This window comes from Streptomyces sp. NPDC058650 (genome assembly GCF_042717315.1).
Taxonomy (GTDB): Bacteria; Actinomycetota; Actinomycetes; order Streptomycetales; family Streptomycetaceae; genus Streptomyces.
Genome location: NZ_JBHXRL010000008.1, coordinates 57,672 through 398,646, shown reverse-complemented (window position 1 = coordinate 398,646; position 340,975 = coordinate 57,672). Strand labels below are relative to the sequence as shown.

The 340,975-nt window shown below is 71.8% G+C and carries 271 protein-coding genes, 8 tRNA genes and 6 pseudogenes (1 of these 285 running past the window's edge); 166 read left to right on the top strand and 119 right to left on the bottom strand.

Going from position 1 to position 340,975, the window contains the following annotated elements; translation table 11 throughout:
- Positions 1-826: 826 nt before the first annotated feature.
- Both ACFWWU_RS17805 and ACFWWU_RS17800 read right to left on the bottom strand, forming a co-directional pair.
- Positions 827-1,312, bottom strand: coding sequence for a TrmO family methyltransferase (locus ACFWWU_RS17805; RefSeq protein WP_384145875.1), 486 nt, complete (start codon positions 1,310-1,312; stop codon positions 827-829).
- A 58-nt stretch (positions 1,313-1,370) separates the two neighbouring features.
- Entirely contained in the window at positions 1,371-2,759 is a 1,389-nt protein-coding gene (locus ACFWWU_RS17800; RefSeq protein WP_384145872.1) for a tetratricopeptide repeat protein, read from the bottom strand.
- A gap of 65 nt (positions 2,760-2,824) precedes the next feature.
- Here ACFWWU_RS17800 and ACFWWU_RS17795 point away from each other — a divergent pair, with 65 nt between their 5' ends.
- The 3 genes from ACFWWU_RS17795 to ACFWWU_RS17785 all read left to right on the top strand — a co-directional run bounded on the left by ACFWWU_RS17795 (position 2,825) and on the right by ACFWWU_RS17785 (position 5,237).
- The gene (locus ACFWWU_RS17795; protein WP_384145869.1) at positions 2,825-3,400 is read left to right on the top strand and encodes an ATP-binding protein; all 576 of its coding nucleotides are present in this window, start codon (positions 2,825-2,827) and stop codon (positions 3,398-3,400) included.
- Positions 3,401-3,410: 10 nt separating this feature from the next.
- Positions 3,411-4,034, top strand: coding sequence for an ATP-binding protein (locus ACFWWU_RS17790; RefSeq protein ID WP_384145866.1), 624 nt, complete (start codon positions 3,411-3,413; stop codon positions 4,032-4,034).
- Positions 4,035-4,106: 72 nt separating this feature from the next.
- Entirely contained in the window at positions 4,107-5,237 is a 1,131-nt protein-coding gene (locus ACFWWU_RS17785) for an MrcB family domain-containing protein (RefSeq protein WP_384145863.1), read from the top strand.
- A 7-nt stretch (positions 5,238-5,244) separates the two neighbouring features.
- On the opposite strand, the gene ACFWWU_RS17780 is transcribed toward ACFWWU_RS17785, so the two are convergent.
- Positions 5,245-6,252, bottom strand: a complete 1,008-nt coding sequence (locus tag ACFWWU_RS17780; RefSeq protein ID WP_384145860.1) for an SEC-C metal-binding domain-containing protein — start codon at positions 6,250-6,252, stop codon at positions 5,245-5,247.
- A gap of 63 nt (positions 6,253-6,315) precedes the next feature.
- Here ACFWWU_RS17780 and ACFWWU_RS17775 point away from each other — a divergent pair, with 63 nt between their 5' ends.
- Positions 6,316-7,188, top strand: coding sequence for a class E sortase (locus tag ACFWWU_RS17775; RefSeq protein WP_384145857.1), 873 nt, complete (start codon positions 6,316-6,318; stop codon positions 7,186-7,188).
- Between the two features lie 36 nt (positions 7,189-7,224).
- Here ACFWWU_RS17775 and ACFWWU_RS17770 read toward each other — a convergent pair whose 3' ends face one another.
- Positions 7,225-8,607 (bottom strand): MFS transporter, encoded by a 1,383-nt coding sequence (locus tag ACFWWU_RS17770; RefSeq protein WP_384145854.1) that lies wholly within the window; start codon positions 8,605-8,607, stop codon positions 7,225-7,227.
- 107 nt (positions 8,608-8,714) lie between these two features.
- Here ACFWWU_RS17770 and ACFWWU_RS17765 point away from each other — a divergent pair, with 107 nt between their 5' ends.
- The 5 genes from ACFWWU_RS17765 (at position 8,715) to ACFWWU_RS17745 (ending at position 13,092) form a co-directional block, all read left to right on the top strand.
- Complete coding sequence (locus tag ACFWWU_RS17765; RefSeq protein ID WP_384145851.1) at positions 8,715-9,263, top strand: winged helix-turn-helix transcriptional regulator; 549 nt, start codon at positions 8,715-8,717, stop codon at positions 9,261-9,263.
- Positions 9,264-9,324: 61 nt separating this feature from the next.
- Entirely contained in the window at positions 9,325-9,618 is a 294-nt protein-coding gene (locus ACFWWU_RS17760) for a DUF6412 domain-containing protein (RefSeq protein WP_384145848.1), read from the top strand.
- A gap of 105 nt (positions 9,619-9,723) precedes the next feature.
- Complete coding sequence (locus tag ACFWWU_RS17755) at positions 9,724-10,464, top strand: YidC/Oxa1 family membrane protein insertase (RefSeq protein ID WP_384145845.1); 741 nt, start codon at positions 9,724-9,726, stop codon at positions 10,462-10,464.
- A gap of 137 nt (positions 10,465-10,601) precedes the next feature.
- Positions 10,602-11,459 (top strand): fumarylacetoacetate hydrolase family protein, encoded by an 858-nt coding sequence (locus tag ACFWWU_RS17750; protein WP_384145842.1) that lies wholly within the window; start codon positions 10,602-10,604, stop codon positions 11,457-11,459.
- A gap of 109 nt (positions 11,460-11,568) precedes the next feature.
- The gene (locus ACFWWU_RS17745; RefSeq protein WP_384145839.1) at positions 11,569-13,092 is read left to right on the top strand and encodes a choice-of-anchor A family protein; all 1,524 of its coding nucleotides are present in this window, start codon (positions 11,569-11,571) and stop codon (positions 13,090-13,092) included.
- On the opposite strand, the gene ACFWWU_RS17740 is transcribed toward ACFWWU_RS17745, so the two are convergent.
- Both ACFWWU_RS17740 and ACFWWU_RS17735 read right to left on the bottom strand, forming a co-directional pair.
- Positions 13,064-13,540 (bottom strand): heme-degrading domain-containing protein, encoded by a 477-nt coding sequence (locus ACFWWU_RS17740; RefSeq protein ID WP_384145836.1) that lies wholly within the window; start codon positions 13,538-13,540, stop codon positions 13,064-13,066. The two genes, ACFWWU_RS17745 and ACFWWU_RS17740, sit on opposite strands and share 29 nt — an antisense overlap.
- Positions 13,537-14,637, bottom strand: coding sequence for a Gfo/Idh/MocA family oxidoreductase (locus ACFWWU_RS17735; RefSeq protein WP_384145833.1), 1,101 nt, complete (start codon positions 14,635-14,637; stop codon positions 13,537-13,539). Before ACFWWU_RS17735 ends, ACFWWU_RS17740 begins: the two co-directional genes overlap by 4 nt.
- Before the next feature lie 95 nt (positions 14,638-14,732).
- Here ACFWWU_RS17735 and ACFWWU_RS17730 point away from each other — a divergent pair, with 95 nt between their 5' ends.
- The 15 genes from ACFWWU_RS17730 (at position 14,733) to ACFWWU_RS17660 (ending at position 29,154) form a co-directional block, all read left to right on the top strand.
- Positions 14,733-16,010, top strand: coding sequence for an ROK family protein (locus ACFWWU_RS17730; RefSeq protein ID WP_384145830.1), 1,278 nt, complete (start codon positions 14,733-14,735; stop codon positions 16,008-16,010).
- Between the two features lie 125 nt (positions 16,011-16,135).
- Complete coding sequence (locus ACFWWU_RS17725; protein ID WP_384145828.1) at positions 16,136-17,536, top strand: hypothetical protein; 1,401 nt, start codon at positions 16,136-16,138, stop codon at positions 17,534-17,536.
- 50 nt (positions 17,537-17,586) lie between these two features.
- On the top strand, positions 17,587-18,354 hold the full coding sequence (locus ACFWWU_RS17720; RefSeq protein WP_317595652.1) for a GntR family transcriptional regulator: 768 nt from the start codon (positions 17,587-17,589) through the stop codon (positions 18,352-18,354).
- Between the two features lie 218 nt (positions 18,355-18,572).
- Positions 18,573-19,694 (top strand): TIGR03364 family FAD-dependent oxidoreductase, encoded by a 1,122-nt coding sequence (locus ACFWWU_RS17715; protein WP_384145823.1) that lies wholly within the window; start codon positions 18,573-18,575, stop codon positions 19,692-19,694.
- A 5-nt stretch (positions 19,695-19,699) separates the two neighbouring features.
- The gene (locus ACFWWU_RS17710) at positions 19,700-20,386 is read left to right on the top strand and encodes a phosphonatase-like hydrolase (RefSeq protein ID WP_384145819.1); all 687 of its coding nucleotides are present in this window, start codon (positions 19,700-19,702) and stop codon (positions 20,384-20,386) included.
- On the top strand, positions 20,383-21,435 hold the full coding sequence (locus tag ACFWWU_RS17705; RefSeq protein ID WP_384145816.1) for an ABC transporter ATP-binding protein: 1,053 nt from the start codon (positions 20,383-20,385) through the stop codon (positions 21,433-21,435). The genes ACFWWU_RS17710 and ACFWWU_RS17705 overlap by 4 nt, the downstream gene beginning before the upstream one ends.
- A gap of 34 nt (positions 21,436-21,469) precedes the next feature.
- Complete coding sequence (locus ACFWWU_RS17700) at positions 21,470-22,312, top strand: 2-aminoethylphosphonate ABC transporter permease subunit (protein ID WP_384145813.1); 843 nt, start codon at positions 21,470-21,472, stop codon at positions 22,310-22,312.
- Positions 22,299-23,096 carry an ABC transporter permease gene (locus ACFWWU_RS17695; RefSeq protein ID WP_384145810.1) on the top strand — a complete coding sequence of 266 codons (798 nt, stop codon included), beginning with the start codon at positions 22,299-22,301 and terminating at the stop codon, positions 23,094-23,096. Before ACFWWU_RS17700 ends, ACFWWU_RS17695 begins: the two co-directional genes overlap by 14 nt.
- A gap of 94 nt (positions 23,097-23,190) precedes the next feature.
- Positions 23,191-24,249, top strand: coding sequence for a 2-aminoethylphosphonate ABC transporter substrate-binding protein (locus ACFWWU_RS17690; protein ID WP_384145807.1), 1,059 nt, complete (start codon positions 23,191-23,193; stop codon positions 24,247-24,249).
- Between the two features lie 163 nt (positions 24,250-24,412).
- The gene (locus ACFWWU_RS17685) at positions 24,413-25,957 is read left to right on the top strand and encodes an alkaline phosphatase family protein (protein ID WP_384145804.1); all 1,545 of its coding nucleotides are present in this window, start codon (positions 24,413-24,415) and stop codon (positions 25,955-25,957) included.
- A 111-nt stretch (positions 25,958-26,068) separates the two neighbouring features.
- Entirely contained in the window at positions 26,069-26,848 is a 780-nt protein-coding gene (locus ACFWWU_RS17680) for an HAD-IIA family hydrolase (RefSeq protein ID WP_384145802.1), read from the top strand.
- A 73-nt stretch (positions 26,849-26,921) separates the two neighbouring features.
- Positions 26,922-27,590 (top strand): hypothetical protein, encoded by a 669-nt coding sequence (locus ACFWWU_RS17675; protein WP_384145799.1) that lies wholly within the window; start codon positions 26,922-26,924, stop codon positions 27,588-27,590.
- Positions 27,591-27,593: 3 nt separating this feature from the next.
- Positions 27,594-28,262 (top strand): class F sortase, encoded by a 669-nt coding sequence (locus ACFWWU_RS17670; RefSeq protein WP_384145796.1) that lies wholly within the window; start codon positions 27,594-27,596, stop codon positions 28,260-28,262.
- A 215-nt stretch (positions 28,263-28,477) separates the two neighbouring features.
- Positions 28,478-29,032 (top strand): glycoside hydrolase family 6 protein, encoded by a 555-nt coding sequence (locus ACFWWU_RS17665; protein ID WP_384145793.1) that lies wholly within the window; start codon positions 28,478-28,480, stop codon positions 29,030-29,032.
- Positions 29,029-29,154, top strand: a complete 126-nt coding sequence (locus tag ACFWWU_RS17660; RefSeq protein WP_384145790.1) for a hypothetical protein — start codon at positions 29,029-29,031, stop codon at positions 29,152-29,154. The genes ACFWWU_RS17665 and ACFWWU_RS17660 overlap by 4 nt, the downstream gene beginning before the upstream one ends.
- Positions 29,155-29,271: 117 nt before the next feature.
- Here the strand turns inward: ACFWWU_RS17660 and ACFWWU_RS17655 are convergent.
- Positions 29,272-29,345: transfer RNA gene (locus tag ACFWWU_RS17655), tRNA-Lys, on the bottom strand.
- 183 nt (positions 29,346-29,528) lie between these two features.
- Here ACFWWU_RS17655 and ACFWWU_RS17650 point away from each other — a divergent pair.
- The 6 genes from ACFWWU_RS17650 (at position 29,529) to ACFWWU_RS17625 (ending at position 37,650) form a co-directional block, all read left to right on the top strand.
- Positions 29,529-31,046 carry a peptidoglycan-binding protein gene (locus tag ACFWWU_RS17650; protein ID WP_384145787.1) on the top strand — a complete coding sequence of 506 codons (1,518 nt, stop codon included), beginning with the start codon at positions 29,529-29,531 and terminating at the stop codon, positions 31,044-31,046.
- Between the two features lie 25 nt (positions 31,047-31,071).
- Positions 31,072-33,192, top strand: coding sequence for an SPFH domain-containing protein (locus ACFWWU_RS17645; RefSeq protein ID WP_384145784.1), 2,121 nt, complete (start codon positions 31,072-31,074; stop codon positions 33,190-33,192).
- 161 nt (positions 33,193-33,353) lie between these two features.
- Positions 33,354-33,947, top strand: a complete 594-nt coding sequence (locus ACFWWU_RS17640) for a lytic polysaccharide monooxygenase (RefSeq protein ID WP_384145781.1) — start codon at positions 33,354-33,356, stop codon at positions 33,945-33,947.
- A gap of 40 nt (positions 33,948-33,987) precedes the next feature.
- Positions 33,988-35,670: an AMP-binding protein gene (locus ACFWWU_RS17635; RefSeq protein WP_384145778.1), complete on the top strand. Its 1,683-nt coding sequence runs from the start codon at positions 33,988-33,990 to the stop codon at positions 35,668-35,670.
- Between the two features lie 73 nt (positions 35,671-35,743).
- Positions 35,744-37,057: a sensor histidine kinase gene (locus ACFWWU_RS17630; protein ID WP_384145775.1), complete on the top strand. Its 1,314-nt coding sequence runs from the start codon at positions 35,744-35,746 to the stop codon at positions 37,055-37,057.
- Positions 36,979-37,650: a response regulator gene (locus tag ACFWWU_RS17625; protein WP_384145772.1), complete on the top strand. Its 672-nt coding sequence runs from the start codon at positions 36,979-36,981 to the stop codon at positions 37,648-37,650. Before ACFWWU_RS17630 ends, ACFWWU_RS17625 begins: the two co-directional genes overlap by 79 nt.
- Positions 37,651-37,722: 72 nt before the next feature.
- On the opposite strand, the gene ACFWWU_RS17620 is transcribed toward ACFWWU_RS17625, so the two are convergent.
- A tRNA-Lys gene (locus ACFWWU_RS17620) sits at positions 37,723-37,796 on the bottom strand.
- Between the two features lie 93 nt (positions 37,797-37,889).
- Positions 37,890-38,648 carry an IclR family transcriptional regulator gene (locus ACFWWU_RS17615; protein ID WP_384145769.1) on the bottom strand — a complete coding sequence of 253 codons (759 nt, stop codon included), beginning with the start codon at positions 38,646-38,648 and terminating at the stop codon, positions 37,890-37,892.
- A gap of 359 nt (positions 38,649-39,007) precedes the next feature.
- Between ACFWWU_RS17615 and ACFWWU_RS17610 the strand changes: the two genes are divergently transcribed.
- Both ACFWWU_RS17610 and ACFWWU_RS17605 read left to right on the top strand, forming a co-directional pair.
- On the top strand, positions 39,008-40,126 hold the full coding sequence (locus tag ACFWWU_RS17610) for an LLM class flavin-dependent oxidoreductase (RefSeq protein WP_384145766.1): 1,119 nt from the start codon (positions 39,008-39,010) through the stop codon (positions 40,124-40,126).
- Between the two features lie 258 nt (positions 40,127-40,384).
- Entirely contained in the window at positions 40,385-42,082 is a 1,698-nt protein-coding gene (locus ACFWWU_RS17605; RefSeq protein WP_384145763.1) for a glycosyl hydrolase family 18 protein, read from the top strand.
- Between the two features lie 96 nt (positions 42,083-42,178).
- Here the strand turns inward: ACFWWU_RS17605 and ACFWWU_RS17600 are convergent, their stop codons facing one another.
- Positions 42,179-44,188 (bottom strand): putative bifunctional diguanylate cyclase/phosphodiesterase, encoded by a 2,010-nt coding sequence (locus tag ACFWWU_RS17600; protein WP_384145760.1) that lies wholly within the window; start codon positions 44,186-44,188, stop codon positions 42,179-42,181.
- A 355-nt stretch (positions 44,189-44,543) separates the two neighbouring features.
- Here ACFWWU_RS17600 and ACFWWU_RS17595 point away from each other — a divergent pair, with 355 nt between their 5' ends.
- A complete protein-coding gene (locus tag ACFWWU_RS17595) occupies positions 44,544-45,794 on the top strand; it encodes a M6 family metalloprotease domain-containing protein (RefSeq protein WP_384145757.1) in 1,251 nt (416 codons plus the stop codon).
- A gap of 60 nt (positions 45,795-45,854) precedes the next feature.
- On the opposite strand, the gene ACFWWU_RS17590 is transcribed toward ACFWWU_RS17595, so the two are convergent.
- The 6 genes from ACFWWU_RS17590 to ACFWWU_RS17565 all read right to left on the bottom strand — a co-directional run bounded on the left by ACFWWU_RS17590 (position 45,855) and on the right by ACFWWU_RS17565 (position 51,451).
- A tRNA-Lys gene (locus ACFWWU_RS17590) sits at positions 45,855-45,928 on the bottom strand.
- Positions 45,919-46,548 (bottom strand): hypothetical protein, encoded by a 630-nt coding sequence (locus tag ACFWWU_RS17585; protein WP_384145754.1) that lies wholly within the window; start codon positions 46,546-46,548, stop codon positions 45,919-45,921. Before ACFWWU_RS17585 ends, ACFWWU_RS17590 begins: the two co-directional genes overlap by 10 nt.
- Positions 46,549-46,829: 281 nt before the next feature.
- The gene (locus tag ACFWWU_RS17580; RefSeq protein WP_384145751.1) at positions 46,830-47,186 is read right to left on the bottom strand and encodes a hypothetical protein; all 357 of its coding nucleotides are present in this window, start codon (positions 47,184-47,186) and stop codon (positions 46,830-46,832) included.
- Positions 47,187-47,304: 118 nt separating this feature from the next.
- Positions 47,305-48,657 carry an AAA family ATPase gene (locus ACFWWU_RS17575; RefSeq protein ID WP_384145748.1) on the bottom strand — a complete coding sequence of 451 codons (1,353 nt, stop codon included), beginning with the start codon at positions 48,655-48,657 and terminating at the stop codon, positions 47,305-47,307.
- The gene (locus tag ACFWWU_RS17570; protein WP_384145745.1) at positions 48,654-50,246 is read right to left on the bottom strand and encodes a hypothetical protein; all 1,593 of its coding nucleotides are present in this window, start codon (positions 50,244-50,246) and stop codon (positions 48,654-48,656) included. Before ACFWWU_RS17570 ends, ACFWWU_RS17575 begins: the two co-directional genes overlap by 4 nt.
- Positions 50,237-51,451, bottom strand: coding sequence for a hypothetical protein (locus ACFWWU_RS17565; RefSeq protein WP_384145742.1), 1,215 nt, complete (start codon positions 51,449-51,451; stop codon positions 50,237-50,239). The genes ACFWWU_RS17570 and ACFWWU_RS17565 overlap by 10 nt, the downstream gene beginning before the upstream one ends.
- 124 nt (positions 51,452-51,575) lie before the next feature.
- Between ACFWWU_RS17565 and ACFWWU_RS17560 the strand changes: the two genes are divergently transcribed.
- Positions 51,576-52,169, top strand: a complete 594-nt coding sequence (locus tag ACFWWU_RS17560; RefSeq protein ID WP_384145739.1) for a histidine phosphatase family protein — start codon at positions 51,576-51,578, stop codon at positions 52,167-52,169.
- A gap of 13 nt (positions 52,170-52,182) precedes the next feature.
- On the opposite strand, the gene ACFWWU_RS17555 is transcribed toward ACFWWU_RS17560, so the two are convergent.
- The gene (locus tag ACFWWU_RS17555; protein WP_384145736.1) at positions 52,183-53,469 is read right to left on the bottom strand and encodes a tetratricopeptide repeat protein; all 1,287 of its coding nucleotides are present in this window, start codon (positions 53,467-53,469) and stop codon (positions 52,183-52,185) included.
- A 224-nt stretch (positions 53,470-53,693) separates the two neighbouring features.
- Between ACFWWU_RS17555 and ACFWWU_RS17550 the strand changes: the two genes are divergently transcribed.
- Both ACFWWU_RS17550 and ACFWWU_RS17545 read left to right on the top strand, forming a co-directional pair.
- Positions 53,694-54,140: a hypothetical protein gene (locus ACFWWU_RS17550; RefSeq protein ID WP_384145734.1), complete on the top strand. Its 447-nt coding sequence runs from the start codon at positions 53,694-53,696 to the stop codon at positions 54,138-54,140.
- Between the two features lie 49 nt (positions 54,141-54,189).
- Positions 54,190-55,065, top strand: a complete 876-nt coding sequence (locus tag ACFWWU_RS17545) for a spermidine synthase (protein ID WP_384145731.1) — start codon at positions 54,190-54,192, stop codon at positions 55,063-55,065.
- Between the two features lie 12 nt (positions 55,066-55,077).
- On the opposite strand, the gene ACFWWU_RS17540 is transcribed toward ACFWWU_RS17545, so the two are convergent.
- The gene (locus ACFWWU_RS17540; RefSeq protein ID WP_384145729.1) at positions 55,078-55,683 is read right to left on the bottom strand and encodes a hypothetical protein; all 606 of its coding nucleotides are present in this window, start codon (positions 55,681-55,683) and stop codon (positions 55,078-55,080) included.
- A gap of 87 nt (positions 55,684-55,770) precedes the next feature.
- On the opposite strand from ACFWWU_RS17540, the gene ACFWWU_RS17535 reads away from it, so the two are divergent.
- The 3 genes from ACFWWU_RS17535 (at position 55,771) to ACFWWU_RS17525 (ending at position 59,600) form a co-directional block, all read left to right on the top strand.
- On the top strand, positions 55,771-56,472 hold the full coding sequence (locus ACFWWU_RS17535) for a response regulator transcription factor (protein WP_055643319.1): 702 nt from the start codon (positions 55,771-55,773) through the stop codon (positions 56,470-56,472).
- On the top strand, positions 56,469-57,881 hold the full coding sequence (locus ACFWWU_RS17530) for an ATP-binding protein (RefSeq protein WP_384145726.1): 1,413 nt from the start codon (positions 56,469-56,471) through the stop codon (positions 57,879-57,881). Before ACFWWU_RS17535 ends, ACFWWU_RS17530 begins: the two co-directional genes overlap by 4 nt.
- A gap of 177 nt (positions 57,882-58,058) precedes the next feature.
- Positions 58,059-59,600 carry a cellulose binding domain-containing protein gene (locus ACFWWU_RS17525; protein WP_384145723.1) on the top strand — a complete coding sequence of 514 codons (1,542 nt, stop codon included), beginning with the start codon at positions 58,059-58,061 and terminating at the stop codon, positions 59,598-59,600.
- A 71-nt stretch (positions 59,601-59,671) separates the two neighbouring features.
- Here the strand turns inward: ACFWWU_RS17525 and ACFWWU_RS17520 are convergent, their stop codons facing one another.
- The 4 genes from ACFWWU_RS17520 to ACFWWU_RS17505 form a co-directional block, all read right to left on the bottom strand.
- Positions 59,672-60,166 (bottom strand): nuclear transport factor 2 family protein, encoded by a 495-nt coding sequence (locus tag ACFWWU_RS17520; RefSeq protein ID WP_384145720.1) that lies wholly within the window; start codon positions 60,164-60,166, stop codon positions 59,672-59,674.
- A 119-nt stretch (positions 60,167-60,285) separates the two neighbouring features.
- A complete protein-coding gene (locus ACFWWU_RS17515) occupies positions 60,286-61,110 on the bottom strand; it encodes a carbohydrate ABC transporter permease (protein WP_384145717.1) in 825 nt (274 codons plus the stop codon).
- On the bottom strand, positions 61,107-62,042 hold the full coding sequence (locus ACFWWU_RS17510; RefSeq protein WP_384145911.1) for a carbohydrate ABC transporter permease: 936 nt from the start codon (positions 62,040-62,042) through the stop codon (positions 61,107-61,109). The genes ACFWWU_RS17515 and ACFWWU_RS17510 overlap by 4 nt, the downstream gene beginning before the upstream one ends.
- A 214-nt stretch (positions 62,043-62,256) precedes the next feature.
- Entirely contained in the window at positions 62,257-63,597 is a 1,341-nt protein-coding gene (locus ACFWWU_RS17505; protein WP_384145714.1) for an ABC transporter substrate-binding protein, read from the bottom strand.
- A gap of 191 nt (positions 63,598-63,788) precedes the next feature.
- On the opposite strand from ACFWWU_RS17505, the gene ACFWWU_RS17500 reads away from it, so the two are divergent.
- Both ACFWWU_RS17500 and ACFWWU_RS17495 read left to right on the top strand, forming a co-directional pair.
- On the top strand, positions 63,789-66,455 hold the full coding sequence (locus ACFWWU_RS17500) for a cellulose binding domain-containing protein (protein ID WP_384145711.1): 2,667 nt from the start codon (positions 63,789-63,791) through the stop codon (positions 66,453-66,455).
- On the top strand, positions 66,440-67,780 hold the full coding sequence (locus ACFWWU_RS17495) for an endo-1,4-beta-xylanase (RefSeq protein ID WP_384145708.1): 1,341 nt from the start codon (positions 66,440-66,442) through the stop codon (positions 67,778-67,780). The genes ACFWWU_RS17500 and ACFWWU_RS17495 overlap by 16 nt, the downstream gene beginning before the upstream one ends.
- 69 nt (positions 67,781-67,849) lie before the next feature.
- Here ACFWWU_RS17495 and ACFWWU_RS17490 read toward each other — a convergent pair.
- The 4 genes from ACFWWU_RS17490 to ACFWWU_RS17475 all read right to left on the bottom strand — a co-directional run bounded on the left by ACFWWU_RS17490 (position 67,850) and on the right by ACFWWU_RS17475 (position 70,728).
- Positions 67,850-67,922 (bottom strand) — tRNA-His (locus ACFWWU_RS17490).
- A 116-nt stretch (positions 67,923-68,038) separates the two neighbouring features.
- The gene (gene orn, locus ACFWWU_RS17485) at positions 68,039-68,641 is read right to left on the bottom strand and encodes an oligoribonuclease (protein WP_384145705.1); all 603 of its coding nucleotides are present in this window, start codon (positions 68,639-68,641) and stop codon (positions 68,039-68,041) included.
- 115 nt (positions 68,642-68,756) lie between these two features.
- Positions 68,757-69,926: a helix-turn-helix domain-containing protein gene (locus tag ACFWWU_RS17480; RefSeq protein WP_384145703.1), complete on the bottom strand. Its 1,170-nt coding sequence runs from the start codon at positions 69,924-69,926 to the stop codon at positions 68,757-68,759.
- Between the two features lie 409 nt (positions 69,927-70,335).
- Positions 70,336-70,728, bottom strand: a complete 393-nt coding sequence (locus ACFWWU_RS17475) for a hypothetical protein (RefSeq protein WP_384145700.1) — start codon at positions 70,726-70,728, stop codon at positions 70,336-70,338.
- Positions 70,729-71,071: 343 nt separating this feature from the next.
- Here ACFWWU_RS17475 and ACFWWU_RS17470 point away from each other — a divergent pair, with 343 nt between their 5' ends.
- Both ACFWWU_RS17470 and ACFWWU_RS17465 read left to right on the top strand, forming a co-directional pair.
- Positions 71,072-71,593 (top strand): universal stress protein, encoded by a 522-nt coding sequence (locus ACFWWU_RS17470; RefSeq protein WP_024758120.1) that lies wholly within the window; start codon positions 71,072-71,074, stop codon positions 71,591-71,593.
- A gap of 284 nt (positions 71,594-71,877) precedes the next feature.
- Positions 71,878-72,444, top strand: coding sequence for a GPR1/FUN34/YaaH family transporter (locus tag ACFWWU_RS17465; protein WP_384145696.1), 567 nt, complete (start codon positions 71,878-71,880; stop codon positions 72,442-72,444).
- A gap of 205 nt (positions 72,445-72,649) precedes the next feature.
- Here the strand turns inward: ACFWWU_RS17465 and glmS are convergent, their stop codons facing one another.
- Entirely contained in the window at positions 72,650-74,467 is a 1,818-nt protein-coding gene (glmS, locus tag ACFWWU_RS17460) for a glutamine--fructose-6-phosphate transaminase (isomerizing) (RefSeq protein WP_384145693.1), read from the bottom strand.
- A gap of 61 nt (positions 74,468-74,528) precedes the next feature.
- Positions 74,529-74,804: a hypothetical protein gene (locus ACFWWU_RS17455; RefSeq protein WP_384145690.1), complete on the bottom strand. Its 276-nt coding sequence runs from the start codon at positions 74,802-74,804 to the stop codon at positions 74,529-74,531.
- Between the two features lie 227 nt (positions 74,805-75,031).
- Between ACFWWU_RS17455 and ACFWWU_RS17450 the strand changes: the two genes are divergently transcribed.
- The gene (locus ACFWWU_RS17450) at positions 75,032-76,660 is read left to right on the top strand and encodes a beta-N-acetylhexosaminidase (protein WP_384145686.1); all 1,629 of its coding nucleotides are present in this window, start codon (positions 75,032-75,034) and stop codon (positions 76,658-76,660) included.
- 65 nt (positions 76,661-76,725) lie between these two features.
- Positions 76,726-77,655, top strand: a complete 930-nt coding sequence (locus ACFWWU_RS17445) for a hypothetical protein (RefSeq protein ID WP_384145683.1) — start codon at positions 76,726-76,728, stop codon at positions 77,653-77,655.
- Here the strand turns inward: ACFWWU_RS17445 and ACFWWU_RS17440 are convergent.
- The gene (locus ACFWWU_RS17440) at positions 77,648-78,325 is read right to left on the bottom strand and encodes a hypothetical protein (RefSeq protein ID WP_384145680.1); all 678 of its coding nucleotides are present in this window, start codon (positions 78,323-78,325) and stop codon (positions 77,648-77,650) included. The genes ACFWWU_RS17445 and ACFWWU_RS17440 overlap by 8 nt on opposite strands.
- Before the next feature lie 230 nt (positions 78,326-78,555).
- Between ACFWWU_RS17440 and ACFWWU_RS17435 the strand changes: the two genes are divergently transcribed.
- Positions 78,556-79,059 (top strand): hypothetical protein, encoded by a 504-nt coding sequence (locus tag ACFWWU_RS17435; RefSeq protein WP_384145677.1) that lies wholly within the window; start codon positions 78,556-78,558, stop codon positions 79,057-79,059.
- A 158-nt stretch (positions 79,060-79,217) separates the two neighbouring features.
- Here ACFWWU_RS17435 and ACFWWU_RS17430 read toward each other — a convergent pair whose 3' ends face one another.
- The 8 genes from ACFWWU_RS17430 to ACFWWU_RS17395 all read right to left on the bottom strand — a co-directional run bounded on the left by ACFWWU_RS17430 (position 79,218) and on the right by ACFWWU_RS17395 (position 88,238).
- Positions 79,218-79,631, bottom strand: a complete 414-nt coding sequence (locus ACFWWU_RS17430) for a cupin domain-containing protein (protein ID WP_384145674.1) — start codon at positions 79,629-79,631, stop codon at positions 79,218-79,220.
- Positions 79,632-79,794: 163 nt separating this feature from the next.
- The gene (locus ACFWWU_RS17425) at positions 79,795-81,015 is read right to left on the bottom strand and encodes an FG-GAP-like repeat-containing protein (protein ID WP_384145671.1); all 1,221 of its coding nucleotides are present in this window, start codon (positions 81,013-81,015) and stop codon (positions 79,795-79,797) included.
- A gap of 128 nt (positions 81,016-81,143) precedes the next feature.
- On the bottom strand, positions 81,144-82,931 hold the full coding sequence (locus ACFWWU_RS17420; RefSeq protein ID WP_384145668.1) for an IucA/IucC family protein: 1,788 nt from the start codon (positions 82,929-82,931) through the stop codon (positions 81,144-81,146).
- A complete protein-coding gene (locus tag ACFWWU_RS17415; RefSeq protein WP_384145665.1) occupies positions 82,928-83,458 on the bottom strand; it encodes a GNAT family N-acetyltransferase in 531 nt (176 codons plus the stop codon). Before ACFWWU_RS17415 ends, ACFWWU_RS17420 begins: the two co-directional genes overlap by 4 nt.
- Complete coding sequence (locus ACFWWU_RS17410; RefSeq protein WP_384145662.1) at positions 83,455-84,738, bottom strand: lysine N(6)-hydroxylase/L-ornithine N(5)-oxygenase family protein; 1,284 nt, start codon at positions 84,736-84,738, stop codon at positions 83,455-83,457. The genes ACFWWU_RS17415 and ACFWWU_RS17410 overlap by 4 nt, the downstream gene beginning before the upstream one ends.
- Entirely contained in the window at positions 84,725-86,197 is a 1,473-nt protein-coding gene (locus tag ACFWWU_RS17405; RefSeq protein WP_384145659.1) for a pyridoxal phosphate-dependent decarboxylase family protein, read from the bottom strand. Before ACFWWU_RS17405 ends, ACFWWU_RS17410 begins: the two co-directional genes overlap by 14 nt.
- A gap of 133 nt (positions 86,198-86,330) precedes the next feature.
- Positions 86,331-87,179 carry a siderophore-interacting protein gene (locus ACFWWU_RS17400; protein ID WP_384145656.1) on the bottom strand — a complete coding sequence of 283 codons (849 nt, stop codon included), beginning with the start codon at positions 87,177-87,179 and terminating at the stop codon, positions 86,331-86,333.
- 3 nt (positions 87,180-87,182) lie between these two features.
- Positions 87,183-88,238, bottom strand: a complete 1,056-nt coding sequence (locus tag ACFWWU_RS17395) for an ABC transporter substrate-binding protein (RefSeq protein WP_384145652.1) — start codon at positions 88,236-88,238, stop codon at positions 87,183-87,185.
- 194 nt (positions 88,239-88,432) lie between these two features.
- On the opposite strand from ACFWWU_RS17395, the gene ACFWWU_RS17390 reads away from it, so the two are divergent.
- Positions 88,433-89,998, top strand: a complete 1,566-nt coding sequence (locus tag ACFWWU_RS17390; protein WP_384145649.1) for a hypothetical protein — start codon at positions 88,433-88,435, stop codon at positions 89,996-89,998.
- Between the two features lie 105 nt (positions 89,999-90,103).
- On the opposite strand, the gene ACFWWU_RS17385 is transcribed toward ACFWWU_RS17390, so the two are convergent.
- From ACFWWU_RS17385 to ACFWWU_RS17370, 4 genes are read right to left on the bottom strand one after another with little or no spacing between them, the layout of a single operon-like run.
- The gene (locus ACFWWU_RS17385) at positions 90,104-91,264 is read right to left on the bottom strand and encodes an acyl-CoA dehydrogenase family protein (RefSeq protein ID WP_384145645.1); all 1,161 of its coding nucleotides are present in this window, start codon (positions 91,262-91,264) and stop codon (positions 90,104-90,106) included.
- A gap of 8 nt (positions 91,265-91,272) precedes the next feature.
- Positions 91,273-92,190 (bottom strand): hydroxymethylglutaryl-CoA lyase, encoded by a 918-nt coding sequence (locus ACFWWU_RS17380; RefSeq protein ID WP_384145908.1) that lies wholly within the window; start codon positions 92,188-92,190, stop codon positions 91,273-91,275.
- Positions 92,191-92,207: 17 nt separating this feature from the next.
- Positions 92,208-94,136 (bottom strand): acetyl/propionyl/methylcrotonyl-CoA carboxylase subunit alpha, encoded by a 1,929-nt coding sequence (locus tag ACFWWU_RS17375; protein ID WP_384145642.1) that lies wholly within the window; start codon positions 94,134-94,136, stop codon positions 92,208-92,210.
- 14 nt (positions 94,137-94,150) lie between these two features.
- On the bottom strand, positions 94,151-95,758 hold the full coding sequence (locus tag ACFWWU_RS17370) for a carboxyl transferase domain-containing protein (RefSeq protein WP_384145639.1): 1,608 nt from the start codon (positions 95,756-95,758) through the stop codon (positions 94,151-94,153).
- An 87-nt stretch (positions 95,759-95,845) separates the two neighbouring features.
- Between ACFWWU_RS17370 and ACFWWU_RS17365 the strand changes: the two genes are divergently transcribed.
- Both ACFWWU_RS17365 and ACFWWU_RS17360 read left to right on the top strand, forming a co-directional pair.
- Positions 95,846-96,433, top strand: coding sequence for a TetR/AcrR family transcriptional regulator (locus ACFWWU_RS17365; protein WP_384145636.1), 588 nt, complete (start codon positions 95,846-95,848; stop codon positions 96,431-96,433).
- Between the two features lie 75 nt (positions 96,434-96,508).
- Positions 96,509-97,282 (top strand): phosphatase, encoded by a 774-nt coding sequence (locus ACFWWU_RS17360; RefSeq protein ID WP_384145633.1) that lies wholly within the window; start codon positions 96,509-96,511, stop codon positions 97,280-97,282.
- Here ACFWWU_RS17360 and ACFWWU_RS17355 read toward each other — a convergent pair.
- The 4 genes and pseudogenes from ACFWWU_RS17355 to ACFWWU_RS17340 form a co-directional block, all read right to left on the bottom strand.
- Positions 97,279-97,913: pseudogene (locus ACFWWU_RS17355) on the bottom strand (cation diffusion facilitator family transporter). The gene ACFWWU_RS17360 and the pseudogene ACFWWU_RS17355 sit on opposite strands and share 4 nt — an antisense overlap.
- A gap of 22 nt (positions 97,914-97,935) precedes the next feature.
- Positions 97,936-98,823, bottom strand: coding sequence for an acyl-CoA thioesterase II (gene tesB, locus ACFWWU_RS17350; protein ID WP_384145630.1), 888 nt, complete (start codon positions 98,821-98,823; stop codon positions 97,936-97,938).
- 5 nt (positions 98,824-98,828) lie between these two features.
- On the bottom strand, positions 98,829-99,986 hold the full coding sequence (locus ACFWWU_RS17345; RefSeq protein WP_329623319.1) for an acyl-CoA dehydrogenase family protein: 1,158 nt from the start codon (positions 99,984-99,986) through the stop codon (positions 98,829-98,831).
- 80 nt (positions 99,987-100,066) lie between these two features.
- On the bottom strand, positions 100,067-101,275 hold the full coding sequence (locus ACFWWU_RS17340) for a helix-turn-helix domain-containing protein (RefSeq protein ID WP_384145627.1): 1,209 nt from the start codon (positions 101,273-101,275) through the stop codon (positions 100,067-100,069).
- Positions 101,276-101,438: 163 nt separating this feature from the next.
- Between ACFWWU_RS17340 and ACFWWU_RS17335 the strand changes: the two genes are divergently transcribed.
- On the top strand, positions 101,439-102,044 hold the full coding sequence (locus ACFWWU_RS17335) for a hypothetical protein (protein ID WP_384145624.1): 606 nt from the start codon (positions 101,439-101,441) through the stop codon (positions 102,042-102,044).
- A 12-nt stretch (positions 102,045-102,056) separates the two neighbouring features.
- Here the strand turns inward: ACFWWU_RS17335 and ACFWWU_RS17330 are convergent, their stop codons facing one another.
- Positions 102,057-103,802, bottom strand: coding sequence for a PucR family transcriptional regulator ligand-binding domain-containing protein (locus tag ACFWWU_RS17330; RefSeq protein WP_384145621.1), 1,746 nt, complete (start codon positions 103,800-103,802; stop codon positions 102,057-102,059).
- A gap of 118 nt (positions 103,803-103,920) precedes the next feature.
- Between ACFWWU_RS17330 and speB the strand changes: the two genes are divergently transcribed.
- Together speB and ACFWWU_RS17320 are read left to right on the top strand one after the other, a co-directional pair.
- On the top strand, positions 103,921-104,898 hold the full coding sequence (gene speB, locus ACFWWU_RS17325) for an agmatinase (RefSeq protein ID WP_384145618.1): 978 nt from the start codon (positions 103,921-103,923) through the stop codon (positions 104,896-104,898).
- Between the two features lie 98 nt (positions 104,899-104,996).
- Positions 104,997-106,679, top strand: coding sequence for a thiamine pyrophosphate-binding protein (locus tag ACFWWU_RS17320; RefSeq protein WP_384145615.1), 1,683 nt, complete (start codon positions 104,997-104,999; stop codon positions 106,677-106,679).
- Between the two features lie 59 nt (positions 106,680-106,738).
- Here the strand turns inward: ACFWWU_RS17320 and ACFWWU_RS17315 are convergent, their stop codons facing one another.
- Entirely contained in the window at positions 106,739-107,110 is a 372-nt protein-coding gene (locus ACFWWU_RS17315) for a hypothetical protein (protein WP_384145612.1), read from the bottom strand.
- 234 nt (positions 107,111-107,344) lie between these two features.
- Here ACFWWU_RS17315 and ACFWWU_RS17310 point away from each other — a divergent pair, with 234 nt between their 5' ends.
- The 4 genes from ACFWWU_RS17310 to ACFWWU_RS17295 all read left to right on the top strand — a co-directional run bounded on the left by ACFWWU_RS17310 (position 107,345) and on the right by ACFWWU_RS17295 (position 113,833).
- Positions 107,345-111,097: an ABC transporter ATP-binding protein gene (locus tag ACFWWU_RS17310; protein WP_384145609.1), complete on the top strand. Its 3,753-nt coding sequence runs from the start codon at positions 107,345-107,347 to the stop codon at positions 111,095-111,097.
- Between the two features lie 244 nt (positions 111,098-111,341).
- The gene (locus tag ACFWWU_RS17305) at positions 111,342-111,695 is read left to right on the top strand and encodes a hypothetical protein (protein WP_384145606.1); all 354 of its coding nucleotides are present in this window, start codon (positions 111,342-111,344) and stop codon (positions 111,693-111,695) included.
- A gap of 150 nt (positions 111,696-111,845) precedes the next feature.
- On the top strand, positions 111,846-112,262 hold the full coding sequence (locus ACFWWU_RS17300) for a hypothetical protein (RefSeq protein WP_384145603.1): 417 nt from the start codon (positions 111,846-111,848) through the stop codon (positions 112,260-112,262).
- Positions 112,263-112,384: 122 nt separating this feature from the next.
- Positions 112,385-113,833 carry an aminopeptidase gene (locus tag ACFWWU_RS17295; protein ID WP_384145600.1) on the top strand — a complete coding sequence of 483 codons (1,449 nt, stop codon included), beginning with the start codon at positions 112,385-112,387 and terminating at the stop codon, positions 113,831-113,833.
- A gap of 89 nt (positions 113,834-113,922) precedes the next feature.
- Here the strand turns inward: ACFWWU_RS17295 and ACFWWU_RS17290 are convergent, their stop codons facing one another.
- Positions 113,923-115,698 carry a glycoside hydrolase family 3 protein gene (locus tag ACFWWU_RS17290; protein ID WP_384145597.1) on the bottom strand — a complete coding sequence of 592 codons (1,776 nt, stop codon included), beginning with the start codon at positions 115,696-115,698 and terminating at the stop codon, positions 113,923-113,925.
- A 226-nt stretch (positions 115,699-115,924) separates the two neighbouring features.
- Entirely contained in the window at positions 115,925-116,842 is a 918-nt protein-coding gene (locus ACFWWU_RS17285; protein WP_384145594.1) for a LysR family transcriptional regulator, read from the bottom strand.
- 104 nt (positions 116,843-116,946) lie between these two features.
- Here ACFWWU_RS17285 and ACFWWU_RS17280 point away from each other — a divergent pair.
- Both ACFWWU_RS17280 and ACFWWU_RS17275 read left to right on the top strand, forming a co-directional pair.
- Positions 116,947-117,933: pseudogene (locus ACFWWU_RS17280) on the top strand (EamA family transporter); the annotation flags it as partial.
- A gap of 359 nt (positions 117,934-118,292) precedes the next feature.
- Positions 118,293-118,856 carry an AAA family ATPase gene (locus tag ACFWWU_RS17275; protein WP_384145591.1) on the top strand — a complete coding sequence of 188 codons (564 nt, stop codon included), beginning with the start codon at positions 118,293-118,295 and terminating at the stop codon, positions 118,854-118,856.
- A 334-nt stretch (positions 118,857-119,190) separates the two neighbouring features.
- On the opposite strand, the gene ACFWWU_RS17270 is transcribed toward ACFWWU_RS17275, so the two are convergent.
- The gene (locus tag ACFWWU_RS17270) at positions 119,191-120,237 is read right to left on the bottom strand and encodes a LacI family DNA-binding transcriptional regulator (protein WP_384145588.1); all 1,047 of its coding nucleotides are present in this window, start codon (positions 120,235-120,237) and stop codon (positions 119,191-119,193) included.
- 110 nt (positions 120,238-120,347) lie between these two features.
- Between ACFWWU_RS17270 and ACFWWU_RS17265 the strand changes: the two genes are divergently transcribed.
- The 3 genes from ACFWWU_RS17265 to ACFWWU_RS17255 are packed head-to-tail and all read left to right on the top strand — an operon-like array spanning position 120,348 to position 123,447.
- Positions 120,348-121,499: a Gfo/Idh/MocA family protein gene (locus ACFWWU_RS17265; RefSeq protein ID WP_384145585.1), complete on the top strand. Its 1,152-nt coding sequence runs from the start codon at positions 120,348-120,350 to the stop codon at positions 121,497-121,499.
- Positions 121,496-122,647, top strand: a complete 1,152-nt coding sequence (locus ACFWWU_RS17260; protein WP_384145582.1) for a dihydrodipicolinate synthase family protein — start codon at positions 121,496-121,498, stop codon at positions 122,645-122,647. The genes ACFWWU_RS17265 and ACFWWU_RS17260 overlap by 4 nt, the downstream gene beginning before the upstream one ends.
- A 26-nt stretch (positions 122,648-122,673) precedes the next feature.
- The gene (locus tag ACFWWU_RS17255) at positions 122,674-123,447 is read left to right on the top strand and encodes a sugar phosphate isomerase/epimerase family protein (protein ID WP_384145905.1); all 774 of its coding nucleotides are present in this window, start codon (positions 122,674-122,676) and stop codon (positions 123,445-123,447) included.
- A 193-nt stretch (positions 123,448-123,640) separates the two neighbouring features.
- Here the strand turns inward: ACFWWU_RS17255 and ACFWWU_RS17250 are convergent, their stop codons facing one another.
- The gene (locus ACFWWU_RS17250; RefSeq protein WP_384145579.1) at positions 123,641-124,108 is read right to left on the bottom strand and encodes a DUF937 domain-containing protein; all 468 of its coding nucleotides are present in this window, start codon (positions 124,106-124,108) and stop codon (positions 123,641-123,643) included.
- Between the two features lie 88 nt (positions 124,109-124,196).
- On the opposite strand from ACFWWU_RS17250, the gene ACFWWU_RS17245 reads away from it, so the two are divergent.
- From ACFWWU_RS17245 to ACFWWU_RS17235, 3 genes are all read left to right on the top strand, one after another.
- Positions 124,197-124,598 (top strand): RidA family protein, encoded by a 402-nt coding sequence (locus ACFWWU_RS17245; protein WP_384145576.1) that lies wholly within the window; start codon positions 124,197-124,199, stop codon positions 124,596-124,598.
- 85 nt (positions 124,599-124,683) lie between these two features.
- Positions 124,684-126,906, top strand: coding sequence for an ATP-dependent RecD-like DNA helicase (locus tag ACFWWU_RS17240; protein WP_384145573.1), 2,223 nt, complete (start codon positions 124,684-124,686; stop codon positions 126,904-126,906).
- A 179-nt stretch (positions 126,907-127,085) separates the two neighbouring features.
- Positions 127,086-128,375 (top strand): citrate synthase, encoded by a 1,290-nt coding sequence (locus ACFWWU_RS17235; protein WP_024758361.1) that lies wholly within the window; start codon positions 127,086-127,088, stop codon positions 128,373-128,375.
- Positions 128,376-128,892: 517 nt separating this feature from the next.
- Here ACFWWU_RS17235 and ACFWWU_RS17230 read toward each other — a convergent pair.
- Positions 128,893-131,106, bottom strand: a complete 2,214-nt coding sequence (locus tag ACFWWU_RS17230) for a heavy metal translocating P-type ATPase (protein WP_384145570.1) — start codon at positions 131,104-131,106, stop codon at positions 128,893-128,895.
- A 75-nt stretch (positions 131,107-131,181) separates the two neighbouring features.
- Entirely contained in the window at positions 131,182-131,406 is a 225-nt protein-coding gene (locus ACFWWU_RS17225) for a heavy-metal-associated domain-containing protein (RefSeq protein ID WP_384145566.1), read from the bottom strand.
- Positions 131,407-131,685: 279 nt separating this feature from the next.
- Here ACFWWU_RS17225 and ACFWWU_RS17220 point away from each other — a divergent pair, with 279 nt between their 5' ends.
- Positions 131,686-132,900 (top strand): cation:proton antiporter, encoded by a 1,215-nt coding sequence (locus tag ACFWWU_RS17220; RefSeq protein ID WP_384145563.1) that lies wholly within the window; start codon positions 131,686-131,688, stop codon positions 132,898-132,900.
- Here the strand turns inward: ACFWWU_RS17220 and ACFWWU_RS17215 are convergent.
- Positions 132,878-133,555: a TetR/AcrR family transcriptional regulator gene (locus ACFWWU_RS17215; protein WP_384145560.1), complete on the bottom strand. Its 678-nt coding sequence runs from the start codon at positions 133,553-133,555 to the stop codon at positions 132,878-132,880. The genes ACFWWU_RS17220 and ACFWWU_RS17215 overlap by 23 nt on opposite strands.
- A gap of 163 nt (positions 133,556-133,718) precedes the next feature.
- Between ACFWWU_RS17215 and ACFWWU_RS17210 the strand changes: the two genes are divergently transcribed.
- Positions 133,719-136,031 carry an MMPL family transporter gene (locus ACFWWU_RS17210; RefSeq protein WP_384145557.1) on the top strand — a complete coding sequence of 771 codons (2,313 nt, stop codon included), beginning with the start codon at positions 133,719-133,721 and terminating at the stop codon, positions 136,029-136,031.
- 78 nt (positions 136,032-136,109) lie between these two features.
- Here the strand turns inward: ACFWWU_RS17210 and ACFWWU_RS17205 are convergent, their stop codons facing one another.
- Together ACFWWU_RS17205 and ACFWWU_RS17200 are read right to left on the bottom strand one after the other, a co-directional pair.
- A complete protein-coding gene (locus ACFWWU_RS17205; protein WP_384145554.1) occupies positions 136,110-136,307 on the bottom strand; it encodes a helix-turn-helix transcriptional regulator in 198 nt (65 codons plus the stop codon).
- Positions 136,308-136,580: 273 nt separating this feature from the next.
- The gene (locus ACFWWU_RS17200) at positions 136,581-137,507 is read right to left on the bottom strand and encodes a sugar phosphate isomerase/epimerase family protein (RefSeq protein ID WP_384145551.1); all 927 of its coding nucleotides are present in this window, start codon (positions 137,505-137,507) and stop codon (positions 136,581-136,583) included.
- Positions 137,508-137,692: 185 nt separating this feature from the next.
- Between ACFWWU_RS17200 and iolC the strand changes: the two genes are divergently transcribed.
- The 6 genes from iolC (at position 137,693) to ACFWWU_RS17170 (ending at position 146,649) form a co-directional block, all read left to right on the top strand.
- A complete protein-coding gene (iolC, locus tag ACFWWU_RS17195; protein ID WP_384145902.1) occupies positions 137,693-138,655 on the top strand; it encodes a 5-dehydro-2-deoxygluconokinase in 963 nt (320 codons plus the stop codon).
- Positions 138,652-139,482 (top strand): 5-deoxy-glucuronate isomerase, encoded by an 831-nt coding sequence (iolB, locus tag ACFWWU_RS17190; RefSeq protein WP_384145548.1) that lies wholly within the window; start codon positions 138,652-138,654, stop codon positions 139,480-139,482. The genes iolC and iolB overlap by 4 nt, the downstream gene beginning before the upstream one ends.
- The gene (gene iolD, locus ACFWWU_RS17185; RefSeq protein ID WP_384145545.1) at positions 139,479-141,350 is read left to right on the top strand and encodes a 3D-(3,5/4)-trihydroxycyclohexane-1,2-dione acylhydrolase (decyclizing); all 1,872 of its coding nucleotides are present in this window, start codon (positions 139,479-139,481) and stop codon (positions 141,348-141,350) included. Before iolB ends, iolD begins: the two co-directional genes overlap by 4 nt.
- 14 nt (positions 141,351-141,364) lie before the next feature.
- Complete coding sequence (mmsA, locus tag ACFWWU_RS17180; RefSeq protein WP_384145542.1) at positions 141,365-142,876, top strand: CoA-acylating methylmalonate-semialdehyde dehydrogenase; 1,512 nt, start codon at positions 141,365-141,367, stop codon at positions 142,874-142,876.
- Positions 142,877-143,089: 213 nt separating this feature from the next.
- The gene (locus tag ACFWWU_RS17175; protein ID WP_384145539.1) at positions 143,090-145,762 is read left to right on the top strand and encodes an alpha/beta fold hydrolase; all 2,673 of its coding nucleotides are present in this window, start codon (positions 143,090-143,092) and stop codon (positions 145,760-145,762) included.
- Complete coding sequence (locus ACFWWU_RS17170) at positions 145,759-146,649, top strand: ABC transporter permease (protein ID WP_384145536.1); 891 nt, start codon at positions 145,759-145,761, stop codon at positions 146,647-146,649. The genes ACFWWU_RS17175 and ACFWWU_RS17170 overlap by 4 nt, the downstream gene beginning before the upstream one ends.
- A gap of 6 nt (positions 146,650-146,655) precedes the next feature.
- Here ACFWWU_RS17170 and ACFWWU_RS17165 read toward each other — a convergent pair whose 3' ends face one another.
- Entirely contained in the window at positions 146,656-147,375 is a 720-nt protein-coding gene (locus ACFWWU_RS17165) for a DNA-binding response regulator (RefSeq protein WP_384145533.1), read from the bottom strand.
- A 215-nt stretch (positions 147,376-147,590) separates the two neighbouring features.
- Here ACFWWU_RS17165 and ACFWWU_RS17160 point away from each other — a divergent pair, with 215 nt between their 5' ends.
- From ACFWWU_RS17160 to ACFWWU_RS17145, 4 genes are all read left to right on the top strand, one after another.
- Positions 147,591-149,237, top strand: coding sequence for a von Willebrand factor type A domain-containing protein (locus ACFWWU_RS17160; protein ID WP_384145531.1), 1,647 nt, complete (start codon positions 147,591-147,593; stop codon positions 149,235-149,237).
- 79 nt (positions 149,238-149,316) lie between these two features.
- On the top strand, positions 149,317-149,796 hold the full coding sequence (locus ACFWWU_RS17155; protein ID WP_384145528.1) for a DUF1772 domain-containing protein: 480 nt from the start codon (positions 149,317-149,319) through the stop codon (positions 149,794-149,796).
- Between the two features lie 297 nt (positions 149,797-150,093).
- Positions 150,094-151,059: a BTAD domain-containing putative transcriptional regulator gene (locus tag ACFWWU_RS17150; protein WP_384145525.1), complete on the top strand. Its 966-nt coding sequence runs from the start codon at positions 150,094-150,096 to the stop codon at positions 151,057-151,059.
- 157 nt (positions 151,060-151,216) lie between these two features.
- Positions 151,217-153,238, top strand: a complete 2,022-nt coding sequence (locus ACFWWU_RS17145) for a helix-turn-helix domain-containing protein (protein WP_384145899.1) — start codon at positions 151,217-151,219, stop codon at positions 153,236-153,238.
- A 38-nt stretch (positions 153,239-153,276) separates the two neighbouring features.
- Here the strand turns inward: ACFWWU_RS17145 and ACFWWU_RS17140 are convergent, their stop codons facing one another.
- A complete protein-coding gene (locus ACFWWU_RS17140) occupies positions 153,277-154,542 on the bottom strand; it encodes an IS701 family transposase (RefSeq protein ID WP_384145522.1) in 1,266 nt (421 codons plus the stop codon).
- A gap of 385 nt (positions 154,543-154,927) precedes the next feature.
- Here ACFWWU_RS17140 and crcB (ACFWWU_RS17135) point away from each other — a divergent pair, with 385 nt between their 5' ends.
- Together crcB (ACFWWU_RS17135) and crcB (ACFWWU_RS17130) are read left to right on the top strand one after the other, a co-directional pair.
- Positions 154,928-155,344, top strand: coding sequence for a fluoride efflux transporter CrcB (crcB, locus tag ACFWWU_RS17135; RefSeq protein ID WP_384145519.1), 417 nt, complete (start codon positions 154,928-154,930; stop codon positions 155,342-155,344).
- Positions 155,341-155,694: a fluoride efflux transporter CrcB gene (gene crcB, locus ACFWWU_RS17130; protein WP_384145516.1), complete on the top strand. Its 354-nt coding sequence runs from the start codon at positions 155,341-155,343 to the stop codon at positions 155,692-155,694. The genes crcB (ACFWWU_RS17135) and crcB (ACFWWU_RS17130) overlap by 4 nt, the downstream gene beginning before the upstream one ends.
- A gap of 15 nt (positions 155,695-155,709) precedes the next feature.
- Here the strand turns inward: crcB (ACFWWU_RS17130) and ACFWWU_RS17125 are convergent, their stop codons facing one another.
- On the bottom strand, positions 155,710-155,838 hold the full coding sequence (locus ACFWWU_RS17125; protein ID WP_384145513.1) for a hypothetical protein: 129 nt from the start codon (positions 155,836-155,838) through the stop codon (positions 155,710-155,712).
- Between the two features lie 62 nt (positions 155,839-155,900).
- Positions 155,901-157,049 (bottom strand): winged helix DNA-binding domain-containing protein, encoded by a 1,149-nt coding sequence (locus ACFWWU_RS17120; RefSeq protein ID WP_384145510.1) that lies wholly within the window; start codon positions 157,047-157,049, stop codon positions 155,901-155,903.
- 131 nt (positions 157,050-157,180) lie between these two features.
- Here ACFWWU_RS17120 and ACFWWU_RS17115 point away from each other — a divergent pair, with 131 nt between their 5' ends.
- Both ACFWWU_RS17115 and ACFWWU_RS17110 read left to right on the top strand, forming a co-directional pair.
- Entirely contained in the window at positions 157,181-158,056 is an 876-nt protein-coding gene (locus tag ACFWWU_RS17115; RefSeq protein ID WP_384145507.1) for a hypothetical protein, read from the top strand.
- Between the two features lie 223 nt (positions 158,057-158,279).
- Complete coding sequence (locus ACFWWU_RS17110) at positions 158,280-159,617, top strand: esterase-like activity of phytase family protein (RefSeq protein WP_384145504.1); 1,338 nt, start codon at positions 158,280-158,282, stop codon at positions 159,615-159,617.
- Positions 159,618-159,901: 284 nt separating this feature from the next.
- Here the strand turns inward: ACFWWU_RS17110 and ACFWWU_RS17105 are convergent, their stop codons facing one another.
- Positions 159,902-160,354, bottom strand: coding sequence for a hypothetical protein (locus tag ACFWWU_RS17105; protein ID WP_384145501.1), 453 nt, complete (start codon positions 160,352-160,354; stop codon positions 159,902-159,904).
- Between the two features lie 103 nt (positions 160,355-160,457).
- A tRNA-Ser gene (locus ACFWWU_RS17100) sits at positions 160,458-160,550 on the bottom strand.
- A gap of 1,383 nt (positions 160,551-161,933) precedes the next feature.
- On the opposite strand from ACFWWU_RS17100, the gene ACFWWU_RS17095 reads away from it, so the two are divergent.
- Positions 161,934-162,866, top strand: a complete 933-nt coding sequence (locus ACFWWU_RS17095) for a hypothetical protein (RefSeq protein WP_384145498.1) — start codon at positions 161,934-161,936, stop codon at positions 162,864-162,866.
- 14 nt (positions 162,867-162,880) lie between these two features.
- Positions 162,881-163,435: a hypothetical protein gene (locus tag ACFWWU_RS17090; RefSeq protein ID WP_384145495.1), complete on the top strand. Its 555-nt coding sequence runs from the start codon at positions 162,881-162,883 to the stop codon at positions 163,433-163,435.
- On the opposite strand, the pseudogene ACFWWU_RS17085 reads toward ACFWWU_RS17090, so the two are convergent.
- Together ACFWWU_RS17085 and ACFWWU_RS17080 are read right to left on the bottom strand one after the other, a co-directional pair.
- Positions 163,419-163,997: pseudogene (locus ACFWWU_RS17085) on the bottom strand (IS5/IS1182 family transposase); the annotation flags it as partial. The gene ACFWWU_RS17090 and the pseudogene ACFWWU_RS17085 overlap by 17 nt on opposite strands.
- Positions 163,998-164,711: 714 nt before the next feature.
- A complete protein-coding gene (locus ACFWWU_RS17080; protein ID WP_384145492.1) occupies positions 164,712-165,686 on the bottom strand; it encodes a DNA-methyltransferase in 975 nt (324 codons plus the stop codon).
- Between the two features lie 131 nt (positions 165,687-165,817).
- On the opposite strand from ACFWWU_RS17080, the gene ACFWWU_RS17075 reads away from it, so the two are divergent.
- From ACFWWU_RS17075 to ACFWWU_RS17055, 5 genes and pseudogenes are all read left to right on the top strand, one after another.
- A complete protein-coding gene (locus tag ACFWWU_RS17075) occupies positions 165,818-166,498 on the top strand; it encodes a hypothetical protein (RefSeq protein ID WP_384145489.1) in 681 nt (226 codons plus the stop codon).
- A complete protein-coding gene (locus ACFWWU_RS17070) occupies positions 166,492-168,630 on the top strand; it encodes a DEAD/DEAH box helicase family protein (protein WP_384145486.1) in 2,139 nt (712 codons plus the stop codon). Before ACFWWU_RS17075 ends, ACFWWU_RS17070 begins: the two co-directional genes overlap by 7 nt.
- 177 nt (positions 168,631-168,807) lie before the next feature.
- Positions 168,808-170,790, top strand: coding sequence for an AAA family ATPase (locus tag ACFWWU_RS17065; protein ID WP_384145482.1), 1,983 nt, complete (start codon positions 168,808-168,810; stop codon positions 170,788-170,790).
- Positions 170,790-171,167 carry a hypothetical protein gene (locus tag ACFWWU_RS17060; protein ID WP_384145479.1) on the top strand — a complete coding sequence of 126 codons (378 nt, stop codon included), beginning with the start codon at positions 170,790-170,792 and terminating at the stop codon, positions 171,165-171,167. Before ACFWWU_RS17065 ends, ACFWWU_RS17060 begins: the two co-directional genes overlap by 1 nt.
- A 184-nt stretch (positions 171,168-171,351) precedes the next feature.
- Positions 171,352-172,101: pseudogene (locus ACFWWU_RS17055) on the top strand (transposase family protein).
- Positions 172,102-172,154: 53 nt separating this feature from the next.
- Here ACFWWU_RS17055 and ACFWWU_RS17050 read toward each other — a convergent pair.
- Positions 172,155-173,105 carry an NAD-dependent epimerase/dehydratase family protein gene (locus ACFWWU_RS17050; protein ID WP_384145476.1) on the bottom strand — a complete coding sequence of 317 codons (951 nt, stop codon included), beginning with the start codon at positions 173,103-173,105 and terminating at the stop codon, positions 172,155-172,157.
- Between the two features lie 11 nt (positions 173,106-173,116).
- Entirely contained in the window at positions 173,117-174,412 is a 1,296-nt protein-coding gene (locus ACFWWU_RS17045) for a nucleotide sugar dehydrogenase (RefSeq protein ID WP_384145473.1), read from the bottom strand.
- 355 nt (positions 174,413-174,767) lie between these two features.
- On the opposite strand from ACFWWU_RS17045, the gene metG reads away from it, so the two are divergent.
- Positions 174,768-176,492, top strand: coding sequence for a methionine--tRNA ligase (metG, locus tag ACFWWU_RS17040; protein WP_384145470.1), 1,725 nt, complete (start codon positions 174,768-174,770; stop codon positions 176,490-176,492).
- Between the two features lie 32 nt (positions 176,493-176,524).
- Here the strand turns inward: metG and ACFWWU_RS17035 are convergent, their stop codons facing one another.
- The 6 genes from ACFWWU_RS17035 to ACFWWU_RS17010 are packed head-to-tail and all read right to left on the bottom strand — an operon-like array spanning position 176,525 to position 182,456.
- A complete protein-coding gene (locus ACFWWU_RS17035) occupies positions 176,525-177,163 on the bottom strand; it encodes a histidine phosphatase family protein (protein ID WP_384145467.1) in 639 nt (212 codons plus the stop codon).
- A gap of 23 nt (positions 177,164-177,186) precedes the next feature.
- Positions 177,187-177,741 carry an FkbM family methyltransferase gene (locus tag ACFWWU_RS17030; RefSeq protein WP_384145464.1) on the bottom strand — a complete coding sequence of 185 codons (555 nt, stop codon included), beginning with the start codon at positions 177,739-177,741 and terminating at the stop codon, positions 177,187-177,189.
- The gene (locus tag ACFWWU_RS17025; RefSeq protein ID WP_384145461.1) at positions 177,693-179,291 is read right to left on the bottom strand and encodes a hypothetical protein; all 1,599 of its coding nucleotides are present in this window, start codon (positions 179,289-179,291) and stop codon (positions 177,693-177,695) included. Before ACFWWU_RS17025 ends, ACFWWU_RS17030 begins: the two co-directional genes overlap by 49 nt.
- A gap of 6 nt (positions 179,292-179,297) precedes the next feature.
- Positions 179,298-180,446 carry a glycosyltransferase family protein gene (locus ACFWWU_RS17020; RefSeq protein ID WP_384145458.1) on the bottom strand — a complete coding sequence of 383 codons (1,149 nt, stop codon included), beginning with the start codon at positions 180,444-180,446 and terminating at the stop codon, positions 179,298-179,300.
- Positions 180,447-180,465: 19 nt separating this feature from the next.
- Complete coding sequence (locus ACFWWU_RS17015) at positions 180,466-181,782, bottom strand: N,N-dimethylformamidase beta subunit family domain-containing protein (RefSeq protein WP_384145455.1); 1,317 nt, start codon at positions 181,780-181,782, stop codon at positions 180,466-180,468.
- The gene (locus ACFWWU_RS17010; RefSeq protein ID WP_384145452.1) at positions 181,779-182,456 is read right to left on the bottom strand and encodes a class I SAM-dependent methyltransferase; all 678 of its coding nucleotides are present in this window, start codon (positions 182,454-182,456) and stop codon (positions 181,779-181,781) included. The genes ACFWWU_RS17015 and ACFWWU_RS17010 overlap by 4 nt, the downstream gene beginning before the upstream one ends.
- 270 nt (positions 182,457-182,726) lie before the next feature.
- On the opposite strand from ACFWWU_RS17010, the gene ACFWWU_RS17005 reads away from it, so the two are divergent.
- The 5 genes and pseudogenes from ACFWWU_RS17005 to ACFWWU_RS16985 all read left to right on the top strand — a co-directional run bounded on the left by ACFWWU_RS17005 (position 182,727) and on the right by ACFWWU_RS16985 (position 189,418).
- Positions 182,727-186,257: an NB-ARC domain-containing protein gene (locus ACFWWU_RS17005; RefSeq protein ID WP_384145449.1), complete on the top strand. Its 3,531-nt coding sequence runs from the start codon at positions 182,727-182,729 to the stop codon at positions 186,255-186,257.
- A 25-nt stretch (positions 186,258-186,282) separates the two neighbouring features.
- Positions 186,283-187,482: a damage-control phosphatase ARMT1 family protein gene (locus ACFWWU_RS17000; protein WP_384145446.1), complete on the top strand. Its 1,200-nt coding sequence runs from the start codon at positions 186,283-186,285 to the stop codon at positions 187,480-187,482.
- 15 nt (positions 187,483-187,497) lie between these two features.
- A pseudogene (locus ACFWWU_RS16995) lies at positions 187,498-187,897 on the top strand (NUDIX domain-containing protein).
- 20 nt (positions 187,898-187,917) lie between these two features.
- Positions 187,918-188,885: pseudogene (locus ACFWWU_RS16990) on the top strand (FAD-dependent oxidoreductase).
- Complete coding sequence (locus ACFWWU_RS16985) at positions 188,882-189,418, top strand: flavoprotein (RefSeq protein ID WP_384145443.1); 537 nt, start codon at positions 188,882-188,884, stop codon at positions 189,416-189,418. The pseudogene ACFWWU_RS16990 and the gene ACFWWU_RS16985 overlap by 4 nt, the downstream one beginning before the upstream one ends.
- 647 nt (positions 189,419-190,065) lie before the next feature.
- Here the strand turns inward: ACFWWU_RS16985 and ACFWWU_RS16980 are convergent.
- From ACFWWU_RS16980 to ACFWWU_RS16960, 5 genes are all read right to left on the bottom strand, one after another.
- Positions 190,066-191,733 (bottom strand): relaxase/mobilization nuclease domain-containing protein, encoded by a 1,668-nt coding sequence (locus tag ACFWWU_RS16980; RefSeq protein WP_384145439.1) that lies wholly within the window; start codon positions 191,731-191,733, stop codon positions 190,066-190,068.
- A complete protein-coding gene (gene mobC, locus ACFWWU_RS16975) occupies positions 191,734-192,180 on the bottom strand; it encodes a plasmid mobilization relaxosome protein MobC (protein WP_384145436.1) in 447 nt (148 codons plus the stop codon).
- Between the two features lie 374 nt (positions 192,181-192,554).
- On the bottom strand, positions 192,555-193,367 hold the full coding sequence (locus ACFWWU_RS16970; protein ID WP_384145433.1) for a DUF2637 domain-containing protein: 813 nt from the start codon (positions 193,365-193,367) through the stop codon (positions 192,555-192,557).
- A gap of 89 nt (positions 193,368-193,456) precedes the next feature.
- The gene (locus ACFWWU_RS16965; RefSeq protein ID WP_384145896.1) at positions 193,457-194,155 is read right to left on the bottom strand and encodes an ATP-binding protein; all 699 of its coding nucleotides are present in this window, start codon (positions 194,153-194,155) and stop codon (positions 193,457-193,459) included.
- Positions 194,152-195,042 (bottom strand): hypothetical protein, encoded by an 891-nt coding sequence (locus ACFWWU_RS16960; protein WP_384145893.1) that lies wholly within the window; start codon positions 195,040-195,042, stop codon positions 194,152-194,154. Before ACFWWU_RS16960 ends, ACFWWU_RS16965 begins: the two co-directional genes overlap by 4 nt.
- Positions 195,043-195,320: 278 nt before the next feature.
- Between ACFWWU_RS16960 and ACFWWU_RS16955 the strand changes: the two genes are divergently transcribed.
- The 5 genes from ACFWWU_RS16955 to ACFWWU_RS16935 all read left to right on the top strand — a co-directional run bounded on the left by ACFWWU_RS16955 (position 195,321) and on the right by ACFWWU_RS16935 (position 199,345).
- Positions 195,321-195,605: a helix-turn-helix domain-containing protein gene (locus ACFWWU_RS16955; RefSeq protein ID WP_384145431.1), complete on the top strand. Its 285-nt coding sequence runs from the start codon at positions 195,321-195,323 to the stop codon at positions 195,603-195,605.
- A gap of 42 nt (positions 195,606-195,647) precedes the next feature.
- Positions 195,648-195,929, top strand: coding sequence for a helix-turn-helix transcriptional regulator (locus ACFWWU_RS16950; RefSeq protein WP_384145428.1), 282 nt, complete (start codon positions 195,648-195,650; stop codon positions 195,927-195,929).
- Positions 195,926-197,362: a tyrosine-type recombinase/integrase gene (locus ACFWWU_RS16945; protein ID WP_384145425.1), complete on the top strand. Its 1,437-nt coding sequence runs from the start codon at positions 195,926-195,928 to the stop codon at positions 197,360-197,362. Before ACFWWU_RS16950 ends, ACFWWU_RS16945 begins: the two co-directional genes overlap by 4 nt.
- 198 nt (positions 197,363-197,560) lie before the next feature.
- Complete coding sequence (locus ACFWWU_RS16940) at positions 197,561-198,460, top strand: hypothetical protein (protein WP_384145422.1); 900 nt, start codon at positions 197,561-197,563, stop codon at positions 198,458-198,460.
- A 123-nt stretch (positions 198,461-198,583) separates the two neighbouring features.
- Entirely contained in the window at positions 198,584-199,345 is a 762-nt protein-coding gene (locus tag ACFWWU_RS16935) for a DUF317 domain-containing protein (protein ID WP_384145890.1), read from the top strand.
- A 187-nt stretch (positions 199,346-199,532) separates the two neighbouring features.
- On the opposite strand, the gene ACFWWU_RS16930 is transcribed toward ACFWWU_RS16935, so the two are convergent.
- Positions 199,533-199,605 (bottom strand) — tRNA-Arg (locus tag ACFWWU_RS16930).
- A gap of 303 nt (positions 199,606-199,908) precedes the next feature.
- Between ACFWWU_RS16930 and ACFWWU_RS16925 the strand changes: the two genes are divergently transcribed.
- From ACFWWU_RS16925 to ACFWWU_RS16885, 9 genes are all read left to right on the top strand, one after another.
- Positions 199,909-201,534, top strand: coding sequence for a dynamin family protein (locus tag ACFWWU_RS16925; RefSeq protein WP_384145420.1), 1,626 nt, complete (start codon positions 199,909-199,911; stop codon positions 201,532-201,534).
- Position 201,535: 1 nt separating this feature from the next.
- On the top strand, positions 201,536-203,335 hold the full coding sequence (locus tag ACFWWU_RS16920) for a GTPase (protein WP_384145416.1): 1,800 nt from the start codon (positions 201,536-201,538) through the stop codon (positions 203,333-203,335).
- A 159-nt stretch (positions 203,336-203,494) separates the two neighbouring features.
- On the top strand, positions 203,495-203,971 hold the full coding sequence (locus ACFWWU_RS16915; RefSeq protein ID WP_384145413.1) for a single-stranded DNA-binding protein: 477 nt from the start codon (positions 203,495-203,497) through the stop codon (positions 203,969-203,971).
- 224 nt (positions 203,972-204,195) lie between these two features.
- The gene (locus ACFWWU_RS16910; RefSeq protein WP_384145410.1) at positions 204,196-205,677 is read left to right on the top strand and encodes an LAETG motif-containing sortase-dependent surface protein; all 1,482 of its coding nucleotides are present in this window, start codon (positions 204,196-204,198) and stop codon (positions 205,675-205,677) included.
- A gap of 329 nt (positions 205,678-206,006) precedes the next feature.
- Positions 206,007-207,671, top strand: coding sequence for an energy-dependent translational throttle protein EttA (ettA, locus tag ACFWWU_RS16905; protein WP_384145407.1), 1,665 nt, complete (start codon positions 206,007-206,009; stop codon positions 207,669-207,671).
- A gap of 5 nt (positions 207,672-207,676) precedes the next feature.
- Complete coding sequence (locus ACFWWU_RS16900; RefSeq protein WP_317595234.1) at positions 207,677-208,102, top strand: thioesterase family protein; 426 nt, start codon at positions 207,677-207,679, stop codon at positions 208,100-208,102.
- Positions 208,099-208,767 (top strand): hypothetical protein, encoded by a 669-nt coding sequence (locus ACFWWU_RS16895; protein WP_384145404.1) that lies wholly within the window; start codon positions 208,099-208,101, stop codon positions 208,765-208,767. Before ACFWWU_RS16900 ends, ACFWWU_RS16895 begins: the two co-directional genes overlap by 4 nt.
- 4 nt (positions 208,768-208,771) lie before the next feature.
- Positions 208,772-208,930 (top strand): hypothetical protein, encoded by a 159-nt coding sequence (locus tag ACFWWU_RS16890; protein WP_384145402.1) that lies wholly within the window; start codon positions 208,772-208,774, stop codon positions 208,928-208,930.
- A complete protein-coding gene (locus ACFWWU_RS16885) occupies positions 208,927-209,160 on the top strand; it encodes a GNAT family N-acetyltransferase (protein WP_384145399.1) in 234 nt (77 codons plus the stop codon). Before ACFWWU_RS16890 ends, ACFWWU_RS16885 begins: the two co-directional genes overlap by 4 nt.
- Here the strand turns inward: ACFWWU_RS16885 and ACFWWU_RS16880 are convergent.
- The 5 genes from ACFWWU_RS16880 to ACFWWU_RS16860 all read right to left on the bottom strand — a co-directional run bounded on the left by ACFWWU_RS16880 (position 209,157) and on the right by ACFWWU_RS16860 (position 217,837).
- A complete protein-coding gene (locus ACFWWU_RS16880; protein WP_384145396.1) occupies positions 209,157-209,822 on the bottom strand; it encodes a hypothetical protein in 666 nt (221 codons plus the stop codon). The two genes, ACFWWU_RS16885 and ACFWWU_RS16880, sit on opposite strands and share 4 nt — an antisense overlap.
- A 56-nt stretch (positions 209,823-209,878) precedes the next feature.
- Positions 209,879-210,850 carry an ABC transporter ATP-binding protein gene (locus ACFWWU_RS16875; protein ID WP_384145393.1) on the bottom strand — a complete coding sequence of 324 codons (972 nt, stop codon included), beginning with the start codon at positions 210,848-210,850 and terminating at the stop codon, positions 209,879-209,881.
- Positions 210,847-213,810: an FtsX-like permease family protein gene (locus ACFWWU_RS16870; protein ID WP_384145390.1), complete on the bottom strand. Its 2,964-nt coding sequence runs from the start codon at positions 213,808-213,810 to the stop codon at positions 210,847-210,849. Before ACFWWU_RS16870 ends, ACFWWU_RS16875 begins: the two co-directional genes overlap by 4 nt.
- On the bottom strand, positions 213,810-217,193 hold the full coding sequence (locus ACFWWU_RS16865) for an ABC transporter permease (RefSeq protein ID WP_384145387.1): 3,384 nt from the start codon (positions 217,191-217,193) through the stop codon (positions 213,810-213,812). The genes ACFWWU_RS16870 and ACFWWU_RS16865 overlap by 1 nt, the downstream gene beginning before the upstream one ends.
- A 239-nt stretch (positions 217,194-217,432) precedes the next feature.
- Positions 217,433-217,837 (bottom strand): globin, encoded by a 405-nt coding sequence (locus tag ACFWWU_RS16860; RefSeq protein WP_055643412.1) that lies wholly within the window; start codon positions 217,835-217,837, stop codon positions 217,433-217,435.
- A 108-nt stretch (positions 217,838-217,945) separates the two neighbouring features.
- Between ACFWWU_RS16860 and ACFWWU_RS16855 the strand changes: the two genes are divergently transcribed.
- Entirely contained in the window at positions 217,946-218,920 is a 975-nt protein-coding gene (locus ACFWWU_RS16855; RefSeq protein WP_384145382.1) for a methyltransferase domain-containing protein, read from the top strand.
- Here the strand turns inward: ACFWWU_RS16855 and ACFWWU_RS16850 are convergent.
- The 14 genes from ACFWWU_RS16850 to ACFWWU_RS16785 form a co-directional block, all read right to left on the bottom strand.
- Positions 218,917-220,218, bottom strand: coding sequence for an FHA domain-containing protein (locus ACFWWU_RS16850; protein ID WP_384145379.1), 1,302 nt, complete (start codon positions 220,216-220,218; stop codon positions 218,917-218,919). The genes ACFWWU_RS16855 and ACFWWU_RS16850 overlap by 4 nt on opposite strands.
- 48 nt (positions 220,219-220,266) lie before the next feature.
- Positions 220,267-221,592 (bottom strand): VWA domain-containing protein, encoded by a 1,326-nt coding sequence (locus ACFWWU_RS16845; protein WP_384145376.1) that lies wholly within the window; start codon positions 221,590-221,592, stop codon positions 220,267-220,269.
- A 75-nt stretch (positions 221,593-221,667) separates the two neighbouring features.
- On the bottom strand, positions 221,668-223,083 hold the full coding sequence (locus ACFWWU_RS16840; RefSeq protein ID WP_384145374.1) for a PP2C family protein-serine/threonine phosphatase: 1,416 nt from the start codon (positions 223,081-223,083) through the stop codon (positions 221,668-221,670).
- A gap of 2 nt (positions 223,084-223,085) precedes the next feature.
- Complete coding sequence (locus ACFWWU_RS16835) at positions 223,086-225,593, bottom strand: tetratricopeptide repeat protein (RefSeq protein ID WP_384145887.1); 2,508 nt, start codon at positions 225,591-225,593, stop codon at positions 223,086-223,088.
- A 59-nt stretch (positions 225,594-225,652) separates the two neighbouring features.
- Positions 225,653-226,930, bottom strand: coding sequence for a hypothetical protein (locus ACFWWU_RS16830; RefSeq protein ID WP_384145371.1), 1,278 nt, complete (start codon positions 226,928-226,930; stop codon positions 225,653-225,655).
- A 55-nt stretch (positions 226,931-226,985) separates the two neighbouring features.
- Complete coding sequence (locus tag ACFWWU_RS16825; protein WP_384145368.1) at positions 226,986-228,035, bottom strand: glutamate ABC transporter substrate-binding protein; 1,050 nt, start codon at positions 228,033-228,035, stop codon at positions 226,986-226,988.
- Between the two features lie 11 nt (positions 228,036-228,046).
- On the bottom strand, positions 228,047-229,477 hold the full coding sequence (locus tag ACFWWU_RS16820) for a hypothetical protein (protein WP_384145365.1): 1,431 nt from the start codon (positions 229,475-229,477) through the stop codon (positions 228,047-228,049).
- A 253-nt stretch (positions 229,478-229,730) separates the two neighbouring features.
- A complete protein-coding gene (locus ACFWWU_RS16815) occupies positions 229,731-230,915 on the bottom strand; it encodes an N-acetylglucosamine kinase (RefSeq protein ID WP_384145362.1) in 1,185 nt (394 codons plus the stop codon).
- Entirely contained in the window at positions 230,906-232,171 is a 1,266-nt protein-coding gene (locus ACFWWU_RS16810) for a 6-phospho-beta-glucosidase (protein ID WP_384145359.1), read from the bottom strand. Before ACFWWU_RS16810 ends, ACFWWU_RS16815 begins: the two co-directional genes overlap by 10 nt.
- Before the next feature lie 7 nt (positions 232,172-232,178).
- Positions 232,179-233,081: a carbohydrate ABC transporter permease gene (locus ACFWWU_RS16805; RefSeq protein WP_384145356.1), complete on the bottom strand. Its 903-nt coding sequence runs from the start codon at positions 233,079-233,081 to the stop codon at positions 232,179-232,181.
- Between the two features lie 3 nt (positions 233,082-233,084).
- A complete protein-coding gene (locus tag ACFWWU_RS16800; protein ID WP_384145353.1) occupies positions 233,085-234,083 on the bottom strand; it encodes a carbohydrate ABC transporter permease in 999 nt (332 codons plus the stop codon).
- A 19-nt stretch (positions 234,084-234,102) separates the two neighbouring features.
- Positions 234,103-235,449, bottom strand: a complete 1,347-nt coding sequence (locus ACFWWU_RS16795) for an ABC transporter substrate-binding protein (protein ID WP_384145350.1) — start codon at positions 235,447-235,449, stop codon at positions 234,103-234,105.
- A gap of 68 nt (positions 235,450-235,517) precedes the next feature.
- Entirely contained in the window at positions 235,518-236,732 is a 1,215-nt protein-coding gene (locus ACFWWU_RS16790) for an ROK family protein (RefSeq protein ID WP_384145347.1), read from the bottom strand.
- A gap of 231 nt (positions 236,733-236,963) precedes the next feature.
- Positions 236,964-238,043 (bottom strand): mechanosensitive ion channel family protein, encoded by a 1,080-nt coding sequence (locus ACFWWU_RS16785; protein ID WP_384145344.1) that lies wholly within the window; start codon positions 238,041-238,043, stop codon positions 236,964-236,966.
- A gap of 237 nt (positions 238,044-238,280) precedes the next feature.
- Between ACFWWU_RS16785 and ACFWWU_RS16780 the strand changes: the two genes are divergently transcribed.
- Complete coding sequence (locus tag ACFWWU_RS16780; protein ID WP_150270194.1) at positions 238,281-238,844, top strand: HNH endonuclease; 564 nt, start codon at positions 238,281-238,283, stop codon at positions 238,842-238,844.
- A 106-nt stretch (positions 238,845-238,950) separates the two neighbouring features.
- On the opposite strand, the gene ACFWWU_RS16775 is transcribed toward ACFWWU_RS16780, so the two are convergent.
- The gene (locus tag ACFWWU_RS16775; RefSeq protein WP_384145340.1) at positions 238,951-242,190 is read right to left on the bottom strand and encodes a beta-N-acetylglucosaminidase domain-containing protein; all 3,240 of its coding nucleotides are present in this window, start codon (positions 242,188-242,190) and stop codon (positions 238,951-238,953) included.
- A 248-nt stretch (positions 242,191-242,438) separates the two neighbouring features.
- Between ACFWWU_RS16775 and ACFWWU_RS16770 the strand changes: the two genes are divergently transcribed.
- From ACFWWU_RS16770 to ACFWWU_RS16760, 3 genes are read left to right on the top strand one after another with little or no spacing between them, the layout of a single operon-like run.
- A complete protein-coding gene (locus ACFWWU_RS16770; RefSeq protein WP_384145914.1) occupies positions 242,439-242,639 on the top strand; it encodes a hypothetical protein in 201 nt (66 codons plus the stop codon).
- A gap of 1 nt (position 242,640) precedes the next feature.
- A complete protein-coding gene (gene malQ / locus ACFWWU_RS16765; protein ID WP_384145338.1) occupies positions 242,641-244,740 on the top strand; it encodes a 4-alpha-glucanotransferase in 2,100 nt (699 codons plus the stop codon).
- A gap of 20 nt (positions 244,741-244,760) precedes the next feature.
- Positions 244,761-244,988 (top strand): hypothetical protein, encoded by a 228-nt coding sequence (locus tag ACFWWU_RS16760; protein ID WP_121831297.1) that lies wholly within the window; start codon positions 244,761-244,763, stop codon positions 244,986-244,988.
- Between the two features lie 124 nt (positions 244,989-245,112).
- Here the strand turns inward: ACFWWU_RS16760 and ACFWWU_RS16755 are convergent, their stop codons facing one another.
- Positions 245,113-245,619 (bottom strand): MarR family transcriptional regulator, encoded by a 507-nt coding sequence (locus ACFWWU_RS16755; protein ID WP_329623430.1) that lies wholly within the window; start codon positions 245,617-245,619, stop codon positions 245,113-245,115.
- 135 nt (positions 245,620-245,754) lie between these two features.
- Between ACFWWU_RS16755 and ACFWWU_RS16750 the strand changes: the two genes are divergently transcribed.
- The 5 genes from ACFWWU_RS16750 to ACFWWU_RS16730 all read left to right on the top strand — a co-directional run bounded on the left by ACFWWU_RS16750 (position 245,755) and on the right by ACFWWU_RS16730 (position 251,861).
- Positions 245,755-246,705 carry an EamA family transporter gene (locus ACFWWU_RS16750; protein WP_384145334.1) on the top strand — a complete coding sequence of 317 codons (951 nt, stop codon included), beginning with the start codon at positions 245,755-245,757 and terminating at the stop codon, positions 246,703-246,705.
- A 5-nt stretch (positions 246,706-246,710) separates the two neighbouring features.
- Complete coding sequence (locus ACFWWU_RS16745) at positions 246,711-247,694, top strand: DMT family transporter (protein WP_384145331.1); 984 nt, start codon at positions 246,711-246,713, stop codon at positions 247,692-247,694.
- Positions 247,695-247,727: 33 nt separating this feature from the next.
- Positions 247,728-248,654, top strand: coding sequence for a LysR family transcriptional regulator (locus tag ACFWWU_RS16740; RefSeq protein ID WP_384145328.1), 927 nt, complete (start codon positions 247,728-247,730; stop codon positions 248,652-248,654).
- A gap of 83 nt (positions 248,655-248,737) precedes the next feature.
- Positions 248,738-249,862 (top strand): allantoicase, encoded by a 1,125-nt coding sequence (gene alc, locus ACFWWU_RS16735; RefSeq protein WP_384145325.1) that lies wholly within the window; start codon positions 248,738-248,740, stop codon positions 249,860-249,862.
- A gap of 205 nt (positions 249,863-250,067) precedes the next feature.
- Positions 250,068-251,861, top strand: a complete 1,794-nt coding sequence (locus tag ACFWWU_RS16730) for an FG-GAP-like repeat-containing protein (protein ID WP_384145322.1) — start codon at positions 250,068-250,070, stop codon at positions 251,859-251,861.
- Positions 251,862-251,939: 78 nt separating this feature from the next.
- Here ACFWWU_RS16730 and pepN (ACFWWU_RS16725) read toward each other — a convergent pair whose 3' ends face one another.
- From pepN (ACFWWU_RS16725) to ACFWWU_RS16705, 5 genes are all read right to left on the bottom strand, one after another.
- Positions 251,940-254,516: an aminopeptidase N gene (pepN, locus tag ACFWWU_RS16725; protein WP_384145319.1), complete on the bottom strand. Its 2,577-nt coding sequence runs from the start codon at positions 254,514-254,516 to the stop codon at positions 251,940-251,942.
- A gap of 52 nt (positions 254,517-254,568) precedes the next feature.
- Positions 254,569-255,801 carry a TerD family protein gene (locus ACFWWU_RS16720; RefSeq protein ID WP_384145316.1) on the bottom strand — a complete coding sequence of 411 codons (1,233 nt, stop codon included), beginning with the start codon at positions 255,799-255,801 and terminating at the stop codon, positions 254,569-254,571.
- Between the two features lie 86 nt (positions 255,802-255,887).
- Positions 255,888-256,904 carry an aspartate-semialdehyde dehydrogenase gene (locus tag ACFWWU_RS16715; RefSeq protein ID WP_384145313.1) on the bottom strand — a complete coding sequence of 339 codons (1,017 nt, stop codon included), beginning with the start codon at positions 256,902-256,904 and terminating at the stop codon, positions 255,888-255,890.
- A 179-nt stretch (positions 256,905-257,083) separates the two neighbouring features.
- Positions 257,084-260,404 (bottom strand): S8 family serine peptidase, encoded by a 3,321-nt coding sequence (locus ACFWWU_RS16710; protein WP_384145310.1) that lies wholly within the window; start codon positions 260,402-260,404, stop codon positions 257,084-257,086.
- Between the two features lie 194 nt (positions 260,405-260,598).
- Positions 260,599-261,150 carry a CGNR zinc finger domain-containing protein gene (locus tag ACFWWU_RS16705; RefSeq protein ID WP_384145307.1) on the bottom strand — a complete coding sequence of 184 codons (552 nt, stop codon included), beginning with the start codon at positions 261,148-261,150 and terminating at the stop codon, positions 260,599-260,601.
- 121 nt (positions 261,151-261,271) lie between these two features.
- On the opposite strand from ACFWWU_RS16705, the gene ACFWWU_RS16700 reads away from it, so the two are divergent.
- From ACFWWU_RS16700 to ACFWWU_RS16680, 5 genes are all read left to right on the top strand, one after another.
- Positions 261,272-261,727, top strand: a complete 456-nt coding sequence (locus tag ACFWWU_RS16700) for a VOC family protein (RefSeq protein ID WP_384145304.1) — start codon at positions 261,272-261,274, stop codon at positions 261,725-261,727.
- Between the two features lie 44 nt (positions 261,728-261,771).
- Positions 261,772-262,656 carry a pyridoxamine 5'-phosphate oxidase family protein gene (locus tag ACFWWU_RS16695; protein ID WP_384145301.1) on the top strand — a complete coding sequence of 295 codons (885 nt, stop codon included), beginning with the start codon at positions 261,772-261,774 and terminating at the stop codon, positions 262,654-262,656.
- A gap of 46 nt (positions 262,657-262,702) precedes the next feature.
- Positions 262,703-263,257 carry an HPP family protein gene (locus ACFWWU_RS16690; protein WP_384145299.1) on the top strand — a complete coding sequence of 185 codons (555 nt, stop codon included), beginning with the start codon at positions 262,703-262,705 and terminating at the stop codon, positions 263,255-263,257.
- 9 nt (positions 263,258-263,266) lie between these two features.
- On the top strand, positions 263,267-263,734 hold the full coding sequence (locus ACFWWU_RS16685; protein WP_384145296.1) for an NUDIX hydrolase: 468 nt from the start codon (positions 263,267-263,269) through the stop codon (positions 263,732-263,734).
- 132 nt (positions 263,735-263,866) lie between these two features.
- Positions 263,867-265,024, top strand: a complete 1,158-nt coding sequence (locus ACFWWU_RS16680) for a serine hydrolase domain-containing protein (protein ID WP_384145294.1) — start codon at positions 263,867-263,869, stop codon at positions 265,022-265,024.
- 12 nt (positions 265,025-265,036) lie between these two features.
- Here ACFWWU_RS16680 and ACFWWU_RS16675 read toward each other — a convergent pair whose 3' ends face one another.
- Positions 265,037-266,044: a hypothetical protein gene (locus ACFWWU_RS16675; RefSeq protein ID WP_384145291.1), complete on the bottom strand. Its 1,008-nt coding sequence runs from the start codon at positions 266,042-266,044 to the stop codon at positions 265,037-265,039.
- Between the two features lie 190 nt (positions 266,045-266,234).
- Positions 266,235-268,784, bottom strand: a complete 2,550-nt coding sequence (pepN, locus tag ACFWWU_RS16670) for an aminopeptidase N (RefSeq protein WP_384145289.1) — start codon at positions 268,782-268,784, stop codon at positions 266,235-266,237.
- Between the two features lie 180 nt (positions 268,785-268,964).
- Between pepN (ACFWWU_RS16670) and ACFWWU_RS16665 the strand changes: the two genes are divergently transcribed.
- On the top strand, positions 268,965-269,600 hold the full coding sequence (locus ACFWWU_RS16665; RefSeq protein ID WP_384145286.1) for a DsbA family protein: 636 nt from the start codon (positions 268,965-268,967) through the stop codon (positions 269,598-269,600).
- 115 nt (positions 269,601-269,715) lie between these two features.
- Here ACFWWU_RS16665 and ACFWWU_RS16660 read toward each other — a convergent pair whose 3' ends face one another.
- From ACFWWU_RS16660 to ACFWWU_RS16650, 3 genes are all read right to left on the bottom strand, one after another.
- The gene (locus ACFWWU_RS16660; protein ID WP_384145283.1) at positions 269,716-270,360 is read right to left on the bottom strand and encodes a superoxide dismutase; all 645 of its coding nucleotides are present in this window, start codon (positions 270,358-270,360) and stop codon (positions 269,716-269,718) included.
- A gap of 184 nt (positions 270,361-270,544) precedes the next feature.
- Complete coding sequence (locus ACFWWU_RS16655; RefSeq protein ID WP_384145278.1) at positions 270,545-271,963, bottom strand: amino acid permease; 1,419 nt, start codon at positions 271,961-271,963, stop codon at positions 270,545-270,547.
- Positions 271,964-272,079: 116 nt separating this feature from the next.
- The gene (locus ACFWWU_RS16650) at positions 272,080-273,453 is read right to left on the bottom strand and encodes an amino acid permease (RefSeq protein ID WP_384145275.1); all 1,374 of its coding nucleotides are present in this window, start codon (positions 273,451-273,453) and stop codon (positions 272,080-272,082) included.
- A gap of 253 nt (positions 273,454-273,706) precedes the next feature.
- On the opposite strand from ACFWWU_RS16650, the gene ACFWWU_RS16645 reads away from it, so the two are divergent.
- On the top strand, positions 273,707-274,300 hold the full coding sequence (locus ACFWWU_RS16645) for a biotin transporter BioY (protein ID WP_384145272.1): 594 nt from the start codon (positions 273,707-273,709) through the stop codon (positions 274,298-274,300).
- Positions 274,301-274,368: 68 nt separating this feature from the next.
- Here the strand turns inward: ACFWWU_RS16645 and ACFWWU_RS16640 are convergent, their stop codons facing one another.
- Positions 274,369-275,808 carry an amino acid permease gene (locus tag ACFWWU_RS16640; protein WP_384145269.1) on the bottom strand — a complete coding sequence of 480 codons (1,440 nt, stop codon included), beginning with the start codon at positions 275,806-275,808 and terminating at the stop codon, positions 274,369-274,371.
- Between the two features lie 196 nt (positions 275,809-276,004).
- Between ACFWWU_RS16640 and ACFWWU_RS16635 the strand changes: the two genes are divergently transcribed.
- Together ACFWWU_RS16635 and ACFWWU_RS16630 are read left to right on the top strand one after the other, a co-directional pair.
- Complete coding sequence (locus ACFWWU_RS16635) at positions 276,005-276,499, top strand: ribose-5-phosphate isomerase (protein ID WP_384145266.1); 495 nt, start codon at positions 276,005-276,007, stop codon at positions 276,497-276,499.
- Positions 276,499-277,317: an Fpg/Nei family DNA glycosylase gene (locus ACFWWU_RS16630; RefSeq protein ID WP_384145263.1), complete on the top strand. Its 819-nt coding sequence runs from the start codon at positions 276,499-276,501 to the stop codon at positions 277,315-277,317. Before ACFWWU_RS16635 ends, ACFWWU_RS16630 begins: the two co-directional genes overlap by 1 nt.
- Positions 277,318-277,357: 40 nt before the next feature.
- On the opposite strand, the gene ACFWWU_RS16625 is transcribed toward ACFWWU_RS16630, so the two are convergent.
- Complete coding sequence (locus tag ACFWWU_RS16625; RefSeq protein ID WP_384145260.1) at positions 277,358-278,587, bottom strand: GNAT family N-acetyltransferase; 1,230 nt, start codon at positions 278,585-278,587, stop codon at positions 277,358-277,360.
- 106 nt (positions 278,588-278,693) lie between these two features.
- On the opposite strand from ACFWWU_RS16625, the gene ACFWWU_RS16620 reads away from it, so the two are divergent.
- Both ACFWWU_RS16620 and ACFWWU_RS16615 read left to right on the top strand, forming a co-directional pair.
- The gene (locus ACFWWU_RS16620; protein WP_384145256.1) at positions 278,694-279,839 is read left to right on the top strand and encodes a PP2C family protein-serine/threonine phosphatase; all 1,146 of its coding nucleotides are present in this window, start codon (positions 278,694-278,696) and stop codon (positions 279,837-279,839) included.
- Between the two features lie 154 nt (positions 279,840-279,993).
- Positions 279,994-280,188, top strand: coding sequence for a hypothetical protein (locus ACFWWU_RS16615; protein ID WP_024755527.1), 195 nt, complete (start codon positions 279,994-279,996; stop codon positions 280,186-280,188).
- Between the two features lie 23 nt (positions 280,189-280,211).
- On the opposite strand, the gene ACFWWU_RS16610 is transcribed toward ACFWWU_RS16615, so the two are convergent.
- Together ACFWWU_RS16610 and ACFWWU_RS16605 are read right to left on the bottom strand one after the other, a co-directional pair.
- The gene (locus tag ACFWWU_RS16610) at positions 280,212-280,661 is read right to left on the bottom strand and encodes an amphi-Trp domain-containing protein (protein WP_384145253.1); all 450 of its coding nucleotides are present in this window, start codon (positions 280,659-280,661) and stop codon (positions 280,212-280,214) included.
- Between the two features lie 133 nt (positions 280,662-280,794).
- Positions 280,795-280,868, bottom strand: a tRNA-Gly gene (locus tag ACFWWU_RS16605).
- Between the two features lie 133 nt (positions 280,869-281,001).
- Between ACFWWU_RS16605 and ACFWWU_RS16600 the strand changes: the two genes are divergently transcribed.
- From ACFWWU_RS16600 to clpX, 5 genes are all read left to right on the top strand, one after another.
- A tRNA-Pro gene (locus ACFWWU_RS16600) sits at positions 281,002-281,078 on the top strand.
- A gap of 174 nt (positions 281,079-281,252) precedes the next feature.
- Positions 281,253-282,638 (top strand): trigger factor, encoded by a 1,386-nt coding sequence (tig, locus tag ACFWWU_RS16595; protein ID WP_384145250.1) that lies wholly within the window; start codon positions 281,253-281,255, stop codon positions 282,636-282,638.
- Positions 282,639-282,881: 243 nt separating this feature from the next.
- Positions 282,882-283,499 (top strand): ATP-dependent Clp protease proteolytic subunit, encoded by a 618-nt coding sequence (locus ACFWWU_RS16590; RefSeq protein WP_329623462.1) that lies wholly within the window; start codon positions 282,882-282,884, stop codon positions 283,497-283,499.
- Between the two features lie 62 nt (positions 283,500-283,561).
- On the top strand, positions 283,562-284,224 hold the full coding sequence (locus ACFWWU_RS16585; RefSeq protein WP_384145246.1) for an ATP-dependent Clp protease proteolytic subunit: 663 nt from the start codon (positions 283,562-283,564) through the stop codon (positions 284,222-284,224).
- A 157-nt stretch (positions 284,225-284,381) separates the two neighbouring features.
- A complete protein-coding gene (clpX, locus tag ACFWWU_RS16580; protein ID WP_015033605.1) occupies positions 284,382-285,665 on the top strand; it encodes an ATP-dependent Clp protease ATP-binding subunit ClpX in 1,284 nt (427 codons plus the stop codon).
- Between the two features lie 80 nt (positions 285,666-285,745).
- Here clpX and ACFWWU_RS16575 read toward each other — a convergent pair whose 3' ends face one another.
- Positions 285,746-286,711 (bottom strand): hypothetical protein, encoded by a 966-nt coding sequence (locus tag ACFWWU_RS16575; protein ID WP_384145244.1) that lies wholly within the window; start codon positions 286,709-286,711, stop codon positions 285,746-285,748.
- 138 nt (positions 286,712-286,849) lie between these two features.
- Here ACFWWU_RS16575 and ACFWWU_RS16570 point away from each other — a divergent pair, with 138 nt between their 5' ends.
- Together ACFWWU_RS16570 and ACFWWU_RS16565 are read left to right on the top strand one after the other, a co-directional pair.
- Positions 286,850-289,471, top strand: coding sequence for a valine--tRNA ligase (locus tag ACFWWU_RS16570; RefSeq protein WP_384145241.1), 2,622 nt, complete (start codon positions 286,850-286,852; stop codon positions 289,469-289,471).
- Between the two features lie 353 nt (positions 289,472-289,824).
- Positions 289,825-290,964: a sensor histidine kinase gene (locus ACFWWU_RS16565; RefSeq protein WP_384145238.1), complete on the top strand. Its 1,140-nt coding sequence runs from the start codon at positions 289,825-289,827 to the stop codon at positions 290,962-290,964.
- Between the two features lie 84 nt (positions 290,965-291,048).
- Here ACFWWU_RS16565 and ACFWWU_RS16560 read toward each other — a convergent pair whose 3' ends face one another.
- Entirely contained in the window at positions 291,049-292,071 is a 1,023-nt protein-coding gene (locus ACFWWU_RS16560; RefSeq protein ID WP_384145235.1) for a rod shape-determining protein, read from the bottom strand.
- Positions 292,072-292,171: 100 nt separating this feature from the next.
- Here ACFWWU_RS16560 and ACFWWU_RS16555 point away from each other — a divergent pair, with 100 nt between their 5' ends.
- From ACFWWU_RS16555 to ACFWWU_RS16510, 10 genes are all read left to right on the top strand, one after another.
- Positions 292,172-293,671, top strand: coding sequence for a bifunctional folylpolyglutamate synthase/dihydrofolate synthase (locus tag ACFWWU_RS16555; RefSeq protein WP_384145232.1), 1,500 nt, complete (start codon positions 292,172-292,174; stop codon positions 293,669-293,671).
- 5 nt (positions 293,672-293,676) lie between these two features.
- Positions 293,677-294,051, top strand: coding sequence for a DUF4233 domain-containing protein (locus tag ACFWWU_RS16550; protein WP_384145229.1), 375 nt, complete (start codon positions 293,677-293,679; stop codon positions 294,049-294,051).
- Positions 294,052-294,116: 65 nt separating this feature from the next.
- Positions 294,117-294,530, top strand: coding sequence for a nucleoside-diphosphate kinase (gene ndk / locus ACFWWU_RS16545; protein ID WP_141301954.1), 414 nt, complete (start codon positions 294,117-294,119; stop codon positions 294,528-294,530).
- Between the two features lie 234 nt (positions 294,531-294,764).
- Positions 294,765-295,784, top strand: a complete 1,020-nt coding sequence (locus ACFWWU_RS16540) for a rod shape-determining protein (protein ID WP_125753625.1) — start codon at positions 294,765-294,767, stop codon at positions 295,782-295,784.
- Positions 295,785-295,865: 81 nt separating this feature from the next.
- Positions 295,866-296,861 carry a rod shape-determining protein MreC gene (mreC, locus tag ACFWWU_RS16535; protein ID WP_384145224.1) on the top strand — a complete coding sequence of 332 codons (996 nt, stop codon included), beginning with the start codon at positions 295,866-295,868 and terminating at the stop codon, positions 296,859-296,861.
- Positions 296,858-297,526, top strand: a complete 669-nt coding sequence (gene mreD, locus ACFWWU_RS16530; RefSeq protein ID WP_384145221.1) for a rod shape-determining protein MreD — start codon at positions 296,858-296,860, stop codon at positions 297,524-297,526. Before mreC ends, mreD begins: the two co-directional genes overlap by 4 nt.
- Positions 297,527-297,545: 19 nt before the next feature.
- Positions 297,546-299,732, top strand: coding sequence for a penicillin-binding protein 2 (gene mrdA / locus ACFWWU_RS16525; protein ID WP_384145218.1), 2,187 nt, complete (start codon positions 297,546-297,548; stop codon positions 299,730-299,732).
- 4 nt (positions 299,733-299,736) lie between these two features.
- A complete protein-coding gene (gene rodA / locus ACFWWU_RS16520) occupies positions 299,737-300,936 on the top strand; it encodes a rod shape-determining protein RodA (RefSeq protein WP_384145215.1) in 1,200 nt (399 codons plus the stop codon).
- 36 nt (positions 300,937-300,972) lie between these two features.
- Positions 300,973-302,589, top strand: coding sequence for a CHAD domain-containing protein (locus ACFWWU_RS16515; RefSeq protein WP_384145212.1), 1,617 nt, complete (start codon positions 300,973-300,975; stop codon positions 302,587-302,589).
- A gap of 52 nt (positions 302,590-302,641) precedes the next feature.
- Positions 302,642-304,570, top strand: coding sequence for a TIGR03960 family B12-binding radical SAM protein (locus ACFWWU_RS16510; RefSeq protein ID WP_384145209.1), 1,929 nt, complete (start codon positions 302,642-302,644; stop codon positions 304,568-304,570).
- Between the two features lie 185 nt (positions 304,571-304,755).
- On the opposite strand, the gene ACFWWU_RS16505 is transcribed toward ACFWWU_RS16510, so the two are convergent.
- On the bottom strand, positions 304,756-307,071 hold the full coding sequence (locus ACFWWU_RS16505; protein ID WP_384145206.1) for a CDP-glycerol glycerophosphotransferase family protein: 2,316 nt from the start codon (positions 307,069-307,071) through the stop codon (positions 304,756-304,758).
- Between the two features lie 586 nt (positions 307,072-307,657).
- Here ACFWWU_RS16505 and ACFWWU_RS16500 point away from each other — a divergent pair.
- Positions 307,658-311,269: a CDP-glycerol glycerophosphotransferase family protein gene (locus ACFWWU_RS16500; RefSeq protein WP_384145203.1), complete on the top strand. Its 3,612-nt coding sequence runs from the start codon at positions 307,658-307,660 to the stop codon at positions 311,267-311,269.
- Between the two features lie 96 nt (positions 311,270-311,365).
- Here the strand turns inward: ACFWWU_RS16500 and ACFWWU_RS16495 are convergent, their stop codons facing one another.
- Positions 311,366-313,342: a glycosyltransferase gene (locus tag ACFWWU_RS16495; RefSeq protein WP_384145200.1), complete on the bottom strand. Its 1,977-nt coding sequence runs from the start codon at positions 313,340-313,342 to the stop codon at positions 311,366-311,368.
- Positions 313,343-313,553: 211 nt separating this feature from the next.
- On the opposite strand from ACFWWU_RS16495, the gene ACFWWU_RS16490 reads away from it, so the two are divergent.
- The 10 genes from ACFWWU_RS16490 (at position 313,554) to galE (ending at position 329,091) form a co-directional block, all read left to right on the top strand.
- Positions 313,554-314,687 carry a hypothetical protein gene (locus ACFWWU_RS16490; protein WP_384145197.1) on the top strand — a complete coding sequence of 378 codons (1,134 nt, stop codon included), beginning with the start codon at positions 313,554-313,556 and terminating at the stop codon, positions 314,685-314,687.
- A 124-nt stretch (positions 314,688-314,811) separates the two neighbouring features.
- Positions 314,812-315,603 (top strand): TIGR03936 family radical SAM-associated protein, encoded by a 792-nt coding sequence (locus ACFWWU_RS16485; protein WP_384145194.1) that lies wholly within the window; start codon positions 314,812-314,814, stop codon positions 315,601-315,603.
- A gap of 232 nt (positions 315,604-315,835) precedes the next feature.
- Positions 315,836-319,681 (top strand): Rne/Rng family ribonuclease, encoded by a 3,846-nt coding sequence (locus ACFWWU_RS16480; RefSeq protein ID WP_384145191.1) that lies wholly within the window; start codon positions 315,836-315,838, stop codon positions 319,679-319,681.
- A 243-nt stretch (positions 319,682-319,924) separates the two neighbouring features.
- A complete protein-coding gene (gene rplU / locus ACFWWU_RS16475; protein WP_056558958.1) occupies positions 319,925-320,245 on the top strand; it encodes a 50S ribosomal protein L21 in 321 nt (106 codons plus the stop codon).
- Positions 320,246-320,258: 13 nt separating this feature from the next.
- Complete coding sequence (gene rpmA, locus ACFWWU_RS16470; protein ID WP_056640498.1) at positions 320,259-320,513, top strand: 50S ribosomal protein L27; 255 nt, start codon at positions 320,259-320,261, stop codon at positions 320,511-320,513.
- A 129-nt stretch (positions 320,514-320,642) separates the two neighbouring features.
- On the top strand, positions 320,643-322,082 hold the full coding sequence (gene obgE, locus ACFWWU_RS16465; protein WP_384145188.1) for a GTPase ObgE: 1,440 nt from the start codon (positions 320,643-320,645) through the stop codon (positions 322,080-322,082).
- 147 nt (positions 322,083-322,229) lie between these two features.
- Positions 322,230-323,867 carry a glycosyltransferase gene (locus ACFWWU_RS16460; RefSeq protein WP_384145185.1) on the top strand — a complete coding sequence of 546 codons (1,638 nt, stop codon included), beginning with the start codon at positions 322,230-322,232 and terminating at the stop codon, positions 323,865-323,867.
- Positions 323,868-324,001: 134 nt separating this feature from the next.
- Complete coding sequence (locus tag ACFWWU_RS16455; RefSeq protein ID WP_384145182.1) at positions 324,002-326,785, top strand: CDP-glycerol:glycerophosphate glycerophosphotransferase; 2,784 nt, start codon at positions 324,002-324,004, stop codon at positions 326,783-326,785.
- Entirely contained in the window at positions 326,778-328,022 is a 1,245-nt protein-coding gene (locus ACFWWU_RS16450; RefSeq protein WP_384145178.1) for a glycosyltransferase, read from the top strand. The genes ACFWWU_RS16455 and ACFWWU_RS16450 overlap by 8 nt, the downstream gene beginning before the upstream one ends.
- 79 nt (positions 328,023-328,101) lie before the next feature.
- Positions 328,102-329,091 carry a UDP-glucose 4-epimerase GalE gene (gene galE, locus ACFWWU_RS16445; protein ID WP_384145175.1) on the top strand — a complete coding sequence of 330 codons (990 nt, stop codon included), beginning with the start codon at positions 328,102-328,104 and terminating at the stop codon, positions 329,089-329,091.
- A gap of 122 nt (positions 329,092-329,213) precedes the next feature.
- Here galE and ACFWWU_RS16440 read toward each other — a convergent pair whose 3' ends face one another.
- Complete coding sequence (locus ACFWWU_RS16440) at positions 329,214-330,857, bottom strand: hypothetical protein (RefSeq protein WP_384145172.1); 1,644 nt, start codon at positions 330,855-330,857, stop codon at positions 329,214-329,216.
- A gap of 251 nt (positions 330,858-331,108) precedes the next feature.
- Between ACFWWU_RS16440 and ACFWWU_RS16435 the strand changes: the two genes are divergently transcribed.
- The 7 genes from ACFWWU_RS16435 to ACFWWU_RS16405 all read left to right on the top strand — a co-directional run bounded on the left by ACFWWU_RS16435 (position 331,109) and on the right by ACFWWU_RS16405 (position 337,568).
- Complete coding sequence (locus tag ACFWWU_RS16435) at positions 331,109-332,104, top strand: glycosyltransferase family 2 protein (RefSeq protein WP_384145169.1); 996 nt, start codon at positions 331,109-331,111, stop codon at positions 332,102-332,104.
- Positions 332,104-332,571 carry a GtrA family protein gene (locus tag ACFWWU_RS16430; protein ID WP_384145166.1) on the top strand — a complete coding sequence of 156 codons (468 nt, stop codon included), beginning with the start codon at positions 332,104-332,106 and terminating at the stop codon, positions 332,569-332,571. The genes ACFWWU_RS16435 and ACFWWU_RS16430 overlap by 1 nt, the downstream gene beginning before the upstream one ends.
- Before the next feature lie 108 nt (positions 332,572-332,679).
- Positions 332,680-333,783: a glutamate 5-kinase gene (gene proB, locus ACFWWU_RS16425; RefSeq protein WP_384145884.1), complete on the top strand. Its 1,104-nt coding sequence runs from the start codon at positions 332,680-332,682 to the stop codon at positions 333,781-333,783.
- A gap of 138 nt (positions 333,784-333,921) precedes the next feature.
- Positions 333,922-334,425 (top strand): hypothetical protein, encoded by a 504-nt coding sequence (locus ACFWWU_RS16420; protein WP_384145163.1) that lies wholly within the window; start codon positions 333,922-333,924, stop codon positions 334,423-334,425.
- Positions 334,426-334,486: 61 nt separating this feature from the next.
- A complete protein-coding gene (locus tag ACFWWU_RS16415; protein WP_384145160.1) occupies positions 334,487-335,770 on the top strand; it encodes a glutamate-5-semialdehyde dehydrogenase in 1,284 nt (427 codons plus the stop codon).
- 77 nt (positions 335,771-335,847) lie between these two features.
- A complete protein-coding gene (locus ACFWWU_RS16410; RefSeq protein WP_384145158.1) occupies positions 335,848-336,414 on the top strand; it encodes a hypothetical protein in 567 nt (188 codons plus the stop codon).
- 71 nt (positions 336,415-336,485) lie between these two features.
- Entirely contained in the window at positions 336,486-337,568 is a 1,083-nt protein-coding gene (locus ACFWWU_RS16405) for a hypothetical protein (RefSeq protein ID WP_384145155.1), read from the top strand.
- Here ACFWWU_RS16405 and ACFWWU_RS16400 read toward each other — a convergent pair.
- Entirely contained in the window at positions 337,553-338,692 is a 1,140-nt protein-coding gene (locus ACFWWU_RS16400; protein ID WP_384145152.1) for a M48 family metallopeptidase, read from the bottom strand. The two genes, ACFWWU_RS16405 and ACFWWU_RS16400, sit on opposite strands and share 16 nt — an antisense overlap.
- Positions 338,693-338,915: 223 nt before the next feature.
- Between ACFWWU_RS16400 and ACFWWU_RS16395 the strand changes: the two genes are divergently transcribed.
- The 3 genes in view from ACFWWU_RS16395 to ACFWWU_RS16385 are tightly spaced (at most 52 nt apart) and all read left to right on the top strand, a layout consistent with a single transcriptional unit that may run on beyond the window.
- Positions 338,916-339,080 carry a hypothetical protein gene (locus ACFWWU_RS16395; RefSeq protein ID WP_384145149.1) on the top strand — a complete coding sequence of 55 codons (165 nt, stop codon included), beginning with the start codon at positions 338,916-338,918 and terminating at the stop codon, positions 339,078-339,080.
- 52 nt (positions 339,081-339,132) lie between these two features.
- Complete coding sequence (gene nadD / locus ACFWWU_RS16390; protein ID WP_384145146.1) at positions 339,133-339,753, top strand: nicotinate-nucleotide adenylyltransferase; 621 nt, start codon at positions 339,133-339,135, stop codon at positions 339,751-339,753.
- 19 nt (positions 339,754-339,772) lie between these two features.
- Positions 339,773-340,975: the 5' portion of an LCP family protein gene (locus ACFWWU_RS16385; protein WP_384145143.1), read on the top strand. It continues 540 nt past the right edge of the window; the window shows 1,203 of its 1,743 coding nt (coding positions 1-1,203); it begins with the start codon at positions 339,773-339,775; its stop codon lies off the right edge, out of view.

The following is a 340,975-nucleotide window of genomic DNA, read 5'->3' as shown; positions in this document are numbered from 1 at the left end:
AAGACCTCTCGGAGGGCGGCCGGGGGCGTGGCCACGCGGGGGCCCGGGCATCGCTCAGGCCGCGTAAGCGGGTGGCAGGCCGGTGGGGTGGGGCTGGGTTAGCGGCGGGGGTGGGTGGGCACCTTCCGTCGGTTTGGGGTGCGCGGTCGTTGAATGGGGCGGTCCGGCTTGGCTTAGCGGGTCGCGGCCGGTGGGGAGTGGGGATTCAGGCCCCGCTGGTCTCTCTCGGTGGGGGTAGGCCGTGGGTGGCCGCGGTTGAGGGCTGGCGACGAGACATTCGTGCACTTCCCCCGCCCGGTAAGGGTGATATGCCCCCTTTGAGGGTTATTCCGGGGGCTGTTACTCGGAGTAGCTGCGGGTTAGTCACCTCCCCACCCATTGGGAGTGACCAGCCGGGCCTGAATCCCGGCCGACCACCGACCGTCCGCCGCTTAGCCAAGCCCGGCTGCCCCATTCAACGGCCGCGCACCCCGAACCCAACCCCAGCGGACCCACCGGCCCCGGCCACTAACCCAGCCCCCACCCACCGGCCTGCCACCCGCTTACGCGGCCTGAGCGATGCCCGGGCCCCTGGCGTGACCCCGGCCCCCGGACCGCCCTCCGAGAGTTTTTGCGCGGCTTCCGCCACCGGGTCAAGGGTGGCCGCAGGCCATCGCGCAGCGACGCCGAAGGCGCCCTTGACGCGGCGGCGGAAGGTGCGACTCTCGGAAAGAGGGCGGTCCCACCAGAAGCCCACGAAGCCGGCCCACTCCAAGCGGCTGATCATCCGGAGCCCGCACGGTGTTGCTCTCCACCTCGCCGCTCGGCATGAAGCCGCTTCCTCGCCTCAGCGCTCGGAGGCGTCTCTCCAGTAGTCCGCGAGCATCTCGCCCGGCCAGGTCGGCTGAGTGACGGGCCCACGGGGGAGCATTTCTTGGAACACCGCCACAAGGTCGACGACCTGAGTGCCGTCGTCGGCGTCGAGGTCCGCGACGTGCAGGTCGCGTCCCTCGATTCTGAGTAGCTTCGGAAAGGACGTGGCGAGCCGTGCCGGGCGCCGATGGTTGTGGTGGACGAAAGTGCCAGTCGCTGGCCATGCGGAGTTGTCGCGGGGGCTGCGTGCGTGAAGCGCGACATCGTCCGGGGAGCCGAGGTTGAAGAACCACGTGACCTGGAGGTGGGAGAATTCCTCGATGCCTTGAAGGGTCTCCACGGGGAACTCCGGCCGCAGGCGGATGATCGATTCCACCCCGCCCTTGAAGTCGTCGAGCCGTCCGGTGTGGCCTCCGACGATGTCGGCGATGACCGGCACCTCGATGAACTGCGCAGGCACAGCTTGCCCCTCTTCCTTCTCGGCAACGCCACTTGTGGGGTACGGGACTTCGGCGCCGTCAGGTTACTCGTAGGAGTGCCGCCCGGGCTCGTTCGTCGACGGCGGAGGCGGAGGGGATCCCGCGGTTGCGAAACGGGGACAGGATCGTCCGCATGGTGACGGCCGCTTCCCGAGCTCTGCCGGACTGAACCCCGTCCATGGCGTCCAGGGCCTGGGACCAGGTCCGGCAGGACGCGTCGATGTTGCCCTGCTTCGCCTGGACCGCGCCCATATATCCGAGCGTGACGGCGTGTGTTCGACTGAAGGAGTCCGCCCTACGGAGTCGGACACTGGTACGGAAATGGCGCAGCGCACCGTTGAGGTCGCCCAGCGCCCACAGCGTGCGCGCTGTCTCATGAGCGAGGGACGCCTCCTGGAAGAACCAGACCCGATGAGGCTCGTCGTCGCCCGCTGTTGCTCCAGCGAGGTCGGTCTCGGCTTGGTGGATCGCGGCGACGGCCTTGCCTCTCTGGCCATCCACGGCCAACGCTCGCGCACGTACGACACCGATCAAGGCTCGTTCACGAGGGGTGGCGTGGGTGTACCTCTTACGCTCGATGGAGGCGTTGGCGAGCTCCAAGGCCGCCCTAGTGTGGCCCAGGTCTATGGCTTGATGGGCCATCGCCCGCAGGATGTGCCCCGCGAGGGGAGCGTCGTCGGCTTCGGCGGCGAGCTTGAGCGCGAGGGTGAAGTAGCGTCGCGCGGCCTCGTGCTGGGATGCGTCGAAACTCATCCAGCCGGCCACGTACACGGTCTCGGCTGCCGCCGAGTACAGCGACCGACGGGATTTCTCGCTGTTGAAGACCCCGCTGACGTACCTGGCGACGTCGTCGACAATGTACTGGTAGAGGGCAGTCCGACCGTCGACACCTCCGTGCCGCTGATCGCGTCGGGCGAAGAACTCGGTCATCTCGCGAACGGCCCGCACCTCGGTCTCGCCGACTCTGCGGTTCGGACCGACGGTGCGGGAGCGCGCCCGCTGTGGGGCTTCGTCCCACCATGGATCCTTGGGCAGGACCAATCCGCCGACTGAGTAGGCGGCGGCGCCGGTGAAGAGCCGACGGCGGTCGCGGTCCATGCTGTTCCTCCCCAGGTCGACCAGAGTCGTCAGCGTGTCGGTGTCCCACTCGGACCGGGCGACCGTATCCGAGCCATGTCCCGCGAGGCCGATCTCCGCGAGCGTGAGGGGACGTCCTAGCCGCCGCGACAGAGTCTCACGCAGGATGTCGGCTGCCCGGCCCCGGGGACGGGTACCAGCGACCCACATGGCGATGTGTGAGCGCTTGACGGTGAGGAGTTCGTCGACGCCAGCCTCTGCTGCGACGCGTACAACGGCGGCAGCCACTACGGGCTGCGACCAGCCCGTCTCCGCGATCACCGCAGCCAGTTCATCGTTCCTGCGCGCCATGCTGCGCCCCTGTTCACAAGAGAACAATCTTTGACGGGTTTGACGGCTTCGGGGCCCGAGTGGGGATGCCTATCCACCGCGAATCACGGTTCGCTGAGAGAACACGAAACCACCAACCGACAACGACGGGAGGGCAACTAGTGACTTTCAGTCACGCGGGTGACGATGAGGACACGTGCGTACGCGAGCGACTCGCACCTCCCATCGGAGTTCTTGCGGCAGCGGCTGTCACGTCTCGCCCCACAGGTCACCCCGCCTACTCCCAGACCCTCCCGCGCGAAGCGCGGAGCGCGGCAGTCGCCCGCAGGTTGGTTCGTACGGCGCTGACCCTCTGGGGCCTGGATCCGTTGATCGAGAACGCCTCTCTTGTCATCACCGAGCTGGTCTCTAACGCCGTCGATCACAGTCGACTTCAGGCGATCAGAGTGATCGTCTCTCGGCCCTCCGCTCATGAGGTCCGCGTGGGCGTGGTCGATCGCTCCAGGACCGTGCCGATCCTGGAGGCGGACTCCGACGGTGACGAGATCCGGGGCAGGGGACTGCTTCTGGTCGACACGCTCGCGGAGCGATGGGGCACCGAGCCGTACCGGTGGGGCAAGCAGGTTTGGGCTGAGTTGAAGGACGAGGGACTCTGTGAATGAAGGCGGGTGCATGGCGCGTGGGCCGTGGGAGCTCTCGTTTCCAGCGGAGCCACGGGAAGTTGCCGGGCTTCGTCGTGTTGTGCGACTTCATCTGAAGTTCTGGGGGCTGCCGAGACAGAGCGAAATGGCTCAGCTGTGTGTCAGCGAACTGGTCACGAACGTGATCCGCCACGTTGGTCTAGGGACCCCGACGACGCTTCGGCTGACAATGAACGGCACGTACTTGCGCATCGAGGTGAGCGATCCGGAGTGCTACGCGCTGCCGACACGGGCCACCGCCGTAGCCGAGTCTGAGTCGGGTAGAGGCCTGGTGCTGGTAGAGGGGGTCGCGGATCGTTGGGGAGTCCTTCTAGGGACGGACCACAAGGTGACGTGGTGTGAGATCGCTACGGATCTCACAGCGCCCAATGGCCATGGTGGCGGCATGCGTGTCGAGCGGGCGGAATCCATGATTTCTCTCTATGGCTCCGTTGCGTCTACCCGAGCGGTCAACGCGAGTCGGCTGGCCACTGCTGTGGCCAAGGAGGCCGTGGTTGATGTGATCGTTGACCTGCTCCACTGGATGGAGGCCCATGGGTACGACGCCGACGATGTCCTGGACGCCGCCCAGGTGCGCTTCGATGCCGGGCTGTGACGATCATCGACAACGCGACGAAGCCGTACGGGACCGTATCTGCGATGAGATGTTCTGATCTAGATTCTTCGCATGGGGATTCGAGACTTGCTCAGCGAGGTCGCGAGCACGTATGACCGTACGGCTGGTTCGAGGCGTGAGGTAAAGGGTCAGCAGGTTTTGCGCGGAGTCGCGGGCCGCACTGACCTCACCCTTCCACCGGGTTTCAGGGCTGAGGGGCATGGAGGGCAGACCACCCCGGCGGCGACTCCGTGGATCGGAATTTTTGATGAGCAAGGCATGCGCGACCCCAAGAAGGGTCTGTATCTCGCCTACATCTTCAGCGCCGACCTGAAGAACGTGACGTTGACCTTGCAGCAGGGGATTACCTGGCTGGAGGATCGACTGGGGAGAGGGCGCGCGCGTGAGGAGCACCTTCGTCACCATGCGGCGAGACTCCGTCGGGCTGTGAGGCGGAAGGAGCGTCTCGATTGGGTGGATGAACCAGACCTTAGGGACACTGCCGCGCGACCGAAGGCTTACGAGGCGGCCAGCGTTATCGCCAAGGTGTACGACACCGCCGCCTTGCCCAGCGACGTCGCGCTGTTGGAAGATCTCCTGCTCGGCGTCCGATCCCTCCGGCGGGCTGAAGAGTTCGATCACGTCTGGTGGACGAGCAACGACGCCCACGCGGTCCAGCTTGCCTACGATCTCAGTAGCCATGCTCGGCAGGTCACTGAATCAGCTGCGGACTTCGACCCGCTTGCTGACTTCCAACCGAAGGACAGTGGCGAGTACAGAGTGCAGATCAGCGCCCGCCAGCAGGTTAAGCAGCGAAGCCATGAGGATCTCGTCAAGGATTTTGGTCTCTACGCCGCAGACCGTGGTTATGTCCCCATCACACGGCTGCAGCACCCCAAGGATCTAGTGCTGCGACAGGGGAAGGAGCCTGAGGGGCATGGGCCGGAGTGGCTAGTCGAAGCGAAGATCGTCCGCCATGGAAATGCGACGGTGGCGGTACGCGAGGCGCTCGGGCAGCTTTTCGAGTACCGACACTTCCTCTACCGAGAACGGCCCGAGCCCTTCCTTATAGGCCTCTTCTCCGAGGAGATCGGTGTCTACGCCCCATACCTGGAGGATCAGGGAATCGCGTCGGTCTGGCGGTCCGACGAAGGATGGGACGGCTCTTCCAAAGCACGGGACTGGGGAATGACGACGGAGTAGCGTCGAATCAGCCTCGCTTCGTGACCCCGTGGCACTCCCCGTAAGTCCGCTCCGAACCGCACCAGCACGCAGAGGACTGCGCCGGCGGCCAAGCCGTCGCCCTGGCTCGGGCCGCCAGCGTCGTGGCGTATTGGGGGAGGAGGTCCGCGTTTGATGGGGGTGTGGATTCCGAGGCTGCGAAGGCTTCGTAGGAGGGGACCGTCGCGCGGACGATGCCCAGGTTCGGGGTGCCCGCCTGGGACAGTTCGCGGAGGGACGCTTCGATGTCCGTCAGGTGCGCCCTGTACGTGGGGTATTCGGCTTCCAGTTCCGGGTACGCCGCCAGGAGTTCGTCGAGTTCCGCTTCCGGCCAGTGCAGGACCGCCACCGGGAAGGGGCGGGACAGGGCCGTGCGGTAGGTGCCCAGTTCCGAGCGGAGGCGGGTGATCTCGGCCTGGAGTTCCGCCGGGTCCGAGGAGCCCAGCGACCAGAGGCGCTTCGGGTCGTGGAGCTCGTCCAGGGGGACGGCCGCCGTGTGGAGGCGGTCCGCCAGGGTGTCCCAGTCGTCGTGCGGCAGCGCCAGCATCCTGCGGATTCTGTGCCGGGTGATGAGGAGGGACTGGGTGGGGTGGGGGAGGGGGGTCGGCCCCTTGGTCAGGAGTTCCGCCGCTTCCGAGAGCGTTGACTCCGCCGCCTCCAGTTCGTCGTGGGCCTCCAGCGTCTCCGCCGTGATCTCCCAGGGGGCCGCGTCCGCGGGCCGGGCGCGTCGGACGCCGTCGATGATCGCCCGCGCCTCGGCCTCGTGGCCGTACTCCCAGAGGTTCGCCGCCTTCAGCGCCCTGATGAGGTGGGGGTCCGTGGGGGAGGAGGAGAGGAGGGAGTCGTAGAGGGCCGTCGCCCCCGGGCGGTCGCCCGCCAGTTCCCGGTGGGCCGCGGCCTGGAGGTACAGCGGTTCCCGGTCTCCCGGGTACTGCGCTGCCGTGCGCAGCAGGCGCTCGGCTTCGGTGATGTGGGCGGCAGGAGTGTCGGGGCGCATGCCCTCCACCGTACTGCTGTACGGGCCTGGAGAGTTGGCACCTCAGCGCTTATCGTGCCCCGCGTGCAGGACAGGGTTCGGGGCAGAGTGCGGGAGCGAGTGCCGGTCGTCGTCCAGGCGCGCGGACGGCGCCGTACGGGTGCCCGCGCGCTGTGGGTGTGTGCCGAGACCATCGTCACCTGCGGGGTTCTCGTCCTGCTCCTCGTCGTGCACCAGCTCTGGTGGACCAACCAGCAGGCCCGCGCCGAGGCCCGCGAGCAGGTGAGCGTTCTGGAGCGGGAGTGGGAGATCTCTCCCCCGGGCGGCGACGCGGGTGGCGATGTGGGGGCCGATGTCACGGCGGAGCCCGGGGAGCCCCGGGAGCCCGGTGACGTGGTCGGGGAGGGCGGCGGGTCCGTCGTCTCCGGTGCGCCTGTGGATTCCGGGGATTCCGGGCCCTCGCCTCGGGATTCCGCCGCCTCCTCGCACCGGACCCCTCCTCCCGCCCTCGACTCCCGTGTCTTCGCCATCCTCCGGATCCCCCGGCTCGGCATCGCCGCCCCCGTCGCCCGCGGCATCTCCAAGCGTTCCGTCCTCGACAAGGGGTACGTCGGGCATTACCCCGGCACCGCCGGTCCCGGGCTTCCCGGGAACTTCGCCCTCGCCGGGCACCGGAACACCCACGGCGAGCCCTTCCGGTACATCAACCGGCTCCGCGAAGGGGACCGCATCACCGTGCGGACCCGTGAGCGTACGTACACCTACCGCGTCGACCAGGTCCTCCCGCAGACCGCGCCCCGTGACGTCGGGGTCGTCCGGGCCGTTCCCCGGTCGCTCGTCAAGCCGTCCTACGGGTACTCCACCGCCGGGTCCTACCTCACCCTCACCACCTGCACCCCGGAGTTCAGCAGCGCCTACCGGCTCGTCGTCTGGGCGAAGCTGGTCCCGGCCGGGTGACCGGACGGGTGCCGGCGGTGATTGCCTGCGGGAGGATCAGCCGGCCTCCGGCGGCCGTCGTCGTGCCAGTACGAGGGTGATCGCGGCGCCGGTCAGGGCCAGGCCCGCCGAGACCAGGAGCGCCGTGTCCGGGCCCGCCGTCGTCAGCGCAAGGGTCAGGGCCACGCCCGCCGCGGAACCGATGTAGCGGGCGGTGTTGTTGGCGCCCGAGCCCATCGCCGCCCGCTCCGGGGGTACGGAGTCGACGGCGAGGCGGGGCAGCGCCGCGTTCAGGAGGCCACTGCCCGCGCCCGCCACCAGGAGGCCGGGGAGGAGGCGCGGCCAGGGGCCTTCCAGGCCTCCGAGGAGGGCCAGGACTCCCGCCGCCGACAAGGCGAAACCCAGGGTCAGTTGGTACGTGGCCGACAGCCGGCCCGCCAGGCGGCGCGCCTGGAGGGCCGCCGCGAACGCGGTGCCCGACCAGAGCACGAACAGCCAGGCCGCCCCCAGCGGCGACATCCCCGCCCCTCTCTGGAGCAGCGCGGGCACCACGCTGAACAGGCCGATCACCGCCAGACCCGTGAACAGCGCCCCCAGCGTCGACGCCAGGAACGCAGGCCGGCGCAGGAGCGCCAGGTCGACCATGGGCGTACGGCTCCGGTGCTCGACCGCCACGAAGACCGCGGTCAGTACTGCTGCCGCCAGGAAGAGGAGGCCCACCGGGGCGCGCAGCCAGCCGTCCCGGCCGAGGGTGAGCGCGGTGAGCAGTGCCGCCAGGGCAAGTCCGAGTGCGACTGCGCCCGGGATGTCGGGGCGGGTCCGCGCCGACCGCTGGGTGGTCTCGCGCGGGAGCCCGAAGGTCCCCGCCGCCGCGATCACCAGGGCGCCGAGGCCGAGGACCGCGTACGCCAGCCGCCAGTCCACCAGGCTCAGCGCGCCCGCGAGCAGCGGGCCGAGCGCGATGCCGCCGCTCACCGACGCGCCCCAGATCCCGGTCGCCCTGATCCGGTCGCGGCCCGAGGGGTACGCGTCGGCCAGCAGGCCCAGGCTGCCCGCGAGGACCGCCGCGCTCGCCGCGCCCTGTGCGACGCGGGCGAGGGTGAAGGTGAGCGTGGAGCCGGTGAGGGCGCCGAGGCCGGTGGTGACGCCGAGGGCGAAGGTGCCGAGGAGGAAGACCCGGCGCCGTCCGTGCGCGTCGGCGAGGCTGCCGGCCACCAGGAGGAGGACGGCGAGGCCGAGCGGCGTGCCGTTGAGCAGCCAGGCGCGGGCCGATTCCGGGGTCCCGAAGGCGGCGGCCGTGTCGGGGAGCGTGACCATCGGGGCCGTGTAGTTCATCAGCGCGACGGCCGTGGCGGCGCCGGTGACGGCGAGCGTGGCGGACGGGCGGGGCGCTCGTTTGCTTCGCGCGGGTGCTCGGGGGGTGGTGACGAGCTCGGGCATGGCAGGGACCTCCACCCGTCAGTCGATGCGACACCGTTGGTTCGGTGAATGAACCCAAGCTAGCAGCTAGGTTCGTTCACTGAACCTTGAATGGGTACGATGGGGCCATGGCTCTCGGCAAGGACTACGCCCACCAGCAGTGCTCCATCGCCCGCGCCCTTGAGGTCGTCGGCGAGCGCTGGACCCTCCTCGTCGTCCGCGACGCCTTCTACGGCGTCCGCCGCTACAACGACTTCCTCGTCCACCTCGGCGTCCCCCGCGCCGTCCTCGCCGCCCGCCTCCAGGCCCTCGTCGAGGCCGGCGTCCTCGACAGGCGGCGCTACCAGGAGTCGCCCCCGCGTGACGAGTACGTGCTCACCGAGCGCGGCCTCGCCCTCTGGCCCGTCCTGCGCTCCCTCGGCGCCTGGGGGCGGGCCGAGGTCCCCGGAGCCGTACCGGTGCGCCACTTCCACCACGCCGCCTGCGGCACCGAGCTCGGCCCGTACGGTGAATGCCCCGCCTGCCGCGTCCCCGTGCCGCCCGCCGACGTCGAGATGCGGCCCGGCGTCGGGCTCGACCCGGATCCGGGCGACCCGGTCGGCCGCGCCCTGCTCCGGCCCCGCCGGCTGCTCCTGCCCGTTGCCCCTCTCGATTCCTCCGGGCGCGGGAACTCCTGATCGAGCCCGTGCGTCTTCTGGGTGGGAAAGACCGAGTGAAGTGCTGGGAGGGGGTGGTGAGATGACTGTCGGGAGCCTGCTCCTGCGCGTGCTCGCGCCGCTCTTCTTCCTCCTCGCCCTCGCCGGCCTCCTCCTCTCCGACGGCGCGGGCCTCGCCGCTGTCGTCCTCGCCGCGACGTCCGTCGTCTGCGCTCTGATCGGCGCCCCGACGGCTCCCGCCGTCCCGGCGACCCGCGTGCGTACGGCGATACGTGACCGCGAGCGGCGTACCGCCTTCCTGCCGCAGCGTGATCCCGACGCCGCCGGCCGCCGGAGACCCCGAGCTCCCGGCCGTCCCCTCCCGACGGCCGCGTAGGGAGCCCACGCCGGAGCCCGACGCACACCGGAAGGTCCTCACGCGGATCCGTCATGCCGAGACCCGAATCTCTCCCGGCACGACGAGACCCCACGGAGGGCTCCCTTGTCCGTCTTCGCTTCCCTGGTCGAGCGGCTCGCCGACCTGCTCCAGCCGCTCTTCGCCACCACCGCCACGGCCGCCGCGATCATCCTCTTCACGATGCTCGTACGCCTCGCGGTCCACCCGCTGTCCCGGGCGGCTGCCCGCGGCCAGAAGGCCCGCACCCGGATCGCCCCGCAGCTCGCCGCCCTCCGCAGGAAGCACGCCAAGAACCCCGAGCGCCTCAAGAAGGCGATGCTGGAGCTGCACGCCAAGGAGAAGGTCTCGCCCTTCGCCGGAATCCTGCCCAGCCTCCTCCAGGCGCCCGCGTTCCTGCTGATGTACCACCTGTTCTCCGGTGACCGGATGGCCGGGCACGCGCTCTTCGCCGCCCCGCTCGGCGACCACTGGGCCGACGCGCTCTCCCACGGCGGCGTGTCCGGCCCGGCGGGGCGGGTCTATCTCGTCCTCTTCGCGGTCGTCACCGCCGTGGCCGTCTTCAGCTACCGCCGCACGAAGCGGCAGCTCGCCGCCCAGCCCCTCGACCTGGGACAGCCCACGCCCGGCGCGGGCGCGATCGCCAAGGTGATGCCGCTGCTCTCCTTCGCCACCCTGATCACCGTCGCCGTCGTCCCCCTGGCCGCCGCCCTCTACGTCGTCACCAGCACCACCTGGAGCGCCGTCGAGCGGGCGTTCCTCTTCCGGGAAGAGAAGGAACCGACGGGCGGGAAGCGGTCCTCCAGCACCGTTGCTACTCGCGCGTAAGGGTCCAGTGCGTGAACGGGGTCTTGCAGAGCGACCCGATGTCTTGGAGGATCGACCAATCCTCCGATGGCCGCACTCCATCGGCCGGGGCACCCTCAGGGCCCTTCCGGGCCCACCTCGACCACCGGGAGAAGACCATGAAGCTGCTGCGTGTAGGCCCGCCGGGAGCCGAGCGTCCCGCCCTGCTCGACCAGGGCGGCACCCTCCGCGACCTGTCCGCACTGGTCGACGACATCGACGGAAATCTGCTCGCCGACGCCGGCACGCTCGACCGGATCCGGGGCGCGGCCGGGGCCGGTGTGCTGCCCGAGCTCGACGGGACCGGGCTGCGCGTCGGCCCGCCGGTCGGCCGGATCGGCAAGGTCGTGTGCATCGGGCTGAACTACCACGGCCACGCCGCCGAGACCGGCCAGGCCACCCCGGCCGAGCCCGTCGTCTTCCTCAAAGCCGCCGACACCGTCGTCGGCCCGGACGACACCGTGCTCGTGCCGCGCGGCTCGGTCAAGACCGACTGGGAGGTGGAGCTCGCGATCGTCATCGGCCGCACCGCCCGCTACCTGGAGACCGACGAGGAGGCCCTCGCGCACGTCGCCGGCTACGCGGTCGCCCACGACGTCTCCGAGCGCGAGTGGCAGATCGAGCGCGGCGGCACCTGGGACAAGGGCAAGAACGCCGAGACGTTCAACCCGCTCGGTCCCTGGCTCGTCACCGCCGACGAGGTGCCCGACCCGCAGGCCCTCTCCCTCCGCCTCTGGGTCAACGGCGAGCTCAAGCAGGACGGTCACACCGCCGACCAGATCTTCCCGGTCGCGGAGGTCGTCCGGTACGTCAGCCGGTTCATGACCCTCTACCCGGGCGACATCATCAACACCGGCACGCCCGCCGGCGTCGCCATGGGGCAGCCGGAGCCCAAGCCGTACCTGCGCCCCGGTGACGTCGTCGAGCTGGAGGTCGAGGGGCTCGGCCGGCAGCGGCAGGAGCTCAAGAGCGCCTGAGGACGGAGTGCGGGCCGCCTGACGGTGGCTTGAACACTCTGGCGTGAAAATGGCGGCGCCCCGCGTGGGGCGTCGCCATTTTCGTGTGCTTTTTTGCATATTGCCCCCTATGGAACGAGACACGCACGACCGGCGGCCCGCCCGGCGCCGCCTCGCCGTCATCGCCGCGGCCACGGTCGGGGCCACCGCCCTGGTCGGCGCGCTGGCCGTCAACGGCTTCGCCGATCCACTCCCCGGCGGCCTCGGCCCCTGCCTGCCGGGCAACTGCCCCCCCGACGGCTACCCCCCCATCAACAGCGGCGGCGTCGTCTACCGCGACAACAACATCAACATCTTCGTGGGGGGCGACTTCCTCGTCCGCGAGGCCGCGGCCGAGGCCGAGGGCAAGGTCGTCGTCCTCGGCGGCTTCGACCAGGACAAGCGCGCCGGCGTCTCGAGCGTCTACAACGTCGGCATTGTCGGAGCCGGCTCGCGCATCCCGCCCGACGACGGCACCGACTTCCTCACCGTCGGCAAGGACCTGACAGTGGCCTCCGGCGAGTCCCTCCTCGCCGAGGAGGGCGCCGTCAAGGGCCTCGTACGGTACGGGGGCGTCCTCTCCGGGACGGTGAACCCCACCCCGGTCCACGACGCCAAGGCCGCCGACCCGTACACCGCCCTCCGGGGGCAGCTCACCGACGCCAGCCAGTGCTACGCCTACGTGAACGGCGCCTCCCGCACCGCCACCGGCACCGCCTCCAACAACAACACCGAGACCCTCTTCACGGGTGACGGCACGTCGGCGCTCCAGGTCTTCAACGCCGACTTCGACCTGGAGTCGGCGAGCGGCGGGCAGCAGGGCATCCGCTTCGCGAACATCCCCGCCCACGCGACCGTCCTCGTCAACGTCCTCGGCGCCGACCGCACCGTCGACACGTACATCGACGGGCTGCCGGACGGGCTGCGCGACCGCGTCCTGTGGAACTTCCCGGACGCGACCACGGTCAAGTTCGAGGGCACGGCCCAGTTCGCGGGCAGCGTGCTCATCGGCAACCAGGCCAGCACGGCGACGGTCACGATGCCGGGCACGAACGGCCGGTTCTTCACCACCGGCAATCTGACGCACGCCTCGGAGACCGACGGCGGCGGCGGCCAGGAGATGCACGCCTACCCGTTCAACGGCGACCTCCCGTCCTGCGCGGATGCCACGCCCACCCCGACGCCGACGGACCCCACGCCGACGCCGACGGACCCGACGCCCACGCCGACGGATCCCACACCGACCCCGACGGATCCCACGCCGACCCCGACGGATCCCACGCCGACGCCGACGGACCCGACCCCCACCCCGACGGACCCGACGCCGACCCCGACCGACCCCACCCCGACACCCACCGACCCCACGACCGGCGGTTCGACCGGCGGAGACTCGGGCGGCGACTCGGGTGGTCACACGTCGGGCGGGCACACGGGCGGCGGTGACACCGGCGGTTACGGCGACTCGGGCGGCAACCACGGCCCGAACGGGGGCGGCGAACTGCCCGAGACCGGCGCAGGCACCGGGAAGATCGTCATGGGTGTCACCGCGGCCGGCCTCGCCCTCGGCGGCGGGATCCTCGTGACCGTCAGCCGTCGCCGGCGTCGTACGAACTGAGCAGTCGCTCCAGTGCCTCGACGACCAGCGCGTGGTCCTCGGCCTGCGGCAGGCCCGAGACCGTGACCGAACCGATCACCCCCGCGCCCTCGACCGCGACCGGGAACGAGCCGCCATGGGCGGCGTACCGGTCGGGGTCGAGGCGCGAGGACGCCTCGAAGGTCGTCCCCTTGGCGCGGAACCGGGCGCCGACCAGGAACGAACTCGCGCCGTACCGCTCGACGACCCGCCGCTTACGGCCGATCCAGGCGTCGTTGTCCGCGCTGGACCCCGGTAGCGCGCAGTGGAACAGCTGCTGCGCGCCCCGCCGGATGTCGATCGCGACGGGTGCCCGCCGTTCCCGGGCCAGGCCGACGAGGAGGGTGCCGAGCGTCCAGGCGTCCTCGTACGTGAAGCGGGGGAGGACCAGGCGGGCCTCCTGCGCCTCCAGTTCGGGGATCTCGCTCACAGGGCCACCGTGATTCCCTCGCGGGCCGACCGCTTCGCCGCCTCCAGGACGTCGAGCGCGGCGGCGGCCTCGTGCGCGGTGACCGGGTTCTCTCCGGTGCCGCGGAGGGCGGCGGCGACGGCCGCGTAGTACGCCGGGTAGGCGCCGGGCAGCGACGGGACCGGGGTGCCGCCGCCGGTCAGCGGTGACTCCCCGGAGCCGAGCCGGCCCCAGAGCTCCTCCGGTTCCCCACCCCAGACCGTGCCCGGCACGGGCCGCAGGCCCTCGCGCAGGGCGGCCTCCTGCGGGTCGAGCCCGTACTTCACGAACCCCGCGCGCTGCCCGAGCACCCGGAAACGGGGACCGAGCTGGGCGGTGGTGGCGCTCACGTACAGATGGGAGCGGACCCCGTTGGCGTGCGTGACCGCGAGGAACGTGTCGTCGTCGGCGGCGGCGCCCGGGCGGCGTACGTCCGACTCGGCGTACACCGAGACGGCCGGGCCGAAGAGCACGAGGGCCTGGTCGACGACGTGGCTGCCCAGGTCGTACAGCAGCCCGCCGATCTCCTCGGGCGCGCCCGACTCCCGCCAGCCGCCCTTGGGCTGCGGGCGCCAGCGCTCGAAGCGGGACTCGAAGCGCTGGACCTCGCCGAGCGCGTCCTCGTCGAGGAGGCGGCGGAGGGTCAGGAAGTCGTTGTCCCAGCGACGGTTCTGGAAGACCGAGAGCAGCAGGCCCCGCTCCTCGGCGAGGGCGGCGAGGCCGCGCGCCTCGGCGGCGGTCCCGGCGAGCGGCTTGTCGACGACGACCGGGATGCCGGCCTCCAGGGCGGCGGTCGCGACCGCGACGTGCGTCTTGTTGGGGGAGGCGACGACGACCAGGTCGAGCTCGTCCGCCGCCCCTCGCTCCCACAGCTCCTCGGGGGAGGCCACGACCCGTACGCCGGGGTGGGCGGCGCGGGCCTCGGCGGCCCGCTCCGGATTGCCCGTGGTGACGGCGGCGAGGACGAGGTCCTCGGAGGCGGCGATCAGCGGGGCGTGGAAGACGGAGCCCGCGAGGCCGTAGCCGACGAGTCCGACGCGGAGCGGGGTGCGAGGGGTACGGGGGTCGGTGCCAGTCATGCGCCTCACTTAAGCAACGCTGTTGCCAAAGTGCAAGCGACCGCGACAATGGGGGCGTGAAGAGGGAGCAGAGGTATCCGAGGGGCCTGAGCGGCGTGAACGTACCGGCGCTGCGCAGCCACAACGCGGCGCTCGTGCTCGACCTCCTGCGCACGGCGGGGGAGACGGGGATCAGCCGCCTGGAGCTGGCCGAGAGGACCGGTCTCACCCCGCAGGCCGTCAGCAAGATCACCGCCAGGCTCCGGGCGGAGGGCCTCGCGGCGGAGGCGGGCCACCGTGCCTCGACGGGCGGAAAGCCCCGCACGGTCCTGCGCCTGGTGCCCTCCGCCGGGTACGCGGTCGGCGTCCACCTCGACCGCGACGAGCTGACGACCCTCCTGACGGACCTCGCGGGCACGGTCGTGTCCCTGCGCCGCCGCCCGGTCGACCTGGGGGAGGGGGCGGGGCCGGTCCTGGACGCGGTGACGGGCGAGGTGCGGGCGCTGCTCACGGAGGGGGCGGGTGAGCCCCTCGGGGCTGGTGAGTCCACCGGGAGCGGTGGGTCGGCCAGGGCTGGTGAGTCCACCGGGGTCGGTGAGTCGGCCGGGGCCTGTGAGTCAGCCGGGGTCGGTGAGTCGGCCGGGGCTGGGGAGTCCGCCGGGGCTGGCGAGTCCGCCGGAGCCAGGGAGTCCGCCGGGGCCGCCGGGGCGGCTGAGTCCGTCGAGGTCGGGGAGTCGGTCGAGGTCGGGGAGTCCGCCGGTCCCGTCCTCGGAGTCGGCGTCGCCATGCCCGGGCCCCTGGACCATCGCGCCGGCGTGCCCGGCCGCGTGACCGGCTTCCCCTCCTGGGACGGGTATCCGGTACGGGACGAGCTGACCCGGCGTCTCGGGCTGCCCGTCGTCCTCGACAAGGACACGAACGCCGCCGCCCTCGGCCTCGCCCTGCGCCCCGCCGCCGCCGGCTCCTTCGCCTATGTCCACCTCGGTACGGGGCTGGGCGCCGGCCTCGTCCTCGGCGGCGCGCCGCTGCGCGGGGACAGGACCGGGGCGGGCGAACTCGGGCACCAGACCGTCCAGCTCGACGGGCCCCCGTGCGACTGCGGCGGGCGGGGCTGCCTGGAGGTCCTCTGCCTCGCGGCGGTCGCGCGCGGCGAACTCGCCGAGGCCGCGCGGATCCTCGGCGCGGGCGCGGCCAACCTCGTACGGCTCCTCGACATCGATCAGGTCCTGCTGGGCGGGCGGGTGGTGCTCGGCGCGCCGGAGGTGTTCGCCGACGGGGCCCGGGAGGTCCTCGCCGGGCTCGGGCTCCCGACGCCGGTCGCCGTGGCCGCGGCCCCCCAGGCGGTGGCGGTGGGCGCGGCGTGGCTCGTTCTCGCTCCGATCTTCGGACAATAGGCTGATCGGGCGGATTGCTCGGGCCGTCCGGGGGCGCGTGCGGTGTCGCTGCCCGGCCCGCCCGCCCGGGCGTGGCAGCGTCGCGGCCGACCCGTACGCCCGCGAGCAGCAAAGGCAGCCACCCCATGGCACCCGCCCCCCTGCGCCAGCGCACCGCCCTCGCCGTGACCGTGACCCTGGCCGCGTCGGCGAGAGCGACCGCGAAGACGGCGGCCGTCTCGGCGGCCACCGCAACCGCGGCCCTCGCCCTCACGGCCCCCGCCCTCGCGACCCCTGGCCCAGCGGCGGCCCCGGTCCCAGCGGCGGCCCCGGCCCCGAAGGCGCTCGCGAAAGCCCCGGCCCCAGGGGACGCCACTCCGGAGGCGATCGCCGCAGCGACCACGACCCTCAGCGCCCCAGCCTTCAGTGCCCGCGTCCTCGGCGAGCCCGCCCTCAGTGCCCCCGCCCTCAGTGCCCCCGCCCTCAGTGCCCGCGCCCTCAGTGCCCGCGTCCTCGGCGAGCCCGCCCTCAGTGCCCGCGTCCTCGGCGAGCCCGCCCTCAGTGCCCCCGCCCTCAGCGAGCCCGCCCTCAGTGCCCGCGCCCCCGGTGCCCGCGCCCTCAGCGAGCCCGCCCCCGGCGCCCCCGCCCCCGGCGCCCCGCCCCCCGGCGCAGCCGCCCCCGCCCCAAGCACCTCCGCGTCCCCCGCCCTCAACGCCCCCGCGCCCGACGCCCCGGCCCCCGTCGTGCCCGCCCCCGACCCGCCCGCCCCCTCCTGCGGTACGGCGGCCGACGGCGGGTTCCCGCTCGCGACCCGGATCCACGGCGGCCCGGACGACTACGCCGCCGGCGGCCCCCTCCAGGCCTGGAAGCTCGACCTCACGAACGCCACCGACGCGTCCTGCACCGGCGTCCACCCCGTCCTCGTCCTCGCCGACCGGGACCGCGCCCTCCGGCCCGCCCAGATCCGCTTCGAGTTCTACGACGCGGGGTCGGCCCGCTGGTGGCCCGTGGTGTTCGAGACGACCGAGGCGGCCGAGAACGTGGGCGTGTTCGCCGACTTCGGCGGCTTCGCGGTCCCCGCGGGCCGGACCCTCACCGTGCCCGTACGGCTGGCGTTCCGCGAGGACACCGCCCCCGACGAGGTCGTCGTGAGCGCGGCGGTCGTCCAACGCCGGGGCGCCGACGGCGACTGGGTCGGCGCGTCCGGCGACTACCGCCTGACGGTCGGCCCCGCCGCACCCGACGGATCCGGTACCCCCGAGCCGACCGCCGAAGCGGCCGAGCCTCCGGCCCGGACCCCCGCGGAGCCGAAACCGAAGGTCCCGAAGGACGCGGACGCCACCGCCCCGAGCCGTGAACTCGCCCACACCGGACGGGAGTCCGGCGAGGACGCCCTCGCCCTCGCCCCGTTCGCCGCCGCGCTCGCCCTGCTCGGCGCCGGCCTCGTCCGTACCGCCCGCCGTACGGTCCGGCGGACCGCCCGCAGCGCCGTCCGCGGTACCGCCGGCGGTACCGTCCGCGCCCCCCGGCGCCCCCGGCACCCCTGAGCCACGTTCCGTACACCTCCCCGTTCATCACCGTCTGCGACGATCCCTCCGTGAACTACCAGACCGCCCCCGCCGACCCCGGCGCCCCCGTCCGTTCCGGCGTTCCCGAGCACGGCAGGGTTCCCAAGTACTACGCCGTGAAGGCCAAACTCGCCCTGCTCGTCGACGAGTTGGGGGAGGGTGGGCTGCTGCCCACCGAGCGTGACCTCGCCGTCCGGTACGAGGTGTCCCGCGAGACCGTCCGGCAGGCGCTGCGCGAACTGCTCCTGGAAGGCAGGGTGCGCCGCCAGGGCCGGGGCACGGTCGTCGCGGGCCCCAAGCTCGAACAGCCCCTCTCGCTCGCCAGCTACACGGAGGGCGTCCGCCGGCAGGGCCGCCGCCCCGGCCGCAGCCTGATCTCCCTCGACCGCTTCCCCTGCCCGGAGGCGCTCGCGCCGGAGATCGGCGCCGAACGCGGCGAGCCCGTCTGGCACATGGAGCGCGTGCTGCTCGCCGACGACGAGCGGGTCGGCCTGGAGAGCACGTACGTCACCGAGGCCCGCGCCCCCCGCCTGGACGTCGACTTCGACCCGGACTCCTCCTTCTACGCCTACCTCCACGACCACCTCGGCGTGACCTTCGGCGACGCCGACGAGCGGATCGAGACCGTGCTCGCGACCCCGCGCGAGGCCCTGCTCATCGGCACCCCGCCCGCACTGCCGATGCTGCTGCTCCACCGCGTCTCCCGGGACACCTCGGGGCGCCCCCTGGAGCGGGTCCGCACCCTCTACCGCGGCGACCGGTTCAGCTTCACGGCGCACCTGGGCCGCCAGGACTGACCGCGACCACTGGCACACCTGGGCCGCCAGGGCTGACCGCGACCACTGGCGCACCTGCGCCGCCAGGACTGACCCTCACGGCCCCCCCGCCCGTAGGCCCCGCACCCCACCAAATATCACGGAACGATAACGGGTCTGGTCCAAGCTTGTCGGGCCGTTCACCGTCCCGTTGCCCACCGGATCCGCCCAAGCCACCCGCCGCCACGACCGTTTCGGCCATGAAGGTGATCGTCGTAGGAGCCGGCGTGGTGGGAACCATGCACGCCTGGCACGCAGTGGAACGCGGCCATGAGGTCGTACACATCGAGCGCGAGGCGGAGGCGCGCGGAGCATCCCTCCGCAACTTCGGCCAGATCTGGGTGAGCGGACGCGCGGGCGGGGAGGAGCTCGACACCGCCCTGCGCGCCCGCGAACTGTGGGAGGGCATCGGGGCCCGCGTCCCCGGGCTCGGCTTCCGGGCCATCGGCTCCCTCACCCCCGTACGCAACGACCTGGAACTGGCCGTCGCCGAGGCCGCCCTCGCGCGGCCCGACGCCGCCGCCCGCGGCTACAAGCTGCTGACGGCGGACGAGGCCCGCGCGGTCAACCCCGCCCTCCGAGGGGCGTTCGAGGCCGCCCTCTGGTGCGAGCGGGACGCGGCCGTCGAGCCGCGACTCGCCCAACTCGCCCTCCGCGAGGCGCTGCTGGCCACCGGGAAGTACACCTTCCTGCCGAACCGCGAGGTCCGGGACGTCGTCGGCAGGGGCGCCGTCCGCGACGACCGGGGCGAGACGCACACCGGCGACGCCGTCGTCCTGTGCACCGGCGCCTGGCTCTCCGGCCTCGTCCGCGAGGTCGCCGGCGAGATACCCGTCCGCCGGGTCCGGCTCCAGATGATGCAGACCGAGCCCCTCGGCGAGCCGCTCACCACCTCCGTTGCCGACGCCGACTCCTTCCGCTACTACCCGGCGTACGCCTCCGAGGCGCTCGACGCGCTCAACTCCGGTCAGCCGCAGGACCCGACCGCCGCCGCCCACAAGATGCAGCTCCTCATGGTGCAGCGGCTCGACGGCGGACTGACCATCGGCGACACCCACGAGTACGAGCACCCCTTCGCCTTCGACACCCTCGAAGACCCCTACGAGCACCTCACCCGCGTCGTCGAGTCCTTCCTCGGCCGACCGTTGCCGAAGGTCAAGCGCCGCTGGGCCGGGGTGTACGCGCAGTGCGTCGACACCAGCCGGGTCGTGCACCGCCAGCAGGTCGGCGACGGCGTGTGGCTGGTGACCGGGCCCGGCGGGCGCGGCATGACCTGCTCGCCCGCCATCGCCGAGACGACCGCGAACGAACTGGGCTGGTGACACCGATGACCGAGAACAACCCGATGAACCTCGTCGTCCTCGACATGGCCGGGACGACCGTCGCCGACGGCGGCCTCGTCGAGCGGGCCTTCGGAGCCGCCGCCGAGCGCCTCGGCGAGGACCCCGCCACGATGATCGACTACGTCCGCGCCACCATGGGCGAGTCCAAGATCTCCGTCTTCCGCCACCTCTTCGGCGGCGACGAGAACCGCGCCCAGCAGGCCAACCTCGCCTTCGAGGAGGCCTATGGGGAGCTCGTCTCCGGCGGCCTGATCGCGCCGATCCCCGGCGCCGCCGAGGCCGTCGCCACGCTCAAGGAGCAGGGCAGGACCGTCGTCCTCACCACCGGCTTCGCCAGGGTCACCCAGGACGCCATCCTCGACGCCCTCGGCTGGCGCGACCTCGTCGAGCTGACCCTCTGCCCGGCCGACGCCGGCGGCCGGGGCCGCCCCTACCCGGACATGGTCCTCGCGGCCCTCCTCCGTACGGGCGCGGTCGACGACGTCCGGCGGATCGCGGTCGCGGGCGACACCTCGTACGACATGCTCAGCGGCTCCCGCGCGGGCGCCGGGATCGTGGCGGGCGTCCTCACCGGCGCCCACGGAGAGCTCGCCCTCGAGGAGCACGGCGCCACCCACGTCATCGCCTCGATCGCCGAACTCCCCGCACTCCTCCGGGAGCTGGAGGCATGAACAGCGGCATCCGCTTCGAGGGCGTCTCCGTCGCGTACGGCGGCACCACCGTCCTGGACAGTCTCGACCTGACCGTCGAACCCGGCGAGGTCATGGCCCTCCTCGGGCCCTCGGGATCCGGCAAGACGACCGCGCTGCGGGCCGTCGCCGGGTTCGTGCGGCCGGCCTCCGGGCGGGTGTTCATCGGCGGCCAGGACGTCACCGCCCTCCCGCCGTACAAGCGCGGCATCGGCATGGTCGTCCAGCAGTACGCCCTCTTCCCGCACCTGCGCGTCGACGCCAACGTCGCCTTCGGCCTCAAGGCCCAGAAGGCGCCCAAGGCCGAGATCCCGGCCCGGGTCGCCGAGGCCCTGGAGATGACGGGCATGGCCGCGTACGCGCGCCGCTACCCCCGCGAACTCTCCGGCGGGCAGCAGCAGCGCGTCGCCATCGCCCGCGCCCTCGCGATCCGGCCGCGCGTCCTCCTCCTCGACGAACCGCTCTCCGCCCTCGACGCCCAGCTCCGCTCCGGCATGCTCGCCGAACTGGCCAGGCTGCACCGAGAGTTGCCCGACGTGTCGATCCTGTACGTCACCCACGACCAGGTCGAGGCGCTCACCCTCGCCGACCGGATCGCCGTCATGGACAAGGCTCGGCTCCAGGACTGCGGCACCCCGCAGGACCTGTACCGGCGCCCGCGTACGGAGTTCACGGCGTCGTTCGTCGGCAACGCCAACCTGCTGCCGGTGACGGTCGGCGCGGACGGGGTGGCCTTCGCGGGCACCGAGCTGAAGGTCCCCACGGACCGGGTCGCCTCCGGCGCGAGCGCCACCCTCTGCGTCCGCCCGCACCTGGTCGGCCTCGGCGAAGGACCGAACGCGCTCCGGGGCCGCGTCACCGAAGTCCAGTGGCGCGGCTCCACCCACCGGCTGTACGTCGAGGTCGGCGGCCACCGCGTGAAGGCGGACGTGCGGGAACTCCGCGAGACCCCGGCGCTCGGCACCGAGGTCACGCTCCACTTCGCCCCGCAGGACGCGGTGCTGCTCGGCGCGGGGGTGACCGATGGATAGGGGGCGTCTCGTCGACAGGACGCCCCCTGGCGCCATGAGGATCGTCGCCCCGGCGGCGACGGCCACGAGGACGCCCCGCTCCCTCCCCGCCTGGGTCTGGGCACTGCCCCCCGTCGCCGTCCTCGCGCTCGTCTTCCTCTACCCCCTCGCGCTGGTCGTCCAGGAGTCCCTGGCGCCCGGCGCCTACGCCGACGTCTTCGCCTCCGAGTCCTTCCGCGAGGCCCTCGTCACCACCGTGTGGCTCGCCGTCGCCTCCACGGTCGGCTGCCTCGTCCTCGGCTTCGCGCTCGCGCTCGTGATCGCCTTCGTGCCCTTCCCCGGCGGGAAGGCGGTGGCCAAGTTCATCGACGTCTTCCTCTCCTTCCCGTCGTTCCTGATCACGCTCGCCCTGCTGTTCCTCTACGGCACGGTCGGCATGGCCAACGGCGTCTGGACGGACGTCACCGGCGACCCGACCGGCCCCTTCCAGTTCCTGACCACGCCCTGGGGCGTCCTCCTCGCCGAGATCACGTACTTCACGCCGTTCGTGATGCGCCCGCTCCTCGCCGCGTTCTCGCAACTGGAGACCGCCCAGCTGGAGGTGGCGTCCTCCCTCGGCGCGAGGCCGATCCGCGTCATCCGGCAGGTGATCCTGCCCGAGGCGCTGCCGGCGCTCGCCGCCGGCGGCAGCCTCGTCCTCGTCATGTGCCTCAACGAGTTCGGGATCGTCCTCTTCACCGGCGCCAAGGGCGTCACGACCCTCCCGATGCTCGTCTACAGCAAGGCGATCCTCGAATCCGACTACGCCGCCGCCTGCGTCGTCGCCGTCGTCAACGTCGCGCTCTCCGTCGGCCTCTACGTCCTCTACCGGGGGGTGAGCCGCCGTGCTGGTGCATAGCCGGACCGGCAAGTGGACGGCGTGGGCGCTGTTCGCGGTCCTCTTCGTCCCCCTCTTCGCCCTGCCCCTGCTCGTCATCGTCGCCGCCTCGTTCTCCACCCACTGGTCCGGCGCCTTCCCCTCCGGCCCCACCACCGCCCACTACACGGCGGCCGTGCGCGGGGAATCCCTCCAGGCGCTCACCACCAGCCTGGTCACCGCCGTCACCGCGAGCGTGATCGCCCTGACCGTCGGCACCTGGGCGGCGCTCGCGTCCACCGCGATGGGCAAGCGGGGCCGCCGGATCCTCGACGCGCTGTTCATGCTGCCGGTCGCCGTGCCGTCCGTCGTCGTCGGACTCGCCGTCCTCGTGGCCTTCTCACAGCCGCCGGTACTCCTCAACGGCACGCGCTGGATCGTGATCCTCGCGCACACCGTGCTCGTCACGGCCTTCGCCCACCAGTCGGTCTCGGCGGCCATCCGCCGCCTCGACCCGATGTACGAGCAGGCGGCGGCCAGCCTCGGCGCCCGCCCCTCGTACGTCCTGCTCCGCGTGCGGCTCCCGCTGCTGCTGCCGTCCCTGAACGCGGCGGCCGGGCTCTGCTTCGCCCTGTCCATGGGCGAGCTGAGCGCCACGATGATGCTCTACCCGCCGGACTGGCTGCCGCTTCCGGTGCTCATCTTCACGGCCACCGACCGGGGTTCGCTCTTCACCGGTTCGGCACTCGCCGTGGTCCTCATGGCCGCGACCCTGCTGGCCCTGCTCGCGGTCTCCCGCATCCGCACCAGAGCTTCCTTCCGCTAGCCACACAGCCACACAGCCACACAGTCCCGCAGTCCCGCAGTCCCGCAGCGCCGTAGCCCCGCAGTCCCGCCCGTCACCAGGAGAGAACGACGTTATGCGTACGTACGCCAAGCCGATCGCCGCCGTCACCGGCGCCCTCGCCCTCGCCTCCACGCTCACCGCCTGCGGCGGCTCCTCCGCTGCCTCCGACGAGAAGATCGTCACCGTCTACAGCGCCGACGGCCTCAAGGGCGAGGCGGGCGACGGCTGGTACGACAAGGTCTTCAAGGACTTCGAGAAGAAGACCGGCATCAAGGTCAAGTACGTCGAGGGCGGCTCCGGCGAGATGGTGCAGCGCGCCCTCCGCGAGAAGAGCAACACCCAGGCCGACGTCATCGTGACCCTGCCGCCCTTCATCCAGCAGGCCGACTCCAAGGGCCTGCTCCAGGCGTACGAGCCCCAGGGCGCCGACCAGGTCGGCGGCGGCGACAAGTCCGGCGACGGCAAGTGGACCTCGGTCGTCAACAACTACTTCGGCTTCATCCACAACAAGAAGGAGCTGCCCGCCGCCCCCAAGAGCTGGGAGGAGCTGCTCGACGCGAAGTACAAGAACAAGCTCCAGTACTCGACCCCCGGCGTCGCGGGCGACGGCACCGCCGTCCTCATCAAGGCCATGCACGACTTCGGCGGCCAGGAGCCGGCCATGGAGTACCTGAAGAAGCTCCAGGCCAACAACGTCGGCCCGTCCTCCTCCACCTCCAAGCTCGCCCCGAAGGTCGACAAGGGCGAGCTGCTCGTCGCCAACGGCGACGTCCAGATGAACTTCGCCCAGGCCCGGTCCATGCCGAACCTCGGCATCTGGTTCCCGGCGAAGGGCGCCGGCAAGCCGACCACCTTCGCCCTGCCGTACGCGGCGGGCCTGGTCGACAAGGCCCCGCACGCCGACAACGGCAAGAAGCTCCTCGACTTCATGCTGAGCGAGCAGGCCCAGCGCGAGGTCAGCGCGATCGGCGGCGGCTTCCCGGCCCGCAAGGACGTCAAGCCCACCGACGCCAACGCGATCGAACTCGCCAAGCTCCTCGAAGGCGTCGAGATCTTCGAGCCGGACTGGGCCGACATCGACAAGAACCTCAAGACGTACGTCGACGGATGGAAGTCCGCGACCGGCAGCTGATCGGCAGCCGACCGGCAGCCGATCGGTAGCCAAGAGTTCACCGCACGCCCCTGGAAAGCCTCCGTACATCGCGGAAAGATAACGGGTACGAACCAACGCCCCTGAGAAATCAGGGGCGTTGGCGCGCGTCCGCCCCTATCGACCTCTGACGGAGGACTCCGACATGCCGATCAACGGCATCTCCCGCCGCACCGTGCTCGCCGCCGCGGGCGCCACCGCGGCCGTCGCCGCCACCGGCGCGCTCACCGCCCCCGCCGCCCACGCGGCCACCACCGCCGCCCCCACGCTCCCCAACGGCACCAGCAAGGACAAGGTGCTCGTCGTCGGCATGGACGGCCTGCGGTACGACAGGATCGACGCCGCCAAGGCCCCGCACCTCAAGTCCCTGATGACGAACGGCACGTTCGGCCGCTCCCTGCTCTACGCGAACCCGATGGCCGCGACCTCCTCCGGCCCCGGCTGGTCCACCATCTCCACCGGTGTCTGGCCCGACAAGCACGGCGTGAAGGACAACACCTTCACCGGCAAGAACTACGGCCAGTACCCCGGCTTCCTCGCCCGGCTGCACCAGGTCCGCCCCGAGCTCTCGCTCTTCGCCGCCGTCGACTGGCCCGAGCTGGACACCCACGGCACGGTCACCCCCGGCGCCGACGCCAAGCTCGTCTACAACAACAACTACGTGGTCAACGACCTGGTGATCACCGAAGCGACGGAGGACATCCTCCGCAACCAGAACCCCGACGTCCTCTTCGTCTACTTCGGCGAGACCGACGAGATCGGCCACAACTACGGCGCCGCGCACAGCAGGTACCTCGACGCCATCGACGTCCAGGACGCCTACCTCGGCCGCCTCCTCACCGCGATCAAGGCCCGCCCCGCGTACGCCACGGAACGCTGGACGGTCATCGTCACCACCGACCACGGCCACACCGACGGCGGCGGCCACGGCGGCTCCGCCATCGAGGAGCGCCGCACGTTCGTCCTCGCCCAGGGCCCCGGCATCGCCGCCGGCGCCCGCCCGATCGACACCCGGCTCGTCGACGTCGCCGCCACCGTCTTCCACCAGCTCGGCATCGTCCCCTCCCCGTCCTGGGGCCTCGACGGCAAGCCGATCCAGCAGCGCTCGACCGACGCCTTCGACAGCCTGTACGGCTCTCTCACCGGCCGTGTCGACGAGACCGGCATCCCCGCCGGGATCCTCGGCTTCACCCACACCGCGCCCAGCGGCTGGTCCGTCGTCAACAACGCCATGGGCACCGGCGGCATGACCGAGTGGCGCGGCTGGTCCTTCGCCACCGACGAGTTCTGGTCCCGCGCCCAGCGTGACCAGTCCCGCGAGCTCAACGTCCGTGCCCGGGGCGTCTTCGCCGTCGCCGACTCCGACGAGTGGGCCGACAAGTCCTTCTCGGGTCCGTACGACTCGACCCTGGTCACCCCGGCGTACAGCGTCGCGGGCGCGACCCGGGCCATGCTCGACTTCACGACCTTCTACCGCCAGGAGGGCAGCCAGACCGCGCAGGTCCTGGCGAGCTTCAACGGCGGCACCCCGACGGTCGTCAAGAGCTACACCTCCGACGTGATCTCCCAGCCGCAGTCGCTGACGGTGAACGTCCCCGCCGGGACGTCCAGCGTGAGCTTCCGCTTCCGCTACACCGGTGCCAACAACTGGTACTGGACGATCGACGGCGTCAAGGTCACGGCTTCCTGATCACCGACGGGGTCAGGACCAGCGCATCCTGACTACCCTGGGGGCGTCGCCACAGCGCTGTCGCGGCGCCCCCAGCACACCGCACGTCTGTACGGCAGGAGTCCCGCACCCATGGCAGAGCGCAAGCCGATCGAATCCTGGCTGACCGACATGGACGGCGTCCTCATCCACGAGGGCGTCCCGATCCCCGGCGCCGACGCGTTCATCAAGAAGCTGCGGGAGACCGGGAAGCCCTTCCTGGTGCTCACGAACAACTCGATGTACACCGCCCGCGACCTGCACGCACGCCTCTTCCGGATGGGCCTCGAAGTCCCCGTCGAGAACATCTGGACCTCGGCCCTCGCCACCGCCAAGTTCCTCGACGACCAGCGCCCCGGCGGCACCGCGTACGTCATCGGCGAGGCCGGCCTCACCACCGCGCTGCACGACATCGGCTACGTCCTCACCGACCACGCCCCGGACTACGTGGTCCTCGGCGAGACCCGGACGTACTCCTTCGAGGCCATGACCAAGGCCGTACGGCTCATCAACGGCGGCGCCCGCTTCATCTGCACCAACCCCGACGAGACCGGCCCCTCCCTGGAGGGCCCGCTCCCGGCCACCGGCTCCGTCGCCGCGCTCATCACGAAGGCCACCGGCAAGGAGCCGTACTTCGCGGGCAAGCCGAACCCGCTCATGATGCGCACCGGCCTCAACGCGATCGGCGCCCACTCCGAGTCCAGCGCGATGATCGGCGACCGGATGGACACCGACATCCTGGCCGGTCTTGAGGCGGGCATGCAGACCTTCCTGGTCCTGACCGGCCTGACCAGCAAGGCCGAGATCGACCGCTTCCCGTTCCGCCCGTCCAAGATCGTGAACTCGATCGCGGACATCGTCGACCGCGTCTGAGGCCCCTCCCGGCTCCCCCTGCGGATGCGAAGAGCGCCGATCCGGGTGACCCTGCCAGTACCAGGAGGTCACGATGCGTTCAGGTCCCATTGCTCTCCGTGCCGCGGGGGCGGCCGTCGTACTCGTACTGGCACCCACGGCCGGTAGCGCGTACGCCCACGACGGGGTGAAGGCCACCGTCACCCCGTCCACCGCCTCGCCCGGCGCCGACGTCGACGTCCGCGTCAAGGGCTGCAAGGGCACGACCGGTGCCGCGAAGTCCCAGGCGTTCGTCGCCGACGTGGAGCTCACCGGCAGGGACGGCGGGGGCTCCCCGCTGTTCGGGGACACCACGATCAAGTCCGGACTCGAGGACGGTACGTACAAGGTCACCGTGACCTGCGACGGCCACGACCACCGGGACGTCGGCACGGTGCAGGTCAAGCACCACAAGCCGACCGAGAAGCCGACTCACAGGCCGACCGAGAAGCCCACGCACAAGCCGACCGAGAAGCCGACGCACCACGCGAGCCCGGTCGCCCCGGTCCGTGCGGGCGGCGGCGGCACCGCCGCCTTCGCCGCCCCGGCCGCCCCCGGAGTCGCCCAGACCACGACCGAGAGCGGCCTCGGCACCCCGTACACCCTGCTCGGCCTCGGCATGGCTGCGATCGCGGCCGTGGCGGTCGCCTTCCGCAGCTCCCGCCGCCGCGCCGCCGGCTCCGGCTCCGGCACGGGCACGGGCTCGGGCTCGGGCTCGGACTGAGGGGTGCCGTCCGGAACCCGCCCGGCGGGCACCGGGCGGCTCGTCACCGGTGTCGCCTGGGCGCTGCTGCTCCTCGGGCTCTGGCTCTGGGGCCGCGAGGTCAGCGAGGGCCCCGGGGGCAGCTCCGCGCCCACCCACGGCGACATCGCCGCCGTCGGCAGGCCGCTCGGCGTGGCGCTGCCCCCGGCCCACGCGCCGCTCGCCCCCGCCGCACCCCGGCGGGTGGAGGTCCCGTCCCTCGGCATCGCCGCGCCCGTCGTGGCGCGCGGCCTGGACGGTACGGGCGCGATCGACCCGCCGCCCTTCGCGATGCCGCACACGGTGGGCTGGTTCGGCGCCGGCACCGCTCCGGGTGCGGCCGGGGCCGCCCTCCTCGTCGGCCACGTCGACACCGACACCCGCCCGGCGGTCTTCTACGGCCTGAGCGCGGCCCGCCCCGGTGCGAAGGTCCGGGTCACCCGGACGGACGGCACGGTCGCCGAGTTCACGGTCGACGACGTCCAGGTCTTCCCGCGCGAGCACTTCGACGCGACCAAGGTCTACGGCCGGCGCGAACCCGGCCGCGCCGAACTCCGCCTGATCACCTGCGGCGGCACCTTCGACCGCACGGCCGGTACGTACTCGGCGAACGTGGTCGTCTCGGCGTACCTCACGGGCACGGGGAGTACCTGAGGTCCCGGCGACCGGGCCCGGCCGGTGGCTCGCGTCCCGCGGCACCACCGGCCGGTCCAGTCCTCGACCACGGGGCTCACGGGCGGCGGGAGGAGCCCGGTGCCGGCCGCGGGAGGTCGGGGTTCCGGAAACTGTAGAGGCCCTGCCTCGCCCGGCCCAGAGGGCTGTCGTGTCACGATGACGGCGACCGCTCCGTACGTGCCGAGGCGTCCCGAATGTCCGTATCTCCCTGCGCGCGTCGTGCGGGACCCACCCTCCCGGCTCTCGCGCCCGCGTGCCTCCTCGCCGCCGGCTGTACGCCCCCGGCCGCCCCGCGCGCCACGATCGACCCCCGCGCCACGAGCGCCCCCCACGCCACGATCGATCCGCCCGCCGCGAGAGGCGATCCGCCCGCCGGGAGAAGCGACCCGCCCGCCGGGAGAAGCGCCCCCGCTCCCACCCGGCCCGCCGCCGGGGCGGCCCGCGCCCCGACCCCGTCCGCCCCCACCCCCCACTGGGTGACCCCCGACGGCAAGGCCGCCCGGCAGCTGGCCGCGCACCTCGCCGCGGGCCGTACCGCCGAGGCCGAACTCCTGCGGCGGATCGCCTCACGGCCGGTGGCCGAGTGGATCGGCTCCGACCGGCCCGAGGCCGAGACCCGCGCCGTCACCGAGGCCGCCACCCGCGCCGGCCGCGAGGCGCTCCTCGTCCCCTACGGCATCCCGCACCGCGACTGCGGCCGGCACTCGGCGCGCGGCGCGCGACCGTCGTCCTGGAACCGGACGCCGTGACGCGGCCCGCTCCAGGAGCGGGGATCGCCGAGTCCGACGGCTTCGCGGTCAACGTCTCGAACTTCCGGACGACCGCGGCGAGCACCACCTACGGCCGACAGCCGCGGCCCGAGGGCGGGTGAGTGGTGCGACGCGTACGCGCTGGAACTCGCCCGCAACACCGGGTAGTTCGGGCGGGGGAGAGACCCCGAGAACGACCAAGACCCCCTCACCGTAAGTGAGGGGGTCTTGACTCTGCGTGCGCCGCCAGGGACTCGAACCCCGGACCCGCTGATTAAGAGTCAGCTGCTCTAACCAACTGAGCTAGCGGCGCCTGCTGACAGAGAGAACTCTACCGGACCTGGAGGCGTGCTCCTGACCAATATCGATCGCGTCCGGCCTGTCGGATGGTCGTACTGGGCCTTCGATCCGTCAAAATGCGATTTGTCCAGACAGTTGAGACACTGACGCCCAAACCGAGGGTCAAAAGATCTTGACGAGTGTGGAGGGGAATCGCATGAGCGTGCCGGTCTTCGAGGAGTTCGAGCCCGCGGCCGACTGCGGCTGCCCGGGCTGTGCCCAGCAGCGCCGTGGCCTCGCGCTTGGCCTGCCCGTGCGGGCGGGCGGCCACCCGGCGGCGCACGGCGCGCGCCGCGCGCTGGTCCTGGTGACGGCGGCGGGAGTGGTCCTCGGCGGAGGAGGGGCGGGAGTGGCGACGGCCCTCTCCCGCCCGGCGGAGCCGGTCGGACCGATGGGCCCGTTCACCCCGGCGGACGTGGACGCGGGTCCGGGTGCGGGCGCGGACGTGGAGATGGACGCGGCGGTCCTGCGGGAGCGGTCGGCCGCGGACGCCGCCGACCACGTGAGTCCCTGGCCCGCGCCGGACACCCCGCAGGGCGGGCGGGAGCCGCTGCACGGAGCGCCGGGTCCCGGCTCCCAGCCCTCCCCGGCGCCGACCCCGCCCCCCGGCACGGGCACGGGCACGGCGACCCCGACGACCAGTCAGATCTCGACGGGCACGCTGCGGCAGACGACCCGGGCCGAGATCATCAACCGCGCCAAGCTGTGGGTGACCGCACAGGTCCCGTACTCCATGGAGAAGTACTGGTCGGACGGGTACCGCCAGGACTGCTCCGGCTACATCTCGATGGCCTGGAACCTGCGCAGCAACGAGTGGACCGGGAGCCTCGACCGCTTCGCCGAGCGGATCGACCGCACCGAGCTCCAGCCCGGCGACATCCTGCTGTTCCACAACCCGGCCAACCCGACGCGCGGCTCGCACGTCACGATCTTCGGCGGCTGGACCGACTACACCCACACCTCGTACATCGCGTACGAGCAGACCAAGCCGCGCACGCGGAAGCAGGCGACGCCGATGGCGTACTGGGAGAACTCCGACCGGTACGTCGCCTACCGCTACAAGGCCGTGGTGAGCGGCGGCAGCGGGGGCGGCACGACCGGCGGAGGTTCAAAGCCGACGACGCCGACCACGCCGACGACACCCGCGACCCTGTACCCGGGCGCGGGGAAGTTCGGCCCGGGCGCGAACAACCCCCACGTCACCCAGCTCGGCAAGCTCCTCGTCGAGCGCGGCGGCAAGAAGTACTACAGCGAGGGACCGGGGCCGAAGTGGGGCGAGGCGGACCGGCGCGCGACCCAGGCGTTCCAGTTGGCGCAGGGCTGGAAGGGCAAGGAAGCGGACGGCCTGCCCGGGCCGCAGACGTGGCGGCTCCTCGTCACCGGCAAGGGCAAGGACATCGGCGGATCGGGTGGTTCGGGCGGTTCGAGCGCGAATGCGACGGGGTTCCCCGGGCGTGGCTACTTCCGTCCGGGCCAATCCAACGCATATGTGGAGAAGCTGGGCAAACAACTGGTGAAGCGGGGATTCGGCAAGCACTACCTGTCGGGACCCGGTCCGCGCTGGACGGAGGCGGACCGCCGCAACGTCGAGGCGTTCCAGCGGGCTCAGGGCTGGCGCGGCGGAGCGGCCGACGGCTACCCGGGCCCGGAGACCTGGCGGCGCTTGTTCCGATGACCCCGAGAGCATGAGGTGGACCCGAATGACCGCATCGACCCCGACCCCCGCGGACTCCGGCGCGGCGGCCTCGCGTGACGCGGCCCGCACGGCCAGACGCCTGACGGACGGCACCCTTCCCCGCACGTCACCACAGCCGGGCGGGGGACCGGTACCGCCCGTCATCACCACAGAGCCGAACCGTCCCCCGACACCACTCGCGCCGGCGGCCTCCCTGGCCGCCGGCCCGCCGCCGACCGCGCTCGCCCCGGCGGACGACCCGGTGGCCGACAAGCCGACGGGTGACCCGGCAGCGCCGGTCCCGGCCCCCGTCGAGGACACGGGGCCGCCCGCCCGCACGGGGCCGCCCGCCCCGGCGAGCACCACGGGGGGTACGCCGACGGACGCGCCCACCCACGTGGGGCCGGTGTTCATCGCGCCGGCGCCCGCGCCCGCCTCTTCGGGTCCCGCGACGGTCCCGCCGACGAGCGCACCCGCCTCCTCGGATCCGGCCGCGGGCCCGAGGACGGGTCCGCTCGGCGCGGTCACCGCCTCGGTGATCAGCAAGGTCACCGGCTCGGTCATCGGTACGCCGACAGTCGCGCGTACGCCGGCGGGCTCGGCCGGTGAGACGCCGGCCGCCGACCGTACGCCGGCCGCCGACCGCCCGGCGGCCCCCCAGGGAGAGGCGCACCCCGAGGGAGAGGCGACAACCTCCGAGCGAGAGGCGCCCCCCGAGGGCGAGGCGACCCCCGTCGGGCCGCTCCCGGACTCCTCCCCGAAGGCACCCGCGGTGGTGCCCGTGCCCCCGGTCGCCGCCAAGGTCTCCGTGGTCAAGAAGCGCGTCGACGTGCCCGACTTCGCTCGGATCACGGATGCGCGGGTCGCCGCGCTCGCCGTGCCCGTCGCCGGTGTCGTACGGGTCGCGCGGCGGAAGAACGTGATCGGCGCCGAGACCACCGGCTCCATCCCCGTGCACCTGCTCTTCAGGGACGAGCCGGGTGGCGGCGCCACCGCCACGGCCCCCGGCGCGCTCGGGGACGACGGAGGTCCCGACACCGTCGCGATGCCCGCGACCGCCGCCCCGGCGAAGAACGGCAAGGCCGCCATCCCGGCGCCCGCGAAGACGCAGACGAAGAAGCAGACGAAGACATCGAACCGGTCGGGCCCCAAGGACCACCCCCACCCCCACTCCCATCCCCATGCCCAAGCCCAGAAGCAGAAGCAGCCCCGGGCCAAGGCCCGCCCCGCTCCCACCGCCGATCCCGATCTCGTCGAGCGGCCGGGCCCGGTGCTGCCGGGCTGGGTCGGCGCGGCGGGCGGCGCCCTCGCGCTCGCCGGCTGCGCGGCGGTCGTGTGGTGGACCGGGGCCGTGCCCGCGGAGGCGGCGCGGATGCTGCGGCTGCCGGCCCGCCCGTACCACGGCATCCACCTCGGCCAGTGGGCGCTGCTCGCGCTCGGCGTCGTCGCCACCCTCTTCGCCGTCGGCGGTCTCGGCCGCGGCCGGGTCGGTTACGCCTGGGTCCTGACCCTCTTCGGCGACTACCGCGGCACCGTCCGCCGTACGGGCCTGGTCTGGGTCAGCCCGCTCCTGCTCCGCCGTCGCGTCGACGTCCGGCTCCGGCACTGGCGCAGTGAGCCGCTGCCCGCGGTCGACGCCAAGGGCACGGCCCTGGACGTCGTCGTCCTCGTCGTCTGGCGGGTCCGGGACACCGTCCGTGCCGCGCTGGGCGTCGACGGCCACGAGGAGTACCTGCGGGAGCAGGTGGAGGCGGCGATGGCCCGGGTGCTGTCGCAGCTTCCGGCGGACGCCTTCCACGAGGACGCCCCGACGCTCCGGGACGCCGAGGCGGTCGGCGAGGCCCTGACGCGGATGCTGTCGGCGGAGTGCGCCCCGGTCGGGGTCGACGTCTTCTCGGCGCAGCCGACGCGGATCGAGTACGCCCCCGAGGTCGCGGCGGCGATGCAGCGGCGCCGGATCGCGGCGATCGACGCGAAGCACCGGGACAGTGTCCTGACGTCGGTGGTGGACGCGGTGGACGACGTGGTCCACCGGCTGACCAGTCGTGGTCTGGTGGAACTGGACGACTACGAGCGCAAGACGCTGGTCAAGGATCTGACGGTGGCGTTCTACACGGGCAGGACGGCGCCCGCCGAGGGCGCCTGAGGGGATGGACATGTTCAACTTCCGTCCATACCTTGGTACTTGGTCCAGACCAAAATGAGTCACCCGCACCACACCCAGTACGACCGCGAGACCGCAAGACCGCACGCGTGCGCACGGCCCAACGGAACTCCCCCACGTTCTCCTGGAGCGACAGCATGCACATGCGCAAGAAGTCAGTCGGGGCGGCGGTGGTGGCGCTCGGCGTCGCCGGCGCCTCCCTCCTCGCCACCGGCAGCGCGGGCAGCCACGGCTACACCGACTCGCCGATCAGCCGTCAGAAGCTCTGCGCCAACGGCACCGTGACCAACTGCGGCTCCATCCAGTGGGAGCCGCAGTCGGTCGAGGGCCTCAAGGGCTTCCCCGCCGCCGGACCCGCCGACGGCAAGATCTGCTCCGCCGGACTCACCCAGTTCGCCCAGCTCGACGACCCCCGGGGCGGCGCCTGGCCGACCACGAGCCTCACGGCGGGGCAGAGCCACAGCTTCCGCTGGCAGTTCACGGCCCGGCACCGCACCACCGACTTCAAGTACTACATCACCAAGAACGGCTGGAACCCGAGTCAGAAGCTGACCCGGGCCGCGCTCGACCCCCAGCCGTTCCTCACCGTCCCCTACAACAACCAGCAGCCGCCGGCGACCCTCTCGCACTCCGGGACCCTCCCGGCGGGCAAGACGGGCCGTCACCTGATCCTGGCGGTGTGGACGATCGCGGACACCGCGAACGCCTTCTACGCCTGCTCGGACGTCAAGTTCTGAGGCATTCAGTTCTGACGGTACGTCAGTTACAGTCCGGGCCATGAGTGGGAGTGGTGCGGACACCGTCGCGGAGCTCGTACGGCGCCAATGGGGCGACCACCGGATCGGCCTGAGGGACGAGCACCACACCCTCAGCCACCACGAGGTCGCCGCGGGCGCCGCCGCGCGGGCCGCACTGCTCGTGGACCTGATGCCACCCCTGCCGGGGCGCGAGCCGCACCTCGGCATCCTGCTCGACAACACGCCGGAGTACCCGCTCTGGCTCAGCGCGGCGGCCCTCGCGGGGGCCGCCGTCGCCGGGATCAACCCGACCCGGCGCGGCGCCGAACTCGCCCGGGACATCCGCCACACCGACTGCCGGATCCTGGTCACCCAGCGCGCCCACCTGCCGCTCCTCGACGGCCTCCCGCTGCCGGGGCTGCGCATCCTCGTCACCGACACCGACGCCTACCGGGAGCTCCTCGCGCCCTACGGGGACGCCCGACCGGGAGACGCCACCCTCGGTCCCGTACGCCCTGGCAGCCGCTTCCTGCTCTCCTTCACCTCCGGCTCGACGGGCGCGCCCAAGGCCGCGCTCTGCAGCCAGGGGCGCCTCGCGGCCGCCGGCGCCTCGCTCGTCGCCCACTTCGGCGTACGCCGCGAGGACGTCCACTACGTCTGCATGCCGATGTTCCACGGCAACGCGGTGATCGCGGACTGGGCGCCCGCGCTCTCCGCCGGCGCGGGAGTGGCGCTCCGGGCCCGCTTCTCCGCCTCCGGCTTCCTCCCCGACGTACGCCGCTTCGGCGCCACCTACTTCACGTACGTGGGCCGCGCCGTGCAGTACCTGCTCGCCACCCCGCCCGGCCCGGACGACCGCGCGCACCCGCTGCGCCTCGGCTTCGGCACGGAGGCCGGGGCGGTCGACGCCGCCCGCTTCCGGGAGCGGTTCGGGGTCCCGCTCGTCGAGGGGTACGGCTCCTCCGAGGGCGGCGCGGCGATCCAGCGGACCCCCGACACCCCGACCGGGGCGATCGGGCGGGCCGCGGCGGGCGACGACCTGGCCGTACTGGACGCGGAGACCGGCAAGGAGTGCGCACCGGCCCGCTTCTCGCCGACGGGGCGGCTCCTCAACGTGGACGAGGCGGTCGGCGAGCTCGTCAACCGGGGCCGCAACCCCTTCGAGGGCTACTGGCGCAACCCCGAGGCGGAGGCGGTCCGGCTGCGCGGCGGCTGGTACTGGACGGGCGACCTCTTCTACCGGGACGAGGCCGGCTTCCTCTACTTCGCGGGCCGTACGGACGACCGGCTGCGGGTCGACAGCGAGAACCTGGCGGCGGCGATGATCGAGAACATCCTCGCCCGCTGGGACCGGGTCGCCGGGGTGGCGGTGTACGCGGTACCGGACCCGGTGGCCGGCGACCAGGTCATGGCGGCGCTGGCCCTGCGCGAGGGGGCCGTCTTCGACCCGTCGGAATTCGCGGCCTTCCTCGCCGCGCAGCCGGACCTGGGCACGAAGATGCCGCCGCGCTTCGTCCGCGTGATGCGCGAGCTGCCCCTGACGGCCACCAACAAGATCCACCGCGTGGGCCTGCGCCGGGCGTCCTTCCTCTGCCCGGACCCGGTCTGGTGGCGCCCGACCCCCACCGCCCCGTACGAGCCCCTGACCCCCGAGGCGACCGCCGCTCTCCAGGGGGAGTACGCCCGCCACGACCGCACCCCGACCCAGGAGGCCCGGGGGTAGGGCCGGCCCCACCCCCGCCACACCCCCCTACCCCATGGCCCCGCCCACGGACCCGCGCCTACCGTGGACGCTCATGGAACCCCGCAATCCCTGGCAGGCGCTCACCCGGTCACGCTTCCCGCTCGGCTCCTGGCCATGGCGGGCCGCCGGGTACCTCGCCGGCGGGGGGATCGTCGGGGGGCTCGCCTGTCTCGTGCTCCTCGTGCTCGGGGTGTTCTCGCTGTTCCTCGTGGGGCTGCCGCTGCTCCTCCTCTCCGGGCTCGCCCTCGGCTCCGTCGAGCGGCTCCGGCTCCGGCTCGTCGACCTGGACCCGGCCCCCGACCCGCACCGCGTCCCCGCCGCACCCGGTCTGACCGCCTGGCTCCGGCTCCGGGTGGGGGAGCAGGCGACCTGGCGCGAGCTCGGGTACGGCCTGCTGCTCGCCACCGTCCTGTGGCCGCTCGACCTCATCGCGCTCGCCGTCGGCGTCGGCCTCCCCCTCGCCCTCCTCAGCACCCCGCTCCAGCTGGCGGTGGACGGCCACGAGGCGAAGGTCGTCAAGGCGTACCTGGTCACGTCCTACCCCGAGGCCTTCGGCGCCGCCCTCATCGGCGCCCTCCTCCTCGTCGCCCTCGCCTACCCCCTGGCCGCCGTCGCCGGGGCCCGCGCCGCCCTCGCCCGGGCCCTGCTCGCCCCGCGCGAGACCGACGCGGGGGACGGCAGGATCGGCGAGGTCATCGCCTCCCGCGCCCGGCTCGTCGACGCCTTCGAGGCCGAGCGCCGCCGTATCGAGCGCGACCTCCACGACGGGGCCCAGCAGCGGCTCGTCGCCCTCACCATGACCCTCGGCCTCGCCCGCCTCGACGCCCCGCCGGGACCGCTCGCCGAGCAGCTGGCCAAGGCCCACGCGGAGGCCGGGCAGGTCCTGACCGAGCTGCGGGAGCTGATCCACGGCATCCATCCGCAGGTCCTGGCCGACTACGGCCTCGGCGCGGCCCTCGCGGACGCCGCCGACCGCTCGGCCGTCCCCGTGGACACCGACATCGACCTGCCCCGGCTGCCCGGCTCCGTCGAGAGCGCCGGCTACTTCGCGGTCTGCGAGGCGCTCGCCAACATCGGCAAGCACAGCGGGGCCGCCCAGGTAAGGATCACCGCCCGGTACGCGGACGGCGTCCTGCGGCTCGACGTCGAGGACGACGGGCGGGGCGCCGCCGACCCGGCCCGGGGCACCGGGCTCACCGGACTCGCCGACAGGATCGCCGTCCTCGATGGCACACTGACGATCATGAGCCCGCCCGGCGGGCCGACCGTCCTCCGAGTGGAGATCCCGTGCCGATCGCTCCCCGCGCTCCGAGAAACCTCCGTGTCGTCCTCGCCGAGGACAGCGTCCTCCTCCGCGAGGGACTGATCGGGTTCCTGACGCGTTTCGGCCACGAGGTCGTCGCCGCCGTCGGTGACGCCGACGGTCTGCGCGAGGCGGTCGCCGCCCACGAGCCGGACATCGTCGTCACCGACGTCCGGATGCCGCCCGGCTTCCAGGACGAGGGGCTGCGCGCCGCCGTCGCGCTCCGCGCCGAGCGGCCCGCCCTGCCGGTCCTCGTCCTCAGCCAGTACGTGCAGCGCAGCTACGCCGCCGACCTCCTGGACTCGGGCGACGGCACCGGCGTCGGCTACCTCCTGAAGGACCGGGTGGGGCAGGTCGAGGAGTTCGTCGAGGCCCTCACCCAGGTCGCCGACGGGGGCACGGTCGTCGACCCCGAGGTCGTACGGCAGCTGCTGCGCCGCCACCGGGACCCGCTGGAGGCGCTGACCCCGCGCGAGCGCGAGGTCCTCGGCCTGGTCGCGGAGGGGCACTCCAACGCGGAGATCGCCCGCCGTCTGGTGGTGACCGAGGCCGCCGTCGGCAAGCACATCGGGAACATCCTGGCCAAGCTCGACCTGCCGCAGGCCGAGGACACCCACCGGCGCGTCCTCGCCGTTCTCACGTATCTCCGGGCCTGAGCGGGCCTGAGCGGGGGACGAGCGGGGACGACAAGAAAGCCCCCCGCCGAAGCGAGGGGCTTTCCCTGTCTGTGCGCCGCCAGGGACTCGAACCCCGGACCCGCTGATTAAGAGTCAGCTGCTCTAACCAACTGAGCTAGCGGCGCCTGCTGACAGAGAAAATACTACCTGGTGTTCCCGGGTGCTCGTGACAGCCCCGCCGGAGCACCTCCGGTGGGGCTGTCACGGCGCCGCCTTTTCTAGATCGCCAGGGAGAGCACCACCGGCGCGGCCCGCCGGTTGAGCGTGTCCGCCGCGGCGCGCAGCCGGTGGGCGTGCTCGATCGGCAGGGAGAGTGCCAGGCAGCCCACGGCCGAGCCCGCCGTCAGCGGGACGGCGGCGCAGACCGTGCCGACCGCGTACTCCTGGAGGTCGAGCACGGGGACGGTCGCCGGCTGGCTGTCGAGCTTCGAGAAGAGGATCCGCTCGTTGGTGATCGTCCGGGAGGTCAGCCGGGCGATCTTGTGGCGGGCGAGGTGGTCCCGGCGCCCGTTCTGGTCGAGCTGGGTGAGCAGGCACTTGCCGACGGTGCTGGCGTGCGCCGCCGAGCGGAAGTCCACCCACTCGTTGACCTTCGGGGTGCGCGGCCCGTCGGCGAACTGGGTGATCTTCACTTCGCCGTCGATGTACCGGCTGATGTACACGGCCGCGCCGACGGAGTCGCGCAGCTCGGTCAGGGTCTCCTGGAGCTTGGCCTCCAGGGCTTCGCGGCGGGTCAGGCCGGAACCCAGGAGGACGAGGGAGTCCCCGATGACGTACGCGCCGTCGGCGACCTGCTCGACGTACCCCTCGCGGCGGAGCATGAGGAGCAGTGACGAGAGATGGGCGACGGGCAGTCCCGTCTCGCGGGCGATCTGGACGTCCGTCACTCCGCCACCGTGCCGTGAGACCGTCTCGAGGACGCGCAAGGCGTATTGCACCGAGTGGAACGGTGCGGTGGGCTCGGGCTTCAGCGCCACGGTTTCCCCCTACCAGGTTGTGACCGCAAGCTTTCGTACCACGATAGCCGCCAAGGACCCTTTCAGGGGCGGCTGTTGGCGAGAATGATGCGGAGGATCCCCGTCGTACGCTGCGACGCGCCACTCTGGCATATGCCCCTGTCATGACTTCTTCAGAGAGCCTCAGGTCAGGGCCGTGCGAGGTCGGGTTCGCGCGCGCGTTCGGGTGGTGACGCCCGGGAGATTATTTACGGGGAAGCGGACCCGCTCAGGGCTCCGCCGGTGGCCGAGAACGTACGGAATAAGCGGAGACCCCCTCCTGTTGTGGATCGGATGCAGTGTTCGCACCATCCGCACGTGTGCCGAGGAGGGTCCCTACGGTGACCGACGCTATTCGAGGAGAGGCGCGGGGAGCCGCGCCCGTACCGCTGTCCGTACTGGACCTGGTGACCGTCGGCAGCGGGCGGACCGCGACGCAGGCGCTGGCCACCAGCGTCGAGCTGAGCCGGCTCGCCGAGCGGCGCGGCTTCCACCGGCACTGGGTGGCCGAGCACCACTCCATGCCCGGGGTCGCCTCCTCCTCCCCGGCGGTGATCCTCGCCCACCTCGCCGCCCACACCCGCCGCATCCGCCTCGGCTCCGGCGGCGTGATGCTGCCCAACCACGCCCCGCTCGTCATCGCCGAGCAGTTCGGCACCCTGGAGGCCTTCGCCCCGGGCCGGATCGACCTCGGCCTCGGCCGCGCGCCCGGCACCGACGGCGCCACGGCCGCCGCCCTGCGGCGCACGGACCGGCTGAACGAAGGGGCCGACGACTTTCCCGAGCAGCTTGCCGAGCTGACCCGCTTCCTGGACGACGACTTCCCCGACGGGCACCCGTACGCCCGGATCCACGCCGTGCCCGGCCCCGTGCAGGGCCCGAAGGGCAGGCCGCCGGTCTGGCTGCTCGGCTCCTCCGGCTTCAGCGCCCGCCTCGCCGGTCTGCTCGGACTGCCCTTCGCCTTCGCCCACCACTTCTCCGCCCGGAACACGATCCCGGCGCTCGACCTCTACCGGGACTCCTTCCGGCCCTCGGGGGTCCTTGACGCTCCGTACGCGATGATCGGTGTCGCGGCCCTCGCCGCCGACGAGGCGGAGCAGGCCCGCCGCCAGGTCCTCACCGGCGCCCTCGCGATGCTGCGGCTGCGCACGGGCCGGCCCGGCCTGGTGCCGACGCCGGAGGAGGCGGAGGCGTACGACTTCAGTGCCGCCGAGCGGGAGTTCGTCGACGGCTGGCTGGCGAACATCGTGTACGGCACCTCGGACGAGGTCCGCGCGGGCCTCGACGACCTCCGGAAGCGCACGGGCGCGGACGAGCTGATGATCACGGCCAACGCGCACGGCGGGGAGGCCCGGCTCCGGAGCTACGAGCTGATCGCCGACGCCTACGAGCTCCCGCACCTGCCGGAGCCGTCGGTCTTCGAGGCGGGGACGGATTCCGAGGAGGGGGCGGCCGGGTAAAAACCCGGGTTTCCCTGTCAGGTTGGTTCGTTCCCGAACCACCCCGGCGGCACCCCTAAGTGAACCTTAAACCGCTCGTCACCCATGGTGGCGGGCGGTTCCGTTTTGTGCTGCACCTCTCTGACAAGGGCTTTCCTCGTCTAATTGGTCTAGTCCTCAATCTGGTTCAGACCATTGACGCGCTGTTCATGTGCCGGTTATCACTTCCTCAGCTCCTGTACGGCACCACCCAGTTCTCCCCCCTCTCGGAGGCCGCACGTGCACCCCCGTAAGCCCTTGATCGCCGCGCTCCTCAGCTCGGCCCTCGCCGCCGGCGCGCTCGCCGCGACCGTCGGCCTCGGCTCCGCCCAGGCGGCCGACACGTCGACCACTGCCTCTGCGGGCAATGTGCGCATCGCGTACTACGACCAGTGGAGCGTCTACGGCAACGCGTTCTACCCCAAGCACCTCGACACCCGGGGCATCGCGAGCCAGTTGGACGTCATCAACTACTCGTTCGGCAACATCCACCCCACCAACCTCACCTGTTTCATGGCCAACAAGGCCGCGGGTGACGACAACAACCCCAATGCGGGTGACGGTGCGGGCGACTCGTACGCCGACTACCAGAAGACCTTCAGCGCGGCGGACAGCGTCGACGGCGTCGCCGACAAGTGGGACCAGCCGATCGTGGGCGTCTTCAACCAGTTCAAGGAACTGAAGGCGAAATACCCCCACCTGAAGATCAACATCTCGCTCGGCGGCTGGACCTACTCCAAGTACTTCAGCGACGCGGCGAAGACGGACGCGAGCCGCAAGAAGCTCGTCTCCTCCTGCATCGACCAGTACATCAAGGGCAACCTGCCCGTGGAGGGCGGCTTCGGCGGCGCGGGCACGGCGGCCGGCATCTTCGACGGCATCGACATCGACTGGGAGTACCCGGGCTCGGCCGACGGTCACCTGGGCAACCACCACGCCCCCGAGGACAAGCAGAACTTCACGCTGCTCCTCGCCGAGTTCCGCAAGCAGCTCGACGCGCACGGCGCGGCCAACGGCGGCAAGAAGTACCTGCTGACCTCGGCCCTCCCGGCCGGCCAGGACAAGATCAAGTACATCGAGACCGACAAGATCGGCCAGTACTTGGACTACGCCAACATCATGACGTACGACATGCACGGCGCCTGGGACGGCGACGGGCCGACGTACCACCAGTCCCCGCTGTACCCCTCGCCGAACGACCCGACCGACGCGATCGCGCCGGGCACCGAGAAGTACAGCATCGACTCCGCCATCGACTCCTGGATCGACGGCAACCCGGCCTACGGCATCGCGGGCGGCTTCCCCGCCAACAAGCTGACCCTGGGCTACGAGTTCTACTACCGCGGCTGGAAGGGCGTGCCGGCCGGCACCACCAACGGCCTCGCGCAGACCGCCACCGGCGGCTCGGGCGCCCGCCCGCTCAGCCAGCAGGCCGGCATCGCGCACTACAAGGAGCTCGGCGGCATCGTCGACAACGCGTCGACGACCTTCTGGGACGACCAGTCGAAGTCCTCGTACTTCTACAAGGACGGCGAGTTCTTCACCGGCCTCAACCAGAAGTCCATCCAGGCCCGGGTGGACTACGGCAAGCAGCGCGGCCTGGCCGGCGCGATGATGTACTCGCTCCTCGGTCTGGACAACAACGCCACCCTGCTGGGCCAGATCAACACCGCGCTCGGCGCCACCACCACCCCGCCGACCACGACGCCGCCGACGACCCCGCCGACGACGCCGCCCACCACCCCGCCCACCACGCCTCCGACGACGCCGCCCACGGGCTGCGGCACGGTCCCGGCGTACGTGGCCGGCACGGTCTACAACGCGGGCAACGAGGTCTCCCACAACGGCCGCAAGTACAAGGCCCAGTGGTGGACCCAGAACGAGACGCCGGGCACGACCGGCGAGTGGGGCGTCTGGAAGGACCAGGGCGCCTGCTGAGGCCCTGACCCGCTGACACCCCGCACCACCTCATGAACCGCTGCCCCCGCCCGGAATGTCCCTCCGGCCGGGGGCAGTTCCATGAGCCCCCGCGGGTCAGACCCGGAGGGGCTCCGTGCCGATCAGTTCGGCGATACGGTCCGGGGCCACCGCCCGCGAGTACAGCCAGCCCTGCCCCGTGTCGCAGCCGATCCGGCGCAGCCGGGCGGCCTGCCCCGAGGTCTCGACGCACTCGGCGGTGACCGTGAGCCCGAGCCGGTGCGCGAGTTGGACGAGCGCCTCGACGATCAGCTCGTCGGCCGGGTTGGCATGCTCCTCGTCCTGGAAGCCGCGGACGAAGGAGCCGTCCAGCTTGAGCACGGAGACCGGGAGCCGGCTCAGGTAGGCCAGGTTCGAGTAGCCGGTGCCGAAGTCGTCGATCGCGATCCGCACGCCCATGTCGCTCAGCGCCTGGAGCGCCTGGAGCGGCCGTCCGGCCGAGCCCATCACGGCGGACTCGGTCAGTTCGAGCTGGAGCAGGTGCGGGGCGAGCCCGGTCTCCGCGAGGATCCCGGCGACGTCCGCGACCAGGTCGGAGTCCCAGACCTGCCGGACCGCCACGTTGACGCTGACGAAGATCGGGCGCTCGCGCGGATGGTCCTTCTGCCACTGCCGGGCCTGGCGGCAGGCGGTCCGCAGCACCCATCGCCCGAGCTCGACGATGGAGCCGTCCTCCTCGGCGATGGCGATGAACCGATTCGGCGGGAGCGAGCCGAACTGCGGGTGGTTCCAGCGCACCAGCGCCTCCACCCCGCGCACCGCCCCGTCCGCCAGGTCCACGAGCGGCTGGTACTCGAGACCGAACTCCCCGCGCTCCACGGCGGGGCGGAGCGTGGAGGAGAGCGCCTGCCGGGTCATCCGGTGGGCGTTGCGCTCCGGGTCGAAGAAGGTCCAGCGGGCCTTGCCGTCCGCCTTCGCCCAGTACAGCGTGGTGTCGGCGGCCTGCATGAGGGCGGTCGCCGTCGTCCCGTGCGCGGTGCGCTCGATGACGCCGATCGAGGCGGAGACCGAGAGCCGCTGACCGCCCAGGTCGAAGGGGAGCTGGAGCGCGCGCAGCACCGAGCGGGCCAGGTCGGCCAGTTGTTCCGTACCGGTGGAGTCCTCGACGAGGATCGCGAACTCGTCGCCGCCGAGCCGCGCCACGAGGTGGCCACCGCTGCGGGTGTAGCCGTCGCTGTCCGCGCACTCCGTCAGGCGGGCGGCGACGGCGGCGAGGAGCCGGTCGCCGACCCGGTGGCCGAGGGTGTCGTTGACGGCCTTGAAGCCGTCGAGATCGAGGTAGCAGAGACCGATCCGCCCTGTTCTGCCATACCCGTACGACTCGTGTGACTGATGTGATTCGTGTGACTCGTGTGATTCATGCGGATGATGCGGATCATGCGACTCGTAGGACGAGTCGACCGGTGCGGTCTCCGCCACGGTGTCCTGGGCGGCGGCTTCCAGGGCGGACGACAGCCGCTCGAAGAACAGGGCACGGTTGGGCAGTCGGGTCACCGGGTCGTGCATCTGGAGGTGGCGCAGCCGCGCCTGGAGTTCGCGCCGGTCGCTGATGTCCGCGATCGACAGGAGGACGCGCCGGCTGTCCGGTACGGGGGAGACGGTGACCTCGGCCCAGAGCGAACGCCCGTCGGGGTGCTTGAGCCGGCGCGTGCAGCGGAAGCGGGAGCGGCGGCCGCGGAGCACCTCGCGGTACGCGTGCCAGGTGCGGCCGTCGGAGGCGAGGTCGACGAGGTCGGCGGCGGCCTGCTCGCGGAGCGCCCCGGCCTCGGTGCCGAGGAGGGCGCCGAAGGAGTCGTTGGCCGTGACGACGATGCCGTCCTGGTCGACGACGGCCATGGCGAGCTGCGCGGCCCGGAAGGCGGCGCTGTAGTCCCGGAGTTCGGCCGCCCGGCGGTCGGCGTCGCGGCGGTCGGCGTCCCGGAGCTCGGCCGCCCGGCGGTCGGCGTCGCGGGTGAGGTCGGTCTGACGCGTGGCGCAGGGGTCGACGTGACGCTCCGTGACTGCGAGGTCGGTCGGGGGTGTCTCCGGCGGCTCTGGGTGCACCGGTCCTTCGGGGGTTCCGCTCACCGCTCGCTCCCGTAGTGCAGTCGGGCCGTTCACATGTGGTCGGGATGGTCGGCCAAGGAAAGTGAGCCGATCATAGAGCCAGGTCGGGGGACCGTTCCAGCTCCGAGGCCGCTCCGGGGACCGCCGACCGCTGTGAGGCTCCCCACCGCCACCCCCCGCCCGATCGTTTCTGCACGGGTCTGACACGGGTCGGTGGTGACGTGACCGATTGTGACTTTCCGTGAGCTGTTGCCCGCTCGTGTCGCGTCGACCCGGCGGTGCTCCCTCACTCGACCGGGGCAGCGGAAACATGCGAAACGCCGCAAATCATCACAAGGTGGTGGTGGTGTCCCGTCCTACCGATCCGGAGGTCCACGTGAGGGGTCAGCAGCCACCCGGGGGAGTGGAGCGGCCGAGGCTGCGTTCCGGCGCGGCGGCCTTCACCGCGCTCGCCGCGCTCGCCGCCACCGGGCTCGTCGCCGGCCCCGCCGTCGGCGCGCCCGCCGGCAATCCCTGCGCCCTGCCCCGCACCGGTGCCCATCACTCGCTCGGCCTCGACACCTGGAACGGCTCGTATCCGCGCCCCACCCGCACCCTCGACGCGGTCATGATCTTCCTCTCGTTCCCGGACTCCACGCCGCTCACCACCCCCGCCGAGCTGGCCGCCGACCACTTCCCGGCCACCAGCGAGTACTTCGACCGCGCCTCCTACGGCCGCTTCGACCTGCGCCCGCATCCCCGGTCCGCGTGGACCCGGATGCCGCAGGCGTCCAGCGCGTACGACATACGGCGTGACTGGGACTCGGGGAAGCGCGCGGCCTACCTGCGCGACGCGGTCGCCGCCGCCGACGCGGACGTCGACTTCTCGCGGTACGACGTCGTCTACCTGGTCGCCGACCCGGACGCGCCCGGCGTGGACTCCGACGCGACGAAGGTCGTCAACCTCGAACGCCCGCTGGAGATCGACGGCGCCGAGATCAAGCGGGTCGTCACGGTCTTCGAGCGGCACCCGCCCGACCGGAACGTCCTCGCCCACGAGACCGGCCACGTCTTCGACCTGCCCGACCTGTACCACCGCCCGGTGGACGGCAAGGGCGACTGGGACACCCATGTGGGCGACTGGGACGTCATGGGCAGTCAGTTCGGGCTCGCGCCCGACCTCTTCGGCTGGCACAAGTGGAAGCTCGGCTGGCTCTCCCGCGCCCAGGTGACCTGCGTCCAGGGGGCCGGCCCCCAGGTGGTCAGCCTGGAGCCGACCGACGCCCCGCCCACGGAGAGCGGCGCCCTCGGCACCCGGCTCGCCGTCGTCAGGACCGGCCAGGACAGCGTCCTGGCGATCGAGGCCCGGAGCGCCACCGGCAACGACGCCGACACCTGCACCGAGGGCGTCCTCGTCTACCGGGTGCGCAGCGGCGCGGCCTCCGGCGACGGCCCGGTCCAGGTCGTCGACGCCCATCCGCGTACGGAGGCGTGCTGGGACCGCTCGGTCTACCCGCCCCTCGCGGACGCGCCGCTGGAGGAGGGCGAGACCTTCACGGTGCCCGGGACGGGCGTCCGCGTCGAGGTGGCGGACCGTACCGAGACGGGCGGCTGGACGGTGAAGGTCACCCCGCCCGGCGTGGGCTGACCCGGAGATCACGGGACAACGAAGAAGCCCCCCGCTTCCGCGAGGGGCTTCTTCCGTCTGTGCGCCGCCAGGGACTCGAACCCCGGACCCGCTGATTAAGAGTCAGCTGCTCTAACCAACTGAGCTAGCGGCGCCTGCTGACGTCGTAGACATTAGCATCCGGATCGGCGGGAGGAAAAATCGATACCCGCACGTCGGGGGTGGAGGCCGCCCGCACGGCCCGCACGCAGGCCCAGAGCACCACCTCCGGGCCGGGCAGCCACGGATTCCGCGTGTCGGGGGCCACCAGCCAGCGGGGCGCGGCGGAGTCGGCCGGGGTGAGCGGGGGCACGGTCACCGCGTCCCCGACGCCGTGGCAGAACGGCCGGGGGACGGCGTCGCCCCACTCCTCCCAGTCGAGCAGGGCCGGTAAACGCTGGGCCGTCCCGGGCGCGGCGAACAGCATCATCCGGCCCCGGTGCACGGCGACCGGCCCGGAACCGGGGCCCTCCTCCCACAGCCGGTCCAGCATCCGGCGCCCGAAGACCGGGTCCACGTTGACGACGTCGAAGACCGTCCCGCAGGGCAGTGCCGCGGGCGAGGCGGGGCTGGCCTCCCAGCGGGTGAGCGCGGCCCCGGGGTGTCCCCCGGCGGCCGAGGCGAGCCAGGCCGCCCCGTCGGCGGTCACGCGGGCGGTCTGGTGCCGCCCCTCGTCGCCCTCCCGCAGGAAACGGAAGATGTCGTACGGGGTCTCGTCGCGCAACCAGGTCGTCATACGACCAGATGTACCGGCCGTGACGGATCGGTTTCCGAGAGTTGCGGGAATCCCGGACAAGAGGGGTGGGCGAGGAGTATCGTGCGCCCCGCATATGCCACGGGACGCCCCCGCCCGGCCTACCCCGGCGCCCCCGCCCGGCCTACCCCGACGTCCGTTCCCGGCTTCTGGCCCCGGCGTCCGTTCCCGGCTCCTGCCCCCGGCGTCCGCTCTCCTGCCCGCGGCTTCTGGCCCCGGCTCCTGCCCCCCGGCGCCTGTCCCCGGAATCCGGCCCTCGCCGTCTACTCCTCCGGCGGGCGCCCGTTCGCCCGGATCAGACCGCGGCCGAACTCGATCATCTTCAGGGCGTAGTCCTCGGTCCACTCCGCCCGCTCGGCGACGTCCGCCGCCGTCAGCCGGTCGAACCGGCGCGGGTCCGCCAGCTGCGCCGCCGCGATCGCCTGGAACTCCGTCGCGCGGTCCGTCGCCGCGCGGAACGCGAGCGTCAGCTCCGTCGCCCGGGCCAGCAGCTCGCGCGGGTCCTCTATCGACTCCAGGTCGAAGAAGTGCTCCGGATCGGCGGTCGCCTCGGCAGGCTCGAAGACCAGCGGTGCCGGCCGAAGCCGTCGCTGTCCGCTCCGCTCCGCGGGTTCCGCCATCGTTCTTCTCCTCCTCGCACAGGCACGGCCCGGGATCCCGGGCCGCTTTCATTGTCCCGCGCCGCGCAAGAGCGCGAGGCCCCGGCCGCGCGCCCCGACTCCGCTCCAGGACCCTGGTTTAGGCGGTAGCGGGGTCCCACACCACCCGGTGTTCCGCCAGATGGGAGAGGACCGCGTGGTTCGCCTCCCAGCCGTCGGGGAACGACACCGCCGCGCCGAGCCGCACCGGCTCCGTCGACGGGTGCTCGTCGAGGAGCTCCGTGACGCCCGCGCGGCACACCACGACGCAGGCGTGCCGGTGCCGGGAGGCCAGCACGCACAGGCGGCCCGTCTCCAGGTGGAACGCGGTCGCGTCCGGGCGCCCGGACAGCGGATGGAGGACGACCGTGACGTCGTACTCGCGCCCCTGGAGCCGGTTCGCGGTGTCCACCGTCACGCCCGTCACACCGAGACCCGCGAGCGCCGCCCGGACCGCCGCCGCCTGGTCGCGGTGGGCGGTGCCGACCGCGACCCGGTCGGGCGTCAGGGGCACCGGACGATCGGACCGCTCCGAGACCGCGGCGCCGCCCCGGTCCAGGAGCCGCCGGACGACCAGGGCGACCGCGCCGACCGCCTCGGGGTCGGTACGCGGGGTGGTGCGGGCCGGCAGTTCGAGCAGCCCCCAGCCCGACTCCGCCGCCTCGTCGAGGACCCGGTCGGGACCCGAACCGTCCGACGCCACCCCGAAGGAGAGCTTCCGGTCCCCGGGCCCGGTGCCGCTGCGGAACGGCGTGTACGGGTAGAAGGCGTCCGACACCAGCGGCGCCGCCGAGGCGGGCAGCCGCCAGGAGACCGGCAGCCGGTGCTGCGGAAGCTCCGGATTGTGCGCGAGCAGCGTGGAGACGGCCGAGGCGGACGGGTCGTACGAGAGCCCCGCCCACTGCTCCGCGCCCACCACCGAGAACGGGTCGAGCTGTCCGGGGTCGCCCACGAACAGCGCCCGCTCGAAGAGCCCCGCCACGGCGAGCAGCGCGTCGGAGCGCATCTGGTACGCCTCGTCGACGATCGCGTGCGCCCACGGCTCGACGTTCTTCACGTGCGCCCACTTGGCGGAGGTCGAGAGGACGACCGGCAGCCCCGTCAGCTCTCCGGGCTTCGCCGACTTCCGTACGTTGGCCAGGTCGTCGAGCGCCTTGTCGTACGGGTCGCTGTCGTTCGAGTGCAGCCGGCCCACCTCCAGGCCGGGCTCCTTCTCGGCGAGCCGCAGCACCAGATCGTCCACCTGCGCGTTCGTCTGCGCGACGACCATCAAGGAGCGCCCGGCGGCGGCCAGTTCGAGCGCCGCCCGCACCACCAGGGTCGACTTCCCGGCGCCCGGAGGCGAGTCGACGACGACACCCCGGGAGGTGCCGTGCAGGGTGTCCGCGAGGATGCCGTCCGTCGCCCGCCCGGCCTCGGCGGAAGGATCGAAACGCGGCTCGACGGTCGTCACAGCACATCCTCGGGGGTCACGGCGTCGGGCAGTTCGGGGAGGTCGGCCTGGAGCGGCGGTCCGCCGTGCGTCCACGGCGTGTCCTCCGGGTCCGGCAGCTTCGGCCCGACCCGCTGCTCGTGCTCGAACAGCGTCCAGGCGATCCGCTCGCCCTTCTCCGGCACCGAGCCCTCCGCCGGCTCCTTCGACCGCCCCATCCTGTCCAGGAGCCGCAGCACCAGCGAGCCGTCCTCCTCGTGCCGCACGAACTCCGCCGCCTGCGGCTTCCCGTCGAGCGAGCGGAACACCTTCGCCTTCTCCGTGAGGTGCGGCCGGTCCTCCGTGCGGACCGTGAGGAGCGGCCGCGGCGCGGGCCGCTTCGACTCCGTCCAGGCCATCGTCACCTCGACCACCTCCGCCGCGAACGCCTCACCCGCGAGCCGCCGCCCCGCCAGGACCAGCGGGTCGTCGAGCGCCTCGTGCGCCTCCAACTGGCCCAGCGCCTGCTCGCGGGCCGCGAGCTTCGAGGCCGCCGTCACGGCGTCGTCCCGGCGCGGCTGCGGCGGCTCGCCGGCCGTGATCCGGTCCCGGTGACCGGTGAACGACCAACGGTCGCGCGTCCAGCGGTCCTCGACCCTGGCGCCCTCCGGCAGCTCCCGCAGCAGGCCCAGCGCCTGCCAGACCGCGTCCCAGGTCGGCTTCAGCTGCGAGGCCACGAGCCGCCGGATCTCCCGCTCGGCCCGGTGCAGCTCACCGAGCCCCGTGTCGGCCGCCTCGCCGTCCTCGGCCGCGCCGAGCGCCAGCCGGGCCCGGTCGTACCGCTCGATCGCGGGCGCCAGGAGCCGGTTGTCGAAGGCCGGGTCGGTCGCGGGCCCGGCGGGCGGGCACAGCAACTGCCCCCGCTCGTCCCGGCCGGCCTCGGCCCGCAGCGCCCCCTCGGCCCCCGGCTCCCCGTCCCGCGGGTCGATCCAGGCGAGCAGCGCACCCAGATGCTGGTCCTCAAGGGAGGACTGGCCGGTCGCCCAGTGCCGGTTGAGCAGGTCGGTCGCGGCAAGCAGTAGCGAGGAGCCGGGCACCCGCGCCCGCTCGCCGAAGTGCGTCAGCCAGCGCCCGAGCAGCGGCACGCGCGGCGGCGCGGGGAACGGCGTCTCCGGGTCCTGCTCGGCCGTCCGCCGGAACCGCGTCGACCGCCCGAGCAGCCGTACGTACTCGACGCCCGCCCGGTTCGGCACGATCAGCTGCGGCGCGTCCGCGCACAGCTCGACCTCGACCTTCACCTTCTTGCCGGTCTCGGGATCGACCTCGCTCCGCTCCGCCGCCTCGACGACGTCCGTGAACGAGTCGACGTACGGCAGGACCTCCTCTGCCAGGTCGGCGAGGAACGAGAACCGCAGGTCACGGTCCCGGGGCTGCGCCACCACGAGGAGCCGGGGCTCGTCGCGGTCGGTGCCGACGAGCGCGCCGAGCGGCGCCCCCGCCTCACCGGCGGTCGTCAGGGGGACGAGGACGAGCGGCCGCGCGGACACGTGCCGGTGGCGGACGGTGGCCAGCGGCTGGGCGCGGCCCGACTCGACGGCCTCCATCCGGGCGAGCGCGGAGATCAGCGACATGCGGGGGCCTCCTCGGACGGTGCGGACGTGGAGCTCGGGGCCGCCGCGTCCGGCGCCGACACCCGGCCCAGCGCCTCCTGGCGCAGCGCCCGCGCCCGGCGCAGGGCCGCCACCACCAGCTCGTCCGGGTCGCCCTCCCCCACGTTCCCGGCTGTGCTCGAACAGGGGGTGCCCCCGCCGCGCGCCGCCGCCAGGACCGCGCCGACCGTCGTGAGGCCGCCCAGCTCACCCCGTACCGCACGGCCCAGGGTCTCCACCGCGCCCGCCTCCCGGGCCCGCGCCCGGCAGTGGAAGGCCAGCTCGCAGGCGGCCAGGCACTCCGGCGCGTACGCGTGGGGCACGGACTCCACGGCCTCCGTCAGCTCCGCCGCCGAGCACCCCGCCACGTCGAAGGTGGTGCCCTCCGGCAGGGCGTCCGCGATCTCCTCGATCCGAGTCAGCCGGGCCAGCTGCCGCCGGGTCACCGACCGCTGCTTGCGGACGTCCACGACCGAGGCCGTCGGCACGTTCGAGAAGTCCTTCGGGCAGACGAGGAGCACCGAGTGCGCGACCCGCGCGCCCTCGGTCACCGCCGCCATCCGTTCGAGCGCGAGCACGTACACGGCGGACTGCCGGGCCGCCGCGCCCACCTTCGACGCGTCGGCCGCGCCGTCGATCATCGGGAAGGACTTGATCTCGACGACCGTCCACCGCCCGTCAGGAGCGACCACCACCGCGTCCGGCTCCAGATAGACCGGGGAGCCGGCCACCTCCAGGGCGAGCAGCGGATGGTCGAGCAGCGCCCACGCCCCGGCCCCGGTCGCCTCCCGCAGCGCGAGCGCCGTGCGGGCCGTCCGCCCCTGGGGTCCGGCCGCCGCCAGATCGGGCACGGAGACCGCGCCGGGCTCCTCGACGCCGAGCAGGCGCAGCAGCTCACGGCCGCCGTCCGCCTTGACCTTCGCCTCGAAGGAGTTGCCCCGCATGATCGCGAACTGCGACTGGCCGAACGGCGCGGGGGAGCCCAGCTTCGACGCGAGCGCCGCCTTGTCGACCCCGGCGCCGTCGAGCAGGGCCCGCCGTCGGCAGCCCGGATTGGCGGCGAGTGCCGCGAGCGCCCGAGCGTCGAGGGCGCGTGGCGCCGTGCCCGGTCCGCGCAGCTCGGCCAGAGCCTGTCGGAGTGTCGTCTGCGACGGTCGTGGCAGACCGGTGTCCAGGGATGCGCTCACCCGCGGAAGTCTCGCATCCACCACTGACAACCGTCCCGAGGTCGCCCGGACGTCACCCCGAATTCAGGTGGGCGATGATGGGAGCGGCACGTCCGCACACCGTGAACCCCTGGAGAGCCTTCCCATGGCACCGCGCATCCTGCTCGCCCGGCACGGCCAGACCGAGTGGTCGCTTCTCGGCCGGCACACCGGCAGGACCGACATCCCCCTCCTCGACGAGGGCCGGCGCGGCGCGAAGCTGCTCGGCGAGCGGCTGCGCCGCGGCCCCTGGCAGGGACTGCCCGACGTGGAGGTGCGCACCAGCCCGCTGGTCCGCGCGAGCGAGACCTGCGCCATCGCCGGCTTCGGCGACCGCGCCGAACCGTGGGACGCGCTGATGGAGTGGGACTACGGGGCGTACGAGGGGATGACCCCGGCCCAGATCCAGGCGATCCGCCCCGGCTGGCTGATCTGGCGCGACGGCGTTCCGGAGGGAGAGTCGCTCGCGCGGCTCTCGGCCCGCGCCGACGAGATCGTGCAGTGGGCCCGCTCCGCCGACCGTGACGTGCTGGTCTTCGCCCACGGCCACATCCTGCGCTCGATCGGCGCGCGCTGGCTCGGCGAGGACGTCTCGTTCGCCTCCCGCATCCGCCTCGACCCGACGAGTCTCTCGGTCCTGGGCTGGGCGTACGACGCACCGGCGATCGAGCGCTGGAACGACACCGGGCACCTGGAGTAGGGCGCTCCGGCGGTCAGTACGCGGCGAGGACCCGGCTCGTCTCGGCGAGCATCCCGCGGATCCGGGCCGAGGCGATGCCGTCGAGGGAGTCCATGACGCGCTTCGCCTCCGCCGCAGCCTCGTCCGGGCGCCCGGCGTGCGCCAGGTCCTTGGCCAGGTGAGCGCGGTAGAGCGCGAGGTTCCGGGCGAAGTACGGATTCTGCAGAACCGTGGCCCGGTGGGCGTGGCGGGCGGCACGCCCCCAGTCGCCGAGGGCCGCCCAGCACTGGGCCTCCAGGGCTTCCCGCTCCGGCTCGCCGAAGAACGACATCCACTCGGGGTCGCCGTCGGCGGGCCCCCGGTCGAAGTGCCCGTGGGCGCGGCCGAGGGCCTGCTCGCAGGCGGACCGGTCGCCGAGCCCCGCCCACGCGGCCGCCTCCCGCAGCGACAGCAGCGAGAGCAGCCGGGCCGAATCGAGGGGCTGCGCGGCCCGCAGCCCCGCCTGGGCCGCCCGGACCGCCTCGCGGTACCGGCCGGTGTCCCGGGCCAGGAACGACGTGTTGCAGAAGGCGTGCGCCTCCAGGGCCGCGTTCCCGGAGAACCGCGCGGTGGCGAGGGCCTCGGCGTAGTGCGAGCGCGCGTCCTCGTGGCGGCCCGAGTCGTGGGCGAGCCAGCCGACGGAGAGGGACAGCTCGCCGGCGCCCGCGTGCAGCCGGTCCTCGGTGGAGCGACGGGTCATGGTTCCCGTGTCGAGCAGCGCGTACGCGGTACGGAGCGGCTGCGCGGCCACCTTGTAGAGCCCGTCGGCGCCGTGCCGGTCGTCGAGCAGACGGATCTGCCGTACGGCCTCCTCGACGGCCCGGACCTCGGTCTCGCCGATCCGGTGGCTGCCGCGGGGGGCGGGGATCGCGACGGCGGGGCCGCCGAGTCCCAGCGAGGCGGCCGCCAGGGTGGCGGAGCCGCTCGTCATGAATGCGCGACGCAGCACGTCGCTCTCCTCATCGTTCCGGGTCGAGATGGCGGCGGGAGGCGAGGCCCCGGCCGGGGCGGCCTGCCGCCGGCCGCGCACCGTCTCCCGCGCGGAGAAGCCCAGGTCGGAGAGGCCGAGTCCGGGGAACATGTGCAGGAAGACCCGCTCGTACGCGTAGTTGGGGCAGCGGATCTCGCCCGCTTCCACGCGCCCGATGTAGCGGGCGTCGCACGCGACCTGTTCGCCGATCTCCCGCGCTGCCCGGCGGACAGCCGCGGCGAACTCCGCCGGCGAGTGCTGTCCGCGGAGCCGGCGGAAGGCGAGGTTGGGAACTGCCCGTGACATCGCCATGGCCGAGCCCTCTCCTGGTGCTGCCGGGTGGTCCGGCGGCAAGAACGTACCTGCTGTGACCGGATGCGTACGCTGAGTTTGGCTACAAATCGGATATCTCGCCTGCGATCTGCCATGAACTGCCATCCTTTGCAGCGGCATGGCGCCGTAGCCGTTGACGCGCACGGGCGTTGAACCGTAAGGGAGAGACGGAACGTGTCTCCTCTGGAGCGAGGAGGGGTCCCATGTCGGAGATCGTTTCGCAGTCGGCCACGTGGCACGCGCCCGCCCCGGACGCCGACGCCACCCCCCAGCCCCCCGCGGAGCCCTGGGACCTGGTGACCGTGCCGGTCCGGCAGGGCCTTGAGGCCGTCGACATCCTGCGCCGCGGCGGCACCCCCGCGGTCGGCCCGGTGGTGCACGACGGGGCCTGCGACACCCTCGGCTTCCTCGTCCCGCCGGGCACGGCCGCGGCCTGGGACATGCCGGGCAGCGCGTGTACGCGGACCTCGGGGCGCGGCCTCCGCCTCCCCGAGCTGCCGGAGCTCCCCGAACCGACGGGCGACACCCCCCGCCCCGCCGGCTGGCTGCTGCCGCCGAAGGACACCGGCCCCGTCACCGACCCGGTCGTCCTGCGCGAGGCGCTCGGCGAGGCGGCCCGGCTGATCGAAGCGGCCGACGGCTGCCACTGAGCGCCCGCGTCCGGCCCGCAGGGGCGGTTCCGTCCCGAGTGCCCCGATAATGGGGTCCGTGGCCAGGAACAAACAGCGCGACCGGGCGGCGTCCGCCGCCTCCGTCGTCGAGAACGTCGACGGCGGGCTCGCCGAACTCATACCCGACCGGGAACGCCCGCGCGCCTGGACGCTGCTCATCGACGGCGCCCCGCAGTCGCACGTCGACCTCGACGACCCGGCCCACCTCTCCTTCGAGTACCAGCGGCGCCTCGGTCACATCGCCGACCTCGCCGCCCCGCCGAACCGGCCGCTCCAGGTCGTGCACCTCGGCGGCGGCGCCTTCACCCTCGCCCGGTACGTCGCCGCGACCCGCCCTCGCTCCACCCAGCAGATAGTCGAACTCGACGGGCCCCTGGTCCAGTTTGTCCGCCGTGAACTACCCCTCGACGCCGGCGCCCGCATCCGCGTCCGCTCCACCGACGCCCGCGCCGGACTCGCCAAGGTGCAGGACGGCTGGGCGGACCTCGTCATCGCCGACGTGTTCAGCGGGGCCCGCACCCCGGCCCATCTCACCAGCACCGAGTTCCTCGGCGAGGTCCGGCGGGTCCTGCGGCCCGGCGGCTTCTACGCGGCGAACCTCGCCGACGGCCCGCCCCTGACCCATCTGCGCGGCCAGATCGCCACGGCCGCCGCCGTCTTCCCCGAACTGGCGCTGACCGCCGACCCCACGGTGCTCCGCGGCCGCCGCTTCGGGAACGCGGTGCTGCTCGCCTCCGACCGTGAGCTGCCGGTGGCCGAGCTGACCCGCCGGGTCGCCACCGATCCGCACCCGGGCCGGGTGGAGCACGGACGGGAGCTCGCCGACTTCGCCGGCGGGGCGGCCCCGGTCACCGACGCGAGCGCCAAGCCCTCGCCCGTACCGCCCGCGTCCGTCTTCCGCTGAGCCGGGAGACCCTCAGCTCTGCCGGTCCTCGATCTCCACGCGGGGCGCGCTGTCGTGCCACAGGCAGAAGACCGACAGCTCGCGGCCGTCCTTGGTGAAGGTGACCCGGATCCAGGTCGGCTGCTTCCACACCTGCATCTGCCAGCCCGACGCGGGCGTCGCCGCGACCAGCTCGCCCGACGTCTCGCCGAGGTCGAAGGTGACCCGGCCGCCGTCGACCGGGTAGCTCTTCACGGAGGACGCGGTGGTGGGCGCGGGGGTGGTGGCGGGCGCGGCCGCCGTGGTGGGGGGCGTCGCCGGCGCGGACTCCGGCCGGTCGGAGGGGGTCGAAGCGGGCGCCGAGGAGGGAGTGGCGGAAGCCGTGCGTTCCTCGCTCGGCGCGGACTCGCGGGACGGCGGCGAGGTCGCGGGGGGCTCGGGCCGGCGCGTCGACGAGGTCAGCGGATCGCTGCCGGACGTGCCCGGCGCGTCGTCGGTGGCGCCGACCGGGAGCGGCAGCGCGCGCGGAGGGTCGTAGACCGTGCCGGACAGCACCGTGTGCACTCCCCACCAGGACAGGGTGACCGCCGCGCCGGTGGCGAGCGACCAGGCCAGGGCGTGAACGAGTCCTCTTCGCACCGGCCCATAGTGCACCACCCTGTGAGGGGGAGTACGGGAGGGTGCGGATTGCTCACCCGTTCCCCCGAATGGCGTACGGTGCGGCCCATGGCAAGTGTGCTCGTGGTCGAGGACGACCAGTTCGTGCGCTCCGCCCTCATCCGCCAGCTCTCCGAGGCCTCCCACACGGTACGGAGCGTCGGGACGGCTCTGGAGGCATTGCGCGAGGTCGCCCATTTCCGTTTCGACGTGGTCATCCTCGACCTCGGACTGCCCGACCTGGACGGGTCCGAGGCACTCAAGATGCTGCGCGGGATCACCGACGTACCGGTGATCATCGCGACCGCCCGGGACGACGAGGCCGAGATCGTACGGCTCCTGCACGCCGGCGCGGACGACTACCTCGTGAAGCCCTTCTCGGTCGACCACCTCTCGGCCCGCATGGCCGCCGTCCTGCGCCGGGCGCGCTCCGCCGCGGGCGAGGCGCCGCCGCCCCGGGTCATCCGGGTCGGCGGCCTCACCGTCGATCCGCTGCGCCGTCAGGCGGAGCTGGACGGGGCGCCGCTGGACCTCACCCGGCGCGAGTTCGACCTGCTGGCGTTCCTCGCCGGGCGGCCCGGCGTGGTTGTCCCGCGCAAGGAGCTGCTCGCCGAGGTGTGGCAGCAGTCCTACGGGGACGACCAGACCATCGACGTGCATTTGTCATGGCTGCGGCGGAAATTGGGTGAAACGGCCGCGCGGCCCCGCTACTTGCACACCCTGCGCGGGGTGGGCGTGAAGCTGGAGCCGCCCCGGGAGCCGCAGCCGTGAGGTGGGCGCTCGTCAAGGTGTCGCTGGCCGTCACCGTCATGGTCGTCGTCGCGTTCGCCGTACCCCTCGGGCTCGTCGTCAAGGAGATGGCCCGCGACCGGGCCTTCTCCAACGCCGAACGGCGGGCCGCCGGGCTCGCCCCCGTCCTCGCGATCACCACCGACCGCGAGGAGCTGGACAAGGCCGTCGCCACCACCGAGGACGGGGCCGCCGGACGGCTCGCCGTCCACGTGCCCGCCGCGGAGCCGGACGGGACCGCGCTGGAGATCGGCACCCGCAGGGCCGACGCGGAGGAGCTCGCCGCCACCCGCCGGCTCGGCCGGGCCTCCATAGCCGAGGTGCCGGGCGGCTTCGCGCTGCTCCAGCCCACCGCGATCAGCAGCGGTCAGGTCGCCGTCGTCGAACTCTTCGTCCCCGAGGGCGAGGTCACCAACGGCGTCGCCACCGCCTGGCTCGTCCTCGCGGGGGTCGGCATCGCGCTGATCGTCGGCTCCGTCGCCGTCGCCGACCGGCTCGGCGTCCGCATGGTCCGGCCCGCCCAGCGGCTCGCGGGCGCCGCCCACGACCTCGGCGAGGGCAGGCTCGGCGCGCGGGTGCCCGAGGAAGGCCCCCCGGAGCTCAAGTCGGCGGCCGTCGCCTTCAACTCGATGGCCGACCAGGTCGTCCAGCTCCTCGCCAACGAACGCGAGCTCGCCGCCGACCTCTCCCACCGGCTCCGCACCCCGCTGACCGTGCTGCGGCTCAACACGGCCTCGCTCGGCTCGGGACCCGCCGCCGAGCAGACCCGATCCGCCGTCGAACAGCTGGAGCGCGAGGTCGACATCATCATCCGTACGGCCCGGGAGGCGAAGCCGCAGACCCAGGCGACCGGCCCCGGCGCCGGCTGCGACGCCGCCGAAGTGGTCCGCGCGCGGATGGACTTCTGGTCGGCGCTCGCGGAGGACGAGGGCCGGCGGGTACGGGTCGCGGGCATCGAGCGTCCGGTACGCATCCCGGTGGCCCGTCCCGAACTCGTCGCCGCCCTCGACGCCCTCCTCGGCAACGTCTTCCGGCACACCCCCGAGGGCACCGCCTTCTCCATCGACGTCCACAACGGCGACGACGCCGTCATCGTCCTGGTCTCCGACGCGGGCGCCGGCATCGCCGACCCGGCCGCCGCCCTGGCCCGCGGCAACAGCGGCGGCAGGCCCGGCTCGACGGGCCTCGGCCTGGACATCGTGCGGCGGATGGCGGAGGCCACCGGGGGAGACGTCGCCATCGGGCACTCCGTCCTCGGCGGCACCGAGGTCCGCGTCTGGATCGGGCTCGACGGGCGCCGCTCGGGCACCACGACGGGCCGCCGCGGCCACCGCCCGGCCCGCCGCCGCCGCGGTGGCGGCACGGGCACCCGGCGCGCCGCCGACGCCTGAATCCCCACCGACGCCTGAATCCGGTCGGCGCCGAACCTTTCGTGGTTCCGATGCCTCCCTTAAGCGGAGCCTAAGAATCCCAACCCCGGCCCGATCGCGGTCATTTGTCCGTTTCCCAGCCGCTAGCGTGCTGCCGCACCCCACCCCCACACCCCGGCACACAGAGGCAGGCACCCGATGGGCACCAGTTCGCACCGGCGCAGGGCGAGCACCAGGACCAAGGTCGTCGGAGCGGTCGTCGCGGCGGCGATCGCCGGCGGCGCCGCCTTCGCGCTCGGCGGGACGGCGCAGGCCGCCGCCGTCGGCGCCGCGTACACCCGGACCAGTGCCTGGAACGGCGGCTACACCGGCCAGTACGTCGTCACCAACGAGACGACCGCCGCCCAGTCCGACTGGACCCTGGAGTTCGACCTCCCGGCCGGGACGACCATCGGCTCCCTATGGAACGGCGAGCACACCGTCTCCGGCGGCCACGTCACCGTGAAGCCCGCGAGCTGGAACAAGCAGCTCGGCCCCGGCCAGTCCGTCACCGTCGGCTTCGTGACCTCCGCCGCGGGCGCGGCGGGCGACCCGACCGGCTGCCTCATCAACAAGGCCGCCTGCTCCGCCGGAGGCCCCGCCCCCACCCCCAGCGGCCGCCCCACCGACCAGCCGACCGCGACCGCCTCCCCGAAGCCGACGGCGACGGCCACCGTGAAGCCGACTCCGACGGCCACGGCCACCGCGACGGCCACCGTGAAGCCGACCCCGACGGCGACCGCCACCACGCCCCCCACCACGGCGCCCACCCCGACGCCGACCGCGACGGCGACCGGCGTCCCAGCCACCGCCGCCAAGTACGCCCCGTACGTCGACACCTCGCTCTACCCGACGTACGACCTGCTCGCGACCGCCGACGCCACCGGCGTGAAGGAGTTCAACCTCGCCTTCATCACCTCCGGCGGCTCCTGCGCCCCGCTCTGGGGCGGGGTCACCGACCTCGCGAACGACAAGGTCGCGGCCCAGATCGGCGCCCTGCGCGCCAAGGGCGGTGACGTCCGCGTCTCCTTCGGCGGCGCCGCCGGCCACGAACTGGCGCTGAACTGCTCGTCGTCCTCGGCGCTCGCCGCCGCGTACGGCAAGGTCATCGACCAGTACAAGCTGACCAAGGTCGACTTCGACGTCGAGGGCGCGGCCCTGCCGGACACGGCCGCCAACACCCGCCGGTCCCAGGCGATCGCCCAGCTCCAGCAGACCCACCCGGGCCTGAACGTCTCCTTCACCCTGCCGGTCATGCCCGAGGGCCTGACGCAGCCGGGCGTGGCCCTGCTCGCCGACGCGAAGAAGAACGGCGTCCGCGTCGACGCCGTCAACATCATGGCGATGGACTACGGCCCGGCGTACAGCGCGGACATGGGCACGTACGCGATCCAGGCCGCGACCGCGACCCAGGCCCAGGTCAAGGGCGTCCTCGGGCTCTCCGACGCGGCCGCCTGGAAGGCCGTCGCCGTCACCCCGATGATCGGCGTCAACGACGTCACCACCGAGATCTTCCGGGTCGACGACGCCACGCAGCTCGTCGACTTCGCGAAGTCGAAGGGGCTCGGCTGGCTCTCGATGTGGTCCTCGACCCGTGACAAGCAGTGCGCGGCCGGCGCCGTGAACTACGCCGACGCCACCTGCTCCTCGATCCTCCAGCAGCCGCTCGCCTTCACGAAGGCCTTCGCCGCCTACAAGTAGGCAGGCCCTCAGGCCCCCCACACCGCGCGTCCCGGCCGGAACCACCCCACCGCCGGCCGGGGCGCGCACCCCTACCCGGCCGTCGCCGGCCTCACCGTGCAGGCGTCGGCGATCTCGGCCGTGTCCCAGTAGAAGGGGCGGACCTCGGCGATCCGGCCGTCCCGCACGCTGATCGTCTGCAGGATCGGGAAGGTCAGCTCGCGGCCGGTGGCACGGGCGCGGGCACGGACGCGCGTGAGGACCACCGCGGTCCGGCCCGTGGCGAGGAACTCCTGCTCCGTCATGTCGAAGGACTCCCACACCCGGCTCATCGTGAGGAAGAAGCGCTCCACGCCCGCGTGCCCGCGCCAGGTCCCGCCGTACGGCAGGGCGGCTGCCTGGTGGAGGACGACGTCGGGGGCGAAGTAGGGGGCGAGCGGCGCGAAGGAGGCCCTGCCGGGGCCTCCGGCCGCCAGATAGGCGGCCTCCGCCGCGTACATACCGGTCAGGACGGCCGCCGAGTCCGCGGCCGAGTCGGCGGTGGCGTCGGTGGCGTCGGTGGCGTCGGTGGTGGAGGGAGTCGTCATGCCGCCAGCGTGATCGCCCGGGGCGGATCACGCTGGCGGCTGTCGGACGTCGACCTCGCGAGGGGCGCCCTACGTCCGCGAGGCCTGCGCCCCGTCCGGGTGAACTCCCGCGAGCGGAGCTATCCCTTCACAGCACCCCGCATCACCCCGCCCACGATGTGCCGCCCGAACAGCGCGAGCACGACGAGCAGCGGCAGCGTCCCGAGCAGCGCGCCCGCCATCACCACCGACTGGTCGGGCACCGTCCCCCGCCCCAGGCCCGTGAGCGCCACCTGCACCGTCGGGTTGCCGGTCTGCGTCAGCGCGAGGACCGGCCAGAAGAAGTCGTTCCAGGCCGCCACGAACGACAGCATCCCGAGGACCGCCATCGCCGGGCGCGCCGCCGGCAGCACCACGTGCCACACCGTCCGCAGGGTCCCCGCCCCGTCCATCCGGGCGGCTTCGAGCACCTCGGCCGGCAGGGCCCGCCGCAGGTGCTGGAGCATGAAGAAGACCCCGAAGGCGGAGACGAGCGACGGCAGGATCACCGCCTGGAGCTCGTCCGTCCAGCGCAGCCGCGCGATCAGCAGATAGAGCGGGACGACCCCCAGCTGAGGCGGGATCAGCATCGTCCCGGCCACGAGCAGGAGCAGCGTGCCCCGGAAGCGGAACCGCAGCTTGGCGAAGGCGAAGCCGGCGAGGGTCGAGAACAGCACCGTGGCCGCCGCGACCGTTCCCGCGACCAGCGCGGTGTTCGCCAGGGCCTCGCCCAGCCGGGCGTCGGTCCAGGCCACCTCCAGGTTCCCGGGCAGGTTCCGCCCGAACCGGAAGGGCGGCGGGGTGGCCGCGAGCCGCGTACTGGTCCGCGAGGCGGCGACCGCCGTCCACAGCAGCGGGAAGAGGGAGACGGCCGTGAAGAGCGCGAGCAGCGCGTACGTGCCCCAGCCTGCCCGCTCCGTCCTCATGCGGCCCGCCGCCCCCGTGCGAGGCCCCCGCGCAGGAGCCGTACGGCTCCGAACAGCACGACCAGGATGAGGAGCATCGCCCAGGCGATGGCCGCGGCCCGCCCCAGATGGAGGTTCACCCAGCCCTGCTCGTACAGATAGAGCCCGAGGGTCTGGAACTGGTGATCGGCGCCACCGGAGGCACCGGCCCCGCTCCCGAACAGCAGCGGCTCGCCGAAGAGCTGGGTCGCGCCGATCGTCGAGACCAGCACGGTGAAGGCGAGGGCGGGCCGCAGCCCCGGCAGCGTCACGTGCAGGAACTGGCGCCACCGTGACGCCCCGTCGAGCGCCGCCGCCTCGTACAGCTCGCGCGGGATCGTCTGCATCGCCGCCAGGTAGATCAGCGCGTTGTAGCCGGTCCAGCGCCAGACGACGATCGACGAGACCGCGAGCTTCGACGCCCACGGGCCGTTCTGCCAGTCCACCGGGGCCAGACCGACCACCCCCAGGGCCCAGTTGGCCATCCCGTGGTCCCGCCCGTAGAACAGCGCGAAGACCAGCGTCGCGGCGGCGACCGAGGTGGCGTACGGGGCGAGTGCCACGACCCGGTAGAACCCCCGGCCCCGCAGCCGCACGTCGAGCAGATGCGCCACGCCGAGCGCGAGCAGCAGCTGCGGGACGGTGGAAAGGACCCCGATGACGACGGTGTTCACGAGCGCGTTCCAGAAGAACGTGTCGTCGAGCAGCCGCGCGTAGTTGTGCAGCCCCACCCACTCCGGCTCGGCGGGCGCGGTCAGCTCGACCCGGTGCAGTGAGGTCCAGGCGGTGGCGAGCAGCGGGAACATCCCGAAGGCCCCGAAGAAGAGGAAGAACGGTGCGACGAGCAGGTACGGCGCCCAGCGCGAGCCGACGGGGGTACGACGGAGACGCCGACGCCGACCGCGCGCCCCCAGGCCCCGGGAGGGGGCCCCGGCGGCTCCGGCCCCGGCTCCGGCTCCGACTCCGCCTCCGGCTCGGTCCCCGGTCCCGGCCCCGGCCCGGTCCCGGGCCCCGGTCCCGGCCCCGGCCTTCGGATCGGTCGTCGGCGGGCGGGTCGGACGTCGGGGTGTCGGCGGGTCCGTCGGGTCCTGCGGGTCCGTGGGCGTCCGCGTCTCGGTCACGGCGCCCTCACCGGTCCAGCGCGTTGTCGATCGCCTTCATCGCGGCCTTCCAGGCCGACTCCGGCGGGCGGCCCGTCTGGTCGACCTGGAGCATGCCGACGTCGGCGAGGGTCTGGGCGACGAGGGCGTCCTTCGGGCCGACGGGGGCCCGCGGGACGCCCCGCGCCGCCGCGGCGAAGATCTCGCCGACCGGGGCGTCGCCGAAGTACGGGTGGCGGGCGTCCGCGACCGCCGGGAGCGCGTACGCGGCCGAGGCGCTGGGGAAGCTGCCGCGCCGCTCGAAGAGCACCGCCTGCTGGGCGGGCGCCGTCAGCCAGGCCGCGAGCCGGGCCGCCTCGGCGCGGTGCCGCCCGGCGGACGGCACGACGAGGAACGAGCCGCCCCAGCTGCCCGGCCGGGGCGCCGCCGCCACGTCCCACCGGCCGCGCCCGGCCGGGCCCGCCTTGTCCTGGATGTAGCCGAGCATCCAGGCGGGGCAGGCGACCGTGGCGAACGCGCCGTTCGCGAAGGCCTGGTCCCAGCCGGGGGTGAACTGCTGGAGCCGGGCCGTGAGCCCCTGCCGGGCGAACGCGGCGGCGAGGTCCCAGGCCTCCCGTACGGCAGGGTTGACCGCCACGATCAGATCGCCCCGCTCGTCGTAGTACCGGAGCGCCGCGCTGCCCGTGACCGCCGCCATCACCCCGGAGGCGGAGTCGGTGAAGGCGGTGCCCTCCGGGGCCCGCTCGCGGTAACGGACACCGGCCGCCAGGTACTTGCGCCAGTCCCCGGCCCACAGCCGCCCCACCGCGCCCCGCTCGGTGGGCAGCCCGGCGCGGGCGAAGAGGTCCTTGCGGTAGCAGACGGCCTGCGGCCCGATGTCGGTGCCGAGCGCGAGCGTGCGCCCGTCGGGGGCGGTGCCCTGCGCCCACTTCCACGGCAGGAAGGCCTCCCGGTCGACCCCCGGCGCCGAGCCGAGCCCGTCGAGCCGGCCCGCCTGCGTGGCGAGCACCTCGGCGATGTTGCCGACCTCGACGGCCTGGACGTCGGCGAGACCGGAGCCGGCGGTGAGGTGGGTGAGCAGCTGCGGGTAGTAGACGTCGTTGCGGGTGAGGGAGGTCTGCCGGACCGCGATGTCCGGGTGGAGCCGCATGTACGTGTCGTAGAGCCCGGCCTCCTGGAGGCCGAACGTGCCGAACACGCCGACGGTGAGCGTGATCCGCCGCCCGCTCCCGTCCACGGGCTCCCGCACCGGGACGCCCGCCCCGGGCGGCGGGGCGGGGTCGGTGGCGCAGCCGCCGGAGAGCGCCGAGCCCAGGAGGAGGGCGAGGGCGAGCGCGACGACGGGCCCGTTCCGCTTCCTGCTCCCCATGGGCCCCGACCGTAGTGCGGCTCCGCCCGGGCGGCGGGGGACAGCTCGCCGGGCCGCGCGGAAGTCACCCGCACGCACCACACCCCCGCCCCCGCGTCGTCGAACGTCTTCGACGACTCCCGGACCTTGACCGTGTTCTGACCCCCACTCAATAGTGGGAGCGCTCCCATTCACCCTTCGACGGGATACCCATGCGCAGAACACGCCACCTCCTCGCGGGGCTCGCCCTGACCGCGGGCCTCCTCGCGGGAGCGGTCCCCGCGACCGCCGCCCCGGAGACGCCCGTACCCACGGCCGCGGCAGCACCCTCGTACACCTGGAAGAACGTCCGGATCGACGGCGGCGGCTTCGTCCCCGGCATCGTCTTCAACCGGGCCGAGAAGGACCTCGTCTACGCCCGCACCGACATCGGCGGCGTCTACCGCTGGAACCAGGCCGCCTCCTCCTGGACCCCGCTCCTCGACTCCGTCGACTGGGACCACTGGGGCCACACCGGAGTCGTCGGCCTCGCCTCCGACACCGTCGACCCCGACCGGCTGTACGCGGCGGTCGGCACGTACACGAACGACTGGGACCCCGGCAACGGCGCCGTCCTGCGCTCCGCCGACCGGGGCGCCACCTGGCAGCGCACCGACCTCCCCTTCAAGCTCGGCGGCAACATGCCCGGCCGCGGCATGGGCGAACGCCTGGCCGTCGACCCGCACAAGAACAGCGTCCTCTACCTCGGCGCGCCCAGCGGCAACGGCCTGTGGCGCTCCACCGACTCCGGCGTCACCTGGTCGAAGGTCACCACCTTCACCAACCCCGGCAATTACCAGCAGGACCCGACCGACACCAGCGGCTACAACTCCGACGAGCAGGGCATCGTCTGGGTCACCTTCGACGAGTCCACGGGCACCCCCGGGACCGCGACCGGCACGATCTACGTCGGCGTGGGCGACAAGGAGAACGCCGTCTACCGCTCCACCGACGCCGGCGCCACCTGGACCCGCCTGCCCGGCCAGCCCACCGGCCACCTCGCCCACAAGGGCGTCCTCGACGCGGAGAACGGCTACCTCTACCTCGCGTACAGCGACACGGCAGGACCGTACGACGGCGGCAAGGGCCAGGTCTGGCGGTACGCCACCGCCACCGGCGAGTGGAAGAACATCAGCCCGGTCGCCGAGGCCGACACCGTCCACGGCTTCAGCGGCCTCACCGTCGACCGGCAGCGGCCCGGCACGGTCATGGTCTCCGCCTACAGCGCCTGGTGGCCGGACACCCAGATCTTCCGCACCACCGACTCCGGCTCCACGTGGACCAAGGCCTGGGACTACAGCTCGTACCCGACCCGCGCCGACCGCTACACGATGGACGTCTCCTCCGTCCCCTGGCTGACCTGGGGCGCCACCCCGGCCCCGCCCGAACAGACCCCGAAGCTCGGCTGGATGACCGAGGCCCTGGAGATCGACCCCTTCGACTCGAACCGCATGATGTACGGCACGGGCGCCACGATCTACGGCACCCACGAGCTCACCCGGTGGGACACCGGGACGAACTTCACCATCAGGCCCATGGTGAAGGGACTCGAGGAGACCGCCGTCCTCGACCTGGCCTCCCCGCCGTCCGGCGCCCCGCTGATCAGCGCCCTCGGCGACATCGGCGGCTTCCGCCACACGGACCTCACCACGGTCCCGTCGATGATGTTCACCTCCCCGAACTTCACCTCCACGACCAGCCTCGACTACGCCGAGACGAACCCGGACCTCCTTGTCCGCTCCGGCCACCTCGACGGCGGACCGCGCGTCGCGTTCTCCACCGACAACGGCGCCAACTGGTCCGCCGGACAGGAGCCTTCGGGCGTCACCGGCGGCGGCACGGTCGCCGCGTCCGCCGACGGCGGCCGTTACGTGTGGAGCCCGGACGGCACCGGAGTCCACACCGGCACCGGGGGCGCCTGGACCGCCTCCAGCGGCATCCCCGCCGGCGCGACCGTCGAGTCCGACCGGGTCGACCCGAAGACCTTCTACGGCTTCAAGGACGGCACCTTCTACGCCAGTACGGACGGCGGCGCGACCTTCACGGCCCGCGCCACCGGCCTCCCGGCCAAGGGCAACGCCCGCTTCAAGGCCGTCCCCGGCAAGAAGGGCGATATCTGGTTCGCCGGCGGCGCCCCCGACTCCACGTACGGCCTCTGGCACTCCACCGACGGCGGCGCGACCTTCGCCCGGGTCTCCGGCGTCGAGCAGGCCGACACGATCGGCTTCGGCAAGGCCGCACCCGGCGCCACGTACCCCGCGCTCTACACGAGCGCGAAGATCGGCGGCGTACGGGGCGTCTTCCGCTCCACCGACGCGGGCGCGAGCTGGGTCCGGATCAACGACGCCGCCCACCAGTGGGGCTGGACCGGCGGCGCGATCACCGGTGACCCCCGGGTCTACGGCCGCGTGTACGTCTCCACCAACGGCCGCGGCATCATCTACGGCGACACGACGGAGACCGGCGGCGGCACCGACCCCACCGACCCGCCGGACCCCACCGACCCGCCCGCGCCCACCGGCGCCTGCAAGGTCTCCTACAAGGTCACCAACCAGTGGCAGGGCGGCTTCCAGGCCGACGTCACCCTGACCAACACCTCCGCCACCGCCTGGACCGGCTGGAAGCTCGGCTGGGAGTACCCCGCCGGGCAGCGGATCGGCCAGATGTGGAACGCCACCCCGGCCCGGACGGGGACCGCGGTCACGGCGCAGAACGTCGGCTGGAACGGCCCCGTCGCCGCCGGAGCCTCCGCCTCCTTCGGCTTCACCGGCACCTGGACCGGCACCAACCCCGTACCGGCCGCCTTCACCCTCGGAGGTGCGACGTGCTCCGTCGCCTGATCGCCACGACGGCCCTCCTGGCCGCCGCCCTCACCCTCACCCCCGCCACTCCGGCGGCCGCCGCCGACGCCCCGCTCCGGGACCTCGCCGAGGCCCGGGGCATCTACCTCGGCACCGCCGTCACCGGCGGGAAGCTCACCGGCGGGTACGCGGACGTCGCCGCCGCCCAGTTCGACTCGGTCACCCCCGGCAACGAGATGAAGTGGGGCTCCGTCGAACGCACCCGGGGCACGTACGACTGGACCGGCGCCGACCGGGTCGTCGACTTCGCCGAGGCCCACGGCCAGCGCGTCCGCGGCCACACCCTCGTCTGGCACAGCCAGCTGCCCTCCTGGGTGACCGACGGCACCTGGACCGCCGACGGGCTCCGCACCCTGATGACCGACCACATCGCCGCCGAGGCCGGCCGCTACAAGGGCCGGATCGACCACTGGGACGTCGTCAACGAGCCCCTGAACGAGGACGGCACCCTGCGGCAGTCCGTCTTCGGGGCGACCCTCGGCGAGTCGTACATCGCCGACGCCTTCCGCGCCGCCCGGGCCGCCGACCCGGCCGCGAAGCTCTACCTCAACGACTACTCGACGGACGCGCTCGGCGCGAAGAGCGACGGCATGTACGCCCTGGTGAAGCGGCTCCTCGCGCAGGGCGTCCCGGTCGACGGCGTCGGCTTCCAGGCCCATCTCGTCCTCGGCCAGGTCCCCGCCTCCCTGGAGGCCAACCTGCGCCGCTTCGCCGACCTCGGCGTGGACGTGGCGATCACCGAGCTCGACATCCGCATGACCCTGCCCGCGACCGACGCGACGCTCGCGCGGCAGAAGGCCGACTACGCCTCCGTCCTGCGCGCCTGCCTGGCCGTCACCCGCTGCGCGGGCGTCACGGTCTGGGGCTTCACCGACTCCGACTCCTGGATCCCGGACTTCTTCCCCGGTCAGGGCGCGGCGACCCCGTACGACGAGGGCCTCGCCCCGAAGCCCGCCCGCGCCGGGATCGCCGAGGCGCTCGCCCCCGTCACCCCGCCCGCCCCGGGGGTGTGCTCCGTCACGTACGCGGTCACGAGCCAGTGGACGGGCGGCTTCACGGCCCAGGTCACCGTCCGCAACACGGGTACGGCCCCGCTGAACGGCTGGACCGTCCGCTGGTCCTATCCGGCCGGCCAGCGGCTCACCCAGGCCTGGAACACCACGGCGACGCAGGCCGGGACGGAGGTGACGGCGACGAACCTCGCGTACAACGCGACGGTCCCGGCGGGCGGCTCGGCGGCCTTCGGCTTCAATGGCGCCTGGTCGGGCACCAACCCGCCCCCGACGGCCTTCAGCTGCTCCTAGGGGCAACTCCGGCGACATACGAAAACGACCGAGGCCCCGGTTCTTCCGAACCGGGGCCTCGGCCTTCAGGGTGAGTAACGGGACTCGAACCCGCGACATCCTGGACCACAACCAGGTGCTCTACCATCTGAGCTATACCCACCATGACCGGAGTTTTTCTCGGGTTTCCCCGACCGGCCGAGAAGAAGTCTACAGGGTCCTGGGGGGTGCTCGCGCCCGCATTGATTCCGGACGCGAGCGACCCCGTTCGGACGGGGTCTACTCCGCGGGCGCGGCGTGGCGCGCGGCGATCCGCTTCGCGGTCTCCGAGTCCGGTCCGGGCTGCGGGACGAAGACCGCCTCGCGGTAGTAGCGGAGCTCCGTGATGGAGTCGCGGATGTCGGCGAGTGCCCGATGGTTGCCGTTCTTCTCCGGACTGTTGAAGTACGCCCTCGGGTACCAGCGGCGGGCCAGCTCCTTGACCGAGGAGACATCGACGATCCGGTAGTGCAGGTGGCTCTCCAGGGCAGGCATGTCCCGAGCGAGGAAGCCGCGGTCCGTGGAGACCGAGTTCCCGCACAGCGGCGCCTTGCCGGGTTCCTTGACGTGCTCGCGGATGTACGCGAGGACCTGGGCCTCCGCGTCGGCGAGCGTGGTGCCGCCGGCGAGCTCGTCGAGAAGCCCCGAGGCCGTGTGCATTTGGCGCACGATCTCGGGCATGGTCTCCAGGGCCGCGTCCGGCGGGCGGATCACGATGTCCACCCCGTCGCCGAGCACGTTCAGTTCCGAGTCGGTGACCAGTGCGGCCACCTCGATGAGTGCGTCGTCCGTCAGCGAGAGCCCGGTCATCTCGCAGTCGATCCACACCATGCGATCGTTCATGCGTCCACCTTATGGTGTGCGGTCCCCGAGGGGACGGCCGACGGGCGCCCGGGGGAGGTGTCCCCGGACGCCCGTCGGTCCTGCGGTGCGCCGCTTGTGGCCGCGCGGGTCGGTGTTACTGCGCGCTGCGCTGGCCCGGCAGGGAGGGGCGGCCGGGAGCGTAGACGTCCCCGTACTGCTTCCCCCCCTCCAGGGGGGAGGCCGGGCGCCGCATGCCGGCGCCGACCTGGACGGGCATGACCGGATCGAGCACCGCCGTCCCGACATCGCCCTGCGGCCGCCTGGCCCGGTACGCCGCCCGGTAGGCGGCCGGCGACGAGCCGAGCTGGCGCCGGAAGTGGCCGCGCAGCGCCACCGGGGAGCGGAAGCCGCACCGGCCCGCGACCTCGTCGACCGAGTAGTCGGAGGTCTCCAGCAGCCGCTGCGCCTGGAGCACCCGCTGCGTGATCAGCCACTGGAGCGGGGCGGACCCCGTCAGTGAGCGGAACCGGCGGTCGAAGGTCCGCCGTGACATGTACGCGCGCGCGGCCAGGGTCTCCACGTCGAACTGCTCGTGGAGGTGCTCCAGCGCCCAGGCGACGACCTCGGCCAGCGGGTCGGCGCCGATCTCCTCTGGTAAAGACCTGTCGAGGTAGCGCTCCTGACCGCCGCTGCGCCGCGGCGGGACGACCAGCCGGCGCGCCAGCGCGCCCGCGGCCTCGGTGCCGTGGTCGGTCCGCACGATGTGCAGACACAGATCGATTCCGGCCGCGGTGCCTGCGGAGGTGAGGACGTCGCCGTCGTCGACGAAGAGCTCCCGCGGGTCCACGTGGACCGACGGGTAGCGCTTGGCGAGCGTCGGCGCGTACATCCAGTGCGTCGTCGCCGGCCGGCCGTCGAGCAGGCCCGCGGCGGCGAGGACGAAGGCCCCGGTGCAGAGGCCGACGATCCGCGCGCCCTCCTCGTGGGCACGGCGCAGCGCTTCGAGCGCCTCCGGCGGTGGCGGCGAGGTGATCGACCGCCAGGCCGGTACGACGACCGTCCCGGCGCGGCCGATGGCCTCCAGGCCGTATGGCGCGGTGAGTTCGAGACCGCCGGTGGTGCGCAGCGGGCCGTCCTCGCCGGCGCAGACGAGCAGCCGGTAGCGGGGCACGCCCGCGTCCTGCCGGTCGATGCCGAAAACGGAGAGCGGGATGGAGCTCTCGAAGATGGGGCCGCCGCTGAACAAAAGCACTGCGACGACTTCACGGCGGCGGCGTCCGGACAGCTTCCGTGCGACCTCCGGTACGGCGGAGTCCTGGCTCATGACGCTAAGCCCCCCTCGGTGTTCGCGTCTCCCTGGTCGTGTCGCTCCTGCACGTTTCCCCTCGGTTTTGCACGAGACCCCAGTCTTCGGTACCCATGATCGAATCTACTGCGTCCCGTGGCGCCGGCGTGACAAGTTCTCCATCCGGTGGATTGTCGACAAGGCCACTTGGCGCGAAGCGATCGATCGCGAAGCGTTCCACCTGACGGCCGCCAAGGGAAGGGGCAGCGCCGCGAACGCCCCGCGAGCGTAGGGTGCGGGGCCTTGAATCGGGGCTTCGGGGGCTGTCGGCACCGGGGTTGGCCAACCGTTCCGCCAAGGACTCGCCGACGAATGGAAGTTGGCTGAAATCATATGGGTTCGGGTGTGCGAACCTGTCAACTCGGAGAGGGTCGGGCCGGTCTTCGGCTCAGTTCCGGCGCCTGGTTCGTACCGTTTCGGCCTGAAGTCCGCGCTCCGAGCGACGCAGCAGCACCCGGCACGCCGCCGTCACCGAGACGAGCCCCAGCGCGGCCCCGGCGGCTCCGCCGAGCGAGGTGCCGAAGACGACGAGCACCACGGGCACGAGGACGCAGCAGAAGACCGCCCACCGGACGACGTCACCGGCCGGGTCGGCGGTTCCCGCCCCGGCGGCCGCTCCCCCTTCCCGGTCCGGGTCCGCCGAGGCGGTCGCGGCGGCGGTCGCGGAGGGGCCCGCGGGGGCGGCGGGCGCGGCGGGCGCGCGGCGGCGGCCGCGGGGCGAGCCGAGCGCGGGCGCGGGGGCGGTGGAGGTCTGGCCGGCGGCGGTCGATGGTGCGGGCACGGGCGGTCTCCCTGCGACGGGGGGCTGGACCTGTGGCAACGAGGAACGGAACGTTCCGGTCACTGTGCGCGACGTCCGTTTGGCCCCCGTACCGACGCCTGTAGGGCACAACCGGCATTGCCAGATCGCGAACCCCTCGGGCATGCTCCCTGGGACGCCACGCGAGAGCGGGGTGCACGCCGGGGAGTGACACGGCGGGCTCTGGGCAGGAGAGGAGTGTCGCCGTACCCTTGGGGGTATGGGCTTGGGAAGATGATTCCCGGACACAGCTCCGCCGCCACCCGTTGTTCCGTCCCTCCTTTCCCCGTCCCTTCCCACGAGGACTCCCTTCGCCGAGACACCGATGGCCGGTCACGAATTCCCCGAACCCGCGGACCGCAAGCGCGTCGCCGACTCCACGGTCGACCCCCTCGCGGTAGAACAGCCACGCCATTCCTGCGACCCGGCCTTCCGGCACGGGGTGGTCGTCGGTTTCGACGGCTCCACGTCCAGTGAGCGCGCCCTCGCGTACGCCATCGGCATGGCCCGCCGCTCCGGCTCCGGCCTGATCATCGTGCACGTGGCCAACCGGCTGCCGACCACGGTGTGGGCCGGCTGCGAGCCGCCGGTCTTCGTCGACGTGCCGGACCACCGCACCGAGGTCCTCGGGCTTGAGCTGGCCTGCGCCGAGCACCTCTCCGAGGTGCCGTGGATCCTCGTCGAGCGCGGCGGGGACATCTGCCACGAGCTGGAGGAGGTCGGCCGCGAGTACTCGGCCGACGCGATCGTGGTCGGCTCCACGCACGGGATCGTCGGCCGGATCTTCGGCTCGGTCGCCGGCCGCCTCGCGCGCCGCGCCCAGCGGCCCGTGATCGTCATCCCTTAGCCGTCCCCTTCCGCCTCGGTCGCGCGGGGGCTCGCTGAGGTCCCGCCGGGTCACCGTCACCCTCGTGTCCGCCTCGGCGCTCCCGCTCGCCATGCGTGCCCCGCTGTCGACCCGGGAGGAGGGTGGTCCGGACCGGCGGAGACGCCGGCTCTCTCCCCAACTGGCGCCAACCGGCCATAAATTCGGCCTTCCTCAGGTGAATTGTGCGCTTGTGAAGGGTAGATAAGGTTCACCGGATCACAGCAGCTCACGCAGCACGACTGCACTCCTGAAGGGAGCCCGCCGTGGACAACGAAGTCGCCGCGGGAAACAGCACTTCCACTCTCGGCAACCTCGCACTCGGACTGACCCTGCTCGCCTTCGGGCTGGGCGGGACGGGTCTCATCGACAACGTCGCGGCAGCGGATGCCGCGGGCCTCGCCACCTGGGTCGGCGGGGTGGCGCTCTTCCTCGTCGGACTGATCGCCCTGCGCGGCGGCAGCACCGGTGAGGGCACGGCGTACACCGCGCTCGGCGCCTTCTGGTTCACCTGGGGGACCGCCGTCGGCGGCGGGGCCTCGGCGGACGCCGTCGGGCTCTTCATGCTCCTGTGGGCGCTCCTCGCGCTCACGCTGACCATGGCCGCGTCGGGGAGCGGTCTGTTCGGACAGGGTGTGTACGGGCTGCTGTTCGTCGCGCTGCTGCTGATCGGCATCGGCGCGCTGGCCGACAACGGCGGTCTGGCGAAGGCGGGCGGTTGGGTCGCGGCCGTCGGGGGGCTCGCCGCCTGGTACGGCGCCACGGCAGCGGTGGCGGGGTGGCCGATGGCCCTCCGTCGCTCGGCGGGCACGAGCGCCCCGGCCGCGGGGTGACCACGAGCGCCGGCGAGTGAGCCGAAGGGGCGCGCGGCTGTCGACAGTCGCACGAGCGCCCCGGAGGCGAACCGAGCCCTGAAAGAGAAAAGAGAACGGTCCTTGCCGCACCTGGGTGTGCGGCAAGGACCGTTCTCGTGTCCGGTCGAACCGCCGGGGGACAGGCCCGGCGGCGCGGGTCGGGGGGACAGGCCCCGACCGACTGCTACTCGACCGTGACGGACTTGGCCAGGTTGCGCGGCTTGTCGATGTCGCGGCCCATGGCGAGCGCCGTGTGGTAGGCGAAGAGCTGGAGCGGGATGCCCATGAGGATCGGGTCCAGCTCGTCCTCGTTCTTCGGCACGATGATGGTGTGGTCGGCCTTCGCCTGCGGCTGGTGCGCGACCGCGAGGATGCGGCCGCTGCGGGCCTTGATCTCCTCCAGGGCGGCGCGGTTCTTCTCCAGCAGGTCGTCGTTGGGGACGATCGCGACCGTCGGCAGGGCCGGCTCGATGAGGGCGAGCGGGCCGTGCTTCAGCTCGGAGGCCGGGTACGCCTCGGCGTGGATGTAGGAGATCTCCTTCAGCTTGAGGGAGGCCTCCAGGGCCACCGGGTAGCCCCGGACGCGGCCGATGAACATCATCGACTGGGCGCCCGCGTACTCCGCGGCGATCTTCTTGATCTCGTCCTCGGTCTCGAGGATCTCGCTGATCTGGGCGGGCAGCTTGCGCAGGCCCTCGATGATCCGCTTGCCGTCGGTGACGGACAGGTCGCGGATGCGGCCCAGGTGCAGGGCGAGCAGCGCGAAGGCGGTGACCGTGTTGGTGAAGCACTTGGTGGAGACGACGCAGACCTCGGGGCCGGCGTGGACGTACACGCCGCCGTCGGCCTCGCGGGCGATGGCGGAGCCGACGACGTTCACGACGCCGAGGACGCGGGCGCCCTTGCGCTTGAGCTCCTGGACGGCGGCGAGCACGTCGTAGGTCTCACCGGACTGGGAGACGGCGATGTAGAGGGTGTCGGGGTCCACGACCGGGTTGCGGTAGCGGAACTCCGAGGCCGGCTCGGCGTCGGCGGGGATGCGGGCCAGGGACTCGATGAGCCCGGCGCCGATGAGGCCGGCGTGGTACGAGGTGCCGCAGCCGAGGATCTTGATCCGGCGGATCGTGCGGGCCTCGCGGGCGTCGAGGTTCAGGCCGCCCAGGTGCACGGTGGAGAAGCGGTCGTCGATCCGGCCGCGCAGCACGCGGTCGACCGCGTCGGGCTGCTCGGAGATCTCCTTGTGCATGTACGTGTCGTGGCCGCCCATGTCGTAGGAGGCGGCCTCCCACTCCACGGTCTCCGGGGTCGCCGTGGTGGTCGTCCCGGAGGTCGTGTAGGTGCGGAAGTCGTCGGCCTTGAGGGTGGCCATCTCGCCGTCGTCGAGGGTGACGACCTGGCGGGTGTGGGCGATCAGGGCGGCGACGTCGGAGGCGACGAGCATCTCCTTCTCGCCGATGCCGAGGATGACCGGGGAGCCGTTGCGGGCCACCACGATGCGGTCGTTGAAGTCGGCGTGCATCACGGCGATGCCGTAGGTGCCCTCGATGACCTTGAGGGCCTCGCGGACCTTCTCCTCAAGGGTGTCGGCCTGGGAACGGGCGATGAGGTGGGTGATGACCTCGGTGTCCGTCTCGGAGGCGAAGACGACGCCGTCCGCCTCCAGCTTCGCGCGCAGCTCCTGGGCGTTGTCCACGATGCCGTTGTGGACGACCGCGACCTTGTTCTCGGGGTCCAGGTGCGGGTGCGAGTTCACGTCGCTGGGGGCGCCGTGGGTGGCCCAGCGGGTGTGGGCGATGCCGGTGGTGCCGGAGAAGCGCTTGGGGACGCGGGCTTCGAGGTCCCGGACGCGGCCCTTGGCCTTCACCATCTTCAGGCCGCCGGCCTTCGGGCTGGTGATGACCATGCCGGCGGAGTCGTATCCCCGGTACTCCAGACGCGCCAGGCCCTCAAGGAGCAGGGGGGCGACGTCGCGCTTTCCGATGTAACCGACAATTCCGCACATAAAGGTGAAACCCCTCCAGGTCTGTGATGGTGCTTTCCGTGACCGCGGTCGCGCCGTTGCCTCAGCCGTAGACGATGCGGCGCAGCTGCCGGAGCGACAGCTCCGGTGGCGCCACGGCCCGGTGCGGCAGTTCCGCCGCGATCCGTTCGAAGATCTCGGCGTTCACGCCCCCGCCGGACTGCAGTTCGCGGTGGCGGCGGCGGACGAACTCCTCGGTCGTCTCGTCGAAGTACGCCAGCACGTCGAGTACCACCCGGGCGGCCTCACCGCGCTGGAGCGCGGTGCTGCGGACCAGATGGTCGACGAGGTCGTCATGCGACGGGCGGCGTTCGAGCACCCGTGAATACTGAGGGGTACTCGGCGCTCTTTGCAAGAATCCTGCCCGAAATCGGGCAGGACTTCCATGGTCGCCATCGAAAACGGGGATATTGGTCCAGACCTTGACCCGGCGTAGGGGTGGCGGTACGCATGGTTGCCGACTGGATATACAGAACTGAAGAGAAGAACAGACGGCCGTCGGACGTGCCGATCACCCGAAGACGTGTCGATCACCCGAAGGGGACCATGCCCGTGAGTCAGCGCCGAAGGATCCCTCGCCTCATCGGATCACTCCTCCTGGTCGCCACCGCCGGTGTCGGCTGCGGCGAGGCCACCGCCGACACCGGAGGCGCCGACGGCAAGGCCGCCGCCGAACCCGAGGTCCGCCCGCTCGGCCGCATCGTGCCCGTACCCGCCTCCGTCACCCCCGAGGGCGAGCCGTACACCCTCACCCGCGCCACCCGCATCGGCATCGACGAGACCTCCCGCGAGTCCCGGGCCGTCGGTCGCTACCTCGCCGGGCTGCTCCGCCCCGCCACCGGCTTCCCGCTGCACATCGTCGACGAGGCCGCGGCCCGCGGCGGCATCCGCCTCCGGCTCGACCCCGGCGCCGGCGAGCTCGGCGACGAGGGCTATCGCCTCCGCTCCGGAACCGACGGCGTCACCCTCACCGCCCGTGAACCCGCCGGTCTCTTCCGCGGCGTCCAGACCCTCCGCCAGCAGCTGCCCTCCGCCGTCGAGCGCCGCACCGTCCAGCCGGGCCCCTGGAAGATCGCCGGCGGCACGATCACCGACACCCCGCGCTACGCCTACCGGGGCGCGATGCTCGACGTCTCCCGCCACTTCTTCACCGTCGACGAGGTGAAGCGGTTCATCGACCAGCTCGCCCTCTACAAGATCAACACCCTGCATCTGCACCTCTCCGACGACCAGGGCTGGCGCATCGCCATCGACTCCTGGCCCCGCCTCACCACCCACGGCGGCTCCACCGAGGTGGGCGGCGGCCCCGGCGGCTTCTACACGAAGGAGCAGTACAAGGAGATCGTGCGGTACGCGGCCTCCCGCTACCAGGAGGTCATCCCCGAGATCGACGTGCCGGGCCACACCTTCGCGGCCCTCTCCTCCTACGCCGAACTCAACTGCGACGGCGTCGCCCCGCCCCTCTACACGGGCGTCAAGGTCGGCCTCAGCTCCCTCTGCGTGCCCAAGGACGTCACGTACGACTTCGTCGACGACGTGATCCGCGAGATCGCCGCCCTCACCCCCGGCCGCTACGTCCACATCGGCGGCGACGAGGCCCACTCCACCAGCCACGACGACTACGTGACCTTCATGGACAAGGTGCAGCCGCTCGTCGCCAAGTACGGCAAGACGGTCGTCGGCTGGCACCAGCTGACCGGCACGAAGCCCGCCGAGGGCGCCCTCGTCCAGTACTGGGGCCTCGACCGCACCCCCGCCGCCGAGAAGGAGCGGGTCGCGGCCGCCGCGCGGAACGGCGCCGGACTGATCCTCTCGCCCGCCGACCGCTCCTACCTCGACATGAAGTACACGAAGGACACCCCGCTCGGCCTCGCCTGGGCCGGCACGGTCGAGGTCCGGCGCTCGTACGACTGGGACCCGGCGACGTATCTGCCGGGGGCCCCGGAGAGCGCCGTCCGGGGCGTCGAAGCCCCCCTGTGGACGGAGACCCTCGCCACGACGGACGACCTCGACGTGATGGCCTTCCCGCGCCTCCCGGGCCTGGCCGAACTGGGCTGGTCCCCGGCGGAGACCCACGACTGGGACACGTACAAGATCCGCCTCGCGGAACAGGCCCCGCGCTTCGACGCGCTGGGCATCGCCTACTACCGCTCGCCGCAGGTGCCCTGGGAGTAGGGCGGAGTTCGGCCGGGTGGCGGGCTCATCGTGCGCGGCCGGGCGGTGGTGCGGAGACTGGCGGCATGTCCGTGCCGTCAGGGGAACCGTCCCAGCCAGCGCCCGAGCCGTCGCGGGTGACGTTCTTCGACAAGGCGGCCTACATCGTGGCGCCGGGGACCGCTGTCATCGGCCTGCTGTACTACTTCGGCAGTCTGTACGCCGACACCTACTACGCGACCTTCGGCGTGCCGGCGGCCGACCTCCAGCTGTCCGTCCAGTCCTACCTGGCCAAGAGCCCGGATGCGGTCTTCGGCCCGGTGTGGTTCCTGCTGATCTGCGGACTGGTCGTGCTGCTGGTGCTCGGTCGGGTCGGACACACGCTGGCCGGCCCCGGGAAGGAGCGCCGGCGCCGCACGGTGTGCCGGGTGCTCCTTGTCGTCGGCCTGTTCATGGCGCTGCTGGGATTTCCGGTCTTCTTCGGACTGCGCATCTGGCTCCCCCTCCCCGCGAGCTGGTGGTGGAGACCGTTCGTCCCGCCCCTCCTGGTGGCTCTGGGCGCCACTCTGGCGTTCTTCGCCGTGCGGCAGCGTCTCCAGCGGAGCGAGGACGAGCACCGGCGTGAGGGGACCGCCGAGCGGATGTGGTCCGCGGGCGGCGCCCTGCTGATCGGGCTGCTGGCCATGAGCCTGTTCTTCGCTGTGAGCCAATACGTGGCCGCGAGCGCGGCGACCGAGGCCCGGTCGGCCATCGAAGCGGGCAACGAGAAGAGCCTGCCGGTGCTGGTCTATTCGCGCATCCCGGTCGCGCACGACGCGAAGGGCATCACGTACAAGGACTTGGGCACCGCCAAGGGCCCGTATCGGCATCGGTACACCGGATTCCGCCTGCTCGTGAAGTCTCCGGCCCGCTTCTACCTGGTCTCCCATGAAACGCGGGACATGGATCAGTACATGACGGTCGTGCTGCCAGACGACGACACCGTGCGCGTGGCGCTGACCTCGGCCGTCAACTGACCTCGGACTCGGGCTCGGGCTCGGGCTCGGGCTCGGGCTCGGGATCGATCGGGGTCGGCTCGGTGGTGGGTGCGGGCTCGGGCGTCTCGGTGGTGGGTGCGGGCTCGGGCGTCTCGGTGGTCGGTGAAGGCTCGGGCGTCTCGGTGGTGGGCGAGGGCTCGTCCCCCACCGCCTCGCCGGAGAAGGGCACAGTGAGCGTTTCGCCCTGTGAGGTCTCGACGGTCAGCACTCCGGAGTAGGACCCCGTCTCGTACGGCATGAACCGGAAGTCCAGCTCGCACTCCTCGCCGGGGGCCAGCGTGCCGGTGCAGGTGCCGAGATCCACCGCCGCGTCTCCCATGTCCGGGTTGTCGGTGAATGTCTGTGGATTCGAGAAATTCATGGGCTCGTCGGAGGTGTTGACGACCTTCACCTTCCCGCCCGCCGATTCGCCCACCTTGGTGGTCGGCACGTCGATCGGGGCGGACTGACCGCCTGCGCCCTTTCCCGGGAAGAGCGACCCGATCGATTCGCCCGAGTCCGAGGGCGTCGACGGTGCCTCCGTGGTCTCCGTCCTCTCCCTCGGACCGTCCTTCGTTGTGCTGCCGCCCTCGCCCCCGCAGGCCGCCGACGCGGCGAGGGCCACGACCACTGCTGTTCCGGCGAGGCCACGCGCGATTCGAGTCAGCATGGCGTCAGACCTCCGCTCCCGGCCGGTGGACCCCGGCTCGTGGCCAACCTGCCATAGCGACGCTGGGTAATCGACGAGATGGGTCGGTGACACAGCGTGATCACCTGATCGGAGGGGATCGCGGTGTGAGTTCGGGCCGGCCCACCCTGGCAGCTCGCTGCAGGTGCCTTTGCCTGCGGAGTGGCCGGTGCACAAGGGAACCCAAAGGAAACTCACCAGCAGGGTGAGCATTGCCGCTCGCTGAACTCGCGGACAACGTCCCGGAGATCCTCAAGAACTGGCCCACCCTGCCGACGCTCTTCCGCCGCGACCCCGGTGCCCTGGCGCACCTGTGGTCCATCGGCGACCTCAACGCTCTCGTGGACGCCGAATGTGTTCCCGCCCGGAACGTCGTCCTGGTCAAGGACGGCAGGGTCCTGGAGCGGTACGCGTACATCGACGGCGACATGCCCCGGCCCGGCGCGATCCGCGCCCACCTCGACGACGGAGGCACGGTCTCGGTCCGGCAGCTCCAGACGGTCAAGCCGGCCCTGAGCGTTCTGCGACGCGAGATCCAGGACGAGACGGGAGATCGTCCAGCTCTCCGGCCGGAAGGCGTGGCCGCTGCACCCGCCCTTCGTCGCGAACCCGACGACGGAACACGGCAACTTCCTGGAGAGGGGATTCACTCCGGAGGAGCGGCACTATCTGGCCAACACGCTTCCGGCTCAGTCCGGTCCGGAGCGCGTGCCTGAGCACCGTGGACGCGACGGTGGTGATGGTCCCGTCGATTCCGGGACCATCGCCACGCTCAGGAACAACGCCCGCGCCGAGAATGGCGGAACGTCCCGCTCCTCTATGTGTCGGCGGTGGGCTTCGCCGGCGACCGGCGAGTGGGTTCGCGGTTCGAGCCCTACGGCATCGAACGGCTCGCCCGCGTGTCCGTCTCTTCACGCTGGTACAGCTCGGGCACGGAGACCTTGATCGGCTCCTGGGTGGTCCGGGCGATCACGACGACCGCGGGCTCGTTCGGGTCGGGGTTCTCTTCCCGGTGCGGGACGAACGGGGGGACGAGGAAGAAGTCTCCCGGGTCGGCGGCGAGTCGTACCTCCTGGGTGCCGTCGTGAAAGACGAACACGGGGTGACCGCTGACCACGTAGATCCCGGCTTCCGAGTCGCCGTGATGATGGTTGTCCGTCGAGCTCAGCGGCGGGTTCTCCACCCGGCCCATCCAGAGCTTCTTCGAGCCGACCGTGCCTCCGCTGATGGCGGCGTAACCGTCCAGCTCGCTGGAACGGACGTGGTGGACGCGGTTGTTGACAGTCATTGCGCAGCCTCTCGGTTTCGATCGTCTGGACCGGAACCAGGCTGCGACGCCCGTACTGGCGCGGGCAATTGTTCTTGCCGTTCCGGCAAGGCCCTTCCCTGCCTCGTGGCCGCGAGGCAGGGAAGGGCCTTGCCCCGCCGGGTACGAGACGTCGCGCGCGCCGTCAGAAGGCGCCGTTGAGGCCCCACCAGTCGCCGTTGGTCAGCTCGCCGGCCGCGAAGGCGCCGGTGCCGAGGCCGCGGTAGCCGACCAGCCATCCCGGGTTCCCCCGGTTGCCGTCGATGGCGTAATCGCTGTTGGTGAGGGCCGCGAGATCGGGGCGGCCGTCGCCGGTGGTGTCGCCGACCGCGAGGAAGGTGTCCATCGCGTTCCAGCCGCCGGAGCCGATCAGCTTGCGGGCCCCGAGGCCACCGGAGGCGGTCCCCGGGTAGAACCAGAGCTTGCCCGTGGACTTCTCCCGGGCGATCACGTCGACGCGACCGTCGCCGTTCGTGTCACCGGGTCCGACGAGGGCGTTCATGGCGTTCCAGCCGCCGGAGCCGATCGGTTTGCGGGCCCCGAGGGCGCCGGAGGCGGTGCCGGGGTAGAGCCAGAGCTTGCCCGTGGACTTCTCGACGGTCAGCAGGTCGGCGCGGCCGTCCCGGGACAGGTCGCCGACGCCGGCGATCCGGTCCATGCCGTTCCATCCGCCCGACCCGATGAGCTTGCGCGTGCCGAAGCCGCCCGTCCCCGTCCCGGGGTACAGCCATAGCCTGCCGGTCGAACGCTCGCGGGCGACGACGTCCTCGCGGGCGTCGCCGGTGAGGTCCCCGTGGCGCACGAGGGCGTCCAGCGAGTTCCAGCCGCCGGCGCCGACCAGCCGGCCCGAGCCGTCGCCGGGCAGGAACCACAGCCGTCCCACCAGGTCCCGTACGAGGGCATCGGCCTTGCGGTCACCGTTCAGGTCACCGAAGCCGGCCGCCTTGGGGGACGTCTCCGCATACCAATACGGGTACGCGGGCTGGGAGCACTCACGCCTCGTCCGGACGAACTTCACCGAGGCGATGGTGGTCATCGGACCGGTGGTCCAGGAGCCGTTGGACGACGGAGCTTCCGACCAGTAGCCCTCGTACGCCTTGTAGTCCGGCGACTCGTAAAGGCAGGCGTAGACGGACGTCCGGTTGATGTACGAGCCGAACCGGGTGCCCAACGAACCCATCGTGGCCATGTTCGTCTTCGTCTTGAGCATCGACCCCTTCGCGTCCTCCTGCGTCCAGGCACAGAAGTAGCCCGCCGGGCAGTCGCTCACGGCCGCCTGGGCCGGCGCGGCCGTGGTGACGGCGACGGTACCCAGCGTCGCGAGGCCCAGCAGTGACGCCAGTCCCCGCTTCATCATCTTGCGCATGTGTTCCCCTTTCGCCGGGTGAGACCCGCGACCGGCCGGATGGTTGTACGAGTGAGGCTCCGTGCCGAAAAGACGCGAGCCCCGGCGGAGGACCGTACTCCGGCGGGGTTCGCATCGGTCTGGGGGGGTCAGGCGAAGCGGGCGATCGGGTTCGCCAGGTCGCCGACGAGCTGGAGGGCCGCCGACGGGTCCGACAGGTCGACCATCTGCTTGTTGTTGCGCAGCTGGAGGCGGTTGAGGGCCGACAGGGCGAAGGTCTCCTCGAACATGTCGTACTGCGCGAAGCGGTCCGCGAGTTCCGGCTTCGCGGCCTGGTAGCCGTGTACGCATTCGGCGACCGTCCGCCAGAAGCGCTCCTCGTCGAGGACGCCCTCCGTCGCCAGCGTCGCCGCCAGGAAGCGGAAGAAGCAGTCGAAGACGTCCGTGAAGACCGAGAGGAGCTTCATGTCCTCGGGGATCTCGGCGCGGACGCGCTCCACCGCCGGCGGCAGGACCGCCGTCGGGTCCATGACGACGATCTCCTCGGCGATGTCCTTGAAGATCGCGCGGGAGACCGTGCCCTGCTCGTCGAGGACGAGGATCACGTTCTCACCGTGCGGCATGAACGCCAGGTCGTAGGCGTAGAAGCTGTGCAGGATCGGGAGGAGGTAGGCGTCCAGGTACTGGCGGAGCCACGCCGTCGGCTCCTGGCCCGACTCCTTGATCAGCGCGCCCGCGAAGGACGCGCCCGTGTGGTCCACGTGGAGGAGGGAGGCCATCGTCGCCAGGCGCTCGCCCTTGGCGAGCGACGGCACCGGGGACTCGCGCCACAGCGCGGCCAGCATCTTGCGGTACGGGGAGTAGCGGTCGGTCGCGGCCTCGTACTCCATGTGCCGGTAGCCGACCGCCGCCCGCTCCCGGATGATCGAGAAGCGGGCCGCCGCGAAGACGGAGTCCGACTCGATCAGCTGGTGAAGCCAGTCGTTGATCGCCGGCGTGGCCTCCATGTACGCGGCCGACAGGCCCCGCATGAAGCCCATGTTGAGGACCGAGAGCGCCGTCTTGACGTAGTGCTTGGCCGGGTCCGAGGCGTTGAAGAACGTACGGATCGACTGCTGCGCCAGGTACGTGTCGTCGCCCTCGCCCAGGTAGACGAGGCGCTGCTGGGCGACCTCGGCCGCGAAGGTGACGGACAGCTTGTTCCACCACTGCCAGGGGTGGACCGGCATCAGGAGGTAGTCGGCCAGGTTCAGGCCCCGGTCCGCGAGGACCGTCGCGAAGCCGTCGACCGTCGCGTCGCCGAGCTCCGCGCGGATGAACGCCTCGTAGTCGACGCCCGCCCCGGCGGTGAAGGTGGTGCGGTCGCGGCGGGCGGCCAGCCAGATCAGGTGGATGTCGCTCGCGGCCTCGGGGGCGTACGCCCGGAACTCGTCGACGCCGAAGCCGAGCCGGCCGTTGTTGGCGACGAAGCAGGGGTGGCCCTCGGTCATCCCGGTCTCGATCGCCTGGAAGCCGGCGTGGGCCAGCTCGGCGGAGGTGACGGGCGGCTTGGTCGCCTTGAACGCCGTACCGGCGAGCGTGGAGGAGATCTCCTCCAGGTAGACCGGCAGGATCTCGTCGCTGAGACCGAGGGCGCCGCGCAGCTCGGTGATGAACTGGAGGGCGTCCAGGGGGAGCTGCTCGTCGCCGCGGTGGCGGCTGATCGAGTCGGGGTAGACCTGCCAGTGGTCGAGCGCGAACCGGTCGGCGGTGAAGCGGTACTCGGTCGCGCCGTCGTCGCTGAGGACCTTGTAGCGGCTCTCGCCCAGCTCCTGCGGGTTGAGGAGCCGCTCGTGGGCGAACTCGGCGAGGCCCTTGCGGATCAGCGCGCGGTTGGCGGTCGCCCAGCGGTCGGGGGTCAGGTGGGCTACGGGGTCGACCCGGTTGATCGTGCTCATATCGACACCGCCACTGCCGCCTCGAACTGCTCCCGGGTGCAGAAGCTCAGCAGCGCCTTCTTCTCCGGCTTCTGGATCTCGCGCTCCGGCACGAAGCCGACTGCTTCATTGAGCGCGTGGACGGCCTTGTTGGCCACGTCGGGCTCGACGACCACGCGGGCCGTCGCCGGGTCGGCGAACAGCTCCGCCATCACGGCGGTGATCACCTTGCGGGTGAAGCCGTGCACCGGGGTGTCGGTGGGGGCCACGAGGAAGTGCATGCCGACGTCGCCGGGGAGCGGGTCGTAGAGGCCGACCAGCTCCAGGTGGGCGGGGTCGTAGCGCTCCATGAGGATGGCGGGGACCTCGTCGACCAGGCCGATGAAGGCCTGGTGGTGCGGGTCGGCGGCGAACGCCGTGTACTCGCGCTCGACGTCCTCCAGTCTGGCGTCCTGCATCATCCAGAAGGCGGCCTTGGGGTGGGTCACCCAGGCGTGGATCAGCTCCGCGTCCTTGAGGGGATCGAGCGGGCGGAAGCGGATGGTCATGCGGCGAACTCCTGGAAAGCGATGGTCTTCTCTACGGGGTAGTACTCGGAGCCCAGCATCTCCCCGATGATGTACGCGTTGCGGTACGCCCCCATGCCCAGGTCGGGCGCGGTGATCGAGTGGGTGTGCACGGCGGCGTTCTGGAGGAAGATCCCGCGGCCGGTCGTGTCGATCGAGTAGTTGCGGGCCACGTCGAAGCGGCCCTGGCCGTCCCAGCGGATGCGGTCGTGGATCGGGGCGAGGAAGGCGGGGGGCGTGTACTTGTAGCCCGTCGCGAGGATCAGGCCCTCCGTCTCCACGGTGAAGTCCTTCTCCTGCTCCTCCTGGCGGAAGCCGAGCGTGTACGTGCCGGTGGTGTCGTCGTACGCGGCGGCGTGCAGGGCGGAGTTGGTGAGCAGCCGGGTGGGGACGGGGCCGTCGAGGTTCTTCTGGTAGAGCAGGTCGAAGATCGCGTCGATGAGCTCGCCGTCGATGCCCTTGAAGAGGCCCTTCTGCTGGGTCTCCAGGCGGTAGCGGGTCTGCTCGGGGAGCGCGTGGAAGTAGTCCACGTACTCCGGGGAGGTCATCTCCAGGGTGAGCTTGGTGTATTCGAGGGGGAAGAAGCGGGGGGAGCGGGTCACCCAGTTCAGCTTGTAGCCGTGGACGTCGATCTCCGACAGGAGGTCGTAGTAGATCTCCGCCGCGCTCTGGCCGCTGCCGACCAGGGTGATCGACTTCTTCTTCTGGAGCGCCTCCTTGTTGGGGAGGTAGCGCGAGTTGTGGATCAGGTCGCCGCCGAGGTCGGCGCAGGTCTCGGGGACGTACGGCGGGGTGCCGGTGCCGAGGACGATCCGGCGGGCGCGGAAGGTCTCCCCGGCCTCGATGGTGACGACGTACACCTGGTCGGTCTCGTCGAAGGTCACGGAGGCGACGGTCGTCGACCAGCGGACGGACGTCAGCTTTCCGGCGGCCCAGCGGCAGTAGTCGTTGTACTCGGTCCGCAGCGGGTAGAAGTTCTCGCGGATGTAGAACGAGTACAGCCGGCCCTTCTCCTTCAGGTAGTTGAGGAAGGAGTACGGGGACGTCGGGTCGGCCATGGTGACCAGGTCCGACATGAACGGCGTCTGGAGATGGGCGCCTTCGAGGAACATCCCCGAGTGCCACTCGAAGTCCGGCTTGGACTCCAGGAAGAGACCGTCCAGGTGGTCGATGGGCTCCGCCAGGCAGGCGAGTCCGAGGTTGAACGGGCCGAGCCCGATACCGATGAAGTCGTACGTCCCGGTCGTCTCAGGCGTGGACAAGGGTCTCTCCCAGGTACTGCTCGGCGTGGCCGGCGATCAGGTCGAGGACGGCGGCGATGTCGGCCGCGGTCGTCTCGGGGTTGAGCAGGGTGAACTTGAGGTACTGGCGGCCGTCGACCTTGGTGCCGGCGACGACGGCCTCGCCGGAGGCGAAGAGCGCCTTGCGGGCGTAGAGGTTGGCCCGGTCGATCTCGGCGGGCGAGGTGACGGCCTCGGGGATGTAGCGGTAGACGAGGGTGGAGAGCTGCGGCTCGACGACGACGTCGTAGCGCGGGTCGGCGGCGAGCAGCGCGAAGCCCTCCCGGGCCAGGTCGCAGACCTCGTCGAAGAGCTCGCCGACGCCGTCGGCGCCCATCACGCGCAGCGTCATCCAGAGCTTGAGCGCGTCGAAGCGGCGGGTCGTCTGGAGCGACTTGTCGACCTGGTTCGGGATCTTCCCCCACAGTCCTTCGGACGTGGGAGGTGCCCCCGTGTCCCCGGTCTGACGCGGGTTGAGGTAGTCCGCGTGGTACGTCGCGTGGCGCAGGGTGGCGCCGTCGCGGACCAGGAGCGCGGAGGAACTCACCGGCTGGAAGAAGGACTTGTGGTAGTCGACCGTGACCGAGTCGGCCCGCTCGATGCCGTCCAGGAGGTGGCGGCGGGTGCGGGAGGCGAGCAGTCCGCAGCCGTAGGCCGCGTCGACGTGCATCCAGGCGCCGTAGTCGTCGGCGAGGGCGGCGACCTCGGGCAGCGGGTCGATGGAGCCGAAGTCGGTGGTGCCGGCGGTGGCGACGATCGCCATCGGGGTCAGGCCCTCGGCGCGGCAGGCCTCCAGCTCGGCGGCGAGGACGACGGACTGCATGCGCTTGTTCCGGTCGACCGGGATGGAGATGACGGCGTCGGCGCCGAGGCCGAGCAGGGTGGCCGACTTCTGGACGCTGAAGTGGCTGCACTCGGAGGAGAAGACGCGGAGCCTGGAAAGGTCCGTCGTCTTGGCCTCCTCGCGGGCCAGGAGCATGGCCTGGAGGTTGGACTGCGTACCGCCGCTGGTGAACACGCCGTCCGCGGCGGGGCCGAGGCCGATCCGGCCGGTCGTCCAGTCGATCAGCTTCCGCTCGATGAGGGTGCCGCCGGCGCTCTGGTCCCAGGTGTCGAGCGAGGAGTTGACGGCCGAGAGGACGGCCTCGCCGAGGACGGCGGGGATGACCACCGGGCAGTTGAGGTGGCCCAGGTAGCGGGGGTGGTGGAAGTAGACGGCGTCGCGGAGGTAGACGCTCTCCAGCTCGTCGAGGGCGGCGGAGGAGTCACCGAGCGGCCGGTCGAGGTCGACGGCGTCGATGACGGGGGCCAGTTCGGCGGGCGTGACGCCGCTGAACGGGCGGCGCGTCGTGGCGAGTTTGTCCGCCACCCGCTCGACCCCTTCGGTGACGGAGCGCCGGTAGCTCTCCGCCGTGGCGTCGTTGAGCAGGTGGGAGCGCATGTGGGGGCCCTTTCGGGAGGAACGCTGTGGGATGCCGCTGAGGGGTGCGGTGTGAAAGTAAGGTTAGCCTAACCTAATTTCGCAACGCAATGGCCCCCCAACCCGTCGGGGTCGGGGGGCCATGGAGGGAGGGTTACGCGTCGTCCTGCGTCTCGTCCGGCACCTCGCGCAGGGCGTCCTCGGACAGCCCCTTGCGCCAGTAACCGACGAACGTCACCCGGCGGCGGTCGAGTTCGCGCTCGCGCACGAAGTGGCGGCGCAGCGCCTTCACCGCGCCGGACTCGCCCGCGATCCAGACGTACGGAGCCTCGCCGGGCAGCTCGGCACCGCGCACCGCGTCCACGGCGGTGGGCGCCCCCTCCTCCCGTACGAGCCAGGTGACCGTGGCGTCCGCCTCGGTCACGAGGTCCATGCGGTCGCCGGAGTACGGCACTTCGAGGAACACCTGCGCGCGGGTCTCGGCCGGCAGCCACTCCAGGATCGCCGAGGCGGCCGGCAGGGCCGTCTCGTCCGCCCAGATCAGCACGGAGTCGGCGTCCTCGGGGAGCTGGAAGCGGACGCCCGTGTTCGCGGCGACCGCCGGGCCGAGGACGACCACCCGGTCACCGGGCGCGGCGCGCCCGGCCCAGCGGCAGGCCGGTCCGCCGTCCTCGTGGATCGCGAAGTCGATGTCCATCTCGTTCGGATCCGTGCGCTGCTCGCGGACCGTGTACGAGCGCATCACGGCCCGCTCGTCGTCCGGCATGGCCCGCCAGGCGCCCAGGATCGCGTACATGTCCGGGTTGTCGAGCGGTGGCAGGACGGGCGCCTCCTGGCCGGGGTGCGGCAGGAAGAGGGAGAGCGACTGGTCGCGGCCCCCGGAGGCGAACCCCTTCAGGTCCTCGCCGGTGAAGGTGACGCGGACCAGCGACGGGCCGAGCCGCCGGGTCCGGTCGACCTGGAGGGAGAAGAACTGGAACGGGGCGGTGTCGGCGGTCGTCATGGGTCAGGACACCTTCTTCGCGTTCTCCAGGGCCTTCGCCAGGTCCTCCAGGAGCGGGGCGCACTTGGCGTAGGAGTAGACGGGCTCGGTCACGCGCGGGATGACCTGGCCGGCCTTGACGGCGGGCAGCGCGCCCCAGGTCGGCTTGGCCTTCAGCTGCTCCGGCTGGAGGGTGCCGGTGCGGTTGTCGAGCATGATGACGTCGGCCTGGTACTTGTCGACGTTCTCCCAGCTGAGGCCCTCGAACCAGCCGCCCTGGTCCAGCTTGGTCGGGACGACCAGGTTGACGCCCAGCTCCTTGAAGAAGAGCGTGTCGGTCGGGCGGGCCGGGGTGGAGACGTAGAACAGGTCGGGGGAGCCGGAGCCGATGAGGACCTTGATGTCCTTCTTGGCCTTGGCGGCCTTGCGGACGCGCTCGGCGGCGGCCTCGAAGCGGGCCTTGTCGGCCTTGATCTGCGCGGTCCGGACGTCGGCGCCGAGCGAGGCGGCCAGGTCGGCGTGGCGCTGGAGGACGGCCGGCATCGACAGGTCGGAGGCCCACAGGGCGACGCTCGGGGCGATCTTGAGGATCTTGTCCTTCTGCTCCGCCGGCACGTACCAGAGGTCGTTCTTCTCCCACATGTCCGTGATGAGGACCTCGGGGTTGAGCTTGAGGTACTCCTCGATCTTGAACTCGCCCCAGACGTTGCCGATGACCGCGACCTTGTTGATGTCGAGGTCGCCCGCCTGGACGTCCGGCTTCCGCTCCTTGGTCTTCGGGTCCTCGACGTAGGTCGGGCCGAAGACGCCGACGACCTCGATGCCGAAGTCGTGCAGGGCGGCGGCCGTGCCGGTGAAGGCGACGATCCGCTTCGGGGTGGACTTCGCCTTCACGGCCAGGCCGCGGTCGTCCTTGAACTCCCAGGGGCCGGACTTCGCCGAGGCGGAGGGGGCGGTGGAGCCGCCGTCCTTCTTCGTCTCGCCGCCGCAGGCGGCGAGCGCGGCGCCGAGCCCGAGAGCGCCGCCGGCGGCCAGCAGGCCGCGACGGGTGAGACGGGTGGCGCGGGCGGTGCTGGGCATGGCGGAGTCGCTTTCGGTACGAGCCGGTGTCGGCCGGGGCAAGTCGAAGATAGGTTAGCCTAACCTCACGTTTTCTCGACAGGGTGGAACTTCCCCCGACGGCTGTGACGCTCGCTACTCCTGACGAGGCGAAGGACGCGCTCGCGCGGCGCGCCGCGAGGGGTGGGTGGGGCGGTCGTCGGACGATGGACGGGATGGCCACCGTCGACACGACCGCGAACGCCTCGGATCCGCCCACCCCCCGCACGTCCACCGCCGCCGGGTCACCGCCCGGATCGCCGCTCTGGCCGGCCGGGCTCGCGGCGGTCTTCACCCTCGTCCAACTGGCCCTTGTCGTCCCGGGGTCGGGCCTCGGCTGGGACGAGGCGGTGTACGTCAGCCAGGTCGGCGGGAACGCCCCGGCGGCCTTCTTCAGCGCCCCCCGCGCCCGGGGCGTTTCGTACCTCGTCGCCCCGGTGGCCGCGGTCACCGACTCCACGGCCGCGATCCGTGTCTACCTCGCCCTGCTGTCCGGGGTCGCCCTCTGGGGAGCGCTCCGGGCCTGGCGCGGAATCCTGCCCGCGTCGGTGGTGACGGCGGGGGGCGCGCTGTTCACGGGGCTGTGGGTCACGCTGTTCTACGGCCCGCGGGTCATGCCCAACCTGTGGTGCGCGTTCGGCGCGTTGGCCGCGGTCGGCTGCTTCCTGCGGTTCGCCGGCGGCGGCCACGCGGGCGTGGGCGGCCGCGGAGGCGGGGCCGGTCGCGCGGGCGGGGCCGGTCGCGCGGCGCTCGTGGGGCTCGGGTTCACCGCGGCCGGGGTCACCCTGTTCCGGCCCGGCGACGGGCTCTGGCTCGTCCTGCCGCTCGGCGCGGCGGCGCTGCTGGTGCCCGCCTGGCGGCGCCGCGCCGCCGCGCTCACCGCCGTGCTCGCCGGAGCGCTCGCGCTCGGAGCGCTGCCGTGGATCGCCGAGGCGTACGCGCACTACGGCGGCCTCGGCGCGCGACTGCGGCGCGCCGGGGAGATCCAGGGCTCCCTGGGCTGGTACCTGTCCGTGGACGACCACGTGCGCGCGCTCGCCGGCCGCACCCTGTGCCGGCCCTGCGACGTGCCCTGGGACCACCCGTTCACCGCGGTGTGGTGGTTCCTGCTGCCGGCGGCCGTCGCCGCCGGCGTGGTCGCCGCCTTCCGCGCCGGCCGGGGAGCCCCCGCCCTGCTCGCCACCGTGACCGCGGCCGCGCTGGCCGCTCCGTACCTCTTCACCGTCGGCTACGCGGCCCCCCGCTTCCTGCTCCCCGCGTACGCCCTGCTGGCGGTGCCCGTCGGCGAGTGCGCGGTGTCCCTGTTCGCCGCGGTGCGCTCCGCGCGGCGGCGGCGGGCGGCCACCGTCCTGCTCGCGGTCGCCCTGCTCGGACACCTCGCGGTGCAGTACGCCGTGCTCGACCGGGCCGTCTCCAACAGCCGTTCCGTACAGGACCAGTTCACCACCGTCGCGACCGCGCTGCACGGTCACGGCGTCCGGCCCCCCTGCCTCGTCACCGGCCGCGAGTACGTGCTGATCGGCTACTACGCGGGCTGTTCCTCCCGTCAGCCGCGCGGGCACGACGAGAGCATCACCCCGGACGGCATCGCCGCGGCCGCCCGCCGGATGCCGGTGGCCGTCATCGTGCCCGCCGGCGCCGCACCGCCCGACTACGCCCGCGCCTGGCGCTCCGTGCGGCTGCCGTCGACCGGGAGCTGGGAGCGTTACGACGCGTACGTCTCACCGCGTGCGCGGCGGTGACCGACACGGCCGTGCCCGCCGCTCCGTGCGCGGCGGTGACCGACACGGCCGTGCCCGCTGCTCCGCGCGCGGCGGTGACCGACACGGCCGTACGCACGTCGCGGGTCAGGCCGGGAGGCCCAACTCCCGGGCGATCAGCATCCGCTGGACCTCGCTCGTGCCCTCGCCGATCTCCAGGATCTTCGAGTCGCGCCACATGCGGGCCACCGGATACTCGTTCATGAAGCCGTAGCCGCCGTGGATCTGGGTCGCGTCACGGGCGTTGTCCACCGCCACCGTGGAGGAGTACAGCTTCGCGATCGCCGCCTCCTTCTTGAACGGCTCGCCCATGACCAGCCGCGAGGCCGCGTCCCGCCAGCCGATCCGGGACATGTGAGCCTTCGTCTCCATGTCGGCGATCATGAACTGGATGGCCTGGTTGTCGGCGATCGGCCGGCCGAAGGCGTGGCGCTCGTGCGCGTACTTCACCGACTCGTCCACACAGCCCTGCGCCAGCCCGGTCCCCAGCGCCGCGATCGCGACCCGGCCCTCGTCCAGGATCCGCAGGAACTGCGCGTACCCGCGGCCCTCCTCGCCGAGGAGGTTCTCCACCGGGACGCGGACGTCGGAGAAGGACAGCTCCCGGGTGTCCGAGGCGTTCCAGCCGACCTTGGAGTACGGGGCGGCGACCGTGAAGCCCGGCGTGCCGGACGGGACAATGATCGAGGAGATCAGCGGGCGGCCGTCCGGCTTGCGGCCGGTGACCGCCGTGACCGTCACCAGACCCGTGATGTCCGTACCGGAGTTGGTGATGAAGCACTTCGAGCCGTTGATGACCCACTGGTCGCCGTCGCGGACGGCGGTGGTGCGGGTGCCGCCGGCGTCGCTGCCCGCCCCCGGCTCCGTCAGGCCGAACGCGCCGAGCATCTCGCCGCTGGTCAGCTTCGGCAGCCACGCCCGCTTCTGCTCCTCCGTGCCGAAACGGAAGACCGGCATGGCGCCGAGGGAGACGCCCGCCTCCAGCGTGATGGCGACGGAGGAGTCGACCCGGGCGAGCTCCTCCAGGGCGATGCCGAGCGCGAGGTAGTCACCGCCCATGCCGCCGTACTCCTCGGGGAACGGCAGACCGAACAGGCCCATGCGGCCCATCTCGGCGACGATCTCGTACGGGAACTCGTGCCGCTCGTAGTAGTCGCCGATCTTCGGGGCGACGACGTCGTGCGCGAAGGCCTCGACGGTGCGGCGGAGTTCCTGGTGCTCTTCGGAGAGCCGGTGGTCGAGGGACATGGCGGTGGTCACTCCTTGTGGGAGAGGGCGCGGACGGTACGGGAAGGGCTGGGCCGGCCCAGCTGTTCGGCCATCCACCCGCTCGTGGCGGTGAGGGCGGCCAGATCGACCCCGGTCTCGATGCCGAGACCGTCGAGCATCCACACGAGATCCTCGGTGGCGAGATTGCCGGTCGCGCTCTTCGCGTACGGGCAGCCGCCGAGGCCGCCGGCGGAGGCGTCGACCGTCGTCACCCCGTGCCGCAGCGCGGCGAGGGTGTTGGACAGGGCCTGCCCGTACGTGTCGTGGAAGTGCACGGCGATACGGGAAGTGGGGACCCCGGCCTCGTTCAGCGCCGTCAGGAGCGCCTGGACGTGACCCGGGGTGGCGACGCCGATCGTGTCGCCGAGGCTCAGCTCGTCGCAGCCCATCTCGGCGAGGGCCTTCGTGACGCGGACGACCTGCTCGATCGGGACGGCGCCCTCCCAGGGGTCGCCGAAGCACATCGACAGGTAGCCGCGGACCTTCAGCCCCGCCTCTATGGCGCGGGTGACCGTCGGCGCGAAGAGCGCGAGCGCCTCGTCGACGGTGCGATTGAGGTTGGCCTTCGCGAAGGACTCGGTCGCGGAGGCGAAGACCGCGATCTCCCGCGCCCCGAGCGCGAGCGCCCGGTCGAGGCCGCGCTCGTTCGGCACGAGGACCGGCAGGCGGACACGCAGATCGCGGACGAGCGGGAACAGCTCCTCGGCGTCGGCCAGTTGGGGCACCCACTTCGGGTGCACGAAGCTGGTCGCCTCGACCGTGTCCAGCCCGGCGGCGGCGAGCCGCCGGATGAACTCGGCCTTCACGTCGGTCGGGACGGCCGACTTCTCGTTCTGCAGCCCGTCGCGGGCGCCGACCTCGTGGATCCGCACCCGGGCCGGGAGCGCGGGATCGGGCACGACCATGGGCAGTCCGGCGGCGGTCACGATTCCTCCCGGGGGGCGACGACGGCCAGGATCTGGTCCATCGCGACGGTGGAGCCGGGCGTGACGTCGAGCTCCGTGACGGTGCCGGCGTGCGGGGCGGAGATGACGTGCTCCATCTTCATCGCCTCGACGACGAGCAGACTCTGCCCCGCCTCGACCTCGTCCCCGACGGCCACCTTGACGACGGTGACGGTGCCGGGCATCGGCGCGGCGAGCGTGTCGGCGCCCCCGTGCCGCGCGCCGGAGAGCGCGGCCTCGACGGGGTCGTGGTCGAGCACGTGCCAGGAATCGCCGTCCCGGCCCAGCCAGTTGCCGCTGCGGTGGAAGTGATGGGTGAGCCCGTCCACCGTGACGGTCACCGAGGTGTCCGTGACCCGGGCGCCGCCCGGCGCCTCGACCATCACGGGTTCGAGTCCCGATACGCGTACGGGGAAGGGGAGCGGGGCCGGGCGACCGCCGAGCCGCCAGCCGCTCGGGACCGAGAACGGGTCCGTCCAGCCGTCCCGGGGCGCCGGGGCCAGCTCCGCGATCCGTACGGCCGCCGCCGCCGCGTACACCTCGGTCGGGACGCCCTCCGGGATCAGGGACTCCGCGTCCCGTTCCACCAGGCCCGTGTCCAGGTCGCCCGCGACGACGTCCTCGTGGGCCAGGAGGCGGCGCAGGAACCCCGCGTTCGTGGGGACGCCGAGGGTGACCGTGTCGGCGAGGGCCGAGCGCAGCTTGCGGAGAGCCGTGGGGCGGTCCTTCGCGTGGACGATGACCTTCGACAGCATCGGGTCGTAGAGCGACGACACCTCCGTGCCCTGCGACAGGCCCGAGTCCGTACGGACCCCCGCGCCCTGCGGCTCGTTCAGCGAGAGGACCGTGCCGCCCGAGGGCAGGAAGCCCCGCGAGGGGTCCTCCGCGCAGATGCGCGCCTCGATCGCCCAGCCCGAGAGGGTGATGTCCTCCTGCGCGAAGGGGAGCGGCTCGCCCGACGCCACCCTCAGCTGCCACTCCACCAGGTCCACGCCCGTGATCAGCTCCGTCACCGGGTGCTCGACCTGGAGGCGGGTGTTCATCTCCATGAAGTAGTACGCCGACGGGTCGACGCCCGGGACGATGAACTCGACCGTGCCCGCGCCCACATAGCCGCAGGAGCGCGCCGCCTCGACCGCCGCCGCGCCCATCGACGCCCGGATCTCCGGCGTGAGGAGGACGGAGGGCGCCTCCTCGATGATCTTCTGGTGGCGGCGCTGGAGCGAGCACTCGCGCTCGCCCAGGTGGATCACGTTCCCGTGGGTGTCCGCCAGGACCTGGATCTCGATGTGCCGGGGCCGGTCGATCCACCGCTCCACGAGCAGCGTGTCGTCGCCGAAGGAGGAGCGCGCCTCCCGCCTCGCCGCCGCGATCTCCTCCTCCAGGACCGCCAGGTCCCGGACGAGCCGCATGCCCTTGCCGCCGCCGCCGGCGGACGGCTTGAGCAGGACGGGCGCGCCCAGCTCGCGGGCCGCCTCGACCAGTTCGGGGTCGGCCGCGCCGGGGACGACGGGCACGCCCGCCGCCTTCACGGTCTCCTTCGCCCGGATCTTGTCGCCCATCAGGGAGATCGCCTCGGCGGTCGGGCCGATGAAGACCAGACCCGCGTCCGCGCACGCCCGCGCGAACGCGGCGTTCTCCGCGAGGAACCCGTACCCCGGGTGCACGGCCTGCGCCCCGGTCCGGGCGGCCGCGTCGAGGAGCGCCGGGACGGACAGGTACGACTCGGCGGCCGGCGGCGGACCGATCCGTACCGCGGTGTCCGCCTCCCGTACGTGCCGGGCGTCGGCGTCCGCGTCGCTGTACACGGCCACCGAACGCACGCCCATCTCCCGCAGGGTGCGGATGACGCGGACGGCGATCTCGCCTCGGTTGGCCACAAGGACGGTGTCGAACATGCTGTGCATCTCCTGGGGGCCCTTCACATCCGGAAGACGCCGAACTGGGGGTCACCCAGCGGCGCGTTGGCACAGGCGGTCAGGGCGAGGCCGAGGACCTGCCGGGTCTCCATCGGGTCGATGACCCCGTCGTCCCACAGCCGGGCGCTCGCGTAGTAGGCGCTGCCCTGGGTCTCGTACTGCTCGCGGATCGGCGCCTTGAAGGCCTCCTCGTCGTCCGCGCTCCACTCGTCGCCGAGCTGGTCCCGCTTGACCGTCGCGAGGACGGACGCGGCCTGCTCGCCGCCCATGACGGAGATCTTGGCGTTGGGCCACATCCACAGGAAGCGGGGGGAGTACGCCCGGCCGCACATCGAGTAGTTGCCCGCGCCGTACGAACCGCCGACGACGACCGTCAGCTTCGGGACCCGGGTGGTGGCCACGGCCGTGACCATCTTGGCGCCGTGCTTGGCGATGCCGCCGTGCTCGTACGCCTTGCCGACCATGAAGCCGGTGATGTTCTGGAGGAAGACGAGCGGGATGCCGCGCTGGTCGCACAGCTCGATGAAGTGCGCGCCCTTCTGGGCCGACTCGGCGAACAGGATGCCGTTGTTGGCGACGATCCCGACCGGGTGGCCGTGGACGCGGGCGAAGCCGGTGATCAGCGTCTGCCCGTACTCGGCCTTGAACTCCTGGAAGCGGGAGCCGTCCACGACCCGGGCGATCACCTCGCGCACGTCGTACGGGGTACGGGAGTCCACCGGCACCGCGCCGTAGAGCCCGGCCGGGTCCACCTTCGGCTCCTCGGCCCGCTCGACCGACCAGGGGAGCGGGCCGCGCTCGGGGAGCGTGGCGACGATGTTCCGCACGATCCGCAGGGCGTGGGCGTCGTCCTCCGCGAGATGGTCGGTGACGCCGGAGATCCGCGAGTGGACCTCGCCGCCGCCCAGCTCCTCCGCGGTGACGACCTCGCCGGTCGCCGCCTTCACGAGCGGCGGACCGCCCAGGAAGATCGTGCCCTGGTTCCGGACGATCACGGCCTCGTCGCTCATCGCCGGGACGTACGCGCCGCCCGCCGTGCACGAGCCGAGGACGGCCGCGATCTGCGGGATGCCCGCACCGGACATCCGGGCCTGGTTGTAGAAGATCCGGCCGAAGTGCTCCCGGTCCGGGAAGACCTCGTCCTGCATCGGCAGGAACGCGCCGCCGGAGTCGACCAGGTAGAGGCAGGGGAGACGGTTCTCCAGCGCCACCTCCTGGGCGCGCAGGTGCTTCTTCACCGTCATCGGGTAGTACGTGCCGCCCTTGACCGTGGCGTCGTTGGCGACGATCACGCACTCGCGGCCCGAGACCCGGCCGATGCCGGCGATGACCCCGGCGGCGGGCGCCTGGTCGCCGTACATCCCGTTCGCCGCCAGCGGGGCCAGCTCCAGGAAGGGCGAGCCCGGGTCCAGGAGGGTGTCCACGCGGTCCCGCGGCAACAGCTTCCCGCGCGCCGTGTGCCGGGCGCGGGACTTCTCACCGCCGCCCAGCGCGGCGGCGGCGAGCTTGGCGCGCAGGGTCGCGGCCAGCTCGTGGTGCGCCGCCTCGTTGGCCTGCCAGGCCGCGGACGCGGGATCCGCCGCGCTCGTCAGCACAGGTGCCTGCTGCATCCCTCGAGCTCCCTTGCTCGGTTAATGAGCGTTAACGTATGTCGCTCAGGTTAACGACCGCTAACCGGGTTGTCTAGAATCGATCGCATGACCACGACCGCCAGGACCACCGCACCGACGCGACGCGAGCAGATCCTCAACGAGGCCGCCCGCCTGTTCGCCGAGCGCGGCTTCCACGGCGTGGGCGTGGACGAGATAGGGGCGGCCGTCGGCATCAGCGGCCCCGGGCTCTACCGCCACTTCCCGGGCAAGGACGCGATGCTCGCCGAGCTGCTCGTCGGCATCAGCGAGCGGCTCCTCACGGGTGGCCGCATCCGGGTCGGCGAGACCACCGGCGACCCCGAGGCCGTGCTCGCCTCCCTCGTCGACGGGCACATCGACTTCGCCCTCGACGACCGGCCGCTGATCACGCTGCACGACCGGGAGCTCGACCGGCTCAAGGACGAGGACCGCAAGCGGGTCCGGCAGCTCCAGCGGCAGTACGTGGAGCTGTGGGTGCCGGTGGTGCGGGAGCTGTACCCGGCCGTGGGCGAGGCCGAGGTGCGGACCACCGTCCACGCCGTCTTCGGGCTCCTGAACTCGACCCCGCACCTGGCCGCACTGGGGCGCGAACCGATGGAGGCGCTGCTGCGGCGCCTGGCGCACGGGGCGTTCGGAGCCCTGGCGGCCGAGTAGGGCGCGGGAGAGGGCGGGGTCCGGGAACCGGGACGGGCTGCTCGTCACGCAGCGTACTCGGACAGAATGAACCCCATGCCGATACTCAGCCGTCCCGCCCTTGTCGAGCACCTCGTGCGTACCCGGATCGCCGGGGACGTCGCCACGCCGCGCGACAACAACCTCTCCCACTACAGAAAGCTCGCCAACGGCGACCGGCACTACTGGCTCGGTCTGGAGCTCGGCGATCGCTGGAGCGACGAGCAGGACGTGCTCGCCGTGATGGCCGAGCGGTGCGGGGTCGTCGACGACCCGGCCCACCGGACCGGCCAGGACACCATCGACCCCGAGCTGACCGTCGACGGCCTCGACCGCATGGCCGCCCGGCTCCGCAAGGCCGCCGCCGGCAAGGAGCGGGTCCTCTTCGCGACCGGGCACCCGGGCGCGCTCATCGACGTCCACAGCCGGGTCGCCGCCGCACTGCGCGCCCAGGGCTGCGACATCGTCCGGATCCCCGGCGGGCTGATCGCCGACGAGGGGTACGTCGTGCAGTTCGCCGACGTCGCCGTCTTCGAGCGGGGCGCCACCCTCTGGCACACCCACTCCCCGGAGCCGATGAACGCGATCCTCGACGCGCTCGGCGAGGAGGGCCGCCCCGACTTGGTTGTCGCCGACCACGGCTGGGCCGGGCGCGCGGGCCAGCGCGGCATCGACTCCGTCGGTTACGCGGACTGCAACGACCCGGCCCTGTTCATCGGGGAGGCCGAGGGCACGATGCAGGTGACGATCCCGCTCGACGACCACGTGATCGACCCCCGTTACTACGAGGCGATGACGGCGTACACGCTGGACGCGGCGGGCCTGCTCTAACCCTGCTCCGGAGGCTTCTCCGGCGACCGGGCCCGGCGTTGTCCCAGGCCGGGCGTCGGGTCCAGGTAGACCCGGCGGATCGCCGGGAACCGCTCGCGGAGCTGGCCTCGGCGTCCTCGCAGGCCCATTCGATCTGCTCCGCCGAGGCGACGTCCCGGAAGTCGATCTTCGCGGCGACCAGGACCTCGGAGGGCCCCTGGATGAGGGTCGTCAGGTCGAGGACGTCCACGATGTGCGGGACGGTGAGCAGTTCCTCGCGGACCGCGTCCCGCGTGTGTGGATGCCGTCGTAGATCGAGAAGACCGCGCCGCCGACGAAGGTCGCGACGGCCGCCGGCATCGCCCACACGTACCGCTCGCCCGCGTACCCGACGGGATGGTCCTCGTCGGCGGGCTTGTCGCTCCGCTTGAGCGCGGTGAGCAGCATGGCCTCGGTGACGGTGTCGGCGACCGAGTGCGCGGCCTCCGACAGCATCGCGCTGGACCCTCCCCCATAGCCCTTCGGGCATGGGAGGTGCCCCCACGACACCCGCGACGGCCTTGGCGACGGCGATCCCGAGGTTCGCCGCCGCCGCCACGATCACGGTGAAGGTGCTCTCGCCGTTCCCCGCGCCTGCGCCGTTCTCCGCCATGATCGGACGGTATGTCCGGTCATCAGCGCGGAACGCGCACGACACCCTCCTGGATGACGGAGATCGCCAGCTTCCCGTCCTGGGTCCAGATCCGGGCCTGGCCGAGCCCGCGCCCGCCGGAGGCGGAGGGGGACTCCTGGTCGTAGAGGAGCCATTCGTCGGCCCGGAAGGGCCGGTGGAACCACATCGCGTGGTCGAGGGAGGCCCCGACGACGTCCCCGACGGCCCAGCCGCCCCGCCCGTGCGCGAGCAGGACGGAGTCGAGCAGCGTCATGTCGGAGACGTACGTGGCCAGGCAGACGTGCAGCAGGTGGTCGTCGGCCAGCTTGCCGTTCGTACGGAACCACACCTGCGAGCGCGGTTCGCGCGGCTGCCCGACGGAACCCCAGGGCGGGGTGTCGGCGTACCGCAGGTCCACCGCCGCCCGCGCCTCGACCAGCCGGTCCGCGACCTCCGCCGGCAGGTGCCGGGGCAGCATCTCGGCGGCCGTCGGCAGCGACTCCGGGTCCGGCGCGGCCGGCATGTCCGACTGGTGGTCGAGCCCCTCCTCGTACGCCTGGAAGGAGGCGGAGAGGTGGAAGATCGGCTGCCCGTGCTGGACGGCGACGACCCGGCGGGTGGTGAAGGAACGGCCGTCGCGGATGCGGTCGACCGTGTAGACGATCGGCGCGCCCGGGTCCCCGGGGCGCAGGAAGTACGCGTGCAGGGAGTGCGCGAGACGGTCTTCGGGCACGGTCCTGCCCGCCGCCACCAGCGCCTGGGCGGCCACCTGGCCGCCGAAGACGCGGGGGACGAGCGCGGAGCGGGACTCGCCCCGGAAGATGTCCCGCTCGATCCGCTCCAGGTCGAGCAGATCGAGCAGGGCATCCAGGGCGTCCGGAGCACAGTGCTCGTCGTGCGGGTCGGGCACGTGGACTACAGGCCCATCGACTTCGCGATGATCGACTTCATGATCTCGCTGGTGCCGCCGTAGATGCGGTTGACACGGTTGTCGGCGTACAGGCGGGCGATCGGGTACTCGTTCATGTAGCCGTAGCCGCCGTGCAGCTGGAGGCAGCGGTCGATGACGCGGTGCGCGACCTCGGTGCAGAAGAGCTTGGCGCTCGCGGCCTCGGCCGGGGACAGCTCGCCGGCGTCCAGGGCCTCCAGGGCGCGGTCGGCGACGGCCTCGGCCGCGTCCACCTCGGCCTGGCAGGCGGCCAGCTCGAACTTGGTGTTCTGGAAGGAGGCGACCGGCTTGCCGAAGACCGTGCGGTCCGTGACGTACTGCTGGGCGAAGCGGACGGCGGCCTTGGCCTGGGCGTAGGCGCCGAAGGCGATGCCCCAGCGCTCGGAGGCGAGGTTGTGGCCGAGGTAGTAGAAGCCCTTGCCCTCCTCGCCCATCAGGTCCTCGACCGGGACCTTGACGTCGACGAAGGCCAGCTCGGCCGTGTCGGAGGTGCGCAGGCCCAGCTTGTCCAGCTTGCGGCCGATGGAGTAGCCCTCGGACTTGGTGTCGACGGCGAAGAGGGAGATGCCGAAGCGGCGGTCGTCGGCCGACGGGGCGGACGTACGGGCGCAGACGATCACGCGGTCGGCGTGGACGCCACCGGTGATGAAGGTCTTCGAGCCGTTGAGGACGTAGTGCGTGCCGTCCTCGGAGAGCTTGGCGGTGGTCTTCATGCCCGCGACGTCGGAGCCGGTACCCGGCTCGGTCATCGCCAGCGCCCACATCTCCTCGCCGGTGACGAACTTCGGCAGGTAGCGCTTCTTCTGCTCGTCGGTGGAGAGCATCTTGATGTACGGCAGGGCGAGCAGCACGTGCACACCGGAGCCGCCGAACTGGACGCCCGCGCGCGAGGTCTCCTCGTACAGGACGGCCTCGAACTTGTGGGTGTCCAGGCCCGCGCCGCCGAACTCCTCGGGCACGTTGATGCCGAAGATGCCCAGCTCGCCGAGCTTGTCGTAGAACTCGCGGGGCGCCTGGCCCGCCGCGAACCACTCGTCGTAGACGGGAACGACCTCGGCCTCGATGAAGGCGCGGATGGTCTCCCGGAACGCCTCGTGGTCCTCGTTGAATACGGTACGGCGCACGGTGCGTCTCCTCCGGTGTGCGGGGCGGGCCCAGTTGTCTAAGCGCTTGCTCAGGGTTCTCTCTCGAAGTTACCCATCGGTCACCCGCTCTGTCCAGACTTCTCGCCTGTGATCCAGGCCCGCCCCACGGAGTCGTACCCGTACACGGGCCGCCCCTTCGCCCCGCTCGTCCGAAAGGGTGCACCGTCCTCGTCCCCGATCCGGACCGTGCCCCGGCGCCCCTCCGAGCTCCACTCCAGCTCCAGGTACCAGCGGCAGTCGCATCCCGCCGCCCCCGCGAAGACCAGCAGCTCCTCCGGCTCGGCGGCGCTGACCGCGTACGGGAAGGAGACCGCCGGGAGCGCCCGGCCCTCCTCCCCGGAGGCGTCGTACCCGTCCAGCGCCCGCGCCACCGGCCGCGGCCGGTCCAGGTCCACCTCGAAACGGCGCGGCGTCACCGCCCCGCCGCACCCGTCGTCCATCCGGTACGCCGCCCACGGCAGCGGCGCGCCCCGCTCCACCACCCGCACGTGCAGCGCCTGGAGCACCACCGCCGCCGCACCCTTCCCCTGCACCGACACCCGCACCAGCGTCTCCCCGCCGTCCACGGCCCCCTGCGCCGCCGCCCAGCTCCGCGCGTCGGCCGCCTCCGGCGGGGGAGGGGGCGTCCGCTCCGCGAGGTAGGTGTGCCCGCACCCGTTCTTCCAGAGGTCCGAGGCGACGGTCCACGTCAGCGGCGCCGGTGGTTCGGCGGCCCGCTCCCGGGTCTTCCCGGGCAGGAGTACGGCTCCGAGCGTCACCGTCCCCACGACCGCCAGCGCCCCGCAGACCACGCCCACCCACCCCCACCGGCGCCTCCGCCGCTCGGACGGGAGGCCCGGCACGCGCGCGTGCACGGGTTCCAGCTCGGGCTCGGACGCAGGCTCCGGGGCCGGCTCGGGCTCCGGCGCCGGCTTCGGTTCCGGGCCGGGCTCGGGCTCCGGGCGGGGCTCGGGCTCCGGGCCGGGCTCGGGTTCCGCGTCGGGCTCGGGCTCCGCTTCGGGCTCCGGTGCCGGAGGGCGGCGGGCGCCGTCCGCGCGGGTCCAGGCCACCTCCAGGGCCCGCCGCTCCTCCTCGTCCGCCCCGCACAGCAGGGCGAGGCGGTCGACCACGGCGAACTCCTCCGGGACGGTCGCGCCGGAGCAGTAGCGGTGGAGGGTGGACGCGCTGACGCTCAGGCGCCGGCCCAGCGCCTCGTAACTCCTCCCGTCCCGCGCCTTCAGCGCGCGCACGAGCCGCGCGAACTCCTCGACGGCGGCGTCCTTCGGCATTCCATCCCCCTCGACCCTGCGTTCCACCCTTCACGTCCTTGCACGTCAGCGGGGGTGGAATGGTTCCGGGACGGATGGTGGGCGCGTCACCGTTGCAGGCGGCGGGCGCCGGCCCGACGCTGGTTGAGCACTGACCGAACGACCCGACGGGGGATCCACCACCATGAACAAGCTCCGTACCGCACTCGCCACCGCCGCCGCTGCCGCCCTGGGCCTCGCGGCCCTCGCCACGGCCCCGGCGCAGGCCGCCGCCCAGCCCGCCTTCCTCGCCGCCTCCCAGATGCCGCCGTCGTCGACGCCGTGGACCGCCACCCAGGTCTTCACCGGCATCCCGGAGAACGGCGGCGCCCTCTGCGCCCCCTACAAGATCCCGGCGCAGAACACCCGCTACCGCGAGTTCAACACCGAGCTCGACACCAACGGCGTCCAGATCACCACCGTCGCCCGCACCGAGGCCGACGCCGTCAAGCTGGTCGACACCCTCCGCAAGGCCCTCGCCGGCTGCGGGCCCCTGCTTGAGCGGCAGAACCCGGGCCTGCACGCCGTCAGCGCCTCCCACGGCAAGCTCGCCGTCGAGGAGGGTGCCTGGGTCTACAGCCTGGACACCGCCGACCCGCAGATCGGCATCACCGACATCCACCTCTTCTCCGTCGGCCGCGACGGCCGCACCGTCACCCTCGTCCGCTGGGGTCAGATGGGCGACTTCAAGGACGCCCCGCTGACCGCCTTCCGTACGACGACGAAGACCGCCGTCAACAAGCTCTACTGATCCGGCCCGGGATCACCCGGACGCGGACCCGAGGGCGAACCACAGCTCCATGCGGACGTCCGGATCGTCCAGATCCCGGTCGAGGAGCGCCGCGCAGCGGGCGATCCGCTGCCGGACGGTGTTGCGGTGGAGGCCCGTCGCCACCGCCGTCCGGTCCCAGCTGCCGTGCAGCGACAGCCAGACGCGCAGGGTCTCGGTGAGCGGCTCGGCCAGCGGGGCGAGGAGGGTACGGGCGTACGCGGCTGCCTCCGCCGGGTCCACGAGCCCCGCGAACCCGGAAGGCCGGTGCCGGGCCAGGGGGGTACGGGACGCCTCCGCGCGCCGCAGGGCCCGCGCGGCCTCCGCGTCGGCTGCGGCGAGGTCCCGGGCGTCGACGGGGGCGGCGACCCCGAGCGTCCACCCGGGCTGGGGGGCCGGGGCGGGGGCGGAGGCGGGGAGGAGGAGACGTACGGTGCCGGCGGCGGGCGCGGCCCCGGGCGCGGCTTCGGCCGTCCCGGGCGCGGCTCCGGCCGTGGCCCCGGGCGCGGCTCGGGTCCCGGCCCCTGGTGCGGCTTCGGCGCCGACGCCCGTCCCCGCGCCCCCGCTCGCCCCCGTGTCCACCAGGGGTGTCCCGAGCGCCGCCGCCAGCGCCGTCGCCGCGAACGGGGTGCCGTCGCCGCCGCGGGCGTGGACCACCGTCCAGGGGCCCGCGCCAAGGGTGGCCGCCGCCTCCTCCGGGGCCGCGCCCAGGAGCAGGCGGACCAGGGCCCCGTCCCGTACCGTCACGTCCGCGCCCCGGTGCGGGGCCGTCAGGAGCGAGAGCAGCACCACCGCGACGCCCGCGATCGTGTGGTCGCCGGGATCGCGCCGCTCCGTCGCCACGCCGAGCGTCAGGCCGTCCCCGCCGCCCAGCGCGTACGCCGCGAGCCGCCGCCCGCCGCCGTCCCCGCTCGCCGAGGCCGGGCCTCTAGGGGGGAGCGCGCCGATCAGGACGGGCTCCCGGCGCCCTGCGACCCCGTCTCCCGCGTTGTCGTCGGTCGCCGACGCTCCGCGTCGACTCTCTCCTCCGCCTTGGATCCGGGGCCCCAGGGCGCCGCTCGCTGATCCGTCCTGATCGGCGCGCTCCCCCCTCGGGCGCGGCCCGAGGACCCCCACCAGCTCGCGCAGGGCCCCCGCCGCCTCCGCCGGGATCTCGCGGCCCGCCGCCGCCGACTCCGTACCGTCCGCACCGAACAGCACCGCCCGCCCGCCCAGCCGGGACGCCAGTGCGCCGAGCACCGCCGGGACCGGGGCGGGCCGGGCCGCGGCCGTCGCCAGGGACTGCTGCGCCTCCGTCACCCGGCGCAGCTCGTGCAGCCGGGCCTCCGCCATCAGCCGCCACAGCGCCCGCGCCACCGCCGTGAACGGGGTCTTCGGCGGCACCTCGACCAGGGGGAGGCCGTGCCGGGCGCAGGCCTCGACGAGCGCCGCCGGGACCGTGTCGTAGACGGGCGTCACCCCGAAGCCGAGCGCCGCCGCCCCCGCCTCCACCACCCGCGCCACGTAGTGCGCCGGGTCGGTGAGCAGGACGCCCGCCGTCATGAGCAGCTCGCCGCCGAGGAGGTACGGATACGGGTCGGCCATCTCCGAGGTGTGCACCCAGTGGAGCGGGACGTCCGAGGGCCCGGCGAGCAGCCGCAGCCCGAGGTCCCGGCGGGCGAGCAGCGCCGCCAGCGGGACCGGCGGCGCGGGGGGAGTGGAGCCGGGCTCCGGTGCGGGCGGTGACGTCGGCGTGGCCATCGGAGTGGACCCTTCGTACATCTGCTGTCCGTACAGTGGAGGGAACGTACACTTCAATGTCGCTTTCGGGCCACTTACTGTCGAGCCGGACCCACCCACACCCCAGGAGGACCCGACCATGAGCAGCAGCGACCAGAACACCCCGCGCGGCCCGATCGACTCGTCCCGCACCCCGCGGTACGCCGGTCCCGCGACGTTCGCCCGGCTGCCGCGACTCGACGAGGTCGGCACCACCGACATCGCCGTGGTCGGCGTCCCCTTCGACAGCGGCGTCTCCTACCGCCCCGGCGCCCGCTTCGGCGGCAACGCCATCCGCGAGGCGTCGCGCCTCCTGCGCCCCTACAACCCGGCGCAGGACGCCTCCCCGTTCGCCCTCGCCCAGGTCGCGGACGCCGGTGACATCGCCGCCAACCCCTTCAACATCAACGAGGCCGTCGAGACCATCGAGGCCGCCGCGGACGACGTCCTCGGCACCGGCGCCCGCATGATGACCCTCGGCGGCGACCACACCATCGCGCTGCCGCTGCTGCGCTCCGTCGCCAAGAAGCACGGCCCCGTCGCCCTGCTCCACTTCGACGCGCACCTCGACACCTGGGACACGTACTTCGGCGCCGAGTACACGCACGGCACCCCGTTCCGCCGGGCCGTCGAGGAGGGCATCCTCGACACCGAGGCGCTCTCCCACGTCGGCACCCGCGGCCCGCTCTACGGCAAGCAGGACCTCACCGACGACGAGAAGATGGGCTTCGGCATCGTCACCTCGGCCGACATCTACCGCCGCGGCGCCGACGAGGTCGCCGACCAGCTCCGCCAGCGCATCGGCAACCGCCCGCTGTACATCTCCATCGACATCGACTGCCTCGACCCGGCCCACGCGCCCGGCACCGGCACCCCCGAGGCCGGCGGCATGACCTCCCGCGAGCTCCTGGAGATCCTCCGCGGCCTCTCCTCCTGCAACCTGGTCTCCGCCGACGTCGTCGAGGTCGCCCCGGCCTACGACCACGCCGAGATCACCGCGGTCGCCGCGTCGCACACGGCGTACGAGCTCACGACGATCATGTCCCGCCAGATCGCGGCGAGCCGCACCGCGCAGTAGGCGTTCCCGTCGGGTGTGGCACGCTCGCCGCGAGCAGCGCGCCGCGCCCGGCCGGCCGGGCCGCACCGCACCCACCACGCCACGCCCAGAGGGACGTCATGACCCACGACCACGATCTGGTACTCCGCCCCACGGAGGCGCAGACGACCGCCGCGCTCAACCCGCCCTCCGGGCGCAACGGCGGCGACCTCGTCGTCGAGACCCTCACCGGCCTCGGCGCGACCACCGTCTTCGGCCTGCCCGGCCAGCACGCGCTCGGCATGTTCGACGCCCTGCGCCGCTCCGCCCTGCGGTACGTCGGCCTCCGCGTCGAGAACAACGCGGGCTTCGCCGCCGACGCGTACGGCCGGATCACCGGCGAGGCCGCCCCGCTGCTGCTCTCCACCGGGCCCGGCGCGCTCATGTCCCTCGCCGCGCTCCAGGAGGCGGCCGCCGCGTCCGCGCCGGTCCTCGCGATCGGCAGCCAGATCCCCGTCGCCGGTCTCGGCGGCGGCCGGCACGGCTACCTCCACGAGCTGCGCGACCAGCAGGCCTCCTTCCGGGACGTCGTGAAGTCCGTCCACACGGTCCGTACGCAGTCCCAGATCCCGTCCGCGATCGCGGCGGCCTGGGAGTCGGCGCTCACCGCCCCGCACGGGCCCGTCTGGGTCGAGATCCCGCAGGACGTGCTCCTCGCCGAGACGACCCTGCCGGTGGTCACCGCCATGGACGCGACGCCCGAGGACGTCGTCCCGCGCCCCGAGCTCACGGCCGTCGCGGCCGACCTGCTGACGAAGGCCGCCCGGCCCGTGATCATCGCGGGCGGCGGAGTCGTACGCTCCGACGCCTCCGGCAAGCTCCTCGCGCTCGCCGAGCGGATCGACGCGCCCGTCGTCACCACCTTCGGCGGCAAGGGCGCCTTCCCCTGGGAGCACCCGCTCTCGCTCCAGTCCTGGCTGGAGGACCGGCACACCACCGACTTCCTGGAGGACGCCGACGTCCTCCTCGTCGTCGGTTCGGGCCTCGGCGAGCTGTCCTCGAACTACCACACGTTCGCCCCGCGCGGCCGGGTGATCCAGATCGAGGCCGACGCGGGCAAGCTGGAGTCCAACCACCCGGCGCTCGGCATCCACGCGGACGCCCGGATCGCCCTCCAGGCCCTCCTGGAGACGGTCGGCGAGCGCACGGACCCGACCGCCCCCGAGCGGGTCTCGGCCGTCCTGACCGAGGTGCGGGAGCGGATCGCCGCCCAGGACCTCGGCGTGGAGCAGCGGATCGTCGCCGCGGTGCGCGAGGCGCTCCCGGACCGGGCCCCGAGCTTCTGGGACATGACGATCCTCGCGTACTGGGCGTGGTCGGCCTTCGACGCCCGGCACCCGAACACCATGCACTCCGCCCAGGGCGCCGGCGGCCTCGGCTACGCCTTCCCCGCCGCCCTCGGCGCGGCCGCCGCGGACCCGTCGCAGCCGGTCCTCGCGGTCTCCGGCGACGGCGGCGCGATGTACTCGATCGCGGAGCTGGCCACGGCGAGGCAGTACGGCCTCGACGTGACCTGGCTGATCGTCGACGACGGCGGCTACGGCATCCTGCGCGAGTACATGACGGGCGCGTTCGGCGAGACCACGGGCACCGAGCTCACCCGCCCGGACTTCGTCGCGCTCGCCGAGTCCTTCGGCGTCCCGGCGGCGACGACGACCCCGGAGACGCTCGCGGCCGACCTGGCGAAGGCCCTGGCGACCCCCGGCCCTTCGGTGGTCGTGCTGCCCGCCCTGCTGCGGATGTTCGAGCCGACGCACCTCTGAGCTAGCGCGCCCCCGGACCCGCCGCCCACGCCTGGGCGCCGGGTCCGGGGCGCCCGCCCTCAGGCGAACAGCGCCCCGTACTTCTCCTTGTACGTGCTCAGCTGCTCGTTGTAGCCCTCGCTGAACAGCGCGGAATCGGTGTTGCCGAGGGCGCCCGACGGTATCCCCTTGGCCGGGATGAACGCCGGTATGCCCTGGAAGACCTCCGTCGCCGCCTTCGCGTGCGCCCCGCCGCGCTCCACGGCGGCCACGATGTGCTCGCCCGCCAGCTTGAGGTGCTGGCGCAGCTTGTTCTGGGGCGACCGGGCCGTTTCGTACAGCACCCCGGTCTCCGCGAGTCTGTTGGTCCGCGCCCCGATGCTCTCCAGCGCGCGCAGCGCGGCGTGGAGCTGCCCGCACAGATACGCCGGCCTGCGCTCGGCCTCCGACATGTCGTCCCCTCCTGGCCTTCGAGTGCACCGCCCCGCGGCGGCCCGTGACTCCCTACCCCGGCCGTCCCGGCAGGGAACACCCCGGTGCCGTCCACCGGGTGCACGCCCGGGGCGTGGGGGGCGGACGGTCCCGGGACCCGGGACCGGTGCCGTCCCGAATTGTTGCGGCGGGATGAAATCGCAGCCCAGGCGTGTTGGGCCTTCCGGTAGCGCAGGACGAACGGGAGGCCACTCGTGGCGGCGGCGGGGCAGAAACAGACGGCGGAACGGCAAGCAGAGCGGCAACAGGGGTGGGCGCGCAGGCTGGCCGGGTACGCGTGGCGCTACAAGGCCAACGTGGTGCTCGCGCTCGGGTCGTCGCTCGTCGGCATGGCCGTCCTCGCCATGGTGCCGCTCGTCACCAAGGTGATCATCGACGACGTCATCGGGACGAAGACGCGGGACCTCGGCACCTGGACCGGCCTCCTCATCGGCGCCGCCGTCCTCGTGTACGTCCTCACCTACATCCGCCGCTACTACGGCGGCCGCCTCGCCCTCGACGTGCAGCACGACCTCCGTACCGACATGTACGGCACCATCACCCGGCTCGACGGGCGGCGGCAGGACGAGCTGTCCACCGGGCAGGTCGTCGGTCGCGCCACCAGCGACCTCCAGCTCATCCAGGGCCTTCTCTTCATGCTCCCGATGACGATCGGGAACGTCCTGCTCTTCGTCATCTCGCTGGCCGTCATGGCCTGGCTCTCCATCCCCCTCACCCTCGTCGCGCTCGCCGTGGCCCCCGCCCTCTGGTTCATCGCCAAGCGCAGCCGCACCCGCCTCCACCCGGCCACCTGGCACGCGCAGCAGCAGGCCGCGGTGGTCGCCGGAGTCGTCGACGGGGCCGTGACCGGTGTCCGGGTCGTCAAGGGCTTCGGCCAGGAGGACCAGGAGACCGGCAAGATCCGGGAGGCCGGGCGCAAGCTCTTCGCCGGCCGGCTGCGGACGATCCGGCTGAACTCGAGGTACACCCCCGCCCTCCAGGCCGTGCCCGCCCTCGGGCAGGTCGCCGTCCTCGCCCTCGGCGGCTGGCTCGCCTACAAGGGCCAGATCACCCTCGGCACCTTCGTCGCCTTCTCCGCCTACCTGGCCTCCCTCGTCGGCCCGGTCCGGATGCTCGCCATGGTCCTCACCGTCGGCCAGCAGGCCCGCGCGGGCGTCGATCGGGTCCTCGACCTCGTCGACACCGAGCCGGTGATCCAGGACGGGACGAAGGACCTCCCGGCCGACGCGCCCGCGACGGTCGAGTTCGACGACGTCTCGTTCTCCTACCAGGACGGGCGGCCCGTCCTCGACGGCTTCTCCCTGGACATCCGCTCCGGCGAGACCGTCGCCGTCGTCGGCGCCTCCGGCTCCGGCAAGTCCACCGTCTCGCTCCTCCTGCCCCGCTTCTACGACGTCACCCACGGCGCCGTCCTCGTCGGCGGCCACGACGTCCGCGAGCTCACCCTCGACTCCCTGCGCTCCGCGATCGGGCTCGTCCCCGAGGACTCGTTCCTCTTCTCCGACACGGTCCGCGCCAACATCGCGTACGGCGCCCCCGACGCCACCCAGGAGCAGATCGAGACCGCCGCCCGTGCCGCCCAGGCCGACCGGTTCATCGCCGAGCTGCCCGAGGGGTACGACACCACGGTCGGCGAGCACGGCCTCACCCTCTCCGGCGGCCAGCGCCAGCGCGTCGCGCTCGCCCGCGCGATCCTCACCGACCCCCGGCTCCTCCTCCTCGACGACGCCACCTCCGCCGTCGACGCCAAGGTCGAGCACGAGATCCACGAGGCCCTGAAGTCGGTCATGGCGGGCCGTACGACCCTCCTCATCGCCCACCGCCGCTCCACCCTCGGCCTCGCCGACCGCATCGCCGTCCTCGACGACGGCCGCCTTTCCGACATCGGCACCCACGAGGAGCTGGAGGAGCGCTCCGCGCTCTACCGCCGCCTCCTGACCGACCCCGACGAGCTCGGCGCGGTCTCGCCCGGCCACGTCACCCCGGCCGAGGTCCCCGAGGACGCCACGCTGCGGGCCGAGCTCGACGCCGAGTTCGACGCCGAGCGGGGCATCACCCCGGCCCTGTGGGTACGGGACGCCGGAGCCGCCGAGGAGAGCCCCGCGCCCGGGGCCACCCCCGAGCTGCTCGCCGCCGTCGCGGCCCTGCCGCCCGCCGACGACACCCCCGGGATCGACGAGGCCCGGGCCGTGTCGCCCGAGGACGCGTACGGTCTGCGCCGGCTGCTCCGCGGCTTCGGCGTCCCGCTGCTCATCAGCCTCGGCCTGGTCGCGCTCGACGCGGGCGCCGGCCTGCTCCTGCCGGTCCTGATCCGGCACGGCATCGACGAGGGCGTGAACCGGCTCGCGGTCGGCGCCGTCTGGGCGGCCTCCGCGCTCGCCCTGGTCACCGTGCTCGTGCAGTGGGTCGCGCAGACCGCCGAGACCCGGATGACGGGCCGCACCGGCGAGCGCGTCCTCTACGCGCTGCGCCTGAAGATCTTCGCCCAGCTCCAGCGGCTCGGCCTGGACTACTACGAGCGCGAGCTCACCGGCCGGATCATGACCCGCATGACCACGGACGTGGACGCCCTGTCCACGTTCCTCCAGACGGGCCTGGTCACCGCCTTCGTCTCGGTCGTGACGTTCTTCGGGATCATGGGCGCGCTGCTCGTGCTCGACCTCCAGCTCGCCCTGGTCGTCTTCGCGACCCTGCCGGTCCTCGCCGTCGCCACGTACTTCTTCCGCCGGTCGAGCGTGAAGGCGTACGAGCTGGCGCGCGACCGGATCAGCGTCGTCAACGCCGACCTCCAGGAGTCGGTCTCCGGGCTGCGGATCGTGCAGGCCTTCCGCCGCGAGCGCTCGGGCGCGGACCGGTTCGCCGCCCGCAGCGACGACTACCGCGAGGCGCGCGTCCGCGGTCAGTGGCTGATCTCGATCTACTTCCCCTTCGTGACCCTGCTGTCCTCGGTGGCCGCCGCGGCCGTCATGATCGTCGGCGCGAACCGCATCGACGGCGGCACCCTCACCACCGGCGCGCTCGTCGCCTACCTCCTCTACATCGACCTCTTCTTCGCCCCCGTGCAGCAGCTCTCGCAGGTCTTCGACGGCTACCAGCAGGCCGCGGTCTCGCTGAAGCGGATGCAGGAGCTGCTCCGGGAGCCGACGTCGACGGCCGCCGCCGACGCGCCCCGGGACGTGAAGTCGCTGCGCGGCGAGATTGCCTTCGAGGACGTGTCGTTCGCGTACGACACCAAGGAAGAGGCCCTCAGCGGCATCGACCTGCGCATCCCCGCCGGGCAGACCGTCGCCTTCGTCGGCGAGACCGGCGCGGGCAAGTCGACCCTGGTCAAGCTGGTCGCGCGGTTCTACGACCCGACGGGCGGCCGGGTCACCGCCGACGGCACCGACCTGCGGGACCTGGACCTCACCGCGTACCGCCACCGGCTCGGGGTCGTCCCCCAGGAGGCGTACCTCTTCGCCGGGACGGTCCGTGACGCCATCGCCTACGGCCGCCCCCAGGCGACCGACGCCGAGGTCGAGGCGGCGGCCCGCGCGGTCGGCGCGCACGACATGATCGCCACGCTCGACGGCGGCTACCTCCACGAGGTCGCCGAGCGCGGACGGAACCTGTCGGCGGGTCAGCGCCAGCTCATCGCGCTCGCCCGCGCCGAGCTCGTCGACCCGGACGTCCTGCTCCTCGACGAGGCCACGGCGGCCCTCGACCTCGCCACCGAGGCCCAGGTCAACCAGGCCACCGACCGGCTCGCGGGCCGCCGGACGACGCTCGTCGTCGCCCACCGCCTGACCACGGCGGCGCGCGCCGACCGGGTGGTCGTGATGGACCGCGGGCGGGTCGCGGAGGACGGCACCCACGACGAACTGCTCGCCCTGGGCGGCCGGTACGCGGCGCTGTGGCGCACGTTCATCGGGGAGGCCGAGGAGGAGGCGGAGCCCGAGCGGGTGTGAGTGCGCGGGTGGGTACGGGCGTGTGTGCGCGGGTGAGCACGGGCGTGTTTGCCGGCGTGTGTGCGCGGGTGAGTATGGGCGTGTTGACCGGCGTGTGTGCGCGGGCGGGTTTACCGCGGCGTGTGTGCGCGGGTGAGTATGGGCGGGTTTACCGGCGTGTGTACGCGGGTGAGTACGAGTCGTCCGTCCGGATGAGTATCCGGGCGGATTCCCGTCCCTCACCCCCGCGGGCTTGGATGAGGGCATGAGCCCCGACCTCCGCCCCCGCGCCGCCTCGCCCGTCCCGATCACCCCTCCGGACGTCGAAGGCGCGCGGCTGCGGAAGCGGGCGCTGATCTGGGCCGGCCTGCTGCTGCCCGCGACCGTGCTCGCCGGCTTCCTCGTCCTCACCACCGAGGACGCCTCCCGCTGCATCGCCAAGGGGACCGGCTGCGGCGGCGCCCCCGGCTTCCTGTACGTCGCGAGCCTGGTGATCGCCGGCGCGGCCTTCGTGGCGGTGCGGAGCACCTCCCGCGCCGATGTCCGCCGGGCGGCGCTGTGGACGCAGCTCGGCGCGGAGGCCGTCTTCCTGCTGTGCGTCCTCACGACGTTCGCGTAGGACGCACGAGTCCCTCCCCGGCACCCGGGGCCGCGACCCTCCCCGGCGCCCGGAGGCAACCATTCCGGTGGCTGGCGCGTCGTACGCCCGTACGTCCGCATCTCCGTACGTCCGTACGGAGACGCGCTGACCCGCTCGGGAGGGGAACGCATGCCCACGGACACGACGCACGGACCACGCCGCCGGCGGCTGCTCGCCCGTGTCCTCGTCCCGCTCCTCGCCGCTCTCGCCCTGCTCGTGCTCCCCGGGCCCGGCCCCGGCGGCTCCACCGCCGACGCCGCCTCCGTCTGCCAGGGCCGCCCGACCAAGACCTACCGCTTCGCCACCGGCGAGCTGCGCCTCTACCGGACCCGTCACTACGCCTGCGCCGTCACCGTCGCCAAGCGCCCCGGCGCCGCCCGCCCGATGACCGTCTCCCTCCAGCCGCGCGGCGGCCGCCCCGCCGTCAAGGCCGGGCGGTTCGGCCGGCAGGCCGGCCCGGTCACCGTCCACGCCCTCAACCGCTGTGTCCGCGCCTACGGTTCGGTGGCCGGGCAGGGCAGGTCCACGGGCTGGATCTTGTGCTGACTCCGGCCCGGTTCCTCTGCTGATGCACAGGAAAGTCCAAGGGTAAGGAGCAACTGGGTCTGGCGGTCCACACGGTGCCCCCGCTAGGTTCGCGACACCGTTGTGAACCAAGGGGAGGACGAATGCGCAAGTCGCTCAGATGGCTGGTGTCGCTTTCGGTGCTCATAGGCACCGTCGGCTCCACGGGCGTGGCCACCGCCGCGGACACGGAGGCCGGCAGCACCACGGCCGTCGCCGATGCGCAGAGCGCGGACATCAAGGACCGCATCCTGGCGATCCCCGGGATGAGCCTGATCGAGGAGAAGCCCTACGCCGGCTACCGCTACTTCGTCCTGGAGTACGTCCAGCCGGTCGACCACCAGCGCCCGTGGGCGGGCACGTTCAAGCAGCGGCTGTCGGTCCTCCACAAGGACACGAGCCGCCCCTCCGTCTTCCGCACCAGCGGCTACGGGCTGAGCACCACCCCCAGCCGGGCGGAGCCGACCCGGATCATCGACGGCAACCAGATCTCGATGGAGTACCGCTTCTTCACGCCGTCGCGTCCGCAGCCCGCCGACTGGTCCAAGCTGGACATCTGGCAGGCGGCCAGCGACCAGCACCGGATCTACACCGCGCTGAAGCGGATCTACGCCGAGAACTGGCTCTCCACCGGCGGCTCCAAGGGCGGCATGACCGCCACGTACTACGAGCGTTTCTACCCGCGCGACATGGACGGCGTCGTCGCGTACGTCGCCCCGAACGACGTGGTGGAGAAGGAGGACTCGGCCTACGACCGGTTCTTCGAGAACGTCGGCACCAAGGACTGCCGCGACCGCCTGAACAACATCCAGCGCGAGGCCCTCGTCCGCCGCGAGCCGCTGCAGAAGAAGTTCAAGGAGTGGGCCGAGACCGAGGGCGTCACCTTCAACACGGTCGGCAGCCTCGACAAGGCCTACGAGGCCGTCGTCCTCGACTTCGTCTGGGCCTTCTGGCAGTACGCCGGCCAGGACGTCTGCGACCAGATCCCGGACGCGGCGACCGCGAGCGACGACACCGTCTACGAGACGATCGACGCCCACTCCGGCTGGGCCGCCTACGCCGACCAGGGCCTGGACTACTACACGCCGTACTACTACCAGGCGGCCACCCAGCTCGGCTCGCCCAGCATCAAGCAGCCGCACCTCGACGGCCTCAGCCGCTACGGCTACCAGCCGGCCCGCAACTTCGTCCCGAGCTCGATCCCGATGAAGTTCCAGCCGCATGTCATGCGGGACGTCGACGACTGGGTCCGCAAGAACGCGAACCGGATGCTCTTCGTCAACGGCGGTAACGACCCGTGGAGCGCCGAGCCGTTCCGCCTCGGCAAGGGCGCGCGTGACAGCTACGTCTACACGGCGCCGGGCGCGAACCACGGCGCGAACGTCGCCGGGCTCGTCGACGCCGAGCGGGAGAACGCCACCGCCCGCATCCTGGCCTGGGCCGGCGTCTCCGCCCCGGCCGTCGAGGCGGCGCAGCCGCTGGCGCGCTTCGACGCCCGCCTCGACAAGCCGGTCGACGAGGACGTGACGCGGGAGCACGGGCTGCGCCCGTAACCTCCGCTGTTGTTCTGTACGGGTGTGCCCGGCGATCCCCATCGGACCGCCGGGCACACCCGTATCGCGTGTCAGCGGTACGAGACGGCCTAGCGGTACGACAGGCCGTACCCGACGGGGTGGAGCACCCGGGTCGGATCGTCCGCGCTCTGCACCGGGACGGGCAGCCGTCCCTTCGGCCGGGCCCGCCCGGCCAGGACCCGTACCGCGGCGCGGAGTTCGACGTCGGTCCAGGAGTAGGCGGCGAGGGTCGCCCGCTGGCCGCTGATCCGGGCGATGTCGTACGGGTTGCGGATCGCGATCGTCACGACGGGGACGCCGCTCGCGACGAGCCGCGCGACGAGCGTGCGCTGCGGACTGGTCGCGGTGACGTTGTACGTGCCCACGACGACCACGTCCTGCCCGGCCGCCGCCGCCACCGCCTCCTCGATCTTCGCCGCCGTCGGGGTGATCCCGGTGGAGAGCGCGGTCGCGGTGAACCCGAGCTCCCCGAGGGCCGTCGCCAGGGTGGTGGTGGGCGGCCCGGTCGTGCCGGACGGCGAGGCCGGGTCGGCGCCGACGACGAGGACCCTGCCGTGGCCGGACGGGCTCAACGGCAGGAAGCCGTCCTCGTTGAGGAGCAGGGTCGTGGTCTGCTCGGCGATCCGGTCCGCCTGGGCCAGGTGCGCCTTGGTGCCGACCACCCGGTCGACGCCCGCGCGCGTCACGTACGGCTGCCGGAAGAGGCCCAGCTTCGCCTTGAGCCGCAGGATCCGCAGGATCGATTCGTCGAGCCGGTCCTCCGTCAGCTCGCCGTTCCCGACCGCCGCCAGGACCGCGTTCCAGGCGACGTCGAGGTTCGGCGGGTTGAGCAGCTGGTCGACCCCGGCCTTGAGTGCCAGGACCGGGACGCGCTCGTCGCCGTACTTGGTGCGCACGCCCTCCATGCCGAGCGAGTCGGTGACCACCACGCCGTCGTAGCCGAGTTGTTCGCGCAGGATGCCGGTGAGGATGGGCCGGGAGAGGGTCGCCGGGTCCTCGCTGGGGTCGAGCGCGGGGACCACGATGTGCGCGGTCATGATCGAGTCGATCCCCGCGTCGATGGCCGACTCGAACGGCGGCGCGTCGAGCTCGGCCCACTGCGCCCGGGTGTGGGTGATCGTCGGCAGGCCGTAGTGGCTGTCGACGGCGGTGTCGCCGTGCCCCGGGAAGTGCTTGGAGGTGGCCGCGACCCCGGCTCGCTGGTAGCCCTTGACCTGGGCGGCGACCAGACCGGCGACCGCCCGGGGGTCGGAGCCGAAGGAACGGACGCCGATGACCGGGTTCGCCGGGTTGACGTTGACGTCGGCGACCGGGGCGTAGTTCTGCCGGATGCCGACGGCGGCGAGCTCGGTGCCCGCGATCTGCGCGGCCCTACGGGCGTCCGCGAGCGAGCCGCCCGCGCCGAGGGCCATCGCCCCGGGCACCAGGGTGGCGGGCTCGCCGACCCGGCAGACGATGCCGTGCTCCTGGTCGGTCGAGATGAGCAGCGGGACCGGGGTCGGCTGGGCGAGCCCGGCCTGCTGGATGCCGTTGGACAGCTCGGCGATCTGGTGCGGGTCACGGGTGTTGTGGGCCCACGAGAAGTAGATGACGCCGCCCACGTGGTAGCGCTCGACCAGCTCGGCGGCGGTGCGGACGCCGATCTCCTTGAGGTTGGCGTCGATGTCGGCCTGGTCGGGGGCGGTCGCGGAGTGGCCGTACACCCGCATCACGAAGAGCTGGCCGACCTTCTCCTCCAGCGACATCCGGTCGATGATCCGCTGGAGGTTCCTGTCGGCGGTCTCCGCATGGGCGACGGGGGCGGTGACCCCGGTGACGGCGGCCGCGGCGGCTGCGGCGGTCACCGTGAGGAGGGTGCGTCGGGAGGGCGAGGGGGAGGGGGCGGGGGCGCGGTGGTGCACTGATGCTCCTTCCGGCCGTGCAAGGTTGAAGGAAACTTCCAAGGAGTCACGGATAGCCCGAAAGTAACTGCCAGGTCAAGGACCCGCGCAGGAATCGCCGCGCCCGGGTCCCGGTCGGTTGCGGCTCCCGGTCGCCTACGCCTCCGGGTCGGATACGCCTCCCGGTCGGTTACGCCTCCGGGGCGGACGTGACGGAGGGCCAGAGTTCCTGGAGCGTACGGACCGTCTCCCGGATCGCCGGGCGCCGCGCCGCTCCCGTCCGCCACATGGCGTGCAGCCGGCGCGTCGGCACCGGGTCGAGACGGACCGGCGTCACCTCCGGCGGCAGCGTCCCGCGACCGAGCCGCGGGACGAGCGCGATGCCCAGACCGGCCGCCACCAGGGCGACCTGGGTGTGGTTCTCCTCCGCCTGGTGGACGATCAACGGCTCGTACCCCGTGGTCCGCAGCGTCCGGGTCAGCCAGGTGTGGCAGACCGTCCCCGGCGGCTGCGAGATCCACCGCTCGTCCGCCAGCTCCTCCCGCCGCACCGACTCCCGGGCCGCCAGCGGATGGTCCCGGTGGACGAGGATGTCGCACAGGTCGTCACCGACGGCCGCCCGCTCGACCCCCGGCGGCGTCGGCAGCGGGGCGATGTCCCAGTCGTGCGCCACGGCCAGATCGATCACGCCCCGCGCCACCAGGTCGATCGAGAGGTGCGGGTCCACCTCCGACAGGCGGGCGTCGAGATCGGGGTGACGCCGGGCCAGCTCCGCGAGCGCCCGGGGCATCAGACCGCGCGCCGCGCTCGCGAAGCAGCCGATCGTCAGGCGCCCGGAGGGCAGACCGCGCCGCTCCTCGATCCGCACCTCGGCCTCCTCCACGAGGGCCAGCAACTGCTGAGCGGTGGAGGCAAGTTGGTGAGCCTCGTCGGTGAGGCGGATGCCGCGCCCGCTGCGTTCGAGCAGGGTCGTACGGGTCTCGCGCTCCAGCTTCGCGATCTGCTGCGAGACGGCGGACGGGGTGTAGCCGAGGGCGGAGGCGGCGGCGCCGACGCTGCCGTGGACGGCGACGGCGTGGAGGGCGCGCAGGCGGCCGAGATCCAGCACGAGGAACTCCCGTCGGAGAGATCGGAGGATGAAGAGATGCTTCATCCCACCATGAAGGAACCCGTGCTGGTGCTACATGGTGACGCGCGCGCATGCTCGACACCATGAGCCCCGCCCCCTCGCCCTCCCCCTCCTCCCCCTCCTCCGCCCCCACCCGCCTCGCCCCGGCCCACCTCGCGCTCGCCGCGCTCGTCGCGGCCGTCTGGGGCGTCAACTTCGTCGTCATCGAGATCGGCCTCGACCACTTCCCGCCGCTGCTGTTCTCCGCCCTCCGCTTCCTCGCCGCCGCTCTGCCGGCCGTCTTCCTCGTGGGCCGCCCCACCGTGGCCTGGAAGTGGATCGTGGGCGTCGGACTCGTCCTGGGCGTGGCCAAGTTCGGGCTGCTCTTCACCGGCATGGACCTCGGGGCCCCGGCCGGACTGTCCTCCCTCGTCCTCCAGGTCCAGGCGGTCTTCACCGCCCTCTTCGCCTTCGCGGCCCTCGGCGAACGCCCCGGCCGCCTCAAGGTGGCGGGCATGGCGGTCGCCCTCGCCGGCATCGGCGTCGCGGCGGTCGACGAGGGGGCGTTCGACGGCGCGGCGGGGGCGCTCACGGGCTTCGCCCTGGTGATCGCCGCGGCGGCCTGCTGGGGCGTCTCCAACGTCCTGACCCGCAAGGCCTCCCCGCCCGACGCCCTCAACTTCATGGTCTGGGTCAGCACCGTGCCCGTCCTGCCGCTCCTCGCCCTCTCCCTCCTCCTGGAGGGCCCGGAGCGCGACCTCGCGGCCCTGCGCGGCCTCGACTGGACCGGCGTCGGCGTCATCCTCTACGTCGCCTGGGTCACGACCGTCTTCGGTTTCGGCGCCTGGGGGTGGCTGCTCCGCCGCCACCCGGCCTCGTCCGTCGCGCCCTTCTCGCTCCTGGTCCCCGTCTTCGGCATGTCCTCGGCCGCCCTGTTCCTGGGGGAGGGCGTGAGCCCGCTCCGCTGGTGCGCGGCGGCGCTGCTGGTCGGGGGAGTGGCGCTGACGTCCTTCGCACCGGGAGCGCGCCGGGCCGCCACGCAGGCCGTGCGACCGGGGGAGGGTGCCCGCCCGGCTTCCGCGTCCGAGCGGGCGGGTGACGAGGCGCGCCCGGCTCCCGCGCCGTCCGTGCGGCCGGGGAGGGAAGCGCGCCCGGCTTCCGCGGCCGAGCGGGCGGGCGACGAGGCACGCCCGGCTCCCGCGCCGTCCGTGCGGCCGGGGAAGGCAGCCCGCCCGGCTTCCGCGTCCGAGCGGGCGGGCGACGAGGCGCGCCCGCTCGGCGCGCCGTCCGAGCGGCCGGACGACGAAGCGCGCCCGGCTTCCGCGCCGGCCGTGCGGCCGGGGAACGAAGCGAGCCCGGCCCCGGAGGCCGTACCGCCGGGGAATTCCTTGGCGTCCCGCGAGCCCGCGGCCGTATCGTCGTCCGGTCCCACCGGCGAGGAAAGGCCCGCATGACCTTCGCGCACATCACCGTCGACACCCCCGAGCCCGCCCCCGGCGCCGTCCTGCTCGCCGGCATCCCCGGCAGCGGCAAGTCGACCGTCGCGGCGGCCCTCGCGGCCCGCTTCGCCCGCTCCGCGCACATCGAGGTCGACGACCTCCAGGAGCTGATCGTCCAGGGCTGCCACTGGCCCGGCCCGGACGGCGACCCGGAGGCGGACCGTCAGATCCTGCTGCGCGCCCGCAACGCCTGCCTCCTCGCGGACAGCTTCGCCGCGGCCGGCTTCCTGCCGGTCCTCGACGACGTGGTCGTACGCCGCTCCCACCTGGACTTCTACCGCGCCCACGCGAAGACGGTCCCGCTCCACGTGGTGATCCTGGCCCCCGGCCCGGACAAGGCCTGGGAACGCAACAACGCCCGCCACAAGCGCCTCACGACCAACTGGGCCTTCCTGGACGAGGCCATGCGCGAGGAACTCACCGGCGAGGGCGTCTGGATCGACAACGCGCACCAGACGGTCGAGGAGACGGTGGACGCGGTCCTCGCGGCGACGGGCCTGACGCCGGAGCGGTAGGTCAGCTGTCGGAGCGCGGGAACCCGTCCGTCTTCACGACGATCCCGCGCCCTTCGAGGGGCAGGAGCAGGTCCTCGCCGAAGGCGATCTGCCCTGCTCGTCGTAGGTGCCCCGACGGGTGGGGCGGCTGTGGATCGTGCAGGTGCTGTCGGACGGGTCGATGATCACGTAGAGCTGCGCGGTGTCAGGGTGATCTTTCCGTCCGTGATCTCCACGCGGTAGCCCCCTGGCAGGCTCGCACCGGCCAGCGCTTCCCAGGCGCTGGGCGCGTTCATGGCCGGTGGTGTCCTGGGGGCCTCCGTGTGTCGGTACACGTCACGACAACGGCGCCCCGCTACCCCCGCGGCCGGGCCGTCGACCCCCGCACCACCAGCTCCCCCGGGACGTTCACCGGGCCCCCCGCCGGAGGCTCCTCCGCGCCCATCGCCAGGCGGCCCGCCCTCGCGCCCGCCTCGTGCAGTGGCAGTCGTACGGTCGTGAGGGCCGGGACCGCGTCGACCGAGAACGGCAGGTCGTCGAAGCCCGCCACCGACACGTCGTCCGGGATGGACAGGCCCCGTTCCCGCAGGGCCGCGCAGACGCCGAGCGCCACCGTGTCGTTGGCCGCGACGACCGCCGTCAGATCCGGGTCACGGTCGAGGAGTTCGCCGGCCGCCTCGTAGCCGGACCGGCGGTCGTACGGGCCGTGGACCGTCGGGCCCTCGGCGACCCCCGCCGCCGCGAGCGCCGCCCGGTGGCCTTCGAGCCGGTGCCGGGTCGTCGTCCGGTCGGCCGGCCCCGCCACGTATCCGATGCGCCGGTGTCCGAGGCCGAGCAGGTGCTCGGTCAGGCGCCGCGCGCCGGTGCGGTTGTCGAAGACGAGCGCCGCCGTGTTCGCGTCGCCCGGCACCGGCGGGCGCCCGCACAGCACGACCCGCGTCCCCGCCTCCGCGAGCTTCGCCAGCTTGCCCGCCGTCGCCGCCAGGTGCTCCGGGTCCTCCAGCGAGCCGCCCATGAGGATGACGGCCGCGGCCCGCTGCCGCTGGAGCAGGGTCAGGTAGGTCAGCTCGCGCGCGGGGGAGCCGCCGGTGTTGCAGACGACGGCGAGCTTCTCGCCCCCGGCCCGCCCCGACGCGACCTCCCCGATCGCGCTCTGCGCCGCGCTCGCCATGATCCCGAAGAAGGGGTCGGCGATGTCGTTGACCAGCACGCCGACCAGGTCGGAGGTGGCGGCGGCCAGTGAGCTCGCGGGGCCGTTGAGGACGTAGTCCAGCTCGTCCACCGCCCGCAGGACCCGCTCGCGGGTCGACGCGGCGACCGGGTAGTTCCCGTTCAGGACCCGGGACACGGTCGCGGGGGAGACCCGGGCGCGGGCGGCCACGTCCGCCAGGGTGACGGTCATCGTGTGCGTACCTCCGAGGCCCTTGTCCGGCGTGATGTCGGCAGGTTAGCTTCCTCCCAGACAGAAAGCGCTTTCTATCGAGGCGCGGAATGCCGGGGAGAGGAACTTTCGTGACACGCAGGACAGTCCGCATCGCCATGAACGGCGTCACCGGACGCATGGGATACCGCCAGCACCTCGTCCGTTCGATCCTCGCCCTGCGCGAGCAGGGCGGCCTCGACCTCGGCAACGGCGAGACCCTCTGGCCCGAGCCCGTCCTCGTCGGCCGCCGCGACCACGCCCTGCGCACGCTCGCCGAGCGCCACGGCCTCACCGAGTGGTCCACCGACCTCGACGCCGTCCTCGCCGACGACAGCATCGACATCTACTTCGACGCCCAGGTCACCTCCGCCCGAGTCGACGCCCTCACCAAGGCCATCGCGGCCGGCAAGCACATCTACACCGAGAAGCCCACCGCCGCCGACCTCGCCGGCGCCCTGGAACTCGCCCGCCTCGCCGCCGAGCAGGGCATCAAGCACGGCGTCGTCCAGGACAAGCTCTTCCTCCCCGGCCTGCTCAAGCTCAAGCGGCTCATCGACGGCGGCTTCTTCGGCGAGATCCTGTCCGTGCGCGGCGAGTTCGGCTACTGGGTCTTCGAAGGCGACTGGCAGGACGCCCAGCGCCCCAGCTGGAACTACCGCGCGGAGGACGGCGGCGGCATCGTCGTCGACATGTTCCCGCACTGGGAGTACGTCCTCCACGAGCTCTTCGGCCGGGTCACGAGCGTCACCGCGCACGTCGCCACACACGTTCCGCGGCGCTGGGACGAGCAGGGCAAGCCCTACGAGGCCACCGCCGACGACGCCGCGTACGGCATCTTCCAGCTGGAGGGCGGCGCGACCGCCCAGATCAATTCCTCCTGGACGGTCCGCGTCAACCGCGACGAACTCGTCGAGTTCCAGGTCGACGGCACGCACGGCTCCGCCGTCGCGGGCCTGCGCAACTGCCGGGTCCAGCACCGCTCGGCCACCCCCAAGCCGGTCTGGAACCCGGACATCCCGGCGACCGAAGCCTTCCGCGAGCAGTGGCAGGAAGTCCCCGACAACGCCGAGTTCGACAACGGCTTCAAGTCCCAGTGGGAGCTCTTCCTCCGCCACGTCGCGCTCGACGAGCCGTACCACTGGGACCTGCTCGCCGGCGCCCGCGGCGTCCAGCTCGCCGAGCTGGGCCTGAAGTCGGCCGCCGAGGGCCGCCGCCTCGACGTCCCGGAGGTCTCCCTGTGATCCGCCTCCCGCAGGCGGGCGGAGGCGTCCGCGCGTACGAGCCCCGCACCGAGCCCCTCGCCCTCGGAGGCGGCGGCGCCCTGACCTCCCGTACGGTCTTCTCCGCCGCGCACGTCGTCGCCGACCCGTACGCCGACACCACCCCCGACTCACCCGCCGCCGTCGACTGGGACGCCACCCTCGCCTTCCGCCGCCACCTCTGGGCCCACGGCCTCGGGGTCGCCGAGGCCATGGACACCGCCCAGCGCGGCATGGGCCTCGACTGGGCCGGCGCCGCCGAGCTGATCCGCCGCTCCGCCGCCGAGGCGAAGGCCGTCGGCGGCCGCATCGCCTGCGGCGTCGGCACCGACCAACTCACCGGCCCCGCCGACCTGGTGGCGGTCCGCAAGGCCTACGAGGAGCAGCTCGCGCTCGTCGAGGAGACCGGCTCCCAGGCCATCCTCATGGCCTCCCGCGCCCTCGCCGCCGCCGCGAACGGCCCGGACGACTACCTCGACCTGTACGGCCACCTCCTCCGGCAGGCGAGCGAGCCGGTGATCCTGCACTGGCTCGGCCCGATGTTCGACCCGGCGCTCCAGGGCTACTGGGGCTCGGCGGACCTGGACGCGGCCACGGAGACCTTCCTCGACGTGATCGCCGCCCACCCCGACAAGGTCGACGGCATCAAGGTCTCCCTCCTCGACGCCCGGCGCGAGGTCGAGCTGCGCCGCCGCCTCCCGGAGGGCGTCCGCTGCTACACGGGCGACGACTTCCACTACCCGGAGCTCATCGCCGGCGACGAACAGGGCTTCAGCCACGCCCTGCTGGGCATCTTCGACCCCCTCGCCCCGCTCGCCGCCGAGGCGGTGCGGACCCTCGACACCGGCGACGTCGCGGGCTTCCGCGAGATCCTCGACCCCACCGTCGGGCTCTCCCGCCACCTCTTCGCGACCCCGACCCGCTTCTACAAGACGGGCGTCGTCCTCCTCGCCTGGCTCGCCGGGCACCAGGACCACTTCACGATGGTCGGCGGCCTCCAGTCCGCCCGCTCGCTCCCGCACCTCGCCCGCGCCTACGAACTCGCCGACGGACTCGGCCTGTTCCCCTACCCGGCCCTCGCCGAGGCCCGGATGCGGTCCCTGCTCGGAGTCCACGGAGTCGCCCGGTGAACCTCGACCGCTTCGGCGTCAACCAGATGACCGTCAAGCAGCTCACCCTGCCCGACCTGGTCTCCCACTGCGTCCGCCTCGGCATCCCGGGCGTCGGCCTGTGGCGCGAGCCCGTCCAGGCGTACGGGGTCGAGGCCGCCGCCGCTCTCGTCCGGGACGCGGGCCTCACCGTCACCACCCTCTGCCGGGGCGGCTTCTTCACGGCGGACGGCTGGCTCGCGGAGAACCGCGCGGCGATCGACGAGGCCGTGACGCTCGGCACCGACACCCTCGTCCTGGTCTCCGGCGGCCTCACCCCGACCTGCCCGGACCTGCTCTCCGCCCGGGCCCGCATCGCCGAAGCCATCGGCGAACTCGCCCCGTACGCGGGGGAGCGGGGCGTCCGCCTCGCCATCGAGCCGCTGCACCCGATGTACGCCTCCGACCGCTGCGCCGTCTCCACCCTCGACCAGGCCCTGGACATCGCGGAGCGCTTCCCGGCCGAGCAGGTGGGCGTCACCGTCGACACGTACCACCTCTGGTGGGACGACCGCGCCCCGGCCGCGGTGGAACGCGCGGGCGCGGCAGGCCGGATCCACTCCTTCCAGCTCGCCGACTGGACGACCCCGCTCCCGGCCGGAGTCCTCAACGGCCGGGGCCAGTTGGGCACCGGCGCGATCGACCTGCGGGCCTGGGCGGACCTGGTCGAGAAGGCCGGCTACACGGGCCCGGTCGAGGTGGAGCTCTTCAACGACGACCTGTGGGCACGCGACGGCGTCGAGGTCCTGGAGGAGACCCTGGACCGCTTCCTGGCGGTGTGACGAGCTACCGCGGCCCCGGTGCGGCGGGGCGCGCGGTGTGGGCTGCCCGGCCGTGCGGAGCCGGGCAGCCGTGGGGGGCCGGGCGGCCGTGGGGGGGCCGGGCACGGGCAGACGTGCTGTTACGGGCACGGGCAGACGTGCGGGTACGGCCACGGGCATCGGCCCCTCCCCGCAGGGCGCGGGATGGGCTCCGCTACTTCTTCGTACCGCCGCCCAGCAGGTCCCCCAGACCGCTGCCGCCGCCCTTCTTCGAGGCGGCGCGCTTGGTGAGGGCGGCGACGACCACCGGGACCAGCATGTCGACGGCGCGGTTCACCGTCGCGGGCGGGAGGCCGGTGCGCTTCGCGACCGCGCTCGCCGCCGGTCGGGCGAGCTTGGCGAGCACCCCGGCCATCAGACCCCCGGCCGCCAGACCGCCGAACGTGGCGACGCCCTGCAGCGGCGGCTCGGCCGAGGCCACCTCGTCGACGGCGGCCCGCACCTCGTCCGCGCTGGCCGGCTCGGCCGCCGCCTGGCGCAGCTCGCCGGAGAGCTCGGCCACCGAACTCCCCACGAGCTCCTGCGCCCCGGTGGCGTCGGTGCCGAGAAGCCCGGCGATCTCCTGGAGCCGGTCGTCCCCGAGCTCGGTCAGGACGTCGTCCTGGAAGGAAGAGTCAGTCATGCCGAAAACGCTAGGCCCAGGGTCCCGAGTCGGCATGTCGGCGGAATCTCCGTTGCCGCGCGGACCCACGGTCCTCACGATGAGGACCATGACAACGGAGATACAGCGCGTCAACCCGGAGGGCCTGCACGCGACCCCCGGATACCACCACGTCACGGTCGTGGAGGCGGGCCGTACGGCCTACCTGGCCGGACAGTGCCCCTTGGGACCGGACGGGGCGCTCGTCGGGGACGACATGGACCGTCAGGTCGACCAGGTCGTCGCCAACGCCCTGGCCGCGCTGTCGGCCGTCGGCGCGACGCCGCACCGGGTGGTCAGGTCCGTGATCTACGTCGTGAGCGACGAGCGGCCGGTGCTCGCCGCCGTCTGGGAACGGCTCAACGCGTCCGCCCTCGGGCCCGCGTTCACCACGGCGAGCACGCTGCTCGGGGTCGCGCAGCTCGGCTTCCCCGGGCAGCGGGTCGAGCTGGACCTGACAGCGGCGCTCTGAGGCTCCCGGCGCCCCTGAGACGCGAGCTGTCCCCAGTTGTCCCCAGGGCGCCCCGGCTGTCCGAGGCCTTCGCTACGGTCGGGGCATGTCCAACGAGGGTCGCGGTCCGGCAGTGCTCGAAGGGGTTCTGGAGCGGATCACCTACGCCAACGAGGAGAGCGGGTACACGGTCGCCCGTGTCGACACCGGGCGCGGTGCCGGTGACCTGCTCACGGTCGTCGGCGCGCTGCTCGGCGCGCAGCCGGGGGAGTCGCTGCGGATGGAGGGCCGTTGGGGGTCCCATCCGCAGTACGGGAAGCAGTTCACCGTCGACAACTACACGACGCTTCTGCCCGCCACCATCCAGGGCATCCGCCGGTATCTGGGATCCGGGCTCGTCAAGGGCATCGGGCCAGTCTTCGCCGACCGCATCACCCAGCACTTCGGGCTCGACACCCTCGACGTCCTCGAAGACGCCCCCGCGCGTCTGATCGAGGTCCCGGGGCTCGGCCCCAAGCGGACCAAGAAGATCATGGCCGCGTGGGAGGAGCAGAAGGCGATCAAGGAGGTCATGGTCTTCCTCCAGGGGGTCGGGGTCTCCACCTCCATCGCCGTGCGGATCTACAAGAAGTACGGGGACGCCTCCATCTCCGTCGTGAAGAACCGGCCCTACCGGCTCGCCGCCGACGTCTGGGGCATCGGTTTCCTCACCGCCGACCGCATCGCCCAGGCCGTCGGCATCCCGCACGACAGCCCGGACCGGGTGAAGGCCGGCCTCCAGTACGCGCTGTCGCAATCCACCGACCAGGGCCACTGCTTCCTCCCCGAGGAGCGGTTGATCGCCGACGCCGTCAAACTCCTCCAGGTCGACACGGGGCTCGTCATCGAATGCCTGGCCGAGCTCGCCGAGGACCCCGAGGGGGTCGTACGGGAGTCGGTGCCCGGCCCCGAGGGAGTGCCGGTCACCGCCGTGTACCTGGTGCCCTTCCATCGCGCCGAGCTGTCGCTCGCCGGGCAGGTGGGACGGCTCCTGCGGACCGAGGAGGACCGGATGCCCGCCTTCCGGGACGTGGCCTGGGACAAGGCGCTGGCCTGGCTCGCCGACCGCACCGAGGCCTCGCTCGCGCCCGAGCAGGAGGACGCGGTCCGGCTCGCCCTGACCCGCAAGGTCGCGGTCCTCACCGGCGGTCCCGGCTGCGGCAAGTCCTTCACGGTCCGCTCGATCGTCGAGCTGGCCCGCGCCAAGCGGGCCAAGGTCGTCCTCGCCGCGCCCACCGGGCGGGCCGCCAAGCGGCTCGCCGAGCTGACCGGCGCCGAGGCCTCCACCGTCCACCGGCTCCTGGAGCTCAAACCGGGCGGGGACGCGGCCTACGACCGGGACCGGCCGCTCGACGCCGACCTGATCGTCGTCGACGAGGCCTCCATGCTCGACCTGCTCCTGGCGAACAAGCTGGTCAAGGCCGTGGCCCCCGGTGCCCACCTGCTGCTCGTGGGGGACGTGGACCAGCTGCCCTCGGTCGGCGCGGGCGAGGTCCTCGGCGACCTGCTCGCCCCCGGCAGCCCCGTCCCCGCCGTGCGGCTGACCCGCATCTTCCGGCAGGCCCAGCAGTCCGGGGTCGTCACCAACGCGCACCGGATCAACGCCGGCACCCCGCCCCTCACCCAGGGCCTGCCGGACTTCTTCCTCTTCGTGGAGGAGGAGACCGAGGACGCAGCGCGGGTCGCCGTGGAGGTCGCGGCCCGGCGCGTTCCGGCGAAGTTCGGCCTCGACCCGCGGGACGTCCAGGTCCTGGCCCCCATGCACCGCGGCCCGGCCGGCGCGGGCGCGCTCAACGGACTGCTCCAGCAGGCGATCACCCCGGCCCGTCCCGACCTGCCGGAGAAGCGGTTCGGAGGCCGGGTCTTCCGGGTGGGTGACAAGGTCACCCAGATCAGGAACAACTACGACAAGGGCGTCAACGGCGTCTTCAATGGCACGGTCGGCGTCGTCACCGCCCTCGACACCGTCGAGCAGCGGCTGACCGTGCGGACGGACGAGGACGAGGAGGTGCCGTACGACTTCGACGAGCTGGACGAACTGGCCCACGCGTACGCGGTCACCATCCACCGCTCGCAGGGCAGCGAGTATCCGGCGGTGGTCATCCCGGTCACGATGAGTGCCTGGATGATGCTCCAGCGCAACCTGCTCTACACGGCTGTGACGAGGGCCAAGAAGCTGGTCGTCCTCGTCGGCTCCCGCCGGGCGATCGCCCAGGCGGTCCGCACGGTCTCGGCGGGCAGGCGCTTTACCGCACTGTCCCATCGGCTCACAGGTGGCTCCCCCGTGTGAAAGATCACGGAGGGCTACCGGAACCGGGGCGAAGGGGGCAGGATGTGAAGGTTGGCGGCACTGAGTGCCGCCGATTGGCCCAATGGTCGACCCCGAGTGCACTCTCCTGAGCCAAATGGGGGATGGTAGAGACAGTCAGGGCACCTCGAAGAAGAGGCACTACGTCGGTGAGGGATGACGTGAGCGACAACTCTGTAGTACTGCGGTACGCGGACGGTGAATACACCTACCCGGTGGTCGAGAGCACCGTCGGCGACAAGGGCTTCGACATCGGGAAACTCCGAGCCCAGACCGGTCTGGTCACCCTGGACAGCGGATATGGCAACACCGCCGCCTATAAATCCGCGATCACCTACCTCGACGGTGAGCAGGGGATCCTGCGGTACCGCGGCTACCCCATCGAGCAGCTGGCCGAGCGCTCCACCTTCCTTGAGGTGGCGTACCTGCTGATCAACGGTGAGCTGCCCAAGGTCGACGAGCTGTCGACCTTCAAGAACGAGATCACGCAGCACACGCTGGTCCACGAGGACGTCAAGAACTTCTTCCGTGGTTTCCCGCGGGACGCCCACCCGATGGCGATGCTGTCGTCGGTGGTCTCCGCGCTGTCCACCTTCTACCAGGACAGCCACAACCCGTTCGACGAGAAGCAGCGCCACCTCTCCACGATCCGGCTGCTCGCGAAGCTTCCGACGATCGCGGCGTACGCGTACAAGAAGTCGATCGGTCACCCCTTCGTCTACCCGCGTAACGACCTCGGGTACGTCGAGAACTTCCTGCGCATGACCTTCTCGGTCCCGGCGCAGGAGTACGACCTGGACCCGGTCGTCGTCGCCGCGCTCGACAAGCTGCTGATCCTGCACGCGGACCACGAGCAGAACTGCTCGACCTCCACCGTGCGTCTGGTCGGCTCCTCGCAGGCGAACATGTTCGCCTCGATCTCCGCCGGCATCTCGGCCCTGTGGGGCCCGCTGCACGGTGGCGCCAACCAGTCGGTCCTGGAGATGCTGGAAGGCATCCAGGCCAACGGCGGCGATGTCGACTCCTTCATCCGCAAGGTGAAGAACAAGGAGGACGGCGTCCGCCTGATGGGCTTCGGCCACCGGGTGTACAAGTCCTTCGACCCGCGCGCCAAGATCATCAAGGCGGCCGCGCACGACGTCCTCTCCGCGCTCGGCAAGGACGACGCGCTGCTGGACATCGCGCTCAAGCTGGAGGAGCACGCGCTCTCGGACGAGTACTTCGTCTCGCGCAACCTCTACCCGAACGTGGACTTCTACACGGGCCTGATCTACCGCGCCATGGGCTTCCCGACCGAGATGTTCACCGTGCTCTTCGCGCTCGGCCGCCTTCCCGGCTGGATCGCCCAGTGGCACGAGATGATCAAGGAGCCGGGCTCCCGCATCGGCCGCCCGCGCCAGATCTACACGGGCGAGGTCCTCCGCGACTTCGTCCCGGTCGAGGCCCGCTAGGACCTCAGGGACCCGTTGCGCCCCGGCGAGTGAGCCGAAGGGGCGCGTCGGTGTCGAGAGGGCGAACGCGCGGAGGCCCGACGCAGGAGGGTCGAGCACGATCGCCCTCTCGACACCGACTGGAGCGCCCCGGGGGCGAACCGAGCCCCAAGACAGCGAGAAGCGCCCCGCCGCCGATCCCCCCACGGGTCGACGGTCGGGGCGCTTCCCATATCCCCCGGTGCGGATTCCCCCCACGGGATCCGGGCCGGGCGTCTGCCGGCGTCAGCAGCAGCTGCGCGGGTTCGGGCGCGACGCGGTCTGCCGGGGTACGTACGGGAGGGCCGCTCAAAGCTCCCCGGTGCACGTGCCCCGGCCAACGCTTGCCTAGGGACGTCCCCCAAGACATCCCATGAACGTCCCCCAAGACGTTCTCGGCATCGCCCACTTAGACTCGCGAACAGCCCAGATGGTTACCCCCCAATATCTGTGATCTAGATCTCTTTGTGAAGGTCCTGTGCGTCACGTGTAGGTGAATTCACGTGAAGCGCCGCAGCCGCAGGCTGTTGGATACGACGAAGACGGACGAAAAGGCCATCGCGAGGCCCGCGATCATCGGATTGAGCAGGCCGGCCGCCGCCAGGGGCAGGGCGGCCACGTTGTAGCCGAAGGCCCAGGCGAGATTGCCCTTGATCGTCGCCAGGGTGCGGCGGGAGAGGCGGATGGCGTCCGCCGCGACGCGGAGGTCGCCGCGGACCAGGGTCAGGTCGCTCGCCTCGATGGCCGCGTCCGTGCCCGTTCCCATCGCCAGGCCGAGGTCCGCCGTGGCGAGGGCGGCGGCGTCGTTGACCCCGTCGCCGACCATCGCGACGGTCCTGCCCTCCTCCTGGAGCCGTCGGATCACCCCGGCCTTCTCCTCGGGCAGCACCCCGGCGATCACCTCGTCGATGCCCACCTCCGCCGCCACGGCTTCCGCGACCGCCCGGTGGTCCCCGGTGAGCAGGACGGGCCTCAGTCCCAGGCCGCGCAGCCGGGTGACGGCCTCGGCGCTGGTGTCCTTGACGGTGTCGGCGACGGTCAGGGTGCCGCGGGCGACCCCGTCCCAGGCGACGTGTACGGCGCCGGGCTCGGCGGTGTCGGGCACCTCGACGCCCTCGGCCGTGAGGAGGGCGGCGCGGCCGACGAGGACGAGCCGGCCGTCGACGGAGCCGCGTACGCCGAGCCCGGGGACGTTCTCGAAGGTCTTCGGTACGGGGAGTTCGCCGCACCGCTCGGCGGCGCCGGCCGCGACGGCGCGGGCGACCGGGTGCTCGGAGGAGTGCTCCAGGGCGCCCGCGAGCCGTAGCAGCTCCGTCTCGTCGGTGCCCGAGGTGCCGTAACCGCCCCCGTACACGCGCACGCCGACCAGCCGCATGCGGCCCGTGGTCACCGTTCCCGTCTTGTCGAGGACGACGGTGTCGACGCGGTGGGTGGACTCCAGGACCTCGGGGCCCTTGATGAGGATGCCGAGCTGGGCGCCGCGGCCGGTGCCGACGAGCAGCGCGGTCGGGGTCGCGAGGCCCAGGGCGCAGGGGCAGGCGATGATCAGGACGGCGACGGCGGCGGTGAAGGAGGCGGTCGGGTCGTCCGTGAGCAGGAGCCAGGTGACGAGGGTGCCGAGCGCGATGAGGAGCACGACCGGGACGAAGACGGCGGAGATCCGGTCGGCGAGCCGCTGCACCTCGGCCTTGCCGTTCTGGGCGTCCTCGACGAGCTTCGCCATCCGGGCGAGCCGGGTGTCGGCGCCGACGGTGGTGGCCCGGACGACGAGCCGGCCGGAGACGTTGACACAGCCGCCGGTCACCTCGGAGCCCTCGGTGACGTCCAGCGGCATCGACTCGCCGGTGAGCAGGGAGGCGTCGACGGCCGACGCGCCGGTGGTGACGGTGCCGTCGGTGGCGATCTTCTCCCCGGGGCGTACGACGAAGAGGTCGCCGGCCCGCAGCTCCGCGACCGGGATCCGTACCTCCGTGGTCCCGCGCAGGACGGCCACGTCCTTGGCGCCGAGCTCCATGAGGGCCCGCAGGGCCGCGCCCGCCTTCCGCTTGGCGCGGGCCTCCAGGTAGCGGCCGAGCAGGATGAAGGTGACGACCCCGGCGGCGACCTCCAGGTAGATGGTGGAGGTGCCGTGGGCGCGGTCCACGGTGAGGTCGAAGCCGTGGCGCATGCCGGGCATGCCGGCGTCGCCGAGGAAGAGGGCCCAGAGCGACCAGCCGTAGGCGGCGAGGGTGCCGAGGGAGACCAGGGTGTCCATGGTGGCGGCGCCGTGCTTGGCGTTGGTCCAGGCGGCCCGGTGGAAGGGCAGTCCGCCCCAGACGACGACGGGGGAGGCGAGGGTGAGCGAGAGCCACTGCCAGTTCTCGAACTGGAGCGCGGGGATCATGGCGAGCAGGATCACGGGCGCGGCGAGGACGGTGGAGACGGTCAGCCGCTGCCGGAGCGAGGCGAGCTCGGGGTCCTCTTCGGCGGCCTCGGCCTCGTCGGGCTCGGGCTCCGGCGGCAGGGGTTCCTCGGCGGTGTAGCCGGTCTTGACGACGGTGGCGATCAGGTCGTCGACCTCGAGCTCCGGGGGATGTTCGACCCGGGCCTTCTCGGTGGCGTAGTTGACCGTCGCGGTCACCCCGTCCATCCGGTTGAGCTTCTTCTCGACGCGGGCCGCGCAGGAGGCACAGGTCATGCCACCGATCGTCAGCTCGGTGATCGTGGACGTCATGAGCGCTTCCCAACGAGAGCAGGGCCGTACCCGTCAACGGTACGGCCCTGCGGGGTGTCGACCACGGGGGGTCGGTCAGGCCAGTTCGTAGCCGGCTTCGTCGACGGCGGCGCGCACGGCGTCCTCGTCGAGCGGGGCGGCGGAGACGACGGTGACCTGGCCGGTCGAGGCGACGGCCGTGACCGAGACGACGCCGGCGAGCTCGGAGATCTCGCTGGAGACCGCGCCCTCGCAGTGGCCGCAGGTCATGCCCTTGACCTGGTAGACGGTGGTGAGTTCGGTCTTCGTCTCAGCGGGCATGGCGTTCTCCTTCGGGGGTTCAGAGCCGTACAAAACCGAGATTATACCCCTAGGGGGTATGAATGCCAGTCCCGGCCGGCTCGCGCCGCGCGAGCGCCGTGGCGCGGACGCTCGCCGCGTTGTCGTCGGTCGCCATGACTCCGCCATGACTCCGCCATGGCTCCGCCGCGACTCCCTCCTCCGCCGTGCGATCGCACGCGCCAAGTCCCGCTCCCTGGCCGACCCGGCAGGCGAGGTGCTCCGTCGCGATCCGACCGGAGCTTATGGTAAATACCCGTTATGTCGCATTCGGGGACCACGCTCATCCTGATCATGGCGATCGCCGTCCTGGCGCCGCTGCTCGCCTACGGAGTGGGACGCAGGCTCCCCGTTCCCCTCGTCATCTTCGAGATCCTCCTCGGCATCCTCATCGGCCCCGACGTCCTGGGCTGGGCCCACTCCGACGAGCTGATCGACGGCCTCTCCGAGCTCGGCCTCACCATGCTGATCTTCCTTGCCGGGTACGAGATCGAGTTCGGCAAGGTCCGCGGCGACACCCTCAAGCGCGCGGTCTGGGCCTGGGTCGCCGCCCTCGTCCTCGGGCTCGGCACCGGGATCCTGCTGGGCGGCGGCTATGCCAAGGGCGTCTTCATCGGGGTGGCGCTGACCAGCACCGCGCTCGGCACGGTCCTGCCCGTGCTGCGGGACGCGGGCGAGCTCCACGGCCGGTTCGGCTCGGTCGTCATGGCCTTCGGCGCGGTGGGCGAGTTCGGGCCGATCATCGCGATGGCGCTGCTGCTCAGCGGGCGCGCCGCGGTCGAATCGACCGTGCTCCTCGCCGTCTTCGCCGCGCTCACGGCCGCCGCCGTCTTCTGGGCGCTGCGCCCGCGCCCGCCGTGGTTCTCCCGGATCATCGCCAAGACCCTGCACAGCAGCGGCCAGTTCGCCGTCCGGTTCGTGTTCCTGCTGCTCGCCCTGATGCTGGGGGCCTCGACGGCGCTCGGGCTCGACGTCCTGCTCGGCGCCTTCGCGGCCGGGCTCATCACCCGGCTCGTGCTGACCGGGGCGGCGCCCCAGGCCGGCCCGGAGATCCTGGAGAAGATCGAGGCCGTCGGCTTCGGCTTCCTCGTCCCGGTCTTCTTCGTCGTCACCGGGATCGAGTTCGACCTGGACTCGCTCCTCTCCGGCGGCCGGACCCTGCTCCTGCTGCCGGTCTTCCTGCTGCTCTTCCTGGTCGTGCGCGGCGGGCCGATCTGGTTCCTCGCCCCGCGCGACCTCGACCGCAAGGACCGGAGCGGGCTCGTCCTCTACGGCTCCACCGCCCTGCCGCTCGTCGTCGCGATCACGACCATCGGCGTGGAGGGTCACGAGCTGTCGGCGGGCGACGCGGCGGCGCTCGTCGGCGCCGGCATGGTCTCCGTCCTCGTCTTCCCGCTGCTCGCGCTGAAGCTGCGGGCGCGGGCCGGGGAGAAGGCGCTGCCCTCCGAGGCGGTCAGGGGGTCCGAGACGTGGTGAGTCCGGCGTCGTCGGCGTGGGTGCCGCCGATGACCGGGTCGAGGTAGCGCAGGAGGACCCGCTTCAGTTCGGCGACCGTGGCGTCCCGCTCGGGTCCCTCGGGGGCGGCGAGGACCAGCTGGAGGCCCCCCTTGAAGACCGCGAAGGCCATGTCCGCGATCCGGACGCACTCCTCGGGCGGGCTGTCCGGGAGGTAGTGCGCGATCAGGAGGCGGACCCGCTCGATCAGCGAGGCGTGCAGGGCGTCGTGCTCCTCCGCGATCCGGCCGGGGATCTCGGAGCCGTGCATCAGGGCGAGGAAGACGGGGTTGGCGCAGTTGAACTCGATCAGCGGGTCGACGACCGCGTCGAGCAGCTCGGGCAGCGGCAGCGCCAGGTTCTCCGGGGTGAAGGCCTGGCCGTGGGCCTCGCGCATCTCGTGCATGAGGCGGCCGCCGAGCTCGACGGCGATGGCTTCCTTGTTCGGGAAGTACTGGTAGAGCGTGCCGGGCGAGACGTGCGCCTCGCGGGCGATCGCGTTGGTGCTGGCCGCCGTGTAGCCGTTCGCGCAGAAGACGTTCGCGGCGGCCTGGAGCAGCTGCGTGATGCGGCGCTCGCCGCGCGCCTGACGGCGGCGCGGCTTCGGTTCCTCGGACATCTCGGGCTTCTCGGACATGGCTGTCCCCAGCTTCCTCACCACACGTTGACAAATGCGAGAGGTCGCTCGCATTCTAAGGAAACGCGAGCGATCACTCGTGTTTGTCATTCTATGGCAATGGGCGACCCATGTGACCTGCCGGGAAGCGCGCACATGGGTCAGGTGAAGGGGACACCGCGTCATGGCCGAAGTCAAGAAATCAGCTCCCGGCGGGGGCGCGGGCGGCGGGTGGACGCGGTTCGTCACCGCCCGGCCGCGCCTGACGCTCCTCGTGGCGCTCGTGCTCACCGCCCTCGCCGTCCTGGCGGGCGGCGGCGTCGCCGACCGGATGGGCAGCGGCGGCTGGGAGGACCCGGCCGCCGAGTCCACGTACGCGACGGAGGCGCTGGCCCGGGAGTTCCCCGGCTCGCAGCCCAACCTGCTCCTCCTCCTCGACACGGGAGCCGCGGGAGGCACCGGAGACACCGGGACCGCCGGAGCCGCCGGAGACGCCGGGACCGCCGCCGTCGACGCCCCAGCCGTCGCCGCCGAGGCCCGGAAGCTCGCCGAGCGGCTCGACGCCGAGCCGGGCGTCGACGGCGTCGGCTCGTACTGGTCCACCGGCTCGCCCGCGCTCCGCTCCGAGGACGGCCGCCAGGCGGTGATCGCCGCGCGGATCGCCGGCGAGGAGAAGGACGCCGCCGCGATCCTCGACCGGATCGCCCCCGAGTACCGGGGCACCCACGGCCCCGTCGAGGTCACCCTCGGCGGCGGCCTCGCCGTCCGCCACGAGATGCAGGTGATCATCCAGGAGGACCTGCTGCGGGCCGAGCTCATCGCCCTGCCCCTCACCCTCGTCCTCCTCGTCATGGTCTTCGGCAGCGCCGTCGCCGCCCTGCTGCCGCTCGGCGTCGGCATCGTCGCCATCCTCGGCACCAACGCCGTCCTGCGCGGCATCACCGAGTTCACCGACGTCTCGGTCTTCGCGCAGAACCTGACGACCGCCCTCGGGCTCGGACTCGCCATCGACTACGCCCTGTTCGTCGTCCGCCGCTACCGCGAGGAGCTCGCCGCCGGCGCCGACACGTACACCGCCGTCCGCACCACCCTGCGCACGGCGGGACGGACCGTACTGTTCTCCGCGCTCACCGTCGCCGTCTCGCTCTCCGCGATGCTCGTCTTCCCGCAGTACTTCCTGCGCTCCTTCGCCTACGCCGGGATCGCCGTCGTCGTCCTCGCCGCCACCGCCGCGCTCACCCTGCTCCCGGCGGCCCTCGTGCTGCTCGGCGACCGGGTCAACTCCCTGGACCTGCGGCGCCTCCTCCGGCGCGGCCGCCCGCCCCGGGAGGACGCCGACGGGTCCGGCTGGGCCCGGGTCGCCGACCTCGTGATGCGCCGCGCGCCGGTCTTCGCCGTCGCCACCGCGGCCGGTCTCGTCCTGCTCGGACTGCCCTTCCTCGGCGTCAAGTTCGGTACCGCCGACGACCGCCAGCTCCCCGTCACCGCCTCCTCCCGGGTCGTCCAGGACCAGCTCCGCGACGGCTTCCCCGGCAACCCAGGCGGCGGGATCACCGTCCTCGCCGAGGGTGAGGCCACCCCCGCCCAGTACGAGGCCTTCCGCGAGCGGATCGCCGCCCTCGACGGCGTCGACCGGGCCGACGGCCCCGTCACCGCGGGCGGCGGCGCCGGCCACGCCTACTTCACCGTCGTGCCCGAGGGCGAGACCGTCGGCGCCGAAGCCCAGCGGGTCGTGGGCGAACTCCGGGCCGCGCCCGCGCCCTTCGAGACCTCCGTCACCGGACAGGCCGCCGTCCTCGTCGACTCCAAGGACGCCCTCGGCGAGCGGCTGCCCTGGGCGGCGGCGATCGTCGTCCTCGCCACCCTGCTCCTCGTCTTCCTGCTCACCGGCAGCGTGATCGTCCCCGTCCAGGCCGTCGTCCTCAACGCCCTCAGCCTCACGGCGATGTTCGGCGCGGTCGTCTGGGTCTTCCAGGAGGGCCACCTCGCCGGGCTCCTCGGCTTCACCTCCACCGGGGACATCGAGACCACGCTGCCCGTGCTCATGTTCTGCGTGGCCTTCGGACTCTCCATGGACTACGGCGTCTTCCTGCTCTCCCGTATCAAGGAGGAGTACGACGCCACCGGCGACCACGAGCACTCCGTCCGCTTCGGCCTGCGCAGGACCGGCGGCCTGATCACCGCCGCCGCCGTGATCCTCGCCGTCGTCATGGTCGCGATCGGCACCTCACGGGTCACCAACACCAAGATGCTCGGCCTCGGTGTCGCCCTCGCCGTCGTCATGGACGCGATGGTGGTCCGCAGCCTCCTCGTCCCCGCCGTGATGAAGCTGACCGGCCGCTTCACCTGGTGGGCCCCGGCGCCGCTGCGCCGCTTCCACGACCGCTTCGGCGTCAGCGAGTCGGACGGGCCCGCGCCACGGCCGGAACCGAAGGCCACGGAGGTCGCCGAGGAGGCGGCCGAGGAGCGGCGCGAGAGCGCTTCCGCACGCGGCTGACCCTCCGACGTCAGGACGCCGGGCCCCGGAACACTCCGGGGCCCGGCGTCGTCGCGTGCCGGGGGAGGGGGACAGGTCCTACTCGCGGCGGGCCCGGTTGCCGGGGCGGCTGGCGACCCAGGCGCGGATCGTGTCCGCGTACCAGTAGGGCTTACCGGACTCGACCCGGTCGGGCGCCGGCAGGAGGCCGTGCTTCCGGTAGGAGCGGACCGTGTCCGGCTGGACGCGGATGTGCGCGGCGATGTCCTTGTACGACCAGAGCCTTCTGTCCGTCATGCCTGGTACCTCCCTGCGCACCGCGCAGCGGCGGCAGGGGGTGCCGTTCGGGGGCGCTGCGGGCGGGCGTTGGTGATCACTGAGCCTGTGCCCGTTGAACGACCCCTGCCGACAGGAGGAGAGCGGCTGTCGAGCGCCTGTGACGGAAGACCCGCGTAACGGAGACACGTGTGACGGGGTACGGACCTGTGTGACGGAAGTGATGCACGCGACCGCCGGTGTGTCCGCGTGCGTCACCCCTGGTCACACGGGTATGCGCGGGCTATGCGCCGGTCACACGCCGCAGGAGCGCAGGAAGCGCCGGGTGCGCAGCGCGATCGGGTACGGAGTGTCCGGCTCGCACGGGTACATGTCCTGCTCGACGATCGCGAAGAGGTCCACGTCCAGCCCCTGCGCGGCGGCGAGCACCGGTTCCAGGGCGGGCACCCCGGACGGCGGTTCGCACATCACGCCCTGGGCCACCGCCGGGCCGAACGGCACCTCCTCGGCCACCACCCGGGCCAGGACCTCCGGGTCGACCTGCTTGAGATGGAGGTAGCCGATCCGTTCCCCGTAGCTCTCGATCAGCTTGACGCTGTCCCCGCCGGCGTAGGCGTAGTGCCCGGTGTCCAGACAGAGCGCGACGGCCTCGGGGTCGGTGGCGTCGAGGAAGCGCGTCACGCTCTCCTCGCCGTCGAGGTGGGTGTCGGCGTGCGGGTGGACGACGAGCCGCAGCCCGTACCGCTCCCGCACCTCATGCCCCAGCCGTTCCGTCAGACCGGTCAGATCCCGCCACTGCTCCGCGGTGAGCGTGCGCTCCTCCAGGACCTCGCCCGTCCGGTCGTCCCGCCAGAACGACGGGATGACGACGAGATGACCGGCGCCCATGGCCTGCGCGAGGGCGGCGTTCTCGGCGACATGGGCCCAGGTGCGGTCCCAGACGCCCGGGCCGTGGTGCAGCCCGGTGAAGACCGTCCCCGCCGAGACCCGCAGCCCGCGCCGCGCGGTCTCCTCCGCGAGGACGGCCGGATCGGTGGGCAGATAGCCGTACGGCCCCAGCTCGATCCACTCGTAGCCCGCACCGGAGACCTCGTCGAGGAACCGCTGCCACGGCACCTGCCGGGGATCGTCGGGGAACCACACCCCCCAGGAGTCCGGGGCGGAGCCGATCCGGATACGGGACGGACGCGAGGGACGAGACGGACGCGACGGCTTCGTCATGTCCGCCACCTTGGCCGGGGCCCGCGAGCAGCGTCAAGCGGGCAGGGGAGCGGGCGTGGCGAGCCGCCCGGCGTCCGAATGTCCGGACATATCGTTGACACGCCTCCGGGCGGCCGACTAGACCTGGGGGCGGGGCCGGAGGCGAAAGGTGGCGCGTGGAGACGGAGCCGTACGACCTGATCACCATGGGGCGCCTCGGCGTGGATCTGTACCCGCTCCAGAGCGGCGTCGGGCTCGACCGCGTCGAGACGTTTCGCAGGTTCCTCGGCGGCTCCCCGGCCAACGTGGCCGTGGCCGCCGCCCGGCTGGGCCGCCGTACCGCGCTCGTCTCCCGCACCGGTGCCGACCCCTTCGGCGCCGCGCTCCACCACGACCTCAAGCGCTTCGGCGTCGACGACCGCTGGGTGACCGAGGTAGCGGAGTACCCCACCCCCATCACCTTCTGCGAGCTCTTCCCGCCCGACGACTTCCCGCTCCACTTCTACCGCCGGCCCAAGGCCCCCGACCTGGAGATCCACCCGCGGGAGCTCGACCTCGAAGCGATCCGCGCCGCCCGGGTCTTCTGGGCGACCGGCACCGGCCTCTGCGCCGAACCGAGCCGCGCCGCGACCCTGGAGGCGCTGCGCGCCCGCGCCGGCCGGGAGGTGACGGTCCTCGACCTGGACTGGCGGCCCGTCTTCTGGACGGACCCGGCGGAGGCCCGCCCGTACTACGCCGAGGCGCTGCGCCACGCGACCGTGGCCGTCGGCAACCTCGACGAGTGCGAGGTCGCGACGGGGGAGCGCGAACCGTACGCCGCCGCCCGCGCCCTGCTCGCCACCGGCGCGGTCCGGCTCGCCGTCGTGAAGCGGGGGCCCGAGGGCGTCCTCGCCCTCGCCGCCGACGGGACGGCGGCCGAGGTGCCGCCGCTGCCGGTGGAGGTGGTCAACGGGCTCGGCGCGGGCGACGCGTTCGGCGGGGCGCTCGTCCACGGCCTCCTCGCCGGCTGGGACCTCGCACGGACCCTTCGACACGCCAACGCCGCCGGCGCGATCGTCGCGGGCCGCCTCGCCTGCTCCTCAGCCATGCCCACGGCGGAGGAGATCGCCGAGGCGCTCGCGACGGGCACGGGAACGATCCCGGAGAGGCGGGTAGGGATCCCGTCATGAACTCCGGCCCCTCGCGCACCGCGCGCCTCCACCTGCCCTCCGGGTCCGCCGCCCGCGGGCCGTACGCGCTCCACATCGACCCCGACCGGGCCGGCTGGGAGCACTCCGCCCTCCGGGTCCTCACCCTCGGGCCGGGGGAGACCCACGCCTTCGACAGCGGGGATTCCGAATGGGTCGTGCTTCCCCTCGCCGGTGCCTGTAGCGTGCGCGTCGACGGCGAAGTCCTCGAACTCCTGGGCCGCGACAGCGTGTTCGCCGGAGTGACCGACTTCGCCTACGTACCGCGCGACGCCCACGCCCAGATCGCCTCCGGTGCGGGAGGCCGCTTCGCTTTGGCAGGAGCGAAGTGCGAGCGACGACTCCCCGCCCGCTACGGCCCCGCGCCGGAGGTTCCCGTCGAGACGAGGGGCAGCGGCAACCGCGCCCGCGAGGTGCGGAACTTCGCCGCGGCCGGCGCCTTCGCGTGCGACCGGCTGATCGCCGTCGAGGTCGTGACGCCCGGCGGCAACTGGTCCTCCTACCCGCCGCACAAGCACGACGAGCACCGCCCGGGCGCCGAGTCCGTCCTGGAGGAGATCTACTACTACGAGATCGCGGGCCCGCACGGCCTCGCCTACCAGCGGATCTCGCCCTCCCGGCCCGGCGGCGCCGAGCTCCTCGCCGAGGTCCGGGACGGCGACGCCGTCCTCGTACCGGACGGCTGGCACGGGCCGTCGATCGCCCAGCCGGGTCACGACCTCTACTACCTCAACGTCATGGCCGGCCCCGGAGCCGAGCGGGAGTGGAAGATCTCCTTCCACCCGGACCACGCGGAGGGATACGTATGAGCATCCGGCTGACCGTCGCCCAGGCGCTCGTCCGCTTCCTCGCCGCCCAGTACACCGAGCGCGACGGGGCCCGGCAGCGGCTGATCGCCGCCACCTGGGGCATCTTCGGCCACGGGAACGTCGCCGGGATCGGCCAGGCGCTGGTCGAGGACCCCGGCCTCATGCCCTTCCACCAGGGCCGCAACGAACAGGCCATGGTCCACGCCGCCGTCGGCTACGCCCGCCAGTCGAACCGGCTCTCCGCGCACGCCGTCACCACCTCCATCGGCCCCGGCGCCACCAACCTCGTCACCGGCGCCGCCCTCGCCACGATCAACCACCTGCCCGTCCTGCTCCTCCCCGGCGACACGTTCGCCACCCGCCCCGCCGACCCCGTCCTCCAGCAGCTCCAACTCCCCTACGCCGGCGATGTGTCGGTCAACGACTGCCTGCGGCCCGTCTCCCGCTACTTCGACCGGATCGGCCGCCCCGAGGCGCTGATCCCGGCCGCGCTCGCCGCCATGCGGGTCCTCGCCGACCCCGTCGAGACCGGCGCCGTCACCCTCGCGCTGCCCCAGGACGTCCAGGCGGAGGCGTACGACTGGCCGGTCGAGTTCTTCGCCGAGCGGGTCTGGCGGGTCCGCCGCCCCTCCCCGGACGAGGACGAACTGGACGCGGCGGTCGCGGCGATCGGCCGGGCCACCCGTCCGCTGATCGTCGCCGGCGGCGGCGTCCGGTACAGCGGGGCCGAGGAGGCGCTCCACGACTTCGCCGCGCTGACCGGCATCCCGGTCGCCTCCACCCAGGCCGGCAATGGTGCGCTGCCGCACGACCACCCCCAGAACGTCGGCGGCATCGGCCACACCGGCACCGCCGTCGCCGACCACCTGGCCCGCACCGCCGACGTGGTCATCGGAGTCGGCACCCGCTGGACCGACTTCACCACCGCCTCGGGAACGCTCTTCGGCCACCCCTCCGTACGGTTCGTCAATCTCAACATCGCCGCCTTCGACTCCCACAAGCTGGCCGCGCTCCCGCTCGTGGCGGACGCCCGCGAGGGCCTGGAACAGATCCACACGCTCCTGGAGCCGCACCACGTCACCCCGCACTACGTGCACGAGTACGCCGAGGAGAGACTCCGCTGGCGGACCCGCGTCGACGCCGCCTACGCCGTCCCCGACGAGGACGCCCGGCCCACCCAGGCCCAGGTCCTCGGCGTACTCGACACTCTGGTCGACGGCAGCGACATCCTGATCAACGCCGCCGGCTCGCTCCCCGGCGACCTCCACAAGCTCTGGCGGACCCGCTCCACGGACCAGTACCACGTCGAATACGGCTACTCCTGCATGGGCTACGAGATCCCGGCGGCCCTCGGCGTCCTGCTCGCCGCGCCCGACCGACCCGTCTGGGCGCTCGTCGGCGACGGTACGTACCTCATGAATCCCACCGAAATCGTCACCGCCGTGCAGGAACGGCTGCCCCTGCGTCTTGTCATCCTGCAGAACCACGGCTACGCCTCCATCGGCGGCCTCTCGGAGGCCGTCGGCGCCGAGCGGTACGGCACCGACTACCGCCACCGGGACCCGGACGGAGGTTTCACCGGAGCGCCGCTCCCCGTCGACCTCGGGGCCAACGCCGCCTCCCTCGGCATGCGCGTGCTGCGCCCCCGCACCGTGCGTGACCTGCGAGAAGCCCTCGCGGATGCGCGGACCGCGACGGTTCCCACATGTGTCTACGTCGAGACCGAAACGGCAGACACAGTGTCGGGCCCGCCCCCGGCCCAGGCGTGGTGGGATGTGCCCGTGGCCGAGACGTCGACCCGCCCGTCGGCGGTCAAGGCCCGCGAGGAGTACGACCGGCACGTCACCGCCCGACGCCGCCATCTCTGAAGGAGCATTTCGTCATGACGAACACCGTCAAGACTGTCAACCACTGGATCGGTGGCAAGGCCGTCGAGGGCACGTCGGGCAACTGGGGCCCGGTCACCGACCCGGCCACCGGTGCCGTGACCACCCGTGTCGCGCTCGCCTCCGTCGAGGAGGTGGACGCCGCCGTCGCCGCCGCCAAGGCCGCCTTCGCGACCTGGGGCACCTCGTCCCTCGCGCAGCGCACCACGATCCTCTTCGCGTTCCGCGCGCTGCTCGACGCCAACCGCGACGCGATCGCCGAGCTGATCACCGCCGAGCACGGCAAGGTCCACTCGGACGCGCTCGGCGAGGTCGCCCGCGGCCTGGAGATCGTCGACCTGGCCTGCGGCATCACCGTCCAGCTCAAGGGCGAGCTCTCCACCCAGGTGTCGAACCGCGTGGACGTGGCCTCGATCCGCCAGCCGGTGGGCGTCGTCGCGGGCATCACGCCCTTCAACTTCCCGGCCATGGTGCCGATGTGGATGTTCCCGATCGCCATCGCGACCGGCAACACCTTCATCCTCAAGCCGAGCGAGAAGGACCCGTCGCCGGCCCTGAAGATCGCCGAGCTGCTCGCCGAGGCGGGCCTCCCGGACGGTGTCTTCAACGTCCTGAACGGCGACAAGGTCTCCGTGGACCGCCTCCTGGAGCACCCGGACGTCTCCGCGATCTCCTTCGTGGGCTCTACCCCGATCGCCCGCCACATCCACACCACCGCCTCCGCCAACGGCAAGCGCGTCCAGGCGCTCGGCGGCGCGAAGAACCACATGCTGGTCCTCCCGGACGCCGACCTCGACGCGGCGGCCGACGCGGCCGTCTCGGCGGCGTACGGCTCCGCCGGCGAGCGCTGCATGGCGATCTCCGCGGTCGTGGCCGTCGGCTCCATCGGCGACCAGCTCGTCGACAAGATCCGCGAGCGCGCCGAGAAGATCAAGATCGGCCCCGGCAACGACCCGACCTCCGAGATGGGCCCGCTCATCACGGCCGTCCACCGCGACAAGGTCGCCTCCTACGTGACCGGCGCGGCGGCCGAGGGCTGCGAGGTCGTCCTCGACGGCACCGGCTACACCGTCGAGGGCCACGAGGACGGCCACTGGATCGGCCTGTCCCTCCTGGACCACGTGCCGACCACGGCCGCGGCCTACCAGGACGAGATCTTCGGCCCGGTGCTCTGCGTGCTGCGCGCCGAGACGTACGAGGAGGGCCTCGCCCTCATCAACGGCTCGCGCTTCGGCAACGGCACCGCGATCTTCACCCGTGACGGCGGCGCGGCCCGCCGCTTCCAGATGGAGGTCGAGGCCGGCATGGTCGGCGTCAACGTGCCGATCCCGGTGCCGGTGGGCTACCACTCCTTCGGTGGCTGGAAGGACTCGCTCTTCGGCGACCACCACATCTACGGCAACGACGGCGTGCACTTCTACACGCGCGGCAAGGTCGTCACCACCCGCTGGCCGGACCCGTCCGACGCCCCGGCGGGCGTGGACCTGGGCTTCCCCCGCAACCACTGACCTTCCGGTCGCGGCCGTGACGAGCGGCTCATGACGAACGGCCCCCGGAGCGCGCACGACACCGCGCCCCGGGGGCCGTCCTCGTCGGGGTCGCCGGCGATCGCGCGTACCGCGCCTGGTGTACGGCGAGGCCGCGCGTACGACCCCAGGAGGTCGGGCGCCTCCCCCTCCGGACCGCAGTGCCGCACGAGTCGGCCCGCATAGGCTCGACGCATGCGACTCCGACTTCCCCGGTGGGCCGCGGTCACCGCCGTCCTCGCCGTCCTCGCGGGTGCCGGCACCTGGACCGCCGTCGCCTCGGACGAACCGCCACCCGTGCAGCGCGCGGACCGGGCGCTCGACATCGACGGTGTACGGCTCGACACCTCCTACTTCACGAGCGGCGGGGGCGAACGCCGCCCGGCCGTTCTCCTCGGCCATGGCTTCGGCGGCTCCAAGAACGACGTCCGCGCCCAGGCCGAACAGCTCGCCCGCGACGGCTACGCCGTCCTCACCTGGTCCGCCCGCGGCTTCGGCGCCTCCACGGGGGAGATCGGCCTCAACGACCCCGACCGCGAGGTCGCGGACGTCCGGAAGCTGATCGACTGGCTCGCGGCCCGCCCCGAGGTCCTCCTCGACACGGCAGGCGACCCGCGCGTCGGCGTCACCGGCGCCTCCTACGGCGGTGCGATCTCCCTGCTCGCCGCCGGACACGACCCGCGCGTCGACGCCGTCGCCCCTCAGATCACCTACTGGAACCTCGCCGACGCCCTCTTCCCGAACGACGTCTTCAAGAAGCTCTGGGCCGGGATCTTCTTCTCGGCGGGCAACCAGGGCAACCAGGGGAACCAGGGGAACCAGCCGGGCGCGGCCCCGACCGGGGCGGCGGACGGCTGCGGCCGCTTCACCGCCGAACTCTGCTCCCTCTACCAGCGCGTCGCCGTCAGCGGAAAGCCCGACGCCGCCGCCCGCGCCCTCCTCGAAGCCCGCAGCCCCTCCGCCGTCGGCGCCCGCATCAAGGTGCCCGCGCTCATCGTCCAGGGCCAGTCCGACTCCCTCTTCACCCTCGCCCAGTCCGACGCCATGGCCCGCACCCTCACCGCCAACGGCGCCCCCGTCGCCGTCGACTGGATCGCCGGCGGCCACGACGGCGGCGACCGCGAGAGCGAGCGCGTCGAGCGACGGATCAGCACGTGGTTCGACCGCTGGCTGAAGCGCGACACCTCCGCCGACACCGGCCCCGCCTTCCGCGTCACCCGCACCGGCGGCGTCGACTCCACCGACGGACAGGCCACCCTGCGCGGCGCGACCGCCGACCGCTACCCGGGCCTCACCGCCGCCACCGAGACCTTCGCGCTCGCCGGGCCCCCGCAGACCTTCGCCAACCCGGCCGGCGCCGCGCCGCCCGCCATCTCGGCCGTCCCCGGCCTCGGCGGCGGACTCTCCGGCCTCTCCTCCCTCGGGGTCGGCCTCTCCCTCGACTTCCCCGGCCAGTACGCCCGTTTCGACGCGAAGCCGCAGACCGGCGCCGTCCGGATCACCGGCACCCCGACGGTCCCCGTCAAGGTCACCTCGACCGCGGCCGACGGCTCCGCTGTCCTCTTCGCCAAGGTGTACGACGTCGGGCCCGACGGACGGCAGCAGGTGCTGCCCTCCCAGCTCGTCACCCCCGTCCGCGTCGAGGACGCCAAGGCCGGCCGCGCCGTCACCCTGACGCTGCCCGCGATCGACCACGAGGTGGAGGCCGGGCACCGGCTGCGGCTCGTCCTCGCCGCCACCGACCTCGGCTACGCCTCCCCGACCGTCCCCGCCGGCTACACCGTCGCCGTCGAGGGCCCGCTCACCGTCCCGACCGCGCCCGGCCTCGACACCCAGGCCACCGCCCTGCCCTGGTGGGTCTGGGGCCTGCCGCTCCTCGGCCTCGCCGTCGCCGCGGCCCTCCTCCTGACCGCCCGCCGCCGCACCACGGCCCCCGCGCCGGACCCGGAACTCACCTCCGTACCCCTCCAGATCACCGGGCTCTCCAAGAAGTACGCGGGCGGCGACAGGTACAGCGTCAAGGACCTCTCCTTCAGCGTCGAACAGGGCCAGGTCCTCGGCCTCCTCGGCCCGAACGGCGCCGGGAAGACCACCACCCTGCGCATGCTGATGGGCCTGATCCGGCCCGACGAGGGCGAGATCCGGGTCTTCGGCCAGGCCATCCGCCCCGGCGCCCCGGTCCTCTCCCGGGTCGGCTCCTTCGTCGAGGGCGCCGGCTTCCTGCCGCACCTCTCCGGCCGGGAGAACCTGGAGCTGTACTGGAAGGCCACCGGCCGCCCCGCCGAGGACGCCCGCGTCGACGACGCCCTGCGGATCGCGAACCTGGGCAGCGCCCTCGAACGCGCCGTACGGACCTACTCGCAGGGCATGCGGCAGCGCCTCGCCATCGCCCAGGCCATGCTCGGCCTGCCGGACCTGCTCATCCTCGACGAGCCGACCAACGGCCTCGACCCGCCGCAGATCCGCGAGATGCGGGAGGTGATGATCCGGTACGCGGCCGAGGGCCGGACCGTCATCGTCTCCAGCCACCTCCTCGCGGAGGTCGAGCAGTCCTGCACGCACCTCGTCGTCATGGACCGGGGACAGCTCGTCCAGGCCGGGCCGGTCGCCGAGATCACCGGCTCCGGCGACACCCTGCTCGTGACGCTGGCCGGAGAGATCGACGACCCGCTCGTCGAGAAGATCGGCGCCCTCCCGGGCGTCGACTCCGCCGCCCGCGCCGACGGCGGGCTCCTCGTCCGCCTCGACGGCGCGGACGCCACCGCCCTCATCGGCGACCTCGTCCGCCTGGACGTACCGCTCACAGGGGTCGGACCGCACCGGCGCCTCGAAGACGCGTTCCTGACCCTGATCGGAGGAGCCGCATGAGCGCGCCGACCACCACGCCGACCACCGCCGCGACCCCGGCCGAGACGACCGCCCCCGGCTACCGGGCCGGACGCACCCTGCCGCTGCGCGTCGAAGCCCTGCGCCAGTGGAAGCGGCGCCGCACCCTGATCATGGGCGGGATCCTCGTCGCCCTTCCCTTCGTCCTGATCGCCGCCTTCGCGATCGGCGGCGCCGGGGACGGCGACACCAACGGCCGGATCACCCTCATGGACACGGCGACGGCCTCCGGCGCCAACTTCGCGGCGACCTGCCTCTTCGTCTCGGCCGGCTTCCTCCTCGTCGTCCCCGTCGCCCTCTTCTGCGGCGACACCGTCGCCTCCGAGGCAAGCTGGTCCTCGCTGCGCTACCTCCTGGCCGCACCGGTGCCCCGCTCCCGGCTCCTCGCCTCGAAGCTGACGGTGGCCCTCGCCTACAGCGCGGCCGCGATGGTCCTCCTGCCGCTCGTGGCCCTCGCCGCGGGCACGGTCGCCTACGGCTGGGGGCCGCTCCAGCTGCCGACCGGCGGCTCCGTGCCCGCCATGGACGCGGTGCTGCGCATCGCCGTCGCCGTCGCCTTCGTGTTCGTCTCCCAACTGGTCACCGCCGGACTCGCCTTCTGGCTCTCCACCCGCACCGACGCCCCGCTCGGCGCGGTGGGCGGCGCCGTCGGACTGACCATCGTCGGCAACGTCCTGGACGCCGTCACGGCGCTCGGCGACTGGCGCGACTTCCTGCCCGCGCACTGGCAGTTCGCCTGGATCGACGCCCTCCAGCCGCAGCTGGAGTGGGGCGGCATGGTGAAGGGCGCGGCGATCTCGGTGACGTACGCGGTGATCCTCTTCGCCCTGGCCTTCCGGGGCTTCGCCCGCAAGGACATCGTGTCGTAGGAGCCGCTACACCCACCCCCTCCGAGCCGCTTCCGCGCCCGCGCGGAAGCGGCTCGTCGTGCCGAGGGCGGCCATCAGCTCTCCCACCCGGCGGCTGTACGTCCGCGCCGACATGCCGAGCCGGGCCGCCGCCGCCTCGTCCGTGAGCCCCGACAGGAGAGCGTCGAGGACCAGCCGCGACTGCGGCGCGAGCTCCAGCGGCGGCGGAGCGGGCGACGGCACGTACGTCAGCTCCTCGGCCGCCGCCCAGCAGGCGTGGTGCGCGCGGACGAGGGCCTGCACCACCACCGGGTCGCGGATCAGCAGCAGGCCGTTGTAGAGCAGCTCCAGATCGAGCGGGACCGCCGCCACCGTCCGGTCCACGACGATCAGTTTGAACGGGATGGCGTCCGCGAGCCGCGCCCGGCCGGGAAGCCGCAGCCCGCTCTCGAGTGTGTGCAGGGCGTGCCGCGGCACGATCCGCCGGACCTCGTCGGCCCGCTCCGCCGCGGCCCGCATGCACGCTCCCGCCAGCTCGAGGAACGGCCCGGGGATCGCGCAGCCCGCGGAGGCGACGGGGTCGTCGAAGGTCAGCAGCTCGTGCCGGGTGGAAGCGGCCAGCCCGGCGAGCGCGGCGCTGATGCGCCGCGCGCCCCGGACCGGGCGCCCCGCGGGCCGCTGTCCCTCGGTCGCGGCCCGGTTCATCGCCGAACGGGCGAGCATCACGGAGCCCGCGCTCTCTGCCACCGCTGACCACCCCCGCCCGATCGATGTCCACTAAATGTACGCACGCGACTGCACACGGTGACAACCCCTGTTGAGAAGGATGGCGAATCCATGCCACCCTCGTCCGCCCCCGTCGCCGTTGCCACATCGAGATCCATCCGCAACTCCTCCGACTGCTCCATCCGGCGCCTTCGTTCGTCACATTCACAAGTGCCGTACGAAGAGGGGGAGATGACATGAGTCGACAGAACACGGCGGCGAACGGTCGCCGCGGGGCCCGGTTCAGGGCCACGATCGCGGGGGTGCTCGTCGCCGGACTGGCCGTCGGCGGCTGTGGCGCGTCGGGCGAGACGAGCGACGCGTCGCACGCCAAGGGCGGCCGCACCGCGCCGGGCACCTCCGGCGGCGACGGGGCCACGAAGCCGGGGTACGTCGCCCCCGGAACGGCGACCCCGGGGCCGGACGCTGCCGCGCCCGAGGAGGGCGAGCAGCGCACCAAGCCCCCCGCCCCCGACTACCTCTCCACCTTCGCCCTCGACGTGGACACCGCCTCGTACGGCTACGCCCGCCGTTCCCTCGCCGAGGGCAGGCTGCCCGAGCCGACGACCGTGCGCCCCGAGGAGTTCGTCAACAGCTTCCGCCCCGACTACCCGCGCCCGGCGGACAACGGCTTCGGCGTGAGCCTCGACGGCGCCCGCGCCGGCGCGGACGGCTGGTCCCTGGTCCGGGTGGGGCTCGCCACCCGCGGCGCGGACCGGAGCGGCGAACGCCCGCCCGCCGCCCTCACCTTCGTCGTCGACATCTCCGGCTCCATGGCCGAGCCCGGTCGGCTCGACCTCGTCAAGGAGTCCCTCGGGCTGCTCGCCGACGAGCTCCGCGACGACGACTCGATGGCCCTCGTCACCTTCAGCGACGAGGCGGAGACCCGGCTGCCCATGACCCGCGTCGGCGAGGCCCGCGGCCGGATCCGCGAGGTGGTGGAGTCCCTGGCGACGACCTCGTCCACCAACGTCGAGGCCGGTGTCCGCACCGGCTACGACGTCGCGGTCGACGGCCGCCGCAAGGGCGCCACCAACCGGGTCGTGCTGCTCTCCGACGCCCTCGCCAACACCGGTGAGACCGACGCGGACGCGATCCTCGCCCGCATCGACGAGGAACGCAGGGCCCACGGCGTCACCCTGTTCGGCGTCGGGGTCGGCAGCGAGTACGGCGACGACTTCATGGAGCGGCTCGCCGACAAGGGCGACGGCCACACGACGTACGTCTCCACCTCCGAGCAGGCCCGGAAGGTCTTCGTCGACCAACTGCCCGCCCACGTCGAGCTGCGCGCCCGCGACGCCAAGGCGCAGGTCGCCTTCGACCCGCGGACCGTCGAGAAGTTCCGGCTGATCGGGTACGAGAACCGGGAGGTCGCCGACGAGGACTTCCGGAACGACCGGGTGGACGGCGGCGAGGTCGGCGCCGGCCACACCGTCACCGCGCTGTACGCGGTGAAGACCCGGCCCGGGGCGAGGGGCCGCGTCGCCACCGCCACGGTCCGCTGGCTCGACCCGGCGACCCGGGCGCCGCACGAGCGCTCCGGCACGGTCGAGGCCGAGGCGCTCACCGCGGGACTGTGGGACGGCGGCCGCGACAGCCTCCAGCTGACCGCGATCACCGCCTACTTCGCGGACGCGCTGCGCGGCGGCGACCTGCCGGGCGACCCCGGGCTCACGGCGCTCGCGGAGCGGGCGGAGGCGATCGCGGGGCGGTCGGGATCGGCCGTGGTCCGGGAGCTCGCCGAGGCGGTCCGGCAGGCCGAACGGCTGCTCGGGACGGCCGCGGAGCCGGGCGAAGGAGCTTCCGGAGAGGGCGAGTTGCGGTCGGGTGACCCGTACAGCTGACGTCCGGTGGCCCTTACAGCCGAAGCCCGGTGACCCGTACGGCTGACGCGCGGGGCGGGCGGCGGGACAGAATGGCCGCATGGCCACCCTGCTGCTCGCCCTCGCCGTCGGATGCACCGGGCTCTACGCCGGTTTCCTGCTGATCTTCCAGACCGGGATCATGCCCGCCCTCGCCCGTCTGGCGGACGCCGAGTTCGTCACGGCGATGCGCCGGATCAACGAATGCGTCCCGAGGGCCGTGTTCCTGCTCGTCTTCTTCGGGGTCGTCGCGTTCCCCGCCGCCGCCTTCCTCGTCCCCGTCGACGGACGCACGGACACGCAGAAGTGGCTCGTCCTGGCGGGGCTCGTGTCCGCGGCGCTCAACCACGTGGTCACCGTCGCCGGGAACGTCCCGCTGAACGTGGCCCTCGCCGCTTCGGAGCGCCCGGGCGGGGCCGCCGGGGAGGACCCGGCGGCGGTGCGGGCCGCCTTCGAGAAGCGGTGGAACGGATTCCACCGGGTCCGTACGGCCCTGATCGTCGTCTCGTTCGGACTGCTCACCGCCGCCGCCGTGCTCTGAACCGTACCCGCCGGGCGGTTTCTGGCGTGAAATCGCGGTTGAGGACCCCCCTGACGTCCGCGAGACCCCTTCGAAAGCGTACCCCTGAGTCCTGAAACAGTCTTTCGGCGGGCAAAGGTCTGAGCCAGTGACGAAATCCTGACGGCGAAATATCCCCTCAAATGGGGTGAAGCACCCCGATATCACGGGTCAGGTTTCCGTACCCTCCGGTTTCTTATTGACATGCCTACGGGGGTCTTTTCTAATCAACGAGGGTCATCCCGCGCGCAGACACCGCACAGGCACTGAGGGGGCAAGGTGGACGTCCGGATCCTGGGGGGACTGTCGGTACGGGAGAACGGCGTGTCCATCACCCCGACGGCAGCCGCACCGAGGCAGCTGCTCGCCCTGCTCACCGCCAGCGCCGACCAGGTCGTCCCCGTGACGGTCCTGACCGAGGAGCTCTGGCCCTCGGGCGCCCCGCGCGGCGCCCGGGCCGAACTCCAGTCCCACATAGCCGAGTTGCGGAAGCTCATCGCGAGCGCGCTGAGCGGCGCCGACCCGGCGGAGCCCCGTCAGGGCTGGGCCGACCGGCGCACCGCCGACGCGGTCCTCGTCTCCCAGCCCGGCGGCTACCGCCTCGACACCGGCGGCGGCGTCCACGACGTCTGGCAGTTCGAGCGCGCGGCGGGCGCCGGATACCGCGCCATGGAAGCGGGCGACCTCCCGCGCGCCGCGCTCCGGCTCGGCGAGGCACTCGCCCTGTGGCGCGGCGAGCCGTACGCGGGCGTCGCGGCGGGCCCCCGGCTCCGCAGCGAGATCGAACGCCTCGAAGCCTCCCGCCTGAGCGTGCTCGACCAGTGGGTCGAAGCGCAGCTGGGCCTCGGCCACCACGCCGAGCTGGTCTCCGAACTCTCCGGCCTCGTCGCCCGCTACCGCACCAACGAACCCCTGCACGCCCACTACATGGTCGCCCTGCTGCGCTGCGGCCACCACGACGAGGCCCTCACCGCGTACGAGCGACTGCGGGCCTCCCTCGCGGGGGAGAGCGGCCTGGAGCCCTCGGCGCGCCTGCGCCGACTCCACCGCTCGGTCCTGACCATGCGGAACACCGCGGGCCGCTCCGTCTTCGACACCCAGGCGCCCGCTTGGACACCCGCTTGGACGCCCGCCTGGACACCCGCGTGGACTGCTGCCGGGATGGCCGCCCGGACGCCCGCTCACGTACCCGCCCAGTACACCCCGACCCGGTCCCGTCCCGTCCCCGTGGGCTCCTTCGTCTGAGAGAGCGGCGGCCCCTCGGGAACGAAGTACGTCAGGTCGCCGTTGTGGACGTGCGGCAGGTCGATGTTGACCGACTCCCGAAGTCGAAATAGTTTCGGCCACCAGGAGGGGTTTCCACCGAGGTGCCCTATTTCGCTCTACTACGGGGGTGGAGACCATGACCTCGCACGGCGCGGACGCAGCCGGCGGTGCCGACGCGCTGCTCACGGTCCTCGAACTGCTCGCCGGACAGGCACCGGCCGTCCGCTACGACGCACTCCTCGACGAGGCCCGCCTGGCCGGTCTCTCCGGCGAGGCACTCGAACGGCTGGAGCGGGCCGTGAAGCTCGCCGACCGGGTCCGCTCCGGAAGCGAGGAGTGCGTGCGCCGCGAGGCCGGACTCGCCGCCCTCACCGACACCGCGCGCGACCTGACCTTCTCGTACGACCTCGACAGCCTGCTCCGCGTCGTCACCCGCCGCGCCCGCCGGCTCCTCGGCCTCGACATGGCGTTCGTGACACTGCGGGGACAGCACGGCAGCTGCTACGTCCACACCACCGAGGGCGCCCGCGCCGGACTCGACACCGGCCGCACGACCGGACCGCGCCTCGCCCCCGGGTTCACGATCGCCGAGGGGTACGGACTCGGTGGCGCCGTCCAGCTCCACGGCGAGCCCGTCTGGACCGCCGACTACCTCGCCGACGAGCGCTTCGCCCCCTCGGGCTCCCTCGACGCCGGCGTCCACGCGCCCGCCTTCGACGAGGCCGCCGAGGCCGCCGTCCGCGGCGAAGGGCTGCACGCCATCATGGCCGCGCCGCTGCGCAGCGGCGACACCGTGATCGGCGTGCTGTACGGCGCGGACCGGCGCGTCCGCGACCACACCTCCGAGGAGCTCGGCCTCCTCGCCGCGCTCGCCGACCTCGCCGCGCTCGCCGTCGAGAAGGCGGGACTCCTCGACCGGACCCGCGCCGAGGTCTCCGAACTGGAGCGGGACAGCTCCCGCGTACGGACCAGCCTCACCCGGATGCGGCACGTCAGCGAGGCACACAGCCGCATCATGAACCTCGTCCTCGCGGGCGGCGACCTGGGGAACGTGGCCAAGGCCGCGGGCGACGCCCTCGACGCGACCGTGCTCATCCGCGACCAGGGCGGCCGCGCCCTCGCCGGCGGGGACATCCCCGGCCTCGACGAGGAGGCCGTCGCCAAGGCCTCGCTCGACGCGCACGCCCGCCGCCGCCCGGTCCTCGCCGACGACGACACCTGGGTCGCACCGGTCATCGCCGGCTCCGAGGACCTCGGCGGTCTGGTGCTCCGCGCCGCGAGCGGGCTCACCGGCGAGGACGAACGACTCCTCGAACTCGCCGCCCAGTCCGTCGCCTTCCTCCTCCTGATGCGGCGCTCCACGGCCGTCGCCGAGGGGCCCGTACGCGACGAACTCCTCGACGACCTCATCGCCGACCCGCCGCACGCGCCACAGCAGATCGCGCAGCGGGCCCGCCGCCTCGGCGTCGACCTGCGCAGACCGCACGTCCTCGTGCTGGCCAGACCGGAGGGCGGCGAACAGGGCCGGGCGGTCGTGTGGGCGTCCTCGTACGCGTACCGCCTCTCCGGTCTGAAGACCGTGCAGGGCGGCTGCATCGTGCTGCTGCTCCCCGGCATCGACGCCTCAGCAGCCGCCAAGGCCGTCGCCGCCGAACTGTCCCCGCTGCTCGGCCACCCCGTCTCCGTCGCCGCCGCCGGTCCCGCGACGAACCCGGACGGCGTCGGGCGGATGCACCTGGAGGCCCAGCGCTGCCTCGACGCGATGAGCGCCCTGGGCGGCACCGGTTCGGCCGCCTCCGTGCACGACCTGGGCTTCCTGGGGCTGCTGCTCTCCGACGACCACGACGTGGAGGGCTTCGTCGAGGGGGCGATCGGTCCCGTGCTCGACTACGACGCCGAGCGGTTCACCGACCTCACGCGCACCCTGGAGGCGTACTTCGCCTCCGGAGGCAGCCCGACCAACGCGGCCGAGGCGCTGCACGTCCACCCCAACACGGTCTCGCGCCGCCTGGAACGGATCGGCGAACTCCTCGGCCCGGAGTGGCAGAAGCCGGGCCAGGTCCTGGAGGTCCAGCTCGCCCTGCGCCTCCAGCGCACCCGTGAGGTCCTCTCCCGTGGCCGCGCCACCACCGACCCGACCCGCCCGGCCGCTCCGTAGGAGCAGCGGGCGGGCCGGGGGCGGGCAGTCGGTCTCGGTCAGCTCGCCGAGCGTCGCGACGCGTATCCGGAGTCGTAGGCGGCGTCCCAGTCCGACGAGGCCAGGAGCGTCGCCGCGTGGGCCGCCGACGCGAGCGTGATGTGGCGGTGCCAGCCGCGGAACGAGCGGCCCACGAAGTCCCGCAGCCCCGCCCCCTCGCCGACCTCCACGAAGTCCCGCTCCACCCGGCGCGCGAGCTTGGTCAGCCGCAGCAGGGAGCCGACGGGGGACTGGGTCAGATCGCTGATCCACACCCGGGCCGGGGCCCGCCGCGGGTCGTCCCACTCGCCGAGCAGCACCAGGGGCCGCATCCGCTCGCCGCCCGGCGTGGGCAGCGCGACCCGTACGGCCGTGGCGAGCGACGTCCGCGAGGTCCGCACACCGGCCACCGTGTCCACCCAGCTCACCGGCCTGCGCAGGCCCTTGAGCGACTCCAGGATCTGCACCGCCGAGAGCGGACCCGCGCCGAAGCCCGGCAGCGAACGGTCCGCGATCGCCAGCCGCGAACCCGGACCGATCCGCGCCACGACCGGCACCCCGGCCCCGGCGAGCCGGGTGAGCGCCGCGCGGCCCGCGCCGCCGCGGATGTCGAGGAGCACCGGCTTGCGGGTGACGTCCGACCAGCGGGCGGTGTCGAGCGCCGCGGCGACCGCGCACTCCTCCAGCGTCTCCTCGCCGGCCTCCTGGGGAACCTCCGCGCGGTCGCGCCGCGTGCGGTCGTTGACCCACGGGTCCGGCAGGAACAGCCGCCAGTTGACGGGGACGCTCAGCTCGTCGCTCGCGAACCACACCCCGAACGCCTGCTGGCCGTGGAAGACCTGACCGCGCTCCGGGTCGAAACGCCGGTCCACGCCCACCGAGTGCTCCCCGGCCTTGGGGATCGGCATCGGCTGGACCACCCAGGCCTGCGGGCAGCTGTTCCGCTCCAGGAACCGGGCGAGCGCGGCCCGCATGGGCTGCCAGTCCCAGGTGGAACTGGAGACGAAGTGGTGCAGGCTCTGCTCGGCGGCCGGCCCGCCTATCTGCGCGGCGATGTTACGGATCGACTTGCGGCCCTGCGCGGTGAGCAGACCGTAGAGGTACTGCTCGGCCTTCAGGCGCTGGTCGCGGCGCGGGAAGCCGGAGAAGAGCGCGGAGCACAGCTCGGCGTAGGCCTCCTCGCCGGAACCGGCCGCACCGACGGGCGTGGTGACGCTCAGGGGAACCGTCAAGGACGAGACGGCCCCGGTGGTGGCCCTGCGCTTGGTTGCGACGGATGTACTCACGACACTCCTGCCCGAAGGTTGCGCAGCTCCCTCCCGCTGCTCCACCACCGTCGCCCGTACCCGCCACCCGGGACGAGGTGTACCCGGCACCCGAATCGGCCGCCGAATGGTGGCCGGACCACCTCCCCCTACATCACCCCAGGTCACAGCCGTCGCCACGGCCCTGCCCCGGACACCCCTAGGGCCGGTCCGGCGGATCTCCGGAATGCCCCGCGGGGGATCTGACAGACTCACCGGACCCGCTTTGACCCGTCGCGCGGAGTGGCCGGACCATCGCAGAGCGAGGTCGCACGGGCCGGCTCCCGGTTAATGCCCCAGGCCGGGGACCGTGCCTGTGCGCCTCGCCTCGACTTCCTCCGCGTCCCGGCCCCGTAACCTTGCGGGCATGGGAACACGCGGTGAGACGGCGGTCGTCGGGGCCGTCGCCGCCGGGGGCGCCCTCGGCGCGGCCGCCCGCTACGGGGCCTCGCTCGTCTGGCCCACCCCGGCCCACGCGTTCCCCTGGACGACCTTCACGGTGAACGCGGCCGGCTGCGCGGCGCTGGGCGTCCTGATGGTCCTGGTCACGGACGCTCGTGCCGTCCCGCACCCGCTCCTCCGGCCGTTCCTCGGCACGGGGTTCTGCGGCGGGTTCACCACCTTCTCGACGTACACCCTCGACACGGAGCGCCTGCTGAGGCCGGGTGACCCGACGCGCGCGCTGCTCTACCTGGGCGGGACGGCGCTCACCGCGCTGGCCGCCGTCTGGGCGGCGACGACCGCGACCAGGGCCGTACGGACGAGGATGCGGGGGACGGGGTGAACTGGCTGCTCGTCGTCGCAGGGGCCGCCGTCGGCGCGCCCCTGCGGTACCTCACCGACCGCGCGGCCCGCGCCCGCTACGGCACCGCCTTCCCCTGGGGCACGCTCGCCGTGAACGTCGCCGGTTCGTTCGTGCTGGGCCTGCTCACCGGCGTCGCCTCCGCCCGCCCGCACCTGCTGCTCGGGGTGGGCCTGTGCGGGGCGCTGACGACGTACTCGACCTTCTCGTACGAGACGCTGAGGCTGTACGAGGACGGGGCGAAGGGGTACGCGGTGCTGAACGTGGCCGGAAGCCTGGCCGCCGGACTCGGAGCCGTATGGCTGGGAGTGGAGGCGGCGACCAGGCTGTAGGCCGTGTCCGGTGGATCAGGCGGTGATCCAGTCGCCGGTCGCGATCACCGGCTGGACGCCGTCACGGTGGATGGTGCCCTCGATCAGGCCGTACATCCGGTCCGCGTCCGCCGCCGAGGCAGAGTTCGCCCAGCGGGCGGTCACCTTGGTGGTGCCACGCGCCGTCGTCGCCCTCGCGGGGGCGACCGGCCATGGCGACCGGCGCGTCAGAGGGAGGGGAACACCTTCGTCTCGACCACCGGCAGCCCCTTGGCCCACCAGTGGTCGTAGCGCCGGTAGACCAGCGGATCCCGGCCCGCCAGGAACGCCCCGAGCGCCTCGGCCTCTCCGGCGAGTTCCTCCCAGACGCGGGGCGGGAGCGGCCGGAACGCCGAGGCCTCGATCCCGCCGGCGACGGGCCGCCAGACCCCGGCGACGTACCCGTCGACGAGCAGCGTCGGCAGGACGTCGCCGTTCACGCGGATCACGGACTTGCGGTACTCGGGCGGGATGACGCGGCCGCGGTCCGCGTACGCCAGCAGGATGCTGTCCCACATGGCCATCAGCCGGGGCGGGGCCGGCACGTCCTCGTCGGGCCGGGCCGCCCCGGGCACGTCGTACAGCAGCACCCCGTCCGGCCCTTCCAGGCGTTCGACCAGGCCGTCGAGCGCCGCCAACGCCACGCGCACCCGGCCCCGTTGCGCCATGGAGAACTGCGCGATGTCCGCCACGGACGCCGGCCCGAACCCCTCCAGATAGCGCCGGACGAGCACCGCGAGGCCCGCGGCGACCGCGTCCGGATCGGTGTGCTCCGGCAGCTCGTCCGCCGCGACGAAGGACTGCGCGGTGCCGTACGACCACGGCGGCCCCGTCGGGGCGTGCCACAGCGGCGCGTACTGGCGGATCATCCGCCACGCCACGGACTCCACCGGACCGCCCCGGCCCTCTTCGAGACGGCTCAGCATCTCGGCGCCGGTCCGCGCCCGCTCGGCGTACGCGAGGAGCTCCGGCAGCAGCGCGTCGGCGTCGGCCGGCGTGAACCCGGCCGCCCTGAACCGGTGGTCGCCGAGCCGCGAACCGCGCAGCGTCGGCTCCATGCCCTCCCGGAACGCCCGGTAGTCCTCGACGTGCACCACGTGCAGCGTCAGCCGCATCAGCGTCGACCGCACCGCCCGGAACCCCTCCACCGCCCCGTCGAGGAGGCCCGGGTCGAATCCCGCGACCCGGTTCCACAGGGCCACGTACGGCGAACCCGGCTGCTGCGCCTGAAGGGCGACCACCCGCCGCAGGGCCTCCTCGACGTCGACCGGGGCCCGTTCGAGGAGCAACTGGCGGGCGAGGGTGGAGCGGTTGAGGGCGCGCGCGGTCATCACCATGACCTGATTCTCGCTCGGGCATCAGCCGTCCGAGGACGGCGGGTACCCGACGCCGCCGGTTCACCGGCGTCACGTCCCCGAGTCACCCGGCCCTCACCCTGCCCTCACCCGGCGTCGTGACGATCAGCGGCATGACCTTCACCTCCCGGGCCGCGCGCCCGGCCGCCGCCGGCAGCGCCGTCGCCCTCGCCGTAGCCGTCGCGCTCCTCGCCCCGACCTCGCCGGCCGACGCCGCCGCCAACGCCGCCAACGCCGTCCCGACGTACGAGGTGAAGATCAATCTCACCGCGGCGGCGCTCGACTCGGCCCACGCGCCGAGCACGGCGGTCAAGTCGGCGTTCGGGATCACCGGCTCCGCCAAGGCCCGTTCGTACAGCTACTACGACACGGACGGCCTGGCGCTCGACGCGGCGGGGTGGAGCGTCCGGCTCCGTCACAAGAGCGGTTCGTCGTTCGAGGAGACGTACAAGAAGCGGTTCCCCGTCACGAACGGCGACATCGACGCCGCCCTCACCGCGGCCAACGCCGCCGGGTTCGACAGCGGTGACACCAACTACGAGGCCGAGGTCGACTGGGGCTACGCCAAGCAGACCCTCAGCTTCAGCAACGAGAAGAGCCACAGCGCGAGCGGCTACTCGGGCACGGCGATGCCGTCGAGCACGACCGGCCGCACCTGGCTCGTCAACGACATCCCCGGCAAGCTGGAGGACTGGGGCAGCGCCGACTGGGGCAAGAACACGCTCCAACTCTCCCGTGCGCACGGGCCGGTGACCGCGAAGGTGTACGGCGGCGCCTGGGGCCCCTCGGACGACGCGAGCATCGAGGTGCTGCCGGTCGTCGGAGCGGGCGGGACGGGCACGGAGTACGTCGTCGAGCTGTCGTTCAAGACCGACTCGTACGCCGACGCGGCCGAGCTGCACGAGGACGCCATCGCCGTCGCGGAGGCCAACGGCTGGCTCCACCACGGCGACATCCTCAAGACGCAGCTGATCCTCGACCGCTACTGACGGGTAGCTGCGCCGGAGACGCGCGTTCACCCAGGACTCACCCGGTCGTCGTGAACACGTGGCCGGGCGTTGCGCGCGGAACCGGACCATGGGGCCGCGCCCAGCCCGCCCTCACCGGCGACTTTCCACGCGCACCCCACGCGCACCCCCCTCGTCCCCACGCGCACCCCCCTCGTCCCACGCGTATGCCACGCGTGCCCCATGTGTGTCCAAGGGAGTTCAGATGAATCCGCGTCTCCTGCGCCGGCCCGCCGCCGTGGTGCTTCCCGTCTCCGCCGCACTCGCGCTCTCGGTGGTGGTGGGGACGGCCGACGCGACGCCGGCGCACCACGGCTCCGCCGCGCGGGTCGTCTCCACCTCGACCCTCCCCGACCTCCCGCTCGCCGCCTTCAGCAACGACCTGCTGCCGGGCAGCGTCGACGACGACCGGGGCGTCGACCTGGGCGGCATCGGCAGCGACCTGTACCCGGCCGAACGGCCCGGCGAGTACTGGACCGTCACCGACCGCGGCCCCAACGGCCAGATATCCGTCGGGAAGGACAAGCGTCGTACGTTCCCGGTGCCCGGCTTCGACCCGGCCATCGTCAAGATCCGCGCCGTCGGCGGCCGTATCGACGTCCTGCGCTCCATCCCGCTCACCACGAGGTCCGGCGCCCCCGTGACCGGCCTGCCCAACCAGCCCGGCCGCGACGAGGCCCCGTACACGTACGACGCCTCCACCCCGCTCGCGTACGACCCGAACGGCCTGGACACCGAGGGCATCGTGCGGGACCGGGACGGCAGCTTCTGGCTCGTGGACGAGTACGGCCCCTCGCTCGTGCACGTCTCCGCGAAGGGCCGGGTCCTCGCCCGCCACGTCCCGAAGGGCCTCGGCCTCACCGGCGCCGACTACCCGGTGATCGAGTCGCTCCCGTCGGTCTTCCTCCAGCGCAAGATCAACCGTGGCTTCGAGGGCCTCGCGCTGCTCCCCGACGGCGACCTGGTCATGGCCCTGCAGAGCCCGCTGCTCAACCCCGACAAGGCCACCGGCGAGAACTCCCGCACCACGCGCCTGCTGCGCTTCTCGACCCGCGAGAACCGCGTCACCGCCGAGTACGCCTACCGCTTCGACCCGGTCGAGGTCGTCGAGCCCGGCCAGACCAAGACCTCCGAGCTCAAGATCTCCGCCCTCGTCGCCCTCGGCGGCGACCGCCTCCTCGTCCAGGAGCGCACCGACAAGGCCTCCCGCGTGTACGAGGTCCGCCTCCGCCGCGGCGCCGACATCCTCGACACCGTCTGGGACACCCCCGCGACGCCCACCCTGGAGCAGCTCGACGACGAGGCCGCGAAGGACGCCCCGATCCTCGCCAAGCGCCTGGTCCTCGACGTGAACACCGTCGCGGGAGTCCCCGGCAAGATCGAGGGCATCGCCCTCGAAGGCCGCTCGACCCTCGTCCTGCTCAACGACAACGACTTCGGCATGACGGACGGCCCCGCGGCCTTCGACGCGGCCGGCCGCCTGGTCGACAGCGGCGTGGAGACGACCCTCGTCCGCGTACGCCTGCCCCGTCCAGTGCGCTGACCACCACGGACACCCGCCAGGCACGAGGGTGCCGTGGACCGCACTCTGGTGGCGAAGACGAGGGCTTCGAAGTTCAGGCCGACGGCGGCCGGATCGACGACGGCTGGGGCGTTCTGCGGCAGTCGGCCGTACCGGCGGACGCCGGAGGGCGCGCGGGAGCCTCCCCCGCGCAGGTCATGATGATCGCCATCGGCGGGTTCCCGCTGAGGGAACGCCTGGCCGGCTGACGGGCAGGAGCACAGTGAGATCGCCGCGGGACAGCCCTGCGAGGGAACTGCGGCGTGTCACTTGAGTTCGGCAATGAGCCACTTGCCGTCGACGTCCTTCAAGACCAGGTGCGAGAGTCCCAGGGGGTTGCTGTCGAGGTCGACATGTCCCGTGACTCCTGAGGCTTTGGGGAATCGCGTGTCGGTACCGGCAAGCTCGTCCCGCTGGGCGGGAGTCAGAGGTTCGAGCAACTTCCCCACGGCTGCGGGGCAGTCCGCGACCCGGTACGTGGCGGCGAGTTCGGCTTGAGCCGTTCTCGTCATGGCGGTGCACGCGGCATGCCCGTCTGCCGTGCTCAGGTGGCCCAGATAGCCGGCAGCGGTCTCTTCAAGAGGGTCCACGCTCCTGCTCAGAAGCAGGAAGAGGCCGACCAGGAAGGCAGCGAGCACCGCTACACCGGCTATCACCGCGGCCCGGACACGCGCCGTGCTTGTTGAGGACATGCGGACTCCCATGCGGGCGACGACCACCTCCGCAGAGCCTAGAGGCTGTCCCGCCGACGTCCGCGTCGGAAACGTCTTGATCTGCCGGAGCCCAGGGAAAAGACCCTCCCGAAGGGAGGGTCTTCCGTCGTGCGCCCCCGGCAGGACTCGAACCTGCGGCCAAGTGCTTAGAAGGCACTGGGTGGGTGGGGGAGCGGGGTGGCTCTGACCTGCTAATACGCGCTTGATCGCTGGCCATCGACCAAAACGTCGGGCGTTTTCGGGACGACCGGGCTGCCAGCGGTCGGCACTAGTGTGGGCATGGGAGCGAAGACGGTACTAGTGGCCTACGTGGACGCGGATATGGCCTCGGCGTTGAAGGAGCCGACGAGCCGACACCCGAAGGAGCGGCGGCGTTGCTCGTGGTCCTCCTGGTTCGGGAGGAGGCTGGAGGGCGAGGTCCTGGGGAGGCGACGTACCCGCCTTATGGCGTCACGTACGCGGCGAGCCTTCCCGGCGTGGACCTCGCCTGCCACCACCAAAGTAGGCAGACGCTGGTGACCGATTCCCACGAGAACCGCCATGCACCCCTACTCGATACGCTACCTCTAACAACTGATGAGGATCGAGGCACGGGTTCCAGGGTGGTTGACCGAGCGGTTGGGGGAGGCAAGGTGCGGACGGGGGTATTGGTGGCCGTCGTAGCTGCCGCGATTCTGGGATCGGGCTGTACGCAATCACCCCCTCGCACTGAGCAGGCACTCTGCCCGCAACAGGGCGAGAGGCAACCAACCAAGCCTCTGAAGAGCGTGCCGCTGTCAGAAGACGTCACGCTGGGCACCCTGCAGTGCGCCGATCAAGAAACGGGCATGTCCTCGGTCGAGGTCAACGTCACCAACAGCCACCCAGAACAAGCTGCATGGTACGAAGTCACGCTCCAGTTCACGACGAACGACGGCCATGTCTTCGCCACGGAGAGTGCCCGCTTGGAGAAGGCTGATGCTGGAGGACGCGCAGCCTCGGTTGTGAATGTTGCTCGGCCATTGGCCGGGGAAGGCATAGCCGTACAGGTTACGAAGGTCGGTCGCCGGCTGATGCTTTCAAGCAGCACGTCGCCCGACGAGAATGCGACCCCGTCGTCCCCAGCTGCTCTGGGAGCAGCGATGCGGGCCTTCGTGCGGGAGGGGCTGGTACCTGCCCACACGCCGTACGGAACGTGTCCGGCCGGGGCTCCTCAGGCTTGGTGGATCGGGGCCCAGTCCAATTGCTTGGTCAGACCACGCGAACGGCCTGCTCCTGCGCCCTCCGCAACCCGACCGGTGCACGGCGGAACCCTTTGTGTCGACGGCTGGACGTCCAGCTCAAGGGGTCGTGGAACCTGTTCGCACCACGGCGGAATCGCCTACTGAGCCAGGATCCGCCGCTGGCCGGCATCTGGGTTCGGTTCGCAGTTCCCATTGGGGCCTCGATGGAACCTTGATCACGCGGCATGCCCGAATGGCATGGACAGGCAGGATTGCCTCTACGATCATTGCTCCGCTGGGGGCGCGTCGGGCGATCCGCATCAGGCTGACAGCCAGATACAATTCGCGGCATGAGGGGGTAAGCCTTGGCCACTCTGGGCCACATGAAGGAGCGCACGATCCACTTCTACGAGGTGGTGACTGTGAGAGATGGCGAGGGCCAGCGCATGCCTGAGCCAATGGACTGGGATGCCGTCCTGGCTGATCTATCGCAGGTCCCGGTCTCGGGTCGTACCTTCGAGAGCGACTCGCAGCTAGTGGGAACGATCACCACGTATCACGAGCAGGACCATCTGCTGCTGCACCGAGTCAAGGACGCTGGTGAATGGCTGTCGGTGATGAACTGGGACACCGGCAGCCTGCGCGAGCTAGAGCAGAATGCGCATGAGGGGTACCTGGACACCTCCGTCATCTGCTTCCTCCCCTTCGGGAACGTCATCGGAATCATGCGTGGCAGCCAGTCTGCGCCCAGTCATCGCGCCCTGGAGGCGTGGCTGAACGGGATCAGTCTCTTCCCCGGTACTCAGTTCGAGGTGCGGCCAGTCGTCGCTCATGCCGAAGTCGAGCGGCTTAAGACTGCCAGCGGCGCCAGCCGTGTCGAGGTCAAGCTCATGGCCAACAAGATGGGCGCGCTCAGGGAACGAAAGGGCGGCCTCGCCCGCACGTTCCGGGTTGCTGGTGAGTCCTATGGTGAGATCAGCGTGACAGTGATCATCTCCGTACCCCGGGGTAAGGAGCTCAAGGAACATCGAGAGATGCTCCTGGCGGACCTGGATGAGATCTCAGATGTGGTCACTGGTGCGGAGCGAGCACGCGCTTCGCTGATCTACAGCGACCCTACCGGGCCAGAGCGTACTCACCTGGTAGAGCTGGTCGAGCACAGCATTACGGCCAAAAGGCGCGTACCGGCCACGGATCAAGAAGGTAACTCGATCCGGATCGTGTCAGCGGTGGATGCCATTCTGGGCGCAGCGGCTGAACACGAGGATGCCCTGCGGCTGGCGGTGGACGCAGGGACGCGTGACCTGCCGCATTGACCAGAGGGGGGCACGTGGGCGTACGCACCACAGTTGAGGACATCTGGGCCGGCCACCTACAGCTTGACTACCTCGTTGCCGGGGCAGCGTTGGGTTCCCACATCCTCATCGTTCGAAGCCTGGGGTCGGGGGACTGGCTGAGTTGGATCGAGTCATCACAGCGCACCGATCTGTACGCTGCCGCGGCTGGCACGGTTTCGGCAATCGGTGGCCTCAGCGCGATTGCCATCTCCCTCTATATCGCTGCGAACGGTGAGCGACTGCGCGCGGTGCGCCTGCAGCACCATGCCGAGCTCAGGCGAAGCTGGCGCAGCCTACTGCAAGCGACAGCCTTGTGCTGCCTCCTACTGCTCACCGCTCTGTCGCTCGATCGCGAGACGGACCCGCTGTCAGCCCGCTTCATTTTCGAGTACGCGATGATCTTTGCGGCACTGAGATTCGCCCGCCTGATCTGGCTCTTCGATAAAGTCATGAGTCTCTCTGACGCCGATCTAACAGAGCCTGAGCGACCTGCGATGCCGGTTCGGGATCCCGGCTGGGTACAGCGTCGTCAAGAGAACTCGCCCTGAGGCGGGCGATACCGAGCACGGCGCGGTGGACGCCGTCGCCCGAGGCGGCGGTCGCGCAGGATCTTCCGGGTCCTAGTACGGGCGAAGCCATGCTCGAGGGGTGCGGGCCTTGCTGCAGGAGGCGTTGCGGCCCCTCCCGAACGCGCTCTTGGCGTTGCGGGATGACCAGCCAGTGTCCCGGTAGTCGCCGCCCGCGATCATGGTGGCCTTGCCGCCGGCGCCTTTGGCACCGGACAGCTCCCATGCTTTGCAGTCGTTGCGGTGGCCTGACGACCGGCTGGTCGCCAGCAGCGACGAGCTGGTGAATTGATGCAGTGCTGATGGTTTGTGGCCGACTTCGACCCCGCGAACCACGGTGCCAGCTGACGCAGGGTGAGGTTCGTGCGACAGCGCACGGCGGCCAGGAGCCGGTGCTCCAGCGACAGGCTCCCGGCTGGTCCTTGCGCGCCGGGTCTGCCACCTGGCGCCGCGAAGCGGTGACCAACTTGACGAACTGCTGCGGGCTCAGCCTGGTGAACGAGGGAATCCAGCACGGCTCAGACTCCGTGATCACACGGGCCAAGGCAAGATCTCTCACCCGTGACCAGCGGATACGGGGTAGCCCCAGAAGACCGTCGCTCAGGCGTAAACTTCGGAATCGGCTCTCGGAGTCGCCTACAGCCTCAGTCAGCGGGGCTCACGTAACAATCGTGAAGAGAGGGAAGATCTTCTGTTGCTGGAAGCCCCCCAGGGAAGGACGCTTTGCGCGGTTCTACTCAATCCACCCCTACGCCCCGCAGAGACGACCATCTCGTTCCGCAACCTCGCCACAGCTCTCCAACTGCTCCACTGTACCGAGGTGCGACTTGCCAATCTCTTGGACGTTCCATCTAGGGATTCGATCGAGTTGGCCCACCTACCGGTGCACCGCACTGATATTGCGAGATCGCGATCACTTCTCTCGCAGGCGCTGGAGGGCTCTGATGAAGTTCTCTTTGCGTGGGGCACTAGTCGAGTTACTGGTGCGACGGGTGCCATATTGCGTGACCAGGTCACCTGGCTACGACAGCACCTCCGACATTCAGGCACCCGTGAAGTATGGATGGTTGCCGGAACGCCGCGGCACCCTTCGCGCTGGAGGCAGTACGTCGGTCCTCAGAAGCGTCGAGTTGAAGGAGGAACCTTCGAAGAACGCCTAGCCAAGGTGCTCGAACGGCATCCGATCTCTCCCCCGCTAAAGGGGAGTGATAACGGAATCTAGTCTGCGCTTAGAGCGACCGCAGGCGAGAAGGGAGAGTCACAGAATCAGCGATCCCCCCTGCTCGATTCTGTGTATACCCTCCTCAATCTCATCAGCGGGGCGATCAGCCAAGAAACGAATTGCGGAGAGTGCGCAGTACGTCTCGTCACGCTCGATAGAAAGCCACTTACGCCCCAGCGTCTCCGCCGCCCTGCCAGTGGTATTGGAGCCGCTAAAGAAGTCGACAACCAGGTCCCCTGGGTCAGTCAACATCTCGATGAAGAAGGACGGCAGCTTCATTGGGAAGCGAGCAGGATGCCCCGGGCGCTTCAAGAGCTTGAGGGTGCGAAGGTAATTGTCATTCGACTGCGAGTTGGGGATTGACAAGAGATTCGAAGGGAGGGCGCCCCCATTGTCCTTCCCGAACGCCTCGCCGATTTCATGCTCTGAGTGTCGACGCTTCGGCTTATAGTACTTCTCGGGGTTCTTCAAGAGGCGCTTCATGGATTCCGAATATGGAACGCGGACGCGCCCTACGTGCGCTTTCGGGTCATCGGTCTTCGAAAGCCACCAGACGGTGTTCACTGCATCCTTGGCGCGAATCTTCCTTTTGTTGACCCATTCAATGGGTGAAGGAAGCTTCGCCGGATTGTACCAGTAGAATTCTTCGGCCAGCCGATATTCGAGATCGTCGACGAAAGTGAGCAGCGCCCGGAATTGATGCAAAGATCGTACGGGCCGACCGCTCTGGTAGGCGCCGCCGATGTCGATGACCAGGCTACCGGTGGGCTTGAGCGCATCTCGAGCCAATTTCGCGAACTGAGCCAACCATGCAACGTAAAGCTCTTGGTCCTCGTTGCCATACGCCTTCTTGCGCAGCAACGGAAATGGAGGGCTTGTCACGAAGAGATCGACACTGTCGGCAGGTAGCTGTGCGAGGAGCTCCAAGCTATCCCCGCACACCTGCTCGCCTAGGGCCGTTGCATAGCAGAGCCGTCCAGAGCTCAACAGCTCGTGCATCTGCGAGGTCACGTCCTCTCCATGTTCATCGCGCAGGGCAACCTTACCTCCTGGCGCACAGGTCATACCGAAGCCTGCAGGGCAGGAACGCTTGAGGTCGGCTGCTGGCGTGATCGACACTCAAGCTGTCAGTACTGCATGCGATGCTGACACTACGCGGAGACATCGGGCCTCTCTGCGCCTGGGGAGGGACCGTCATGGAACATCCGACGTGGTTGACGATGGACGACGAGGCGTTCGAGGCGATGCCGAGGGGGGCGTCTGCCCAAAGCGGCCCCTACCTCGGGCAAGTGCTGGCGCGGGCTCTGCGGGAGCACCTGGCGGTCGTTCCTGGGGAGGAGAGCCTGCGTGGCAAACCGATCCTCCTGCGCCTACGGCCCCCACTGCCCTTGCGAGTCAGGTTGTACCTGTTCAGGGCGACACAGCACGCTTCTGAGCGGCAGGCTGGAACCTTTCGCATTCAACTGACAGTGGGGGAACCAGTCCCACACTCTGAGCGGCGCCGCTTCAGGTTCGACCGTAGCGACAACGTCCGCTGCCTGCTTGCCGGCTACCACGCGGAACTGAGGACGTTCATCTTGTGGGATGCGGACATGCAAGACGCCGGAGGTGGCTATCCTTGGTCGAAGGGTGTCCAGGCGCCGCCAAGCGTGGTATTTGGTGCGGTGGCTCGAGGCATGGCCGAGGAAGTCCGTCAGCTGAGGAGGCCAAATCGGGTGGAGACAATCATCGCCGCCCGTTCAGGCCATTTGGCCGAGGCCATTGAACGGCGAGTTTCGCTGAGTCTCCACTCGATTTCTGGTGAGGTACTTCCGGGATGCTGAAAGATCTCGGCACTCTAAGGACCGAATACGCCAGCGACGTGAACGATATCGCGGCCGACTTTTACAACCCTTGCCTGCGTGAGGCGATTCGATATGACCGTGTAACGGGCTTCTTCAGCTCCACGATCTTTCATCTCACGTGGCGCTCGTTGGCAACGTTTGTGACTGAAAATAGCGGGCGCATGCGGTTGCTATGCTCTCCGCGACTTTCCCAGCGCGACGCAGATGGGCTGTTGTACGGCTATCAAGCACGCGATGATGCAGCCCTCACTGAGGATCTTCACCGGGAACTTCAGGAGATGCTCAGCTCCGATCGTGCCGATACGGCTCGCCTCCTGGCGGCCCTGGTCGCCTGTGGCCGACTCGACGTACGTATCGCACGGGTTGCTGAACTTGCTTCCGCACAGACCAAGCGAATGTTCCACGATAAAGTCGGTCTGTTTGTTGACCGAGAAGGTCATGTCGTTGGCTTTCGCGGATCAATGAACGAGAGTTTCTTGGGGCTCTCGACCTTCGGGAACATTGAGTCCATTGACGTCTGGCCCTCATGGGAGGGCGGTCGGGACGCCGAACGCGTCGCTAACGCGACAGCGCGCTTCGACCGAATCTGGTCGGGAGATATTCGAGGAGTGGATGTTCTAGCCCTGCCGGCTGAGATCCAAAATGAGTTGGAGCGGATTGCCGATGATGTCGACCTCGATGCGCTTTTGAAGCAAGCTGCGCTCTCGTCGGGTGAGGAGACTCCTGCAGCCCAACATCCAGCCGTCGGTGGAGTGGAACTTCGCCATCATCAACGTCGAGCGGTGGCCGAGTGGCAACGACGTGATTTGCGTGGCCTACTCAGCCACGCGACCGGTTCCGGAAAGAGCATAACGGGCCTGTACTGCGCCCAACTGCTAATTGCACGAGGACTCGTCCCGGTTTTCCTCGTCCCGTCGACCCTCCTGCTGGAACAGTGGGCGCGCCAGATCAGGGAACTGCTCGGCTGTCGTGTCATTCTATGCGGTGGAGGTAATACGCGGTGGGCCAAAGACGGTCTCGTTCGGGCCGCCTTGGAGCAGCGAGCTTCCACAACGCCTCACGCAATCGTTGCCGTCCTTAATAGCGCTATCTCGCCAGCCTTCCGGTCCCAGGTCCGGCCTGTCGCCAATCGAGTCGGCTTGATCGTCGATGAAGTGCACAGGATCGGCAGCCAGGAATCTCGGGCGATCATGGGTTGGCTTGAGCCTTCTGCTCGGCTGGGCCTAAGCGCTACGCCTGAGCGCGCAAATGACTCGGTGGGAACTCAGGCGCTCTTTGACTACTTCGGCGGAATTATCGACCGCTATACGTTGGCAGACGCGCTTGACGACAAGGTCCTGGCCCCCTACCTGTATCGGCCGGATTGGGTGAGCCTGAGTCAGTCCGAACAAGAGCAGTGGGATGAAATTACAGTAAAAATCCGGCGCATGTATGCCATGACCCAGGGAGCGGGATCCCGGGAAGATGCGCTCGGCAGTCTACGAATGAAGCTCATCGAGCGCTCCCGAATTGCAAAGGGTGCTGCAGCCAAGATCCCGAAGGCCGCGGAGATCGTTTCTGCCCAATATCGACCGGGGCAAAAGTGGCTCATCTACTGTGATAACCAAGTGCAGCTGCGGGCGGTGCGGGACGCGTTGCGAGATCGTGGCATCGGTTCGTGGGAGTACCACCGGCAGATGGCTGGTGATCCAGAGGCGACACTCAGGCTCTTCGACACCAATGGTGGAATCGTTGTTTCGATTAAGTGCCTGGATGAGGGCGTAGATATTCCCTCAGCCTCACACGCGCTCATTCTGTCTTCATCTCGGAACCCACGCGAGTTTATTCAACGCAGGGGGCGCATTCTCCGGCGCTCGACTGGAAAGACCATCGCAACACTTATGGACGTTCTGGTGTTGCCTGAATCTGTTGACCCTTCTGACCCTACACTGTCTCTGACTTATGGTGAGCTGGCGCGTGCTCGCCAATTTGCGGAGTGGAGTATTGGTCAGAGTGCGGTGGCGCAGCTTGAGAGGAAATGGGTCGATCTCGGGCTGCCACTCGATCAGCTTGACGAAATCCGCCTCAGCGGTGTCGAGGTTACTAACGAAGATGAGGATATAGATGGGTGATCTTCGAGGCAGCTCAGGCAATGAGGCCGCCGACCTTTTGTCAACCGTTGAAGAGATCAGAGGTGCAGGCTTCCCTGACCTCGATAAGGGTCTCGTCGAAGAAATCTTGGACACACACCGCCTTTACGTCGAGGATCGTGCAGAGGCGCGGAAGGCGACAGAACAGATCATAAATCGATGGGTCGCCGCGAACGTGCAGCCGGGGAGGCGTGGCTGATGTTGTCATTTCGACGCTTGATGATAGAGGACTTCGGGCCCTATCGAGGTCGTCAGGTGATGGAATTTCCGCGTGGGCACGGAATTTACATCGTTTACGGACCCAACGGGCGGGGAAAGACCAAGCTGCAGAACGCATTCCGGTGGGCGCTCTACGGTGAGATTCTTGGCCGTCGAGGCGCTCAGAGTGCGGCAGAGCTTGTGAACTCTGAGGCTCGACGCGCAGCTGGCTATGGTTCTTTCATGACCATTCTCGAGTTCTCGAATGATGGTGTCGAATACCGCCTGACCCGGCGCTACGACGAGCGGGAACAGTCGAACGTGTCTGCCTTGCTTGAGAAGGACAATGTCCCATTGTCTCAGGTTGACACGGAGAAGCTGCTTCAGCAGATCGCTCCTTCGTCTGTCAGTCAGTTCTTCCTTTTTGACGGCGAGTTGCTGCGCCAATACGAGAGTTTGCTGGATAAAGACAGCGACCAGGGCAAGTATTTGGAAGAGGCCATCGAGAAGGTGCTCGGCATCCCGATCGTGGCCAATGCTCTCAGCGATGCAGAGGAGCTCCGGACAAAGGCTCGACGCCGGCTCGCTGAGCAAGCAAGCGCTAATGCTCAGACTCAGCAGCTGGGGGCTGCACTGGCGGAAGCCGAAGACGTCCGAGCGGAGCTAGTGCGTGACCGCAGGGCGATAAAGGAGGCCGTCGACAACACCGAATCCCGAATCGCTGAAATCGAACAATCGCTGCGTGAACAGCCTCGTGCGGAAAGATTGCTCGGCCAGCTAGACCAAATGCGGCAGCGTGCTTCGGAGCTGAGAACACAGAAGGAGGTCGCTGAGAGAGAGCTTGCCGAGCTTTCGGGCGAACTATGGAAGGCGGTGCTTTCTGAGCCTGCCCGTATCCGAGTTGCGCAGATCCGCGCACAGGTCGATCGTATCGATGGGGAGCTGCGCCTCGCATCAGCAGCTTTGCGGGATCGCGATCACCTGGAAGCGCATGAGAACTGTCCCGTGTGCGAACGAGACCTTTCATCGGACGAACGAGATGTGATTCTCCAAGGCGTTACCCGGCGGGCATCCTTTGAGCGAAGGGCTGAACTCGACGCGGAAATGACGCGGGCTCGGGGGCATTTGGAGGTGCTAGCTGACATCGCCGCCTATGACGGCAGGTTGGTTCGCGAACGGGACCGTGCATTGCGGCAGGTCAAGTTGGGTTTGAGCGGTGCGATAGAGGATCTGGGCCTCATCGAGAGCCAGCTTGGCGAGGTTGACGAAGACGCGATCCGATCTCTATCTAAGGAACGCGATGAACGGAAAATCGAACTTTCGCGTCATCGGGAGCGCCTTGAAAAAGCTGCAAAGGATATCCAGAATCAGGACGCGAGCATCGAAGAGCTCAACAGCTATCTCGCGAAGCAGCATTTCACTCCTGACGCCACTGTCGGTTTGAAGCAGCGTGTAACTGAGGATCTCGTTGGGCTTTTCAGTCAGTCCATCGAGGCCTACCGCCGGCAGCTGAAGGACCGCGTTGAAGGCTCGGCCTCCCAAAACTTTGCGAGGATCGCCTCTGAGGAGGATTACGCGGGGCTTCGCATCACCGATCGCTACGGACTCGAAATCATCGACAGAGAGAACGAGGTTGTGACCGGCAGATCTGCTGGCTATGAGCACCTCGTGGCACTTTCGTTGATCGCTGCACTTCAGCACAGCGCTGCTGTACGAGGGCCTGTACTCATGGACTCGCCCTTTGGTCGACTTGATCGAGATCACACCAGAAATGTTGTAGCCGCGTTGCCTCGAATGGCTGATCAGGTCGTTCTCTTCGCCTTCGATGGAGAGTTCGATCGGGAAACGGCCCTACGCTCCCTTGGTAGCGACCTTGTTGCTGAATTTGAGTTGGAGCGCATCTCGACGCGCCATACAAAGCTGAAGCTGAGGGGTGCAGTGTAGTGGCCGATCTGAAGAATATTGCGTTGACGATCGAGGCCGAACGGGTAGCCGTAGAACTCGCTCGGAGTTTTCCCGCCACGGATCGCATGGATTTTGCGCGACTCGGATTCGCCTATGCGGTGCGAGAAGGTATGAGCCTGGAACGGGATGGGCATTTCGGAAACCGAGGGGGGAGTAATTACAACTCCGCCGGTATCGATGTCGGTGGAAGCATGGCGGAAGCTGTATCGATCTTCTACCCAGATGAAGCGTCGTCGGAGCCCTACAGGGCTATCGAGACCCTGATGAATAAGGGGCTTGTCGTTCTGGGCGAGCACCTGGAGCAGGGCATCATCGGCAGCATCGGAGACCTCATGCCTGAGCATTCGCCAAGTTAAGCTGCAACGCGTGCCTGGCCGAGGAGGTCAACGGCGTGACGAGGCGAGAGAATCACTGAGCGTTTTCAGCGTGGCCACTGATCGGGTGACGCCGGTCAGGTCGAGGTAGGGAACGCAACGCACAAGGCTCCCGTGCCGTTGGTGGAGGTGTTCGAAATCTCAACCCATCGGCACAGGAGCCCTGTTGCTTCGCTATCCTGCCGTACTCGACCTGCCGCACGCCCTCGTCGAGTGGGTCACCATGCTCATCGTCACCCGTGAGGGTGACCGCAGGTGCAAACTCCCGCCGCACCAGCGCGCGCTCATCGCTCTGGTGTACCTGCGCCGCCACGACACCTTCGCCCGGATCGCGGCCGGCTTCGGGATATCCGTCGGCACCGCCCACGCCTACGTCACCGCCGTGACCGGCCTGCTCGCCGACCGCGCGCCGGGCCTGCTCAAGACGCTGCACGAGCACGATCCGGATTTCGTCCTGCTGGACGGCACCCTCGCCGAGTGCGACCGCGTCGGCGACAGCCGGGCCGACTACTCGGCCAAGCACCGCCGGCACGGCGTGAACATCTAAGTCATCACCAACCCCGCCGGTGAGATCCTGTGGATCTCGCCCGCGCTGCCGGGCCGCACCCACGACCTGACCGCGGCCCGCACCCACCGCATCATCCGCATCTGCGAGCGTCAGGACGTCCCCGTCCTCGCCGACCGCGCCTACCAGGGCGCCGGCCCCTGGGTCACCACCGCACTCAAACGCCCACCCGGCGGTGAACTCACCCCCACCCAGCGCACCGTCAACCGGACCCTGGCCGCGGCGAGGGCACCGGTCGAACGCGGCATGGCACGACTGAAGTCATGGCAGATCTTCCGCAGATCCCGCATCAGCCCCAACCGCATGACCGTCATCACCAAAGCTGTCCTCACCCTGGAGAGGCAACGCTGAAAAAGCTCACTACATCGCATGCCGTCCCGCCTGCGGTGAGGCGGTCATCTTGCTCAGATCGAGGCCGCTACCCCGAATGCGGAACGGAACCAGCCCACTGTCGTTCCGATTCCCTCCTGGATCGGCAGTGGTGTCACCGTGGGGAACAGCGCTCGCAGGCGCGCATCGTCCGCCTGCGAGTGGGGGACATCACCGGTGCGCTGAGCCTTGTACTCCCGGCCAACGAGCTGCCCAGTCGCGGATTCGATCTCCTGGACCAGGTCCAGGAGCGAGGTACGGGTCCCGAAGGCCAGGTTCACCGGGTAGGGGTGGACGACGCGGCGGAGTAGGGCATCGGTGAGGACGTGGCAGACGGTGCCCACGTAGGTGAAGTCGCGTGTCTGGGTGCCGTCGCCGTGGATGGTCACCGGCTCGCCGGCGAGGGTGGCGCTGATCCACTTTGGGATGACGGCGGCGTAGGCGTGGTCGGCGCGCTGGCCGGGGCCGTAGACGTTGAAGAAGCGGAAGGGGAGGACCGGCAGGTCGAAGCTGTGGTGGTAGGCGCTCAGGTACGCCTCCGTCGTGAGCTTGGTGACCGCGTACGGGCTCATCGGGGCGGAGACGAGGCCCTCGTGCTTCGGCAGGTGCGGGTTGGCGCCGTAGACGGAGGACGAGGAGGCGGCGATCACGTGCGGGCCGCCGGCGCGGCGGGCGGCTTCGAGGACCTGGAGGGTGCCGGTCGCGTTGGCGTGGTGGCTGGCCAGGGGGTCTCGCAGGGAGCGCGGTACGGAAGGGAGCGCGGCCAGGTGGACGACGGCGTCGGTGCCGCGGAACGCCCGGTCGAGGAGGGCGGCGTCCTGGACGTCTCCCTCGAAGAAGTCCACGTCGAGGCCGGCGAGGTTCGCCTTGTCCCCGGTGGAGAGGTTGTCGACGACCCGGAGTCGGGTGACCTGGGGCTGCTCGGTCAGGGCGCGGACGAGGTTGCTGCCGATGAACCCGGCGCCGCCGGTGATCACGATCTTCACGGTGGTTCCCTTCAGAGAGAGTCGACGTGGGCGCCGGTGAGCCGGCGGCGGCAGTCGAGGATGTACGGGGAGTGCGCGCTGATCAGGGGGTAGTCGAAGGCGTCGTGGTCCGCGAGGAGGACTACGGCGTCGGCCGTCGCGAGCAGGCCGGGGGTTACCTCGACCCGCTGGAGGCCCTCCAGGCCGGCGGCGCGGGGGTGGGCGTCGTCCAGGACATGGGGGTCGGCTGCCTGGACCTCGGCGCCCATGCCGGTGAGGAGTTCGGCGATGCGGGCCGCCGGCGTCTCGCGGGCGTCCCCGGTGTTGGCCTTGTACGCCAGGCCGAGCAGCAGGATCCGGGAGCCCTTGAGCGGCTTCCCGCGATCGTTGAGGCCCGCCACGAGACGCCGCACCACGTAGTCGGGCATGTGGTTGTTCACGTCGTTGGCCAGCTCGACGAAACGGAAGTTCTGCCCCAGGGTCCGCTCGACCCGCCACGACAGGTACGAGGGGTCGACGGGCAGGCAGTGACCTCCGACCCCGGGGCCGGGGGCGAAGCGCATGAACCCGAAGGGTTTGGTCGACGCCGCGTCAATGGCCGCCCAGACGTCTATGCCCAGGTCGTGGGCGAAGATCGCCAACTCGTTGGCGAGGGCGATGTTCACGTGTCGGAAGGTGTTCTCGAGGAGCTTGGTCAGCTCCGCCTCCTTGCAGCTGGCCACGGGTACGACCGTGTCCACGAGGGAGGCGTAGAAGTTGCGGACCGATTCCAAGGAGGACGGGGTGATGCCCGAGACGACCTTGGGCGTGTTCTCCAGCCTCCAGGTGGGATTGCCGGGGTCGATGCGCTCCGGGCTGTACCCGAGGTGGAAGTCCCGGCCGGCGGTCAGGCCGGAGCCGTGCTCCAGGAGGGGGCGGAACACCTCTTCGGTCGTCCCGGGATACGTGGTCGATTCCAGGACGACGGTCGCTCCGCGGGTGAGGTGGCGGCCGAGCGTCCCCGCCGCGTCCTCGACGTGCGACAGGTCCGGCGCGCCGTCGCGCAGAGGCGTCGGGACGGTGACGACCGCCACGTCGAACCCGGCACAGTCGGCCGGGTCGACGGTCGGCCGGTAGACGCCGGCGGCGAGGAGCGGTGCCAGCCGTCTGTCCGAGACGTCCTCGACGTACGACTCGCCGACCATGAGTCGTTTGATCCGTCCGGCGTCAACGTCGAGGCCGACGGTGTGGTGCCCCATCTCGGCGGCTCGCACCGCGAGCGGGAGCCCGACGTACCCCTGCCCCACGACGACGACACGGAGCCGACGGGGCTCATGGTTTCTGATCATGCGTCCACCTCGCTGCAGTTCGGGGTTGGGGTTGGGGTGGCAGGGACTTACTCGCGGCGCGAGATCCGCCGTGGGCGGTGGCCGTAAGATGGGGAACGCCTCGGCCGTCCGGGACTCGCTTGGCCGCCTGTCTCGGACGGCCGAGTGCTTTTCGGGCGCGGCAAGGGGAGGCGGGAAAACCCGCGGGCTGGCCTGACCCCCGGTTCGATACGATGACGGTGGCCTGCAGTCCCGTTCCGTCACCATGAGTGACGTCGACGTGCGATCGGAGTGATCGCGTCGGCTGCGGCCTCCCGACCTGGGCCCGCCGTGGCAGCGCCACCGGCGCCGTACGTACGAAATGGAGCATCCAAGGATGGCTCGACACCTGGTAACCAGCGCGCTTCCCTACATCAACGGGATCAAGCACCTGGGCAACATGGTCGGGTCGATGCTTCCGGCGGACGTGTACTCCCGGTACCTCCGCCAGCGTGGCCACGACGTCCTCTACATCTGCGCCACTGACGAGCACGGCACGCCGGCCGAGCTGGCCGCCAAGGAGGCCGGACTGTCGGTCGCCGAGTTCTGCGCGCAGGCGCATGATGCGCAGAAGGCCGTGTACGACGGTTTCGACCTCGCCTTCGACTACTTCGGGCGCAGCTCGTCGCAGCAGAACGTCGAGATCACCCAGCACTTCGCGCGCAAGCTGAAGGAGAACGGCTTCATCGAGGAGCGTGCGATCCGGCAGGTGTACTCGCCGGTCGACGGCCGTTTCCTTCCGGACCGGTACGTCGAGGGCACCTGCCCTCACTGCGGGTACGACAAGGCCCGCGGTGACCAGTGCGAGAACTGCACCCGGGTCCTGGACCCGACCGACCTGATCGACCCGCGCTCGGCGATCAGCGGTTCGACGGACCTGGAGGTCCGTGAGACCAAGCACCTCTTCCTGCTGCAGTCCAAGCTCCAGCCCGAGGTCGAGGAGTGGATCGCCACCGTCAGCGCGGAGTGGCCGCACCTGTCCACGTCCATCGCCCGCAAGTGGCTGACCGAGGGCCTGAACGACCGCGCCATCACCCGCGACCTGGACTGGGGCGTGCCCGTCCCGGCCGACACCTGGCCGGAGCTCGCGGCCGAGGGCAAAGTCTTCTACGTCTGGTTCGACGCTCCGATCGAGTACATCGGCGCGACGAAGGAGTGGGCGGACGCCGCCTTTGACGGTGAGACCCGTGACTGGAAGTCGTGGTGGTACGAGGCCGACGACACCGTCCGGTACACGCAGTTCATGGCCAAGGACAACGTCCCCTTCCACACGGTGATGTTCCCGGCCACCGAGCTCGGCGTGCGCGAGCCCTGGAAGAAGGTCGACGTCGTCAAGGGCTTCAACTGGCTGACGTTCTACGGCGGCAAGTTCTCCACCTCCCAGAAGCGTGGAGTCTTCACCGACGCGGCCCTGGAGATCCTGCCCGGCGACTACTGGCGCTACTTCCTGATCGCCAACGCCCCCGAGTCGGATGACTCCTCCTTCACGTGGGAGCACTTCACCGCCACGGTGAACAAGGACCTGGCGGACACCCTCGGCAACTTCGTCAACCGCGTGCTGTCGTTCTCCCGCAAGCGGTTCGGCGACGAGGTCCCGGCCGGGCGCGCCGCCGGCGAGGCGGAGGCGAAGCTGGGCGAGGAGATCGCACGGCTGCTCGGTGAGTACGAGGAGCAGATGGAGGCCCTCCAGTTCCGCAAGGCCGCCGCTGCCCTGCGTGCGCTGTGGTCCGCGGGCAACTCCTACCTGGAGGAGAAGGCCCCCTGGCTGGAGATCAAGACCGACGCCGACGGCGCCGCGCTGACGCTCCGTACCGCGATGAACCTGATCCACCTGTACGCGGTCGTCTCCGAGCCGTTCATCCCGACGTCGACCGCCGCCATGCGTGGGGCCTTCGCTCTGGAGAGCGACACCGCGACCTGGGTGACCGCCGACCAGGCCAAGTCCCTGGACACCGTCCCGGCCGGCACCGCGTTCACGGTGCCGCCGGTGCTCTTCGCGAAGATCACGGAGGAGGATCTGGAGTCCTACCGTGAGCGCTTCGGCGGCGCCCCGGAGGCCTGACAGGCATCCCCGCACCCGTACCGCCCCGACTCTCATCGGGCGGTACGGGAGTGGAGGAGGACGGGCAGGTCCACGGGCGAGACGTTCATGAGCTGCACGCGCGGAGCCGGACCGCCCATCTCCACGCGCGTGACCCCTGCGGACCCGGGCACGTGCTGGAGGTACCGGTCGAAGCCGTTCCCGGTGAGCCACAGCAACAGGCAGGCGATGCCTCCACCGTGCCCGACGAGGACGGTCGTTCGTCGTGCCCCGGAGCAGACCTCGTCCCAGAGATCCACGTAGCGGGCCTGGACGTCCTCCGACGACTCGCCGCCCGGCGTGCGGAGCCGGTGGATCGGCACACCATGGCGAGCGGCCTCGGCGGCGGCGAGTTCCCTGGGCCGGCCCCCGAGGTGACCGCTGTCCTTGGCGGCCAGACGCTCGTCGACGCGGACACCGGCCGGGGCGAGCGCGGCGGTGAGAATCTCGGCCGACTCACGGCAACGGGACATCGGGCTGACGAGCATCTGGTCCACGGCGACCCCAGCCATCGCGAGGGAGGATCCGACCAGCCGTATGTCGGCGCGGCCGTGCTCGCTGAGCCGGCCGCCGACCGCGCGGCCCTGGTGGATGCCCTGGAGGTTCTCCTCCGTCTCACCGTGCTTGATCAGGTAGATGTGCTGGGTGCTCATGGCGTCGTGTCTCCTCATTCCCGTCAGTCCCAGTGGCGGACGTCGACGCGTGCGGAGACGGCGGCGGCGACCTCGTCGTGCTCGGCCAGGCTCATGGCGGGGAAGCGGTCGTGGTGCCACTCGACGTACAGGACGGAGACGAGGTCGATCGTCCCGTCGGCGAGCAGCTTCCTGAGCACGGGGTACTCGGCGCCCTCGATATCCATCTTCACGACGACGTGGTCCTCCGGCGTGACCTTCCGAAAGAGCCAGGCGCTGAAGTCCACTGCCGGCACGGCGACGGGCGAGCTGTAGTCGATCTGCTGGTCGTACATGGGCGGGACCCGCTTGCCGGGCAACACGGTGGAGCTCTCGTGGTGGCCGAGGAAGAGGTCGATCGTCCCGTCCTCGGTCCACACCGCGCTGGGGGAGATCTCGACCAGACCGGCGTGGCGGGCCTGCTGGACGTTCGCGCGGATGGAGGGAAGCAGGCTCGCATTGGGCTCGAAGGCGTAGAAGTCGTGATCCGGGAGCTCGTGCATGAAGCGCTTCAGCACGATTCCGAGGTTGGTGCCGCAGTCGACGAAGATCTTGCGCATGAGGTGTTCTCCTGGTCAGTCAATGGAACGCCGAGGTCGATCTCCCGTACGACGTGATCGGCGAGCAGCATGAAGTCGCCGGTCTCGGGGAGGTAGCAGCGCTCCTCGTAGCGGATGGTGATGCGGCGGACGGGCTCCTCGCCGCGATAGGCGGGCAGATCGCCCCACCGGTAGAGCTGGCCCCCGGGAGCCTTGATGCGGCGTAACCACCGGGGCAGGGGGCTCTTCCGGGTACCGGCGTTGAGCCGGGTGAACATGGCGGTCAGGAAGGCGACGTGCTCGGCCGACCGTTCCTCGTCCTTGTGCGTTCGGCCGTAGGACTGCTTGAGCGCGTGCAGCCGATCCGGGTCCCCGCCGGCCTGGACGAGGAGATCCCGAAGCCGCCGGTCCCAGACAATTCCGAGGTGGCCGTGGAGGACGGGTTCGTCCGTCAGGAAGTAGCCCTCGACGCGGCCGAACTCGCGCTCGTACGGGCACATGTAGTCGTTGTAGAGACCCAGCGTCGCGCCGGAGACGGTCTCCACCTGCCAGTGGACCCGGGCGGTGAAGGGGGAGTCCCACCACCCCAGATGCCAGGGCTGCCACAGCAGGTCGGCAGAGCTGAGCAGGATCACGGTGAGCGCGACCAGCGCGGCGGGCCACCCGAAGGCCGTTTCGTACCCCGTGCAGGGAAGCAGCCCGAAGGCTGTCGCGAGGCCGATGCTGGCGGTGATGTTCTCCCAGAAGAGGATGCCGGAGGCGAGGGCGACGGCGAGGTTGAAGAGTGCGGTCGCCACCAGGATCGCGATCAGCAGCCGGCGGTCGAGGAACGCGACCAGCGCGGCGGCCTCCACGACCATCGCGAGGATGTTGACGGGGCGGTCGATGACGCCCGCCCGGCGCAGGAGCCTGGACACCTTCTGCGAGGGGAGAAAGCGCGCCCAGCCCCAGGAGTACGCCGAGGCCATGAGGTAGTGAGTGCGGTTGTGCCAAGCCCAGGACCAGGGGCGCGGCCCCAGGCGCGCCTTGCTCCAGGCCGGCTTGACGTAGTGGGACAACGAGACACAGCCGAGCACCAGCACCAGACCCGCCGTGGAGTCGGACGGGGGCGGGGCGAGGACCGCGGTCACGAGGAACCAGGCGAGGTACCCCTTCAGCAGGCGCAGCGGCATCATCGCGTGGTGCTGCCAGCCACGCAGCCTGCCGCAGTACACGGCGATCCACGCCATCAGGGCGGGAGCCCAGAGGCAGGACGCGACGGCGAGGAACAGGAGGAGCAGCTTGTCCCGACGCTGGGGACCGATGGGCAGCGTGACGTCGTAGTCGCTGGTGGCGCCGCGCCAGGTAAGGAGGGCGATCACGGAGACGACGAACCAGCGCAGTTGTTCGGGCAAGGGCGACGGACGGAGGGCCAGTGGGGCGATGACCGCGACGGCCGCACTCATGGCCAGCGGGGTGGGGTGACGGGCGAGAGCCCGTACCGCCGGGGAGACACCGAAGCGGTAGCAGGCCACCACGGCGGCTACGATCGCCGCGGTTGCCACGTACGAGGGAATCGGGGGAGTCGGCATGCCCGGCTACCGCGCGATCGGCATGGGCATCGGCCGGCCGACCGTCGGCAGGCTCTCCAGGTACGAGGCGATCCGTTCCCGGGGATCGGCCGAGAGGTGCAGGTCCCGGTGGCGTACGACGTTGTCGTGGAGCGTCTGACCCCGCGAGAGGAAGTCGAGGACGGCTCCCCGCTCGACGCGCGGGGCCGCAGTGCCCAGTCCGGCCTCGTCGACGACCTTGGCGCACCAGTGCTGGTCGTAGGTGGGCAACGGGATGAGGTGGACCGGTTTGCCGAGGACGAGAGCCTCGCTGATCAGGTTGAAGCCGGCGTTGGAGAACACGGCCTCGGAGCGGGCCATGTCCGCGATGAACGCTTCGCGGTCGAAGGCGCGGATCTCGATTCGGGCTTCGGCGAACCCGCGCAGCGACCTCAACTCCGTCGGCTGCGTGTAGATCCGCAGCTTCCGGTCCGGTACGGACTGGCGGAAGATCGAGGCCAGTTCGCGGACGGACTCCTCCGGGCCGTGGTCGAAGTAGCGGGAGAAATAGGCCGTGGCGAGGCGCTCGGTGGTGACCGGTGCCGACCTGACGAGGTCGGGAACGACCGGGGAGATGAACTCCACCCTCTGGTCGTCGGCGGCGAGCGGGACGTAGGAACAGATGAAGGACCGGTCCACACGGGGCGCGAAGTACCGCAGTCGCTGCTCGTCGGCCGTACGGGCGTACCTGCCGACGGCGGGAAGGTCCAGGTGCCGGTACTTGCTCTGCTGGTCGATGGAGACGAGCGGCCGACCGAAGTGGTAGGCGAGACGTGGGATGTTGGGCTCGTAGTCGGTGACGAACACGTCCGGGACGCCACTGCTCCTGACGGCCCGGCGCAGCCAGAGGTAGCGGAGGAGACCTCCGGGCGCCTGCCGGATGTTCGCGCGTATGGCGTCGCGAGCATGGATCCGGTCGTCGCGCGCGAGCAGCGTCGGCATCCAGGCGTCCCAGGCGGGGAAGCCGAGGTCCTGGAAGTACTCGACCCTGCCCTGGCCGTTGGTGACGATCCGGACCCGATGCCCGCGGTCGCGGAGGTACTGGGCGATCACGCTCTGCCGGACGGTGTGTCCCATGCCGATGCCGTTGACACCGATGATCACATTGAGCGGCCGTACGTTGCCGTTGCCGGACACGACGATCCCTTCCCTTCGATCAGGCGAGCCGGGTGATGACGTTGCGGGTGATCGCGGCGACCTGGGGGTCAGTGGCCAGGAGGCGGGCCCAGTCGGTGGTAGCGGCGGAGAAGACCGTGCCGCCGGCGGTGAAGACGCCGAGGGTGGCGGCCCGGGGGCTGGGCATCGGCTCCCGGGCGGCGAAGTTCCAGTCCGGGGGGAGTTCGGCGATGCCGAGGATCTCGAAGTCCTTCGGGGTTCCGTCCTGGCCGGTGGGGCGCGGGCGGCCGGCGGCGTCGTACTCGTAGGCCGCGCCGTCGCACTCGTAGCCGATCAGCGCCCCGCCGTGTCCTAGGCTGTCGCCGGTCCTGAGCTCTGTGCCGGAGAACGCCCAGTGGCCGGCGTCGGTGACGATGAAGCCCTGGGAAGCGCGGGTGCCGTCCCAGTGGCCACCGCCGTTGCGGTAGCTCACGCCCAGAAGGGTGTTCTCCGGCTCCGACTCCCACCAGTGGTCCGGGCACCCGTACGAGCTGTCCGGGTCGGTGCCGGCGGGGGCTCCGGACGGGAACTTGTCGCAGGACAGTCCCGTCCCGTCCGCGGCGACGTCGACGCGCCACCAGCAGGTGTTGGCCCCGAAGTTGGCGATGTGGCCGCCGGAGTCGCGGAAGGCGGTCACGCGGCGCCGGAGGTCGGCGCTCCAGTACTCGTCGTGACCGGCAGTGACCAGGAGGCGATATCCGTCGCGCAGGAACAGCCCCTCGTGGAGGTCCAGATCAGTGCAGTAATCGGCCTCGATCCGGTTCCGTTCCATCCAGGCGATGAAGGGGGCGTCCCAGTGGGCGAACGTCTGCCGGGGCGATGACGGGTCGTACGCGTCCGGCAGGCCCTTCACGGGCCCGCCGACACCACCCCCGGGACGGCGCGTCGTGACCTGGGCGGCGCTGTAGAGGCTCCCGCCGCCCGCCATGTTGTACGCCTGGTAGGTGAAGGTCGGGATCTTGTACAGGATCCTGCGACCGGAGGGCGCGGAGGGGGTGACGACCAGGAGGATGCGTGCCTCCCGGGCATCCAGCGGCGGTATGCCGGAGGCGCGCTGCGTGCTCAGCACCGCGATGTAGACACCGGACCGCCACTCCGGGGGGACGAGGAACTCGTACGCGGGCCACTGCCAGTCCGCGTCGAAGCGTCCGGCGGAGGCGGTCCGGCCAGGCCACTCGACGTGTCCCGCGTGCTGCGGCTCCGCTCCCCAGCGGTAGAAGTCGACGTGGAAGCGGGGGACGGTGGTGGCGATGTGCAGGCGGGCGACCTCGCCGGCTCGCACGCTCGGCCGGGCCGTGTAGCCGTTGATGGTGGTCACGCCCCCTCCTTGGGACGGGCCACGCCGCCGAGGTGGAAGGGGTCGATCGCCTCGACGCGGACGTCCCAACCCAGACCGCTCAGCTGGGAGGTGAGCTCGGTGGGGTCTCGGAGCACCTTCACAGCCATGTGGCGGGAACCGTCGGAGAGGGTGCGATGGACGGTCGGCATGGGCGCCGCTTCCACCCGGTCCTCGATCTCCGCCTTCGCCGACGAGTCGTCGAGGAACACCACGCGACCGCCGGGCACCAAGGCCCACCTGATCAGGTCCCAGAACGGTTCCATCTCCACGGGCGGCACGTGGCTGAGCCAGAACGCGAAGAACACCGTGTCGTACTGGCGGTCCGGCTCCCAGTCGAAGACGTCCGCCTCGATGAAGCGCGTCTCGGTGCCTCGCATGCGGTCGCGGGCCCGGCGGAGCATCTCCGGCGCCGCGTCCAGCGCGGTCAGGCTGCGGGCCCGGCGGGACAGCAGCCGCGTCCACTGGCCCGTGCCGCAGGCGATCTCCAGGACGTCACCGCCGACCGGCAGCGAGTCGAGTGCTTTCGCGAGTCGCGGCATGTCCATGCGGGTGCTGTACGTGGCGTCGTACTCGTCGGCTCGCGCCTGGTAGTAGGCGATCTGGCTTCCGGACCAGTCGCCCGGACCGCCCTGTCGCTTCTTCGTTCCGGTCACGCTGTGACCACCCCTCTCGACTGCGTACGGAGCGGTGGTGCTCCGTGCCGAGAAGACTGCCGAGCGGCGCTGGACAGCGGGCTGCCGTGGTGTCGCACTCGCGGTGCAGCACCGCCGCTGTCCAGGGCGACGAGCGCGCCTCGCTCAGACTTGGCCGGAATGGCCCGGGTGCTGAACTCGTGCTGAACTCCCGTCGCAGCGAAGGCCCTACGCCGCTGGTCAGACCGCCCTACCCTGTTACCGTCGTCGGTGTCGGTCGAAGGAGCTCAGGTGGCCACAGTGCAGCGCTGGACCGGACGGGAGGCGCGTGCTCTGCGGCTCGCGACGCGTCGGAGCGTGCGTGGCTTCGCGTCCTACCTCGGCGTCAGCGACCGGACGGTGTCCAACTGGGAGGCCCGGGGCGAGGAGATCGTCGTCGCACCGGACTCCCAGGCGTTACTCGACACGGCGTTGGAACGGAGCGACGCGGAGGTGCGGCAGCGCTTCTGGGACTCCCTCGGTGTTCCGACGCCCGAGGCCGCGCCGACACCGGACGACTACCTCCCGATACCCGTTCCGGAGCCCGGCTTGGTGCACAGGTCCGAAGATCTCGAAGGGCTCGTCTCCGTACTCCGGGAGGCGACTCAGGACGACACCGTCGCCACGGTCGCCCTGTGCGGCCCCGGCGGGTTCGGGAAGACGACGCTGGCCACGCAGGTGTGCCACGACCTCCGCGTACGGGACTCCTTCTCGGAGATCCTCTGGGTGGAGACCGGCGAGGGATGCACGGCCGCCAGGGTCGTCGAGCTGATCTCCGACCTGTGCGTCCACCTCGACGGCAACCGACCGTCCCTCACGGACCCGGAGCAGGCAGGCTTCCACCTCGCTCGTCTGCTCCAGGGACGACGCGCGCTCCTCGTCGTCGACAATGTCTGGTCCGCCACCGACCTCGGTCCCTTCCTGCTCGGCGGCGAGGACTGCGTACGGCTCGTGACCACGAGGAACGTGCGCGTGTGCCCCAGCTCCGCCCGAGTCGTGCGCCTGGGGCCCATGGCCCCGAGAGAGATCCGCGAACTGCTCGTACGCAACGTCGGAGCCCTGGACGACGCCGAGGCCGCACGCCTCGCAGGCGTGTGCGGGGGCTGGCCGCTGCTCGCGTCGATCATCGGCGCGAACGTCTCGCAGGAGGTCGGTTTCGGCGCCCCGGCCGACCGCGCCGTCGCGGAGACGAACGCGGCGATCCGCGCGTACGGCCCTCAGGCATTCGACGTCTGGGACTCCGACCAGCGCAAGAACGCCATCGGACAGGCGCTTGAATCCAGCCTCCACAGCCTCGCTGAGAGCGTCTCGATCGCCGGCCGCACGGACCTGCGAGACCGGTACCTGTCCCTGGCGGTCTTCCCTCCGTCGGTGCCGATCCCCATGTCGGTCCTCACCCACTGGTGGGGCACCGCGAACGGATGGGCCCCTCACGTGGTGCGCCAGTTCTGCCGTGTACTGTCCGACCGTTCCTTGATCGGCGCTTACCTCGCCGACCGGAACGCCATCGTGCTGCACGACGTGTTCCGGTCCTACCTGCGCCATCTGGTCGGCGACCGGTGGGCGACCCTTCACCGGTCCCTGATCGAGGCGTACCGGCAGAGCACGGACGGTGCCTGGGAGACCCTCGCCGAGGGCGAGGGATACCTGTGGCGTCACCTCCCCTACCACCTGCGTGAGGCGGGCCTCGACGCCGAGCTCGTCAGCCTGCTGGCCTCGCCGACGTACGTCATGCGCAAGGTCGCACTCGTCGGGCACCAGTCGCTGACCGCGGACGCCGCCGTGCTCGACGCCCTGCCCGGGCGCCACGATGCCGGCCACCCGCAGCACCAGGTGTGGGCCACCGCCCGGGCCCTGACCGGTGCCGGGTATCTGCTGAACGGGCTGGAGAACCCGGCCGACATCGCCTCGACCCTCTCGATCGTGCTGCGGCGTGCATCCACCCCCGAGGCCACCCGAACCCTGGAAGGCGCAGCGGGGGAGGGGACAGTGCTCGCCCCGAGGTGGCTGTTGCCGCCCCCTAAGGTGAGCTCCGAGGCGGTGACGGAGCGCGGTCACATCGGTGCAGTCGTCAGCGTTTCCGCCGTCCGCGACCTCGTGGCATCAGGTGGCGAGGACGGAGTGGTCAGGCTGTGGAACCTGAACACGGGCAAGCTCCTCCGAGCCCACGAAGCCCATACCGGATGGGTGTTCGCCACCGCGCTCTCCGCGGACGGGATGGTCCTCGCCTCAGCGGGGGACGACGGAGCGATCCGGCTGTGGCGCACGGACACCGGCGAACCTGTCGGGGTGCTGCCCGGGCACACCCGCCGTGTTCGCAGCCTCGCCTTCTCCTCAGCCGACTCCGTCCTGGTCTCCGGTGCCGAGGACGGAGCCGTATGCGCGTGGGACCTGGAGCGGCTCGTGCTCCTGCGCACGATGCGGGCGGCAGGTACCCCCGTCTGGTCCGTGGCCATCGGCGGGGACTCTGACTCGCTCGTAGCCGCAGCCGGCGAGGACGAGTTCGTCCGACTCTTTGACTTGCGCACCGGCCGCCTCCTCGACGAACGCGCGGAACACCGGGACTGGGTCCGCTCCGTTGCCTTCGCCCCCGGCTCCACTCTCTTGGCCTCGGGGTCTGGTGACCGTTCCGCAGCCTTGTGGGACGCGGCCGACGGGAAACTCGCGCTCGTCCGCCGGATAGCCGACCTCAAGGCGCGCGTGCGCGCCGTCGCTCTGTCCCCGCATGACGACGTCCTCGTCGCCGCCACCGAGGAGCCGAGGATCCAGGCGTTCTCAGCGGAGACGCCCGTAGGTGAGACGCAGCTCCCGCGGGGCGTGGACTGGGTGCGCTCACTCGCCAGAACGGGCGACGGCACCGTGGTCGCCGGGTGCGAGGATGGCGCTGTCCGCGTCTGGACCATGGGGAAGAGCAGGCTCAGGACCCTGGCCGGCGGCTCGAACACCGTGTGGTCCACGCAGTTCGCGGCCGGCGGACGTACCGCCGTGGTCGGCGACGGGGCCGGAGGCGTCGACGTCGTCGACACCGCGACGGCGGCAGTCGGCCGGAGGCTGCCCGCCGCCCATGGACGCGTCTGGTCCCTGGCCTGCGGCGAGGAGCACGTCGCCGCGGCCTGCGGCGACGGGACGGTCAGGGTCTGGTCGCTGCCCGACCGGGCCTGGTCGCTCACCCTGAACCAGGACACCCCGCGAACGTGGGCTGTGGCGGTGGCCCGTTCGACGCCTCGTATCGCTGCGAGCACGGGCGCCGGACACATCCGGTGCTGGGATCTCCCCACCGGGACGCTGATGTGGACTCAGGACGTGCACGCCGGTCGGCTGCGGTCGCTCTCGTTCGACGACAGTGGAGACGTCCTGGCCGCCTGCGGTGGAGACGGCTCGGTGCGCGTGTGGCACGCCCCCACAGGGGATTTCAGGAGCCGATTCAGCAGCCCCAGCGGGTGGGCTCGCGCCGTCGCCGTGGACGGTCCGGGCAACCGCGTGGCGGTCGGTGCGGGAACCGGCGACATCGCGGTACGTCACCTGGGGACGGACCGGTTCACCTCCCACCTCTCCGGCCACACGGGCCGCATCCTCATGCTGGGCTTCATGAGCGACGAGGACCGCCTCGTGTCGGCTGCGGCGGACGGGACGGTGCGCGTGTGGGCGCTCGGCGAACAGCGGCAGATCGCCGAGGTCCGGGTGGACGCCTCACTGCACTGCGCGGCCTTCGAGCCGGCGACGGGTGAGGTGCTGGTGGGGAGTGCGGCCGGCGTCGTGGCCCTGGGGATCATGGACACGTGAGCGAAATGCGAAGGGCTTGGACACCATGACAGAGAAGACCTCCCTGACGTTGGGTGATGTGACTGACGCGCCGGTCATCCTGAGCAACGAGCCCGGCTCGTTCGCCTGGGGTGTGCTGGCCAAGCGCCACCCTGCCCTCATCCAGCAGGTACGAGATGCCTTCCCGTACGGCCGCTGGCAGCACGAGGCCCTCGACGCGCTGCTGGACGAGATCACCAACGGCGTCGTCGAACCGCTCGCCCTCGCGGAACACGACCGTGAGCGCTGGGGGGACTCGGGGCACGAGTACTTCGGGCGCTCGTGGTACGACGCCCCGTTCCTGTGGGCGGAAAGCTACTTCTACCGCAGGCTCCTCGGCGCGGTCGGGTACTTCGGCAGTGGGCCATGGCAGGGAGTCGATCCGTTCGCGCCGTTCAAGCAGGCCGAACTACAAGGCGACGCTGTGAAGGAGGAGTTGCGGGCCCTGGACGCGCTCGCGAGCGCACCGGCGGACGAGCGGGCCACGGCCCTGCTCCATGCCTCGCTCTGGGGCAACCGCGCGGACCTCGGCTTCCGCGTCTCGGCGGGGGAGCCAGCGGCCGGTGACGCTGCTGCCTCCGCGCTGGTGGCCGACGACAGCGCCTTGTTGTGGCAGATGCTGCCCGTCGGGGGCTCCTCGACCGTCGCCGTGGTGGCGGACAATGCGGGACGCGAGCTGATCCCGGACCTGATCCTCATCGACCACCTCCTCGAACAGCGGCATGCCGAACAGGTCGTGCTTCACCTCAAGCCGTACCCCTACTACGTCTCCGACGCGATGACGGCCGACGTTGTCGACTGCCTCCGTCGCCTCACCGAGGCACCCGGCGAAGCCAGTGCGATCGGAGGCCGACTGTGGAAGGCCATGGCGGCAGGAAGCCTGGAGGTCCGCACCCACCCGTTCTTCTGCGCTCCGCTGCCGTACGAGGAGATGCCCGAGGACCTCCGCGGCGAGTTCGAGAGCGCCACGCTCACCATCCTGAAGGGTGACCTCAACTACCGGCGCCTGGTGGGCGACCGGCTGTGGGACGCCAAGGCGCCCTTCGCCGATCTCACCGCGCACTTCCCTGGGGCCGTCGCGGCGCTCCGGACCCTGAAGTCCGACGTCATCGTCGGCTTGGAGCAGGAAGCACTGGACGCGCTCGAACGGTCCGGGACTGCTTGGCGTACGAGTGGAACTCACGCGCTGATTCAGGTGCGACGGTAGAGGCTCTTCGTGACGATCGAGGCACAGAGAGCAGTTGCCGCTGCCGTCGTCGTTCAGGGCGAACGAGTCCTGCTCGTGCGGCGACGAGTCGCGGAAGGCGCACTCTCGTGGCAGTTCCCGGCCGGGAAGATCGAACCCGAGGAGACTCCCGAGGAAGCCGCAGCGCGTGAGACCGAGGAAGAGAGCGGGCTCCTGGTGGTCGCGCAGAGTGTGCTGGGACAAACGGGTTCACCCCATGACGGGCCGGAAGATCCACTACATCGCATGTCGTTCCGTCGGCGGCCAGGCGGTCGTAGCGAGTGCTGATGAGGTGGCCGGGCTGACCTGGGCCGCGCACGGCGAGATCCCGCACTACGTGCCGTACGGGCTGTTCGAGCCGGTGCAGGACTACCTTGATGTGGCTCTGCTCCCGTGAGCTCCTTCGGGGCGACGCCCTTGAGGCTCGAGGCGCGCGTTGTCGTTGCCGGGGCTGGGGTGGCAGGACTTACCACCGCTGTCGTTCTGGCCGAGGCTGGAGCCTCGGTGCACGTGATCGCCGAGCACGTAGCGGGCACCACGTCGTTGGCGGCCGGGGCGATGTGGGGACCGTCCTGGTCGAACCGAAAGACAAGGTGGACCTGTGGGGGCAGCAGTCCCTAACGGCCTTCCGCGAGTTGGCCGAGGACCCGTCGACAGGCGTCCGGCTCACCAGTGGCATTGAGGCGTCCCGTACGGCCGAGGGCCGGCCCGGCTGGGCAACCACCCTGCCCGGCTTCAGGCCGTGCGAGCCGACTGAACTGCCGGCCGGGTTTACCGCCGGCTACCGGTTCACGGTGCCACTGATCGACATGCCCACCTACCTCGACTACCTCCTGGGTCGGCTCGATGCCGCCGAGGGAACGGTCGAGCGGCGACGCCTGGCCTCGCTCGCGGACGCCGGTCCTGCCCCTGTGATCGTCAACTGCACGGGTCTCGGTGCCCAGGAACTGGTCCCGGACCATGACCTTCGCCCCATCCGCGGCCAGCACGTCGTCGTCACCAACCCGGGGCTGACCGAGTTCTTCTCCGAGGACACCGGCCTCTCACCGGACCTGCTGTGTTTCTACCCCCACGGCGACACCCTCGTCCTGGGCGGCACCGCCATCGACGGCGAAGGCAACCTCGCCCCCGACGAGAAGGCGGCAGCCGGAATCCTCGCTCGCTGTGCAGAGGTCGAACCCCGTCTTGCTGAGGCTCGCGTCCTGGAGCACCGGGTCGGCGCCCGGCCGACCCGTGCCACGGTCCGCGTGGAGGCGGAACGGCAGGAGGACGGCAACCTGATCGTGCACAACTACGGGCACGGAGGTGCTGGCGTCACGCTGTCCTGGGGATGCGCCGAAGAAGCCGCCGGCATCCTGGCCGCCGACGAGGGAGACAGACGATGAACGACCAGACGAAGAAGCCCTTCCTGTACGTCGTCGTCTGCGCCGCCGGCATCGCGGGCGACGCCCACAAGCTGATCACCACCGCGCAGGACCGGGGTTGGGGCGTGGGCGTCATCGCCACACCCCAGGGTCTCGGCTTCCTCGACGTCGAGGCGACCGAGGCCCAGACCGGCTACCCGATCCGCTCGGCTTGGCGCCGCCCCAGTGACCCGCGCCCGCTCCCGCCGGCTGACGCCATTGCCGTCGCGCCGGCCACGTTCAACTCGATCAACAAGTGGGCCGCTGGGATCGCCGACACTCTCGCGCTGGGCATCCTGTGCGAGGCGTACGGGATGGGCATTCCGACGGTCGCCCTGCCGTACGTGAACGCGGCCATGGCTGCCCACCCGGCGTACGGCCGGAGCCTGGACCAGCTGCGGGAGATGGGCGTGATGGTCGGGTCGTACGAGCCGCACCGTCCGAAGGCTGGCGGGGGAGCGGGCTTCTTCCGGTGGGAGGAGGCGCTGGAGTTGCTTGACGCCAAGATCGGCTGAACGCGATCCGGCCTGCCCTCGTACCGTCGGGGTTTGCGTGTTCCGTTTCGGAACAGGTTCGCTGTTCCGAAACGGAACAGTGCGGATGTTCCGAAACGGAACAGTGCGGGTGTTCCGAAACGGAACGCGTCCGCCGTTCCTCCAGGGAACACGGTGGCCGTTCCTTCGGGGAACGCGGTCGTCGTTCCCCGAAGGAACAGCCGATTCCCGTACGACTCGACGCCGCCCTCCTGTACCTCTCCCCCCTCAGCATCCCTTCGCCTGCTTACGCCGAGTCCTGATGACGTTCCTCGACCACCCCGAGGCCGGTGTCCGAACTGACCACCCGCACCCAGGCGCTTTCGGCTGCCAGCCACATGCTCGTTCTGGGAAGTGCTCGTTCCACCTGCGCGGCCAGTACCTCGGAGAGCGTGCTGCGGAACGAGCAGCCCCCTTGTTCAGTGGCTGAACAGCGATCCGCCGGCGCTCTGAGCCGGAGCAGCGGGTGTGTTCCGCGCTGGAACGGATCGCTGTTCCGAGGCGGAGCGGCTCCTCGGGCGGAGGCCACTCACGGTGTTCACTCAGTGAACGTATGGGTGTTCATTCGGTGAATGCCCTGGCTGTTCACTGAATGAACGTGAGGGTATGTCGCTCGGGTGGCCTCTGCGCTACCGACTCCTTGGCCGGGAGGCCGTCGGCGTGGAGCGCGGTGTGGTGGTGGAGCCGGGCTGGGCTCGCCCTGCTGCCTTGGGGGACATGGGCTTCTCGACTGCCGGATCCGGGAGGCGGTTCAGGCGCCAGGTGAGGACTTCGCTGAGGTGGGTGGCGGTGTCGAGTTCGCGGTGGCGGGCTGCTTGAGTGAGGAGCGCGGCGGGGTCCTGGCCGGCTGCCGTGGCGTCGTTGAGGGTGGCAGCGAGGGCAGGCCAGCCGGGTTCGACGAGGATCTGCTCAGCCAGGTCGGGCAGCGCTTGGCGCACCGCGGCGGCCTGCCGCTCCAGCCGCCACTGGGCGAGGCGCCGGCCTTGGCGGTGGAGCACGATGAGGGGCTCGCTGGCTGCGGCCTGATAGGCCGCGCGGAGGTACTCGGCGGTCTGGCGGGCTGCTTCGGCCTGCTGGGTGTGGTTGCGGGTGCGGTGCCAGTGGTGGGCGAAGATGACTGCCAGCAGGAGGGCGTCGAGGAGGGTTGCGAGGAGGGCTTCGTCCTTCGGGGCGGGTTCACGCAGGATCGCCTTCGCCGCGCGGCGGGTGGCCTGGGCCTGCTGATGGTGGGCGCGGATGCGAGACCGGGCGGCGCGTTCGAAGGTGGTGGCGGCCTGGACGAGCTGCGGACGGAGGCCGGCGGGAGCGACCAGGGGGAGTGCGTCGAGGGCTTCGGCGAGGACGGTGATGTGGGCCTGTCCGGCCTCGTCCTCGTCATGGGCGAGGTGGTCGGGCAGCTGCTCGACGGCGAGGGCAAGGCGTCGCCAGGCCGGGATTTCGGTCCGTTCCGCCGGTGTGGCCTCGGTGGCCGTGAGGCGTTCGGTGATCTTGGGGTAGGAGAGGTCGGGGGCGAGGGTGGATCCGGAGAACCACACCGGCTCGCCCTGGGCGTTGGTGTCGCCGTCGAGGGCGACCTTGTAGCCGCGGACGTCCCCGGAGGGAAAGTACTGGACATCGACGAGGGCTCCGGTCCCCTCGACGAGCTGGAAGAACTCCTCAGTGTTCGTGGCCGCCGAGACAGCGGTGCGGACGATGGTGCGCAGGCGTTCCCGGGCCGTCCGGGCGTTTCCCGTGCGGCGGGCCTTCTCCTGTTCGGCGCGGGTGGGGCGCTTGGCGGCGGTGCGGTCGCCGCGCGGGACCTGGCGGAGCCCGTACTCCTTCTCGATGGCGACTAGTTCCTTGTCGGCGTGCAGGAAGTCGTTCCAGTTCCTCGGCGGGCGGAGGTCTCCCCGGACCTTGGTGGCGACGATATGGATGTGGTCGTCGGCGTGGCGGACGGCGACCCAGCGGCAGGCGTCGGGGTCGTCGGCCGGGGCGATGCCGGTGGCGTTCAGCACACGGCGGGCGATGGTGGCCCACTCGTCGTCGGTCAGGCGGCGGTCTTCGGGCGCGGCGCGGATCGAGCAGTGCCAGACGTGGTTCTTCGGCGCCTTCGGGCCGGCCTGCTTGACCCGCAGGTCGAGGAAGTCGGCGAGCTGGGCGAGGGTGGCGGCGGGGTTGCGGCCGGGGTCGGGCACGAAGTCGTCCCATGCGGCGACGAGGTGGGGGTCGTTGTGCTCGTTGGCGCGGCCGGGCCCGTAGAGGTAGTTGAGGACGCCCCGTGTTTTGTGGCCGGGTTTGACGATGTTCGCGATCAATCAGGCCGCCCAACGGTTTGTGGCGGCCACGATGGCGGCGGCGTCGACCGCCGTGACCGCATCCTGGACCAGGGTCAAGAGCCGTCCGGCCTCGGCGAGCACGGCGGCGTCCACCGGGTGTGCCTCGTCGCCGGAGTTCAGGCGTTTGGCGATCTGGTTCACGTTCCAGCCGATCCTGGAGACCTGCTTGCGCAGCGCTGCGTACTCGTCGATCAGGTCGTCGGTGGCGGTGCGCTGCTCGGGCAGGGCGAGGTCGCCGTTGAGGCGGGCCATGACGATGGCGCCGACGAGATGCGCTCCGGCGAGGTTGTGGCGGCGAGCTTCGGCGAGGATCGCCTGCTTCTCGTCGACGCTGTAGCGGACGTCGACACGCTCTTTGCGCTGCACGTCCTGGCGGGCGCGCCGACGGGCAACACGGCGCAGCGCGGCTTCGTCGGCAGCTCGCACGGCCCCTGTCCCCGGTGCGCCCTCGCGCCGGGGACCTGCCTCCGCCACCCCCGGGGCGGAGGCTTCCGCGTAGGACCGGCCCTTGGACGGTCCAACGCCATACCTTGCTCCGCCCGGGGCAGGGCCGGTGGGCTTCTGCGGCGGTGCGGGCCGGTCGTTCGGCTGGGGCGGGATCGTCGAGTCAGGGGTGGGGTGCTGCGGGGCGGGTGTCATGTGGGGATCCTTCGGTGGGATGACGGGAGGGGAAGTCCGCGCTTCGTGGACGTCTCGACGGGGGCTGGAGCCTGTCCGGAAATGCGGAGGGGCGGGTCGGTCGGTCCGGGTCGGGGCGACTCGGACCGACCGGAAGCGGGTCGACCTGCGGCTATTTCCGGTCAGTGGTCCTCGGGGGTTTCGGACGGGCCCGGGGGGACCGTTCCGTCGAGGCGGTTTACGAGCTCCGTGAGTCGCTCGTTGCTGATGGTGTGGCCGGCCGCGCGGAGGCTTGCCCGGATGGCCTTTCGGGTCTGCTCGCCCTCCATCTGCTCGACGATCGGGACGAACTCGTCGAGGTCTCCGGTCGTTGGACGGCCGACCTTGCGCGGAAGTACCGGGGGTTCGTCGTCGGCGGCTGCCTCGGCCGCGCGGTCTGTGTCTTCGGCGGCGGACGGGGTGGGGACGGGATGCGGGCGGGGCCGGTCCCCTTCTCGCGGGTGCTCGGTCACTGCAGGTCCGGCTGCCCGGAGGTGGCCGGGGTCGGCCTCACGGTTCGGCTGCGCGAGGTGCTGGTGGATCTGGCGCATGAGGACGCCGAAGGCGAGGAGCGCTGCGGTCGGGGGTACGGCGGCGACTATGTAGTCGAGGAGGGGGACGTCGGCGGGGTCGCGGGTGCCGGTGACGCCGGCGACGTTGAGGGCGATAGAGCCGAGGGAGCCGGTGGCGGTGATGGCGATGGCCAAGCCATCCGGCCGGCGGCGCAGGCCGGCCCGGAGCATGAGGAGTTCGCCGGCGACGATGAAGGCGTCGAGGGTGGCGGGCCAGGTCCACATGCGGGCGGGGGAGTTGCCGAGGCCGTGGTCTCCGGCGACCTCGGCGAGGTGGGCGTAGGAGAGCCAGAAACCGGCGGCGGTGAGGGCGAGGATCACGGCCCCGGCGGCGAGGAGGGTGTACCGGTCGGCGGGGTGCGGGGCAGGGGAAGACGAGGTCAAGCGGGAATGCTCCAAGGGCGTGGTGGCGAGGCGTCCGTGGCGATGCGGTCGGACGGCTGAGAGAGGGTGCCGCGACGTAGCGGCGAGCGTCAGGCGACGGGCTTGGGGCGGCGGCGGTCGTCGCCGTCGAGGATGACGCGTTCGGTCATCTGGGCCAGGCGGGAGGCGACGCGGTCACCGAGGGCCGCGCGCAGAGGCTCGGTGGGGAGGTTGGTGGTGATCAGGGTGGGGCGCAAGTGCTCGTACCGGTGGTTGATCAGCCGGTAGGTGAGTTCCTCGGTCCACTCACTGGTCTTCGCCGCCCCGAGGTCGTCTAGGAGCAGCAGCGGGCAGCGCATCAGCGTCTGCAGGTCGCGCTCGGTGTCGATTCCGGGCCGTGGGCGCAGGCGGGCGTACAGGTCGGCGGCGGTGGTGGCTTCCCAGCGCAGGCGGACCCCGGCGGCGAGCAGGGTGCGGATGGAGCCGTACGCCTGGTGGGTCTTGCCGGTGCCGGTCGGGCCGACGATCCGCAGCGAGGGGCCTTCGGCGATGCCCGGCGCGCCGGCGGGGCCGGGACGTCCGGTGCGGGCGATCTCGTTCGCCCAAGCGGTGACCTTGGGGTGGTCGGCGAGGGCGTGCCTGTAGCGGGCGGGGATGCGGGCGTCGGCCAGTTCCAGCGCGGTGACCCGCTCGGGCATCGGCTCCTGGGCAGCGGTGTCGGGAGCGATGCCGCGCTGGGCCAGGATGTTGCCGAGTCGGCTGGTGATCCGGGCGGGCTGCTGGGAATCGCGGGTGAGGGTGGCGGTCAGAGTTCGCCTCCGTAGGCGGCAGCGACGTTGATGGGGTTGGTCCACGGCTGGTGGGGAGCGGTGGCGGCCGGGACGGCGTTCATGGCCTCGTGCACGAGGCTGGGCAGGGTGCTCGGGTGCAGGCCTTTGGCGCGGTGGAGGGCGAGGCCGGCGCGGACGTGGTCCGGGGAGATGCCTTCGGCGAGGAGCTTCTTCGCCTCGCGGCCGAGGTGGCCGAGTACGTCCTGCGGTGGGCGGTGGGTGCACGCGGCGGCGTCCTCGCCGATCAGGTGTTTCGCCGAGACCGAGTCGGGCGCGGGGGCGCTCGCGCCCCCCAACGGGTTAGATCCTAGATCCCTGTTCCTAGGTCCTAGATCCGGACCGTGAGCACTCCTGGAAGGCTCACGGAGTCCTCCCCGAAGCTGCGGTGAGGACTCGGGGAAGTCGCTCTGACCTGCGAGTTCGCCGTTTACGGAGGGCTCATTGAGTCCTCCCGGCCGACTCGCGGAAGTCTCCGTGACAGTTCCCTGCACCTGCGGTGAGGGCTCACGCGGATGGCCGAGGTCGTGGTGCGGGCACGGCGGATTGCGTCCCCCGCTGGGGCGGTTGATCTTCTGGTGCTGCGCGAAGGTGACGATGTGCAGGTAGCGCTTGCCGTCGCCGGCCTCGTAGCGGCAGATCAGACCGGCGCCATCGAGCTGAGTGAGGTCGTCCTCGACTTCGACCGGCCCGTGCTCGCGGCGCAGCGACCATAGTTGGCCGGCGATGACGGCAGCCTGGTCGCGGAACCGGCCCTGGTCGTCGGCCTGGGTGAGCAGCCCGAAGAAGGTCCGCTCGGCGGAGAGGGAGACCGCCGCGAGGGACTCGGACGAGAACGCCTCGGGCTTGATGGTGCGGATACGGGGGATGGCGATCAACCGCCTTTCACGAGGGGGCTGGGTAATCCGGCGTCGCCGGGGTGCATGGCCAACACAGCCACACCTGGTGTGCAGAAGTCCAGACTTTGCTCAGGAATTCCGCACAGGTCGCCGATTTACTGCGGTTGGCGATCCGGCGGTTCGGCAACTGTAGGGGCGAATCCCCGGTTGCCGAAATCGACGCCGGAATTGCCCGTGTGATCCACATCGCTCACAGCAGACAGGAATGCCCTTCCGGATCGGTCGCCGCGCAAGCTACAACACCACCCATGCCGCCACGCCCCCTCGCAATCGGACCCGCCGGACACGCCGCCGCCCACGCCATCGAACGCACCCGCACCGCCCGCGGCTACTCCCAGCGCCAGCTTGCCGCCCGCGTCACCGCGCTCGGCCGGCCCATGACGTTCACCGCGCTCTCCCGCATCGAACGCACAGTCCGCCGCTGCGACATCGACGACCTCGTCGCCATCGCCACAGCCCTCGGAATCGCCCCGCAAACCCTCCTCGCCGGCCCCCTCACACCCCTAGGGGCGGCCGGGGTGGGCGAAATATAGCCGACGATCCCCGGTTAGCCCAACCGGGGATTCTCCGGATCATTGTGGGTCCCGGAACGCCCGCCGTGCCGGTCCCTGCCAGAGCCATGCCCATTTCCCGAGAGAGACACCTTGCGCCGATCCCCGATATCCGCCACCCGCCGTTCCGAAGAAAAGCTCACCGTCGACGAACTCTGCGAAGAGCTGCGGATTTCCCGGTCGACTTTCTACGACTGGCGCCAGAAAGGACGCGCACCCCGATGTGTGAAACTCCCGAACGGTAGCCTGCGTGTCCGCCGCAGTGACCTGGAGAACTGGCTCAGCGACTGCGAGGCCGCTGCGTGACCAATCGGTCCTACAAAGTCCGGTTCCGGACGACCGAGGTCTACAAGGGGAAGCGCGGTACGACCTACACCGTGCGCTGGTCGGTCAACGGCCAGCGCCATGGCGAGACCTTCAAGACGAGTGCTGCCGCAGACTCCTTCCGCGCCACCCTCCTCGTCGCCGCCAACAACGGTGAGCCCTTCGACCAGAGCACCGGCCGGCCGGTCTCCCACGCGGCGCCGGCGGCCGGGACCACCTGGTACGACTTCGCCCTGCAGTACGTCGACATGAAGTGGCCCCGGATCTCGGCGAACAACCGCATCAGCACCGCCAAGGCCCTGACCAAGGCCACGCTCGCGCTCCTGCGGACCGAGCCGGTCCAGTACGAGGGCGTCGACATCCGCAAGGCGCTGCGCGAGTACGCCTTCAACAAGAACCGCCGGGACGAAGCCCCGCCCGAGTCTCGGGCGATCCTGGCGTGGATCCGCCGCAACTCGCTGCCGATGAGTGCCTGGGAGGACAGCAAGCACGTCGACGCCGTCCTCCAGGCCCTCGACACCATGCTCGACGGCACACCAGCCGCCGCCAGCTCGGCCAAGCGCTACCGCCGGATCCTGAACGTCGTCCTCAAATACGCCGTCCGCCAGAACGTCCTCCAGTCCAACCCCATGCCCAAGGGGAAGGGCGAGAACACCGCCCCGAGGACGTCCGGCGCCGTCGACAAGCGCTCCCTCCTCAACCCGCACCAGGTGGCCGCCCTGCTCACCTGGATCGCCGCCCGTCCCCGCACCGGCCACCGGCTCATGGCGTTCTTCGCGGCCCTCTACTACGCAGGGCTGCGCCCCGAGGAAGCGGTCGCGCTACGAGTCGAGGACGCCGTCCTCCCGGCGACCGGCTGGGGCGAGCTCCGCGTGCACACCGCCGAGCCCGAGGTCGGCAGCCACTGGACCGACAGCGGTGAGGTGCACGAGACCCGCAACCTCAAGGGCCGGGCGTCCGGTGACACCCGTACCGTCCCCGTCCACCCCGCCCTGGTCGTGATCCTCCGTGCCCTCGTCGCCCGCGACGAGCTCAAGCCCGGCGATCTCCTCTTCCCCGGCGAGAAGGGCGGCCTCCTCGCCGGCTCCGTCTACCGGCGGACCTGGGCCAAGGCCCGCGAGGCCGTCCTGCCCGAGCATGAGTTCAAGTCGCCCGTCGGTAAGCGCGTGTACGACCTCCGCCACACCTGCCTGACCACCTGGCTCAACAACGGCATCCCACCCGCCCAGGTCGCCGAATGGGCCGGCAACAGCGTCCCGGTCCTGCTCTCCACCTACGCCCGCTGCATCACGGGGCAGATCGCCCAACTTCAGCAGCGCATCGAAGGCCCCCAGAAGCTCCCCGATGCGCCCGTGTCGCCGGCTGCCGTGGTGTCTCCCTCTCGGACTCCCCGGACGCCGGGGCGCGCCCGCTGAAGCGGGGCGTTGCCTTCCAGGGCCCGACGGCCTGGTGCTCAATGACGCACGGGCCAGGCTTGTTGGTCGCAGTCACCGGAAAAATCGGCACTGACGTGTCAGACCCGCGTGGTACGACTGCGACCCAGCAGAGTTCGAGCAGATGGGCGGTCAGCAGTGGGGCGACAGGAAGAAGCGATCCGCGTTGCGGACGAGCTCTTGGCCGACATCGAGCTCAAGCGGTTGAAGGCATCCGAGGTTGTCCTGAAGGCGAGCAGGCTCGCCCGGCTGGTCGGCCACAGCGAGTTGGCGGAGTTCCTCGGCTTCGAGCGCAACGGGTACCCGGTCGATGGTTCGGCGAGGACGTGGATCGGACGGGCGGGCCGCTGGGCCGATCGGGAAAAGGGGACCTTCTACACCCAATCGATCGCGAAGGTGGAGGCCCAGGTCGAGCCTAGCCAGCAGGCGATCGATGCCATGCGTGGCGGGGGCAACTATTCGGGCGACACCGCTCTGCTTGCGTCGCGCGACCATGACACGCGGATCCTCCGTTCCTCGGCCAACCTCAGCACGTGGACCGGAATCTGCGGGCAAGTCGTCGCGACCGTCTACGACATGGTTGCTGAGATCTACCACGAGCTCCTGTTCAGCGAGCTCCAGGCGAGCCTGTTCGCGAACATCCAGGAGAAGGTCGACGGGGCGTTGGCAGCGGCGAGCGGGACTGCACTCGAAAAGATCGAGCGCATCTCTGACCGCCTTCGGGACGGCGACCCCGAGTCTGTCAGCCAGGCCCTCACCACCTGCCGCCGGTTGATCGATTCCTCTGCGGACTACGTGTTTCCGGCCCGGGACGAGCAGTACAAGATCGGGGATGAGGTCGACCTGAAGGTCGGACCGCAGCAGGTGCTGAACCGGCTCCAGGCCCATACTCACGCCTGCGGGGCGTCCAAGAGTCGCAGGGACCGGCTGCGCCGGACTCTGTCCGATCTCTACGCCCGTTGCTCCGCAGGCACTCACGCCGAGGTCACCATCGACGAGGCCCGCTTCATCTTCCTGCAGACCTACATCGCCCTCGGCGAGATTCTGACCCTGAGCGCGCCCGGGGATGGTGAGTCCTGACTGCGCTTGCCCGCCACTCACATGTGCGGGACCACTGGTGACAGGGACCGCTGGAAGGCGATACGACCCTGCGGCCATGTCAATGTGGACGACCGCCCAGAACCTCAAACGCATGGAGGCACCCTGTACCAACGGCACCACGACGACTCCTCCCACCCCGATCCGAGCTACTGGGTCACCCCTCGCCACCTGGCGGGCGACGGCGAGGCTCTCGCCGACCACGTTGGTGCGGCCCTCTCGTCCGCAGGCTGGCAGATGTGGCCGACCGCCCGCGACACCTTCCTCTACACGAGCCCCAACGGGCTGTGCGGCGCCGAGTGGACACGCGCTGCCTGCTCCTTCGAACTGGGAGACCTTCCGGTTGCCTGGCAGGTCTCGGCCAGGACCCGTCCGGACAGCGCCCTGGCGGAGTGGAACGCGTACTTCACTGCCGGCCTCCCCCATGAGGCGCTGACCGACTTCCTTCTCGCCCTCGACGCCCGCACAGAACCCGCGTTCTCCTTCGGCGGCCCCGAAGCCGTCGTGGCGGCGGTCTGCACCCAGGGGTGGGCTCGCGACATCGACCGTCCGCACACGGCCGCCCTCGCTCCCGGACTCTCGGCCGGCATCTCCTTGGAGGAGGTGCCCCCGCTCGTCCGCGATGCTGACCTGTGGCCCGGAAGGTTCGGCTGGCAGGCGTGGGCCGAGCCCGTGCTCGGGAATCCGTACCTGTGGTGCGCCAGCTTCAGCAGCAGCGTGCCGCATGACCTCGTCGCGATCTTCGCTTCCTCACTCGCCTCGCCGCATCCGGTGCAGCGCTCCTGCTTGCCCGCCGGAGTCGAGGGACGACTGACGGTCGTCCGGCCGGGGATTGACCGGCAGAGAAGAGCGCGTGGGCCGGAGTGAGGCGGGCAGCGGGCGGCCTCAAACTTCGGGCCGTTTTCGGGCCGAACGGCCGCCGGAGGCCGCCTCTGGCCGGTTTCAGCCGGACAGATCAAGCCATCCGGAGCCCTTGCTCCGGCACGCTCGCCCCCGACTGAAAACCGCCTCTGACCAGCAAAAAGACCCTCCCGAAGGAGGGTCTTCGCCTGTGCGCCCCCGGCAGGACTCGAACCTGCGGCCAAGTGCTTAGAAGGCACCTGCTCTATCCACTGAGCTACGGGGGCCGGGTGGTGGCCGTGTGGCCTGGAGGCCCTGGTGGGTGGGGTGTGGCCTGCCGGGACAAGGATAGGGCTCCGATCGCCTTGGCCCGGGTGCTTCACCTGCGTGGCACGATGTGGAGGTTCGGTGAAGCGGAACGATAATCGCAGGCAGGTGCGATTTACGCAGCGGTTTTCACGCCGCTCGGGGCGGGTGTTGTGCACTCGTTATGCCTGCGGTCCCGGTCGCCCTTCCCTTCTCTCGGCGCGCAGGATGCCTATACGCTTCAAAAACACTCATAAATTGGGCATTCTTCGCATGTGGTGACCTTGGACGAACGGCCTCAGCTGATCGACGCACTCTCCGCCCTGCGCGACCGTGTCGCCGCCGTGCGTCTCCCACTCCCCCTCCCCGGCGCATCACGCGCCCGGCAGACCCGGGCCGAGCTCCTCGCTCAGCTCGACGACTATCTGGTGCCCCGCCTGAAGGATCCCGACGCCCCCCTCCTCGCCGTCGTAGGCGGCTCCACCGGGGCCGGGAAGTCCACGCTCGTCAACTCCCTCGTGGGGCGGCGCGTCAGCGAGTCGGGGGTGCTCAGGCCCACCACCCGGACGCCCGTGCTCGTCTGCCACCCCGAGGACCACCACTGGTTCGCCGGGATGCGCGTCCTCCCGCAGCTCACCCGCGTCTGGCTGCCCCAGGCCGACGAGGAGCACTCCACCGAGGAGCCGCCCGAGGAGAACGCCCTGCGGGTCGAGACCGCCGCCTCCCTGCCGCGCGGGCTCGCCCTGCTCGACGCGCCCGACATCGACTCCCTCGTCGTCGAGAACCGGCTCCTCGCCGCCGAATTGATCTGCGCCGCCGACATCTGGGTGATGGTCACCACCGCCTCGCGGTACGCCGACGCCGTCCCCTGGCACCTGCTCCGAACCGCCAAGGAGTACGACGCCACCCTCGTCACCGTCCTCGACCGCGTCCCGCACCAGGTCATCGGCGAGGTCTCCCGCCAGTACGAGGCGCTCCTCGACAAGGCGGGCCTCGGCGACGTGCCCCGCTTCACGATTCCCGAGCTGCCCGAGTCCACGGACGGCGGCAGCGGACTCCTGCCCGACAGCGCCGTCGCCCCGCTGCGCGCCTGGCTCGCCCACCGGGCCGTGGACCCCGCCGCCCGCCAGCAGGCCCTCGGCCGGACCGCCACCGGGGTCATCGACTCCCTCGACACCCGACTGCCCGAACTGGCCGGCGCGGTCGCCGCCCAGTACGCCTCCGCCGTCCGGCTCGGCGGCGCCGTCGAGGCCGCCTACCGCGAGCAGGGCAAGCGCGTGCGGCAGCAGCTGGGCCGCGGCGCCGTCCTCGCCGGGGACGCCCGCACCCGCTGGCGCGGCTACCCCCGCGACAGCACCGCCGACGAACTCCTCGACGCCCTCGCCGAGTCCCTCGCCGCCCTCCTGCACTGCGCGGTGGCCGCCGCGGAGGAACGCGTACACGACGCCTGGCAGCGCGATCCCGCCGCCGAAGCCCTGGGCCCGCCGCGGGCCGGCGGCGACCGGGAGGCGGGGGAGCGGACCGGCGTGGAGGTACGCCGCTGGCGCCGCGTACTCGAAGAACTCGCCGAGGAGGAAGTGCGGAACGTCGAGCGGCCTTCCGGCTCCCGCTCCTCCCGTGCCGCCCGCACCGCCGTCCCCGAGGCCGAGACCGTCGCCGCCCTCCTCGCCGCCTCCCTCCTCGGAGGCCGGCGCACCCGGGCCGCGGGCGACCGCCTCGCCGAACTCCTCGGTGCCCAGGCCGCCCTCCGCCTGCGCGACAAGGGCGGCGAGCTGGTCCTCTCGTACGTCGACCGCGTCCTGCACGCCGAGCGCGACCGGCGCCTCGCCCCTCTCGACGCGCTCGACGTGACCCCCGAGCCGCAGGCGGAGCTCATCGCCGCGCTCTCCGTACTGCAGAAGGAGAAGTGACGTGGTGGACGACGACCGCGGCCCAAGCCGACGTGAGCGCTGGGACGACGGGCTGATCGCCCGGCGGGCGAGCGAGCGGGCCGCCCTGGTGGAGGACACGGAGCAAGAGGTTCCGGAGGACGACATGCTGCCGGCCCTCGGCGGGAACTACGGCGGGCCCCTCCGGAGCCGCCTCGACGCCCTCCACGAGCTCGTCGGACTCTCCCGCACCCGCGTCGAGAGCGAGGCCCTCGCCGGGGCCGGGCGCGTCCTCGACGAGGCCGCCGCCCGCCAGCGGCTCTCCTCCCGGCACACCGTGATCGCCCTCGCCGGCGCCACCGGCAGCGGCAAGTCCACGCTCTTCAACGCCCTCGCCGGCGTCCCCGTCTCCGAGACCGGCCTGCGCCGCCCCACCACCTCCGCGCCCATCGCGCTCAGCTGGTCCGAGGGCGCCGCCGGACTCCTCGACCGGCTCGCCGTCCCCAGCCGGCTGCGCCGCCGCCCCCTCGCCGGCGGCGCGGCCGACGCCGAACTCCAGGGCCTCGTCCTCGTCGACCTCCCCGACCACGACTCGGCGGTCACCGCCCACCGCGACCAGGTCGACCGGGTCCTCGGCCTCGTCGACGCCGTCATCTGGGTCGTCGACCCCGAGAAGTACGCCGACGCCGCCCTCCACGAGCGCTACCTCCGCCCGCTCGCCGGACACGCCGAGGTCACCTTCGTCGTCCTCAACCAGATCGACCGGCTCGGCACCGAGGCCGCCGACCTCGTCCTCGACGACCTGCGTCGCCTCCTCGACGAGGACGGAGTGGCGCTCGGCGAACACGGCGAACCCGGCGCCACCGTCCTCGCCGTCTCCGCGCTGAGCGGCGACGGCATCCCCGAACTGCGCGAACTCATCGGCCGGTTCGTCCAGGACCGGACCGCCCCCGAACGCCGCCTCGCCGCCGACATCGACGCCGCCGCCGTCCGGCTCCGCCCCGCGTACGTCGCCGACGGCCGCTCCGGCCTCGACGAGCGCGCCCGGGGGGACTTCGCGGACCGGCTCGCCGTCGCCGTCGGCGCCCAGGCCGCCGGAGAGGCCGCCGAGCGGGTCTGGCGCCGGGGAGCCATCCGCGCCTGCGGTACGCCCTGGCTACGGCTCTACCGCTGGTACGAGCGGCTGCGCGCGCACGGCTCCACCGACCCGCGCCTCGACTCTCCCGCCGAGGACGAACTGACGGCGCGGCAGCGCGTCGAGCAGGCGGTCCGGATCGTCGCCGACGAGGCCTCGCGCGGGCTCCCCACCCCCTGGGCGCAGGCCGTACGGGAGGCGGCGGCGCGCGGGGCCGAGGGGCTGCCGGAGGCCCTCGACGAGCTGACGGCGAGCATGGGCGACCCGGCCGCCCGGCCGCCCCGGCCCGCCTGGTGGCCCGCCGCCGTCCTCGCGCAGGCCGTGATGACGCTCCTGCAGATCTTCGGCGCGCTGTGGCTGGTGGGCCAGATCGTCGGTGTCGTGGAGCCGGGGCTCCTTCCGCCGGTCGTCGTGATGCTCGGCGGCATCGTCGGCGGCCCGCTCGTCGAATGGGCCTGCGAGGGCGCCGTGAAGGGCCCTGCCCGGCGGTACGGGGAGGAGGCCGAGCGCCGGCTGCGGGAGGCGGCCGGGGCGTGCGGCCGGGCCCGGGTGCTCGACCCGGTGGCGGCGGAGCTGATGCGCTACCGGGAGGTCCGCGAGCAGTACGCGACGGTGGTCGGCACCCGGCCCTCGGCGCGCGTGGTCGGCGGGACCCGGTCCGGTGCGTCGCGGCTCGGGGCGACCAGGGCGGACGTTCGGAGGAGGTAGGGGCGGCGCTCGAACCGACCGCTGGGATGCCTGCTTCTTCCCCTTCCGGGTGAGGGAGTTGTCCCCAATCGCCGGATCGTCCACAGGCCCCGGCGGGAACGTCCCGACCGCCCCCACCATGGTGCCGACCGAGAGAAACGCACAGGTGGGGGCGGAACCATGAACGACACGACCGTGACGCTCGTCGGCAACGTGGTGACGGCGGTGGAGTACCGGGAGACGGCCGGGGGCGGGGTGGCGCGGTTCCGTTTCGCGGTGACCGCGCGGCGCTGGGACCGGGAGCGGGGGCTCTGGTCCGACGGGAGCACCAGCTTCTACACGGTGTCGGCCTGGAGGTCGCTCGGGGCCAATCTCGCGGCCTCGGTCTCCGTCGGGGAACCGCTCGTGGTGCACGGCCGGTTGAGGGTGCGGGAGGACGAGCGCGACGGGCAGCGCAAGACCTTCGTGGACGTGGACGCGCTGGCCGTGGGGCACGATCTGACCCGGGGTACGGCCGCCTTCCGGCGCGTGGTGAAGGCGGAGCCGGGGCCCCGGTCGGAGGCGGGGCCGCGGCCGGAGCCGGAGCCGACCCTCGCCCAGGCGTCCGGGCAGGACCCGTGGACGGAGGCCACTCAGCGGTTGGTGACCGTTCCCTGACCATGTGTCGTGGGGATTTGTCGACCAACTCACCGTGGGGATAACGATTCTGAGACGGAATGGTTATCTGAACGTATGGCCGGGCACCGGGGGGTTCCGCATCCATAGGATTCCCGGGTACTCATGTGGCACGTGAGCCCATCGAGTCTGTGAGTCTGCTGGCGCGCGCTCCCCCCACGCGAACCGACCATGTTCGCGGAGCGGCCCGCCCGGAGGGGAATCCAATGTTTTCAGTTCGTGGGCGTGGCGCGGCCCGCCTGGCCGCCGCGACCCTGGTCTCCGGCCTTGTCGCGGCCGGTGCGATAGCGACCGCCGGTCCGGCGTTCGCCGATGAGCCCGCCCCGGGTACGGGTGGCGTCACGGCGAAGCTCGGCGGCTTGACCGAGGACGTCGCCGGCGTCGAGATCACCGAGAAGAACGGCGACAAGTGGCCGGTCCAGGGTGGTCTCTTCAAGATGGAGGTCGGTGGCGGAGGCACTCTCTTCACCTACTGCATCGACCTCCGCACCCCGGCGAAGCACGACTTCGACTACAAGGAAGTCGGCTGGGGCGAGTCCTCCCTGCACAACAACGAGAACGCGGGCAAGATCCTCTGGATCCTGGAGAACGCCTACCCGAAGTTCTCCGCCGAGACCCTCGGCGGCAAGGTCGGCGTCGACCTCTCCAAGAAGGAGGCCGCGGCCGGCACCCAGGCCGCGATCTGGACCCTCTCCGACGACGTCACCGCGACGCCCAAGGACGAGGACGCCAAGAAGCTGACCGAGTACCTCCTGAAGGAGGCCAAGCACCTCGAGGAGCCCAAGGCTTCCCTGAGCCTGTCTCCCTCCTCCGTCGCGGGCAAGGCCGGTGAGCGCCTCGGCCCGATCACGGTCTCCACGAACTCCGAGATCGCCAAGGTCGCGGCCGCCGCCGGCGCCCCGGCCGGCGTCCAGGTCGTCGACAAGGACGGCAAGCCCGTCTCCGAGGCCAAGAACGGCGACCAGGTCTTCTTCGACGTCCCCGCCGGCACCGCCGACGGCACCGCCGAGCTGACCGCCGAAGCCACCACCAAGGTTCCGCTGGGCCGCGCCTTCGTCTCCATCGACGGCCCCTCGCAGACCCTGATCCTGGCCGGCTCCAGCGACTCCACCGTCAACGCCAAGGCCACCGCGGCCTGGGCGAAGACGGGTGCCGTCCCGGCCGTCACGGTCGCGAAGGACTGCGCCAAGGGCGGCCTGGAGATCATCGCCTCCAACGAGGGTGACGAGGCCTGGACCTTCGACCTGAAGGGCACCTCGTACACGATCGCCGCCGGTGAGACGAAGACCGTGACGGTCCCGCTCGCCGAGGACGAGGCGTACAAGTTCACGATCACCGGCCCGAACGGCTTCGAGGAGACCTTCGAGGGCGTCCTGGACTGCAAGACGGCCACCCCGGGCCCGCTGCCCTCGGAGACCCCCACCACCACGGCGCCTTCGACCGAGCCCTCGGAGACCCCCTCCGCGCAGCCCTCGACGGAGACCCCGTCGGCCACTCCGTCGACCTCGGCCCCGGCCGGTGAGACCACCGGTACGACCGGCACCACCGGCACCACCGGTGGCGGCGACCTCGCCGAGACCGGCAGCTCCAACGCGACCCCGATGATCGCCGGCATCGCCGCCGCGCTCGTCGTGATCGGTGGAGCCGCGGTGTTCATCCTCCGCAAGAAGAAGGCCGCCGGTCACTGACGGTGACCTCCGGAGCCTGACCTCACGGAGTGATCCGCGTCACACGCGCTTCGCTCCGTGAAGCTCCGCACGGCCGCTGTACGGCCCCTGTACGGCCCTGGTTCGCATCCGCGTCCGGGGCCGTCCGGGGGCCGTCGCACGTCCGGGGCCCCTCAGCCCCTCCAGGCACCCCTCCGCGGCCTCGCCCGTGCCGCTCCCGCGCGTCCCGCCCCGCCCCCGTCCCGGCTCCCTCTCCACCCTCGCGCCGGTCTTACCGGTTTCCGCCTGAGGGTGGCGGTCAGGCAAGATGGGGTGTATCTGCCCACTCACTCCCTGCCGGACGGTTTCTCTTGGCTGAGTTCATCTACACCATGCGCAAGGCGCGTAAAGCGCACGGCGACAAGGTGATTCTCGACGACGTCTTCCTGAACTTCCTGCCCGGCGCCAAGATCGGTGTGGTGGGCCCGAACGGTGCCGGTAAGTCCACCGTTCTGAAGATCATGGCCGGGATCGAGCAGCCGTCCAACGGTGACGCGTTCCTCTCGCCCGGTTACAGCGTCGGCATCCTCATGCAGGAGCCGAAGCTCGACGAGTCGAAGACCGTCCTGGAGAACGTGCAGGACGGCGCCGCCGAGCAGATGGGCAAGCTCAAGCGCTTCAACGAGGTGGCCGAGCTCATGGCCACCGACTACAGCGACGAGCTGATGGAGGAGATGGGCAAGCTCCAGGAGGACCTGGACCACTCCAACGCCTGGGACCTCGACGCCCAGCTGGAGCAGGCCATGGACGCCCTGGGCTGCCCGCCCGGTGACTGGGCGGTCACCAACCTCTCCGGTGGCGAGAAGCGCCGTGTCGCGCTCTGCAAGCTGCTCATCGAGGCCCCGGACCTGCTCCTCCTCGACGAGCCCACCAACCACCTCGACGCCGAGTCGGTGAACTGGCTGGAGCAGCACCTCTCGAAGTACGCGGGCGCCGTGGTGGCCGTCACCCACGACCGCTACTTCCTGAACAACGTCGCCGAGTGGATCCTGGAGCTCGACCGCGGTCGCGCGATCCCCTACGAGGGCAACTACTCCACCTACCTCGACAAGAAGGCCACCCGCCTCAAGGTCGAGGGCAAGAAGGACGAGAAGCGCGCCAAGCGCCTCAAGGAAGAGCTGGAGTGGGTGCGGTCCAACGCCAAGGGGCGTCAGACCAAGTCCAAGGCCCGTCTCGCCCGCTACGAGGAGATGGCGGCCGAGGCCGACAAGATGCGGAAGCTGGACTTCGAGGAGATCCAGATCCCGCCGGGCCCGCGTCTGGGCTCCATCGTCGTCGAGGTCGAGAACCTCTCCAAGGCCTTCGGCGACAAGGTCCTCATCGACGACCTGAGCTTCACCCTGCCCCGTAACGGCATCGTCGGGGTCATCGGCCCGAACGGCGCCGGCAAGACCACGCTCTTCAAGATGATCCAGGGTCTGGAGACCCCGGACTCCGGCTCCATCAAGGTCGGCGAGACCGTCAAGATCTCGTACGTCGACCAGAGCCGCGCCAACATCGACCCCAAGAAGACGCTGTGGGCCGTCGTCTCCGACGAACTGGACTACATCAACGTCGGCCACGTCGAGATGCCGTCCCGCGCGTACGTCAGCGCCTTCGGCTTCAAGGGCCCGGACCAGCAGAAGCCCGCGGGCGTGCTGTCCGGCGGTGAGCGCAACCGCCTCAACCTGGCGCTCACCCTCAAGGAGGGCGGCAACCTGCTGCTCCTCGACGAGCCCACCAACGACCTCGACGTCGAGACCCTGTCGTCGCTCGAGAACGCGCTCCTGGAGTTCCCCGGTGCCGCGGTCGTGATCTCCCACGACCGGTGGTTCCTGGACCGGGTCGCGACGCACATCCTCGCGTACGAGGGCGAGTCGAAGTGGTACTGGTTCGAGGGCAACTTCGAGTCGTACGAGAAGAACAAGATCGAGCGCCTCGGCGCCGAGGCGGCCCGTCCGCACCGCGCCACGTACAAGAAGCTGACCCGAGGCTGAGGTCAGTGACCAGGCACATCTACAGCTGTCCCCTGCGCTGGTCGGACATGGACGCCTTCGGGCACGTCAACAACGTCGTCTTCCTGCGGTACCTGGAAGAGGCGCGGATCGACTTCATGTTCCGGCTGGCGCCGGGGGACGGTTCCCCCTCGTTCTCCGGCGGGTCCGTCGTGGCCCGGCACGAGATCGACTACAAGCGGCCGCTGGTCCACCGGCACGAGCCGGTGACCATCGAGTCGTGGGTCACGAAGATAGGCGCGGCGTCGCTGACGATCGCGTACGAGGTCAAGGACGCGGACGTGGTGTACGTCCGGGCGTCCACGGTCGTCGTGCCCTTCGACCTGGAGGCGCAGCGACCGCGCCGGATCACCTCCGAGGAGCGTGAGTTCCTCCAGGAGTACGTCGACGACGGGATGACGTCCGCCGCATGACCGTGCTCGCTCCGCTGCACTTCGCCGACGCCCGGGAGGCGGCTGCTCTCGCCGCCTTCCTGGGCAGGCTGGTCCACTACGACCGGGCCGCGGCCGTCCGCCTCCAGGCCGGCGGCGGGGCGCTGGCCGTCTTCGGGCGGCCGCCGTCCTTCGAGGTGCTCGCGATCCGTACGGCGCGGCTCGTCGACGCCGTCGACCTGGACGCCACCGTCTCCGCAGGCGAGCTCCTCGAAGGCATCGAGGAGTCGGCCGGCAAGGCGGTCGTCCCGGACTCCGTCACCGGTCCGCCCTGGGCGGGTGTGCTGCCGCCCCGGGCCGGCTGGAAGCCGGTCGCCGGGCTGCCGGGCGCTCCCGAGATGCGGGGCGCGGTCGCCGCGGCCGTCGCCGAGTTCCGGGCGCGCGACGAGGAACTGCCCGAAGAGCGGCGGACCCGGGCCGAGCGCGATCGTATCGGCCACGCGATCTGGTCCCGGACCCTCGGTACCACCGGGCTGCCCCTGCGGGCCGTGCACGCCGCGCAGTCGCTCGGCTTCCTGCCGCCGGGACAGGACGACGCGCCGGTCGCGCTCTTCGCCTCCGGACCGTGGCTCCGGCTGCGTACCCCGTACGGCTCGATCGCCCTCCGTACGGTGCCGATGGCCCTCACGGTCACCCCGGGTCGATGACGAGGTGCACGTCGAGGTCGACGGGCACCTCGGCGGCGACGAGCTGAACAGTCTCCTCCACGCCTCCTGGCCCGGGCACCAGGACACCGACTTCGGTCCCGTCCTCGCCCGCAGCCTGCTGCGCGTCACCGCCGCCGCGCCGGGCGGCTCGTCGGGTACGTGAACGTCGTCGGGGACGGCGGCGTGCACGCCTTCCTCCTCGACACCACCGTCCACCCGGACGAGCGCCGGGCCGGGCTCGGCGTCGCTCTCGTACGGGCCGCCGCCGACGCGGCCCGCGCGCGCGGCGCGCACTGGCCGCACGTCGACTACGAGCCCCACCTCACCGGCTTCCACGAGCGGTGCGGCTTCCTGCCCACGGCGGCCGGACTCATGGCGCTGACAGACCTCTAGACCTGGCGGGGCGCTCGGCGAGGCCTCCGTTCCGGACACGGTTCCGGGCGGCTCCACCGCAGGTTCACGTGTCGCGCCCCCGCCGTCGCGGCCGTCAGCGCGAGCAGCGCCAGGAAGCCCGGGAGCCACGGCGAGCTGGAGCCCTCCACCGCCGGGTCCACCCGCCGCCGGGGGTCGTAGGCCACCCGGATGGTCCCGCCGTCCGGGGCGAGCCGACGGTCCTCCGCCAGTGCCGACGGATACCCGCCCGGGCAGCGCAGCGTGTGGTGGTGGAGCGTCGTGTCGAGGCCGCCGTCGACGATCGCTTCCCTGTGCTCCCCGATGACCTTCACGACGACGCACTCGGCGACCTCGCCGCGCGCGGCGGCCTGGTCCGTGGCGGCTGCCGTGAGCAGCAGCCCGCCGACCAGCGACAGCGCGCCGAAGAAGCCCAGGTTTCCGGTGACCAGCAGGAAGTACGCCACTCCCGCCGCGAGGACGGCCGCCCCGCCGACCGAGACGGCGACCGTCGTGGACGGCGCCGAGGCGCCCCCGAAGCACCAGGCCGCCCAGACGGCCAGGGCGACCGCGCAGGCCGCCGGCAGGAACATCGCCGCCCGTGCCCGGCCCGCCTTCCTCGCCCTGCCCGCCTCCGTCTCCCGCGTCGGCTTCCTCGATGGCATGGACATCACCCCCCAGGGGAGGGACGCCCCGCCGCCCTCCCCGGTTTCGCCTCGCGTCAGCGCTCCGCGTCGTCCGGCCAGACCCCGATGTGGTCCTGTTCCAGCTCCAGTGCCACCCGGTGCTCCATCCCGAGCGCCTGCGTGTAGTCCGACGGGAGCTGGAGCCGGCCCGCGCGGTCGAGCATCGCGTACTCCCGTGCCACCAGCGACTCCTTGCCCTGCTCGTCGACCTCGGTGCGGCGCAGCACTTCCGAGGAGGTGCGGCCGTCGCGGATGGCGACCGTGCGGCGCACCTCGGAGGCGACCGCCTGGTCGTGGGTGACGATGACGATCGTCGTGCCCAGTTCCTCGTTGGCGCGGCGGAAGGCCGCGAAGACCTGCTCGCCGGTGGCCGAGTCCAGCTCGCCGGTGGGCTCGTCGGCGAGCAGGACGGAGGGGTTGTTGGCGAGCGCGACCGCGATCGCCACCCGCTGCTGCTGGCCGCCGGAGAGCTGGTGCGGTCGCCGGTCGCGGGCGTCCGCGATGCCCAGCATCGAGAGGAGCTCCTCCGCCCGCTCGGCCTTCCGCTTCGTCCGGCCCCGCAACTGCATCGGCAGCGCCACGTTCTGGGCGGCCGTCAGGTACGGGAGGAGGTTGCGGGCGGTCTGCTGCCAGACGAAGCCGACGACCTCGCGGCGGTAGCGCAGCCGCGCCTTGCCGTCCATCGCGAGCAGGTCGCACCCGGCGACGCTCGCCGAGCCGGCCGTCGGCACGTCGAGACCCGCCAGGATGTTCATCAGCGTCGACTTGCCGGAGCCCGAGGCGCCGACGAGGGCCATCAACTCGCCCTCCTTCACCAGGAGGTCGAGGCCCTGGAGCGCCTGCACCTCCACCCCGTCCGTGGTGAAGATCCGGACGAGCCGGTCGCAGGCGATGAGCGCGTCGTGCCCGTACGAGGGCCGGTCGCGCCGCGCCGTCGCCCGCTGCTCCAGCTCCTCCAGGGTGGTGCCCGAAGGGTCGGTGGGGAGGGTCGTACCGGTCTTCGTCATCGTGCGTCTCCTGCCCTCAGTTCCTTGATCGATCCCCTGCGCCCCGCCCACCAGGCCTGCCCCGCCGCCGCCAGTCCCGTCAGGACGACGACGCCGAGCGCGGGCAGGACCAGGGACCAGGGGTCCGCCCGCAGCGGGGCGCTGTCCAGCGTGGCGAAGCCGGGGGCCGTCGCGAGCGCGAGCCGGAACAGGTCGATGCCCGGGGCGAGCAGCGGCACCGTCGCCCAGCCGACCAGCATGCCGCCGAGCGCGGCGAGGACCGCCTGCGGCAGCGCTTCGAGGCCGAGGAGCCTGCGGCCCTGCTTCCGGGTCAGGCCCATCGTCCGCAGGCGGGCGAGGAGCGTGGTCCGCTCCGGCGCGTTCTGCATCAGGGAGAGCAGCACCGCCAGGACCGCGTAGCCGGCGCCCGCGCCGATGGCCGCCGCGTAGATCCGCTCGGCGCCCGTCTGGAGCGGCGAGTCGACGTAGGTGGAACGCAGTTCGGTGCGGAGCGTGACGACGAAGTCGTCGGACTTCGCCGTCACGGCGGCGCGCAGGGCCGCCCCGTCCAGCGCTCCGTCCGCCGAGCTCCCCGTGACGAGCAGCGCGGTGGGCTGCGGGTGGGTCAGGTCGGCGGCGTTGACGACGAGGAAGTCCTCGCCGGTCAGGGCCGGGGTGGTCGTCCGGACCGCGACGACCTTCACCCGGAACACCCCGGCCGCCGCCACGATCTCCAGCGGCTCGCTGCCGAGCCGCTCGGCGATGGCGGGCGAGGCGATCGCGGGCAGCACCCGCTCGGTGTCCGCGACGGCGTCCTTGCCGCCCTTCCCGGTCGACGCGAGCAGCTTGGCCGGGAACGGGCCGAAGCCGGTCCGGTCCGCGAGGCGGCTGTACGAGCCGGGCTCGACGCCGACGAGCGGCGCGCTCATCGGCTGGGCGCCGGTGCCCTGGAAGGACGGCATCGCCACTCCGTACTCGACCTGGATCGGGGCCAGGTCCCGTACTCCCGCCGTATCGCGTACGGCCTCGGTGAGCCCGGGCGGCAGCGGCGTCCACTCGACCGAGCCGTCGACGCGGGCGTCCGCGCCGGTCGCGAGGAGCGCGGCCCGGTCGCGGGCGTCGGCGACCCCGGCGAGGACCGAGCCGCCGAACGCGGCCGTGGTCAGCGCGAGGACCAGCGCGAGGAGCGGCAGCGCGCCCGTCGAGGACGAGCGTCCGGCCCGGGCCAGGGCCAGCGGGCCGACCGCCCCGCGCAGCCGGCGGGCGGGCCGGGCCAGCCACCGCAGCGGCAGCGGATAGATCCGTACGAGGACGAGCGCGGCGATCACGCCGACGAGCACCGGGGCGGCGCTCACCAGGTGGTCCCCGGAGTCGCCGGTGCCGCGCAGCCGCAGCGAGGCGACGGCGCCGACGGCGAGGACGAGCAGGGTGAGTTCGGCGACCGTGCGGCGGCGGGAGGGCCGGGCGGTGAGCAGGTCGTCGCGGCCGCCGTGCAGCCGCGGGCGGCGGTGCAGGACGACGGCCCGCAGCGGCAGCACGAGCATCGCGAGGAGCGCGACGAAGGCGGCGGCGAGGAGGGAGGGACCGAGGGGGAGCCCGGTGGCGGCCTCGGCCGCGGCTCCCGCCTCGACGGCGGGACCGCCCGCCACCTCCGGGGGCCGTACGGTCCACACCGCCAGGGCCAGGCCGAGCACGGCGGCCGGTACGGCCACCGCCGCGGTCTCGCCGAGCAGGCGCAGCCCGATGCCGGTCAGCGAGGCGCCGCGCGAGCGCAGCAGCGCCAGTTCGCTGTCCCGGCGGGCGGCGAAGAGGCCTCCGGTCATCGCGACGACGACGGCCGCGACCGCGCCGATCCCGAAGACGGCGACGGCCACGACGGGGTTGATCGCCTCGCGCATCGAGCGGAAGGAGTCGACGATCTCGTCGAGCTTGGTGGTGAGCGCGCCGGTGTTCCCCATGACCTGGCGCATCGAGACCAGGTCGGGTCCGGCGCTCGCCGAGCCGAGCGCGGCGTCGAGCCGGTCGACGTCCCGCGCGGTGAGGTGACCCGCCGTGGGCATGTACCGCCAGTAGGCCTCCGGCTCACCGGTGGTGGAGAGCGCCACGGGCGCCGAGGCGGGGGAGAGGAGCAAGGCCCCCTGCCAGTAGTACTTCACCTCGTCGCCGACGATCGGGGTGAGGGCCGGGGTGTGCAGCAGCGGCTCCACCGCCCAGTACGCGGACTCGGTGGCGCGCGGCTCCACGATGCCGGTGACCGTCACGGCGACGGGCTCCGCGTTCACCACGCCGGGCACGTGCACGACCGAGCCGGGCTTGATGCCGAGCGCCTTCGCGGTCGCCGCGGTGACCGCGGCCTCCGGGGCGCGCGCCGATCCGGCGGGCATTCTGCCCTTCCGTACCGTCGCGTGGGCGGGCAGGTCGGACGGGGAGGAGAGCACGAGCTGGGGGGACAGGCCGTCGGGCCGGGGCAGCCACCGGTCGAGCCCGTCGATCCGCTTGATCGTACGGACGCCGTGGACGGTCTGCTTCGGGTCGGTCCGCAGCGGCTCGGGGAGCAGGGAGCGCAGCCTGTCCCGCTTGCTCAGGAGGACGGAGGGGGCCAGGGCCGCCTCGCGCTCGGCGAGTGAGCCTCCCAGGCCGCCCGGCTGGGTCAGTTCGAGGACGCTGTTGCGGGGCGCGGCGGCCTCGATCTCGTGCCGGAGGCCCTCCGTCTCGTACGCGTCGACGGCTCGCGGGAGAGCGGCGGCGAGGTAGACGGTGACCAGGACGAGGAGAGCCAGGGAGCCGGCGGCCCAGGGCGCGGTCCGCAGCCGGGTCCGCACCCAGGGCGCCACGGCACGGGCGGGCTTGCCGGACCGAGCGGGACGGCGGGACCCGTCGGGGCTGTCGGACCGAGCGGGCCTGCCGGACCGAGCGGGGCTGTCGGACCGGGGCATGTCGGTGTTCTCCCTGTTCTCGTTCTCCCTGCGTGCGGCGGTCATCAGTTGTCCCCCTGGTGGCGCAGGGTCACGGCCGGGTCGGTGCGGCGCAGCGCGATCGCCGCGACGATCGCCAGCGGCAGCGCGGCCACACCGGTGATGAGCAGCGCCACCTGGCCGAGGGGCAGTTCCACCAGGACCGGGGGCACGGGCCGGGTGGCCTGGCCGGTGAGGACGACGAGGGGGACGACGGCCCGGGCCAGGACCGCGCCGAGCCCGATGCCGACGAGCAGGCCGACGGCGATGAGCACGCCCTGCTCGGCGGCGATCAGCCGGGCGAGGCGGCGCTGCGGGGTGCCGAGCGCCCGCAACACCCCGAACTCGGCGGATCGTTCCCGCATCGAACCGGCCGAGCCGACGGCGAAGCCGACCGCGGCGAGCGCGGCGGCGGCCGCCGCCACCGCCATCAGGGCGGCGTTGGGTCCGGCGCCGAGCGGGTCGCCGAGCAGGTCGGCGGCGGTCTCGTCGCGTACGAGGATCTGTTCGGGGTCCGCGCTCGGGCGGGCCCGCAGGGCCGCGGCGACCTCGTCGGACCGGCCGGGCGCGACGGTCAGCCACCACTCGCTCGCGGGCACGCTCGCGGTCTCGTCGGTCGCCAGATAGCGGTTGACCGACGCCAGGTCGACGAGGATCGAGCCGCCGTCCTCAGGGGTGGCGACGGGCGTGGTGGCGGAGGCCCCCTGGGCGCCCGGGCCGGTGGTCGGCAGCTCCTTGACCACCCGGGCGACGGTGATGCCGACCGGCTTGCCGCCGAGGGTGATCTCGAGCTTGTCCCCGGGCTTGGCGCCGGTCGCCGCCAGATAGGTCTCGGTGACCACGGCCGGCAGCCGGGTGGGCGCCTTCGGCCCGGGGGCGGTCAGCCGGACGGTGTACTCCTCGGTCACGACGAACTTGGCCCCCAGAGCCTTGCCGCTGATCGTGTACGCGACGGAGTACGGCGCGGGGCGGCCGCCGGGTCCCGCGGAGCCGGGACGGCCGGTCGCGGGGACGGCGAGCTGAGGTTCGCCGTCCAGGGTCTGTTCGGCGGCGTAGGCCCAGGCGGCGAGGATCCGTCCCGGCGCGTGCGTCCGCTCGGCGCCGTCCGGCCCGACGGTGGTGAAACGCTCGACGTGCAGGGTCAGCGGGTGCTTCTCGCCGTCGTCGACCTCGCCGGTGAGCTCCAGGCCGATGAGGGTGAGCAGCCCGCCGGACCCCTTGCTGTCCGTGGTGCCCGCGTCGCCCGTGGCGCCGGGCCCGCCGGTCAGGGCGCCGAGGTCGAGGGTCAGCCGGTGCGTGCGGCCGTCGGAGGGCAGCGAATCCACGGCCTGCCGGTACGGGATGCCGTTCGGGTCCTCCAGGACGACCGTGACCCGGGCCTCGGAGGTGCGGACCGCCGCGACGGTGCGCAGGTCGATGCCGAGCGTCCGGGTGCCGGCGGGCAGGGGGAGCCCGGGGCGGGTCCCGGCCTCGGGGGCGAGCGGGGTGAGGAGGGAGGCGGCGGGGGAGGTGCCGGCGAGGTCGGGGCGGAGCAGCAGCCCGCCCGCGGCCGCGCGGGTGTCGACGGCCAGGACGGTCGCGTTCTTCCCGGCGACGTCCGTCGAGGCGCGGTGCACCGGCGCCACGGCCGTGACACCGGGCACGGCGGCAAGCCGCTCGGTCTGCGTCGGTTCGCCGGGACCGGCGGCGAGGACGCGGACATCCGCGCCGGCCCGGAAGTCGGCCTGGTCCCGCTGCGAACGATCCCAGGAGTTGCTCTGCGCGATGGCCAGCATGCCCATCGCCACGGCGAGGACGAGGAGGAGTACGGGGCCCGCGCCGCGCAGCGGCCGCCGGCTGAACTGCCAGCCGGCGAGGGCGGCGGAGAGACCGCGCCCGCTCGCCGCGCGCCGCTCGGCCAGCTTGGCGGCGGGCGGCAGCAGACGCAGGGTCAGGACGGTGCCGGCGAGCAGGGCGAGGGCGGGCGCGGCGACGAGCACCGGGTCCACGGAGCCCCCGCCGTCCTCGCCCGAGCCGAGGGTCGCGCCGGTGGCGGCGGGCCGCTGCAACTGCCAGTAGGCGACGGCGGCGATGGCGAGCAGCCCGATGTCCGCCCCGGCCCGTACGGGAGCGGGCAGGGTGCCCGAGCGGGTCTTGCGCAGGGAGACGGCGGCACCGTCCCCGGCGGCGAGCGCGGGAGCCACGACGGCCGCCGCGCAGCACAGCGCCACCGCGGCGGCGGCCAGCCAGACCTGGAGGGACGGCGTCGTGTCGAGCCGTACCCCGAGCGAGGAGAGCGCGGACCGCTCGGTGAAGATCCGGGTCAGCGGACCGGTCAGAAGCGGGGCGGCGATCGCCGCGGGCAGCGCGAGCAGCAGCGCCTCGACGGCGGCGAGCCCGGTGATCCGGCGCCGCGAACCGCCGCGGGCCCGCAGCAGCGCCGTCTCCCCGGAGCGCTCGGTGCTGAGCAGCCGGGCCACGAGCAGCAGCGCGTACGCGGCGAGCAGCACCAGCTGCACGGCCACGATCAGGAGGGTCGAGCGGGAGACGACGAGTGCCCGCTGGGTCTGCTCCAGGACGGTCGGGAGCGCGGTGGCCGCGGCGATCGTCGTCCCGAAGGGCTCGGTGGCGGAGGCCAGCTCCTTCGGCCCCTCGGTCGCCGAGACGCGCAGGGCGTCCATCCCGTCGGTCGTGAGGCCGCTGAAGTCGGCGGTGCCGAGCCAGGACGTGTCCCCGGCGCTGAGCGCTCCGGAGGCGGGGACGGCCGGGGCGACGAAGAGCGGTCCGTACGTCGTGAACGCGACCGTCCGCACGCCGCGGCCGCCGGCCGGGTCGAGCTGCCAGTACAGGTCGGCGGTGTCGACGGGCCGGTAGACGCCGGTGATCCGGGTCTTCACCACCTTGCCCTCGGCGAGCCGGTCGCCGAGGGTGAGCACGGTCCCGGGCGTGACCCGGAGGCGCCGGGCGGCCTCCTCGGGGATCGCCGCCTCGACGACGCCGCCGGTGCGGGCGGCCGAGGGCCAGGCGCCCCGGACGAGCGAGAGCCGCGAGCGGTCGAGGGCGGCGAATCGGGTGAGGTCCGGATCGCCCTTGCGGGCGGCGGGCGGCTGAAGAGCGCGGGGCAGCGCGTACGGCCCGGAGCGTTCGAGGCGCCGCACGGTCACCGGCAGCCCGTCGAAGGTCTTCCGCGCCCCCTCCCGCACGGCCTCATCGGCACTCGCCCGCTTCGCGGCGTCCACCTGCCCGGTCACGAGCAGCGACGCGGCGGGCGCGGAGCGCCCCTGGAGCCCCGCCTGGAGCGCCGCGTCCCCGATGGTGGAGGAGAAGGCGGCGAGCGTGGCCAGCACGGTGGTGGTCAGCAACACGGCGAGCAGCGCCGCGGCCAATAGCAGCCGGTGAGCCCTGACACGCAGGAATACGAACCCCGTCACCCATCCCCCTGGAACCCTGAACCACCCTGCGCGCGCCGAACGCCGCCGAAAGTTCTCCGAAAGCCCATCGAGTCCCCCCGGACTTCCCTCGGATGCTTTCAGAGTGCGGGTGCCGCTGGAAACCGCTTACGGACCGACCTTGATGCGATCGTGACCGTTATTCGGTGTTCCGTCTCCGGAATGTGTCCGTCCAGGGGTGGTGGGTCGCGGTGAGTGAGGTGGGGCGGGGTGAGGGAGCGTCAGCCGGCGGTGTTCACCATGGAGGCTGCCGCGTAGGTGAGGTAGCGCCACAGTTCGGCCTCGTGCTCGGGGGCGAGCGCGAGGTCGTCCAGGGCGGCGCGCATGTGGCGGAGCCAGGCGTCGTGGGCCTCCTGGTCCACCGTGAACGGGGCGTGGCGCATGCGGAGGCGGGGGTGGCCGCGGTGGTCGCTGTAGGTGCGGGGGCCGCCCCAGTACTGCATCAGGAAGAGGGCGAGGCGCTCCTCCGCCGGGCCGAGGTCCTCCTCGGGGTACATCGGGCGCAGCAGCGGGTCCGCCGCGACGCCCTCGTAGAAGCGGTGGACCAGGCGGCGGAAGGTCTCCTCGCCGCCGACCTGCTCGTAGAAGGTCTGCTCCTGCGTCGTTTCCCCGGGAATCTCGTTCACCGTTCCATCGTCTCAGATGGCCGGGCCGAGGACCGGAGGCCTAGGACCGCCGGACCGGCACCCGTACGGGCGCTCGCCCCCACGCCCCGGCGGCGGGAGAGTGGAGACATGGGTGGTGAGCCGTGGGACGAGTTCGCCGGGGCCGGCGCGCGGGAGCGGTTGGAGCTCGTGCGGCGGATAGAGGCGGACGGCGCGCTGTCCGATCCCGCCTGGCGGGCCGCCTTCGCCGAGGTCCCGCGCCATCTCTTCGTCCCGTACTTCTACGTCTCCGGGACCGGCGGCTACGAGCGGCTCTGGGCCGGCGACCCCGACCCCGCGCGGCGGGAGCGCTGGCTGCGCGGCACCTACGCGGACACCGCGATCGCCACCCGCGTACGCGACGGGGAGCTGGTCTCCTCCGCCAGCCAGCCCTCCCTGATGGCGCTCATGCTCCAGGCCCTGGACGTGCGCGACGGCGACGACGTCCTGGAGATCGGCGCCGGGACCGGCTACCACGCGGCCCTGCTCTGCCACCGGCTCGGCGAGCAGCACGTCACCACCGTCGACCTCGACGAGGAGATCGCCGAGTCCGCCCGGACCCATCTCGCCGCCGTCGGGTACCGGCCGGCCGTGCTCGCCGCCGACGGAGCCCGGGGCTGCCCCGAACACGCCCCCTACGACCGGATCGTCGCGACCTGCGCGGTGCCCGCCGTCCCGTACCCCTGGCTCGCCCAGTGCCGGCCCGGCGCCCTGATCCTCGCCCCGCTCTCCACCGGACTGATCCTGCTGCGGGTGCGCGACGGCACCCACGCGGAGGGGCGGTTCCTGGAGACCTCGGCGTACTTCGTGGCGCTGCGGGGCGTCGCCGCCCACGTCCCGGAGGGCCGCGGCCCCCGCCACGGTCCCGCCGGGGACGAACGCTTCCGCTTCCTGTGCGGTCTCGTCGCCCCGGTCCTGGACAGACGCGAAGCGCTCTCGCTCTGGCTGCGCGAGGGGCGGCCGGAACGGGAGCGCTTCGGGGTGACGGTCAGCGGCGACCGGCAGTGGGCCTGGCTGGACGAGCCCGGAGGGCCGTACGCCTGGCCCCTGCCGTCCGCCGGTTAGCCGCGGCGGATCGTGATCGTCGTCCAGGCGCCGACGTGCACCCGGTCGCCCTCCTGGAGCTGGACGGGGACGTAGGGCTGGATCGGCTCCTCGCCGCCGTTGATCGTGGTGCCGTTGGTGGAGTTCTGGTCCACCACCGCCCACGACCCGTCCGGTTGCTGCACGAGCACGGCGTGCTGGTGCGAGACGCCCGGGTCCTCCGGCGGCACCGACAGGTCGATGTCGGGGGACTCGCCGGTGGAGTGCCGGCGGCGGCCGATGGAGATCTGGTTGCCCTGGAGCGGCAGGTGCTTGTCCGGCGAGTACGCGGGCAGGTTGAGGCCCGAGGCCTCCGGGCCGCTGCGGTGCATCATCGCCATGAAGTACTCGCGGTCCGGACTGATGACCGCGGTCCAGCCCATAGGGGGCTGCGGCTGCGGCGGCTGGTGCTGGAACTGCTGCTGCTGGTGGTGTTGCTGTTGCTGCGGCGGCTGCTGGAACTGCTGCTGCGGCGGCTGCTGCTGTTGCTGGAACTGCTGCTGCGGGGGCGGCGGCGGGGCCTGGTGCTGCGGAGGCTGCGGGGGCTGCGGCTGCGACGGCGGCGACAGGACCCAGTCGTCGTCCGCGCGCGGCTGCGGCGGCGCGGGCGGGACCGGCGCCTGGACCGGGGCCTGCGGCGGCGGTGCCTGGAGGTACGCGGGCGGCGCCTGCTGCTGTACGGGCGGCTGCATCGGCTGCTGCTGCACCGGCGGGCGCTGCGGGGCCTGGTGGTGCGTGGGCTCGGCGCCCAGCGGCTCGGCCGGACGGTTCACCTGGGAGGGGCGCGAGCCCTGGTACCCGAAGGGATCCTGCTGAGGCGGCTGCGGGGGCTGCTGCTGCGGCGGGGGCGGCGGCGGGGACTGGAAGCCGGGCGGCAGGTTCAGACCTGGCGGCGGCCCGGACTGCTGCGGAGCCACCGGCGTGTAGGAAGTCGCCGTGTTCGTGAGGAAGTTCCAGCGGCACTCCTCGCAGAACGGCGCCATGTGCTCACGCGGGGTACGGCACTGCGGGCAGAGCTCCGCCTGCGCGGTCGCGTTCGGGTCGCCCCCGTGACCGAAGCCACCGGGAGCACCGGGCCCACCGGGAGCACCGTGGCCGCCGGGCGGCGGGCCCATCGGGGGCTGGCCGGGGCCACCGGGACCCGGGTATCCGTAAGCGGGCGGCGGCGGGGGAGGCGGCGGTACGGCACCCGCAGGCGCACCCGCCCCGGCCATGCGATGGCCGCAGACCTCGCACCAGTCGTCGGAGACCGACTGGTGTCCGTTCGGGCAGGTCGGCATGTCGGTGCTTCCCCCTCTCGTCGTCCGGCCCGGCGGGCCGGGCTGCCTCTACCTCTTGACGCGAACGGTCTTGGTGGAACGGGTCTCGAGTGTCATCTCGTCCGCTTCCGCGACCTTCGCCTTCAAACGCACAGTACCCGTCGCCGCGTCGACGACGTCGACCACCTTCGAAAGGAGTTTCGCCGTATCCGCGTTCCCGGAGGCCGCCGCGAGCTGCACCGCGCGGCCCAATTTCGCCGTCGCGCCGTCGCGATCGCCCGATTTGCGGGCATCGAGACCCTGCTGGATGACGTCCGCGAGCTCCGCCTGCCCCGTGTAGTGCGCGACCTGCGGATTGATCGACGTGGACATCGCCAGGTCGTCCGTCCACACCGCCCGTACCAGTCCTTGAGACAGCGGCAGGGGGTCGCCGCCCGCCGGGTCCAAGGCGATCAGGGAGACCCGGGCGGCGAGCATCTCCTGCCCGATCGCGGCCTGCGGGACGCGCACGCTCACGTGGTAGTCGCGGGACTCGTCGCCCCACGAGCCCGTCGGGTAGTCCCCGGCGCGCGGTCCGGCCTCGGTGCGGCGGCCGGTCAGGTCCTCGACCGTCGGCGCCACCTGCTTCACGTACCCGATCTCCACCCCGACCGGCGTCCACAGGCGCAGCACGACGTCCGCCACGCCCTTGCCCATCGCCTGCTCCATCATCGCCGTGAAGTCGGCGGCCAGACCGGCCGGGTCGGCGACGATGTCGGCCGTGCCGAGGAGCGCCGAGGCGATCGCGGTGACCTCCTTGACCTCCCAGTCCGTGCCGACCCCGCGCGCGTCACAGGTGAACCGGCCCGCGCAGGCGTCCAGCGCGGCCCGCAGCTCCTCCGGCGACTCGTGCTCGTTGCGGCCGTCGGTGAGCAGGATGCCGTGCCGGATGGTGACGTCGGCGGAGGACAGCAGCCGGTCCGCGAGGCGCAGCCAGGTGCCGATCGCCGTGCCGCCGCCCGCCGACAGGCTCCGCAGCGCCTCCTTGGCCTCGGTCCGGGTCCGGGCGTCCGCGACGGCCAGGCGGCCGTTCCCCGGGTAGACCTCCTTCGCCACGTGCGTACCGGCGACGACGGCGAAGGAGGTGCCGTCGCGCAGGGTGTCGACGGCGGCGGCGGTCGCCTCGCGGGCGCCGCGCATCTTGGTGGCGGGGTAGTCCATCGAGCCGGAGCAGTCGACCATGATCACCACGCCGGCCCCGCCGCCGTCCGCGTACCCGGAGACGCCGGTCGTGCCGCCCCCGGTCGAGGTGACCGTGACGATGGCGCTGACCTCGCGGCCGCCCTCCGGCAGGAACTCGTTCTGGTACACGTCCACGGAGAACCGCGGCGCGGTCGGCTTGGAGAAGTTCGCCATCTGTTTCGGCTCCTCGGGCGACGACGGGGGAAGCAAGAAGGGGGAGGGGGAGGGGACAGGGGGACCGGCGACCGCTCAGGCGGATCCTGCCCCCGGGGGAGCGACGGTGAACGGCAGCAGCGCCACCGTGATGTTGTCGTGGCCTCCGCCGTCGAGGGCGTGGCCGACCAGGGCCTGCGCGGCGGCCAGCGGGCGGGCCGCCGCGTCCGGCGGGACGACCCTCGCCATGTCCTCGGCGCCCTCCGCGTAGTTCCAGAGCCCGTCCGTGCAGACCACGACCACCCCGGACCGGTCCGGCTTGAACGCGGCCGTGTGCGGGTCCAGTTCGTACGCGTCGGCGCCCAGCCAGCCCGTGATCGCGTGGGCGCGCTCGTCCGCGTACGCCTCGGCCTCGTTCATGAGGCCCGCGGCGACCATCTGGGCGGCCCACGAGTCGTCCTCGGTGAGCCGCGCGGACGGGGTGGCGCGGTCGTCCGGCACCCAGTAGACGCGGCTGTCCCCGACCCAGCCGACGACGAGCAGGCCGTCGGCGACGACGGAGCCGACGATGGTGCAGGCCGGCGATCCCCCAGAGCTTCGCCTGGAAGGTGCCCCCAGATGGGGGTCGTGCTCGGCCCCGTCCGGGCCGGGCTCCTCCGCGAGGGAGTTGACGGCCTCGGCGGCGGCGACGATCGCCTCGTGCATCGCCTGCTGAGGGTGGATGCCGCGGGGCAGCGCGGCGAGCAGCGAGGCGCCGGCGGCCCGCGCGGCGGCGGCGGAGGCCTCGTCGGGCCGGGTCGCCGAGGAGACGCCGTCACAGACGATCGCGAGGGTGGCGGGGGAGCCGCCGGGGAGGGTGGTCGCCGAGACGGCGAACGCGTCCTCGTTGCGGTGGTGGCGCAGTCCCCGGTCGCTGACGGCGGCGACGGTGTCGAGCTCCTGCTCCATGTGGTCCCGCTCGCGCGGCTGCGCGTGCCCGCAGTTCTCGCAGTAGCCGTCGGTGTCCACCCGCCCGGCCCGGCAGGCCACGCACAACGTCGCCGCCGCCGACGCGTCGGGCGCGGGGGGCTGAGCGGGCACCGGCGGTGGGGCGGCCGGAGCCTGGGCGGCCTGGGGCGGGTCCACCTGTACCGCGGTACGGGGGTCGGGGGCGGCGAGCTCGAAGTCCCCACCCGGCGCGGGCGTGCCCGCAGGCACCGGGCCGTCCGTGCGGACCGCCATCGTGGGCAGGTCACGGCCACCGGAATCGGTGCCCGGCAGGTCGCCGGGGTGCTGGGTCGCCGTCGAGAGCGAACCGGCCTCCCGGGGCGGTGCGACCGGCCAGTCCACGGGGGCGACGATCGCCACGGTCGGGCGGTCCGGCTCCGTCTCGGCCGCCGGGACGGCCGACAGGTCGTAGCCGCACGCCCCGCAGTACCGGTCACCCGAGTCCAGCGGCTCCGCGCAGCCCGGGCAGCCGGCGAGTCCGCGCGACGGCTTCGACTCCGGCTTCGGCTTCGGCTTCTGGGACATCCTCACACCCACGTCCGGGGGCGGAAACGGTTGGCCCGCTCCACCAGTTCGATCCTCTCCTCGCCCCGCTGGGCGAGCCGGGCCAGCACCCGGTACGAGCGTTCGAGGCCGAAGCGCAGTCCGCGCTCGTCCAGTTCACTCCCGAGCAGCAGCGCGCCGCCGCCCGGTGCCGCACCGGGACTCCCGGAGAGTACCCAGTCGAGGGCCGTCCCGAGGACCTCCGTCGACAACTGCTCCCGGCGGACCGCGTCGAGACCGAAGCCCTGGAGCGCGGAGACCTGCGCCGCGGCGGCCGTCAGTTCGGCGCCGAGCGGCTCGTGCGCCGGGCGCCGCCGGAGCCGCGCCCGCACGGCCGCGACCCGGGCCGCCGTGTAGTGGATCGAGGCCTCCGGCACGGACTCCAGGGTCCGTACGGCTCCGGCGCGGTCGCCCGCCGCGAGCTGCACACGGGCGAGCCCGAAGGCCGCGCTGACGAAGCTCGGGTCGGTGGCCCACACGAGCCGGTAGTACTCGGCGGCGTTGTCCAGCTGGCCGAGGACCTCGGCGCAGATCCCCAGGGCCAGCTTCGGCGCCGGCTCCCCGGGGAAGGCGTCGTAGATCGCGTCGAAGGCGAGTGCCGCGTGCTCGTGGTCCCCGGTCACCAGCGAGGTCACGCCCCGGTACCAGACCACCCGCCAGTCGTCCGGGTCCCGCTCCTCCAGCGCCGCGAGGGTCCGTACGGCGGTGGGCGCGTCGCCCAGCTCCAGGTGGGCCCGCAGGGTGCGCAGCCGCAGTTCGGTGGAGGACGCGGGCGCGGCCTGGAGCGCGCCGAGCAGCTCGGCGGGGGCGGCGGCCGACAGACCGGCGAGGAATCCGGCGTTCGGGTCGCTCGTGTCGACGCGCGGCACGGGCAGCGCGAGCCCGGTGGCGGGCGCGTCGAGCGCCGCGAGCAACCACCCGAGCCCGGCCCCGGCCTCCGGCCCGCCGCCCGGAGGAGCCTGCCGTCCACCGCCCCGCTTCCCGGTACCCCTTCGGGCCCCGAGCAGCGACACGTCCTCCGTCAGTTCGGCGAACAGCGCGGTGTCCGTCACCCGGACCTCCGTGCCGAACAGCGTCGACAGCGCGGGACGCGGACGCCCCGACTGGAGCGCCACCACCTCGCGCAGGACGCCGGTCAGCTGCTCCGCCATCTCCTGCGCGGAGGAGAACCGCCGCGCGGGGTCCGGATCCGTGGCGCGGACCAGGAAGCGGTAGAACGACTCGTACGTCCGGAAGACCGCGATGTGCTCCGGGTCGGGCAGCGAGTCCACGAACACGTTCGTGTAGCCCTGGAAGTCGAACGCCATCACGGCAAGCGTCCGCGCCACCGTGTACAGGTCACTGGCCACCGACGGGCCGACCTCGGCCACCTCCGGCGCCTGGTAGCCGACCGTGCCGTAGATCGCCGACTCGTCGTCGTCCATCCGCCGGACCGCGCCCATGTCGATGAGCTTCAGCTGGTCCTCGGTCTGGATGGCGTTGTCGACCTTGAAGTCGCAGTACAGCAGGTTCCGGCTGTGCAGATGGCCGAGCGCCTCCAGGGCCTCGATCCCGTACGCGCAGGCCTGCTCCACCGGCAGCGGGTCGCGCCGGCCGTCCGGGGTCCGCCGGTCGTTGGCGATCTCCTTGAGCGACTTGCCGCCGACGTACTCCATGACGATGTAGCCGTCCATGGAGCCGGTGCGCTGGTCGAGGTGCTCGACGAAGTTGTAGATCCGGACGATGTTGGAGTGCTCGATCTCGGCGAGGAAGCGGCGCTCCGAGATGGCCGCGGCCATCGCGTCCTGGTCGCCGGTGTCGAGCAGGCCCTTGAGCACCACCCACCGGTCGGAGACCGCCCGGTCGACGGCGAGGTAGACCCAGCCGAGTCCGCCGTGCGCGAGGCAGCCCGCGACCTCGTACTGGCCGTGGACGATGTCCCCGCCGGTCAGCTTCGGCACGAAGGAGTACGGGTGCCCGCACTTGGTGCAGAAGCCCTCCGTACGACCCGGCCGGTCACCGCGCGAACGGCCCACCGGCGCCCCGCAGTCGGAGCGGGAGCAGAAACGCTTCCGCTCCGGCACCTCCGGGTTCTCCATCACGGCGCCCCGCGGGTCGGGACGCGGCACCTCCGGGATCGTCACCAGGCCCGCGCCCAGCCGGTTCCGGGCGGACTGCCCGGTCGACGTGCCCGAGCTGCGCACCGACACCGAGCGGCCGCCGGAGGCACCGGAGGCACCGGAGAGCGAGCGCGAGAGCCGGCCGGAGACCGAACGGCGCGACGTCGACGAGCGAGACGAACGCGACGAGGCGCGCGAGGACGCCCGCGAACTCCGCGAGGAGCTCGAATCGGGCCCCCCGACCCCGGACCCGCGCCCGGAGCCGATCCCCGTGCCCGTGCCCGTGCCCTTGCCGGGTACGGCCAGGCCCGTCGGCGTCGAACCGATCAGCCCTCCGGGCGCGACGACCGGCGCGAGCCCGCAGGTGTCGCAGTACAGCTCGCCGCCTCCCATGTCCTCGTACGAACCCTCGCACGAGGGACGCTGACAGCTCCCCACACCCGTCTCCCCGCTCACCACTGTCGTCCTCCGGCATCTCTCGGGCCGGACAGTACGTCCGCCGCGGCCTGCTGGTAGCGCAGCACGGCCTGCTCCGCGACCCGCAGGTCGCAGGGCGCGCTCCACAGCATCCGGCGTGCCGCGTCGTACCGCTCGATGAGCAGCGGGTCCTCCGCCGCCCCCAGCCGCGCCACCTTCGCCTTGTACGCGTCGAGCCGGCCGCGCAGCTCGGCCCGGACCGCGAGCGGCGCCGTGACCGCGGTCAGTGACTCCCGGGCCCGCATCAACTCGTCCTCGGCCTCCCGCTCCAGGGACTCCAGGAGCGGGGAGAGCCGGTGCCACCGCTGGTGCCTGCGGTACTCCGCGGCGGCCGCGAGCCGCTCCTGGAGCGCCGTCGGCGGCCCGCTGACGGCCGGCACCTCGGAGGCGGCGATCTTCGCCAGGACCTCGCCGCGCGCCGACCGGGCCTCGGCGAGCGTCCGGTCCGCGCGGGACAGCACGTCCCGCAGCCGCAGCAGCCGGTCCTCGGAGTCCTGCCGGACCGCGAGGACCGCCTCGATCTCGCGCCGGATGTCCTCCAGGGCCAGGGCCGCCCGGTCGTACCGCGCGGTGTCCGGCCGCCCTCCACCGGGCGCCGAACTGCCCGCGGCGGGCCGCCAGAAGGCGAGCGGATCCGTCACGACCTGCGAGCGCAGCGCGGTCAGCTCGGCCGTGATGTCCTCCAGCTCGTCGCCGGCCGGGTGCTCCCCGGGCCGCACGCCGACCGAGTGCGCGAGCGAGCGCGTCCGGCCGAGCTCCGCGGCGAGCAGGTCTATCCGGGCGGGCAGCGCCGACCAGACGGCGTCGGCGGTGACCACCACGTCGAGCGAGGAGGCGTACAGCTCGTTCATCCGGCGGACGAGCCCTTCGAGCGTGAACCGCTCGGAGAGCAGCCCCTGTTCCCCCGCCCCGCCCGCGACGAGGACGCTCTCGCCGCGCAGCCGGTCGGTCAGCTCCACGAGCTCGTCCCGGCCGGGCCAGCGGCGCCGCGTCCGTACCCCACGGGCGTCGCGCAGGGCGCTCGTGTACACGTCGAAGCAGGTCCAGAGCAGGGCGATGGTCCGCTCGGCGGCCGCCCAGCGGTCCCGGGTCGTGCCGGTCAGCTCGGCCCCTTCGAGCAGCCTGCGGCCCGCGTGGTCCTGGAGGGCGAGGAGCGAGTCCTCGATCGCCTTGTGCTCGGCGCCGAGCCGTGCCAGCGCACGGTCCACCTCGTCCCGGTCCATCACCGGACCGGGAGGTCCCGTGACGCCCATCGATCACCTCTTCCGCCGCGTGTCCAGCGGCTGCTCGCGGGGGCTGCCGGCCGGGTCACTTGTATAGGGGTTCGGGCGGTCCGGCTATCCCGGGCAGGTCCGCCTTGAGCCAGTGGTCGTACGCCTGCTGCCAGGGCCCGTTCCGGTAGTCCACGAGGACCTTGTTGACCCGGCGGACCAGGTCGTCGTTCCCGAGCTTGGCGGCCACCCCGTAGTACTCCGTGGTGAACGGCTTGCCCTTCAGTTCGACCGCCGGGTCCTGGGCGGCCTGGCCGGCCGCGAGCGCGTTGTCGGTGACGACCGCGTCGACCTCGCCGAGCTGGAGCCGGGCCAGACAGTCCAGCTGGTTGGGGACGGTCAGCAGGTCCTTGTCGTCCTTCGTGCCGTCGGCCTCGTCCTTGAAGACGGCGCCGAAGGAGTTCTTCTCCAGCTCCTCGTAGGCCGTGGACCCCTCGGCGGTGCAGATCCGCTTGCCGCGCAGCGAGGAGTCGTAGCCGGTGATGCCGTGGTCGAGCTTGGGCGCGAGGACCTGCTGCCCGGCCTGGAAGTAGGCGGTGGAGAAGGCGACCTGCTGGATCCGCTTGCAGTTGATCGTCATCGTCCGCACGACGAGGTCGACCTTGCCGCTGTCCAGGGCGGCGATCCGCTGGTTCGTCGGGATCGCCCGGAAGATCACGGCCTTGTCGTCGCCGAGGATGTCCCGTGCGATGGCCTTGGCCAGATCGATGTCGAAGCCCTCCAGCGCGCGGTTCTCCGGGTTCCGGTAACCCCAGCGGTAGCTGGACTGGTCGACGCCGACGACGAGCTTCCCGCGCGCCTTGATCGCCTGGATCGAGGGGCCGTCCACCGCGCCGGGCCGGAGCGAGGCCTCCGGGTTCTCACAGGTGTCGGCCTTGGCCTGGACGCCGACCTGCACGCCGGTGCCCACACCGGGGCCGGAGCCGGTCGTCCCGGGCACGGCCTCGGCGCCGCTCCCGTCGTGTGCCAGCGGCAGCAGCGTCAGCGAGGCGGTGAGCCCGCAGGCCATGGCCATGGCGGTGACCCCGCCCCAGCCACGCAGCCGCTGTGCGGCCCGCCGCACCAGCGGGTCCGTGCCGTTCGGCATCCCGCCCCCTCTCACCGGTACTCCGAAAGTCTGCGGTTGATGCCGAGCACGGCGCCCGCCGCGCCCAGGATCCCGAGCGCCGCCGCACCCAGCGGCAGCGCCGTCAGCGCGCCCCTGGCGTCGTCGGCGGAGCGGGTGAACTCGGCCTGCTCGTGGGCGAGGGCCCGCTCCAGGGCCGCGTCGACCTGGTCGAAGGACTGGCCCGTCGTCTCCTTGGCGCCGACGATCAGGCTGAGCGCGCCCTCGAAGTTGCCGGCCTCGTCCTCGGCGCGGGCCGCCTTGTGGCGCTTCTGCCACTCGCCGGTACGTGACGACGCCTCGTCCACCGGCGAGCGCCCGGCGTCGTCGTCGGCGAGCTCCCGCGCCGCGGCGAGCGCGGTCGTCAGGGCGGTCATGCTCGCCGTGTAGTCCGCCTCGTACTTGTCGTTCTTGCCGTCCTCCGTGAGGACGGCGCCCCGGGCGACCAGGGTGAGGTTCTCGTTGGCGCGGGCGGTGAGCGAGCTGATCCGGGCCTCGTTGAGGAGCTGGAGGGACTCCTGCCCGTGTGCCCGGGCGGCGTTCAGCTCGGCCCGCACGACCGTGTGCGCGGCGAGGAGCCAGACCAGGACGACCAGCGAGGCGGCGGTGGCGGCGAGGAGGCCCTGGTTGAACACCCGGTGGGTGCGGGCGTAGTTGCGGCGCTGCGCCCAGGCCAGCGCGGCGAGGGCCGTCAGGCCGAGCGCGAGCGACAGGAAGGGCCAGGTGCGGGCGGAGTCGTCGTCCTCGTGGAGCCGTCGGATCTCCGCCGCGTACAGCCGCTCGGCGGCGGGCAGCAGCTCGGTGGTCATCTGCTGGTTCGCGTACCGCAGATAGGCCCCGCCGAGCGGCAGCCCCTGCCGGTTGGCGGCCCGGGCGCGCTCTATCAGGCCCGTGTAGCGCGGCAGCTGTTCGTTGAGCGTGGTGATCTCGCGGGCCGACGCGCTCGAACCCTCGGTGTTCGCCGCGGCCTTCACGAGGAGCCGGGCCGCGGTGGCGATGTCCTCGTCGTACCGCTCGCGGGACTCCGCGGGCTCCAGGGTGCCCGCGAGGAAGCCGCTGGCGGCGGTCGTGTCCGCGTCGGCGAGGGAGCGGTAGACGGCGGCGGCGTCGGCGCTCAGCGGCTGGCTGCGGCTGACCACGTCGTCGGCGGCGGAGCCGCGGCCGGTGACCTCGAGGGCGGTGACGGCCCCGAACGCGACGACGAGCAGCGCGAGTACGGCCCCGAGGATCTGGAGCCGGCCGGGCTCGGTCGTCGCGGCCTCACGGAGTCGCTCGCGCCCCACGGCCCAGGCGCCGCGTCCCGCGGGCGGGCCGCCGGCGGACGCGGCCGACGGCTGCGCCGGCACCGTGCCCGGGCGCGCCGGTGCGGGCGCCGTGGCCTGTGCCGTCGCCGGGGCGGCGGGCGCGTTGGGCGGGTATGTCACTTGACCTCCCCCTGGGTCGCTGACGTCGGTCCGTCCGGCCAGCAGTATGGCCGCAGAGGCCTGCCCGCACACCGGGATTGACGCGATCTTGTTCTTATCGTGCCTCATGCCCCCGGCACATCCGCAGGTGAACCCCCTCACCTTGAATACGTCCCCCGGCGGCGATCGGTTCCCTTTCGGACATCGCTCGAAGGAGTGAACACGCGTGCGGGGCGCCTCTTCGAAGAGAAGAACCGCCCCGCACTCACGCCACTCAGGCCCCGTAGTGCTCCCGCAGCCGGGCGGCCGCCGCCGGAGCCGCCGCGACCTCGTCCAGGGCGAGGAGCCCGGCCCCGAGGACCGGCGGCGCGGTGACGAAGCCGATCGTCGCCTTGGGCGCCCGGACGTCGAGGAGTTCGGCGATCCGGTCCTCCAACTGCGGGTGGCGCGCGGCGAGGACGCTGCCGCCCAGCATCACCGGCGCCTCTTCGTCGAGCAGTCCGAGCCGCCCGAGCGCCACCGCCGACAGGGCGGCGACCTCCTCGGCGAGCCGGTGCACGAGCGCCAGCGCGACCGGGTCGCCCGCCGCGCTCACCCGGAACAGCACTGGCGTCAGCTCGTGGCGCCGGCCGAACGGGATCCGGCCCAGGTGCAGCGCCTCGATCAGCGCGTACATCGTCTCCAGACCGAAGTGCGCGGGCAGCGCGCGCGCCAGCTCGCTCGGCTCGCCGCGCCCGTCCTCGGCGCGCGCCGCGAACCAGAGCGCCTCCTCGGCCATGGCGCTGCCGCCGCCCCAGTCCCCGGAGATCTTCCCGATCGCGGGGAAGCGCGCGGTCCGCCCGTCCGGGGTCATCCCGACGCAGTTGATCCCGGCGCCGCACACCACCGCCACGCCCCGCGGCTCGTCGAGACCGGCCCGCAGTATCGCGAAGGTGTCGTTGTGCACCCGCACGGACCGGCTCCAGCCACGGGCCACCAGCGCGGCCAGCAACTCGGCCTCCTCGACGGGCAGATCGGCGTTGGCGAGACAGGCCGCGACGTGCGCGAAGGAGGGCGCGAGACGGGTACCCCCGGCCGTGAGACCGGCCCCTCCGGTCGTGAGACCGGTACCCCCGGTCGCGAGCCCGGCACCTCCGGCCGTGAGCCCGGCACCTCCGGTCGCGAGCCCGGCACCTCCGGCCGTGAGCCCGGCACCTCCGGCCGTGAGCCCGGCACCCCCGGCCGTGAGACCGGTACCCCCGGCCGGAAGCCCCGCGCCCCCGGCCGGCGCCTGCGCCTGGGCCCACGCCCGGTCGACGATCTCCGCGAGCGCGTCGACCGCCGCCTCCACCCCCACCAGCGGGGGCTGGAATCCGCCGCCGCGCGCCGCGCCGAGGACCGTGCCGTCCTCGGCGACGACGGCGACGTCGGTCTTGCTGTTGCCGGCGTCGATGGCCAGCAGCGTTCCGGTCAGGCCCACGCGAGGTGCTCCCGGTTGTGCGCGAGCAGCCGGTCCGTGAGGCCCTCGGCGTACGCGTACTGTCCGACCAGCGGGTGCGCGAGCAGCGCCTTGAACACCCGGTCGCGGCCACCGCGCAGCGCCGCCTCCAGGGCCAGGTCCTCGTAGGCCGTGACGTTCGCGATCAGCCCGGCGTACAGCGGGTCCACCGGCGCGACCGGCAGCGGCGCCGCACCGTCCCGGCCCACCGCCGCCTGCGTCTCGATGACGGCGTCGTCCGGCAGGAACGGCAGCGTGCCGTTGTTGTACGTGTTCACCACCTGGTACGGCGAACCGCCGCCGCCCAGGAGGGAGGCGGCCAGGTCCACGGCCGCCTCCGAGTAGAAGGCGCCGCCGCGCTTGCCGAGCAGCGCCGGCTTCTCGTCGAGCGCCGGGTCCCCGTACATCTCCAGGAGTTCCTTCTCCATCGCCGCGACCTCGGCGGCCCGCGAGGGCTTGGTGCCGAGCTCGCGCACCACCTCGTCGTGCGCGTAGAAGTACCGCAGGTAGTACGAGGGGACGACGCCGAAGCGGTCCATGACCAGACGCGGCAGGTGCAGGTCGCCGGCGATGGTGTCGCCGTGCTCGGCGAGCAGCCGCGGCAGCACGTTCTCGCCGTCGGGACCGCCGAGCCGTACGCCCGTCTCCCACGTCAGGTGGTTGAGGCCGACGTGGTCGAGGTGGATCGCGGACGGGGCCACGTCGAGGAGCTTCGCGAACCTCCGCTGGAAGCCGATGGCCACATTGCACAGCCCGACGGCCTTGTGCCCGGCCTGGAGCAGCGCGCGCGTGACGATGCCGACGGGGTTGGTGAAGTCGATGATCCAGGCGTCGGGGTTGGTGCGCCGGACGCGCTCGGCGATGTCCAGGACCACCGGGACGGTCCGCAGCGCCTTGGCGAGGCCGCCGGCGCCGGTGGTCTCCTGGCCGACGCAGCCGCACTCCAGCGGCCAGGTCTCGTCCTGGTTCCGGGCGGCCTGCCCGCCGACCCGCAGCTGGAGCAGGACGGCGTCGGCGCCCTCGACCCCGGCGTCCAGGTCGGAGGTGGTGACGATCTTCCCGGCGTGGCCCTGCTTGGCGAAGATGCGCCGGGCGAGCCCGCCGACGAGTTCGAGCCGCTCGGTGGCCGGGTCGACGAGGACGAGTTCGGTGATGGGCAGGGTGTCGCGCAACCGCGCGAATCCGTCGATCAGTTCGGGGGTGTAGGTGGAGCCGCCCCCCACGACAGCGAGCTTCATGTGTGATTCAGCCCTTCACTCCGGTCAGTGTGACTCCCTCGACGAACGCCTTCTGGGCGAAGAAGAAGACGAGGATCACAGGGGCCATGACCAGGACGGTCGCGGCCATGGTCAGATTCCAGTCGGTGTGGTGCGCGCCCTTGAAGGACTCCAGGCCGTAACTCAGCGTCCAGGCACCCGGGTTCTCGGAGGCGTAGATCTGCGGCCCGAAGTAGTCGTTCCAGCAGTAGAAGAACTGGAACAGGGCGACGGCGGCGATGCCGGGCTTGGCCATCGGCAGCACGACGCGTATCAGGGTGCGGAACTCGCCGCACCCGTCGATCCTCGCGGCCTCGATGTACTCGTTCGGGATCGTCAGCAGGAACTGGCGCAGCAGGAAGACGGCGAACGCGTCGCCGAAGACCATCGGGATGATCAGCGGCCACAGCGTGCCGGAGAGGTCCATCTGCTTGGCCCAGAACAGGTACATGGGGATGATCACGACCTGTGGCGGCAGCATCATCATCGAGATGACGAGCAGCAGCGACAGGTGCCGGCCGCGGAAGCGGAACTTGGCGAGCGCGTACGCCACGGGGATCGAGGACACCACGACGAGGGCGGTGCCGAGCCCGGCGTAGAGCAGCGAGTTCCTCCACCAGGTGAGGAAGCCGTCGGTCCGGAAGACCTTGACGTAGATTTCCCAGTGCCAGGAGTTCGGCGTCAGGTCCCGGGTGAGCGCCTGGTCGTCGCTCATCAGGGAGGTGAGGAAGACGAAGAGGAACGGGAGCACGAAGAACAGGGCCGCGGCGATGCCGAGCGAGTGCACGGCGATCCAGTGCAGCAGCGACCTGCGGCGGGCCCGCTTCTCCGCGGGGCTCGCGACGCGAGCGGCGGGAGAGGGGGCGGGGGCGGGGGCGGTTGCGGTCGTCATGTTTCAGTCACCCGAGCCGATCAGGCCGCCGCGCCTGCGCATGAGGAGCGCGGTGAAGGCCATGGAGAAGGCGAAGAGCACCAGTGCCACGACGCAGGCCGCGCCGTAGTTGAACTGGCTGAAGCCGAGGCTGTAGACCAGCTGCGGGAGGGTCAGCGTGGAGTCGTCCGGGTAGCCGGGCTGGAAGGTCACGCCGGAGCCGCCCATCACCCCCGAGGCGACCTTGGAGGCCACGATCGGCTGGGTGTAGTACTGCATCGCGCCGATGATCCCGGTGACGACCGCGAAGAGCACGATCGGCGAGATGTTCGGCAGGGTGATGTAGCGGAACCGCTGCCACGGGGACGCGCCGTCCAGCTCGGCGGCCTCGTACTGCTCCTTCGGTACGTCGAGCAGGGCGGCCATGAAGATGACCATGAGGTCGCCGACGCCCCACACGGCGAGGACCGTCAGGGCCGGCTTGGCCCAGTCCGCGTCGTTGAACCAGGAGGGGGCGGGGATGCCGACCGCCTCCAGGAGCGAGTTGACCGGTCCCGTACCGGGGTTGAGCAGGAAGACGAAGGCGAGCGTGGCCGCCACCGGCGGGGCCAGGTACGGCAGGTAGAAGAGGGTGCGGAAGACGCCGGCGCCCGTCTTGATCTTGGTGATCAGCATGCCGACGCCGAGGCCGAAGACGACCCGGCAGGAGACCATCACGACGGCCAGCCAGAGGGTGTTCTGCATCGCCGGCCAGAACTTCGGCAGGTCGGAGAAGACGTACGTCCAGTTCTCCACGCCCCGCCAGGTCGGCGGGTTGAGGCCGTCGTACCGCATGAACGAGAAGTACAGCGTGGAGAGGAGCGGATAGGCGAAGAAGAAGCCGAATCCGATCAGCCAGGGGGACATGAACAGTGCGGTGCGCAGCGCGTTGCGCCGGCGCTTCGACCGCAGGGTGTTCTGTCCCCCCGGGGCGGCGGCGGCCGGGGCCGCCGCCGCCTTCGCGGGCAGGGTGTCCGTGCTCATGGGCGTGTGGTCCCGGCCGTCACTTCGCCGCGGCGATGTCGCGGTCGATCTGGGCCGCGGTGTCCGCGAGGCCCTTCTTCAGATCGGTGACCTGGCCCTTCTCGTACTTGTGGGCGAGGGCGGAGAGGGTCTCCTGGTAGCTGGCGCCGTTCACGGCGCCGTCCATGGTGGTGGACTCGGGGTGCTGGGCGATGTCCAGGAAGGTCTTGAAGCGGTCGTCGAACTTCAGGTTCGGGGACTTCAGCGCCTCCAGGGTGGAGGGGACGTTGCCGATGTCGTTCGCGAAGTTCACCACGGCCTCGGTGTCCGTGGTCATGTACTTGATCAGCTCCCAGGCCGCGTTCTGCTTCTTGCTCTGGGGGGCGATGCCCATGATCGTGCCGGAGAGGTAGCCCTTGCCGTACTCGGCGATCTCGTCGTCGGCGACCGGCATCGGCGCGACGCCGACGTCGAACGTCACCTTGGCGTTCTTGACGAAGTTCAGCCGCCACTCGCCGTCCAGCTGCATGGCGACCTGGCCGGTGTGGAAGGGATGCTTGGAGCCCCACTCGGCGCCGAACGTGGTGCGGTACTTGTCGAGCTTCTGGAAGCCGCCCAAGGCCTCCACCAGCGACTTCTGGTACGTCATCATCTCGGCGAACGCCGGGTCCTTCGCGACGGTCGACTTGCCGTCCGCGTCGAAGTACCCGTTGTGCTTCCACTGCGACATGTAGTGCTCGACGACGGTCTCGTAGCCGAGGTAGTTCGGCATGAAGCCGAGTCGCTCGTAGGAGTCGCCCTTGGCCTTGGTGAGCTTCTTGGCGACCTCGGTGAACTGGGACCAGGTCTTCGGCGGGGCCTCGGGGTCGAGGCCGGCCGCCTTGAACGCGTCCTTGTTGTAGTAGAGGCCGTACGCGTCGGAGAGCAGTGGCATCGAGCAGCGCTTGCCCTCGAACTGCGTGTACCCCTGGAGGACCTTCGGGAAGATCTTGTCGAGGTCCAGCTTGTCCTTTTCGACGAAGGGCTTGAGATCCGCGAGCGCGCCCGACGCGCAGAACTTGCCGACGTTGGAGGTGGTGAAGGAGGAGACGACGTCGGGGCCGTTCGAACCGCCGGCGCGCAGCGCCTGGCCCAGCTTGTCGTCGTTGATGCCGCCGACGACCTTCACCTTGATGTTCGGGTGGGCCTTCTCGAAGCGGTCGATGTTGTCCTCGATCGCCTTGACCTCGGGGGGTGCCGACCAGCCGTGCCAGAAGGTGATCGTGGTCTTGGCGTTCGGGTCGTCGCTCGCCTTGTTCTCGGTGGAGCCCGTACAGGCGGAGGCGAAGAGGGCGATCGAGGCGGTGGCGGCGAGCGCGGCGGCTGCTCTGCGCGGACGTGCGGGCATGACGGTGTCTCCCTGTGGCGGAGGCTTACGGGACGGGATAGGGGCGCGAGGCGGGGCGGGGTCGGGGGTCAGCGCGAGGTGTCGAAGACCTCGTCGCGCGTGGTCGCGAGGGCGCTTTCGAGGGCGCCGCGCAGCACCGGGCGCCGGGGTACGGCGGCGAGGACGAGCCGCGGACGGGAGGCCGCGAGCTCGGCGAGCTCGGACTGGACGCGGGAGCGGAGGGGTTCGCCGCCGGAGACGAGGGCGTCACCGGAGAGCACGATCAGTTCGGGGTCGAGGACGGCGATGATCGAGGCGAGACCGGTGGCGACGCGCTCGGCGTACCGGTCGAGCAGCTCCGCGTACCGGGAGTCGTCCCCGTGGGTCTCGGCGGCCCGGGACAGCAGGCCGCTCGCGACCGGTACGTACGGCTGGTCGGGGGTCTCGATCCCGGCGGCGCGGGCGATCCGGGGCACGGACTGGACGCCGGCGAGCTCCTGGAAGCCACCGGAGTTGGCCTTGGTGACCTGTCGGACCAGCGGGGTGCCGGGGACGGGCAGGAAACCGACCTCGCCGGCGCCGCCGGTGAAGCCGCGGTGCAGCCGCCCGCCGAGGACGAGGGCGGCTCCCATGCCGGCCTCGTTCCACAGCAGGGCGAAGTCGGCGTGGCCGCGGGCGGCGCCCACGCGCTGTTCGGCGATGGCGACGAGGTTGACGTCGTTCTCGTACTCGAAGGGCATGGGCAGGGCGGCGGCCAGCTCCTCCAGGAGGGTGGGGGAGTGCCAGCCGGGCAGGTGGGAGGCGTACCGCAGCCGTCCGGTGGCCGGGTCGAAGGCGCCGGGGGTGCCGATGACCAGGCGCCGCACCTCGTCGGGGGCGATCCCGGCCGCCTTGACGGCGCCGCCCAGGGCGTTGGTGACCTGGTGGACGACGCCGGTGGCGGTACGGCCGGGGGTGCGGAGCTCGTACTCGCCGACGATCTCGCCGGTGACGTCGGCGACGGCGGCGTGGATGCGGTGTTCGTTGACGTCGAGCCCGGCGGCGTACGCGGCCCGCGCGTTCACCGCGTAGAGCTGGGCGTTGGGGCCGGGCCGGCCTTCGGTGGTGCCGGTGGCGACGACGAGCCCGGCGGCTTCGAGCCGGGCGAGCAGCTGGGAGGCGGTCGGCTTGGACAGGCCGGTGAGCTTGCCGATCCGGGTCCGCGAGAGCGGTCCGTGTTCGAGGAGCAGGTCCAGGGCGGCCCGGTCGTTCATGGCTCGCAGCACGCGCGGTGTGCCGGGGGTTCCCGGGGTCGTACCGGCCATGAGGGGTGCACCTGCCCTTCGGAGCTGATCGGGTTCCGGCCATTCTGCTGCCTGCCGGGGCCGCTTCCTTCACCACACTGTTAGGAAAGTTTCCTATTCGGTGGGAGGAAAATAAGGCGGCCGTCACCGGGGCGTCAAGACCCGGGAACGCAGGACGCCCCCGAAGGCAACCAAAGCGTTACCTGCGGGGGCGTCTGCCCGTACGTGCCGCTACGCGCGCGCTCCTGCGCGCTACTTGGTGAGGTCCGTCCTCGGCAGCGGGGTCGCCGCCGCCGACTGCGGCGAGGTCGCCGAGGCGAAGGCCGACGGGGCGCTCATGCCCGCCGTCGGGTCGGCCGCGGACTCCTCGGCCTGGACCGGGACCCCGCCCACGATCCGGATGCCGGCCGCGTCCAGGCCCTGCTTGATGCGCCAGCGCAGCTCGCGCTCCACGCCCAGCGCCTTGCCCGGCATCGTCTTCGCCGAGACCCGGACCGTCATCGAGTCGAGCAGCACCTCGCTCAGACCGAGCACCTCGACGGGCCCCCACAGGCGCTCGTTCCACGGCTCTTCCTTGGTCATGGAATCCGCCGCCTCGGTGATCACCGACCGCACCCGCTCCAGGTCCTCCGTCGGCCGGACGGTCACGTCCACGCCCGCCGTCGCCCAGCCCTGGCTGAGGTTCCCGATCCGCTTGATCTCGCCGTTGCGCACGTACCAGATCTCGCCGTCCACGCCCCGCAGCTTGGTCACCCGCAGGCCCACCTCGACGACCTCGCCGGAGGCCACGCCCGCGTCGACCGAGTCACCGACCCCGTACTGGTCCTCCAGGATCATGAAGACGCCGGACAGGAAGTCCGTCACCAGGTTCCGGGCGCCGAATCCGATCGCCACGCCGGCCACACCGGCCGAGGCCAGCAGCGGCGCCAGATCGATCTGGAAGGCGCCGAGGATCATCAGCCCCGCCGTGCCCAGGATCAGGAACGACGCGACCGAGCGCAGCACCGAACCGATCGCCTCCGAGCGCTGCCGCCGCCGCTCGGTGTTGACGAGGAGGCCGCCGAGGGCCGTGCCCTCCACCGCCTGGGCCGAGCGGTTCATCCGCTCGATCAGCTTGGTCAGGGCGCGGCGGACGGCCATCCGCAGCAGGAGCGCGACGACCAGGATCAGCAGGATGCGGAGGCCGGTGTTCAGCCAGGTGGACCAGTTCTCCTCCACCCAGCTCGCCGCGTTCGTGGCCTTCTCCGCCGCCTCGTCCAGGGTCACCGGAATGGGCTCGGGTTCGGTGGCAGCCGCTAGGGCGGACCAGGGCACGGGGCAACCTCCAGGCATCGCGTACGCAGACCATCCACACTAACGGGGCATCGGACGTGGTCCTGTTGCCGTGTTCGAGGGAGAGACGGACCTCACCTGGGCAAGTACTCGGAGAGATGCCGATGTGGTCGAGAACACCCCGGGCCCGTCACCCCGATTCCGGTACGTGGTGGCGTTCCGACCAGGCATGAGGAGAGACTGAGAGCAGTTCGTCCCGGCGCGAGCCACGCGCCGCCGGCGCCATTGGAGGCATCCGTGCCGCATGTCCTGGTCCTCAACGCGTCGTACGAGCCGCTCGGCGTCGTACCGCTCCGCCGCGCACTCGTCCTCGTACTGGAGAACAAGGCTCTCTGCCTCGAGGAGTCCGGCGCCTTCCTGCACAGCGAGACCCAAGTCCTCCCCGCGCCGAGCGTGGTGCGACTGAAACGCTTCGTGCGGGTCCCCTACAGGGGGCCCGTTCCCTTGACCCGCAGAGCCCTCTTCGCCCGCGACGGCGGGCGCTGCATGTACTGCGGGGGTGTCGCGACCAGCGTCGACCACGTCATCCCGCGCAGCAGAGGGGGCACGCACGCCTGGGAGAACGTGGTGGCGGCCTGCCGCCGCTGCAACCACGTCAAGGCCGACCGGCACCTGCGCGAGATCGGCTGGCGGCTGCGGCACCAACCGGCCCCGCCGACCGGCCTGGCCTGGCGGATCATCGGGACCGGACACCGGGACCCCCGCTGGCTGCCCTACCTCCAGCCGTACGGTGCCGAGGACGTGATGGCCCGGATCGACTCCGTCGCGGACGCCCCAGTGGGGGCGCTGACGACGGGTTGAGCCGGGCCTTTCGCGTACCCGGGGCTTTTCGCGTACGGGGGGCCGTGCGTGTACGCGATGCCGTGCGTGTACGCGAGGCCGTTCGCGTACGGGGACGGGGCACCCGTCAGGGGGTGTCCTGCTCCCCGGGCGTGCCCTCCTGCTCCCCGGGCGTGCCCTCCGGCCGCTCGGGTGTCCCCTCCGGCCGCTCGGGCGCCTCCTCGGCGGGCTTCTTCGGCGGGTCCTGCGCGGCCACGGCATACGTCTCCACCGACCAGAGCGAGTAGCCGTACGGGGTCGCCCGCGTCTCCCCCTGTATCCGCAGGAAGCGCGTGTCCGCCGCGTCCATGCGGACCGACTCCCGGCCGCCCCGCCCCTCCGAGACGGTCGCCGCCGTGCGCCAGACGCGGCCGTCGGCCGAGACCTGGACGCGGTAGCGGGAGGCGTAGGCGTCCTGCCAGTGCAGCACCACCTGGCCTATCCGCGCGGGCTCGGCCAGCTCCAGCTGCCACCAGGCGCCGTCCTCCGCCGGGGAGGACCAGCGGGTCGCCGCGTCGCCGTCCACCGCCGAGGAGGCGGGGAAGTCCGGGGTCTCGTCGCCCGAGGAGGAGGCCGTCGCCGCCCGCGCCAGGTCCGGGCCCGCCGTGCGCGGGAAGGCCCGCACGGTCAGGACCCGCTCCTCGCCCGCGAAGGACACCGGCACCCGGTACGAACCGGCCGGCACGTCCGCGCCCACCGACACCTCCAGGGGGACGGTCGTCCGCGTGCCCCGCTCCACCACGGCCTGCTTCGGGAGCCGGACCGCGATCCCCTTCGGGGCCTTCGCCGTCATCGGCCCGCGCACCTCGCCCGCACGCAGCCCCGTCAGCTCCACGTCCACCCGCTGCGCGGGGCCGCCGATCTCCGCGTCCGTCTCCGTGCGGGCCAGTTCGAGCCCGGCACGCGGTCCGTCGGCGAACCACGGCACCAGGGAGCGCACCTCGGGCGCCGGCCCTTCGCCGTTCCAGACGACCCGCAGCGCGTCCGCGCGCAGGCCCTTCAGGTCGGCCTGCGTCCAGCCGGAGGCGGACAGCGGGCCGAGCGCCCGCCAGCCCTCCCCGGGGACGTACGCCTCCACGCGCGCGTCCGCGCCCGCGCGTGCGCCCGGTTCCGTGCCCTTCCCCTTGTCCGCGCCTGTGTCCGCGCCTGTGCCCGTGTCCGTACGGGCGGTCATCACCGTCAGGGCCTCCACGGGCCGCGCCCGGTCGAGCCGCACGGTGTACGAGTCGGGGGCGCGGTCGGCCCGGCCGGCCGAGGTCCGGTCGGCGCCGGTCCAGGCCGCCGACTCCGTCACCGCGCGCGTGAGGAACGGGTCGAGGACTCCCGCGCCGACCGTCACCCGGCTCGCCTTCAGGGCCTCCCGCAGCGGTTCGAGGCGCAGCTGCGCCTGCCAGGCCGCCGCGCCGTCGCCGCGGGACTGGGCGAGCAGCATGTCGACCGCCGTCTCGCCCGCCAGGCCGTACCGCGAGAGCTGTTCGAGCCAGGGCCCCGTCTCGTCGTCCAGGGTGCCGCCGGCGGTGGCCGCGAGCCGCTCGGGGGCCTGCCGCATCACGGTGAACGCGGCCCGCAGTTCGCGCGCCGCCTTCCCCTTGGCGGCCGTGCCGGCGGCGCTGTCGGGGCTCGTCCGCGAGGCCCAGAAGGCGGCCATGAGCGGCTTCAGATAGGCCGACTCGCCCTTCGGGTCGAGGATCGAGGAGGCGTCGTTCCCGGCGAGCGCCCGCAGCGCCTCGCGGGCGGCCGGGTCCGGGCCCGCGAGGTCGTCGACGGCGGCGCGCCAGGACTCCTGCGGCCGGTAGCCCTTCGGATTCCAGGCGTAGTCGGCGGCGGTGAAGAGCGGGACCCGGGAGGCGGCGGGCTGTTCCATGGCGTGGGCGAGGAAGGCGGCGGAACCGGCCGCCACGGCCGGGTCCCGGCCCGTGGAGGGGCCGAGGAACAGCCGGTCCTGCGCGTAGTCGTTGACCGGGTAGTTGTCCATGGTGACCAGCCGGTGGCCCAGCGCCTTCCGGGCCCCGGCCAGTTCGCCGCCGGTGATCGTGCGCGGGACGACCCCGACGCCCGTCCACGCGACGCGTACGTCCGCGTCGAGCGTCCCGGCGAGCTCCGTGCGGTACGCGGTCGTCCCGTCCTGGTAGTACTCCGTCGGCAGCACCGTCAGCGGTTCGCCGTCCGGGTACCGCTCGGCGAGGTGACGGGCGACGGCGTTCGCCACGCGCGCGTGGGCGGCGGCCGCGCCCTCGGCGTCCCGCCCGAAGGCGTCGGCGTCCTTCGAGCAGTGCCACTCGCCGTAGCCGGCGTCCGGGAACTGGAGCTGGAAGGAGCGCACCCCGAGCGCCCGCATCGCGTCGATCTTCCGCGTCAGGGCCGCCACGTCGGCGCCGGAGGACAGGCACATGGACTGGGCGGGGGCCACGGCCCAGCCGAGCGTCACGTGGTTGGCCCGGGCCCGCTCGGCGAGCGCGCGGAACTCCTCCTGCTGGGCGGCGGGATAGGGCTCGCGCCACTGCGCCTGGCGGTACGGGTCGTCGCCGGGCGCGTACAGATAGCGGTTCTGCTTGGTGCGGCCCAGGAAGTCGACCTGGGCGAGACGCTGCTCCAGGCTCCAGGGGCGGCCGTAGAAGCCCTCGGTGAGGCCGCGCTCGGCCGTCCCCGGCCAGTCGCGCACGACGACGCCGGGGATCTCCCCGCCCGCGCCGACGAGCTGACGCAGCGTCTGGACGGCGTGGAAGAGGCCGTCCTCGCCGACGCCGTCCAGGACGACGGTGTCCCGCCCCTGGAAGCGCCCCGTCGCGAGCCGGTAGCCGCCGCGCGGCAGATCGAGCCGCTCGGGCACGCGCAGCGCCGCCAGCGCCGCCTCGGTGGCCGCGGAGCCGTCGCCGGAGCGCCCCGCCACCCGGAACACCGGGCCGCGGCCGGGGAGTCCGCTGTGGACGGTCCGTACCCCGGCGGCCGTCAGCAGCTCCCGGAGGGCGGTGAGGGCGTACGGATCGGCGTCGGCGTCCGCGAGCAGCGTGACCTCGCTCCCGAGGCGTACGGCGGGTCCGCGGCCGGTCAGCGACTGGGGCCGGGGCCAGACGGCGGGAGTCCCGGCCGTGGCGGCACCGGTTGTGGCGCCACCGGCCGTCGCGGCACCGGTTGTGGCGGCACCGACGGTCGCGGGCGCGCGCGTGGGGGCCGCTGTCCCGGCGGAGGCCGGGGGAGGAGACGTGGCGCCGGCCGAAGGAGGAACGGGAGCCGCGTGGACCGCGCCCGGGGAGGCGCCCCCGAGGAGTCCGCCGATGACGGCGGCGGCGACCGCCGTCGCCGTGCGCTTCCTGCGCCCGAGGTGCACGGGAACTCCCTTCGGCCCGGCCGGCGGCCCGGTCGGCCGCTCTGCCGGTCGGTCACGAGTGGGTCACGAGCCCACCACCCGTCGCACTGGGGTGTCAATGCGCGTGGCCGATGTGTCGGCTTTGCCCGGCGAGCCGTCACGGAGATGACGCCACTTCGCCACTTTCCGCCGGTAAAACGAGGTGCGGTGGGTAGGGCTCAGCTATTGCCCACATGTCCCACCTGTCGAGACGAAACCGGGAGACCCCCGTGACCACGACCGCCCGCCACCTCGGACGGATACGGATTCCTCAGCAGTCGGAAGGCCCCGACTCCCCGCTGACCAGCGAACCGCCGCTCCCCGACACGACGCCCCTCACCAGCGAGCCGCCCCTGACCGAGGCGGCACCCCTCACCAGCGAACCCACCGTCCGCGGCAGCGCGGGCGGCACGGAGTCCCCCGGAGTGTGAAGTGACCCTGGCCCGTCTCGCCGCCCGTCATGGCGTCGCCACCGAGTACAGCCCGTCCGCGGGCGTCACCGTCTCCGTGCCGGACGCCGCCGTGGTGGCCGTCCTCGGCGCCCTGGGCGTGGACGCGACCACGCCGGAGGCGGTCGCGGCCGCCTTCGACGCGGCGGAACGGGCGGAGCGGGAGCGCCTGCTGCCGCCCACCCTGGTCCGCCGGCGGGGCGAGGAGCCCGTCCGCCCGCCGGCGGACCTGCCGCCCGGCACCCGGCTGCGGGTCACCACCGAGGAGGGCGCGGTCCTCACCGGCCCGGACTGGGACCGGCTGCCCCTCGGCGTCCACACCGTCGAGGCGCAGGCCCCCGACGGACGCGCCGCCACCGCCACCCTGATCGTGAGCCCCGCGCGCGTGCCCGGCCCGGGGCGGCGCACGTACGGGCTGCTCGTCCAGCTCTACTCGCTGCTCTCCACACGCTCCTGGGGCATGGGCGACCTGGGGGACCTGCGGGAGCTGGCCACCTGGGCGGGCCGGACGCACGGCGCCGGCTTCGTCCAGGTCAACCCGCTGCACGCGGGCGTGCCCGGGGCGCCGAGCGACCCCTCCCCGTACCGCCCCTCCTCGCGCCGCTTCCCGGACCCGGTCCACCTGCGGATCGAGTCCGTCCCCGAGTACGCGTACGTGGACCCCGGCCGGCGCGAGGAGCTCGACCGGATCCTCGCGGAGGCGGCCGAACTGCGCGAACGGGTCCTCGGCAAGGGCGCGCTGATCGACCGCGACGCGGTGTGGGACGTCAAACGGCGAGCCCTGGAGCTCGTGGTCGGGAGCGTGGAGCTCGGGCCGGGGCGGCGCGCCGACTACCACGACTTCCTCGCCGAGCGGGGCCGCGCCCTGGAGGACCACGCCACCTACCAGGCCCTCGCCGAGCGCCACGGTCCCCATTGGCGCGGCTGGCCCGAGGAGCTGCGCGAGCCGCGCTCGGCGGAGCGCGTCGTGCGCGCCGATCCCGCTCTCGCGGGCCGGGTCGACTTCCACTGCCGGCTGGCCTGGCTGACGGACCGGCAGCTGGCCGAGGCCGCCGAGGCCGCCCGCGAGGCCGGGATGGAGGTCGGGATCGTCCACGACCTGGCCGTCGGCGTCCACCCCGAGGGCTCGGACGCCTGGGCCCAGCAGGAGGCCTTCGCCGCCGGCATGTCGGTCGGCGCCCCGCCCGACGCCTTCAACTCCCGGGGCCAGGACTGGGGCCTGCCGCCGTGGCGGCCCGACGCCCTCGCCGCCGCGGGCTACGCCCCGTACCGCGGCCTCCTGCGTGAACTCCTGCGCCACGCGGGCGCCCTGCGCATCGATCACGTGATGGGCCTGTTCCGGCTCTGGTGGGTCCCGGAGGGCAGCGAGCCCACCGAAGGGACGTACGTCCGGTACGACGCCGAGGCGATGCTCGCCGTCCTCGCCCTGGAGGCCCACCGCGCGGGGGCCCTCGTCATCGGCGAGGACCTCGGCACGGTCGAGCCGGGCGTACGGGAGGAGCTGTCCCGGCACGGGGTGTTCGGGACCTCCGTGCTCTGGTTCGAGCGGGACTGGGCGGGCACGGGCCGCCCGGTGCCGGCGGCGGAGTGGCGCACCGGGTGCGTGGCCACCGCCACCACCCACGACCTGCCCCCGACGGCCGCCCGGCTCTCCGGCGACCACGTCGCCCTGCGGCACCGGCTCGGGCTCGTCGACGGCGACCCGGAGCGCGACCGGGCGGCGGACGCGGCCGAGACCACCGAGTGGCTGGGGCTGTTCCGGCGGCTCGGGCTGCTCCCGGAGGGGCCGGGGGACGAGGAGGCCGAGATCCTGGCCGTCCACCGGTTCCTGCTGAGCACCCCGGCCCGCATGGTGGGGGTGTGGCTGCCGGACGCGGTGGGGGACCGGAGGCCGCAGAACCTGCCGGGCACCTGGGACGAGTACCCCAACTGGCGGCTGCCGGTCGCGGGCCCCGACGGGCAGCCGATCACCCTGGAACGCCTCGTGGCCTCGCCCCGCGCCCATGCTCTGCTGCGCGAGCTGAACACCCGTACGGACCCCGGGAGCGCCCGTACGGTACCCCCGGGCGCGCGGCCCGTTTAGGTGTTCGCTACGTTTGCACCGTGGACAAGAAGAACGCCCTGCGCGCCGGCGCCGTCGCGGCCGGTACGACGCTGATGATGCTGCTCATGTCGTCCCCCGCGCTCGCGCTGACCCGCGACGACGGTGACGACCCGGCTCCCAAGCTGGAGGTCGTCGAGACCCTCGGCCTGTTCGTGGCCGCCCCGCTGGTGCTGTTCCTGGTCATCGCCGGCCTGGTGATGGTGCTCGACAAGTCCAAGAAGGCGTAACCCGCCACCTCGTCTCTCCGAGGGCGCCGCACGGTACCGACGTACCCGTGCGGCGCCCTCGCGTGCGTTCACGCCTGAACGCCGTCTGCAACGCCGTCCACAAGGCCGACGGCTGCAGCGCCGTCTACACGGTGGTCGCGAGCAGCTTGCGCAGCAGTCCGGCCAGCTGCTCCGCCTCCTCCTCGGTGAGCGCCGACTCCAGGGCCGCCCGCTGCTGCCCGAGCCCGGCGCCGACGGCCTGGTCGACCAGCTCCTTGCCGTGCTCGGTGAGCGTGACCCGCAGTCCGCGCCGGTCGTGCGGGTCGGGGCTGCGGGTGAGCAGCCCGGCCTTCTCCAGCTTGTCCAGCCGGCCTGTCATCCCGCCGGTGGTGATCATCAGCGTGGCGGTCAGCTCGCGCGGTGAGAGCGTGTACGGCTCCCCGGACCTGCGCAGGGTCGCCAGCACGTCGAACTCCCCGAGCGCCATGCCGTAGGGCGCGTACGCCTTGTCCACCCGGCCGCGCATGGCGTTGGCCAGCCGGTAGATCCGTCCGAAGACGGCCATCGGCACGGTGTCCAGGTCGGGGCGGACGGCCGCCCACTGGTCGGTGATGGCGTCGACGGCGTCGTGGGCGGGGGTCTGCGTGTCCATGGCTCCAGTGTTCCCTTCTCTTCTCCTCGATGGCAACTAAGACGCTTGCAAGTAAGTAGCTTAGTGGTAAGTTAATTACCGCCAAGCCAGTCCGGTGTCCCGCGGCACCGGAGCTCCGCGTCAGGGGGAACCGTCATGTCCCGCAAGGCCGCCGTCGTCGCACTGACCGCCCTCGCCCCGATCTCCTGGGGCTCCACCTACTTCGTCACCACCGAGTTCCTGCCGCCCGACCGGCCGCTCTTCACCGGCCTGATGCGCGCCCTGCCCGCCGGACTCCTGCTCCTGGCGCTCACCCGCAAGCTCCCGCGGGGTGCCTGGTGGGGGAAGGCCGCCGTCCTCGGGGCCCTCAACATCGGCGCCTTCTTCCCGCTGCTCTTCCTCGCCGCCTACCGGCTCCCCGGCGGCGTCGCCGCCGTCGTCGGCTCGGTCGGACCGCTCTTCGTCGTCGGCCTCGCCGCACTCTTCCTGGGCGACAAGCCCACCGTGAAGTCCCTGATCACCGCCGTCGCCGCCGCCTTCGGCGTCAGCCTCGTGGTCCTCAAGGCCGGGGCAGCGCTCGACCTGGTCGGTGTGATGGCCGGGCTGCTCTCCGCCCTCTCCATGTCGGCGGGCGTCGTCTTCACCAAGCGCTGGGGCCGCCCCGAGGGCGTCGGCGCCCTCGCGCTCACCGGCTGGCAGCTCACCGCGGGCGGCCTGATCATCCTGCCGGTCGCCTTCCTGATCGAGGGCGCCCCGCCGGCCCTGACCGGCACCAACCTGGCCGGGTACGCCTACCTCGCCCTCGGCAACACCGCGATCTCGTACTTCCTCTGGTTCCGCGGGATCGAGCGGCTCAGTGCCTCCTCGGCCACCCTCCTCGGCCCCCTCTCGCCGATCACCGCGGCGATCATCGGCTGGGCGGCGCTCGGCCAGGCGCTCGGCCCGGTTCAGCTGCTGGGCATGGCCATCGCCTTCGGGGCGACCCTGGTCGGCCAGATGGGTCCCCGTACCCCGAAGAAGCCCGAGGCGGTCGGATCGTTCAGTTCAACTGAAAAGATTGGTCAGGAACTTTCGATGGACCTGGAGGGTTCGGGGGTGCGACGGTAACCGGCATGAGCCTGATCACCGCACGCCACCCGACCACCGCCCCCGACGCCACCGCCCCCGACGCCCCCACCCCCGACAGCATGGCCACCGAGAGGCCGGCGCCCGCGAGGAAGCTCGCGAAGGGCGCCGGCCTCGGCGTGCTCCTCGCCCTCCTCGCCACCGTCGTCTGGTCCGGCAGCTTCGTCGCCACCCGCGACATGGCCGACACCGTCCCGCCCGTCCAGGCCGTCTTCTGGCGCTGGATCATCGCGCTGATCGCCGTCGCCCCCTTCGCCGCCCGCCCGATCCTGCGGCAGTGGCGGACGATCCGCCGACACCTCGGCTTCGTCGCCGTCGCCTCGCTCTTCGGCGTCGCCCTCTACAACACCCTCGTGCACCAGGCCGGACTGACCACCTCCGCCTCCAACATGGGCATGATCATGGCCGCCTCCCCGGTGATCATGGCGGTCTACGCACGCGTCGGCGGCGAGCGCCTCGGCGCCCGCCGGGTCCTCGGGATGCTGACCGCCGCCCTGGGCGTGCTCCTGCTCGTCGGAAAGGGCTCGCTCGCCGTCGACTTCGCCGCGGGCGACCTCTGGATGTTCGCCGCGGCCCTGTCCTTCGCCTCGTACAGCGCGCTGCTCAAGCGCAAGCCCGCCGAGATCGACGGACTCGCCTTCCTCTTCACCACCTTCCTGCTCGGCGCGCTGATGCTCGCCCCCGCGTACGCCGTGTCCCTCACCGTCCAGGGCGGGTTCACCGTCGGCGCCGCGACCGCCGGCCCCCTCCTGTACGTCGGCGTGTTCTCCTCCGCCGTCGCCTTCTTCGCCTGGAACAAGGCGATCACCCTCATCGGCGCGGCCCGCGCGGGTGTCGTCTACTACCTTCAGCCCGTCTGCGTCGCCCTCCTGTCGTACGCGCTCCTCGGCGAACGGCTCGGCGTCCTCGGCGTCGCGTGCATGGCGCTCATCCTCGGCGGAGTGGCACTGGCCTCGGCCCGGGGCCGCTGAACGCACTCCGGTGCGCCCGGTAGGTTGCGCCCCATGACCGAGTGGGACATCAAGAAGCTCCAGATCCTCCGCACCCTGCGCGACCGCGGCACCGTCACCGCGACCGCGGAGGCCCTGCTCATGACCCCCTCGGCCGTGTCGCAGCAGCTCACCAACCTCGCCAAGCAGCTCGGGGTGCGGCTCCTGGAGGCCCAGGGCCGCCGGGTCCGGCTCACCGACGCCGCCCATCTGGTGCTCCGGCACGCGGAGGTGGTCTTCGCGCAGCTGGAGCGCGCCGACGCCGAGCTCGACGGGTATCTGCGGGGAGAAGCGGGGCGGTTGCGGGTGGCGGCCTTCTCGACGGCCGTGCCCGCGCTCGTCGTCCCCGCCGTCCGGCAGCTGCGGACCGCCCACCCCGGGCTCGACATCCGCGTCCGGGAGGCCGAGGCGGCGGAGGCGTACGAGCTGCTCACGGCCGGCGAGGTCGACCTGGCGCTCTCCCTCGCCGCGCACGCGCCCTCGGTGCGCGACCCCAAGTTCAGCCGGGTGCCCCTCCTCGCCGACCCCCTCGACGTCGCCCTGCCCGCAGGGCACCCGCTCGCCGACGCGCCCGGTCTCCGCCTCGCCGACCTCGCCGCCGAGCCGTGGATCTTCGGCGGCTCCGGCCCCTGGTCGGAGATCACCACCGCCGCCTGCGAGGCCGCCGGCTTCGTCCCCGAGCAGGCCCACAGCGCCTCCGGCTGGACCGCCATCCTCGCCATGGTCGAGGCCGGGATGGGCATCGCGCTCGTACCCCGGATGGCCTCCGCCGACCGCCGGGGCGGCGCCGGGGTCGTCATGCGCGTCCTCTCCGCCGACCAGCCGCGCCGCCACGTCGTCGCGGCGGTACGGCGCGGGGCGGAGGAGGGCCCGGCGGTGGCCCGCGTGCTCGCCGCGCTCCGGCAGGCCGCCGCGGCCCGCGAAACCGTTCAGCAGAACTGACCCCGCCATCGTTCAGCAAAGCTGAATATGCCCATCGAAAACATTCGATGGACCGCTGGGAACGGGCGCGGGAGAGTCGAGGCATGAGCAGCTTCGACGAGACCGCCGACCCGCACGCCAACGACGCCGCGCCCTACTCCGGCGGCGACCCGTACGCCGACTACCGCTCCGGTGACTTCCCCTTCACCGACCTCGTCGACCTCGCCGACCGCCGTCTCGGCGCCGGGGTCGTGGCCGCCAACGACGAGTTCTTCGCCGAGCGCGAGAACCTCCTCGTCCGCGAGCGGGCCGTCTTCGACCCGGAGCACTTCGGCCACAAGGGCAAGATCATGGACGGCTGGGAGACCCGCCGACGCCGCGGCGCCGACGCCGACAACGTCTTCCCCGCGCCCGAGGACCACGACTGGGCGATCGTCCGCCTCGGCGCCCCCGGCGTGATCCGCGGCATCGTCGTCGACACCGCCCACTTCCGCGGCAACTACCCGCAGCGCGTCTCGATCCAGGCCACCGCCGTCGAGAACTCGCCCAGCCCCGCCGACCTCGCCGACGCGAAGTGGGAGGAGCTCGTCCCGCCGACCCCCGTGCGCGGCCACGCCGCCAACGGCTTCGCGATCGACGCCGAGCGCCGCTACACCCACCTGCGTCTCTGCCAGCACCCGGACGGCGGCATCGCCCGCCTCCGCGTCCACGGCGAGGTCGTGCCCGACCCCGAGTGGCTGGAGCTCCTCGGCACCCTCGACCTGATCTCCGTACTCAACGGCGGCTCGTACGAGGACGCCTCGGACAGGTTCTACTCCTCGCCGACCCAGATCATCCTGCCCGGCACCTCGCGCAAGATGGACGACGGCTGGGAGAACCGCCGCCGCCGGGTCCGCGGCACCAACGACTGGGTCCGCTTCCGGCTCGCCGCCCAGGGCGCCGTCCGCGCCGTCGAGATCGACACCGCCTACCTCAAGGGCAACTCGGCCGGCTGGATCGCGCTCCAGGGACGGAACGGGGAGACGGGCGAGTGGTTCGAGATCATCCCCCGGACCCGCCTCCAGCCCGACACCCTGCACCGCTTCAAGCTCCCGGCCCAGGCCGTCGTCACCCACGTCCGCCTCGATGCCTTCCCCGACGGCGGCGTCGCCCGGATGCGGCTCCACGGCACGCTGACGGAGCAGGGCGCGTCCGACCTGCGCGCCCGGTACGCGGCGCTCGGCGGCTGACCGGCGGCTGACCGCGTCGGGCAGACCCGCAGGTCCGCCACAGCTTCCGCCCGGCGGCGCGGCCGCGCGCCGACGCCCGCCCGCCGGGCGGACTCCAGACGCGGCGAAGGGGCACCTCCGTGGGGGAGGGTGCCCCTTCGTCGTTGCGTCGAACGCCTGCGAAGATCATCCGGCTGTGCGCGACCACCGACCACCTGGGGGACCGATGAAACGATTCCGATCGACCGCGAGATCGACGGCGAGATCGACGGCGAGATCGACGGCGAGATCGACAGCGAGATCGACAGCGAGACGAGGCGCCGCCCGGCTCGCGGCCGCGCTCGCCCTCGCCGCGGCGCTGCTCTCCGGCCTCACGGCCCCGGCCTTCGCCGAGGACGTCGTCGACCCGGCCACCGCGCCGCCCGTCCGCACGATCACGTACAACGTCTGCGGCGCGCACACCTGCCAGAGCGACCTCGACCTGACCGCCTGGACGGCCGAACTCCGTGACCAGACCCTGGCCTGGGACACGGACGCCCTCATGCTCCAGGAGCTGTGCTTCGGCCAGTGGGCCGCCCTGCGCGGCGCCCTCCCCGGCTACAGCGGCGTGTGGACCTCCACCACGACCGACTCCGACTGCGCCAAGTGGTCCCCGACCGACACCCGGTTCGGCCTCGGCGTCTTCGTCAAGGCCCCGGCCGTGGAGCGGTACGCGGCGAACCTGACCGTGCCGACGAACGAGGAGGCCCGCTCGGTGCTCTGCGCGCGCGGCCCGGTCGACGGCCGCACCACGCTCGCCTGCACCACCCATCTCGCCCAGTACATCAAGCCGGACAACGGCTCCGCGCAGGCGATGGCGCACATCGACACCTGGGCCGCCGGAGTCCCGGTGATCCTCGGCACCGACCTCAACGCGGGCACGGAACCGGCCTACGACCCCGCCCTGAACCCGATCCGCACCGGCCCGCCCGGCACCGGACCGTTCGTCGAGGCCGACGAGAACGACCCGGAGTTCTTCACCGAGACGTGCCGCACCAGCGGCGCCACCTCCTGCCACACCGGTGAGCCGACCGTCGCGAGCGGCAGGAAGTTCGACCACGTCTTCCTCACCGCGCGCGACTTCCACACCGTGCGGGCCGACGCGTTCGAACCCGAGTCGCCCGGCGCCAAGCCGCTCTCCGACCACAAGCTGCTCCGCGCCGCCGCCCGCCTGGGCTCCGGCGCCGACACGGACCTCACCGGCGACGGCCGCCCCGACCTCCTCGCGGTGAAGGACGACGGCGATCTGCGGCTGTACCCGGGCACGGGCAACGGCGTCCTCGGCTCCCAGCGCCTGATCGGCACTGGCGGCTGGGCCGGCGCCGTCGTCAGCCACCGCGGCGACTGGACCGGCGACGGCTACCCGGACGTGCTCGCCCGCATCGGAAACGACCTGTGGGTCTACCCCAACACCGGCGGCGGCGAGCTCGGCCCGCGCGTCGCCATGGGCGGCCGGCCCACCGGCTGGAGCGGTCTCACGCCGCTCGCGGCGGGCGATGTCGACGGCGACGGCCTGCCCGACGTCCTCGTCCGCAGCGGCACCGGCCTGTGGCTGCACCGCGGCGGCGAGCCCACGGCCGGGCAGCCCACCTTCGCGCCCAAGGCCGCCGTCCGGATCGGGTACGAGGAGTGGGCCGGCCACGACGTACTGACGCCCGGCGACGTCGACGGCGACAAGAAGGCCGACGTGTGGGCCCGGGACCGCGCGACCGGCGAGATCGCGCAGTACCCGAGCCAGGGAACCCGACACCTCGGCACCTCCCCGACCGTCCTCGGCGGCGCCGGCACGGCGGCCGTCGCCGACCGCCGCCTCCTGCTGTCGGCCGGCGACGCGAACGGCGACAAGGCCCCCGACCTGTGGTCGACCCGTACCGCGGGCACCGCCGAGAACCTGGAGTTCCTGCAGGGCACGCCCACCGGCTTCGCGCCCGCCGCGACCGTCGGCACCGGCGGCTGGCAGTGGATCGACTCCCTGGGCTGATCCCGCCGGGCACAGAGGAAGGGCCCCCGGACCGTCATCGGTCCGGGGGCCCTTCCTCTCACGTCACCACCACCGCCGTCAGGCGGCGGCCGCGTCCGCCGCCTGCGCCTTCAGGGCACGCTCGACGCCCGCGCGGCACTCCGTCACCAGACGCCGCAGCGCCGGGGCCGGTTCGTGCTCCGCGATCCACGCGTCCGTCGCGTCCAGGGTCGCCTGCGAGACCTGGAGCGTCGGGTAGAGGCCCACCACGATCTGCTGGATGATCTCGTGGCTGCGGGTCTCCGAGATGCCCTTGATCGACGCGAAGTACTTCGCCGTGTACGGGGCGAGCAGCTCGCGCTGGTCGGACTGGACGAAGCCGGCGATGACCGACTCCTGCACGGCGTTCGCCAGCTTGTCGTCCTCGACGACCGAGGCCCAGGCCTCCGCCTTCGCGGCCTCCGTCGGACGGGCCGCGCGCGCGGTCGCCGCGTGTCGCTCGCCCGCCGCCGTGCGGTCGCGCTCCAGCTCGGCGGCGATCTCCGCCTCGTCGAAGCGGCCGGTGGCCGCGAGCCGCTGCACGAACGCCCAGCGCAGCTCGGTGTCGACGGCCAGGCCCTCGATCACCACACCGCCGTCGAGCAGCCCGGCGAGCACGTCGAGCTCGGCGTCCGTACGGGCGGTCGCCGCGAAGGCCCGTGCCCACGCCAGCTGGTGGTCGCTGCCGCCCTTGGCGGCCCGCAGCTGCTCCTGGGCGAAGGTGCCCCAGCGCGCCAGGCCCTCGGCCCGCCACTCCGGCGCCGCGTACAGCTCAAGAGCCGCCTTGACCTGGCCCTGGAGCGACTGGACCACGCCGATGTCGGACTCCTTGGCGACGCCGGAGAGCACGAGCTCCAGGTAGTCGCGGGTGGCCAGCTCGCCGTCGCGGGTCATGTCCCAGGCGGACGCCCAGCACAGGGCGCGCGGCAGCGACTCGGCGAAGTCGCCGAGGTGCGCCGTGACGTTGGTGAGGGACACCTCGTCGAGGCGGACCTTCGCGTACGACAGGTCGTCGTCGTTGAGGAGGACGACCGCCGGGCGGATCTTGCCCACGAGCTGCGGAACGGCGGTCAGCTCGGCGGCCTCGATGTCGAGTTCGAGGCGGTCGGTGCGGACCAGCTTGCCGCTCGCGTCGAGGTCGTAGAAGCCGATGGCGATCCGGTGCGGACGCAGGACGGCCTGGCCCTTGGCGCCGGCGGGCAGCGCCGGGGCCTCCTGCTTGACGGCGAAGGCGGTGATGGCGCCGTTCTCGTCGGTCTCGATCTCCGGGCGCAGGATGTTGATGCCGGCCGTCTCCAGCCACGCCTTCGACCAGGTCTTGAGGTCACGGCCGGAGGTCTCCTCCAGCGCGCCCAGCAGGTCGGACAGGCGGGTGTTCCCGAAGGCGTGCGCCTGGAAGTAGGCCTGCACGCCCTTGAAGAACTCGTCCTGGCCGACGTAGGCGACGAGCTGCTTCAGGACGCTGGCGCCCTTGGCGTACGTGATCCCGTCGAAGTTGACGAGCACGTCCTCCAGGTCGTTGATCTCCGCCATGATCGGGTGCGTCGACGGGAGCTGGTCCTGGCGGTAGGCCCAGGTCTTCTCCGCGTTGGCGAAGGTCGTCCAGGCGTTCGGCCAGCGGGTGCCGGGCACCGACGCCTGGCAGGCGACCGAGGTGTACGTGGCGAACGACTCGTTCAGCCAGAGGTCGTTCCACCACTCCATGGTGACGAGGTCGCCGAACCACATGTGGGCGAGCTCGTGCAGGATCGTCTCGGCCCGGCGCTCGTACGCCGCGTCCGTCACCTTCGAGCGGAAGACGTACTGGTCGCGGATGGTGACCGCGCCCGCGTTCTCCATCGCGCCCGCGTTGAACTCCGGCACGAAGAGCTGGTCGTACTTGGCGAACGGGTAGTCGTACGCGAACTTCTCCTGGAACCAGTCGAAGCCCTGCCGCGTGACGTCGAAGATGTGGTCGGCGTCGAGGAACTCGGCGAGCGACGGACGGCAGTAGATGCCGAGCGGGACGCTCTGCCCGTCCTTCTCGTACGAGGAGTGCACCGAGTGGTACGGGCCGACGATCAGCGCCGTGATGTACGTGGAGATCCGGGGGGTGGGCTCGAAGACCCACACGTCATCCTTCGGCGTCTCCGGCGTCGGCGAGTTGGAGATCACCTTCCAGCCCGTCGGGGCCTTCACGGTGAACTGGAAGGTCGCCTTCAGGTCGGGCTGCTCGAACGAGGCGAAGACCCGACGCGCGTCCGGCACCTCGAACTGGGTGTACAGATAGGCCTGGTCGTCGACCGGGTCGACGAAGCGGTGCAGGCCCTCACCGGTGTTGGTGTACGCGCAGTCGGCGACGACCTTGAGCTCGTTGCGGCCGGCCGCCAGATGACGCAGGGCGATCCGGGAGTCCCGGAAGACCGCGCCGATCTCCAGCGGGTGGCCGTTGAGCACGACCTCGTGGACGGCGGGGGCGACGAGATCGATGAAGGTCTCGGCGCCGGCCTCGGCGGAATCGAAGCGGACGGTGGTGACGGACCGGTAGGTGCCGCCCTCCTGCGCACCGGTGAGGTCCAGTTCGACCTCGTACGCGTCCACGGTCAGCAGCGCCGCCCGCCGCTTGGCCTCTTCACGGGTCAGGTTTGTGCCAGGCACCCGGTCAACTCCTCGGTTTCGTGACGTTTGGCCCATCCTTCCACGCGGTGCCTCAGCGGCGCACCGCACATTTCCACGGCCCGTCACCACTGATGCGCAACAGCCCGGGCCCCGGCACGGCAGCGCTCGCCCGCACCTCGCCGACCTCGTTGACCAGCAGGTCCTGTTCCTCGTCGTCGTAGAGCGGGTCCTGCGGCGGAGAGTGCCGGTGCACGGTGAAGCGGGACACGCCGCCGTGCAGGAAGTCGAGGACCCCGGACGGCCCGTCGTAGACCACCAGATCGTGTGCGAGCCCCTCGATGTGGCTGTCGAAGCGGCGGGCGTGGGAGAGCGGCAGCACCCGCAGCGTCCAGGGCGCGTCGGCCTCCACCCGAAGGGTCAGCGGCCGGGCACGCGGGACGAGGGCGACCGTACGCGCCCGGACGTCGTCCTCGTACGCCGCGAGCAGATACTCCTCGGCGCGGCCCTGCGCGTCGCAGGACTCGATGGTGGTGGAGAGGGAGTGGTACGACTCGATCTCCAGGAGCACCCAGCGGCCCGGCGGCAGCCCGGGATCGCAGCGCACGGTCTCCTTGCCGCGCCCCTGATAGGTGGCGGGCCGGAACTCCCCGCCGTACGGATCCGCTGCCGGAGCGGGTGACGGAGAGGGCGCCCGAGAGAGCGTCGGAGAGGGCGCCCGAGAGGGCGCCGGACCGGCTGCCGGCGTGGACGGCGGCGGTACGTAGCCGGGGCCCGGGATCGGGGGCGGCGGGGGCTCCACCACGATGCCGAAGTCCGTCGCGAGCCCGGCGAGCCCGGTGGCGTACCCCTGGTCGACCGGACGGAAGCGCCAGCCGCCGCCCTCCCGGTGGAACTCCCCGAAGACGAAGGCCGTCTCCGTCGTCGCGTCCCCGATCGCGCGGTACGCCACGGTGGCCCCGGCCGCGTCCGTGACCCGCACGTCGAGCCCGGGCACCTGCCCGAGGTAGCCGCCGTCGGCGGAGGCCACGACCACAAGACGCGCCACCTCCGGCTCCACGCGCGTGAGGTCCAGCCACAGCCAGTCCGCCGCCGGGCTGCCGGGCGCGCCCGGGGCCGACCTCCCCAGGTGCCGCACGGCGCCCGACGGGTGCTCGGTCCGGTTGTAGAAGACCAGATCCGCATCGCCCCGGACCCGTGCCCCGGACGCCAGGAGCAGCGCCGAGACGTCCACGTCGGGCACCCCGTGCCCGGTCCGCCAGCTGGCGGCGACGTGGAGGACCTGCGGGGGCACCGCGATGTCGGCTCCCCTGGGTGTCTGGGTCATGAGGGAACTGTGGCACGGCCGGTACGCCTGAGGGGCGGCTCCCCGCAACGGGAGGCCGCCCCTCAGGGCCGTACGGACCGGTCCGGCTAGCCCTTGAGTTCGGCCGCGACGAGCTCCGCGATCTGCACCGCGTTCAGCGCGGCGCCCTTGCGCAGGTTGTCGTTGGAGAGGAACAGCGCGAGGCCGTTCTCGACCGTCTCGTCGACGCGGATGCGGCCGACGTACGAGGCGTCCTTGCCGGCCGCCTGGAGCGGGGTCGGGATCTCGGAGAGCTCGACGCCGTCGGCGTCCTTGAGCAGCTCGTAGGCGCGCTCGACGCTGATCGGGCGGTCGAAGCGGACGTTGACCTGGAGCGAGTGGCCGGAGAAGACCGGGACGCGCACGCAGGTGCCGGAGACCTTGAGCTCCGGGATCTCCAGGATCTTGCGGGACTCGTGGCGGAGCTTCTGCTCCTCGTCGGTCTCGAAGGAGCCGTCGTCGACGATCGAACCGGCGAGCGGGACCACGTTGAAGGCGATCGGGCGCTGGTAGACGGCGGGCGCGGGGAACTCGACGGCCTCGCCGTCGAACGCCAGCTGGTCGGCGGTCTCGGCCACGGCACACGCCTGCGTGCGCAGCTCGGCGACACCGGCCACGCCCGAGCCGGAGACGGCCTGGTAGGTGGTGGCGATCAGCGCGGTCAGGCCCGCCTCCTGGTGGAGGGGCTTGAGGACCGGCATGGCGGCCATCGTGGTGCAGTTCGGGTTGGCGATGATGCCCTTGGGGCGGTCCTTGATCGCGTGCGCGTTGACCTCGGAGACGACCAGCGGGACCTCGGGGTCGCGACGCCAGGCGGAGGAGTTGTCGATCACGACGGCGCCCTGGGAGGCGACCTTCTCGGCGAGGGCCTTGGAGGTGGCGCCACCGGCGGAGAAGAGGACGATGTCCAGGCCGGTGTAGTCGGCGGTGGAGGCGTCCTCGACCGTGACGCCGTCGACGACGGTGCCGGCGGAGCGGGCGGACGCGAAGAGCCGCAGCTCGTCGAGGGGGAACTTCCGCTCGGCCAGGATGCTGCGCATGACTGTGCCGACCTGACCGGTGGCTCCGACGATTCCGACCTTCACGGGGACTCCTCCGTACGTATGTGCAGGGTGCTGCCGGTCCATGATGCGTATGTCCCGGGGCGCCTTGTCCAATCCATTGTCCAAGGGACGGGACGCGTGTCGGGACGAGTGTCGGGACGCGAAAGGGGCGGGCACCGGTTCCGGCGCCCGCCCCTTCACGTACGGGGTGCTGCGGGGTACTACGGGGTGACGGCGCCGATCAGGACGCTGCCGCTGCCCGCGACGGTGCCGCGGGCGTTGACCAGCTGGACCTCGCCGAAGAACTGACGGCCCTCGGGAGCCGCACCGGCGACCAGGACCTCGGCCGCCACCTGGGCGGACGCGCCGTTGGCCAGGGGGTACGACTTCGAGGCGTCGACCTGGACGGTGCCGAGCGCGGACGAGAAGTACACGTCCTTGTAGTCGTACGTGGTGCCGCCCTCGGCGTGGACCGCGTAGCCGTCGACGACGACGGTGTACGTGCCCGCGGCCGGCTTCACGAAGGAGACGGACTCCTCCGAGTCGCCGTCCGCCGACTGGCCGACCTGCTTGCCGTTCAGGAGAACGGTGAGGTCGAGGTCGGAGGCCTTGTCGGAGGTGTTGCCGATGGCGATGTCGAGCCGCTCCACACCCTCACCGATGGTGACGGTCTTCGTCTGCTGCTCGTGGTGCTGGATGGTCGGCGTCTCGCTCTTCTGCGAGCCGAGCGAGCCGCCCTTGAGCTTGCCCTCGAGGCCCGCGAAGCGGTTCGCGACCGTCCACTGGACCGGGGCCGGGGTGCCGATCTTCGCCTCGGCGACCGTCTGGACGGCCGGGTCGAAGTCGGCGCCGAGGACGGAGACACCCAGGGTGTACGGGTTGTCCAGGTCCGGCGACGTACGGCGGGACTCGACCTCGATCTCCCAGACGCCGGGCGTCGGGTTCGCGTAGGACCGCAGGTCCGGGCGGCAGGTGTTCGCCGGGTTGTAGTGCGGGTAGCAGCCCGTGGTGGCGGTCGGGTCGACCGGCACGCCGTACGGGTGGATCGCGATGAACCGGGTCTGGCTCTTCGCCTTCAGACCGGCCAGCGAGAGCTCCAGCGTCTTGGCGCCCTCGGGCACGGTGACGAAGTAGTGCTTGGTGCTGTTGCGCTGCACCGAGCCGGAGGCGGAGAAGCCGTAGCCCGGGGCGACCAGGTCGCTCGCGACGATCGAGGTGGCGAGGATCTGCTTGTCGACGCCCTCGGTGCGCTCGTCGTCGGCCTCCAGGATGACGCTGTGCGCGCCGGCGGTGGCGGCACGGGCCTGGAGCTTGACGGTGACCGGCTTGTTCAGCGGCAGGTCGATCTCGTCGTCGCCGAGGATGCGGAAGGTGCCGTCGTTGTACTTGAGGTCGAGCTCGTGCTCGATCGACCGGTCCGGGCCGCTCGTGCGCGTGATCGTGACGTCGTAGACGCGCTTCTGGCCGACCTTGAGGCCGCCCTCACGGTCGTACACACCGGTGCCGGTGTGCGGGGCCGGGAAGATCGCGGTGTCGACCGGGGCCTCGACCTTGTAGTCGTGCGCCGTGGCGCCGTCCTTGATCGAGTCCCAGGCCTCCTCGATGTCCATGAGGCCCGAGCCCTGCTCGTGCGCGGCGACACCGGGGATCCGCTGCGCGGTCGAGGTGAGGGCGGTGCGCAGGGTCAGCGGCGAGAGCGCGATGCCCCGCTGCTTCGCGGCCGACAGCAGCAGCGCGCTCGCGCCCGCCGCCTGCGGCGAGGACATCGAGGTGCCGTTGAGCATGCCGTAACCGGCGGGCAGCGCGTAGCCGGACTCGGGGACACCGGCGCCGGCCAGCCAGGTCGGGATGGTGTTCACGGACGAGCCGGGGGCGGTGATGGTCGGGGTGAAGCCGCCGTCCTCACGCGGGCCGCGCGAGGAGAAGGGGAACATGGCGTACTTCTTCTCGACGGCCGAGCCGTAGTTGGCGGCCCAGGTCTCCTTGGAGACGGCCGCGCCGACCGAGATGACCTTGTCGGCCAGCGACGGGTCGCCGATCGTGTTGATGCCGGGGCCCGAGTTGCCGGCCGAGATGACCAGCTGGACGCCGTACGTGTCGATCAGGCGGGTGTAGAGGCGCGAGCGGACGTTGTCGCCGTCGTTCTGCTGCGGCAGGCCGCCGATCGACATGTTGACGATGTCGACACCGCGGTTGACGACGAGGTCCGTCATGCCCTCGGTGAGGGCGGTGTTGGTGCAGCCGCCGGTCCAGGTGCAGGCGCGCGAGGAGACGATCTTCGCACCGGGGGCCGCGCCGTTCATCCTGCCGCCGAAGAGGCTGTTGGCGGCGGTGATGCCGGCGACGTGCGTGCCGTGCGAGGACTCGACGAGACCGACGTTGACGAAGTCACGCTTCTGGCCGACCCAGCTGCCGCCGAGCGGGTCCATCGCGACGTCCTTGCGGATCTCGACGACGAACGGCGTCTTCTCGACGACCTCGGTGGCCGGGTTGTCGGTACCGAAGTAGCCGGTCTGGTACCCGTCCTTGTACGGCTTCATCGGCGCGTTGTCCGTGAAGTCGTTGTTCTGGTCGGTGTCCACGCGGACGGTGCCGGCGGCCGGGTCGTACAGCATGCCGAAGACGTCGGTGGTGTCGCCGTCGCGGTTGATGTCACCGGCCGGGTCGCCGCCCGCGGTGACCGACTCGGTGAAGCGGCTGAACTGGTAGGAGCCCTCGGGCGCCTTCCAGCTCTGCGTGGCGGCGGTGAAGACCGGGCCCGCGACCGGGGCGTTCTGCAGACGCCAGGTGGCGTCGCCCTCGGTGATCGGGTCGGTGGCCGTGACCCAGTCGACGATCTTGCGCTCGCCGGTGGTGGTCTTCTGGAGGGCCGGGTGACCGAGGTCGACGCCGGAGTCCAGGATGCCGATGGTCACGCCGCGACCGTCGGCCTTCGGGTGGTCCTTGACGAACTCGACCGCGCCGATCTCGTGCGACGGGTTGTACGGGTTCTTCGCCGGGGTGTTCTTGCCCGGGGCCGGGTACGTCGTCGTGACGGTGGTGCCGTCGACGGCGCCCGTGGCAGCGCCCGCGTCCGGGGTCGGGTCGTCCAGGGGGATCTCGGCCTGGAGGTCGATCGACTGCACGGAGGAGAGCTTGGTGGCGGCCTTGATGGCGGCCTCGGCCTTCGCGGTCGGCAGCGTCGCGCGGACGTAGCCGAGCGCGTCCTGCTGCTTGCCGACGGAGGCGCCGGGGACGGCGTCGAGCTGGCCCGCGACCTGCTCGGTGGCGCCGGGGGCGGTGGCGACGAGGACGGTGACGTTCTTCTCGCCGCCCGCCTGGGCCTCGGTGAGGCGCTGGGCGTCGATGGCGCCGAGCTTGTCGGCCGGGTTCGAGGACTTCACCGGGGGAGTGGTCACCGGGGCCTCGGTGGCGAGCACGGGCGCGGCGCCGGTCGCGACGAGCGCGGCGACCAGGCCGGCGGCGGCGGCGATGCGGGCCGCGCGTCTGTGCCCGGGCGTCGAGCTGCCGGGTATGGAGCTCCGAGTTTCGGGGGTGGTCATTTACATCCCTGTTTGTGAAAGGAGAGAGTCCGGATTTCGGTGCCGGATGACCGCTCAGCCTTTCGTAAACGACAGGGGTTTGTGGAGAGTTACCCCGGGCCGGGTTTCCGCCGCGGCGTAAACCCGCCAGCGCTCCCGATGCGCCACAGGGGAGAAAAAGGTGCGAACCGGGGCGAGTTCACGGTCCTGGTGGGTCAGCTCTCCTTCGTGCGGGCGTAGTGGCGCGAGGCCTTGGCCCGGTTGCCGCAGATGGACATCGAGCACCAGCGGCGGGTGCCGTTCCGCGAGGTGTCGAAGAAGTGCAGGATGCACGCCTCGTGGGCGCAGGCCCGGATGCGGTCGGGCGCGGTGCGCAGCAGGTCGAGGTAGTCGCGGGCGGCGGTCCAGCCGGGCCCCCAGGAGGGGTCGGCGAACTCGGCCTCCTCGCCGGGGCCTTCGGTGGTGAGGGTGGCCCGGATGCGGCCGTGGCCGAGGACGGCGTCGACGCGGGCGGTGGCGGCGGGGTCGCCGGGGGTGTCGACGAGCGCGGTGAGCGCGTCCCGGGCGGCGAGGGTGCGGCGCAGGGTGCCGGCGTCGGCGGCGAAGCGGCCCTCCAGGCCGTTGGCGGCGAGCCAGACGCCGAGCCCCTCGACGTCGGTGAGCAGGTCCTGGCGGACGCCCTCCGCGTTCCAGCGGGTGTTGAGCAGGTCGAGGGAGACGGGCTCGCCGGTGAGCGGCCGCGGGTCGGTGGCGGTCATGGCGGACATCCTCCTCGATGAGCTAACCCCTCAAGGGTACGTGAGCGGTTGACGCCTTCCGCACCTAACCTCTAATCTCAAGTTAAGAGGTTAGCCCAAGCGGGGCGGCCACTGCGACGGAGGGACAGCCATGTCCGCGATCGGCACACTCGCCACCCATCACGTCGGCCTCAACGTCACCGACCTGGCGCGCTCGCTCGCCTTCTACGGCGACGTCCTCGGCTTCGACGTCCTCGGCGAGGGCAAGGAGGAGGGGAGCCGGTACGCCTTCCTCGGCCAGGACGGCCGCCTGGTCCTCACCCTCTGGCAGCAGTCCGAGGGCGCGTACGACTCCGCCCGGCCCGGCCTGCACCACCTCGCCTTCGAGGCCGAGTCCATCGAGCACGTCCGGGCAGCCGAGGCCGCGCTCATCGCGCGCGGCGCCTCCTTCGCGTACGAGGGCGTCGTCGCCCACCGCGAGGGCGCGGCATCCGGCGGCATCTTCTTCCACGACCCGGACGGCACCCGCCTGGAGATCTCGGTCCCGAAGGGCGCGGAATCCACCGAAGCCCCCGCGGGCACGGCCCCCACCTGCGGCTTCTTCTAGCCGGACCCGGTCGCGCCCATCTCCACACTCCAGTGAGGCCCGTCATGGACCCGTACAACTCCGGCTCCCTCGCCCTGCAGGAACGCCTCGGCGTCCGCGACCTCGCCGCGCACGTGGGCCGCTCCGTCACCCCCGGCATCCGCCCCGTCGCCGCCGCATTCCTGGAGGTCCAGCCGATGTTGGTGATCGGCGCCGCCGACCCCGCGGGCCGGGTCTGGTCGACCCTGCTCACCGGCGCGCCCGGCTTCACCCGCGCCACCGGCCCGCACACCGTCTCCGTCGCCGGCGGCGTCCCCGCCCACGACCCGCTCGCCGCCGCCGTCACCGCGGCGGGCACCCCCGTCGGCACGATCGCCCTCGACCCCCGCACCCGCCGCCGCATGCGCCTCAACGGCATCGCGCGGCCCAGCGCACGTGGGTTCGCGATCGAGGCCGAGCAGGTCTTCTCCAACTGCCCGAAGTACCTCCAGAAGCGGGACCTGTACGGCTCCGAGGCCGCCGCCCGCCCCGAGTCCGGTGGCGCCCGGCACGGCGAGGCGCTCACCCCCGACCAGGTGCGCCGCGTCCGTGCCGCCGACACCTTCTTCGTCACCACCACCGCGCCCGACGGCGTCGACGCGAGCCACCGCGGCGGCAACCCGGGCTTCGTCCGGGTCGACACGCCCCGGGAGATCAGCTGGCGGGACTACCCGGGCAACGCCATGTTCCTGACCCTGGGCAACCTGGAGGAGGACGGCCGCGCCGGACTGCTCTTCCTCGACTGGGAGACGGGGACGACCCTCCAGCTCAGCGGCCTCGCGCACACCGAGTACGGCCCCGAGGGGCGCGTCGTCCGCTTCCGGGTCGACCGCACGGTGGAGACGCCGGCCGGCAGCCCCCTGCGCTGGTCCGCCCCGGAGTACTCCCCGGCCAACCCGCCGACCCCCTGACCCGCCACCCGTCGACCCGCCGCCCCCTGAGGACCGAGGACCGCCCGTGCCCCCCACCACCCAGGCCACTACCCCGGCCCCCGCCCCGGCCCCGGCGACCACCACCACCCCTCCCGCCCCCGCCCGCCCCGGACCCCCCGCCCGCCCCCGCCCCCGGGTCCTCCTCGTCGGCACCGCGACCGCCGTCACCGCGCTCCTCCTCCTGGTCGCGGTCGGCACCCTTCTCCACCAGCCCCTCCTCATCCCGCCGCTCGCGGCGAGCATGGCGCTGGTCGCGGGCGCCCCCGACCTGCCGCTCTCCCAGCCGCGCTCCGTCGTCGGCGGCCAACTGCTCTCCGCCCTCACCGGTTTCGGGGTCCTCGCCGTGGCCGGCCCCGGCCTCTGGGGCGCCGCCGTCGCGGGCGGCCTCGCCCTCGGCGTGATGATGTGCGCCCGCACCCCGCACTCGCCCGCCGCGGCCACCGCCGTGATCGTCGCCCTCCAGGCTCCGCCCTTCTGGTCGTTTCTCGGCCTTCTCGCCGTCGCCTCGCTCGTCCTGGTCGCCGTGGGCCTCGCCGGCGCCCGTGCCGCGGGGCGGACGTATCCCGCGTACTGGATCTAACCTCTGTGCATGAAGCAGGAGTTGAGGGTGGCGGCCTACGCCGTGTGCGTCCGTGACGGCGAGGTCCTCCTCGCCCGCTGGGTGTCGAGCGACGGGAACAAGCAGTGGACCCTGCCGGGCGGCGGGATGGACCACGGCGAGGAGCCCGTCGACACCGTCGTCCGCGAGGTCGAGGAGGAGACCGGCTACCTCACCGAACCCACCGCCCTCCTCGGCATCGACTCGATCCGCCGCGGCTGGCTCCGCCGCCTCGCCGGTCCCGGCGACTTCCAGGGCCTGCGGATCATCTACGAGGCGCAGGTCACCGGTGGTGCCCTGCGCAACGAGACCGGCGGCTCCACGGACCTCGCCGCCTGGCACCCGCTCGACGCCGTCCCCGGCCTGACCCGCGTCTCCCTCGTCGACATCGGCCTCGACCTGTGGCGCGAGCGACCCCCCGTGGGCCGCTCCCGCCTCACCGATCCGTCGAACGGCTGACCCCTCCCGCGAACGGCTGAAAACGGCTCAACCATCCGCCTCCCGCTCAACTGTCCCGGCAACCCCGAAGTCCTCCCCGCCGACCGCAGCACAGCGTTCGCAGGAACAGGAACTGGAACAGGGGAGCCCCGCATGTCAGCCGCACGCACCGCCCGTACCGTCGTCGCCGCCACCCTCGTGGCCGGCCTCGCCGCCACCGCCCTCGCCACGCCCGCCCTGGCGGCGCCCGCACCGGCGCCCGCCCCCGCGAAGCAGGACCACGCGGCCACCCAGCAGGCACTCCAGGCGGCGGTCGACGCCGGCGTGCCCGGTGCCGTCGCCCAGGCCCGCGACGGGCGGAGCGCCTGGACCGGCACCGCCGGTGAGCGCAAGGGCAACGACCGCTACCGCGTCGGTTCCATCACCAAGACCTTCGTCGCCACCGTCCTCCTCCAGCTCCAGGCCGAGGGCCGCATCGACCTCGACGACCCGGTCGAGAAGTGGCTGCCCGGAGTCGTCCGGGGCAACGGCCACGACGGCCGGAAGATGACCGTCCGCCAGTTGCTCAACCACACCAGCGGCGTCTACAGCGTCACCTCCGACGCCGGCTTCCAGGAGAAGGTCTTCGGTCCCGGCTTCCTGGAGCACCGCTACGACCGGTGGACCCCGAAGCAGCTCGTCGACATCGCGATGACCCACGCCCCGGACTTCGCCCCCGGCACCGCCTGGAACTACTCCAACACCAACTACGTCCTGGCCGGCATGGTGATCGAGAAGGTCACGGGCCGCCCGTACGGCAAGTCGGTCGAGAACCGCATCATCAAGCCGCTCAAGCTCCGCGCCACCAGCGTCCCCGGCACCGACGTGACGATGCCGAAGCCGAGCTCCCCCGCCTATTCCAAGCTCTACACCGACCCGAACGCCCAGGTCCACGACGTCAGCAAGCTCAGCCCCACCCTCGCGTACGCGGCCGGCGAGATGATCTCCGACTCCAACGACCTCCAGACCTTCTACCGCGCGCTGCTCAAGGGCAAGCTGCTCCCGAAGGCCGAGCTGAGGGAGATGACCGCCACCGTCCCGATCTCCCCCGAACTCCCCGGGGCGGGGTACGGACTCGGGCTCATGAAGCAGAAGCTGAGCTGCGGCAAGGAGGTCTGGGGCCACGGCGGCGGCATCCACGGCTCCTCCTCCGACGCCCAGGTCACCCGCGACGGCAACCACTCGATCGCCCTGAACTTCAATGCCGACTGGACGGGCGACTCCCTGCCGGTCCTGGAGGCCGAGTTCTGCGGCGCCGCGCCGAAGGGCTGATCCCGCACCGGGTCAGCGCGGCAGGACGACGACGTACGCGGAGGGCTGTCGGTCCGGCGCGGCCATCAGGGCCGTACGGACCACGGTGGCCTGCTGGTCGAGGGCCTCGCGCAGTTTCCGCGGGGTCAGGTGGACGACCGTGATGCCGAGCCGCTCCAGGTGCTCGCGCTTGCGGGTGTACTCGGACCACAGCGCGTCGTCGTCCTGCCGGGGCGCCCGGGTGTCCAGCTCGACGGCGACCGCCTGGTCCGGCCAGTAGGCGTCCACCCCGCCCAGGTGCGGGCCGCCCGGCAGCCGCAGGTCCACGTTCCACAGCGGGTCCGGCAGCCCGAACTCCCGCACCATCTCGTACAGCCGCTCCTCGGAGAGCGAGCGCCCCTCCGCGAGCAGCGTGTCCACCGCGTCCACCACGTGCGGCCGGGCGAGCAGCCGGGCCCGGCTCAACTCCCGGACGATCGCGGCCGGTTCGCAGTGTCCGCCGCGGACCGCCTCGGTGAGCAGCCGGCGTACGGTCTCGGCGTCCGAGAGGCCCGCGACCGCGTCGGCGACGGCGCGGGCGGCCGGGGCGACGGGGACACCGGTGAGCTCCACGGGCTCGGGGTGCTCGGCGGCGCGCACCACCCGCACCCAGCCGGTGGAGCGCAGCCGCCGGGTGCGCGGGACGAGCACGTCGATCCGGTCCAGGGCGGTGAGTGGGGGAGCGGAGGAGAAGCGGTGCAGGGTCAGCGCGGCGAGCCCGGTGATCATCGCCTCGGGCCCCTGCGGGGGCACCGCCCCGGCCCGACGGGCGTACAGGAGCGCGGCGTTGAGCCGGTCCTCGCTGGTCGGAGGTCCGGGCTGGAGGAGGAAGACGCCGGGGAGGAGCTGCTGCCAGCCGCCGCCGGGTCGGCAGCGCGCGGCGACCTCGCCGGCGGGAACGCCCTGGGTCCTCAACTGGGCTGCGGACGCGAGTCGTTGGGTGCGTCCGGTGCGGGAGGCGAGGGGGAGGGGGCGGGGGGTGATGGGGGTGTTGTGGTTCATGCCGGGGGTCTTCCGCTTCCGAAGGCTCCCCTAACCCCTGTTACACGCTCGTCGACATTTAGGGACAAGCTCGCCCTAAAGTACGCGCGTTCGAGTGCCGATGGGGCACGCGTCGAAGCACGCGACAACCGCCCCGCACGCCGATGGGGGCCGCCCGCCGAAGCGCGCGGCCCCCATCACCCTCACAGCCTTACGCGGCCAGGCGGTCGCAGGCCTGCGCGCGCAGCGCCCGCGCCAGGTCGTCCCGCGCCTCCAGGACGAGGCGGCGCAGCGCCGGGGCGGCCGCCGCGTGAGCCGTCAGCCAGGCGTCCGCCGCGGCCAGGGTCGCGTCACTGTCCTGGAGCCCCGGGAAGAGGCCCTTCACCAGATGGATGCCGATCTGGATCGACCGCTCGGCCCACAGTCCCTCGATCGCCGCGAAGTACCTCTCCGCGTACGGCGCGATCAGCTCGCGCTGCGTGGACTGGACGAAGCCCGCGATCGTCGCCTCCACCAGCGCGTTCGACAGGGTGTCCGACTCGACGACCTGCGCCCAGGCCTGCGCCTTGACCGCGGCCGAGGGCCGCGAGGCCAGCAGCCGCACCTGGTGGCGCTTGCCCGTCGCGGTGTCGTCCCGGGACAGCTCCTCGCCGATCCGGACCTCGTCCGCCCGGCCGTGCACGGCCAGCGGGGAGAGCAGCGCCCAGCGCAGCTCCTGGTCGACGTCGAGCCCGTCGATCCTCGCCGTACCGTCGAGCAGCCCCTCCAGGAGCTGGAAGTCGGCGTCCGAACCGGCTGTGGCCGCGAAGAACCGCGCCCAGGTGAGCTGGTGCTCGCTGCCCGGCTCGGCCAGCCGCAGCTCGCGCAGCCCGCCCTCGGCGAGCAGCCGCCCGCCCTCCTCGCGCCACTCGGGAGCGGAGTAGAGGGTGACCGCCGTCTGCGTCCAGGTGTGGACCATCTGGACCACGCCGATGTCGGTCTCGCGGCCCGCGAAGGCGAGCGCGACGGAGACGAAGTCCCGGGCGGGCATCAGCCCGTCGCGGGTCAGGTTCCACAGCGCCGACCAGCACAGGGCGCGGGCCAGCGGGTCGGTGATGTCGCCGAGGTGGGCGCGCAGGGTGGCGAGCGAGCCCTCGTCGAAGCGGATCTTGCAGTAGGTCAGGTCGTCGTCGTTGACGAGCACCAGGTCGGGCTTCTCCTCGCCCGCCAGCTCCGCGACGACGGTCCGGGCGCCGGTGATGTCGGTCTCGGCGCGCGCGAAGCGCACGAGGTCTCCCTCCGCCGACAGCCGGTAGAGGCCGACCGCCGCGCGGTGCGGACGCAGCTCCCCGCTCTCCTGGACGACGGCGAGCTCGGTGATCCGGCCCGCCGCGTCGTAGGTGACGACCGGCGTCAGCGTGTTCACACCGGAGGTCTGGAGCCAGGACTTCGCCCAGGACGTCATGTCCCGGCCGGAGGTCTCCTCCAGGATCGTGAGGAGGTCGGCCAGGCGCGTGTTCCCGTATGCGTGGCGCTTGAAGTAGCGGCGCGCACCCTCCAGGAACGCGTCCCGTCCCGCGTACGCGACGAGCTGCTTCAGCACCGACGCGCCCTTGGCGTACGTGATGCCGTCGAAGTTGAGCTTGGCGTCCTCCAGGTCACGGATGTCGGCCGTGATCGGGTGCGTGGAGGGAAGCTGGTCGGCGCGGTAGGCCCAGGCCTTGCGGTTGTTGGCGAAGGTGACCCAGCTGTTGGAGAAGCGGGTCGCCTCGGCGTTCACGAAGGAGCCCATGAAGTCCGCGAAGGACTCCTTCAGCCACAGGTCGTCCCACCACACCATGGTGACCAGGTCGCCGAACCACATGTGCGCCATCTCGTGGAGGATGACGTTGGCCCGGCTCTCGTACGCGGCCTGCGTGACCTTGCCCCGGAAGACGAGCTCCTCGCGGAAGGTCACCAGGCCCGGGTTCTCCATCGCCCCGAGGTTGTACTCGGGGACGAAGGCCTGGTCGTACTTCCCGAAGGGGTACGGGAAGTCGAAGTTGTCGTGGAAGAAGTCGAAGCCCTGCTTGGTGATGAGGAAGACGTCGTCCGCGTCGAAGTGCTTCGCGAGGCTCTTGCGGCACATCGCGCCGAGCGGGATCTCCAGCTCGCCGCGCGTGTAGCTGTCGGTCACGTAGTGGTACGGGCCCGCCACGACACACGTGATGTACGTGGAGATCGGCGCCGTCTCGGCGAACCGCCACACGCCCTCGGCGTCCCGCTCTCCGGCGCCGTTCGACCAGACCGTCCAGCCCTCGGGCGCGGTCACCGCGAAGCGGTACGGGGCCTTGAGGTCGGGCTGCTCGAAGGTGGCGTACACCCGGCGGGCGTCGGCCGGCTCGTACTGCGTGTAGAGGTAGACCTCGCCGTCCTCCGGGTCGACGAAGCGGTGCATGCCCTCGCCGGTCCGGCTGTAGGCGCACTGCGCGTCCACCACGAGCACGTTCTCGTCGGCGAGGCCGTCGACGGTGATCCGCGAGCCGTCGAAGACGACGGCCGGGTCCAGGGAACGGCCGTTGAGGGTGACCGCGTTCACGGACGGGGCGATCAGGTCGACGAACGTGCTCGTGCCCTCGCCGGTGCGGCGGAAGCGGATCGTCGTCTCCGAGCGGAAGGTGCGCACCGCCTCGGCGGAGTCGCCGACCGCCGAGCGCAGGTCGAGGACGACCTCGTACCCGTCGACGGACAGCAGGGCGGCCCGCTCGTGGGCCTCGTCGCGGGACAGATTCTCACCGGGCACGGTCACTCCTTCGTGGCACGTTCGAAACAGCACCGATCTTCCCATGTGCCACTGTCACGCGGCACGCGGGAATGCCCTTGAGCGCCCGTGGCGTTTGCTCCTTTCGGCGCACCACGCACAGCACCACGCATCAGCACCGTGATCGCCACCGCCTTCATCACGGCCGCACCGAGGAGTGACATGTCCGAGAGCAGGACCACCGCAGACTTCTACTTCGACCCGCTGTGCCCGTGGGCCTGGATGACCTCCCGCTGGATGCTGGAGGTGGAGCAGGTGCGCCCGGTCGACGTGCGCTGGAAGGTCATGAGCCTGGCCGTGCTCAACGAGAACCGGCTCGACGAGGTCCCGGCCGAGTACCGCGAGATGCTGGAGACCCAGGCCTGGGGCCCGGTCCGTGTCGTCATCGCCGCCCAGCAGCTGCACGGCGACGAGGTCGTCGGCAAGCTCTACACCGCGCTCGGCAACCGCTTCCACAACAACGGCGAGGGCCCGACCCGCGAGGCGATCGCCGGCGCGCTGTCGGACGTCGGCCTGCCGGAGGACCTCGTCGAGTACGCCGACAAGGACACCTACGACGCCGAGCTGCGCGCCTCCCACACGGAGGGCATAGACAAGGTCGGCCAGGACGTCGGCACCCCGGTCATCGCGGTACCGGGCCCGACGGGCGACGAGGTCGCCTTCTTCGGTCCGGTCGTCACCCCGACCCCGCGCGGCGACGCGGCGGCCCGGCTGTGGGACGGCACGCTGCTCGTGGCGTCGACGCCGGGCTTCTACGAGATCAAGCGCACCCGGACGGCGGCGCCCAGCTTCGAGTAGTACCCCTGAACGGAAGGACCCCCGCGATTCGTTTCATCGCGGGGGTCCTTCTTTCATCCGCCTGCGGCGTGAAGGTTGAGAAGACGATCACGAGCAGGACGAGTGGGTGCGCCGATCAGAAGGAGATCAGCGGGACCGAGGCCTTGGCGGCCTGGTAGCGCTTGCTCACGTCCTGCCAGTTGACGACCTGCCACATGGCCTCGATGAAGTCCACCTTCTGGTTCTTGTACTGCAAGTAGAAGGCGTGCTCCCAGGCGTCGAAGACGAGGACCGGGACCGAGCCCTGGCCGACGTTGCCCTGGTGGTCGTAGACCTGCTCGACGATGAGCCGGCCGCTGACCGGCTCGTACGCGAGGACACCCCAGCCGGAGCCCTGGGTGGTCGCGGAGGCCTTCGTCAGCTGGGCCTTGAACTTGGCGAAGGAACCGAAGGACTCGGTGATCGCGTCCGCGAGGTCACCGACGCCGTCGGCGGCCAGGGGCTCGCCGCCGCCCCCGGCCTTCGGGCTGTCCATGTTGTTCCAGTAGATGGAGTGGAGGATGTGGCCGGAGAGGTGGAACGCGAGGTTCTTCTCCAGCCCGTTGACCGCCCCCCACTGGTCCTTGTCGCGGGCCTCCTCCAGCTGCTCCAGGGTGTCGTTCGCGCCCTTGACGTAAGCGGCGTGGTGCTTGTCGTGGTGCAGCTCGATGATCTGCGGATTGATCACCGGCTCCAGCGCCGCGTAGTCGTACGGCAGCTCCGGAAGTGTGTAGATCGCCATGTGCCCGGCCCCTTCAATGGCTCCTGCTTATTGCAACCTATGCGCAAGTGCAGGCTAACAGCAGGTGCGGGAGTTGTTGATCAGTCCTTCGACCTAGGTCCGGGAGTCCGGCCCGTCTTTCCACACATGGCGAAACCCCCGAACCGGAAGGCGGTTCGGGGGTTTCGAGGCGAGGCGGTACGGATCAGGACGTGCGGCCCGCTGCCGCCTTCTGGCGTACGAAGCCGACGACCGCGAGCAGCAGCGTCAGGCCGCCCGTCCAGTACAGCTGCACGCGCGTGCCCTCCTCGCGGGCCATCAGCACGAAGATCGCGGCCATGCCGGCGAGCGCCACCCAGGTCAGCACCGGGAAGGCCCACATCCGCACGACCAGCTTCTCCGGCGCCTCGCGCTCGGTGCGGCGGCGCAGCACCAGCTGGGAGGCGGCGATGAAGAACCAGACGACCAGGATGATCGCGCCGATGGTGTTGAGCAGCCAGACGAAGATGTCGTCCGGCCGCCAGTAGCTCAGCAGCACACAGGCGAAGCCGAAGACGGAGGAGACGAGGACGGCCGGGCGCGGGACACCGCCGGAGAGCTTGCCGAGCGCCTTCGGGCCCTGGCCGCGCGCCACGAGCGAACCGGCCATGCGGGAGGCGCCGTAGATGTTGGCGTTCATCGCGGAGAGCAGGGCGACCAGCACGACCACGTTCATGATCTGGCCGGCGGCCGGGATGCCCAGGTGGTCGAGGGTGGCGACGTACGGGCCCTTCTCCACGACCGCCTTGTCGTCCCACGGGACGAGGGTGACGATGACCGCCATCGAGCCGATGTAGAAGAGCGCGATCCGCCACATCGCCGTACGGACGGCCTTGGCGACGCCCTGCACCGGGTGCTCGGACTCGGCGGCCGCGATGGTGACCGTCTCCAGGCCTCCGTACGCGAAGACGGAGGCGAGCAGGCCGACGATCAGGCCCTCGGAGCCGTGCGGGAAGAAGCCGCCGTCACCGGTGAGGTTCGTGGTGCCGGGGGCGGGGGCGTCCGTGCCGGGCAGGAGGCCGGTGATGGCGAGCACGCCGATGCCGAGGAAGAGGACGATCGCGCCGACCTTGAGCGCGGCGAACCAGAACTCGAACTCGCCGAAGTTCTTCACCGCCGCCAGGTTGGTGGCGCAGAAGACCACCATGAAGAGCGCGACCCAGGCCCACTCCGGGCTGCCGGGGAACCAGCCGGTCATGATCTTCGCCGCGCCGATGCCCTCCAGGCCGACGGCGACGCAGAGCAGGAACCAGAAGGCCCAGCCCGAGGTGAAGCCCGCCCAGGAGCCGAAGGCGCGCTCGGCGTGGACGGAGAAGGAGCCGGAGGCCGGGTTCGCCGCCGACATCTCGCCGAGCATCCGCATCACGAGCATGACGAGGACGCCCGATATGGCGTAGGCGATCACGATCGAGGGACCGGCGGCGGCGATGCCGGCGCCGGAGCCGACGAAGAGTCCGGCGCCGATGACGCCGCCGAGGGCGATCATCGAGAGATGGCGCTGCTTGAGGCCGTGCGTGAGGCCCTCGGCGGGTGCGGTCGCGCCGTCCTTGCGGTCGGCCGGCGCGGGCGCGGTGGTCCGAGACATGGGCGAGCCCTGTTCACTAGCTGAGACGGGGAGGGAGCCCACAGTCTGGGTCGGCACACCGTTCAGAGGGAACCGATGTCCGCTATACGGTCACGACCTTCACACAAAGTGAAGGTTCATGATCGGTTCGTACGCAGCTCCCGCGCCCACGCGATCAGCAGCACCGCCCCGGTCGCCGCCGCCGACCACAGCACCTGCGGACGCGCCGCGTCGTCCGTCAGCATCAGGACGAGCACCGCCGCCATCGCGGCCAGCGCCACCCACGTCAGCCACGGGAAGCCCCACATCCGCAGCGTCAGCGTCTCCGGCGCCTCGCGCTCGATCCGGCGCCGCAGCTTCAGCTGCGAGACCGCGATCAGGGCCCAGACGAAGAGCAGCACCGCGCCGACCGCGTTGAGCATGTAGAGGAAGACGGAATCCGGCCACTTCAGATTGAGGAGGACGGAGACGAAGCCGAAGGCCACCGAGGCGAGCACCGCCCGGCGCGGCACCCCGCCGGCCGAGACCCGGAGCAGCCCCTTCGGCGCCTCCCCGCGCTCCGCGAGCGAGAACACCATCCGGGACGACCCGTACAGGTTGGCGTTGAGCGCCGAGAGCAGCGCCACGAACACCACCACGTTCATGATCTGGCCCGCCCCCGGCACCCCGATCGCGTCCAGGACCGCCACGTACGGCGACCGGCCCGGCTCCATCGACGTCCACGGCAGCAGCGTCACGATGACCAGCATCGACCCCACGTAGAAGAGGAGGATCCGCCACACCGCGCTGCGCACCGCCCGCGCCACGTTCCGCGCCGGGTCGGCCGACTCGGCCGCCGCGATCGTGACGACCTCCAGGCCGCCGAAGGCGAAGATCACGGCGAGGACACCGGAGACGACGCCCTCCCAGCCGTTCGGCAGGAAACCGCCCTGCCCGGTCAGGTTGGCCATCCCCACGGGGTCCGTGTCGGGGAGCCAACCGACGATCGCGAGCGTGCCGAGGATCAGGAAGAGCACGATCGCGCCGACCTTCAGCGCGGCGAACCAGAACTCGAACTCGCCGAAGTTCTTCACCGCCGCGAGGTTGGCGAGGGTGAAGACGACCATGAAGATCAGCACCCAGCCCCACTGCGGGACCCCCGGCGCCCAGCCGTTCGCGATCCGCGCCGCACCCGTCGCCTCCACCGCGAGGACGACCACCAGCAGGAACCAGTACAGCCAGCCCACCGAGAAACCCGCCCAGCGCCCGAGCGCCCGCTCGGCGTGGACCGAGAACGCCCCGGAGGCGGGCATCGCCGCCGACATCTCGCCCAGCATCCGCATGACGAGCATCGCGAGCGCGCCCGCGATCAGATACGAGACCACGATGCCGGGGCCTGCGACCGCGATGCCCGCGCCCGAACCGACGAAGAGCCCGGCACCGATCACCCCGCCGAGCCCCAGCATCGTCAGATGACGCTGCTTCAGACCGTGGGAGAGGGGCTCCGGTTCGGTGGCGAGGGAGTCGTGCATGTGGGGGCTCGTGCTCTCTGACGGTTTATGGAGACTCCACAGTCTCTCCAGTGAAGGCGCCCTGGCGCAAAAGGGACCTCCGCGCGCGAGTTCCCAGTGACGAGCGTCACGTGGCGTGAGGTGTGATCGACGGGGTTTGTTCGATCTCCACGAAGGGCTCGACCGCCGCTTTGTGGGCGGCTGACGGTGATCGGACGCTCACTCCTGGCATAGCGTCAACGTGTCCCACCCACCCTCACCCCGCGGAGTACCGATGAGCACCGCCGCCGCCCCCGTCCGTTCCCTCCGTGCGGGCTCCGTCCTCGCCGACCTGATCCCCGCGAGCCGCGCCCGCGACATCGCGCTGGTCGTCGGCGGCGCCGCCCTGACCGGCCTCGCCGCGCAGATCTCCGTCCCGGTCCCCGGCTCCCCGGTCCCGGTCTCCGGCCAGACCTTCGCCGCCCTGCTCGTCGGCACCGCGCTCGGCGCCCGCCGCGGCTTCCTGGCCCTCGCCGCGTACGCCGTGGCGGGCATGGCGGGCGTGCCGTGGTTCGCGCAGGCCACCTCGGGCTACGGCATGCCGTCCTTCGGCTACATCCTCGGGATGATGCTCGCCGCGACCGTCGTCGGCGCCCTCGCCCGCCGCGGCGCCGACCGCTCGGTGCTCCGCACGGCCGGCGCGATGGCCCTCGGCTCCGCGATCATCTACGCGGTCGGCGTGCCCTACCTGGCGCTCGCCACCGGCATGACCTTCGGCCAGGCCGTCGCCGCGGGCCTCACCCCGTTCCTCATCGGCGACGCCCTCAAGGCCGCGCTCGCCATGGGCGCCCTGCCGGCCGCCTGGAAGCTCGTCGGCCGCAAGAGCTGAGCGGGTCGAGGTACGCGAGAGGGCCCGTCGTTCCGGGGGAACGACGGGCCCTCTCGTACGCGTACGGACTACGGGCGCTCGGACGGCGCCTTCGCCCTCCACTGCCGGACCAGCGCGATCGCGATCACGAGCGCGGCCACCAGCAGCGAGAGCACGACCTGCTCACGGGCGCTGCCGCCGTCGTACAGCATGTAGCCGAGGACGAAGACGATCATGCCGATCGTCGCCCAGGTCAGGTACGGGAAGAGCCACATCTTCACGACCAGCTTCTCCGGCGTCTCGCGCAGGATGATGCCGCGCATCTTCAGCTGGGTCACACAGATGACCAGCCAGACGAAGAGCGCGACCGCGCCGGAGGAGTTCAGCAGGAAGGCGAAGACGGTGTCCGGCCACTTGTAGTTGAAGAAGACCGCGACGAAGCCGAAGACGACCGAGCCGAGGATCGCCGCCGTGGGCACGCCCCGCTTGTTGACCTTGGCGAAGGCCTTCGGCGCGTCGCCGCGCTGACCGAGCGAGAACGCCATGCGGGAAGCGGTGTAGAGACCCGAGTTCAGGCAGGACAGGACGGCCGTCAGGACGATCACGTTCATGATCTGGCCGGCGTTCGCGATGCCGATGGAGTCGAGGGCGGCGACGTACGAGCCCTTGTCGACGATCGACTTGTCGTTCCACGGCAGCAGGGTCAGGACGACGAAGATCGAGCCCAGGTAGAAGACGCCGATCCGCCAGATCACGCTGTTGGTGGCCTTGGTGACGGCCTTCTGCGGGTCCTCGGACTCACCGGCGGCGAGGGTGACGATCTCGCTGCCCATGAACGAGAAGACGACCATCAGCACACCGGTGAGGACCGCGCCCGCGCCCATCGGGAAGAAGCCCCCGGCGTCGGTGAGGTGCGCGAATCCGGTGCCCGGGTTGTCCGAGCCGGGCAGCACGCCGAAGACCGCGAGCATGCCGATGACGACGAAGGCGCCGATGGCCACGACCTTGATGCCGGCGAACCAGAACTCGAACTCGCCGTACGAGGCGACCGAGCCCAGGTTGGTGAGGGTGAGCACCACCATCACGATGAGCGCCCAGCCCCACTGCGGTACGGCCGGGATCCAGCCCTCCAGGATCTTGGCTCCCGCGGTCGCCTCGACGGCGAGGACGACGACCCAGAAGAACCAGTACAGCCAGCCGATGCTGAAGCCGGCCCAGCGGCCGAGGGCCCGGTCGGCGTAGGCGGAGAAGGAGCCGGAGGACGGCCGGGCGGCGGCCATCTCGCCGAGCATCCGCATCACGAAGACGACCATGGCGCCGACGAGGAAGTAGGACAGCAGGATCGCGGGGCCGGCCGCGGCGATGCCGGAGCCGGAGCCGACGAAGAGGCCGGCACCGATGACGCCGCCGATGGCGATCATCGAGAGGTGACGGTTCTTGAGACCGGCCTTGAGGCCGTCGGAGGAGTGCGGTGTCCCGGGGGTACCGGTCTCCTCGCCGTCCTTCGTCAGGGTCGGTTGCGTGTTCATGAACGCTTCCTTGCGTGTGGGGGGCGCTCGGATCGCGAGCCCGAGCATTGAACCCTGTGAACGGGTGTGATCGGAAGACCTCATTCCGGATAGTTGTGAGGACCACTCCGCGAGAGTCGAAGGTCCATACCAGGCCGGGTGAACGTCCCGACCCCGCTGACCGCTACCCGGCCCCTGACATGCCACACTCGGCACCATGCGCGTCTACATCGGTTCCGACCACGCCGGATACGAACTCAAGAACCACCTCGTCGAGTGGCTCACGGCACACGGCCACGAGCCCGTCGACTGCGGTCCGCACATCTACGACGCCCTCGACGACTACCCGCCGTTCTGCCTGCGCGCGGCCGAGAAGACGGCCGCCGACGCGGACAGCCTGGGCATCGTCATCGGCGGCTCCGGCAACGGCGAGCAGATCGCCGCGAACAAGGTGAAGGGGGTGCGCGCCGCCCTCGCCTGGAGCGAGCAGACCGCCGCCCTCGGCCGCGAGCACAACAACGCCAACGTGATCTCCGTCGGTGGCCGGATGCACACCCGGGAAGAGGCGACGAAGTTCGTCGAGATCTTCCTGAGCACGCCGTACTCGGGTGACGAGCGTCACACCCGCCGGATCGACATGCTCACCGCGTACGAGAACACCGGCGAGCTCCCCCCGATCCCGGCCCACCACCCGCAGGAGCCCACCGCCTGATGCCCGAAGGGCACACCATCCACCGGCTGGCCGCCGACCACCGCGAGCGGTTCGGCGGCCGTCCCGTGCGCGTCTCCAGCCCCCAGGGCAAGTTCGCCGACTCGGCGGCCCTGCTCGACGGGAGCGTCCTGGAGACCACCGAGGCCCACGGCAAGCACCTCTTCCTCGCCTTCGAGGACAGGGAATGGGTCCACATCCACCTCGGCCTCTTCGGCAAGGTGAACTTCGGCGCCGCGCCCGTCCCGCCGCCCACGGGCACGGTCCGGATGCGGATCGCCGACACGGACGGGTACGTCGACCTCCGCGGCCCGACGACCTGCGCGTACATCACGAACGCCGAGAAGCAGGCGATACACGACCGCCTCGGCCCCGACCCGCTCCGGCCCGGCGATGCCACCGACGGGGCTGCCAAGGCCTGGCGCCGGATCTCGAAGTCCCGCACGACGATCGCCGCCCTGCTCCTGGACCAGAAGATCATCGCGGGCGTCGGCAACGTCTACCGCGCCGAGGTCCTCTTCCGGCACGGCATCGACCCCTACCGCGCGGGCAGGGACCTGACGCCGGGGGAGTGGGACGCGATCTGGACCGACCTCGCCGCGCTGATGCGCGAAGGCGTACGCCTCAACCGCATCGACACCGTCCGCCCCGAGCACACGCCCGAGGCGATGGGCCGCCCGCCGCGCGTCGACGACCACGGCGGCGAGGTGTACGTCTACCGCCGGGCGCACCAGCCCTGCCACATCTGCGGCGGCGAGATCCGCACCGCCGACCTCGCCGCCCGCAATCTCTTCTGGTGCCCGGGCTGCCAGACCCGCTAGCCGGTCCAGACCCGCCAGCCGGTCCAGACCCGCCAGCGGTCTAGAACCCGTGCGGCAGCCACGGCGCCACCGGCGACCCGAAGGCGACCGAGGCCTCCACCAGGGCACCCTCCCTCAGCTCGCGCACGCGCCCCGCCGCCGCGAGCGACATCAGCGAGGGCCCGCCCAGGTACGCCGTGCCCAGCTCCCGTACGGACAGTTCGAGGTCCGCCGGATCCGAGGTCCGGACGCAGGTCGCGCCCTTCGTGTCACCCGTCAGCCGCCAACGCCCCTCGTTCCAGGGGCAGAACGCGTCCTCGACCTCGAACACCACGTCCACCGGCGCCTGGTACGTCCGCGCCTCCAGAGCGGCACTCACCTCCACCAGGCGCACGTGCAGCGCGTCCCGCAGTTTCGGGGCGCAGCGCCGTACGTCGCTCACCAGGTGCTGCCAGGCGTCGTCCACCGGCCGGCTGAGGACCCGTACCTCCTTGGTCAGGTCCACCGAGCAGAGGAACCGCCACAGCGCCGCCTCCGCCACCGCGTCGAGCCCCATCAACTGATGGACCGTGACGGCCCCGTCGGCACCCGAGAAGGACCACTCCGGCTTGATCGCGTAGTGCGCGAACCCCACGACCTCCCCGGCCCGTTCGGCGAGCACGCACAGCCGCGGCGAGGAGCCCTCCCGGTCGGCCGGCGGGTCGATCAGCGGCAGCCGCTCCCACTGGGGCAGCCGGGCGAGCATCCCCGGCCGACCGGGAACGAGCCGCGCGTACACCGCCTCGCACGCCGCGGAGGACTCCGTCAGGTCGGCCCGGCGCAGGACGACCCCGTCCGTGCCCTCCGGCACCGAGAGCCGCACCCGGGTCGTGTCGATCGTCGCCCGCGCCGCGTACGCGGCGACGCCGTAGCCGAACCGCCCGTAGATCTCCGGCTCCGAGGCCGTGAGCACCGCCACCGACTCGCCCCCGGCCCGCAGGTCGTCAAGCTGGCGCCGCATCATCGAGGTCAGGATCCCGCGCCGGCGGTGCGTCCCCGCCACGCTCACCATCGTCACTCCGCCCACCGGCACCGACGCCCCGCCCGGCACCGTGAGCCGGAACGAGAACGCGCCCGCCGTCCCCACGCACAGATCGCCGTCCCACACACCCAAGAAGCGGTCGAACTCGGTCAGATCGCGCCAGAGCGTGCGCTCCTCCGGAGCCTCGGCCACACCCCCGAACGCCAGCTCCAGGACCTCGTACCAGCGATCCCACTCGGTCGGGTCGAGTACCCGCAGTTCAGTCGTCATATGCCATCGATATCAGCGCCGCCCGCCCGGGGCGACCCGATTTCACGCACATTGTCACCGGGGTACCCCTGCGCGATGTCGGACGGGGTGGATAGGGTCCAGGCCAATGGGACACCGCGCGGGAGTGAACACGTACGCGGCCCGGACGCGCAGACGCGCCCGCCGGGCCCGCATCGCGCTGCGCAAGTCCGGCGTCGACTACTTCCGCGGCGACGGCTCCGACTGGCTCGCCTTCGCCGGACTCCTGCTGATGATCCCGGCCATCGCCTGCGGCACCCTCCTCGACCCGGTCTGGTGCGCGCCCGCCGCGCTCGTCCTGCCCATCGTGGCCGGCGGGCTGCTGCTGCGCCCCGCCAGCCTGCTCGGCCTGTACGCGGCCGCCGCCGGCGCCCTCATCGTCGAGTCCGTCGTCCTCGGCCCGTACACCCAGGGCCCCGCCCGGGTCACCCCCGGCACCGTCCTCACCGTCGCCGCCTGCGGGCTCTTCGGACTCCTCATCGCCCAGTTCCGCGCCCGGGTCGGCGTCCCCTGGCGGCGCGGCGGCACCATGCTCTTCGACCTGCGCGAACGCATCCGCGTTCAGAGCGCCCTGCCCCGGCTCCCGCAGGGCTGGCACCGCGAGATGGCGCTCCGCCCGGCTGGCGGCCAGTCCTTCTCGGGCGACTTCGTCGTCGCCGCCCGCACCCACGGCGGCCGCACCCTGGAGGTCGTCCTCACCGACGTCTCGGGCAAGGGCATGGACGCGGCCTCCCGCTCCCTGCTGCTCTCCGGTGCCTTCGGCGGCCTCCTCGGCTCGCTCCCGCCGCACGGCTTCCTCCCCGCCGCCAACGGCTACCTGCTCCGCCAGAACTGGGACGAGGGCTTCGCCACCTCCGTCCACCTCGTCCTCGACCTGGACTCCGGCGACTACGAACTCTTCTCCGCCGGCCACCTCCCCGCGCTCCAGCTCCACGCGGGCAGCGGCAGCTGGGAGGAGAAGGCCGCGGACGGCCCCCTCCTCGGCGTCTACGACAGGGCCGAGTTCCACCCGGTCAAGGGCTCGCTGCTGCACGGCGACGTCCTCATGCTCTTCACCGACGGCCTCGTCGAGGCCGCCGACCGGGACATCGCCGAGGGCATCGACCGCCTCACCGGCGAGGCCGACCGCTGTGTCGTCGAGGGCTTCGAGGGCGTCGCCTGGCATCTGATCGAGGCCGTCGCCAAGGACGTCAACGACGACCGGGCGCTGCTGCTCATCTCCCGCCGCGCCTGACCGGCCACCCCGGTGTGACGTGATCTTCTCCACGACGATTCGTCACGACGCGGCGGGGGCAGGGGAGTTGATGGCACCATGGAGGCAGCGGGGGGTGGTGTGCGACGTGCGCTCCCCGGCGGCAAGGCGGGACCGACCGAGGGTGTGATCAGTTGTGGCCATTTCACTGTCTGTGGTGTTGCTGTTGGCAATCATCCTGGTGGTGCTGATCCGCGGGGGGAACCTCAAGGGCGGACCGGCTGTGATCGCGGTGCTCTTCGGCTTCTTCCTCGCCTCCACCGGCATGGCCGACGACATCCAGCGCTTCCTGGACTCGATAACGCAGACGGTCGGCTCCATCAAGTTCTGAGCCGGCGCGGGCGGAGGACGGCGTCAGGCCGCCGACTTCCGGGACTTGGCCGCCTTCGACTTCCCGGCCGTCGTCGCGGCCTTCGCCTTGGTGTCCGCAGCCGGTTTCGCATCCGGTTTCGCGGCCGGCGTCTCGGCCGTCTTCGCGATCGGCTTCGCGGGCTTCGTGGCCGGCTTCGGGGCGGACCGCTTCGCCCCCATGTCGCCGCCCGTGACGGCGGGACTCGGCTTCGCCGCCTCCCGGGGGCCGGCCGTCGACCACTTGAGCTCGATCTCCAGCTCGATCTCCCCGTCGCCCACCTCCAGTTCCACCTCGCTGCGGAACTTTTCGGGGATGTGCAGGCTCAGCGTTCCGGTCCCCAGCTCCAGTTCGGCCTCCCCGCCCTTCCTCAGCGCGGCGGCGAGAGCGGTCAGCTGATCGGCTGCCTCAAGACGGGACACCGAGCGCTTCCGCTCGAACTTCAGGTCCTTCATCGCTACCTCCGGTGCGGCGGGAGACGGGCTGAGCCCAGTCTGCGCGAGCCTGCCGGACCCGGCATCTCGCGAGCCCTCCGGCAAACGCCTCAGGGCCGGCCCGGGAGACTTCTCCGGACCGGCCCTGAGACCGTGGAGCGGGTGACGGGAATCGAACCCGCGTAGCTAGTTTGGAAGACTAGTGCTCTACCATTGAGCTACACCCGCACAGCATCGCGCCGCAGGTCACGAGGACCGCGGCTCGAAGAGCATGGTAGCCGGTCCGGGGACCTTCGTGCACACCCCTTGAAATGGGGGGCGCCGCACTGTCCCCGTCCATGTACCCTACGTGTCGCACCGACGGGGTGTGGCGCAGCTTGGTAGCGCGTCCGCTTTGGGAGCGGAAGGCCGTGGGTTCAAATCCCGCCACCCCGACCATGACGATCACGGGTCCGATGGGCCTCGTTCTTGATCGCGTTGTGGCTGCCTCCCCGCTTGCGGTTACTATGCAAGCTGCGTGCCCGTGTGTCTTTCTGACCGGGCCGACCCGCCGGAACCGCTTCAGACGCGGAGACGGTGGATTCCAGGAATCAGCCACAAGGAGACCTAACCGTGAAGAGCGCCGTGGAGACCCTGAACCCGACCCGGGTTCGGCTCACTGTCGAGGTGCCCTTCGAGGAGCTCAAGGACAGCCTCGACGCGGCGTACAAGAAGATCAACCAGCAGGTCACGGTCAAGGGCTTCCGTAAGGGCAAGATCCCGGCTCGCGTGATCGACCAGCGGTTCGGCCGCGGCGCCGTGCTGGAAGAGGCCGTCAACGACGCGCTCCCGAAGTTCTACACCGAGGCCGTCAACGAGGCCGAGGTCAACCCGCTGGGCCAGCCCGAGGTCGACATCACGGAGCTGAAGGACGGCGAACTGCTGGCCTTCACCGCCGAGGTCGACATCCGCCCGACGATCGAGATCCCGGACTACTCCGGCATCGAGGTCACCGTCGACGCGGTCGAGGTCACCGACGAGGACATCGAGAAGTCGGTGGAGCAGCTCCGCGAGCGCTTCGCCTCGACCTCCACGGTCGAGCGGGCCGCCCAGGACGGCGACGTCGTCACCATCGACCTTGAGGCCAAGGTCGACGGCGAGATCCTCCCCGACGGTGTCGCCGACGGTGTCTCGTACACCATCGGTTCGGGTGAGCTGCTCGACGGCATCGACGAGGCCGTCAAGGGCCTGGAGGCCGGTGGCGAGGCCACCTTCACCTCGCAGCTGAAGGGCGGCTCCGCCGAGGGCAAGGACGCGGAGGTCACCGTCAAGGTCACCACCGTCGCCGCCCGTGAGCTCCCCGAGCTGGACGACGAGTTCGCGCAGATGGCGTCGGAGTTCGACACCCTCGACGAGCTCAAGGCCGACAGCCGCAAGCGCCTCGAGAACATGAAGCAGTTCGACCAGGCCACCCAGGCCCAGGAGCGCGTCCTCGACGAGCTCCTCAAGCTGGTCGAGGTCCCGATGCCCGAGAAGCTTCTCGAGGACGAGATCAACACCCGCAAGCACAACCTGGAGCACCACCAGCTCGGCCAGATGGGCATCGACCTCGCGAAGTACCTGGAGCTCCAGGGCAAGACCGAGGAAGAGTTCCTGGCGGAGACCAAGGAGCAGGCCGAGAAGGGCATCAAGACGCAGTTCATCCTCGATGAGCTCGTCAACAAGGAGAAGCTCGAGGTCTCCCGCGAGGAGCTCACCGAGCACCTCTTCCGTCGCGCCGCCTCCTCCGGCATGAGCCCCGACCAGTTCGCCCAGGCCGTGGCCCAGGGCGGCCAGGTGCCGATGCTCGTCGGCGAGGTCGCCCGCGGCAAGGCCCTCGCGGTCGTCGTCGAGGCCGCCAAGGTCGTCGACACCACGGGTGAGGTCGTCGACCTCTCCGACGACGAGGACGAGGTCGAGACCGCCGCCGAGGCCGTCGAGGCCGTCACCGGCGAGGCCGAGGTCTCCGAGGACAAGTAAGCGGCTCCGCGCCCCGGCGCGGAACCCCGCTCCACGGGCCCGTACGCACTGCTGTGCGTACGGGCCCGTGGGCGTACGTGGACCGGTTACGCGGCCCCGCCTACCTTGCGCTCCAAGCGAACAGTTCCGGAACCGGGATGGTGTTGTCCTACCTGCGCGTTAGGGTCCATGAATACGAGGGCACTGCCCTCGGAACGAGACGCTGAGACGGCCTCTGGCCGTCGGAGACGAGCAGGTGGATACGTGACGAATCTGAAGCCTTACGCCGCGGGTGAGCCGTCCATCGGTGGCGGCCTCGGCGACCATGTCTACAACCGGCTGCTCGGCGAGCGGATCATCTTCCTCGGCCAGCAGGTCGACGACGAGATCGCCAACAAGATCACCGCTCAGATGCTCCTCCTGGCCGCCGACCCGGAGAAGGACATCTTCCTGTACATCAACAGCCCGGGTGGCTCGGTGACGGCCGGCATGGCCGTCTACGACACCATGCAGTACATCCCCAACGACATCGTGACCATCGGTATGGGCATGGCGGCCTCCATGGGCCAGTTCCTGCTCACCGGCGGCACCCCCGGCAAGCGCTTCGCCCTGCCGAACACCGACATCCTGATGCACCAGGGCTCCGCCGGCATCGGCGGCACGGCCTCCGACATCAAGATCCAGGCCGAGTACCTCCTCCGCACGAAGAGGCGCATGGCCGAGATCACCGCGCACCACTCCGGCCAGACCGTCGAGGCGATCATCCGCGACGGCGACCGTGACCGCTGGTTCACCGCGGACGAGGCCAAGAGCTACGGCCTCATCGACGACATCATCACGCACGCCGCGGGTGTTCCCGGCGGCGGCGGCACGGGCGCCTGAGCCCCGGCAGTCCGCTCAAGAGCCCCAGCCCACCGAACGCCACCAGGACGGTGAACACCCAGATGCAGAACAACCTCTCCGCGAGCGGCCTTTACACCGGCGCGCCGATGGACAGCCGCTACGTCGTTCCGCGCTTCGTCGAGCGCACCTCGCAGGGCGTCCGCGAGTACGACCCGTACGCGAAGCTCTTCGAGGAGCGCGTGATCTTCCTCGGTGTGCAGATCGACGACGCCTCCGCCAACGACGTCATGGCGCAGCTCCTGTGCCTGGAGTCGATGGACCCGGACCGCGACATCTCCATCTACATCAACAGCCCTGGTGGTTCCTTCACCGCGCTGACGGCGATCTACGACACGATGCAGTTCGTGAAGCCGGACATCCAGACGGTCTGCATGGGTCAGGCGGCCTCCGCCGCGGCCGTGCTGCTCGCCGCCGGTACGCCCGGCAAGCGGATGGCCCTGCCGAACGCCCGCGTGCTGATCCACCAGCCCTCCGGCGGCACCGGCCGTGAGCAGCTCTCCGACCTGGAGATCGCGGCCCGCGAGATCCTGCGGATGCGCAGCCAGCTGGAAGAGATGCTGGCCAAGCACTCCTCGACGCCGATCGAGAAGATCCGCGAGGACATCGAGCGTGACAAGATCCTGACCGCCGAGGACGCCCTCGCGTACGGCCTGGTCGACCAGATCGTCTCGACTCGCAAGAGCACGGCCTCCGCGGAGCGCTGACGCCCGACCTTCCCTCGGTACGGGGCACATGACGTATTCCCGTCCATGTGAACCGTGCCAAGGGGGGCCCGAACGGGGGGCCCGGCAAGGTACCGTCGAATATGAGGCACCAGGAGTAGCTGAACCAAGCGACTCCCAGGCGAAGGGGAAGCACCTCGTGGCACGCATCGGTGATGGCGGCGACCTGCTCAAGTGCTCGTTCTGCGGAAAGAGCCAGAAGCAGGTGAAGAAGCTCATCGCAGGACCCGGTGTGTACATCTGCGACGAGTGCATCGACCTCTGCAACGAGATCATCGAGGAAGAACTCGCGGAGACGAGCGAGGTGCGCTGGGAGGAACTCCCCAAGCCCCGCGAGATCTACGAGTTCCTCGAGGGATACGTCGTCGGGCAGGAGCCCGCGAAGAAGGCCCTCTCGGTCGCGGTGTACAACCACTACAAGCGCGTCCAGGCCGGCGAGAACGGCGGCGCGCAGGGCCGGGACGACGCCATCGAGCTGGCGAAGTCCAACATTCTGCTGCTCGGCCCCACGGGCTCAGGTAAGACGCTGCTCGCGCAGACCCTGGCCCGGATGCTCAACGTCCCGTTCGCCATCGCCGACGCGACGGCGCTGACGGAGGCCGGCTATGTCGGCGAGGACGTGGAGAACATCCTGCTCAAGCTGATCCAGGCGGCCGACTACGACGTCAAGAAGGCCGAGACCGGGATCATCTACATCGACGAGATCGACAAGGTCGCCCGAAAGAGCGAAAACCCGTCGATCACGCGTGACGTGAGCGGTGAGGGCGTCCAGCAGGCCCTCCTCAAGATCCTTGAGGGCACCACCGCCTCCGTACCGCCGCAGGGCGGCCGGAAGCACCCGCACCAGGAGTTCATCCAGATCGACACGACGAACGTGCTCTTCATCGTGGGCGGCGCGTTCGCCGGCCTGGAGAAGATCATCGAGTCGAGGGCCGGCGCCAAGGGCATCGGCTTCGGGGCGACCATCCGCTCGAAGCGCGAGATCGAGGCGAGCGACCAGTTCCAGGAGGTCATGCCGGAGGACCTGGTGAAGTTCGGGATGATCCCGGAGTTCATCGGCCGTCTCCCCGTCCTCACCTCGGTCCACAACCTGGACCGCGAGGCGCTCCTCCAGATCCTCGTCGAGCCGCGCAACGCACTGGTGAAGCAGTACCAGCGCCTCTTCGAACTCGACGGCGTGGAGCTGGACTTCGACCGCCCGGCCCTGGAGGCCATCGCCGACCAGGCGATCCTGCGCGGCACCGGCGCGCGCGGCCTGCGCGCCATCATGGAGGAGGTCCTCCAGTCGGTGATGTACGAGGTCCCGTCCCGCAAGGACGTGGCCCGGGTCGTCATCACGGCGGACGTCGTCCGGAACAACGTCAACCCGACGCTGGTCCCCCGGATCGTGAAGAACGACGGCAGGCACGAGAAGTCGGCCTGACGGCAGGCGAGCAATGAGTGAGGGGGTCCCGCCTTCGAGGCGGGACCCCCTCACTCATGTCCGGTCGGTGACTCCGAGGTTCAGAGCTTGACGCGGACTTCCTTGCGCAGCTTTGCGGCGATGGAGGCGGCGTCCTCCATCGAGCCTTCCTTGCCCGCCATCATGTCGGCCATGTTCATCGGAACGACGAAGCCGACCGTGCTGTGGTCCGCCCACACGCAGACGGTCATGGCGAACGCCGGGGTGGACTCGGCAGGGTTGGCCGGGGACTTGGCCTGCTGGCACTTGAGGACGGCGCCGTCCAGCTCCGCGGGAGTGAACTCCTGCGGGCTGCCGGCCAGATCCATCTTCGGATCGCCGGGCTTGCTCTCGCCCTTCTCCTTCTCGGACTCCGCCTTGATGCCGGCGAAGACGTTGTCGACGACCTTCTCGGGGTCGTCGATCTCGCCGTAGAGGCCGCTGAAGGAGATCATCTTGGTGCCGAGCGGGTTGGCCGCGTCCTTCGCCTCGTAGGAGGCGCCGACGTTCGTGGCGTTCTTGACGCCCTTCTGCTCGGCGTCCTTGAGGGAGTCCTTGTCGCCACCGCCGCCGCCGGGCTTCTTCTTGTACTCGGTGAGCACGGTGTCCGGGGTGGTCAGCTTGTGCGGGCCGTCGTCCGCGACCGAGGAGCCACCGCCGCCGAGCAGGAAGTACGCGCCGACGCCGAGTGCCGCGACGACCGCGACCGCGCCGATGACGAGGCCCGTCTTCGACTTCTTCGGGGCCGGGGGGTGCGGCACGTAGCCGCCGGGGCCCTGGGGGGCGCCGTACTGGGGCTGCTGGCCGTAGGGGCCGGGCTGCTGGGCCTGCGGGTAGCCGTACGGCGGCTGCTGCGGAGGGACGCCCTGCGGGGCCTGCTGTGGGTATCCGTAACCCGGCTGCGGCGCCTGCGGCTGGCCGTACGGGCCCGGCTGCTGCGGCTGCTGGCCGTACGGGCCCGGCTGGCCGTAGGGCCCGGGCTGCTGGGGCGGCTGGCCGCCGTACGGGCCGGGCTGGTTGTAACTCATCGACAGGTTCCCCTCACAGGATGTTTATGCCTACCGAACATCCTGGCGGAACCGCAGAGGCGGAAGTGCGGCGGGGGCCACACCGTTACCGAACCAAAGCGTTTCGGGACGGGGCGGCGACACCCCTAAACTGGCCCCGTGACCGAGAACACTCAGCAGCAGACAGCGCCCACCACCGAACTGCCGACCCAGTACGCGCCGGCCGAGGTAGAGGGGCCGCTGTACGAGCGCTGGGTAGACCGGGGGTACTTCGAGGCGGACGCGAAGAGCGAGAAGCCCGCGTACACGATCGTCATCCCGCCGCCGAACGTCACCGGGTCGCTGCACCTGGGCCACGCCTTCGAGCACACGCTGATCGACGCCCTCACCCGCCGCAAGCGGATGCAGGGCTTCGAGACGCTGTGGCAGCCGGGCATGGACCACGCGGGCATCGCCACCCAGAACGTCGTCGAGCGCGAGCTCGCCAAGGAGGGCAAGTCCCGCCACGACCTGGGCCGCGAGGCCTTCGTCGAGCGCGTCTGGGAGTGGAAGGCCGAGTCCGGCGGTCAGATCGCCGGCCAGATGCGGCGCCTCGGCGAGGGCCTGGCGTGGAGCCGGGACCGCTTCACCATGGACGAGGGGCTGTCCCGCGCCGTCCAGACCGTCTTCAAGAAGATGTTCGACGACGGTCTGATCTACCGCGCCGAGCGCATCATCAACTGGTGCCCGCGCTGTCTGACGGCCATCTCCGACATCGAGGTCGACTACCAGGACGACGACGGCGAGCTCGTCTCCATGAAGTACGGCGAGGGTGACGACACCATCGTCGTCGCGACCACCCGCGCGGAGACGATGCTCGGTGACACCGCCGTCGCCGTCCACCCCGACGACGAGCGCTACGCCCACCTGATCGGCAAGCGGATCAAGCTGCCGCTGACCGACCGGACCATCCCGGTCGTCGCGGACACCCACGTCGACCCGGAGTTCGGCACGGGCGCGGTCAAGGTGACCCCGGCGCACGACCCGAACGACTTCGCTATCGGCCAGCGCCACGGCCTCGAGTCCATCGAGGTCCTCGACGAGCGCGGTGTGATCACCGTCCACGGCCCCTTCCAGGGCCTGGACCGTTTCGAGGCGCGCTCCGCGATCGTCGCCGCCCTGCGCGCCGACGGCCGGATCGTCGCCGAGAAGCGGCCGTACGTCCACTCCGTCGGGCACTGCTCCCGCTGCAAGACGACGCTGGAGCCGCGTCTGTCGCTCCAGTGGTGGGTCAAGGTCGAGACGCTGGCCAAGGCCGCCGGCGACGCGGTCCGCGACGGTCAGGTGAACATTCACCCGGCCGACATGTCGCAGCGCTACTTCGACTGGGTCGACAACCTCAACGACTGGTGCATCTCGCGCCAGCTGTGGTGGGGCCACCGCATCCCGGTCTGGCACGGCCCGAACGGCGAACTGGTCTGCGTCGGTCCCGACGATCAGCCGCCGACGGGCGAGGGCTGGACGCAGGACACCGACGTCCTCGACACCTGGTTCTCGTCCGGCCTGTGGCCGTTCTCGACGATGGGCTGGCCGGAGCAGACCCCCGACCTGGAGAAGTTCTACCCGAACTCCGTCCTGGTCACCGGCTATGACCTGATGTTCTTCTGGGTCGCCCGCATGATGATGTTCGGTCTGTACGCGATGGACGGTCAGCCGCCGTTCCGTACGATCGCGTTCCACGGCATGGTCCGTGACGAGTTCGGCAAGAAGATGTCGAAGTCGTTCGGGAACACGGTCAACCCGCTGGACTGGATGGACAAGTACGGCTCCGACGCCCTGCGCTTCACCCTGGCCAAGGGCGCCAACCCGGGTGTGGACGTCCCGATCGGCGAGGACTGGGTCCAGGCGTCCCGCAACTTCGCCAACAAGATCTGGAACGCGACCCGCTTCGCCATGATGAACGGCGCCACGGTCGAGGGTCCGCTGCCGGACGTCGCGGACATGTCGGCGACCGACCGCTGGATCCTCTCGCGGCTGAACAAGGTCGTCGCCGAGGCGGACGCCTTCTACGACGACTACCAGTTCGCGAAGCTCGCCGACGGCCTCTACCACTTCGCGTGGGACGAGGTCTTCGACTGGTACGTCGAGCTGTCGAAGACGACCTTCTTCGACGGCGGCGAGCAGGCCAAGGTCTCGGCCCGGGTCCTCGGTGAGGTCCTCGACGTCACCCTGCGCCTGCTGCACCCGATCGTCCCCTTCGTCACCGACACCCTGTGGACCACCCTCACCGGCGGCGAGTCCCTCGTCATCGCGGACTGGCCCAACGACAGTGGCTTCCGCGACGAGGCCGCCGAGAAGGAGATCGAGCTGGTCCAGCAGGTCGTCACGGAGGTCCGCCGCTTCCGTTCCGACCAGGGCCTCCAGCCCGGTCAGAAGGTTCCGGCCCGGCTCGACGTGACCGGCACCGCGCTGGCCCCGCACGAGGCGGCCATCCGTCAGCTGCTGCGTCTCCAGCCGGAGGGCGAGGGCTTCGCCGCCACCGCCTCCCTGCCGGTCGCCGGGGCGACGGTCGCGCTCGACCTGTCGGGCACGATCGACGTCGCCGCGGAGCGCAAGCGCCTCGCGAAGGACCTCGCGGCCGCCGAGAAGGAGAAGGCCCAGGCGAACGGGAAGCTCGGCAACGAGGCCTTCCTCGCCAAGGCCCCGGACAACGTGGTCGACAAGATCCGCACCCGCCTCGCCAAGGCGGACGAGGACATCGCCCGTATCCAGAGCCAGCTGGCGAACCTGCCGCAGGCGTAGTACGGCACAGGGAGGGGCCCGGAACCGGTACACGGTTCCGGGCCCCTTTCGCGTGCCCGTCAGGACTCCGTGGCCGGCGGGCGTTGGGCGCGCGGACGAACGGGGTGAAGATCTCCTCGTGGTACTCCAGGGGGACCCCGCTGCCGGTGTCCCCGGCCGTCCTCCGGGGTGAAGCGCAGCGCGTTGCCGAGGAGTTCCTCCAGGGCGCGCTCTCCTCCAGGAGGCGGTCCCGCTCCTCCGGCCGGTCCAGCATCCCGGCCAGATGGAGCAATGTGGGCGAAGTGCCTGATCTCACACCAGAAGGGACTTCAGGTCCACGGCTTCGGGACGAAAGACCTTGGATGATGGACGGCATGTCCCGCCTCCCCACCGTCCCCGCGCTGCGCCGTTGCGTGGACCGGTGGGCCGTCTCGCCCCGTGCCCTCGACGTCGTCGCCGCGCTGAGCGCCTTCGGCCTGATGGTCCTCGACGTGCCCGGGCTCGCCCGCGCCGACAACTCGCTCACCGGGGTCACCGCGACCCTGGTCCTGGCGGCCGGGGCGGCCACGCTGGTGCTCAGGCGCCGGCTGCCGTGGGTCCCGTACCTCGTGGCGCTCGGGCTGATGGGGTGGCTCCACGAGCTCACCATGATCCAGTTCGCGCTGTACTCGATCGGCCGGTTCCGGGGGCGGCGGGCCGCGGTCGCCGCCACCGTGCTCTACATCGGCCTGGCGTGCGCCTTCTTCCAGCTGCCCGGCTGGCCCGCCCGGCACGGCGCCACCCTGAGCGACTTCCTGAGCATCGTCGTCCCGATCGGGGTCCTCGCGGCAGGCGTCGGCATCGCCGCGTACCGGCAGGACCTCGTGCGCGCCCTGGAGGTCCAGCGCCGCGAGGCCGCCGCCCGGCAGGCCGTCCAGGAGGAGCGGATCTCCGTCGGCCGGGACGTCCACGACCTCGTCGGCCGCGAGCTCACCGTCCTCGCGGTGCGGGCCGAGGTCCTCGCCGTACGGGCGCGGGGCGGGGCGCACCAGAAGGACTTCGAGGAGCTCGCGGACACCGCCCGCCGCGCCCACCTGATGCTCAATGAGACGATCGTGCGCCGCGCCGACCGGGACGCGGCCACCCCCGGCCTCGAAGGGCTCGCCGCGCTCGCCGAGGAGAGCGAGCGGATGGGCAGCCCCGTGGACCTGACGGTCGAGGACGCGGCCAAGGCGCTGTCGCCGCTGCGGCAGGCGGCCGTCCACCGGGTCGTCCAGGAGTGCCTGACGAACGCGGCCAAGCATGCGCCGGGCCTGCCGGTGACGGTCACGATCACCGTGGAAGGTCCCGATCTGCGGATCGACGTACGCAACCCGCTGCCGAAGACCCCGCCGGACCCGGCACCCGTCTCGACGGGCACCGGGCTGTTCTCCATGGAGGAGCGGGTCGTCAGCATGGGCGGGACGCTCACGGCGCGCGGGGAGGGCGGGGCGTACGGGGTGACGGCGCTGCTCCCGACGGGCCTGAACCGCTGATCGATGAGCTGACCCGATGAGCTGACCCGCTGGGCGGACCCGCTCACCGGACCCGCTCTCCGGATCCGCTCACCGGCCCCCCGCTCACCGGACCCGTTCCGCCTTCCCCATCACCCGCTGGAGACTGTCGAAGTCCTCCACGCACCGCCCCGAGCCCAGTGCGACGCAGTCCAGCGGCCGGTCGGCGACGAAGACCGGGATCTCCGTCGCCGAGGCCAGCCGCAGGTCGAGTCCCGGCAGCAGCGCCCCGCCGCCGGTCAGGACGATGCCGTGCTCCATCACGTCGCCCGACAGCTCCGGCGGGCACTCCTCCAGGGTCGCCCGCACCGCCGCGATGATCGCCTCCACCGGCTCGTCGAGCGCCGCCCGCACCTCCGGCACCGTCAGCTCCACCGTCCGGGGCAGCCCGCTGACCTTCTCCCGCCCCCGTACGGTGAAGGTCCGCCGCTCCCGCTCCTCCTCGCCCGGCACCGGCCACGCCGAACCGATCGCGACCTTCACGTCCTCGGCCGTGCGCTCGCCGATGAGCAGCGAGTGCTCCTTGCGGACGAAGTCGGTGATGGCCGCGTCGAGGCGGTCGCCGCCGACGCGCAGCGACTGGGCGGTGACGATCCCGCCCAGCGAGATGACCGCCACCTCGGTCGTCCCGCCGCCGATGTCGACGACCATCGAGCCGCGCGGGTCGGAGACCGGGAGCCCCGCCCCGATCGCCGCCGCCATGGGCTCCTCGATGAGGTGGACCGCCCGCGCGCCCGCGGAGAGCGCGGCGTGCACGATCGCCCGCCGCTCGACGGGGGTCACCCCGCTGGGCACGCAGACCACCATCCGGGTGCGGGGCCGGCGGCGGCCCGGGACGGCCTTGCGCACGAAGTGCCGGATCATCTCCTCGGCCGCCTCGTAGTCGCTGATCACGCCGTCCTTCAGGGGCCGGATCGCGGTGATCGAACCGGGCGTACGGCCGATGGTCTCCTTCGCCTCGGTGCCGACCGCGAGCGCCTGCCGCGAGCCCTCCTGGACCGCCACCACGGACGGCTCGTTGAGCACGATGCCCTGGCCCCGGGCGTAGAGGAGCGTGTTGGCCGTGCCGAGGTCGATCCCTATGTCCATGATCGCCAAGTTTGCCCGGCGACTCCGGCGGACGGGGGACCGAAAGTCCCGAAAGGGGTGGGTCCATGGTCCTGTCGGTACCCCTCCGTAGACTGGGCCCGTGAGCGAGCCGAGCGACCCGAGTGACCAGTTCGACGACATCGTCGACAACGAGACCCTTCGTGACCCCGACCTGGCGGTGATCGAGGCCGGCAGCCGCACCCTGCGCGCCCAGTCCGGTCCGGTCCAGGGTGACCCCGTGCCCGGCCGTCCCGAGGACCCGGAGCTCGACAAGGCGCTGCGCGCGGTCGAGACCGAGCTGTCCACCCGCTGGGGCGAGACCAAGCTGGAGCCCTCGGTCACGCGGATCGCGGCCCTGATGGACGTGCTCGGCGAGCCGCAGCGCGCGTACCCCTCGATCCACATCACCGGCACCAACGGCAAGACGTCGACGGCCCGCATGATCGAGGCGCTGCTCGGCGCCTTCGAGCTGCGCACCGGGCGGTACACCTCGCCGCACGTGCAGACGATCACCGAGCGGATCAGCCTGGACGGCGCCCCGATCTCCGCCGAGCGGTTCATCGAGACGTACCAGGACATCAAGCCGTACGTGGAGCTGGTCGACGCCCGCGAGGAGTACCGCCTCTCCTTCTTCGAGGTCCTCACCGGCATGGCGTACGCGGCCTTCGCCGACGCCCCGGTCGACGTGGCCGTCGTCGAGGTCGGCATGGGCGGCACCTGGGACGCGACGAACGTCATCGACGCCTCCGTCGCCGTCGTCACCCCGATCGACCTCGACCACACCGACCGGCTCGGCGGGACCACCGGCGAGATCGCCGGCGAGAAGTCCGGGATCATCAAGCAGGGCGCGACCGTCATCCTGGCCCAGCAGCCGGTGGACGCCGCCCAGGTCCTGCTGAAGAAGGCCGTCGAGGCGGACGCCACCGTCGCCCGCGAGGGCATGGAGTTCGGCATCGTCGCCCGCGAGGTCGCGGTCGGCGGCCAGCTCCTCACCCTGCGGGGTCTCGGCGGCGAGTACGAAGGCGTCTTCCTGCCGCTGCACGGCGCGTACCAGGCGCACAACGCGGCCGTGGCGCTCGCGGCGGTCGAGGCCTTCTTCGGGGTCGGCGCGGACCACGCGAGGACCCTGGACGCGGACACGGTCCGCCGGGCCTTCGCCCAGGTCGCCTCGCCCGGGCGCCTGGAGATCGTCCGCTCCTCCCCGACGGTGATCCTGGACGCCGCGCACAACCCGCACGGCGCGCGCGCCACGGCGGAGGGCGTCAGCGAGTCCTTCGGCTTCTCGCGGCTCGTCGGCGTGGTCTCCACGAGCGCCGACAAGGACGCCCGGGGTCTCCTGGAGGCCTTCGAGCCGATCTTCGCGGAGGTCGTCGTCACGACGAACTCCAACCCGCGGGCCACGGACGTCGACGCGCTCGCCGCGATCGCGGTCGAGGTCTTCGGCGAGGACCGGGTCGTCGTCGAGCCGCGGCTGCCCGACGCGCTCGAAGCGGCCATCACCCTCGCGGAGGAAGAGGCCGAGTACGGCGGCGCGGGAGTCCTCGTGACCGGTTCGATCTTCACGGTCGGCGACGCCCGGCTGCTGCTGCGAAGGGGCTGACACCGATGCGCATGCTCTGTTCCTCGACGCTCATCGCCGAGTTCTTCGTCATCGGCTTCGCCGGTCTCGTCGCCATGAAGGACGACAGCCTGGCCATGTCCACCGTCTGGACGGTCTGCGGCGTCGCGATGCTCCTCTCGGTGCTGCTGTGCGGGATGGTCACCCGTCCCGGCGGCGTACAGCTCGGCTGGGCCCTCCAGATCGGCCTGATCGCCAGCGGTTTCTTCGTGCCGGTCATGTTCGTCCTCGGCGTCGCCTTCGCCGTCCTGTGGTGGGCGTCGGTGCACTACGGCCGGAAGGTCGACGACATCAAGGCGCGGTGGGCCGCGTCGCAGTCCGGGCAGCCCGCACAGGCCACGGCAGGGCCTGACGCTGCGTAATCGAGGGGCGTGCGGGCCCTGTAGCCTCGGAGGCCCGCACACCGCTTTTCCGAAGGAGTCCCCCCGTGAGCCAGCGCACGCTCGTCCTGCTCAAGCCCGACGCCGTCCGCCGTGGCCTGATCGGCGAGATCATCGGTCGTATCGAGCGCAAGGCCGGCTGGACCCTCGCGGCCCTGGAGCTGCGCGAGCTGGACCAGGACACGCTGGAGCAGCACTACGGCGAGCACAAGGGCAAGCCCTTCTACGAGCCGCTGATGGGCTTCATGTCCTCCGGTCCGGTCGTCGCGCTCGTCGTCGAGGGCGAGCGGGTCATCGAGGGCGTCCGCCAGCTCGCGGGCCCCACGGACCCGATCGCCGCCGCGCCCGGTTCCATCCGCGGTGACTTCGGCACCATCGTCCGCGAGAACCTGATCCACGCCTCGGACTCCGAGGAGTCGGCTCTCCGCGAGCTGAAGATCTTCTTCCCGGGTCTCGTCTGATCCGGTGCCGACCGGATGCTGACCCGGCGTCAGCCGATCGGCACAACCCTGTGGGGCGACCGAAGGAATTTCGGTCGCCCCCAGGCATATGAACGCCAATCCCGGGAACGGATCGCCGCGTCCTGCCGTCACCAGTACTGAGGTGGACCAACGCGCGGCATCCGTGCGGGCGGCACTACGATGGAAAAATTCCACGCCGCACACTCTCAGCCATGGGAAATCAAGGGGAACTCAATGTCGTTCATCGGCCGTGACATGGCTGTCGACCTCGGGACCGCCAACACGCTGGTGTACGTCAGGGGCCGAGGCATCGTTCTGAACGAGCCGTCCGTCGTCGCGATCAACACCAACACCGGCGGCATCCTGGCGGTTGGTGCAGAGGCGAAGAAGATGATCGGCCGGACACCCGGCAACATCGTCGCCGTCCGCCCGCTCAAGGACGGCGTGATCGCCGACTTCGAGATCACGGAGCGGATGCTCCGTTACTTCATCCTCAAGATCCACAAGCGCCGCTACCTGGCCCGCCCCCGGGTCGTCGTCTGCGTGCCCTCCGGCATCACCGGTGTGGAGCGACGCGCCGTCATCGAGGCCTCGACGCAGGCCGGTGCCCGCCAGGTGCACATCATCGAGGAGCCCATGGCGGCGGCCATCGGCTCGGGCCTCCCCGTCCACGAGGCCACCGGGAACATGGTCGTCGACATCGGCGGCGGCACCACCGAGGTCGCCGTCATCTCCCTCGGCGGAATCGTCACGGCACAGTCGATCCGGGTCGCCGGCGACGAGCTGGACAACGCGATCATCCAGCACATCAAGAAGGAGTACTCGCTCCTCCTCGGTGAGCGGACCGCCGAGCAGATCAAGATCACCATCGGCTCGGCCTACGACCTCGACAAGGACGAGCACACCGAGATCCGGGGCCGCGACCTCGTCTCCGGCCTCCCCAAGACGGTGGTCATCTCCGCCGCCGAGGTGCGCAAGGCCATCGAGGAGCCGGTCAACGCCATCGTCGACGCCGTGAAGACGACCCTCGACAAGTGCCCGCCGGAGCTCTCCGGTGACGTCATGGACCGCGGCATCGTTCTCACCGGTGGAGGCGCTCTGCTGCGCGGCCTCGACGAACGGCTCCGCCGCGAGACCGGCATGCCGATCCACATCGCCGAGGACCCGCTGGACTCGGTGGCGCTCGGCGCCGGCAAGTGCGTGGAGGAGTTCGAGGCCCTCCAGCAGGTGCTGGACGCCCAGCCGCGCCGCTAGAGCCGTACGCACGAGCAACACCCCACAAGAGAACAAGCACAGCCGAAGAACGAACCACGAGGAAAGGCACGGCCGCCGCACGTGAGGGACACACGAGAGAGCCGGCTGCTCCTGGTGCTGCTGATCGCCATCGCGTTCGCACTGATCACGGTGGACATCCGCGGCGGGCAGGAGTCACCCGTCGACGGTGCCCGGCAGGCCGCCGCCGCGGTCTTCGGACCCGTCGAGAACGGTGTGGCGGCGGCCGTCGACCCCATCGGGAACGCCATAGGCGCGGTCCGCGACTCCGGTGAGCGGCACACCCGGATCGCCGCCCTGGAGAAGGAGAACGCCGAGCTGAAGGCCGAGCTCGGCAGCGACGACCGCAACCGCAACCGGCTGCGCGAGCTCGACGCCATGCTCAAGACCGCCGGCGCCGGGCAGTACGGCATCAAGGGCGCCCAGGTCATCGCCATAGGAGCGGCCCAGGGCTTCTCCTGGACGGTCACCGTCGACATCGGTGCCCGCGACGGCGTCAAGCGGGACATGACCGTGCTCAACGGCTCCGGACTCGTCGGCCGCGTCACCACCGTCGGCCCGTCCACCTCCACGGTCCTCCTCGCCAACGACCCCGACTTCACCGTCGGTACGCGCATGGAGAAGAGCGACGAACTCGGCTTCGCCACCGGCCAGGGCGACGGCCCCCTGCTCGTCCAGCTCCTGAACGGCAAGGCCAAGGTGAAGCCGGGGGACCGGCTCGTCACCTTCGGCTCCAGCGGCGACAAGCCCTTCGTGCCCGGCGTCCCGGTCGGCGAGATCGTCCGCATCGACCCCGCGGGCGGCGGCCTGACCCGCAACGTCTACGTCCGTCCGTACGTCGGCTTCACCAAGCTCGACATCGTCGGCGTCGTCGTCCAGGCGCCCCAGTCCAACCCCCGCGACATGGTGCTGCCGCCGAAGCCCAAGCCCGCGCCGACCGTCACCGTCACGGTCACACCGCCGCCACCGGACGGACAGCAGCCGAACGAGAACCAGCAGGGCCAGAACCAGCAAGGCCAGGACCAGCAGGGCCAGGACCAGGGGGACGCGACACCGTGAAGTTCAACCGCATCCTCCTCTCCGCGACCCTGATCGTGGTCGCCCTGGTCGTCCAGGTCTCCGTCCTCGCCCGCCTCCAACTCCCCGGCGCCGTCCCCGACCTGGTGCTCCTCACCGTGGTCGCCCTCGCCCTGGTCTACGGACCCGTCAGCGGCTCCCTGATCGGCTTCTCCGCCGGTCTCCTCGCCGACCTCGCCCCGCCCGCCGACCACGCCGCCGGCCGCTACGCCCTCGTGCTCTGCGTCATCGGCTACCTGGTCGGCCTCGCCAAGCCCGAGAACGGCCGGCTGACCTCCGCGACCGGCCCCATGGCCGTCGTCGTCGCCGCGGCCGTCGGGTCCACCCTCCTCTACGCGGGCGTCGGCGCCCTCGTCGGGGACACCGCGGCCCGCCATGTGGGCCTCGGCTTCCTGCTGTTCACCGCGGCGGTCTACGACCTGCTCCTCGCGCCCTTCACCGTGCCGCTCATCATGGCGCTGGCCCGGCGCGCCGAGAACGATCCGCTGTCCGACGCCGGCGGGGCGAACGGCACCGACGTCGCCTCCGGCTGGCTCTCCTCCGGCACGGGCCTGCGGATCGGCAACCAGCGCGGCGGCCTGCGCGTGAAGTCCGCCCGGAGCCGCGCCGCACGGGCCGGCCGCATCAAGGGCGTCAAGCGACTGTGACCGAGGGGGTCCCGGCAGTATGAGCAACATTCCCGAGACCGGGCGGACCCCGCGGGTCCAGATCCGGCTCGTCGTCATCCAGATCCTCGTCTTCTCGCTGCTCCTGACCCTGGGGGGCCGCCTCTGGTACCTCCAGATCCGCAACGGCAAGGAGTACACGGACGAGGCGAAGAACAACCACGTCCAGCAGGTCGTCCAGCCCGCCGTCCGCGGCTCCATCCTGGACGCCCGCGGCGTCCCGCTCGCCGACAACGAGACCCGCCTGGTCGTCTCCGCGTCCCGTACCGAGCTGATGAAGATAAAGGACAAGGGCAAGGCCGTCCTGACCCGGCTCGCAGGCGTTCTCGAGATGAAGCCCGAGGACGTCATCAACAAGATCCGGCTCTGCGACTCCCAGACACCCAAGCCCTGCTGGAACGGTTCCCCGTACCAGCCGATCCCGGTCACCGACGAGGCCACCACCCAGCAGGCGCTGACGATCCGCGAGAGCACCGAGGACTTCCCCGGCATCACCGCCGAGCCCGCCGCCGTACGCCGCTACCCCGCGCCCGGCAAGGCCCGCACCTCGCAGGTGCTCGGCTACCTCTCGCCCGTCACCGACTCCGAGATCGAGAAGGCGAAGGACGGCGACTCGCCGTTCCTCCGCTCCGACCAGGTCGGCCGCTCCGGCATCGAGCGCACCTACGACAAGGAGCTGCGCGGCAAGGCGGGCGTGACCCGCTACGAGGTCGACAACCTCGGCCGGGTCATGGGCCAGACCGAGTCCGACCCCGGCGTCGCGGGCTCCACGCTCGTCACCAGCATCGACGCCCGCGTCCAGGCCGTCGCCGAGTACGAGCTCAACGCGGCCATGAAGCTCGTCCGGGGCGAGACCGACAAGATCACCAACCGCAAGTACGAGGCCGACGCGGGCGCTGTCGTCGTCATGGAGTCGAGGACCGGCCGCGTCGTCGCGATGGCCTCCCAGCCGGACTACGACCCCAATGCCTGGGTCGGCGGCATCTCGGCCAAGGACTACGCCGCTCTCACCAGCAAGAAGTCCAACTACCCGCTGCTCAACCGGGCCATCCAGGGGCAGGCCGCCGCGGGCTCCATCTTCAAGGTGGTGTCGGCGAGCGCCGCCGTACGGGCCGGCCACGACTTCAACGACAAGTACAACTGCAGCAGCTCCTACAGCCTCGGCAGCCGCAGCTTCGCCAACTTCGAGTCCCAGGGACACGGCCCCATCACCCTGGGCGAGGCCCTCAAGTTCTCCTGCAACACCGTCTTCTACGCCCTGGGCCACCAGGAGTGGCAGCGTGACGGCGGGATGAAGCCCAAGCAGGGCGCCAACGACTGGTTCTACAAGACCGCCCGGGACTTCGGGCTCGGCTCCGAGACCGGCATCGACCTGCCCAACGAGGTCAAGGGCCGCATCCCCGACCGCCAGTGGAAGCAGAGCTTCTGGGAGGCGAACAAGGACGGGTGGTGCAAGCAGGGCAAGAAGGGCGGCTCCTACGTCGAGCAGATCGCCTACGAGAGCTGCCTCGAAGGCAACCAGCTCAAGGCCTACGACAGCATCAACTTCGCCATCGGCCAGGGTGACGTCCTCGTCACCCCCATCCAGATGGCCACCGCCTACGCGGCCATCAGCAACGGCGGCACCCTCTACGACCCCACCGTCGGCAAGGCGGTCATCAGCCCCGACGGCAAGCGGGTCCGGGAGATCAAGCCGACCGCCCACGGCAAGCTGCCGGTCGGCGCCGAGACGATCCGCGACCTCGACAAGGGACTGCGTTCCGTCGTCGAGCCCGGCGGAACCGCCGCCTGGCGGTTCGGCGGCTGGCCCCAGGACAAGATCCCGATGCGGGCCAAGACCGGCACCGCCCAGGTCTACGGCAAGCAGACCACCTCCTGGCTCGCGACCTACACCGACGACTTCACCATCATCATGACGATCTCTCAGGGCGGCACCGGCTCCGGCGCGTCCGGCCCCGCCGTGCGCAACATCTACGACGCCCTCTACGGCCTGGACGACGCGGGCAACCAGGACCTCAAGCGGGCCCTGCTCCCCGGGCCGCAGAAGGCCCTGCCGAAGGTCAACGCCGACGGCACCATCGACGCCCCCGACATCAAGGCGTACGACCCGAAGTCGCAGCTGGTCGATCCCGTCGAGAACGCCGGTGCGCCGCCGCTCGCGGGCCCGCCCCCCGGAAGGCGGGACTGACCCGATGACGACACGTACCAGCTTCTCCGTCTCCCGTTACGCACCCGAGCGCGGGCCGCTCGCGAAGCTCACCGCCCGCGACTCGATGCTCCGCCGCCTCGACTGGCCGATGCTGCTCTCCGCGCTGGCGCTCTCCTTCATCGGGGCGCTGCTCGTCTGGTCCGCCACCCGGAACCGCACCGAGCTGAACCAGGGCGACCCGTACTACTTCCTCTTCCGGCACGCGCTCAATACCGGCATCGGGGTCGCCCTGATGATCGGCACGATCTGGCTCGGTCACCGCACCCTGCGCGGCGCGGTCCCGATCCTCTACACCCTCTCGATCGTGCTGATCCTCGCCGTCCTCACCCCGCTCGGCGCCACCATCAACGGCGCCCACGCGTGGATCGTCATCGGCGGCGGCTTCTCCCTCCAGCCCAGCGAGTTCGTGAAGATCACGATCATCCTGGTCATGGCGATGCTGCTGGCCGCCAAGGTCGACGCGGGCGACCAGCTCCACCCCGACCACCGCACCGTCGCCAAGGCCCTCACGCTGGCCGCCCTCCCCATGGGCATCGTCATGCTGATGCCCGACCTCGGCTCGGTCATGGTCATGGCCGTCATCGTGCTCGGCGTGCTGCTCGCCTCCGGCGCCTCCAACCGCTGGGTCCTCGGCCTGATCGGCGCGGGCATCGGGGGCGCGGTCCTCGTCACCGCGCTCGGCATGCTGGACGAGTACCAGATCAACCGCTTCGCGGCCTTCGCCAACCCCGAACTCGACCCCGCGGGCGTCGGCTACAACACCAACCAGGCCCGCATCGCGATCGGCTCCGGCGGCCTCCTCGGCGCGGGCCTCTTCAAGGGCTCGCAGACGACGGGCCAGTTCGTACCGGAGCAGCAGACGGACTTCGTCTTCACGGTGGCGGGGGAGGAGCTGGGCTTCGTCGGCGCCGGCCTGATCCTCGTCCTCCTCGGGATCGTGCTCTGGCGGGCCTGCCGGATCGCCCGCGAGACCACCGAGCTCTACGGCACGGTCGTCGCGGGCGGGATCATCGCCTGGTTCGCCTTCCAGTCCTTCGAGAACATCGGCATGACGCTCGGCATCATGCCGGTCGCGGGCCTGCCGTTGCCGTTCGTGTCGTACGGCGGCTCGTCGATGTTCGCGGTGTGGGTGGCGATCGGGCTGCTGCAGTCGATCAGGGTGCAGCGCGCGATGACGGCATAGCGGCCGCGCAGAGGCGATACGTACTAGATTCGACTCATGGCGGAGACGAAGCGCGAGATCGAGCGGAAGTACGAAGCCACGGGTGAGACCCGGCTACCGGACCTCACCAGGGTCCCCGGCGTCTCGGCCGTCGTGGACCGGGGCGTCACGGAACTCGACGCGGTCTACTACGACACCCCCGACCTGCGGCTCGCCGCCGACGCGATCACCCTGCGGCGTCGCACGGGCGGGGACGACGAGGGCTGGCACCTCAAGTTCCCCGTCGCCTCCGGCATCCGCGACGAGATCAGGGCCCCGCTGGCCGACACCCTCCCGGGTGAGCTGGCGGGGCTTCTGCGTTCCCGGGTCCGCGGCGGCGAGGTCGTCCCCGTCGTCCGCCTCCGGTCCGCGCGCGACGTCCGCCACCTCGTCGACGCCGGGGGCACGCTCCTCGCCGAGCTGTCCGTCGACACGGTCCGCGCCGAGCGGCTGCCCGGGGGAGCGGAGGCGACCTGGACGGAGATCGAGGTCGAACTCGCCGACGACGCCGACGAGGCGATCCTCGACGCGACCGAGAAGCGCCTCGCGAAGGCCGGCATCCGCGCCTCGTCGTCCGCCTCCAAGCTGGCGAGGGCCCTGTCGGAGACGACACCGAGCGCCGACGCCACCGCCTCGGGCGCCGGGAAGCGGGCGCGCCGACGACCGGCCGACGCCGAGGACGGAGCCCCGTCGGCCGAGGCCGGAGCGCGCGGGGCGGCGCCACGGGGCGCCGACACCGCCCCCGCCCCCGGGACCGCCGGGCACGCCGTCCTCGACTACGTGCGCGAGCAGGCCGACGCGATCGTCGAGCTCGACCCGGCCGTCCGGCGCGACCTGCCCGACGCCGTGCACCAGCTGCGGGTCGCCTGCCGCCGTCTGCGCAGCGCCTTGAAGTCGTACCGGAAGGTCCTCGACCGGGACGTCACCGACCCCGTCGGCGCGGAGCTGAAGTGGCTGGCGGGCGAGCTCGGCATCGCCCGGGACCAGGAGGTGATGACCGAGCGGCTGCGCGACCGGATCGACGCCCTGCCCCGGTCCCTGCGCCTCGGCCCGGTCCGCGGCCGGCAGCGGACCTGGTCCGCGGCCCGCGGCCGGAGCGGCCGGCGCCGTGCCCTCGCCGCCCTGGACTCGGCCCGCTACCTCGTCCTCCTCGACACCCTCGACGAGCTGCTCGCCGACCCGCCCGTGCGGAAGGCCGCCGCCCGCGACGCCCGGAAGGTGCTCGCCCGCGCCGTCCTCAAGGACCACGACCGCCTCGCCACCCGCGTCGAGCGGGCTCTCGCTCTGGACCCCGGCCGGGACCTCGACGTCGCCCTCCACGAGGCCCGCAAGGCCGCCAAGCGCGCGAGGTACGCCGGCGACGCGGCCAAGCCCACCCTCGGGAAGCCCGCACGGAAGTTCGCCAAGCGTGTGAAGTCCGTCCAGTCCCTCCTGGGCGAACACCAGGACGCCGTCGTCGCCCGCGAGGCCCTGCGCGAGCTCGCGACCCAGGCCCACGCGGCCGGGGAATCCGCTTTCACCTGGGGACTTCTCCACGGCCGCGAGGAAGCGGCGGCGGAGGCCGCGGAGCGCGAGCTTCCGGGGGTCTGGGCCAAGGCCTCGGCCCGGGAAATTCGGGCGGCGCTGACCCGCTGAGCACCGGGGTACGCTTGAGAGTCGCCCCCCTGCCAGCTCACGAAGGTTCGAGATGTCTGCTGCCGAGTCTGTCTTCCCGCAGCTCGAAGCTCTGCTCCCGCACGTGCAGAAGCCGATTCAGTACGTCGGTGGAGAGCTGAACTCCACGGTGAAGCCGTGGGAGTCCGCCGACGTCCGCTGGGCGCTGATGTACCCGGACGCGTACGAGGTCGGTCTGCCCAACCAGGGCGTCATGATCCTCTACGAGGTGCTCAACGAGCGCGAGGGCGTCCTCGCCGAGCGCACGTACAGCGTGTGGCCGGACCTCGAAGAGCTCATGCGCGAGCACAAGGTCCCGCAGTTCACGGTCGACTCGCACCGTCCCGTCGGCGCCTTCGACGTCTTCGGCCTGAGCTTCTCGACGGAGCTCGGCTACACGAACATGCTCACCGCCCTCGACCTCGCCGGCATCCCGCTGGAGTCGAAGGACCGGACCGTCGACCACCCGATCGTGCTGGCCGGCGGCCACGCCGCCTTCAACCCCGAGCCGATCGCGGACTTCATCGACGCGGCGATCATCGGCGACGGCGAGCAGGCCGTCCTCGACATGACCGAGACCATCCGCGCCTGGAAGGCCGAGGGCAGGCCGGGTGGCCGCGAGGAGGTCCTCCTCCGTCTCGCGAAGACCGGTGCGGTCTACATCCCGGCGTTCTACGACGTCGAGTACCTGCCGGACGGCCGCATCGGCCGTGTCGTGCCCAACAGGTCCGGCGTGCCGTGGCGGGTCTCCAAGCACACCGTCATGGACCTCGACGAGTGGCCGTACCCGAAGCAGCCGCTCGTCCCGCTCGCGGAGACCGTCCACGAGCGCATGTCCGTCGAGATCTTCCGCGGCTGCACCCGCGGCTGCCGTTTCTGCCAGGCCGGCATGATCACGCGCCCCGTGCGGGAGCGAAGCATCACCGGCATCGGCGAGATGGTCGAGAAGGGCCTCAAGGCGACCGGCTTCGAGGAGGTCGGCCTCCTCTCGCTGTCCTCCGCCGACCACACCGAGATCGGTGACATCGCGAAGGGCCTCGCCGACCGGTACGAGGAGGACAGGGTCGGCCTGTCGCTCCCCTCGACCCGTGTCGACGCGTTCAACGTCGACCTGGCCAACGAGCTCACGAGGAACGGCCGCCGTTCCGGCCTCACCTTCGCCCCCGAGGGCGGCTCCGAGCGCATGCGCAAGGTCATCAACAAGATGGTCTCGGAGGAGGACCTCATCCGGACCGTCTCCACCGCGTACGGCAACGGCTGGCGCCAGGTGAAGCTGTACTTCATGTGCGGCCTGCCGACGGAGACCGACGAGGACGTCCTCCAGATCGGCGACATGGCGGTCAAGGTCATCGCCGAGGGCCGCAAGGTCTCCGGTCAGAACGACATCCGCTGCACCGTCTCCATCGGCGGTTTCGTGCCCAAGCCGCACACCCCGTTCCAGTGGGCGCCGCAGCTGTCGGCCGAGGAGACGGACGCGCGGCTCACCAAGCTCCGCGACAAGATCCGCGGCGACAAGAAGTACGGCCGCTCGATCGGCTTCCGGTACCACGACGGCAAGCCCGGCATCGTCGAGGGCCTCCTCTCGCGCGGCGACCGCCGTATCGGCTCGGTCATCCGCGCGGTGTACGAGGACGGCGGCCGCTTCGACGGCTGGCGCGAGCACTTCTCGTACGACCGCTGGATGGCGTGCGCCGAGAAGACGCTGCCCGGCTTCGGCGTGGACGTCGCCTGGTACACGACCCGCGAGCGCACCTACGAGGAGGTCCTGCCCTGGGACCACCTGGACTCCGGTCTCGACAAGGACTGGCTCTGGGAGGACTGGCAGGACGCGCTCGACGAGACCGAGGTCGAGGACTGCCGCTGGACGCCGTGCTTCGACTGCGGTGTCTGCCCCGCGATGCAGACCGAGATCCAGGTCGGCCCGACGGGCAAGAAGCTGCTGCCGCTGTCGGTCGTGAAGTAGCAGGCCGCAGGCACAGGATCGGACGAAGGCCCGGCCACGGACATTCCGTGGCCGGGCCTTCGTCCGTACCGGCCACCGGCGGCCACCGGCCCCGCACCGGATACGAGGAGGCGCCCGGAGCCATCGCTCCGGGCGCCTCCTGTGCGTGTCCCTAGGGGGCGAGACGCCCCCTAGCTTGACGCCCCCTAGTTTTCGGACCCGGCCGCGGTGAGCTCGTCCTGGTCCGCCGGCCGGGGGCGGAGGATCCCGGGACCCTCGGCAGATCGCGGCGCAGGGGCCGGGTGGCGCTCGGCGACGGGGACGACGGGCGGCCGCAGTTCCTCCTCGCCGAGGAAGACCCGCCGGACGACCCGCTCGGCCGCGAAGCCGTCGTCCCACGCGCAGAACCGCTCCCGGAAGGCCTGCCGCAGCGTGGCCGCCGGCTCGCCCGCCCAGGCGCCGCTGCGGAACGCCTCGATCAGCTCGTCCTCGGTCGTCGTGAGCACACCGGGGGTGTCGCCGGGCTCGCCGGAGAGCAGGTCGAAGGTGACGCCTCGACAGGTCCGGTACGCCTCCCAGTCGTCGGCGTACGTGACGATCGGCCGGTCGAGGTTGGCGTAGTCGAACATGATCGACGAGTAGTCCGTGACCAGGGCGTCCGCCGCCAGGCAGAGCTCCTCGACGGACGGGTGCCGCGACACGTCGACGAGCGCGCCCCGCTCGGCGAGGGAGTTCAACTCCCGGTCGCCGCCGTAGAAGTAGTGGGCACGGACCAACAGGACGAATTCCGGGCCGAGTTCGCGGGCGAAGCGGGCGAGGTCCAGCCGGGAGACGAAGGCGTCCTTCTGGTGGTCGCGCACGGTGGGGGCGTACAGGATCGCCGTCTTGTCGGGCGCGATGCCGAGCTCGTCGCGGATCCGGCGGACGTCCGCCGCGGTGGAGCGGTAGTAGACGTCGTTGCGGGGGTAACCGGAGTTCACGGTCCGGAAGGCGGCCGGGTAGACCCGCTCCCAGTTCTCGGTGGAGTGCTGGTTCGACGAGACGCTGTAGTCCCAGCGGTCGACGCGCTCCAGCAGCTTCCCGAAGTCCATGCTGCGGGAGACGGCCGGGTAGTGCTGCTGGTCCAGGCCCATCCGCTTGAGCGGGGTGCCGTGGTGGGTCTGCAGGTGGATCTGGCCGGGGCGCTTGATCACGGCGTCGGGGAAGTTGACGTTGTTGACCAGGTACTTGGCCCGGGCCAGCGCCTTCCAGTAGCCGAAGGTGGCCGGAGCGATCCGCTGCAGTCCGGGCTGCACGCTGCCGGCGTGCTCCTGGTTCACGACCCACACCCCGCGGATGCCGGGCGCGAGCCGCTTGGCCGCCTCGTGCACGGCGAGCGGGTTGCAGCTGGGGGTGCGGCCCCAGTACGCCGAGTACACGGCGAGGTTCTCGTCGACGGGGAGGCGGCGCTGCACGGCGTAGTAGGCGCGCAGGGCCTTGCGGCCGCCCCAGCGCTTGGACCGGCCGACGGAGCGGATGCCCGCCTCACGGGTGCCGTTGACCACCTTGAGGCCTTCGAAGCCGGTGTACGAGCCGCTCCGCAGCACCTTAAACTTCAGGCCGAGGATGCCGGGCGGCGGGGTGAAGCCCGCGGGTTCGAGGTCGCGGTAGACCTTGGAGGCCTGCTTCAGGTACGCGCGACGGTGACCCTTCGGTATGCGGAAGTCCCGGGCGAAGGTGAACAGGAAGTGGGAGATCATCCGCGCGAAGACGGTCCTGCGGTACTCGTCGAGGCCGGGGCGGCCGTCGAGGTACTCGAAGACCCTCCGGTACTGGTCGAAGATCACGAAGTGCTTGCGCGGGGAGCTGCTGCGCATCGAGCTGCCGACCCGGCGCTGCCGGTACTCGACGACCACGTACTCCAGACCCGCGACGCGCTGGGCGGCGGCCATGGACGTGTAGACCATGAGCGCGTCCTCGTACAGGCCGTCGGTGAAGGCGTAGCCCTCGCCGGTGAAGAAGTCGCGGCGGTAGACGCGGTTCCAGACGACGGCGAACATGCGCAGCAGTTCGAGGTGGTCGGTGGGGCGGATCACCTGGTCGCGGATGCCGGCCAGGTACGGGCCGGAGTTGCTGGGCTCGACGGTGCCGTCCACGTGGGTGCGGACGTGGTCGAAGAGCAGGACCTCGGGGTCCTCCGCTTCGGCGAGCCGGTCCGCCATGGCTTCCAGGGAGCCGGGGCGGATCGAGTCGTCGCCGTCGATGAAGAGCAGGTAGTCGCCGCGGGCGTGCTCGACGCCGGTGTTCCGGGCGGCGCCGATGCCGCCGTTCTGGGCACGGTGGACGGCGCGCACGCGCGGGTCGCGCGCGGCGAACTCGTCGATGATGGCGCCGCTGCCGTCGAGGGAGCAGTCGTCGACCGCGATGATCTCGAAATTCCGGTAACTCTGCGTAGTCACCGATTCGAGGCACTCGCGGATGTAGCCCTCGACCCCGTACACCGGGATGATCACGCTGAATCGGGGGGTAGCTGCAGCCGGCATGCGTCGTGTCTCCTCAGTCGAACCGCTCAAGCGCAGTATGCAGGAGGCCTTCCGCGCCCCGGAAACCGCAGGTGCTCGCGCGCGGGGTGAACATCCTCTTCCTTGCGGGTGAGGGAGGGCCCAACGACGGGCGAACGCCGGAATTGCGGATCGTCTACCCTGGACAGCTGCGGCGGCCGGGGGCCGCCGCACAGTCATGCAGGCAGATGGACCGGTGAGGAATGTCCCGACCGACCCTGGTGGTCCCCATACGCAACGCGCGCTCTCGCATACAGGGGCGCGCGGAATCGGTCCTGCGTTCTTCTGTGTCTCTGGTCACCACTCCCCGCGTCACGGCGCGGGACCAGGTGCGCTTCCTTTCGGGGCGGGCCGGAGGGCGGCGGCTAAGCTGCGGACCGGGTATCGGGACAAGTACTGCAGTTCGACGGCGGGCGTGCGGCCCAGCACGTCGCCCGGCGGATCTTCCTCGGAGGGTGGAGACACTCCCCGCCGATCCGCCGGAAATCCCCAAGCACGCCACCCCGTCACCCCCTCAGGCGCTCGAGCTCGTCGAGCGGGTCTGAACCAGAAAGGAACGCAGAACTTCATGGCACCCCGGCTCAGCGTCATCGTCCCGATCTACAACGTGGCGGAGTACCTTCCCGCCTGCCTCAACTCGTTGGCCGTGCAGACCTTCCAGGACCTGGAAGTTCTCATGATCGACGACGGGTCCACCGACGACTCCAACGCCATAGCGGCGGAGTTCGCGGACAAGGACGCCCGGTTCCGGCTGATCCGCAAGGAGAACGCCGGCCTGGGTGCGGCCCGCAACACGGGACTCGACAGCCTGGCGCCGGAGAGCGAGTTCGTGACGTTCGTCGACAGCGACGACATGATCCCGCCGGATGCCTTCCGGCTGATGATCAGCAGCCTGGACGAGACCGGCTCCTCCTTCGCCACGGGCAACGTGGAGCACATCAACTCCACCCGCGTGTGGCAGTCGCCGATGCACCGGTTCCTTTCCCGGGGCGCCGTGAAGCGCACGCACGTCCGGAAGAACCGGAACCTCCTGACCGACCGCCTCGCCTGCAACAAGCTCTTCCGGCGTGACTTCTGGGAGCAGCACGGCCTGCGCTTCCCCGAGGGCGTGCTGTACGAGGACACCCCGGTCATCGTGCCGGCCCAGTACCTCGCCGACTCCGTCGACATCATCAGCGACGCCACGTACTACTGGCGTCTGCGCGAGGGTGAGGCCAACCCCTCGATCACCCAGCGCCGCAACGAGCCCAAGGCGGCCCGGGACCGGGCCACCGGCTGCGAGCACGTCAGCCGGTTCCTCGCCGAGCAGAACGACCCCGACGCCGACGCGCTGAAGCTCGCGTACGACAAGACCGTCCTCACCGGTGACCTGCGCATCTTCCTCAACGTGATGCCCGACGGCGACGACGAGTACCGCGCCGAGTTCATGCGCGTGGCGAACAGGTTCCTCGACCAGATCGACGTCAAGCTGATCAACACGCTGCCCACGGCGCTGCGCGTCAAGTGGCTGCTGGTCCGCAAGCACGCCGCGAACGAGCTCGTCGACTTCATCGAGGCGGAGCGCCTCGGCGAGCCGGTCGGGCTCGACGGCGTCGTCCGCAAGTACGCCAAGTACTCGGCGCTGGAATCCCGCGGCGACCTGGTGCCCAAGAAGCTCCTGCGCGTCGACAAGGACCTCCAGCTGCGCTCCCCGCTGGACACCCTGACGTGGGAGAACGGCAAGCTGAAGCTGTCCGGCCACGCCTGGATCGACCGCGTCGACCAGACGGGCAAGCGCAGCGTCGTCAAGCTGCTCCAGCTGAAGAAGGACGGCACCCAGCGCCGCGTCCTCGTCCCGCTGGGCAACATCTTCGCCCCCGAGGCCACCACCGCCTCCGGGCACAAGGGCCGGGGCCACAGCTTCGACTGGGCCGGCTGGGAGACGACCATCGACCCCGCCCGGTTCCGCAAGGGCGGCAAGTGGCAGGAGGGCCTCTGGCACGTGGGCATGCGCGTCATGTCCGGCGGCCTCGTGCGCTCCCGCTCCGTGCACTCGTACGGCACGGACCGCCTGACCTACCCGCCCTACCAGTGGCTCGACGACGACTTCCGGATCGTCCCGGAGATCCGGCGCGCGGCGCTGAAGCTGCGCATCGAGAAGGTGCCGGTCGTCGTCACCGGCTTCACGCCCGACGGCGACGAGATCGTCGTCGACGGCGTGTTCCGTGAGACCTTCGCCATGGGCACCGAGATCATCCTCCGCGTCGCCAACCAGAACAGCGGCGAGGTGCTCACCTACCCGGCGGAGGTCCTCGACGTCACCGGCGGGCACACGCGGCTGCGGGTCCGCGTGCCCCTGCACGACATAGCGCTGCTGCCGGAGCACCAGGACAGCGCCGAAGCCGCGTCCGGCGGTGGCGCCGACGCCGCGAAGACGATGCGCCGCAACTGGAGCACCCAGATACGCGTCACGGAGCCGGGCCAGCAGCAGCGCTCCGTCAAGGTCGTCGTCAAGGACGGCGTGCCGGACCTCCAGATCCGCCTGCCCGCCGAGTTCGGCGGCGAGGAAGCCATGCAGAACGAGGTGGCGGTCCTCTCCGGAGCCAACGGCTACCTGAAGTTCTCCGGCCGCCCGCTGCGCGCCAGGATCACCGGCATCGCCTTCGCCGACGGGACGTTCCTCGTCCGCGGCGCCGCGCCCGTGGAGCTGTCGGACCACCACCTCGTCATCAGCGCCAAGGGCCGCTTCGACGAGCGGAAGGTCCCGCTCAACGTCCTGGCGGACGGCACCTTCGAGGCCTCCTTCCGCCCCTCCACGATGACGGGCACCAACAACCGGCTGCCGCTCAAGGCCGGCCGCTGGGTGCTCCGCCTGGAGAACTCCGACGAAGAGCAGTCCCTCCCGCTCGTCGTGGACCGGCTCGCCGTGCCCCAGTTCCCGCTGGAGGGCTCGCACAACGGCCGCGACTACCGCATGGAGGTCCACTGGCAGGACCACCCCCAGCTCAACTGCCTGCCCGACCTCACCGACATGGAGCGCGGCGCCAACCGCCAGTACCAGCTGCGTCACGAGGTCTACGAGCGCGGTCGCGAGCTGCCGCTGCGCGACGAGGTGCTGTACATCAGCTACAACGGCAAGCAGTTCTCGGACAGCCCCCGCGCGGTCCACGAGGAACTGCTCCGCCGCGGCTCGGACCTGAAGCACCGGTGGCTGGTCCGTGACGGCCAGGTCGAGCTCCCCGACACGCTGGAGCCCGTCCGCTTCCAGGGCACCGACTGGTACGACGCCCTGGCGCGCTCGCGCTACATCATCACCAACGCCCACCTCCCGCACTGGATCAAGCGGCGGCCCGGCCAGGTGATCGTGCAGGCCTGGCACGGCACGATGCTGAAGAAGATCGGCCTGGACATCGAGGCGCCCAAGTTCGACCCGAACTACCACGAGCGCCTGGTCCAGGAGGCGGCGAACTGGAACATCCTCGTCTCGTCCAACCGGTTCAGCACGCCCATCCTGAAGCGGGCCATGGGCTACAACGGTCTGATCGCCGAGACGGGCTACCCGCGCAACGACTACCTGTACGCCGAGGACCGCGACGAGCGGGCCAAGGAGGTCAAGGCGCGCCTGGGCCTGCCCGAGGGCAAGAAGGTCGTGCTGTACGCGCCGACCTGGCGAGACGACCTGTCCCACGCCCGCGGCCAGTTCAAGTTCGACCTCCGCGTCGACCTGGATGACGCCCGCCGCCGTCTCGGGGACGACCACGTCTTCCTCATCCGGCGCCACTCCAACATCGTCGACAGCATCCCCGGCGCCGGTAACGGCTTCGTCTTCGACGTCTCCGAGTACCCGGACATCGCGGACCTCTACCTGGCCGCCGACATCATGATCACGGACTACTCCTCGGTCATGTTCGACTACGCGCACCTGCGTCGTCCGATGCTGTTCTTCACGTACGACCTGGAGCACTACCGCGACCGGCTCCGCGGGTTCTACTTCGACTTCGAGGAAGACGCCCCGGGACCGCTGGTCGAGACCTCGGACGACCTGCTCACGGCCATCCGGGAGATCGACGAGGTGGCGGTCGCGTACCAGGAGAAGTACGACGAGTTCCACCACCAGTTCTGCGACCTCGACGACGGTCACGCGGCGGAGCGTCTCGCCGACCTGATGTTCAAGACGGCGGAGGACGGCGCGCCGCTGTAGGCGGCGCCCCGGGCGTACGGAAGAGCCCCGGCCCGCAGGTCTCCCTGCGGGCCGGGGCTCCGTCGTGTGGACCGGGTCCCGGCTACCGGTCGCCGGTCACTTCTTGTCGATGATCTTCAGCGAGAGCTGGCCGTTGCTGGAGAAGTACGGGCGCAGCTCGTGCCGTACGCCGGTGACGGCGGTGGGGACGGCGGACAGCCGGTTGCGCCAGGCGCTCTTCGCCTTGGTGTCCGCGGCGGCCGCGACGGGGGCGCCGGACTGCTTCACCACCGGGTACGGGTAGGTGAAGACGTCCATCGGGGTGAGCACGTCGGTGGCCAGCTTGCAGACGCGGATCCGGGCGGACTCCTGGTCCGGCAGCAGCCAGAGGTCCCAGACGTCCTCGGCGCCGGCCTGGTGGAGGCGGGCCGCGGCGGCGTTGTCCAGGGTGGCCGTGAAGCGTCCGTCGGCGCCGGCCTTCACCGGGAAGGTGAAGTTCCGGTCGGCCTCCTTGCGGTGGACGGCCTCGATCACGCTGCCGGTGCCGGGCTCGACGCCCCAGGCCGCGGCGTCGATGACGATCGAGGTGGTGCCGGCGTGCAGGGCCGCGACCTCGACGTGCTGGGCGCGCACCCGGCTCTGCACCCGCAGGGTGCCGTCCGTGTGGGCGTGCGGCAGCAGCACGGACAGGGCGGGGCCCTCGGTGCGGGGCAGCTTCAGCGACAGGATCTGGAGGGTGTCGCAGCCGGCCGACCGCAGCGGCAGGTCGAAGCCGGAGGCGCGGATCGCCAGCTCCCAGTCGCCCTCGACGAGCGTGCCGAGCGCGGGGACCAGCGCCTCGTCGCCGACGAAGGGGAGGACGACCTCGTCGGCCTTCTTGCGGATGTCCTTGCAGACCAGCTCGGCGCCGCTGTCGGCGGGCAGCCCGTCGATCAGCACCCGGACGTCGCCCTGCGGGCTGACCACGGCGGCGGCCGTGCGGGGGATGGCCCGGCGGGCCCGCATGGCCTCCACGAGCCGCTCGAAGCGGGCGACGGTCTCGGCCTCCTGGAAGCGGACCACGTTGGTCACCGCGGCGGCCGCCATCTTCCGGCGCAGGTCCTCGTCGGAGATCAGCTTCTCGATGTGCTCGGCGAGCGCCGCCTTGTCGCCGAGCGGCACGACGTAGCCGTCCTCGCCCTGCGTGATGATGTTGCGCGGGCCGTGCGGGGCGTCGTAGCAGACCGCCGGCAGGCCGGCCGCCATCGCCTCGACGGTGACGTTGCCGAAGGCCTCCAGGTGGGAGGGGAGGACGAACACGGACGCCTTGGCGAACTCCGGGGTGACCGGGGTGGCCGGGCCCATCAGGAAGATCTGGTTGTTGCTGTCCGTGTCGTTGATCTTCTTGCGCAGGTTGGCGCGCTCGGGGCCGGAGCCGTAGATCCGCAGGCTCCAGTCCGGGTGGCGCGGCGCCACGGTGGAGAAGGCCTCGATGAGGTCGCCGAAGCCCTTGTGGGTCTTGAGCAGACCGGCGGTGACGACGATCTTGTTGTCGCCGGTGGACATCTGACCCTCGTGGGCCGGGATGCAGTTGGGCATCGGGGAGAGCAGGTGGCTCACGGCGGGGACGACCCCGGCGATGGTCCGGCACTCGTCCGGCGTCGGCGCGGTGATCGCGTCCATCTTCGGGTACGCGTCCTTGAAGAGGGCGTCCCGGATGTGCGGGCCGTACCGCGCGGGCCTCGAGTGCTCCATCGCGACCTTCAGGAAGTCGCGGTCCGAATAGGCCAGCATGATCGTGATCTTGGGGTTGTTGCTGACCACGATGTCGGCGTCGGTCGTGGCCAGGTACTCCATCAGCCGCTTCTCGGCCAGACGGCTGACCCACGGCTTCTTGTCCGTGGGCTCGTTCGGGTAGATGTGCGGGAAGACCTCGATCATCGGGTCGTCACCGTCGTACGTGTGCGAGTGCTTCCGCATGTCGGTGAGCGCGAGGGTCTTCACACGGGGGTCGAGCGGGAAGTACGCCTGGTCGAGGTTGCGACGGAGGGAGACCAACTCGACCTCGTGGTGGTCCGCCAGCGCCTTGGCCAGGTTGTGGATGGCACTGACCACGCCGCCGATGTGACAGCGGTCGACCAGAAGGAAGGATATTTTCATACCGAGCCTCAACGTGTCCTGGGGTAGGTGGGGGGATGCGCAAGGTGTGTGTGGGGGGACGGGCGTAGGGCCCTAGGCTACGGGGCCACTCCTGGGGGCGGTGCCGAACAGTCCGGATCCGGCGGCCGGGGTGAACCGTGAACGGACCTTTCGCGTCTCCCGTCACATGCACCCGGAGAAAGCGGCGCCCCGGCCGGAACCCGACGGCTGTCTGACGGCGGCCATCAGGATCCCCGTACGGATCGTCGTCCTTGTCGTCGTCGTTCCCGTACGCCTCGTATGGGACGCGCTCGTCCTGTGCGGCGGTTTCCTGGGCCGGGTGCTGACGCGCCCGCTCGGCCGGGCGTACGACTGGTTCCACGCGCACGTGCTCGCCCCCGTGGGGCGTGCCGTCGCCCGGATGGCCGAAGCCGTCGCCACGGCGACGTGGTGGCTGTGCAAAGCGGTCCTCTACTGGCCCTGGCTGGGCCTGTGGCGCTACGTCGTCGTGCCGCTCGCCGTCCACCTGATCGCCGCTCCGGCGGCCTGGCTGTACCGGGCCGTCCTGACGCCGCTCGGGCACGGCCTGGCCCGCGCGGCGGCCTGGGTGTACGCACGACTGCTCGCGCCGCTCGGGCGCGGTGCCGGACTGGCGCTGTGGGCGGTGCTCGTCTGGCCGTGGACCGCCCTGTGGCGGTACGTGGCCCTGCCGCTCGCGTCGGGGACGTACCGCTACGTCCTCACCCCGCTCTGCCATGCCCTCACCTGGCTCGGCCACGGTCTCGCCCGGCTCGGCAGGGGCCTCGCCGCCGGCCTGATGTGGCTCGGGAAGGTCCTCGTCGTCCTCCCCGCCGTGATCCTGTACCGGTGGGTGCTCGCCCCCGTCGGACGTGTCCTCGCGCTGATCGGCCGCGAGATCGCCGACGCCCTCGCGATCGCCTGGCGCGTGGCCGGGTACGTCTCCCTGGCGGTAGGCCGCGCCCTGAAGTGGCTCGCGTGGAACCTGGTCGGCCGGCCCGCGAGCTGGTTCTACCGGAACGTGTGCACCCCGGTCGGCCACGTCGTGCGCGCCGTGTGGCGTCCCGCCAGGAAGGCCGCGGTGGAGACCGGCCGGGCCGTCCGCGGCGCCCTCGCCTCGGCACGCGAGACCGTGCGCCGGGCGCGCCGCGACGCGTGGCACGCGCTGGTCGGCGGGGAGCGGCAGCCGGAGCCTGTGAACGCCATACGGGGTCAGGCGCGTAACCTGGGAGGTGCTGCACCACGACAGACCGTTCCCGGCGTGGTGGCCGAGACCGAGATCTCCCTGCACAAGCGGGGGTGAGCCGGCCGGGCCCCGAGGGAACCCCCGTACACCCGAGGGCGGCGCGTCACCCGCGCCCGCCCCGCACCGAGGAGAAGAACCACTGGGCAAGCGACAGCCCGAAGGCCCGCCGCCCGCACCGGCGGTGCAGCGCATCCGACTGCGCTACACCAAGCGCGGCCGCCTCCGGTTCACCAGCCATCGTGACTTCCAGCGCGCCTTCGAGCGTGCGCTGCGCCGCGCCGAAGTGCCCATGGCGTACTCGGCCGGCTTCACCCCGCACCCCAAGGTGTCGTACGCCAACGCCGCCCCGACCGGTACGGGCTCCGAGGCCGAGTACCTGGAGATCGCGCTCACCCAGACGCGCGACCCGGAGACGCTGCGGGCCCTGCTCGACGAGTCCCTTCCCACGGGCCTCGACATCACCGACGCCGTCGAGGCCCGGACCTCGGGTCTCGCCGACCGGCTCACCGCCTCCGTGTGGGAGCTGCGGCTCGAAGGCGTCACCGTCGAGGACGCGCAGAAGGCCGCCGAGGAGTTTCTCGCGGCCGAGACCGTGGAAGTACAGCGCAAGACCAAGAACGGCATCCGCACCTTCGACGCCCGCTCCGCGGTCACCGAGCTGACGGTTTCCTCTCCCCAGGGCGATCCCCAGGGTGATAGGCCGCTGGACAGCGCCTGTGCGATACTGCGGCTGGTTGTTCGGCACGTGACACCTGCCGTACGACCCGACGACGTCCTGTCCGGTCTCCGAGCTGTGGCCGACCTGGCGCCGCCGGTCCCCGCTGCGGTGACCAGGCTGGCGCAGGGGCTCTTCGACGAGGAGTCCGGCACGGTGACCGACCCGCTCGCGCCCGACCGCGAGGCAGTCACGGCCGCTTCATCCACGGCCGCCGCGACCGCCTCAGCGACGGCGCCGGGTGCAGGTACCGCGTAGGGAGCGGTCGTTGTAGCGCCGCCCTGGTACTCGGGAGCCACCTGGGTCGGGCAGCGCACTGACCAGGAGACTTTCGCCAGGCCGTACGCACAGGGCGTACGGAACCGGCGAGCCAGACATCAGCTCCCGTGCGGCGCCCGCGCCCCGGACGGCGGCACCGCGCCACAGGCGTGATCGTGCCGCCGGACCGGAACCAGGCGCGGCGCCCGGGAGCGTGACGGGAGAACCCCGCATGCTCGAGTCCAACGAAGACACCAATGCCCCCGGTGACAAGCTGCCGCCGCGCCGTCGGCGCCGCGCCGCTTCCCGCCCCGCCGGTCCGCCGGTGACGGCGGGCGCCGAGGCCGCCGAGACCACGGCGACCGCCGAGACCCCGGCCGTGGAGGCCGCGCCGGTCGAGGCCGAGGCCGCCCCCGCGCCGCGCACCCGCCGCCGCGCCACCCGCAAGGCCACCGCACCCGCCGTGGAGACGGTCGAGGTCGGTGCCCCTCTCGCAGAGGTCGCCGCAGAGGTCCCCGCGGCGGCCGCGCCGGTCGCCGAGACCGCCGCCCCGGCCGACGAGGCCGCTCCGGCGCGCCCGACGCGCCGCCGCGCCACCCGCAAGGCCACCTCGCCCGTGACGTCCACGGCTGCTGCCGAGGAGCCCGCGGTCGAGGCCGCGCCGGTCGCCGAGACCGCCGCCCCGGTCGACGAGGCCGCCGAGGCCGCGCCGCGTACCCGCCGTCGTGCCACCCGCAAGGCCACCTCGCCGGTGACGTCGACGGCCGCCGTCGAGGAGCCCGCGGTCGAGGCCGCGCCGGTCGCCGAGACCGCCGCCCCGGTCGACGAGGCCGCCGCGCCCGCCCCGCGTACCCGCCGCCGCGCCACCCGCAGGGTCACCTCGCCCGAGGCGACTCCCGAGGCGACCCCCGAGCCCGCCGTCGAGGCCGCCACCACCGGCGAGTCGCTGCCGCAGGCCGCCGTCGCGCAGATCGCCGCCGACGAGGCCGAGGTCGCCGCCGCCGAGACCGCCGCCACCCGGGGTCGTGGCCGCCGCCGCGCCGTCTCGCCGCAGTTCACCTCCGAGCCCGTCACGAAGCCGGAGACGTCCCGCACCCGCCGCGCCGAGCGTCCTGCCGTCGCCGTCTTCCAGGCCCCGGTCTTCTCCGAGCCGATGTTCCAGACCCCGGAGACGGCCGCCATGGCAGCCGCCGAGGTCGTGGAGCCGGAGGAGCTGGAGGAGGACGAGCTCGACGAGACCGTCGAGGCCGAGGTCGTCGAGACGGCCGGGCCCATCGAGGTCCCGGAGGCCACGGAGCGGGCCGAGGCCGGCTCCCGCCGTCGCCGTCGCCGTCGCGGCGAGCCCGTCGCCGTCGAGCCCGTTCCCGCCACCGTCGCCGACGAGCCCGAGGTCGAGGCCGCCGCGGACGAGCTCGACGAGACCGAGGAGTCCGAGGAGACGGACGAGTACGGGGACCGCCCGTCCCGACGTCGCCGCCGTGGCGGCCGTCGCCGTCGCCGCGGTGAGCTCACCGAGGTCGAGGAGTCCGAGGAGTCCGACGAGCTCCGCGCCGAGGACGACACCGAGGCCGAGGAGGGCGAGGAGGAGCAGGACGACGCCGAGGCGTACGCCGGCGGCTCCAGCAGCTCCCGTCGCCGTCGCCGCCGTCGCCGTCGCAGCGGGGACGCCTCCGCCGACGCCGAGGGCACCGACGAGGAAGGCGTCCGTACGGTCGTCAAGGTCCGCGAGCCCCGCCCGGCCCGCGAGAAGGCCGAGGCCGGCACGAGCGCCGACGAGGTCCAGTCCATCAAGGGCTCGACCCGCCTGGAGGCCAAGAAGCAGCGGCGCCGCGAGGGCCGCGAGCAGGGCCGCCGCCGCGTCCCGATCATCACCGAGGCCGAGTTCCTGGCCCGCCGCGAGGCCGTCGAGCGCGTCATGGTCGTCCGCCAGAGCGGCGAGCGCACCCAGATCGGCGTCCTGGAAGACAACGTGCTCGTGGAGCACTACGTCAACAAGGAGCAGGCCACCTCGTACGTCGGCAACGTCTACCTGGGCAAGGTCCAGAACGTCCTGCCGTCGATGGAGGCCGCCTTCGTCGACATCGGCAAGGGCCGCAACGCCGTCCTGTACGCCGGTGAGGTCAACTTCGAGGCGCTCGGCATGGGCCACGGCCCGCGCCGCATCGAGACCGCCCTCAAGTCCGGCCAGTCGGTCCTCGTGCAGGTCACGAAGGACCCGATCGGCCACAAGGGCGCCCGTCTGACCAGCCAGGTCTCCCTGCCCGGCCGCTACCTCGTGTACGTGCCCGAGGGCTCGATGACCGGCATCAGCCGCAAGCTCCCGGACACCGAGCGCGCCCGCCTGAAGACCATCCTCAAGAAGATCGTCCCCGAGGACGCGGGCGTCATCGTGCGCACCGCCGCCGAGGGCGCGAGCGAGGACGAGCTGCGCCGCGACGTCGAGCGACTGCAGGCGCAGTGGGAGGACATCCAGAAGAAGGCGCAGCAGATCTCGACGAGCGCGCCGAGCCTGCTGTACGGCGAGCCGGACATGACCGTCCGGGTCGTCCGCGACATCTTCAACGAGGACTTCTCCAAGGTCATCGTCAGCGGCGACGAGGCGTGGGACACCATCCACGGCTACGTCTCGCACGTCGCCCCGGACCTGGCCGACCGCCTGTCCAGGTGGACGAGCGAGGTCGACGTCTTCGCGACGTACCGGATCGACGAGCAGCTCATGAAGGCGCTGGACCGCAAGGTCTGGCTGCCGTCCGGCGGCTCGCTGGTGATCGACAAGACCGAGGCGATGATCGTCGTCGACGTCAACACCGGCAAGTTCACCGGCCAGGGCGGCAACCTCGAAGAGACCGTGACGAGGAACAACCTCGAAGCGGCCGAGGAGATCGTGCGCCAGCTGCGCCTGCGCGACCTCGGCGGCATCGTCGTCATCGACTTCATCGACATGGTCCTGGAGTCCAACCGCGACCTGGTGCTGCGCCGCCTCCTGGAGTGCCTGGGCCGTGACCGGACCAAGCACCAGGTGGCCGAGGTCACCTCGCTCGGCCTGGTCCAGATGACCCGAAAGCGGGTCGGCCAGGGCCTCCTGGAGTCCTTCTCCGAGACCTGCGTCCACTGCAACGGCCGCGGCGTCATCGTCCACATGGAGCAGCCGGCGGCCGCCGGCGGTGGCGGCAAGCGGGCGAAGAAGCGCCGCGGTGGCGCCGAGCACGTCCACGAGCACGACCACGAGACCGTCGAGTCCGGCGCCGAGCCGGAGGCGGAGACCGAGGCCGAGGTCGCGGCGGAGCTGGCCGCGCCGGTGGCCCTGCCCGAGCCGATCGCCCCGGACGAGGAGCTGTACGGCAGCATCGCCGAGGCCGAGGCCGCCGCCACGCGCGGTCGTGGCCGCCGCCGCGCCACCCGCAGGGTGTCCGCGCCGGTCGCCCCGGCCCCGGTCGTGGAGACCGAGAGCTACGTGGTGGAGCCGGAGCCGGTCGTCGCGCCTACCCCCGTCGCCGAGCCCGAGCCGGTCGTCGAGCCGGTGGCCGAACCGGTCGCCGAGGAGACCGCCGCCCCGGCCCCGCGCGGCCGCCGTCGCGCCACGCGCCGGGTGACGTCGCCGGTCGTGTCGACCACGGAGGCCGCCGAGCCCGCCGTCGCCGAGCCGGTGGCCGTGCCCGTCGCCGAGGAGGCCCCTGTGGCCGCCCCGGAGCCGGAGCCCGTCGTGGAGACCGCGCCCGAGCCCGCTGTCGAGGAGGCCCCCGTGGCCGCCCCGCCGCGTGCCCGTCGCCGGGTCGTCCGCAAGGCCACCGCTCCCGCCGGTTCCCCCGCGGGCGCCGAGGAGGCGGCCGTCCTCGTGGTCGCCACGGCCCCGGCCGAGACCGAGGCCGCCCCGGCGGACGCGGAGGCCGAGCCCGAGGCCGCGCCGGCCAAGAAGACGGCCGCGCGCAAGACCGCGAAGAAGGCCACCACCACGGCCAAGAAGGCCGCCACCAAGAAGACGGCGGCGACCAAGAAGACCGCGGCGAAGAAGACCACCGCCAAGAAGGCCCCGGCCAAGAAGGCGGCGGAGAAGACCACGGCTCCGGCCCAGGACTGATCCACCGGGTACGGGCCGTCCCCCTCGGGACGGCCCGCACCCGGTCGGGCGGATTTGACCCTCTGCGGCAGCCGCCCGTAACCTAGACCGTCGGCGTGTCTGACTGGATACGTCGCGCCTCTGAGCACCTCCCTCCCGCTTGCCGGGAGAGGCCGCTCGTCCGATTCCGGAACGCCGCGGGCCCTTGGGCCCGTGTGAGTGGCTGGCTTCAGAGGTTTCATCCCGAGTGAGAGAGAGATCCGCGTGTACGCCATCGTGCGCAGCGGTGGTCGCCAGCACAAGGTTGCTGTCGGCGACATCGTTGAAGTTGACAAGATTCCCACTGCCAAGGTTGGCGACACGGTCGAGCTCTCGACCCTGCTCGTTGTCGACGGCGACGCCGTGACCAGCGACCCGTGGGTTCTGGCCGGGATCAAGGTTCAGGCCGAGATCGTGGACCACCACAAGGGTGCCAAGATCGACATCCTGCGCTACAAGAACAAGACCGGCTACCGCCGTCGCCAGGGTCACCGCCAGCAGTACACGGCGATCAAGGTCACCGGTATCCCCGCGGCTGCGAAGTAAGAGGGACTGAGACATGGCACACAAGAAGGGCGCATCGTCCACCCGGAACGGGCGCGATTCCAACGCTCAGCGGCTCGGCGTGAAGCGCTTCGGCGGTCAGGTCGTTTCCGCTGGTGAGATCCTCGTCCGCCAGCGCGGCACCCACTTCCACCCGGGCTCCGGCGTCGGCCGTGGCGGCGACGACACGCTGTTCGCCCTGCTGCCCGGCTCGGTGCAGTTCGGCACCCACCGTGGCCGCAAGGTCGTGAACATCGTTCCGGTCGCCTGATCGGATCTTTGCGGAGGCGGACCTCACTTCCCGTACGGGAAGCGGGTCCGCCTTTCGCGTGTTACTAGATAGACATTCCGTACTCCCCCGCCCTTCGGCCGGGGGTACCCCCAAACTGGAGGCACAACCATGACCACCTTCGTGGACCGCGTCGAGCTGCATGTCGCCGCGGGTAACGGAGGCCACGGCTGCGCCTCCGTTCACCGGGAGAAGTTCAAGCCGCTCGGCGGACCCGACGGCGGCAACGGTGGCCGCGGCGGCGACGTGACCCTGGTCGTCGACCAGTCCGTCACCACGCTGCTCGAATACCACCACTCGCCGCACCGCAAGGCCACCAACGGCCAGCCCGGCGCCGGTGACAACCGCTCCGGCAAGGAGGGCCAGGACCTCGTCCTGACCGTTCCCGACGGCACCGTCGTCCTCGACAAGCAGGGCAACGTGCTCGCCGACCTCGTCGGCGAGGGCACCACCTTCGTCGCGGGCCAGGGCGGCCGCGGCGGCCTCGGCAACGCCGCGCTGGCCTCCGCCCGCCGCAAGGCCCCCGGCTTCGCCCTCCTCGGCGAGCCCGGCGAGTCGCGGGACATCGTCCTGGAGCTCAAGACCGTCGCCGACGTGGCCCTCGTCGGCTACCCGAGCGCGGGCAAGTCCTCGCTCATCTCCGTTCTGTCGGCCGCCAAGCCGAAGATCGCCGACTACCCCTTCACGACGCTCGTCCCGAACCTGGGCGTGGTCACCGCCGGCTCGACCGTCTACACGATCGCCGACGTGCCGGGCCTGATCCCGGGCGCCAGCCAGGGCCGCGGCCTGGGCCTGGAGTTCCTGCGCCACGTGGAGCGCTGCTCGGTCCTCGTGCACGTCCTGGACACGGCGACGCTGGAGTCCGACCGCGACCCGGTCTCCGACCTCGACATCATCGAGGAGGAGCTCCGGCAGTACGGCGGTCTGGAGGACCGGCCCCGGATCGTCGTCCTCAACAAGATCGACATCCCGGACGGCCAGGACCTCGCGGACATGATCCGCCCGGACCTGGAGGCGCGCGGCTACCAGGTGTACGAGGCCTCCGCCGTGGCCCGTACGGGCCTGAAGGAGCTCTCCTTCGCCCTCGCCGGCATCGTCGCGGAGGCGCGCGCGGCCAAGCCGAAGGAGGAGGCGACCCGGATCGTCATCACTCCGAAGGCCGTCGACGACGCGGGCTTCACCGTCACGTACGACGAGGCCGAGGACGTGTACCGGGTGCGCGGCGACAAGCCCGAGCGCTGGGTCCGCCAGACCGACTTCAGCAACGACGAGGCCGTGGGCTACCTGGCCGACCGCCTCAACCGCCTCGGCGTCGAGGACAAGCTGATGAAGGCCGGCGCCCGCGCCGGCGACGGCGTCGCGATCGGCACCGAGGAAAACGCGGTCGTCTTCGACTGGGAGCCGACGATGATGGCGGGCGCCGAGATGCTCGGCCGCCGTGGCGAGGACCACCGTCTGGAGGCCCCGCGTCCGGCGGCGCAGCGCCGCCGCGACCGGGACGCGCAGCGGGACGACGCGCAGCGCGAGTTCGACGAGTTCGACCCCTTCTAGGACGAGTTCGACCCCTTCTAAGACGAGGTCGACCCCTTCCAGGACGAGTCGACCCCTTCCCGGGAGAGAGGGCCGCCGATGCTGTCGGCGGTCCTCTCTTTCGTCTTCCGTGCTTACCGTCCGTGTGCGCGCCGCTACGATGCCCGGATGATCGAGCCCCCCAGGCCACTCGGCACGGCACGGGTCAGTGTCGTCGTCATCGCGTACAACGACGCCGAGCACGTAGGCGACGCGATCCGTTCCGCCCTCGCCCAGGGCGAGGCCGTCGGCGAGGTGGTCGTCGTCGACGACGCCTCCGGGGACGCGACGCCCGACGTGATCGCCGGGTTCGCCGACGAGCCGCGGGTGCGGCCGCTGCTCCGCGACGTCAACAGCGGCGGCTGCGGCACCCCCCGTAACGACGGCATCGCCGCCGCCGTCCACCCGTACGTCCTGTTCCTCGACAGCGACGACGTGCTGATCGCCGGTGCCGTCGGCGAACTCCTCGCCGTCGCGGCGCGCGAGCGCGCGGACGTCGTCACGGGCCTCTGCGTGCGGCGCGAGCTTCCCGGGGGCCGCGAGACGGTCTGGGCGGCCTCGCTGTACGACGTCTCCCGGGGCGCCACCCTCCCCGGCACCGTCCTCGACGGCGTCGAAGGACACCCCGAATTGGTCCTCGACACCCTCTCCGTCAACAAGCTCTACCGTCGCGACTTCCTGAACGACCATGCGATCCGCTTCCCCGAAGGCGCCTTCCACTACGAGGACTTCGTCTTCGGCGCCCGCGTCCAGGCCGCCGCCCCCCGCCTCGCCGTCACCGACGTGCCCCTGTACGTCTGGCACGTGCGGCGCCAGGCCTCGAACCTGTCGATCTCGCTGCGCCAGGCCTCCCTGGCGAACTGGGAGCACCGGGTCGCCGCGCACCGCGCCGTCGTCGAGGTGTTCCGCAAGGCGGGGCGTCCCGCGCTCGCCGTCGCCGCGCAGACGAAGTTCCTCGACTACGACCTCCCCATGTACCTCCGCGAACTGCCGCGGCGGACCGCCGCCTACCGCGCCGACTGGTGGACGCTCACCCGTGACCACCTCGCCGGCTTCGACGACGCCGCGGTCGCCGCCGCCCCGGCGCCGAACCGCTGGCTGTACGCCGGGCTCACGGCCCTGGCCGCCGCACCCGAAGGGCGCGAACTCACCCGGTTCGCCGAGCTCGCCGCCGGCCGCCCGCGGCTCGTCCCGCCGTACCGCCGCGCCGAGGACGGCGCCCCGGTGCTGGCCGCCGCCCCGGCCGACGTACCGCTGGACGGTCTCGCCGAGCTGTCCCCGGCGGGGCTGCCGGTCGCCGTGGACGGTGCCGTCTCCGTCGGCGGGGCCACCCGGGTGACCCTCACGGTGCACGAGCTGTACGGGCGGGTCGGTGCCCTGCGCCCGGTCTCCGTCCGGGTCGGGTTCGCCGAACGCGTATCGGCCGCGAATCTCTCCGCAGAGGCCCCGCTGATCCCCGCCGACGAGGGCTGGACCGCCACCGTGCGGGTCCCCACCGCGCAGCTGCTCCGCGCCGGCCGGCTCGCCTCCTGGTCGCTCCTCGCCGAGCTGCGTTACGCGGACGGCTCGACCGGCTGCGCCGAGGTCAGGGCCCCGGAGGGGTTCGCCGGCCGGCGCGGCGTGGTCCTCGGCAGGTTCGGCCGCGTCCTTCTCGTCCAGGTCGTGGCCTCGGCACGGCGTGGTCTGACCCTCCGGCTCACGGGAGGCGCGGCGGGTGCCCGCCAGGTGGTGTCCGGACGGATCAGGAGGCTCCTGGCGAGGCGGTGAACACCACCCGGTGAGCGGGCGACGAGTTTCGGAACAATTTCCCGCCGGGTCGTGACTTGGTGGTCGCCGGGGGCGTTCATCAATCAACTGTGAGCGCGCTCTGTACTGCCGCATGCCCGTGTGAGAGGACTTGGATGCCGACTAGCGACGTCCCCGATGTGAGCGTCGTCGTCATCGTCTACAACGATGAGGAACGGCTCCCACGAGCGGTTCGGTCCGTACTCGACCAGACCCTGAACAATCTCGAAGTGATCATCGCCGACGACTGCTCGACCGATGGCACCGAGCGCGTCGCGCGGGCCCTGGAGGCCGCCGACCCCCGCGTGCGGTACGCGCGCCTGGAACAGAACAGCGGCGGCTGCAGCGCCCCCCGCAATCGCGGCATCGCGATCGCCCGCGCCCCGTACGTCATGTTCCTCGACAGCGACGACGAACTGCCCCGGCACGCCTGCAAGAGCATGCTGCTCGTCGCCGAGGACACCGGCGTCGACTTCGTGACCGGTGAGGTGACCCGGCTCTACGAGGCGTCCGGCACCACGGGCCTGTGGTACCCGCACCTCTTCGCCGAGCAGCGGGTCGTGGAGGGCATCGCCGAGCGGCCCGAGTACTTCTTCGACCACCTGTCGACGAACAAGCTCTACCGCACCGCCTTCATCCGAAACAACGGGCTCGCCTTCCCCGAGGGCATCCACTACGAGGACCAGCTGTTCTCCGCGCAGGCGTACACGCTCGCGGAGACCTTCGCCGTCGTGCCGTGGTCCGTCTACACCTGGCGCCTCGCGCCGGAGAGCGTCTCCATCTCGTCGAGCCGGCACAAGATCCAGAACGTCCGCGACCGCATCGGCGTGGCACGGCTGATCGACGCCTGGCTGGAGGAGCGCGGCGAGTCCGGGCTCCGCGCCGAGAAGGACCACAAGTTCCTCCGCCACGACTTCCGCCTGTACCTCGGCGACCTGCCGTTCCGGGACGGCGACTGGATCGCCGAGTTCGCCGCCGAGGTCACCCCGTACCTCGACGAGATCTCCGGCGAGACCTACGAGCGGCTCTCGCGCGAGGAGCGCGTCTGCCTCCACCTGCTGCGCACCGGCAGGCTGGAGGAGGCCGCCGCGGCCGCCCGCCAGTTCGGCCGGCCGCAGCTGGCGCCCCGCGCCGTGACCGAGGTGGACGGCGTCCCCTACTGGGGCGACGTCGCACCCGCCGACGACGCGAGCCGCAGCGAGCTGGACCTCGGCGAGTGGCACCTGCGCGAGCAGACCCTCGGGAGCGGGCGCCTGCGGCACGAGCTGACCTCCGTGTCGATGCTCGGCCCGGTCCTGCGCCTGGAGATCCGTACGTACGACCCGGTCGGCCTGATCACCGAGGACACCCAGGCGTCGGCCAAACTGGCCGCCCACAAGACGCCGATGACGGTGCCGCTCACACTCGTCCCGGACGGCCGTGGCCAGTACGTGTCCAAGGCCGAGCTGGATCTGCGCAAGGTTCCGGTCGGCAAGGTCGGCGTGGCGACCCGCCGCCACCCGGTGATCGTCCTGGAGCACGACGACGCGCGGCGCACGGACATCCTGCTCGCCCAGCACGACCAGCCCGACTTCCGGGCCACCCTCAGGTACCACAAGTTCGGCATCCATCACGTGCGGGTCCAGGCCGAACAGAAGGGCGCGGGGCGCCTTGAGGTGACCTGGCAGCGTTCCGGCGTCCTGAAGTCCCTCGAACCGCTCGGCCCCTACGCCCGCAAGACCAAGGCCAAGGTCGGCAAGGTCAAGAAGATCCTCGTCGGCAACGAGGGCAAGGCGACGGCCTACGACGCCGTCGCCAGGCTCCCGCGCAAGCGCGGTCTGGCCGTCTTCGAGGCGGTGGAGGGCCGCGGCTACGCGGACAACCCCCGCTACGTCTACGAGGAGCTCAAGCGCCGCGCCCTCCCGATCGACGTCGTCTGGGCGTACTCCGGAAGCCGGGACTCCTTCCCCGACGACGTCACGCTCGTGAAGCGCGGGAGCTTCGCCTACGGCCGCGCGCTCGCCCGGGCCGCGTACTGGGTCGACTCGCACAACCTGCCGTACCTGTACGCGAAGCCCAAGGGCACCCGGTACCTCCAGACCTGGCACGGCCAGACCTTCAAGGCGATGGGCTTCGACGTCCCGTCCTTGCGCGGTGCCTCGGAGATCGAGAAGGGGCGGTTCCGCGCCGCCGTCGGCCGCTGGGACGCGCTCGTCTGCCCGAGCGCCGAGTTCGAGCGGACCTTCGTCCCGGCCTTCGAGGTGCAGGCCGACCTGATCCGCTCCGGCTACCCGCGCAACGACGTGCTCGTGCGCTGGGCGGAGCCGGAGCATCGGGCCAGGGCGGCCGCCGCCCGCGAGGCCCTGGACATCCCGCCCGGCCGCAAGGTGCTGCTCTACGCCCCGACCTTCCGCGACGCGGCCCGCCGCACCGGACAGTCGATCCGGGTGGACTTCGAGGCGCTGGCCCCGTACCTGTCCGACGAGTGGATCGTCGTCGTGCGCGCCCACCCGTACGACCGGTTCACGGTCGATCCGGGGCTCGGCCACTTCCTCCGGGACGGCTCGGCGTTCGCCGACGTCAACGACCTGATGCTGGCCTCGGACGCGGTCCTCACGGACTACTCGTCGCTGATGTTCGACTACGCGAACACCGGTCGCCCGATACTGCTGTACACGGACGACTACGAGCACTACAAGGGCGGCGACCGGGGCACGTACTACGACCTCGAGGACATCGCGCCGGGGCCGATGCTGACGACCACCGAGGACCTCGCCGCCGCCGTGCTGGACCTGGAGGGCGTGCGGGAGCGGCACGCCCAGCGCTACGCGCGCTTCCAGGAGATGTTCTGCTCGTACGAGACCGGCCACGCGAGCAAGCTGGTGGTCGACGCTTTTTTCGAAGGCGGCACCCATGACTGAGGCCCCCCCTGCCCGCAACGTGTTCTTCGTCGGTGTCGACGTCGACTCGATGGGCGGATCCCAGCGGGTGCTGCACACCCTCGCCCAGGGCATGGGCGAGCGGGGCCACCGCGTCGAGCTGATCGGCATCCGGCCGAGCCCCGAGCCCTTCCCGTACAACGCCACGCGCGCGTACCGCCATGCGACGCTCTATCCGCCGGCCGCGGACCCCAGGCCGCCGGTGCGGACGGTCGGCGACCGGCTCAGCCTGGCGCGGCGCGCCGACGCCCGCCGGGCGCGGGCCGCCCGCGAGCACGCGCGGGCGGAGATGCAGCGGCGGCTGTCGGCGGTCGAGGACGGCTACATCGTCTTCGGTTCGCCGTGGGCGGTGGACTGGGTCATGCCGCTGGACTGGCGTCATCTGAAGGGCATCGGGCAGTACCACGAGTCCTTCGCGCAGGCCAGGCGCAGTGCCAACCTGAAGCTGATCCGGCGCCACTACCCGGCCCTGGAGCAGACCCTGGTCCTCTCCCAGGGGGACGCGGTCGAGTTCGTCAACCAGCGCCTGCCGAACGTGCGGGTCATGCCGAACCCGCTGCCGTTCTACCCGGACGAGCGGGCTCCGCTCGACACCCTCAAGATCGGCGCGGTCGGCCGGCTCGACCCGATCAAGCGGTACGACCGGATGATCGAGGCCTTCGCCCAGGCCCGCGCGGATGGCCGGGGTGCGGGCGGCCGGGGTGCGGGTGCCCGGGGTACGGGTGGCCAGGGCGCCGGGCGCCAGGGCGCCGGGCGCCAGGGCGCGGGTCGCGAGGGCTGGGAGCTGCATCTCTTCGGCGACGGTCCGCTGGAGAACGAGCTGCGGATGAAGGCCGAGGACCTCGGCGTCGCCGACCAGGTCGTCCTGCGCGGCACGGTCAAGGACATGGCGGCCGCCTACCGCGAGCTGTCCGTCGTCGCGATCAGCAGTGAGCGCGAGGGCCGCCCGATGGCACTGGCGGAGGCCGCCGCGTGCGGGGTGCCGTGCGTGAGCTTCGACGTGTCGGGCGGTGTCCGGGAGCTCGTCGAGGACGGCGTCACGGGCACCCTGGTGCCACCGGGCGACGTGCCGGGGCTCGCCGCCGCGTTCGGCGAGCTCATGGACGACGCCGCGCTGCGGCGGCGGTACGGCGCGGCGGGGCGGGAGCACGTCGCGCGCTTGTCGCTGCCGAGCGTCCTCGACCGGTGGGACGCCGTCTTCGCGGAGATCGAGCGCTAGCGAGCGCCGGCCCGAGGCCGCCGGGCGGACCCCTCCACGGTCCGCCCGGCGGTCTCGGGCCTGTGGCTAAACTGTCGGAATGACCTGGCTCATCACCGGCGGCGCCGGATACATCGGTTCCCACGTCGTCAAAGCAATGACCGAGGCCGGCGAGCGTGTCGTCGTGGTCGACGACCTCAGCACGGGCAACCCGGCGCGCGTCCCCGAGGGCGTCGCGCTCGAGAAGGGCTCGGTCCTGGACCGCGACTTCCTCGACCGGGTGCTGCGCGAGCACGCGGTCAAGGGCATCGTCCACCTGGCGGCCAAGAAGCAGGTCGGCGAGTCGGTCGAGCAGCCGCTGTTCTACTACCGCGAGAACGTGACGGGTCTGCAGACCATCCTGGAGGCCGCCGCCGGCGCCGGGGTGAAGAGCTTCCTCTTCTCCTCCTCCGCCTCCGTCTACGGCATGCCCGACGTGGACCTCGTCACCGAGGACACCGAGTGCCTGCCGCTCAGCCCCTACGGCGAGACCAAGCTCGTCGGCGAGTGGATGGCGCGTGCGGTCGGCCAGGCCCACGGGATCTCCACCGCCTGCCTGCGGTACTTCAACGTGGCGGGCGCCGCGGCCCCCGAGCTCGCCGACACCGGTGTCTTCAACCTGGTGCCGATGGTCTTCGAGCGGCTCGACGCCGGCGAGTCCCCGCGCATCTTCGGCGACGACTACCCGACGCCGGACGGCACCTGCATCCGCGACTACATCCACGTCGCCGACATCGCGGACGCCCACCTCGCGGCGGCCCGCACGCTCGCCGCGGCGGGCGAGGCCGGCGAGACGGCCACGCTGACCCTGAACATCGGGCGCGGCGAGGGCGTGTCGGTGCGCGAGATGGTCGACCTGATCAACGAGATCACCGGTCACAGCGTCGAGCCCGTCGTCACCCCGCGCCGGCCGGGCGACCCGGCCCGCGTGGTCGCCTCCGCGGAGCGCATCGAGTCGGAGCTCGGCTGGAAGGCGCGCCACGACGTCCGCTCCATGATCAGCTCCGCCTGGGAGGGCTGGGGCGCGAACCGGGCGTCCCGCACGGCGTAGTTCGTCGTTCGTCCTTCGTAGTTCGTAGTTCGTAGTTCGTAGTTCGTAGTTCGTCGTACGGAGTGGGGCGTCCCGGGTCAGGCCCGGGGCGCCCCACTCCGTCGTGTCGTGGGCAGGCGCCGTCAGGGGCGGTGGATGCGGTCCACGCCGTAGTACGTGGCCGCGCACTGCGCCGCCCAGTCCCGCTCGTACGTGCGGGCGAACAGCGGCTCGGTCAGCCCGCCGACGAGGAGCGGCCGGTACGCGACGTCGCGGGTGCCCGCCGCGACCTCCGCCCGGATCCGCGCGTTCTGCCGGTCCCAGGCGGTCGCGCGTACCACCGTGCTCGTGGTCAGCGCGTACACCGGCCGCACCAGGGCGGCCGTGCTGCCGACGGCGATCGCGCCCACCGCGACCAGCGCCGCGGCGCGGGCGGCGGGTCGGCCGGGCGCCCGGAGCAGGAGCGCCAGGCGGTACCCGCCCCACGTCCCGTACGCGCAGAGGGCGAGCAGCAGCGGGAGCAGGAAGCTCGTCCAGGTGCGCCCGTACGTCCAGCCCACGTCTCCGTAGCCGGTGCGCAGCCCGTACGTCACGGCCAGGCTCGCGAGGGCGATGAGCGGCAGCGGCAGGAGCACCGCGATCCGGAACAGCCGACGCGGGGGGAGTCCGGCGGCGGCCCCGCCGGGCGCCGGGGCGTGGGCCGGGGCGCGGACCGGGGTGTGGGCCGGGGCGCGGGTCAGGCCCAGGCCGAGGCCCAGGAGCGCGCCGACGGCGGCCGCGCCCGCGTACGCCCCCTGGCTTCCGATCGTCTCCCAGACGTGCCCCCAGTCGCGGAACGTCTCTCCCACCACGGCGGCCGACAGCGGCTCCGGCGGATGCTGGGCGCGCCGCCACCGCGCGCCGGGTGACGTGGTGAGCAGGACGAGGCCGGCGGCCAGCCCGAGGCATGCGGACGCGCACCAGGTCGGCACGTACCGGTCCTTCGTCCAGCCGAGCCCGGGCAGGCAGAGGAGAGCGGTGGTGCCCGCGAGCAGCCCGGCGACCATGGCGAAGGGTTCGCTGAGCATGCCGAGCGCCGCGCCGGTCGGGAACGCCGCGGCCACCGCCGTGGTCCGCGCCCACCGGTGGCCGCTGCGCGCGGCCCGGACCGCGCAGAGCACCGCCCCGAGGCCGATCACGCTCGGCAGGGTGTGGGAGATGGTCGCCGGGGCCCAGAGCAGTACCTGGTACGAGCGGGTACCGGCGAAGAACAGCAGTGCGGAGAGGAGCGCCGCGGCGGCGGCGAGCAGGACGGGGGGAGGGTCGGGCAGGCGCAGGGCGCGCAGCGCGGCGCGGCCGAGGAGGAGGAGTCCGGCGCCGAGCGTGATCACGAGGAGGGCGGGCAGCACTTTCGGCCCCCGCATGTCGTCGGAGTAGATCAGGCCGGTGAGGAAGGCGTTCGTGACGCGCCCGTTCTGCGTGCGGTAGAAGTCCCAGGTGATGCCCAGGACGCCCATGTCGCGGGCCTTCCACAGGGCGCACCAGTCGTCCGACGTGGGGCGTACGTAGAGCCCGAGGAAGGCTCCGACCGAGAGGAGCGCGCCGGCCCCGGCGGAGACGACGAGGCCGATCCAGGACAGTGCCCGCCGGGGGCCGACCGCGCTACCGCCCTTACGCCCGTCCCGGCCCCCGTCCCTGCCCTCGTCTCTCTCCCTCTCCCTGTCCCCGTCCCCGTCCCTGGTGTCGGTCTCCTGTCCGCCGTCCGGAAGCGGTGCGTCACTGTGCTCCGGGGGAGTCGTCCTACTCACCGGTCATCGCTCCAGGTGGTCAAGGTTCGCGGCACGGCGTCTCTATGGGTGACAAATGGCTAGGGATGCCCGGTATATGAATATCTTCCCCGCATGCTTTGCTGCATGGACGACATGCCGACCGGGAGAGGTCACCCAGGCGACGCCCGGCGGTCACCGCCGCTCAGTACCGTGGCCGCGCTGCTCGAAGGAGAGTTCGGTGGCGGTCCCTCAGGACGTACTCTCGCTCATCCCTCTGGAGTGACCGTTCCATGACCAGGCTTTCCGTCGTCGTCCCCTGCTACAACGAGGAGGACGTCGTCGAACGGTTCGACGCCCGCATGCGCCAGGTGCTCGACGGCCTGCCGGTCGGCTACGAGATCTGTTACGTGGACGACGGCAGCTCCGACGGAACCCTCGGCAAGCTGCGCGCCATCGCCGCCCGGCACCCGCACCGCACCCAGTACGCCTCCTTCAGCCGCAACTTCGGCAAGGAGGCCGCCATGCTCGCGGGCCTGCGCAAGTCCACCGGCGACGCCGTGGTGATCATGGACGCCGATCTCCAGCACCCGCCCGAGCTCCTCGCGCGCATGCTGGACCTCTACCAGCAGGGCCACGACCAGGTCATGGCGCGGCGGACCCGCGAGGGGGACAAGAAGCTCCGCTCGACGCTCAGCCGCGTGTACTACCGGGCCGTCAATCGCTGGGTCGACGTGGAACTCACCGATGGGGTCGGGGACTTCCGCCTGCTGTCCCGCCCCGCCGTCGACGCCCTGCTCTCGCTGCCCGAGTACAACCGCTTCTCCAAGGGCCTCTTCTCCTGGATCGGCTTCGACACCGTCACCTTCGACTACCAGAACGCCGCGCGCGAGGGCGGCGAGACGAAGTGGAAGTTCAGCTCCCTGCTCAACTACGGCATGGACGGGCTGATCTCCTTCAACAACCGCCCGCTGCGCATCGCGCTCTGGCTGGGAATGATGCTCAGCGGCCTCGCCGTCCTGTACGCGGCCTGGGTGGCCGTCGCGGCGATCACCCAGGGCGTCACCGCACCCGGATACGTCACCCTGGTCGCGATCATCGTGGGGCTCGGGGGAGTGCAGATGGTGATGCTGGGGCTGATCGGCGAGTACATCGGCCGGATCTACTACGAGACGAAACGGCGGCCGCACTTCCTCGTGAAGGAGACCCACCGCTCCTTCGGGCGCGGGGCGGCCGAGCGTGCCGCCGCCGAGCGCATCCGCGTCGTGGCCACCGACCGGGAGCGCTGATGGCGTCCGGCGCGGGGGGCGCGCGGCGGGCGCGGCTGGCCGAGATCTTCCGGTTCGCGCTGGTCGGCGGCGTCAACACCTGCACGTTCTTCGGGTGCTACCTGCTGCTCCACCCCTGGATGGCGTACTTCGCCGCGTACTCCCTCGCCTTCCTCCTCAGCATGGTCGGCTCGTTCTTCCTCAACACCTACTTCACCTACCGCACCCGGCCGACCTGGAAGAAGTTCGCCCTCTTCCCCCTCACCAACGTCACGAACTACCTGGTGCAGAGCGTCGGCCTGTACGCGCTCGTCACCTGGGCCGGCATGGACGACAGGATCGCGCCCCTCGTCGCGGCCGTCGTCGCGATCCCGTTCACCTATCTGATCTCCCAGCGGATCCTGGTGCCCCGCAAGCCACCGGAGGGCCCGGACGGGTCCGGTCCAGGGAACGGAATGGACGAGCGGCAGCCCTCCCGGCTCGCGTAGATTGCCTGGCAGCCGCGGCGGGGCACACGCGGCGCGTGGGACAGCCGAGTGAGGACGACGCAGGTGACGACGCAGGTGACGGGACAGACGGACGTGGCAAGGCAGTACGTGACGGAGGCCCGCAGGATCGTCGTCAAGGTCGGCTCCTCCTCGCTCACCACCGCCTCCGGGGGCCTCGACGCCGACCGCGTCGACGCGCTCGTGGACGTCCTCGCCAAGGTCCGCAGCGGCGGCGAGAAGGAGATCGTCCTCGTCTCCTCCGGCGCCATCGCGGCAGGTCTCGCACCTCTCGGCCTCACCCGCCGCCCCAAGGACCTCGCCCGCCAGCAGGCCGCCGCCAGCGTCGGCCAGGGCCTTCTCGTCGCCCGCTACACCGCCTCCTTCGCCCGCTACGGCGTCCGCGTCGGCCAGGTCCTCCTCACCACGGACGACACCAGCCGCCGCGCCCACTACCGCAACGCCTACCGGACCCTCGACCAGCTCCTCGCCATGGGCGCGCTGCCCGTCGTCAACGAGAACGACACCGTCGCCACGGACGAGATCCGCTTCGGCGACAACGACCGGCTCGCCGCCCTCGTCGCCCACCTCGTCCGGGCGGACCTGCTCGTCCTGCTCTCCGACGTCGACGGGCTGTACGACGGCGACCCGGCCAAGCCCGGCACCGCGCGGATCGCGCAGGTCGCCGGCCCCCAGGACATCGCCCACGTCGAGATCGGCGCGGCGGGCAAGGCCGGCGTCGGCACCGGCGGCATGGTCACCAAGGTCGAGGCGGCCCGGATCGCCGCCGCCGCCGGCACGCCCGTCGTCCTCACCTCCGCGAGCCGCGCCGCCGACGCCCTCGCGGGCCGTGACACCGGCACGTACTTCCACCCCACCGGCCGCCGCTCCGCCGACCGGCTCCTCTGGCTCGCCCACGCGTCCACCCCGCAGGGTTCCCTGACCCTGGACGACGGAGCCGTACGAGCCGTCGTCCAGGGCAAGAAGTCCCTGCTCGCGGCCGGTATCGCGGGCGTCGAGGGCGACTTCGTCGCCGGTGACCCCGTCGAACTCCGCGACACGGAGGGACGGGCCGTGGCCCGCGGGCTCGTCAACTTCGACGCCAAGGAGATCCCCCAGCTCCTCGGCCGGTCCACCCCCGAACTCGCGAGGGAACTCGGTCCTGAGTACGAGCGCGAGGTCGTCCACCGTGACGACCTGGTCGTCATCCGCTGAAACGGCTGAAAGTACGGCCATCCGGAAGGGACGTTTACCAAAACCGCCCCATCTGCCGCCTCGGGCTGGTCAACTTTGTCTCGGGGGTAAGCAGCAAGGCGGGGTACAGCACCACACGCATCACACAGGAGGCCGCCGGTGAGACGAGCGCGCCCAGGGGCACCGCCCCGCGGGACTGCCGAACGCGCCCTGACCAGTGTCGAGGCCGGAGCCGACTTCGACGAGGCACGGGGCAGGTCCACGGACACGAAGACCGAGACCACCACCGAGACACGGGAATCACGCGCCGAGGAGCGGCCCCTGTCCAAACTCTGGCACATCACCCTCAGCGTCTCCGGAGCGGAGTCACCGCTGAAGGAGGTGCGGCGCGGGCTCGAACAGCTGGCCCATGACCACCCCTTCCTGCTGACCAGCCGCTACGCCAACGACCACGCCGAGATCCGGTACTGGGAGGAGGCCCGCGACCTGCACGACGCCGCGGCCGTCGCCCTGCGTCTGTGGGGCGAGCACCGCCAGACCGCCAAGCTGCCGCCCTGGGAGATCGTCGGTCTCGAGGTCATCGACCGCGAGACCTACCACCAGCGGATCGCGGAGGGCTACGGCCCGCCACCGGCGGCGCCGGTCGGCGTCCACCCCTATTGAGGGTATCTCGGAGTGCGGGATACGTGAGGGATGTCCGCGGGGGTGCCAGTACCCTGCGGACATGACCTCGCTCACGCCCCTCGACAACCTCTCCCCGGTCACCCGGGCCGCTTACCGGGCCCGTGGCGCCGCCGCCGAAATCGCGCCACTCCCGCGCTCGGCCAAGGACGATGCCCTGCTGGCGATCGCGGACGCCCTCGAAGTCCGTACCGCCGAGATCGTCGAGGCCAACGCCGAGGACATCGCCAAGGCCCGCGAGGCCGGCACCGACGAGGGCATCATCGACCGGCTCACCCTGACCCCCGAGCGCGTCCGGGCCATCGCCGCCGACGTCCGCCACGTCGCCGCGCTGCCCGACCCCGTCGGCGAAGTCGTCCGCGGCTCGACCCTCCCCAACGGCATCGACCTCCGCCAGGTCCGCGTCCCGCTCGGCGTCGTCGGCATCATCTACGAGGCCCGCCCCAACGTCACCGTGGACGCCGCCGCCCTCTGCCTCAAGTCCGGCAACGCCGTCCTGCTCCGCGGCTCGTCCTCCGCGTACGCCTCCAACACGGCCCTGGTGAAGGTCCTGCGCGACGCCGTCGGCGGCGCCGGACTGCCCGCCGACGCCATCCAGCTCGTCCCCGGCGAGTCCCGCGAATCGGTCCGCGAGCTGATGCGCGCCCGGGGCCTCGTCGACGTCCTCATCCCGCGCGGCGGCGCCTCCCTCATCCGCACCGTCGTCGAGGAGTCCACCGTCCCGGTCATCGAGACCGGCACCGGCAACTGCCACGTCTACGTCGACGCCAACGCCGACCTCGACATGGCCGTGGACATCCTGGTCAACTCCAAGGCCCAGCGGCCCAGCGTCTGCAACGCCGCCGAGACCCTCCTCGTCCACCAGGACATCGCCGAGGCCTTCCTGCCCCGGGCCCTCGACGCCCTCGCCGAGGCCGGCGTCACCGTCCACGCCGACGAGCGCGTCCTCGCCCACGCCCCGGCCTCCAAGGCCACCGTCGTACCGGCCACGCCCGAGGACTGGGAGACCGAGTACCTCTCGTACGACATCGCCGCCGCCGTCGTCGACTCCCTCGACAAGGCCGTGGAGCACATCCGCACGTGGTCCTCCGGTCACACCGAGGCGATCGTCACCACCTCGCAGGCCGCGGCGCGCCGTTTCACCCAGCTGGTCGACTCCACCACGGTGGCCGTGAACGCCTCCACCCGGTTCACGGACGGCGGGCAGTTCGGATTCGGCGCCGAGATCGGCATCTCCACGCAGAAGCTCCACGCCCGGGGCCCCATGGGGCTTCCCGAGCTGACCTCGACCAAGTACATCGTCACCGGCGACGGTCACGTTCGATAACCGGCTCCTTTCGGTAGGGGCGGGGAGGGTTCGCACTCTCCCTGCCCAAAACCACCTCCCGGGTCTACTCTGAAACCGTGCCGGACGACGTGGGGGGCACGCCGTTTCCGGACGGCGGGGACCCTGAGGACTCTGTCGACCGCGGAGGCGCGTCCGAGGACTACGCCACCGTGGTCTTCGACGAGGCCTTCGTACGGGCCGCAGCGGTGCACGAGCCGAGCGCTGTCGAGCGACTCCTCGCCGCCGCCCAGGCCCGCGCCGAGGCCGAATCCGCCCGGGCCCGCGCCGGCGGCGGATCCGCCGACGACGACCTCTACGAGGACGGCCGCGACCCCGTCGGCCTCACCTACGAGCCCGACGACATCGGGGACGACGCCAGCCCCTACGGCCGCCACGGCGGCGCCCTGCGCCCCTACCGGGGCAGCCCCCGCTGGCACCGGCCCGTCGCCTGGGCCCTGGCGCTCCTCATGGGCATCGGCATGGTCGTCCTCGCCTTCAGCGCCGTCTACCGCGGCGCCGTCGCCAACCGCCAGGACCGGATCCCCCCGCCGGCCACCACCGGGGTGGACACCCCGAACCCGGCCCCGGCCCCGCCCGCCGAATACGCGCCGCCACGGGTCTCCGTCGCCCCCCGTACACCCTGACGGCGGCACTCTTCCGAAGTTGTCGTGTACCTCAGCGTTTACCAAAGCCTCCGCCGACCTACCCTGAAGGTATGGCAGGGCGTGGCGACCCGCCTGAGGGGACACCCGAGGGTCTCCCCGGCGGTGGTGAGGACGAATACCGATCCGTCGTCTTCGACGAGGCGTTCGTCCGTGCTGCCCGCCTCCAGGAGTTCTCCGCCCAGGAGCGGATGGGGGAGTACGCCCAGGCCGTCCGGTCCCGGGCCGCCCGGGAGCGCGGAACCGGCTCCCGCCAGGCCGTCCTGCTGGTCCTGCTGATCCTCCTCGCCTTCGGCACCGCCATCTACCTGGGCGTCCGCAACCCGTACCAGCCCCCCGTCGACCAGCGGGCCGCACCGCTGCGGACCACCGTGGTCCCGCTCGCCCCGCAGGGCACCGTCCCCGGCGGGCAGCCCGATCACCTCTTCGACCACAGCCCGGTCGCCGAATACCGCACGGGAGCCGCCGGCATCAATCTGCCCGTCGTCGGACGCACCTCCCACTTCGCCGAGAGCCAGGTCGTCACCGCCCTCACCATCGCCAAGGACTACCTCGTCGCCTCGTCCCTGGAGCCCGACATCCTCTCCGGGACGACCGTGCGGCCCGTCCGGCTGCTGCTCGACCCGGACCAGCTGGAGCAGTTCGACCGGAGCGTCGAGTCACCGGCCGACGACGGACGGCACGCCCTCGCCGCCTGGCTCGTCCGCTTCGACCCGCGGCAGGTCGCGCTCGCCGACCCCGCCACCCGCGTGCAGGGCACGCTCCGCTTCGAGGAGTCCGGTCCGGACACGCTGGACGTCACCGCCGACCACACGTTCACCTACGCGCTGCGCCCGGCGACCGAGGGCGCGGGACCGACCGCCGCGGCCTCGCTCTTCACCGTCCACCGCGTGATGCACTTCCGCTTCGACCGCGAGGACCTGCGCATGCACCGGGCCGAGCTGCTGACCGGCACGGTGGAGGCCGGACCGCAGGCGTGCGACCTCGGCTCCACCGGCATCCTGAAGCCGCTCCTGGCCGGAGCACGGGCCCCGGAGGCGGGCGGGCCGGCGGTCACCGACCCGTACGCCACGACCAGGCCCGCGGCCCCGTCCCTGTGCGGTGCGCTGGCGCCGAGCGCTCAGCCCTCGCTCTGACCGTCCCCGGTCCCGCTGCTCCCGGTCCCGCCGTCCGCGGCCCCGCTCCCCGGCTCACCGTCGGTCTCCTTGGAGCTCTGACCACTGCCCTGGCCGCCGCCGAAGCGGTTGCGCAGTCGCCCGCCCAGGTCGCCCGCGAGGTCACCGGCGCCACCGGCTATGTCCCCGACGAGCTTGATCAGCGGATCCTTGCTGGTCCGCACCGTCTCGGCGTAGTGCCCCGCCGACTCGCGGAAGGCGTCCGTGACCGAGGTGTCCTTGTCCTCGGAGCGCCGGGGGTAGTGCCCGTCCATGATCCGCTGGTGGTCGCGGCTCTCCGACCACTTCTTCAGCTCGGCGGCGCGCACGGTGGTGAAGGGGTGCGAGCGGGGCAGCACGTTGAGGATCTTCAGGACCGAGTCCCGCAGGTCGCCGGCCTTCTCGTACTCGTCGGCCTGGGCGAGGAACGCGTCCACGTTCATCTCGTGGAGGTGGTTGCCGCCGGCGATCTTCATCAGACCGCGCATCGAGGCCTGCACGTCCTGCCCGACGAGGAGTCCGGCCCGGTCGGCGGAGAGCTCCGACTTCCGGAACCACTCGCGCAACGCCGTCACGATGGCCGTGATCGCCACGGTCCCCAGCGGCACCCAGGCGATCTTCAGCGCGAGGTTGGTGAGGAAAAGGAGGATCGTGCGGTACACGGAGTGGCCGGAGAGCGCGTGCCCCACCTCGTGGCCGATGACCGCCCGCATCTCCTCCTCGTCGAGCAGCTCCACCAGGCCCGTGGTGACCACGATGATCGGCTCGTCCATGCCGATGCACATCGCGTTGGGCTTGGGGTCCTGCGTGACGTACATCGACGGGACCTTCTCCAGGTCCAGGATGTAACAGGCGTCCCTCAGCATGTCGTTGAGCTGGCTGAACTGCGCGTCGCTCACCCGGACGGAGTCGGAGAGGAAGAGCAGTCTCAGGCTGCGCTCGGGGAGGAGTCCGCTGAGTGCCTTGAAAGCGGTGTCGAAGCCGCTGAGTTTCCGCAGCGCCACCAGCGCCGAGCGGTCGGCCGGATGTTCATAGGCCCGCGAGGAGATGCCGGGAAACCGCTTTCGCTGCCTGCTCGGCACGTTCCCCTGGTGGTTCTCGGTCATGGATGCCCCCTGTTCGTACGAGTCGGTGCTCGTCCCCCTGACGGAACCCAGCCTAGGCGTTGGCACCATGGCGTGCCGGAGCCTGTGGATAACCGACGCCGGCACCGACACCAACACCGACGACGACGCGAACGCCTGAGTCGGCGTGAGAGTGCCCGGACGGCCCGCATACGATGTGCGCGAAGTCTCCGCTCCCATTCCCGATCGATAGGTCCAGCTGACGATGAGCCTCCACAGCACCGCCGCCAACCTGGTCACGCTCGCCGAGGGCGCTGCCGAGCACGGTGGCAACCACGACAGCCTCAGCCCCTACCTCACCGGCCTCGGCGCCCTCGGTGCGCTGCTCCTGCTGCTGTGGATCACCACGCGCTTCAACCGCGACCGCTGATCCGAGGACCGCTGATCCGGCGTCCGCCGCGGTGCCAGTAGGCTCTGCACGCATGGGAGAGCAGGAAGTGTCTACCGGCGGCCGCGGCAAACGCCGACTCGGCGTGATGGGCGGAACGTTCGACCCGATCCACCACGGTCACCTGGTGGCCGCCAGCGAGGTGGCCGCCCTGTTCCACCTCGACGAGGTGGTGTTCGTGCCGACCGGGCAGCCGTGGCAGAAGGGGCACAAGACCGTGTCGCCGGCGGAGGACCGCTATCTGATGACGGTCATCGCCACCGCGTCCAACCCGCAGTTCTCGGTCAGCCGGATCGACATCGACCGGCCCGGCGCGACCTACACCATCGACACCCTGAGGGACCTGCGCTCTCTCAACAGTGACTCGGACCTCTTCTTCATCACCGGGGCCGACGCGCTGTCGCAGATCCTCACCTGGCGCGACGCCGAGGAGCTCTTCTCGCTCGCGCACTTCATCGGCGTCACCCGGCCGGGCCACGACCTCACCGACGACGGACTGCCCAAGGGCGGGGTCTCGCTGGTCGAGGTTCCCGCGCTCGCCATCTCGTCCACCGACTGCCGGGCGCGGGTCGCGCAGGGCGATCCCGTCTGGTATCTCGTCCCGGACGGTGTGGTGCGCTACATCGACAAGCGCCAGTTGTACCGCGGCGAGTGAGCTTCGGGGAGGGCCACCGGTGAACGATCAGCAGAATCCGTACGATCCGTACTATCCGCAGCCGCAGATCATCGGCTACGACGCGTACGGACAGCCGGTGTACCAGCAGCCGCAGCCACCGCAGCAGTCCGGTCAGCAGCATTACGAGCAGTCCGGTCAGCAGCACTACGACCCGTACGGCGGTCAGCAGCCGCCGCAGCAGCAGGCGTACGGCTACGACCCCTACGTCCAGCAGCAGCCCGCCCAGCCCGTCCAGCCCGTCCAGCAGCCGCAGTACGACCCGTACGGGCAGCAGGGCTACGCCTACCCCTCGTACGACACGGACACCGGGCAGCAGTGGGCCGCGCAGGCCGAGCCCGCCCCCGTACAGGCCACGCAGGCGATGCCGACCACGCAGGCGGTGCAGGCCGCTCCCGTCGCGGCCCCGGCCGGCGTCCCCGGACAGCGCCCCGCGTCCGAGCGTCCCGGCCCGGCGCGGCAGGGCGACGACGACGGCGACCGGGAGTACCGGACCGAGCAGTTCTCGTTCATCGAGGAGCCCGACGAGGACTCCGAGGACGTCATCGACTGGCTGAAGTTCACCGAAAGCCGCTCGGAGCGGCGCGAGGAGGCCAGGAGGCGCGGCCGTAACCGGGTCGTCGCGCTCGTGGTCGTCCTCGCGCTCGCCGCCGTGGGTGGTGTCGGCTACCTCTGGTCCGCGGGGATGCTCCCCGGCACCTCCGCCCCGGAGCAGCAGCAGAACACCGCGACCGGCCCGCAGAAGCGCGACACGATCGTCGTCCACCTCCACGACACGAGGGGCGGCGGGACCTCCACAGCCCTGCTCGTGGACAACACCACCACCAAGCAGGGCACCACCGTCCTGCTCCCCAACAACCTCGCCGTCGCCGACGGAGAGGGTTCCGCGACCACCCTCGGCAAGTCGGTCGAGGAGGACGGCTCGGGCGGCACCCGCGAGGCGATCGGCAACCTCCTCGGTGCGAAGATCACCGGCACCTGGCGGCTGGACACCCCGTTCCTGGAGAACCTCGTCGAGCTGGTCAGCAGCATCGAGGTCGACACGGACACGGCCGTGCCCGACACGAGGAAGGGCGCGGGGCCGCTCGTCCAGAAGGGCGAGAGGCAGACCCTGAACGGCCGCGCGGCCGTCGCCTACGCGACCTACCGGGCCCCCGGCGAGGCCGAGGCCAAGCAGCTCCAGCGCTTCGGCCAGGTCATGTAC

Bases quoted from the DNA above. Each gene is read 5' to 3' on its own strand.
- ACFWWU_RS17800 (WP_384145872.1), bottom strand. From the start codon at position 2,759: ATGGCGCGCAGGAACGATGAACTGGCTGCGGTGATCGCGGAGACGGGC.
- ACFWWU_RS17795 (WP_384145869.1), top strand. From the start codon at position 2,825: ATGCCTATCCACCGCGAATCACGGTTCGCTGAGAGAACACGAAACCAC.
- ACFWWU_RS17790 (WP_384145866.1), top strand. From the start codon at position 3,411: ATGGCGCGTGGGCCGTGGGAGCTCTCGTTTCCAGCGGAGCCACGGGAA.
- ACFWWU_RS17785 (WP_384145863.1), top strand. From the start codon at position 4,107: ATGGGGATTCGAGACTTGCTCAGCGAGGTCGCGAGCACGTATGACCGT.
- ACFWWU_RS17780 (WP_384145860.1), bottom strand. From the start codon at position 6,252: ATGCGCCCCGACACTCCTGCCGCCCACATCACCGAAGCCGAGCGCCTG.
- ACFWWU_RS17770 (WP_384145854.1), bottom strand. From the start codon at position 8,607: ATGCCCGAGCTCGTCACCACCCCCCGAGCACCCGCGCGAAGCAAACGA.
- ACFWWU_RS17765 (WP_384145851.1), top strand. From the start codon at position 8,715: ATGGCTCTCGGCAAGGACTACGCCCACCAGCAGTGCTCCATCGCCCGC.
- ACFWWU_RS17760 (WP_384145848.1), top strand. From the start codon at position 9,325: ATGACTGTCGGGAGCCTGCTCCTGCGCGTGCTCGCGCCGCTCTTCTTC.
- ACFWWU_RS17750 (WP_384145842.1), top strand. From the start codon at position 10,602: ATGAAGCTGCTGCGTGTAGGCCCGCCGGGAGCCGAGCGTCCCGCCCTG.
- ACFWWU_RS17745 (WP_384145839.1), top strand. From the start codon at position 11,569: ATGGAACGAGACACGCACGACCGGCGGCCCGCCCGGCGCCGCCTCGCC.
- ACFWWU_RS17735 (WP_384145833.1), bottom strand. From the start codon at position 14,637: ATGACTGGCACCGACCCCCGTACCCCTCGCACCCCGCTCCGCGTCGGA.
- ACFWWU_RS17725 (WP_384145828.1), top strand. From the start codon at position 16,136: ATGGCACCCGCCCCCCTGCGCCAGCGCACCGCCCTCGCCGTGACCGTG.
- ACFWWU_RS17715 (WP_384145823.1), top strand. From the start codon at position 18,573: ATGAAGGTGATCGTCGTAGGAGCCGGCGTGGTGGGAACCATGCACGCC.
- ACFWWU_RS17710 (WP_384145819.1), top strand. From the start codon at position 19,700: ATGACCGAGAACAACCCGATGAACCTCGTCGTCCTCGACATGGCCGGG.
- ACFWWU_RS17705 (WP_384145816.1), top strand. From the start codon at position 20,383: ATGAACAGCGGCATCCGCTTCGAGGGCGTCTCCGTCGCGTACGGCGGC.
- ACFWWU_RS17700 (WP_384145813.1), top strand. From the start codon at position 21,470: ATGAGGATCGTCGCCCCGGCGGCGACGGCCACGAGGACGCCCCGCTCC.
- ACFWWU_RS17690 (WP_384145807.1), top strand. From the start codon at position 23,191: ATGCGTACGTACGCCAAGCCGATCGCCGCCGTCACCGGCGCCCTCGCC.
- ACFWWU_RS17685 (WP_384145804.1), top strand. From the start codon at position 24,413: ATGCCGATCAACGGCATCTCCCGCCGCACCGTGCTCGCCGCCGCGGGC.
- ACFWWU_RS17680 (WP_384145802.1), top strand. From the start codon at position 26,069: ATGGCAGAGCGCAAGCCGATCGAATCCTGGCTGACCGACATGGACGGC.
- ACFWWU_RS17675 (WP_384145799.1), top strand. From the start codon at position 26,922: ATGCGTTCAGGTCCCATTGCTCTCCGTGCCGCGGGGGCGGCCGTCGTA.
- ACFWWU_RS17665 (WP_384145793.1), top strand. From the start codon at position 28,478: ATGTCCGTATCTCCCTGCGCGCGTCGTGCGGGACCCACCCTCCCGGCT.
- ACFWWU_RS17650 (WP_384145787.1), top strand. From the start codon at position 29,529: ATGAGCGTGCCGGTCTTCGAGGAGTTCGAGCCCGCGGCCGACTGCGGC.
- ACFWWU_RS17645 (WP_384145784.1), top strand. From the start codon at position 31,072: ATGACCGCATCGACCCCGACCCCCGCGGACTCCGGCGCGGCGGCCTCG.
- ACFWWU_RS17640 (WP_384145781.1), top strand. From the start codon at position 33,354: ATGCGCAAGAAGTCAGTCGGGGCGGCGGTGGTGGCGCTCGGCGTCGCC.
- ACFWWU_RS17635 (WP_384145778.1), top strand. From the start codon at position 33,988: ATGAGTGGGAGTGGTGCGGACACCGTCGCGGAGCTCGTACGGCGCCAA.
- ACFWWU_RS17630 (WP_384145775.1), top strand. From the start codon at position 35,744: ATGGAACCCCGCAATCCCTGGCAGGCGCTCACCCGGTCACGCTTCCCG.
- ACFWWU_RS17585 (WP_384145754.1), bottom strand. From the start codon at position 46,548: ATGACGACCTGGTTGCGCGACGAGACCCCGTACGACATCTTCCGTTTC.
- ACFWWU_RS17580 (WP_384145751.1), bottom strand. From the start codon at position 47,186: ATGGCGGAACCCGCGGAGCGGAGCGGACAGCGACGGCTTCGGCCGGCA.
- ACFWWU_RS17570 (WP_384145745.1), bottom strand. From the start codon at position 50,246: ATGTCGCTGATCTCCGCGCTCGCCCGGATGGAGGCCGTCGAGTCGGGC.
- ACFWWU_RS17560 (WP_384145739.1), top strand. From the start codon at position 51,576: ATGGCACCGCGCATCCTGCTCGCCCGGCACGGCCAGACCGAGTGGTCG.
- ACFWWU_RS17555 (WP_384145736.1), bottom strand. From the start codon at position 53,469: ATGGCGATGTCACGGGCAGTTCCCAACCTCGCCTTCCGCCGGCTCCGC.
- ACFWWU_RS17550 (WP_384145734.1), top strand. From the start codon at position 53,694: ATGTCGGAGATCGTTTCGCAGTCGGCCACGTGGCACGCGCCCGCCCCG.
- ACFWWU_RS17545 (WP_384145731.1), top strand. From the start codon at position 54,190: ATGGGGTCCGTGGCCAGGAACAAACAGCGCGACCGGGCGGCGTCCGCC.
- ACFWWU_RS17535 (WP_055643319.1), top strand. From the start codon at position 55,771: ATGGCAAGTGTGCTCGTGGTCGAGGACGACCAGTTCGTGCGCTCCGCC.
- ACFWWU_RS17525 (WP_384145723.1), top strand. From the start codon at position 58,059: ATGGGCACCAGTTCGCACCGGCGCAGGGCGAGCACCAGGACCAAGGTC.
- ACFWWU_RS17520 (WP_384145720.1), bottom strand. From the start codon at position 60,166: ATGACGACTCCCTCCACCACCGACGCCACCGACGCCACCGACGCCACC.
- ACFWWU_RS17515 (WP_384145717.1), bottom strand. From the start codon at position 61,110: ATGAGGACGGAGCGGGCAGGCTGGGGCACGTACGCGCTGCTCGCGCTC.
- ACFWWU_RS17505 (WP_384145714.1), bottom strand. From the start codon at position 63,597: ATGGGGAGCAGGAAGCGGAACGGGCCCGTCGTCGCGCTCGCCCTCGCC.
- ACFWWU_RS17500 (WP_384145711.1), top strand. From the start codon at position 63,789: ATGCGCAGAACACGCCACCTCCTCGCGGGGCTCGCCCTGACCGCGGGC.
- orn (WP_384145705.1), bottom strand. From the start codon at position 68,641: ATGAACGATCGCATGGTGTGGATCGACTGCGAGATGACCGGGCTCTCG.
- ACFWWU_RS17480 (WP_384145703.1), bottom strand. From the start codon at position 69,926: ATGAGCCAGGACTCCGCCGTACCGGAGGTCGCACGGAAGCTGTCCGGA.
- ACFWWU_RS17470 (WP_024758120.1), top strand. From the start codon at position 71,072: ATGGCCGGTCACGAATTCCCCGAACCCGCGGACCGCAAGCGCGTCGCC.
- glmS (WP_384145693.1), bottom strand. From the start codon at position 74,467: ATGTGCGGAATTGTCGGTTACATCGGAAAGCGCGACGTCGCCCCCCTG.
- ACFWWU_RS17450 (WP_384145686.1), top strand. From the start codon at position 75,032: ATGCCCGTGAGTCAGCGCCGAAGGATCCCTCGCCTCATCGGATCACTC.
- ACFWWU_RS17445 (WP_384145683.1), top strand. From the start codon at position 76,726: ATGTCCGTGCCGTCAGGGGAACCGTCCCAGCCAGCGCCCGAGCCGTCG.
- ACFWWU_RS17440 (WP_384145680.1), bottom strand. From the start codon at position 78,325: ATGCTGACTCGAATCGCGCGTGGCCTCGCCGGAACAGCAGTGGTCGTG.
- ACFWWU_RS17430 (WP_384145674.1), bottom strand. From the start codon at position 79,631: ATGACTGTCAACAACCGCGTCCACCACGTCCGTTCCAGCGAGCTGGAC.
- ACFWWU_RS17425 (WP_384145671.1), bottom strand. From the start codon at position 81,015: ATGCGCAAGATGATGAAGCGGGGACTGGCGTCACTGCTGGGCCTCGCG.
- ACFWWU_RS17420 (WP_384145668.1), bottom strand. From the start codon at position 82,931: ATGAGCACGATCAACCGGGTCGACCCCGTAGCCCACCTGACCCCCGAC.
- ACFWWU_RS17415 (WP_384145665.1), bottom strand. From the start codon at position 83,458: ATGACCATCCGCTTCCGCCCGCTCGATCCCCTCAAGGACGCGGAGCTG.
- ACFWWU_RS17405 (WP_384145659.1), bottom strand. From the start codon at position 86,197: ATGCGCTCCCACCTGCTCAACGACGCCACGGCGGAGAGCTACCGGCGC.
- ACFWWU_RS17400 (WP_384145656.1), bottom strand. From the start codon at position 87,179: ATGACGACCGCCGACACCGCCCCGTTCCAGTTCTTCTCCCTCCAGGTC.
- ACFWWU_RS17395 (WP_384145652.1), bottom strand. From the start codon at position 88,238: ATGCCCAGCACCGCCCGCGCCACCCGTCTCACCCGTCGCGGCCTGCTG.
- ACFWWU_RS17390 (WP_384145649.1), top strand. From the start codon at position 88,433: ATGGCCACCGTCGACACGACCGCGAACGCCTCGGATCCGCCCACCCCC.
- ACFWWU_RS17385 (WP_384145645.1), bottom strand. From the start codon at position 91,264: ATGTCCCTCGACCACCGGCTCTCCGAAGAGCACCAGGAACTCCGCCGC.
- ACFWWU_RS17380 (WP_384145908.1), bottom strand. From the start codon at position 92,190: ATGGTCGTGCCCGATCCCGCGCTCCCGGCCCGGGTGCGGATCCACGAG.
- ACFWWU_RS17375 (WP_384145642.1), bottom strand. From the start codon at position 94,136: ATGCACAGCATGTTCGACACCGTCCTTGTGGCCAACCGAGGCGAGATC.
- ACFWWU_RS17370 (WP_384145639.1), bottom strand. From the start codon at position 95,758: ATGCAGCAGGCACCTGTGCTGACGAGCGCGGCGGATCCCGCGTCCGCG.
- ACFWWU_RS17365 (WP_384145636.1), top strand. From the start codon at position 95,846: ATGACCACGACCGCCAGGACCACCGCACCGACGCGACGCGAGCAGATC.
- ACFWWU_RS17360 (WP_384145633.1), top strand. From the start codon at position 96,509: ATGCCGATACTCAGCCGTCCCGCCCTTGTCGAGCACCTCGTGCGTACC.
- ACFWWU_RS17340 (WP_384145627.1), bottom strand. From the start codon at position 101,275: ATGCCGAAGGACGCCGCCGTCGAGGAGTTCGCGCGGCTCGTGCGCGCG.
- ACFWWU_RS17335 (WP_384145624.1), top strand. From the start codon at position 101,439: ATGAACAAGCTCCGTACCGCACTCGCCACCGCCGCCGCTGCCGCCCTG.
- ACFWWU_RS17330 (WP_384145621.1), bottom strand. From the start codon at position 103,802: ATGGCCACGCCGACGTCACCGCCCGCACCGGAGCCCGGCTCCACTCCC.
- speB (WP_384145618.1), top strand. From the start codon at position 103,921: ATGAGCAGCAGCGACCAGAACACCCCGCGCGGCCCGATCGACTCGTCC.
- ACFWWU_RS17320 (WP_384145615.1), top strand. From the start codon at position 104,997: ATGACCCACGACCACGATCTGGTACTCCGCCCCACGGAGGCGCAGACG.
- ACFWWU_RS17315 (WP_384145612.1), bottom strand. From the start codon at position 107,110: ATGTCGGAGGCCGAGCGCAGGCCGGCGTATCTGTGCGGGCAGCTCCAC.
- ACFWWU_RS17305 (WP_384145606.1), top strand. From the start codon at position 111,342: ATGAGCCCCGACCTCCGCCCCCGCGCCGCCTCGCCCGTCCCGATCACC.
- ACFWWU_RS17300 (WP_384145603.1), top strand. From the start codon at position 111,846: ATGCCCACGGACACGACGCACGGACCACGCCGCCGGCGGCTGCTCGCC.
- ACFWWU_RS17295 (WP_384145600.1), top strand. From the start codon at position 112,385: ATGCGCAAGTCGCTCAGATGGCTGGTGTCGCTTTCGGTGCTCATAGGC.
- ACFWWU_RS17275 (WP_384145591.1), top strand. From the start codon at position 118,293: ATGACCTTCGCGCACATCACCGTCGACACCCCCGAGCCCGCCCCCGGC.
- ACFWWU_RS17270 (WP_384145588.1), bottom strand. From the start codon at position 120,237: ATGACCGTCACCCTGGCGGACGTGGCCGCCCGCGCCCGGGTCTCCCCC.
- ACFWWU_RS17255 (WP_384145905.1), top strand. From the start codon at position 122,674: ATGACCGTCAAGCAGCTCACCCTGCCCGACCTGGTCTCCCACTGCGTC.
- ACFWWU_RS17250 (WP_384145579.1), bottom strand. From the start codon at position 124,108: ATGACTGACTCTTCCTTCCAGGACGACGTCCTGACCGAGCTCGGGGAC.
- ACFWWU_RS17245 (WP_384145576.1), top strand. From the start codon at position 124,197: ATGACAACGGAGATACAGCGCGTCAACCCGGAGGGCCTGCACGCGACC.
- ACFWWU_RS17240 (WP_384145573.1), top strand. From the start codon at position 124,684: ATGTCCAACGAGGGTCGCGGTCCGGCAGTGCTCGAAGGGGTTCTGGAG.
- ACFWWU_RS17230 (WP_384145570.1), bottom strand. From the start codon at position 131,106: ATGACGTCCACGATCACCGAGCTGACGATCGGTGGCATGACCTGTGCC.
- ACFWWU_RS17225 (WP_384145566.1), bottom strand. From the start codon at position 131,406: ATGCCCGCTGAGACGAAGACCGAACTCACCACCGTCTACCAGGTCAAG.
- ACFWWU_RS17220 (WP_384145563.1), top strand. From the start codon at position 131,686: ATGTCGCATTCGGGGACCACGCTCATCCTGATCATGGCGATCGCCGTC.
- ACFWWU_RS17215 (WP_384145560.1), bottom strand. From the start codon at position 133,555: ATGTCCGAGAAGCCCGAGATGTCCGAGGAACCGAAGCCGCGCCGCCGT.
- ACFWWU_RS17210 (WP_384145557.1), top strand. From the start codon at position 133,719: ATGGCCGAAGTCAAGAAATCAGCTCCCGGCGGGGGCGCGGGCGGCGGG.
- ACFWWU_RS17205 (WP_384145554.1), bottom strand. From the start codon at position 136,307: ATGACGGACAGAAGGCTCTGGTCGTACAAGGACATCGCCGCGCACATC.
- ACFWWU_RS17200 (WP_384145551.1), bottom strand. From the start codon at position 137,507: ATGACGAAGCCGTCGCGTCCGTCTCGTCCCTCGCGTCCGTCCCGTATC.
- iolC (WP_384145902.1), top strand. From the start codon at position 137,693: ATGGGGCGCCTCGGCGTGGATCTGTACCCGCTCCAGAGCGGCGTCGGG.
- iolB (WP_384145548.1), top strand. From the start codon at position 138,652: ATGAACTCCGGCCCCTCGCGCACCGCGCGCCTCCACCTGCCCTCCGGG.
- iolD (WP_384145545.1), top strand. From the start codon at position 139,479: ATGAGCATCCGGCTGACCGTCGCCCAGGCGCTCGTCCGCTTCCTCGCC.
- mmsA (WP_384145542.1), top strand. From the start codon at position 141,365: ATGACGAACACCGTCAAGACTGTCAACCACTGGATCGGTGGCAAGGCC.
- ACFWWU_RS17175 (WP_384145539.1), top strand. From the start codon at position 143,090: ATGCGACTCCGACTTCCCCGGTGGGCCGCGGTCACCGCCGTCCTCGCC.
- ACFWWU_RS17170 (WP_384145536.1), top strand. From the start codon at position 145,759: ATGAGCGCGCCGACCACCACGCCGACCACCGCCGCGACCCCGGCCGAG.
- ACFWWU_RS17160 (WP_384145531.1), top strand. From the start codon at position 147,591: ATGAGTCGACAGAACACGGCGGCGAACGGTCGCCGCGGGGCCCGGTTC.
- ACFWWU_RS17155 (WP_384145528.1), top strand. From the start codon at position 149,317: ATGGCCACCCTGCTGCTCGCCCTCGCCGTCGGATGCACCGGGCTCTAC.
- ACFWWU_RS17145 (WP_384145899.1), top strand. From the start codon at position 151,217: ATGACCTCGCACGGCGCGGACGCAGCCGGCGGTGCCGACGCGCTGCTC.
- crcB (WP_384145519.1), top strand. From the start codon at position 154,928: ATGGGAACACGCGGTGAGACGGCGGTCGTCGGGGCCGTCGCCGCCGGG.
- ACFWWU_RS17120 (WP_384145510.1), bottom strand. From the start codon at position 157,049: ATGGTGATGACCGCGCGCGCCCTCAACCGCTCCACCCTCGCCCGCCAG.
- ACFWWU_RS17115 (WP_384145507.1), top strand. From the start codon at position 157,181: ATGACCTTCACCTCCCGGGCCGCGCGCCCGGCCGCCGCCGGCAGCGCC.
- ACFWWU_RS17110 (WP_384145504.1), top strand. From the start codon at position 158,280: ATGAATCCGCGTCTCCTGCGCCGGCCCGCCGCCGTGGTGCTTCCCGTC.
- ACFWWU_RS17095 (WP_384145498.1), top strand. From the start codon at position 161,934: ATGAAGGAGCGCACGATCCACTTCTACGAGGTGGTGACTGTGAGAGAT.
- ACFWWU_RS17075 (WP_384145489.1), top strand. From the start codon at position 165,818: ATGCTGACACTACGCGGAGACATCGGGCCTCTCTGCGCCTGGGGAGGG.
- ACFWWU_RS17070 (WP_384145486.1), top strand. From the start codon at position 166,492: ATGCTGAAAGATCTCGGCACTCTAAGGACCGAATACGCCAGCGACGTG.
- ACFWWU_RS17065 (WP_384145482.1), top strand. From the start codon at position 168,808: ATGGGTCGCCGCGAACGTGCAGCCGGGGAGGCGTGGCTGATGTTGTCA.
- ACFWWU_RS17045 (WP_384145473.1), bottom strand. From the start codon at position 174,412: ATGATCAGAAACCATGAGCCCCGTCGGCTCCGTGTCGTCGTCGTGGGG.
- metG (WP_384145470.1), top strand. From the start codon at position 174,768: ATGGCTCGACACCTGGTAACCAGCGCGCTTCCCTACATCAACGGGATC.
- ACFWWU_RS17035 (WP_384145467.1), bottom strand. From the start codon at position 177,163: ATGAGCACCCAGCACATCTACCTGATCAAGCACGGTGAGACGGAGGAG.
- ACFWWU_RS17030 (WP_384145464.1), bottom strand. From the start codon at position 177,741: ATGCGCAAGATCTTCGTCGACTGCGGCACCAACCTCGGAATCGTGCTG.
- ACFWWU_RS17025 (WP_384145461.1), bottom strand. From the start codon at position 179,291: ATGCCGACTCCCCCGATTCCCTCGTACGTGGCAACCGCGGCGATCGTA.
- ACFWWU_RS17000 (WP_384145446.1), top strand. From the start codon at position 186,283: ATGACAGAGAAGACCTCCCTGACGTTGGGTGATGTGACTGACGCGCCG.
- ACFWWU_RS16985 (WP_384145443.1), top strand. From the start codon at position 188,882: ATGAACGACCAGACGAAGAAGCCCTTCCTGTACGTCGTCGTCTGCGCC.
- ACFWWU_RS16955 (WP_384145431.1), top strand. From the start codon at position 195,321: ATGCCGCCACGCCCCCTCGCAATCGGACCCGCCGGACACGCCGCCGCC.
- ACFWWU_RS16915 (WP_384145413.1), top strand. From the start codon at position 203,495: ATGAACGACACGACCGTGACGCTCGTCGGCAACGTGGTGACGGCGGTG.
- ACFWWU_RS16910 (WP_384145410.1), top strand. From the start codon at position 204,196: ATGTTTTCAGTTCGTGGGCGTGGCGCGGCCCGCCTGGCCGCCGCGACC.
- ACFWWU_RS16895 (WP_384145404.1), top strand. From the start codon at position 208,099: ATGACCGTGCTCGCTCCGCTGCACTTCGCCGACGCCCGGGAGGCGGCT.
- ACFWWU_RS16880 (WP_384145396.1), bottom strand. From the start codon at position 209,822: ATGCCATCGAGGAAGCCGACGCGGGAGACGGAGGCGGGCAGGGCGAGG.
- ACFWWU_RS16875 (WP_384145393.1), bottom strand. From the start codon at position 210,850: ATGACGAAGACCGGTACGACCCTCCCCACCGACCCTTCGGGCACCACC.
- ACFWWU_RS16870 (WP_384145390.1), bottom strand. From the start codon at position 213,810: ATGACCGCCGCACGCAGGGAGAACGAGAACAGGGAGAACACCGACATG.
- ACFWWU_RS16855 (WP_384145382.1), top strand. From the start codon at position 217,946: ATGGGTGGTGAGCCGTGGGACGAGTTCGCCGGGGCCGGCGCGCGGGAG.
- ACFWWU_RS16850 (WP_384145379.1), bottom strand. From the start codon at position 220,218: ATGCCGACCTGCCCGAACGGACACCAGTCGGTCTCCGACGACTGGTGC.
- ACFWWU_RS16845 (WP_384145376.1), bottom strand. From the start codon at position 221,592: ATGGCGAACTTCTCCAAGCCGACCGCGCCGCGGTTCTCCGTGGACGTG.
- ACFWWU_RS16840 (WP_384145374.1), bottom strand. From the start codon at position 223,083: ATGTCCCAGAAGCCGAAGCCGAAGCCGGAGTCGAAGCCGTCGCGCGGA.
- ACFWWU_RS16835 (WP_384145887.1), bottom strand. From the start codon at position 225,593: ATGGGAGGCGGCGAGCTGTACTGCGACACCTGCGGGCTCGCGCCGGTC.
- ACFWWU_RS16830 (WP_384145371.1), bottom strand. From the start codon at position 226,930: ATGGGCGTCACGGGACCTCCCGGTCCGGTGATGGACCGGGACGAGGTG.
- ACFWWU_RS16825 (WP_384145368.1), bottom strand. From the start codon at position 228,035: ATGCCGAACGGCACGGACCCGCTGGTGCGGCGGGCCGCACAGCGGCTG.
- ACFWWU_RS16810 (WP_384145359.1), bottom strand. From the start codon at position 232,171: ATGAAGCTCGCTGTCGTGGGGGGCGGCTCCACCTACACCCCCGAACTG.
- ACFWWU_RS16805 (WP_384145356.1), bottom strand. From the start codon at position 233,081: ATGACGACCGCAACCGCCCCCGCCCCCGCCCCCTCTCCCGCCGCTCGC.
- ACFWWU_RS16800 (WP_384145353.1), bottom strand. From the start codon at position 234,083: ATGAGCACGGACACCCTGCCCGCGAAGGCGGCGGCGGCCCCGGCCGCC.
- ACFWWU_RS16795 (WP_384145350.1), bottom strand. From the start codon at position 235,449: ATGCCCGCACGTCCGCGCAGAGCAGCCGCCGCGCTCGCCGCCACCGCC.
- ACFWWU_RS16790 (WP_384145347.1), bottom strand. From the start codon at position 236,732: ATGGCCGGTACGACCCCGGGAACCCCCGGCACACCGCGCGTGCTGCGA.
- ACFWWU_RS16785 (WP_384145344.1), bottom strand. From the start codon at position 238,043: ATGCCTGGAGGTTGCCCCGTGCCCTGGTCCGCCCTAGCGGCTGCCACC.
- ACFWWU_RS16755 (WP_329623430.1), bottom strand. From the start codon at position 245,619: ATGGACACGCAGACCCCCGCCCACGACGCCGTCGACGCCATCACCGAC.
- ACFWWU_RS16750 (WP_384145334.1), top strand. From the start codon at position 245,755: ATGTCCCGCAAGGCCGCCGTCGTCGCACTGACCGCCCTCGCCCCGATC.
- ACFWWU_RS16745 (WP_384145331.1), top strand. From the start codon at position 246,711: ATGAGCCTGATCACCGCACGCCACCCGACCACCGCCCCCGACGCCACC.
- ACFWWU_RS16740 (WP_384145328.1), top strand. From the start codon at position 247,728: ATGACCGAGTGGGACATCAAGAAGCTCCAGATCCTCCGCACCCTGCGC.
- alc (WP_384145325.1), top strand. From the start codon at position 248,738: ATGAGCAGCTTCGACGAGACCGCCGACCCGCACGCCAACGACGCCGCG.
- ACFWWU_RS16730 (WP_384145322.1), top strand. From the start codon at position 250,068: ATGAAACGATTCCGATCGACCGCGAGATCGACGGCGAGATCGACGGCG.
- ACFWWU_RS16720 (WP_384145316.1), bottom strand. From the start codon at position 255,801: ATGACCCAGACACCCAGGGGAGCCGACATCGCGGTGCCCCCGCAGGTC.
- ACFWWU_RS16710 (WP_384145310.1), bottom strand. From the start codon at position 260,404: ATGACCACCCCCGAAACTCGGAGCTCCATACCCGGCAGCTCGACGCCC.
- ACFWWU_RS16705 (WP_384145307.1), bottom strand. From the start codon at position 261,150: ATGTCCGCCATGACCGCCACCGACCCGCGGCCGCTCACCGGCGAGCCC.
- ACFWWU_RS16700 (WP_384145304.1), top strand. From the start codon at position 261,272: ATGTCCGCGATCGGCACACTCGCCACCCATCACGTCGGCCTCAACGTC.
- ACFWWU_RS16695 (WP_384145301.1), top strand. From the start codon at position 261,772: ATGGACCCGTACAACTCCGGCTCCCTCGCCCTGCAGGAACGCCTCGGC.
- ACFWWU_RS16685 (WP_384145296.1), top strand. From the start codon at position 263,267: ATGAAGCAGGAGTTGAGGGTGGCGGCCTACGCCGTGTGCGTCCGTGAC.
- ACFWWU_RS16680 (WP_384145294.1), top strand. From the start codon at position 263,867: ATGTCAGCCGCACGCACCGCCCGTACCGTCGTCGCCGCCACCCTCGTG.
- ACFWWU_RS16675 (WP_384145291.1), bottom strand. From the start codon at position 266,044: ATGAACCACAACACCCCCATCACCCCCCGCCCCCTCCCCCTCGCCTCC.
- ACFWWU_RS16665 (WP_384145286.1), top strand. From the start codon at position 268,965: ATGTCCGAGAGCAGGACCACCGCAGACTTCTACTTCGACCCGCTGTGC.
- ACFWWU_RS16660 (WP_384145283.1), bottom strand. From the start codon at position 270,360: ATGGCGATCTACACACTTCCGGAGCTGCCGTACGACTACGCGGCGCTG.
- ACFWWU_RS16655 (WP_384145278.1), bottom strand. From the start codon at position 271,963: ATGTCTCGGACCACCGCGCCCGCGCCGGCCGACCGCAAGGACGGCGCG.
- ACFWWU_RS16650 (WP_384145275.1), bottom strand. From the start codon at position 273,453: ATGCACGACTCCCTCGCCACCGAACCGGAGCCCCTCTCCCACGGTCTG.
- ACFWWU_RS16645 (WP_384145272.1), top strand. From the start codon at position 273,707: ATGAGCACCGCCGCCGCCCCCGTCCGTTCCCTCCGTGCGGGCTCCGTC.
- ACFWWU_RS16640 (WP_384145269.1), bottom strand. From the start codon at position 275,808: ATGAACACGCAACCGACCCTGACGAAGGACGGCGAGGAGACCGGTACC.
- ACFWWU_RS16635 (WP_384145266.1), top strand. From the start codon at position 276,005: ATGCGCGTCTACATCGGTTCCGACCACGCCGGATACGAACTCAAGAAC.
- ACFWWU_RS16630 (WP_384145263.1), top strand. From the start codon at position 276,499: ATGCCCGAAGGGCACACCATCCACCGGCTGGCCGCCGACCACCGCGAG.
- ACFWWU_RS16625 (WP_384145260.1), bottom strand. From the start codon at position 278,587: ATGACGACTGAACTGCGGGTACTCGACCCGACCGAGTGGGATCGCTGG.
- ACFWWU_RS16620 (WP_384145256.1), top strand. From the start codon at position 278,694: ATGGGACACCGCGCGGGAGTGAACACGTACGCGGCCCGGACGCGCAGA.
- ACFWWU_RS16610 (WP_384145253.1), bottom strand. From the start codon at position 280,661: ATGAAGGACCTGAAGTTCGAGCGGAAGCGCTCGGTGTCCCGTCTTGAG.
- ACFWWU_RS16585 (WP_384145246.1), top strand. From the start codon at position 283,562: ATGCAGAACAACCTCTCCGCGAGCGGCCTTTACACCGGCGCGCCGATG.
- ACFWWU_RS16575 (WP_384145244.1), bottom strand. From the start codon at position 286,711: ATGAGTTACAACCAGCCCGGCCCGTACGGCGGCCAGCCGCCCCAGCAG.
- ACFWWU_RS16565 (WP_384145238.1), top strand. From the start codon at position 289,825: ATGTCCCGCCTCCCCACCGTCCCCGCGCTGCGCCGTTGCGTGGACCGG.
- ACFWWU_RS16560 (WP_384145235.1), bottom strand. From the start codon at position 292,071: ATGGACATAGGGATCGACCTCGGCACGGCCAACACGCTCCTCTACGCC.
- ACFWWU_RS16550 (WP_384145229.1), top strand. From the start codon at position 293,677: ATGCGCATGCTCTGTTCCTCGACGCTCATCGCCGAGTTCTTCGTCATC.
- ACFWWU_RS16540 (WP_125753625.1), top strand. From the start codon at position 294,765: ATGTCGTTCATCGGCCGTGACATGGCTGTCGACCTCGGGACCGCCAAC.
- mrdA (WP_384145218.1), top strand. From the start codon at position 297,546: ATGAGCAACATTCCCGAGACCGGGCGGACCCCGCGGGTCCAGATCCGG.
- rodA (WP_384145215.1), top strand. From the start codon at position 299,737: ATGACGACACGTACCAGCTTCTCCGTCTCCCGTTACGCACCCGAGCGC.
- ACFWWU_RS16515 (WP_384145212.1), top strand. From the start codon at position 300,973: ATGGCGGAGACGAAGCGCGAGATCGAGCGGAAGTACGAAGCCACGGGT.
- ACFWWU_RS16510 (WP_384145209.1), top strand. From the start codon at position 302,642: ATGTCTGCTGCCGAGTCTGTCTTCCCGCAGCTCGAAGCTCTGCTCCCG.
- ACFWWU_RS16505 (WP_384145206.1), bottom strand. From the start codon at position 307,071: ATGCCGGCTGCAGCTACCCCCCGATTCAGCGTGATCATCCCGGTGTAC.
- ACFWWU_RS16500 (WP_384145203.1), top strand. From the start codon at position 307,658: ATGGCACCCCGGCTCAGCGTCATCGTCCCGATCTACAACGTGGCGGAG.
- ACFWWU_RS16490 (WP_384145197.1), top strand. From the start codon at position 313,554: ATGCACCCGGAGAAAGCGGCGCCCCGGCCGGAACCCGACGGCTGTCTG.
- ACFWWU_RS16480 (WP_384145191.1), top strand. From the start codon at position 315,836: ATGCTCGAGTCCAACGAAGACACCAATGCCCCCGGTGACAAGCTGCCG.
- rpmA (WP_056640498.1), top strand. From the start codon at position 320,259: ATGGCACACAAGAAGGGCGCATCGTCCACCCGGAACGGGCGCGATTCC.
- obgE (WP_384145188.1), top strand. From the start codon at position 320,643: ATGACCACCTTCGTGGACCGCGTCGAGCTGCATGTCGCCGCGGGTAAC.
- ACFWWU_RS16460 (WP_384145185.1), top strand. From the start codon at position 322,230: ATGATCGAGCCCCCCAGGCCACTCGGCACGGCACGGGTCAGTGTCGTC.
- ACFWWU_RS16455 (WP_384145182.1), top strand. From the start codon at position 324,002: ATGCCGACTAGCGACGTCCCCGATGTGAGCGTCGTCGTCATCGTCTAC.
- ACFWWU_RS16450 (WP_384145178.1), top strand. From the start codon at position 326,778: ATGACTGAGGCCCCCCCTGCCCGCAACGTGTTCTTCGTCGGTGTCGAC.
- galE (WP_384145175.1), top strand. From the start codon at position 328,102: ATGACCTGGCTCATCACCGGCGGCGCCGGATACATCGGTTCCCACGTC.
- ACFWWU_RS16435 (WP_384145169.1), top strand. From the start codon at position 331,109: ATGACCAGGCTTTCCGTCGTCGTCCCCTGCTACAACGAGGAGGACGTC.
- ACFWWU_RS16430 (WP_384145166.1), top strand. From the start codon at position 332,104: ATGGCGTCCGGCGCGGGGGGCGCGCGGCGGGCGCGGCTGGCCGAGATC.
- ACFWWU_RS16415 (WP_384145160.1), top strand. From the start codon at position 334,487: ATGACCTCGCTCACGCCCCTCGACAACCTCTCCCCGGTCACCCGGGCC.
- ACFWWU_RS16405 (WP_384145155.1), top strand. From the start codon at position 336,486: ATGGCAGGGCGTGGCGACCCGCCTGAGGGGACACCCGAGGGTCTCCCC.
- ACFWWU_RS16400 (WP_384145152.1), bottom strand. From the start codon at position 338,692: ATGACCGAGAACCACCAGGGGAACGTGCCGAGCAGGCAGCGAAAGCGG.
- ACFWWU_RS16395 (WP_384145149.1), top strand. From the start codon at position 338,916: ATGAGCCTCCACAGCACCGCCGCCAACCTGGTCACGCTCGCCGAGGGC.
- nadD (WP_384145146.1), top strand. From the start codon at position 339,133: ATGGGAGAGCAGGAAGTGTCTACCGGCGGCCGCGGCAAACGCCGACTC.